The 450,538-nt window shown below is 71.8% G+C and carries 408 protein-coding genes, 18 tRNA genes, 6 rRNA genes, 1 other RNA gene, 2 pseudogenes and 1 riboswitch (2 of these 436 running past the window's edge); of the genes and pseudogenes, 196 read left to right on the plus strand and 239 right to left on the minus strand.

Annotated features, from left to right (window positions below):
* Positions 1 to 489 carry the 3' portion of an arginine--tRNA ligase gene (gene argS / locus HZZ00_RS34280; protein WP_180333823.1) on the plus strand. Its footprint begins 1,287 nt before the window's first position, so the window shows 489 of its 1,776 coding nt (coding positions 1,288-1,776); the start codon falls outside the window, past its left edge; it ends in the stop codon at positions 487 to 489.
* 9 nt (positions 490 to 498) lie between these two features.
* Here the strand turns inward: argS and HZZ00_RS34285 are convergent, their stop codons facing one another.
* Positions 499 to 1,491, minus strand: a complete 993-nt coding sequence (locus HZZ00_RS34285) for a YafY family protein (RefSeq protein ID WP_180329954.1) — start codon at positions 1,489 to 1,491, stop codon at positions 499 to 501.
* Between the two features lie 83 nt (positions 1,492 to 1,574).
* Here HZZ00_RS34285 and HZZ00_RS34290 point away from each other — a divergent pair, with 83 nt between their 5' ends.
* The gene (locus tag HZZ00_RS34290; RefSeq protein ID WP_180329955.1) at positions 1,575 to 1,955 is read left to right on the plus strand and encodes a VOC family protein; all 381 of its coding nucleotides are present in this window, start codon (positions 1,575 to 1,577) and stop codon (positions 1,953 to 1,955) included.
* 165 nt (positions 1,956 to 2,120) lie between these two features.
* Here the strand turns inward: HZZ00_RS34290 and HZZ00_RS34295 are convergent, their stop codons facing one another.
* Together HZZ00_RS34295 and HZZ00_RS34300 are read right to left on the minus strand one after the other, a co-directional pair.
* Positions 2,121 to 3,104 carry a polysaccharide deacetylase family protein gene (locus tag HZZ00_RS34295; protein ID WP_180329956.1) on the minus strand — a complete coding sequence of 328 codons (984 nt, stop codon included), beginning with the start codon at positions 3,102 to 3,104 and terminating at the stop codon, positions 2,121 to 2,123.
* Between the two features lie 26 nt (positions 3,105 to 3,130).
* Positions 3,131 to 4,135: a glycoside hydrolase family 11 protein gene (locus tag HZZ00_RS34300; protein WP_180329957.1), complete on the minus strand. Its 1,005-nt coding sequence runs from the start codon at positions 4,133 to 4,135 to the stop codon at positions 3,131 to 3,133.
* A gap of 308 nt (positions 4,136 to 4,443) precedes the next feature.
* On the opposite strand from HZZ00_RS34300, the gene HZZ00_RS34305 reads away from it, so the two are divergent.
* Positions 4,444 to 5,259 carry a DUF4253 domain-containing protein gene (locus HZZ00_RS34305; RefSeq protein WP_180329958.1) on the plus strand — a complete coding sequence of 272 codons (816 nt, stop codon included), beginning with the start codon at positions 4,444 to 4,446 and terminating at the stop codon, positions 5,257 to 5,259.
* Positions 5,260 to 5,302: 43 nt separating this feature from the next.
* Here the strand turns inward: HZZ00_RS34305 and HZZ00_RS34310 are convergent, their stop codons facing one another.
* Positions 5,303 to 6,703: a transcriptional regulator gene (locus HZZ00_RS34310; protein ID WP_180329959.1), complete on the minus strand. Its 1,401-nt coding sequence runs from the start codon at positions 6,701 to 6,703 to the stop codon at positions 5,303 to 5,305.
* A gap of 176 nt (positions 6,704 to 6,879) precedes the next feature.
* Here HZZ00_RS34310 and HZZ00_RS34315 point away from each other — a divergent pair, with 176 nt between their 5' ends.
* Positions 6,880 to 7,656 carry a DUF4232 domain-containing protein gene (locus HZZ00_RS34315; RefSeq protein WP_257585519.1) on the plus strand — a complete coding sequence of 259 codons (777 nt, stop codon included), beginning with the start codon at positions 6,880 to 6,882 and terminating at the stop codon, positions 7,654 to 7,656.
* A gap of 32 nt (positions 7,657 to 7,688) precedes the next feature.
* On the opposite strand, the gene HZZ00_RS34320 is transcribed toward HZZ00_RS34315, so the two are convergent.
* The 3 genes from HZZ00_RS34320 to hemB all read right to left on the minus strand — a co-directional run bounded on the left by HZZ00_RS34320 (position 7,689) and on the right by hemB (position 10,514).
* Positions 7,689 to 8,324, minus strand: a complete 636-nt coding sequence (locus HZZ00_RS34320) for an NAD(P)-dependent oxidoreductase (protein WP_180329960.1) — start codon at positions 8,322 to 8,324, stop codon at positions 7,689 to 7,691.
* A gap of 22 nt (positions 8,325 to 8,346) precedes the next feature.
* A complete protein-coding gene (locus tag HZZ00_RS34325) occupies positions 8,347 to 9,369 on the minus strand; it encodes an LLM class flavin-dependent oxidoreductase (RefSeq protein ID WP_070025263.1) in 1,023 nt (340 codons plus the stop codon).
* Between the two features lie 152 nt (positions 9,370 to 9,521).
* The gene (gene hemB / locus HZZ00_RS34330) at positions 9,522 to 10,514 is read right to left on the minus strand and encodes a porphobilinogen synthase (protein ID WP_070022621.1); all 993 of its coding nucleotides are present in this window, start codon (positions 10,512 to 10,514) and stop codon (positions 9,522 to 9,524) included.
* 206 nt (positions 10,515 to 10,720) lie between these two features.
* On the opposite strand from hemB, the gene HZZ00_RS34335 reads away from it, so the two are divergent.
* From HZZ00_RS34335 to HZZ00_RS34345, 3 genes are all read left to right on the plus strand, one after another.
* Positions 10,721 to 11,716, plus strand: coding sequence for a phospholipase D-like domain-containing protein (locus HZZ00_RS34335; RefSeq protein WP_180329961.1), 996 nt, complete (start codon positions 10,721 to 10,723; stop codon positions 11,714 to 11,716).
* A 221-nt stretch (positions 11,717 to 11,937) separates the two neighbouring features.
* Positions 11,938 to 13,026, plus strand: coding sequence for a lytic polysaccharide monooxygenase (locus HZZ00_RS34340; RefSeq protein WP_180329962.1), 1,089 nt, complete (start codon positions 11,938 to 11,940; stop codon positions 13,024 to 13,026).
* A gap of 87 nt (positions 13,027 to 13,113) precedes the next feature.
* Positions 13,114 to 13,992: a class I SAM-dependent methyltransferase gene (locus HZZ00_RS34345; RefSeq protein WP_180329963.1), complete on the plus strand. Its 879-nt coding sequence runs from the start codon at positions 13,114 to 13,116 to the stop codon at positions 13,990 to 13,992.
* Here HZZ00_RS34345 and HZZ00_RS34350 read toward each other — a convergent pair.
* Both HZZ00_RS34350 and HZZ00_RS34355 read right to left on the minus strand, forming a co-directional pair.
* Positions 13,989 to 14,417 carry a DUF5959 family protein gene (locus HZZ00_RS34350; RefSeq protein ID WP_180329964.1) on the minus strand — a complete coding sequence of 143 codons (429 nt, stop codon included), beginning with the start codon at positions 14,415 to 14,417 and terminating at the stop codon, positions 13,989 to 13,991. The two genes, HZZ00_RS34345 and HZZ00_RS34350, sit on opposite strands and share 4 nt — an antisense overlap.
* A 112-nt stretch (positions 14,418 to 14,529) precedes the next feature.
* Positions 14,530 to 14,985 (minus strand): ATP-binding protein, encoded by a 456-nt coding sequence (locus tag HZZ00_RS34355; RefSeq protein ID WP_374028502.1) that lies wholly within the window; start codon positions 14,983 to 14,985, stop codon positions 14,530 to 14,532.
* A gap of 160 nt (positions 14,986 to 15,145) precedes the next feature.
* Between HZZ00_RS34355 and HZZ00_RS34360 the strand changes: the two genes are divergently transcribed.
* Positions 15,146 to 15,979, plus strand: a complete 834-nt coding sequence (locus HZZ00_RS34360) for a DUF5753 domain-containing protein (RefSeq protein ID WP_180329965.1) — start codon at positions 15,146 to 15,148, stop codon at positions 15,977 to 15,979.
* Positions 15,976 to 16,173 carry a DUF397 domain-containing protein gene (locus HZZ00_RS34365; protein ID WP_180329966.1) on the plus strand — a complete coding sequence of 66 codons (198 nt, stop codon included), beginning with the start codon at positions 15,976 to 15,978 and terminating at the stop codon, positions 16,171 to 16,173. Before HZZ00_RS34360 ends, HZZ00_RS34365 begins: the two co-directional genes overlap by 4 nt.
* Positions 16,174 to 16,248: 75 nt before the next feature.
* Here the strand turns inward: HZZ00_RS34365 and HZZ00_RS34370 are convergent, their stop codons facing one another.
* The 5 genes from HZZ00_RS34370 to HZZ00_RS34390 all read right to left on the minus strand — a co-directional run bounded on the left by HZZ00_RS34370 (position 16,249) and on the right by HZZ00_RS34390 (position 21,916).
* Positions 16,249 to 17,958, minus strand: coding sequence for a bifunctional uroporphyrinogen-III C-methyltransferase/uroporphyrinogen-III synthase (locus HZZ00_RS34370; RefSeq protein ID WP_070022632.1), 1,710 nt, complete (start codon positions 17,956 to 17,958; stop codon positions 16,249 to 16,251).
* Entirely contained in the window at positions 17,955 to 18,914 is a 960-nt protein-coding gene (hemC, locus tag HZZ00_RS34375) for a hydroxymethylbilane synthase (RefSeq protein WP_070022633.1), read from the minus strand. The genes HZZ00_RS34370 and hemC overlap by 4 nt, the downstream gene beginning before the upstream one ends.
* On the minus strand, positions 18,911 to 20,581 hold the full coding sequence (locus tag HZZ00_RS34380) for a glutamyl-tRNA reductase (RefSeq protein ID WP_180329967.1): 1,671 nt from the start codon (positions 20,579 to 20,581) through the stop codon (positions 18,911 to 18,913). The genes hemC and HZZ00_RS34380 overlap by 4 nt, the downstream gene beginning before the upstream one ends.
* Positions 20,578 to 21,345, minus strand: a complete 768-nt coding sequence (locus tag HZZ00_RS34385; protein WP_070022636.1) for a redox-sensing transcriptional repressor Rex — start codon at positions 21,343 to 21,345, stop codon at positions 20,578 to 20,580. The genes HZZ00_RS34380 and HZZ00_RS34385 overlap by 4 nt, the downstream gene beginning before the upstream one ends.
* Positions 21,346 to 21,625: 280 nt before the next feature.
* Positions 21,626 to 21,916 carry a glutaredoxin family protein gene (locus HZZ00_RS34390; RefSeq protein ID WP_180329968.1) on the minus strand — a complete coding sequence of 97 codons (291 nt, stop codon included), beginning with the start codon at positions 21,914 to 21,916 and terminating at the stop codon, positions 21,626 to 21,628.
* A gap of 110 nt (positions 21,917 to 22,026) precedes the next feature.
* On the opposite strand from HZZ00_RS34390, the gene HZZ00_RS34395 reads away from it, so the two are divergent.
* The 3 genes from HZZ00_RS34395 to HZZ00_RS34405 all read left to right on the plus strand — a co-directional run bounded on the left by HZZ00_RS34395 (position 22,027) and on the right by HZZ00_RS34405 (position 25,512).
* Entirely contained in the window at positions 22,027 to 22,965 is a 939-nt protein-coding gene (locus tag HZZ00_RS34395) for an HAD family phosphatase (protein WP_180329969.1), read from the plus strand.
* 319 nt (positions 22,966 to 23,284) lie between these two features.
* Positions 23,285 to 24,073: an ECF subfamily RNA polymerase sigma factor, BldN family gene (locus HZZ00_RS34400; protein WP_180329970.1), complete on the plus strand. Its 789-nt coding sequence runs from the start codon at positions 23,285 to 23,287 to the stop codon at positions 24,071 to 24,073.
* 224 nt (positions 24,074 to 24,297) lie between these two features.
* On the plus strand, positions 24,298 to 25,512 hold the full coding sequence (locus tag HZZ00_RS34405; protein ID WP_180329971.1) for a DUF5667 domain-containing protein: 1,215 nt from the start codon (positions 24,298 to 24,300) through the stop codon (positions 25,510 to 25,512).
* A gap of 73 nt (positions 25,513 to 25,585) precedes the next feature.
* On the opposite strand, the gene HZZ00_RS34410 is transcribed toward HZZ00_RS34405, so the two are convergent.
* The 16 genes from HZZ00_RS34410 to HZZ00_RS34485 form a co-directional block, all read right to left on the minus strand.
* On the minus strand, positions 25,586 to 26,632 hold the full coding sequence (locus tag HZZ00_RS34410) for a lysophospholipid acyltransferase family protein (RefSeq protein ID WP_180329972.1): 1,047 nt from the start codon (positions 26,630 to 26,632) through the stop codon (positions 25,586 to 25,588).
* A gap of 24 nt (positions 26,633 to 26,656) precedes the next feature.
* Positions 26,657 to 27,715 (minus strand): NAD-dependent epimerase/dehydratase family protein, encoded by a 1,059-nt coding sequence (locus HZZ00_RS34415; protein ID WP_074992933.1) that lies wholly within the window; start codon positions 27,713 to 27,715, stop codon positions 26,657 to 26,659.
* Positions 27,716 to 27,946: 231 nt separating this feature from the next.
* Positions 27,947 to 28,045 (minus strand): 30S ribosomal protein bS22, encoded by a 99-nt coding sequence (locus HZZ00_RS34420; protein WP_003948845.1) that lies wholly within the window; start codon positions 28,043 to 28,045, stop codon positions 27,947 to 27,949.
* Between the two features lie 133 nt (positions 28,046 to 28,178).
* Complete coding sequence (locus HZZ00_RS34425; RefSeq protein WP_070022648.1) at positions 28,179 to 28,391, minus strand: helix-turn-helix domain-containing protein; 213 nt, start codon at positions 28,389 to 28,391, stop codon at positions 28,179 to 28,181.
* Between the two features lie 129 nt (positions 28,392 to 28,520).
* Entirely contained in the window at positions 28,521 to 29,327 is an 807-nt protein-coding gene (locus tag HZZ00_RS34430; RefSeq protein ID WP_180333826.1) for a phosphatase, read from the minus strand.
* A gap of 105 nt (positions 29,328 to 29,432) precedes the next feature.
* Positions 29,433 to 30,605 (minus strand): acetoin utilization protein AcuC, encoded by a 1,173-nt coding sequence (locus HZZ00_RS34435; protein ID WP_180329973.1) that lies wholly within the window; start codon positions 30,603 to 30,605, stop codon positions 29,433 to 29,435.
* The gene (locus HZZ00_RS34440; protein WP_180329974.1) at positions 30,556 to 31,770 is read right to left on the minus strand and encodes an MFS transporter; all 1,215 of its coding nucleotides are present in this window, start codon (positions 31,768 to 31,770) and stop codon (positions 30,556 to 30,558) included. Before HZZ00_RS34440 ends, HZZ00_RS34435 begins: the two co-directional genes overlap by 50 nt.
* Positions 31,771 to 31,793: 23 nt before the next feature.
* Positions 31,794 to 32,546: a VC0807 family protein gene (locus HZZ00_RS34445; protein ID WP_257585521.1), complete on the minus strand. Its 753-nt coding sequence runs from the start codon at positions 32,544 to 32,546 to the stop codon at positions 31,794 to 31,796.
* Between the two features lie 93 nt (positions 32,547 to 32,639).
* The gene (locus HZZ00_RS34450; RefSeq protein WP_180329975.1) at positions 32,640 to 33,284 is read right to left on the minus strand and encodes an HAD family phosphatase; all 645 of its coding nucleotides are present in this window, start codon (positions 33,282 to 33,284) and stop codon (positions 32,640 to 32,642) included.
* 71 nt (positions 33,285 to 33,355) lie between these two features.
* Positions 33,356 to 33,472, minus strand: a 5S ribosomal RNA gene (rrf, locus tag HZZ00_RS34455).
* Positions 33,473 to 33,544: 72 nt separating this feature from the next.
* Positions 33,545 to 36,663: ribosomal RNA gene (locus HZZ00_RS34460) — 23S ribosomal RNA — on the minus strand.
* 298 nt (positions 36,664 to 36,961) lie between these two features.
* Positions 36,962 to 38,486 (minus strand): 16S ribosomal RNA (locus HZZ00_RS34465).
* Together the 16S, 23S and 5S rRNA genes form the textbook arrangement of a ribosomal RNA operon.
* A 641-nt stretch (positions 38,487 to 39,127) precedes the next feature.
* Complete coding sequence (gene proC, locus HZZ00_RS34470) at positions 39,128 to 39,940, minus strand: pyrroline-5-carboxylate reductase (protein WP_180329976.1); 813 nt, start codon at positions 39,938 to 39,940, stop codon at positions 39,128 to 39,130.
* Between the two features lie 74 nt (positions 39,941 to 40,014).
* On the minus strand, positions 40,015 to 40,800 hold the full coding sequence (locus HZZ00_RS34475; RefSeq protein ID WP_180329977.1) for a class I SAM-dependent methyltransferase: 786 nt from the start codon (positions 40,798 to 40,800) through the stop codon (positions 40,015 to 40,017).
* 55 nt (positions 40,801 to 40,855) lie between these two features.
* Positions 40,856 to 41,362, minus strand: a complete 507-nt coding sequence (locus tag HZZ00_RS34480) for an EamA/RhaT family transporter (protein WP_180329978.1) — start codon at positions 41,360 to 41,362, stop codon at positions 40,856 to 40,858.
* A 59-nt stretch (positions 41,363 to 41,421) separates the two neighbouring features.
* Positions 41,422 to 41,676, minus strand: a complete 255-nt coding sequence (locus tag HZZ00_RS34485; protein ID WP_070022507.1) for an SH3 domain-containing protein — start codon at positions 41,674 to 41,676, stop codon at positions 41,422 to 41,424.
* 144 nt (positions 41,677 to 41,820) lie between these two features.
* Here HZZ00_RS34485 and HZZ00_RS34490 point away from each other — a divergent pair, with 144 nt between their 5' ends.
* Positions 41,821 to 43,965: a serine/threonine-protein kinase gene (locus tag HZZ00_RS34490; RefSeq protein WP_180329979.1), complete on the plus strand. Its 2,145-nt coding sequence runs from the start codon at positions 41,821 to 41,823 to the stop codon at positions 43,963 to 43,965.
* 55 nt (positions 43,966 to 44,020) lie between these two features.
* Here HZZ00_RS34490 and ilvD read toward each other — a convergent pair whose 3' ends face one another.
* The 4 genes from ilvD to HZZ00_RS34510 form a co-directional block, all read right to left on the minus strand.
* The gene (ilvD, locus tag HZZ00_RS34495; RefSeq protein ID WP_180329980.1) at positions 44,021 to 45,874 is read right to left on the minus strand and encodes a dihydroxy-acid dehydratase; all 1,854 of its coding nucleotides are present in this window, start codon (positions 45,872 to 45,874) and stop codon (positions 44,021 to 44,023) included.
* A gap of 112 nt (positions 45,875 to 45,986) precedes the next feature.
* A complete protein-coding gene (locus tag HZZ00_RS34500; protein ID WP_180329981.1) occupies positions 45,987 to 46,610 on the minus strand; it encodes a TetR family transcriptional regulator in 624 nt (207 codons plus the stop codon).
* On the minus strand, positions 46,607 to 47,419 hold the full coding sequence (locus HZZ00_RS34505; RefSeq protein ID WP_180329982.1) for a sugar phosphate isomerase/epimerase: 813 nt from the start codon (positions 47,417 to 47,419) through the stop codon (positions 46,607 to 46,609). Before HZZ00_RS34505 ends, HZZ00_RS34500 begins: the two co-directional genes overlap by 4 nt.
* Before the next feature lie 79 nt (positions 47,420 to 47,498).
* A complete protein-coding gene (locus tag HZZ00_RS34510) occupies positions 47,499 to 48,431 on the minus strand; it encodes a Ppx/GppA phosphatase family protein (RefSeq protein ID WP_180329983.1) in 933 nt (310 codons plus the stop codon).
* 71 nt (positions 48,432 to 48,502) lie between these two features.
* Here HZZ00_RS34510 and HZZ00_RS34515 point away from each other — a divergent pair, with 71 nt between their 5' ends.
* Positions 48,503 to 49,342: a hypothetical protein gene (locus tag HZZ00_RS34515; protein WP_070022501.1), complete on the plus strand. Its 840-nt coding sequence runs from the start codon at positions 48,503 to 48,505 to the stop codon at positions 49,340 to 49,342.
* A 230-nt stretch (positions 49,343 to 49,572) separates the two neighbouring features.
* Here HZZ00_RS34515 and HZZ00_RS34520 read toward each other — a convergent pair whose 3' ends face one another.
* The gene (locus HZZ00_RS34520) at positions 49,573 to 51,339 is read right to left on the minus strand and encodes a hypothetical protein (protein WP_257585522.1); all 1,767 of its coding nucleotides are present in this window, start codon (positions 51,337 to 51,339) and stop codon (positions 49,573 to 49,575) included.
* Between the two features lie 201 nt (positions 51,340 to 51,540).
* Between HZZ00_RS34520 and radA the strand changes: the two genes are divergently transcribed.
* Positions 51,541 to 52,950, plus strand: a complete 1,410-nt coding sequence (gene radA, locus HZZ00_RS34525) for a DNA repair protein RadA (RefSeq protein WP_180329984.1) — start codon at positions 51,541 to 51,543, stop codon at positions 52,948 to 52,950.
* 80 nt (positions 52,951 to 53,030) lie between these two features.
* Positions 53,031 to 54,155 (plus strand): DNA integrity scanning diadenylate cyclase DisA, encoded by a 1,125-nt coding sequence (gene disA, locus HZZ00_RS34530; protein WP_180329985.1) that lies wholly within the window; start codon positions 53,031 to 53,033, stop codon positions 54,153 to 54,155.
* A gap of 54 nt (positions 54,156 to 54,209) precedes the next feature.
* On the opposite strand, the gene HZZ00_RS34535 is transcribed toward disA, so the two are convergent.
* Complete coding sequence (locus HZZ00_RS34535) at positions 54,210 to 55,034, minus strand: hypothetical protein (RefSeq protein WP_180329986.1); 825 nt, start codon at positions 55,032 to 55,034, stop codon at positions 54,210 to 54,212.
* 179 nt (positions 55,035 to 55,213) lie between these two features.
* Between HZZ00_RS34535 and HZZ00_RS34540 the strand changes: the two genes are divergently transcribed.
* The 5 genes from HZZ00_RS34540 (at position 55,214) to cseC (ending at position 59,698) form a co-directional block, all read left to right on the plus strand.
* The gene (locus tag HZZ00_RS34540) at positions 55,214 to 56,089 is read left to right on the plus strand and encodes an A/G-specific adenine glycosylase (RefSeq protein WP_180329987.1); all 876 of its coding nucleotides are present in this window, start codon (positions 55,214 to 55,216) and stop codon (positions 56,087 to 56,089) included.
* 287 nt (positions 56,090 to 56,376) lie between these two features.
* Entirely contained in the window at positions 56,377 to 56,916 is a 540-nt protein-coding gene (locus HZZ00_RS34545) for a SigE family RNA polymerase sigma factor (RefSeq protein ID WP_070022497.1), read from the plus strand.
* On the plus strand, positions 56,904 to 57,563 hold the full coding sequence (locus HZZ00_RS34550; RefSeq protein ID WP_257585523.1) for a hypothetical protein: 660 nt from the start codon (positions 56,904 to 56,906) through the stop codon (positions 57,561 to 57,563). The genes HZZ00_RS34545 and HZZ00_RS34550 overlap by 13 nt, the downstream gene beginning before the upstream one ends.
* Positions 57,564 to 57,618: 55 nt before the next feature.
* Positions 57,619 to 58,326, plus strand: a complete 708-nt coding sequence (cseB, locus tag HZZ00_RS34555; protein WP_180329989.1) for a two-component system response regulator CseB — start codon at positions 57,619 to 57,621, stop codon at positions 58,324 to 58,326.
* 13 nt (positions 58,327 to 58,339) lie between these two features.
* The gene (gene cseC / locus HZZ00_RS34560; protein ID WP_180329990.1) at positions 58,340 to 59,698 is read left to right on the plus strand and encodes a two-component system sensor histidine kinase CseC; all 1,359 of its coding nucleotides are present in this window, start codon (positions 58,340 to 58,342) and stop codon (positions 59,696 to 59,698) included.
* A 3-nt stretch (positions 59,699 to 59,701) separates the two neighbouring features.
* On the opposite strand, the gene HZZ00_RS34565 is transcribed toward cseC, so the two are convergent.
* Positions 59,702 to 60,304 carry a TetR/AcrR family transcriptional regulator gene (locus tag HZZ00_RS34565; RefSeq protein ID WP_180329991.1) on the minus strand — a complete coding sequence of 201 codons (603 nt, stop codon included), beginning with the start codon at positions 60,302 to 60,304 and terminating at the stop codon, positions 59,702 to 59,704.
* A 117-nt stretch (positions 60,305 to 60,421) separates the two neighbouring features.
* Here HZZ00_RS34565 and HZZ00_RS34570 point away from each other — a divergent pair, with 117 nt between their 5' ends.
* A complete protein-coding gene (locus tag HZZ00_RS34570; protein ID WP_219013978.1) occupies positions 60,422 to 61,183 on the plus strand; it encodes an SDR family oxidoreductase in 762 nt (253 codons plus the stop codon).
* Between the two features lie 32 nt (positions 61,184 to 61,215).
* Here the strand turns inward: HZZ00_RS34570 and HZZ00_RS34575 are convergent, their stop codons facing one another.
* Positions 61,216 to 61,548, minus strand: coding sequence for a hypothetical protein (locus tag HZZ00_RS34575; protein WP_180329992.1), 333 nt, complete (start codon positions 61,546 to 61,548; stop codon positions 61,216 to 61,218).
* A 73-nt stretch (positions 61,549 to 61,621) separates the two neighbouring features.
* Positions 61,622 to 63,193, minus strand: a complete 1,572-nt coding sequence (locus tag HZZ00_RS34580) for an MDR family MFS transporter (protein WP_180329993.1) — start codon at positions 63,191 to 63,193, stop codon at positions 61,622 to 61,624.
* Positions 63,194 to 63,317: 124 nt separating this feature from the next.
* On the opposite strand from HZZ00_RS34580, the gene HZZ00_RS34585 reads away from it, so the two are divergent.
* Positions 63,318 to 63,911, plus strand: coding sequence for a TetR/AcrR family transcriptional regulator (locus HZZ00_RS34585; RefSeq protein WP_180329994.1), 594 nt, complete (start codon positions 63,318 to 63,320; stop codon positions 63,909 to 63,911).
* A gap of 7 nt (positions 63,912 to 63,918) precedes the next feature.
* Here the strand turns inward: HZZ00_RS34585 and HZZ00_RS34590 are convergent, their stop codons facing one another.
* Positions 63,919 to 64,467, minus strand: a complete 549-nt coding sequence (locus HZZ00_RS34590) for a M23 family metallopeptidase (protein WP_180329995.1) — start codon at positions 64,465 to 64,467, stop codon at positions 63,919 to 63,921.
* A 449-nt stretch (positions 64,468 to 64,916) separates the two neighbouring features.
* Between HZZ00_RS34590 and HZZ00_RS34595 the strand changes: the two genes are divergently transcribed.
* Positions 64,917 to 65,558 (plus strand): HAD family acid phosphatase, encoded by a 642-nt coding sequence (locus HZZ00_RS34595; RefSeq protein WP_180329996.1) that lies wholly within the window; start codon positions 64,917 to 64,919, stop codon positions 65,556 to 65,558.
* A 56-nt stretch (positions 65,559 to 65,614) separates the two neighbouring features.
* Positions 65,615 to 68,641 carry an NACHT domain-containing NTPase gene (locus HZZ00_RS34600; RefSeq protein WP_180329997.1) on the plus strand — a complete coding sequence of 1,009 codons (3,027 nt, stop codon included), beginning with the start codon at positions 65,615 to 65,617 and terminating at the stop codon, positions 68,639 to 68,641.
* 55 nt (positions 68,642 to 68,696) lie between these two features.
* On the opposite strand, the gene HZZ00_RS34605 is transcribed toward HZZ00_RS34600, so the two are convergent.
* Complete coding sequence (locus HZZ00_RS34605; RefSeq protein WP_070022487.1) at positions 68,697 to 71,219, minus strand: ATP-dependent Clp protease ATP-binding subunit; 2,523 nt, start codon at positions 71,217 to 71,219, stop codon at positions 68,697 to 68,699.
* Positions 71,220 to 71,648: 429 nt separating this feature from the next.
* Here HZZ00_RS34605 and HZZ00_RS34610 point away from each other — a divergent pair, with 429 nt between their 5' ends.
* Complete coding sequence (locus HZZ00_RS34610) at positions 71,649 to 72,332, plus strand: SCO3374 family protein (RefSeq protein WP_180329998.1); 684 nt, start codon at positions 71,649 to 71,651, stop codon at positions 72,330 to 72,332.
* Between the two features lie 31 nt (positions 72,333 to 72,363).
* Here the strand turns inward: HZZ00_RS34610 and HZZ00_RS34615 are convergent, their stop codons facing one another.
* The 10 genes from HZZ00_RS34615 to HZZ00_RS34660 form a co-directional block, all read right to left on the minus strand.
* Positions 72,364 to 72,702, minus strand: a complete 339-nt coding sequence (locus HZZ00_RS34615; protein ID WP_180329999.1) for an Lsr2 family protein — start codon at positions 72,700 to 72,702, stop codon at positions 72,364 to 72,366.
* A 215-nt stretch (positions 72,703 to 72,917) separates the two neighbouring features.
* Entirely contained in the window at positions 72,918 to 73,451 is a 534-nt protein-coding gene (locus tag HZZ00_RS34620; RefSeq protein ID WP_180330000.1) for an amino-acid N-acetyltransferase, read from the minus strand.
* A 9-nt stretch (positions 73,452 to 73,460) separates the two neighbouring features.
* The gene (locus HZZ00_RS34625; RefSeq protein WP_257586034.1) at positions 73,461 to 73,904 is read right to left on the minus strand and encodes a BlaI/MecI/CopY family transcriptional regulator; all 444 of its coding nucleotides are present in this window, start codon (positions 73,902 to 73,904) and stop codon (positions 73,461 to 73,463) included.
* 165 nt (positions 73,905 to 74,069) lie between these two features.
* Entirely contained in the window at positions 74,070 to 74,249 is a 180-nt protein-coding gene (locus HZZ00_RS34630) for a hypothetical protein (protein WP_070022483.1), read from the minus strand.
* Between the two features lie 190 nt (positions 74,250 to 74,439).
* On the minus strand, positions 74,440 to 75,051 hold the full coding sequence (locus tag HZZ00_RS34635; RefSeq protein WP_180333828.1) for a hypothetical protein: 612 nt from the start codon (positions 75,049 to 75,051) through the stop codon (positions 74,440 to 74,442).
* Between the two features lie 403 nt (positions 75,052 to 75,454).
* Positions 75,455 to 76,252, minus strand: a complete 798-nt coding sequence (locus tag HZZ00_RS34640; RefSeq protein ID WP_070022481.1) for a type III pantothenate kinase — start codon at positions 76,250 to 76,252, stop codon at positions 75,455 to 75,457.
* Between the two features lie 5 nt (positions 76,253 to 76,257).
* Entirely contained in the window at positions 76,258 to 77,235 is a 978-nt protein-coding gene (gene nadC, locus HZZ00_RS34645) for a carboxylating nicotinate-nucleotide diphosphorylase (protein ID WP_180330002.1), read from the minus strand.
* 28 nt (positions 77,236 to 77,263) lie between these two features.
* Positions 77,264 to 78,961, minus strand: a complete 1,698-nt coding sequence (locus HZZ00_RS34650; RefSeq protein WP_180330003.1) for an L-aspartate oxidase — start codon at positions 78,959 to 78,961, stop codon at positions 77,264 to 77,266.
* A complete protein-coding gene (gene panC, locus HZZ00_RS34655) occupies positions 78,958 to 79,959 on the minus strand; it encodes a pantoate--beta-alanine ligase (RefSeq protein ID WP_180330004.1) in 1,002 nt (333 codons plus the stop codon). The genes HZZ00_RS34650 and panC overlap by 4 nt, the downstream gene beginning before the upstream one ends.
* Positions 79,956 to 80,939: a Rossmann-like and DUF2520 domain-containing protein gene (locus HZZ00_RS34660; RefSeq protein ID WP_180330005.1), complete on the minus strand. Its 984-nt coding sequence runs from the start codon at positions 80,937 to 80,939 to the stop codon at positions 79,956 to 79,958. Before HZZ00_RS34660 ends, panC begins: the two co-directional genes overlap by 4 nt.
* A 196-nt stretch (positions 80,940 to 81,135) precedes the next feature.
* On the opposite strand from HZZ00_RS34660, the gene HZZ00_RS34665 reads away from it, so the two are divergent.
* Positions 81,136 to 82,359, plus strand: coding sequence for a low specificity L-threonine aldolase (locus HZZ00_RS34665; protein WP_180330006.1), 1,224 nt, complete (start codon positions 81,136 to 81,138; stop codon positions 82,357 to 82,359).
* Positions 82,360 to 82,397: 38 nt separating this feature from the next.
* Here HZZ00_RS34665 and HZZ00_RS34670 read toward each other — a convergent pair whose 3' ends face one another.
* Positions 82,398 to 82,535, minus strand: a complete 138-nt coding sequence (locus tag HZZ00_RS34670) for a hypothetical protein (protein ID WP_180330007.1) — start codon at positions 82,533 to 82,535, stop codon at positions 82,398 to 82,400.
* Between the two features lie 123 nt (positions 82,536 to 82,658).
* Here HZZ00_RS34670 and HZZ00_RS34675 point away from each other — a divergent pair, with 123 nt between their 5' ends.
* Positions 82,659 to 83,780, plus strand: coding sequence for a DUF5937 family protein (locus HZZ00_RS34675; RefSeq protein WP_180330008.1), 1,122 nt, complete (start codon positions 82,659 to 82,661; stop codon positions 83,778 to 83,780).
* Between the two features lie 117 nt (positions 83,781 to 83,897).
* Here the strand turns inward: HZZ00_RS34675 and HZZ00_RS34680 are convergent, their stop codons facing one another.
* Together HZZ00_RS34680 and HZZ00_RS34685 are read right to left on the minus strand one after the other, a co-directional pair.
* Positions 83,898 to 84,569 carry a response regulator transcription factor gene (locus HZZ00_RS34680; RefSeq protein WP_180330009.1) on the minus strand — a complete coding sequence of 224 codons (672 nt, stop codon included), beginning with the start codon at positions 84,567 to 84,569 and terminating at the stop codon, positions 83,898 to 83,900.
* 27 nt (positions 84,570 to 84,596) lie between these two features.
* Positions 84,597 to 85,802: a sensor histidine kinase gene (locus tag HZZ00_RS34685; protein ID WP_180330010.1), complete on the minus strand. Its 1,206-nt coding sequence runs from the start codon at positions 85,800 to 85,802 to the stop codon at positions 84,597 to 84,599.
* 118 nt (positions 85,803 to 85,920) lie between these two features.
* Between HZZ00_RS34685 and HZZ00_RS34690 the strand changes: the two genes are divergently transcribed.
* On the plus strand, positions 85,921 to 86,943 hold the full coding sequence (locus HZZ00_RS34690) for an SAM-dependent methyltransferase (protein ID WP_180330011.1): 1,023 nt from the start codon (positions 85,921 to 85,923) through the stop codon (positions 86,941 to 86,943).
* Between the two features lie 19 nt (positions 86,944 to 86,962).
* On the opposite strand, the gene HZZ00_RS34695 is transcribed toward HZZ00_RS34690, so the two are convergent.
* From HZZ00_RS34695 to HZZ00_RS34705, 3 genes are all read right to left on the minus strand, one after another.
* The gene (locus HZZ00_RS34695) at positions 86,963 to 88,114 is read right to left on the minus strand and encodes an NADH-quinone oxidoreductase subunit D (protein WP_070022471.1); all 1,152 of its coding nucleotides are present in this window, start codon (positions 88,112 to 88,114) and stop codon (positions 86,963 to 86,965) included.
* A gap of 83 nt (positions 88,115 to 88,197) precedes the next feature.
* The gene (locus HZZ00_RS34700) at positions 88,198 to 89,409 is read right to left on the minus strand and encodes a hypothetical protein (protein WP_180330012.1); all 1,212 of its coding nucleotides are present in this window, start codon (positions 89,407 to 89,409) and stop codon (positions 88,198 to 88,200) included.
* Between the two features lie 96 nt (positions 89,410 to 89,505).
* Entirely contained in the window at positions 89,506 to 90,630 is a 1,125-nt protein-coding gene (locus HZZ00_RS34705; RefSeq protein WP_180330013.1) for an esterase family protein, read from the minus strand.
* 227 nt (positions 90,631 to 90,857) lie between these two features.
* Here HZZ00_RS34705 and HZZ00_RS34710 point away from each other — a divergent pair, with 227 nt between their 5' ends.
* From HZZ00_RS34710 to HZZ00_RS34735, 6 genes are all read left to right on the plus strand, one after another.
* Complete coding sequence (locus HZZ00_RS34710) at positions 90,858 to 92,672, plus strand: phosphatidylglycerol lysyltransferase domain-containing protein (protein ID WP_180330014.1); 1,815 nt, start codon at positions 90,858 to 90,860, stop codon at positions 92,670 to 92,672.
* Positions 92,673 to 92,740: 68 nt separating this feature from the next.
* Positions 92,741 to 93,709: a dihydropteroate synthase gene (folP, locus tag HZZ00_RS34715; RefSeq protein WP_257585524.1), complete on the plus strand. Its 969-nt coding sequence runs from the start codon at positions 92,741 to 92,743 to the stop codon at positions 93,707 to 93,709.
* On the plus strand, positions 93,706 to 94,242 hold the full coding sequence (locus tag HZZ00_RS34720) for a nuclear transport factor 2 family protein (RefSeq protein ID WP_180330015.1): 537 nt from the start codon (positions 93,706 to 93,708) through the stop codon (positions 94,240 to 94,242). Before folP ends, HZZ00_RS34720 begins: the two co-directional genes overlap by 4 nt.
* A 259-nt stretch (positions 94,243 to 94,501) precedes the next feature.
* Complete coding sequence (gene folB, locus HZZ00_RS34725) at positions 94,502 to 94,861, plus strand: dihydroneopterin aldolase (RefSeq protein WP_070022467.1); 360 nt, start codon at positions 94,502 to 94,504, stop codon at positions 94,859 to 94,861.
* Positions 94,858 to 95,469 (plus strand): 2-amino-4-hydroxy-6-hydroxymethyldihydropteridine diphosphokinase, encoded by a 612-nt coding sequence (gene folK, locus HZZ00_RS34730; RefSeq protein ID WP_070022466.1) that lies wholly within the window; start codon positions 94,858 to 94,860, stop codon positions 95,467 to 95,469. Before folB ends, folK begins: the two co-directional genes overlap by 4 nt.
* Before the next feature lie 58 nt (positions 95,470 to 95,527).
* Positions 95,528 to 96,016 (plus strand): DUF3180 domain-containing protein, encoded by a 489-nt coding sequence (locus HZZ00_RS34735; RefSeq protein WP_180330016.1) that lies wholly within the window; start codon positions 95,528 to 95,530, stop codon positions 96,014 to 96,016.
* Positions 96,017 to 96,040: 24 nt separating this feature from the next.
* On the opposite strand, the gene folE is transcribed toward HZZ00_RS34735, so the two are convergent.
* From folE to dacB, 6 genes are all read right to left on the minus strand, one after another.
* On the minus strand, positions 96,041 to 96,646 hold the full coding sequence (gene folE / locus HZZ00_RS34740) for a GTP cyclohydrolase I FolE (protein WP_070022464.1): 606 nt from the start codon (positions 96,644 to 96,646) through the stop codon (positions 96,041 to 96,043).
* 122 nt (positions 96,647 to 96,768) lie between these two features.
* Positions 96,769 to 98,808: an ATP-dependent zinc metalloprotease FtsH gene (gene ftsH / locus HZZ00_RS34745; RefSeq protein WP_180330017.1), complete on the minus strand. Its 2,040-nt coding sequence runs from the start codon at positions 98,806 to 98,808 to the stop codon at positions 96,769 to 96,771.
* 216 nt (positions 98,809 to 99,024) lie between these two features.
* Entirely contained in the window at positions 99,025 to 99,585 is a 561-nt protein-coding gene (gene hpt / locus HZZ00_RS34750) for a hypoxanthine phosphoribosyltransferase (RefSeq protein ID WP_070022462.1), read from the minus strand.
* 89 nt (positions 99,586 to 99,674) lie between these two features.
* Complete coding sequence (gene tilS / locus HZZ00_RS34755; protein ID WP_180330018.1) at positions 99,675 to 100,772, minus strand: tRNA lysidine(34) synthetase TilS; 1,098 nt, start codon at positions 100,770 to 100,772, stop codon at positions 99,675 to 99,677.
* Between the two features lie 191 nt (positions 100,773 to 100,963).
* Entirely contained in the window at positions 100,964 to 102,097 is a 1,134-nt protein-coding gene (locus HZZ00_RS34760; protein ID WP_180330019.1) for a zinc-dependent metalloprotease, read from the minus strand.
* Positions 102,098 to 102,226: 129 nt separating this feature from the next.
* A complete protein-coding gene (gene dacB / locus HZZ00_RS34765; RefSeq protein ID WP_180330020.1) occupies positions 102,227 to 103,828 on the minus strand; it encodes a D-alanyl-D-alanine carboxypeptidase/D-alanyl-D-alanine-endopeptidase in 1,602 nt (533 codons plus the stop codon).
* Between the two features lie 79 nt (positions 103,829 to 103,907).
* Between dacB and HZZ00_RS34770 the strand changes: the two genes are divergently transcribed.
* Positions 103,908 to 104,399: an inorganic diphosphatase gene (locus HZZ00_RS34770; RefSeq protein WP_070022518.1), complete on the plus strand. Its 492-nt coding sequence runs from the start codon at positions 103,908 to 103,910 to the stop codon at positions 104,397 to 104,399.
* A 113-nt stretch (positions 104,400 to 104,512) separates the two neighbouring features.
* Positions 104,513 to 106,168, plus strand: coding sequence for a threonine/serine exporter ThrE family protein (locus HZZ00_RS34775; RefSeq protein WP_180330021.1), 1,656 nt, complete (start codon positions 104,513 to 104,515; stop codon positions 106,166 to 106,168).
* 5 nt (positions 106,169 to 106,173) lie between these two features.
* Here the strand turns inward: HZZ00_RS34775 and HZZ00_RS34780 are convergent, their stop codons facing one another.
* Positions 106,174 to 107,262 carry a DedA family protein gene (locus tag HZZ00_RS34780; protein WP_180330022.1) on the minus strand — a complete coding sequence of 363 codons (1,089 nt, stop codon included), beginning with the start codon at positions 107,260 to 107,262 and terminating at the stop codon, positions 106,174 to 106,176.
* 134 nt (positions 107,263 to 107,396) lie between these two features.
* Here HZZ00_RS34780 and HZZ00_RS34785 point away from each other — a divergent pair, with 134 nt between their 5' ends.
* A complete protein-coding gene (locus HZZ00_RS34785) occupies positions 107,397 to 107,762 on the plus strand; it encodes a YbjQ family protein (RefSeq protein ID WP_070022456.1) in 366 nt (121 codons plus the stop codon).
* Between the two features lie 36 nt (positions 107,763 to 107,798).
* Here the strand turns inward: HZZ00_RS34785 and HZZ00_RS34790 are convergent, their stop codons facing one another.
* Entirely contained in the window at positions 107,799 to 108,560 is a 762-nt protein-coding gene (locus tag HZZ00_RS34790; protein WP_180330023.1) for a MerR family transcriptional regulator, read from the minus strand.
* Positions 108,561 to 108,739: 179 nt separating this feature from the next.
* Between HZZ00_RS34790 and HZZ00_RS34795 the strand changes: the two genes are divergently transcribed.
* Positions 108,740 to 110,146, plus strand: coding sequence for a glutamate decarboxylase (locus HZZ00_RS34795; RefSeq protein ID WP_180330024.1), 1,407 nt, complete (start codon positions 108,740 to 108,742; stop codon positions 110,144 to 110,146).
* Positions 110,147 to 110,203: 57 nt separating this feature from the next.
* On the opposite strand, the gene HZZ00_RS34800 is transcribed toward HZZ00_RS34795, so the two are convergent.
* The 3 genes from HZZ00_RS34800 to HZZ00_RS34810 all read right to left on the minus strand — a co-directional run bounded on the left by HZZ00_RS34800 (position 110,204) and on the right by HZZ00_RS34810 (position 113,216).
* A complete protein-coding gene (locus HZZ00_RS34800) occupies positions 110,204 to 110,746 on the minus strand; it encodes a DinB family protein (protein WP_180330025.1) in 543 nt (180 codons plus the stop codon).
* A gap of 109 nt (positions 110,747 to 110,855) precedes the next feature.
* On the minus strand, positions 110,856 to 112,316 hold the full coding sequence (locus tag HZZ00_RS34805) for an aldehyde dehydrogenase family protein (RefSeq protein WP_180330026.1): 1,461 nt from the start codon (positions 112,314 to 112,316) through the stop codon (positions 110,856 to 110,858).
* Positions 112,317 to 112,391: 75 nt separating this feature from the next.
* Positions 112,392 to 113,216 carry a helix-turn-helix transcriptional regulator gene (locus HZZ00_RS34810; RefSeq protein WP_180333830.1) on the minus strand — a complete coding sequence of 275 codons (825 nt, stop codon included), beginning with the start codon at positions 113,214 to 113,216 and terminating at the stop codon, positions 112,392 to 112,394.
* 366 nt (positions 113,217 to 113,582) lie between these two features.
* Here HZZ00_RS34810 and HZZ00_RS34815 point away from each other — a divergent pair, with 366 nt between their 5' ends.
* Complete coding sequence (locus tag HZZ00_RS34815; RefSeq protein ID WP_257585526.1) at positions 113,583 to 114,059, plus strand: ATP-binding protein; 477 nt, start codon at positions 113,583 to 113,585, stop codon at positions 114,057 to 114,059.
* 116 nt (positions 114,060 to 114,175) lie between these two features.
* Here HZZ00_RS34815 and HZZ00_RS34820 read toward each other — a convergent pair whose 3' ends face one another.
* Positions 114,176 to 114,445 carry a DUF397 domain-containing protein gene (locus tag HZZ00_RS34820; protein WP_046418970.1) on the minus strand — a complete coding sequence of 90 codons (270 nt, stop codon included), beginning with the start codon at positions 114,443 to 114,445 and terminating at the stop codon, positions 114,176 to 114,178.
* Positions 114,446 to 114,995: 550 nt separating this feature from the next.
* Between HZZ00_RS34820 and HZZ00_RS34825 the strand changes: the two genes are divergently transcribed.
* Together HZZ00_RS34825 and HZZ00_RS34830 are read left to right on the plus strand one after the other, a co-directional pair.
* Positions 114,996 to 115,523 carry a hypothetical protein gene (locus HZZ00_RS34825; protein ID WP_257585528.1) on the plus strand — a complete coding sequence of 176 codons (528 nt, stop codon included), beginning with the start codon at positions 114,996 to 114,998 and terminating at the stop codon, positions 115,521 to 115,523.
* 133 nt (positions 115,524 to 115,656) lie between these two features.
* Positions 115,657 to 116,175, plus strand: coding sequence for a DUF4232 domain-containing protein (locus HZZ00_RS34830; RefSeq protein ID WP_180333832.1), 519 nt, complete (start codon positions 115,657 to 115,659; stop codon positions 116,173 to 116,175).
* A gap of 20 nt (positions 116,176 to 116,195) precedes the next feature.
* On the opposite strand, the gene HZZ00_RS34835 is transcribed toward HZZ00_RS34830, so the two are convergent.
* A complete protein-coding gene (locus HZZ00_RS34835; protein WP_180330028.1) occupies positions 116,196 to 117,380 on the minus strand; it encodes a DUF2786 domain-containing protein in 1,185 nt (394 codons plus the stop codon).
* Positions 117,381 to 117,440: 60 nt separating this feature from the next.
* Between HZZ00_RS34835 and HZZ00_RS34840 the strand changes: the two genes are divergently transcribed.
* On the plus strand, positions 117,441 to 118,184 hold the full coding sequence (locus HZZ00_RS34840; RefSeq protein ID WP_180330029.1) for a Clp protease N-terminal domain-containing protein: 744 nt from the start codon (positions 117,441 to 117,443) through the stop codon (positions 118,182 to 118,184).
* A 48-nt stretch (positions 118,185 to 118,232) separates the two neighbouring features.
* Positions 118,233 to 119,939, plus strand: a complete 1,707-nt coding sequence (locus HZZ00_RS34845) for a bifunctional 3'-5' exonuclease/DNA polymerase (protein ID WP_180330030.1) — start codon at positions 118,233 to 118,235, stop codon at positions 119,937 to 119,939.
* 18 nt (positions 119,940 to 119,957) lie between these two features.
* Here the strand turns inward: HZZ00_RS34845 and HZZ00_RS34850 are convergent, their stop codons facing one another.
* The 5 genes from HZZ00_RS34850 to HZZ00_RS34870 form a co-directional block, all read right to left on the minus strand.
* The gene (locus HZZ00_RS34850) at positions 119,958 to 123,422 is read right to left on the minus strand and encodes a BTAD domain-containing putative transcriptional regulator (protein WP_180330031.1); all 3,465 of its coding nucleotides are present in this window, start codon (positions 123,420 to 123,422) and stop codon (positions 119,958 to 119,960) included.
* 552 nt (positions 123,423 to 123,974) lie between these two features.
* Entirely contained in the window at positions 123,975 to 124,868 is an 894-nt protein-coding gene (locus HZZ00_RS34855) for a glycosyltransferase family 2 protein (RefSeq protein ID WP_180330032.1), read from the minus strand.
* A gap of 272 nt (positions 124,869 to 125,140) precedes the next feature.
* The gene (locus HZZ00_RS34860; RefSeq protein WP_180330033.1) at positions 125,141 to 126,142 is read right to left on the minus strand and encodes a Gfo/Idh/MocA family protein; all 1,002 of its coding nucleotides are present in this window, start codon (positions 126,140 to 126,142) and stop codon (positions 125,141 to 125,143) included.
* Between the two features lie 160 nt (positions 126,143 to 126,302).
* Positions 126,303 to 127,499: a cellulose-binding domain-containing protein gene (locus HZZ00_RS34865; protein ID WP_180330034.1), complete on the minus strand. Its 1,197-nt coding sequence runs from the start codon at positions 127,497 to 127,499 to the stop codon at positions 126,303 to 126,305.
* 185 nt (positions 127,500 to 127,684) lie between these two features.
* The gene (locus HZZ00_RS34870) at positions 127,685 to 128,314 is read right to left on the minus strand and encodes a TetR/AcrR family transcriptional regulator (protein ID WP_180333833.1); all 630 of its coding nucleotides are present in this window, start codon (positions 128,312 to 128,314) and stop codon (positions 127,685 to 127,687) included.
* Between the two features lie 116 nt (positions 128,315 to 128,430).
* On the opposite strand from HZZ00_RS34870, the gene HZZ00_RS34875 reads away from it, so the two are divergent.
* On the plus strand, positions 128,431 to 129,402 hold the full coding sequence (locus tag HZZ00_RS34875) for a zinc-binding dehydrogenase (RefSeq protein WP_180330035.1): 972 nt from the start codon (positions 128,431 to 128,433) through the stop codon (positions 129,400 to 129,402).
* 112 nt (positions 129,403 to 129,514) lie between these two features.
* On the opposite strand, the gene HZZ00_RS34880 is transcribed toward HZZ00_RS34875, so the two are convergent.
* Positions 129,515 to 130,219: a creatininase family protein gene (locus HZZ00_RS34880; RefSeq protein WP_374028576.1), complete on the minus strand. Its 705-nt coding sequence runs from the start codon at positions 130,217 to 130,219 to the stop codon at positions 129,515 to 129,517.
* A 26-nt stretch (positions 130,220 to 130,245) separates the two neighbouring features.
* Positions 130,246 to 131,448 carry a helix-turn-helix domain-containing protein gene (locus tag HZZ00_RS34885; RefSeq protein WP_180330037.1) on the minus strand — a complete coding sequence of 401 codons (1,203 nt, stop codon included), beginning with the start codon at positions 131,446 to 131,448 and terminating at the stop codon, positions 130,246 to 130,248.
* A 208-nt stretch (positions 131,449 to 131,656) separates the two neighbouring features.
* Between HZZ00_RS34885 and HZZ00_RS34890 the strand changes: the two genes are divergently transcribed.
* The 8 genes and pseudogenes from HZZ00_RS34890 to HZZ00_RS38930 form a co-directional block, all read left to right on the plus strand.
* Complete coding sequence (locus HZZ00_RS34890) at positions 131,657 to 132,550, plus strand: phosphotransferase family protein (RefSeq protein ID WP_180330038.1); 894 nt, start codon at positions 131,657 to 131,659, stop codon at positions 132,548 to 132,550.
* 49 nt (positions 132,551 to 132,599) lie between these two features.
* Positions 132,600 to 133,850, plus strand: coding sequence for a methionine adenosyltransferase (locus HZZ00_RS34895; RefSeq protein WP_180330039.1), 1,251 nt, complete (start codon positions 132,600 to 132,602; stop codon positions 133,848 to 133,850).
* A gap of 104 nt (positions 133,851 to 133,954) precedes the next feature.
* Positions 133,955 to 134,776 carry an aminoglycoside phosphotransferase family protein gene (locus HZZ00_RS34900; protein WP_257586035.1) on the plus strand — a complete coding sequence of 274 codons (822 nt, stop codon included), beginning with the start codon at positions 133,955 to 133,957 and terminating at the stop codon, positions 134,774 to 134,776.
* Positions 134,773 to 135,489: a histidine phosphatase family protein gene (locus HZZ00_RS34905; protein ID WP_180330041.1), complete on the plus strand. Its 717-nt coding sequence runs from the start codon at positions 134,773 to 134,775 to the stop codon at positions 135,487 to 135,489. The genes HZZ00_RS34900 and HZZ00_RS34905 overlap by 4 nt, the downstream gene beginning before the upstream one ends.
* Positions 135,482 to 136,774 (plus strand): serine--tRNA ligase, encoded by a 1,293-nt coding sequence (serS, locus tag HZZ00_RS34910; protein ID WP_180330042.1) that lies wholly within the window; start codon positions 135,482 to 135,484, stop codon positions 136,772 to 136,774. Before HZZ00_RS34905 ends, serS (HZZ00_RS34910) begins: the two co-directional genes overlap by 8 nt.
* Before the next feature lies 1 nt (position 136,775).
* Positions 136,776 to 137,798 (plus strand): glycosyltransferase, encoded by a 1,023-nt coding sequence (locus HZZ00_RS34915; protein WP_180330043.1) that lies wholly within the window; start codon positions 136,776 to 136,778, stop codon positions 137,796 to 137,798.
* Positions 137,792 to 138,817, plus strand: a complete 1,026-nt coding sequence (locus tag HZZ00_RS34920; RefSeq protein ID WP_180330044.1) for a hypothetical protein — start codon at positions 137,792 to 137,794, stop codon at positions 138,815 to 138,817. The genes HZZ00_RS34915 and HZZ00_RS34920 overlap by 7 nt, the downstream gene beginning before the upstream one ends.
* A gap of 397 nt (positions 138,818 to 139,214) precedes the next feature.
* A pseudogene (locus HZZ00_RS38930) lies at positions 139,215 to 139,791 on the plus strand (site-specific integrase); the annotation flags it as partial.
* 128 nt (positions 139,792 to 139,919) lie between these two features.
* Here HZZ00_RS38930 and HZZ00_RS34925 read toward each other — a convergent pair.
* A tRNA-OTHER gene (locus tag HZZ00_RS34925) sits at positions 139,920 to 140,007 on the minus strand.
* An 81-nt stretch (positions 140,008 to 140,088) separates the two neighbouring features.
* Entirely contained in the window at positions 140,089 to 140,853 is a 765-nt protein-coding gene (locus HZZ00_RS34930) for an XRE family transcriptional regulator (protein WP_180330045.1), read from the minus strand.
* Between the two features lie 296 nt (positions 140,854 to 141,149).
* Here HZZ00_RS34930 and HZZ00_RS34935 point away from each other — a divergent pair, with 296 nt between their 5' ends.
* From HZZ00_RS34935 to HZZ00_RS34975, 9 genes are all read left to right on the plus strand, one after another.
* Positions 141,150 to 141,653 (plus strand): hypothetical protein, encoded by a 504-nt coding sequence (locus HZZ00_RS34935; RefSeq protein ID WP_180330046.1) that lies wholly within the window; start codon positions 141,150 to 141,152, stop codon positions 141,651 to 141,653.
* Complete coding sequence (locus HZZ00_RS34940) at positions 141,650 to 142,024, plus strand: hypothetical protein (protein WP_180330047.1); 375 nt, start codon at positions 141,650 to 141,652, stop codon at positions 142,022 to 142,024. The genes HZZ00_RS34935 and HZZ00_RS34940 overlap by 4 nt, the downstream gene beginning before the upstream one ends.
* Positions 142,021 to 142,323 (plus strand): HNH endonuclease, encoded by a 303-nt coding sequence (locus HZZ00_RS34945; protein WP_180330048.1) that lies wholly within the window; start codon positions 142,021 to 142,023, stop codon positions 142,321 to 142,323. The genes HZZ00_RS34940 and HZZ00_RS34945 overlap by 4 nt, the downstream gene beginning before the upstream one ends.
* Complete coding sequence (locus tag HZZ00_RS34950) at positions 142,320 to 142,505, plus strand: hypothetical protein (RefSeq protein WP_180330049.1); 186 nt, start codon at positions 142,320 to 142,322, stop codon at positions 142,503 to 142,505. The genes HZZ00_RS34945 and HZZ00_RS34950 overlap by 4 nt, the downstream gene beginning before the upstream one ends.
* Complete coding sequence (locus HZZ00_RS34955; protein ID WP_180330050.1) at positions 142,502 to 142,798, plus strand: hypothetical protein; 297 nt, start codon at positions 142,502 to 142,504, stop codon at positions 142,796 to 142,798. Before HZZ00_RS34950 ends, HZZ00_RS34955 begins: the two co-directional genes overlap by 4 nt.
* Positions 142,795 to 143,175, plus strand: a complete 381-nt coding sequence (locus tag HZZ00_RS34960; protein WP_180330051.1) for a hypothetical protein — start codon at positions 142,795 to 142,797, stop codon at positions 143,173 to 143,175. The genes HZZ00_RS34955 and HZZ00_RS34960 overlap by 4 nt, the downstream gene beginning before the upstream one ends.
* Positions 143,172 to 143,534, plus strand: a complete 363-nt coding sequence (locus HZZ00_RS34965) for a hypothetical protein (protein WP_180330052.1) — start codon at positions 143,172 to 143,174, stop codon at positions 143,532 to 143,534. The genes HZZ00_RS34960 and HZZ00_RS34965 overlap by 4 nt, the downstream gene beginning before the upstream one ends.
* Positions 143,535 to 143,890: 356 nt before the next feature.
* The gene (locus HZZ00_RS34970) at positions 143,891 to 144,079 is read left to right on the plus strand and encodes a hypothetical protein (RefSeq protein WP_180330053.1); all 189 of its coding nucleotides are present in this window, start codon (positions 143,891 to 143,893) and stop codon (positions 144,077 to 144,079) included.
* Between the two features lie 52 nt (positions 144,080 to 144,131).
* Positions 144,132 to 144,437 carry a hypothetical protein gene (locus HZZ00_RS34975; protein ID WP_180330054.1) on the plus strand — a complete coding sequence of 102 codons (306 nt, stop codon included), beginning with the start codon at positions 144,132 to 144,134 and terminating at the stop codon, positions 144,435 to 144,437.
* A gap of 1,084 nt (positions 144,438 to 145,521) precedes the next feature.
* Here the strand turns inward: HZZ00_RS34975 and HZZ00_RS34980 are convergent.
* The 8 genes from HZZ00_RS34980 to HZZ00_RS35015 form a co-directional block, all read right to left on the minus strand.
* Positions 145,522 to 149,589: a hypothetical protein gene (locus HZZ00_RS34980; RefSeq protein WP_180330055.1), complete on the minus strand. Its 4,068-nt coding sequence runs from the start codon at positions 149,587 to 149,589 to the stop codon at positions 145,522 to 145,524.
* Between the two features lie 58 nt (positions 149,590 to 149,647).
* Entirely contained in the window at positions 149,648 to 149,941 is a 294-nt protein-coding gene (locus HZZ00_RS34985) for a hypothetical protein (RefSeq protein ID WP_180330056.1), read from the minus strand.
* A gap of 38 nt (positions 149,942 to 149,979) precedes the next feature.
* Positions 149,980 to 150,378 (minus strand): hypothetical protein, encoded by a 399-nt coding sequence (locus tag HZZ00_RS34990; protein WP_219013979.1) that lies wholly within the window; start codon positions 150,376 to 150,378, stop codon positions 149,980 to 149,982.
* Positions 150,379 to 150,628: 250 nt separating this feature from the next.
* The gene (locus HZZ00_RS34995) at positions 150,629 to 151,243 is read right to left on the minus strand and encodes a hypothetical protein (protein WP_180330057.1); all 615 of its coding nucleotides are present in this window, start codon (positions 151,241 to 151,243) and stop codon (positions 150,629 to 150,631) included.
* A complete protein-coding gene (locus tag HZZ00_RS35000; protein ID WP_180330058.1) occupies positions 151,240 to 151,473 on the minus strand; it encodes a hypothetical protein in 234 nt (77 codons plus the stop codon). The genes HZZ00_RS34995 and HZZ00_RS35000 overlap by 4 nt, the downstream gene beginning before the upstream one ends.
* Positions 151,470 to 151,769: a hypothetical protein gene (locus HZZ00_RS35005; protein WP_180330059.1), complete on the minus strand. Its 300-nt coding sequence runs from the start codon at positions 151,767 to 151,769 to the stop codon at positions 151,470 to 151,472. The genes HZZ00_RS35000 and HZZ00_RS35005 overlap by 4 nt, the downstream gene beginning before the upstream one ends.
* An 8-nt stretch (positions 151,770 to 151,777) precedes the next feature.
* Positions 151,778 to 153,307, minus strand: a complete 1,530-nt coding sequence (locus tag HZZ00_RS35010) for a hypothetical protein (protein WP_180330060.1) — start codon at positions 153,305 to 153,307, stop codon at positions 151,778 to 151,780.
* Positions 153,308 to 153,526: 219 nt separating this feature from the next.
* Positions 153,527 to 153,730, minus strand: a complete 204-nt coding sequence (locus tag HZZ00_RS35015; RefSeq protein ID WP_257585530.1) for an AlpA family transcriptional regulator — start codon at positions 153,728 to 153,730, stop codon at positions 153,527 to 153,529.
* A 51-nt stretch (positions 153,731 to 153,781) separates the two neighbouring features.
* Between HZZ00_RS35015 and HZZ00_RS35020 the strand changes: the two genes are divergently transcribed.
* Together HZZ00_RS35020 and HZZ00_RS35025 are read left to right on the plus strand one after the other, a co-directional pair.
* On the plus strand, positions 153,782 to 154,312 hold the full coding sequence (locus tag HZZ00_RS35020) for a helix-turn-helix domain-containing protein (RefSeq protein ID WP_180330062.1): 531 nt from the start codon (positions 153,782 to 153,784) through the stop codon (positions 154,310 to 154,312).
* Between the two features lie 53 nt (positions 154,313 to 154,365).
* Positions 154,366 to 155,505, plus strand: a complete 1,140-nt coding sequence (locus tag HZZ00_RS35025; protein WP_257585531.1) for a site-specific integrase — start codon at positions 154,366 to 154,368, stop codon at positions 155,503 to 155,505.
* A 103-nt stretch (positions 155,506 to 155,608) separates the two neighbouring features.
* Here HZZ00_RS35025 and HZZ00_RS35030 read toward each other — a convergent pair.
* From HZZ00_RS35030 to bldG, 11 genes are all read right to left on the minus strand, one after another.
* Positions 155,609 to 155,682: transfer RNA gene (locus HZZ00_RS35030), tRNA-Thr, on the minus strand.
* A gap of 106 nt (positions 155,683 to 155,788) precedes the next feature.
* Positions 155,789 to 157,414 (minus strand): alpha/beta hydrolase, encoded by a 1,626-nt coding sequence (locus HZZ00_RS35035; RefSeq protein ID WP_180330064.1) that lies wholly within the window; start codon positions 157,412 to 157,414, stop codon positions 155,789 to 155,791.
* Between the two features lie 275 nt (positions 157,415 to 157,689).
* A complete protein-coding gene (locus HZZ00_RS35040; protein ID WP_180330065.1) occupies positions 157,690 to 158,895 on the minus strand; it encodes a DNA polymerase III subunit delta' in 1,206 nt (401 codons plus the stop codon).
* A gap of 146 nt (positions 158,896 to 159,041) precedes the next feature.
* The gene (tmk, locus tag HZZ00_RS35045) at positions 159,042 to 162,335 is read right to left on the minus strand and encodes a dTMP kinase (RefSeq protein WP_180330066.1); all 3,294 of its coding nucleotides are present in this window, start codon (positions 162,333 to 162,335) and stop codon (positions 159,042 to 159,044) included.
* A 187-nt stretch (positions 162,336 to 162,522) separates the two neighbouring features.
* Positions 162,523 to 165,354 (minus strand): type I DNA topoisomerase, encoded by a 2,832-nt coding sequence (gene topA, locus HZZ00_RS35050; RefSeq protein ID WP_180330067.1) that lies wholly within the window; start codon positions 165,352 to 165,354, stop codon positions 162,523 to 162,525.
* Positions 165,355 to 165,622: 268 nt separating this feature from the next.
* The gene (locus HZZ00_RS35055; RefSeq protein WP_180330068.1) at positions 165,623 to 165,820 is read right to left on the minus strand and encodes a hypothetical protein; all 198 of its coding nucleotides are present in this window, start codon (positions 165,818 to 165,820) and stop codon (positions 165,623 to 165,625) included.
* Between the two features lie 438 nt (positions 165,821 to 166,258).
* Complete coding sequence (locus tag HZZ00_RS35060) at positions 166,259 to 167,779, minus strand: class I SAM-dependent methyltransferase (protein ID WP_180330069.1); 1,521 nt, start codon at positions 167,777 to 167,779, stop codon at positions 166,259 to 166,261.
* 159 nt (positions 167,780 to 167,938) lie between these two features.
* Complete coding sequence (locus HZZ00_RS35065) at positions 167,939 to 168,571, minus strand: small secreted protein (RefSeq protein WP_180330070.1); 633 nt, start codon at positions 168,569 to 168,571, stop codon at positions 167,939 to 167,941.
* A 192-nt stretch (positions 168,572 to 168,763) separates the two neighbouring features.
* On the minus strand, positions 168,764 to 171,169 hold the full coding sequence (locus HZZ00_RS35070) for a sodium-translocating pyrophosphatase (RefSeq protein ID WP_180330071.1): 2,406 nt from the start codon (positions 171,167 to 171,169) through the stop codon (positions 168,764 to 168,766).
* Positions 171,170 to 171,546: 377 nt separating this feature from the next.
* Positions 171,547 to 171,984, minus strand: coding sequence for an ATP-binding protein (locus tag HZZ00_RS35075; RefSeq protein ID WP_180330072.1), 438 nt, complete (start codon positions 171,982 to 171,984; stop codon positions 171,547 to 171,549).
* Positions 171,985 to 172,217: 233 nt separating this feature from the next.
* Entirely contained in the window at positions 172,218 to 172,559 is a 342-nt protein-coding gene (gene bldG, locus HZZ00_RS35080) for an anti-sigma factor antagonist BldG (RefSeq protein ID WP_010986038.1), read from the minus strand.
* 81 nt (positions 172,560 to 172,640) lie between these two features.
* On the opposite strand from bldG, the gene HZZ00_RS35085 reads away from it, so the two are divergent.
* A complete protein-coding gene (locus tag HZZ00_RS35085) occupies positions 172,641 to 175,286 on the plus strand; it encodes a DEAD/DEAH box helicase (protein ID WP_257585534.1) in 2,646 nt (881 codons plus the stop codon).
* 105 nt (positions 175,287 to 175,391) lie between these two features.
* Here the strand turns inward: HZZ00_RS35085 and HZZ00_RS35090 are convergent, their stop codons facing one another.
* The 7 genes from HZZ00_RS35090 to ssd all read right to left on the minus strand — a co-directional run bounded on the left by HZZ00_RS35090 (position 175,392) and on the right by ssd (position 180,722).
* The gene (locus tag HZZ00_RS35090; protein WP_257586036.1) at positions 175,392 to 175,880 is read right to left on the minus strand and encodes an Rv3654c family TadE-like protein; all 489 of its coding nucleotides are present in this window, start codon (positions 175,878 to 175,880) and stop codon (positions 175,392 to 175,394) included.
* A gap of 77 nt (positions 175,881 to 175,957) precedes the next feature.
* Positions 175,958 to 176,296 (minus strand): TadE family type IV pilus minor pilin, encoded by a 339-nt coding sequence (locus HZZ00_RS35095; RefSeq protein WP_180330074.1) that lies wholly within the window; start codon positions 176,294 to 176,296, stop codon positions 175,958 to 175,960.
* A gap of 22 nt (positions 176,297 to 176,318) precedes the next feature.
* The gene (locus HZZ00_RS35100; RefSeq protein WP_180330075.1) at positions 176,319 to 176,528 is read right to left on the minus strand and encodes a DUF4244 domain-containing protein; all 210 of its coding nucleotides are present in this window, start codon (positions 176,526 to 176,528) and stop codon (positions 176,319 to 176,321) included.
* A 91-nt stretch (positions 176,529 to 176,619) separates the two neighbouring features.
* Positions 176,620 to 177,411 (minus strand): type II secretion system F family protein, encoded by a 792-nt coding sequence (locus HZZ00_RS35105; protein WP_180330076.1) that lies wholly within the window; start codon positions 177,409 to 177,411, stop codon positions 176,620 to 176,622.
* Positions 177,412 to 177,468: 57 nt separating this feature from the next.
* Positions 177,469 to 178,314 (minus strand): type II secretion system F family protein, encoded by an 846-nt coding sequence (locus tag HZZ00_RS35110; RefSeq protein ID WP_180333836.1) that lies wholly within the window; start codon positions 178,312 to 178,314, stop codon positions 177,469 to 177,471.
* A 7-nt stretch (positions 178,315 to 178,321) separates the two neighbouring features.
* Complete coding sequence (locus tag HZZ00_RS35115) at positions 178,322 to 179,515, minus strand: TadA family conjugal transfer-associated ATPase (protein WP_180330077.1); 1,194 nt, start codon at positions 179,513 to 179,515, stop codon at positions 178,322 to 178,324.
* Positions 179,516 to 179,624: 109 nt separating this feature from the next.
* Complete coding sequence (gene ssd / locus HZZ00_RS35120) at positions 179,625 to 180,722, minus strand: septum site-determining protein Ssd (RefSeq protein ID WP_180330078.1); 1,098 nt, start codon at positions 180,720 to 180,722, stop codon at positions 179,625 to 179,627.
* A 589-nt stretch (positions 180,723 to 181,311) separates the two neighbouring features.
* On the opposite strand from ssd, the gene HZZ00_RS35125 reads away from it, so the two are divergent.
* A complete protein-coding gene (locus HZZ00_RS35125; RefSeq protein ID WP_180330079.1) occupies positions 181,312 to 182,142 on the plus strand; it encodes an HAD family phosphatase in 831 nt (276 codons plus the stop codon).
* A 335-nt stretch (positions 182,143 to 182,477) separates the two neighbouring features.
* On the opposite strand, the gene HZZ00_RS35130 is transcribed toward HZZ00_RS35125, so the two are convergent.
* Positions 182,478 to 183,302, minus strand: a complete 825-nt coding sequence (locus HZZ00_RS35130) for a Fic family protein (protein ID WP_180330080.1) — start codon at positions 183,300 to 183,302, stop codon at positions 182,478 to 182,480.
* Positions 183,303 to 183,403: 101 nt separating this feature from the next.
* Between HZZ00_RS35130 and HZZ00_RS35135 the strand changes: the two genes are divergently transcribed.
* On the plus strand, positions 183,404 to 184,456 hold the full coding sequence (locus tag HZZ00_RS35135; protein ID WP_257585536.1) for an ATP-binding protein: 1,053 nt from the start codon (positions 183,404 to 183,406) through the stop codon (positions 184,454 to 184,456).
* 3 nt (positions 184,457 to 184,459) lie between these two features.
* Here the strand turns inward: HZZ00_RS35135 and HZZ00_RS35140 are convergent, their stop codons facing one another.
* Entirely contained in the window at positions 184,460 to 185,734 is a 1,275-nt protein-coding gene (locus tag HZZ00_RS35140; protein WP_180330081.1) for a hypothetical protein, read from the minus strand.
* A gap of 378 nt (positions 185,735 to 186,112) precedes the next feature.
* On the opposite strand from HZZ00_RS35140, the gene acs reads away from it, so the two are divergent.
* From acs to HZZ00_RS35165, 5 genes are all read left to right on the plus strand, one after another.
* On the plus strand, positions 186,113 to 188,068 hold the full coding sequence (acs, locus tag HZZ00_RS35145; RefSeq protein WP_180330082.1) for an acetate--CoA ligase: 1,956 nt from the start codon (positions 186,113 to 186,115) through the stop codon (positions 188,066 to 188,068).
* A 203-nt stretch (positions 188,069 to 188,271) separates the two neighbouring features.
* Positions 188,272 to 189,714, plus strand: a complete 1,443-nt coding sequence (gene nhaA, locus HZZ00_RS35150) for a Na+/H+ antiporter NhaA (RefSeq protein ID WP_180330083.1) — start codon at positions 188,272 to 188,274, stop codon at positions 189,712 to 189,714.
* 109 nt (positions 189,715 to 189,823) lie between these two features.
* Entirely contained in the window at positions 189,824 to 190,312 is a 489-nt protein-coding gene (locus tag HZZ00_RS35155) for a phage holin family protein (RefSeq protein ID WP_070022040.1), read from the plus strand.
* Positions 190,309 to 191,244 (plus strand): alpha/beta fold hydrolase, encoded by a 936-nt coding sequence (locus tag HZZ00_RS35160; protein WP_180330084.1) that lies wholly within the window; start codon positions 190,309 to 190,311, stop codon positions 191,242 to 191,244. The genes HZZ00_RS35155 and HZZ00_RS35160 overlap by 4 nt, the downstream gene beginning before the upstream one ends.
* A gap of 139 nt (positions 191,245 to 191,383) precedes the next feature.
* Complete coding sequence (locus tag HZZ00_RS35165; protein WP_070022044.1) at positions 191,384 to 191,563, plus strand: hypothetical protein; 180 nt, start codon at positions 191,384 to 191,386, stop codon at positions 191,561 to 191,563.
* Between the two features lie 9 nt (positions 191,564 to 191,572).
* Here the strand turns inward: HZZ00_RS35165 and HZZ00_RS35170 are convergent, their stop codons facing one another.
* The 3 genes from HZZ00_RS35170 to nth all read right to left on the minus strand — a co-directional run bounded on the left by HZZ00_RS35170 (position 191,573) and on the right by nth (position 194,595).
* Positions 191,573 to 192,772, minus strand: a complete 1,200-nt coding sequence (locus HZZ00_RS35170; protein ID WP_180330085.1) for a MarP family serine protease — start codon at positions 192,770 to 192,772, stop codon at positions 191,573 to 191,575.
* A 121-nt stretch (positions 192,773 to 192,893) separates the two neighbouring features.
* Positions 192,894 to 193,589, minus strand: a complete 696-nt coding sequence (locus HZZ00_RS35175) for a CoA pyrophosphatase (protein WP_180330086.1) — start codon at positions 193,587 to 193,589, stop codon at positions 192,894 to 192,896.
* Between the two features lie 55 nt (positions 193,590 to 193,644).
* A complete protein-coding gene (gene nth, locus HZZ00_RS35180) occupies positions 193,645 to 194,595 on the minus strand; it encodes an endonuclease III (protein ID WP_374028503.1) in 951 nt (316 codons plus the stop codon).
* 326 nt (positions 194,596 to 194,921) lie between these two features.
* On the opposite strand from nth, the gene HZZ00_RS35185 reads away from it, so the two are divergent.
* On the plus strand, positions 194,922 to 195,596 hold the full coding sequence (locus HZZ00_RS35185) for a Crp/Fnr family transcriptional regulator (protein ID WP_014674022.1): 675 nt from the start codon (positions 194,922 to 194,924) through the stop codon (positions 195,594 to 195,596).
* Positions 195,597 to 195,775: 179 nt separating this feature from the next.
* Positions 195,776 to 196,612, plus strand: a complete 837-nt coding sequence (locus tag HZZ00_RS35190) for a nucleotidyltransferase domain-containing protein (protein ID WP_180330088.1) — start codon at positions 195,776 to 195,778, stop codon at positions 196,610 to 196,612.
* Positions 196,613 to 196,631: 19 nt separating this feature from the next.
* Here the strand turns inward: HZZ00_RS35190 and HZZ00_RS35195 are convergent, their stop codons facing one another.
* The 4 genes from HZZ00_RS35195 to HZZ00_RS35210 all read right to left on the minus strand — a co-directional run bounded on the left by HZZ00_RS35195 (position 196,632) and on the right by HZZ00_RS35210 (position 199,040).
* Positions 196,632 to 197,462 (minus strand): MBL fold metallo-hydrolase, encoded by an 831-nt coding sequence (locus tag HZZ00_RS35195; RefSeq protein ID WP_180330089.1) that lies wholly within the window; start codon positions 197,460 to 197,462, stop codon positions 196,632 to 196,634.
* The gene (locus HZZ00_RS35200) at positions 197,459 to 198,352 is read right to left on the minus strand and encodes an NUDIX hydrolase (protein ID WP_180330090.1); all 894 of its coding nucleotides are present in this window, start codon (positions 198,350 to 198,352) and stop codon (positions 197,459 to 197,461) included. The genes HZZ00_RS35195 and HZZ00_RS35200 overlap by 4 nt, the downstream gene beginning before the upstream one ends.
* 68 nt (positions 198,353 to 198,420) lie before the next feature.
* Positions 198,421 to 198,885 (minus strand): RidA family protein, encoded by a 465-nt coding sequence (locus HZZ00_RS35205; protein ID WP_180330091.1) that lies wholly within the window; start codon positions 198,883 to 198,885, stop codon positions 198,421 to 198,423.
* Positions 198,882 to 199,040 (minus strand): DUF4177 domain-containing protein, encoded by a 159-nt coding sequence (locus HZZ00_RS35210; RefSeq protein ID WP_071828754.1) that lies wholly within the window; start codon positions 199,038 to 199,040, stop codon positions 198,882 to 198,884. Before HZZ00_RS35210 ends, HZZ00_RS35205 begins: the two co-directional genes overlap by 4 nt.
* Before the next feature lie 102 nt (positions 199,041 to 199,142).
* On the opposite strand from HZZ00_RS35210, the gene HZZ00_RS35215 reads away from it, so the two are divergent.
* Entirely contained in the window at positions 199,143 to 200,120 is a 978-nt protein-coding gene (locus tag HZZ00_RS35215; RefSeq protein WP_070022057.1) for an ArsA-related P-loop ATPase, read from the plus strand.
* On the plus strand, positions 200,117 to 201,463 hold the full coding sequence (locus tag HZZ00_RS35220) for an ArsA family ATPase (RefSeq protein WP_180330092.1): 1,347 nt from the start codon (positions 200,117 to 200,119) through the stop codon (positions 201,461 to 201,463). Before HZZ00_RS35215 ends, HZZ00_RS35220 begins: the two co-directional genes overlap by 4 nt.
* Before the next feature lie 171 nt (positions 201,464 to 201,634).
* On the opposite strand, the gene HZZ00_RS35225 is transcribed toward HZZ00_RS35220, so the two are convergent.
* Positions 201,635 to 201,973, minus strand: a complete 339-nt coding sequence (locus HZZ00_RS35225; protein ID WP_070022059.1) for a WhiB family transcriptional regulator — start codon at positions 201,971 to 201,973, stop codon at positions 201,635 to 201,637.
* Positions 201,974 to 202,467: 494 nt separating this feature from the next.
* On the opposite strand from HZZ00_RS35225, the gene HZZ00_RS35230 reads away from it, so the two are divergent.
* Positions 202,468 to 204,756, plus strand: a complete 2,289-nt coding sequence (locus tag HZZ00_RS35230; RefSeq protein ID WP_180330093.1) for a transglycosylase domain-containing protein — start codon at positions 202,468 to 202,470, stop codon at positions 204,754 to 204,756.
* Between the two features lie 106 nt (positions 204,757 to 204,862).
* On the opposite strand, the gene HZZ00_RS35235 is transcribed toward HZZ00_RS35230, so the two are convergent.
* On the minus strand, positions 204,863 to 205,330 hold the full coding sequence (locus HZZ00_RS35235; RefSeq protein ID WP_070022063.1) for a GatB/YqeY domain-containing protein: 468 nt from the start codon (positions 205,328 to 205,330) through the stop codon (positions 204,863 to 204,865).
* Positions 205,331 to 205,426: 96 nt separating this feature from the next.
* On the opposite strand from HZZ00_RS35235, the gene HZZ00_RS35240 reads away from it, so the two are divergent.
* The 3 genes from HZZ00_RS35240 (at position 205,427) to HZZ00_RS35250 (ending at position 207,539) form a co-directional block, all read left to right on the plus strand.
* Positions 205,427 to 206,353 carry a metallophosphoesterase gene (locus HZZ00_RS35240; RefSeq protein WP_180330094.1) on the plus strand — a complete coding sequence of 309 codons (927 nt, stop codon included), beginning with the start codon at positions 205,427 to 205,429 and terminating at the stop codon, positions 206,351 to 206,353.
* 295 nt (positions 206,354 to 206,648) lie between these two features.
* Complete coding sequence (locus HZZ00_RS35245; RefSeq protein WP_180330095.1) at positions 206,649 to 207,398, plus strand: Pr6Pr family membrane protein; 750 nt, start codon at positions 206,649 to 206,651, stop codon at positions 207,396 to 207,398.
* A gap of 67 nt (positions 207,399 to 207,465) precedes the next feature.
* Positions 207,466 to 207,539, plus strand: a tRNA-Pro gene (locus HZZ00_RS35250).
* 449 nt (positions 207,540 to 207,988) lie between these two features.
* Here HZZ00_RS35250 and HZZ00_RS35255 read toward each other — a convergent pair.
* The 3 genes from HZZ00_RS35255 to HZZ00_RS35265 are packed head-to-tail and all read right to left on the minus strand — an operon-like array spanning position 207,989 to position 213,130.
* Positions 207,989 to 208,456 (minus strand): hypothetical protein, encoded by a 468-nt coding sequence (locus HZZ00_RS35255; RefSeq protein ID WP_180330096.1) that lies wholly within the window; start codon positions 208,454 to 208,456, stop codon positions 207,989 to 207,991.
* Complete coding sequence (locus HZZ00_RS35260; RefSeq protein WP_180330097.1) at positions 208,456 to 212,775, minus strand: DUF6531 domain-containing protein; 4,320 nt, start codon at positions 212,773 to 212,775, stop codon at positions 208,456 to 208,458. Before HZZ00_RS35260 ends, HZZ00_RS35255 begins: the two co-directional genes overlap by 1 nt.
* Positions 212,765 to 213,130 carry a hypothetical protein gene (locus HZZ00_RS35265; RefSeq protein WP_180330098.1) on the minus strand — a complete coding sequence of 122 codons (366 nt, stop codon included), beginning with the start codon at positions 213,128 to 213,130 and terminating at the stop codon, positions 212,765 to 212,767. The genes HZZ00_RS35260 and HZZ00_RS35265 overlap by 11 nt, the downstream gene beginning before the upstream one ends.
* Positions 213,131 to 213,490: 360 nt before the next feature.
* Between HZZ00_RS35265 and HZZ00_RS35270 the strand changes: the two genes are divergently transcribed.
* Positions 213,491 to 214,195 (plus strand): HNH endonuclease, encoded by a 705-nt coding sequence (locus tag HZZ00_RS35270; RefSeq protein WP_180330099.1) that lies wholly within the window; start codon positions 213,491 to 213,493, stop codon positions 214,193 to 214,195.
* 244 nt (positions 214,196 to 214,439) lie between these two features.
* On the opposite strand, the gene HZZ00_RS35275 is transcribed toward HZZ00_RS35270, so the two are convergent.
* The 8 genes from HZZ00_RS35275 to HZZ00_RS35310 all read right to left on the minus strand — a co-directional run bounded on the left by HZZ00_RS35275 (position 214,440) and on the right by HZZ00_RS35310 (position 221,305).
* The gene (locus HZZ00_RS35275) at positions 214,440 to 215,153 is read right to left on the minus strand and encodes a hypothetical protein (protein WP_180330100.1); all 714 of its coding nucleotides are present in this window, start codon (positions 215,151 to 215,153) and stop codon (positions 214,440 to 214,442) included.
* 58 nt (positions 215,154 to 215,211) lie between these two features.
* Positions 215,212 to 215,721, minus strand: a complete 510-nt coding sequence (locus HZZ00_RS35280) for a SigE family RNA polymerase sigma factor (protein WP_180330101.1) — start codon at positions 215,719 to 215,721, stop codon at positions 215,212 to 215,214.
* A gap of 154 nt (positions 215,722 to 215,875) precedes the next feature.
* Positions 215,876 to 216,496, minus strand: a complete 621-nt coding sequence (locus tag HZZ00_RS38940) for a DUF5958 family protein (RefSeq protein ID WP_257585540.1) — start codon at positions 216,494 to 216,496, stop codon at positions 215,876 to 215,878.
* Between the two features lie 108 nt (positions 216,497 to 216,604).
* Positions 216,605 to 217,150 carry a hypothetical protein gene (locus tag HZZ00_RS35290; RefSeq protein ID WP_180330102.1) on the minus strand — a complete coding sequence of 182 codons (546 nt, stop codon included), beginning with the start codon at positions 217,148 to 217,150 and terminating at the stop codon, positions 216,605 to 216,607.
* Positions 217,150 to 218,823 (minus strand): cytochrome c oxidase subunit I, encoded by a 1,674-nt coding sequence (ctaD, locus tag HZZ00_RS35295; RefSeq protein WP_257585543.1) that lies wholly within the window; start codon positions 218,821 to 218,823, stop codon positions 217,150 to 217,152. Before ctaD ends, HZZ00_RS35290 begins: the two co-directional genes overlap by 1 nt.
* Positions 218,824 to 219,036: 213 nt before the next feature.
* Positions 219,037 to 219,819 carry an SseB family protein gene (locus HZZ00_RS35300; RefSeq protein ID WP_180330103.1) on the minus strand — a complete coding sequence of 261 codons (783 nt, stop codon included), beginning with the start codon at positions 219,817 to 219,819 and terminating at the stop codon, positions 219,037 to 219,039.
* A gap of 287 nt (positions 219,820 to 220,106) precedes the next feature.
* Positions 220,107 to 220,766 carry a vitamin K epoxide reductase family protein gene (locus HZZ00_RS35305; protein WP_180330104.1) on the minus strand — a complete coding sequence of 220 codons (660 nt, stop codon included), beginning with the start codon at positions 220,764 to 220,766 and terminating at the stop codon, positions 220,107 to 220,109.
* A gap of 251 nt (positions 220,767 to 221,017) precedes the next feature.
* Positions 221,018 to 221,305: a metal-sensitive transcriptional regulator gene (locus tag HZZ00_RS35310; protein WP_070022079.1), complete on the minus strand. Its 288-nt coding sequence runs from the start codon at positions 221,303 to 221,305 to the stop codon at positions 221,018 to 221,020.
* Positions 221,306 to 221,409: 104 nt separating this feature from the next.
* Here HZZ00_RS35310 and HZZ00_RS35315 point away from each other — a divergent pair, with 104 nt between their 5' ends.
* From HZZ00_RS35315 to HZZ00_RS35325, 3 genes are all read left to right on the plus strand, one after another.
* Positions 221,410 to 223,467 carry an NAD(+) synthase gene (locus tag HZZ00_RS35315; protein WP_180330105.1) on the plus strand — a complete coding sequence of 686 codons (2,058 nt, stop codon included), beginning with the start codon at positions 221,410 to 221,412 and terminating at the stop codon, positions 223,465 to 223,467.
* A gap of 105 nt (positions 223,468 to 223,572) precedes the next feature.
* A complete protein-coding gene (locus HZZ00_RS35320; protein ID WP_180330106.1) occupies positions 223,573 to 225,372 on the plus strand; it encodes an NAD-binding protein in 1,800 nt (599 codons plus the stop codon).
* A 360-nt stretch (positions 225,373 to 225,732) separates the two neighbouring features.
* Entirely contained in the window at positions 225,733 to 227,028 is a 1,296-nt protein-coding gene (locus HZZ00_RS35325; protein WP_180330107.1) for a PP2C family protein-serine/threonine phosphatase, read from the plus strand.
* A 15-nt stretch (positions 227,029 to 227,043) separates the two neighbouring features.
* Here HZZ00_RS35325 and HZZ00_RS35330 read toward each other — a convergent pair whose 3' ends face one another.
* The 4 genes from HZZ00_RS35330 to HZZ00_RS35345 form a co-directional block, all read right to left on the minus strand.
* Complete coding sequence (locus HZZ00_RS35330) at positions 227,044 to 227,388, minus strand: DUF2516 family protein (RefSeq protein WP_177330071.1); 345 nt, start codon at positions 227,386 to 227,388, stop codon at positions 227,044 to 227,046.
* Between the two features lie 110 nt (positions 227,389 to 227,498).
* Positions 227,499 to 228,107 carry a hypothetical protein gene (locus tag HZZ00_RS35335; RefSeq protein ID WP_180330108.1) on the minus strand — a complete coding sequence of 203 codons (609 nt, stop codon included), beginning with the start codon at positions 228,105 to 228,107 and terminating at the stop codon, positions 227,499 to 227,501.
* Positions 228,108 to 228,183: 76 nt separating this feature from the next.
* Positions 228,184 to 228,618, minus strand: a complete 435-nt coding sequence (locus HZZ00_RS35340; protein WP_180330109.1) for a helix-turn-helix domain-containing protein — start codon at positions 228,616 to 228,618, stop codon at positions 228,184 to 228,186.
* Positions 228,619 to 228,980: 362 nt separating this feature from the next.
* Positions 228,981 to 230,102 (minus strand): NAD(P)/FAD-dependent oxidoreductase, encoded by a 1,122-nt coding sequence (locus HZZ00_RS35345; protein ID WP_180330110.1) that lies wholly within the window; start codon positions 230,100 to 230,102, stop codon positions 228,981 to 228,983.
* Positions 230,103 to 230,156: 54 nt separating this feature from the next.
* Here HZZ00_RS35345 and HZZ00_RS35350 point away from each other — a divergent pair, with 54 nt between their 5' ends.
* A complete protein-coding gene (locus tag HZZ00_RS35350; protein WP_180330111.1) occupies positions 230,157 to 230,849 on the plus strand; it encodes a TetR/AcrR family transcriptional regulator in 693 nt (230 codons plus the stop codon).
* 273 nt (positions 230,850 to 231,122) lie between these two features.
* Complete coding sequence (locus tag HZZ00_RS38945; protein ID WP_257585544.1) at positions 231,123 to 231,425, plus strand: hypothetical protein; 303 nt, start codon at positions 231,123 to 231,125, stop codon at positions 231,423 to 231,425.
* A gap of 193 nt (positions 231,426 to 231,618) precedes the next feature.
* Here HZZ00_RS38945 and HZZ00_RS35360 read toward each other — a convergent pair whose 3' ends face one another.
* Together HZZ00_RS35360 and HZZ00_RS35365 are read right to left on the minus strand one after the other, a co-directional pair.
* The gene (locus HZZ00_RS35360) at positions 231,619 to 231,990 is read right to left on the minus strand and encodes a VOC family protein (protein ID WP_180330112.1); all 372 of its coding nucleotides are present in this window, start codon (positions 231,988 to 231,990) and stop codon (positions 231,619 to 231,621) included.
* A 3-nt stretch (positions 231,991 to 231,993) separates the two neighbouring features.
* Positions 231,994 to 232,563 (minus strand): DUF6817 domain-containing protein, encoded by a 570-nt coding sequence (locus tag HZZ00_RS35365; RefSeq protein ID WP_180330113.1) that lies wholly within the window; start codon positions 232,561 to 232,563, stop codon positions 231,994 to 231,996.
* A 173-nt stretch (positions 232,564 to 232,736) separates the two neighbouring features.
* On the opposite strand from HZZ00_RS35365, the gene HZZ00_RS35370 reads away from it, so the two are divergent.
* Positions 232,737 to 233,660, plus strand: a complete 924-nt coding sequence (locus HZZ00_RS35370; RefSeq protein WP_180330114.1) for a LysR family transcriptional regulator — start codon at positions 232,737 to 232,739, stop codon at positions 233,658 to 233,660.
* 33 nt (positions 233,661 to 233,693) lie between these two features.
* Here the strand turns inward: HZZ00_RS35370 and HZZ00_RS35375 are convergent, their stop codons facing one another.
* Positions 233,694 to 234,956: an MFS transporter gene (locus HZZ00_RS35375; protein ID WP_257585545.1), complete on the minus strand. Its 1,263-nt coding sequence runs from the start codon at positions 234,954 to 234,956 to the stop codon at positions 233,694 to 233,696.
* A 72-nt stretch (positions 234,957 to 235,028) separates the two neighbouring features.
* Here HZZ00_RS35375 and HZZ00_RS35380 point away from each other — a divergent pair, with 72 nt between their 5' ends.
* Positions 235,029 to 237,398, plus strand: a complete 2,370-nt coding sequence (locus HZZ00_RS35380; protein WP_180330115.1) for an excinuclease ABC subunit UvrA — start codon at positions 235,029 to 235,031, stop codon at positions 237,396 to 237,398.
* Here the strand turns inward: HZZ00_RS35380 and HZZ00_RS35385 are convergent, their stop codons facing one another.
* From HZZ00_RS35385 to HZZ00_RS35425, 9 genes are all read right to left on the minus strand, one after another.
* Positions 237,399 to 237,890 (minus strand): HAD domain-containing protein, encoded by a 492-nt coding sequence (locus HZZ00_RS35385; RefSeq protein ID WP_180330116.1) that lies wholly within the window; start codon positions 237,888 to 237,890, stop codon positions 237,399 to 237,401.
* A gap of 59 nt (positions 237,891 to 237,949) precedes the next feature.
* Positions 237,950 to 238,600, minus strand: a complete 651-nt coding sequence (locus tag HZZ00_RS35390) for an RraA family protein (RefSeq protein WP_180330117.1) — start codon at positions 238,598 to 238,600, stop codon at positions 237,950 to 237,952.
* Positions 238,601 to 238,624: 24 nt separating this feature from the next.
* The gene (locus HZZ00_RS35395) at positions 238,625 to 240,664 is read right to left on the minus strand and encodes an AAA family ATPase (protein WP_180330118.1); all 2,040 of its coding nucleotides are present in this window, start codon (positions 240,662 to 240,664) and stop codon (positions 238,625 to 238,627) included.
* Between the two features lie 50 nt (positions 240,665 to 240,714).
* Positions 240,715 to 241,350, minus strand: a complete 636-nt coding sequence (locus HZZ00_RS35400; protein ID WP_180330119.1) for a TetR/AcrR family transcriptional regulator — start codon at positions 241,348 to 241,350, stop codon at positions 240,715 to 240,717.
* Positions 241,351 to 241,370: 20 nt separating this feature from the next.
* Positions 241,371 to 243,533 (minus strand): phosphotransferase family protein, encoded by a 2,163-nt coding sequence (locus tag HZZ00_RS35405; RefSeq protein WP_180330120.1) that lies wholly within the window; start codon positions 243,531 to 243,533, stop codon positions 241,371 to 241,373.
* Between the two features lie 224 nt (positions 243,534 to 243,757).
* Positions 243,758 to 244,495, minus strand: coding sequence for an HAD family hydrolase (locus tag HZZ00_RS35410; RefSeq protein ID WP_257585546.1), 738 nt, complete (start codon positions 244,493 to 244,495; stop codon positions 243,758 to 243,760).
* Positions 244,495 to 245,349, minus strand: a complete 855-nt coding sequence (locus HZZ00_RS35415) for a winged helix-turn-helix domain-containing protein (protein ID WP_257586037.1) — start codon at positions 245,347 to 245,349, stop codon at positions 244,495 to 244,497. Before HZZ00_RS35415 ends, HZZ00_RS35410 begins: the two co-directional genes overlap by 1 nt.
* Positions 245,350 to 245,894: 545 nt before the next feature.
* Positions 245,895 to 247,130 (minus strand): GNAT family N-acetyltransferase, encoded by a 1,236-nt coding sequence (locus HZZ00_RS35420; RefSeq protein ID WP_180330123.1) that lies wholly within the window; start codon positions 247,128 to 247,130, stop codon positions 245,895 to 245,897.
* A gap of 49 nt (positions 247,131 to 247,179) precedes the next feature.
* On the minus strand, positions 247,180 to 247,785 hold the full coding sequence (locus HZZ00_RS35425; RefSeq protein WP_180330124.1) for an aerial mycelium formation protein: 606 nt from the start codon (positions 247,783 to 247,785) through the stop codon (positions 247,180 to 247,182).
* Positions 247,786 to 247,944: 159 nt separating this feature from the next.
* Between HZZ00_RS35425 and dtd the strand changes: the two genes are divergently transcribed.
* On the plus strand, positions 247,945 to 248,370 hold the full coding sequence (gene dtd / locus HZZ00_RS35430) for a D-aminoacyl-tRNA deacylase (protein ID WP_180330125.1): 426 nt from the start codon (positions 247,945 to 247,947) through the stop codon (positions 248,368 to 248,370).
* A 76-nt stretch (positions 248,371 to 248,446) separates the two neighbouring features.
* Here dtd and HZZ00_RS35435 read toward each other — a convergent pair whose 3' ends face one another.
* From HZZ00_RS35435 to HZZ00_RS35475, 10 genes are all read right to left on the minus strand, one after another.
* Positions 248,447 to 249,412 (minus strand): folate-binding protein YgfZ, encoded by a 966-nt coding sequence (locus tag HZZ00_RS35435; RefSeq protein WP_180330126.1) that lies wholly within the window; start codon positions 249,410 to 249,412, stop codon positions 248,447 to 248,449.
* A gap of 10 nt (positions 249,413 to 249,422) precedes the next feature.
* Entirely contained in the window at positions 249,423 to 249,860 is a 438-nt protein-coding gene (locus tag HZZ00_RS35440; RefSeq protein ID WP_070025152.1) for a Fur family transcriptional regulator, read from the minus strand.
* Between the two features lie 64 nt (positions 249,861 to 249,924).
* Complete coding sequence (locus tag HZZ00_RS35445) at positions 249,925 to 250,500, minus strand: FABP family protein (RefSeq protein WP_070025151.1); 576 nt, start codon at positions 250,498 to 250,500, stop codon at positions 249,925 to 249,927.
* Between the two features lie 211 nt (positions 250,501 to 250,711).
* Positions 250,712 to 251,623 carry a hypothetical protein gene (locus tag HZZ00_RS35450; RefSeq protein ID WP_257585547.1) on the minus strand — a complete coding sequence of 304 codons (912 nt, stop codon included), beginning with the start codon at positions 251,621 to 251,623 and terminating at the stop codon, positions 250,712 to 250,714.
* Positions 251,620 to 252,366, minus strand: coding sequence for a hypothetical protein (locus HZZ00_RS35455; RefSeq protein ID WP_180330127.1), 747 nt, complete (start codon positions 252,364 to 252,366; stop codon positions 251,620 to 251,622). The genes HZZ00_RS35450 and HZZ00_RS35455 overlap by 4 nt, the downstream gene beginning before the upstream one ends.
* Positions 252,363 to 253,148, minus strand: coding sequence for a hypothetical protein (locus HZZ00_RS35460; protein ID WP_257585548.1), 786 nt, complete (start codon positions 253,146 to 253,148; stop codon positions 252,363 to 252,365). The genes HZZ00_RS35455 and HZZ00_RS35460 overlap by 4 nt, the downstream gene beginning before the upstream one ends.
* 188 nt (positions 253,149 to 253,336) lie before the next feature.
* Complete coding sequence (locus HZZ00_RS35465; protein ID WP_070025150.1) at positions 253,337 to 253,624, minus strand: DUF1416 domain-containing protein; 288 nt, start codon at positions 253,622 to 253,624, stop codon at positions 253,337 to 253,339.
* Positions 253,625 to 253,654: 30 nt separating this feature from the next.
* On the minus strand, positions 253,655 to 254,500 hold the full coding sequence (locus HZZ00_RS35470; protein ID WP_180330128.1) for a sulfurtransferase: 846 nt from the start codon (positions 254,498 to 254,500) through the stop codon (positions 253,655 to 253,657).
* A 124-nt stretch (positions 254,501 to 254,624) separates the two neighbouring features.
* Positions 254,625 to 254,705, minus strand: a complete 81-nt coding sequence (locus HZZ00_RS39310) for an Ms5788A family Cys-rich leader peptide (RefSeq protein WP_350751515.1) — start codon at positions 254,703 to 254,705, stop codon at positions 254,625 to 254,627.
* A gap of 213 nt (positions 254,706 to 254,918) precedes the next feature.
* Positions 254,919 to 255,665 (minus strand): DUF2993 domain-containing protein, encoded by a 747-nt coding sequence (locus tag HZZ00_RS35475; RefSeq protein WP_180330129.1) that lies wholly within the window; start codon positions 255,663 to 255,665, stop codon positions 254,919 to 254,921.
* A 350-nt stretch (positions 255,666 to 256,015) separates the two neighbouring features.
* Here HZZ00_RS35475 and HZZ00_RS35480 point away from each other — a divergent pair, with 350 nt between their 5' ends.
* Positions 256,016 to 256,279 carry a DUF3099 domain-containing protein gene (locus tag HZZ00_RS35480; RefSeq protein ID WP_180330130.1) on the plus strand — a complete coding sequence of 88 codons (264 nt, stop codon included), beginning with the start codon at positions 256,016 to 256,018 and terminating at the stop codon, positions 256,277 to 256,279.
* Positions 256,280 to 256,284: 5 nt separating this feature from the next.
* On the opposite strand, the gene HZZ00_RS35485 is transcribed toward HZZ00_RS35480, so the two are convergent.
* Genes HZZ00_RS35485 through HZZ00_RS35495 form a run of 3 tightly spaced genes read right to left on the minus strand, consistent with a single transcriptional unit; the run spans position 256,285 to position 257,170 of the window.
* Positions 256,285 to 256,647, minus strand: coding sequence for a DsrE family protein (locus HZZ00_RS35485; protein ID WP_074992862.1), 363 nt, complete (start codon positions 256,645 to 256,647; stop codon positions 256,285 to 256,287).
* Between the two features lie 23 nt (positions 256,648 to 256,670).
* Positions 256,671 to 256,901, minus strand: a complete 231-nt coding sequence (locus tag HZZ00_RS35490) for a hypothetical protein (protein ID WP_180330131.1) — start codon at positions 256,899 to 256,901, stop codon at positions 256,671 to 256,673.
* A complete protein-coding gene (locus HZZ00_RS35495; RefSeq protein WP_180330132.1) occupies positions 256,898 to 257,170 on the minus strand; it encodes a hypothetical protein in 273 nt (90 codons plus the stop codon). The genes HZZ00_RS35490 and HZZ00_RS35495 overlap by 4 nt, the downstream gene beginning before the upstream one ends.
* Positions 257,171 to 257,345: 175 nt before the next feature.
* Between HZZ00_RS35495 and HZZ00_RS35500 the strand changes: the two genes are divergently transcribed.
* From HZZ00_RS35500 to HZZ00_RS35515, 4 genes are all read left to right on the plus strand, one after another.
* Positions 257,346 to 258,188 (plus strand): helix-turn-helix transcriptional regulator, encoded by an 843-nt coding sequence (locus tag HZZ00_RS35500; RefSeq protein WP_180330133.1) that lies wholly within the window; start codon positions 257,346 to 257,348, stop codon positions 258,186 to 258,188.
* Complete coding sequence (locus HZZ00_RS35505) at positions 258,170 to 258,367, plus strand: DUF397 domain-containing protein (protein ID WP_180330134.1); 198 nt, start codon at positions 258,170 to 258,172, stop codon at positions 258,365 to 258,367. Before HZZ00_RS35500 ends, HZZ00_RS35505 begins: the two co-directional genes overlap by 19 nt.
* A 109-nt stretch (positions 258,368 to 258,476) precedes the next feature.
* Entirely contained in the window at positions 258,477 to 259,076 is a 600-nt protein-coding gene (locus tag HZZ00_RS35510) for a DUF6232 family protein (RefSeq protein WP_257585549.1), read from the plus strand.
* On the plus strand, positions 259,073 to 259,417 hold the full coding sequence (locus HZZ00_RS35515; protein WP_257585551.1) for a hypothetical protein: 345 nt from the start codon (positions 259,073 to 259,075) through the stop codon (positions 259,415 to 259,417). Before HZZ00_RS35510 ends, HZZ00_RS35515 begins: the two co-directional genes overlap by 4 nt.
* A 19-nt stretch (positions 259,418 to 259,436) precedes the next feature.
* Here HZZ00_RS35515 and HZZ00_RS35520 read toward each other — a convergent pair whose 3' ends face one another.
* The 3 genes from HZZ00_RS35520 to HZZ00_RS35530 all read right to left on the minus strand — a co-directional run bounded on the left by HZZ00_RS35520 (position 259,437) and on the right by HZZ00_RS35530 (position 261,926).
* Positions 259,437 to 260,765 carry a hypothetical protein gene (locus HZZ00_RS35520; RefSeq protein ID WP_180330135.1) on the minus strand — a complete coding sequence of 443 codons (1,329 nt, stop codon included), beginning with the start codon at positions 260,763 to 260,765 and terminating at the stop codon, positions 259,437 to 259,439.
* A gap of 4 nt (positions 260,766 to 260,769) precedes the next feature.
* Complete coding sequence (locus HZZ00_RS35525) at positions 260,770 to 261,024, minus strand: MoaD/ThiS family protein (RefSeq protein ID WP_074992850.1); 255 nt, start codon at positions 261,022 to 261,024, stop codon at positions 260,770 to 260,772.
* An 80-nt stretch (positions 261,025 to 261,104) separates the two neighbouring features.
* Positions 261,105 to 261,926: a S9 family peptidase gene (locus tag HZZ00_RS35530; protein WP_180330136.1), complete on the minus strand. Its 822-nt coding sequence runs from the start codon at positions 261,924 to 261,926 to the stop codon at positions 261,105 to 261,107.
* Between the two features lie 181 nt (positions 261,927 to 262,107).
* On the opposite strand from HZZ00_RS35530, the gene HZZ00_RS35535 reads away from it, so the two are divergent.
* From HZZ00_RS35535 to HZZ00_RS35595, 13 genes are all read left to right on the plus strand, one after another.
* The gene (locus HZZ00_RS35535) at positions 262,108 to 262,887 is read left to right on the plus strand and encodes a response regulator transcription factor (RefSeq protein WP_180330137.1); all 780 of its coding nucleotides are present in this window, start codon (positions 262,108 to 262,110) and stop codon (positions 262,885 to 262,887) included.
* A gap of 126 nt (positions 262,888 to 263,013) precedes the next feature.
* Positions 263,014 to 264,039, plus strand: coding sequence for a LacI family DNA-binding transcriptional regulator (locus HZZ00_RS35540; protein WP_180330138.1), 1,026 nt, complete (start codon positions 263,014 to 263,016; stop codon positions 264,037 to 264,039).
* Between the two features lie 134 nt (positions 264,040 to 264,173).
* Entirely contained in the window at positions 264,174 to 265,196 is a 1,023-nt protein-coding gene (locus tag HZZ00_RS35545; RefSeq protein ID WP_180330139.1) for a S1C family serine protease, read from the plus strand.
* An 18-nt stretch (positions 265,197 to 265,214) separates the two neighbouring features.
* Entirely contained in the window at positions 265,215 to 265,457 is a 243-nt protein-coding gene (locus tag HZZ00_RS35550) for a hypothetical protein (protein ID WP_070025134.1), read from the plus strand.
* A gap of 123 nt (positions 265,458 to 265,580) precedes the next feature.
* The gene (locus tag HZZ00_RS35555; protein ID WP_070025133.1) at positions 265,581 to 266,315 is read left to right on the plus strand and encodes a response regulator transcription factor; all 735 of its coding nucleotides are present in this window, start codon (positions 265,581 to 265,583) and stop codon (positions 266,313 to 266,315) included.
* Positions 266,312 to 267,793 (plus strand): HAMP domain-containing sensor histidine kinase, encoded by a 1,482-nt coding sequence (locus HZZ00_RS35560; protein WP_180330140.1) that lies wholly within the window; start codon positions 266,312 to 266,314, stop codon positions 267,791 to 267,793. Before HZZ00_RS35555 ends, HZZ00_RS35560 begins: the two co-directional genes overlap by 4 nt.
* A 103-nt stretch (positions 267,794 to 267,896) precedes the next feature.
* A complete protein-coding gene (gene mshD / locus HZZ00_RS35565) occupies positions 267,897 to 268,823 on the plus strand; it encodes a mycothiol synthase (RefSeq protein WP_180330141.1) in 927 nt (308 codons plus the stop codon).
* A 91-nt stretch (positions 268,824 to 268,914) separates the two neighbouring features.
* Positions 268,915 to 269,301 carry a GntR family transcriptional regulator gene (locus HZZ00_RS35570; protein WP_180330142.1) on the plus strand — a complete coding sequence of 129 codons (387 nt, stop codon included), beginning with the start codon at positions 268,915 to 268,917 and terminating at the stop codon, positions 269,299 to 269,301.
* Positions 269,298 to 270,179 (plus strand): ABC transporter ATP-binding protein, encoded by an 882-nt coding sequence (locus HZZ00_RS35575; protein WP_180330143.1) that lies wholly within the window; start codon positions 269,298 to 269,300, stop codon positions 270,177 to 270,179. The genes HZZ00_RS35570 and HZZ00_RS35575 overlap by 4 nt, the downstream gene beginning before the upstream one ends.
* Positions 270,176 to 271,177: an ABC transporter permease gene (locus tag HZZ00_RS35580; protein WP_180330144.1), complete on the plus strand. Its 1,002-nt coding sequence runs from the start codon at positions 270,176 to 270,178 to the stop codon at positions 271,175 to 271,177. Before HZZ00_RS35575 ends, HZZ00_RS35580 begins: the two co-directional genes overlap by 4 nt.
* Before the next feature lie 269 nt (positions 271,178 to 271,446).
* Positions 271,447 to 273,807, plus strand: coding sequence for an RNA degradosome polyphosphate kinase (locus tag HZZ00_RS35585; protein ID WP_180330145.1), 2,361 nt, complete (start codon positions 271,447 to 271,449; stop codon positions 273,805 to 273,807).
* Complete coding sequence (locus HZZ00_RS35590; protein WP_180330146.1) at positions 273,788 to 274,837, plus strand: CHAD domain-containing protein; 1,050 nt, start codon at positions 273,788 to 273,790, stop codon at positions 274,835 to 274,837. The genes HZZ00_RS35585 and HZZ00_RS35590 overlap by 20 nt, the downstream gene beginning before the upstream one ends.
* Complete coding sequence (locus HZZ00_RS35595; RefSeq protein WP_180330147.1) at positions 274,834 to 275,250, plus strand: NUDIX hydrolase; 417 nt, start codon at positions 274,834 to 274,836, stop codon at positions 275,248 to 275,250. The genes HZZ00_RS35590 and HZZ00_RS35595 overlap by 4 nt, the downstream gene beginning before the upstream one ends.
* Here HZZ00_RS35595 and HZZ00_RS35600 read toward each other — a convergent pair.
* Positions 275,247 to 275,423, minus strand: coding sequence for a hypothetical protein (locus tag HZZ00_RS35600; RefSeq protein WP_257585555.1), 177 nt, complete (start codon positions 275,421 to 275,423; stop codon positions 275,247 to 275,249). The genes HZZ00_RS35595 and HZZ00_RS35600 overlap by 4 nt on opposite strands.
* 113 nt (positions 275,424 to 275,536) lie before the next feature.
* Here HZZ00_RS35600 and HZZ00_RS35605 point away from each other — a divergent pair, with 113 nt between their 5' ends.
* Positions 275,537 to 276,409: a hypothetical protein gene (locus tag HZZ00_RS35605; RefSeq protein WP_180330149.1), complete on the plus strand. Its 873-nt coding sequence runs from the start codon at positions 275,537 to 275,539 to the stop codon at positions 276,407 to 276,409.
* Between the two features lie 120 nt (positions 276,410 to 276,529).
* Entirely contained in the window at positions 276,530 to 276,709 is a 180-nt protein-coding gene (locus tag HZZ00_RS35610) for a hypothetical protein (RefSeq protein ID WP_177330073.1), read from the plus strand.
* 22 nt (positions 276,710 to 276,731) lie between these two features.
* Here HZZ00_RS35610 and HZZ00_RS35615 read toward each other — a convergent pair whose 3' ends face one another.
* Positions 276,732 to 277,076, minus strand: coding sequence for a metal-sensitive transcriptional regulator (locus HZZ00_RS35615; protein ID WP_070025122.1), 345 nt, complete (start codon positions 277,074 to 277,076; stop codon positions 276,732 to 276,734).
* A 233-nt stretch (positions 277,077 to 277,309) separates the two neighbouring features.
* Here HZZ00_RS35615 and HZZ00_RS35620 point away from each other — a divergent pair, with 233 nt between their 5' ends.
* Together HZZ00_RS35620 and HZZ00_RS35625 are read left to right on the plus strand one after the other, a co-directional pair.
* Entirely contained in the window at positions 277,310 to 277,930 is a 621-nt protein-coding gene (locus HZZ00_RS35620; RefSeq protein ID WP_015493282.1) for a DUF47 domain-containing protein, read from the plus strand.
* Between the two features lie 7 nt (positions 277,931 to 277,937).
* On the plus strand, positions 277,938 to 278,936 hold the full coding sequence (locus HZZ00_RS35625; protein WP_180330150.1) for an inorganic phosphate transporter: 999 nt from the start codon (positions 277,938 to 277,940) through the stop codon (positions 278,934 to 278,936).
* Between the two features lie 169 nt (positions 278,937 to 279,105).
* Here the strand turns inward: HZZ00_RS35625 and pstB are convergent, their stop codons facing one another.
* The 4 genes from pstB to pstS form a co-directional block, all read right to left on the minus strand.
* On the minus strand, positions 279,106 to 279,882 hold the full coding sequence (pstB, locus tag HZZ00_RS35630) for a phosphate ABC transporter ATP-binding protein PstB (RefSeq protein WP_180330151.1): 777 nt from the start codon (positions 279,880 to 279,882) through the stop codon (positions 279,106 to 279,108).
* Positions 279,883 to 279,917: 35 nt separating this feature from the next.
* The gene (gene pstA / locus HZZ00_RS35635) at positions 279,918 to 280,979 is read right to left on the minus strand and encodes a phosphate ABC transporter permease PstA (RefSeq protein WP_180330152.1); all 1,062 of its coding nucleotides are present in this window, start codon (positions 280,977 to 280,979) and stop codon (positions 279,918 to 279,920) included.
* Positions 280,976 to 281,980: a phosphate ABC transporter permease subunit PstC gene (gene pstC, locus HZZ00_RS35640; RefSeq protein ID WP_180330153.1), complete on the minus strand. Its 1,005-nt coding sequence runs from the start codon at positions 281,978 to 281,980 to the stop codon at positions 280,976 to 280,978. The genes pstA and pstC overlap by 4 nt, the downstream gene beginning before the upstream one ends.
* A gap of 122 nt (positions 281,981 to 282,102) precedes the next feature.
* Entirely contained in the window at positions 282,103 to 283,236 is a 1,134-nt protein-coding gene (gene pstS / locus HZZ00_RS35645) for a phosphate ABC transporter substrate-binding protein PstS (protein ID WP_180330154.1), read from the minus strand.
* Positions 283,237 to 283,594: 358 nt separating this feature from the next.
* Here pstS and HZZ00_RS35650 point away from each other — a divergent pair, with 358 nt between their 5' ends.
* Complete coding sequence (locus HZZ00_RS35650) at positions 283,595 to 285,178, plus strand: FAD-binding oxidoreductase (RefSeq protein WP_180330155.1); 1,584 nt, start codon at positions 283,595 to 283,597, stop codon at positions 285,176 to 285,178.
* A gap of 159 nt (positions 285,179 to 285,337) precedes the next feature.
* On the opposite strand, the gene HZZ00_RS35655 is transcribed toward HZZ00_RS35650, so the two are convergent.
* Both HZZ00_RS35655 and HZZ00_RS35660 read right to left on the minus strand, forming a co-directional pair.
* On the minus strand, positions 285,338 to 286,042 hold the full coding sequence (locus HZZ00_RS35655; protein WP_180330156.1) for a phosphatase PAP2 family protein: 705 nt from the start codon (positions 286,040 to 286,042) through the stop codon (positions 285,338 to 285,340).
* Positions 286,043 to 286,273: 231 nt separating this feature from the next.
* Entirely contained in the window at positions 286,274 to 287,281 is a 1,008-nt protein-coding gene (locus tag HZZ00_RS35660) for a bifunctional lytic transglycosylase/C40 family peptidase (RefSeq protein WP_180330157.1), read from the minus strand.
* A 169-nt stretch (positions 287,282 to 287,450) separates the two neighbouring features.
* Between HZZ00_RS35660 and HZZ00_RS35665 the strand changes: the two genes are divergently transcribed.
* The 3 genes from HZZ00_RS35665 to HZZ00_RS35675 are packed head-to-tail and all read left to right on the plus strand — an operon-like array spanning position 287,451 to position 290,786.
* On the plus strand, positions 287,451 to 287,951 hold the full coding sequence (locus HZZ00_RS35665) for a hypothetical protein (RefSeq protein WP_180330158.1): 501 nt from the start codon (positions 287,451 to 287,453) through the stop codon (positions 287,949 to 287,951).
* Between the two features lie 13 nt (positions 287,952 to 287,964).
* Complete coding sequence (locus HZZ00_RS35670) at positions 287,965 to 290,208, plus strand: hypothetical protein (RefSeq protein WP_180330159.1); 2,244 nt, start codon at positions 287,965 to 287,967, stop codon at positions 290,206 to 290,208.
* Positions 290,209 to 290,258: 50 nt separating this feature from the next.
* Positions 290,259 to 290,786 carry a hypothetical protein gene (locus HZZ00_RS35675; protein WP_180330160.1) on the plus strand — a complete coding sequence of 176 codons (528 nt, stop codon included), beginning with the start codon at positions 290,259 to 290,261 and terminating at the stop codon, positions 290,784 to 290,786.
* Positions 290,787 to 290,792: 6 nt separating this feature from the next.
* On the opposite strand, the gene HZZ00_RS35680 is transcribed toward HZZ00_RS35675, so the two are convergent.
* The 3 genes from HZZ00_RS35680 to HZZ00_RS35690 form a co-directional block, all read right to left on the minus strand.
* Positions 290,793 to 291,557 carry a trypsin-like peptidase domain-containing protein gene (locus HZZ00_RS35680; RefSeq protein WP_180330161.1) on the minus strand — a complete coding sequence of 255 codons (765 nt, stop codon included), beginning with the start codon at positions 291,555 to 291,557 and terminating at the stop codon, positions 290,793 to 290,795.
* 139 nt (positions 291,558 to 291,696) lie between these two features.
* Complete coding sequence (locus tag HZZ00_RS35685) at positions 291,697 to 292,506, minus strand: SDR family oxidoreductase (protein ID WP_180330162.1); 810 nt, start codon at positions 292,504 to 292,506, stop codon at positions 291,697 to 291,699.
* An 87-nt stretch (positions 292,507 to 292,593) separates the two neighbouring features.
* Positions 292,594 to 293,517 carry an oxidoreductase gene (locus tag HZZ00_RS35690; RefSeq protein WP_180330163.1) on the minus strand — a complete coding sequence of 308 codons (924 nt, stop codon included), beginning with the start codon at positions 293,515 to 293,517 and terminating at the stop codon, positions 292,594 to 292,596.
* A gap of 53 nt (positions 293,518 to 293,570) precedes the next feature.
* Here HZZ00_RS35690 and HZZ00_RS35695 point away from each other — a divergent pair, with 53 nt between their 5' ends.
* The 9 genes from HZZ00_RS35695 (at position 293,571) to HZZ00_RS35735 (ending at position 305,104) form a co-directional block, all read left to right on the plus strand.
* Positions 293,571 to 294,173: a TetR/AcrR family transcriptional regulator gene (locus HZZ00_RS35695; protein ID WP_180330164.1), complete on the plus strand. Its 603-nt coding sequence runs from the start codon at positions 293,571 to 293,573 to the stop codon at positions 294,171 to 294,173.
* 425 nt (positions 294,174 to 294,598) lie between these two features.
* Positions 294,599 to 295,954: a peptidase S8 gene (locus HZZ00_RS35700; RefSeq protein WP_180330165.1), complete on the plus strand. Its 1,356-nt coding sequence runs from the start codon at positions 294,599 to 294,601 to the stop codon at positions 295,952 to 295,954.
* Between the two features lie 347 nt (positions 295,955 to 296,301).
* Positions 296,302 to 297,612, plus strand: coding sequence for a S53 family peptidase (locus tag HZZ00_RS35705; protein WP_180330166.1), 1,311 nt, complete (start codon positions 296,302 to 296,304; stop codon positions 297,610 to 297,612).
* A gap of 357 nt (positions 297,613 to 297,969) precedes the next feature.
* Complete coding sequence (locus HZZ00_RS35710; protein ID WP_014673544.1) at positions 297,970 to 298,278, plus strand: hypothetical protein; 309 nt, start codon at positions 297,970 to 297,972, stop codon at positions 298,276 to 298,278.
* 138 nt (positions 298,279 to 298,416) lie between these two features.
* A complete protein-coding gene (locus tag HZZ00_RS35715; RefSeq protein WP_180330167.1) occupies positions 298,417 to 299,247 on the plus strand; it encodes a hypothetical protein in 831 nt (276 codons plus the stop codon).
* Positions 299,237 to 300,562, plus strand: coding sequence for a hypothetical protein (locus HZZ00_RS35720; RefSeq protein WP_180330168.1), 1,326 nt, complete (start codon positions 299,237 to 299,239; stop codon positions 300,560 to 300,562). Before HZZ00_RS35715 ends, HZZ00_RS35720 begins: the two co-directional genes overlap by 11 nt.
* A complete protein-coding gene (locus tag HZZ00_RS35725) occupies positions 300,559 to 302,118 on the plus strand; it encodes an SCO6880 family protein (RefSeq protein WP_180330169.1) in 1,560 nt (519 codons plus the stop codon). The genes HZZ00_RS35720 and HZZ00_RS35725 overlap by 4 nt, the downstream gene beginning before the upstream one ends.
* A 14-nt stretch (positions 302,119 to 302,132) precedes the next feature.
* Positions 302,133 to 303,545: an ATP-binding protein gene (locus HZZ00_RS35730; protein ID WP_070025102.1), complete on the plus strand. Its 1,413-nt coding sequence runs from the start codon at positions 302,133 to 302,135 to the stop codon at positions 303,543 to 303,545.
* A gap of 14 nt (positions 303,546 to 303,559) precedes the next feature.
* Positions 303,560 to 305,104, plus strand: coding sequence for a type IV secretory system conjugative DNA transfer family protein (locus HZZ00_RS35735; protein WP_180330170.1), 1,545 nt, complete (start codon positions 303,560 to 303,562; stop codon positions 305,102 to 305,104).
* Here HZZ00_RS35735 and HZZ00_RS35740 read toward each other — a convergent pair whose 3' ends face one another.
* The 5 genes from HZZ00_RS35740 to HZZ00_RS35760 all read right to left on the minus strand — a co-directional run bounded on the left by HZZ00_RS35740 (position 305,105) and on the right by HZZ00_RS35760 (position 312,175).
* Positions 305,105 to 305,665, minus strand: a complete 561-nt coding sequence (locus HZZ00_RS35740; protein ID WP_180330171.1) for a GNAT family N-acetyltransferase — start codon at positions 305,663 to 305,665, stop codon at positions 305,105 to 305,107.
* A gap of 189 nt (positions 305,666 to 305,854) precedes the next feature.
* Positions 305,855 to 305,971, minus strand: a 5S ribosomal RNA gene (gene rrf, locus HZZ00_RS35745).
* 72 nt (positions 305,972 to 306,043) lie between these two features.
* Positions 306,044 to 309,161: ribosomal RNA gene (locus HZZ00_RS35750) — 23S ribosomal RNA — on the minus strand.
* A gap of 301 nt (positions 309,162 to 309,462) precedes the next feature.
* Positions 309,463 to 310,987: ribosomal RNA gene (locus HZZ00_RS35755) — 16S ribosomal RNA — on the minus strand.
* Between the two features lie 639 nt (positions 310,988 to 311,626).
* Positions 311,627 to 312,175: a MarR family winged helix-turn-helix transcriptional regulator gene (locus tag HZZ00_RS35760; protein WP_070028742.1), complete on the minus strand. Its 549-nt coding sequence runs from the start codon at positions 312,173 to 312,175 to the stop codon at positions 311,627 to 311,629.
* Between the two features lie 110 nt (positions 312,176 to 312,285).
* Between HZZ00_RS35760 and HZZ00_RS35765 the strand changes: the two genes are divergently transcribed.
* Positions 312,286 to 313,572 (plus strand): MFS transporter, encoded by a 1,287-nt coding sequence (locus HZZ00_RS35765; RefSeq protein ID WP_257585560.1) that lies wholly within the window; start codon positions 312,286 to 312,288, stop codon positions 313,570 to 313,572.
* A 67-nt stretch (positions 313,573 to 313,639) separates the two neighbouring features.
* Here the strand turns inward: HZZ00_RS35765 and HZZ00_RS35770 are convergent, their stop codons facing one another.
* From HZZ00_RS35770 to HZZ00_RS35780, 3 genes are all read right to left on the minus strand, one after another.
* A complete protein-coding gene (locus tag HZZ00_RS35770) occupies positions 313,640 to 314,440 on the minus strand; it encodes a class I SAM-dependent methyltransferase (RefSeq protein WP_180330172.1) in 801 nt (266 codons plus the stop codon).
* A gap of 52 nt (positions 314,441 to 314,492) precedes the next feature.
* Entirely contained in the window at positions 314,493 to 316,136 is a 1,644-nt protein-coding gene (locus HZZ00_RS35775) for a SpoIIE family protein phosphatase (protein ID WP_180330173.1), read from the minus strand.
* Positions 316,137 to 316,268: 132 nt separating this feature from the next.
* Complete coding sequence (locus tag HZZ00_RS35780; protein ID WP_180330174.1) at positions 316,269 to 317,648, minus strand: NAD(P)/FAD-dependent oxidoreductase; 1,380 nt, start codon at positions 317,646 to 317,648, stop codon at positions 316,269 to 316,271.
* Positions 317,649 to 318,025: 377 nt separating this feature from the next.
* On the opposite strand from HZZ00_RS35780, the gene HZZ00_RS35785 reads away from it, so the two are divergent.
* Both HZZ00_RS35785 and HZZ00_RS35790 read left to right on the plus strand, forming a co-directional pair.
* Positions 318,026 to 318,823 carry a TetR/AcrR family transcriptional regulator gene (locus HZZ00_RS35785; RefSeq protein ID WP_180330175.1) on the plus strand — a complete coding sequence of 266 codons (798 nt, stop codon included), beginning with the start codon at positions 318,026 to 318,028 and terminating at the stop codon, positions 318,821 to 318,823.
* Between the two features lie 271 nt (positions 318,824 to 319,094).
* The gene (locus HZZ00_RS35790) at positions 319,095 to 320,945 is read left to right on the plus strand and encodes a sigma-70 family RNA polymerase sigma factor (RefSeq protein ID WP_180330176.1); all 1,851 of its coding nucleotides are present in this window, start codon (positions 319,095 to 319,097) and stop codon (positions 320,943 to 320,945) included.
* On the opposite strand, the gene HZZ00_RS35795 is transcribed toward HZZ00_RS35790, so the two are convergent.
* Complete coding sequence (locus HZZ00_RS35795) at positions 320,932 to 324,201, minus strand: BTAD domain-containing putative transcriptional regulator (RefSeq protein WP_257585562.1); 3,270 nt, start codon at positions 324,199 to 324,201, stop codon at positions 320,932 to 320,934. The two genes, HZZ00_RS35790 and HZZ00_RS35795, sit on opposite strands and share 14 nt — an antisense overlap.
* Positions 324,202 to 324,363: 162 nt before the next feature.
* A complete protein-coding gene (locus HZZ00_RS35800) occupies positions 324,364 to 326,433 on the minus strand; it encodes an asparagine synthase-related protein (RefSeq protein ID WP_180330178.1) in 2,070 nt (689 codons plus the stop codon).
* A gap of 701 nt (positions 326,434 to 327,134) precedes the next feature.
* Here HZZ00_RS35800 and HZZ00_RS35805 point away from each other — a divergent pair.
* From HZZ00_RS35805 to HZZ00_RS35820, 4 genes are all read left to right on the plus strand, one after another.
* Positions 327,135 to 328,559, plus strand: a complete 1,425-nt coding sequence (locus HZZ00_RS35805) for an MFS transporter (protein ID WP_180330179.1) — start codon at positions 327,135 to 327,137, stop codon at positions 328,557 to 328,559.
* A 134-nt stretch (positions 328,560 to 328,693) separates the two neighbouring features.
* Positions 328,694 to 329,917 (plus strand): L-2-hydroxyglutarate oxidase, encoded by a 1,224-nt coding sequence (lhgO, locus tag HZZ00_RS35810; protein ID WP_180330180.1) that lies wholly within the window; start codon positions 328,694 to 328,696, stop codon positions 329,915 to 329,917.
* Between the two features lie 72 nt (positions 329,918 to 329,989).
* Positions 329,990 to 330,790 (plus strand): tRNA (guanosine(46)-N7)-methyltransferase TrmB, encoded by an 801-nt coding sequence (gene trmB / locus HZZ00_RS35815; RefSeq protein ID WP_257585563.1) that lies wholly within the window; start codon positions 329,990 to 329,992, stop codon positions 330,788 to 330,790.
* A gap of 42 nt (positions 330,791 to 330,832) precedes the next feature.
* Entirely contained in the window at positions 330,833 to 332,221 is a 1,389-nt protein-coding gene (locus HZZ00_RS35820) for a PrsW family intramembrane metalloprotease (RefSeq protein ID WP_180330182.1), read from the plus strand.
* Positions 332,222 to 332,248: 27 nt separating this feature from the next.
* Here HZZ00_RS35820 and HZZ00_RS35825 read toward each other — a convergent pair whose 3' ends face one another.
* From HZZ00_RS35825 to HZZ00_RS35840, 4 genes are all read right to left on the minus strand, one after another.
* The gene (locus HZZ00_RS35825) at positions 332,249 to 333,193 is read right to left on the minus strand and encodes an aldo/keto reductase (RefSeq protein WP_180330183.1); all 945 of its coding nucleotides are present in this window, start codon (positions 333,191 to 333,193) and stop codon (positions 332,249 to 332,251) included.
* A gap of 73 nt (positions 333,194 to 333,266) precedes the next feature.
* A complete protein-coding gene (locus HZZ00_RS35830) occupies positions 333,267 to 334,313 on the minus strand; it encodes a M23 family metallopeptidase (protein ID WP_180330184.1) in 1,047 nt (348 codons plus the stop codon).
* 7 nt (positions 334,314 to 334,320) lie between these two features.
* Positions 334,321 to 334,489, minus strand: a riboswitch (cyclic di-AMP (ydaO/yuaA leader).
* A gap of 310 nt (positions 334,490 to 334,799) precedes the next feature.
* Positions 334,800 to 334,873: transfer RNA gene (locus HZZ00_RS35835), tRNA-Met, on the minus strand.
* A 66-nt stretch (positions 334,874 to 334,939) separates the two neighbouring features.
* On the minus strand, positions 334,940 to 336,073 hold the full coding sequence (locus HZZ00_RS35840) for a dihydrofolate reductase family protein (protein ID WP_180333844.1): 1,134 nt from the start codon (positions 336,071 to 336,073) through the stop codon (positions 334,940 to 334,942).
* 236 nt (positions 336,074 to 336,309) lie between these two features.
* Between HZZ00_RS35840 and HZZ00_RS35845 the strand changes: the two genes are divergently transcribed.
* Positions 336,310 to 336,483: a hypothetical protein gene (locus tag HZZ00_RS35845; RefSeq protein WP_180330185.1), complete on the plus strand. Its 174-nt coding sequence runs from the start codon at positions 336,310 to 336,312 to the stop codon at positions 336,481 to 336,483.
* Positions 336,484 to 336,493: 10 nt separating this feature from the next.
* Complete coding sequence (locus HZZ00_RS35850; protein WP_180330186.1) at positions 336,494 to 337,132, plus strand: DUF2637 domain-containing protein; 639 nt, start codon at positions 336,494 to 336,496, stop codon at positions 337,130 to 337,132.
* A 76-nt stretch (positions 337,133 to 337,208) separates the two neighbouring features.
* Here HZZ00_RS35850 and HZZ00_RS35855 read toward each other — a convergent pair whose 3' ends face one another.
* The 7 genes from HZZ00_RS35855 to HZZ00_RS35885 form a co-directional block, all read right to left on the minus strand.
* Positions 337,209 to 337,748, minus strand: a complete 540-nt coding sequence (locus tag HZZ00_RS35855; protein WP_180330187.1) for an NADPH-dependent FMN reductase — start codon at positions 337,746 to 337,748, stop codon at positions 337,209 to 337,211.
* 77 nt (positions 337,749 to 337,825) lie between these two features.
* A complete protein-coding gene (locus HZZ00_RS35860) occupies positions 337,826 to 338,545 on the minus strand; it encodes a leucine-rich repeat domain-containing protein (protein WP_180330188.1) in 720 nt (239 codons plus the stop codon).
* Positions 338,546 to 338,653: 108 nt separating this feature from the next.
* Positions 338,654 to 338,726 (minus strand) — tRNA-Lys (locus HZZ00_RS35865).
* An 88-nt stretch (positions 338,727 to 338,814) separates the two neighbouring features.
* Positions 338,815 to 340,323, minus strand: a complete 1,509-nt coding sequence (locus HZZ00_RS35870) for an amino acid permease (protein WP_180330189.1) — start codon at positions 340,321 to 340,323, stop codon at positions 338,815 to 338,817.
* A 112-nt stretch (positions 340,324 to 340,435) separates the two neighbouring features.
* Positions 340,436 to 342,559, minus strand: a complete 2,124-nt coding sequence (locus HZZ00_RS35875; RefSeq protein ID WP_180330190.1) for a DEAD/DEAH box helicase — start codon at positions 342,557 to 342,559, stop codon at positions 340,436 to 340,438.
* Between the two features lie 229 nt (positions 342,560 to 342,788).
* Positions 342,789 to 343,310: a hypothetical protein gene (locus HZZ00_RS35880; protein ID WP_180330191.1), complete on the minus strand. Its 522-nt coding sequence runs from the start codon at positions 343,308 to 343,310 to the stop codon at positions 342,789 to 342,791.
* A gap of 118 nt (positions 343,311 to 343,428) precedes the next feature.
* Positions 343,429 to 343,779 carry a metallopeptidase family protein gene (locus HZZ00_RS35885; protein WP_070028684.1) on the minus strand — a complete coding sequence of 117 codons (351 nt, stop codon included), beginning with the start codon at positions 343,777 to 343,779 and terminating at the stop codon, positions 343,429 to 343,431.
* Positions 343,780 to 343,872: 93 nt separating this feature from the next.
* On the opposite strand from HZZ00_RS35885, the gene HZZ00_RS35890 reads away from it, so the two are divergent.
* The 5 genes from HZZ00_RS35890 (at position 343,873) to HZZ00_RS35910 (ending at position 346,188) form a co-directional block, all read left to right on the plus strand.
* Positions 343,873 to 345,411, plus strand: coding sequence for a metallophosphoesterase (locus tag HZZ00_RS35890; protein WP_180330192.1), 1,539 nt, complete (start codon positions 343,873 to 343,875; stop codon positions 345,409 to 345,411).
* Positions 345,412 to 345,491: 80 nt separating this feature from the next.
* Positions 345,492 to 345,564: transfer RNA gene (locus tag HZZ00_RS35895), tRNA-Glu, on the plus strand.
* A 39-nt stretch (positions 345,565 to 345,603) separates the two neighbouring features.
* A tRNA-Asp gene (locus HZZ00_RS35900) sits at positions 345,604 to 345,678 on the plus strand.
* A 24-nt stretch (positions 345,679 to 345,702) separates the two neighbouring features.
* Positions 345,703 to 345,776: transfer RNA gene (locus HZZ00_RS35905), tRNA-Phe, on the plus strand.
* A 73-nt stretch (positions 345,777 to 345,849) separates the two neighbouring features.
* Positions 345,850 to 346,188 (plus strand): hypothetical protein, encoded by a 339-nt coding sequence (locus HZZ00_RS35910; protein WP_219013983.1) that lies wholly within the window; start codon positions 345,850 to 345,852, stop codon positions 346,186 to 346,188.
* Here HZZ00_RS35910 and HZZ00_RS35915 read toward each other — a convergent pair.
* Positions 346,185 to 347,195, minus strand: a complete 1,011-nt coding sequence (locus tag HZZ00_RS35915; RefSeq protein ID WP_180330193.1) for an ABC transporter permease — start codon at positions 347,193 to 347,195, stop codon at positions 346,185 to 346,187. The two genes, HZZ00_RS35910 and HZZ00_RS35915, sit on opposite strands and share 4 nt — an antisense overlap.
* 151 nt (positions 347,196 to 347,346) lie before the next feature.
* On the opposite strand from HZZ00_RS35915, the gene hrpA reads away from it, so the two are divergent.
* The 3 genes from hrpA (at position 347,347) to HZZ00_RS38950 (ending at position 351,759) form a co-directional block, all read left to right on the plus strand.
* Entirely contained in the window at positions 347,347 to 351,291 is a 3,945-nt protein-coding gene (gene hrpA, locus HZZ00_RS35920; RefSeq protein ID WP_180330194.1) for an ATP-dependent RNA helicase HrpA, read from the plus strand.
* Positions 351,292 to 351,387: 96 nt separating this feature from the next.
* Positions 351,388 to 351,462: transfer RNA gene (locus HZZ00_RS35925), tRNA-Asp, on the plus strand.
* 123 nt (positions 351,463 to 351,585) lie between these two features.
* Entirely contained in the window at positions 351,586 to 351,759 is a 174-nt protein-coding gene (locus HZZ00_RS38950) for a DUF6274 family protein (RefSeq protein ID WP_257585565.1), read from the plus strand.
* 442 nt (positions 351,760 to 352,201) lie between these two features.
* On the opposite strand, the gene bldC is transcribed toward HZZ00_RS38950, so the two are convergent.
* Positions 352,202 to 352,408 carry a developmental transcriptional regulator BldC gene (gene bldC / locus HZZ00_RS35930; protein WP_003949541.1) on the minus strand — a complete coding sequence of 69 codons (207 nt, stop codon included), beginning with the start codon at positions 352,406 to 352,408 and terminating at the stop codon, positions 352,202 to 352,204.
* A gap of 555 nt (positions 352,409 to 352,963) precedes the next feature.
* Positions 352,964 to 353,806, minus strand: coding sequence for a hypothetical protein (locus tag HZZ00_RS35935; protein ID WP_180330195.1), 843 nt, complete (start codon positions 353,804 to 353,806; stop codon positions 352,964 to 352,966).
* 199 nt (positions 353,807 to 354,005) lie between these two features.
* On the opposite strand from HZZ00_RS35935, the gene HZZ00_RS35940 reads away from it, so the two are divergent.
* Positions 354,006 to 355,109, plus strand: a complete 1,104-nt coding sequence (locus tag HZZ00_RS35940; protein WP_180330196.1) for a Glu/Leu/Phe/Val dehydrogenase dimerization domain-containing protein — start codon at positions 354,006 to 354,008, stop codon at positions 355,107 to 355,109.
* A gap of 290 nt (positions 355,110 to 355,399) precedes the next feature.
* Entirely contained in the window at positions 355,400 to 355,648 is a 249-nt protein-coding gene (locus HZZ00_RS35945) for a DUF3073 domain-containing protein (protein ID WP_180330197.1), read from the plus strand.
* A gap of 94 nt (positions 355,649 to 355,742) precedes the next feature.
* Here the strand turns inward: HZZ00_RS35945 and purM are convergent, their stop codons facing one another.
* The 7 genes from purM to purS form a co-directional block, all read right to left on the minus strand.
* Positions 355,743 to 356,810 carry a phosphoribosylformylglycinamidine cyclo-ligase gene (gene purM, locus HZZ00_RS35950; RefSeq protein ID WP_070028677.1) on the minus strand — a complete coding sequence of 356 codons (1,068 nt, stop codon included), beginning with the start codon at positions 356,808 to 356,810 and terminating at the stop codon, positions 355,743 to 355,745.
* Positions 356,811 to 356,845: 35 nt separating this feature from the next.
* Positions 356,846 to 358,375 (minus strand): amidophosphoribosyltransferase, encoded by a 1,530-nt coding sequence (gene purF, locus HZZ00_RS35955; RefSeq protein WP_070028676.1) that lies wholly within the window; start codon positions 358,373 to 358,375, stop codon positions 356,846 to 356,848.
* 203 nt (positions 358,376 to 358,578) lie between these two features.
* Complete coding sequence (locus HZZ00_RS35960; protein WP_257585566.1) at positions 358,579 to 358,950, minus strand: META domain-containing protein; 372 nt, start codon at positions 358,948 to 358,950, stop codon at positions 358,579 to 358,581.
* Positions 358,951 to 359,069: 119 nt separating this feature from the next.
* Positions 359,070 to 359,867: a maleylpyruvate isomerase family mycothiol-dependent enzyme gene (locus HZZ00_RS35965; protein WP_180330199.1), complete on the minus strand. Its 798-nt coding sequence runs from the start codon at positions 359,865 to 359,867 to the stop codon at positions 359,070 to 359,072.
* Between the two features lie 225 nt (positions 359,868 to 360,092).
* Positions 360,093 to 362,351: a phosphoribosylformylglycinamidine synthase subunit PurL gene (purL, locus tag HZZ00_RS35970; protein WP_180330200.1), complete on the minus strand. Its 2,259-nt coding sequence runs from the start codon at positions 362,349 to 362,351 to the stop codon at positions 360,093 to 360,095.
* Positions 362,348 to 363,028: a phosphoribosylformylglycinamidine synthase subunit PurQ gene (gene purQ, locus HZZ00_RS35975; protein WP_180330201.1), complete on the minus strand. Its 681-nt coding sequence runs from the start codon at positions 363,026 to 363,028 to the stop codon at positions 362,348 to 362,350. The genes purL and purQ overlap by 4 nt, the downstream gene beginning before the upstream one ends.
* Positions 363,025 to 363,297, minus strand: coding sequence for a phosphoribosylformylglycinamidine synthase subunit PurS (gene purS, locus HZZ00_RS35980; protein ID WP_180330202.1), 273 nt, complete (start codon positions 363,295 to 363,297; stop codon positions 363,025 to 363,027). Before purS ends, purQ begins: the two co-directional genes overlap by 4 nt.
* A 311-nt stretch (positions 363,298 to 363,608) precedes the next feature.
* Between purS and HZZ00_RS35985 the strand changes: the two genes are divergently transcribed.
* From HZZ00_RS35985 to HZZ00_RS36000, 4 genes are all read left to right on the plus strand, one after another.
* Positions 363,609 to 363,926, plus strand: a complete 318-nt coding sequence (locus HZZ00_RS35985; RefSeq protein WP_031164632.1) for an Lsr2 family protein — start codon at positions 363,609 to 363,611, stop codon at positions 363,924 to 363,926.
* Between the two features lie 215 nt (positions 363,927 to 364,141).
* Positions 364,142 to 364,213: transfer RNA gene (locus tag HZZ00_RS35990), tRNA-Gly, on the plus strand.
* Between the two features lie 82 nt (positions 364,214 to 364,295).
* A tRNA-Gly gene (locus HZZ00_RS35995) sits at positions 364,296 to 364,371 on the plus strand.
* A gap of 558 nt (positions 364,372 to 364,929) precedes the next feature.
* Positions 364,930 to 365,005, plus strand: a tRNA-Gly gene (locus HZZ00_RS36000).
* Between the two features lie 43 nt (positions 365,006 to 365,048).
* Here the strand turns inward: HZZ00_RS36000 and HZZ00_RS36005 are convergent.
* From HZZ00_RS36005 to ffs, 6 genes are all read right to left on the minus strand, one after another.
* Positions 365,049 to 365,948: a phosphoribosylaminoimidazolesuccinocarboxamide synthase gene (locus HZZ00_RS36005; RefSeq protein WP_180330203.1), complete on the minus strand. Its 900-nt coding sequence runs from the start codon at positions 365,946 to 365,948 to the stop codon at positions 365,049 to 365,051.
* A 99-nt stretch (positions 365,949 to 366,047) separates the two neighbouring features.
* Positions 366,048 to 367,544: a N,N-dimethylformamidase beta subunit family domain-containing protein gene (locus tag HZZ00_RS36010; protein WP_180330204.1), complete on the minus strand. Its 1,497-nt coding sequence runs from the start codon at positions 367,542 to 367,544 to the stop codon at positions 366,048 to 366,050.
* Positions 367,545 to 367,755: 211 nt separating this feature from the next.
* Positions 367,756 to 369,570: a hypothetical protein gene (locus tag HZZ00_RS36015; protein ID WP_180330205.1), complete on the minus strand. Its 1,815-nt coding sequence runs from the start codon at positions 369,568 to 369,570 to the stop codon at positions 367,756 to 367,758.
* Between the two features lie 297 nt (positions 369,571 to 369,867).
* Complete coding sequence (gene purD, locus HZZ00_RS36020; RefSeq protein ID WP_180330206.1) at positions 369,868 to 371,124, minus strand: phosphoribosylamine--glycine ligase; 1,257 nt, start codon at positions 371,122 to 371,124, stop codon at positions 369,868 to 369,870.
* A 110-nt stretch (positions 371,125 to 371,234) separates the two neighbouring features.
* Positions 371,235 to 373,535, minus strand: a complete 2,301-nt coding sequence (locus tag HZZ00_RS36025) for a DNA polymerase III subunit gamma and tau (RefSeq protein ID WP_180330207.1) — start codon at positions 373,533 to 373,535, stop codon at positions 371,235 to 371,237.
* Positions 373,536 to 373,609: 74 nt separating this feature from the next.
* An RNA gene (gene ffs, locus HZZ00_RS36030) (signal recognition particle sRNA small type) lies at positions 373,610 to 373,706 on the minus strand.
* 72 nt (positions 373,707 to 373,778) lie between these two features.
* On the opposite strand from ffs, the gene HZZ00_RS36035 reads away from it, so the two are divergent.
* A tRNA-Ser gene (locus HZZ00_RS36035) sits at positions 373,779 to 373,866 on the plus strand.
* 62 nt (positions 373,867 to 373,928) lie between these two features.
* On the opposite strand, the pseudogene HZZ00_RS36040 reads toward HZZ00_RS36035, so the two are convergent.
* A pseudogene (locus HZZ00_RS36040) lies at positions 373,929 to 374,572 on the minus strand (tyrosine-type recombinase/integrase); the annotation flags it as partial.
* A gap of 155 nt (positions 374,573 to 374,727) precedes the next feature.
* Between HZZ00_RS36040 and HZZ00_RS36045 the strand changes: the two are divergent.
* Entirely contained in the window at positions 374,728 to 374,970 is a 243-nt protein-coding gene (locus tag HZZ00_RS36045) for a hypothetical protein (RefSeq protein WP_180330208.1), read from the plus strand.
* A gap of 212 nt (positions 374,971 to 375,182) precedes the next feature.
* Here the strand turns inward: HZZ00_RS36045 and HZZ00_RS36050 are convergent, their stop codons facing one another.
* Positions 375,183 to 375,842, minus strand: a complete 660-nt coding sequence (locus HZZ00_RS36050) for a hypothetical protein (protein WP_180330209.1) — start codon at positions 375,840 to 375,842, stop codon at positions 375,183 to 375,185.
* A 270-nt stretch (positions 375,843 to 376,112) separates the two neighbouring features.
* On the opposite strand from HZZ00_RS36050, the gene HZZ00_RS36055 reads away from it, so the two are divergent.
* Positions 376,113 to 376,334, plus strand: a complete 222-nt coding sequence (locus HZZ00_RS36055) for a hypothetical protein (protein WP_180330210.1) — start codon at positions 376,113 to 376,115, stop codon at positions 376,332 to 376,334.
* A gap of 28 nt (positions 376,335 to 376,362) precedes the next feature.
* On the opposite strand, the gene HZZ00_RS36060 is transcribed toward HZZ00_RS36055, so the two are convergent.
* The 4 genes from HZZ00_RS36060 to HZZ00_RS36075 are packed head-to-tail and all read right to left on the minus strand — an operon-like array spanning position 376,363 to position 380,315.
* Positions 376,363 to 377,118: an SDR family NAD(P)-dependent oxidoreductase gene (locus HZZ00_RS36060; protein WP_180330211.1), complete on the minus strand. Its 756-nt coding sequence runs from the start codon at positions 377,116 to 377,118 to the stop codon at positions 376,363 to 376,365.
* Entirely contained in the window at positions 377,115 to 377,591 is a 477-nt protein-coding gene (locus HZZ00_RS36065; protein WP_180330212.1) for a cupin domain-containing protein, read from the minus strand. The genes HZZ00_RS36060 and HZZ00_RS36065 overlap by 4 nt, the downstream gene beginning before the upstream one ends.
* Positions 377,588 to 378,187 (minus strand): GNAT family N-acetyltransferase, encoded by a 600-nt coding sequence (locus HZZ00_RS36070; protein WP_257585567.1) that lies wholly within the window; start codon positions 378,185 to 378,187, stop codon positions 377,588 to 377,590. Before HZZ00_RS36070 ends, HZZ00_RS36065 begins: the two co-directional genes overlap by 4 nt.
* Positions 378,177 to 380,315 carry a penicillin acylase family protein gene (locus HZZ00_RS36075; protein ID WP_180330213.1) on the minus strand — a complete coding sequence of 713 codons (2,139 nt, stop codon included), beginning with the start codon at positions 380,313 to 380,315 and terminating at the stop codon, positions 378,177 to 378,179. Before HZZ00_RS36075 ends, HZZ00_RS36070 begins: the two co-directional genes overlap by 11 nt.
* A gap of 80 nt (positions 380,316 to 380,395) precedes the next feature.
* On the opposite strand from HZZ00_RS36075, the gene HZZ00_RS36080 reads away from it, so the two are divergent.
* From HZZ00_RS36080 to HZZ00_RS36095, 4 genes are all read left to right on the plus strand, one after another.
* Positions 380,396 to 380,989: an HhH-GPD-type base excision DNA repair protein gene (locus HZZ00_RS36080; RefSeq protein WP_180330214.1), complete on the plus strand. Its 594-nt coding sequence runs from the start codon at positions 380,396 to 380,398 to the stop codon at positions 380,987 to 380,989.
* Between the two features lie 65 nt (positions 380,990 to 381,054).
* On the plus strand, positions 381,055 to 381,750 hold the full coding sequence (locus tag HZZ00_RS36085) for an HdeD family acid-resistance protein (protein WP_180330215.1): 696 nt from the start codon (positions 381,055 to 381,057) through the stop codon (positions 381,748 to 381,750).
* A gap of 209 nt (positions 381,751 to 381,959) precedes the next feature.
* Positions 381,960 to 382,256: a type II toxin-antitoxin system VapB family antitoxin gene (locus HZZ00_RS36090; protein ID WP_004943146.1), complete on the plus strand. Its 297-nt coding sequence runs from the start codon at positions 381,960 to 381,962 to the stop codon at positions 382,254 to 382,256.
* 132 nt (positions 382,257 to 382,388) lie between these two features.
* Positions 382,389 to 383,045 carry a LytR C-terminal domain-containing protein gene (locus HZZ00_RS36095; RefSeq protein WP_257585568.1) on the plus strand — a complete coding sequence of 219 codons (657 nt, stop codon included), beginning with the start codon at positions 382,389 to 382,391 and terminating at the stop codon, positions 383,043 to 383,045.
* A gap of 85 nt (positions 383,046 to 383,130) precedes the next feature.
* Here the strand turns inward: HZZ00_RS36095 and upp are convergent, their stop codons facing one another.
* The gene (gene upp / locus HZZ00_RS36100) at positions 383,131 to 383,766 is read right to left on the minus strand and encodes a uracil phosphoribosyltransferase (protein ID WP_070028935.1); all 636 of its coding nucleotides are present in this window, start codon (positions 383,764 to 383,766) and stop codon (positions 383,131 to 383,133) included.
* Positions 383,767 to 383,936: 170 nt separating this feature from the next.
* Here upp and HZZ00_RS36105 point away from each other — a divergent pair, with 170 nt between their 5' ends.
* From HZZ00_RS36105 to HZZ00_RS36140, 8 genes are all read left to right on the plus strand, one after another.
* Positions 383,937 to 384,224: a hypothetical protein gene (locus HZZ00_RS36105; protein WP_257586038.1), complete on the plus strand. Its 288-nt coding sequence runs from the start codon at positions 383,937 to 383,939 to the stop codon at positions 384,222 to 384,224.
* A 311-nt stretch (positions 384,225 to 384,535) separates the two neighbouring features.
* The gene (locus tag HZZ00_RS36110) at positions 384,536 to 385,072 is read left to right on the plus strand and encodes a hypothetical protein (protein ID WP_180333848.1); all 537 of its coding nucleotides are present in this window, start codon (positions 384,536 to 384,538) and stop codon (positions 385,070 to 385,072) included.
* 68 nt (positions 385,073 to 385,140) lie between these two features.
* On the plus strand, positions 385,141 to 385,569 hold the full coding sequence (gene tadA, locus HZZ00_RS36115; RefSeq protein ID WP_180333849.1) for a tRNA adenosine(34) deaminase TadA: 429 nt from the start codon (positions 385,141 to 385,143) through the stop codon (positions 385,567 to 385,569).
* Between the two features lie 45 nt (positions 385,570 to 385,614).
* Positions 385,615 to 385,699 (plus strand) — tRNA-Ser (locus tag HZZ00_RS36120).
* Positions 385,700 to 385,877: 178 nt separating this feature from the next.
* Complete coding sequence (locus HZZ00_RS36125) at positions 385,878 to 386,057, plus strand: hypothetical protein (protein WP_070028759.1); 180 nt, start codon at positions 385,878 to 385,880, stop codon at positions 386,055 to 386,057.
* A 10-nt stretch (positions 386,058 to 386,067) separates the two neighbouring features.
* Positions 386,068 to 386,361: a Dabb family protein gene (locus HZZ00_RS36130; RefSeq protein ID WP_180330216.1), complete on the plus strand. Its 294-nt coding sequence runs from the start codon at positions 386,068 to 386,070 to the stop codon at positions 386,359 to 386,361.
* Positions 386,362 to 386,550: 189 nt separating this feature from the next.
* Positions 386,551 to 387,387 (plus strand): RNA polymerase sigma factor SigF, encoded by an 837-nt coding sequence (locus HZZ00_RS36135; protein WP_180333850.1) that lies wholly within the window; start codon positions 386,551 to 386,553, stop codon positions 387,385 to 387,387.
* A 367-nt stretch (positions 387,388 to 387,754) separates the two neighbouring features.
* Positions 387,755 to 388,669, plus strand: coding sequence for an RNA polymerase sigma factor SigF (locus HZZ00_RS36140; protein ID WP_180330217.1), 915 nt, complete (start codon positions 387,755 to 387,757; stop codon positions 388,667 to 388,669).
* Positions 388,670 to 388,967: 298 nt separating this feature from the next.
* On the opposite strand, the gene HZZ00_RS36145 is transcribed toward HZZ00_RS36140, so the two are convergent.
* On the minus strand, positions 388,968 to 389,165 hold the full coding sequence (locus HZZ00_RS36145) for a hypothetical protein (RefSeq protein WP_071828728.1): 198 nt from the start codon (positions 389,163 to 389,165) through the stop codon (positions 388,968 to 388,970).
* Between the two features lie 206 nt (positions 389,166 to 389,371).
* Here HZZ00_RS36145 and HZZ00_RS36150 point away from each other — a divergent pair, with 206 nt between their 5' ends.
* The 3 genes from HZZ00_RS36150 (at position 389,372) to HZZ00_RS36160 (ending at position 393,377) form a co-directional block, all read left to right on the plus strand.
* Positions 389,372 to 389,866, plus strand: coding sequence for a MarR family winged helix-turn-helix transcriptional regulator (locus HZZ00_RS36150; RefSeq protein WP_070028763.1), 495 nt, complete (start codon positions 389,372 to 389,374; stop codon positions 389,864 to 389,866).
* Positions 389,867 to 389,879: 13 nt separating this feature from the next.
* A complete protein-coding gene (locus tag HZZ00_RS36155; RefSeq protein WP_180330218.1) occupies positions 389,880 to 392,456 on the plus strand; it encodes an MFS transporter in 2,577 nt (858 codons plus the stop codon).
* 99 nt (positions 392,457 to 392,555) lie between these two features.
* On the plus strand, positions 392,556 to 393,377 hold the full coding sequence (locus HZZ00_RS36160; RefSeq protein WP_180330219.1) for a YceI family protein: 822 nt from the start codon (positions 392,556 to 392,558) through the stop codon (positions 393,375 to 393,377).
* A gap of 49 nt (positions 393,378 to 393,426) precedes the next feature.
* Here the strand turns inward: HZZ00_RS36160 and HZZ00_RS36165 are convergent, their stop codons facing one another.
* The gene (locus HZZ00_RS36165; RefSeq protein WP_180330220.1) at positions 393,427 to 394,152 is read right to left on the minus strand and encodes a GAF and ANTAR domain-containing protein; all 726 of its coding nucleotides are present in this window, start codon (positions 394,150 to 394,152) and stop codon (positions 393,427 to 393,429) included.
* 195 nt (positions 394,153 to 394,347) lie between these two features.
* Here HZZ00_RS36165 and HZZ00_RS36170 point away from each other — a divergent pair, with 195 nt between their 5' ends.
* Complete coding sequence (locus tag HZZ00_RS36170; protein ID WP_180330221.1) at positions 394,348 to 394,818, plus strand: PPOX class F420-dependent oxidoreductase; 471 nt, start codon at positions 394,348 to 394,350, stop codon at positions 394,816 to 394,818.
* A 20-nt stretch (positions 394,819 to 394,838) separates the two neighbouring features.
* On the opposite strand, the gene HZZ00_RS36175 is transcribed toward HZZ00_RS36170, so the two are convergent.
* From HZZ00_RS36175 to HZZ00_RS36200, 6 genes are all read right to left on the minus strand, one after another.
* Positions 394,839 to 395,594: a TetR/AcrR family transcriptional regulator gene (locus HZZ00_RS36175; RefSeq protein WP_180330222.1), complete on the minus strand. Its 756-nt coding sequence runs from the start codon at positions 395,592 to 395,594 to the stop codon at positions 394,839 to 394,841.
* Positions 395,595 to 395,749: 155 nt separating this feature from the next.
* A complete protein-coding gene (locus tag HZZ00_RS36180) occupies positions 395,750 to 397,918 on the minus strand; it encodes a glycosyltransferase family 39 protein (RefSeq protein ID WP_180330223.1) in 2,169 nt (722 codons plus the stop codon).
* Entirely contained in the window at positions 397,915 to 399,216 is a 1,302-nt protein-coding gene (locus tag HZZ00_RS36185; RefSeq protein WP_180330224.1) for a bifunctional glycosyltransferase family 2/GtrA family protein, read from the minus strand. Before HZZ00_RS36185 ends, HZZ00_RS36180 begins: the two co-directional genes overlap by 4 nt.
* Before the next feature lie 14 nt (positions 399,217 to 399,230).
* Positions 399,231 to 400,898, minus strand: a complete 1,668-nt coding sequence (locus HZZ00_RS36190) for a HAMP domain-containing sensor histidine kinase (RefSeq protein ID WP_180330225.1) — start codon at positions 400,896 to 400,898, stop codon at positions 399,231 to 399,233.
* Positions 400,898 to 401,635 carry a response regulator transcription factor gene (locus HZZ00_RS36195; protein WP_180330226.1) on the minus strand — a complete coding sequence of 246 codons (738 nt, stop codon included), beginning with the start codon at positions 401,633 to 401,635 and terminating at the stop codon, positions 400,898 to 400,900. The genes HZZ00_RS36190 and HZZ00_RS36195 overlap by 1 nt, the downstream gene beginning before the upstream one ends.
* Positions 401,636 to 401,736: 101 nt before the next feature.
* Complete coding sequence (locus tag HZZ00_RS36200; RefSeq protein ID WP_180330227.1) at positions 401,737 to 402,609, minus strand: DUF2797 domain-containing protein; 873 nt, start codon at positions 402,607 to 402,609, stop codon at positions 401,737 to 401,739.
* Positions 402,610 to 402,762: 153 nt separating this feature from the next.
* Between HZZ00_RS36200 and HZZ00_RS36205 the strand changes: the two genes are divergently transcribed.
* On the plus strand, positions 402,763 to 403,938 hold the full coding sequence (locus HZZ00_RS36205) for a hypothetical protein (RefSeq protein ID WP_180330228.1): 1,176 nt from the start codon (positions 402,763 to 402,765) through the stop codon (positions 403,936 to 403,938).
* A 530-nt stretch (positions 403,939 to 404,468) separates the two neighbouring features.
* Positions 404,469 to 404,612, plus strand: a complete 144-nt coding sequence (locus tag HZZ00_RS36210) for a hypothetical protein (protein ID WP_180330229.1) — start codon at positions 404,469 to 404,471, stop codon at positions 404,610 to 404,612.
* A gap of 56 nt (positions 404,613 to 404,668) precedes the next feature.
* On the opposite strand, the gene HZZ00_RS36215 is transcribed toward HZZ00_RS36210, so the two are convergent.
* Positions 404,669 to 404,741, minus strand: a tRNA-Arg gene (locus HZZ00_RS36215).
* 204 nt (positions 404,742 to 404,945) lie between these two features.
* Positions 404,946 to 405,036: transfer RNA gene (locus HZZ00_RS36220), tRNA-Ser, on the minus strand.
* Positions 405,037 to 405,205: 169 nt separating this feature from the next.
* Between HZZ00_RS36220 and HZZ00_RS36225 the strand changes: the two genes are divergently transcribed.
* Complete coding sequence (locus tag HZZ00_RS36225; protein ID WP_180330230.1) at positions 405,206 to 405,721, plus strand: SSI family serine proteinase inhibitor; 516 nt, start codon at positions 405,206 to 405,208, stop codon at positions 405,719 to 405,721.
* Between the two features lie 179 nt (positions 405,722 to 405,900).
* Positions 405,901 to 410,301, plus strand: coding sequence for a PAS domain-containing protein (locus tag HZZ00_RS36230; protein WP_180330231.1), 4,401 nt, complete (start codon positions 405,901 to 405,903; stop codon positions 410,299 to 410,301).
* A 48-nt stretch (positions 410,302 to 410,349) separates the two neighbouring features.
* Here HZZ00_RS36230 and HZZ00_RS36235 read toward each other — a convergent pair whose 3' ends face one another.
* Together HZZ00_RS36235 and HZZ00_RS36240 are read right to left on the minus strand one after the other, a co-directional pair.
* Positions 410,350 to 412,005, minus strand: a complete 1,656-nt coding sequence (locus HZZ00_RS36235; protein WP_180330232.1) for a long-chain fatty acid--CoA ligase — start codon at positions 412,003 to 412,005, stop codon at positions 410,350 to 410,352.
* Positions 412,006 to 412,129: 124 nt separating this feature from the next.
* The gene (locus tag HZZ00_RS36240) at positions 412,130 to 412,666 is read right to left on the minus strand and encodes a SigE family RNA polymerase sigma factor (RefSeq protein ID WP_180330233.1); all 537 of its coding nucleotides are present in this window, start codon (positions 412,664 to 412,666) and stop codon (positions 412,130 to 412,132) included.
* A gap of 264 nt (positions 412,667 to 412,930) precedes the next feature.
* Here HZZ00_RS36240 and HZZ00_RS36245 point away from each other — a divergent pair, with 264 nt between their 5' ends.
* Positions 412,931 to 413,788: a bifunctional DNA primase/polymerase gene (locus HZZ00_RS36245; protein ID WP_180330234.1), complete on the plus strand. Its 858-nt coding sequence runs from the start codon at positions 412,931 to 412,933 to the stop codon at positions 413,786 to 413,788.
* A 100-nt stretch (positions 413,789 to 413,888) separates the two neighbouring features.
* On the opposite strand, the gene HZZ00_RS36250 is transcribed toward HZZ00_RS36245, so the two are convergent.
* Positions 413,889 to 413,978: transfer RNA gene (locus HZZ00_RS36250), tRNA-Ser, on the minus strand.
* A 152-nt stretch (positions 413,979 to 414,130) separates the two neighbouring features.
* Positions 414,131 to 414,808 carry an endonuclease domain-containing protein gene (locus HZZ00_RS39315; protein ID WP_374028504.1) on the minus strand — a complete coding sequence of 226 codons (678 nt, stop codon included), beginning with the start codon at positions 414,806 to 414,808 and terminating at the stop codon, positions 414,131 to 414,133.
* Between the two features lie 519 nt (positions 414,809 to 415,327).
* Between HZZ00_RS39315 and HZZ00_RS36260 the strand changes: the two genes are divergently transcribed.
* From HZZ00_RS36260 to HZZ00_RS36275, 4 genes are all read left to right on the plus strand, one after another.
* Positions 415,328 to 416,557: a helix-turn-helix domain-containing protein gene (locus HZZ00_RS36260; RefSeq protein WP_180330236.1), complete on the plus strand. Its 1,230-nt coding sequence runs from the start codon at positions 415,328 to 415,330 to the stop codon at positions 416,555 to 416,557.
* 55 nt (positions 416,558 to 416,612) lie between these two features.
* Positions 416,613 to 417,056, plus strand: coding sequence for a hypothetical protein (locus tag HZZ00_RS36265; protein WP_180330237.1), 444 nt, complete (start codon positions 416,613 to 416,615; stop codon positions 417,054 to 417,056).
* Positions 417,057 to 417,693: 637 nt separating this feature from the next.
* On the plus strand, positions 417,694 to 418,809 hold the full coding sequence (locus HZZ00_RS36270) for a hypothetical protein (protein ID WP_180330238.1): 1,116 nt from the start codon (positions 417,694 to 417,696) through the stop codon (positions 418,807 to 418,809).
* Complete coding sequence (locus HZZ00_RS36275; RefSeq protein ID WP_180330239.1) at positions 418,806 to 419,165, plus strand: ASCH domain-containing protein; 360 nt, start codon at positions 418,806 to 418,808, stop codon at positions 419,163 to 419,165. Before HZZ00_RS36270 ends, HZZ00_RS36275 begins: the two co-directional genes overlap by 4 nt.
* 105 nt (positions 419,166 to 419,270) lie before the next feature.
* Here the strand turns inward: HZZ00_RS36275 and HZZ00_RS36280 are convergent.
* Positions 419,271 to 419,357, minus strand: a tRNA-Ser gene (locus HZZ00_RS36280).
* A gap of 174 nt (positions 419,358 to 419,531) precedes the next feature.
* Between HZZ00_RS36280 and HZZ00_RS36285 the strand changes: the two genes are divergently transcribed.
* Together HZZ00_RS36285 and HZZ00_RS36290 are read left to right on the plus strand one after the other, a co-directional pair.
* A complete protein-coding gene (locus tag HZZ00_RS36285) occupies positions 419,532 to 419,918 on the plus strand; it encodes a PadR family transcriptional regulator (RefSeq protein ID WP_180330240.1) in 387 nt (128 codons plus the stop codon).
* Positions 419,915 to 420,511: a hypothetical protein gene (locus HZZ00_RS36290; RefSeq protein ID WP_180330241.1), complete on the plus strand. Its 597-nt coding sequence runs from the start codon at positions 419,915 to 419,917 to the stop codon at positions 420,509 to 420,511. Before HZZ00_RS36285 ends, HZZ00_RS36290 begins: the two co-directional genes overlap by 4 nt.
* Before the next feature lie 153 nt (positions 420,512 to 420,664).
* Here the strand turns inward: HZZ00_RS36290 and HZZ00_RS36295 are convergent, their stop codons facing one another.
* Positions 420,665 to 422,131: a S1C family serine protease gene (locus tag HZZ00_RS36295; RefSeq protein WP_180330242.1), complete on the minus strand. Its 1,467-nt coding sequence runs from the start codon at positions 422,129 to 422,131 to the stop codon at positions 420,665 to 420,667.
* A 321-nt stretch (positions 422,132 to 422,452) separates the two neighbouring features.
* On the opposite strand from HZZ00_RS36295, the gene HZZ00_RS36300 reads away from it, so the two are divergent.
* From HZZ00_RS36300 to HZZ00_RS36310, 3 genes are all read left to right on the plus strand, one after another.
* A complete protein-coding gene (locus tag HZZ00_RS36300; RefSeq protein ID WP_180330243.1) occupies positions 422,453 to 423,292 on the plus strand; it encodes a glycerophosphodiester phosphodiesterase in 840 nt (279 codons plus the stop codon).
* Between the two features lie 73 nt (positions 423,293 to 423,365).
* Positions 423,366 to 424,001, plus strand: coding sequence for an ATP-binding protein (locus HZZ00_RS36305; RefSeq protein WP_070028781.1), 636 nt, complete (start codon positions 423,366 to 423,368; stop codon positions 423,999 to 424,001).
* A 209-nt stretch (positions 424,002 to 424,210) separates the two neighbouring features.
* The gene (locus HZZ00_RS36310) at positions 424,211 to 425,191 is read left to right on the plus strand and encodes a DUF5926 family protein (protein WP_180330244.1); all 981 of its coding nucleotides are present in this window, start codon (positions 424,211 to 424,213) and stop codon (positions 425,189 to 425,191) included.
* Positions 425,192 to 425,445: 254 nt separating this feature from the next.
* Here HZZ00_RS36310 and HZZ00_RS36315 read toward each other — a convergent pair whose 3' ends face one another.
* Positions 425,446 to 426,009, minus strand: a complete 564-nt coding sequence (locus HZZ00_RS36315) for a hypothetical protein (protein WP_374028505.1) — start codon at positions 426,007 to 426,009, stop codon at positions 425,446 to 425,448.
* A gap of 208 nt (positions 426,010 to 426,217) precedes the next feature.
* Positions 426,218 to 426,886 carry a bifunctional DNA primase/polymerase gene (locus HZZ00_RS36320; RefSeq protein WP_070028783.1) on the minus strand — a complete coding sequence of 223 codons (669 nt, stop codon included), beginning with the start codon at positions 426,884 to 426,886 and terminating at the stop codon, positions 426,218 to 426,220.
* Between the two features lie 491 nt (positions 426,887 to 427,377).
* Between HZZ00_RS36320 and HZZ00_RS36325 the strand changes: the two genes are divergently transcribed.
* Together HZZ00_RS36325 and HZZ00_RS36330 are read left to right on the plus strand one after the other, a co-directional pair.
* Positions 427,378 to 428,913: a PP2C family protein-serine/threonine phosphatase gene (locus tag HZZ00_RS36325; protein WP_180330245.1), complete on the plus strand. Its 1,536-nt coding sequence runs from the start codon at positions 427,378 to 427,380 to the stop codon at positions 428,911 to 428,913.
* A gap of 178 nt (positions 428,914 to 429,091) precedes the next feature.
* The gene (locus tag HZZ00_RS36330; RefSeq protein ID WP_180330246.1) at positions 429,092 to 430,552 is read left to right on the plus strand and encodes an aminopeptidase P family protein; all 1,461 of its coding nucleotides are present in this window, start codon (positions 429,092 to 429,094) and stop codon (positions 430,550 to 430,552) included.
* Positions 430,553 to 430,606: 54 nt separating this feature from the next.
* Here HZZ00_RS36330 and HZZ00_RS36335 read toward each other — a convergent pair whose 3' ends face one another.
* The gene (locus tag HZZ00_RS36335; RefSeq protein ID WP_180330247.1) at positions 430,607 to 431,170 is read right to left on the minus strand and encodes a GNAT family N-acetyltransferase; all 564 of its coding nucleotides are present in this window, start codon (positions 431,168 to 431,170) and stop codon (positions 430,607 to 430,609) included.
* 15 nt (positions 431,171 to 431,185) lie between these two features.
* A complete protein-coding gene (locus tag HZZ00_RS36340; protein WP_180330248.1) occupies positions 431,186 to 431,623 on the minus strand; it encodes an ATP-binding protein in 438 nt (145 codons plus the stop codon).
* Between the two features lie 212 nt (positions 431,624 to 431,835).
* On the opposite strand from HZZ00_RS36340, the gene HZZ00_RS36345 reads away from it, so the two are divergent.
* The 9 genes from HZZ00_RS36345 (at position 431,836) to HZZ00_RS36385 (ending at position 441,687) form a co-directional block, all read left to right on the plus strand.
* Positions 431,836 to 432,681: a hypothetical protein gene (locus HZZ00_RS36345; protein WP_180330249.1), complete on the plus strand. Its 846-nt coding sequence runs from the start codon at positions 431,836 to 431,838 to the stop codon at positions 432,679 to 432,681.
* Positions 432,682 to 432,808: 127 nt separating this feature from the next.
* Positions 432,809 to 433,552 (plus strand): YcnI family protein, encoded by a 744-nt coding sequence (locus tag HZZ00_RS36350; RefSeq protein ID WP_180330250.1) that lies wholly within the window; start codon positions 432,809 to 432,811, stop codon positions 433,550 to 433,552.
* A 102-nt stretch (positions 433,553 to 433,654) separates the two neighbouring features.
* A complete protein-coding gene (locus HZZ00_RS36355) occupies positions 433,655 to 434,314 on the plus strand; it encodes an SCO family protein (protein ID WP_180330251.1) in 660 nt (219 codons plus the stop codon).
* Positions 434,311 to 434,772, plus strand: a complete 462-nt coding sequence (locus HZZ00_RS36360; RefSeq protein WP_180330252.1) for a copper chaperone PCu(A)C — start codon at positions 434,311 to 434,313, stop codon at positions 434,770 to 434,772. The genes HZZ00_RS36355 and HZZ00_RS36360 overlap by 4 nt, the downstream gene beginning before the upstream one ends.
* A 13-nt stretch (positions 434,773 to 434,785) precedes the next feature.
* A complete protein-coding gene (locus HZZ00_RS36365) occupies positions 434,786 to 436,708 on the plus strand; it encodes a copper resistance CopC/CopD family protein (protein WP_180330253.1) in 1,923 nt (640 codons plus the stop codon).
* A gap of 8 nt (positions 436,709 to 436,716) precedes the next feature.
* Entirely contained in the window at positions 436,717 to 437,997 is a 1,281-nt protein-coding gene (gene efeB, locus HZZ00_RS36370; RefSeq protein ID WP_180330254.1) for an iron uptake transporter deferrochelatase/peroxidase subunit, read from the plus strand.
* Between the two features lie 145 nt (positions 437,998 to 438,142).
* The gene (gene pheA, locus HZZ00_RS36375) at positions 438,143 to 439,075 is read left to right on the plus strand and encodes a prephenate dehydratase (protein WP_180330255.1); all 933 of its coding nucleotides are present in this window, start codon (positions 438,143 to 438,145) and stop codon (positions 439,073 to 439,075) included.
* Between the two features lie 540 nt (positions 439,076 to 439,615).
* A complete protein-coding gene (gene serS / locus HZZ00_RS36380; RefSeq protein WP_070028795.1) occupies positions 439,616 to 440,893 on the plus strand; it encodes a serine--tRNA ligase in 1,278 nt (425 codons plus the stop codon).
* On the plus strand, positions 440,890 to 441,687 hold the full coding sequence (locus tag HZZ00_RS36385; RefSeq protein ID WP_180330256.1) for an HAD family hydrolase: 798 nt from the start codon (positions 440,890 to 440,892) through the stop codon (positions 441,685 to 441,687). Before serS (HZZ00_RS36380) ends, HZZ00_RS36385 begins: the two co-directional genes overlap by 4 nt.
* A 93-nt stretch (positions 441,688 to 441,780) precedes the next feature.
* Here the strand turns inward: HZZ00_RS36385 and HZZ00_RS36390 are convergent, their stop codons facing one another.
* The 5 genes from HZZ00_RS36390 to HZZ00_RS36410 all read right to left on the minus strand — a co-directional run bounded on the left by HZZ00_RS36390 (position 441,781) and on the right by HZZ00_RS36410 (position 445,616).
* On the minus strand, positions 441,781 to 442,023 hold the full coding sequence (locus tag HZZ00_RS36390; protein ID WP_180330257.1) for a hypothetical protein: 243 nt from the start codon (positions 442,021 to 442,023) through the stop codon (positions 441,781 to 441,783).
* Between the two features lie 94 nt (positions 442,024 to 442,117).
* Positions 442,118 to 442,837 carry an ABC transporter permease subunit gene (locus HZZ00_RS36395; protein WP_180330258.1) on the minus strand — a complete coding sequence of 240 codons (720 nt, stop codon included), beginning with the start codon at positions 442,835 to 442,837 and terminating at the stop codon, positions 442,118 to 442,120.
* A gap of 10 nt (positions 442,838 to 442,847) precedes the next feature.
* Positions 442,848 to 443,759 (minus strand): ABC transporter ATP-binding protein, encoded by a 912-nt coding sequence (locus tag HZZ00_RS36400; protein ID WP_180330259.1) that lies wholly within the window; start codon positions 443,757 to 443,759, stop codon positions 442,848 to 442,850.
* Complete coding sequence (locus tag HZZ00_RS36405) at positions 443,756 to 444,655, minus strand: ABC transporter permease (RefSeq protein WP_180330260.1); 900 nt, start codon at positions 444,653 to 444,655, stop codon at positions 443,756 to 443,758. The genes HZZ00_RS36400 and HZZ00_RS36405 overlap by 4 nt, the downstream gene beginning before the upstream one ends.
* On the minus strand, positions 444,645 to 445,616 hold the full coding sequence (locus HZZ00_RS36410) for an ABC transporter ATP-binding protein (protein ID WP_180333852.1): 972 nt from the start codon (positions 445,614 to 445,616) through the stop codon (positions 444,645 to 444,647). The genes HZZ00_RS36405 and HZZ00_RS36410 overlap by 11 nt, the downstream gene beginning before the upstream one ends.
* A 247-nt stretch (positions 445,617 to 445,863) precedes the next feature.
* Between HZZ00_RS36410 and HZZ00_RS36415 the strand changes: the two genes are divergently transcribed.
* The 5 genes from HZZ00_RS36415 to HZZ00_RS36435 all read left to right on the plus strand — a co-directional run.
* Positions 445,864 to 446,706, plus strand: a complete 843-nt coding sequence (locus HZZ00_RS36415) for a M24 family metallopeptidase (RefSeq protein WP_180330261.1) — start codon at positions 445,864 to 445,866, stop codon at positions 446,704 to 446,706.
* Positions 446,703 to 448,463, plus strand: coding sequence for an SDR family oxidoreductase (locus tag HZZ00_RS36420; RefSeq protein ID WP_180330262.1), 1,761 nt, complete (start codon positions 446,703 to 446,705; stop codon positions 448,461 to 448,463). The genes HZZ00_RS36415 and HZZ00_RS36420 overlap by 4 nt, the downstream gene beginning before the upstream one ends.
* A gap of 176 nt (positions 448,464 to 448,639) precedes the next feature.
* On the plus strand, positions 448,640 to 449,188 hold the full coding sequence (locus HZZ00_RS36425; RefSeq protein ID WP_180330263.1) for an RNA 2'-phosphotransferase: 549 nt from the start codon (positions 448,640 to 448,642) through the stop codon (positions 449,186 to 449,188).
* A gap of 42 nt (positions 449,189 to 449,230) precedes the next feature.
* Entirely contained in the window at positions 449,231 to 450,133 is a 903-nt protein-coding gene (locus tag HZZ00_RS36430) for an LLM class flavin-dependent oxidoreductase (protein ID WP_180330264.1), read from the plus strand.
* A gap of 109 nt (positions 450,134 to 450,242) precedes the next feature.
* On the plus strand, positions 450,243 to 450,538 hold the beginning of the coding sequence (locus tag HZZ00_RS36435) for an HAD-IIB family hydrolase (protein ID WP_180330265.1). Its footprint extends 574 nt past the window's final position; the window shows 296 of its 870 coding nt (coding positions 1-296); it begins with the start codon at positions 450,243 to 450,245; its stop codon lies beyond the right edge, outside the window.

The following is a 450,538-nucleotide window of genomic DNA, read 5'->3' on the forward strand; positions in this document are numbered from 1 at the left end:
GAGGAGGAGATCGCCGAGCGGGGCGCCCAGGTGGGCATCGGCGCGGTGAAGTACGCGGACCTGTCGACGTCGGCGAACCGGGACTACAAGTTCGACCTGGACCAGATGGTCTCGCTCAACGGCGACACCTCCGTCTACCTCCAGTACGCCTACGCCCGCATCCAGTCCATCCTGCGCAAGGCCGGCGACACCCGTCCCGCCGCCCACCCCGAGCTGGACCTGGCGGACGCCGAACGCGCCCTCGGCCTGCACGCGGACGCCTTCGCGGAGACGGTCGCCGAGGCCGCCAAGGACTTCGCCCCCCACAAGCTGACGGCCTACCTCTACCAGCTGGCCTCCCTCTACACGACCTTCTACGACAAGTGCCCGGTCCTGAAGGCCGAGACGCCCGCCCAGGTCGAGAACCGCCTCTTCCTGTGCGACGTCACGGCCCGCACCCTGCACCAGGGCATGTCCCTGCTGGGCATCAGGACGCCCGAGAAGCTCTGACCCCGGGTCTCAGCGGCCGCGGAGACCGTCTCCGCGGCCATCCGGCCGCCGTTCCCCGTTGTCCTCCACCAGCTCCCGCGCCCGGCGGGCCACCGCCAGGCGCACCGAGTCCGGGGAGAGGACGCGCAGCGGGGTGCCCAGGGTGAGCAGGTAGCGGGCCAGGCCGTCCGGGTCGGGGCCGCCGATGTCGACGACGGTCGCGTCGGGGCCGTCGGGGCGGTGGGTGCCGATGGTCGGGGGGATCAGGCGGAGGGCCTCGGCGAGGGGCAGGCGGAGGCGGACGGTGGCCGAGAGGGGATAGGGGCCGTTCGCGATGTTGCGGGAGACCAGGTGCGCCGGGTCCGGGGGGTCGGTGAGGTCGGCCGGGTGACCGGTGGGCTGGAGGCGGTCGACGCGGTCCGCGCGGAAGGTGCGCCACGCGCCGCGCGCCACGTCCCGGGCGACCAGGTACCAGAGCCGTCCCGTGTGCACCAGCCGGTACGGGTCGATCTCCCGGACCGTGCAGCGGCCCTCGGCGTCCGTGTACGACAGTCTGGCCCGCTCACCCCGCCGGCAGGCGGCCGCCAGCTCCAGCAGCAGGCCGGGGCCGACCCCGGACCCGCCGGCGCCGGGCAGCCGTACGAACGCGTCGTCCAGTTCGCCCAGGCGGTCCGCGATGCGGCGGGGCAGCACCTGGCGGAGTTTCAGCAGTGCCGAGAGCGCGGCCTGGTCGCTGCCCAGCGCCCGGTTGAGGGCCGCCTCGCTCAGGCCCACCGCCACGGCCAGCGCCTCCTCGTCGTCCAGGATCAGCGGGGGCACGCGGGTGCCGGCGCGCAACCGGTAGCCGCCCCAGGGGCCCGCCTCGGAGTCGACCGAGTACCCGAGTTCACGCAGCCGCGCGACGTCCCGGCGGACCGTGCGGTCGGTGACCTTCAGGGACCGCGCCAGCTCGGCGCAGGTCCACGACGGCCGGGCGGACAACAGGGACAGCAGGGACAGCAGTCGGGCGGACGCGGCTATCACGAGGCCATCACGGGCGGAAGTCTCGCACAGCCGCCGCACGACCAGGACCGTGACTGTCCTGGTTCCGTCGTAGCGTGCCGTCCATGACCACGAACTCCACTCCCGCCTTCCGCTACGCCGCCGTCACCTTCGACTGCGCCGACCCCCGGCGACTCGCCGCGTTCTACGGCGAGTCGCTGGGCTACCCGGTGCTCTTCTCCACCGACGACTTCGTCCTGCTCGGCAAGGAGGGCGCCGCCGGCCTCGGCTTCACCCGGATCGCCGACTACCGCCCGCCCACCTGGCCGGACCCCGCCCGTGGGAAGCAGGCCCACATCGAGCTGGGGGTGGACGACCTGGCCGAGGCGGAGCGGCGGATGCTGGAACTCGGCGCCACGAAGCCGGAGTTCCAGCCGGGCGAGGGGCGGTGGACGGTGCTCCTCGACCCGGCCGGACACCCGTTCTGCATCACGACCCTGGCCTAGGGCCTCTCGTCTGGATCATGCCGGGCTCGCGGGGCCTGGCACGCACATCTGCGGCGTTGTCGTCGGTCGCCAATGCTCCGCGTTGACTCCCTCCTCCGCCTTGCATCTGCACGCACCAGACCCCGCTCCCTGATCCGGCCTGATCCAAACGAAAGACCCTAGGGATCAGCTCGCCGTGCAGCTGAACGTCGGCCAGGTGGTGGAGCCGTTCTTCTGGATGGTCAGGCCCCAGTTGTCGCCGTTGCCGTTGGGCTTGGCCACCAGCACCTGGGCGCTGGGATAGCTCGCGGTCACGTTCCAGGTGGCCATGACCTTCTCGGGCGCCGGTACGTTCGCGGTGACGGTCCAGTTGCCGGAACCGCTCACCGAGACGTTGAGGTTGTACCGGTCGTCCCACACCTGGCCCGCGGTGACGGTCGCCGTACAGCCGCCGGTACCGCCGCCACCACCGCCCCCGCCCCCGCTTCCGCCGCCGTCCGGTGCGACGGCGCGGCCGGTCTGCGGGGAGATCATCCCGGCGCACATCCCGCGGCTCGCGAGGTTCTGGGCGATCCGCGGGATGGCGGCCAGGGTGTTGGCCGGCCACTCGTGCATGAGGATGACCTGGCCGTTGCCGAGCCGGGAGACGGCCTGGACGATGGCGTCCGTGCTGGCGCCGTTCCAGTCCCCCGAGTCGACGTCCCAGATCACCTCGGTGAGGCCGTACTTGGCCTCGACGGCCTTCAGCGTCGCGTTGGTCTCCCCGTACGGCGGCCGGAACAGTTTCGGCGTTCCGCCGCCGGCACTCGCGATGGCCTGCTGGGTGCGGGAGATCTCCGAGTCGATCTGGTCCTGGCTCATCTGGACGAGGTGCGGGTGGGTGTAGCTGTGGTCGCCCACCCACATCCCGGCGTCGACCTCGGCCTTGACCTGTGCCGGGTACGAGACCGCGTACTGGCCCTCGTTGAACATGGTGGCCCGCAGCCCGTTCTGCTTGAGCGCGTTGAGGACGGCCGGTGTGTGGTCGTTGGACGGGCCGTCGTCGAAGGTGAGTCCGACGTATCCGGAGCAGGTGGCGGCCTGCGACGGCGCGGCTCCGACGGTCAGGGTGCCCGCGGTCGCGGCCGCGAGGGCGGCGGTGACGGCGAGGGCGAGTCTGGCGGTGCGCATGCGTGCTCCTCCTTGGGACCGGGGCGTCAGCTCGCCGAGCAGGACACCGTGGGCCATGTCGTACTGCCGTTCTTCTGGATGGTCACGCCCCAGTTGTTGCCGTTGCCGTTGGGTTTGGCGACGAGCACCTGGCTGCTGGGGTAACTGGCGCTGACGTTCCAGGTGGCCATGACCTTCTCCGGGGAGGGCACGTTCATCGTCACCGTCCAGTTGCTGGAGCCGCTGACCGAGACGTTGAGGTTGTACCGGTCGTCCCACGACTGTCCGGCCGTGATGGTCGCCGTGCAGCCCCCGGTGCCACCGCCGCCGCCACCGCCGCCCGAACCCGAGCTGTCCAGGGTGATGTTGGAGTTGCCGCTGCTCTGGTAACCCTCGGTCGCCATGATCATGTAGTAGTTGAAGCTGCCCAGGTTCATCCCGTGGGCGGCCCAGGCGTCGAAGTGGTTGCCGGTGGTGATGGTGCCGCCGGTCCGCTTGGTCTGCCGCACGCTCCAGTACTGGTTGAACGTCTTGGTGCCCTCCACGGACGGCGCGTTGGTGCGGGTCGTCTCGTAGATGTCGTACGTCCCGCCGTCACTGGTGACGGTGCCCTTGTAGGTGCCGGTGGGCCGGTAGGTGCCCCAGTTGTCGACGATGTAGTACTCGACCAGCGGGTTCGAGGTCCAGCCGTACAGCGAGAGGTACGCGTTGCCGGACGGGTTGAAGCTGCCGGAGTAGGTGACGGACCGGCGACCGCCGTTGCTCCAGCCCTTGCCCGCCACGAAGTTGCCGACGTTGCTCCAGTTGGTGCTGTAGTTGCCCGCGGAGCCCAGGTTCATGGAGACGGAGCCACCGCCGTCGGTCCAGAACGAGTAGTAGTAGCCGTTGTTGGTGCCGGTCTGGTTCGTGGTGATGACCGTGTCGGCACGGGCGATCCCGGTGCCGGGCAGGGTCAGCGCCCCCACGGCGAGCAGGACGACGGCGCAGGCACCTCTGAAGAGCGAGGTGAGGCGGCCCAGCGGACCGCGTTCTCTTCGGCTGCGGATCTTCATGGACGTGCTTCCTCCTCATGGAACGGGGTGGGGCCGGATGAGGGTGGAGCGACGCGCTGCGCGATGGGGCATCAGTGTTGGGTCGCCGGTAAGGACAGTCAATGGTTTCGGTAGAAATTTCGAAACATTCGCTTCATCAAGTCGTAATAGGAATAGGCGTATTGGCAGGTGAAACCGCGATTCAGAGGGGTGTCACAGGTTCCGCAGAACCTCGGGAGACGACACGACAGGAATGGGCTGAGCGGGTGTCGAAAGTTTCGAGACCGCGGGGCGGTGCGTTGTCAGACCCCGCCCCTACAGTCACCGGCATGGCGACTCTTCCCAACCCGCTGCCCCGGCTGGCCACCGAGCCCAGCGGGCGTTCCCTGGGGCTCCAACTGCCGCCGGGCAGGCTGATCGAGACCGGCGCCGGCCCGCACCACGAACCCCTGTGCTGGCTCGCGGACAAGCCGGCCGCCCCCGGCACCTGGACCGCGCTCGGCGCACCGGCCGCCCGGGCCGGCCTGCTGCCGGTGCTCGTGGAGACCGCGGGCACCCAAGGCGGCCCGGAGAACTGGACGTTCCTGCCCCGGCACACGTCCTATCCCGGCGATCACGACCCGGAGGACGTCCTCGCCGGGCACTGGGAGACGGACTGGGAGGACGAGGAACTCGGGGACGTGCGCGCCCCGTTCGCGGCCGACTGGCCCGGGACCGCCCCCGCCGGGAAGCTCACCGTCGACCCGGGCACCTGCGCCGCGCGCGCCGCCGACGAACTCACCGCGGACGAGCACCAGTCCGTGTTCCCCGCGCCCCGCCTCGCCCTCGTCCCCGCCCGGCGCTCCGCCGACATCCCGGCCGCGCTCGGCTGGAGCGGCCCGGTGAACCACGACGGTGACGTGGCCCGGCTCTGCGCGGTCCTGCGCTCCTGGGAGGACCGGTTCGGCATACGGGTCGTCGCCCTCGGCTTCGACGCGCTGCTGCTGTCCGTGGCCGCCCCGCCGGCCGACCTGGCCGAGGCCGAGGCCGTCGCGGCGGAGCACTTCGCGTTCTGCCCGGACAACGTCATGCAGGGCACCGGCACCCTGCTCGCCTACGCCAAGGAGCTGGTCGGCGAGACCACCTGGTTCTTCTGGTGGGACTGACCCGGGACGGCACGGAACGGAAGCGGGCGGCGCGGGGGCCGGGTCACTGCTGCGCGGGCGCCCACTTCTCCCCGCCCAGCGGAAACGCGTACGCGGGCCGCCCGTTGTTGCCGCTGGTGCGGAAGGGCCGGCCCTTGTCGCCGATCTCCAGGGTGCCGTGCCGCCCGCCGCTGGACCAGGACAGTTCCAGGTACCAGCTGACGTCGTACGCCGACGCGTCCGCCGTGATGTAGAAGACCTCCGGGTCCGACTCGCTCACGCTGAACGGGAAGCCGCGCTGCCCGGCCACCGGCTGGACGGCCGGGCGTACGGCGTCCAGGGCGACGGTGAAGGAGTTGGTGGGCACCCCGGCGCCGCAGCCGACGCCGGGGTAGCCCATGGCGTAGTCGTTCCAGGCGAGCGGCGCCCGCTTGCCCGCCATCCGTACCGACAGCCCCTCCAGTACCACGGTGTCCCGCCCGCTGCCCTGCACGGTGAGCGTGACGAACTGCTCCCCGGCCGACACCGCCTGGTGCACGGCGACCCACGCGGGCGCGCCGTTCTCGCTGGGCGGCGGGTTCACGTCCTCGGGCGGCCGGTTGATCAGGTAGTGCTGGGAGCAGGGGCTTTCCCAGGAGTACGGGTGCGTGGTCACCGTGAGGGGGGCCGCCGAGGCGGGCGCCTGGCCGCTCGTGTCCGGGGGCGCGCTGGTGGCGGCGTCCGGTCCGTCGGCGTTGCCCGGGGTTGCGGAGGCGGAGGGGTGCCGGGCGGACGCCGAGGCGGAGGGCGAGCGGCTGCCCCGGGGACGGCTCGGGCCCGCACCGGTGGCCGGCGCCCGGTCCGACGCGGCGACCGCCGCTGGATCGGCGCCCTTGCCATCGTTGTCCTGGTCCCCGCCGGGCACGACCAGCGCGACCGCCACGGCACCGAGTACGGCGGCACCGGCCACGGCCGCCAGCAGGGCGGGACGACGGCGGCGGGCACGGGGAGCGGGCGGGACGGGCTCCGGCTCCGGGCCCCCCGCCGGTTCCGCCACCGACCCCGGCGCCTGTTCCGGGGCGGGGCCGGCGGCGGGCGCCGATCGCGGACCGGCCCCCTCCGCCGACGCCCCGGCACCCTCTTCCGTCCCGGCCTCTCCTATCCCGGAAACCTCTTCCGTCACCTCGGCCTTGGCAACCTCGGCGGTCACACCGTCACCGGCAGCCGACTTCTGTCCCCGCCGCGCGTCCGCCAGCACCCAGCTGCGGTGCAGTGCGACCAGCTCCGCGGGCGTCGCCCCGCACAGCCGGGCCATGCGTTCGACGGGCGCGTAGTCCGTCGGTACCGCGTCCCCGTTGCAGTAGCGGTGCAGCGTGGACGTACTCATGTGGAGCCGTTTGGCGAGCATGCCGTAGCTGTGTCCTGAGCGGTTCTTCAACTCCCGCAACAGCTCGGCGAATCCGGTCCCCCCGGCGCTTTCCGACACGGTCCTTCCCCTCCCCTGTCCCGTTCCCCCGTTCCAGGGAAGGGACGTTCTTGCAGGTCACAGCCCATTTGACCGTTCCAGCGTCCCGGATGCTCCGCCGGGGCTGGCGGGCGGGACGAACGGCCCCGCAGGCTGTGGACATCCAAGCACTCCACCACCAGGAATCGAGAAGCGCCATGCTCAACTCCCGTATGCGCCGCACCCGTACGCCGCTGCTCGCCGTCGCCGGCGCCGCCCTCGCCGCCCTCGCCCTCACGGCGTGCGACAGCGGTACGGGTACCCAGGACGAGGGTGCGGCCAAGCACTCCCCGTCGGCGACCACGAGCGAGGGAACGCCGAACGCCAACCAGCCGTCCGCCGACGCGAAGGGCGGGCAGGACGGAACGGGGGCGAAGGACGGGACCGGCTCCGGCACCTCCTCGACCGGCCACGCGAACGCCAAGCAGTCCTCCGCCGGCACCCGCCGCGGCTCCTCCGGCTCCGGCTCGGGTTCCGGCGGCGCCTCCGAGCCGTGGGACCCCGCCAACCGGGTGCTGTGCAACGGCTCCAACACCCGCGTCACCGCGCAGCTCCAGTCCCGTCCGCTCAACCACATGCTGCTCACGGTCACGAACACCGGCTCGAAGTACTGCGACCTGACGTACTACCCGGTGCTGCGCTTCGACGGGATGCAGTGGGCGCCGCAGGCGGACGAGTCGACCCACCCGCAGGCGGTGACCACTCTCGCGCCGGGCAAGTCGGGTTACGCGGAGGTCCGGCTGTCCGCAGCCGACGGCAGCGGCGACGGCGGCACGACGGGCCGCCGGCTGACCGTGTACTTCCAGGGCAAGACGCCGAAGAGCGACGGCGGCGCGACGGCCAACCCGACGCTGCCCGCGAAGGGCGTGTACTACGACAGCTCGCTGGAGGTCACCTACTGGCAGAGCGACCTGTCCAGCATCTCCAGCTGGTGACCCGGCCCCTTTGGACCCCGTCGGGAGCCGCTCTAGTAGGCGATGGAGATGTGCGCGCGGGGATGTGCGTCGCGCTCGATCTCGTCCACGACGGCGAGCGCGAAGTCGGCGCCGGAGATCTCCGACCCGCCCTGGTCGTCGTAGAACGCGACGTCCCCGCCGACGCGGTAGGTCCCGGTCCGCTCCCCGGCGGCCCAGGAGCCGTAGCCGGCCGCCGGGGAGACCAGGGTCCAGTCGAGCGAGGCGGGCGCGGAGCCGGAGAGCCATTCCCGTACCGCGTCCATCTCTCGCGCCTCGGAGCGGAACTGCTCGGGCACGTCCCCCTCGGCGAACCGGGGCTCGCCCGGCGCGCGGCGCAGCGAGGAGAACCCGCCGATGACGATCAGCCGGGCGCCGTCGGCGGCCGCCGCGGCGGCGACCTCCTGGTAGAGGCCGAGCAGCCGGCCGACCAGGTCACCGCGCGGCGACAGGGCCGCGACCACCGCGTCGTGGCCGGGGACCAGCCGTACGGCGTCCTCGGCCGGGCCGTGGGTGTACGTCACCCCGTCGACCGGGGCCTTGGGCGCCGACCGTGAGTACGACGCCACCTGGTGGCCCCGGGACACGGCCTCGGCGGCGATGTTCGCGCCCGTGTAGCCGGTCCCGCCGATGATCAGGATCTTGCTCATGGGCCGCTCCCGCCGGTCGGGGTCAGCGCCAGCCGAGGGCGGGCGCGACATGGGTGAGGATGTTCTCCAGGACATGACTGTTGTAGTCCACGCCGAGTTGGTTCGGCACGGTCAGCAGCAGCGTGTCGGCCTCGGCGATCGCCTCGTCCCCGGCCAGCTGCTCGATCAGGGCGTCCGGCTCGGCGGCGTAGGTGCGGCCGAAGATCGCCCGGGTGTCGGCGTCGAGGTAGCCGATGCTGTCGCTGCTGTCGCCGTCACGGCCGAAGTAGGCGCGGTCACGGTCGTCGGTGAGGGCGAAGATGCTGCGCGAGACGGACACGCGCGGCTCGCGCTGCCAGCCGGCCTCGGCCCAGGCCTTGCGGAAGGCCCGGATCTGCGCCGCCTGCTGCACATGGAAGGGCGCGCCGCCCTCGTCGTCCTTGACGGTCGAGCTCATCAGGTTCATGCCGAGCCCGGCGGCCCAGGCGGCGGTGGCGTTGGAGCCCGCACCCCACCAGATGCGGTCGCGCAGCCCCTCGGAGTGCGGCTCGATGCGCAGCAGCCCCGGCGGGTTGGCGAACATCGGGCGCGGGTTCGGCTCGGCGAAGCCCTTGCCCTGGAGCACCATCAGCAGCACCTCGGTGTGCTTGCGGGCCATGTCGGCGTCGGTCTCGCCCTCGCCGGGCGCGTACCCGAAGTACCGCCACCCGTCGACGACCTGTTCCGGTGAGCCGCGGCTGACGCCGAGCTGGAGCCGGCCGCCGGAGATGAGGTCGGCGGCGCCGGCGTCCTCGGCCATGTACATGGGGTTCTCGTACCGCATGTCGATCACGCCGGTGCCGATCTCGATGCGCGAGGTCTTCGCGCCGATCGCGGAGAGCAGCGGGAACGGCGAGCCCAGCTGCCGGGCGAAGTGGTGCACACGGAAGTACGCCCCGTCGGCCCCGAGCTCCTCGGCGGCCACGGCGAGGTCGATGGACTGCAACAGCGTGTCCTTGGCGCTGCGGGTCCGCGAGTGCGGGCTGTCGGCCCAGTGGCCGAAGGAGAGGAATCCGATGCGTTTCATGCCGGGTGAACAGCACCCAAAACTAATTGATTCCTCAACCATCGAGGTCATGATGTCCACGGAGTCCCCGGGGACCATGGAACCCATGGAGCGACGACGGCCGGGCCCGTCCGGGACGCTCCCCGGCCGGACCCGGCCACCGGTCGCCGGGTCTAGCGCAGCTGCCGGGCCGCCTCGGTCGCCCAGTACGTGAGGATGTTGCGCGCGCCGGCCCGCTTGATGCCGGTCAGCGTCTCCAGGATGGCGCGGTCCCGGTCCACCCAGCCCTTCTCGGCGGCGGCCTCGATCATCGCGTACTCGCCGGAGATCTGGTACGCGGCGACGGGGACGTCCACGGCGTCCGCGACCCGGGCGAGGATGTCGAGGTAGGGTCCGGCCGGCTTGACCATCACCATGTCCGCGCCCTCGGCGAGGTCCAGCTCCAGCTCCCGCAGGGACTCGCGCCAGTTGGCGGGGTCCTGCTGGTACGTCTTGCGGTCACCGCGGAGCGAGGAGGCGACGGCCTCGCGGAAGGGGCCGTAGAAGGCGGAGGAGTACTTGGCGGTGTAGGCGAGGATCGCCACGTCCTCGCGGCCGATCTGGTCGAGCGCGTCGCGGATGACGCCGATCTGGCCGTCCATCATCCCGCTGGGGCCGACGATGTGGGCGCCGGCGTCGGCCTGGACCTGGGCCATCTCGGCGTACCGCTCCAGGGTGGCGTCGTTGTCGACGCGGCCCTCGGCGTCCAGCACCCCGCAGTGCCCGTGGTCGGTGAACTCGTCCAGGCACAGGTCGGACATGACGAGGAGGTCGTCGCCGACCTCGGCGCGCACGTCGCGCAGGGCGACCTGGAGGATGCCGTCGGGGTCGGTCCCGGCCGTGCCCTGGCCGTCCTTCTTGCCCTCCTCCGGCACGCCGAAGAGCATGATCCCGGAGACACCGGCCGCCACCGCGTCCAGCGCCGCCTTCTTCAGGCTGTCGCGGGTGTGCTGCACGACACCGGGCATGGTCGCGATCGGAACCGGCTCGCTGACGCCCTCGCGGATGAACGCGGGCAGGATCAGGTCGGCGGGGTGCAGGCGCGTCTCGGCGACCATCCGCCGCATGACGGGCGTCGTCCGCAGCCGCCGGGGACGCGTACCGGGGAAGGATCCGTACTTCGTCATGCCTTCTACGCTACGCCCGCGCACCCCCCGCCTTTACCGACGCACTGTCGGCCCCGCGGCGCCCCATTGAGGGGCAAACCGGAACGCCGATACCGAGTTTTTGCGCCCCCCTGGCCATCTCTGGATCCGCACGCCTCCTCAGCGTTCTACGCGCGTGGTGTCATGCACCCGACACCCACCCTCTGCCTCCCAAAAGGAGCCGCGCAATGCTGCGGAAGGCCCTCACCCGCGCCGCCGTCGCTCTCGCCGCCGGTACCGCCGTCGCCGTCGCCGCCGTACCCGCGAACGCGGCGAGCTACTCGGCGTTCGCCTTCTCCCAGGCCGGCACCGGCCAGCCCACGATCTACGACTTCATCAACTCGGCCACCACCAAGCTCGACATGACGATGTACGAGCTGGAGGACACGACGGCCGTCAACGACCTCGTCGCGCTGGAGAAGAAGGGGGTCGCCGTCCGGGTCGTCCTGGACCAGGCGCACAAGACCGCCAACAACTCGGCGTACACGACGCTGACGAACGCGGGCGTGGGCGTGGTGTGGTCCTCCACCGCGTACGTCTACACCCACCAGAAGACGATCACGGTGGACGGCACCAAGTCCCTCGTGCTGACGGGCAATCTGACCTCGCAGTACTACTCGACCAGCCGGGACTACGGGGTGTTCACCGACGACACCCGCGACGTCGCCGCGATCGAGAAGGTCTTCGACGCCGACTACGCCGGCACCTCGGTCACCCCCACCGACGGCGACCACCTGCTGTGGTCCCCCACCGACTCGCGCAGCCGGCTGGTGTCCTTCATCAACGCGGCGACCAAGACGCTCGACGTGCAGGAGCTGGAGTTCAGCGACAGCACCGTCGTCAACGCGATCGTGGCCCGCGCCAAGGCGGGCGTGAAGGTCCGCGTCGTGCTCGAAGACCCGTCCAGCTACGCCAGCGAGGTCTCGGCGATCAAGGCGGCGGGCGGCACGGTCGTCGGCTACTCCGACCCCAACGGCTTCTACATCCACGCCAAGGCGATGGTCGCCGACTACGGGCTCGCGACCCAGGAGGTCGAGGCGGGCTCCATGAACATCAGCAGCAACTCCCTCGCCAACAACCGGGAGCTGGGCATCATCCTGACCGGCACGGGCGTGGCCCAGCCGGTCGCGCAGACCATCGAGACGACGTTCGACGGCGACTACGCGGGCGGTACGGCGGCGTAACCGCACGACGGCACACCAACGGCCCGGGTGGGGCGGCGACTTGGCCGCCCCACCCGGGCCGGTCGTTTTCCGCCCCGCCCAAGACCACTTTGTCCAGACGGTTTACATATCGTTTATGCGTCCCTACCCTCCGAAGGTGGGAGCGCTCCCATCGGTCTGTATGTCATGACCATGATCACGACATCCACCCAACCCGATCTGCGAAAGGTCACTCCTCCCCCATGATCAGACGCAGCAGAACGTCGGCGCTGCTGGCAGCAGTCGCCACCATGCTCTCCGCGTTAGGGCTGGTCTTCCTCGGTACGGGATCCGCGTCGGCCCACGGCGTCGCCATGTTCCCCGGCTCGCGCACCTACCTCTGCTACAAGGACGCCATCACCAGCACCGGCGCGGTCGACCCGACCAACCCGGCCTGTGCGGCGGCCATCGCGCAGAGCGGTGCCACCTCGCTCTACAACTGGTTCGCGGTGCTGGACTCCAACGCCGCCGGCCGGGGCCAGGGTTACGTGCCGGACGGCACCATCTGCAGCGCCGGGAACAAGTCGCCGTACGACTTCAGCGGCTACAACCTGGCCCGCAACGACTGGCCGAAGACGCATCTGACCTCGGGCTCCACCATCCAGCTCCAGTACAGCAACTGGGCCGCGCACCCGGGTGACTTCCGGGTCTACATCACCAAGCAGGGCTGGTCGCCGACGACTCCGCTCGCCTGGTCGGACCTCCAGCTCGTCTCGACCACCACCAACCCGCCGGCGTCCGGCTCCCCGGGCACGGACGGCGGCCACTACTACTGGAACCAGACACTGCCCTCCGGCCGGTCGGGCGACGCGCTGATGTTCATCCAGTGGGTGCGGTCGGACAGCAACGAGAACTTCTTCTCCTGCTCCGACATCGTCTTCGACGGCGGCCACGGCGAGGTGACGGGCATCCGTGGCAGCGGCACGACGACCCCGCCCCCGGACGGCGGCGGCGGTACGACCCCGCCGCCCACCGGCGGAACCGGCTCCTGCATGGCCACGTACAACGTGGACAGCTCCTGGAGCGGCGGCTTCCAGGCCACCGTCACGGTCATGAACCACGGCGACTCGGCCATCAACGGCTGGCACGTCGGCTGGACACCCGGCAGCGGCACGACGATCGGCAGCGTGTGGAGCGGCGTCCTGTCCTCCGGCTCGGGCGGCGCGGTGACGGTCGGCAACGCCGCGTACAACGGCACGATCCCGGCGGGCGGCACGACGACGTTCGGCTTCACGGCGACGTCATCGGGCAACAACCTCCCCGCGGGCAGCATGAGCTGCACGACACCGTAGTACGGCTCGGCCTGCGGGTGCCGGCATGACGGCGTCCGCAGGCCGTTTCCTCTCGCCGAGGTCCGGGCGGGTGTTGAATGTGGCCCCATGGGCGACAGCGGGCGTGCGGCGAGTGGGACGGCGGTGCTGGTCTGTCAGGGGCGGGCGGTGGCGGACGGGCGGGCCGGGACGGAGCGGTTCTCGGATCCGGTGGCGGTCCGGCTGCTGCGCGACGCGGAGCGCGCTTCCGTGGACGAGGTGCGCGCGGGCACCCCGCCGAAGGGATGGCGGGAGCGCACGGCGTACGAGAAGGTGCGGGCCTGCGGCGAGTTGCTCGTGCCGCGTACGGTCGCCATCGACGAGGCACTGCGCGCCCGCCCGACCGGCCAGCTGGTGATCCTCGGCGCCGGCCTGGACACCCGCGCCTGGCGGCTCGCCGCACTCGCGCAGACGGATGTGTGGGAGGTCGACCACCCCGCCTCCCAGCAGGACAAACGCGCCCGTCTCGCCGAGGCCGCACCCGAACCGCGGGCCGTCGCCCGGTCGGTGCGCTTCACCCCGGTCGACTTCGCCGTCGACGACCTCGGCGCGGCCCTGGACGCCGCCGGGCACGACCCCTCGGCACCGACGAACTGGCTGTGGGAGGGCGTCGTCCCCTACCTCACCCGCGACGAGGTGCGCGCCACCGTGGCCGCCCTCGCCGCCCGTACGGCCCCGGGCAGCGCGCTCGTCGTGAACTACCAGTCACCTTCGGCAAGGGTGGCCGCCGGGCAGCTGCTGTCCCGGGCACTCGGTGATTCCATCACCTCGGGCGAGCCGTGGCGCTCGCTGTGGAAGCCGCCGCAGCTGGCCGCGCTGCTCGCGGAGCACGGCCTGCGGGTGGTGTCCGACGACGATCTCCTCACCGTCGCCCGGGACGTCGGCAGCCCGACCCGCGTGCGGACCTCACTCCGGTCGAGCCGCGTGGCCATCGCGGAGCGTCCCTAACCCGACAGCCGCGGAACCCAGTGGTCCACGACCCGGCGCAGCCGCCGGCGGTGGTCGGCGATCCAGTCGTCCGGCGGCACGACGGGCACCCGCACGGTGACCATGGACCCGGACTCGTCCTCCACCACCACCTCCGGGCACCCCCGTTCCCCGTCGAGCAGCACGAAGAGGGACGGCCCCCTCTCCATCTCCATCCACGCCACGTCGGTGCCCGCGTCGAGGCGGCCCAGCGCATCGGCCCAGTCGGCCAGCCGGGAAGCCGACAGCGCGAGGTCGATCCGGCCGGACACGAAGGGCGTCCGGACGACGATCTCGGCGCGCAGTCCCGCACCCCACCGGGGGTTGAGCCCCAGCACGTCGACCGTGACGCTGTTGCCCTCGTCGTCGGCGAGGAAGATGAGCCGCGTCGGGGAACTGTCGTCCATACCTGCCCTTTCGTCGGCGAGTCCTGAGCGATCCTCACCCGAGGAGAGGACGACCCGCATCCGCTTTAACCGGCGCCTGGCGAGGGAGGCGGCCTCATCGGCGGAGTCGTCGTCACTGTGCTCGGTCCGCGGCGCCACCGAGCGGAGCGAACCCGCACTCCGCCCACACCGTCTTGCACGGCACCGGGCCGAGGCGCACGCCCCAGCGGTCGGCCAGGGTCCCGACCAGGAGGAGACCGTACCCGGACTCGGCCGGGGCGGCGGTGGCCGTACGCACCGGAAGCGCCTCCGCGCGCGTGTCCGTGACCTCGATGCGCAGGACGCCCGGCTCGGGCACCGCGAGGGTCAGGCGGAAGCTGCGGCCCACCACCCGGCCGTGCAGCACCGCGTTCGTGGCCAGTTCGGCCACCAGCAGGCGCGCCGGGTCCAACGGCACGCCCCACGAGTCCAGTTGCTCGGCCGCGAGGAGCCGCGCCAGGCGGGCGCCCCGGCGCGTGGCCGACAGCGGTACGGAGAACTGGTGCAGCGGCGCCTGCGCCCGCACGGTCTGCTGAGTCTGCTCGTTCACATCACGCAGAGTGTCGAGCCGTGCGTAGCCTGTGAATACCAGGGGCCCGTGCGGCCCCTGCCTGTCCGCGCGTCGGCCGGATCCGTCCGGGCTGTACGGCGTGACCGGGCACGGGCGCCCGTGGTTGGGCCATAGAGGGAGCGGCGGGAGGGCAGCAGACGTGAGCGACTGGGACGCCGAGCTGGAGGACGAGGAGGCCGGGGCGGTGATCCGCACGGTCGCCCGGCAGTTGAAGCTGTGGCGCGAGGCGGCGGGCCTCACCCAGCCCGAGTTCGGAGCACTGATCGGGTACGGGGAGGAACTGGTCTCCTCCGTGGAGCGCAGACGGCGCATCCCCCGCCCCGAGTACCTGGACGCGGCGGACGAGGCGCTGGGCGCCAACGGCAGGATCTCGGCGATGAAGACGGACCTGGAGGAGGTCCGCTACCCGAAGAAGGTACGGGACGTGAAGCGCCTTGAGGCCGAGGCGGTGGTGATCGGCTCCTACAACAACTCCGTCGTGGACGGACTTCTCCAGACCCGCGAGTACGCGCGGGCCGTCATCGGATCACGAAGGCCGCCGTTCACGGTGGAGGAGCTGGAACGGCGGGTGGCCGCGCGGCTGGCTCGTCAGGAGATCATCAACGCCGCAACGGCCGAGCCGCTCTTCAGTTTTGTGCTGTGCGAGTCGACGCTCCGTCGGCCACTCGGGGGCAAGATGGTCATGCGCGGGCAGCTCGAACGGTTGTTGGAGGTGGCCCAGTTGCCCAACGTCGATCTGCAAGTCCTTCCCCTTGGCAGCGAGGAGAACTCCGGCCTCGATGGCCTTTTCCGGCTGCTCAAACTCAAGGACGGGACCAACGTGGGGCTCAGCGAAGCACCGCTCGTCAGCCGGGTCTTCTGCACCCCAAAGGAGACCACTGCCCTCGACATGCGCTATGGGATTATCCGAGCGCAGGCTCTCACGCCACGGGAGTCACTGGCCCTGATCGACAAAGCACTTGGAGAGACATGAGCCTCAAGACCGGTCCCCAGCTGGAGTGGGTCAAGAGCAGCTACAGCACGTCCGACGGCCCGTCCTGCGTCGAGGTGGCCACCCCCGACGACGACCGCATCCTCGTCCGCGACTCCAAGAACCCCACCGGCCCCCGCCTCACCCTCGCCCCCACCACGTGGGCGCGCTTCCTGCCGTACGCGTCGAAGCACTGACGGGCGGAAAGCCACCCGCCCACCCTTCGGCCGACAGCTTCGGGGTGGGCGGGTGGGCGAGGACCGCGAAGAACCTCACGTCGTCGAACGACGCCTCCGCGCCCCCGGGCGCCGCTCGCTCGGGCGCGTCACCGGGTCGCCCGACTCCAGCGCCGCGTCGCGTCGCTTGGCGCCGAAGTCGGCCAGGGCCTCCGCCAGCTTGTGGACGGACGGTTCCGGGGCCATGACGTCGACTCGGAGGCCGTGCTCCTCCGCCGTCTTCGCCGTGGCCGGGCCGATGCAGGCGATCACCGTCACGTTGTGCGGCTTGCCCGCGATGCCGACCAGGTTGCGGACCGTGGAGGACGAGGTGAAGAGCACCGCGTCGAAGCCGCCGCCCTTGATCGCCTCGCGGGTCTCGGCCGGCGGGGGCGAGGCGCGCACGGTGCGGTAGGCCGTGACGTCGTCGACCTCCCAGCCCAGCTCGATCAGACCGGCGACCAGGGTCTCCGTGGCGATGTCGGCCCGCGGCAGGAAGACACGGTCGATCGGGTCGAAGACCGGGTCGTAGGGCGGCCAGTCCTCCAGGAGACCCGCCGCCGACTGCTCACCGCTCGGCACCAGGTCCGGCTTCACGCCGAAGGCGATCAGCGCGCGAGCCGTCTGCTCGCCCACCGCAGCCACCTTGATACCCGCAAAAGCCCGAGCGTCAAGGCCGTACTCCTCGAACTTCTCCCGGACGGCCTTCACCGCGTTGACCGACGTGAAGGCGATCCACTCGTAGCGGCCGGTGACCAGGCCCTTGACCGCGCGCTCCATCTGCTGGGGCGTGCGCGGCGGCTCCACGGCGATGGTGGGCACCTCGTGCGGCACCGCGCCGTAGGAACGCAGCTGGTCGGAGAGCGAGGCCGCCTGCTCCTTCGTGCGCGGCACGAGCACCTTCCAGCCGAACAGCGGCTTGGACTCGAACCACGACAGCTGGTCGCGCCGGGCGGCGGCGGAGCGCTCGCCGACCACGGCTATCACCGGCCGGCCGCCCTCCGGCGAGGGCAGCACCTTGGCCTGCTTCAACGTCTGCGCGATGGTGCCGAGGGTGGCGGTCCAGGTGCGCTGGCGGGTCGTCGTACCGGCGACGGTGACGGTCAGCGGGGTGTCCGGCTTGCGGCCGGCCGAGACCAGCTCGCCCGCCGCGGCGGCCACCGCGTCCAGGGTCGTGGAGACGACCACCGTGCCGTCGGAGGCGCCGACCTCGGTCCAGCAGCGGTCGGAGGCGTTGCGGGCGTCCACGAAGCGCACGTCCGCGCCGTCGGCGTCCCGCAGCGGCACACCGGCGTACGCCGGCACACCCACCGCGGCCGCCACGCCCGGGACCACCTCGAAGGGCACCCCGGCGGCGGCGCAGGCGAGCATCTCCTCGGCCGCGTCCGTGTCGAGTCCGGGGTCCCCGGACACCGCACGGACGACCCGCCTGCCGCCCCGTACGGCCTCCATGACAAGATGAGCGGCATCCCGGGCAGGAGACGGGGCAGCGGCGGTGGCTGACGTGCCGTCAACGACCGTGAGCTGCGGCGTGCCCGTGCCCGGTGGCGACGTGGAGAGGTTCCCGTCGGTGTGCACGACGGAGACGCCCTGCCGCGCGTGCGTCCGGATCACGTCGAGCACCTCGGGCTCGGCGATCAGGACGTCCGCGTTCGACAGTGCCTCCACGGCGCGCAGAGTCAGCAGTCCCGGATCCCCGGGTCCGGCACCGAGGAAGGTGACGTGCCCGTGTTCCGGACCGGCGGCAGGAAGGGCGGTGGGGCTCAATGTGCTCGCTCCCCCATCAGACCGGCCGCGCCCTGGGCGAGCATCTCGGTGGCGAGGTCGCTACCGAGTGCCAGCGCACCCTCGTGCGTCTGGGGCACGGGACCGGTGGTGGACAGCTGCACCATGCGGGTGCCGTCGGTGGTGCCGACGACGCCGCGCAGGCGCATTTCCTTGACAACCTGCCCGTCGCCCAACAGGTCGGCCAGCGCACCCACGGGTGCGCTGCAGCCGGCCTCCAGGGCGGCGAGCAGTGATCGTTCGGCGGTCACGGCGGCCCGCGTGAACGGGTCGTCGAGCTCGCCGAGCGCCGCGATCAGGTCCGCGTTCTCCGCGGCGCACTCGATCGCCAGGGCCCCCTGGCCGGGGGCGGGCAGAACCGTGTCGACCGACAGGAAGTCGGTCACCTCTTCGATGCGGCCGAGCCGGTTGAGCCCGGCGGCGGCCAGTACGACCGCGTCCAGCTCGCCGTCGCGGACGTACCGGATGCGGGTGTCCACGTTGCCGCGGATCGGGACCGTCTCTATGTCCAGGCCGTGGGCGCGGGCGTACGCGTTCAGCTGCGCCATGCGGCGCGGGGAGCCGGTGCCTATGCGGGCGCCGCGCGGCAGGTCGGTGAACTTCAGGTCGTCGCGGGCGACGATCACGTCGCGCGGGTCCTCGCGCACCGGCAGGGCCGCCAGGACCAGCTCCGCGGGCTGCTCGGTGGGAAGGTCCTTGAGCGAGTGAACGGCGAAGTCGACCTCGCCGCGCGCCAGCGCCTCGCGCAGCGCCGCGACGAACACGCCGGTGCCGCCGATCTGCGCGAGGTGTTCGCGGGAGGTGTCGCCGTACGTGGTGATCTCGACCAGCTCGACGGGCCGCCCGGTCACCTTCCGGACGGCGTCCGCCACCTGCCCGGACTGGGCCATGGCGAGCTTGCTGCGCCGCGTCCCCAGTCGAAGTGCCTTGTCACTCATGCCGGTCGGTCCTTCGTTTCTGTGCTGTCCCCGGCCCGGGAGACGGAGGCGACCGTCTCGGGGTCGAGGTCGAACAGGGTGCGCAGCGCGTCCGCGTACCCGGCGCCGCCGGGCTCGGCCGCGAGCTGCTTGACCCTCACGGTCGGCGCGTGCAGCAGCTTGTCCACGACGCGGTGCACGGCCTGGCGGATCTCGCCGCGCTGGCGTTCGTCCAGGTCGGGCAGGCGGCCGTGCAGCCGTGCGATCTCGGAGGCGACGACGTCGGCGGCCATGGTGCGCAGCGCGACCACGGTCGGGGTGATGTGCGCCGCCCGCATGGCCGCCCCGAAGGCCGCGACCTCGTCGGAGACGATACGCCGTACCTGGTCCACGTCGGCCGCCATCGGCGCGTCCGCGGAGGCCTCCGCGAGCGACTCGATGTCCACCAGGCGCACCCCGGCCAGCCGGTGCACGGCCGCGTCGATGTCGCGGGGCATGGCCAGGTCGAGGAGGAAGAAGAAGGGCGCCGGACGCTCGGCGACCGGCTCGGGACGGCGCCGCTCGGGGATCCGGCCCGCGGTCGCGGCGGTCGCGGCGAGCGCGGTGATCAGCTCGGCGTCCGCCTCGGGCGCACGACCGCCCGCCGGGCGCGTGTTGCCCCCGGCGGCCCAGGCCGCGTGCTGCTCCAGGGTGGCCGCGTCCATGCCGGCCACCGCGGCCTCGCCCAGCACGGAGAAGCCGGGCTGGGCGGCGGCCAGGTCCAGGGGGCAGTTCTCGTCGGCGCCCGGCTGCGGGGCTCCGGTCGGTACGGCCGCCGGGGCGGCGTCGGCGACGGCCGGCTGCCCGGTGCGGCCCTCGACCGCCTGCGCGACCGTCTCCGCCGTGAGCACCAGACCCGTCGCCCCGGTGCAGGAGACGACGACGTCGGCACGTGTCAGCTCGTCGCCCACGGCGTCCATCCGGACCGCGCGGGCGGTCACCGCGTTGTCGTCGGCCTCGTGCAGGATCTGCACGAGCCGCTCGGCGCGCTCGAAGGTCCGGTTGGCCACGGTGATCTCGGCGACCCCGGCCCGCGCGAGCGTGGCGGCGGCCAGCGAGGACATCGAACCGGCGCCGATCACCAGCGCCTTGCGGCCGGTCGCCCAGCGCCGGACGTCGCCGCCCGCGGCCAGCTGCTCCAGGCCGAAGGTGACCAGGGACTGGCCGGCGCGGTCGATGCCGGTCTCGGAGTGGGCGCGCTTGCCGACCCGCAGGGCCTGCTGGAACAGGTCGTTCAGCAGCTTGCCCGCGGTGTGCAGCTCCTGGGCGCGGGCCAGGGAGTCCTTGATCTGGCCGAGGATCTGTCCCTCGCCGACGACCATCGAGTCCAGACCGCAGGCCACCGAGAACATGTGGTGGACGGCCCGGTCCTCGTAGTGGACGTACAGGTAGGGGGTCAGTTCCTCCAGGCCGACGCCGCTGTGCTGGGCGAGCAGCGTGGACAGCTCGGCGACACCGGCGTGGAACTTGTCCACGTCGGCGTACAGCTCGATGCGGTTGCAGGTGGCGAGCACCGCGGCCTCGGTGGCGGGCTCGGCGGCGACCGTGTCGTGCAGCAGCTTGGTCTGCGCGTCCGCGTTCAGCGCCGCCCGCTCCAGCACGCTGACCGGGGCGCTGCGGTGGCTCAGTCCGACGACGAGGAGGCTCATGCCGGCATCACCGCGGGTACGTCCCCGTCGGGCCCCTGGTCGGCGGAGTCGTCGCGGGGGGTGACGGCGGCGGGCAGGGCGCCGTCGCCGGCGGCGGTCTCCTCGCCGGACTTGCGCTGCTCGTGGAAGGCGAGGATCTGGAGTTCGATCGACAGGTCTACCTTGCGCACGTCGACGCCGTCCGGCACGGACAGCACGGTCGGCGCGAAGTTCAGGATGGAGGTGACACCGGCGGCCACGAGCCGGTCGCAGACCTGCTGGGCGGCGCCGGCCGGGGTGGCGATCACGCCGATGGAGACCCCGTTGTCCTTGATGATCTTCTCGAGCTCGTCGGTGTGCTGCACGGGGATGCCGGCGACCGGCTTCCCGGTGAGCGCCGGGTCGGCGTCTATCAGCGCGGCGACCCGGAAACCGCGGGAGGCGAACCCGCCGTAGTTGGCGAGGGCGGCGCCGAGGTTGCCGATACCGACGATGACAACCGGCCAGTCCTGGGTGAGGCCGAGTTCGCGGGAGATCTGGTAGACGAGATACTCCACGTCGTAGCCGACACCGCGCGTTCCGTAGGAGCCCAGGTAAGAGAAGTCCTTGCGCAGCTTCGCGGAGTTGACCCCCGCCGCCGCGGCCAGCTCCTCGGAGGAGACCGTGGGTACCGAGCGCTCGGACAGCGCGGTGAGGGCTCGGAGGTACAGCGGAAGCCTGGCGACGGTGGCCTCGGGAATCCCTCGGCTGCGGGTCGCCGGTCGGTGTGTTCGGCCAGTTGCCACGGTGCTCCTGCGGGTAGAGCGGGGCTGCGGGCGGTCATACGTCCCCAGACCGCCCCGTCGAAAGCAGGCTATGTCTTTGTGAACGCGTGCACAAAGATGGTGTCCGATTTGCCCGGCAGAAGTGACCGGGGTCACGCATCTTTCACGCCGTTGGCGGGAACCAGCGGCCACCCACCGGCGTGCCTTCATTACTGGGGGCAAAACCGCCCACGCTCCTCACGAATCCCGCCCCCGAGACCAACCCGCCCATCGATCCTAAGCGAATTTCGGACCAGTTGGACTACTCGGTCAGTTCCCGGCGCAGCCGGTCCGCGTTCACGCGCCAGAAGGTGTGCTGTTCGCCGTCGATCAGTACGACGGGGATCTGTTCCCAGTACCGGTCGTACAGCGCCCGGTCCTCGGTGATGTCCTTCGGTTCCCAGGGCACCCCGAGTTCCCCGCAGACCTTCTCGATCACGGCCTGCGCGTCGTCGCACAGATGGCAGCCCGGCTTGCGGACGAGAGTGACCAGCCGCTCACCGGGATCGGGCTTCTCGGTCTTGCGTCGGAAGAGTGGACTCATACCGGCCATTCTCGCGCGCCGCCCGCCACACGCCGGTTTAACCCTCGCCTCACCCAGAGTTCACGGCCTTCGAACCTCTCGGCTCCGGAAGCACCGGGCGGACTGGCTATGCTCACGACATGGCCGCTCTCGGATGGCTCACTCCCCGTAGGCGCTCCGCCACGGCGCGGAGCGTGTTGGCAGGCGAGGCCTCGGCGGAGGCCGCCCGCAAGTCCTCCCAGGAGGCGGAGGAGGCCCGGCCGCAAGCGCCCCTGACCCCGGAGGAACCGCAGTTCCCGGTGGTGGGCGACGACAAGGCCGCCGCGTTCTTCGACCTCGACAACACCGTGATGCAGGGTGCCGCGATCTTCCACTTCGGGCGTGGCCTGTACAAGCGGAAGTTCTTCGAGACCCGCGACCTGGCCCGGTTCGCCTGGCAGCAGGCCTGGTTCCGGCTGGCCGGCGTCGAGGACCCCGAGCACATGCAGGACGCCCGCGACTCGGCGCTCTCCATCGTCAAGGGCCATCGCGTCGCCGAGCTCCAGACCATCGGCGAGGAGATCTACGACGAGTACATGGCCGACCGCATCTGGCCGGGCACCCGCGCCCTCGCCCAGGCCCACCTGGACGCGGGCCAGAAGGTGTGGCTCGTCACGGCGGCACCGGTGGAGATCGCCACGGTGATCGCCCGCCGCCTCGGCCTCACCGGCGCGCTCGGCACGGTCGCGGAGTCGGTCGACGGCGTCTACACCGGCCGGCTGGTCGGCGAGCCGCTGCACGGCCCGGCGAAGGCGGAGGCGGTGCGCGCGCTGGCCATGGCGGAGGGGCTGGACCTCTCCCGCTGCGCCGCGTACAGCGACAGCCACAACGACATCCCGATGCTCTCCCTCGTCGGCCACCCCTACGCCATCAACCCGGACGCCAAGCTGCGCAAGCACGCCCGGGAGAAGGACTGGCGGCTGCGGGACTACCGCACCGGCCGCAAGGCGGCGAAGGTGGGCATCCCGGCCGCGGCGGGCGTCGGCGCGGTGGCCGGCGGCACGGCCGCGGCGATCGCCCTCAGCCGACGGCGTCGATAAATCCGCACCTCTCCGCGAGCGACGCCGTCCTCCCAGGCCAGACCGGCCCCGGCGGCCGGAATTATGCCGCGGTCACTTCAACACGCACTCGACTTTGCCGAAAAACGTCGCCCTTCGGTCACCAAGTGATCAGATTACGGAACTTGACAGGGCGCCAATCGGTAACAGATGCGACGCAATCGATGATTTGAGCAACTCGGTGTAGCAGGCCCTGCACGAAGCGTTATTCTCCTCAGACGCAAACCGGTACCCCTCCGTCGCTACGACGGGTGAACGGTTCCGCACTGCACGTGATGAAAGCTCTGCCTCTGGGAGTCCCGTGTACCCACACGTCGGGGTTGACGCCTCGGGCCTGGCTACGCTGCGCGCAACTGTCGCAACGGTCAAAGAGACGCTGCGCGGCCTCGTCCCCACCGCGCACGCCGTCCCCGCCTTCGCCACCGCCGCGCCCACGGGCCCGTGCTACGCACTGGCCGACGGCGGCGCCGCCGTCGGCAGACGAGGGCGGTCCGCCGGTGCCGGTTCCGCCGCCACCGCCCGCCGTCCGGCCGCCGACAGCGACAGCGCCCGGATGATGGACCTGGTCGAGCGCGCCCAGGCAGGGGAGGCCGAGGCCTTCGGCCGGCTGTACGACCAGTACAGCGACACGGTCTACCGGTACATCTACTACCGCGTCGGCGGCCGGGCGACCGCCGAGGACCTGACGAGCGAGACCTTTCTGCGCGCCCTGCGCAGGATCGGCACCTTCACCTGGCAGGGCCGTGACTTCGGCGCCTGGCTGGTGACGATCGCCCGCAACCTCGTCGCCGACCACTTCAAGTCCAGCCGCTTCCGGCTGGAGGTCACCACCGGCGAGATGCTCGACGCCAACGAGGTCGAGCGCTCCCCGGAGGACTCCGTCCTGGAGTCCCTGTCGAACGCCGCGCTCCTGGACGCCGTGCGGCGGCTCAACCCTCAGCAGCAGGAGTGCGTGACGCTCCGCTTCCTCCAGGGGCTGTCGGTCGCCGAGACCGCCCGGGTCATGGGCAAGAACGAGGGCGCCATCAAGACCCTCCAGTACCGCGCCGTCCGCACCCTCGCCCGGCTTCTGCCGGACGACGTCCGCTGACCGCGGGCGACCGTCAACTCACCTGCTGTGAACGCGGGTTGCGTTTCCGGACCGATCATCCGGGGTCCGTAACCCAAGTGCCGCGCCAGTCGTTGTGCGGGATACAGGCTCCCTGTGGTCGCTTCCCGGCCACCCCATCGCTCGATCGGGTGGAGAAGGCCGGGGTGTGCAACCCTCAGGACCCCCTGGGGAGTCGACCGTCATGACGAGAGGAGGTGCCGCCAGTGATCGCGAACGTATCGGCGCACCGGCGGGCGAACGCCTTCGCCCAGGCCCTGGAGGAGCAGTCCGACCGGGACACGGCGGCCGAGCAGTCCGCAACACCGGCGGGTCCCCCGCCGGCCCCCGAGGATCCGACCGAGCAGGGCCGGCTGCTGGCCCTCGCGGACGGCCTCGGCGCGCTGCCCAAGCCGCAGCTCGACCCCGAGGTCAAGGTCGTCCAACGCGCCCAGCTGGTGGCCGCGATGGAGGCCATGTTCCAGGAGGGGGCCGGGGCGGCGGACGTGTCCGTGCCGGGCCAGCGCCGGGCAAAGGGCGCGCATCGGGCGAGCCCGCTGGGCAAACTCCGGCCGCGGTCCAGGCTGACCAAGGGCCTCGCGGCCGGCGGGCTCAGCGTGGGCGTGGCCGCCGGGGCCTTCGGCGGGGTCGCCGCCGCGAGCTCCGACGCGCTGCCCGGCGACTCGCTGTACGGACTGAAACGCGGCATCGAGGACTTCAAGCTCAACTACCTGAGCGACGGCCAGGACCAGCGCGGCCAGACCTACCTCGACCAGGCCTCCACCCGGCTCGGCGAGGCCCGCCGGCTGATGGAGCGCGGCCGCGGCGGGCACCTCGACCACGAGTCCATCGGCGAGATCCGCCGCACCCTGTCCGGGATGCAGCGCGACGTCACCGAGGGCCACCGGCTGCTGCACGCGGCCTATGAGGCCGACCCGGACTCGCTGGGCCCGATCCAGGCGCTGTCCGCGTTCTCCCGGTCCCACCGCGAGGCATGGAGCGCGCTCAGCGACAAGCTGCCGGTGCAGCTCGGGGACGTCAAAGAACAGGTGTCGTCGGTCTTCGACGCCATAGACCAGGAGGTCGCCCCGCTCCAGTCCCTGCTGCCGCAGCAGCCCACCCAGGGCGGCGACGGCAAGCACCGGGGCTCGGGCTCGGCATCCACCGGCGCCACCGGCCGCCACCGTTCGGCGTCGCCCAGCGGCACCCCCTCCGCCGGCCACTCCACCCCCGGCGGCCCCAGCGGCACGGCCACCGACGGCACCGGCGACGGCCTGCTGGGCGGCAACACGGGCGGCCTGCTCGACCCGCCCAGGTTGGGCGGCGACAGCAGCACCCCGTCCACCACCAAGCCCCCGGCCACCGCCCCCGACGTCACCCTGCCCCCGCTCCTCCCGGGCCTGCTCCCGGGACTGGGGATCGACAACGACGAGGCGAAGTAGGGCAGTACGGCGGTGGGGGCGCCCCGAGCACCGGGTGCCCTCACCGCCGTACGCCCCCGGCGGAAGAAGACCGTCAGAAGAAGACCGACCTGCGCTGCACCAGCAGCTTGTACAGCGTGTGCTGGATCTGCTCCCGGACCTGGTCCGTGAGGTTGAACATCAGCATCGGGTCCTCGGCGGCCTCCGGCGGATAGCCGTCCGTCGGGATCGGCTCGCCGAACTGGATCGTCCACTTCGTCGGCAGCGGCACCGCGCCCAGCGGTCCGAGCCAGGGAAACGTCGGCGTCAGCGGGAAGTACGGGAAACCCAGCAGCCGCGCCAGCGTCTTCGCGTTGCCGATCATCGGATAGATCTCCTCCGCACCGACGATCGAGCACGGGACGATCGGCACCCCCTGCCGCAGCGCCGTCGACACGAACCCGCCCCGCCCGAACCGCTGGAGCTTGTACCGCTCGCCGAAGGGCTTCCCGATGCCCTTGAACCCCTCCGGCATCACCCCCACCAGCTCGCCCTGCTCCAGCAGCCGTTCCGCGTCCTCCGCGCACGCCAGGGTGTGCCCGAGCTTGCGGGCCAGCTCGTTGACCACCGGCAGCACGAACACCAGGTCCGCCGCGAGCAGCCGCAGATGCCGGCCGGCCGGATGCCGGTCGTGCACCGCGACCTGCATCATCAGCCCGTCCAGCGGCAGCGTCCCGGAGTGGTTGGCGACGATCAGCGCCCCGCCCTTGTCGGGGATGTTCTCGATGCCCTTCACGTCGACCCGGAAGTATTTCTCGTACACCGGCCGCAGCAGCGACATCAGGACCTGGTCGGTCAGCTCCGCGTCGTACCCGAAGTCGTCGACCTCGTACTCCCCGGTCAGCCGGCGCCGCAGGAACGCCAGCCCGGCCGCCACCCGCTGCTCCAGCCCGCCGGACGCACCGGACCCGGGCCGCTGCACCGGCTCCTCCGCCCGCTCCGGCCCCCGCCCCGGCAGCCGCTGCACCTCACCCAGCTCCCCGCCGCCGCTGCCGGACCCGCGCCCGCTCGCGCCCCGCCGCCGTCCCGGCCGCTGGGCACCACCGGTCCCGGAGCCCCGGGACCGGTCGTCGTCGAAGGGAATGACCTTGGCGTCCGCCATCGTTACCGCGCTCCTCGGTTGGCGCTAGTCGCCGCTATGGGCCGTGGGCCGGCCGCCGCCCGGCAGGGCCGCGGCGATCCGGTCGACCGCTCCCGCGACGGTCTCCGGCGGCAGCAGCCCGGCGCCCTGGCCCCGGGCGAAGTCCGCGAACGCCTCCGCCGTCGTGTACCGGGGCGTGAAGCCCAGGGTCTCGCGCATCTGCACGGTGTCCACGACCCGCCCGTGGGTCAGCAGCCGGAACTGCTCCGGTGAGAAGTCCGTCATACCCAGCGTACGGACCAGGGAGCCGGCCCAGGTCACCGCGGGCAGCAGCAGCGGCACGGTGGGCCGCCCGAGCCTGCGCGAGCACTGGGACAGCAGCAGCACCCCGTCCCCGGCGATGTTGAAGGTGCCGCTGTTGAGGGTGCCCCGGCGCGGCTCGTGCGCGGCGAGCCGCAGCACCTCCACCACGTCGTCCTCGTGCACGAACTGGAGCCGTGGGTCGTAACCGAACACGGTCGGCAGCACCGGCAGCGCGAAGTACGAGGCGAGCGGGGTGTCGGCGGCCGGCCCGAGGATGTTGGCGAACCGCAGCACGCACACGGCCACGTCGGGCCGGCGCCGGGCGAACCCCCGCACGTACCCCTCGACCTCGACGGTGTCCTTCGCGAAGCCGCCGCTGGGCAGCGACTTGGCCGGGGTGGTCTCGGTGAACACGGCGGGATCGCGCGGCGCGGAGCCGTACACATTGGTGCTGGACTTGACCACCAGCCGCTGGACGGCCGGGGACTTCTGGCAGGCACCGAGCAGCTGCATGGTGCCGATGACGTTGGTCTCCTTGACCGTGGCCCGGTTGCCGCCGCCGAGCGCGGTGCCCGTCACATCGAGGTGGACGACGGTGTCGGCGGCCGTCTCGGCCAGCACCCTGGCTATGGCCGGCTTTCGGATGTCGGTCTGGATGAAGTCGGCCCCGCCCAGCTGATGCGCGGGCGGCACCGCGTCCACCGCGATGACACGCTCGACCTCCGGGTCCCGCTGGATCCGCCGCACGAACCGGCCGCCCAGCTGCCGGGCCGCTCCGGTGACGAGCACGACCTTGCCCAAGATCAGCGCCTTCCTTCCCGCGTACCGAAGTTCCGCGTTCCCCGTGAAGGCCAACTTAGCGGGTCGGTGTTGCGCCGTGATGACGCCCGGGGCGGGAGAGGCGGAATTTCCCCGGCCGGGACGAACCGGACGAGCCGGACATGGCTGTGGCCCTCCGCCGTCGCCGGCGGAAGGCCACAGAACACGCTCTCGCGGAGCGCCGCAATCGGTTCCCGCGTGCGCGGGACCGGATTACTTCTTGTTGCGACGCTGAACGCGCGTGCGCTTGAGCAGCTTGCGGTGCTTCTTCTTGGCCATCCGCTTGCGCCGCTTCTTGATAACAGAGCCCACGACTACCCTCGCTCACTTCTCATCACTCGGTTGTTTGGGCGCCATGGGCCCACACGACCTACGAGGGGCTAGCCTACCCAACCGAGCGCCGAGGTCGTAATCGAGGGTCTCCGGGATCCCCCGGAGGGGGTCGTCAGCCCGTCTCCACCCCCACATAGCTGTCGCGGAGGTACTCGTGGACCGCTTGTTCGGGGACGCGGAAGGACCGCCCCACCCGGATCGCGGGCAGATGACCGCTGTGCACCAGGCGGTACACGGTCATCTTCGACACTCGCATCACCGTGGCGACCTCCGCCACGGTAAGGAACTGAACCTCGTTCAGAGGCCTCTCGCCAGCTGCAGCCATGACACACCTGCACCTTCCGCACTCGACGGCCACCGGCTTCCCCTTCCGGTGACTCTTCGTCGCTGCGTGCTCACTCCCCAGACTAGGGGCGGGTGATACGAGTGGGGAAGAGGTGCACCCATCGGCGGCCTACTGTGACAGACACGCGCGTTTGAGTACGTAGCGGGTGAGCGGCCGGTAGTGACTAGACCGCGCTCCGTCGTCCAGGGGTACGACGACGGAGACGGCGCCCTCCGCCTGTCCGACGAACGGCGCGGGGTCGTCGGTGTCGGCCAGACCGATCGCCTCGAACCCCAGCTGACCTGCGCCGCAGACCCAGCCGTGGTCGCCGATGACCAGCTCGGGCAGGGGGCCGGGGCCGGCCGCTGCGGCCTCCAGGGCGACCCGGACGGGCAGGGGTGAATGGCAGTGCGCGCCAGGCTCACAACCGGGGCGCCCGACCTCGGTTTCCCGCACCAACGCGACGCGTCGTACGTAGTCGATGCGGTGCGTGCGTAGGCCGAACCGGGTCAATATGTCGACACAGCGACCCTGCGCGGGGGTGAGGACCTCACATCCCGCCGCCGAGAGGGCGTCCGCGAGCGCGGCGTAGAAACCCAGCAGCGGGCGGGGGTGGCCGGTGCCGAGGAGCACGGGCGCGCCACGCTGTGCCACCGCGGCCAGCCGACCCGCGAAGGCGTCCAGCGCGGCGAGGGTCCGCCGGGGGTCGATCACATCCGGTCCTGAAGTATGCCGGGGATCGGCCGAAACCCCACACCTCTCGGCCATCAGCGCCAGCAGTTCCGGCTCTCCCCAACTCCCTTGCGGATCGATCCCGATCAGCACGCGGGGGTCCCGGGCCGCGAACAACCGGTAGCTCCTGAGGCTGCGCTCCCGCGAGGTGCCCACGACCCCGGCCAGCCCGGCGGCCGGCAGATACCTCAACACGGGTGCGATGGTGGCCCATTGACCGGCCCGGCAAGGCAAACACCGGCCCGAAACGGCACGTTCGGCCTAACGGGCTCCCGTCTCCCGGCCGTGCCGGGCGGCCGGGCGGGGCCGTTACGGCAGCAGGCCGCGCAGGGGGAACGCCGACCGGCGGGTCGCCAGGATCGCCTGGTCCAGCCGGTCCGCGGGATCGTAGCCGTCCTCCCAGGACGACCAGGACACCGGCCAGCGGCCGTCCGTCATGCGCATCGGGGCCAGCTCGCGCGTCCGGGCGTACACCTCCTGGCGCCAGCCCTCGGGGATCACCGTCTCCGGCGCCACCGGCCTCCCCGCGGCGATGCCCACGAGGTGCGTCCAGGACCGGGGCACGACGTCCACCACGGCGTACCCGCCGCCCCCGAGCGCGATCCACTTCCCGTCGGCGTACTCATGCGCCAGCTCGTGGCAGGCCGTCTGCACGGCCCGCTGCGCGTCCAGGGAGACGGCGAGGTGCGCCAGCGGGTCCTCGAAGTGCGTGTCGGCACCGTGCTGCGAGACCAGCACCTGCGGCCGGAACTCCGCGAGCAGCTCCGGCACCACCGCGTGGAACGCCCGAACCCACCCCGCGTCGCCCGTGCCGGCCGGCAGCGGCAGGTTCACCGCCGCCCCCTCCCCGGCGCCCGCGCCCGTCTCCTGCGGCCATCCGGACTGCGGGAACAGTGTCCGGGGGTGTTCGTGCAGCGAGATCGTCAGCACCCGGGGGTCCTCCCAGAACGCGGCCTGCACCCCGTCCCCGTGGTGCACGTCCACGTCCACGTAGGCGACTCGTTCGACCCCCAGTTCCAGCAGCCGCGCGATCGCGAGGGCCGCGTCGTTGTACACGCAGAACCCGGACGCGCCGCCCGGCATCGCGTGGTGCAGCCCGCCCGTGAAGTTCACCGCGTGCGGCGCGTCCCCCCGCCACACCGCCTCGGCCGCCGCCACCGACTGCCCGGCGATCAGCGCGGACACCTCGTGCATCCCGGCGAACGCGGGATCGTCCAGCGTCCCGAGCCCGTACGAACCGTCCGCCCCGGCCGGGTCGGCCGACGCGGCCTTCACCGCGTCGATGTAGTCCTCCCGGTGGACCAGCCGCAGCGTCGACTCCCCGGCCGGCCTGGCCGCGACGATCTCCAGCTCCCGGTCGAGACCCAGGGCACCGACCAGTTTCCGGGTCAGTGCCAGCCGGACCGGGTCCATCGGATGACCCGGGCCGAAGTCATAGCCCGTTACTGCCTCGTCCCACATCAGCTGTGCGCGGCCGCTCATGTCCGCCACCGTATCGGTCCTGTTGAGTCGCGAACGACCTGGCGTACACGAGCGTCACCAGCACCAACACCATCGGCAGCAGCATCGCCCCCCGATAGCTCCAGGCGTCGCCCACCGCCCCCACCAACGGTGAACCGATGAGGAAACCCACGTAATTGAAGACGTTCAGCCGCGCCACGGCCGCGTCCGACGCCCCGGGGAACAGCCGTCCAGCCGCCGCGAAGGTCTGCGGCACCAGCACGCACAGCCCCAGGCCCAGCAGCGTGAACCCGAGCATCCCCAGCCACGCCCCGGGCGCCGACGCCACCACCGCGAACCCGCCGGCCGCCACCAGTGCCCCGAGCCGTACGACGGCCACGGCCCCGAACCGCCGCACCCCGAAGTCCCCCAGCGTCCGCCCGGCCAGCGTCGTCACCATGTACACGTTGTACGGCACGGTCGCCAGCTGCTCCGAGCTGCCCAGTACGTCCTTCAGGTACTTCGCGCTCCAGTTGGAGACCGTCGAGTCCCCGATGTAGGCGAAGGTCATCACCAGGCACAACGGCAGCAGCAGCCGGAAGACCACTCCCCCGCCGCCGCTCCCCTCCGCCACCGGAGCCGGGTCCCCGTCGATGTAACCCCGGCTGCCCACCAGCGTCGCGGGCAGCAGCACCGCGACCACCGGCAAATACGACACCCACAGCGCCAGCTGCCAGTGCGCCCCGGCCCAGGCCAGCGACGCCCCGACGATTCCGCCCAGGCTGTAGGCCGCGTGGAAGCCGAGCATGATGCTGCGCCCGTAGGCCCGTTGCAGACTGACCCCGAGCATGTTCATGGTGGCGTCCAGCACGCCCACGGCCAGCCCGAACACCCCCAGCGCCACCGCCACCGCGGCCAGCTGTCCCCGGCCGCCCGCCCCGGTGCCCAGCAGGGCCAGCAGCACCACCGGCTGGGACCAGCGCAGCAGCCGGCTGGGCCGGATCCGCTTCACCAGCTGCTCGGTGGCGACGCTGCCGGCCCCGGCCAGGATCGGCACCGCGGCCAGGAAGACCGGCAGCAGCGCGTCGGAGATGCCGTACCGGTCCTGGATGGCGGGAATCCGCGTCACCAGCAGGGCGAACGCGACGCCCTGGGCGAAGAAGCCGAACGCCAGCGAGGCCCTGCCGCGCCGCAGCACATCAGTCATGGCGGCGAGCGTAGGGCCCCGGACTACCTGTGGGTAGATATCGCCAAAGATGAAATTCCTTCAGCTTCAGGGGTGTTCAGGGACTCGGCCGTCTCGGCGGCCAGCAGCCTCTCCATCGGCTCGGCGGCCCGCGCCCCGCTGACCAGGAAGGCGATCACCATCGCGGCGACCAGGAAGACGGTGCCGAGCCAGACCATCGTGTCCACGGGCACGGTGTACGCGCCCACGACCCGCGCCACGCACTCCGCGAGCAGCGCCAGGCCCCAGACGGCGGAGAAGGTCCTCTCGTGCTTCCGGAAGGCCGCCGAGCGGGCCGAGGCCCCGGTGACGAGCCGCTGCCAGGCGGCCTCCTTCGCCGGGTCCCCCTTCACCAGGAAGGGCCGCATGGCGGTGCTCATCATCGGCCGCCCGAGCCGGACGGAGATCAGGATCCCGATGCCGATGGTGCTGCTGACCGCGCCGTCCTTGGCGAGCATCAGCCGTGGGTCGCCGGAGAGGTAACCGGCCAGCAGGGAGACGACGTTGACGGCCAGGATGAGCCCGGCCAGCGCGTTGGTGCGGCGCTCGCGCACCAGGCTCCACAGGGTCCGCGCCGCCGGCACCACGCTGCTCCAGGCGAGCGCCGCGAAGGTGCTCGCGCCGAAGGCGTCCTTGAGGAGGTAATACGCCCCGAGGGGCACCGCCACGTCCACGATCAGCGGCCGGAAGTTGTCCAGCACGCTCGGGTTCCGCTTCTGCTGCTCGCCTCGGCCCTTGGCCCCCGTGTCCTTCGTCATGCCCCAAGCTTCGCCGCGGGCGGGGGTGGGCCGGTAGAAACGATCGTCCGGACGTCGGCATGACAGATGTCAGGCGCCGGCCGATGGCGCGGGTCATATCAGCAGGTCGGTCAACTCGCTCATGCGGGCGAACAGTCGGGTCGCGCCGGTGAGCCGCTCGGCGGGCGTCATCGCGGTGAATCCGTACACGTCCATCCCGGCCGCCACGGCCGCCTGGACGCCCAGCGGGGAGTCCTCCACGACGGCGCAGCGCTCCGGGGCGACGCCCATCCGCTCGGCCGTGTACAGGAAGAGGTCGGGCGCGGGCTTGCCGCGGCCGACGTCCTGCGAGCTGAAGACGCGGTCCTCCTGGAACCAGCGGTCGAGCCCGGCGGTGCGGTGCCCCACCCTGATCTTCTGGTGGCTGCCGGAGGAGGCCACGCAGTACGGCACCCCGTCCGCGGCCAGCTTCTCCAGTACGTCCACCGCGCCGGGCACGGGCCGCAGCTCGCGTTCGAAGGAGGCGAAGATGCGGGCGTGCAGGACGTCGTCGAAGTCGTCGGGGAGCCGGCGCCCGGTGCGTTCCAGGACCAGGTCGTGGACGCGGTGCATGGCCGACCCCATGTAGTCCCGCAGGGAGTCCTCGTACGACGTCGGGACGCCCAGCTCGGTCAGATAGGCGGCCAGATGGCGATTGGAGATCGGCTCACTGTCGACCAGGACGCCGTCGTTGTCGAAGATGATGAGGTCGTAGCGCATACGCCAACCCTAATTGCCCTGAAACGCGGAAAACCCCCGCACCAACGGTGCGGGGGTTCCCCTCAAAAATTGTTCGGCGGCGTCCTACTCTCCCACAGGGTCCCCCCTGCAGTACCATCGGCGCTGTGAGGCTTAGCTTCCGGGTTCGGAATGTAACCGGGCGTTTCCCTCACGCTATAACCACCGAAACACTATGAAACTGACAACCAGCACAATGGTTGTTCGTGGTTTCAGAACCAACACAGTGGACGCGAGCAACTGAGGACAAGCCCTCGGCCTATTAGTACCGGTCACCTCCACCAGTTACCTGGCTTCCAGATCCGGCCTATCAACCCAGTCGTCTACTGGGAGCCTTACCCCATCAAGTGGGTGGGAGTCCTCATCTCGAAGCAGGCTTCCCGCTTAGATGCTTTCAGCGGTTATCCCTCCCGAACGTAGCCAACCAGCCATGCCCTTGGCAGAACAACTGGCACACCAGAGGTTCGTCCGTCCCGGTCCTCTCGTACTAGGGACAGCCCTTCTCAAGACTCCTACGCGCACAGCGGATAGGGACCGAACTGTCTCACGACGTTCTAAACCCAGCTCGCGTACCGCTTTAATGGGCGAACAGCCCAACCCTTGGGACCGACTCCAGCCCCAGGATGCGACGAGCCGACATCGAGGTGCCAAACCATCCCGTCGATATGGACTCTTGGGGAAGATCAGCCTGTTATCCCCGGGGTACCTTTTATCCGTTGAGCGACGGCGCTTCCACAAGCCACCGCCGGATCACTAGTCCCGACTTTCGTCCCTGCTCGACCCGTCGGTCTCACAGTCAAGCTCCCTTGTGCACTTACACTCAACACCTGATTGCCAACCAGGCTGAGGGAACCTTTGGGCGCCTCCGTTACCCTTTAGGAGGCAACCGCCCCAGTTAAACTACCCATCAGACACTGTCCCTGATCCGGATCACGGACCCAGGTTAGACATCCAGCACGACCAGACTGGTATTTCAACGACGACTCCACAACCACTGGCGTGGCCGCTTCAAAGTCTCCCAGCTATCCTACACAAGCCGAACCGAACACCAATATCAAACTGTAGTAAAGGTCCCGGGGTCTTTCCGTCCTGCTGCGCGAAACGAGCATCTTTACTCGTAGTGCAATTTCACCGGGCCTATGGTTGAGACAGTCGAGAAGTCGTTACGCCATTCGTGCAGGTCGGAACTTACCCGACAAGGAATTTCGCTACCTTAGGATGGTTATAGTTACCACCGCCGTTTACTGGCGCTTAAGTTCTCAGCTTCGCCCCACCGAAGTGAAGCTAACCGGTCCCCTTAACGTTCCAGCACCGGGCAGGCGTCAGTCCGTATACATCGCCTTACGGCTTCGCACGGACCTGTGTTTTTAGTAAACAGTCGCTTCTCGCTGGTCTCTGCGGCCACCCCCAGCTCGAACAGCAAGTGCTCTCACCAGGTGTGGCCCCCCTTCTCCCGAAGTTACGGGGGCATTTTGCCGAGTTCCTTAACCATAGTTCACCCGAACGCCTCGGTATTCTCTACCTGACCACCTGAGTCGGTTTAGGGTACGGGCCGCCATGAAACTCGCTAGAGGCTTTTCTCGACAGCATAGGATCATCCACTTCACCACAATCGGCTCGGCATCAGGTCTCAGCCGTATGCAAGGCGGATTTGCCTACCTTGCGGCCTACACCCTTACCCCGGGACAACCACCGCCCGGGATGGACTACCTTCCTGCGTCACCCCATCACTCACCTACTAACCGCTTGGTTCAGCGGCTCCACCACTCCCCTTCACCCGAAGGATCCAGGGCGGCTTCACGGCCTTAGCATCACGATGCTCGATGTTTGACGCTTCACAGCGGGTACCGGAATATCAACCGGTTATCCATCGACTACGCCTGTCGGCCTCGCCTTAGGTCCCGACTTACCCTGGGCAGATCAGCTTGACCCAGGAACCCTTAGTCAATCGGCGCACACGTTTCTCACGTGTGAATCGCTACTCATGCCTGCATTCTCACTCGTCAACCGTCCACAACTACCTTCCGGTGCTGCTTCACCCGGCAGACGACGCTCCCCTACCCATCACAACACCCGTTAGGGCTATATGCTGCAATGACACGACTTCGGCGGTACGCTTGAGCCCCGCTACATTGTCGGCGCGGAATCACTAGACCAGTGAGCTATTACGCACTCTTTCAAGGGTGGCTGCTTCTAAGCCAACCTCCTGGTTGTCTGTGCGACTCCACATCCTTTCCCACTTAGCGTACGCTTAGGGGCCTTAGTCGATGCTCTGGGCTGTTTCCCTCTCGACCATGGAGCTTATCCCCCACAGTCTCACTGCCGCGCTCTCACTTACCGGCATTCGGAGTTTGGCTAAGGTCAGTAACCCGGTAGGGCCCATCGCCTATCCAGTGCTCTACCTCCGGCAAGAAACACACGACGCTGCACCTAAATGCATTTCGGGGAGAACCAGCTATCACGGAGTTTGATTGGCCTTTCACCCCTAACCACAGGTCATCCCCCAGGTTTTCAACCCTGGTGGGTTCGGTCCTCCACGAAGTCTTACCTCCGCTTCAACCTGCCCATGGCTAGATCACTCCGCTTCGGGTCTTGAGCGTGCTACTAAATCGCCCTATTCGGACTCGCTTTCGCTACGGCTTCCCCACCCGGGTTAACCTCGCAACACACCGCAAACTCGCAGGCTCATTCTTCAAAAGGCACGCAGTCACGAGAATGTGCAAGCACATTCCGACGCTCCCACGGCTTGTAGGCACACGGTTTCAGGTACTATTTCACTCCCCTCCCGGGGTACTTTTCACCATTCCCTCACGGTACTATCCGCTATCGGTCACCAGGGAATATTTAGGCTTAGCGGGTGGTCCCGCCAGATTCACACGGGATTTCTCGGGCCCCGTGCTACTTGGGTGTCTCTCAAGCAAGCCGCTGACATTTCGACTACGGGGGTCTTACCCTCTACGCCGGACCTTTCGCATGTCCTTCGCCTACATCAACGGTTTCTAACTCGCCCTACGGCCGGCAGACCGCAGAAGAGAGATCCCACAACCCCGCACACGCAACCCCTGCCGGGTCTCACACGCATACGGTTTGGCCTCATCCGGTTTCGCTCGCCACTACTCCCGGAATCACGGTTGTTTTCTCTTCCTGAGGGTACTGAGATGTTTCACTTCCCCTCGTTCCCTCCACACTGCCTATGTGTTCAGCAGCGGGTGACAGCCCATGACGACTGCCGGGTTTCCCCATTCGGAAACCCCCGGATCAAAGCCTGGTTGACGACTCCCCGGGGACTATCGCGGCCTCCCACGTCCTTCATCGGTTCCTGGTGCCAAGGCATCCACCGTGCGCCCTTAAAAACTTGGCCACAGATGCTCGCGTCCACTGTGCAGTTCTCAAACAACGACCAGCCACCCGTCACAACCCGCCGAAGCGGACCTTTACCGGGGCCGGCGACTGAGGAGAAGTTCATTCCCTCAGACACCCAACAGCGTGCCCGACACCCCCGCCGCCCTCTCATCCGTTCCACGCCGAAGCAGTACTAGGAAGAAGAGCCATCCGAAGAGTGCCGAGTAGTCAACGTTCCACCCATGAGCAACCAGCATCAGACATTCGCTGATGTACTGGCCTCTGACCAGGCAAGCCCGGTAAGAAGTGCTCCTTAGAAAGGAGGTGATCCAGCCGCACCTTCCGGTACGGCTACCTTGTTACGACTTCGTCCCAATCGCCAGTCCCACCTTCGACAGCTCCCTCCCACAAGGGGTTGGGCCACCGGCTTCGGGTGTTACCGACTTTCGTGACGTGACGGGCGGTGTGTACAAGGCCCGGGAACGTATTCACCGCAGCAATGCTGATCTGCGATTACTAGCGACTCCGACTTCATGGGGTCGAGTTGCAGACCCCAATCCGAACTGAGACCGGCTTTTTGAGATTCGCTCCACCTCACGGTATCGCAGCTCATTGTACCGGCCATTGTAGCACGTGTGCAGCCCAAGACATAAGGGGCATGATGACTTGACGTCGTCCCCACCTTCCTCCGAGTTGACCCCGGCGGTCTCCCGTGAGTCCCCAGCACCACAAGGGCCTGCTGGCAACACGGGACAAGGGTTGCGCTCGTTGCGGGACTTAACCCAACATCTCACGACACGAGCTGACGACAGCCATGCACCACCTGTACACCGACCACAAGGGGGGCACTATCTCTAATGCTTTCCGGTGTATGTCAAGCCTTGGTAAGGTTCTTCGCGTTGCGTCGAATTAAGCCACATGCTCCGCCGCTTGTGCGGGCCCCCGTCAATTCCTTTGAGTTTTAGCCTTGCGGCCGTACTCCCCAGGCGGGGCACTTAATGCGTTAGCTGCGGCACGGACAACGTGGAATGTTGCCCACACCTAGTGCCCACCGTTTACGGCGTGGACTACCAGGGTATCTAATCCTGTTCGCTCCCCACGCTTTCGCTCCTCAGCGTCAGTATCGGCCCAGAGATCCGCCTTCGCCACCGGTGTTCCTCCTGATATCTGCGCATTTCACCGCTACACCAGGAATTCCGATCTCCCCTACCGAACTCTAGCCTGCCCGTATCGACTGCAGACCCGGGGTTAAGCCCCGGGCTTTCACAACCGACGTGACAAGCCGCCTACGAGCTCTTTACGCCCAATAATTCCGGACAACGCTTGCGCCCTACGTATTACCGCGGCTGCTGGCACGTAGTTAGCCGGCGCTTCTTCTGCAGGTACCGTCACTTTCGCTTCTTCCCTGCTGAAAGAGGTTTACAACCCGAAGGCCGTCATCCCTCACGCGGCGTCGCTGCATCAGGCTTTCGCCCATTGTGCAATATTCCCCACTGCTGCCTCCCGTAGGAGTCTGGGCCGTGTCTCAGTCCCAGTGTGGCCGGTCGCCCTCTCAGGCCGGCTACCCGTCGTCGCCTTGGTGAGCCATTACCTCACCAACAAGCTGATAGGCCGCGGGCTCATCCTGCACCGCCGGAGCTTTACACCATCAAGGATGCCCAAGATGGTCATATCCGGTATTAGACCCCGTTTCCAGGGCTTGTCCCAGAGTGCAGGGCAGATTGCCCACGTGTTACTCACCCGTTCGCCACTAATCCACCCCGAAGGGCTTCATCGTTCGACTTGCATGTGTTAAGCACGCCGCCAGCGTTCGTCCTGAGCCAGGATCAAACTCTCCGTGAATGTTTACCGGTGATCCGGTGACACACACGGGAGCGGAACCAAGAGGAGGAATAGTCCCCTCGGTCCTCAGCGTCCTCGCTGTGTTTTTTCAAAGGAACCTCGACCATCGGTGATCCGATGGACGGGGTATCAACATATCTGGCGTTGACTTTTGGCACGCTGTTGAGTTCTCAAGGAACGGTCGCTTCCTTTGTACTCACCCTCTCGGGCTTTCCTCCGGGCGCTTCCCTTCGTTGTTTCCGACTCTATCAGATCTTTTCTCGATCCGATTTCCTCGGTGCTTTCCAGGTTCCCGCTTCCGCGTTTCCCTTTCCGGCGGTTCCGACTCTATCAGATCCTTTCGGCGTCTGACTCCCAGTCAGGGGGGTTTGTCTTCCCGGCCGCTGGGCCGTTTCGACGAGTGAGACTTTAGCGGATTCCCGGCTCCCGAGCTAATCGGGGCCTGCGCCCTTTCGAACGCGGATTCCTCATTTCGCAAATACGCACGCCAAAGCATTCGACACCGAGGTGTCGAGAGTGGGTGGTGCTCACGGAATGGCTGTCCGGGGACCGACCGGAGTCGGCGCTCACGTCGGACAACTCGGAGTACCTTACGGACCGCTCCGAGGTGTGTCAACTCCGGGCCGGCCCCCGTTTCCGGGTCAGTCCTTCTTGCCGGTGGCCAGCTCGCGGCTGCGGTCGCGGGCGGCCTCCAGGGCGGCGATGAGGGCCGCGCGGACGCCGTGGTTCTCCAGCTCGCGGATGGCGTTGATCGTCGTACCGGCCGGGGAGGTGACGTTCTCGCGGAGCTTGACCGGGTGCTCGCCGCTGTCGCGGAGCATCACGGCGGCGCCGATCGCGGACTGGACGATGAGTTCGTGGGCCTTGTCGCGGGGCAGGCCGAGCAGGATGCCGGCGTCGGTCATGGCCTCGACCAGATAGAAGAAGTACGCCGGTCCCGAGCCGGACAGGGCGGTGCAGGCGTCCTGCTGGCTCTCCGGGACGCGCAGCGTCTTTCCGACGGCGCCGAAGATGTTCTCCGCGGTGGCCAGGTGGTCCGGGGTGGCGTGGGTGCCGGCGGAGATGACGGACATGGCCTCGTCGACGAGGGCGGGGGTGTTGGTCATGACGCGGACGACCGGGGTGCCGCCGGCGAGGCGCTCCTCGAAGAACGCGGTCGGGATGCCGGCGGCGCCGCTGATGACCAGGCGGTCGGCGGGGATGTGCGGGGCCAGCTCGTCCAGGAGGGTGCCCATGTCCTGCGGCTTGACCGTGAGGATCAGGGTGTCGGCGGTCTTGGCGGCCTCGGTGTTGCCGACCGGGGTGACGCCGTATCGGGCGCGGAGTTCTTCGGCGCGTTCCGGGCGGCGGGCGGTGACCAGGAGGTCGGCGGGGGCCCAGCCGGCCCGGATCATCCCGCTGAGCAGGGCTTCGCCGATCTTCCCGGTGCCGAGTACTGCGACTTTCTGGCTCATGCGGTTCAGTCTGGCACCGGTGCTCCGGGCGGCGGGGCGGTTGTCCGGTGGGCGGAACGGCGCGCCCGGAGGCGTCAGCGCTTCCTGGCCACCAGCAGCAGCACGTCGTACGTCTCCTCCACGACGCCGTCCGGGAAGACCTCCAGGAGGTGGCCGCGCTCCTCGTCGAGGAAGGCGGTGCGCCGGGGCTCGTCCAGGACCAGGAAGAGCGAGTGGCTGCCGATGTTGGCCAGGTGGGTGTCGAGGGTGACCCGGCGGCTCCAGCGGATCTTGTGGCGGGTGAAGTCGAGGCGGCCGCTCGGGTCGGCGAGGTCCAGCCGCTCGTCGGCCTTCGCGTACCGCTCGGCCGGGTCGAAGCCGAAGAAGCTGCCCTCGCGCTCCGCCGCCCGCGCGATCCACTCGATGTCGAAGGCGTCCGTGTTCCACCACAGCGCCAGCGCGCCGCCCGGTCGCAGCACCCGCAGCGCCTCCGGCACCGAGCGGGCCGTGTCGGTCCAGTGCCAGGCCTGGGCGTAGGTGAGGAAGTCCGTCGTGGCGTCGGCGAGGGGAAGGGCGTTGCCGTTGGCCCGCAGCAGCGGGATGTCCGGGTTGCCCCGGCGGAACTCCGCGGCCATGCCCTCGCCGGGCTCGATCGCGAGGACGTCCGCGCCGCGCGCGTGCAGCAGGGCGGTGGCGATGCCGGTGCCCGCGCCGACGTCCGCCACCCGCGCCCCGGACAGGGACCGGCCGGCCGTCTCCTCGATGGCGTCGAAGAGGGCGGGCGGGTAGGAGGGACGGTTGGCCGCGTACTGGGCGGCGGCCGCGTTGAAGGAGTGGGCGCGGGCGGAGCGCTCGGCGGCGGGCGGCTGCGTGGTCGTCATCCCCCCATGGTGCTCGGTGGCCGGTGCCGGCGACAGCGGCTTTCGGCTCGCCGGGTCAGCGGCGGCGCTTCTTCTTCGCCGGGTTGCCCGAGCGGCGGGTGGTGCGTGCGGCGTGCTCCGCGCGGGCCGTCTCGTACTCCTCGCGGTGCAGTCGCTCGCCCGGGGCCTCGGTGAGGGAGCGCAGGAAGTAGGCGAGCAGGATGCCGACGAAGCCGATGGCGAGCAGGCCGCGCAGGGAGGTCTGGCGCTGGGGGTCGGGGCGCTTGCCGAAACCGCCCCAGGTGTTGCCGAAGGCGAGCGCGGTGCAGATCGTGAACATGGCGACGACCAGCACGGTCACGAAGGTGCCGGTGCCGGCGATCTCGATGCCCTGGAAGGCGAAGCGCAGCACCAGGCAGGAGACGACCGCCGCGGCGAGGGAGCCGACGGCGACACCGGCGCGGCGCAGCGCGTAGCCGTCGTCGTGGTGCACCCAGGAGGTGCCGAAGAAGCGCAGGGGTTCGGGGCGAGGGCCGCCCGCGGGGCCCTCCGGGGTGCCCGGGGTGCCGGTTTCGTCGCTCACGCAACGATTATGGCGCCGGGCGGCGGAGGGGTCGCGGGCGGGGCGACGCCCGGCGGGGGTCAGCCGCAGCGGTCGGCCACGTAGCCGTCGCTGCCGGTGTGGACGTAGGCGTCGGAGACGAACTCGCCGTCGCTGATGTTGTCCCAGATGTTCGTGGTGCCGTACGTGCCGGTGACCGTGGTCCCCGGGGTCTGGCAGTAGATCGGCACCTTGGCGCCCTCGGGCAGGACCCGGGTGACGCCGTAGCTGGTGCCGGGGCCGCTGCGGACGTTCACGCGGACGCCCGGGGCGACCGGGTAATAACGGACGGACATGCGGTTTCCTCCCCCGTGAGTCCCATGGCTGCATGGGACTGCTGATTGGCGAACGGAGGTTAGCAAGCCGCCTCGGTCTCGTACGAGCCATCGACTAGGCTCCGTGCGTCGCGCGGACGAGGAGCACGGGGGGCGGTCCAGTCGATGACGCCACAGCGCAGCACCGGAGCGGGCACGGAGGCCGATATGCCCGAGTATGCCGGTCATTACCGCCTGGAGTCACGGCTGGGGTCCGGTGGCATGGGGGTGGTCCACCTCGCCCGCAGTACGTCCGGGCTGCGGCTCGCGGTGAAGGTCGTGCACGCCGAGTTCGCGCGGGACCGGGAGTTCCGGGGGCGGTTCCGGCAGGAGGTGGCCGCGGCGCGCCGGGTCAGCGGTGCCTTCACCGCGCCGGTGGTGGACGCGGACCCGGAGGCCGAACGGCCGTGGATGGCCACGCTGTTCATTCCCGGCCCGACCCTCTCCGAGCAGGTGAAGCAGCACGGGCCGCTGGACGCCGGGCAGTTGCGGCGGCTGATGGCCGGGCTCGCGGAGGCGTTGCGCGACATCCACCGGGTGGGCGTGGTGCACCGGGATCTCAAGCCGGGCAACGTACTGCTCGCGGAGGACGGTCCGAAGGTCATCGACTTCGGCATCTCCCGGCCCAAGGACAGCGAACTGCGCACGGAGACCGGGAAGTTGATCGGGACGCCGCCGTTCATGGCGCCCGAGCAGTTCCGGCGGCCGCGGGAGGTGGGGCCGGCCGCGGACATCTTCGCGCTGGGTTCGGTGCTGGTGCACGCGGCGACCGGGCGGGGGCCGTTCGACTCCGACAGTCCGTATGTCGTCGCCTATCAGGTGGTGCACGACGAGCCCGATCTGTCGGGGGTGCCGCGAGGTCTGGCGCCGCTCGTCGAACGCTGTCTGGCCAAGGACCCGGAGGACCGGCCCACGCCGGACGAGCTGATGCGGCAGCTGCGGTCGGTGGCGGCGGCGTACGACACGCAGGCGTTCATACCGGCGCAGCGGACCTCGGACGCCGTGGGTCCGGTGGACTCCGCCGTGGAGGTGCCGCGGTCCGCGGAGGAGGAGCAGGAGAAGGACGAGGGGGAGAAGAGGAAGTCGCGGGGCCGGGGCCTGCGGCCGGGGCGGCTCGCGGCCGTGGTGGCGGGGACGCTCGGGCTCGTGGCGGGCGGGGTGCTGGCCTCCGTGCACTGGCTGGGCGACGACGCGGGGCCGGGGAGCCCGCGGACGGCGGCGGTGGGGTTCGCCGGGTGGCGGACGACGCCGGTCGCCGGGCAGACGGCCGCGCCCCGGTGCGCCTTCGGCGCGGGGAAGCTGCTGTGCGCCGGCGCCGGGCAGGCGTACGCGCTCGACGCGCGCGGTGGCCGGGTGCTGTGGCGGCATCCCTTCGCGGGGGCGCGCTGGAGCGGGGCCCCGGTGGTGTCGGGCGGGCTGGTGCAGGTGCGCGACCAGGCCGGGGACGCGGTGGCGCTGGACCCGGGCACGGGCCGGACCCGCTGGCGGCGCGCCCTGCCCACGGGTGCCGGCACCCGGTACACGGCCACGACGCTGCTGATCACGGGCGCGGACGGCACGGTCACGGGGGTCGACGGCCGCTCGGGGCGGACGAGCTGGAGCCATCGGCTGCCGGGTGACGGCCGGCCGCGCGTCGACACCTTCCCGGGCGACGGGTCGGCCGGTGCGCCCGCCTATGCGACGACCACCAGCGCCGACGGCGGGAGCACCCGGGTCGTCGCCTTCGACGCGGCCACGGGTGCGGTGCGCTGGGAAGCCCGGCTGACCGGGCTGCTCCGGCCGGCCGGGGCCGAGGGCGGCACCGTGTACTTCACGGCGGCCGATCCGGTGTACGGCGACACCGATGCCGTGGTGCGGTACGACGCCGCGTCCCGGACCGCGCGCCGGGTGCCGCTGCCGGCGCCCCGGCCGGACGTGCACGCCGCCGTGCGCCGCGGTGTGGTGTACCTGCTGGACGTGAACGGCGGTCTGGACGCCGTGGACACCGGGGCCGGCGAGCGGCTGTGGCACCTGGAGACGTCGGTGAGCCGCGGCTCGGCGCCGGTCGCCGGGGACCGGTACCTGTACTTCTCGGCGGGGGACGGCCGGCTGCTGGCCGTGGATGTGCGCGGCGGGCGGCTCGCGGGGCAGACGCCGGCCCGGCCGGGGGCCGGTTCGGAGGGGGTCGCCGCGCTGCGGGCCGCGCCCGTCCTCGCCGCCCCGCAGGTGTACGGCACCGCTCCGGACGGCTCGGTGTTCGCGCTCGACGGGCGGGACCCGTCGGCCTGGTGAGACGGGAAGGGGCCGCTCCCCCGGGGGAGGCGGCCCCTTCCGGCTGTCGCGGGGATCAGCCGAGCTTGCTCACGTCGCGCACGGCGCCCTTGTCGGCGCTGGTCGCCATCGCGGCGTAGGCGCGCAGGGCGGCGGAGACCTTGCGCTCGCGGTTCTTCGGGGCGTAGGTGCCGTTCAGCTCCTCGGTGCGGCGGGCCAGTTCGGCGTCGTCCACCAGCAGTTCGATCGACCGGTTCGGGATGTCGATGCGGATGCGGTCGCCGTCCCGGACGAGGGCGATGGTGCCGCCGGAGGCCGCCTCCGGGGAGGCGTGGCCGATGGAGAGGCCGGAAGTGCCGCCCGAGAAGCGGCCGTCGGTGATCAGCGCGCAGCTCTTGCCGAGGCCGCGGCCCTTCAGGTACGACGTCGGGTACAGCATCTCCTGCATGCCGGGGCCGCCCTTGGGGCCCTCGTAGCGGATGACGACGACGTCGCCCTCCTTGACCTCCTGGGTGAGGATGCGCTGGACGGCCTCCTCCTGGGACTCGCAGACCACGGCCGGGCCCTCGAAGGTCCAGATCGACTCGTCGACGCCGGCCGTCTTGACCACGCAGCCGTCGACGGCCAGGTTGCCCCGCAGGACCGCGAGGCCGCCGTCCTTGGAGTAGGCGTGCTCGACGGAGCGGATGCAGCCGCCCTCGGCGTCGTCGTCCAGGGTCTCCCAGCGCTCGGACTGGGAGAAGGCCTCGGCGGAGCGGACGCAGCCGGGGGCCGCGTGCCACAGCTCGACGGCCTCGGGGGACGGGGAGCCGCCGCGCACGTCCCAGGTCTTGAGCCAGTCGGCGAGGGACGGGCTGTGCACGGCGTGCACGTCCTCGTTGAGCAGGCCGGCCCGGTGCAGCTCGCCGAGCAGGGCGGGGATGCCGCCGGCGCGGTGCACGTCCTCCATGTAGTACGTGCGGTTCTTGGCGACGTTGGGGGCGACCTTGGCGAGGCAGGGGACGCGGCGGGAGACGGCGTCGATCTGCTCCAGGCCGAAGGGGACGCCCGCCTCCTGGGCGGCGGCCAGCAGGTGCAGGATCGTGTTGGTGGAGCCGCCCATCGCGATGTCCAGGGCCATGGCGTTCTCGAAGGCCTGGAAGGTGGCGATGTTGCGCGGCAGGACGGTGGCGTCGTCCTGCTCGTAGTAGCGGCGGGTGAGGTCCATGACCGTGCGGGCCGCGTCGACGTAGAGCCGCTTGCGCGCGGTGTGGGTGGCGAGGACCGAGCCGTTGCCCGGCAGGGAGAGGCCGATGGCCTCGGTGAGGCAGTTCATCGAGTTGGCGGTGAACATGCCGGAACAGCTGCCGCAGGTCGGGCAGGCGTTCTCCTCGATGCGCAGGATGTCGGCGTCGGAGACCTTGTCGTTGGCGGCCTCGGAGATGGCGTCGATCAGGTCGAGGGAGCGGACGGTGCCGTCGACCAGGGTGGCGCGGCCGGCCTCCATGGGTCCGCCGGAGACGAAGACCGTCGGGATGTTCAGGCGCAGGGCGGCCATCAGCATGCCCGGGGTGATCTTGTCGCAGTTGGAGATGCAGACCAGGGCGTCGGCGCAGTGGGCCTCCACCATGTACTCCACCGAGTCCGCGATCAGGTCGCGGGAGGGCAGCGAGTAGAGCATGCCGCCGTGGCCCATGGCGATGCCGTCGTCCACGGCGATGGTGTTGAACTCGCGCGGGATGCCGCCCGCCTCGGTGATCGCCTCGCTGACGATGCGGCCGACCGGCTGGAGGTGGGTGTGGCCGGGCACGAACTCGGTGAAGGAGTTCGCGACCGCGATGATCGGCTTACGGCCGATGTCCGCGCCGGGTACACCGGAGGCGCGCATAAGGGCGCGGGCGCCCGCCATGTTGCGGCCGTGGGTGACTGTGCGGGACCTCAGCTCGGGCATCGTCGCTCGCTCCTCGATGGACAGTTCTGGCTTTCTCCGAGACTACGCCGCCGCTCCAAGGGATGGACACGGTTGTCCGCGATACGGGACGAGCGTTTCACCCCGGGTGGTGTCAGGGGTGCGTGAGGTGCCGCTGCACGACGGGTGCCACCTGTGCGACGAGCTGCTCCGGGTCGGCCGAGGCCAGCGGTTCCAGCCTGATCACGTACCGCAGCACGATCGCGCCCACCAGCTGGGCGGCGGCCAGCTGGGCGCGCAGTTCGGCGTCCGGCAGCCGCAGGCGGGCGGCGACGCGGTGGGTCAGCTGCTCGGCGACCAGGCGGCGGAAGACGGCGGCGGCGGTGTCGTCGGTGAGGGCGGAGCGGAGGATCGCCAGCAGCGGTGCCCGGGTCGCCGGGTTCTCCCAGACGCCGAACATGAAGCGGGCCAGCCGCTCCCCCACCGCCTCCGGCGGGCCCTCGGCCAGGGTGTCCGGGGCGCCCAGGGCGGGGGCGAAGGCGACCTCCACGGCCGCCGCGAAGACCTGTTCCTTGGTGCCGAAGTAGTGGTGGACCAGCGCGGGGTCCACGCCGGCCGCGCGGGCGATCCGGCGCACGGACGTCCGGTCGTAGCCGTGCGCGGAGAACTCCTCGCGGGCCGCCGCGAGGATGCGGTCGCGGGTGCCCGCGGAGTCGGTGCGCGGGGGCCGGCCGCGGCGGCGGGCGGCGGGGCCGGGCGCGTCGGCGGGGCCGGTCATCGCCGGGGGAGGCGGACGGCGGCGGCCAGGTGCTTGCGGGTGAAGGCCAGGGCCTCGGCGAGGTCGGCCTCGCGCTCGGCGCTCGACATCGCCCGCCGGGTGTTGACCTCGATGACGATGTGGCCGTCGAACCCGGAGACGGTCAGGTGTTCCAGCAGTTCGGCGCAGGGCTGGGTGCCGCGGCCCGGCACCAGGTGCTCGTCCTTGGCCGAGCCACGCCCGTCGGCGAGGTGCACGTGTCCGAGCCGGTCGCCCATGCGGTCGACCATCGCCAGGGCGTCGGTGCGGGCCGTCGCCGTGTGGCTGAGGTCGATCGTGAAGTGCCGGTAGTCGTCGCCGGTGACGTCCCAGGCGGGGGCGTAGGCGAGCATCTCGCGGTCGCGGTAGCGCCAGGGGTACATGTTCTCGACGGCGAACCGCACGTCGGTCTCGTCCGCCATCCGCCAGATCCCGGCGACGAAGTCGCGGGCGTACTGCCGCTGCCAGCGGAACGGGGGGTGTACGACGACGGTGGAGGCGCCCAGTTTCTCGGCGGCGGCCCGCGCCCGGCGCAGCTTGGTCCAGGGGTCCGTGGACCACACCCGCTGGGTGATCAGCAGACAGGGCGCGTGGACGGCCAGGACCGGGATGCCGTGGTAGTCCGACAGCCGGCGCAGCGCCTCGATGTCCTGGCTGACCGGGTCGGTCCACACCATGACCTCGACGCCGTCGTATCCCAGCCGCGCGGCGATCTCGAAGGCCGTCGCCGTGGACTCCGGATACACGGAGGCTGTCGACAGCGCGACGGGCACGTCCCTTGGTTCAGCCACGTCCGTCACCTTAAAGGGTCCGGTGGGGCGGGTGCCGGGTGCCGGTTCGCCGTTGTGAGGTTTGCCATGGGGCGCGTTTTCAGGCCGTGCCCATGTGGTCGAGGCGCCGCAGGATGACGCCCTCGCGCAGCGCCCACGGGCATATCTCCAGGCTCTCCACGCCGAAGAGGTCCATCGCGCCCTCGGCCACCAGGGCGCCGGCGAGGAGCTGGGCCGCCCTGCCGGCGGAGACGCCGGGCAGTTCGGCGCGCTGGTCGATGGTCATGGCCGACAGGCGCGGGACCCATGCCTCCAGGGACTCGCGCTTGAGTTCGCGCTGCACGTAGAGGCCCTCGGCGCTGCGGGCGGCGCCGGCGATGCGGGCCAGCTGTTTGAAGGTCTTGGAGGTGGCGACGACGTGGTCGGGGGCGCCGAAGCGGGCGAACTCGCCGACCGTGCGGGCGATCTCCGCGCGGACGTGGCGGCGCAGGGCGCGCACGTCGTCCGGGGCGGGCGGGTCGCCGGGCAGCCAGCCGGCGGTGAGCCGGCCGGCGCCGAGCGGGAGGGAGGCGGCGGCGTCCGGCTCCTCGTCGATGCCGAAGGCGATCTCCAGGGAGCCGCCGCCGATGTCCAGGACCAGCAGCTTCCCGGCGGACCAGCCGAACCAGCGGCGCACCGCGAGGAAGGTGAGGCGGGCCTCCTCGGCACCGGAGAGGACCTGGAGTCGTACGCCGGTCTCGTCGGCGACCCGGGCGAGGACCTCGTCGGCGTTGCTCGCCTCGCGGACGGCGGAGGTCGCGAACGGCAGCAGGTCCTCGACGCCCTTGTCCTCGGCGGCCTGGAGGGCGTCGCGTACGACGTCGACGAGCTTCTCGATGCCGGCGTCCCCGATGGCGCCGCCGTCGTCGAGGAGCTGGGCGAGCCGAAGGTCGGCCTTGTGCGAATGGGCGGGCAGCGGGCGCGCGCCGGGGTGGGCGTCCACCACCAGCAGATGCACCGTGTTCGAACCCACGTCCAGGACACCGAGTCTCATGTACGGAACGCTACTGCCAGAACGCGGCTCCTCGGTCCCCGGTCCGGGGGCGGGGCACTTACCCTGGACGGGTGCCAAAGACGAAAAAGGCGAAGTCGGCAAAAGCCGAAAAGGCGGACAAGGTACGCAAGGCTGCCAAAGCTTCCAAGGGGTCGAAGGTGAGCGACGAGAAGGGGCTCGACTTCGCGCGCGCGTGGGTGGAGTTTCCCGATCCGGCGGACGACGAGCAGGTCTTCCGCTGCGATCTGACCTGGCTGACCTCGCGCTGGAACTGCATCTTCGGCAGCGGCTGCCAGGGCATCCAGGCGGGCCGCGCGGACGACGGCTGCTGCTCGCTGGGCGCGCACTTCTCCGACGAGGACGACGAGAAGCGGGTCGCCGAGCACGTGGCCCGGCTCACGCCGGACATCTGGCAGCACCACGACGAGGGCGTGCGCGGCGGCTGGGTGTCGGAGGACGAGGAGGGGTCCCGGCAGACGCGGCCCTTCCAGGGGTCCTGCATCTTCCAGAACCGGCCGGGGTTCGCGGGCGGCGCGGGCTGCTCGCTGCACATCCTGGCGCTGAAGGAGGGACGGGAACCGCTGGAGACCAAGCCGGACGTGTGCTGGCAGCTGCCGATCCGGCGGACCTACGAGTGGATCGACCGGCCGGACGACACGCGGGTGCTCCAGGTGTCCATCGGGGAGTACGACCGCAGGGGCTGGGGTCCCGGCGGCCACGACCTGCACTGGTGGTGCACGTCGGCGACCTCGGCGCACGGGGCGGGCGAGCCGGTGTACGTCTCCTACCGCGCCGAACTCACGGAGCTGATGGGCAAGGCGGGGTACGACCGCCTGGTCGAACTGTGCGAGCAGCGCCTGGCGTCGGCGCTCCCGGTCGTGGCCCCGCACCCGGCGGACCCGGCACCGTAGCCGCTCGCCGCCGCCTGCGCCCGGGCTTCGCGCCGGGGCTTCCCGCCGCGGCCCGGAGAACCCCTCGGCGCCCGCCCGACCACGCACGGTCCGGGCGGGCGCCGAGGGGTTTTCGACATGGCTCGGCGTGTGGCCGGCCGGTGCCCGCGGGCACGCGGCCGCCGTTCCGGCAGGCCCCGAGCCGTTGACCGCCCGCTGACCCCGCACCTGCGACGCGCCGGCGTGGCTTCCTACGTCTCCGACGGGCTAGGCGTCTCGGTGGGGGTCGGCGGCGGAGGTGTGGGGGTGGGGGTGTCGGAGGGCGGTGGGGGCGTGGGTTCCGTGGGCGGGGAGGCCGGGGTGGTGGGCGGGGGTGCGGTGGGGATGCTCGGGGCCGGGGTGGGCGAGGGCGGTACGGGGTGGCGGCTCGGGGCCGTGCCGTAGCCGGTGATGGTGACCACCGCGCCGGCCGGGGAGACGGCCACCTGGGCGCGCCAGGGGCCCGAGGGCTCGCGGAGGTGGTCGACGTAGGCCTTCACCGTCACGGAGGTGCCGGGGTCGAGGGTGCCCGAGGACCGGCTCAGATAGAGCCAGGACGCTCCCGTGGTCGCCGACCAGCGCAGGGCGGACGAGCCGGTGGCCGTCAGGGTGATCAGGGTGGTGTCGCCGTCGTTCGCCGCGGTCACCGTCAGACCGCCGGCGGCGTCCGCGCCGGTTCCGGAGACGCCGCGCACCTCCACCGAGACGTCCGGCTTGCCGTCCTCGCCCGGACGCTTCACGCGCGCGCTGCCCGCGTTCTCGTAGCCGCCCGTGCCGCCGCCCCCGAACGTGTCGGGCCCCTGGGCCTCGCGGGTGGTGCCGTGGTGGCCGTCGCCCTCTCCGGCCGGCGCGCCCCGGTAGGCGGCCCACAGGGCGAGCACGGGTGCCGCCACCACCGTGGCGACCACCGTCGTCGTCACCGCGCGGGCGCGCAACCGGTCGCGGCGGGCCGCGCGGTCCTTCGGGTCCATCGGGAAGCCGCGGCGGTCGAAGCGGGGGGCGGCCGCGACCCGCGACCGGGAGAGCGCGGCGAGGGCCGCGCGGGGCGCCTCCAGGACCGGCAGCTCGGCGGGGGTGACCGTGGTGCCGGGCCAGCGGCCGGGGGCCGCGTGCTCGGCGGTGCGGCGGCAGCGCGGGCAGTCGTCGACGTGCCGGACCAGTTCGCGGCGCAGCGCCGTGGAGAGGATCAGCCGGTTGTCCCCGGTGAGGTGCGCGACGCTCGGGCAGCCTCCGGTCTCCACCACGGCGAGTGCGGTGCGGGTGCGCTCGACCTCGCAGGCGGCCGCGGCCAGCAGATCGCGGGCGGCGGCCGGTGCCATGCCGAGGACGGCGGCGACCTCGCCGGCGGTGAGGTGGTGGCGGACGGCGAGTTCCAGGGCCTCGCGCTGCTCGGGGGTGGTGCCGGCCGCCTCCGGCCAGGCGAGCAGGGCCAGTTCCCGGCGCCGCTGTTCCTGGAGCGGCGCGGGGAGGGCGGGCCCGGTCGGCTCCTGTCCGGCCGGCCTGCCGGTGCGGCCCGCCGCGTGCGCGGCCTGCCGCCTCTGTTTGGCCTCGGCCAGCTTGCGCAGGCACGACCAGCGGGCCAGCGCGTACAGCCAGGCCCTGCGCTCGCCGTCGGCGGCGGGGACGCGGTGCGCGCGCCGCTCGGCCAGCGCGAGGGCGTCGCCCAGGGCGGCGGTGGCCGCGTCGTGGTCGCACAGGATGGACAGGCAGTAGGTGAACAGGCCGTCCAGGTACGGCTCGTGGCACGCCGACGCGCGGCGGGCGATGGAGCGCGCGGCGGCCCGGTCGCGCGCCTCACGGGCCCTGCGGACATCGGGCGCCCCATGAGCGTCACGAGCGTCGTCCGCCTCGTGCGTCTCGCGCGGCTCGGGCGCCTGCGCACGGTCGCCGGGTTCACGCGTCTCGCGCGCCTTTCGCGCCCGGCCGTGCGCCCGGTACGCGCCGGTGGTGCGGGTGGTGGTCTCCGGGCTGCTGCTCATCACCCGTGCGACCGTAGGCCGCGGCGGAGCGTCCCTTCCGGAGCCTTGAGCTGTTTTAATCCGTACGGGTGAAACGATCCCTCATAAGGGGACAGGAACCCTTTGTCACACGGCTGAATAGGGACGGCCGGTGACCGGTACGGGTCCACCCACATGGCGGTCACCCGTCCCACTGTCAGTGCCGCGGGCTACGGTTTCCGCATGGCTGCCCGTACCAAGACCACCAAGGACCGCCCGTCCTACCGCTGCACCGAGTGCGGCTGGCAGACGGCCAAGTGGCTCGGCCGCTGCCCCGAGTGCCAGGCGTGGGGCACGGTCGAGGAGTACGGCGCGCCCGCCGTGCGCACCACGGCGCCCGGCCGGGTCGTGAACTCCGCGCTGCCCATCGGCCAGGTCGACGGCAGGCAGGCCACCGCCCGCCCCACCGGCGTGCCCGAGCTGGACCGGGTGCTCGGCGGCGGGCTGGTGCCGGGCGCGGTGGTGCTGCTCGCGGGCGAGCCGGGCGTCGGCAAGTCCACCCTGCTGCTGGACGTCGCGGCCAAGGCGGCGAGCGAGGAGCACCGCACCCTCTATGTCACGGGCGAGGAGTCGGCGAGCCAGGTGCGGCTGCGCGCCGACCGCATCGGCGCCCTGCACGACCATCTGTATCTGGCCGCGGAGACCGACCTGTCCGCGGTCCTCGGTCACTTGGACGAGGTCAAGCCGTCCCTGCTGATCCTCGACTCGGTGCAGACCGTCGCCTCCCCGGAGATCGAGGGGGCGCCCGGCGGCATGGCCCAGGTGCGCGAGGTGGCCGGGGCGCTGATCCGCGCGTCCAAGGAGCGCGGCATGTCCACGCTGCTGGTGGGCCACGTCACCAAGGACGGCGCCATCGCGGGCCCCCGCCTCCTGGAGCACCTGGTGGACGTCGTGCTGCACTTCGAGGGCGACCGGCACGCCCGGCTGCGCCTGGTGCGCGGTGTGAAGAACCGGTACGGCGCCACCGACGAGGTCGGCTGCTTCGAGCTGCACGACGAGGGCATCACCGGCCTCGCCGACCCCAGCGGCCTCTTCCTCACCCGGCGCGACGAACCGGTGCCGGGCACCTGTCTGACCGTGACCCTGGAGGGCCGCCGCCCGCTGGTCGCGGAGGTGCAGGCGCTGACCGTCGACTCCCAGATCCCCTCCCCCAGGCGCACGACGTCCGGCCTGGAGACCTCCCGGGTGTCGATGATGCTGGCCGTGCTCGAACAGCGCGGCCGGATCAGCGCGCTCGGCAAGCGGGACATCTACTCGGCGACGGTCGGCGGGGTGAAGCTGTCCGAGCCGGCCGCCGACCTGGCGATCGCCCTCGCGCTGGCCTCCGCGGCGAGCGACACCCCGCTGCCGAAGAACCTGGTCGCCATCGGCGAGGTGGGCCTGGCGGGCGAGGTGAGGCGGGTCACGGGCGTGCAGCGCAGACTCGCCGAGGCGCACCGGCTGGGCTTCACGCATGCCCTGGTGCCGGGCGATCCGGGGAAGATCCCGCCGGGGATGAAGGTGCTGGAAGTCGCCGACATGGGAGATGCGCTGCGGGTCCTGCCCCGCTCCCGTCGCCGAGAGGCCCCACGGGAGGCGGAGGACCGCCGGTAGACTTTGCCCAGGTCTCGCCCGTCCGTACGAACCGCGTGCGGGTACGGGAGCGCGTCAGAACCTGCGACCGGAGGAGTGCAGTGGCAGCCAACGACCGGGCAGCAGCTCCCGGAAAGTCCGGTGGGAGTGCCGGTTCCGATCGCCTGATGCGCGCCTCGCTGAGCGCCGTGGCACCCGGTACGGCCATGCGGGACGGCCTGGAGCGCGTGCTGCGCGGCAACACCGGCGGACTGATCGTGCTCGGCTCCGACAAGACCGTAGAGGCGATGTGCACGGGCGGGTTCGTGCTGGACGTGGAGTTCACCGCGACCCGGCTGCGGGAGCTGTGCAAGCTGGACGGCGGCATCGTGCTGTCGTCGGACCTGTCGAAGATCCTGCGCGCGGGCGTCCAGCTGGTCCCGGACCCGACGATCCCCACGGAGGAGACGGGCACCCGGCACCGCACGGCGGACCGGGTGAGCAAGCAGGTCGGCTTCCCGGTGGTCTCGGTCTCCCAGTCGATGCGGCTGATCGCGCTCTACGTCGACGGTCAGCGCCGCGTCCTGGAGGACTCCGCGGCGATCCTCTCCCGCGCGAACCAGGCGCTGGCCACGCTGGAGCGGTACAAGCTGCGCCTGGACGAGGTGGCGGGCACGCTGTCGGCGCTGGAGATCGAGGACCTGGTGACGGTGCGGGACGTGTCCGCCGTCGCGCAGCGCCTGGAGATGGTCCGGCGGATCGCCACCGAGATCGCCGAGTACGTGGTGGAGCTGGGCACCGACGGCCGCCTCCTCGCCCTCCAGCTGGAGGAGTTGATCGCGGGGGTCGAGCCGGACCGGGAGCTGGTGGTGCGGGACTACGTGCCCGAGCCGACGGCGAAGCGTTCCCGCACGGTGGAGCAGGCCCTGGCCGAGCTGGACGCGCTCACCCAGGCGGAGCTGATCGAAGTCGGCACGGTGGCGCGGGCGCTGGGCTACACCGGTTCGCCCGAGACGCTCGACTCCGCGGTGTCCCCGCGGGGCTTCCGGCTGCTGGCCAAGGTGCCGCGGCTGCCCGGCGCGATCATCGACCGGCTGGTCGAACACTTCGGCGGGCTCCAGAAGTTGCTGGCCGCGAGCGTGGACGACCTCCAGACGGTGGACGGCGTGGGCGAGGCGCGAGCGAGGAGCGTCCGCGAGGGCCTGTCCCGCCTGGCCGAGTCCTCGATCCTGGAGCGGTACGTCTAGGGCCTCTCGTCTGGATCGCGCCGGGCTCGCGGGGCCTGGTCCGAACGGAAGACCCTAGTCCGCCGACAGCACGAACGACGCCGTCAGCTTTCCGTAGCCCGGGGTCTTGGCCTCCAGCAGATACGTGCCCGCCTTCGCCGGACCGCCGGACGGCGTCGCGCAGTGGGCGGCGCTCGGGCGGCGGTCCCACTGCACGGTGTACGTGATGCTCTTGCCGGCCGGCACCCGGAACGGCAGGTTGCCCGCGCCCTTGGGGCAGTCGGCGGAGGACCAGAACGCGTCGTCGGTGTCCGCGGGCGTGATCGTCAGCACCGCGTTCTTCGGCCCGAGGTCGACCTTGCAGTCGGCGGACGAGCCGTTCTTCGCGGTGAGTTCGAAGGTCGGCGTCTGGTCGGGCGAGTAGGAGTTGTGCAGGCTCCGCAGGCTCAGCGACACCGCCCCGGCCGCGCAGTCGGGCAGCGGGGAGGAGCCGGGGAGGGCGTCGCCCGCGACGACCCCGCCGCCGGCGGCGGAGCCGGCACCCGAACCGCCGGTGCCCGAACCGCCGTTGCCGGAACCGGAATCGGAACCTGAGCCCCCGCCGTCACCCGGAGCGGAACCGGAACCCGACCCCGACCCCGAGTCCGCGCCCCCCGACTCGTCGCGCCCGCCCGGGTGTTGGCTGTAGGCGGGGCCCGACCCGGACGGGCCGGGCGTGATGGTGTTCGCGGGATTCTTGCCGCCGGACGCGCTGGTGCCCTTCTTTCCGCCCCCGCCCCCGGCGGTGACGAACCAGGCGATCAGCAGCGCCACCACGGCGACCACCGACAGCAGGATGGCCCTCCGACGCCAGTAGATGGAGGAGGGAAGCGGCCCGACCGGATTGCGCAGAGATCCCACGCCCAAACTCTACGAGAGATCGGCGCGCGGCCTTGCGCCACCCGCCGTACGCGCGGCAACTTTTCCGGATCATCATTCCGGCAACTGGCCCGGCAGGCACGGTTCTTCACTTCCCGGCACGCTCGGTGACCGCGCGGTCACCCGCGCCACCCGGCGCGGCGTGGCAGGATCGGAAGGCCATGACTGAGAAGCTCCACGCCCCCGTGATCGCCTGGTTCGACACCCACGCCCGCGACCTCCCCTGGCGCCGCCCGGAGGCGGGCGCCTGGGGGGTGATGGTCAGCGAGTTCATGCTCCAGCAGACCCCGGTGAACCGGGTGCTGCCCGTCTACGAACAGTGGCTCGCCCGCTGGCCGCGCCCCGCCGACCTGGCGAAGGAGGCTCCCGGCGAGGCGGTGCGCGCCTGGGGCCGGCTCGGCTATCCGCGCCGTGCGCTGCGGTTGCACGGCGCCGCGGTCGCCATAACGGAACGGCACGGCGGGGACGTACCGACGGAGCACGCGCAGCTGCTCGCGCTGCCCGGCATCGGCGAGTACACGGCCGCCGCGGTGGCCTCGTTCGCGTACGGGCAGCGGCATCCGGTGCTGGACACGAATGTGCGACGGGTGCTGGCGCGGGCGGTGACGGGGGTGCAGTACCCGCCGAACGCGACCACGGCGGCCGAGCGGCGCCTCGCCCGCGAACTGCTGCCCGAGGAGGAGTCGACGGCCGCGCGCTGGGCCGCCGCCTCCATGGAGCTGGGCGCTCTGGTGTGCACGGCGAAGAACGAGGGCTGCGGGCGCTGTCCGATCGCCGCGCAGTGCGCCTGGCGGCTGGCCGGCAAGCCGGAGCACCAGGGGCCGCCGCGCCGGGGGCAGACGTACGCCGGCACCGACCGGCAGGTGCGCGGCAAGCTGCTGGCCGTGCTGCGGGAGGCGCACGCGCCGGTGCCGCAGGCGGTGCTGGACCGGGTGTGGCACGAGCCGGTGCAGCGGGCCCGCGCGCTCGACGGTCTCGTCACCGACGGTCTGGTGGAGCCACTGCCGGGCGGCCTGTACCGGCTGCCGCTGACCTGACGCCCAGACAGATCACAGCGGGCGCGCCTCTGTTACGGAGGCTCGTGACCAAGTAGCCCCCAATAAAAGCCCCATACCCGGACATAGCAGCCTGCCCCTTTACCCGCTTCCTACGTCCGTTACACAACCGACGGATAGCCGATTGCTAGCCGCAGGCTGGTGCGCACAGCCTCGTGACAACGACTGCCTACCTTCTTGTTCGTGCCCGGCGGACCACCGGGACGGACAGCAGGACGGCGGGACTTCGGCGGGGAGCCGGAGCACACGGGGAACGGAGGCGGTTGAACATGGCCCAGGGCGAGGTGCTCGAATTCGAGGAGTACGTCCGCACCCGGCAGGACGCGCTGCTGCGCAGTGCGCGTCGACTGGTGCCGGACCCCGTCGACGCCCAGGACCTGCTGCAGACCGCGCTGGTACGGACGTACGGCCGCTGGGACGGCATCGCCGACAAGCGGCTCGCCGACGCCTATCTGCGCCGGGTCATGATCAACACGCGGACCGAGTGGTGGCGGGCGCGCAAGCTGGAGGAGGTCCCCACCGAGCAGCTGCCGGACGCCTGCGTGGACGACTCCACCGAGCAGCACGCCGACCGCGCCCTGCTGATGGACGTCCTGAAAGTCCTCGCACCCAAGCAGCGCAGCGTCGTGGTGCTGCGACACTGGGAGCAGATGTCCACGGAGGAGACGGCCGCGGCCCTCGGCATGTCGGCCGGTACGGTCAAGAGCACACTGCACCGGGCGCTCGCCCGGCTCCGTGAGGAGCTGGAGGCCCGCGACCTGGACGCACGGGCGCTGGAGCGTGAGGAGCGGGAGCGTTGCGCGGCCTGACCGGGCCCGGGCCGGAACCGGCCCGCGGGAGTTTGCTGGCGGTGATCGCGGCGGTGGCCTCGGTCACCGCCCTCGCCCTTTTCGCCGCGGCGTGCGGCACGGGCGGGATGGGGGCGCGGGACGAGGGCCCGGCACACGCCTCGGCGGTGGGCGGGGCCGTCGCCTCCCCCTCACCGTCGCCGTCCGATCCGGACAAGTACCGGAAGGTGGACGCCGTACGGCTGCTCAAGCAGGACCCGGCCGTCTCGGCCGCGGTCAAGCGGGAGCTGAAGCCGTGCAGCGGCGACGAGTACCCGGTGGACGTCTCGTACGGCGATCTGACCGGGAACTCGGTGGACGACGTGGTGGTCAACGTGCTGACCTGCGCCGACGCGGTCGGGATCGGCTCGTACGTGTACCGGGAGGAGTCCGGCGTCTTCAAGAACGTCTTCCGGACCGAGGAGTCCCCGGTCTACGCGGAGATCGACCAGGGGCGGCTCTCGGTGACGAGGCAGTATTACGAGAAGGGCGATCCCATCTCCAGCCCGTCCGGTGAGATCGTGACGCCGTACACCTGGAAGACGGGACGGTTCGCGCCCGGCAAGAGCGTGCGCAACGAGTACAGCAAGTCGGCCGGCGAGGTTCCGTCGCCCGTGCCGGACAACTGACCTGGCGCGCCCCACATCACGACCAGCACCGTTACGAGGACAGAGAGCACCCGGGATGGCAGACCAGACCCACGTTCTGTTCGTCGAGGACGACGACGTCATCCGCGAGGCCACCCAGCTCGCGCTGGAGCGGGACGGCTTCGCGGTCACGGCCATGCCCGACGGCCTGTCGGGCCTGGCGGCGTTCCGGGCGAACCGCCCCGACATCGCCCTGCTCGACGTCATGGTCCCGGGCCTGGACGGCGTCAGTCTGTGCCGGCGGATCCGGGACGAGTCGACCGTGCCGGTGATCATGCTGTCGGCGCGCGCCGACTCCATCGACGTCGTCCTCGGCCTGGAGGCGGGCGCGGACGACTACGTGACCAAGCCCTTCGACGGTGCCGTGCTGGTCGCCCGGATCCGGGCGGTGCTGCGCCGCTTCGGGCACGCGGGCGGCTCCCACCACCCGGAGGAGACCGGGTCCGCGGTGCAGGGCGGCTCCACCCTGACCTTCGGCGACCTGCGGATCGACACCGACGGCATGGAGGTGCGCCGGGCCGGGGAGCCGGTGGCGCTCACCCCCACCGAGATGCGGCTGCTGCTGGAGTTCTCCTCCGCGCCGGGCTCGGTCCTCTCCCGCGACAAGCTCCTGGAGCGGGTGTGGGACTACGGCTGGGGCGGCGACACCCGGGTGGTCGACGTGCACGTGCAGCGGCTGCGCCAGAAGATCGGCCAGGACCGCATCGAGACCGTCCGTGGCTTCGGCTACAAACTGAAGGCCTGAACGGAGCGGCGGCATGCGGGGGTTTCTTCGCCACCCGGTCCGGCGCATGGAGCGCGTGGGCCTGCACACCGGGATCAGATGGAAGCTGAGCGCGGCGATCGCGCTGGTGGCCGGGCTGGTGGCGGTCGCGCTGAGCCTGGTCGTGCACAACGCGGCCCGGGTCTCCATGCTGGACAACGCGCGCGACCTGGCCAACGACCGGGTCCTGCTGGCCCAGCGCAACTACGAGCTGTACGGGCGGACCAACTTCCCCGACATCAAGATCGACGACCCGGCGCTGCCGCGCGCGCTGCGGCAGAAGGTGGCGGCCGGGCGGCGGGCCAGCGACGTCTCCGACCACGGCTCGAAGCCCCCGGACATCTGGGCCGCCGTACCCGCCAAGGACGGGCATGTGCTCTCCTGGCACAGCCACTTCCCCGACCGGTCCCTGGGCGTGATGAACGACCTGGACCAGGCCCTGGTCATCGGCTCCATCGCGGTCGTCCTCGGCGGCAGCGCGCTCGGCGTGCTGATCGGCGGGCAACTGTCCGGGCGGCTGCGCAAGGCGGCGGCCGCGGCGAACGAGGTCGCCCGTGGCGAGACCGACGTACGGGTGCGGGAGGCGATCGGCGGCGTCGTACGGGACGAGACCGACGATCTCGCGCGGGCCGTGGACGCCATGGCGGACGCGCTGCGGCAGCGGCTGGAGGCCGAGCGGCGGGTCACCGCGGACATCGCGCACGAACTGCGCACCCCGGTGACGGGACTGCTGACGGCCGCCGAGCTGCTGCCGCCGGGCCGGCCCACCGAGCTGGTGCTGGACCGGGCCAAGGCGATGCGCACGCTGGTCGAGGACGTGCTGGAGGTGGCCCGCCTGGACAGCGCCTCGGAGCGGGCCGAGCTCCAGGACATCCTGCTCGGCGAGTTCGTGGCCCGGCGGGTGGCCGCCAAGGACCCGGAGATCGTCGTGCGCGTCGTCCACGAGTCCATGGTGACGACCGATCCGCGGCGCCTGGAGCGGGTGCTGTTCAACCTGCTCGCCAACGCCGCGCGGCACGGCCGGCCGCCGATCGAGGTGAGCGTCGAGGGCCGGGTGATCCGGGTCCGCGACCACGGCCCCGGCTTCCCCGAGGAGCTGCTGGCCGAGGGTCCGAGCCGGTTCCGCACCGGCAGCAAGGACCGCGCGGGCAAGGGGCACGGCCTGGGCCTGACCATCGCGGCCGGCCAGGCGCGGGTCCTCGGCGCCCGCCTCACCTTCCGCAACATCCGCCCGATCGGCACCCCCGCCCATCTGCCCGCCGAGGGCGCGGTGGCGGTCCTCTGGCTCCCCGAGCACGCGCCCACCAACACGGGCAGCTATCCGATGCTGCCGCTGTCGGGGAGCACCGGCTGAATCTCAGGCCCTCTCGACAAGGGCCTGGCCGAGCAGCGCGTCGGTGAGCCGCAGTGCGGTGGGCCGGTCCAGGGGGGCGTGGCCGAGCAGGAAGCGGTACCAGAACAGGCCGTAGAACTGGTCGACCAGCAGATCGACGTCCTGGCCCGCCGGGAGTTCGCCGCGTTCGCGGCCCCGCTCCAGGACCGCGCGCACCGCGGCCCGGCGGGACTCGGTGAACGTCCGCAGCAGTTCGGCCAGCCGCGGGTCCCCGGCCGCCTCGCGGACCAGCGTGCGCAGGGCCGGGCCGGAGGGCGGCCGCTGCGCCGCATCGAAGGTGGCGGTCACCAGGGCCCGCAGGTCGTCCCGGAGGCTGCCGGTGTCCGGCGCGGGTACGTCCTGGGCGGCCCGGTCCAGCAGCGCGTCCAGCAGGACGGCGCCCTTGGACGGCCACCAGCGGTACAGGGTCTGTCTGCCGACGCCCGCGGCGCGCGCGATGGTCTCCACGGTGACGGGGGCGCCGTCCGCGTCGGCGAGCAGGCCGAGGGCGGCGTCGAGGATCGCCCGGCGGGCGGCTTCGTTGCGGCGCCGCCCGGTGTGCGGGCGCGGTTCCCTGGTGTCGTGCACGTGCCACTTCCTCTCGAAACCCCCTTGACGAGACTAACGGTCTCGGCAACGCTTGGCGAGACCGACGTTCTCGGCAACAGGCCGGAACCCGGTGACGCCTCGGGAGAGAAGCCACTCATGAGCACTCCGCACACCCCTGCGCACCCCCTCGCCGGACAGCGTGTCGTCGTCATGGGCGGCAGCTCGGGCATCGGCGAGGCGACCGCCGCGTTCTGCGCGGCGGACGGCGCGGAGGTGATCATCACCGGTCGCGGCCAGGACCGGCTCGACGCCGCGGTGGCGCGGCTCGCCGACCGGGGCGGGAAGGTCTCGGGCCACCGGCTGGACGCCTCGGACCGGGCCGCGCTGGACGCCTTCTTCGCCGGGTCCGGCACCGTCGACCACCTGATCGTCGCCCTCAGCGGCGGCAAGGGTGCCGGCCCCTTCGCCGAGCTGGACCTGGCGGACCTGGCGGCCGGTTTCGACGGCAAGTTCTGGCCGCAGGTCCAGGTGCTCCAGGCCGCGCTGCCCGCGCTGCGGCGGGACGGCTCGGTCACCCTGGTGACCGCCGCGTCCGCCCGCGCCGCCATCCCGGGCACCGCCGGTCTCGCCGCGATCAACGGCGCCCTGGAGGCGATGATCCCGCCGCTCGCCGTCGAACTGGCCCCGCTGCGGATCAACGCGGTCGCCCCGGGCATCGTCGACACCCCCTGGTGGGACGACAAGCCGGCCGAGCAGCGCCAGGCCATCTTCGAGGACATCGCCGCCGCCACCCCGGTGGGCCGGGTCGGCCGTCCCGAAGACATCGCCCGCGCCCTGCACATGCTCGCCGCGAACGGCTTCGTGACCGGCGTCGTCCTGGAGGCGTCCGGCGGCGCGGGCCTGTCGACGAAGCGCTGACGAGGGGGCGCCGCCGGGTCCGGCTCGTTCCCTCAGCCCTGTCCGACAGGGCCCTCGACCAGTTTCACGAGCGGGGCGAGGACACGGGCCAGGTCACTGCCCGTGGTGATCACCTGCCGGTCCTGCCAGGTGCGCTCGGTGCGGGAATCGACGAAGAGCAGTGAGGTGCCTCCCGATTCCCACACGTACAGCTTGCCCAGGCGCTCGTCCGACTCCAGCGTGAGGATCACTGCCGTCGCCTTCGGGCGACGCCCGGCCGCGGTCCCAGGGGCCGGCCCGTGCACCGTGACGCCGATGCCACGGGTGCGGAGGCCGGGTTCGCTCGCGGCGAGCCACTGCGCGAGCCATCGGTGGATCTCGTCCATCACACCCCTCACGACATGGGCAAAGGCCCCCGGGGCGGACACGCGCCGGGGGCCTTCGGTGCGGAGGACGAGGTCAGATCGCCTCGGCCAGCGGGGGCACCGCCGCTTCCGGTTCGTCGCCCTTCGGGGCCTGGGGGCCGCCCCGCAGGGGGACCTCCTTGACGAAGAAGGCCGCCAGCAGGACCAGGACGGCGATCACGGCGCCCAGCAGGAACGCGGAGTGGGTGCCCGCGGAGACCGCGTGCTGGTACGCCTCGCGGGCCAGCGGCGGCAGCTTCTTCAGGCTCTTCGCGTCGAGCTGGGCGGACTGCTCGGTGATGTTCTTGCCCAGCGCACCGGCCCGCTCGGCCATGACGTCCTTGACCCGGTTGTTGAACAGCGCGCCCATCACGGCGACACCGAACGAGGAACCGAGCGTCCGGAAGAGCGTCGTGGACGACGAGGCCACGCCCATGTCCTTCATCTCGACGCTGTTCTGCGCCACCAGCATGGTGATCTGCATCAGGCAGCCCATGCCGAGGCCGAGCACGGCCATGTAGATGCCGGAGGTGAGGCGGGTCGTGCCCGTGTCCATCAGCGACATCAGATACAGACCGGCGATCATCAGCACACCGCCGGCGATCGGGAAGATCTTGTAGCGGCCGCTGTTGGTGGTGACACGTCCGGCGACCATCGACGTCACCATCATCGCGCCGAGCATCGGCAGCAACAGCAGACCGGAGTTGGTCGCGGAGGCACCCTGCACCGCCTGCTGGTACAGCGGCAGGAACAGCGTGGCGCCGAACATCACGAAGCCGGTGATGAAGCCGATGACGGACATCAGGGTGAAGTTGCGGCTGCGGAAGATGTGCAGCGGCAGCACCGGCTCGGCGGCCTTCGTCTGCCAGAACACGAAGCCGACCAGCGCGACCACGCCGAGCGCGATCAGCTCCATGATCCGCGCGGAGGTCCAGGCGTACTCGCTGCCGCCCCAGGTGGTGACCAGCACGATCGAGGTGATGCCGACGGTCAGCAGGACGACGCCGAGGTAGTCGATGCCCGCCTGGGACCGCTTCTTCGGCAGGTGCAGCACGGCGGTGACCAGCACGAGCGCGACCGCGCCGAGCGGCAGGTTGATGTAGAAGGACCAGCGCCAGCCCCAGTTGTCGGTGATGGTGCCGCCGACCAGCGGACCGCCGATCATCGCCAGCGCCATGACGCCGGCCATCATGCCCTGGTACTTGCCCCGCTCCCGCGGCGGCACCAGGTCGCCGATGATCGCCATGACGCCGACCATCAGACCGCCGGCGCCGAGACCCTGCACGGCACGGAAACCGATCAGCTCGCCCATGTTCTGGGCCATGCCGCTGAGCGCCGAGCCGATCAGGAAGATCACGATCGAGCTGAGGAAGGCGCCCTTGCGCCCGTACATGTCACCGAGCTTGCCCCAGATCGGGGTAGAGGCCGCGGTGGCCAGGGTGTAGCCGGTCACCACCCACGAGAGGTGTTCCAGGCCGCCGAGTTCACCGACGATCGTGGGCATCGCCGTACCCACGATCATGTTGTCGAGCATCGCGAGCATCATCGCGATCATGAGCGCGAGCAGTACGACGCGCACGCTCCGCTGTTTCCGCCCCCCTGGGGCGCTCTCCACCGTGTCCGCCATCTTTCTTCTTCCCACTCCCCCCGGCGGCCACTTACTTGCCGCCCGGCTAGTCACTACACTGGCAAGGTAGACGGCAACTAGCCGGGCGTCAAGTAAGTTTCGCGGGAGCGCAAGGAGTACCAGGATGGGCGGCACCATGGACGGCACCAAGCAGCAGCGCCGCGGCAACACACGCCAGCGCATCCAGGACGTCGCGCTCGAACTCTTCGCGGAGCAGGGCTACGAGAAGACCTCCCTGCGCGAGATCGCGGAGCGCCTCGACGTCACCAAGGCGGCCCTGTACTACCACTTCAAGACCAAGGAAGAGATCATCGTCAGCCTCTTCGAGGACCTGACGCAGCCGATCCAGGACCTGATCGAGTGGGGACGCGACCAGCCGCACACCCTGGAGACGAAGCGGGAGATAGTACGGCGCTACAGCCAGGCCCTCTCGCACGCGGAGCCGCTGTTCCGCTTCATGCAGGAGAACCAGGCGACGGTGCGGGAGCTGCGCATCGGCGACTCCTTCAAGGACCGGATGCGCTGCCTGCGGGACATCCTGCTGGACCCGGACGCCGAGCTGGTCGACCAGGTGCGCTCGGTCAGCGCCCTGTTCACCCTGCACGCGGGCATGTTCCTGCTCCAGGACCTGGAGGGCGACGTCGAGAAGAAGCGCGCGGCCGTTCTCGAGGTCGCCCTGGACCAGGTCACCCAGGCGCACGAGCACGCGCGCCGGTAGCGTCCGCTCAGACCTTGAGGCCCTTGCCGCGCAGGTAGGACAGCGGGTTGAGGGCGGAACCGTAGTTCGGGGTCGTACGGATCTCGAAGTGCAGGTGCGGACCGGTGGAGTTGCCGGTGGAGCCGGACAGGGCGATGTGCTGGCCGGCCTTCACGGTCTGGCCGATGCGCACGTCCACCCGGGACAGGTGCGCGTACTGGGAGTAGACGCCGTTCTCGTGCTTGATCACGACGGCGTTGCCGTACGCGGGGCCGTCGCCGGCGCCGTTGGGACCGGCCTTGACCACGGTGCCGCCGTGCACGGCGACGACCTCGGTGCCGGTCGGCACGGCGAAGTCCTGACCGCTGTGCTTGGCGACCCAGCGGGCGCCGGACTGGTTGAAGCCCGCGGACAGCGAGTACTTCTTCACCGGGTCGACCCAGGAGGCGGCCGACGGAGCGGCGCTCGCGGCTCCGGCGCCCAGCACGACCGGGACAGCGACACCGGCGGCCAGAACGGCGGCACGGGTACGGAGCGAGGACGTACGGAGAGCACGGGACGTGAAGCGCTTGATCATCGGGACCTCGTGAAATCGGGGACAGACAGGCCACCCGGCGCACAGACGTCCACCACGGCGGCCATCCCTTGGTAACCGATCGCCCCGCCGGGTAAAAGTGACGCTTCTACGGCGCGCGGTAGTAGAGGCCCACCGACCCGCCATCACCTTGACAGGCCCGGTGGCCACCGGGCACCTAGGCCCCCGACGTGCTCCTTTGACCCCCGGGTTCCGGAATCGGCACGCCTTTTGCCCGCCCTTTACCCGGTCGACCCATCCCACTATCAGGGGTAGTAAGGGACATTTCACCTGTGCGCCTTATCACCGGGCCGGCGTATGCGCGCGGCCGCGAATGTGACGCAGACCCCTATCCACCTACCGTCCGGTAACCCTACGGTTCCCCTCGCGCCACCCGCCCCACAGATCATGCACCTGCCATCTCCTGACGGATGCGAGAGGAACCCCCACCGATGACCACACGCCCCCTGGCGCGCCGCATCACCGTGACCGCCGTCTCCGTGGCCGCCCTGGCCGCCGTGGCCGCCCCGGCCCGGGCGGCGGACGCCGGCCCGGCCCCGGCCGCCACCGCGGCGGCGACGGCGAGCGCCACCACTGGCAAGGTCGACTACGCCACCTGGCAGCAGGACTGCCGGACCGTGATGGACCAGGCACTGCCCTACATCAAGGAGCGCATCGCCGAGGCCGGGCCGGGCGAGAAGCAGGCCATCGTCCTCGACATCGACAACACCGCGCTGGCGACCGACCTCGGCTTCCAGGTTCCGCAGGCGGCCAACAAGCCGGTCCTGGACGTCGCCGAGTACGCCCAGGAACACGGCGTCTCCCTCTTCTTCGTCACCGCCCGCCCGGGCATCATCGAGGCACCCACCAAGTGGAACCTGGAGTACGACGGGTACCAGGTCTCCGGCCTCTACGTGCGCGGCCTCGTCGACCTCTTCAAGAACGTCGCCGACTACAAGACGGCCCAGCGCGCCGGCATCGAGAGCAAGGGCTACGACATCATCGCCAACATCGGCAACAGCGCCACCGACCTCTCCGGCGGCCACGCCGACCGCACCTTCAAACTGCCCGACTACGACGGCCAGTTGTCGTAACCCCGTTAGGCTCCGTCCGTAGTCTTCGGGACGTCGTACGACCACGGGGGTGGCGGATGGAGCCGACGGTACTGGGCGGCAAGCTGGCGTCCGCGGCGATCGGCCCGCTGGTGCGGAAGCTGATCGTGCGGGACGGCCCCGGGGCGGGCCTGGTGGACAGGCCGGTGCGGCTGTCCGCGCTGGTGACCTTCCGGGGCGAGAAACGGACGCTCGGCGACAAGGACGTCCACAGGCTCGCCGAGCGGATCGTGGACCGGGCGGTGGAGTCCCCGGGTGAGGCGCCGTTCCCGGCGGACGAGCGGAGCGCGGTGGCCGATGCGCTGGCCGGACGCCTGCTGACGCTCGGCGAGCTGGACATGGACGACGTACAGGCGGTGCGCCTCGGGTACCGCGACCTGGCGAGGCGGCTGAGCGACGGCTCGACCGCCTTCGACGGCCTCTCCGCGGACGCCCGCCACTTCCTCGACTCGGCGACCGAATGGGCCTGCCTGCAGATCCTGGAGTTCTTCACCCGGCGGTCGTCCTTCGTGGCCCGCACCCTCGTGGAACAGAGCCGCGCCCAGGCCGAACTCATCGCCAAGGTGGACGAGCTGATCGTCCGCACCCCGCGCCCCGACGGGCGCGACACCGCCTTCGAGCGTCGCTACCTGCCGTACGTGGCCGACCGCCACAACCACATCACCATCTACGGCGTCGACCTGCGCGACTCCCCGGACCGCTGGCCCCTGGAAGTCGCCTACCTGAGCCTGGAGGCGACCGCGGCCGGGGACGCCCCGCCCGACCGGGCGACCGGCGAGCACCCGCCGGCCGTCACCGGCCGGCTGCGGGCCGAGGAGGCGCTGCTCGCCGACGACCGGGTGCTGCTGCGCGGCGACGCCGGTTCCGGCAAGACCACCCTGGTGCAGTGGCTCGCGGTCACCGCGGCCCGCGACGGCGGCCGCGTCCCCTACGTCCTCCCCCTGCGCACTCTGATCCGCACCGGCGCCCTGCCCGCCCCGGACGGGTTCCTGAAGGCCGTGAGCTGCCCGCTGACCCCGCCGGAGGGCTGGGCCGAACGCGTGCTCACGGCGGGCCGGGGCCTGGTCCTGGTGGACGGCCTGGACGAGATACCGGCCGCCGACCGCCACCGCACCCGCGACTGGCTGCGCTCCCTCCTTTCGGCCTACCCCGGCAACCGCTGGCTGCTGACCTCCCGCCCGACCGCCGTCCGCGCCGACTGGCTGGCCCAGGAGGGCTTCCGGGAGCTGACCCTGGCCCCGATGCGCCGCTCGGAGGTCGCCACCTTCGTCCGCCGCTGGCACGAGGCGGCGCGGGCCCCGGAGTTCGAGGCGCCGCTGCTGGACTCCCTGCGCACCAAGCGCGATCTGGCCCGGCTGACCACCAACCCCCTGATGTGCGGCCTGATCTGCGCCCTGCACCGCGAACGCCGGGGCTATCTCCCCACCGGCCGCAAGGAGTTGTACGACGCCGCCCTCACGATGCTGCTCGCGCGCCGGGACCGGGAGCGGGGCATGGCCGTCGAACTGGGCGAGGAGGCCCAGCTGGAGCTGCTGCAACGGCTCGCGTACGCGCTGGTGCTCAGCGGCCGCACGGAGATGGACGCCGGCACGGCGGAGGGCATCGTGGAGCGGTGCCTGCCGGCGGTGGCCTCGGCGGGCGGTGACGCGCCGGCGGTCCTGCGGGAGCTGCTGCTGCGCAGCGGCCTGCTCCGGCAGCCGGCACAGGGCGTCGTGGACTTCGTCCACCGCACCTTCCAGGACTACCTGGGGGCGCGGTACGCGGTCGAGGAGGGGCATCTGGAGGTGCTGCTCGGCCACGCCGACGACACCCAGTGGGAGGACGTCATCCGCATGGCCGTCGCCCACGCCCGCCCCCGGGAACGGGCCTGGCTGCTCCGGCAGCTGCTCGCCCGGGACACCCCCCGGCTGACCCTGCTCGCCCTCGCCTGCCTGGAACACGCGGTGGCCCTGGACGCGGGGGTGCGGGCGGAGGTGGAGGCACGGGCGGCGGCGCTGATCCCGCCGCGGACGAAGGAGGACGCGCGGTCCCTGGCCGGCGCGGGCCCGCTGGTGCTGGAGCTGCTGCCGGGCCCGGACGGGCTGACGGCCGCGGAGTCACTGGGCGTGGTGATCACCGCGTCCCTCCTCGGGGAGGCGGAGCCGGAGGGGGCGCTGGGGGTGCTGCGGCGGTTCCGGGGGCATCCGGACCTGGATGTGCGGCGGCAGTTGGTGGGGACGTGGGGGCGGTTCGACGCCAGGGAGTACGCGGCGGAGGTGCTGGACCATCTGGGCCGGGCAGGTCTCCGCCTGAACTGCGACTCGGCCGACCAGCGCGCGACACTGGGCTTGATGCGTCCCTGGCACCAGCTGTCTTTCGTCGGCCCGCACAGCGCCGAGGACATCCTGGCCGCTGTGCCGACTCCCGAGGCCGTGACAACGCTTTTCATATTGGAGAACCCTGACCTCACCGATCTGGGCGCTCTTGTTCCGTTCAGTGGTTTGCGTCGGCTTGGGGTGCTCGGCTGTCCGGCCGCCGGCGTGGACCGGCTTTCCGTTCTCCCGCTCACCACGCTCGCCTGCGGCATCGCCGACATGACCGGACTGGGGTCCCTCCGGTCCCTCACCGACCTTTCCGTACACCAGGAACTGCCGGGCGCCGACCTCACCGATGCCCTGCCGGTGGACGCCCCGCTGGAATCCCTTTTCCTCGGCGTACACAGCATCAAAAGCACGGGGTTGCGCGGGCTGAGCCGGTGGGCGTCTCTGCGCACCCTGAGTTTCGGATCACTGGCCACGGAGCTGTCGGAGGACGACTGGCGTGAAGTCGCGGAACTGCCCCGGCTGACCCGCATCGACCTGACCGGCAGGGTGCTGACGCACTCCCTCGGCCCGATGCCGGTCCTTCCCGGCGTCGAGGTTCTTCAGGTCGGCATGATGTCCGGCACCGAAGACCTCTCGCTCCTGGCGCACCGGCTACCGGGCCTGCGCTCGGTGGTCCTGGTGAATCAGCCCGGCCATTCCGTCACCGCGTCCCGATACCGGGAACTCTTCCCGAACGCCGAACTCACCGTGGAAGAACGCTGAAAGGGGCCGGTGCCCGAAGGCACCGGCCCCTTTTTTCAGCTGAACCGCCGGAGGCTCACGCGTCCTTGCTCAGGTTCGGGCCGCCGCCCGCCGCCTGCTCGATCGGCGGGGCGTCCGGCAGGGCCGACTTCTCCTCGCCGCGGAAGGTGAAGGTCGCGGTGTCGCCCTCGCCCTCCGTGTCCACGACCACGATGTGACCGGGGCGCAGCTCGCCGAAGAGGATCTTCTCGGAGAGGCTGTCCTCGATCTCGCGCTGGATGGTGCGGCGCAGCGGCCGGGCGCCCAGCACGGGGTCGTAGCCCTTCTTGGACAGCAGCTCCTTGGCGGACTGGGACAGCTCGATGCCCATGTCCCGGTCCTTCAGGCGCTCGTCCACCTTGCTGATCATCAGGTCGACGATCCGCAGGATGTCCTCCTGCGTGAGCTGCGGGAAGACGACGACGTCGTCCACACGGTTGAGGAACTCGGGCCGGAAGTGCTGCTTCAGCTCGTCCTGGACCTTGTTCTTCATGCGCTCGTAGTTGGTCTTCGTGTCACCCGAGGCCGCGAAGCCCAGGTTGAAGCCCTTGGAGATGTCCCGGGTGCCGAGGTTGGTCGTCATGATGATGACCGTGTTCTTGAAGTCCACGACCCGGCCCTGGGAGTCGGTCAGGCGACCGTCCTCCAGGATCTGCAGCAGCGAGTTGAAGATGTCCGGGTGGGCCTTCTCGACCTCGTCGAACAGGACGACGGAGAACGGCTTGCGGCGCACCTTCTCGGTCAGCTGGCCGCCCTCCTCGTAGCCCACGTAGCCGGGGGGCGAACCGAAGAGACGGGAGACCGTGTGCTTCTCGCTGAACTCCGACATGTCGAGGGAGATCAGCGCGTCCTCGTCGCCGAAGAGGAACTCGGCGAGCGCCTTGGACAGCTCGGTCTTACCGACACCGGACGGGCCGGCGAAGATGAACGAGCCACCGGGGCGCTTCGGGTCCTTCAGACCGGCACGCGTACGGCGGATCGCCTTCGACAGCGCCTTGACGGCGTCGTTCTGGCCGATGACCCGCTTGTGGAGCTCCTCCTCCATGCGCAGCAGGCGGGAGGACTCCTCCTCGGTCAGCTTGAAGACCGGGATGCCGGTGGCCGTGGCGAGGACCTCGGCGATCAGCTCGCCGTCGACCTCCGCGACGACGTCCATGTCGCCGGCCTTCCACTCCTTCTCCCGCTTGGCCTTGGCGGCGAGGAGCTGCTTCTCCTTGTCGCGCAGGGAGGCGGCCTTCTCGAAGTCCTGCGAGTCGATCGCGGACTCCTTGTCCCGTCGGACACCGGCGATCTTCTCGTCGAACTCGCGCAGGTCCGGCGGCGCGGTCATCCGGCGGATGCGCATCCTGGAGCCGGCCTCGTCGATCAGGTCGATGGCCTTGTCCGGCAGGAAGCGGTCCGAGATGTAGCGGTCGGCCAGAGTGGCGGCCTGGACCAGCGCCTCGTCGGTGATGGAGACGCGGTGGTGCGCCTCGTACCGGTCGCGCAGGCCCTTGAGGATCTCGATGGTGTGCGGCAGGGACGGCTCGGCGACCTGGATGGGCTGGAAGCGGCGCTCCAGGGCCGCGTCCTTCTCCAGGTGCTTGCGGTACTCGTCCAGCGTGGTGGCACCGATGGTCTGCAGCTCACCGCGGGCCAGCATCGGCTTCAGGATGGAAGCCGCGTCGATGGCGCCCTCGGCGGCACCCGCACCGACCAGCGTGTGCAGCTCGTCGATGAACAGGATGATGTCGCCGCGGGTGCGGATCTCCTTGAGCACCTTCTTCAGGCGCTCCTCGAAGTCACCGCGGTAGCGGGAGCCGGCGACCAGGGCGCCGAGGTCCAGGGTGTAGAGGTGCTTGTCCTTCAGCGTCTCGGGCACCTCGCCCTTGACGATGGCCTGGGCGAGGCCCTCGACGACGGCGGTCTTGCCGACGCCGGGCTCACCGATCAGCACCGGGTTGTTCTTGGTACGGCGGGACAGCACCTGCATGACCCGCTCGATCTCCTTCTCGCGCCCGATGACCGGGTCGAGCTTGGACTCACGCGCGGCCTGGGTGAGGTTCCGGCCGAACTGGTCCAGGACGAGGGACGTCGAGGGGGTGCCCTCGGCGGGGCCGCCGGCGGTGGCGGTCTCCTTGCCCTGGTAACCGGAGAGCAGCTGGATGACCTGCTGCCGCACCCGGTTGAGGTCGGCGCCCAGCTTGACCAGGACCTGGGCGGCGACGCCCTCGCCCTCGCGGATCAGGCCGAGCAGGATGTGCTCCGTGCCGATGTAGTTGTGGCCCAGCTGAAGGGCCTCGCGGAGCGACAGCTCCAGGACCTTCTTGGCACGGGGGGTGAAGGGGATGTGACCGGACGGGGCCTGCTGGCCCTGGCCGATGATCTCCTCCACCTGCTGGCGGACCGCCTCGAGCGAAATGCCGAGGCTCTCCAGGGCCTTAGCGGCGACACCTTCGCCCTCGTGGATGAGACCCAGGAGGATGTGCTCGGTGCCGATGTAGTTGTGGTTGAGCATCCGGGCTTCTTCCTGAGCCAGGACGACAACCCGCCGCGCGCGGTCGGTGAACCTCTCGAACATCGTTAATCGCTCCTCAGAGCGGTCAGGCAGTGGGGGGAACTTCCCCTCCCTGTCCTTCCGCAGCTTAGTCCCGCAAGCGGGGACCGCTCATTCCAACTGCCGACACCGTCCTTGGCCTCCTGACCCCGAACGCCGACATCTGCTCCAACCCGATGGTGCGAGACGATGTTCCCGCAGGCCAGGCAGTTACCCCACTCGCCACTACGCCGATGGCGAACGGGAGGCCGCCTCGCCCGCACGTCGCCCCCTCCCACTAGGCATGTCTTACCCGCTGGGACTGACACTCCATGCGGCGCGCACCCGTTCCCTCCGCTATGGGCGAACAACCTTGCGGCTTCCCCCGCCCCCGTACGCCCCTATTTCGAGCACAGTGCGCAATCGATGGGGCACCCAGCGTAACTTCCGGTCCGTTCCGCCGGTTGCACCGGCATGGCTGGCTCGGTCTCCACGCCCTCCACGGTCCCCCTTCCGCGCCGTCCCGTCGAACCGGGAGCGCCCGCCGCGCGGTGGCCCGGGGCACGGGGGTGGCGGGAGGTCCGGCGCTGGTACGAGCGCGAGCTGGGCTGGGCCGCCGTTCCCGGGCGTCCGCCGCGGCTGCCCACCGGGGTGCGGTTCGACGTCCTGGACATGCCGGCCGAGGCGGGCGCCGGAGCGCTCCGGCATCTCGCGCCGGGCTCGCCGGTGGCCCTGCGGGGCGACCGGATGGAGCTGCTGGTGGCCGCGGGCAGTGCGGAAGAGCTGCCGGGGCTGCTGGAGTGGCTGGAGTGGGGCGCCGTCACGCTCGATCTGCGGGCCCTGGGAGCGGGGGACGCCCTTGAGGCCCCGTTGCCGCCCGGTTGGCCGCCGTCGTCCGCCGAGGGGCCTTCCCGGGGTCTTCCGGGGGCTCGCTCGCGGGGTCTCTCCGAGTGCCTTGAGGGGGCCGCCGTGTGGCTGCGGCCCCCCGAGCCGGGGCGCGGGGCCGGGGCCTCGCTGCCCGCGATGCCGGCCATGGGGCGCGCTGGGCACGCCCCCGATCTCGTACGACTGGTGGACACGGTGGCGGCATACTGTCACCGCGTCCGGCTACGGGGGGCCGCCGGCCCCGCCGGAAGGGTCGTACGGTCGGACCGGTGATCGGTCGTGGTACCGGTAATCGGCCGACGGATCAGCCGTTGGCCTTCTCGTACGCCTCGCGGATGGACGCGGGAACACGGCCGCGGTCGTTGACCTCCAGGCCGTTCTCCTTGGCCCAGGCGCGGATCGCCGCGGTGTCCTGGTTGCCGCCGCCGGTGGCGGCACGGGCCTTTCCGCGGCCGCCGGAGGCACGGCCCCCGGTACGCCGACCGCCCTTCACATAAGGGTCGAGAAGGCCGCGCAGCTTGTCCGCATTGGCGGTCGTGAGATCGATCTCGTACGTCTTGCCGTCCAGCGCGAACGTCACCGTCTCGTCCGCCTCGCCGCCGTCGAGGTCGTCGACAAGAAGGACCTGAACCTTCTGTGCCACCGGATTTCCTTTCATCGATAACGTTGAGGGTCAGGGTGCGCGCGTCCGCCCGTTTCGCCGCCCCTGTTATATGCAGTACTGCAGTACGTCGGAAAGCAAACCGCTTTTGCCGGAAAAACACAAACCCCTGGGAGAGGATCGCTCGGGACTCCGGGCGCGGAAAGCTGCGCGTTTCGGACATAGGGCACCGCGCATAGTCACGGCGGCAATGACGATCACAGATGCAGAAGCATCCGGCTGTTGCCCAAGGTGTTCGGTTTCACTCGTTCGAGACCGAGGAACTCCGCGACGCCCTCGTCATAGGAACGCAGCAGCTCCGCGTAGACATCGGTGTCGACCGGCGTCTCGCCGATCTCGACGAAGCCGTGCTTCCCGAAGAAGTCCACTTCGAAGGTCAGGCAGAAAACGCGGCGAACGCCGAGCCAGCGCGCGGTGTGCAGCAACTTCTCCAGCAACTGATGGCCGACGCCCGCGCCCTTGAGACCGGGCTTCACCGCCAGAGTGCGCACTTCCGCCAGGTCCTCCCACATGACGTGCAGTGCGCCGCAGCCGACCACCTCGGCGTTGTCGTCCCGTTCGGCGACCCAGAACTCCTGGATGTCCTCGTAAAGCGTGACCGTGGCTTTGTCGAGCAGGATGCGGTCGCGGACGTAGGCGTCGAGGAGGTGGCGCACGGCCGGGACATCGCTGGTGCGGGCACGACGGACCGTGATGGCTTTTGCGGGGACTTCGGGACGCGCTGCTGACATGAGCGGACGTTATCGCTCGTCGGCGCCCTCTGCCGAGCCGGGGTTCTCCTCTTGCCGCGCTCGCGCGGCTTCCGGTTCTCCGCCTTCGGGGGGCCGCGCCCGGCGCGCTTCGGGTGCTTCCGCGGATTGCGGCCCCTGGACGATGCGCACGGCGTCCGCGAGGGCCTGGCGCTGTTCCTGGCTCATCATCCCGAAGAAGGCGACGAGCGCGGCGGCCGGGTTGTCGCTCTGCGACCAGGCGTCGTTCATGAGTGCGGCGGCGTAGGCGGCACGGGTGGAGACGGCCTCATATCGATAGGCACGGCCTTCCGCCTCGCGGCGCACCCAGCCCTTCTGATGGAGATTGTCCAAAACCGTCATCACGGTGGTGTACGCGATGGAGCGTTCCTGCTGGAGGTCTTCCAGGACTTCCCGAACGGTCACCGGGCGGTTCCACTTCCACACCCGCGTCATGACCGCGTCTTCGAGTTCTCCCAAGGGGCGAGGCACAACTCAGACAATAGTGGGAGATCCGGACAATGGCGTGCCGGACGTGCGCGAAGTCCACGAATGCGGGCAAAAAGGGCGCGAGCCGGGACGCGTACCGCTTTCCCGGCTCGCGGTGATCTCCGGGGAGCGTCAGGCGTCGCCGGCGGCGGGCGCGTTGCGCGCCCCCTCCGCGCGGGCGAGGGCGGCGTCCACGGCCGCGTCTTCCTTGGCCTTGGCGGCCCCGCCCTGGGTCTTCACGATCACCCGGACCAAACCGATGAAGAACGCGGCCATCACGACCGGCGGAACAAGCGCGGAGACGTAGTCCATGGCACCAGGGTAGCCACGGCGGAACGGGCGAATGGTGCGGGGGGCGCGAACGCCGACAGGTCCTCCGGGGCGGGCGGGGCCGTTCGGGGGCACCGCGCGGAACGCGGGTCCGGGCGGGCGCGGTGCCCGTCCGGACAAGGAACCGCCCGCGCCCCGGAGAGGTGGGCGCGGGCGGTTCGGCGCGGGCCGGTCAGCCGACCAGCCGGCGGGGCGGGGCGGCGGGCTTGCGAGGGGGGAAGACCTCGCCGGGAGTGGGGATGGGGCGCTTGGGGGCCGCCGGGTCGGGGGCGGGGCGCTCGGCCGGCGCCGGCTTCGGGGCGGGCTCGGACGGCCGCTTGCCGTCGTCCTCGGCCTGCCGCGCCGCGCCGCCGGAGAGGGCCAGCAGCCGCGCCCGCGCGGGCGGCGCCGCCGGGGCCGGGATCCTGACCGCGCCCTGCGCGAAGCGGGCCCGTACGTCCTGCTCGGCCAGCAGCCGGCAGCGCTCCAGCAGGTCGGCCGCCCTCGGGTTGCCCCGCAGTGCCCGCAGCGCCGCGAGGTCGTCCGGCACCGGCAGGTACCCGATGCCCAGCGTCTCCTCCAGGAGGGCGAGATAGCCGGCCGCGGTGCCCGGAAGCGCGGCCCGGTAGCGGCCGAGGTCGGCCACCAGGAAGGCGCGCAGTCTGGCCCCCTCGCGGATCGCCTCGTCGAGCGACTCGGCGAGCCGGAGGCAGTCCTGGGCGTCCTGGGCGGACGCGTGGCCGGGGTGAAGGGCGAGGGCGAGGGCGCGGCGGAGCACACGCAGCTCCTCCGCGCCGAACGCCATGCCGCCGCGGGATCCGTATGGCGTGGGCATGCGGCGACGCTACCGCTAATCGGACAAAAGTGACACAACGGGATGAGGTGTCGGCGTGGTTTCCCTCGACCGGCGCCGCTTTCCCACCCGATCGCCGCAAAACCACCCGCAAGGGGGGTGACGCCGGCCGGCCGCGCCGCGGGCGGGCCGACCGGTCGCAGGCCGCCGCCCGCTCCTAGGGCCTCTCGTTTGGATCACGCCGGGCTCGCGGGGTCTGGCACGCACATCTGCGGCGTTGTCGTCGGTCGCCAACTCCCCCACGCTCGGCTTCGCTCGCGCGGGGGCACCCCCATCGCGTTGACTCCCTCCTCCGCCTTGCATCTGCACGCACCAGACCCCGCTCCCTGATCCGGCCTGATCCAAACGAAAGACCCTAGAGACGTGCCACGTTCCGCTCGTACACCAGGCGCAGGCCGATCAGGGTCAGCCACGGCTGGTGTTCGTCGATGACCGAGGACTCGCCGAGGACCATCGGCGCGAGGCCGCCCGTGGCGATCACCGTGACGTCGTCGGGGTCGTCGGCCAGCTCGCGGGCCATGCGGCCGACGACGCCGTCGACCTGGCCGGCGAAGCCGTAGACGATGCCCGCCTGCATGGCCTCGACCGTGTTCTTGCCGATCACGCTGCGCGGCCGGGCCACCTCGATCTTGCGGAGCTGGGCGCCCTTGACGCCCAGGGCCTCCACGGAGATCTCGATGCCGGGCGCGATCACCCCGCCGACGTACTCCCCGCGCGCGGAGACCGCGTCGAACGTGGTCGCCGTGCCGAAGTCGACGACGATCGCCGGACCGCCGTACAGCTCGACCGCCGCGACCGAGTTGATGATGCGGTCGGCGCCGACCTCCTTGGGGTTGTCAGTGAGGATCGGCACGCCCGTCTTGACGCCCGGTTCGACCAGGACGGCCGGGACGTCGCCGTAGTAGCGCCGGGTGACCTCGCGCAGCTCGTGCAGGACCGACGGGACGGTGGCGCAGATCGCGATGCCGTCGATGCCGTCGCCCAGCTCCTCGCCGAGCAGCGGGTGCATGCCCATCAGGCCCTGGAGCAGCACCGCCAGCTCGTCGGCGGTGCGGCGGGCGTCGGTGGAGATGCGCCAGTGCTCCACGATGTCCTCGCCGTCGAACAGGCCGAGGACGGTGTGCGTGTTGCCGACGTCGATCGTGAGCAGCATGGCCGTTACTCCGCCTCGCGCAGGTCCAGGCCGATGTCCAGGATCGGCGAGGAGTGGGTCAGGGCGCCGACCGCCAGGAAGTCCACACCGGTTTCGGCGTACGCCCGCGCGTTGGCGAGCGTCAGCCGGCCGGAGGCCTCCAGCTGGGCCCGGCCGGCGACGATGCCGACGGCCTCCGCGCACTCGCCGGGCGTGAAGTTGTCCAGCAGGATCAGGTCGGCGCCCGCGTCCACCACCTCGCGCAGCTGGTGCAGGGTGTCGACCTCGACCTCGATCGGCACGTCCGGGAAGGACTCCCGTACGGCCTTGAAGGCCTGGGCGACGCCGCCGGCCGCGACCACGTGGTTGTCCTTCACCAGGGCCGCGTCCGAGAGGGACATGCGGTGGTTGACGCCGCCGCCCGCGCGCACCGCGAACTTCTCCAGGGCGCGCAGCCCGGGGGTGGTCTTGCGGGTGTCGCGGACCTTGGTGCCGGTGCCCTCCAGGGCGTCCGCCCACGCGCGCGTCGCGGTCGCGATGCCGGACAGCCGGCACAGCAGGTTCAGCGCGCTGCGCTCGGCGGTCAGCAGGTCGCGGGTGCGGGTGGTGACCGACAGCAGCTTCTGCCCGGCCTCGACCCGGTCGCCGTCCTCGACGTGCCGCTCGACCTCGAACTCGTCCGTGCAGACCACGGAGAGCACGGCCTCGGCGACCCGCAGACCGGCCACGACGCCCGCCTCGCGCGCGGTGAAGTCGCCCGTGGCCACGGCCTCCTCGGGGATGGTGGCGACCGTGGTCACGTCCACGCCGCCGGCCAGGTCCTCCTGGATGGCCACGTTGGCGACGTCCTCGACCTCGATCGGGTCGAGCCCGGCGGCCGCCAGCAGTTCGGCGAGCGCGGGGTCGAGCCCGCACTCCAGGTACTCCTCGTGGTCCTCCGCGCCGCAGGCACAGCCGTCGCCGCAGCCGCCGGTCGTCACGAGGGGAAGGTCGTCGGTGCTCACGTCTGTCACTGCTCCTGAGGCGCTGGTGTTACCGGGTAGGGGGGAAGTCTGCGGTGTCGGTGGGGCGCACCGCCAGCGAACGGTCCGGATCGAGCCGTACGACGATGTGGCGCCGCCAGTTCGCGTCGTCGCGCTCGGCGTGGTCCTCGCGCCAGTGGCAGCCGCGGGTCTCCTCGCGCAGCCGGGCGGCGGCGACCAGCACACGGGCCACGCACAGGAGGTTGGTGGCCTCCCACGTGTCCACGCCCGGCTCGGCGGTCTTGCCCTGCTCGGTGAGCGCCTCGCGGGCCTCGGTGTCCAGCCGCTGGAGCTGGTCCGCGGCCCGGGCCAGGGACTCGGCCGAGCGCAGCACGCCCGCGCCCTCGGTCATGATCCGCTGGACGGCGAACCGGGTCTCGGGGGCGAGCAGCGGGTGCGCCGGCTGCTCGGGGTGCGGGACGGGCGCGGGGACGCGGGTGCGCGGGCCGTGCGCGGCGCGCTCGGCGGCGATGTCCGCGGCGATCCGCTCGGCGTAGACCAGGCCCTCCAGCAGGGAGTTGGAGGCGAGCCGGTTGGCGCCGTGCACGCCGGTGCAGGCGCACTCGCCGCACGCGTACAGGCCGGGCACGGTGGTGCGGCCGTGGGCGTCGGTGCGCACGCCGCCGGAGGCGTAGTGGGCGGCCGGGGCGATCGGGATGGGCTCGGTGACCGGGTCGATGCCGTTGGCGCGGCAGGCGGCCAGGATGGTCGGGAAGCGGTGCTCCCACATCTCGGCGCCGAAGTGCCGGGCGTCCAGGAACATGTGCTCGGCGTCCTGCTCCTGCATCCGCCGGGTGATGGCCTTGGCGACGATGTCCCGCGGCGCCAGTTCGGCCAGCTCGTGCGTGCCCGTCATGAAGCGCACGCCGTCGCCGTCGACCAGGTGGGCGCCCTCGCCGCGCACCGCCTCGGAGACCAGGGGCTGCTGGCCCTCCGCGTCCGGGCCGAGGAAGAGCACGGTCGGGTGGAACTGGACGAACTCCAGGTCGCTGACCTCGGCGCCCGCGCGCAGTGCCAGGGCCACGCCGTCGCCGGTGGACACGGACGGGTTGGTGGTGGCGGAGAACACCTGGCCCATGCCGCCGGTGGCGAGCACCACCGCGGGGGCGTGCACCGCGCCCACACCGTCGTGCTGGCCCTCGCCCATCACATGCAGGGTGACCCCGGCGGTGCGGCCCTCGGCGTCCGTGAGCAGGTCCAGGACCAGGGCGTTCTCGATGGTGCGCAGGCCGCGCGCGCGGACCGCCTCGACCAGCGCGCGGGAGATCTCCGCGCCGGTCGCGTCACCGCCCGCGTGGGCGATCCGGCGGCGGTGGTGGCCGCCCTCGCGGGTGAGTTCGAGGGCGCCCTCGGCGGACTCGTCGAAGTGCGCGCCGGTGGCGATGAGCCGCCGTACCGCGTCCGGGCCCTCGGTGACCAGGAGCCGTACCGCCTCCTCGTCGCACAGGCCCGCGCCCGCCACCAGGGTGTCGTCCAGGTGCTGCTCGGGGGTGTCGCCCTCGCCGAGGGCGGCCGCGATGCCGCCCTGCGCCCAGCGGGTGGAGCCGTCGTCCAGGCGGGCCTTGGTGACGACCACCGTGGTCAGCCCGGCGGCCTCGCAGCGCAGGGCCGCGGTCAGACCGGCCACGCCGGAGCCGACGACGACCACGTCCGCCTCGATGGCCCAGCCGGGGGCGGGCGCGTGCAGTCGTATGCCTGTGCTGGTCACGAGGCGGCTCCGAGGGGTCCGAAGGTGAGCGGGATGTTGTCGATCAGCCGGGTGGCGCCGACCCGGGCCGCCACCGCGAGCACCGCCTCGCCGGTGTGGTCGTCGCCGATCTCGGTGAAGTCGGACGGGTCGACCAGGGCGAGGTAGTCCAGTTCCAGCGGCGGGTCGTAGTGGGCGGCGTCGTCCAGCACCTGGCGGGCGGCGGCGCGGACGGCCGCCGGGCCGCCGGGGGATGCCGTGGCCACCGCGTGCGCGTCGGCCGCCGCGCGGGACTCCCCTATCGCGCTCAGCGCCTCGGCCCGTGCCTGGGTGGCGGGCACCTCGCGGGCGCGGGCGCGCAGCGCCTCCTGCGCGGCGTGCCGGTCACGGCCCGCGAACAGGGCGCGGGACAGCGCGAGCGCGGTGCGGCGCTCGTCGGTCGACAGGAAGCGGTTGCGGCTGGACAGGGCGAGCCCGTCCTCCTCGCGCGCGGTCGGCACGGCGACGATCTCGATGCCGAAGTTCAGGTCCCGCACCATGCGCCGGATCAGGGCCAGCTGCTGGGCGTCCTTCTGGCCGTACAGGGCGACGTCGGGGCGGGTCAGGTGGAGCAGCTTGGCGACGACGGTGAGCATGCCGTCGAAGTGGCCGGGGCGGGAAGCGCCCTCCAGGCGTTCGCCCATGGGGCCCGCGGTGACGCGGACCTGGGGGTCACCGCCGGGGTAGACCTCCTCCACGGAGGGGGCGAACACGGCGTCGGCGCCGGCCTGTGCGGCGACCTTCAGGTCGGCTTCCAGGGTGCGCGGGTAGCGGTCCAGGTCCTCGTCGGCGCCGAACTGGAGCGGGTTGACGAAGACGGTGACGACGACCTCGCCGTCCGGGCCCGCGATCCGGCGCGCGGCGCGGATGAGGCTCGCGTGGCCCTCGTGCAGGGCGCCCATGGTCATCACGACGGCACGGCGGCCCTCGCGGGCGCGGGCGTGCAGCTCCTGGGCGGTGCTGAGCAGGGCGGTGGTCATCGGTCGTTCCCCTCGGTGCCGTTCGTGCCGTCGGTGCCGTCGCCGTCCGCGCGGCCGCTGCCGGTGCTGTCGCCGCCGGCGCCGTCGGCCAGCACGCCGAGCAGGTTCTCGGCGAGTTCCGGCTTGAGCAGCCCGGACGCGAGGGCGCGGTCGGCGGTGGCGCGGGCCATCGCCAGATAGCCGGCGACGGTGCCCGGGGCGTGCCTGCCCAGCTCGGTGATGTGCGCCGCGACGGTGCCCGCGTCGCCGCGCGCGACCGGTCCGGTCAGGGCCGCGTCCCCGGAGCGCAGGGCGTTGTCCAGGGCGGCGCCGAGCAGCGGTCCGAGCATCCGGTCGGGGGCCTCGACGCCGGCCGTGCGCAGCAGCTCCATGGACTGGGCGACCAGGGTCACCAGGTGGTTGGCGCCGAGCGCGAGGGCCGCGTGGTAGAGCGGGCGGTTCTCCTCGCTGATCCACTCCGGTTCGCCGCCCATCTCGATGACCAGGGCCTGGGCGGCCAGCCGCAGCTCCTCGGGCGCGGTGACGCCGAACGAGCAGCCCGCGAGGCGCTGTACGTCCACCGGGGTGCCGGTGAAGGTCATCGCCGGGTGCAGGGCGAGCGGGAGCGCGCCGGCGCGCAGCGCGGGGTCGAGGACCTTGGCGCCGTACCGGCCGGAGGTGTGCACCAGCAGCTGGCCGGGGCGCACCGCGCCGGTCTCCGCGAGGCCGGCGACCAGTGCGGGCAGCACGTCGTCGGGGACGGTGAGCAGCACCAGGTCGGCGCGCTCCAGGACCTCGGCGGGCGGCACCAGCGGCACGCCTGGGAGGAGGGTCTCGGCACGCCTGCGGGAGGCGTCGGAGACACCCGAGACGGCGACCGGGCGGTGCCCGGCGAGCTGGAGGGACGCGGCCAGCGCGGGGCCCACGCGGCCGGCGCCCACGACGCCGACGGTGAGCCGCGCGGGGCGGTCCTTGAGGTCTTGCTGGTGGACTGTACTCACGCGACGGCGGCCTTCCCGTTCCAGTCCGCTTCGGGTACCGGACGATGTACCGGACGATTTCTCGTCATGTTAACGCTATCTCGGTCCGCCGCCGACCGGTTGTCCACAGGCTGTGGGTTTCCCCACGCGGTCCCGCCCGGCCCCGGCCCCGGATATCCGGCTGCCCCGAGGGCGCCCGGCGCGGCATGATCCCCGCATGACTGACACCGACGCGACCGGCGCGCACCCGGCACAAGAGCCGACGGGACAATCGGAGACTTCGGAGCCTTCGGACCAGGACCGCAGGCGGGAGCGGTGGGCGGCCGTACGGCGGCGGGGCGCGCGCAGGCTGGGCGGCGCCCGCTGGGGCGGCACGATCCGCGAGCGCCTGGCGGACCTGGCCGGGGCGGGCGCCGAGGTGTACGACCTCGACGAACCGGCCGACGTGTACGGCAACCGGATCGTGGCCGCCCTGGAGGAGCGCACCGCCGCCCTGCTCGGCATGGAGGCCGCCGTCTTCTTCCCCACCGGCACCATGGCCCAGCAGGTGGCGCTGCGCTGCTGGGCGGGCCGCACCGGTGACACCGCCGTGGCCCTGCACCCGCTGGCCCATCCGGAGGTGCACGAACGGCAGGCCCTCAGCCAGGTCAGCGGGTTGCGTCCGGTCCGGGTGGGCGGCGGGCGGCGGCAGCCGACGGCGGCGGAGATACGCGACGTCGCGGAGCCCTTCGGCGCGCTGATGCTCGAACTGCCGCTCAGGGACGCCGGTTTCGTGCTGCCCACCTGGGAGGAGCTGACCGAGGCGGTGGCGGTGGCCCGGGAGCGCGAGGCGGTGGTGCACTTCGACGGCGCGCGCCTGTGGGAGTGCACCGAGCACTTCGGGCGCCCCCTGACGGAGATCGCGGGGCTGGCCGACAGCGTCTACGTGTCGTTCTACAAGTCCCTCGACGGCCTCGGCGGCGCCGCGCTCGCCGGCCCGGCCACGCTGGTCGAGGAGGCGCGGACCTGGCGGCACCGGTACGGCGGCATGATCTTCCAGCAGTTCCCGACCGCGCTGTCCGCCCTCATCGGCCTGGAGCGGGAACTGCCGAGGCTGCCCGCGTACGTGCGCCAGGCGCGCGTGGTCGCCGCCGCGCTGCGCGAGGGTTTCGCCGAGGCCGGCCTGCCGTGGACGCGGGTGCACCCCGAGGTGCCGCACACCCATGAGTTCCAGGTGTGGCTGCCGTACGAACCCGAGGTGGTCGCCGAGGCCGCGCTGCGCCAGGCGGAGGAGACCTCGGTGGCCCTCTTCGCGGGCGGCTGGTCCGGCGACGCCGCTCCCGGGCTGGCCCGCACGGAGGTGAGCGTCCGCGCCGCGGGCCTGGAGTGGACGGCCGACGACGTTCGGGCGGCGGCAAGGGACTTCGTGCTACGGCTGCCGTCGCCCGGAGGCACCCGCTAGGAGCCGGCGGTGGTGAGCCCCCGGCATACGCGGGCTCGCTACGACACCCGGCGGCGCAGCCTGCGCACGAGGGCGCGCAGCACGGCGAGGTCGTGCCGGCCGGGCGCGGGCGGGTGGGGCGTGCCGTGGGCCCGGGTGCGGTGCAGGTCGAGGAGGTACTGCTGGGTGATGCTCATGGCGGTCGCCTTCCGGGAACGTGGATGCCCTCAGGCTGCGCCCGCCCCTTGCCGATGTCCCGTGGATTGACCGCTGCCGTCAATCCACGAGGCGTTGTCGGTGGTCCGGTGCACGATGGGGGCATGAGCGTGACCATCGACATCACCGGCCTGGCCGCCGACGGGAGTGCCCCCGAGGCCGACAGGTGGGCGAGGATCTCCGTCGTCCCCTCGCCGCTGGCCGAGCTCGGGATGGCGCTGCACGTGCTCAGCGAACCGGGCCACCACCCGGAGCTGGGGGGCTGGACCGCCGCCGTCTCCTCCCGGCTGAGCCCCCATCTCGCCGACCGGCTGTGCGAGGCGGACTTCCTGTGGCGTACGACGTTCTCGGACGTCTTCTGGGCCTTCGCCGGCGTCCCCGGCGGCCGGGTGCTCCCCGGGGCCACGCTGGCCGAGGACCTGGAGCTGCTGGACAAACTGACGGACGACCAGTTCGTGCAAGCGGCCCTGGAGTTCACCTGCGGGACGCAACGACCCGGCACGCTGGACGACCCGGAGCTGCGCCGGCGCGCCCTGGACATGGCCGCCGCGCGCGGCCCGATGCAGGAGCGGTTCACCCGCCGGCTGCTGGAGGACCCGCCGGCCATCCGGGCCTGGCTGCGGCACCTGCTGCTCGACTGCGAGGAGGCCTTCTTCGCGGACACCTGGGCCCGGGTGCGGCCCCAGCTCGCCGCCGAGGCCCGGCACCGCACCGAACTGCTGCGCCGCAGGGGCCTGACCGAGGCCCTCTGCTCGCTGTCCGGGGCGTTCTCGGTGGACGAGGAGGCCGCGCTGATCACCGTCGACAAGCTGCCGGTGGTGCGCACCGCCACCGGGGACGGCGGCCTGGTGCTGGTGCCGACCAGCCTCGGCCGCCCCCACGTCCTGGTCCTGCACCGGTACGGCTGGCAGCCCGTGATCAGCTACCCGCTCAGCGGACCGCGCCCGCAGGCCCCGTCCGTCGCCGAACTCACCCGGCGCCTGGAGGCGCTGGCCCACCCGGTGCGGATGCGGCTGTGCCGCCATCTGGCGCGCGCCCCGCACACCACGGGCGAACTGGCCGACGCGTACGGCATGTCGGCGCCCGAGATATCCCGGCACCTGGCGGTGCTGAAGAAGGCGGGCCTGATCACCCAGTGCCGCCGCGGCCGGTACGTGCAGCACCAGCTGGACCTCTCGGCGGTGGCCCGGCTGGGCAGCGACTTCATCGAGGGCCTGCTGCGCTGAACCGCCCGGCCGGGGCGCGGCTCGGGCGAGACCGTCCAGGCGAGGCACGGATCAGCCGAGGCCGCCCGGCCGCGGTCTGCGGCTCAGCCGAAGCCGCCCGGCCGCGGTGTCTGCGGCTCAGCCGAGGCCGCCCGCGCGCACCAGGCCGGTCTCGTACGCCAGCACCACCACCTGCACCCGGTCGCGCAGCCCCAGCTTGGTCAGGATGCGTCCGACATGGGTCTTCACGGTCGCCTCGGACAGCACCAGGCGCGCCGCGATCTCCCCGTTGGACAGGCCCTGCGCGACCAGCACCATCACCTCGCGCTCCCGCTCGGTGAGCCGCTCCAGCTCCTTCTGCCGGGGGTCCCCGCCGCCGGAGGGCAGCATCGGCGCGAAGCGGTCCAGCAGCCGCCGGGTGGTGGAGGGCGCGACCACGGCGTCACCGCTGTGCACGGACCGGATGGCGGCCAGCAGCTCGCCGGGCGGCACGTCCTTGAGCATGAACCCGGAGGCGCCCGCCTTCAGCCCGGAGAAGGCGTACTCGTCCAGGTCGAAGGTGGTCAGGATCAGCACCTTGGGCGGGTCCGGCTGCGCGCAGATCCGCCGGGTGGTCTCCACCCCGTCGAGCTTCGGCATGCGGACGTCCATCAGCACCACGTCCACCGCGGTGGCGCGCAGCTTCTCCAGGGCCTCGACACCGTCGCCCGCCTCGGCGACGACCTCCATGTCCGGCTGGGCGGCGAGCACCATCCCGAACCCGGTGCGCAGCAGCACCTGGTCGTCGACGAGCATCACGCGGATCGTCATCCGGTCCCTCTTCCCTGTCCTTGTTCGTCAGTGCGCCGGCTTGAGCGGCAGCAGGGCGCTGATCCGGAATCCTCCGCCCGGCCGCGGCCCGGCGTCCAGGGTGCCGCCGACCATGCCGACGCGCTCGCGCATGCCGATCAGGCCGTGTCCGCGGCCGTCGGCGCCGCCCTCCTCGTACAGCTCCTGGGGGGCGCCCTTGCCGTCGTCCTCCACGAGCAGGCCGAGGCCGTCGTCGAAGTAGACCAGCCGGACGCTGGCGCCCGCGTTGGGCCCGCCGTGCTTGCGGGTGTTGGTGAGCGCCTCCTGCACGATCCGGTACGCGGTCAGCTCCACCCCGCTGGGCAGCGGGCGCGGGGTGCCCTCCACCTTGAAGTCGACGGGCAGCCCGGAGCCGCGGCACTGCTCGATCAGCTCGTCGATCTGCTCGACGTCGGGCTGCGGGACGTACTCGCCGCCCTCCTGGTGCTCCCCGGTGCGCAGCACGCCCAGCAGGCGGCGCATCTCGGCGAGGGCCTGCCGGCCGGTCGAGGAGATCGTCTCCAGGGCCGTCCTGGCCTGGTCGGGGGCGGTGTCCATGACGTAGGCGGCGCCGTCGGCCTGCACCACCATCACGGACACGTTGTGCGCGACCACGTCGTGCAGCTCGCGGGCGATCCGGGCGCGCTCGGCGGCGACGGCGACCTTGGACTGCGCCTCGCGCTCCTGCTCCAGCCGGGCCGCGCGCTCCTCCAGCTGGGCGAAGTACGCGCGCCGGGTGCGCATGGAGTCGCCGAGCACCCAGGCGAGCGCGAAGGGCACGATCTGGAAGACCACGATGGCCAGGCGGCCGAGGAGGCTGGAATGCTCCGCCGGCCAGCGCAGCTGCGCCATGGGCGCGGCGCAGAAGCTGGCGACCAGGGCGAGCCGGGACGCCCAGCGCGCGCCCATGGTGGCGACCGTGTAGGCGATCACCAGCATGGCGAAGTCGGCGACGGACGTCTCCACGTCCAGCACCAGCTGGGCGAGGCCGGTGGCGAGCGCGACCAGGAGCATCGGCTCCGGGAAGCGGCGGCGCAGCGCGACGACGAGACACAGGACGGCGGAGACGGCGACCGCCGCGGCCAGCGGTGCCCGGTGCGCCGGCGACCCCTGGAGATTGGCCTCGCTCAGCACCGACAGCCCGAACAGGACGACGGCCCAGAAGGAGTCGACCCCGGTCGGGTGACGGCGGAGGAAGTCGTAGAGGCGCTGCACGTAACCCAGAGTAGGGAAACGGAATGCCCGACCGGGTCAACCGGAGGGCCGATCCGGGCCCCGCGCACGTACTCCCCAAGGTGGAGGAGATGATCATCTGTGCGCCTACCCTGGTCCGGTGACGGACGGCAGGACGGGTGAGCAGCGGCGCGCGCCGGGCGCGGGCCCGCGCGGCTGGCGGGCCTTGACCGAGGCCGCCCTGTACGGCCCGGACGGCTTCTTCCGGCGGCCGGAGGGACCCGCCGGGCACTTCCGCACGTCGGTGCACGCGTCGGCCCTGTTCGCGGCGGCCGTGGCGGAGCTGTTGTGCCGGGTCGACGCGGCACTGGGGCGGCCTGCGGCGCTGGACTTCGTGGACATGGGGGCCGGGCGCGGCGAACTGGTGACGGGGGTGCTCCGCGCGCTGCCGGAGGAGGTGGCCGCGCGGGTGCGGCCGTACGCCGTCGAGATCGCCGGCCGCCCCGCCGGCCTGGACGGCCGCGTCACCTGGTGCGACGAGCCGCCCGCGTCGGTCACCGGGCTGCTGTTCGCCAACGAGTGGCTGGACAACGTGCCCGTGGACGTGGCCGAGACGGATGCCGCGGGCGTGCCCCGGTACGTGCTGGTCGGCGACGACGGCGCCGAGCGGCCGGGCGAGCCGGTGACCGGCGCGGACGCGGACTGGCTGGCGCGCTGGTGGCCGCTGCCGGCCGAGGCGGGGAAGCGCGCGGAGCTGGGGCGGCCCCGCGACGAGGCGTGGGCGGCGGTCGCCGGACGGGTGGTACGGGGGCTCGCGGTGGCCGTCGACTATGCGCACACCGCCGGCGCACGCCCTCCGTTCGGCACCCTCACCGGCTTCCGCGAGGGCCGCGAGACGACGCCGGTGCCGGACGGCAGCTGTGACATCACCGCCCATGTCGCCCTGGACGCCTGCGCGGCCGCGCTCCCGGCCCCCGCGCGGCTGCTCACCCAGCGCGACGCCCTGCACGCCCTCGGCATCACCGGCGCACGCCCCCCGCTCACGCTGGCCGCCACGGACCCCGCCGGCTATGTGCGGGCCCTCGCGGGCGCCGGCGAGGCCGCGGAGCTGACCGCGCGCGGCGGCCTCGGCGACTTCGGCTGGCTGCTGCGGCCGGCCGGCATCCCGGACCCGCTCGGCTGACCCGCGCCGGGCGCGCGGACTACTTGTCGATGTCGCCGACCACGAAGAACATCGAGCCGAGGATCGCCACCATGTCCGCCACCAGCGTCCCGGGCAGCAGCTCGGTCAGCGCCTGGATGTTGTTGTACGACGCCGAGCGCAGCTTGAGCCGGTACGGCGTCTTCTCGCCCTTGCTGACCAGGTAGTACCCATTGATCCCGAGCGGGTTCTCGGTCCACGCGTAGGTGTGTCCCTCGGGCGCCTTCAGGACCTTCGGCAGGCGCTGGTTGACGGGCCCGGGCGGCAGCTCGGCGAGCCGGTCCAGGCAGGCGTCCGCGAGGTCCAGCGCATTGTGCGTCTGTTCGAGCAGCACCTCGAAACGGGCCAGGCAGTCGCCCTCGCTCCGGGTGACGACCTTCAGCGTGTCCCGCAGTTCGCCGTACGCCAGGTAGGGCTCGTCGCGGCGCAGGTCGAAGTCGACGCCCGAGCCGCGCGCGATGGGCCCGCTCACGCCGTAGGCGTGCACCGCCTCGGGGGCGAGCGCCCCCACCCCGCGCGTGCGCCCCCGGAAGATCTCGTTGCCGAGCACCAGGTCGTCGAAGACGTCCATCCGCGAGCGCACGGCGGCGACGGCGGCCCGCGCGCGGCCCGCCCAGCCGGCCGGCAGGTCCTCCTTGAGGCCGCCGACCCGGTTGAACATGTAGTGCATGCGCCCGCCGGAGACCTCCTCCATGACGTTCTGGAGCACCTCGCGCTCGCGGAACGCGTAGAACACGGGGGTGATCCCGCCCAGTTCCAGGGGATAGGAGCCGAGGAACATCAGATGGTTGAGCACACGGTTCAGCTCGGCGAGCAGCGTGCGCGTCCACACCGCGCGCTCGGGCACCTCCATGCCGAGCATCCGCTCCACGGCGAGGACCACGCCCAGTTCGTTGGAGAACGCCGACAGCCAGTCGTGACGGTTGGCGAGCATGATGATCTGCCGGTAGTCGCGGGCCTCGAAGAGCTTCTCCGCGCCCCGGTGCATATAGCCGATCACCGGCTCGGCGTGCACGATGCGCTCGCCGTCCAGCACCAGCCTCAGCCGCAGCACGCCGTGCGTGGAGGGGTGCTGGGGGCCGATGTTGAGCACCATGTCGGTGCTTTCCGCGGCACCGCCGATCCCGACCGTGGTCTCCGTCGTAGGAGTCATGGCTCCAGTTTCCCCCATGCCCGGACGCGCGAGGGCCCGGCTTCCGCGTGGGGAGGCCGGGCCCGGCGTGCGGCGTGCCGTCGTCAGGAGGCCGCGCTGCGCAGCCCCTGGACGTCGATCTGCTCGGTCTCGTCGTGCGCGGTCAGGTCGATGACCTGTCCCACGCCGTGCGCATCGTCGCCGGCGGGCTTGAACCCCGCCTCCTCCTCGGCCTTGTGCACGGCCAGCGCCTCCTGGCCGACGACATCGGCCAGGTCCTCGTTCTGCACGGCGTCCAGCGCGGGCTTCGGCGCGGCCTTCTGCGGGCCCGCGCCCTTCTGGGTGCCGAAGAAGTCGAATCCGCCCGAGGTCGTCGGGCGCCGCACGGGCGGTGCCGGTACGACGGCCACGGCGGTCGGCACCGTGAAGTGCCCGTCGGCGGGCGTCCCGGCCGCGTCGACCGGCTCGGGGGTCCCGGCGGGCTCGGACGTCTCGTCCTGGGCCCCGGTGGCCGCGGGGGCCTGCGGAGCGGTGGCCGCGGGCCGTGCCTCGGCGGGTCCGGCGTCCTCGGACGGCGCGGGCGCACCGTCCGGCGCGGCTATGTCCCCGGCGGCGTCGTCCCCTTTGGCGGCGGCCGGGCCCTCACCCCGCGTCCCGGACCCGCTGCCGCGCTCCCGGTCGAACGCGGCCAGCGCCCGCAGCGCCTGCCCGTACAGCTTCGCGCCCTCGGCCGAGAACACGTCGTACGTCTTCTCCGGCACCCCGGCGGCGGACGGCTCCGCGCTCCGGGCCGGCGGCAGGGCCGGCGAGGCCGACGGCAGCGAGGCGGCCGGGCGCGCGGCGGACGGCAGCGCGGGCGTCCCGGACTCGATCTCCAGCAGGCGGCGGCCCTCCAGGGCGCTCGCGCGCTCGGTCTCCGCGGTGGCGTAGCGGCGCAGCAGGGCCGCGTGCTCGTTGCGCAGCCCGGCCAGCTCGGCGCGCTTGGCGCGCAGCCGCTGCTCCAGCTTGGTGCGCAGTTCGCGGGATTCCTCCAGGTCGGCCTCCAGCTCGGCGACCCGTTCCTCGAACCGCCACTCGTCACCGGCCCGGGCGCGGGCGAGGTCGGCGACCTGCTTGCCCGCGTGGATGTCCCAGCGGCGCATCACGAACGCGCCGGCGAGCGCGGTCACCGCGGCGGCTCCGGCCAGCACGCGCAGCACCGCGGCCTCGGAGAACACCCAGGGACCCAGCGCGCAGGCGACGGAGACGCCGGCGATGGCGGAGGGGGGCAACAGCCGGTGCAGAGGCGGGGAATGGCGGTGGCGTCCACGTGGCATGGCCAGAAACTTACCGCGCGTAGGCGATTCATGGGTCCCCGCCCCGCAAAAACACGGCCATACCGTGTCCCTCACGGGGCGTCAGGATCCGGGGGTTCAGTGCGAGACCAGCCGGGTGCCGAGCCACTGCAACGCCTCGGGGATCTCCCGCCGCCAGGTGTTGAAGTTGTGCCCTCCGCTCGGAAGGATGATCGAGGAAATCCTGGTCACGTTCGTGTTCTGCACGCTCTTGATGAATTTGAGCGTGTCCTTGTAGTTGTGCTCACCGATTTTGCTGCTGGTGACGAGCAGTGAGGTTTCGGGGGCCGCCTGGTGCCTGAGCACCCAGAAGAGGTTGGCACGATTGCGCAGGTTCGCGTCACCGTGGAAGAGGTCGCCGGTGGTGGGGTCGATCGGCGCGTTGTAGTACGGCGACAGGCCGACGGCGGCGGCGTACGACTTCGGGTGGTGCATGGCGATCTTCAGCGCGCAGTAGCCGCCGGTCGAGTCGCCGATGATGCCCCAGCTCGCGGGCGTCTTGTCCACCCGGTATCGAGCCATCACCGAGTCGCGCAGGTCCTTGGCGAAGAACGTCTCCGTCTTCGGGCCCCCGGGCACGTCCACGCACTCGGTGTCCCGCGGCGGGGCCACCGCCGGGCGCATCATCACCAGGATCATCGGCTGCATCCGGCCGCTCTTGGCGAGCTGTTGCGCCGTGCTCGGGTAGCGCAGCTTGTCCACCAGCGCCTGCGCGGTGCCCGGGTAACCCGTCAGGACGACGGAGACCGGGAACTTGCGGTCGCGGTTGCGCGGCTGGAAGTACTCCGGCGGCAGGTACACGAACGCCGGCGCCCCGATGCGGGTCGTACGGCCGAGGATGTCGACCTTCTGGATCTGCCCGGCCACCTGCGGCGCCCCGCTGCTCACCCCGGCCACCCGGGAGGTGGCGACCACCTGGATCGGGCTGCGGGCACCGTCCGCTATGTGGTCGACGACCACGCCCTGGCCGTTCTCCTGGCCGAACAGGTCCGCCCAGCTGGCGTAGAAGCCGAACGCCTGGTTGGCGGCGAGCCCCACCGAGGCGAACAGCGCGAGCTGGGTGACGAGCAGCAGGCCGATCCGTCCGCCGACGGCCCGCCAGCTGTGCCGGGCGAGCCGCGGCCACAGCCACACCGTGCCCGCGAACAGCACCACGGCGAACACGATCGCCAGCACCAGCACCTTGTTGCTCGTCAGACCCATGGCTCTTTCCCTGCCTGCGCTCTCGGCCCGTGCCGCGCCCACGCGCCGTCGCGTGGGTTTGCCCGGGGCTTTCCTCGGCCTTTGACCCGACTTTCCGGAGGGGAGTGAACCTCTCTCCCCGAGACACCGTCCTAGAGGGCGCAATGTCACCGGATGCCCGATCGGGCCCGGGTCCAAGGTCTCTCGCAGAACTACGGGATGCGATGTCTGTCAGGATAGATGGGGAAATGTCGGGCGGGGTTCCGGGCCGATCGAGCCGGGCGCTGCGCATACCGCGCGGCCCGCGCCCCGAGGCCGTCCCCGGCCTGGTCGGCAGGGCGGTCGCGCTCGTCGGCCTCCTGGACATCGCCGCAGGAGTCTTCCCGCGCTTCCGTCACAGCCGTATGCACGCCCTGGCCGAGGTGCTCCCCGGTTCCTTCGGACCGTTCGCCGCGGCCCTCTCGCTCAGCGTCGGCGTGCTGTTGCTGCTGCTCGCGCACGGACTCAGGCGGCGCAAGCGTCGTGCGTGGCGTGCCGCGGTCGCGCTGCTGCCGGCCGGCGCGGTGAGCCAGTTCGCCTACCGCCACTCGCTGGCCGGCGTGCTGTTCGCGGTCGTCCTGCTGGTGCCGCTGATCTGGCACCGCCGGGAGTTCGCGGCCCTGCCGGACCCGCGCAGCCGCTGGCGCGCACTCGCCAACTTCGTGCTGATGAGCGCCGGTTCACTCGTGCTCGGGCTGGTCATCGTCAGCGTCCACCCGCACCGCACGATCGGCGATCCGAGCCTGGCCGACCGGCTCACCCACGTCGTCTACGGCCTGTTCGGCTTCGAGGGCCCGGTCGACTACCAGGGCAACACCTCCTGGACCGTCGCCTTCTCCCTCGGGGCGCTCGGCTGGCTCACCGCCGTCACCACCATCTACCTGGCCTTCCGCCCCGAGCACCCGGCCGCCCACCTCACCGAGGACGACGAGACGAAACTGCGGGCGCTGCTGGCCAAGCACGGCCGCCGCGACTCCCTCGGCCACTTCGCGCTGCGCCGCGACAAGGCGGTCGTCTTCTCGCCCAGCGGCAAGGCCGCCGTCACCTACCGCGTCATCTCCGGCGTGATGCTCGCCAGCGGCGACCCCATCGGGGACGTCGAGGCCTGGCCGGGCGCCATCGAACGCTTCATGGACGAGGCCAGGGCGCACTCCTGGACGCCCGCGGTCGTGGGCTGCTCGGAGACCGGCGGCGAGGTGTGGACCCGCGAAACCGGGCTGGACGCCCTGGAACTCGGCGACGAGGCGGTGGTGGACGTCGCGGATTTCTCGCTCGCCGGGCGCGCCATGCGCAACGTCCGGCAGATGGTCAAGCGCATCGAACGGGCCGGTTACGAAACCCGGGTACGGCGCATCCATGACCTCGGCGAGGCCGAGCTGGACCGCATCCGGCGGGCCGCGGAGGACTGGCGCGGCACCGACACCGAGCGCGGCTTCTCCATGGCCCTCGGCCGGATCGGCGACCCGGCCGACGGCGACTGCCTCATAGCCACCGCCCACAAGGCCGACGACGCACCGGGCGAGTACGGCGACCTGAAGGCGATCCTGCACTTCGTGCCCTGGGGCGAGGACGGCGCCTCGCTCGACCTGATGCGGCGCGACCGCAGCGCCGACCCGGGCATGAACGAGCTGCTGATCGTCGCCGCCCTCCAGGCCGCGCCCAGGTTCGGCATCACCCGCGTCTCGCTGAACTTCGCCATGTTCCGCTCCGCCCTCGCCCGCGGCGAGAAGATCGGCGCCGGTCCCGTGCTGCGCGCCTGGCGCGGGCTGCTGGTCTTCCTCTCGCGCTGGTTCCAGATCGAGTCGCTGTACAAGTTCAACGCCAAGTTCCAGCCGCGCTGGGAGCCGCGCTTCATCGTCTACCGCGCGACCACCGACCTGCCCCGCATCGGCTTCGCCACCATGCAGGCCGAGGGCTTCGTCAACCTGGCCCTGCCCATGCCCCGCTTCCTGCGGCGCCGCCGCCCGGCCGTCGAACGCAGGTGCGCGCACACCGTGAGCGAACGCGACGCCCGCGCGGCATGAACCGACCGTCCGGCGCCGCCCCGGCCCTACGGGCCGTCGCGGTGCCGCCCGGGGCCTACGCTGAACGTATGAACAAGCTCAGCGGGCGCGGCCGAGTGGCGGGCCTTCCGGCATGGGACCGGTGCGCGGTCATGGGGGTCGTGAACGTCACCCCCGATTCCTTCTCCGACGGCGGCCGCTGGTTCGACACGACGGCCGCCGTCAAGCACGGCCTCGACCTCGTCGCCGCGGGCGCCGACCTGATCGACGTCGGCGGCGAGTCCACCCGCCCGGGCGCCACCCGGGTGGACGAGGACGAGGAGCTGCGGCGGGTCATCCCGGTCGTGCGGGGCCTCGCCGCCGAGGGCGTCGTCGTCTCCGTCGACACCATGCGCGCCTCCGTCGCGGCCCGGTCCCTGGAGGCCGGCGCCGCCCTCGTCAACGACGTCAGCGGCGGCCTCGCCGACCCCGAGATGGTCCCGGTCGTCGCCGCCGCCGGTGCCCCCTTCGTCGTCATGCACTGGCGCGGCTTCCTGGCGGGCGGCGGCGTCCACGGCGTGTACGAGGACGTCGTCGGCGAGGTCGTGGACGAACTGCGCGCCCGGATCGACGCCGTCCTGGCCGGCGGCATCGCCCCCGACCGGATCGTCGTCGACCCCGGTCTCGGCTTCTCCAAGGAGGCCGAGCACGACCTCGCCCTCCTGGCCCACCTCGACCGGCTGCGCGCCCTCGGCCACCCGCTGCTGGTGGCCGCCTCCCGCAAGCGGTTCCTCGGCCGGGTGCTCGCCGGACCCGAGGGCGCTCCCCCGCCCGCGCGGGAACGCGACGCCGCCACCGCCGCCGTCTCCGCACTCGCGGCGCACGCCGGCGCCTGGGCCGTACGCGTCCACGAGGTGCGCGCCACGGCGGACGCCGTACGGGTCGCGCGCGCGGTCGAAGGAGCACGCGCCACCGCGGGTACGGCGCCCGTCCCGGCGGACCCGGCGGCCGACGAGGCGCACGGAACCGGCCACGCCCCCGGCGCCGCCGGCGGACACATCGCGGACGGAGCCCGGTGAGCGCCCCCCACACCGACGTCGAACAGGTCGAGGCCGCCAACACCGCCTTCTACGAGGCCCTCGAACGCGGTGACTTCGAGGAGGTCTCCGACCTCTGGCTCACCCCCGCCGACCTGGGCGTGGACGAGGAGTACCACGACCCCGCCGACAGCGGCGTGATCTCCTGCGTGCACCCCGGCTGGCCGGTGCTCACCGGCCGCGGCGAGGTCCTCAGGTCGTACGCCCTGATCATGGCCAACACCGACTACATCCAGTTCTTCCTGACCGATGTGCACGTCTCCGTCACCGGTGACACCGCGCTCGTGACCTGCACCGAGAACATCCTCAGCGGCGGCCCCGCCCCAGCGGAGGGCGACGAACTCGGACCCCTGGTCGGCCAGCTCGTCGTCGCCACCAATGTGTTCCGGCGCACCCCGCTCGGCTGGAAGCTCTGGTCCCACCACGCCTCACCCGTCCTCGCCGACGGCGACGACCCCGAGGACGGCGAGGGCGGCGCGAATGGCGTGAATCCGGACGACGACCCCCTCGCCTGAGCGGGTAGGGAACCGACGACGGCGCACCGGGACCGAGAAGTGGTTGGAATCACCTACCCCGGGGTATGACGGGCTACCAGCCCATGACGCGGCGGGGTTCCCCGGGGGGAACGAGCGGTGGGACCCTCCCTGTCCCGGCCGGGCCCGGGCCCCTGGGACCCGGGCCTGTCGGCGCCCGCAGGTAGATTCGTCTGTGACCGGTGTGTCGCCCGCACGCGGTACGGGCCGGTCGTTCCCGACGATTGCAGGAGTGATTCGCGTGGATCGTGTCGCGCTGCGCGGCCTGAAGGCCCGCGGGCACCACGGTGTGTTCCCCAAGGAGCGCGAGGAGGGCCAGACCTTCCTCGTGGACATCGTCCTGGGCCTGGACATCCGGCCGGCCGCGGCCGACGACGACCTGACGAAGACCGTGCACTACGGCATCGTGGCCGAGGAGGTCGTGGCCGTGGTCGAGGGCGAGCCGGTGAACCTCATCGAGACGCTGGCCGAGCGGATCGCCCAGACCTGCCTGAAACACGAGGGGGTCCAGGAGGTCGAGGTGTGCGTGCACAAGCCCGACGCCCCGATCACCGTCCCCTTCGACGACGTGACCGTCACCATCACCCGGAGCCGAGTATGACCCGACCTTTCGTCCAGGGTCACAGTGACCCGACCGTCCAGCCGGTGCCCGCCTCGGTCGTCGAGAAGGTGGACGCGGCCGACACCACCCTGCAGAACCCCAAGTGGGCCGTGATCTCCATCGGGTCCAACCTCGGCAACCGCCTGGAGACCCTCCAGGGCGCCGTGGACGCGCTGGAGGACACCCCCGGCGTGCGCGTCAAGGCCGTCTCGCCCGTCTACGAGACCGAGCCCTGGGGCGTCGAACCCGGCAGCCAGCCGTCGTACTTCAACGCGGTGGTGGCCCTGAAGACCACCCTGCCGCCCTCCTCCCTGCTGGAGCGCGCGCACGCCGTCGAGGAGGCCTTCCACCGCGTCCGCGACGAGCGCTGGGGCGCGCGCACCCTGGACGTGGACATCGTCGCCTACGCCGACGTCACCTCCGACGACCCGCAGCTGACCCTGCCCCACCCGCGCGCCCACGAACGCGCGTTCGTCCTCGCGCCCTGGCACGACGTGGACCCGGCGGCCCAGCTGCCCGGCCGCGGCACCGTGGCCGAACTGCTCGCGGCCGTCACCCGGGAAGGCGTCGAGCCACGCACGGACCTGGAACTCCGACTGCCCGAGTAGTCGTTAAGGTCAAGACGACCACCACCGGGACCCGGTCCGGGGGAACTGAAGGGACACCGTGAGAGAGCTGCGCATCAGGGTGCTGATCGGCGTGTTCGTCGTGGCGGGCATCCTGTCCTGGGCGGGCGCCCGCCTCTGGAACTCGATCGGGACCCTGCCCGGCGTCCCCCTGGCCGCCCCCATCGTCCTCGCCCTGATCGCAGTGGTCCTGCTGTCCACGGCGCTCTCGATCCGCTCGCGCCTCAAGGCCCAGCGCGAGCGCCGCCCCGGCGCGAAGGGCGTCGACCCGCTGATGGCCGCCCGCGCGGTCGTCTTCGGCCAGGCCAGCGCCCTGGTCGCCGCCCTCGTCGCCGGCATGTACGGCGGCACGGGCGTCTTCCTGCTGGAGCTCCTGGACATCCCCACCCGCCGCGACCAGGCCTTCTACGCGGGCTTCTCGGTCCTCGCGGGCCTCGCCGTGATAGCGGCCGCCCTCTTCCTCGAACGGGTCTGCAAGCTCCCCGAGGACGACGACCAGGACCACCCGGGCGCGGAACCGGCGGCGTGACCGCCGGCTCCCCCGGGCTCCGGCTCAGCGCGCCATGATCAGGCTCATGGCCTCGTTGCGGGTCGCCGCGTCGCGCAGCTGACCGCGCACCGCCGACGTTATGGTCTTGGCGCCCGGCTTGCGGATACCGCGCATCGACATGCACATGTGCTCGCACTCGACGACCACGATGACGCCCCGCGGCTCCAGGATCTCCATCAGGGAGTCCGCGATCTGCGTGGTGAGTCGTTCCTGCACCTGCGGCCGGCGGGCATAGACGTCCACCAGACGCGCCAGCTTCGACAGACCGGTGATCTTCCCGGAGACCGACGGGATGTAGCCCACGTGCGCCACGCCCCGGAACGGCACCAGGTGGTGCTCACAGGTCGAGTACACCTCGATGTCCTTCACCAGGACCATCTCGTCGTGCCCCAGGTCGAACGTGGTGGTGAGCACGTCCTCGGGCTGCTGCCACAGCCCGGCGAAGATCTCCTTGTACGCCCGCGCCACCCGAGCCGGCGTCTCGCGCAGCCCCTCGCGGTCGGGGTCCTCGCCGACCGCGATCAGCAGCTCGCGTACGGCATTCTCGGCGCGCTTCTCGTCGAACTCGCCGACGGGGCGCTCGCTGTCCAGCGTCACCGGGTCGGTCATCTGGTGCCTCGTTCCTGTCGTCCCACGTGCGTGCATACGAAAAATGCCGCGCCCCCCAGGCTAGAACCTGGGGGGCGCGGCATTTCATTCCGGGCCGCCTCGGCCGGAAAACGGCCGGTGGGTCAGCTTTCCGGACGGTCCTCCGGGGCCTGGTCCGTCACCGGGGCGGACTCGCCCGCGGTGGACTTGGCCGTGCTGATCGCGGCCGTCGAACCGTTCGCACCGTTGGTCAGCGCCAGCTCCTTCGGGGAGAGCACCGGCGGGCGGGTGGACGGGGTGCGGCGCGAGGAGCCGGTCCAGGCGGGCCGCGGCGGGCGCTTGACGATGGGGGCGAAGATCTCGGCGATCTCCTCCTTGCCCAGCGTCTCCTTCTCCAGCAGCTGGAGAACGAGGTTGTCGAGCACGTCGCGGTTCTCGACCAGGATCTCCCAGGCCTCGTTGTGCGCGGTCTCGATGAGCTTCTTGACCTCTTCGTCCACCAGCGCCGCGACCTCTTCCGAGTAGTCGCGCTGGTGCGCCATCTCACGGCCGAGGAAGGGCTCGCTGTTGTCGCCGCCGAACTTGATGGCGCCGAGCCGCTCGGTCATGCCGTACTGCGTGACCATCGCGCGGGCCAGGTTGGTGGCCTTCTCGATGTCGTTGGCGGCACCGGTGGTCGGGTCGTGGAAGACCAGTTCCTCGGCCGCCCGGCCGCCCAGCATGTAGGCGAGCTGGTCGAGCATCTCGTTGCGCGTGGTCGAGTACTTGTCCTCGTCTGGCAGGACCATCGTGTAACCGAGGGCACGGCCGCGGGACAGGATCGTGATCTTGTGGACCGGGTCGGAGTTCGGCGAGGCCGCCGCGACCAGGGCGTGACCGCCCTCGTGGTACGCGGTGATCTTCTTCTCCTTGTCCGACATGATCCGGGTCCGCTTCTGCGGGCCCGCGACCACACGGTCGATCGCCTCGTCCAGCGCCTTGTTGTCGATCAGCTTCTGGTCGCTGCGCGCGGTGAGCAGCGCGGCCTCGTTGAGCACGTTGGCCAGGTCGGCGCCGGTCATGCCGGGGGTGCGGCGGGCGACGGCGGCCAGGTCGACGTCGGTCGCGACCGGCTTGCCCTTCTGGTGGACCTTGAGGATCTCCAGACGGCCCTGGAGGTCCGGCGGGTCGACCGCGATCTGGCGGTCGAAGCGGCCGGGCCGCAGCAGCGCCGGGTCGAGGATGTCGGGCCGGTTGGTGGCGGCGATCAGGATGACGCCGCCCTTCACGTCGAAGCCGTCCATCTCGACCAGCAGCTGGTTGAGGGTCTGCTCGCGCTCGTCGTGCCCACCGCCGAGGCCGGCGCCGCGGTGGCGGCCGACCGCGTCGATCTCGTCCACGAAGACGATCGCCGGGGCGTTCGCCTTGGCCTGCTCGAACAGGTCGCGGACGCGGGAGGCGCCGACACCGACGAACATCTCCACGAAGTCGGAACCGGAGATCGAGTAGAAGGGGACCCCGGCCTCACCCGCGACGGCACGCGCCAGCAGGGTCTTGCCGGTACCCGGGCGGCCGTAGAGCAGCACACCCTTGGGGATCTTGGCGCCGACGGCCTGGAACTTGGCCGGCTCCTGGAGGAACTCCTTGATCTCGTGGAGTTCCTCGACGGCCTCGTCGCAGCCGGCGACGTCCGAGAACGTCGTCTTCGGGGTGTCCTTGGTGATCAGCTTGGCCTTGGACTTCCCGAAGTTCATCACCCGGGAGCCGCCGCCCTGCATCTGGTTCATCAGGAACAGGAAGACGACGACGATGAGGACGAAGGGCAGCAGGGAGAGCAGGACGCCGACGAACGGGTTCTGCTTGGACGGCGAGACCGTGTAGCCGTCCGGGATCTGCTTGTTCTGGTACTTGGTCTGCAGCGTGCCGGCGATGGTCACACCCTGGTCGCCGATGTAGCTCGCCTGGATCTTGGAGCTGCCGGAGACCTTCTGGCCGTCCTTGAGGGTGACCTTGATGGTCTGCTCGTCGCCCGTGGTCAGTTTGGCCGACTGGACCCTGTTGTCATTGATCGCCGCGACGACCTGGCCGGTGTCCACCGTCTTGTAGCCGCCGGACGAGCCGACGACCTGCATCAACACGACCACGGCAAGGACGGCCAGCACGATCCACATGACCGGCCCACGGAAGTATCGCTTCACGTCCATCCATACGGAGCGGTGCCGCCCCGTCCCTCCTGCCATAGTGAGTTTGATAAGACAGTTCTTCTGACGGTACCCCAGCAATGGTGCCCGAAGCCGCGCGGAGCCGTTTCGACGGCTGGGAAACCCGTCTCTGCAAGCTTCAACGGCACGGGACCCGCCGGGGTTCCCGATCACCTCGCCGGGCTTGGGCCGACTGGCTCAGCCCGGCCCGGTTCCGGTTCAGCCGCCGTAGACGTGCGGCGCGAGCGTACCGACGAACGGGAGGTTGCGGTACTTCTCGGCGTAATCGAGGCCGTAGCCGACGACGAACTCGTTCGGAATGTCGAAGCCGACCCACTCCACGTCGATGGCGACCTTGGCGGCGTCCGGCTTGCGCAGCAGCGTGCACACCTTGAGGGAGGCCGGCTCGCGCGAGCCGAGGTTGTTGATCAGCCAGGACAGGGTCAGGCCGGAGTCGATGATGTCCTCGACGATCAGGACGTCGCGGCCCTTGATGTCGGTGTCGAGGTCCTTGAGGATCCGCACGACGCCGGAGGACTGGGTGCCCGCGCCGTAGGAGGACACGGCCATCCAGTCCATGGTGACCGGGGTGGACAGCGCCCGGGCGAGGTCGGCCATGACCATCACCGCGCCCTTGAGGACGCCGACGATCAGCAGGTCCTTGCCCTCGTACTCCGCGTCGATCTTCGCGGCCAGCTCGGCCAGCTTGGCGTCGATCTCTTCCTTGGTGATGAGCACCTTCTCGAGGTCGGCACCCATGTCTTTCGCGTCCACCCGCATCACTTTCGGTCGTCCCGCACTTACGGCCGTGAAAACGGCCTCCGGCCGGCCCGGTCGGCCGCCGGAGGGTCGCTCCGGGCCGTCGGGACTCAGCCTTGCCGAATCACCAGTCTGCCACCCTGGCGCTGGGCGACGACCCGGCCCGGGAGATTGATGGCTCCCTGGCCCCGCCAGCCGGTGATCAGCCGGTCGACTTCCTCGATGTGGCGGGCGAACAGGGAGCCGGCCGGGGCGCCCGCCTCGATGGCGGCGCGGCGCAGGATCCGGCGGCGCACGGCGGGCGGCAGCGCGTAGAGCTTGGCGCACTCCAGCCGGCCCGCGGCGTCGCGCACCGAGGCCTCGGCCTGGCTGGCCCAGGCGTCGAGGGCGTCGGCGTCGTCGCGGGACAGCTGGGCGGTACGGGCGAGCGCTTCCACGACGCCCTTGCCGAGGGCCTTCTCCAGGGCGGGCAGGCCCTCGTGCCGCAGCCGGGAGCGGGTGTAGGCGGGGTCGGTGTTGTGGGGGTCGTCCCAGACGGGCAGGGACTGGACCATGCAGGCCTTGCGGGCGGTCTGCCGGTCGAGGTGGAGGAAGGGGCGCCGGTAACGGCCGCCGGCCCCCGAGACCGCGGCCATTCCGGACAGGGAGCGGATGCCGGAGCCCCGGGCGAGGCCCAGCAGGACGGTTTCGGCTTGGTCGTCGCGGGTGTGGCCGAGCAGCATCGCGGCGGCGCCGTGCCGTTCGAGCGCGGCGTCCAGGGCGGCGTAGCGGGCGTCGCGGGCGGCGGCCTCGGGGCCGCCGTCGCGGCCGACGTCGACGGCGACGGCTTCGACGGGGTCGAGGCCGAGACCGCGCATCCGCAGGGCGACCTCGTCGGCGCGGAGATCGGAGCCGGGCTGGAGACCGTGGTCGACGGTGATGCCGCCGGCGCGCAGGCCGAGCTTCGGCGCCTCGAAGGCGAGCGCGGAGGCGAGGGCCATGGAGTCGGCGCCGCCGGAACACGCGACGAGCACGAGCGGCGGCGCGGGCGGGGCGCTGGCGGCCGCGGGCGAGGGGACGAGCGGGGAGGGGGGCCGCTCGGCCGTCCGGCCCGGGTGACCCACGGTGGCCGGGTGGCCGTCGCCGGGTGCCGGGAGGTCGTTCAGGATGTCGTGGAGGACGCGGCGGACCGCCAGGCGTATCGCCGCGACCGCAGGATGGGGACCCATGTCCGGTTCCCTTCATGAAGTATCCGGGGGGTGAGCCCGATTCGGTCACTCAGAGTGTGTAGATGGTGACAGAAGCGGGCCGTTCCCCGAGCATTGCACGCCTACGCATGGCTCACGGTCCCTCGGACGGGTGATTGGAGGGGCGTTCGTCTGCCGTCGGCCGGATTCGGTTCACGACCCAGGCGTGTGTTTCACGACTCCGCCGTACGGTGCACCCGCGCGACCCAGTCCGCCGGTTTGGCGATCTCCGCCTTGGTGGGCAGGGTGTTGGGCGAGGTCCACACGCGGTTGAAGCCGTCGACGCCGACCTGGTCGACGACGGCCCGGACAAAGCGCTCGCCGTCCCGGTACTGCTTGAGCTTGGCGTCCAGGCCCAGCAGCTTGCGCAGGGCCTGGTCGAGCCGGGAGGCGCCCTTGGCGCGGCGCTGCTGGAACTTCTCGCGGATCTCGGCGACGGTCGGCACGACGCTGGGGCCGACCCCGTCCATCACGTAGTCGGCGTGGCCCTCCAGCAGGGACATCACGGCGGTGAGCCGGCCGAGGATCTCGCGCTGCGCGGGCGTCTGCACCAGTTCCACGAAGGAGCGGCCGCCGTCGTCCTGCTCGCCCTCGGGCCGGCCGCCGGCCAGCGACTGGGCGGCCTCGCGGATGCGCTCCAGGAAGGTCATGGGGTCGACGTCCGTCTCCGCCAGGAACGACTGGATCTCGCCCTCCAGGTGGTCGCGCAGCCAGGGCACGGCCGTGAACTGGGTGCGGTGGGTCTCCTCGTGCAGGCACACCCACAGGCGGAAGTCGTGCGGCTGCACGTCGAGTTCGCGCTCGACGTGGACGATGTTGGGGGCGACGAGGAGGAGGCGTCCGCCGCCGTTCCCGCCGGCCGGCAGGTCGCGGGTGGCGGGGGCGAAGGTCTCGTACTGGCCGAGGACGCGGGAGGAGAGGAACGACAGCAGCATGCCGAGTTCCACGCCGGTGACCTTGCCGCCGACGGCGCCGAGAACGGCGCTGCCGGGGTGGGCGCCGCGCCGTTCCTGCATCTTGTCCAGGAGCGGTTTGAGGATCTCGCGGAAACCGGCGACGTTGGCCCGGACCCAGCCGGGCCGGTCCACCACGAGGACGGGTGTGTCGTGGCTCTGCTCGGTCTCCAGACGAGTGAAGCCCCGGACGTGTTCCTCCGAGGCCTTCGCGTGCCGGCGCAGCTCCGCGACGACGGCACGGGCCTCGTCGCGGGTGACGTCGGGGCCGGGGCGTGCGAGCCGTGTCGCGGTCGCCACCGCGAGGTTCCAGTCGACCATCCCGGGGGATGCGGTGCCTCCGAAGCCAGTCATGCGTCAACGGTACGTGAGCGCCACCGCTTGGGGCAGGCCGTGGGGGTCGGCCGGGGGCCGTACGGACAAGGTTTTGCGTCGGCGGGGGCGTGAGCCGGCCGGACGGCGCGCCGCGCGGCCCGGTGCCGCTCAGCCGCAGGCGCAGGTGGCCAGCGCGGTGGCGGTCTTGTCCAGGGCGGACTGGGCCGCCATCGGGTCCTTGGTGCCGGAGGCCAGGAAGGCGAAGGTCAGGAGCCGGCCGGAGCGGTCGACGACCGTGCCGGCCAGGGTGTTGACGCCGGTCAGGGTGCCGGTCTTGGCGTGCACGAGGCCGGCGGCGCCGTCGGCGTAGCGGGCGCTGAGGGTGCCGGTGAAGTGGGCGATGGGCAGGCCGGTGAGCAGGGGCCGCAGGCCCGGGTGGTCCGGGGCGCCGGCCTCGACCAGGATCGCGGTGAGGAGGTCGGCCGTGAGCCGGTCGGTGCGGTCGAGGCCGCTGCCGTCGTGGAAGGAGGTCCCGGCCAGCGGCAGGCCCAGCCGCTTCAGCTGCGCGGCGATCGCCTTCGCGCCGCCGCCGAAGCTCGCGGGCTGACCGCTCGCCAGCGCGGTCTGGCGGGCGAGGGCCTCGGCGATGTCGTTGTCGCTGTTGGTCAGCATGCGCTCGACGAGGGCGGACAGCGGCGGCGAGGCGACGGTGGCGAGCGTCTCGGGGTGGCCGGGGGCCTTGGCCGGGGCGGGCGCGGTCGTGGTGATCCCGGCGGCCTTGAGGAAGCCGGCGAACTTCTGCGCCGCGTCCTTCGCCGGGTCGGCGACCCGGGCCACGGGCCCGCTGGCGGAGTCGTCGGTACGGCCCTCGTCGGCGGTGAGGGCGACGACCTGGGCGAGGTTGTCGTTGACGCCGATGGGGTGCTGCGCGGGACCGGTGTAGAGCGAGGTGTCGTAGGCCAGCGTGACCTTGTGGACGCCGCGCTGCCGCAGGGCGACGGCGGTCTTCGTCGCCAGGGTGCGCAGGCTCGCCCAGCCGCCGGCGTCGGCGCGCGCGGTGAGCGTGGGGTCGCCGCCGCCGACGAGCACGAGTTCGCCGCCGGCCGCCGTGAAGGCGGTGCGGGTGGTGAAGCGGTGGTCGGGCCCGAGCGCGTTCAGCGCGGCGACGGCGGTGGCGAGCTTGGTGGTGGAGGCGGGCGTGAGCCCCTTGTCGGCGCCGGTGCCGTACAGCCGTCTGCCGGTGGCCGCGTCCACGACCACCGCCGTGTGGGTGTCGCCGAGCGCGGTGGAGGCCAACAGGGGGTCCAGGACGTCCGCGAGGGGGGTCGCGCCCTTCGCCGGGGCCTGCCTGTCGTCCGCGGGGCCGGTGGCGGGACCCAGGCCCGTCAGGACGGGCGGCGCGCTCGGTGCCGGGCGGGGCTCGCCCGCCGCACCGGCGGCACCGTGATCTGCGCCACCCGCGTGCTCCAGGGCGACCGCCCGGTCCCGCTCGGCCGTACGCTGACCGGTGGCGTCCCACGGCCCCGCCAGGGTCACCACGCCGGCGGCGAGCACCAGGCCGGCGGTGGCGGCGCCCGCGGTGTACTGCAAGGTGCTGGGGGTACGCGGACGGGGGAGGTCGGCGAGCAGCGGTCGTACCGTGGACACAAGCCGCGCGACCTGCGGTTTCGCCGTCCCGAGGGCAAGCGTGAGGCGCGGTCGTACGGCGTTCGCGAACCGCTTCACCCGCGGTCCCGCGGCCCGCCAAGGCCTGAGCTCCGGCACGACCACCAGCCCCTTTCGCGATCACACACCTGCGTGAGGGACACTTAACCACCAGAACTATGTGCTGATCATGGAGGAGCCACCGGTGGAGTTCGACGTCACGATCGAGATCCCGAAGGGTTCGCGCAACAAGTACGAGGTGGACCACGAGACCGGTCGGATCCGCCTGGACCGTCGCCTCTTCACCTCGACCGCCTACCCGACCGACTACGGCTTCGTCGAGAACACCCTCGGCGAGGACGGCGACCCGCTGGACGCGCTGGTCATCCTGGACGAGCCGACCTTCCCGGGCTGCCTGATCAAGTGCCGTGCCATCGGCATGTTCCGGATGACGGACGAGGCGGGCGGCGACGACAAGCTGCTGTGCGTGCCGGCCACCGATCCGCGCGTCGAGCACCTGCGCGACATCCACCACGTGTCGGAGTTCGACCGCCTGGAGATCCAGCACTTCTTCGAGGTGTACAAGGACCTGGAGCCCGGCAAGTCGGTCGAGGGCGCCAACTGGGTGGGCCGCGCGGACGCCGAGCAGGAGATCGAGCGGTCCTACAAGCGCTTCAAGGAGCAGGGCGGTCACTGACCCCCGCTCGTGAGACGGGCCGCACACACCCGTGTGCGGCCCGTTTGCATGTCCGCTGAGCGCGCATGCGCATACTGAGGCCAGCGGAAGGTGTCGTTCAGGGACGGTGCGAGGTGACGGAGGCGGAGGACCGCAAGCCCCGGTCTGACGAGGCGCGGTACGACCCGGAGATCACTTCGGAGTTCGCCATCCCCAAGGGGCTCGACGTCCCGAAGACGGTGGCCGAACCGGAGACGACCTCCGAGTTCGCGGTGCCCGAAGGGCTCCTCGCGCCGCAGCCCCCGGGCGCGGAACCGGAGGGATCGGCGTTCAGCACGCCGAGCACGTACAGCACGCAGGGCGGGCCGGCCGCGTTCACGCCGGCCACCGGGGTGCCGCTGGTCAGCCTGATCAAGGACGCCCCGTGGCAGGACCGGATGCGCACGATGCTGCGCATGCCGGTGACGGAGCGGCCCGCGCCGGAGCCGGTGCAGCACGAGGAGGAGAGCGGCCCGGCGGTCCCGCGTGTGCTGGACCTGACCCTGCGTATCGGGGAGCTGCTGCTGGCGGGCGGCGAGGGCGCGGAGGACGTGGAGGCCGCGATGTTCGCGGTGTGCCGGTCCTACGGCCTGGACCGCTGCGAGCCCAACGTCACGTTCACCCTGCTGTCAATCTCGCACCAGCCGTCGCTGGTGGAGGACCCGGTGACGGCGTCCCGGACGGTACGGCGGCGCGGCACCGACTACACCCGGCTCGCGGCCGTCTTCCGGCTGGTGGACGACCTGACCGACCCCGAGACCCATGTGTCCCTGGAGGAGGCCTACCGGCGCCTGGCCGAGATACGGCGCAACCGGCACCCCTACCCCGGCTGGGCGCTGAGCCTGGCCAGCGGGCTGCTGGCGGGCGCGGCCTCGATGCTGGTCGGCGGTGATCTGATCGTCTTCTTCGCGGCGGCGGTCGGCGCGATGCTCGGCGACCGGCTGGCGTGGCTGTGCGCGGGCCGCGGACTGCCGGAGTTCTACCAGTTCACGGTGGCCGCGATGCCGCCCGCGGCGATCGGGGTGGCGTTCGCACTGGCCCACGTGGACGTGAAGGCGTCCGCGGTGATCACCGGTGGGCTGTTCGCGCTGCTGCCCGGACGGGCGCTGGTGGCCGGCGTCCAGGACGGCCTGACGGGCTTCTACATCACCGCCTCGGCCCGCCTCCTGGAGGTCCTGTACTTCTTCGTGGGCATCGTCACCGGTGTGCTGGTCGTCCTGTACTTCGGCGTGAAGGTGGGCGGCAAGCTCAACCCGGACGTGGCGCTGCACACCTCCCAGCGGCCGCTGATCCAGATCGCGGCCTCCATGCTGCTGTCGCTGACCTTCGCGGTGCTGCTCCAGCAGGAACGGTCCACCGTGCTCTGGGTGACCCTCAACGGCGGGGTCGCCTGGAGCGTGTACGGCGCGATGCACTACGTCGCCGACATCTCGCCGGTGGCGTCCACGGCGGTGGCCGCGGGCCTGGTCGGGCTGTTCGGGCAGCTGCTGTCCCGCTACCGGTTCGCCTCCGCGCTGCCGTACACGACGGCGGCGATCGGGCCGCTGCTACCCGGTTCCGCGACCTACTTCGGGCTGTTGAACATGGCCCAGAACCAGGTGGACAAGGGGCTGGTGTCGCTGGCCAACGCGGCGTCGCTGGCCATGGCGATCGCGATCGGGGTCAATCTCGGGTCCGAGGTCTTCCGGCTGTTCCTGCGCGTGGGCTCCCCCGGCAAGCGCAGGGCGGCCAAGCGGACCAGGGGGTTCTGAGCGGCCTACCGGTCGCGCTGGTCGTACGGGTACCCGCCCTGGTCCTGGTGGGGCGGGTACTGGCCCTGGGGCGCCTGGCCCTGCTGCGGATACTGGCGCGGGTCGTAATAGGGCTGCTGCCGCTGGTTCCAGTCCTGCTGCTCGGGCTGCTGGTACTGCGGCTGCTGGGGCTGCTGGTACTGCGGCTGCTGGTACTGGGGCCGAGGCTGCTGGTGGCCGTACTGCCGGCCGTCGTGGCCCTGGTCGCCGTACGCCCCGGTGCCCTGGTCGCCGTATGTCTGGTCGGGGCCCTGGTCGCCGTACCGCCCGCCGCCGTACTGCTGCTGCCCGTACGGCCGCGGCTCGTCCGGCTCGATGCGGCGCAGCCGGGTCGTGGCGTCGTCCATCACCGGGGGCTGCTGCCGGTACTGCGGGCGGGGGGCCTCGGCCCGGGCCGGCTGCGGCCGCTCCTGCGCCCGGTCCTGGGCGCCCTTCTTCTCCTTGCCGCGGGCCCGCAGGTACTCGATGCCGATCGGGACCACCGAGACGAGGACGATCAGGATGAGGATCGCCTCGATGTTGTTCTTGACGAAGCCGATGTTGCCGAGCCAGGAACCGAGCAGGGTGACGCCCGCGCCCCACAGGGTGCCGCCGATGACGTTGAAGGTCAGGAAGGACCGGTACCGCATGCCGCTCACGCCCGCGATGATCGGCGTGAAGGTGCGCACCACCGGCACGAAGCGGGCCAGGATCAGCGACTTGGGGCCGTACTTCTCGAAGAACTCGTGCGCCTTGGTGACGTTCTCCTGCTTGAACAGGCGGGAGTCGGGCCGGTTGAACAGGGACGGGCCGACCTTCTTGCCGAACATGTAGCCCGCCTGGTCACCGAGGATCGCGGCCACGCAGATCAGCGCGATCGCGCCCCACAGCGGGAAGTCCAGCTGGTGCGAGGTGATCAGCAGACCGCAGGTGAACAGCAGCGAGTCGCCGGGCAGGAAGAAGCCGATGAGCAGGCCGGACTCGGCGAAGACTATGAGCAGCAGACCCCAGATGCTGTAGGTGTCGAGCAGGTAGTTGGGGTCCAGCCAGCTCGGGCCGAGGGCGAGTGTCATCACGGGTCCGGGCTCCTGATGGGGGGAAGGGTGGCGGCTACGGTGTCTCGGTACGGCCGCACAAAGCTATCAACGTGATGTGACCGCCCCGGGTTCCCCCAGGTGGCCGCGGGACGACGGGCAGAAAGCGGTGTTCCATGGGACTCGAGGACTTCGGCGGCGGGCAGGGGCCCCAGTCGGACGTACTGGTCGTGACGACGAACGACGTGCCGGGCTACCGGGTGGAGCAGGTGATCGGTGAGGTCTTCGGGCTCACCGTACGCTCGCGGCACCTGGGCAGCCAGATCGGCGCCGGGCTGAAGTCGATGATCGGCGGCGAGCTGAAGGGGCTGACCAAGACCCTGGTGCAGACCCGCAACCAGGCCATGGAGCGCCTGGTGGAGCAGGCCCGCGCGCGGGGCGCCAACGGGGTGCTCGCCTTCCGCTTCGACGTGACGGAGGCCGCGGACGTCGGCACCGAGGTGTGCGCCTACGGCACGGCGGTGGTCCTGACCCGGGAGTGACCCCGGGCCGGGACCGGTCACCGCGCCCGGCCGCCCTCAGGAGGCGTGGCGGTCGGCGTTGGCCAGGATCGCGTCGCGCAGGTGTTCGGCGAGTCCCGGGTGCACCGCGTCGTAGTACGCCTTGAAGCGCTCGTCGGAGACGTACATCTGCGCGAAGCACCGGTGCATCTCGTACGGGACGTCGAAGTAGTACGTGCCGACGTGCCGGCGGTGTTCCTCGGCGAGGTCCATGGCCGCCTCGTCGGCGGGCCGCACGCCGGCGGCCACCAGGGCGGCGTACCGCTCCTGCCAGTCGTCGACCTCGGCCTTGATCCGCTTCCAGTCCTCCTTGGTGTAGGTGGCGGCGCGGCGCTGCGACTCGGCGTACACCTCCGTGTCGCCCCAGCGCGCCCGCGCCTCCTCGCGGTACTGCTCGGGGTCCTTGTCCCCGAACACCTCGAACCGCTCTTCGGGGGTGAGGTCGATGCCCATCGTGCGTGCCTCCATGGCGTGCTCCACGGCCGCGGCCATCCTCTGGAGCCGTTCGATCCGGGCGGTCAGCAGCGCGTGCTGCCGGCGCAGGTGCGCGCCAGGGTCCGCGTCCGGGTCGTCCAGCAGGACCGCGACCTCGTCGAGCGGGAAGCCGAGCTCCCGGTAGAACAGGATCTGCTGGAGCCGGTCGAGATCGGCGTCGGTGTAGCGCCGGTGGCCCGCGTGCGTGCGCTCGCCGGGCACCAGCAGGCCGATCTCGTCGTAGTGGTGCAGGGTGCGCACCGTGACGCCGGCGAATCCCGCGACCTGTCCCACGGAGTAGCCCAACTCTCCGCTCTCCTTCGCTCTTTCGTCGGTACGCGGTCCACCCTGCGGCCTCACGTCACGTGAGGTGCAAGTCCACCCCCGTCCCCGGGGCCGGTGCGGGCGGCTCAGGGTAGGCGTCGGGGTCGTCCCGGATGTCGGGAGGTGCGGTCTTGCGTAGGGTGATCGCGAGGAGGCTGCCCATGGCCCTGCACAAAGGTCCGCAGAAGCACCAGGAACAGGTGATGTCCGTCAACCCGTTCTTCGGGGAGGCGAACCCGGTCGGCGGCATGACCGAGGCCCCGCCCACCCACCGGCTTCCGGACGCCCCGATCCCCCCGGCCACCGCCTACCAGCTGGTCCACGACGAGCTGATGCTGGACGGCAACTCCCGGCTCAACCTGGCCACCTTCGTGAGCACCTGGATGGAGCCGCAGGCCGGGGTGCTGATGGCGGAGTGCCGGGACAAGAACATGATCGACAAGGACGAGTACCCGCGCACCGCCGAGCTGGAGCGGCGCTGCGTGGCGATGCTCGCCGATCTGTGGAACGCACCTGATCCCTCGGCGGCCGTGGGCTGTTCGACCACCGGGTCCAGCGAGGCGTGCATGCTCGCCGGGATGGCGCTCAAGCGGCGCTGGGCGCACCGCAACGCCGACCGGTACCCGGGCGCCCGCCCCAATCTCGTCATGGGCGTCAACGTCCAGGTGTGCTGGGAGAAGTTCTGCAACTTCTGGGAGGTGGAGGCCCGGCTGGTGCCCATGGAGGGCGAGCGCTTCCACCTGGACCCGCAGGCGGCGGCCGAGTTGTGCGACGAGAACACCATCGGGGTCGTCGGCATCCTCGGCTCGACCTTCGACGGCTCCTACGAGCCCATCCAGGACCTGTGCGCGGCCCTGGACGCGCTCCAGGAGCGCACCGGCCTGGACATCCCGGTGCACGTCGACGGAGCCTCCGGCGCGATGGTGGCGCCGTTCCTGGACGAGGACCTGGTCTGGGACTTCCGGCTGCCGCGCGTGGCCTCCATCAACACCTCGGGACACAAGTACGGGCTGGTGTACCCGGGCGTCGGCTGGGCGCTGTGGCGGGACACCGAGGCGCTGCCCGAGGACCTGGTCTTCCGGGTCAACTACCTGGGCGGCGACATGCCGACCTTCGCGCTCAACTTCTCCCGCCCCGGCGCCCAGGTCGTGGCGCAGTACTACAACTTTCTGCGGCTGGGCCGCGAGGGCTACCGGGCGGTCCAGCAGTCGACGCGGGACGTGGCCCGCTCACTGGCCGACCGGATCGAGGGCCTCGGCGACTTCCGGCTGCTCACCCGCGGCGACCAGCTCCCCGTGTTCGCCTTCACCACGGCCGAGCACGTCACGGCGTACGACGTCTTCGACGTCTCCCGCCGGATCCGGGAGAGCGGCTGGCTGGTCCCGGCGTACACCTTCCCGGCCAACCGCGAGGACCTGTCGGTCCTGCGCATCGTCTGCCGCAACGGCTTCTCCCACGACCTGGCCGACCTCTTCCTGGCCGACCTCACCCGGCTCCTGCCCGAGCTGCGCCGCCAGCCCCACCCGCTGACCCGGGACAAGGAGGCGGCGACGAGCTTCCACCATTAGGGCCTCTCCCCCCGGCCGCGGCAGGTGCCCGGCCGGGGCCCTGCCGGGGCCGTCCGGTCACGGCTCCTGCCGCTCCAGGGCGACCAGTTCGAAGGCGGTCTTCCCGTCGAGGGACTCGCGCAGGATGTCGGCGTGACCGGCGTGCCGGGCGGTCTCGCGGATGAGGTGGAGGCACAGCCAGCGCAGCGAGACGCGGCCCTCCGGCGGGAACCAGGGGTCGGGCGGCAGCGGGAAGGTGTCGTCCAGGCTGGGCACGGAGCGGATGTACTTCTCCGTCTCGGCCGCGACCTGCTCCCAGTACGCCAGCTGGGAGGCCACCGTCTCCTCGCCGACCAGCCGGAAGCTCTCGTCCCAGTTCGACTGGTCCCGCCGCACCGCCGGCGGCTCCTGCTTCGCGCGGGCGAGCCACATCTGCTCGACCTCGGCGACGTGCTTGAGCAACCCGCCCAGGGACAGTTCGCTCGCGCTCGGGCGGGTGCGGGCCTGCTCCTCGCTCAGCCCGAGCACGGCCCGGCGGATGCCGCCGCGCTGCTCCTCCAGGAACGCCAGCAGCGCTCCCCGCTCGTCGCCCTGTGCCTCCGCAGCCACGTGCGTGACCATGACCGGCCGCCTCTCCTCGGTTCACCGGGGCGGTCGCCCCGACACCGGAAAAGCTACGGGCCCTTTAGGCCGGATCCTGACCTAAAGGGCCCGTGGGAGCCGGAGCGGTTCAGAACGGGAAGCGGCTGCGGCCGTGCTGGACCGAGATCCACTTGACCGAGGTGAAGGCCTCCAGGGTCGTCTCGCCGTTGAGGCGGCCGACACCGGAGTTCTTCTCACCGCCGAAGGGCACGATCGGCTCGTCGTGCACGGTGCCGTCGTTCACGTGGAACATGCCGCTGTCGATGCGCTTGGCGAAGGCGACGCCCCGCTCGACGTTCCCGGTGTGGACGGCGCCGCTGAGGCCGTACGGGGTGTCGTTGACGATCCTGACCGCCTCCTCCTCGCCGTCGAACGGGACGAGGAAGACGACCGGACCGAACACCTCCTGCTGGAGCAGCGACGAGTCGGCGGGCACATCGGTGAGCACCGAGGGCTCGACCAGGTTGTTGGTGGTGGTGCCGTGCACCAGGGCGGTGGCGCCCTCGGCCAGCGCCTGCTCGACCACACCGGACAGGGCGTTCGCCTGGGCGGAGTTGATCACCGGGCCGATGACGGTCTCCGGGTCGCGCGGGTCGCCGACCTTGAGGGTGCGGACCTTGGCGACGAACTTCTCGGTGAACTCGTCCGCGATCGACCGGTCCACGAGGACCCGGTTGGCGGCCATGCAGACCTGGCCCTGGTGGACGAACCGGCTGAAGACCGCCGCGTCCACCGCGTAGTCGAGGTCCGCGTCGTCCAGCACCACCAGGGCGCTGTTGCCGCCCAGTTCGAGCACCGAGCGCTTGAAGTTGGCGGCGCAGACGGTGGCGACGTGCCGGCCCACCTGGTCGGAGCCGGTGAAGGAGATGACCTTCGGGATCGGGTGCTCGATGAACGCGTCGCCGATCTCGGCGATGTCGGTGACGACCACGTTCAGCAGGCCGCCGGGCAGCCCGGCCTCCTCGAACAGCTTGGCGATCAGGGTGCCGCCGGCGATCGGGGTGTTCTGGTGCGGCTTGAGGACCACGCCGTTGCCGAGCGCGAGGGCCGGGGCGACGGACTTCAGCGACAGCAGGAAGGGGAAGTTGAAGGGGCTGATCACGCCCACGACGCCCACCGGCACCCGGTAGACGCGGTTCTCCTTGCCCTCGCCCGGGGACGGCAGGATCCGGCCCTCGGGGGCCAGCGCCAGGTGGACGGCCTCGCGCAGGAACTCCTTGGCGAGGTGCAGCTCGAAGCCGGCCTTCACCCGGGTGCCGCCGAGCTCCGCGATGATCAGGTCGGATATCTCCTGCTCGCGGTCCTCCAGCAGCCGCAGCACCCGCTCGAACACGGCGCGCCGGACGTACGGGCTGGTCTCGCCCCAGGACTTCTGGGCGCGCGCGGCGGCCTGGTATGCCTGGTCGACCTCGTCGACGGTGGCCACGGTGATGGAGGCCAGCTTCTCGTCGTCGTACGGATTGAAGTCGATGACGTCCCAGGAGCCACTGCCCGGTCGCCATTCACCGTCGATGTACTGCTGGGCCAGGTCGCTGAAGTAGGACGACATGTGATCCCTCAATCACTAGCGGAGCCGGGTCCCGGCCACGGTCTGAGTCTGATCGGGCGTCATCCTACTTGCGGGTCAGGAGAGTTGGAGCAGCCCTCGCAGAAGATCACGGCTCTCGTCCGGGCCCGGGCTGTCCTGCTGCAACTCCTTGAGCGCCTGCTCGTACTGGGCCACGTCCTCGCGCTTGTCCAGGTACAGGGCGCTGGTGAGCTGCTCCAGGTAGACGACGTCGGACAGATCGGACTCGGGGAAGCTGAGGATCGTGAACGCGCCGCTCTCGCCGGAGTGCCCGCCGAAGCTGAACGGCATGACCTGGAGCCGTACGTTGGGCCGCTCCGAGATGTCGATCAGGTGCTGGAGCTGGCCGCGCATCACCTCGCGGTCGCCGTAGGGGCGGCGCAGCGCGGCCTCGTCCAGGACGATGTGGAACTCGGGGCCGCTGTCGGTCAGCAGGTACTTCTGGCGCTCCAGGCGCAGCGCGACCCGCCGTTCGACGTCGTCCGCGCTCGCGCCCTTCATGCCGCGCCGGACCACCGCGCGGGCGTACTCCTCGGTCTGCAGCAGGCCGTGCACGAACTGCACCTCGTAGGCGCGGATCAGGGCGGCGGCGCCCTCCAGGCCCACGTAGGTGGGGAACCAGTTGGGCAGGACGTCGCTGTAACTGTGCCACCAGCCCGCGACGTTGGCCTCGCGGGCGAGGGACAGCAGCGACTGCCGCTCCGCCTCGTCCGTGATGCCGTACAGCGTCAGCAGGTCTTCCACGTCCCGCGTCTTGAAGCTCACCCGGCCCAGCTCCATCCGGCTGATCTTCGACTCGGAGGCGCGGATGGAGTACCCCGCCGCCTCGCGCGTGATCCCCCGCGCCTCCCGCAGTCGCCTGAGTTGCGAGCCGAGCAGCATCCGCCGCACCACCGATCCGGGCTCTCCCGCGCTCACGTTCGCCAGCCTCCCCAACCGTCTTGAGGGCCCGAAGTCTGCCACTAAAACGCTCCGGGCAGTACTCGTACGGTTACGCAAACGGAGAGTACGGGCCCGCTTCGGGCAGGCGGAATACGGGCGGACGGCAGGGTCGGGAGCCGTGACGACCCTCTGGCCGACAGAAAAAATGGCCAAGAAGCGGTACGGGCTTGTCCATTTCGGTCGCGTGCACGTGCATCTGCCCTTGCATCTGCTCTTCCCATCCGAAACCATGGTGCCGCGCCACCGCTGCATCGCTACGACCGCGAATTCCCGGGAGTGCCTCGCATGGGGACGAATGGATCGACCATGCTCAAGCCGTTACGGCAGGGCCTTCCGCCGCTGGATCCCGCGGCCGTGTCCAGTGCCGCGTCCTGTGCTCTGCCGGCCCGGTACGAAGCGGTGCGCGAAGCCCGGCGGTTCACCCGGGACACCCTGGTCCAGTGGGACGTCGGCGAGCGCTTCGACGACATCTGCCTGGTCGTCTCCGAACTCGTCACCAACGCGCTGCGGCACGCGCTGCCCGCGGAGTTCGGGTGCGCGAGCGAGCACACCGCGTCGGTACGGCTGTATCTAATGCGCTGGGCCGAGCGGTTGGTGTGCGCGGTGCGCGACCCGAGCCACGAGTCGCCGGCGCCACAGGACTCGGACGACTTCTCCGCGGAATCGGGTCGCGGCCTCTTCCTCGTCGACTCGTTCGCCGACAGCTGGGGCTGGCACCCGCTCGCGGGCCCGCTGGAGGGCAAAGTGGTGTGGGCGATGTTCCGCCTGGACACCGCGGCCTGACGCAGGCCCTCGCTCTACGCGCGTCACGGCCTCTTTCGGTCCCCGCTCGTCCACCGGGCGGCCCCGCCGGGCCTGACGCGCGGGCGGGCGGGGCCGACCGCGTAGGCTCGGTTCCGTCAGCTCGCTATCAGGTGGTCGAACTCGCCGTCCTTGACGCCGAGCAGCATCGCCTCGATCTCCGCCCGCGTGTAGACGAGCGCCGGGCCGTCCGGGAAGCGCGAGTTGCGGACGGCGACCTCACCGCCGGGCAGCCGCGCGAACTCCACGCAGGAACCCTGTGAGTTGCTGTGCCTGCTCTTCTGCCAGGCCACTCCGTCCAGCTGCGTGGCAGCCATGCCGTTGTACACGTCGTACCCCCCGAACACGCCGTCAACGTCGCGGTCCACAGGTCGCTCCCCGGTGGTGCACTGGCTGGTGTGGCCATAGATGCGGTGGTCAACTGACCTGGATCATAACTCCCGTTCACGTGCACCTGCATGCGCAGATGCACGTGCACGGGGGGTGTTCCCACGGTTACAGCCTTGACGCGCGCTTTACCTGACGATGTGCGGCCCTATGCCGCCGTTCCACCGAAGCTGTCCGAGCGTCTGCCCCGGAGCGGGTATTGCATGCCCCCTCCGCCTTCCGTCCGTGCGCGTCCGCCTCGCCGGCCGAGCCGGCTCGCGGACCGAATTCCTCGTGCACTGGAAGGAGACGCGTTCCGCGCCCTTCCTGTTCCACGCCGGGGCGACCGTCCGCCGCGCGGGACCGGGCGGACCGGCATCCGCACACCGGAAGGACGGCGTCCGCTCGTCGTACAGCGTAAGGGCTCCCCCGCCCCCGGCATCCCGGGTAATTCCCGGCCTGCGACCGAAGTCCGGCGCGCCGACTGCTGGTAGCTTGCTGCGGGCCGTCCGGCCGAGGACGGCGCGGACGCTACTGCTGGGAGAGCCTGACGTGACTTCGGGGACTGCTTCGACCGGTGCACCGGCCGGTACTCGGGTGCGGATCGCGGCCCTGGCCGCCGCGGGCCTGGTGGGCGCGCTGACGCTGACGGCGTGCGGCAGCGGCGGCGACGGCGGCCACACCGCCACGGCGACGCCCTCCGGCACGGCGGGCGCAGGCGCCACGCCGTCCTCCAGCGCGGACGGCTCCGGGGTGACCGGCGCCTCGGACAAGCTCCAGGGCAGCTGGCTGACCACCAACGGCGGCACGATCGTGGCCCTGGTGATCAACGGGAAGCAGGCCGGGATCTTCGCGACCGGCGGGACCGTGTGCAGCGGCACCGCGGGCGCCGAGTCCGGCATGCAGATGATCCATCTCACCTGTTCCAAGGGCAGCAAGGACCGGTCCACCGGCATGGTGGACTCGGTCGACGGCAAGTCCATGAAGGTGACGTGGTCGGGCAAGGTCGGGCAGGAGACGTACACCAAGACGGAGGGCGGCAAGCTGCCGTCCGGGCTGCCGAGTCCCGCACAGCGGTGAAGACGGGTGCGGCCCGGGTGGGCGGTTTCGCCGGGAAGCACCTGAAGCGGTGATTCGGGAGGGGCACGTGAACACGCTCGCCGTCCAGGCGGGATGATGCTGGGGCACCGTCACGACCTCGATGGGACTGTTCATGCGCGCCATTCCGCTCACCGTCACCGCCGTTGCCGCCGCCCTGCTGCTGACCGCCTGCAACGGGGGCGGGAACAACGGCAGCGGCGGCAAGAACAGCTCGGCCTGCCAGATCGGCGGGGTCTCCCTGCAGATCGGGGCGGCGAGCGTGGCGCCGGCGGCGGGTGACACCGGCGAGGTGCCGGTCAGCATCACCAACCAGAGCAAGACGTGCACGCTGGAGAACTTCCCCGCCGTCACCCTGAGCCAGAAGGGCGTGAGCGGGAAACTGCCCGCGCAGAAGGGCGCCACCGCGCAGACGCTGAAGCTCGCCAAGGGTGACGCGGCGACCTTCACGATCAGCTACGTGCGGGGCAAGGACGGGGACGCCACCAGCCTCGCGGCCACCGAAATGAAGATCACCCTGCCCGGCGGCGACTCCGCGCAGACCTTCGCCTGGAAGTACGGCCCGATCGCCGGCCAGGGCGCCCGGAACAAGCCGAACGCCTCCGTCAGCGCCTTCCAGCAGGCCGGCGACTGAGCCCCCTCCGCCCGGAAGCCTCACTCCAGCCGTGGCCGCGCCCTGACCTGGGCGCGGTCGGCGGCCGCCGTGCCCTCCGTCCACCCGGCCGCGTCGCTCACTCCGCGCAGCCGGGTGGTCGTGGTCTGCGGGAACATGTGCTCAAGGCGACCGGTGACGGCCGCCTCACGGGTGGCCAGCACCGGCAGCAGGTCCCGGGTGACCTGGCTCTCCGCGGCGGCCGTGAGCCGGTCGCCGACCCGGTGTGCGTAGGCGGCGAGGAACGACTGCCGGAAGGTCTTGGTGCGCTTGCGTCCGGCGGCGCGCTGACCGGCCTCGGCCTTGGCCATCGCGTGCGTGGCCTGCACCAGCAGCGAGGTGTAGAGCAGCTCGACGGCCTCCAGGTCGGCCTCGAAACCGACGACGGTGGAGAAGCAGAGCGGTTCGTTCCACACCGCACGGCAGTGGTTGGCGGTGGCCACGGCGTCCAGCAGGACGGCCTTGGCCTGCTCGTACGGCGGCTCGACGCCGATCCGGCAGGCTCCGGGCGCGTCCGGCGTGGGCGCCGCGGCGGCGAGCAGCGCCTCGTCGACGCTGTGCCGGGCCATCAGTTCCTGCGCCTTGGCGGTCAGCGCCTCCGCCTCCTCCGGGTAGCCGGTCGCCTCGGCCTTGGCGAGCAGCGCGCGGATGCGGCCGAGGTGCCGGGATGCGGCCGGATCGCGGGGTCGTCGGGTCTCCTCCTCCAGGGGCTCCAGGGCGGGCAGGCGCAGCAGCAGGCGGTACAGCTCCAGGACGGCGGTGGCGTGGGAGAAGCGGTCGGCTCCGCGCGCGGGGCCGTCGGGAAGCTCTTCGAGCTGGGCGGCCCAGCGGCGCCCGCGCGGCCGGTCCCGGCCGGACTGGGCCCGGATCAGGGCGGCGGCCAGGTGGACGTGCGGCTGCTCCAGTTCGCGCCGCACCAGGCGTATGACATCGGCGGGCGCCCAGCCGCGGCGCCACGCGGACGCCACGAACTCCTCGCCGCGCCGGGCGAGTTCGGTGTCCGCGGCGGGGTCCGCGGCGAGCAGGGAGGCGCCCGTGTCGAGGCCGGTGTCGGTGTCGTCGTAGAGCGCGGCCGCGAAGGCCCGCTCGACGGTGCTGGCGGTACTGGTCACATCGCCGATCGTGCCACGCCCCGCCGACAGCGCGGCGAGCGCGATCCACAGCCTGTGGACAACTCTTCCGGCCATCCGCCCGGTGACTGTCAACCATCGGTTGACACACCTGGGGGTGCAACCTACGGTTGACACATGGCGACCAACCCGAACATCACGGCTTCCGTACGCCTCGACGACCTCATCGAGGCCATCAAGAAGGTCCATCCCGAACCCCTCGACCAGTTGCAGGACGCGGTGATCGCGGCCGATCACCTCGGTGACGTGGCCGACCACCTGATCGGGCACTTCGTGGACCAGGCCCGCCGCTCGGGCGCGTCCTGGACGGAGATCGGCAAGAGCATGGGCGTGACCCGGCAGGCGGCGCAGAAGCGGTTCGTGCCGAAGGAGTCCGCCGACCTCGACCCGAGCCAGGGCTTCAACCGCTACACCCCGCGCGCCCGCAACGTGGTCATGGCCGCGCACAACGAGGCGCTGGCCGCCCGCAACCCGGAGGGCCGCCCCGAGCACCTGCTCCTCGGGCTGCTGGCCGAGCCGGAGGGCCTGGCGGCGAAGGCGATCACCGCGCAGGACGTCCCGCTGGACGCCGTACGGCAGGCCGCGGCCGCCGCGCTGCCGCCCGCCGCCGAGAACGTCCCCGACCTGGTCCCCTACGGCCCCGAGGCCAAGAAGGTCCTGGAGCTGACCTTCCGCGAGGCCCTCAGGCTCGGGCACAACTACATCGGCACCGAGCACCTGCTGCTGGCCCTGCTGGAGCACGAGAACGGCGAGGGCGTCCTCAGCGGGCTCGGTGTCACCAAGCCCGCGACGGAGGCGTACGTGGCGAAGGTGCTGGCACTGCTGCTCGAACAGCGCCCCGAAACCCCTGCCGAGGACTGAAACCGCAGGTCACGGCGATTGTCAGTGGTGCCTGCCACACTCGCGGACATGACCGACCGGTGGGCGCTCGCACCGGCCGAGGACGGTGGCGTGGACGTCGCCCCCCTCGGCCCGGACGGGCTGCCCGCCGGCCCGGTGCGGCGGGAGAGCGATCTCGCCGGGGCGGTGCGGAGCCGCCCGGAGGTGACGCGCTGGGTGTGGCGGTCGACCGCCGACGTCTATCCGCGTCTGCTCGCCACGGGGGTGCGAGTGGACCGGTGCTACGACATCGAGGTCGCCGAGACGCTCCTGCTGGGCCACGCGGGGCGGTACGGCGAGCCGCGCTCGGCCGCCGCGGCCCTGGCCCGCCTCCGGGGCGGCCCCGTACCGCCCGATCCGCCGCAGCGGGCGGCCGCACCGGGCGCGCAGTCCCCGCTGTTCGAACCCACCGGCACCCAGCTGCCCCTGCCCCTTCTCCTCGCCGTCTACGCCGACCAGCAGCGACGGCACGAGATGGCGGCACACCCCGGCAGGATGCGGCTGCTGACCGCCGCCGAATCGGCCGGCACGCTGGTGGCCGCCGAGATGAACCACGCCGGGCTGCCCTGGAGCGCCGAGGTCCACCGCCGGCTGCTGCGCGACCTGCTCGGCGAGCGGTACGCGGGCGGGGGCGAGCCGCGCCGCCTCGCCGAGCTGGCGGACGAGGTCTCGGCCGCGTTCGGCCGCCGGGTCCGTCCCGATCTGCCGGCCGATGTGATCAAGGCGTTCGCGCAGGCCGGGATCAAGGTGAAGTCCACCCGCCGCTGGGAGATCCAGTCCGTCGACCACCCGGCCGTCGCCCCGCTGCTGGAGTACAAGAAGCTGTACCGCATCTGGGTGGCCCACGGCTGGTCCTGGCTCCAGGACTGGGTGCGCGAGGGCCGCTTCCGCCCGGAGTTCCAGGCCGGGGGCACGGTGACCGGGCGCTGGGTGACCCATGGCGGCGGCGCCCTGCAGATCCCCAAGGTGATCCGGCGGGCGGTGGTCGCCGACCCCGGCTGGCGCCTGGTGGTGGCCGACGCCGACCAGATGGAGCCACGGGTGCTGGCCGCGATCTCCCGCGACCCGGGCCTGATGGAGGTCGCGGGCCGCGAGAGCGACCTCTACCAGGCCGTCTCCGACCGGGCCTTCTCCGGCGACCGCGACCAGGCCAAGCTGGCCGTGCTCGGCGCGGTCTACGGCCAGACGTCCGGTGACGGTCTGAAGAACCTCGCGGCGCTGCGCCGCCGCTTCCCGAAGGCCGTCGCCTATGTGGACGAGGCGGCGCGGGCGGGCGAGGAGGGCCGGCTGGTGCGCACCTGGCTGGGCCGCACCTGCCCGCCGGCCGTGGGCACGGGCGAGGACGCGGCGGAGGAGGCGGGCATCCCCATCGAGGCCGCGGAGGACGAAGGGGAGGCGCAGACCGACGGCCAGTCCGCCTGGGCTCCGGGGTACGCCTCGGCCAACTCCCGCGCGCGGGGCCGGTTCGCGCGCAACTTCGTGGTGCAGGGCAGCGCCGCCGACTGGGCCCTGCTGCTGCTCGCCGCGCTGCGTCAGGCCTGCGCGGGCCTCCGGGCCGAGCTGGTCTTCTTCCAGCACGACGAGGTGATCGTGCACTGCCCCGCGGAGGAGGCCGACACCGTCGTGGCCGCCATCCGCGACGCGGCCGCCCTCGCCGGCCGGCTGACGTTCGGCGAGACACCGGTGCGGTTCCCGTTCACGACGGCGGTGGTGGAGTGCTATGCGGACGCCAAGTAACCGTGTCCCCCGCCCTGTTCACCCGTCCAGCAGCTCGCGCAGTTCGGCCACCACCGCCTGTTCGTCGGTACCGGTCAGCGCGGCGAGGGCGGCGCGCCAGGCCTCCCGGGCCCCCGCCCGCCGGCCCTGTGCGCTCAGCAGCAGACCCTGCTGGTGGCGGGCCAGACCGCCCATGTAGCGGTCGGCGCGGGCGTCGGCGCGGCGCAGCAGCTCTCCGCACTCCCGGTACGCCCGCTCGTCCTCCCCCAGCTGTCGCAGCGCCCGGACCAGGCCGAGCCGCGTCTGGGACTCGCCGTGCCAGTCGCCGTGGCCGCCGAGGATGCGCAGGCTTTCCTCGAAGTGCCGGGCGGCGGCGGCCGGTTCACCGAGGGTGAGATGGGCGTAACCGATGTTGCAGTGCGCCGAGTGCCGCACGATGACGGAGCCGATCCGGTCCCCGATCGCCAGCGAGCGCCGGTGCTGCTTCATGGCGGCGCGCGGATCGGTGTGTTCGTAGAGGTTGCCGAGATGGCTGTGGGTGACGGCCTCGCCGACGGGGTCGTTCAGCAGCCGCGAACAGGCGAGGCTCTGCCGCAGCGCCTCCTCCGACTCCGCGTACCGGCCGAGCCCCTCCAGCAGCAGCCCCCGGTTGTTCAGACAGCGGCGAATGCGGCTGGGCACGCCGAGTCGCCGCCAGATCTCCAGGCAGCGGTCGTTCAGGTCGAGGGCGTCGTTGTGCCGGCCGGTCAGGAAGTGCAGGCCCGCGAGGTCGCCGAGCGCGTACGCCTCGGCCGCCGCGTCCCCGAGCCGCCGCGCCGTGGTGAGCGCGGCCCGCCCGAGCACCTCCATCTCGGTGACCCGCCCGCTGCGCTGCACATACGGGAACAGCAGCCGGGCCAGCACCGAGAGGTGGGCCGACGTGCGCGGATCGGCCGAGTCGGCGTTGCGCGCCACCAGCGCGACGACGTTCTCCAGCTCGGTCTCGCCCCAGGCGAAGGCCTGCTCGGCCGACTCGAACGACGGCAGCGCGGCCACGTCCAGGGCGTGCTCCGCGGGCTGCACCGCGGTCGGCCGCCGCCGGTCGTCCAGGTCCGGCCCGGGCTCCACGATGGCGGTGAGCACCAGCTCGGCAACGGCGGCGTACCAGCGGAGGGCGACGAGGTCGGGGGGTGGGGGGTCGGAGGGGGTGGGGGGTGCGGGGGGCGGAGGGGCGGCCCGGTGAGGGTTCGCCGCCGGTGCGGGATCGGCCGGGTGAGAGGTCGCCGGGAGCGGGAGGCCGGTTGGGTGGGCGGGTGCCGCGGCACTGCCTTCGGCCGGACCGGTGGGTGTCGTCCGCGGGTCCTCGCCGGGGTGGGTGGGCGCCGGGGCCGGGGGTGGGAGGGTCCGCGGGGTGTCGTCGCCGGGGGTGGTGGGTGACGCGGGCCGGGTGGTGGTCGTGGCGGACTCCCCGGCACGTTCGGCCAGTTCGCGGGCGAACTCGCGGACCAGGTCGTGGGGGGTGTAGCGGCCGTACGCCGTCTCCTCCAGGAGGGCGACGTCGACCAGGCGGTCCAGCGCGGCCTCCGCGCGGCGCTCGTCGGTGCCGGTGAGGCGGGCGACGAGCGCCGCGCCGTAGGTGGGCAGGTCGAGCGCGCCGATGCCGCGCAGCACGAGGGCCGCGTCCCGGTCGGCCTCCCGCTCGGCGGCGGCGAGGGCGTCGAGCGCGACGGCCAGCGAGCGCCGGACGCTGAGATCGTCGTACTCCAGATGCCTCAACCTGCCACCGCGCGCCGCCAGTTGACCGGCGAGCGCCTCCGGGGTGAGCGCCCGCCGGGCGGCGAGCCGGGCCGCGACCACGCGCAGGGCCAGCGGCAGCCCGCCGGTCAACGCGACCAGGGCATGACCGGCGTCCAGGCCCGCGCGACCGCTCACCGCGCGCAGCAGGGCCGCGCTGTCCTCGCCGGTCAGCGGGGTGAGGGGGAAGCGCCGGGCGCCGTCGAGGGCGGCCAGCGGCGAGCGGCTGGTGACGATCACCGCGCAGCCGGGGCCGGCCGGGAGCAGCGGCCGCACCTGGGCGGCGTTCGCCGCGTCGTCCAGCACCAGCAGGACCCGGGACGGGGCGAGCAGGGAGCGCAGCAACGCGGCGGCGGCATCCTGGTGTTCGGGCACGTTGCGGGGCTCCACGCCCAGGTCCCGCAGGAGTGCGGCGAGCGCCTGCGCCGAGCCGAGCGGGGGCATGCCAGGGGTGGCGCCGTGCAGGTTGACGTAGAGCTGACCGTCGACGAAACGTTCCCTCAGCTCATGTGCGACGCACAAAGCGAGCGCGCTCTTGCCGATGCCCGCCATGCCCGAGACGACGGCGACGGCGGGCCCCGGCGCGGCCGGTTCGGACGGCTCGGTCAGCGCGCGCCGCAGCGCACGGCGTACGATGGCCCGGCCGGTGAAGTGGGCCGGGGGCGGCGGCAGCTGCGCCGGAGGCGGCGGAAGCCGGGTGCTGCACGAGGGCGACGGCGCGCTCGGGTCGTCCTCGGCGCCTTCGGCGGGCCCGCCTCCGCGGCCGCCCTCACGGGGGCCCGCGAAAGCCGTGCGGTCCGACGCCCGCTCCTCCGCCGGCCCGGCTCCCTCCGCCGGACGCCGGGGCTGCGTCCCCGTCCCGGGCCACGCCCCCTCCTCGACCGGCTCCCCGCTCCCCCGCAGCACCTCGACGTGGACCTCGCGGACCGCCGGGCCGGGTTCGACGCCGAGTTCCTCGATCAGGCGGGCGCGCAGATCGCGGTGGACGGCGAGGGCCTCGGCCTGACGGCCGGTGCGGTGCAGGGCCAGCATCAGCTGGCGGTGGAACGCCTCGCGCAGCGGATACTCGGCGACGAGCGCCGCCAGCTCGGGCACGAGTGCGGCGGACCGTCCCGCGCCGGCGGCGAGTTGGGCGTCGTACCGCCACTCCAGGAGAAGCAGCCGCGCCTCCTCCAGGCGCGGCACGAGGGCGTGGCCGCCGAGGTCGGCGGGCAGCCCGCCGAGCGGGGTCCCGCGCCACAGCACGAGCGCGGTCGCGCAGGCGCGGGCGGCCTCCGGCCAGTCGCGCCGGGCGTGCGCGGCGCGTGCCTCGGCGACCAGCGCGTCGAACACGTGCACGTCCAGTTCGCCCTGCTCGACGCGGAGCAGGTAGCCCGGCGGTACGGACCGGAGCCGATCGGCGTCGTCCAGGAGCCGGCGCAGCCGGGTGACATGGTTGTGCAGCGAGGCCCGCGCGGAGGCGGGCGGCGCCCCGCCCCACAGGGCCTCCGTCAGCGACTCGACCGACACGACCCGGCCGGGCTCCAGCAGCAGCGCCGCGAGCAGCGCGCGCATCTTGGGGCTGCCGATGGGCCGGACGGCGCCCTCGGTGACCTCGTACGACCCCGGATCGCCGGGGGTGTCGTACGGCGGGCGGTCGTAGAGGACCGGCGGACCCAGCAGTCCGAACCGCAGCTCGCGCAGCCGCTTCACGCCGCTCCACTGCCTTCCCGCGCGGTCCGGGCCGACCATGCTCCACGGCGGACGCGCGCCCGCCGCACCCTGGCGGCATTCCGCCCCGTACGCAACGACTTCACGCCACCTTCCGCGGACGGCCGCACGGCGCCGCCCCTTCACACGTGGCCTGGTCAACGGCCACCGTGCGGCTCGCCGACGCCCTGCTCACTCCTCTGTCGCCGGTCCCGCCCGACGACTTCCGGCCAACCGGTACGCACGCTTCCGGCGAACCGTTGGCCACATGTTAGCGATCTGTTGGCGAAGCTTGATGTGATCATTCCATCGGAACCGGCCCTACGGCGCGCGCGTCAGTCGCGTAACTCGGGGGAGTGTCGCCGCAGGCCGGATCCGGGGACGAGCATGGCCCCGGTCGGCGGAGGTGAACGACCGGGGTCCGTCCCGTTTTTCCAGCTCGGTGGGCCATTCGTGGTCCGGGCGCGTCCCGGCGGGCCCGGGCGTCGGCGGGCATCGGCCGACCGGTCACCATCCGCACCGGGTCCACGGCCCCCGCTCCGGCCACCGGCGACCACTGACCACTCCGGTCCGCGGCCGCTGCCACCGCTCCCCTCAGATCACCGGCGGACGCCCCAGCCGCGTCAGCCGCCACACCGTCCGCCAGCGCATCGGGCGGCGCTCGCCCGCCGGCCTGCGCAGACCCTCCACGAAGCCGCCGAGCCAGGCCTTGAGCCCGGCCGCGGAGCGGGTGCGGGCGAGGGTGAGCAGGGTCCAGACCGCCAGGTGCACCGGGATCAGCGGCAGCGGCAGCCTGCGCCGCACGAGCCAGACGCGGTTGCGGGCGTTGACCCGGTAGTAGATGGCGTGCCGGGCCGGGGAGGTCTTGGGGTGCTGGAGCAGCAGTTCGGGCGAGTACCGGATCTTCCAGCCGGCGTCGACGGCCCGCCAGGCGAGATCGGTCTCCTCGTGCGCGAAGAAGAACTCGGCCGGCCAGTCCCCGGTCTCCGCCAGCATCGCCATGCTCAGCGCGTGGCCGCCGCCCAGGAACCCGGTGACGTAACCGCCGCGCATCGGATCGGAGTTGCCGACCCTCGGCACGTGCCGCTGCTGCGTCTCGCCGTGCTCGTCGGCGATGCGGAAGCCGACGATGCCGAGCCGCGGATCGGCGGCGTACAGGTCGCGCACCCGCCGCAGTACGTCGGCGTCGACGAGCAGGCCGTCGTCGTCCAGTTCCACGACGACGTCGACGTCACCGAACTCCCGCAGCCGGGCGAGGGCCACGTTGCGGCCGCCCGGGCAGCCCAGGTTCTCGTCCACGTCGATGGCGGTGACCTCGCCGGGCAGCGACAGCCGCCGGGCGAACTCGGGCAGCCGGCAGCCGTTGCCCACGATCACGATCCGGGCGGGCGCGAGATCCTGCTTGGCCACGGACTCCAGCAGGGCGTCGACCTCGGCGGGCCGGTTGCCCATGGTCACCACGGCGACGGCGATCCTCGGCTCCGCCACTTTCCTCACTCCATCCGGCCGGTGGCGGCGCGCTCCGGCCGCGCGCCGCTCCTCGTTCACCAAGATGTTGCCTGAGGTCCGCGGGTTCGCCCACCACCGCCTGGTCCGCACCGCGTCGCCTTCACCCACCGGCCCACGCGCCCCAAGTCGCCTTCGACCGGCGGCCGGTGCGCACCGCCCCCCTCAGGCCACCGACCGCTGCGCACCGGATCGTGTCCTCGCAACCGGGGCGCGCCGCCCTCCGGGCTCCGCGCCCCGCCCCGCCGCCCGTCTCACACGGGCGTGCGGCTCGGCAGCGCCGCCTGCCGCTCGATGCGGGCGAGGATCGTGTCGAGGTTGCCGTGGATGGCGAGCGTCTCGTCGAGCGGCATCACCGGCGACTCCGTCTCGCCCGCCCGCAGGCGGCGGGCGACCTCCTGCGCCTGGTAGCCGTAGCCGTTGCCGAGCACGTCGAGGTGGAAGGTCTCCGGCTCGGCGCCCTCGCGCCGCAGCACCAGGGTGTGCGGCGAGTAGAACGGCGAGGGCACCTCGATGCGGCCCTTGGTCCCGTTCACCACCGCGGTGCACGGCGAGTCGGACGTCAGGGAGCAGTGCAGCACCGCGACGGCTCCGGAGGCGTACCCCAGCACGATTCCGGTGTTGGCGTCGACACCGGTCGGGGCGGTGGCGGCGGTCGCCTGGACCGTCTCCGGCGCGCCGAGCAGCATCCAGGCGAAGTACAGCGGATAGACGCCGAGGTCGAGCAGGGCGCCGCCACCGAGTTCGGGAGACCACAGGCGGTGCGCCGGGTCGTACGGCGCGTTGGTCCCGAAGTCGGCGTAGACGGAGGTGACGTCACCGATCGCCCCGTCCGCCACCAGCTCCCGCAGCCTGACGATCAGCGGATTGAACCGGGTCCACATCGCCTCCATGGCGAACAGACCTCGGTCCCGGGCGAGTTCGATCAGGCTCCGGGCGTCGGTGGCGTTCGCGGTGAAGGGTTTCTCCACCAGGACCGGCCGGCCCGCTTCGAGGGCGAGGCCGGCGTGGGCGAAGTGGAAGGTGTGGGGCGTCGCCACATAGACCACGTCGACCTCGTCGTCGGCGACGAGTTGCTCGTACGAGCCCCATGCCCGCTCGACGCCGTACTGCCGAGCGAACGTTTCCGCGGTCTCCGGGACACGGGAGCCGACGGCGGAAACGGTGTGGCCGGGGAGAAGGAGGAGATCCTCGGTGAACCGCTGAGCGATCCACCCTGTGCCGAGGATGCCCCACTTGAGAGGGGGTTCCGTCATGGCCGCATTCTACGAACGGAACGCTCCCGTCCAAGGGGCGGAAGGAGATCGCCCCGGCGCGGACGGACGACCTCGCGGCCGCCGTGCGGGGGCACCGTGCCGCCCGCCGGGTCCCGGCGGGGACGCTGCGGACGGCACGGGTGCCGGTGCCCGCCGGTTGTCAGCAGGCGATCGGCGAGGAGCCCACGGCCACGTCGTCGAACCAGAGGGTGTCGTCACCGCCGCCGTAACTCTCCCAGCCGAGACGCAGACTGGTGGGGCGCGGTGCGGTGGTGCGGGACAGCCACTGCTGGTCGATGTCCGCGGTGGGGACACCGTCCTGGTGCAGGCCGGGCACCTGCTGGTCGCCCAGCCAGGTGTCGAGGTTGCCGTTCGACGTGTTGATCATGAAGCGCAGGCACTGCCAGCTGCCGGTCGGCAGCGGCCTGCTCTGCGCCACACCGGCCGGGCTCTGCGCGGGCAGGGTGGCGTCGTCGATCTCCCGGTTCCACTGGAGGGCCCCGTTCTGGCCGCCGATGCGCAGCGCTTTGCCGCCCTGGGAACTGTCGGGCATGGACACGAAGGCGACATGCCCGGCGGGGAGCGCGGTGGTGTGCCGTACCCACATGCGGAGGTACATGGGGCCCACCGACGACAGGTCGGCCGTCGTGGCGACGAAGGCGTGGTTGCAGTAACCGGCCTTGCCGTCCACCCGTATCGACTTGCCGCCGCTGTGCGCGACCGAGGTGTCGACGGTGACCGTGCCGCTGCCCTGGCAGTCGGGCGCGGCGAACTGCCAGGCGCCGGAGGGCGTGGCACCGCTCTGGTCCTCGAACCCGGTGCAGAGCACGGCAGTGCCGCAGTCACCGCCGGTCGGCGGGTCCGTCGGGGGCGGGGTGGTCGGAGGCGTCGTGGGCGGGGTGCCGGGGTCGGTCGGCGTCGTGGTGCCGCCGCAGGCCACCCCGTTGACCGCGAAGTCGGTCGGCGTGGGGTCGGCGGACTGGTAGGTCCCCTGGACACCGAAGTCGGCGGAACCGCCCGTCGCCAGGCTGCCGTTCCACCCGGCGTCCGTGGCGGTGACGGCCTTGCCGCTCTGGGAGACGGTGGCGTTCCAGGCCGAGGTCACCTTCTGGTCGCCGCCGTACGTCCAGGTCAGACGCCAACCGGTGATCGCCGGGCCGAGGTTGGTGACCTTGATCGCGGCGGTGTAGCCGCCGGACCACTGGTTGACGGTGTAGTCGACCCGGCAGCCGGAGTCCGCGGCGCTGCTGGGCGGCGCAGCGACGAAGGCGGACAGCAGCAGCCCGACGGCCGAGAAGGCCGCCAGTGCGGCCAAGGCCCAGGGTCGGTGCCGTAATCGCGTGACGAGAGTGCGCATGGTTGCCTCCGAGACGGAGTGGGAGGTGCCGACGGAAACGTGGGAGCGCTCCCACAATGAACCTACTTTGATCGCACACTGTCAATGCATCGGACAGCTTCCGTGCGGGCGACGCGGGTGCGATCACGATGCCGTCGGCGCCGAACCGCCGGGCCGGTGACGGCCTTTCGTCCGGATCCCACGGGTCAGTCGGTGGAGCCGGTCCCGGCCACCGCGGGGCCCGCGGATGCCAGTCGGGCCGCCGGCGGAAGTGGCGCGTGTCGGGGGCAGGCTTCGAACGCCTGGATCACCAGCCCCGCGAAGCGCCGGGAGGCCGCGACCTGGACGGCGGGCGACGCGGCGTGGATCCCCTTGTTGGCCATGAGGACGAGGATCAGGTCGTCCAGGACGAAGTCGGACCGCAGGCGCCCGGCCTCCTTGGCCCGCCGAGCCAGTTTGGTGACTGCTTTCACCGTGTACTCGCGGCCCTCGGCGAGTTCCTCGACCCCCGGGTGGGCCGACAGGAAGGCTTCGGTGAAGCCCCGGTCGCGTGCGTGCAGCTCACAGATCCTCTCGATCACCAGGCACAGGCCACGCCATGGATCGGGATCGGCGCACCCCTCGTCGACGATGGCGCGGCAAGCGTGCAGTTGGTCCGCGAAGGCCTCGGCGACCAGTGTCCGCTTGGTCGGGAAGTGCCGGTACAAGGTGGCGGGGCCCACCCCGGCACGCCGTGCGACCTCCCTCATCGGCACGTCCAGGCCGTCGGCGGAGAACAGCGCTCGGGCCGCGCCGAGGATGCGCTCGCGGTTGTCCCGCGCGTCGGAGCGCGGCATCCGAGGCAAAGGGGCGGTCACCACTCTCACTTTAGCCAAACGGACGGGGGCGTCCGGTTACGTTCCGGGACGCGGAAGCGCTCGCGCTCAGGCGGGCCGAGAACGTGGAGACCACAGTGAAGGCAATCTCGATCCGGACGTTCGGAAGCCCCGACGGCCTGGCCGTCGTCGACCTGCCCGTACCGGTGCCGGCCGCCGGGGAGGTACTGATAACCACCGAGGCGGTGGGCGTCGGCGGTGTCGACACCGTGATCCGAAGCGGGGCCCTGGCCGCCCACGGCTTCAAGGCGGGCCACATCCCGGGTGGCGAGGTCGCGGGCACGGTGACCGCGGTCGGCGACGGCGTCGACGCGTCGTGGCTCGGCCTGCGGGTCTGGGGCTTCACCGGCACCGGCGGAGGCTACGTCGAACAGGCCGTCGCACCGGTCGAACAGGTTCTTCCCCTGCCCGAGGGCCTGTCCGCCACTGCCGCGGTGACGCTCGGCAGTTCCGGCGCGGTGGCGCACTTCGGGCTGCGCCACGCCCGTTTCACTCCCGGGGAGACCGTCCTGGTGCGTGGCGCGGCGGGCAGCATCGGGATCATGGCGGTGCAGCTCGCGGCTCGCGGCGGTGCCGCCGCGGTGGCGGTCACGACGTCGGCGGCCGAGCGTGGCGAGCGGCTGCGCCGCTTCGGTGCGACCCATGTGCTGGACCGCTCCGGCGACGGTGAGGACGGGGCTCCCGCGGGCTACGACGTGGTCATCGATGCCGTGGCCGGCGCGGACATGCCGTCCTTCTTCGACAGGCTCAACGCGAACGGCCGCATGGTGGCCGTGGGCGCCGTCGCGGGCCAGCCACCAGCGGACTTCGGCACGAAGATCATGGCGGCATTCCGGAAGTCGCTGTCCTTCGCCGCTTTCAGCGCGGCCACCGTCCCCCCGGCCGACCTGAGCGCCGTACGCGCCGAGCTGTTCGCCGCGGCCGCTCGTGGCGAGATCGAAGCGGTGGTGCACGAGGTGCTGCCGCTGGACGAAGCCGCACTGGCCCACCGGAGGATGGACGCGGGCGAGGTCTTCGGCAGGATCGTGCTGACACCGCGCGGCACGTAACGCATGGTGATGTTGCCGCATTCTGCTGCCCGAGCATCTTCGCGACCGAACGGGCCAGCCCTGCTCCCCGCGCGCGACCATGTTGCAGGGGGCGTGCCCCGTGGCTCCCGGGTCAGCTCAGTCGGCAGAGCACATCGAAGTGCGCCGAGAAGCTCGATCGCAGGCTTTCCAGGACGGCCTTCCCCTTCTCTGCGGTGGCGAGCGAGGGGAAGCCGATCACTCCTGACCGTGTGTACTCGGTCATTCCCTGGACCAGGAGGAAGGGCCGCTGCCAGCTGTCGTGGTCCGCGTCGTCGTAGCCCTCGCGGACGAGCTCGGGAGCGGCGTGGAGCAGGATCGACGTCTCGATCTCGCCGGCGTGCATGTCCGCGTGCCTGTCCGACTCCAGGCCGCCGTACTCGCGGGCACGGTCCCAGTCGAGGCCGAGGGGGAAGAGGGAGACCACCGGGCCGTCGACGTTGGCTTCCTGGACCACGTTCGACAGGACGTAGTTCCCGCCATGGCCGTTGACGATCACCAGCTTGTGGATGCCCGAGCGGGCGAGCGAGGTGCGGATGTCGTCGATCACGGCGTACAAGGTTCTGGCGCTGATGCTGACGGTGCCGGGGAAGGCCGCGTGTTCGTGGCTGCACGAGGCGGTGATGGGCGGGAGGAGGTGGACGGGGTAGGCGGCGGCGATCTCGTGGGCGATGACGCATGCGATCGCCGTGTCGGTGACCAATGGAAGGTACTTGCCGTGCTGCTCGAAGGAGCCAACTGGGAGCACGGCGACGCGGGGCTGCAGCTCCTGGACATCGGTGCTCGTGGCAGTCGGCAGCAAGTTCACGGCTCTCCCTGGGTCGACTAGGGGGCGACCTGCTTCGTCAGGTCCAACTCCCTGTTGAGCTCCGACACTTCCACCAGTTTGCGCCAGCGCGCAAGACGCGGCTGAAGCCGGTACAACTCGCCGAGGATCCGTGCGGAGCCCGTCCGGTGGGCGATGCCAAGGGCCTGTTCTGCGGCCCGATGGGCGCCTTCGACGTCTTCCAGGATCGCGTGGGCCGTGGCGAGCCGGGCGAGACAGAGCCCTCGGTCCCGCTCCTGCACGGCAGGCCAGTGCCGCAGGCTCTTCTCGTACGTCACGACGGCTTGCTCGGGATGCTCCAGGCGTACCTGGCAGTTGGCCGCCTCCATCTCGATGTACGAGACCGTGCAGTAGAAGGCCAGGTCGTCATCGTCGCCTCTGTCTGCCGCGGCGAGTGCCTGCTCGATGGCCCGCTCGGACTCGACCGCCTCTCCGAGGCTCGCCTTGCTGTTCGCGAGCTGGCGGAGAACGACGGCGTGGACGCGAGGCGAGAGCTCGGAGGCGTACCGGCGGGCAGCGAGAGCGAGGCCGGCGCCGTGGCCGGCGTGGCCCGCTTCCGTGGCGATGTTGCTGCGGCGCTGGAGCATGTACGCGATCACCATCGGATCGCCCAGCTCTTGGGCGTACTCCATCGCCAGCCTGGTCCAGCGCATGGCGTCGTCGATGCGGCCGGTGTCCTGGTGAAGCCAGCCGAGGAACTCCGCGTACCGGGCTCCCACGCGCAGGACCTCCTGTCGCAGCGGACCGTAAGCCTCGCGGCACATCTGCTCGATGAGGGGCATCTGGCTGCCCGCCGGGGCCAGGAGGAACTGCGGGCCGACGAAGGGTTCGGCCTGTGTGTGCTGCTGGAGCACGGAAGTGAGATAGCCCAGCATCTCCGGGTTCACCGGCATTGGCGTGCGGCTCACCGCGGCCGTCGGTGTTGGCAGCAGCACGCTCTGTGTGGTGGCGGTGCTCGTGGTGGTGGACGCGAAGCCGAGCTCCTCGTCCGTCGCCTCGTACACCTCACGGAAGAGGGGTCGGTGGTCCGGACTCACGGGGCGCCGGCCGTTCTCGTACATCGAGATAAGCGTCTTCCAGCTCGTCGATGTCGGTGACTGCGCTCCTAGGCGCCGGGCCGCCGCCATCAACGCGTCGATCAGCTCGCCCTGCGTCCAGCCCCTGTCCAGCCTGGCCTGCTGGAGTCTGCTGTTCGCCCCCATCGTTCCCCCGATGTCCGTCGCAGTGCCCCGCTTAATGATGAGCCAAGGCCCTTTCTCACGTGGGGAGTTAACAGTTAACGGCGCAATCCGTTAACCCTGTCCACTGACCGTTGGCCGTGTCTCCGGCTTACTTGCCTCAGCGCCGCGGTGGTGGGCCACCTCCTCCGACAGCGCTTCCCATGCGGAATCGACGGCTGGAGGTGACCAGGTGCTGAGCCCCCCGGTGGTGCTGCGAGCAATCGAGTCCCGGCACGGTCCCTTCCGCCGGAAGTCGGTCAAGCCGTACTCCCGGGTCTTCCAGGCAGTGGACGGCCGGTCATTGCTCAAGGTCTACGTCGGTATCGATCCGGCGGGGCGGCGCCGTCGCGAGGTGGAAGCGATCCGGGGCGGCGGTCGCCAGGGGCTGTTAGTGCCGACGGTCCTGCGCACCGGCACCGAGAGCGACTCTGCCTGGACCGTGTTCCAGATGCTGCCCGGACGCCCATGCACGATTGAGACCCTCCCCGCGGTCCGGGAGTATCTCGACCGGATCCTGGCCCTGTCCGAACAACTGCACCTGTCGGCTCCTGGTCTCGCTCCCGGTTCGGGTTGGGTGCCCCACCACAGGGATGCGTTCACGCACCGAGGGTTCCTGCTCCGGCAGATGTCTCCACGGTGCCGTCTGCTGCCGTGGTGGGCGGATCTGGCGGAGCTCCTCGCGCCGATCGACTCCCATCCTGTCGTCCGTCTGCACGGGGACCTCAAGCCCGAGCACCTCCTGATCGACGGAGACCGGCTGCACGTCGTCGACTGGGAGGCGAGCGGGCGCGGCCCTGCTGTCGCCGATCACGCCGATGTCGCGTTCCACCTGGCCCGCGACCTGATCTACGGGGAGCTGCCTTACCGGCGGCTGCCAGAGGACGTCGTTCGCCGACTCGTTCTGAGCGGTTCGGTACTGGCCTGGCGCCTGCTCCTCTGGCTCGACCGGCGCCGTCCGGAGGACATCACGCTGGTCCCACCTGGCCTCATCCGTCAGCTCGCGGCACCGAACCGTCCCACCGCCACTTGGGCGCTTCTCGCCCAGACCATCTCGTCTCTCCGCGCCCGAGGCGTTCCTCGGTGACACGCCTCGCAGTGCTCCGTCATCTTCCGACCCGAAACGAGGGATCCTGATGTCCCGAACGAGCACGATCCTCGGCAACACCCATCTCGTGATCGACACCGGAGTGGCCCATCCTCCGGCCACGACCATCGTCGAGCGCAAGGGCCTCGGCCACCCCGACACCCTCGCCGACCACCTCGCCGAGCGGCTCTCCCGCGCGTACAGCCGCTACACCGTCGAACGCTTCGGCGCCGTGCTGCACCACAACTTCGACAAGCTCGCCCTCCTCGGCGGCGCGAGCGAGGTCCGCTACGGAGCCGGCCGGATGACCGCCCCGGTCCGCGTGCTGGTCAATGGCCGTGCCGCGCCCATGTGCGGCGGCGAGCGGATCCCCGTGGAGGAGATTGTGGAGGCTGAGGTGAGGGCGTTCTTCGCCCGCCGGCTTCCCGAGGTCTCGCACCACCTGGACATCACCTTCAACATCACCAGCAACTCCAGCCCCGGCGCCGTCCTCACGGGAGACGAGGCCCCCGACCGGACGCGGTGGTTCAACCCGCGGTCGATCGAGGACCTGCGGGAGCGGCGGGTGCGGCTGTCCAACGACACGTCCCTGGGAACGGGCTGGGCGCCGGAGAACGTCTTCGAGTCCTTCGTGCGCGAGTTGGTCGACCACTTCTCCGGGGAGAGCGCCTTCACCCTCTCCCAAGCGTGGTGCGGTTCAGACGTGAAGCTCATGGGCTACTGGGACGGCGAGCAGGCGGACGTCGTCCTCTGCGTCCCCCAGAAGTCGCGGCTCGTCGCCAGCCGCGCGGAGTACACGCGGAACAACGAGAGCGTCCTCGCCGAGTGCCACCGGCTGGCCGGCCTCCGGCTGCCCGGTGCCCAGGCACGCTTCCGGCTCAACGCGCGCGACGTGCCGGAGAAGGACGAGCTGTACCTCACGTACACCGGCAGCTCGATCGAGTCCGGCGATGAGGGCGTCGTCGGCCGCGGCAACCGCGTCAACGGCCTCATCACGCCCCTGCGGCCGATGAACCTGGAGGGCGCCAACGGCAAGAACCCCGTCTACCACGTGGGCAAGCTCTACAACATCGCCGCCCGTCGCCTCGCCGAGCGACTCCACGAGGCGACGGACTGCCACGCCGAGGTCCATCTGGTGAGCACGACCGGGCAGCGCCTCGACCAGCCATGGCGCGTCCTCGTCCGCCTGTCGTCTCCGGACGCCGAGGTGGACAAGGTGCAGGCGTTGGTGGCGGAAGCCATGGACGAGTTCCCGGCGCTGACCGACGAACTGGTCTCCGACGGGATCGTGCTGAGCTGATGGAGAAACGGACGCTCGGCAAGGTCTCCGAGGAGTGCCGGCGGCGGCTGGTCACGCACTATGGCCCGGGCGTCTCCGACTGGCTCGACGCCGTGCCCACCCTGATGGAGCGCGCGGCGGAGCGCTGGAAGCTCACGCTAGGGGCTTACCACGACGCCGGACACGCCTCGGTGGTCGTCAGGGCTGGAGCTCTCGACGGACGTCCGTTGCTTCTCAAGGCGTGGGCCGATCCCACCCGGTTCCGCAACGAAATCACCGCCTTACGCCTGTGGGCGGGTGGGCCGACAGTGGGTGTTGTCGAGGCGGCGGACGATCTGGCCGTGGCGGGCCTGGAAATGATCGGAGGGATCCCTGGTGGCGGTGAGCGACCCCCTCGCGAGCTTCCGGCCGTGGCCGCCGCTCTCCAGGGCCTCCACACTTTCGGCCGCCGTCGTCGGCGGCCGCGGGGCCTGCCTTCCTTGACCACGTACCTCCACCAGGAGGTACGTGCCCGGGTGCGGCGCCGGCTGGAATCGGTCGGCGTCGGCCCGTGGCAGGAGCACGTCGACGCGGCCCTCCCGGCCCTCGTGACTCTGGAAGAGGACTCCGCTCGGTCCACCGTCCTGCACGCGGATCTCTACCGAGAGAACGTCCTCTTCGACTGGCTGGGCCACCCCCGCCTGATCGACCCCCTCCCGATGGTGGGCGACGCGGCCTTCGACTGGGCCTTCTGGACCGTGTACTACGACCTCGGGCACGGCACGGGCGCCCGCCTGGCCGCCGCCGCCCGGATCTCCCGCATTCCCGTGCCCGTCCTGGCGCCGTGGTGCAGGGCCCTGGCCCTGGACGGCCTGCTCTTCTACCTCGACACCGGTGATCCGCGCGTGCCGAGGATGGCCGACGTCCTCGCGTGGCTGTCGGCGCCGACCCCAAGGAACCGATCATGACGACGTACGTCCTCCGCCACGGACAGACGAACTACAGCCGGCGTCATCTCGTCAACGGCGACCCGACCAAGCCCATCCGCCTGAGCGAGGAAGGCCGCCGGTCGCTGAACAGGGGATCGAGCAGCATGCCCCTCCACAGCATGAAGACGTGGCTGGCCAGCGAATTCCCCCGCGCGCAGCAGACCGCCGACCTCCTGATGGGAGTCCCTCGGCCGAAACTGATCACCGATCCTCGGTTGAACGAGCTCGACTACGGAGAATACGAGGGAAATTCGTTCCTGAAATATGCCGTCTGGCTCGACGGGCACGGCGCCGGCGAGCGCCCGCCGGGCGGTAGTGAGTCGCAGCACGAGGGCATCCACAGGATGCTCACCGGGGTGCTCGCCGCCCTGGAGCATCCCGGTCCTCGCGTCCTGGTGGCCCACGGGCTGGTGGTCTCCGTGCTCCGTTGGCACCGCGACCAAGCTCCCGGCGAGGCCATGCCCCTGTTTTTTCCGGAAGCGCCGTACGTCGAACCCTTCGCCATCGCCGACGTGGAGCTACCCGAATTCATCACAACACTGATGAACGATCTTGAAACTGGCGTTCAGGACCACACCAGCTGCATCGGTGGCCGGAGGAAATTCCGGAACGGGGACGGCTCGGCGGTTGCTACCGTCGATTCCGTATCCCCGTCCCACTCGCAGGATCAGAAGGATCTTCCTCATGCATGATGCCCGCGCCCTGATCGACATGGGTGCCGAAGCGGTTCGTCGGCTCGCTCGTCGCGGTTACACCCTGGACCTGTCCGAGCTGGAGTCCCTCCACTCTCGGCGCAACCAGAACATCCGCTCGGCCGACGAACTGCGGGCAGAGTCCAAGCGGGTAGCGAGCGAGGTCCAGCAGACGGCCAAGCAGGGCGGCGACATCAGCAAGCTCAAGGAGCGCGCCCGCGAGTTGAAGGACCAGATCCGCGAGATCGAGGCCGGCCAGGACGAGATCGAGGCTCAGCTGCGCGACCTGCTCCTGAGCATCCCGAACCTGCCGGACGACTCGGCCCCCGACGGCGACTCCGAGGAGTTCGCGATTGAGATCCGGCGCGTCGGCACTCCTCCCGCCTTCGCGTTCGAGCCGAAGGACCACGTCGATCTCGGCGAGGCCACCGGCATCCTCGACTTCGGCAGGGCGACGAAGCTGTCGGGGCCGCGCTTCGCGGTCTCGCGTGGCGCTGGCGCCGCCCTGGAGCGGGCGCTGGCCACGCTCTTCCTCGACCTCCACACCCGCCGCCACGGGTACACCGAGTACGCGGTCCCCTACCTGGTCAGCCGCAAGACCATGACCGGTACCGGCCAGCTCCCGAAGTTCGAGGAGGATCTGTTCAAGACCGGCGTCGCCGACCGCGAGCTCTTCCTCATCCCGACGGCTGAGGTTCCGCTGACCAACCTCTACGCCGACGAGATCATCCCGCCCGCCGAGCTGCCGGTGGCCATGACCGCCCACACCCCGTGCTTCCGCTCGGAGGCCGGCTCGTACGGCCGGGACACCCGCGGTCTGATCCGCCAGCACCAGTTCGCCAAGGTCGAGATGGTCAAGATCGTCGACCCGGAGACAGCGGACGCCGAGCTGGAGGAGATGGTCGGCCACGCCGAGGCGTGCCTCAAGGAGCTCGGCCTCGCCTACCGGGTCATCAAGCTGCCCGCCGGAGACACGGGCTTCTCCGCCCAGCTCACGTACGACATCGAGGTCTGGATCCCCAGCCAGAACACGTACCGCGAGATCTCCTCGGTCTCCAACTTCGGTACCTTCCAGGCCCGCCGGGCGAACATCCGGACCCGAGGTGTGGACGGCAAGCCAAAGCTCGTCGCCACCCTCAACGGCTCCGGCCTGCCCGTCGGCCGCACCCTGGCCGCGCTCCTCGAGCAGTGCCAGCAGCAGGACGGCTCGATCGTCCTGCCCGAATCACTCTTCCCGTATCTCGGCTTCCGCCGTATCTCGGCGGACGGAACACCGGAGGCATAACGTGCTCGTCGGCGTCTGCGACTTCCCAGGTAGCTACGCCTTTCCACCCGCCGGGTACGGCGGAATCGAACGATGGCTGTGGGCGGTCGCCGTTGGCGCCCGGGCCGCAGGCGCCGACGTGCACCTCCTCGGGCCGGGCTGGCTCACGGACCTGGAACACGACTGGGCCCGCAAGCCGGTTCGCCTGGAAGACCTCACCCCCGGAACGCTCGCCGAGCGAGAGCTGCGCGATAGCCGGTACGACCTCCTGGTCGTCGGCCACGAGTACCCGTCGCTTCCCGCCTGGACTCGTGCCTGGGGCGAGCTGGACTGCGACGTGGCCACCTTCCAGCACTCGCCGGTCTTCCAGCACAGCTCCACCGCCTTCGACGGCCGGCGGTCGCGGCTCTACTGCTACTCGCCCGAGATGACGGAGCGGTACGCAGAGCACCAGCCGATCCCCGAACTCGCGGTCCACCTCGGCCTCAACGAGGAGGAGCCGTCGGCCGTCGCCGGCACCGATCTCGTCTGGCTCGGCCGGATTGACGAGGACAAGGCGCCCCACATCGCCGCCCGCGCCGCGCAGATCCTCGGCCGGAGCATCCGGATCGTCGGCCCCGTCTTCGACGAGACGTACGTCCGTCGCCACGAGCGCCTCCTCACCACCGACCACGTGGAGTGGGTCGGTGAACTCGGCGGCCCCGCCAAGACCGCCGCCCTCGCCGAGGCATCCGTCTTCGTCTACACGCACGCCCGGCCATACGTGGAAGCCGGCGCCGCCGTCTTCGGAGAGTCCCTTCGCGCCGGCACTCCCATGGCCGCCCTGACCTGGCGGGAAGGGACGTGTGCTCACGCCGCCCTGTGCGACGAGACGGGCGCGGTCGCCGTCGTCGACCCGGAGGAGGACGACGAGACCGCGGCGCACAGGCTCGCCGACGCCATCGAGCAGGCGGAAAGCCTCGACCATCGCCGTGTCCAGGCCGTAGGAATGCAGCGCTTCGACCCGGCGCGCCACTTCCAAGCTATGGCGACCCGGCCGTGCTGACCCGCGTGACCGGCTCCGTCGGAGTCGAGCTGGCCCATCGGATACCTGACGTACTGCGCGCCGCGTTAGGCCGTCGCTGGGAGTTCACCGTCGATGGCCCGCGCATTGAGATCCTTCACCCGCATCGCGGAACTCCCTACCGACCGCCGCGCAGACCGCCCACGTGGCGAGAACTACTCGATTCCCTGGAGCTCGGCTTTGCGCGGGACGGCGCCCCTCGTGACGCCTGCCTCCCCTTGCGCTGGGGGCGCGAGACCGAGCTGACCATCTCTGCCGTCCAGGCGCTCGACCCACTCCTCAAAGACGGCCAACCCCGCACCCATCGAAGTGGATTCATTCCTCAGCCGGTCGTCCGCTTCACAGGTCACCGGGACGCCGCAGGTGAGCTGAGGGACGGCTTTCTGACCTCCTTCGTCAACATCTCCCGAGTCCAGCCCATACAGAGCATGGACGAATACGGCGCCATCTTCGATGGCTGGCTCAACATCCTTTCTCAACTCGGTTTCCACGCCCGCCACCTGAGCATCTACGGCGCGCTCGCCCCATGGCGTCGGCGGCAGGTCGAAGGCATCACACTGCGATTCAGACACCTCGACCTCACGCTGGGTGACATAGTCCTGCTGTGGAACACCGCCCACCCACACCGTCTGGCCGTTGACCTCGGCACCGGGCTGGAGCGTCTTGCTTGGGCTCGTACCCGGGAGGGCTGGCCTTCCCTGATTTACGGTCACTTCGCTCGTGTTGCGCCGCCACTGACGCTGGACGCCATCCGTACCGCCACGCTCCTCCTCGGCTCGGGGATCGCACCGGCGGCTCGGGGTGCCGGTGGAATCACGAGACGCGTCATCAGCGCCATCGATCCGGACGTTGCCCGTCTGGGCGTCAGCGCCATGGTCCGCGCCGTCTATGACTACTGGTCTCTCTTCGGCACGTTGCTCGCTCCGTGGCCGGAGATCGCTCGCGTCGTTGAGGAGGAGGCGATGCCGGGTCCGGTCCTGGCGGCATCGCGGATTGAATGACGGGACCGCTTCACGCCGGTCCGCGGATCGGCGGAAGCCCGGGCCGCGAATCGCGCAGGTCGCCGGAGGGTGGCCGGTGGCGGGGAGCACTCCCGATCACCGGCCGCCGGTGCTTGTAGCGGGGCAGCATGGGTACTGCTGCCTTGCTGACCCTGGCCGTTCAGCGCTGGCGGTGGCGTCGATCGGCGGTCGTCCTGGGCGCCATGGGGGCTGAGAGTTTCGGGCCTGGTGCCCGCTGGGCGCGAGCGCCATGGTCGAGCGGCGGCAGGCGGCTGCGGCGCGGGGTGGGGTGGGGGCGGGGTTGCGGCTGGTGTGCTGGATGCGGGTGATCAGGACGCGGGCGGGCTAGGAGTTGTCGTCGAATGTCACGCTCACATCAGCAGCGATGCGAGGGTGACCGTGGTCGGAGACGAACCTCGACACCCACTCCCTCACCGTCTCCTCACAGCTCGTGCAGGACGGCTGGGAGGTCGAGGCATCCGATCCCAAGGACAGTGGCTACCGGGCCGTCGCCCTCGACGGCGGCACCGTCGACGTACTCAAGCGGCACCGCGAACGGCAGGACGCGGACCGCGAGGAGTGGGCTCGGTCTGGGTCGAGACCGGCCACGTCTTCACCCAGGAAGACGGCTCCTGGCTCCGCTCCGGCAAGGTGACCGACCTAACGGCTCGTCGTGGCCTCCGCCTCCCGCCGATCCGGCTCCACGATCTGCGCCACGGCGCAGCCACCCTCATGCTGGCCGTCGACGTCGAAATCTAGGTCGTGTCGACACCCTCGGGCACGGCGACACCCGCATCACGCGGAACATTTACCAGAGCGTCCTGCCCCAGGTCGGCAAGAACGCTGCCACCGCCAAACTGGCCCCGCTCCAGCGGAAGACCGAGACCGAAGAGGCCGCCAAGAAGGCCAAGACGAAGGCAAAATCCCGGGCCAAGGCCAAGAAGAAAGCCGAGCAGAAGAAGCCCGCCGAGTAAGGGCCGGAGCCCCTCCGCTCACGCATCGCTCACGCAAGCCACCGCGCGCCATCCCGGCCGCGTAACGCGCCATGCCCCGAACAGCACAAAAGGCCAGGTCACGGGCTACGTGACCTGGCCTTCCTCTGAGCCGCTTTCGGGATTCGAACCCGAGACCTACGCATTACGAGGTCTCTCAAGGCGCCTCCGCCACCAGGGAGTTGATGCCGAAGCGGCGATGACCTGCTGTTTTGTCTTCACTGGCGATCACGTGCCTTCACGAACGTTCCCGGAGCAACGTGTACGGGATGTGTACGGCTACGCGGGCGGCCGGTTGTACTTCGCGATGGTCGCCTGCGCGGTCGAGGCGTCCTGGAGCCGGAGTTCCCACGGTCCGGTGTTGGTGTCCATGTCCTTGCCGAACCCGACCCACTTGCCGACCATGCGCGTCCCGGTCGGCTCCACGAGCATCTGGATGGCGCCGTGGTAGCGGGCGCCGCGGTAGTAGCCGTCGGTGGCCGTCTGCTCGACCCAGGTGCCGGTGACGACGCTGCCGTCGATGGTGAGGTCCATCGTCAGCGGTGAGTCAGGGTTGGTGGAGCCGTTGGGCAGGGATCGCGCGGTGAGCCGGTTGCCGTGCTGGAGCAGCACCACGTAGTGCATGGCGTCGAGGTTCTGGCCTCGGCCGCTGGAGTAGTACTCGTAGCGCGACAGCCAGACGCCGGAGTAGTTGGCGCGAGGCGAGGTCTCTGGGGTGGGGCCGGCCGCGGGCGGGGCGACGCCTTCGGGGGACGGCTGGACGTCGTGGCCGCCGCGTCCGTCTCCTGCGACGCGAGCGAGGGGAACGGCACCGGAGAACCCAAGGGATTCGATGGGGAGCCCCGTGACGGCTTCCAGGGCCCGCGCGTACACCGGCTGGGGTGTGCCGGTGGTCCCGGCTTCCCAGCGTTGTACGAGCCGCTTGTTGGCGTTGTTGGGCCGGTTGGCCTTCTCACCTGCCTGCTTGATGGCGCGAGCGAAGTCGTCCTGGCTCATGAGCAGGCCGAGGCGGACTGCCCGGAGTGTGGCGTTTGGCGTGGTCATGAGACTCAGGCTAGTGCCGATGCCTCCGGAATGTCGCCCCGTTTGCCATCGGTTTGACGCCTCTCTTGCCGCCGCGCAATGCGACATCTCGGCGTCACCGTAGGGATCGACCAACGGCCCTACCTGGGAGAACCCCCATGTGCTTATGGAATCTGGCGCGTGAGTTGCTTTTCGACTCAACACAGCCTAGAGTCAACTCATCGGCTCCCGAAAAGGGGGCGGCCCCTCCCCGGTGCTACTTGGCGGTGTCACCGGTTTGGGGCCTGACGGATCACCTGCCACACAGGAGAACCGCTATGGCTCAGTCTGCCATGCACAAGACGCAACTCCCCGCGATCCCCGCGCAGCCCACGGCCGCGGACCAGTCGCTGCCCGCCATCCCGGCCGGCTTCCGCCTGGTGCCGGTGAGGGTGAAGAACGGCAACGTCTCGACCATCGCCTACCTCCCCTGCCCCACGTGGTGCGACGAGGACCATGTCGCCGAGCCGGTTGGGGCCATCGAGGACGTCATGCACCGCAGCGACGTCGCGAGCGTCTACGTCCCGACGTTCGGGTACGGCGCCTACCCGGTCCAGATGCACGCCTGGATCGAGGGCGACCCGGTCGCCACGGACCCCGCCTTCCGGGCCCCGCACATCGCGGTCGGGGACGCCAGCGGCGACGAGGGCGCGCACGTCACGCCGGAGATGGCGGAGAAGCTGGCCGATGACCTGATCGGCTTCGCCTCCGAGCTGCGGCACCTGGCCCGCATCGCGCGCCAGGCGAACGTCTCCGAGCGCTCGGCCAGGGGCGCCGCGTGACCGCCGCGCCGCGCAAGTGGGTGCTGTCGACCATCGACCACGGCTTCATCGAGGTCGTCTGCCCGCCGTGGTGCATCGGCCACGGCTGGCAGGTGGGCGGTGGGATCGGCCGGAACGACATCACGCACCGCTCGGTGCGGGTGAAGGCCGCCACGTTCACGGACGCCGACCGCTGGGTGCCGGTGCTGGCCGCCTACATCTCGTGGGCGCCGTACCGGGAGCTGGTGCCGGTCATCTCCCTGGAGCTGGACACCGAGGGCGACTTCGCGGCCGAGGACGGTCTGCGGCTCGCCGAGTGCCTGCGGGTGGCCGCGTCCCGGATCGAGGCCCTGGCCACGGAGGCGATGCGGCTGCGGGGTGAGCTGTCGTGAGCACGAAGCGCGAGGAGCTGACCCTGGAGCAGCGCGGGTTCGTGCACTGCACGCTGGCGAGCCGGGACGGCCGCCGCTGCTTCTACTGCCGCCGCAACTTCAAGAGCGGCCGGCCGATGCGGCGCAAGACCATCGACCACTACATCCCGCACCGCATCTGGCCCGGCTACGAGCTGGACAACCTGGTGCTCGCCTGCGAGCGCTGCAACCTTGCCAAGGGTGACCTGCTGCCGTGGCCGCTGGTCTGGCTGCTGCTGAACACCTTCTTCGCCCGCGACGCCTGGGAGTTGGCCGCATGAGCGCGAACCGTGTCCGCCGGCCCACCGAGGCCGCCGCCGTCGCCCGTGTCCGACAGCCCAAGTACAGCCTGCCGGCCGTGCTGGCCGACATGACGACCGCGAACCGTCTGGACGACCGCGAGGGCCTGCGCCTGCTCGCCTGCCGGGCCGTCCGCGCCACCACCCCGGAGGTAGGGGAATGAGCACCAGCATCGTGACGGGGCTCCAGGCGCCCGTGCTGGTCCGCACCGACGTGCCGGGCCGCCCGTTCGCCTGGATCGACCCGACGCCGTACCGGGCCGACGAGAACGGCCACGTCTGGACGTTCAACGAGTCCGAGCCGTGCACCGGGGCGCACTGCCTTCTGTGCTGCGACGACCACAGCCCCGAGGCCGCGGCCCGCCGCTGCGGCGAGGCCGAACTCATCATCGTCATCAACGAGTGCCGGGCCGCGTGGATCGCGGAGCACCGGGTCGAGGGAGTGACCGCGGAATGAGCGTCATCATCACCGAGCACGCGACCGACGTCGGCCGCGTGGCGTCCTGCCCGCCGTGGTGCATCGGCGGCCACGACTCCGACAACCCGGACGACGTCTTCCACCGCGGGCCGTTCCTGAAGCTGAAGGCGCCGGACGGGACCGGGCCGACGAAGATGCCCGCGCTGCCCGCCCTGTGCGCGCAGCTGGTCATGCCGGAGGTCGCCGAGGACGACGACCCGGCGTGCATCATCATCGACCACAACGACGTGTACGGGCCCTACGCCCAGCTCGACGTCGAGGCGGCCGACCAGATGATCCGGGACCTGAAGACCTACACGGCCTGCCTGCAGCAGCTGCGGGACCAGCTGGCCGCCACGAAGGAGCAGCGGTCATGACGATCTCTCTGGAGCGGCCGGCCGTGCCCGCGGACGACGTGCAGGACTTGGTCGAGCCCTACGACGAGCGGCACACGGTCGTGACGGTCCGCATGGGGGTGTCCCGGGACCAGTTGGCTGCGGCCGTCGAGGACGCGGCGACGAAGACCTACGGCATCAAGAACCCCGACGAGCTGTCGGTCGAGGAGGTCCGTTCCCTGGCCGCCTTCAGCCTGGCGTGGATGGGCGCGCTGGAGCTGGAGCAGGCAGCGCGGTCGATGGCTCAGATGGCGGGCCCGGACGCCGACGACGTGTCGACGCGGCCGTACCTCCTCGCCGTCTACCGCGCGGTCGACCGGGCCTTCCCGAAGGCCGCGTAGGCGCCCGCAAACGCCCAGCGTGTTCCGCAAGTCCCCCCCTCTCCGGAGGGGGGTTCGGCGGGGCCTCGATGGCTGGTCAAATCCCAAAAGGGTCCGCGCTGAGCGCACCCCCTTCGAGGCCCCTGCCGCGCAGGACGAAACCCCTCGGCCCCCGTCGCCGCGGGCCCGCGTTTCCCCAGCGTGTTACCGATCTCCCCCCCCCTCGCATCTGCGTTGCCCGGACGGCTGCACAGACCGCCCTCGGGAGCGCTGCGCCGCAGCGTCCCCGACCCTCTACCGCCCTTTACCCACAAGGCCTCAGAGCCCTTTCCCCCCAAGGGGTGCGGCCGTCTGCCGCACCCCAAGAGAGGACCCCCATGAACGCCCGTACCGCCGTCGCCCGTGACCGCCGCAAGGCCATCGTCCGGATCGCCCGGAGCATGCACCGGGAGCACGGCCAGGTGTGGCCCAACGAGGTCGCTGCCGCCGCCGCGGCGGCCGGCCTCAAGCCGACCCGGCAGGACGTCGCCGCGGCCCTCGGGCGGCTCGGCCTGTACCGCCGCTGAACCCCACCGTGGGGAGGCCCCATCCTCCCCACCGACCATCCGGAAGGAACCCATGCCCCTGTTCAAGCGCGACTGGTCGCGTACCCCGCTCGGCCCGATGAGCGGCAGCCCCGACTGTGACGACTGCGGCGGCGACTACGAGAACTACGCGGCCAAGGACGAAGTCTGGTACGGGCTCGCCCGCGCCCGCTCCAACACGGTGCTGTGCATCCCGTGCCTGGAGAAGCGGATCGGCCGGCGTCTGACCGCCGCCGACCTGAAGCCCGAGGCGACCGCCAACGACCCGCACTCGACCCAGTTCCGGCACACCGACGTCTTCCGGGACCGCGCGCGCGGCTGGCAGTACAAGCCGTACTAGGCGGCCGGTGAAACGAAATACGCAACGAAATACGCGACAGGCCCTCGGCCCGCCCCGCCTTCCACACGGGACGGTACGAGGGCCTTCGCCATGCCCGGGTGAACGGTGGCGAGGGCCCTGGACACCGCCTGGACAGCCTCGCGTTTGCGCAGGTGGGAGGTGGTCAGGGTGGGCGGGCCACCCTGGACAGCACCTGCCGTTCGGGGCGGTGGCTGTCCAGGGCTGTCCGGGGTCGGGCCGGTGCGGGCAACGCTCTGACCTGCGGTTGTCCGGGGGCGTCCGGGGTCTGTCAGGGGGTCAATTCCGGGCGTTCCGGGCGGGGCAGGATCGACGCTCCGCGGGCAGGTCGCGCCCCGCGACGCCGTCCGTGACCACCGTGACCATGCTGGTCAGGCCCGTGATGGTGCCCGTGATGGGCCGTGATTTCGCGGCTGGTACCCGTGACGCCATCACGGGCTCGGCCCGCAGCGTCACGGGGTGCATCACGGGGCTGACCTGGGGCATCACGGGTGCGTCACGGGTGGTCGACGCCGGGTATGCCCCGGTCTGTCGGGTGGTCGCAGGGCGGTCGAGGCGCCAGCCAGGGTGGTCGGCCGACCGGGTCGACGCCTGCACCGACCGGGCGCCGACCGGGGTACAGACCGCCCAAAGCATCTGGTATCGCCGCCGATACCGCCCTGGTCGCGCTGCTAGACCGCAGGTCAGGGACCTGGGCGTGATCGCTACCCTGCCGGTCGAGATCAGCCGCATAGCAGCGGCAGACCGGGGGGACAGCACCTTCTGACCTGCGGTCTAGCAGCGCGACCAGCAGGCGACCAGCAGGCGACCAGCGACTCTAGCACCCGGTATGACCCGGTATGCCGCCGCTGATCAGGGCCTGATCAGGGGTGCTCAGGGTCGCGTTTCCGCAGGTCGGCGCCTGCTCAGGCATCTGATCAGGGGGTGCTCAGCCGCTGCTCTGATCAGGGGTGAGCAGAAGAACCCCAACGCTCTGACCTGCGACAGAGCAGCGTGAGCAGTAGCCGCCCATCGCCCTGATCAGGCGGGTATGGGATGGTTCGTCCACCCCACACCCGCCGCGCCGTCAGTAGATCCTCGGACGGGCCTTCAGCACCCTCCTGAGCTGATTAAATCCCGCGTCGACACGGTGGTCGGCCCGGCCGTCGACGTAGGCGGCGAATCGCTGGCCGTCGACAACCAGCTGCATCTGGTCGCCGGGCTGGAGGCCCACGTAGGTGGGACCGTCATCGCCTCGGACGGCGGCGCCCTGGATCGCCCGCCACTGGGTGGGCGTCAGCACGGCCTCGGGCTGGCCGAGGCCGTTGTACATCAGGTTCATTCCGGGGGGCATCCAGCCGCCGGAGTCGTAGCCGCCGGCCCGGTTGTATGCCGCGGGCAAGCTGCCGTAGGCCTTGAGCGCGTACTTCATCGAGGAGTAGACGTTCGCGAGCGGGTTGACCGATACCCCGTACAGGAACGGGCCGGTGTTCCGGTACTTGCCCGCGAAGGACTGGAAGGTGCCGCGGATGACCTGCATAAGGCCGACCGACGGATGGCCGGCCTTCCAGTTGGAGTCCCACTTGTTGACGATCGTCGGGTTGCCGCCCGACTCCTGCTGCATGCGGCGCAGCGTGATGTCCGCGTAGGAGAGTGGCTGGCCGACCTGGCTGAGCGCCTGCTTGACCACGCCGCGCCACTGCTCCACGCCCTTGGTCGGGCTGTACTTCACGTTCGGCGCGGCAGCGGCGTCTCCCTTCTTGCCGGCGCCCACTAGCTTGGCGACTGCGCCCTTCATCAGGCTCTTCAGCAGGCCGACGAAGCCGATGCTTCCGCCGGGGATCTTGGTGATGAGCGGGTTGACGACGTGCGTGACACCGGCCTGAATGGCGCTGCTGAACGTGTCCTTCAGCCAGCTGGCGCCCTTCTTCACCTTGTCCCAGCCGCTGCTCAGGACGTTGCCGATACCCTCGAAGATGCCGCCTCCCGCGTAGCCGAGCAGGCCCCGCACTCCGGAGACGCCGCCGGCGCGGGCCGCGGCGTTCATGGCGTGCACGTAGCCGGGGCCGACCGCGCGGGTCCACTCGGGGCGCATGATGGCCTCGCCGCCGCTGAGAGCGACCGGGCCGGCCACGGAGGGCACCAGATGGACGTCGCGGCCCGGGGTGTAGCCGGGCATGATGCCGCCGGTGGCGAACTTGAGCGGGTCAAGGTGCTTGCCGCCGAATACGTCGGTGACCAGGTTCCAGACCTTGCGCAGGCCGTTGTTGTAGACGACGTCGACGACGTACTGGACGGGCGTCTTGGCGATCCCCTTGACCTTGTCCCAGGCCAGCTTGATACCGGCTCGCGCTGCGTCGAATGCGCCGACCAGCTTGTCCTTCAGGGTGCTGCCCCAGCCGGGGATCGTCTGCGTGAAGAAGTCCCGGATCGGATAGACGACCCACTTCTTGATCCAGGTCCAGGCGGCGTTCATGCCGGCCTTGATGTCGCCCCAGTACTTGATGATGGCGACGACGGCGAGCCCGATCGGCCCCGTCAGGGCGCCCAAGATCCAGGGCCAGTTTTTCTTGACCCAGTCGATCACCGTGTGGAAGACGCTCGGGATGGTCTTCGTGAAGAAGTTGGTGAAGGGCCCCTTGAACCAGTCCACGACAGCGCTGGCGCCGAGCTGGATGGCCGCCCAGGCGCCCTTGATGGCGTCCCGGAACCACGCGCAGTGCTTCCACAGGGTGGCGATGGCCAGCCCCACACCGACGATCGCGAGCGCGATCCATCCCCACGGCCCCGCGGCCATCAGCAGGTCGAAAGCGGCCGTTGCGGCGTTCAAGAGCAGCTGCCCGACCGCCCACAGCTTCGTTGCCACGTACATGCCGTAGATGACCGGGACCAGGCCCGGGATGTTCGTGACGAGCCAGCCCACAGACGAGGCAAGCGCGCCGATCACCTGCAGCAGCGGTCCCGATACCGGCGCCGTCGCCTTGCCGATAGCCAGAATCGCGCCGGCGATCTGCCCGAAGGTGCTCGCCAGCAGCGGGCCCTTGTCGGCCGCGTAGCTGAGGAAGGCTTCGAAGGCGGGCGATCCCTTCAGTCCCGCACCCCAGGCGGCGAACCGCTTCGTGATCCCCTGCAGCCGGTTGGAAATGCCCTGCATGTGCGGAAGGAAGGCATCGACAATGCCCGCCATGCCCTTGAGCACGTTGCCGAACGCGACGCCGAAGCCGATGATCGCAGGCTTGACCGAGCCCTGCAGATCCTTCTTGAAGCCCTGCCAGAACGGCGTCTTCAGCTGCGCCGATGCCCGGTCCTGCAGCTGCTTGATGGCGCTCGCCGCGGCGAGGACGAACGGCGTCAGCGTCGGCAGAGCGTTCTTCATCCCGGTCAGCGCCCGGGTGAAGATCGGCAGAACGGCCGGCTGAAGGGACTTCGACCAGTTCGAAAACGCGGTCCGGAGGCTGACGAACGCGTTGAACGTCGCGCGGGCCGCAGGCGACAGAGCGGCCAGCTGCTGCCGGTACTTCGCCTGAGCCGTGGCCGCCGCGTCCGCGCCGCCGGCCGCCGACAACTGCGCCTCCTGCAGCTGCCGCTGAGCCGAGGCCGCCGAATCCGCGGCCTGCTGCTGGGCGTTCGCCACATTCGCCTGGGCGTCGGCGATCCGCTGCTGTGCCTGCGCGATCTGCTGCGCGTTCTGCTGCGCGGTGCGGGCCTGCGCGTCCTGGGCGTCCTTCAGGGCCTGCGTCTTGTCCGCCACATCCTTCTGCGCCTGCGCCAGCTGGTCCTGAGCGGACTTGTACGTCTTGCTGCCCTCGACGCCGGCCTTGTTCGCGGCGTCCGCCTGCGTCTTCAGCCGCTGCGTCTGGAGCTGCTGCTCCTTGAGGTTCTGCATCGACTGCTCGTACTGGAGCTGAGCGCGCGCCCTGTCCTCGTCGGTGGAGGACTTGTTCGCGAACACCGCGTCCCGCTGCTTCTTGGCATCCGCGAGGTCCAGCTCGGCCTGCCGCTGCGACAACACCGAGTCGGTCAGCTGGTTGTTCAGGTCCTGCAGTTCCTGCGCCGCCTGCTGGCGTGCCGCCGTCAGATCCTTCTGCGCCTGCAGCGCCGACTTCTGGGCGTCCGCGAGGGCGGTCTCGGCCTGCGCGACCGCACGGGCAGCCTGCTGGCTCTGCAGGGCCGCCTGCTGCGCCACCTGGGCCGCGTTCTGGCGCGCCTGGGACACCTGCTGCTCGGCCAGCTGGATCTGCCGGGCGCCGTTGCGCTCCGCGGTCGCCACGGCCTGCTGGGCGGATGCCAGCTGAAGGGCCCGGGAAGACGCCTGTGCCGCCGCCTGCCCGCCGTTCGCGGTCGCCGTGGCCGCCGCGGCCTGCGCCGCCTTCTGCGCCTGCAGAACGCCCGTGATCTGTTTGACGGCCGGGGCCGCCACAAGGGCGATACCGCCGATGCCGGCGCCCGCGGCGGCAGCAGCGGCGGCGATCGCGCCGAGACCTGCCGCAACGACCGGAATCACCGGCAGAAGAGCCGGTCCGAACGTAGTGGCCGCGGCCGTCATCGCATTCAGACCGGACACTGCCGCCGCCGTGTCCACGTTGGTGTTCACGTCGACGTTCTGGCCGTCCATGCGGTTGATGTCCGCCTGGAGGGCCGCCAGCTCGGCCAGCGCGCGGCCCGTGTCCACGCGCACGTTCACGTTCGGATGCTCGGCACCCAGCCGGGTCAGATCCGCCTTGAGGCGGTCGATCTCCGCCAGGGCGACGCCGGCATCGACGTCGACACCCACCCGCTTGTTCGCCAGCGTCTCCAGGCGGGCCCGCAGGCGGGCCAAGTCCGCGTCCAGCCCCGTGTCCGAGAGGCGCACATCTGCCTTGGGGAGGTTGCGCATAGCGGCCTGCAGCCGGGAGCGGAACGTCCGGGCGAACGCGCCCGCCGTCTCGTCGCCCGCCCGCGCGGCCGGAGCCTGCGCCTGCCTGGCACCCGACGTGATGCCTTCCCGGACCGACGCCGCGATCCCCGCAGCGATATAGCGCCCCATGACGCGGCCCACCTCGTCGCCCACCCGGGACGCGGGAGGCTCCAAGCCCTGACGCAGACGGCTGTAGATGCCCTGCATGTTCGGTACGACGTCGACTTCAACAGAGCCGACGCTGATGGCTCCAGCCATGGCTGCCCCTTTCTGGCAGTCCGTGGCGCGGGCCTCGAAAGGGTCTAGATGGAGATCGTTAATGCAGTTTGATCGGGCGGGCGCGGTGCTCGACCGCCGCCCGGTTCAGGTGGGGGGTTGCACCCTGCCTGGGTTCCTCGCCGACCGGGGACGTGTACACGCTGCCCCCGGCTACGGGTCTGGGAGATTCGAGCGCGGGCGGCCATTCCTCGCCGTTCACCCAGCGACGGCGGGCCTCCTGCCACTCGGTGCGGGCCAGGTAGTGCTGGAAGTGACCGCCCGGCTCGTAGTCGACATCCCACACGGGGTCGTGCCAGTCCTCGAAGTGGAACGCCACCAGCTGCGGCGGCATCCCGGCCGGCGGACGCTTCCGCCGCGGGCGCGGGCGGCTCACGCCGAACCGTGCCAGCGATGCAGAGCAGCCCTGCGGCCCTGATCCTGCCGGGCCTGCGCGTCCCGCTCCTCCGTCTCCTCGTCGCGCAGCTTCAACGAGCCGAGCAGCCGGGCCAGCAGCCCGCGGTGCTGGCGCAGCTCCTGCACGAGAGGGCTGGCAACGTCCTGGCCCATGGAGCCCTTCACCACCAGCGGAGCCGTCTGTAGCTCGATGTGCATGCGCTCGATGAGGTCCGCCTCGTGGCAGGCGTCCTCAAGGACGCGCAGCTCGTCGACCCGCAGGCCGTGAGCGTCCGCGATCTCCTCCCACAGCTGCCGGCCGCGCTCACCAAGCCCGGCCGGGGCCGGAGGTGGGGGCGGATCGAACTCCTCAGCCCCCTCCGGGACCAGTCTCATGATCGATTCCTCTCGGTCGAAAAACACAGCGCGACGAGCACGCAGACGGTCGGGTGCTACACGTCCCGATCCCCGGAGAACGGGGGGGGACCCCCAACCCCCCCAGGGGGTCCCGGACGGGCGCGGTCGCCCGGGACCCGCTTCGGCGCTGGCGCGCCCGGCGAGGTAGCCGGCCGGACGCACCATCGGTTCGACGCTCGTCATGCCCATCGAGGCCGATGCCGTTGACGCCGAGTTCACGGATGGCCGTTCAGGCTGCGCTGCTCGGCTCGTTGCCGTGCACTTCCAGGTCGGTCTGGGCGAGCACCTGCACCTGGGTGGACGTGTACCTGCCCAGCTCGGGGGGCGAAGGGACGATGTACGTCCAGTCGACCCCGGTGCCCGGCTGCCGCATGCCGGCGAGCTGCTGGTACGCCTCGGCCCGTGCGGGCGAGTCCTGCGTGTACTGCTGGACGACCTGCTGCCACTCCTTCCCGATGAGTGGCAGGTTGGCGTGGTCGGCGGCGTGCGAGGCGATGGCCCGCGCATACGCCTTGTCGCCGTCCCTGACGGCCCGCTGGTAGGCGTTGGCGGCCTGCTTGGGGTCGGTGAGCTGTGCGGCCATCTCGCGGGCCTGACGCTGGTTGACGGCGTCGGCGCCGAAGCTGTCGGGGGCGCCGAACAGCTGCCGCTCCAGCTTGGCCCGGTCGCGCTGGTAGCGCTCGGTGGCGTCCTGCTGGAGCCGGCCCATCTTGTCCTGGGCGGCCTGGTAGGCGCGGGCGAGGGCTACCTGCTTGGCCTGAGGGGTGAGGTCGCGGCGGGAGCGAATCCGCTCGGCGGTGCGGTCGAGTTCGGCGCGGATGTCGTCGGGGCTGGCAATGGTCATCGGGTGGTTCCTTCCTGGTAGATGTGCGCTTGGATGCCGAGGGCGATTTCCTCGGCGAGCTGGACGGCGCCGGCCTCGTGCACGGCCTGGGCGAGGCCGCTCATGCCGTGCACGGCGGCGACGAGGAGTTCGTCGCGGGTGAGGGTGTCGAGGGCGAGGCGCAGCGCGTCCTGGTTGCCGCGCAGGGCGTGGACCATGGCGCCGCACGTCATGAGGTCGACATCGCTCACGGCGCCTCCACGGTGGGCCGGTTGGGGCACTGCCCGCCGTGGACGTCGTTGCACGGGGGTCGGTGCGGCGCCCGGCAGAGCCACGTGCCGCAGTTGCGGACGCAGGCCCGGCCGCGGCCTTTCCCGAGGGGCCGGTCGCAGACGGCGCAGCGGCGGCGGAGCTTCGCGGCCTTGCGGGCTTCGAGGCCGGCGGCGCGCCGCTCGGCGAACTGCCCGCGGGCCTCTCGCTGCTGCTGCGTCTTTGTGCGGACCGCCGCTATGCGTGCGGCTATCTGCTGGTCGACGTGGGATGTCACTGGGCCTCCTAGAACGGCTCGTCGTAGCTGGTGGGTGCGACAGCCGGGCCGGGGCCGAAGTCCTCGCCATAGACGCTCTGGTCGGTCGGATTGCGGTACGGCTGGTGGCCGTCGGTCTTCCGCCGTTCCTCGGCCTTCAGGTCCGCGGCGATAGCCGCCCAGCCAGCGACACGCTCGTCAGTTCCGGCCCCCTTCCAGTTGCCGTTGGCCATGCGCTGCTGTGCGCGGGCCATCGCGCGGTCCGCCCAGGCGTCCGTCTCCTGCTGCTGCCGGGGCTTGACGACGGCTGCGACGCTGCCCCACACGGCCGGCTGCTGCCTGGCCAGGAAGGCGATCCGCCCCGGATTGCAGTCGTCGCAGGGCTGCATGTTGCCGTCGGCGTCCGGCCGGTGCCGCAGGCTCGGGTTGGTCGCGGCCCCCGAGTTCCATTCCAGGCAGGCCGCACAGGCGGGCAGGTTCTCCAGGTTCGGACCCACGATGGCCGGGTGGCAGCGCGGGCACAGGCCGCCACTGAAGCTCGTGTGGTCGACTCGCAGACTGACGTCCGTTGCTGCCTCGGCGGAGAAGCTGAGGCAGGTCGAGCAGGCGGGCGGGAGTGCCTTGGCGGCCGGATGGCAGTCGGGGCACGGGGCGCCGGTGATGGGGTCGACTCGTTTGGTCAGGTCCCAGGCTGCTGCCGGGTCGTGGTAGCAGTTCGGGCCCACGGGCGGCAGGCCCTCGGCGACGGCTGCGGAGGGCCCGGCGTCGGGCAGCCGGTCCTTGTGCAGCCTGTACAGGTAGACCTTGGCCGGGTTGTGGACCTTGGGGTCGTCGCTGATGTCGAGGTAACGCCTCAGCCCGTTCTCGGACCAGCCAGCAGCGAGGGCACCAGCGACCAGCGCCCGTAGCTTCTGCTGCTGCTCCTTGTCGGGGGCCGTTCCCCGGTAGTCGAGTCCGTTGACGAACGCCTCAGCCCGGCTCTGGGTCTGGTCTTGATCTTCTGAAGAAGAACTCTCCCCGCCGCCGCCTCCGGGGGAGGAGGGAGATTCTTTTGGAGATGAAGAAGAGATAGGAGATGGGGGCCCAACGGTGGTTGGCCCTGCACCAACCGTGGTTGGGCCTACCCCCAACGGTGGTTGGCCCATGCCCCAACCGTGGTTGGGGGTAGGCCCAACGGTGGTTGGTCCTTCGGTCTCTGTCTCCACGCAAGGCCCAACGGTGGTTGGCCCTTCGAAGTCGGGTACGCGGAACGTCATGGCCTTGCCGGGCACGGCGTACATGAGGTTGCCGTTCTTGTCCTTGCCGATCGGCAGACGGAACTCCCAGCCGGCCAGGGACAGGCGCCGCAGCATCTCGCGCACGCTCAGTTCGTCCTTGGCGGCCGTCCAGCGGACGAGGTCGGCCAAGCGCACCTTGCTACGCCGCCCATGTTCGGGGCTGTAGTTCCAGTCGTCGTCGTAGCGCGCGTCGTCGGCGATCTCCAGGGCAACCGCGCGCTGAAGGCCCTTGATGCTCGGCGGCAGGGCCTCCCGCAGCTGGCGGCGGAGGTTACTTCCCATGGCGCTCCCCGTGCTGCGGTGAATCGCGGTGCGGTAGGTCGATCTGCTGGCCGTTGACGTAGTGGCGCCACCAGCCGGGCCGCCCAGGGATGCGGACAGGCGGCCAGTCGGGGGTGGCACGTACCGCGTTCTGCGGTACCGTGACAGCGGACTTACCGCCCGCCGCGGAGTCTTCGTGAAACGCCCCGGCTACCCTCCGGGGCGTTTCTTCGTTTCGGATCATGCTGCGGCGCCCCCGGTTTGTACGGTCTGCGCTCGCAGCCACGCCTCGATCGTGCTGCGCCGGTACTTGATGCGCCCGCTGCGTCCCGGCGTCTTAATGAAGGCGGGCCCGATGCCAGCCCAGCGCCAGTTTGCGAGCGTTCCGGCGCTGAAGCCGTACTCCGCCTGCACCTGCTTCGGGGTGAGTAGTTCGTCAGACACCTTCACTCCAGATGAGTTGCACTTCGACTCATTTGGGACCACAATCGTCCCATGACAGTGACAGTAGCAGACGAAACGAGGAGCTTGAAGATTCCTCTGGGTCGTAAACTGCCGACCATGACAGCCGCCCCCCGCCCCCGCACCCAAGTCACCGACGCCACTGGCCGCCAGGTCGCCGCGAACGTCCGCCGCGTCCGGGAGGCCCGCGGATGGTCTACCTATGACCTCTCGCGGCTCCTCGATGAGGTCGGCCGCCCGATCGCTCCCTCGGCGATCGCAAAGGTGGAGCGCGCCGAGCGGCGCGTCGACGTCGGCGATCTCACTGCGCTGGCCGCTGCTCTGCGAGTGAACCCCTCCGCCCTGCTGCTGCCTCTGACCGACGACCCGGCCAAGACGGTGGAGATCACGGGGGTCGGAGAGGTCGACGCAGAGCGAGCGTGGGACTGGCTGGATGGAGAGATGCCGATCGAGCGCATTGAGCCCGGTGACCCGTCGGGTGTGCTGCTCCAGTTCCTCGTCTACGCCAGGCCGGCGGGGCGTCGGATGCAGATCTTCCCGAACCCCGACGAAAGCGCGGACTGATGGCCCGGGTGTGGATTGAGGACCGCGCGAACCACGCGGACTACCAGGAAGCCATGGAGAAGTGGCAGGCCGCGAAACGCGAGGGCAGTAAGCGGCAGCCTCCGGGCCGGTGGCGGGTGCGGTGGTACGGCCCCGACGGTCTCCCGAAGGCCAAGACGTTCGGCAAGCTGCCGCAGGCCGAAGCGGAAAAGGACACCATCACGGCCCGGCTCGACAAGGGCTCTTACCGGGACCCGAAGTCGGCCAAAGCGCCAGTGAAGGTCGTTGCGGAGGAGTGGTTCGCGTCGAAGCGGAAGATCGGGCGAACGACGAAGCGCGACTACCGCGACCTGCTCGACAACTACGTCATCCCCAAGTGGGGTGACTGGCAGGTCGGCGCGCTCCAGTGGGAGGACGTCAACGCGTGGCTGACCGAGCTGGAAACGAAGCCTGGCAAGGGCGGCCGGCTGCTCGGTGCCGCGCGGATCATCAAGGCGTACCGGGTGCTGTCCATGGTGATGAAGCACGCCGTGTTCTCGAAGCGGATTGCCGTGAGCCCCTGCCACGATCATGAGCTGCCTCGCCCGGACGATGAGGACGAGCACGTCTACCTGACCTACGAGCAGCTGGAGCGCCTGGCGCTGGCTGCGGGCGAGTACCGGCTGCTGATTCTCACGCTCGGGTACTGCGGGATTCGGTGGGCGGAGGCATCAGCGGTGAAGGTGGGCCGGCTGCAGGTGCCGCAGCGGCGCATGCGGATCGTGCAGAACTACACCGACGTGTCCGGCGTGCTCGCGTTGGGGCCGGTGAAGAACCATGAGAAGCGGTCGGTGCCGCTCCCCCGGTCGTTCGCGAACGAGCTTGGAGACCTGGCCAGGGGCCGGAAGGCTGACGATCTGCTCTTCACGGCGCCGGAGGGCGGCCCCCTGCGGTACGCGAACTTCCGGTCGCGAGTGTTCGACCCCGCGGTCAAGGAGGCGGGCTTGGAGGGGCTGGGTATCACGCCGCACAAGCTGCGCCACACGGCTGCTTCGCTCGCCATCGCGGCCGGCGCCGATGTGAAGGTCGTGCAGCTGATGCTCGGCCACAAGGACGCGTCGATGACGCTGAACATCTACGGCCATCTGTTCCCTGACCGCCTGGACGAGGTTGCCGACGCGCTGGACGCGGGGCGGGCGGTCGCATTGGCGATGGCCGATGCGCCGCTCACGTAGATCACCCGCCTGAAACAGGGTGTACGAAATACGTATGAGGCCCGGTCAGTGATCTTGACCGGGCCTCATCGTCTACCGCCGTTGACCAGCGGGTTTATCTCTGAGCCGCTTTCGGGATTCGAACCCGAGACCTACGCATTACGAGTGCGTTGCTCTGGCCATCTGAGCTAAAGCGGCGTGCTGCGTGCACCTAGGGTGCCGTCGCAACGTCGGTAAGTCTACACAGTTTCCGGGAGTGCTTCGTACCGGCCCCGGGCCGCGGGGCCCGGGGCCGGGGCGGGGGTCATGAGCAGCGCTTGCCGTGGGCCGGCGGGGTGCCGTGCAGCAGGTAGGCGTCGATCGCGGAGTCGATGCAGCTGCTGCCCCGGCCGAAGGCGGTGTGGCCGTCGCCGGCGTAGGTGAGGAGGCGGCCCGACGACAGCTGGCGGGACAGGGACTGGGCCCAGCGGTAGGGGGTCGCCGGGTCCCGGGTGGTGCCGACCACGACGATCGGTGCCGCGCCCCGCGCCGGGATGCGGCGCGGCTCGCCCGTGGCCCGGACCGGCCAGTAGGTGCAGTTCAGCGAGGCCCAGGCGAGGCCCTCGCCGAAGACCGGGGACGCCTTCTCGAAGGCCGGCACGTCCTTGGCGAGCTGCTCGGGGCCGGTGAAGGCGGGCGGCAGGTCCAGGCAGTTCACGGCGGCGTTGGCCATCATCAGGTTCGTGTAGTGGCCCGAGGCGTCGCGCTCGTAGTAGCTGTCCGAGAGGGCGAGCAGGCCCTCGCCGTCGTGGTCCTTCATCGCCGAGGTCAGCGCCGCGCGCAGCCGCCCCCAGGCGCCCTGGTCGTACATCGCCGCGATCACACCGGTGGTGGCCAGGGCCTCGCCCAGCTTGCGGTGCGGGTCGCCGGCGGGGACGGGTCGCGCGTCCAGCTCACGGAAGAACGCCTTGAGACGGTCGCCGGCCTGGGCGGGCGTCGTACCGCGGCCGCCGAGCGGGCAGTCCGTCTGCCGTGCGCAGTCCTCGGCGAAGGCCTGGAATGCGGTCTCGAAGCCCGCGGTCTGCTCCAGGTTCACCGTGCGGGAGTCCAGGGCGGGGTCCAGCGCACCGTCCAGGACCACGCGGCCCACCCGGCCCGGGAAGAGGCCGGCGTAGGTCGCCCCGAGGAGGGTGCCGTAGGACGCCCCGACGTAGTTCAGCCTCGGGTCGCCCAGCACCGCGCGCAGGACGTCCATGTCCCGGGCCGCCTCCACGGTGGAGACATGCCGCAGCAGCCGCGCGGAGCGCGCCCCGCAGGCCTGTGCGAACTTCTTGTCCGACGCCACCACCGCGTCGCGTTCCGCCTGGTCGTCGGGGGTCAGGTCGGTCTGCGTGAACGTGTCCATCTGGCGGTCGTCCAGGCATCCGACGGGCTCGCTGCGGGCGACGCCGCGCGGGTCCATGGCGACCATGTCGTAGCGGGCGCGGACCTCGGCGGGGTAGCCGAGACCGGCGTACTGCTGGAGGTAGTCGATCGCCGAACCCCCCGGGCCGCCCGGGTTGACCAGCAGCGAGCCGAGCGGCTTGGCGCCGCCGGTGGCGGTCTTGCGGGCCACCGCGAGCCGTACGTCGCCGGCGGCCGGCCTGTCGTAGTCCAGCGGGGCCTTCATCGTGGCGCACTGGAAGCCGGGGGCGCCGCAGTCACGCCACTTCAGCCGCTGCGTGTAGTACGGCTTCAGCGCCGCGGGTGTCGTGCGCGGCAGCGGGGCCAGGGCGGGCACGTCCGCCGCACCGGTCCGGGGGACCGCCGCCGAGGACGACGCGACCGAGCTGCCGCCGGGTGAGCACGCGGACACCAGGAGGGCCGCGGTCGCGAGGGCGGCGGCCGTGAGGCGGGCCCGGGTGCGGGACGCCGCGCGCCGGCGACGGGAGGGGGAGGACCAGGTGTGCATCTGGCGAGATTAACGCTGTGCGATACAGCGAGTGCGGTGCGTGCGGATTGTCGCCCCGTACGAGGGACGGGCGGCGTCGCCGGCCCACCCCTCGGATGACAGGCGGGCAACCTCGGATGACAGGCGGGCAACTGCGTGGATGAAGGCGGGCGTCGTCGGCCCCGCCCCGTGGACGGCCGCGGCCACCGCCGACACGCCCGCGGGCGGCGCCAAGCGTCTCGGCCGCGGACAGCGCCGGGTGCCGCCGACCCGCCCGCGGACGAGGACGGACGTCGTCAGCCCGCCCGCAGGGCCATCGTCATCGCCTCCACCGCCAGCAGCGGCGGCACATTGCGGTCCAGGGCCTCGCCGCACGCGGCGATCGCCTCGATACGGCGCAGGGTGGACTCCGGCGAGCTGTTCCGGGCCAGCCGCTGCAGCGCGTCCTCGGCGTCCGTGTTGGCGATGGCCACGCGGGAGCCGAGCTGGAGGGCGAGGACGTCGCGGTAGAAGGCGGTGAGGTCGCCGAGGGCCACGTCCAGGCTGTCGCGCTGCGTGCGGGTCCGGCGGCGCTTCTGCATGTCCTCCAGGTCCTTCATCACGCCCGCCGTGCCGCGCGGCAGCCGGCCACCCGGGGCCGCGCCGAGCGCCGACTTCAGCTCCTCGGCCTCCCTGCCGTCCATCTCCTCGGCGAGTTCCTTGGCGTCCTCGGCGGCCGCGTCGACCAGTTCCTGGGCTGCTTTGAGGCAGGCGCCGACCTCGTCCAGCCGCAGCGGGAGCCGCAGGACGGCGGCGCGGCGCTCGCGGGCCGCCGGGTCGGTGGCCAGGCGCCGGGCCCGGTCCACGTGCCCCTGGGTGGCGCGGGCGGCGGCGGCCGCGGCCTCCGGTTCGACGCCGTCACGGCGTACGAGCATGTCGGCGATCGCGTCCACGGACGGGGTGCGCAGGTTCAGGTGGCGGCAGCGGGAGCGGATGGTCGGCAGGACGTCCTCGATGGAGGGGGCGCACAGCAGCCAGACCGTGCGGGGGGCGGGCTCCTCGACGGCCTTGAGGACGGCGTTGGCCGACTTCTCGTTCAGCCGCTCGGCGTCCTCGACCAGGATGATCTGCCAGCGGCCGTTCGCCGGCGCGGTGAAGGACTTGCGGACCGTGTCCCGCATGTCCCTGACCAGGATCTCGGCGCCGACCGCGGCGACGGTGGTGACGTCCGCGTGGGTGCCGAGCAGGGCGGTGTGGCAGCCGTCGCAGAAGCCGCAGCCGGGGGCCCCGCCGAGGGCGCGGTCCGGGCTCACGCACTGGAGGGCCGCGGCGAAGGCCCGCGCGGCCTGGTTGCGGCCCGCGCCGGGCGGGCCGGTGAACAGCCAGGCGTGGGTCATCCTGGACGCCTCGGGCAGCGGCGCGTCGGTCGCCGCGGCGGTGACCTGGGCGTCGGCGTCCCGCGCGGCGGCGTCCAGCACCGCGCACACCTTTTCCTGCCCGACGAGGTCGTCCCACACGCTCACGGGTCACGCCGCCCTTCCGTCACGCTCCACGTTCCGACCTCCATTGTGCGGGTGGGGTCCGACAACGGTGGCGCCCGCCGATGCGGAGCGGCGCCCGTTCCCTGCCGGGCAGGGGACGGGCGCCGCTTCCGGAAGGCGCGTGGGGCTCAGCCCCGGCGGCCCCGGCGGGACCGGTCGTCGTCGTGGTCGTCGTACGAACCCAGCAGTTCGTCGGCCAGGGACGGCAGGTCGTCCAGCGGGGTCTCCTCGGCCCAGTCGGGGCGGGGGCGGCGGCGCGCGGCGCCCTCGGCGCCCGGCTGGGGCATCTCGCGGGTGCGGTCCTCGGAGCCGTCGGGGCCCGCCGCCGGGCGCTCGTCGCGGAAGAAGCCGCGCGGCACCCGGTCCGCCGGGGCGTCATCGCGCACCGGCGGCAGTACGGCGGTCTCCTCCGCGTCCACCCGGGGCAGTACCGCGGTCTCGTCGGCGGCGCCCACCTGGGGCAGCACCGCCGTCTCGTCCGCCGCGCCGGGAACGGCCGCGCCGGGTCCGGCGGCCGGCGGCTGGGGCAGCTCGGCGGTCACCTCGGCGTCGGAGCCGTAGTCCCGGTGGCCGCCCGTGGCCCCGCGGCCGACGGGCCCGTCCTGGTCGGGCGAGACGACCGGCGTGGGCACCGTCTCCTCCGTGCCCGGGCCGGGCGACACCACCGGGGTGGCGACCGTCGACGCGTCCGGGGTCACACCGGGGGCCTTCGGGAGGGGGCTGCCGGGCCTGCGGGCCGCGGCGTCGGCGGCGGCGGCCGCCTCGGCCGCCTGGCGGCGGGCCTGCTCGGCGCGGAGCAGTGCCGCCTCCGCCTTGCGCTGGGCCTCCAGGCGCCGCGCCTCCTCCTCGGCACGTTCCTTGGCCAGCCGGGCCTCCTCCTCGGCACGCAGGCGGGCCTGCCGGGCCTCTTCCTCCGCGCGGACCCGGGCCTCTTCCTCGGCCTGCTTGCGGCGGCGCTCCTCCTCCGCCTTGCGGCGGGCCTCCTCCTCGGCGCGGGCCTTCTCCTCGGCGAGCAGGCGCTGCCGCTCCTCCTCCGCGCGCCGGGCCGCCTCGGCCGCCCGCTGCCGGGCCTCCTCAGCCTGCCGCTCGGCCTCGCGGCGCTGCGCCTCCTCCAGCTCGCGGCGCTTGCGCTCCTCCTCCTCGGCACGCAGCCGGGCCAGCTCCTCCTGGCGCTCGCGCTCCAGGCGCTCCTCCTCGGCCTTGCGGGCGGCTTCCTCCTCGGCCTTGCGGCGCGCCTCCTCCTCGGCCTTGCGGCGCGCCTCCTCGCGGGCCTCGATCTCGGCCTGGGACAGCGGCAGCACGGTGTCGAGCCGGTGCCGGATCACGGTGGTGACGGCCTCGGGCTCCTGGGCGGCGTCGACCACCAGGTAGCGGCCGGGGTCGGAGGCGGCCAGGGTGAGGAAGCCGGCCCGCACGCGCGCGTGGAACTCCGCGGGCTCCGACTCCAGCCGGTCCGGCGCCTCGGTGAACCGCTCGCGGGCGGCCTCCGGGGAGACGTCGAGGAGCACGGTGAGGTGCGGGACGAGCCCGTCGGTCGCCCAGCGGTTGATGCGGGCGATCTCGGTCGGGGACAGATCGCGGCCGGCGCCCTGGTAGGCGACGGACGAGTCGATGTAGCGGTCCGAGATGACGACCGCGCCGCGCTCCAGGGCGGGGCGTACGACGGTGTCGACGTGCTCGGCGCGGTCGGCGGCGTACAGCAGCGCCTCCGCGCGGTGGGACAGGCCCGCCGAGGACACGTCCAGCAGGATCGAGCGCAGCCGCTTGCCGACCGGCGTGGCGCCCGGTTCGCGGGTGAGCACGACCTCGTGCCCCTTGCCGCGGATCCACTCGGCGAGCGCTTCGGCCTGGGTGGACTTGCCCGCGCCGTCGCCGCCTTCGAGGGCGATGAAGAAGCCGTTGGCCGCCGGGGTCTCCACCGGGTCGTCGCCGCCGAGCAGCGCGTCCTTGAGGTCCTGGCGCAGCGGGATGCCGGAACGGTCGTCGACCTTGGCGAGCACCAGCGCGGCCACCGGCAGCAGCAGCGCGCCGACCAGCATCAGCGTGAACGAGGCGCCGCCGTGGGCGAAGACGAAGCGGCCGTTCTCCAGCCGGTGCCGGCCGATCAGCCCGGCGATCACCGGGGCGATCAGCGCGCCGAGCGCTATGCAGACGCGGACCACGGCCTGGAGGTGCTCGGTGACGCGCGCCCGGCGGTAGTCCTCGGTCTCCTGGTCGAGCAGCGCGTGCCCGGTGTTGGCGGCGACGCCCGCGGTGAAGCCGGCGAGGGTGGCGATCAGCAGCACGGTGGTGACGTCCGGGACCAGCCCGGCGGCCAGCAGCGCGATGCCGGTGAAGGCGATGGCCAGGGACAGCAGCCGGCGGCGGGACAGCGAGGGCAGCAGCGCGGGGGCCGTGCGGATGCCGACGGCGACACCGCCGGTCAGGCCCAGCACCAGCAGGCCGAACAGGACCGGGCCGCCGCCCAGGTCGGTGGCGTGCAGCACGCAGACGGAGACGGCCGCGGCGATGGCGCCGGCCACGGCGGCGCAGGCCGGGACGAGCAGCGGGATGGCGCCCGTGCGCCCCTTGTCGACACCGGTGCCGGTGCGCGGGCGGCGCAGGCCCTCCAGCGGGGACCGGGCGCGCGGGGTGCGCGTGTCGGGCAGTTCGAGGAAGGTCAGCAGGGACAGCGAGGCGGCGAACAGACCGGCCGCGACGTACGACGCGAGGGCGGCGTGGTGCTGGTCGAACCAGGGCACGCCGGTGCCCAGCAGGTTGTTCAGCAGGGCGGCCACGACGAGGGCGGCGGCGGCCAGCGGGACGGCGAGGAAGCCGGTGCGCAGCGCGAGGCGGCGCAGCGCGTCCATGTGGTCCGGCAGCGGCCGTACCGTCGCGCCCTCCGGGGGCGGGGCGGGCAGCAGGGCGGGGGCGGCGCTCTCGCGGCACACCGTCCACAGCCGCTCGGCGACGCCGGTGACGAAGGCGGTGACCAGCAGCACGGCCGGCGCGTTCGCCGGGGCCCAGTCGATCCACAGCGGGGCGATGATCAGCAGCACGGCCCGCAGTCCGTCGGCGCCGACCATGGTCCAGCGGCGGTCGAGCGGGCCATCCTGCGCGGTGAGCGTGGTCAGCGGGCCCAGCAGGACCGCGCCGAACAGCAGCGCGGCGAGGCCGCGCGCCGCGAAGACGGTCGCCACTGCGAACGCCACGCCCCGGTAGCCACCGCCGAACGTCCCCTGGTCGATCGCCGCCTGGAGGACGAGGAGGACCAGAACCAGGAGGGCGAGGATGTCGCCGGCGCCGCTCACCAGCTGCGCGCTCCACAGGCGCCGCAACTGCGGTCGGCGCAACAGGGAACGCACGGCGCGCTCGCGGGAGTCCGCGACCAGGGCGTCGTCCGGTTCTGGGGTGTGGGCCGTTGGCTGCTCGGCTCGCGTCATGCGTTCAGCCTATCCGTAGCCGACGACACCACACCTCGCTCTCCTGGCATGCGCACGCCCCGACACCAAAGTGATGCCGGGGCGTGTGCGAGGCGAAACGAGGAAAGCGTCGGCCGTCCGTACCAGGGACCGGTTCCCGGGTGCCAAGGCCACCGGTCCGCCGGTACCGGCGGACCGGCTCCGGGGCTCAGTCCTCCGTGCCGGAAGGCGTCGACTTGGCGGCCGTCGCCTTCTTGGCGGTCGTCTTCTTCGCCGTCGTCTTCTTCGCGGCGCTCGCCGTCTTCTTGGCCGCCGTCTTCTTGGCGGCGGTTTTCTTCGCCGGGGCGGTCTTCTTCGCCGCCGCCTTCTTCGCGGTCTTCTTGGCCGGGGCCTTCGCGCGCTTCTCGGCGAGCAGTTCGAAGCCGCGCTCGGGGGTGATCGTCTCGACGCTGTCGCCGGAGCGCAGGGTCGCGTTGGTCTCCCCGTCGGTGACGTACGGGCCGAAGCGGCCGTCCTTGACCACGACCGGCTTGTTGGAGACCGGGTCCTCGCCCAGCTCCTTCAGCGGCGGCTTGGCGGCGGCGCGCCCACGCTGCTTGGGCTGGGCGTAGATCGCCTGCGCCTCCTCCAGCGTGATCGTGAAGAGCTGGTCCTCGGTCTGGAGCGAGCGCGAGTCCGTGCCCTTCTTCAGGTACGGGCCGTAGCGGCCGTTCTGCGCGGTGATCTCCACGCCGTCGGCGTCGGTGCCGACGACCCGCGGCAGGGACATCAGCTTCAGCGCGTCGTCGAGGGTCACCGTGTCCAGCGACATGGACTTGAAGAGGGAGGCCGTGCGCGGCTTGACCGCGTTCTTGCCGGTCTTCGGGGTGCCCTCGGGGAGCACCTCGGTGACGTACGGGCCGTAGCGGCCGTCCTTGGCCACGATGGTGTGGCCGGACTGCGGGTCGGTGCCCAGCTCGAAGTCCCCGCTCGGCTTGGCCAGCAGTTCCTCGGCCAGCTCGACGGTCAGCTCGTCCGGCGCCAGGTCGGCCGGGATGTCGGCACGCTGGTGCTGCTCGGTGTCCTTCTCGCCGCGCTCGATGTACGGCCCGTAGCGGCCGACGCGCAGCACGATGTCGTTGCCCACCGGGAACGAGGAGACCTCGCGGGCGTCGATCGCGCCCAGGTCGGTCACCAGCTCCTTCAGGCCGCCGAGGTGGTCGCCGTCGCCGTTGCCCGCGTCGGCCGCGGCGCCGGTGACATTGCCCTCGCCGAAGTAGAAGCGCCGCAGCCACGGCACCGCCTTGGCCTCGCCGCGGGCGATGCGGTCGAGGTCGTCCTCCATCTTGGCGGTGAAGTCGTAGTCGACCAGCCGGCCGAAGTGCTTCTCCAGGAGGTTCACGACGGCGAAGGACAGGAAGGACGGCACGAGCGCCGTGCCCTTCTTGAACACGTAGCCGCGGTCCAGGATGGTGCCGATGATCGACGCATAGGTCGACGGGCGGCCGATCTCGCGTTCTTCCAGCTCCTTGACCAGGGAGGCCTCGGTGTAGCGGGCCGGGGGCTTGGTGGCGTGGCCGTCGACCGTGATCTCGTCGGCGGACAGCGCGTCGCCCTCGGCGACCTGCGGCAGCCGGCGCTCGCGGTCGTCCAGCTCGGCGTTGGGGTCGTCGGCGCCCTCGACGTAGGCCTTGAGGAAGCCGTGGAAGGTGATCGTCTTGCCGGAGGCGCTGAACTCCGCGTCCCGGCCGTCGGCGGCGGTGCCGCCGATCTTCACGGTCACGCTGTTGCCGGTCGCGTCCTTCATCTGGGAGGCGACGGTCCGCTTCCAGATCAGCTCGTACAGCTTGAACTGGTCACCGGTGAGGCCGGTCTCCGCGGGCGTGCGGAAACGATCACCCGAGGGGCGGATCGCCTCGTGCGCCTCCTGCGCGTTCTTCACCTTGGCGGCGTAGGTACGCGGCTGCGGGGGCAGGTAGTCGGCGCCGTACAGCTGCGTGACCTGGGCGCGGGCGGCCGCGACGGCGGTCTCGCTCAGCGTCGTGGAGTCCGTACGCATGTACGTGATGTAGCCGTTCTCGTACAGCTTCTGCGCGATCTGCATCGTCGCCTTGGCGCCGAAGCCGAGCTTGCGGCTGGCCTCCTGCTGGAGCGTCGTCGTACGGAACGGCGCGTAGGGCGAGCGGCGGTACGGCTTGGACTCGACGGAGCGCACGGAGAAGCGGGTGTTCTCCAGGGCGGCGGCCAGCCCGCGGGCGGTCGCCTCGTCCAGGTGGAGCGTGTTCGCGCTCTTGAGCTGCCCGAGGGAGTCGAAGTCACGGCCCTGTGCGACACGCCGGCCGTCCACCGTCTGGAGACGGGCGACCAGCGAGGACGGGTCCGAGGGGTCGCCGGCCCGGCCGGTGCCGAAGGTGCCGGTCAGGTCCCAGTACTCGGCGGAGCGGAAGGCGATGCGCTCGCGTTCCCGCTCGACGACGAGCCGGGTCGCGACGGACTGGACACGGCCGGCCGACAGCCGGGGCATGACCTTCTTCCACAGCACCGGGGAGACCTCGTAGCCGTAGAGGCGGTCGAGGATGCGGCGGGTCTCCTGGGCGTCGACCAGCTTCTGGTTGAGCTGGCGCGGGTTGGCGACGGCCGCCCGGATGGCGTCCTTGGTGATCTCGTGGAAGACCATCCGCTTGACCGGGATCTTCGGCTTCAGGACTTCCTGGAGGTGCCAGGCGATGGCCTCGCCCTCGCGGTCCTCATCGGTGGCGAGGAAGAGCTCGTCGGAGTCCTTCAGCAGGTCCTTGAGCTTCTTGACCTGCGCCTTCTTGTCCGCGTTGACGACGTAGACCGGCTGGAAGTCGTGCTCCACGTCCACGCCGAGGCGGCGGACCTCGCCGGTGTACTTCTCGGGCACCTCCGCGGCGCCGTTGGGGAGGTCACGGATGTGCCCGACGCTCGCCTCGACGGTGTAGCCGGGGCCGAGGTAGCCCTTGATCGTCTTCGCCTTGGCAGGCGACTCGACGATGACGAGTCGGCGGCCGCCCTGTGCGGTCTCGCTGGTCGGGGACAACTTCGCTCTTCTCTCCGGTCGACGCTTTGGCCTCCCCAGGCCTTCGTCCCGGGGTCGCGGCGTACTGCTGGCACGTGTGACGCTGCGGAGTGTGACGGTACATCCCGCCCCCGTGTCAAACGGGAAAAGCCCACAACGGCCACTCGAACGGTAACCCGACTACCGGCATTCCTGCCGCCCGGAGTACCGGGTACCCCGCTGCGGCCTGTCCGGAGCGTATTGCTCCTCTTACTCTCGCGGCACGCTCCCGGGAGGACGCACGCCGACGTCAGAGGCGGGTGAGGCAGTAGCCGCCGAGGACCAGCGCGAGGGTTCCGGCGAGGCCCGCGACGGTGGCCGATGCGACCCGGTTCACACCGTCCGCCACCGGCTCCCGGTGCCTGAGCCGTACGCCGGTCCACCCCAGGAGGGCGGCCCCGAACAGGGCGAACACCGCCCCGGCGAAGACCGCAGGTCCGCTTTCCATCCCCGCCCGCCCCCTCTTCCTCCGCCCGGCGCGAGGAGCGTGACACGCCGCGGGGACGCGGGGGAGACCGGCGGGCGACATCGGGGTGAACGACCCCCGGCCACCCCCGGCGCCCCCGAGCGAGGACCGGCCGCCCGGGCCCTCCGCCCCGGAAGACCCGTACTGTTCCGGCCGTTTTGCCGCCGGGTGTGCCGGAGGCATACGACGGGCGCGCGGCGGGAGCGGCGCGCGGGGGCGCCGGGGGTGACCCGCGGGGGCCGGGGCGCCGCGGGCGCGCGCACGGCGGTCCCCCGGCGACGACCGCTCGGCAACGCGCGGGCGTCGCGGCCCGCGGGCCCGGCCCGTCGGCGGGGCGGCCCGCGGGCCCGGCCCGTCGGCGGGGCGGCCCGCGGGCCCGGCCCGTCGGCGGGGCGGGACGAAGCCCCCGCCCCCGTCACCTCACCGCGCCGGCTCCAGGAAGCCCTGCTCGACGAGGAGCCTGATCTGGGCCGGGGTCTGGTCGCGCAGGCGGACGGAGTCCTCGCCCATCAGCTGGGCGATGGCGTCCAGGATGCGGCCGGCGCTCAGGCTGCCGTCGCACACGCCCGCGAAACCGGCGCCGACCGTGTCCACCTTGGTGGCGCGGCGCATGCCGCGGTGCTGGCGCAGGACGACGTGCTCGGGATCCTCCGCGCCGGGCAGCCCGACCTGCTCCTGCACCACCTCGCCGACCAGCCGGAAGTGACTGGCGAGCAGGGCCGCGTCGTCGTGCTCCCGGAGGTAGTCGAGGCGGTCGAAGTGCGCCCGGATGGTGTCCCCGAGGGGCTGCTCGACCGGATGCGGCCACTCCTCCACCGTGATGGAGGGCTCGGCCGCGCCCGTCCTGCGCAGGGTGATCCAGCCGAAGCCGACCGCCCTGACCTTGCGCGCCTCGAACTCGTCGAGCCAGGCGTCGTACCGCGCCTGGTACTCCGCCGGGTCCCCGCGGTGGTCCCCGGCGTCCCTCAGCCACAGCTCGGCGTACTGCGTGACGTCCTGCACCTCGCGCTGCACGATCCAGGCATCGCACCCGCGCGGCACCCATGACCTGAGCCTGTCCTGCCAGTCCTCCCCCGCCACGTGCTGCCAGTTCGCGAGGAACTGCGCGAACCCGCCCTCGTTCAGCCGTTCCCCAGCCTGCTGGACGAGCGAGCGGCACAGGTCGTCCCCGCCCATCCCGCCGTCGCGGTAGGTGAGCCGCGCGCCGGGGGAGATGACGAAGGGCGGGTTGGAGACGATCAGGTCGAACTTCTCGTCGTCCCGGACCGGTTCGAACAGCGAGCCCTCGCGCAGTTCGGCGGCGGGTGCGCCGGAGAGGGCCAGCGTGAGCGCGGTGATGTGCAGCGCGCGCGGATTGAGGTCGGTGGCCGTCACGCGCGTGGCGTGCCGCGAGGCGTGCAGCGCCTGGATGCCGGAGCCGGTGCCGAGGTCCAGCGCGGCGGCGACGGGCGTGCGCACGGTGATGCCGGCCAGCGTGGTGGACGCGCCGCCGACGCCGAGCACGACACCCTCGGCGCGCTGTCCGATGCCGCCCGCGCCACCGACCGCGCACCCGAGGTCGGACACGATGAACCAGTCCTCGCCACCGGGACCGCCGTAGGGCCGCACGTCCACGGTGGCGGCCACCTCGTCGCCGCCCACCCGTGTGAGCCACCCGGCCTCGACGGCCTCCTCGACGGGGAGCACGGCGGCCACCCGCGCCCGCGCCACGGGCTGCTGGAGCAGGAAGAGCCGTACGAGGGTCTCCAGCGGCGTGTCGCCGCGGGTCGCCCTGAGGGCGGGCACGGTCTCGCTGCGGGCCAGCGCCGCGTACGCGGGGGCGCCGAGCAGGTCGAGCAGACCGTCGGCGGTGAAGGAGGCGGCCAGCAGCGCGTCCCGCAGGCGCGCGGTGGTCTCGGGCCGGTCGGCGGCGGGCAGGGAGGCGGGTCCGGAGTCAGTCACGCCCCCATTGTGTCCCGCGCGCCCCGTCGGGGACGGCCTGAGCGCGCCCGGCGGGGGACGGCGCCGGCAGCGGCCGCGCGCCCCGGCCCGCCCACCGCCGACGCCGACACCGGCCCGCAACGGCTTTCGTCACGGCGTCGGCCCGGCCCCGGGCCTGCGTCAGCCCGCCGCGGCGCCCGTGGACGGCGACGCGGACGCCGCGTCGGCGACCTTCTTGCAGCTGGCCTGCTGCGCGATGGCGTCCTGGACCTCGCCCTGCTGAAGCTTCTTCAGCGACTCGGTGCCGCTCTGGTGCTTCTTCTCCAGCTCCGTCATCTGCTGGGCGACGTCGTGCAGCCCGGAGGCGAACTTCGCCTGGTCCTTGGTGTTCAGCCCGTCGACCTGCTTCTTCAGGTCGGCGTAGGAGGCCGCGAGGCTGTTGAAGCTCTTGACGACGCCGTTCAGCCGCTTGGCGCCGTCCTCGACCCCGGGAGGCGCGCCGGCCTCGTTGACGGCGGTGGCGATCGCCTTGTAGCCGTCGGCCATGTCCTGGAAGGCCTGGGAGTCGGTCTTCTGGAGCGTCTCGGGCTTGGCAGTGTCGGCGGCGGTCGTGGAGATCGCGTCGTTCGCCGCCTTGATCTTCGCGTCCTGCGCGGGCACGGCGTCGCACACCGACTTGGCCCAGGCGACCAGCTTGGGGTCGGGGCCCTTGGGCGCGCTGTTGCTGCTGCAGCCCGACAGCGCCACCACCAGTACCGCACCGCCGGACAGTGCGGCCGCGAGCTTCTTGTTCACCGGATTGGTCCCTTCCATGGCTCTCGGGCCCCGGACCCTACACGGCGGACGCACACCCTCCGCACACCGATCGCCCCCTAGATACCTTTTATTGCTTTTTGCGCGAGAGAAGGCTCACGGCGGCGCCACGCCCGCACACACGGACGGGCGGGCGGCACGCCGTCAGCACGCGCCGTCCGCCCGCCCAGTGCGGGGGCTCCGTCCGGAAACCTACGAAACCACCGCGGCGTCCGGCGAGTTGGCGACCCGCTCGGCACTCTCGTCGTCGCCGACGGCGATACCGCGCCGCTTGGAGACGTACACGGACACGATGATCACCAGCAGCGCGAGGATCGCGATCCCGATCCGCACGCCGAGGCTCTTGTCACTTCCGTAGGAGAACTTGATCACCGCGGGCGCGATGAGCAGCGAGACCAGGTTCATGACCTTCAGCAGCGGGTTGATGGCCGGGCCCGCGGTGTCCTTGAAGGGGTCGCCGACCGTGTCGCCGATCACCGTGGCCGCGTGGGCCTCGCTGCCCTTGCCGCCGTGGTGGCCGTCCTCCACCAGCTTCTTGGCGTTGTCCCAGGCACCGCCGGAGTTGGCGAGGAACACCGCCATCAGCGTGCCCGCGCCGATCGCGCCGGCCAGATAGGAGCCGAGCGAGCCGACGCCGAGCGTGAACCCGACGAAGATCGGCGCCATCACCGCGAGCAGACCGGGCGTGGCCAGCTCCCGCAGGGCGTCCTTGGTGCAGATGTCGACGACCTTGCCGTACTCGGGCTTCTCCGTGAAGTCCATGATCCCGGGCTTCTCACGGAACTGCCGCCGCACCTCGAACACCACCGAGCCGGCCGAACGCGACACGGCGTTGATGGCCAGTCCGGAGAAGAGGAAGACGACCGCGGCGCCGGCGATCAGACCGACCAGGTTGTTGGGCTGCGAGATGTCCAGGGACAGGCTCAGCGGCGCACCCGGCCCGGTGAGCTTGGCCCCGACGTCCTGCACATTGGTGGTGATCGCGTCGCGGTACGACCCGAACAGCGCCGACGCGGCGAGCACGGCGGTGGCGATGGCGATGCCCTTGGTGATGGCCTTGGTGGTGTTGCCGACCGCGTCCAGGTTGGTGAGCACCTGCGCGCCCGCGCCCTCGACGTCGCCGGACATCTCGGCGATGCCCTGCGCGTTGTCGGAGACCGGCCCGAAGGTGTCCATGGCGACGATCACGCCGACCGTGGTGAGCAGGCCGGTGCCGGCCAGCGCGACCGCGAACAGCGCGAGCATGATCGAGGTGCCGCCGAGCAGGAACGCGCCGTACACGCCGAGCCCGATGAGCAGCGCGGTGTAGACGGCGGACTCCAGGCCGACCGAGATGCCGGACAGGACGACGGTGGCGGGACCGGTGAGGGAGGTCTTGCCGATGTCGCGGACCGGGCGCCGGGTGGTCTCGGTGAAGTAGCCGGTGAGCTGCTGGATGACGGCGGCGAGCAGGATGCCGATGGCCACCGCGACCAGGGCGAGGATCCGCGGGTCGCCGTCCTTGCCCCTGATCGCCGCGTCCGTCACTCCGTTGAGTCCGGAGTACGTCGACGGCAGATAGACGAAGACCGCGACGGCGACCAGCACGAGGGAGATCACCGCGGAGATGAAGAAACCGCGGTTGATCGCGGACATGCCGCTGCGGTCGGCGCGTCGCGGGGCCACCGCGAAGATGCCGATCATCGCGGTGATCACCCCGATGGCGGGCACCAGCAGCGGGAAGGCGAGCCCGGAGTCGCCGAACGCGGCCTTGCCGAGGATCAGCGCGGCCACCAGGGTGACGGCGTAGGACTCGAACAGGTCGGCCGCCATGCCGGCGCAGTCGCCGACGTTGTCGCCCACGTTGTCGGCGATGGTCGCGGCATTGCGCGGGTCGTCCTCCGGAATGCCCTGCTCGACCTTGCCGACCAGGTCGGCGCCGACGTCGGCGGCCTTGGTGAAGATGCCGCCGCCCACACGCATGAACATGGCGATCAGAGCGGCGCCGAGACCGAAGCCCTCCAGCACCTTCGGCGCGTCGGCGGCATAGACCAGCACTACACAAGAGGCACCCAGCAGGCCGAGGCCCACGGTGAACATGCCGACGACACCGCCCGTGCGAAATGCGATCTTCATCGCGGTGTGCGAGACGGTCGTGAGATCTTTTTCGGGTTCGCCTTCGGCCGGTGTGGCTTCCCGGGCCGCCGCGGCGACCCGCACATTGCTGCGTACGGCGAGCCACATGCCGATATAACCGGTGGCCGCCGAGAACGCGGCTCCGATCAGGAAGAACACCGAACGCCCGGCACGCTGATTCCAGTCGTCCGCGGGCAGCAGCAGGAGCAGGAAGAAGACGACCACGGCGAATACGCCGAGTGTCCGCAGCTGCCGGGCGAGATACGCCTTGGCGCCTTCCTGCACCGCTTCGGCGATCTTCTTCATGCTGTCGGTGCCCTCGCCCGCCGCAAGCACCTGGCGCACCAGGATCCCCGCGACCACCAGCGCGGCGAGGGCGACCGCCGCGATGACGGCCACGATGACCCTGTTGCCGTCGGTGAGTACCGCGGCCGCGAGGGATGTGGGGTGGTCCAACTGAGAGGGGGTAGAAAGCCCCGCCATTCGTCCTCCTTGACGCTTGGGCTGAGCTCAAGATGTGGACGGATTGTAGGTACCAGTGAGTGATGCCAAAAGAGCACGGTAAACGGAATTGGCTTGCCCGCCCAGGTGAGCGAACCCGAAAGAAGTAATGCCTCAAAAGCATTGACGGACGCCGTCGGTCCCATTGAACCTTGATCGAATGATACGGCTATTGATCGTGAATTCCTTCACGAATTCCCGGGCCCGTCTTCCGGCCCGCCACAGAACCCGTCTTCCGGCCCCTCCGGGCCCGTCTTTCGGACGTTCTTCCGCCGGCGGGAAATGATCTGCCCACAACACGAGCAGGGCCCTGCGCTCGGCAGGGCCCTGAGGTGGATCGGAGTCTTGGGTAGGTGACGTCAGGCGGCGGTGACCGCCGGCGGAGCGGCCGGCCAGGTCATCCGGATCCGCCCGCCGTTCTCGCCGGTGGTGACCTCGACGTCGTCCACGAGACCGCTGATGACCGCGAGGCCCATCTCGTCCTCCTCGGCCTCCACGTCCGCGTCGGCGGCGGCGCCCCGGGAGGTCCGCTCGGCGGGGACCGCGTGCGGGGCCTCGTCGCCGACCTCGATGGAGAACTGTTTCTCCTCCTCGATCAGCGCCACCTTCACGGGCGCCGTGATGCCACCGCTCTGATGCAGTCCCACGGCACGGGAGCATGCCTCGCCCACGGCGAGCCGGACCTCGTCCAGGACGGCCTCGTCCACTCCGGCCCTGCGTGCCACCGCTGCCGCCACCAACCGGGCGGTCCGGACGTGCTCGGGCAGCGCGCTGAAGCGGAGTTCGACGGTGGCCATGCATCCCCCTCGCGACTACGGGACTGCGGACGGGCCGGCCCGCGGACCGGCCCTCATGAACTTCGTTACCCGGATACACCCGGGCACACCCGGCACGGGCCCCTACCGAAGTACGAGCCCGGCCGGACCGGACCAGGACGGGACACACCGGAGTCCGCACCGGCCACCGGCCGTCGCTCAGGACGGTCGGCGACCGGAGACGGCCGGTGGCCCGCCAGGGGCCGGCAACAGGGTCAGTCGGTGGCCGCCACCGCTTCCTCGACCGAGGTGTGAATCGGGAACACCTTGGTGAGGCCGGTGATGCGGAAGATCTTGAGAATGCGCTCCTGGTTGCAGACCAGGCGCAGCGAGCCCTCATGGGCACGCACTCGCTTCAGGCCGCCGACCAGCACGCCGAGACCGGTGGAGTCGAGGAAGTCCACGCCCTCCATGTCGACGACAAGGTGGAAATTGCCGTCGTTCACCAGCTCGACCAGCTGCTCGCGCAGCTTGGGCGCGGTGTAAACATCGATTTCGCCACCGACCTCGACGACCGTACGATCGCCGACGGTACGGGTCGACAGGGACAGGTCCACGGATCCTCCAGCACCTTGCTATCGAGCGGTCGCCCCTCGGGCACCTCGCCTTGCGGCCCCCGGGACGCAACGCCAGCCGCGATGGCATTCAATCACTTACCGGCAGGCGTGCACGACGCCTTGACTCCATTGTCCGTCACGCCAGTGACACACTCGGTGCCGATGGCCAAGAATCACCGATCCGATCGACCCGTGCGGGACCCGGCGTCCCGCCCGTCGCCGGGCACGGTCCTGGACCGGCTCGCCTCCGGTCCGAGCCGGGCTGCGCGCATCACTCATACGGAGCACTTGCCCCCGCGTACGGGGCGGCATGCCGTCTGGCCTGACCGGATTCGGCCGGAGGTGATCGCGGCCGTGCGGGAGTGCGGCATCGAGCATCCCTGGGCGCACCAGGCGCTGGCCGCCGAGCACGCCCTGGACGGCGATTCGGTGATCGTCGCCACCGGTACCGCCTCCGGCAAGTCGCTCGCTTATCTCGTCCCCGTGCTGTCCACTCTTCTGGAGGGTTCCCAGGCGCCGAACGGCCGAGGGGCCACCGCGCTGTACCTCTCCCCCACCAAGGCGCTCGCGGCGGATCAGTGCCGGTCGGTGAAGGAACTTTCACAACCTCTCGGCACCGCGGTACGCCCGGCCGTGTACGACGGCGACACTCCGTTCGAAGAACGCGAGTGGATCCGGCAGTACGCCAACTACGTCCTCACCAACCCCGACATGCTGCACCGCGGGATCCTGCCCTCCCACCCGCGCTGGTCCTCCTTCCTGAAGTCGCTCAAGTACGTCGTGATCGACGAGTGCCACACCTACCGGGGCGTCTTCGGCTCGCACGTCGCCCAGGTGCTGCGCCGGCTGCGGCGCGTCTGCGCCCGCTACGGCTCCTCCCCGGTCTTCCTGCTGGCCTCCGCGACCGCCGCCGAGCCCGCCGTCGCCGCCCGCCGGCTGACCGGCCTGCCGGTGGTCGAGGTCGCCGACGACGCCTCCCCGCGCGGCGAGCTGGTCTTCGCCCTCTGGGAGCCCCCGCTCACCGAGCTGCACGGCGAGAGGGGCGCACCCGTACGGCGTACCGCCACCGCCGAGACCGCCGATCTGCTGACCGACCTGACCGTGCAGGGCGTGCGCTCGGTCGCCTTCGTACGGTCCCGGCGCGGCGCCGAGCTGATCTCGGTGATCGCCCAGGAGAAACTGGCCGAGGTCGACCGCTCCCTGGTCCGGCGGGTCGCGGCCTACCGCGGCGGCTACCTCCCCGAGGAACGCCGCGCCCTGGAGCGCGCCCTGCACTCCGGGGAACTCCTCGGGCTCGCCGCCACCACGGCCCTGGAGCTGGGCGTGGACGTCTCCGGACTGGACGCGGTGGTGATCGCCGGCTACCCGGGCACCCGCGCCTCCCTGTGGCAGCAGGCGGGCCGCGCGGGACGCTCCGGCGAGGGCGCCCTCGCGGTCCTGGTCGCCCGTGACGATCCGCTGGACACCTTCCTCGTCCACCATCCGGAGGCGCTGTTCGACCAGCCGGTGGAGTCGACCGTCCTCGATCCCGACAACCCCTACGTCCTCGCCCCGCACCTGTGCGCCGCCGCCGCGGAGCTCCCGCTGACCGAGGAGGACCTGGAGCTGTTCGGGCCCGCCTGCGCCGACGTGCTGCCGCAACTGGAGGCCGCGAAGCTGCTGCGCCGGCGGACCCGGGCCTGGCACTGGACCCGCCGGGAGCGCGCCGCCGACCTCACCGACATCCGCGGCACGGGCGGCCGGCCGGTCCAGATCGTGGAGGGCGGCACCGGGCGGCTGCTCGGCACGGTGGACGCCGCCGCCGCGCACTCCACGGTCCACGAGGGCGCGGTCCACCTCCACCAGGGCCGCACCTATCTGGTGCGCTCCCTCGACCTGGAGGACTCGGTCGCCCTGGTGGAGCAGGCCGACCCGCCGTACTCGACGGTCGCCCGGGACACCACCGCCATCTCCATCCTGGAGACCGACACCGAGATCCCTTGGGGCGACGGGCGCCTGTGCTACGGCTCCGTCGAGGTCACCAACCAGGTGGTCTCCTTCCTGCGCAGACGCCTGATCACCGGTGAGGTGCTGGGCGAGACCAAGCTCGACCTGCCGCCCCGCACGCTGCGCACCCGCGCGGTGTGGTGGACGGTCACCGAGGACCAGCTGGACGAGGCCCGGATCACCCCGGAGATCCTCGGCGGCTCCCTGCACGCCGCCGAGCACGCCTCCATCGGCATGCTGCCGCTCTTCGCGACCTGCGACCGCTGGGACATCGGCGGCGTGTCCGTGCCGCTGCATCCCGACACCCTCCTTCCCACGGTCTTCGTGTACGACGGCCATCCCGGCGGCGCGGGCTTCGCCGAGCGCGCCTTCCACACCGCCCGCGCCTGGCTGGCAGCCACCCGCGAGGCCATCGCCTCCTGCGAGTGCGAGGCCGGCTGCCCGTCCTGCATCCAGTCCCCCAAGTGCGGCAACGGCAACGACCCCCTGCACAAGAGAGGCGCGGTCCGCCTCCTCACGGCCCTGCTGCGCGGCGCGCCGGAGGAAGGACCGGAGGATGGCCGGGGAGACGTGCCGGGGGAAGGGCCAGGGGGTGAGCCGAAGCCACGGCTGGAAGGGCTGGGGGAAGGGACGGAAGGGCCGGGGGAACGCCCGGGCGAAGGGGCGGCTCCGGCCTCGGCTCCCGATCCCGCTCCGGCTCCGGCTCCGGCTCCGGCTCCGGGACAGTCACCCCAGGTCTGAGCGCCAACGGCGGCGGCCCTGGCGGAGACGGGCCATGTGGGGCCGGCCGGCTGTGGAGCCAGGCGCAGGCCGACCGGATGCGGAGTCGGTCGGAGGCCGGCCGGATCACGGCAAGTCACGTGGAGAACGGTCGGCCGGAGAAAGGTCAGGCGGAGGCAGGCCAGGTGGTGGCGGGCCGGTCGCGGACAGGCCCGGTCGCCGCAGGCCTGGCGGCAGCGGACCCGCCGGGCCCGCCCTCGCCCTGACCCGCGCCGTGAACGGCCCCCCTCCCGAGGCCGCGGTCACGTCCGAGATCTCGCCCTGGACCGCGCACCGCACCAGCCGGGCGCCCTGGGCCGCCGCCAGCCGCCCGGCCCGGGCGCAGGCCGCCGGGCCGCCCTCGGCCCAGTGGTCCGCCGCCGCGAGCGCCGCGAGATCGGCACCGCCGGCCGCCCGGTGCCGGACGACCACGGCCTGTCCCAGCGCGAGGACGGCGCCGAACACCACACAGAGCACCGCGATCACCCCGAGGCTCCAGACGGAGGCGGACCCCCGGTCGGAACCGGGGCCGTCCCGCCCGCCAGTGCCGTGACCGGGCACGCCCCGGCCGACCATCGCTCCCCGCCGAATCCGGGCAGACACCCGAGCCTCCATCCGGCCTCTTCCCGGCGTCCTCGGACCCCGTCCCGGCGTCATCGTCCCGTCCCCGGTGTCCCGACCGTCTCCTCCGCCAGCGCGACGGCGTCCTCGCGGAGTTCGAACGGCAGTCCGCTGAGCACCGGCGGCCGGGCCACCACCGTCACCCGGACCTGATCGCCTTCGCGCCCCACCGTCACCCGCGCCCCGCGCGGCGCCGCGTCGCGCGTCACCGACAGCACCGCGCCGGGCGGGTCCTGGCGGGCGGCGGACCGGGCGCCCGCGCGGGCCGCGTCCACGCACCGGATCTGCGCGGCCACCACGAGCAGCCCCCAGACCAGCGCCATCGTGAACGCCACCAGCACGCACAGCACCACGGCCGCCTCCACGGTCACGAACCCGCGGTCCGACCCCCGTTCACATCCGCGCACTGAGGGCCTTCTTCACGATGGACTGCAACTCCGCGCGGACCTGGCCGCTGGTGACGACCTCGTACAGCAGCACGGCGAATCCGACGGCCGCGATGATGCCCATCGCGTATTCGGAGGTCACCATCCCCGCGTCCGCGCGGCACGCCCGCCGCAGCCCGGCCAGTCCGGCCATCACTTTCCTGATCTTCCTGTTCATCTCAACCCCCGTGAGGTCTCGGTCTGTTCTCGTGTTCCTCGGTCGACGGCCGCGCTCGGCCGTCACGGCGTCCTGCGCCTCTTCGTGGGCGTCACCTCCCTGCCATCGCCCCGCCCGCGAGCCCGATCACCACGGGCAGCACGCCGATGGCGATGAAGGCGGGCAGGAAGCACAGGCCGACCGGCGCGGAGATCAGCACGGCCGCCCGGCGGGCCCGGGCCGTCGCGGCCCGCCCCCACTGCGCGCGGGTGTCCGAGGCGATGCGGGCCACCGGGCCGGCCGCGGGCAGGCCCGATTCGTCGGCCCGCTCCAGCAGCCGGGCCAGGGGCGCGGCGCCGGGCAGCGCGGCCAGCCACCGCCAGGCGTCCGCCGGTGCGCCGCCGAGCCGGGTCTCCGCCGCGCCCCGCGCCAGCGCCTGCCCGACGGGGCCGCCCAGGGCCTCCCCCACCGCCTGCGCGGCCACCACCGGTCCGGCGCCGGCCGCAATGCACGCCGCGAGCAGATCGGCGGCGAGCGGCAGTTGGCGCGCCGCGCGGGCACTGTCCACGGTCTCCGGTCCGGCCGTCGCCTGACGGCGCCACCACCGCCAGAGCACGACGCCGACGCCCAGCCCGAGCAGGGCCCCGGTGACCCCGCCGACCAGCACCCACACCCCGCCCGCCGCACCCACCGGTGGCAGCCATCGCCGCGCCGTGTCCGTGACCGGCAACCGCCGTCCGGACGCCACCCTTTCGGGCGCCACCGTTTCGGGCGCCAGCAGCTCCACCGCCCGGTGTCTCGCCCGGCGCGCGCGGCGGGCCGCCGGCACCAGCCGCGCACCCCAGCCGAGCGCCGCCGCCGCGGCCATGACCGTCCCCAGCCTGTGCACAACATCCCCGTTCACGTCCTCACTCCTCGCCTCGCGTCCACAGCCGCCCGGCCCGGGCGGACATCCGCTCCCTCATGCCGCCCCCGCTGCCCGCACGATCCGCGCCGCCCACCACAGCCCGGCCGCCTCGAACGCCGCGCCGATCAGCAGGCAGCCCAGGCCCGGGCCGGTGTGCAGGAGGACCCGCAACGGGGCGGCGCCCAGGGCCGCACCGAGGAGCAGGCCGAGGGCGGGCAGGGCCGCGAGCAGTACCGCGGTGGCTCTGGCGCCCGCCAGCTGGGCACGGAGATCGGCGCGTTGATCCCGTTCCGCGCGCAGCGCTGCGTCCAGCCGGTCCAGGCCGGCCGCGAGTCCCGCGCCCTGGTCGACGGCCACCCGCCAGCAGGCGGCCAGCCCGAGCAGTCCCTCAGCGCCCGCCCGGCGGGCCGCCACCGCGAGGGCACCGGGTACGTCCCCGCCGAAGCGGGCCGCCGCCACCACGGCCGCCTGCGCCCCGCCGAGCCCGCCCGAGTCCCGCGCCGCCCGCAGCAGCGCCTCCCCGGGCTGCCGTCCGGCGCGCACCTCGCCCGCGAGTGCCCCGCACAGGGCGATCACCCGGTCGGCCCGCCGTTCCCGGGCGGTTCTCGCCCGCCGGGCCAGCCGTACCCGGCGCAACACCGGCACCCCGGCCGCCCCCGCGACGGCCGGAAGCACCGAGGTGCCCAGCACCGCGAGCAGCAGCCCGGCGGCGAGGGCCCACCACTCGGCTCCCCAGCGGTCGCGCAACCGCCTTACCTGCGCCGCGAGTTGTGCCCGTCCCGCCGGACCGGTCGCCGCTCCTCCGCCACGGGCCAGCAGCAGCCTGGCCCGACGCAACCCGTGCTGCCGCTCGGCCAGCAGCCAGGCCGGCACGCCGAGACAGATCAGCACGGCACCCATCGACAGCTCAGTGCGCACACCCGTCACCTCCGTCCTCGCCCAGCAGGGGCGCGAGCCGCCCCCATCCCCGCTCCCGCACGAACGCCCGCTCGCCCCACCGCAGCGCGGGCACCGTCCGCACCAGCCCCGTGGCGTCCCGTTCCAGTACGTGCACCTCCGCGATCCGGCGCCGTCCGGCGCGGTCCCGTACCAGATGGAGCACCACGGAGAGGGCGGCTGCCAGTTGGCTGTGCAGGGCGGCCCGGTCGAGGCCGGCGGCCGTGGCCAGCGCCTCCAGACGGGCCGGCACATCGCCCGCGGTGTTGGCGTGGATCGTGCAACTGCCGCCGTCGTGACCCGTGTTGAGCGCGGCGAGCAGATGCACGACCTCGGGCCCGCGCACCTCTCCGACCACCAGCCGGTCCGGCCGCATCCGCAGGGCCTGGCGCACCAGGTCCTCCAGGGTGACCAATCCCGCGCCCTCCTGGTTGGCGGGCCGGGTCTCCAGCCGGACGACATGCGGGTGGTCGGGTCTCAGCTCGGCGGAGTCCTCGGCGAGCACGATCCGCTCATCGGGTCCGACCAACCCCAGAAGGGCGCTGAGCAGGGTCGTCTTGCCGCTGCCGGTGCCACCGCTGACCAGGAAGGACAGCCGGGCGGCGAGCAGGGCCCGCAGAATCCGGTCCCCGCCGGGTGGCACGGTGCCCGCCGCGACGAGTTCCGCGAGGGTGAAGGCCCGGGGACGGGCCACGCGCAGGGCCAGGCAGGTGCAGCCGACGGCGACCGGGGGCAGCACGGCGTGCAGCCGGGTGCCGTCGGGCAGCCGGGCGTCCACCCACGGCCGGGCATCGTCCAGCCGGCGTCCGGCCACCGCGGCCAGTCGCTGCGCGAGGCGTCGTACCGCCGCCGCGTCGGGGAAGGTCACCCGCGTCAGCTCCAGGCCGCCGCCGCGGTCCACCCACACCCGGTCCGGGGCGGACACCAGCACGTCGGTGACGTCCGGGTCCGCGAGCAGCGGCTCCAGGGGCCCGGTGCCGACGAGCTCGGACCTCAGCCGCTCGGCCGCGCCGAGGATCTCGGCGTCACCGAGCACCCGGCCCTGTTCCCGCAGCGCCTGGGCGACCCGCGCGGGCGTGGGCTCCGCGCCGCTCTCGGCGAGCCGCCGCCGGACCCCGTCGAGCAGGGCCGCGCCGTCGGCCGGGTCGAGTCCGGGAAGGTTCATCGCGAGCCTCCCGCCCCGGCCGGTCCGCACTCCCCGGAGCCCGGTCGCGAGCCGCTCCGGCCGTCCCCGGGACGGGTCACGCCGTCCACCCGCCCGCGTTCCGAGGGGGTCATCGCGTCCCTCCCGCCTCGGTCAGCGCCCGCTCCCAGAACTCGGTGCAGAAGCGGGCCAGCGGGCCGCGGGCGCTCGCGCCGGGCGGTTTCCCGGCGCCGCGCGGGCGCAGGAGGGCGGGTTCGGCCGGCACCTCACCGGCCAGTGGCAGGCCGAGCAGGCGGGCCACCTCGTGGTCGTCCAGGCCGGGCGCGTAGGGGCCGCGGACCGCGACCCGCAGATCGCGGACGACCATGCCGACGGCGGCGGCGACCCGGCCGGCCGCCGCGACCGCCCGCAGTTCGGCCGGGACGACGAGCAGGGCCAGGTCGAGCTGGGCGAGGACCTCGCCGACCCCGTCGTCCAGGCGGCGGGGCAGGTCGACCACGACGGTGCCGCCGCGTCGCCGGGCGGCGGCCAGGACCGCGCGCACGGCCTGGGGCGGCACGGCGACGCAGTCGCCGCGGTCCCAGCTGAGCACCCGGAGGGAGTGCAGCGCGGGCAGCGACTCCTCCAGCGCGCCGCCGCCGACCCGGCCGCGGGAGGCGGCGAAGGCGGGCCAGCGCAGGCCCTCGGCGCCCTCGCCACCGAGCAGTACGTCGAGTCCGCCACCGAGCGGGTCGGCGTCCACGAGAAGTGTGCGCAGCCCCTCCCGGGCGGAGGTGACGGCGAGCGCGCACGCGAGGGTGGACGCGCCGGCCCCGCCCCGGCCGCCGATCACGCCGACGGTGAGGGCCGGGCGGCCGACACCCTCGGCGACGTCCGCGATCCGGTCGACCAGCCACTGTTCGCCGTCGGGGAGGATCAGGACGTGGTCGGCGCCGATCTCCACGGCGCGTCTCCACACCCCGGGGTCGTCCTGGTCCCGGCCGATCAGCACCACCTGGCGCCGGCGGGTGGAGCCGCGCAGCCGGTGGGCGGCGTCGTCGCCGACCAGGACGAGCGGGGCGGCGTCCCAGCTGCCGCCCTGGTCCGGTACGCCGTGGTGCACCTCGGGCGTGGCGCCGGCGGCCGCGCACAGGCGCAGCAGGTCGTCCAGCAGCACGGCGTCCTCGGTGACGATGAGCGGACTGCCGCCGGTGGCGGGCCGTGGGTCGTGGGTGATGGTCGCGGTCATGGGTGTTCCCCCTTCGCCGCGTGGTCCGCGTACCGCCGCGACCACGCGATTTCCCGGCTTCCGGAGAAGCGGCGAGCGGCTTCCCCGTGAAGGGCCGACAGGAATCGGCCATACGCGCCCGCCACAAACGGAACCGGCCGTGAACTCGCCGTGCGCAGCGCGTCGGAAACACGATGCGGCGATCCGGGAAATCGTGTGGATCTTGGTGGAAAACAGTGGACAACTCAGGCCCTGTGAATAACTCGCTCACCCAAACCGGTGACCGCGCGCTGAACCGTGTACGACATCCACAGCGCAGCCCTACGATTACCGCGAGTAACGAATCATGGACGCGCGGAAGCGGCGGCCTCGACGCGCAGGCGTCGGCCGCTGGGCCGTACGAGGGAGGGAAAGGGACGGAAAAACCCGTCCGGACATGCGACGACCCCCGCCGGGGGGGAGAGCGGGGGTCGTCCCCACGGCCGACTCGGGGGGGGAGGAGCCGGACCGGGTTAGCACGGTCGCGAACGATCCGTGACTTCCATGGTGTACCCGAGAGCCTTCTCAGGCAAACCCACGCGCCACACCTTACGCCGAATGGTGGGCGCCTATGCTCAGGGGCGTGGAAAACCACTCCTTGCCCCGCGCCGCGGCCTTCTTCGACCTGGACAAGACGGTCATTGCGAAGTCCAGCACACTCACCTTCAGCAAGTCCTTCTACCAAGGGGGGCTGATCAACCGCAGGGTCGCCTTGCGCACCGCCTATGCGCAGTTCGTGTTCCTGGTGGGCGGTCTGGACCACGACCAGATGGAACGCATGCGCGCCTATCTGTCGGACATGGTGCGCGGCTGGAACGTCCAGCAGGTGCGGGAGATCGTCGCGGAGACCCTGCACGACCTGATCGACCCGATCATCTACGACGAGGCCGCCTCGCTCATCGAGGAGCACCACACGGCCGGCCGGGACGTGGTGATCGTGTCCACCTCGGGCGCCGAGGTGGTCGAGCCGGTCGGGGAACTCCTGGGCGCGGACCGGGTGGTGGCCACCCGCATGGTCGTCGGCGAGGACGGCTGCTTCACCGGCGAGGTGGAGTACTACGCCTACGGTCCGACCAAGGCGGAGGCGATCCGCGAGCTGGCCGCCTCCGAGGGCTACGACCTCGACCGCTGCTACGCCTACAGCGACTCGGCGACCGATCTGCCGATGCTCCAGACGGTCGGCCACCCGCACGCCGTCAACCCGGACCGCGCACTGCGCCGCGAGGCGATCGCGCGGGGCTGGCCGGTGCTGGAGTTCCGCCGTCCGGTCCCGCTCAAGAAGCGGCTGCCCACCCTCTCCGTGCCGCCGCGCCCGGCGCTGGTCGCGGCGGCGGCCGTGGGAGCGGCGGCCGCGACCGCCGGGCTCGTCTGGTACGCCAGCCGGCGCCGCGGCACCGCCTGACCGCGCCCGCTTCGCCCCTTTTCGCGCCCGGAGGCAAAGAAACGGGGGCAGGGCTTCCGCTCGCTTCCGGGGCGCGGTACAAAGAGAACAGAGGCCCGCGAGACCAAGGACATCCGAGAGGATTCCCAACCACTGCGCAATTGGCCCACGGACCACGCACGGAACACCGGGCACCCACGCGACGTCGACCCGTCGATTACGGGCCAGCCGCACCAGGTGACGGGCAAAGCACCCCGACCTGATGGGCGAGTTATCGAGGACGCTTGGTAACCCGGTGTTCGTGCCAGCGGCGGTACGAGAACTCGTACCGCCGCAACCCTGTCCGGCCCCCGCGCTCAGGCCGCGCCGCGCTGCAGCGCCTCGCACACCGCCGTCGACTCGCGGACCCCGAGCTCGACCGCCCGCCCGCAGTGCGCGATCCAGGCCGCCATGCCCTCGGGGGTGCCGGAGACGTATCCCTCCAGGGCCGCCAGGTACCCGGCGCGCCCCAGTTCGGCGTGGCCGACCTCGGCCGGGCAGATCGCCTTGGGGTCGAGGCCGCTGCCGATCAGCACGATCCGCTCGGCGGCGCGCGCGACCAGCCCGTTGTGCGAGGCGAAGGGGCGCAGCGCGAGCAGTTCGCCGTGCACCACGGCCGCCGTCACCAGGGCCGGGGCGGAGGTGCCCGCGATGATCAGGTCCGCCAGGCCCTCCAGCCGACCGGAGACCTCCCGGGCATCCGGCAGCGGCAGCTCGACCAGCGGCTCGTCCACCGGCTCGCCGTCCTGGCGCGGCCTGCCGACCCGCGCCTCGCCGCTCGCCGCGGCCACCAGGTGCAGCCGGGCCAGTACCCGCAGCGGCGACTGCCGCCAGATGGAGAGCAGCTGTCCGGCCTCGGCCGTCAGCCGCAGGGCCGCTCCCATGACCCGCGCCTCGTCGTCGGTGCCGAAGTCGGTGCGCCGGCGCACCTCCTCCAGCGCCCAGTCGGCGCCGGAGAGCGCCGCCGAGCCCCGGGCGGCACGCAGGGCCGCCTCGGAGGTGATCTCGTTGCTGCGGCGCCGCATGATCCGGTGTCCGTAGACCCGGTCCACGGCCTTGCGCACGGATTCGACGGACTCGGCCACGCCGGGCAGCGAGCCCAGGGCCGCGAGCGGATCGGCGGTCGCGCCTGTCGTACTCATGAGTACGACACTACGCACCCCACCGGCGGACCCCACGAAGGAGTGGTCTTCTTCACTCAACCATGCCACCTACAGCAATCACGCAACTACGCTTCGTGAACATGAAAATTGCTTTCGTCGGGAAGGGCGGGAGCGGCAAGACCACGCTCTCCTCCCTTTTCATCCGCCACCTCGCCGCGGCCGGGGCCGCCGTCGTCGCGATCGACGCCGACATCAACCAGCACCTGGGTCCGGCCCTGGGCCTGGACGAGGCCGAGGCCGCCGCGCTGCCCGCGATGGGCGAGCGGCTGCCGCTGATCAAGGACTACCTGCGCGGCACCAACCCGCGCATCGCGTCCGCCGCCACCATGATCAAGACGACCCCGCCGGGCCGGGGCTCGCGGCTGGTCCGGGTGCGCGAGCCCAACCCGGTCTACGACGCCTGCGCACGCCCGGTGGAACTCGACGGCGGCGCCGTCCGTTTGATGGTCACCGGCCCCTTCACCGACGCCGACCTGGGGGTGGCCTGCTACCACTCCAAGACCGGGGCGGTGGAGCTGTATCTGAACCACCTCGTCGACGGCCCCGACGAGTACGTGGTGGTGGACATGACCGCCGGTTCGGACTCCTTCGCCTCCGGCATGTTCACCCGCTTCGACATGACGTTCCTCGTCGCCGAGCCGACCCGCAAGGGGGTCTCCGTCTACCGCCAGTACAAGGAGTACGCCCGCGACTTCGGCGTCGCCCTGAAGGTCGTCGGCAACAAGATCCAGGAGCAGGACGACATCGACTTCCTGCGCGCGGAGGTCGGGGACGACCTGCTGGTCACCGTCGGGCGCTCGGACTGGGTGCGGGCCATGGAGAAGGGCCGCCCGCCCCGGTTCGATCTCCTGGAGGAGGCCAACGCCCGTGCCCTGAAGACCCTTCGGGCCACCGCGGACGCCACCTACGAGCAGCGGGACTGGGAGCGCTACACCCGGCAGATGGTCCACTTCCATCTGAAGAACGCCGAGTCGTGGGGCAACGAGCGCACCGGGGCCGACCTGGCGGCGCAGGTCGACCCCGGCTTCGTGCTCGGCGAGGGCATCGGCGACGACACCGGCATCGGCGAAGCGCCCGGCGAAACCATCAGCGCCGAAGCCGGTGCCGGCGCGAGCGTGTCGACTCCGGCCTGACGCCTACCCCTTGACGGCCGGCGCCCCGGGAACCCCCTTGGGCGCCGGAGCCGGGCGGCCGGAGAGGAAGGACGCCCAGCCCTGCTTGGGCGCCTCGCCCACCTTCAGGCCGCGCAGCTTGTCGAGGGTCTTGGGGTCCTGGGCGTCCAGCCAGTCGGCCAGCTGGCGGAAGGAGACGCAGCGGACCTCGGGCTTGTTGCAGACCTCCTTCACCGTGTCCTCGACGGCGCGCATGTAGGTGCCGCCGTTCCAGGACTCGAAGTGGTTGCCGATGATCAGGGGCGCGCGGTTGCCGTCGTAGGCCCGGTAGAAGCCCTGGACGAGGCCGTCGCGCACCTGGTCGCCCCAGTAGTCGAACTTGTCCGGGTCGCCCTGGGTCTGGGTGCCGGACTGGTTGATCATGAAGTTGTAGTCCATGGTCAACTGCTCGTAGTCGTGCCCGGGGAAGGGGACCAGCTGCATCGACAGGTCCCACAGGCCGTCCTTCTTCTTCGGCCAGAGCTGGTTGTCGACCCCGCTGGAGTCATAACGGAAGCCCAGCTGGCGGGCCGCCTTCACGAAGTTCTTCTGTCCCTCCAGGCAAGGGGTTCGGCCGCCGATCAGCTCCTTTTCGTAGTCGAAGGGCAGCGGGGCGGCGTTCTTCATGCCCGAGTTGGTCTTCCAGTTCTCCACGAACTGCTTGGCCTGGGAGATCTCGCTCTTCCACTCGTCCACCGACCAGGTGCCGACCCCGCCGTCGGGCCCGCAGAAGTGACCGTTGAAGTGGGTGCCGATCTCATTGCCGTCCAGCCAGGCCAGCCGCGCCTGCTTGACGGTATCGGCGATGCCCTGCTGGTCGTTGAAGCCGATGTCGGAGCTGCCCGGCGAGTGCTGCGGCGGCTTGTACAGGTCCCGCTTGTCCTTCGGCAGCAGGTACACCCCGCTGAGGAAGAACGTCATGTTGGCGTTGTTCTCCTTGGCGACCTTGCGGAAGTGCGAGAACAGCTTCTGGCTGTCCTCGCCCGCGCCGTCCCAGGAGAAGACGACGAACTGCGGGGGTCTCTGACCGGGCTTCAGCCGCTCGGGCCGGGGCAGATGGGGCTGGGCGCCGGTGTACGCGGTCGATCCGTCGCCGATCAGCCGGAGCGCGCTCTTCGGCGCGGGCGCCGCCGGCACTCCCTTCTGCGGGCCGGACGCCCCTTGCCCGGAACCGTGGGAGTCGGCCCCGCAGCCTGTCAGCGAGGCGGCACAGGCCGCGGCGACCACGGCGCCGACGGCGATCCTCTGGGTGGCGGCCATGTTCCGCCCACCTTCTTCCTTCTCTCAGACGACCTCTCAGGCGAAAGCCGGTGAGGGCTCTTTGTGGCGATCCGCCGGAATTGCACCGACGGTTCCGCCAAGATCGCACGGAGCCGGGAAGAAATAAGGACGACAAGCTGATCAAATGATTTATTCACCGCAGAGAGGGATCGACTAGTCCATTCACCGCGAAAAGCCATACGCGATCTTTACGTGGCATTGCCTACTCTTTACACAACGTCACTCCTCGCTCCGGACGGCGACCATCTCGCCCAGCACAGGTCTAAACCAATTTTCCCGACGACCCTTGTCATCGCCCCCTCGCGTCTGATGAGCTGTGGCTTGGGACACATCGGACACCCTCGAAAGGCGGATGTCGTGAGCAATGAGAGCCTGGCCAACCTGCTGAAGGAGGAGCGCAGGTTCGCGCCTCCCGCCGACCTGGCAGCCCATGCCAATGTCACGGCGGAGGCGTATGAGCAGGCCAGGGCTGACAGGCTCGGGTTCTGGGCCGCGCAGGCCGGCCGGCTGACCTGGGCCAAGGAGCCGACCGAGACGCTGGACTGGTCGAACCCCCCGTTCGCGAAGTGGTTCAAGGACGGCGCGCTGAACGTCGCCTACAACTGTGTGGACCGGCATGTGGAGGCCGGGCACGGTGACCGTGTCGCCATCCACTTCGAGGGCGAGCCCGGTGACAGCCGCGCCATCACCTATGCCGAGCTGAAGGACGAGGTGTCCCGCGCGGCCAACGCCCTGCTCGAACTCGGTGTCCGCGAGGGCGACCGGGTCGCCATCTACATGCCGATGATCCCCGAGACCGCGATCGCGATGCTGGCCTCGGCGCGTATCGGCGCCGCCCACTCGGTCGTCTTCGGCGGCTTCTCCGCCGACGCGCTCGCCACCCGCATCCAGGACGCGGACGCCAAGGTCGTCATCACCGCCGACGGCGGCTACCGGCGCGGCAAGCCCTCCGCGCTCAAGCCCGCGGTGGACGAGGCGGTCGCGAAGGCCGGCAACGTCGAGCACGTCCTGGTGGTGCGCCGTACCGGTCAGGACGTCGCCTGGGACGAGGCTCGGGACGTGTGGTGGCACGACCTGGTTGGCCGCCAGTCCGCGCAGCACACGCCGCAGGCGTTCGAGGCCGAGCATCCGCTGTTCATCCTGTACACCTCGGGTACGACGGGCAGGCCCAAGGGCATCCTGCACACCTCCGGTGGCTATCTCACCCAGGTCGCCTACACCCACTGGGCGGTGTTCGACCTCAAGGCGGAGACGGACGTCTACTGGTGCACCGCCGACGTCGGCTGGGTCACCGGCCACTCCTACATCGTCTACGGGCCCCTCGCCAACGGCGCCACCCAGGTCATGTACGAGGGCACCCCGGACACCCCGCACCAGGGCCGCTTCTGGGAGATCGTCCAGAAGTACAAGGTGTCCATCCTCTACACCGCGCCCACCGCGATCCGCACGTTCATGAAGTGGGGCGACGACATCCCCGCCCGGTTCGACCTCAGCAGCCTGCGCGTCCTGGGCTCGGTCGGCGAGCCGATCAACCCCGAGGCCTGGGTCTGGTACCGCAAGCACATCGGCCACGACCGCACCCCCGTCGTGGACACCTGGTGGCAGACCGAGACCGGCGCCATGATGATCTCCCCCCTGCCCGGAGTCACCGAGGCCAAGCCCGGCTCCGCCCAGCGCCCGCTGCCCGGCATCAGCGCCACCGTCGTCGACGACGAAGCCAACGAAGTGGCCAACGGCGGCGGCGGCTACCTCGTCCTCACCGAACCCTGGCCCTCCATGCTCCGCACCATCTGGGGCGACGACCAGCGGTTCAAGGACACCTACTGGTCCCGCTTCGAAGGCAAGTACTTCGCCGGCGACGGCGCGAAGAAGGACGAGGACGGCGACATCTGGCTCCTCGGCCGCGTCGACGACGTGATGCTCGTCTCCGGACACAACATCTCCACCACCGAAGTCGAATCCGCGCTGGTCTCCCACCCCGCCGTCGCCGAAGCCGCCGTCGTCGGCGCCGCCGACGAAACCACCGGCCAGGCCATCGTCGCCTTCGTCATCCTGCGCGGCACCGCCTCCGAGACCACCGAACTGACCGGCACCCTCCGCGACCACGTCGGCGCCACCCTCGGCCCCATCGCCAAACCCAAGCGCATCCTGCCCGTCGCCGAACTCCCCAAGACCCGCTCCGGCAAGATCATGCGCCGCCTCCTGCGCGACGTCGCCGAAAACCGCCAGCTCGGCGACGTCACCACCCTCACCGACTCCAGCGTCATGGACCTCATCCAGTCCAAGCTCCCGGCCTCGTCCAGCGAGGACTGAGCGGCCCAGAGGGGGTACCCGGCAGACGGACCGGGTGCCCCTTCCCCTCCGCGGTTCGGCCCGGCAGGCGCCCCGGTACCGATCTTCAGACCATTTAGGTAAAGTAATAAAAGCGCCAAGAGCGCGACAAGATCCACATGGGGTGCGCCGGGAAGTCTGGTCGGCATGAAAGCCGTCCTGCCCACTTCCCGGAGGTCTCCACCGTGTCCGCCCCCCGCGCCCCTCACACCACCCGCAAGGCCCTGGGACGACTGTCCCTGCCCGAGCGGACCTTCATCGCGGACGCGCTGCGCACCGAGACCGTAGGCGGCGTCCTCCTGCTGCTCGCCGCCGTGGCCGCGCTGGTCTGGGCGAACATCCCCGCCCTGCGCCACAGCTACGAGGCGGTCAGCCACTTCAGCTTCGGCCCCGCCTCGCTCGGTCTGGACCTCTCCGTCGCCCACTGGGCGGCCGACGGCGTCCTCGCGATCTTCTTCTTCGTCGCCGGCATCGAGCTCAAACGCGAGCTGGTCGCCGGGGAGCTGCGCGACCCGAAGGCGGCCGTGCTGCCCGTGGTGGCCGCGCTGTGCGGCATGGCCGTACCGGCCCTCGTCTACACCGCCACCGCCCTCGCCGGGCACGGCTCCACCCAGGGCTGGGCGGTGCCCACCGCCACCGACATCGCCTTCGCCCTCGCCGTGCTCGCGGTGATCGGCACCTCGCTGCCCAGCGCCCTGCGCGCCTTCCTGCTCACCCTCGCCGTCGTCGACGACCTCTTCGCCATCCTGATCATCGCCATCTTCTTCACCGACCGGCTGAACTTCGCCGCGCTCGGCGGCGCGTTCGTGGGGCTGGTCGTCTTCTGGCTGCTCCTGCGCAAGGGGGTGCGCGGGTGGTACGTGTACCTGCCGCTCGCGGTGGTGAACTGGGCGCTGATGTACAACAGCGGCGTGCACGCCACCATCGCCGGCGTGGCGATGGGCCTGATGCTGCGCTGCACCGCCCGCGAGGGCGAGGAGCACTCGCCGGGCGAGCGCGTCGAGCACCTGGTGCGCCCCCTGTCGGCCGGACTCGCCGTTCCGCTGTTCGCGCTGTTCAGCGCGGGTGTGACGGTGTCCGGGCGGGCCCTCGGGGACCTGTTCACCCGGCCCGAGACGCTGGGCGTGGTCCTCGGCCTGGTCCTCGGCAAGGCGCTCGGCATATTCGGCGGCACCTGGCTGACCGTCCGCTTCACCCGCGCCTCCCTCAGCGAGGAACTCGCCTGGGCGGACGTCTTCGCGGTGGCCTCGCTCGCCGGCATCGGCTTCACGGTCTCCCTGCTGATCGGCGAACTGGCCTACGACGGGAACGTGCTGCTGACCGACGAGACCAAGGCGGCCGTCCTCACCGGATCGCTGATCGCCGCGGCCTGTGCCACGGTGCTGCTGAAGATACGCAACGCCAAGTACCGCCGACTGTGCGAGGACGAGGACCGCGACGAGGACCTGGACGGCGTGCCGGACGTCTACGAGCAGGACGACCCCGCGTACCACCTGCGCATGGCCGACATCCTGGAGCGCAGGGCCGCCGAACACCGGCGGATCGCCGCCGAGCGCGGGGCCGCGGCGGGCGACGGGCGTGCGGAAGTGGCGGGCGGGGCAGGCGAGGAGGGCGGCCGTCCGGCATGATCTGACGAGACGGTACAAATCAAGACGGTCACCATGAGCGGGGCGGCGGCGCCATGACGGCTCGCCCCCGCGGCTCAGGGAGACGAGAAGACTCGTAAGGGAGAACGCGATGAGCGCACCCGACGGCAGCCCGGTCGGCGCCGAACGCAGCATCGGCCAGCTGTTCGCCTCCGCGACGACCGAATTGTCGGCGCTGGTGCACGACGAGATCGCGCTGGCCAAGGCGCAGCTCAAGCAGGACGTGAAGCGCGGCGCGACCAGCGGTGGCGCGTTCTCGCTGGCGGGCGCGGTCCTGGTGTTCTCCCTGCCGATGCTCAACTTCGCGCTGGCCTACGGCATCCGCACCTGGACCCACTGGAACCTGGCGATCTGCTTCGTGCTGTCCTTCGCGGCCAATGTGCTGGTCGCCGGCCTCCTCGCGCTGATCGGCGTGGTCTTCGCGAAGAAGGCCAAGAAGGGCCGGGGTCCGCAGAAGGTCGCCGCGTCGATGAAGGAGTCGGCGAACGTCCTGGGGAAGGCCAAGCCGCACCCGCGTCCGGAGCTTCCCGAGGATCGCACCCCCGCGGCCATCGAGGCTGTGGCACGCTCGTCCTCATGACGGACCCCGCGAATCCCTCGGTCGTACGGATCGACCTGCCGCACGGACGCAAGGTGATCCACCGGGACGTCGCCGCGAACGGCGCCCGCTTCCACATCGCGGAGCTCGGCGACGGCCCCCTGGTGCTGCTGCTCCACGGCTTCCCGCAGTTCTGGTGGGCTTGGCGGCACCAGCTGGCCGCCCTGGCGGACGCCGGCTACCGGGCGGTGGCCATGGACCTGCGGGGCGTCGGCGGCAGCGACCGCACACCGCGCGGGTACGACCCGGCCAACCTCGCCCTGGACGTCACCGGCGTCATCCGCTCGCTCGGCGAGCCGGACGCCGCGCTGGTCGGTCATGACCTCGGCGGCTATCTGGCGTGGACGGCGGCGGCCATGCGGCCCAAGCTGGTCCGGCGGCTCGCGGTGGTGTCGATGCCGCACCCGAGGCGCTGGCGCGCGGCGATGCTGCGGGACGCCCGGCAGACGGCCGCCAACTCCTACATCTGGGGCTTCCAGCGGCCCTGGATCCCCGAGCGCCAACTCACCGCGGACGACGGGGAGCTGGTGGGCCGTCTGATCCGCGACTGGTCCGGCCCCCGGGCACCGGAGGACGACACGGTGCTCGCGTACCGGCGGGCCATGTGCATCCCGTCCACCGCGCACTGCTCGGTCGAGCCGTACCGCTGGCTGGTGCGCTCCCTGGCCCGGCCGGACGGCGTGCAGTTCTACCGCAGGATGAAGCGACCGGTGCGGGTGCCCACGCTGCATCTGCACGGTTCACTCGATCCGGTGACCCGCACGCGCAGCGCGGCCGGTTCCGGGGAGTACGTCGAAGCGCCGTACCGCTGGCGGCTGTTCGACGGCCTCGGGCATTTCCCGCACGAGGAGGACCCGGTGGCGTTCTCCACCGAGCTGATCAACTGGCTGAAGGATCCCGAGCCCGACCGGTGACGACGAGGTGACGGGACCGATGCGAGGAGTATCCGCTTGCGCGCCGGTTGTCCCCCGTACGGCCACATGCCTGCCGCATAGGCCAATTGGCCGTCGTCCAAGCGGTTATGGACCATGGGTCGGGGGCACACGCAGGGGTATGGGCTGGACGCACGACTACAGTGACGCACCCCGCAACCGCCGCTCGGCCGCGGGTCTGAGCACGCCTCAGCGAGGCACCCCCCAACTGGCGGAGGCGGACCTCCGCGTGGGGATCCCGCACATCCTGCGCCGCCGGGCCCGCTGGGTCTCGGTGCGGCTGCGCCACCCGCGCGGCTGAGCCACCCGCTCACAGCGCGCAGCGGTCCGTACCCACCTGTTCGTTCGCCGTACGGCCGAGGGTGATGTCCGGCCGGATCTCGTCCGTCGTCAGGGCGTACCCGGTGTCGGTGTCGTCCAGCGACTTGGCGAACACCACCCCGTACACCTTGCCGTCGGGGGTGAGCAGCGGGCCGCCGGAGTTGCCCTGGCGCACGGTCGTGTACAGGGAGTAGACGTCACGACGGACGGTGCCGCGGTGGTAGATGTCCGGGCCGTTGGCCGAGATCCGCCCGCGCACGCGCGCCGCACGCACGTCGTACGCGCCGTTCTCCGGGAATCCGGCCACGATCGCGCCGTCGCCACCGGTCGCCTCGTCGCCGGTGAACTTCAGCGCGTTCGCCTTGAGGTCCGGTACGTCGAGCACGGCGATGTCGCGCTTCCAGTCGTACAGGACGACCTTCGCCTCGTAGCGCCGGCCCACGCCGCCGATCTGCACGGTCGGCTCGTCGACGCCGCCGACGACGTGCGCGTTGGTCATCACGCGGCGGTCGGCGAAGACGAAGCCGGAGCCCTCCAGGACCTTGCCGCAGCTCTGGGCGGTGCCGGTGACCTTGACGATGGAGCGCTGGGCGCGGGTGGCGACCGGGCTGCCGGCGAGGGCCGGGTCGGGCGGCTGGACGTCCTTGATCGGCTCGTCGGAGAACGGGCTGAAGACCTGCGGGAAGCCGTTCTGGGCGAGGACCGAGGAGAAGTCCGCGAACCAGGTGTCGGCCTGCGCGGGCAGCGCCCGGGAGACCCCGAGCAGCACCCTGGAGCCGCGCACCTGCTTGCCGAGGGTCGGCAGGGTGGTGCCGGCCAGCGCGGAGCCGATCAGCCAGGCCACCAGCAGCATCGCCGCCACGTTGACCAGCGCGCCGCCGGTGGCGTCCAGGGCGCGGGCGGGGGACCAGGTGATGTGCCGTCGCAGTTTGTTGCCGAGGTGGGTGGTCAGGGCCTGGCCGACGGAGGCGCAGACGATGACGACGACCACGGCGACGACGGCCGCGGTGGTGCTCACGTCGGCGTTGCCGGTCGCCGCGTCCCAGACGACGGGCAGCGCGTACACCGCGGCGAGGCCGCCGCCCAGGAAGCCGATGACCGACAGGATGCCCACGACGAAGCCCTGGCGGTAGCCGACGACCGCGAACCACACGGCCGCGACCAGCAACAGGATGTCCAGCACGTTCACCGCTTCAGGCCTCGCCTACTCCGTTCCGCTTCCCGCGGCTCGGACGAGGCGTCCGGCCCGCCCCCGCGGGGGCAGAGGGACCCAGCGTCCCCGGGAAAGAGACAGCACGGGGATCACCCTGTCATGCGCGCCAGTCGAGCGGGACCCGCTTCTCCCGGTCCCAGGGGCGCTCCCAGCCCGCGTAGTGCAGCAGGCGGTCGATCACCCCGGCCGTGAAACCCCACACCAGGGCCGATTCGACCAGGAATGCCGGGCCCTGGTGGCCCCTGGGGTGGACGGCGGTGGCGCGGTTGGCGGGGTCCGTGAGATCCGCCACGGGAACGGTGAAGACCCGTGCCGTCTCGTTGGGGTCGACGACCCCGACCGGGCTGGGCTCACGCCACCAGCCGAGCACCGGGGTGACGACGAAGCCGCTGACCGGGATGTACAGCCGGGGCAGCACACCGAAGAGCTGCACCCCGGCCGGGTCGAGCCCGGTCTCCTCCTCGGCCTCGCGCAGCGCGGCCCGCAGCGGGCCCTCGCCGCGCGGGTCGCCGTCCTCCGGGTCGAGGGCACCGCCCGGGAAGGAGGGCTGGCCCGCGTGCGAGCGCAGGGAGCCGGCGCGCTCCATGAGCAGCAGCTCGGGGCCGCGCTCGCCGTCCCCGAACAGGATCAGCACGGCCGACTGCCGGCCGGAGCCGTTCTCCGGCGGCAGGAAGCGGCTGAGCTGGCGCGGCTGGATGGTCCCGGCCGCGCGCACCACCGGGTCCAGCCAGGCGGGCAGCCCCCGGCTGTCGAGCGTCACCGCACCGTCCCGCGCCTCACTGGCCCGCGTCATCGCCCACCCCCTCGCTCTGCCTTCTTCCAACGCCGAGGGCGCCGCGATCGTTCCGTCACGCGGCCCCCAGCGGCGGCGCCGGCCTGCCACCCGCGTCGAGGTAGGCCTGCGGGGGCTTGAGCCGCTGGCCGGGCAGGCCGCCCTTCTCGTACTTCAGCAGCTTCTTCGCCTTCTCCGGGTCGGTCTCGCCCTCGCCGTAGGCCGGGCAGAGCGGGGCGATCGGGCAGGCGCCGCAGGCGGGCTTGCGGGCGTGGCAGATGCGGCGGCCGTGCCAGATGACGTGGTGGGACAGATCGGTCCAGTCGCTCTTGGGGAACAGCGCGCCGACGGCGGCCTCGATCTTGTCCGGGTCGGTCTCCTCGGTCCACTTCCAGCGCCGCACCAGCCGCTGGAAGTGGGTGTCCACGGTGATCCCCGGCCGCCCGAAGGCGTTGCCGAGCACGACGAACGCGGTCTTGCGGCCGACGCCGGGCAGCTTGACCAGGTCCTCCAGCCGTCCCGGCACCTCGCCGCCGAAGTCCTCCACCAGCGCCTTGGACAGCCCTATGACCGACCTGGTCTTGGCCCGGAAGAACCCGCAGGGGCGCAGGATCTCCTCGACCTGCTCCGGGTCGGCGGCGGCCAGGTCCTCGGGCGCGGGGTAGCGGGCGAAGAGCGCGGGGGTCGTCTGGTTGACGCGCAGGTCGGTGGTCTGGGCCGACAGCACGGTGGCGACCAGCAGCTGGAAGGGGTTCTCGAAGTCCAGCTCGGGGTGGGCGTAGGGGTACACCTCGGCCAGCTCGCGGTTGATCCGGCGGGCCCGGCGGACCAGGGCGGTGCGGGACTCCCCGGCGGGCGGTTCGACGGCGACCTTCTTGGCGGGCGCGGCCTTCTTCACGGCCACCGGCGCGCCGGTGGCGACGCCCTTCCCGGCCGCGGTGATCTTCCTGGCGGAGGCGGCTTTTCCGGCAGACCCCGCCTTCCCGGCGGATCCTGCCTTCCTGGCCGAAGCCGACTTTTCTGTCACCTCAGCCTTTTTTCTACTTTTCTTACTGCCTTCGGGACCCTGTTCGCCCACAGCGGAATCGCGACGTACAACCACCCGCTAAGCCCCCTTGGCCTGTGCTCTCACCGGCGTTTTGGACACCCGGCCAGCCTAGAGCCCGTCACCGGCATCCGCCCCGGACCCCGGAGATCGGCCCCCGATTGGACCCCTGACGCTTACCCCGGCACACCGGTGCGGCATCCTTGTGACAGATCACACTGTTTGGACCGTCCGGCAAAATGAGAACACGGTCCCCTGGCACACAGGGGATGCAAGATCCCCTGAGCAGGTCGAATAGGAGAGAACTCGTGGACGACGTTCTGCGGCGCAACCCGCTCTTCGCGGCGCTCGACGACGAGCAGGCCGCGGAGCTTCGCGCCTCCATGAGCGAGGTGACCCTCGCTCGCGGCGACTCCCTGTTCCACGAGGGCGACCCGGGCGACCGCCTGTACGTCGTCACCGAGGGCAAGGTGAAACTGCACCGCACCTCCCCCGACGGCCGCGAGAACATGCTCGCCGTCGTCGGCCCCGGCGAGCTGATCGGCGAACTGTCGCTGTTCGACCCGGGCCCGCGCACGGCGACCGCCACCGCGCTGACCGAGGTCAAGCTCCTCGGTCTCGGCCACGGTGACCTCCAGCCCTGGCTGAACGCCCGTCCCGAGGTGGCCGGCGCCCTGCTGCGCGCCGTCGCCCGCCGGCTGCGCAAGACCAACGACGCCATGTCCGACCTGGTCTTCTCCGACGTCCCCGGCCGCGTCGCGCGCGCCCTGCTGGACCTGTCGCGCCGCTTCGGCGTGCAGTCCGAGGAGGGCATCCACGTCGTCCACGACCTCACCCAGGAGGAGCTGGCCCAGCTGGTCGGCGCGTCCCGCGAGACCGTGAACAAGGCCCTGGCCGACTTCGCCCAGCGCGGGTGGCTGCGCCTGGAGGCCCGCGCGGTCATCCTGCTGGACGTGGAGCGGCTGGCGAAGCGCTCGCGCTGACGCCGGACCGCGGCCGGCACGACGCGCAGGGCGGGCCCTCCCCGGCCCGTGCCCCGCGTCGCGCCGAACGCCCGGAAGGGCCCGCGCCGGGCCCCGGACGCGGGACGGCCGTGGCACCGTCGGCCCGCGCTCTCGCAAACCGGCTGCCCGCGCCACGGGGCGTACGGCACAGTGACCCCATGCCCCAGCCACCCCGCCCGCACGGCCTGGACGCCCACGGCTTCATCGCCCGGGAAGGCTCCCTGGCCCGCGTACCCGTCGCCTTCCGTCCCGTCCTGGCCGCCGTCCGGGAGCGGCTGCCGGAGGTCTTCGGGGCGCGGCTGGACGGCGCGTACCTCTACGGCTCGATCCCCCGCGGCACCGCCCGCACCGGCCGCAGCGACCTGGACCTGTTCGTCGTCCTGCGCGAGGAACCGGCGGACGCCGACCACGCGGCCGCCCGCGCCCTGGGCGCGGCACTGGACCGGGAGTTCCCGCAGATCGACGGGGTCGGCACCCTGCTGTACGGCCGGCCGCGGCTGCTGAGCGAGCAGGAGCGGTACGACCTGGGCTGGTTCGTGGCCTGCCTGTGCACCCCGCTGCTCGGCGCCGACCTGGCCGGGCACCTGCCCCGCTACCGTCCCGACTCGCTGCTCGCCCGCGAGACCAACGGCGACCTCGGGCGCCTGCTGCCCCGCTGGCGGCGGCGGATCGCGGACGCCGGGGACGGGGAGGCAGCCCTGCGCCCCCTGGTGCGCTTCATGTCCCGGCATCTCGTGCGGACCGGCTTCACCCTCGTCATGCCCCGCTGGAACGGCTGGACGAGCGATCTGGACGAGATGGCCGAGGTCTGCGGTGCGTACCACCCGCAGCGCGCCGCGCAACTGCGCACGGCGGCCCGGTACGGCCACGAGCCCGTCGGCGACCCGGGGGTGCTGCGGACCTACGTGGACGACCTGGGCCCCTGGCTCGCCGCCGAGTACGCGCGCGTGCACGGCGTGAAGGCCCCGCGACCGGAGGACGAACCCGCCGGCTAGACCGGGCCGCGGCAACCGGTCAGATCAGCCCGTGCTCGCTCAGGTACTCCAGCTGGGCCCGCACCGACAGCTCCGCCGCGGGCCACAGGGAGCGGTCCACGTCGGCGTAGACGTGGGCGACGACCTCGGCCGCGGTGCGGTGGCCGTTCTCGACCGCCGTCTCCACCTGGGCGAGCCGGTGGGCGCGGTGGGCCAGGTAGAACTCCACGGCGCCCTGTGCGTCCTCCAGGACCGGCCCGTGGCCCGGCAGCACGGTGTGCACGCCGTCGTCCACCGTGAGCGAGCGCAGACGGCGCAGGGAGTCCAGGTAGTCGCCCAGCCGCCCGTCGGGGTGGGCGACCATCGTGGTCCCCCGCCCGAGGATGGTGTCGCCGGTCAGCACCGCGCGGTCGGCCGGGAGGTGGAAGGACAGCGAGTCGGAGGTGTGCCCGGGGGTCGGCACGACCCTCAGCTCCAGGCCACCGGTCGTGATCACGTCGCCCGCCGCCAGGCCCTCGTCACCGAGGCGGAGCGCCGGGTCGAGGGCCCGCACCCGGGACCGGGTCAGCTCCGCGAAGCGGGCCGCGCCCTCGGCGTGGTCCTCGTGCCCGTGGGTGAGCAGGGTCAGGGCTATGCGCCTGCCCGCCTTCTCCGCCGTGTCCACGACCGCCCTCAGGTGCCCCTCGTCCAGCGGGCCGGGGTCGATCACCACGGCCAGGTCGGAGCCGGGCTCGGCGACGATCCAGGTGTTGGTGCCGTCCAGGGTCATCGCGGAGGCGTTGGGCGCGAGGACGTTGACGGCCCGCTCGGTCGCGGGGCCCGAGCTGACCGTTCCCCTGGGCTGGCCCGGCAGCGCGCCGGCGTGGGTCATGCGCGGCCTCCACCGGTCGCGTCGGCGGCCTTCGCCGCGGTCGGAACGTGCTTGGTGAACTCCTCGTGCCCCGGCCAGGACAGCACGATCTCGCCGTCCACCAGCCGGGCGGTCGCCTGGACCGGTGTCAGATCGCGCGCGCCGGCGGCCGCGAGGGCCTCGGCCGCGGTGCCGTACGGCAGCAGCTCGCGCAAGGCGGCGATGGTGGGCGGCATCATCAGCAGCTCGCCCCGGTCGTACCCGGCGGCGGCCTCGGCCGGGCGGGTCCACACCGTGCGGTCGGCCTCCGTGGAGGCGTTGCGGGTGCGCTGCCCCTTCGGCAGGGCGGCCACGAAGAACCAGGTGTCGTAGCGGCGCGCCTCGAACTCCGGGGTGATCCAGCGGGCCCAGGCGCCCAGCAGGTCCGAGCGCAGCACCAGGCCGCGCCGGCGCAGGAACTCGGCGAAGGACAGCTCGCGCGCGACCAGGGCGGCGCGGTCGGCCTCCCAGTCGGCGCCGGTGGTGTCACCGACGACCGTGTCCGGGCCGGGCCCGGCGAGCAGCACGCCCGCCTCCTCGTACGTCTCCCGCACGGCCGCGCAGACGACGGCCTGGGCGCCCGCCTCGTCCACCCCGAGCCGCTCGGCCCACCACGCGCGCGTGGGGCCCGCCCAGCGGATCCGGGTGTCGTCGTCGCGCGGGTCGACGCCGCCTCCGGGGTACGCGTACGCGCCTCCGGCGAAGGCCATGGAGGCGCGTCTGCGCAGCATGTGGACGACCGGTCCGGCCTCGGTGTCCTTGAGCAGGAGCACCGTCGCCGCGCGCTTGGGGGACACCGGGGTGAGGGCACCGTCCGCGAGCGCGCGGATGCGGTCCGGCCACTCCGGGGGGTACCACTGACCGTTCGCCATGGCCGGAGGCTATCCCGTGTAGGGCGAATGTTCGAGAGGTACCCGGGGCCGGAGCGCCACCGGTGGGACTACTGGGCCAGCTCCACCTGGATCTCGACCTCGACCGGCGCGTCCAGCGGCAGCACCGCGACGCCGACCGCGCTGCGGGCGTGCACGCCCTTGTCGCCGAGCACCTCGGCGAGCAGCTCGCTGGCGCCGTTGACGACACCCGGCTGGCCGGTGAAGTCGGCCTGGGAGGCGACGAAGCCGACGACCTTCACCACGCGCGCGATCCGGTCCAGGTCACCGGCCACGGACTTCACGGCGGCCAGCGCGTTCAGCGCGCAGATGCGGGCCAGGTCCTTGGCCTCCTCCGCCGTGACCTCGGCGCCCACCTTGCCGGTGACGGGCAGCTTGCCGTCGACCATCGGCAGCTGGCCGGCGGTGTAGACGTACGCGCCGGACTGCACGGCCGGCTGGTACGCGGCCAGCGGCGGTACGACCTCCGGCAGGTTCAGGCCCAGTGCGGCCAGCTTCTCCTCGACCGCGCTCATGCCTGCTTCTCCCGCTTCAGGTAGGCGACGAGCTGCTCGGCGTTCGGCCCGGGCACGACCTGGACGAGCTCCCAGCCGTCCTCGCCCCAGGTGTCAAGAATCTGCTTCGTGGCATGGACGAGCAGCGGCACGGTTGCGTATTCCCACTTGGTCATGGGGCCGACTGTAGCCGCTGTGACCGATCACTCCCCCGCCGTCTCCCCCGTTATCCACAGCCTCCCGCGTGACTGTCGGCCGGACTGGTTAGTCTCGAAGACGTGAGCAGGCTCCAGGTCGTCAGCGGCAAGGGCGGGACCGGAAAGACGACGGTCGCCGCCGCACTCGCGCTGGCCCTCGCGACCGAGGGGAAGCGGACGCTTCTCGTGGAGGTCGAGGGCCGGCAGGGCATCGCCCAGCTCTTCGAAACGGAGGCGTTGCCGTACGAGGAGCGCAAGATCGCGGTCGCGCCCGGGGGCGGGGAGGTGTTCGCCCTGGCCATAGACGCCGAACTGGCCCTCCTGGACTACCTCCAGATGTTCTACAAACTGGGCGGTGCCGGCCGGGCCCTGAAGAAGCTCGGCGCCATCGACTTCGCCACCACCATCGCGCCGGGCATCCGGGACGTCCTGCTCACCGGCAAGGCGTGCGAGGCGGTGCGGCGCAAGGACCGCGCCGGCCGGTTCGTCTACGACTACGTGGTCATGGACGCCCCGCCGACCGGCCGCGTCACCCGCTTCCTCAACGTCAACGACGAGGTGGCGGGCCTGGCGAAGATCGGCCCGATACACAATCAGGCGCAGGCCGTGATGCGCGTCCTGAAGTCGCCCGAGACCGCGGTCCACCTGGTGACGCTGCTGGAGGAGATGCCCGTCCAGGAGACCGCCGACGGCATCGCGGAACTGCGCGCGGCGCGGCTGCCGGTGGGCCGGGTCATCGTGAACATGGTGCGCCCCGAGGTGTTGGACGCCGCGGACCTGGAACTCGTACGGACGGTGGAGCGCTCCTCCGTCGCCCGTTCCCTGTCGGCCGCGGGACTCGGCGGCGCCCGGCGCGGCGGGAACGCGGAGAAACTGGTGGACCCGCTGCTGGACCAGGCCGCGGAGTACGCCGAGCGGTACGCGCTGGAGCAGGAGCAGCGCGCCGTCCTCGGCGAGCTGGGCCTGCCGCTGCACGAACTGCCGCTGCTCGCCGAGGGAATGGACCTGGCGGGCCTGTACGAACTCGCCGCCGACTTGCGGAAGCAGGGGGTGTCATGACGGCCGAGGAACACGACGAGGCCGAGGACCGGGAGGTGGCGGGCCGCAGGCTCGCCTCCTCCCGGGTGCTCGACGTCGACTCGTTGCTGGACGACCCCAAGACCCGCATCGTGGTGTGCTGCGGCTCCGGCGGGGTCGGCAAGACCACGACCGCGGCCGCCCTCGGCCTGCGCGCGGCCGAGCGGGGCCGCAAGGTGGTGGTGCTCACCATCGACCCGGCACGGAGACTGGCCCAGTCGATGGGCATCGACTCCCTCGACAACGTGCCGCGCCGGGTGAAGGGCACCGACGGCGCGGGCGAGCTGCACGCCATGATGCTCGACATGAAGCGCACCTTCGACGAGGTCGTCGAGGCGCACGCGGACCCGGAGCGGGCGGCCGCGATCCTGGCGAACCCCTTCTACCAGTCGCTCTCGGCGGGCTTCGCGGGCACGCAGGAGTACATGGCGATGGAGAAGCTGGGCCAGCTGCGCGCGAGGGACGAGTGGGACCTGATCGTGGTCGACACCCCGCCGTCCCGCTCGGCCCTGGACTTCCTGGACGCCCCCAAGCGGCTGGGTTCCTTCCTGGACGGCCGGCTGATCCGCCTGCTCACCGCGCCCGCCAAGCTGGGCGGCCGCGCGGGCATGGCCTTCCTGAACGTCGGCATGTCGATGATGACCGGCACCCTGGGCAAGCTGCTGGGCGGTCAGCTCCTCAAGGACGTCCAGACGTTCGTGTCCGCGATGGACACCACCTTCGGCGGCTTCCGCACCCGCGCGGACGCCACGTACAAGCTGCTCCAGGCGCCCGGTACGGCCTTCCTGGTGGTGGCGGCGCCGGAGCGGGACGCGCTGCGCGAGGCCGCGTACTTCGTGGAGCGGCTGGCCGCGGAGAGCATGCCGCTGGTGGGGCTGGTGCTCAACCGGGTGCACGGCACCGGAGCCGGCGGGCTGTCCGCCGAGCGGGCGCTGGACGCCGCGGAAAATCTTGCGGACCCCGGCATTGTGGATCAGGGGGACGGGAAAGCTGGACTTCGTAACTCCCCCGAAACGTACGGCAGTTCACGATCTCCCGCACCCCAGGACGCAGCCGGTGCCGACGCTTCCGACGAAGGCTCCCCCGCCGACCAGGAACGTTCCGTCGACCGGCTCGCCGCGGGCCTGTTGAGACTGCACGCCGAACGCATGCATCTGCTGGCGCGCGAGCAGCGCACACGCGACCGCTTCACCGCGCGCCACCCCGAGGTGGCCGTGGTCGACGTGCCCGCGCTCCCCGGTGACGTCCACGACCTCACGGGCCTGCGCGACATCGGCGACCGGCTCGCGGCGGGCGCGGCCATGGGGCGAACGGAGCCGTCGTAGCACCGCCGGACCGGCGAAACCGTCGGCACGCCGCGGAACCGGCGCGGCCGTCGTCACACCGCCGGACCAACCGGGCGTCGCGGGACCACGCGGCCGCCCGGGGCTCCTCGCGGAACCCGGGCGCGCTGGACCTGTGCCCTCAGCCGAGCACGACCTCGGCCGGGCGTGCCCTCAGCTGACCGCCGCGTACTCGTCGTACACCTCGTCGCTGTCGAGGCGCATGATCCCGGTGCCCCGCTCGTACTCCGAGCGGGCGGTCTCCAGCAGCCTGCGCCACGAGGTCACGGTGGGCCGCCGGCGCAGCAGTGCGCGGCGCTCCCGCTCCGTCATGCCTCCCCACACGCCGAACTCGACGCGATTGTCCAGCGCATCGGCCAGGCATTCGGTGCGTACCGGGCATCCGGTGCACACCGCCTTGGCTCTGTTCTGCGCTGCTCCCTGAACGAACAGTTCATCCGGATCGGTAGTGCGGCAGGCAGCCTGCGCACTCCAGTCGGTAACCCAGCCCATACCGGCGCCGTCCTCTCCCGAATCGAGGCTCCCCCACGGCGGCAGCGGCATATTCACCGCCGCCAGTTGAGGACGTTACGGAAGGTGGGCACAGCGCAACACCCCCTTCGGGCCCAATCTTGAATGGCCCGAACGGACTATGGGTAAGCGGCAGATCACCCGCGGGAGTGAGCTGACGACATGCGCGACCATCCCGGCGAACCAGGACAGCTCTGGCGTGCCACAGCGGACACCGGGTGACACACGAGGCGCATTCGGACACACCTCGGCACACGACAGAGATGGTGCGGAGCGATTCGGGGACGCCGGACGCGGGGGTACGGGGCCGTACTGCCGTGACAGTTGGGAGCAGCTTAGGCCAAGGGCTGCGCGCCTGTCCGGGAAATGGAAACGTAGGCAGGTCAGGCGGCCCGGCCGAGCCGGGACGGCACCGGAACATCCCGAAGGCAAGCCGCTCCCTCAAAACGTTCAGGAGTACGGATTAGGCTGCCCCCATGCCAAAGAAGCGCTCGGGCGGTGGTCTGTCGCCGATGCAGCAGGCCGCGAAGTTCCTCGGTGTCAGTGTCCTCGCGGGAGCCGTGATGGCGGGCATCGCGCTGCCCGGGGCCGGCGCACTGGGCCTCGCGGCCAAGGGCTCGGTGCAGAGCTTCGACGAGATCCCGGACAACCTGAAGAGCCCCCAGCTGAGCCAGCGCACCACCATCCTGGACAGCCGGGGCCAGCAGATCGCGAGCGTCTACTCGCGCGACCGCACGGTGGTCGACCTCAAGGACATCTCGCCCTACATGCAGAAGGCGATCGTCGCGATCGAGGACTCGCGCTTCTACCAGCACGGCGCGATCGACCTCAAGGGCGTGCTGCGCGCCCTGAACAAGAACGCGCAGGAGGGCGGGGTCGCCCAGGGCGCCTCCACCCTCACCCAGCAGCTGGTGAAGAACTACTTCATCGAGGAGGCCGGCGACGACCCGACGAAGGTCGCCGAGGCCACCCAGCAGACCATGGGCCGCAAGGTCCGTGAACTGAAGTACGCGATCCAGATCGAGGAGAAGCTCGGCAAGAAGAAGATCCTGGAGAACTACCTGAACATCACCTTCTTCGGTGAGCAGGCCTACGGCGTGGAGGCCGCCTCCGAGCGGTACTTCTCCAAGCACGCCAAGGACCTGAACCTCCAGGAGTCCGCCCTGCTGGCCGGCATCGTGCAGTCGCCGAGCCGCTACGACCCGGTCAACGACGAGGCGGAGGCCACCAAGCGGCGCAACATCGTCCTCCAGCGCATGGCCGAGCTGGGCGACATCTCCCCCAAGGAGGCCGACCGGGCCAAACAACAGCCGCTCGGGCTACACACCAGCCGGCCCAAGAACGGCTGCATCACCGCGGTGCAGGGTGCCGGCTTCTTCTGCGACTACGTGCGCGAGGTCTTCCTGACCGACCCGGTCTTCGGCAAGACCAAGGAGGCCCGCGCCAAGCTGTGGAACCAGGGCGGTCTGACGATCCGTACGACGCTCGACCCGCAGGCCCAGCAGTCCGTGCAGAACTCCATCAAGGACCACGTCTACAAGTCCGACCAGGTGGCGACGGCCGCGACCATCGTCGAGCCCGGCACCGGCAAGATCCTCGCCATGGGCCAGTCCCGGCCGTACGGCTTCGGCACCGACGAGACCCAGATCAACCTGTCGGTGAACCAGGACATGGGCGGCGGCGCGGGCTACCAGCCCGGTTCGACGTTCAAGCCGATCGTCGCGGCGGCCGCGCTGGAGGGCGGCAAGCCGCCGACGCAGGAGTACTCGTCGCCGTACGAGATGCCGTACCCGAGCCCGGTGGCCGCCTGCAACGGCAGGACGTGGAAGAACGATCCGCGCAAGCCGGCCAAGCTGACCAACGAGAACGAGACGGAGCACGGCCCGTACAGCATGAAGGAGGCGACCGCGAAGTCGGTCAACACCTACTACGTGCAGCTGATCAGCGACATCGGCATCTGCCCGGTGATCGACATGGCGAAGAAGATGGGCGTGGCCCGCTCCGACGGCCGCAAGATCGACCAGGCCCCCTCGATCGCGCTCGGCACCCAGGAGATGTCCCCGCTGACGATGGCGAGCGCGTACGCCACCTTCGCCTCGCGCGGCATGTACTGCACCCCGGTCGCCATCGAGTCGATCACCCAGACGACCGGCAGCCGGGTGAAGTCCCTGCCGGTGCCGAAGTCGACGTGCTCGCGCGCGATGTCCGAGAAGACCGCGGACACCGTCAGCACGCTGCTCAAGGGCGTGGTCGAGGACGGCACCGGCCAGCAGGCCGGTCTCGGTGACCGCCCGAGCGCGGGCAAGACCGGTACGACGGACGAGCGCTTCGCCGCCTGGTTCGTCGGCTACACCCCGAACATGGCGGGCGCGGTCTGGGTCGGCGACCCGCAGCACCGGCGCCGCATGATCAACATCACCATCGGCGGCGTCCCGCACGACAAGGTGTTCGGCGGTGAGGTCCCCGGTCCGATCTGGCGCGACATGATGAACGGCGCCCTGGAGGGCAAGCCCGTCCAGGACTTCAACCTGGTCGACATCCCGGACGACAACAACCCGGGCAACGGCCAGGACCGGGGCAACGGCGGGCAGCACGGCGGCACCACCGGCAACCCGGGACAGGTGATCGGCGGACTGCTCGGCGGGCTGCCGGGCGGCGGCACCGGCGGCCCCAACCCGAACCCGACCTTCACCCTCCCCGGCACCCTCATCCAGGGCCAGACGAACGGGGGCCGCAACGGGCACGGGAACGGGGGCCGGCGGTAGGCACCCGGCGGACTCCGGTCCACCGACACGACGGCGGGGCCGCTCCCTCTTCCCGAGGGGGCGGCCCCGCCGTCGTACGCGCCCAAGGCACCGGCGCCTTCGGGACTCAGCCCAGGAGGAGCTTCTTCACCGCGGCGGCGACGCGGCCGCCCTCGGCCTGACCGGCCACCTTCGGGTTCACGATCTTCATGACGGCGCCCATGGCCTTCGGCCCCTCGGCACCCGCCGCCTTCGCCTCCTGGACGGCCTCGGCGACGATCGCGTTCAGCTCCTCGTCGGACAGCTGCTTGGGCAGGTACTCGGCGAGCACCTCGCCCTCCGCCTTCTCCCGCTCGGCCGACTCGGCGCGACCGCCCTGCGCGAAGGCCTCGGCCGCCTCGCGGCGCTTCTTCGCCTCCCGGGTGATCACCTTGAGGACCTCGTCGTCGGACAGCTCCCGCTTCTCCTTGCCCGCGACCTCCTCCTTGGTGATGGCGGCGAGCGTCAGCCGGAGCGTCGAGGAGCGGAGCTCGTTGCGCTCCTTGATCGCGGCGTTGAGGTCGTCCTGCAGCTTCGACTTGAGCATGGTGGTCATGTGGTCGATTGTCTCAGGTACGGCGGGCCGGACGCCCGCCGATTTAAGGGGGCCGGGCGGTCTCACCACCCCCCTGCGGTCTGACACGATGGTCATATGCGCGCGCGATACGGAGTCCCCCTGGGAATCATGGCGGCAGGCGCCGCCGGTCTGGTGTACGCGGCGGGCTTCGAGGCCCGCTCCTTCCGCCTCCGACGGGTGACCGTCCCCGTCCTCCCGCCGGGCATGCACCCGCTGCGCGTGCTCCAGGTGTCCGACATCCACATGGTGAGCGGACAGCGCAAGAAACAGCGCTGGCTGCGTTCGCTGGCGGGCCTGCGCCCGGACTTCGTGATCAACACCGGTGACAACCTGTCGGACCCCGAGGGCGTCCCGGAGGTGCTGGACGCGCTGGGCCCGCTGATGGAGTTCCCGGGGGCGTACGTCTTCGGCTCCAACGACTACTACGGCCCCAAGCTCCGCAACCCCGCCCGCTATCTGCTGGAGAAGGCGAACGGCCGCCACGGCCTGAACGGCAACAAGCCGGCCGTGGGTGCCATCCACAACCCGTGGGAGGACCTGCGGGACGGCTTCGACGAGGCGGGCTGGGTGAACCTGACCAACACCCGGGGCTCCCTGAAGGTCGAGGGCGTCTCGATCGAGCTGACCGGCCTGGACGACCCCCACATCAAGCGCGACCGCTACGCACGGGTGGCCGGCGGCCCTTCGGACTCGTACGACTTCTCCCTCGGCGTGGTCCACGCCCCCTACCTGCGCGTCCTCGACGCCTTCACGGCGGACGACTATCCGCTGATCCTGGCCGGCCACACCCACGGCGGCCAGCTGTGCATCCCCTTCTACGGCGCCCTGGTCACCAACTGCGACCTGGACACGGACCGCGTGAAGGGCCTCTCCACCCACACCGCGGAGGGCCGTACCTCCTACCTCCACGTCTCCGCGGGCTGCGGCACCAACCGCTACACCCCGGTCCGCTTCGCGTGCCCGCCGGAGGCGACGCTGCTGACGCTGGTGGCGAAGGAGTAGGGCGAACCGCGAGGAGGCCGGCGGCCGCGGACCGCGCGACCCTCGGCGATTCACGTGGCCCGGGCAAGCGGCGGTGACCGATGCGGCTGCCGCCCCCGCCGACGGCCCCTCGGCGACGTTCCCTCGGGCTACCGCAGCTCGGGTATGGCCCCCTCGGCTACCGCAACTCGGCTACGTCCCCCTCGGTTACCGCAGCCCGGGTACGGCCCCTCGGCTACCGCCGCCCGGCTGCCGCCCTCACCCACTCGGCCCAGGCCGCGTGGCCCCTCCCCGCCCCCGCTCCTAGCGTGAGGGCATGACCGCCCCGATACCCAGGGAGATCCCGGACCTGCCCGCGGTCCGGGCCACCACACCCCCGCTGCTGCGCCCCCCGGTGCCGGCCACGGCGGTACTGGCCCCGTCCCACCGCCCGAGGGTTGCGGTGTTCCGGCTGCTGACCGCGCTGACCGCGGCGGCCGGCGTCACCCTGGCGACCCTCCGGAGCACTCCGCTCCATGCCCTGAGCCACTTCGCCGTACAGGCGAACGTCCTGCTGGCCGTGACGATGTTCGTCTCGGCCTCACGGGCATGGCACGCCCGCCGCCCCCTCTCCCCCTGGCTGTCCGGCGCGGCCCTTCTCTACACGCTGGTCTCGGCCCTGGCCTACCACCTGCTCCTGGCCCACACCACGCCCCCGTTCTCCATGACCGGTACGCCGACGCCCCCGGAACGCTGGCACCTCCAGTGGGCCGCCCTCCAGCTCCTGCACACGGTGGCCCCGGCGGCCGCGCTGCTGGACTGGCTGTGCCTGACCCCGGCGGACCGCCTGCACCTGCGCCAGGCCACGAGCTGGCTCCTCTACCCCCTGGCCTACCTGGCCTTCTACCTGGCCCGCCCGCTGGTCCACCCCTCGGCCTACCTCTACCCCTTCCTGGACCCGCCCGCCCACGGCTACCGCGCCACCCTGGCCAACGCCCTCCTCTTGGGCCTGGCGATCTACGCCCTGGCGGTCCTCCTCATCGCCCTGGACCACACCCGCCCGACCCCGGTCCGACGCCGCATCTGAATCGGATTTCGTCTCCGGGCCCCCTGTGGGCTAAAGTAAACGACGTCGCCGCGACAAGCAGCGACACCGGGGTGTAGCGCAGCTTGGCAGCGCGCTTCGTTCGGGACGAAGAGGTCGTGGGTTCAAATCCCGCCACCCCGACGCCGTAGTACCAGGTCAGGGGCCTGATCCGCATCGCGGGTCGGGCCCCTGAGTGGTTCCGGGGGCCGTTTGGGAGCCGACTTCGGAAATCCGGCTCCCGGGCGGCTCCCATTCCTCTTCCGCGGAGGCGGCACGACACAGCTCAGGTGGCTGCTGGCAGGGGCGACGGCTGCGTGCGCCTCTCCTCTCCCCATCTGCCGCCTCTCCGGGCCTGGGGGATCAGGCCCGCGGCCGATGAAGCTGAGCACGAGGGCGTCACCCAGCGAAAGCCAAGCAGACTGCCCAGCGGCTGAATGACGGAAAGGTAGATCATCATCCCCTGGTCGGTGGCATGGCCAGCCCAGTCGACTTGCCGCAGTCCCCGACAACGACCATGTTGCCCAGATTGAATCCGCCGGGGTCGCCCTGGACGCCGATGCAGCTCGGGTCCCAGTCAGCCGTGCAGAACTTCATGGCCGCCACCGGATCAGGGCAGGCATGGCAGCGTGATCGGTGCCTTCCATCGTCACGATGACTTCCCGGCCCGTCGCCGTCCCCAGCCAGGTCACGAAGGCGCGAACGGGCGCGAAGGTCGCCTCGTCGACCACATCGGAAGGATCGAAGGTGAACTCGATCTCGTCGAGGTCGAAGAAGTAGCAGGTGAACCACACACCATCAACATCGATGCCCAGGCTCGCCGATTCCTCCGGATCCTTCTTCAGCCGGGACCATACGGCAGCGGCATCCAAGGAGCCGCTCTCCGTCGTACCGGAGAGCGTCCAGGTAAGGACATGGCGCCCCGGGACTGCGGGCAGTCCGTCGAACATGCGCCGCCAGTCGTCGATCGTGGCGTCGAGGACGCAGACATCCCGCAGCGCTCCGTCTGCAACGAAGTCCTCGTGCCGGTACACCGGTTCGGTGTCGTACTGCCTCGCCATCACAGGAATCCTTCGAAAGTGAGCTGGCCCCCACGCCAACTCCATCGGGCGCCCCAGCTACCGGAAACCTTGAAGTCCCGAGTGATACCGCCGTATTGAGCCGACGCCGATGTGTTGACCTTCTCGACCACATTCGGGTCGGTGAGTATGTCCTGGATCATCTCATTGGCGATCTCGGTCCGCTCACTATTGGTGAGCTTGCCGAAATTGTACAGATCAACATGAGCTTGCCCACGTTTGGCGAGATTTCCCGGACTCGGATCACCGTGTTTCTGCAGTGCCCTGCCGGCTGGCGACAGCTGACCCTTCTTGATGGTGGTGGCCGCCTGGGACAAGTCGTCGAGGCCGTAGTTGCAGGGGGAGAGGCCGAGGGGGTCGATCCAGGTGAGCGGAGTGCGCACATAGCCGTGGTGATTGTCCGCCGGCACCAGCCCCAACGGGTCCGCGCTGATATAGCGAGCTGTCCCGGGGTCGTAGTAGCGGTGCAGGTTGTAGTGCAGTCCTGTCTCGCTGTCGGCGTACTGCCCCGGGAAGCGCAACGGGCAGTCGACGGGCCCGGCACCGTCGTCCGGTACAGGGAAGCACGTGCCCCACAGAGTGGTGCGGCGCTGCCAGAGCAAGTCTCCAGATCCGGACACCAGTTCCATGGGGGTGCCCACGGGGTCTGTGACCACAGCGTGGAAGCGAGCGGTGTGCTCGGGGTTCGTCTCCTCGGCCAGCCGCGCCAGGAACGACGCGTTCGCACGCGTGGCCGTCGGCTCGTGTTCTGTCTGGACCACCGGGCGAGGGGTACCCGGCTTGTAGTCCCAGGTCAGCACTCGGCCGTCCGCCGTGGTCTGCTCAGCCAGAAGGGCGTCGTCCCAGCTGAACTCCGTGCGGTCGTACTCCGAGCCGTCCTCGGCCACCCTGTGCTTGGAGACGCGCCGACCCAACGGGTCGTAGGCATAGCACCACCGGTCACCGTCCGGTGTGACCACCCCCGTCAGACGGTCCTCGGCATTCCAGACGTAGGTCCACGTACGCCTCTGGCCGTTCAGCAGCCTGCGGGTTCTGCGGACCAGGCGACCCTGTGTGTCGTGCTCGTACGCGGTTCCGCTCGCCGAGCGGACGAGGGTGCCGTCGAACTCACGCTCGCCGGGCGCGTCATAAGCGGGCGCAGTGGCGGCCACCAGGTTACCCGCAGTGTCGTAAGCGTAATTCTCGCTCCAGCCGTGGGCACGCACTCCCGTGACGCGCCCCATGCCGTCGAGGTCGAAGCGGCGGGTGCCCGAGGTCAGCTCGCGGATCTCGGTGAGGTAGCCGTCGGCGCGGTGTGTGTAGGTTCGGTGCTGGAGGAGGGAGTCCAGGCCGTCCGCCGCCGGGCCGAAGGTCAGGCTCTGTCCGGTCAGGAGGTTCCGCGGGCTCCAACTCTGGGTCAGCCTCACCTTCGCTCCGAGGCGGCGCTCCGTCTCGCGGCCTGCGGGGTCGTGATCGAAGTGCAGCTCGCCCACGGGCGAGCGGAGGGTGAGTGGGCGGCCGACTGGGTCGTACGTCCATTCCGAGACCAGTCCAGACGGCGTTACCCGGCGGACACGGCGGCCGAGAGCGTCGTAGGCGTGGGTGGTCCGGCGGCCGTTCACCGTCTCCGACAGCACACGGCCCAGGCTGTCCCGCTCCAATACGACCTCGGCGTCGGCGTTGGTCGCGTGCGCGAGACCACCGTCGGGACCGTAGGCGAACGTCGTGACGGCGCCCGACTCGGACCGCTGCTCAATCACCCTCCCCACCGTGTCCCGCGTGAGGTGCAGGGTCTCCCCCGCGCCATTGGTCCGGGAGGCCAACTGTCCTGTGGCGTCATGGACGTATGCCAACGTGCGGCCGTTGAAGTCCGTCTCAGCGGTCAGCCGGCCCGCCTCGTCGTAGGTGTACGACCAGGTGCGCCCCTGCGGGTTGGTGACATCGGTCAGGCGGAGTTCGGTGTCGTAGGCAAACTCGTAACGGGCGCCGTCCGGGTCCGTCCGCGTGGTGGGGACATCGAAGGGGCCCGGAGTGTGCCGGGTCGTGTTACCCGCGGCGTCGGTGTGGCTGAGGAGGTTGCCTTCCGCGTCCCAGACCCATGACTCGCGCGTACCGTCCGGGTATTGGCGCCACGCCTGCTTACCCTCGATGGTCCAGCCCAAGCGGGTGGTGTGGCCCAGCGGGTCGGTCACCTCGACGATCCGGCCGAAGGAATCCCGGCGGATCGTAGTGGTGTGGCCCAGTTCATCGGTCGTCGCGACGGGCAGGCCAGCCGAGTCGTACGCGATGGTGCGGGTGTAGCCGAGGGCGTCGGTGATCGTGATCGGGCGGCCCGCCTCGTCGTGCGTGTACCCGGTCTCGGCTCCCGTGGGGTCGACGGTGGTGAGGAGATTTCCCCGCTCGTCATAGGTGTGTCGCCAGACTGCCCCGCCTGGCTCGACGACCTCGGTGGGCTGCCCGAACGCGTTACACGCAGCCCGCGCGACCGATCCATCCGGCAGGGTGAGTTCGGTCAGGTTGCCTGAGGCGTCGTAGGCGTACTTGGTGGTGTGGCCCAAGGCGTCGGTGACGGCGACGGGCCGGGCACCGTACTTGTCCCAGCGGGTGCGGGTGACGTGCCCCAGCGGATCCGTTTCCTCCTCGACCTGGCCTTCGGTGTTGTAGCGGTGCACCGAGACACGGCCTTGCGAGTCCGTGTACGTCGTCGTACGGGCCGTGTCGTCGTAGGTGAGGGTGCCGGAGAGGATGCCGTCGACGCCCTCGGTGCGGATCACCCGGCCGCGGTCGTCGTAGATGTACGAGAACCAGGTGCCGTTGCGGTCGGTCCAGCGGGTGACGCGGCCTTCGGTGTCGTAGGTGAAGCGCAGGGGTTCGCCGCTGGAGTTGATTACTTCGGTGAGGTTGCCGGTGGTGTCGTAGCCGTAGCGCATCACCACCGTGCCCTCGTCGGGCGCGGTGCCCGGGCGGTAGCGGGAGGGAGGGTCGTCCAGTAGGCGCAGGGCGGTGATGCGGGGGCCCTGGGTGTCGACGGCGACGTAGTAGCCGCCGGAGTGGCGGATGCCGAACGGGATGCCCTCGTCGTCGCGTTCGATGTCGACGCGGTTGCCGTTGCGGTCGGACCAGGAGTCCAGGGCCAGGTGGAAGACGCCGAAGGAGGGTGAGGGCACGGGGGCGGCGAAGGTGCGGGTCACACCCGTCGCCGGGTCGGTGACCGTCATCGCGCCGTCCGGTTTGCCGTCCCACTCCAGCGGCCAGCGCGGGCCCTTCACCGGCATGGTCGGCACGCCCGGTTCCGGTACCGGGTAGACCAGGCGCATGCCGTCGGCCGCGGCGAAGACCACTCCCTCGCCGTCGATCTGGAGGCACTCGTCCAGGGTGGAGGCCCAGGTCGGGCCGAAGCAGACACCGCCTCGGTAGGAAGACAGGTGGGTGCGGGTGAACTCCAGCGGCAGGGTGCCCGGCAGGGCAAGGTCCGTCTGGGTCATCAGCATGGCGCCGGTCGCCACGTCGATCGGCTCGCCCACACACGGTGTGCGTTCGGCGTTGCGGGCCGCCGGGCCCAGGTCGACCAGGTCCGGGCGGAGCGACGGCGGACGCAGCAGCAGCGGGGTGGTGTCGGTGAGGCCGCCTTCCATGCTCGCCTTCAGCACGCCGCCGCCCGCCCCGAGCGCGCCGCCGAAGATCATGCCGTCCTTGGCGGCCTGGTTCACCTCGTCCAGGCTGAAGCCGTGCTGCAACCCCGTCGCCATCTGCAACGGCTGGGCCACGGCGAGGTCCACGGTCACCGATTCGACCCCGCCGAACGCGACGCCGACGAAGGCACCTCCGATGATGTCGGCCACCACGGCGGAGACCCCGACACCTACCGTGGCGCCGAACTCGATGACCGCGTCCGCCGCCGCTGCCGCCGCGCCCGAGGCGATGCCCGCGGTCATGATGGCCAACGCCACACCACCAGCGATCACGGCCGCGTCGATGGCGATCCGCGTCCAGAGCTTGTTGATCGCGTCGTCGATGGCGTCGGCGAACTTGTCCAGCGCGCCCGCCATGTCCCGCGAGGACTTGGCGAGATCACTCAGCCAGCCCCCGTCCTCACCCGTGGCGTAGCGGCCCCAGAACTTGCGGAACGCCTCGATCGACTCACCCGTGTTGTTGTGGATGATCCCGGACGCGCTGCGGTGCACCGGGGAACGGACGTCGTCCACGGAGTCGGCGAACGCACGCCAGGCTTTCGCGGCGTCCCGCAGCTTGCCCGAGTCGGCCTCCGGCCACCACAAGCCCAGGTCGAGAAGGATGTGGCGGGCCTTGTCCTCAATGCTCACCGGTACCGTCGCTCTGCTTGCCGGTTTTCACTTCCGTGAACATGCCGGCGATGAGTTCGTCGTTGTCCACGTGTCCGTCCGCCATGTCGGCCATGGCTTCGTGAATGCTCGTCAGGCCGAGTACCAGGATGCCCGCCGCACTCTCGATCTTCTTCTGGTGCGGCTTGTAGACGCCACCGAACTTGTCACCTTGTTCGTCGTGGCCCCAGGGCTCACCCAAGCCGTCCAAAGTCTGGATGAGCGTGGTCAGCGCCTTGCTCAGATCGATGGCGCCCTGCTGGAAGGCCGGCGCCGCCGCCTTGATGTCGGCGGTCTTGATGTCCAGGACCTTGCCGGGAATCTTGCCGTCGCCCATCGCTGTCGCCTTCCCCAGTCAGCAGCTGCGGATCCGACCATAGGGTAGGCGGGTAAAGGAAGCGCCATGTCGATCTTGCGTGCGTCATGGTGCCCGTCGAGTGTTCGTCTCAAAGCGCTTGCTGGTTGGCCGTGATGCGTTCCCGGGAGCGGTTGGGTGATCACCGCTCCCCTGTGGCCACTCTTCGAGAGCAGGTGTTGGCCGGCACACGCCGCCCGACGGGCGATTACGCCCCGGCGTCGGGCTAACGGGGCGGCGGCACGGCTGCCCCCAGCCAGCAGGCCCTCCGGATCATCAGCCGCGCAGTGTTCCTCCGGCCCGTGCTGCTTCGAGGATCGAGTAACGCCCTAGGATCATCCGGTGCCCGTGAAGTTGTCCCCCGCCGAGCGACTCGCTTTGTTCACCCACTGGGGTGAGCGGTGCGCCTGGTGTGGAAGGCCCCTGTTCTACAACGAGTACGAAGTTGAGCACGTTCTCCCTAAGCGTCTACTCAGCGACACGGCTGAACGGACTCGTGTACTCGCTCACCATGGGCTTCCGGCGGACTTCGACCTCCTGGGCATCGCCAATCTCGTGCCGAGCTGTGGTCCCTGCAACCGAACCAAGGGCACCCGACCACCCCTCCACGCCCCCAGCATCACACTGCTCCTCGACACGGCACGACAACGGGCCTCTCTCATCGAGGAGTCGGCTGCCCGGTTCCTCAGCCGTAACCGACTCGACAAAGCGCTCGCCGTGGTCGAGGCCGTCGTGGGCGCAGGCGACCTGGACGCCGCAGTACGGGAGCGGCTGGAATCAGCAGCCGAAATGATCAGTACGGCGGTGCGCGAGACGACGGGCCGGACCCTCAACAACATTCACCCCGCACTCGCCTCTTTGCACGACCGGGGCCGCTGGAAAGAGGTCCGACCGCTGTCCGATCAAGTTGCCTTCGTCGCCGATGGGCGGACCGGAGGCGCGATCGGAACCCACTGGAGCTGGTTCTGCGACCGTTGCGGATCCAATGGTCCCTGGAACGGTGACGTCTGCCAGACATGTGGGCACAGGAGCGTTCCCGACTGGTAGTCACGACCGACTTCCATGCAAGAGGAACCGGACGAGGCGGGTCACCACTCCTGACATCGAGACCAACACCCAGACGTCGGTCACCGGGTCCGTCCGAGCCGTCTTCTCCGGCGACTTCGATGTGCCCGTCCGGCATTGGGTACCGGCCCGCGCCGGTCTGAACCGGGCTGTGCGGCAGGAGCGCGGGCGGGACTTCGAGAATCGGGACGGCAGGCTGATGACGCCCGCATGGCCGCTGCGAGTGCTACCGCCATTGCGGACTCGTCGCGATGGCGCGTAGTCGGGTCGTCGTCAGGATCGGGGTGGTGCGGGTCGAGAGGGCGTTCTGGCTCGGGGCCTGCCACTCCGTGATCGTGACGTAGAGGCCGTCGGGGTGCAGGACGTTCACCGTCTGGTGGCCGGGGCCCGGGCCGGGTGGGGACTGGGTGGTCTTGATCAGGGTGCCGTCGGCCGAGGGGGTCGTGCCGGCGAAGACGTGGCCGCGGACGGCGGCGGTGGAGGTCTGCCGGGAGACGTGGACTTCGAGCAGCGACTTGCCGTGTCCGTCGTCCACCCACAGTTGCCCGGAGCGCTCGCCGCCGGGCGGACCAGAGTGGGAGAGACCGGTCGGCAGCAATGCGGTCAGGGTGGCGAGGGCGCGGGCAGGGGGCAGCGTGCCGGTGAAGGTCGGTTCCGGGGTGGCGGAGGCCGTGGCCGAGCCGGTGGTGGACGAGGCCGCGGGGCCGGTGAGCGTCTGGTCGGCCGTTCGCCCGCCGGACAGTTGCCCGGAAGCGATCGTCGCGCCGAGGCCGACGAGCGCGAGTACGGCTGCTCCGCTCACGCCGATGGCCAGGGCGCGGCGGCGGCGCCTGCGTCGGCCGCTGTGGACACCGCCCTGCAGCAGTGCGTGGGTGTTGGGCGGTTCGAAAGCCTGGAGGGTGATGCGGAGGGCTTCGGTGAAGTCTTCTTCGATGGGCATGCGATCGCCGTGTTTCCGGAGTCGGTGATGAGGGCGGGTAGGTGCCACGGCACCGGGATCAGGGACTGACGAGTTCGGACAGGTCGTGGCCCAGGAGGTCCCGGATACGGGCGAGCGCGCGCATGCTCTGGTTGCGTACCGCGCCCGGTCGGACGTGCAGGATCTCGGCGGTCTGCTCGACGCTGCGGTCCTCCCAGTAGCGCAGGAGCAGCACGGCCCGGTCCCGGGCGGAGAGCCGGCCGAGGGCGTCGAGCAACGTGATCCGCAGTGTGGCGTCGTACTCGGTGACGGCACCGGGGTCCGGCAGGGTGTCGGTGGGCCGCTCGGAACTGCTGCGCCGGCGGCGGTGGGACAGGTACGTCCGCACAAGGACGGTGTGGGTGTAGGCCGCTGGGTCGTCTATCTCCGCGATCCTGCGCCAGTTGGCGTACATCCGGCCCAGCGTGTCCTGCACCAGGTCCTCCGCGAGGTGCACATCACCGCTGGTGAGCACGCAAGCGGAGCGGAACAGAGGTGCGGACCGCGCGGCGGCGAACACCCTGAATTCCTCTTCGTACCGGCGCTTCATCCGAGATCCTGTTCGTCGTCCACACTCTGTAGACGCCGCGGCCGCGGGGTTGCGTCCCACCCGGAGAAGGAGAACCTCGGCCGGCGCAGGCGGAACCTTCGGCGCCACTGGGGCGGGGACTCGTCCCTGCGCTCCGTACGTCCGGTGACCGCCCTCAGTAGTAGTCCTCCCGACGTCGCATGCGCCCCGTGGGCTCGATCTCGTCGTGGCGGAAGGTGTGGACCTCTTCGTCGCCGTCGAGCAGCACGGCGTAGGCAGGCGGAGTCGCCTCGTCGCCTGGCTCGGTGATGCCGAGGATGCCTCCGAGCCTGCCCTTGAGTCCGGGCAGGCCGGCGGCCTGGCGCACGCGTACCTCTCCGTAGAAGGGGAGGGCGGTGGCCGTCCGGGTTCCGTTCCCTCCCCGACGCCCCAGGTCGTGCCACTCGTGTGTGCAGCCCGCCGCGCAGTACAACGCTCGTCTGCGTGTGTCCGCGATGGTGAGGAGGGCGACGAGGAGGCGGAAGGACCCGGTGAGTTCGTGGGCCGGGAGGGAATCCATGCCGAAGCGCCACTTCGTGAGCATGACCGCCGGGGTGTGCGTGGGGCGGATGCCGGAGCGCGTGATGCTCTCCGGTACGTCGTCCTGGCGGGCGCGGGCCTGGGCGCAGAAGAGGGCCAGGGAGCGCAGGACTCGGCGCCGGTCGTCCTCCGGGAGGCTCTCGAACCACTCGATGCCCTCGGCCGTCGGTCTGAGGCCCTGGGCGAGTTCGTTGACGATCACTTCGTGTGCGTACAACACCGCGGCCCCCTTGGTCCGGGCCGAGTGTACGCAGCGTGGGGAACGGGCGGGGCGCACGGTGGAGGCCGAGGGAGTGCGCCCCGCCCGGGTCGGGGACGGGGGTGGTCAGCGTGTCGGGCGGCGGTGGTGGGCGGCGCGGGTGTGGGCCGCGGCCAGGGCGACGAAGAGGGCCAGGATCGCCGCGGGGGTGGTGATCGTGGTGAACCAGGCCGTCGGGGTGTCGGGGCCCTCGGCCAGTCCGAGGGCTCCGGTGATCGCGGCCGTGGTCAGGCCGGTGGTGATGAGGACGGCCACGACGTGGCGGGTGCGGTCGGGGGCCGGCGGGGGCTGGGAGGGGGACAGCTCCGTCCAGTGGCGGGCGGCTTCGACGGTCTCCCGGTGGTGGCGCAGGGCCGCGCACACGCGCAGGGCCGTGGCCGCCAGGGTGCCCGTCGCGGCCGCCGTCAGCGGGGGGCGCCAGCCGTCGGCCGCGAGGAGGAGACCGGCGACGGTGGCGGCCGTCGCCCAGGCCGCCACGCAGGACGCGGCCCTGACGCGGCGGGACAGGGGGCGGTCCGCGCCGGCCCGGAGGTCGGCGAGGGCCGGGAGGTACCAGACGCAGCCGGAGGCGGTCACCGCCGCGGTCGCAAGGGCCAGTACGGGGTGCGGCATCACCGGCTCGCCGCCTCTGCGTCGAGGGCCACGATGTCCGGGTGGTGCAGGTCGAACGCCGGGGATTCGCTGCGGATGCGGGGCAGGGTGGTGAAGTTGTGCCGCGGGGGCGGGCAGGAGGTCGCCCACTCCAGCGAACGGCCATAGCCCCACGGGTCGTCCACGCCCACCGGCTCGCCGTACTTCGCGGTCTTCCAGACGTTGTAGAAGAACGGGAGCAGGGAGAGGCCGAGGAGGAACGAGCCGATCGTGGACACGGTGTTGAGGGCGGTGAAGCCGTCGGTGGCCAGGTAGTCGGCGTACCGGCGCGGCATGCCCTCGGCGCCCAGCCAGTGCTGCACCAGGAAGGTGAGGTGGAAGCCGACCGTCAGCGTCCAGAAGGTGATCTTGCCGAGGCGTTCGTCCAGCATCTTGCCGGTGAACTTGGGCCACCAGAAGTGGAATCCGGCGAACATCGCGTACACGACCGTACCGAAGATCGTGTAGTGGAAGTGGGCGACCACGAAGTAGGAGTCGGACACGTGGAAGTCCATCGGCGGGGAGGCGAGGATCACTCCGGTCAGACCGCCGAAGACGAAGGTGATGAGGAAGCCGGTGGTCCAGAGCATCGGGGTCTCGAAGCTCAGGGAGCCCTTCCACATGGTGCCGATCCAGTTGAAGAACTTCACCCCGGTCGGTACCGCGATCAGGAAGGTCATGAAGGAGAAGAAGGGGAGCAGCACGCCGCCGGTGACGTACATGTGGTGCGCCCAGACGGTGACCGACAGGCCGGCGATGGCGATGGTCGCGCCGATCAGGCCCATGTAGCCGAACATCGGCTTGCGGGAGAAGACCGGGACGACCTCGGAGACGATGCCGAAGAACGGCAACGCCAGGATGTAGACCTCCGGATGGCCGAAGAACCAGAAGAGGTGCTGCCACAGCAGCGCGCCGCCGTTGGCCGCGTCGAAGATGTGGCTGCCGAACTTGCGGTCGCACTCCAGGGCGAACAGGGCCGCGGCCAGCACCGGGAAGACGATCAGGACCAGGACGGCGGTCAGCAGCACGTTCCAGGTGAAGATCGGCATGCGGAACATGGTCATGCCGGGGGCGCGCATGCAGATGATCGTGGTGATGAAGTTGACCGCGCCGGCGATCGAGCCGAAGCCGGACAGGGCCACGCCCATGATCCACAGGTCGGAGCCGAGTCCCGGCGAGTGCACGGCGTCGGACAGCGGGGCGTACAGGAACCATCCGAAGTCGGCGGCGCCGTCGGGCGTCAGGAAGCCGCCTGCCGCGATCAGCGAGCCGAACAGGAACAGCCAGAAGGCGAGCATGTTCAGCCGTGGGAACGCGACGTCCGGCGCGCCTATTTGAAGCGGCATGATCCAGTTCGCGAAGCCGGTGAACAGCGGCATCGCGAACAGCAGCAGCATGATCGAGCCGTGCATGGTGAAGGCCTGGTTGAACTGCTCGTTCGACATGATCTGCAGTCCGGGCCGGGCCAGCTCGGCGCGCATCAGCAGCGCCAGCACGCCTCCGATCAGGAAGAACGCGAACGACGAGACCAGGTACAGTGTCCCGATCTGCTTGTGGTCCGTGGTCGTCAGCCACTGCGTCCCCGCGGGCCGCGCGCGTCGTACGGCCGGCTGCCGCCCGGCCGTGATGACCCCGGCGTCCGGCCGTGCGGTCATCACCTTGTGTGTCTGTACCTCGTCCACCGGATGGCGTCCCTCCAGCTGTTCATGTCGTGAGGAGCCGGGAAGCGCCACGCGTGCGGGTCGTGGACCCGGCGCTTCCCGGCCCGCCACATGATCGGCCGGGGGACACCCCTCGCCGATAGGGCCCAACAGGCCCGCCTCCGGCCGCCGGTAGGGCCGGGCGGCCCTTCTTGCCGCGTTCCCCGGTCAGTGGCGCCGGTAGAGGGGCGGCGGCCCGGGGACCGCCCGGTGCTCGGGTACGACCGCGAGGTCCAGGCCGCGGTCCAGGCGGACGCGCAGCAGCGGGTCCGCGGCCAGGTCGGCGGCCAGGTCGCGCACGGCTTCGCGCAACTGGTGAGCGAGTGAGGGGAGTTGGTCGTCCGTGCCGGACGAGGCCGGTACGACGACGAGCCGGGCGTCGGTGTCGTCGCCCGCGGCGGGCAGCAGATGGGCGCGGCGCACGACCGGGTGGCGGGCCAGGACCGTCCGCAGGGCGTCGGCGATCTCGGGGTCGCGCGACGGGGGCAGATGGGGCCGGCGCTCGGCGACCGCGCGCAGGGCGGCGCCCGCCAGCTCGTAGCAGACCGGTCCGCCGACGTCGATCAGCAGGGTCTGCGCCCCGGAGTGCCACGCCGCCTCGACCGCCTTGCAGGCCGGGACCGGGGCGGGCCGCGCGTCGGGGCGCCAACGGCCCAGCGCCGCGAGGCTGGTGAAGGCGGGCAGGCCCCGGCGGCCGTCGGGCAGGCGCAGGGTGGCGACCGCCATGTCGCTCGTCTTCTCGCCCTTGCGGCCGTCCGGGCCGGTCTCCGTCTCGCCCAGCACGGCGATGACCGGCACCAGCAGGCGGGCGTCGGCCAGCAGCGCGAGCAGTTCGGTCTCCGTCGCCTCGCGGGGGTCCTCGGACCACGCGGCGAGCGCGGCGGCCAGTCGTGGCTCGGGTGAGCCGTCGTCGCCCGCGAAGCCCGGGTCGGGGATGTTCTTGAGCTCCATTGCGCGACGCTAACCGGGCGAACGCGGGGGCGGGCAGGGCCGGTCGGCGGGGCCGTTCAGCCCCGGCGGACGGCACCGCCGAACGCCGCCGCGCCCAGGCGCGCCCGGCGGCGGGACGGCCGGCGGCCGAGCAGCCGGTGGCGGGGCGACCGACGGCGGAGTAGCCGAACAGCCGACGGCAGGGCGCCCGGCAGCCGAGCAGCCGAGCAGCCGACGACAGAACGCCCGGCAGCCGAGCAGCCGGCAGCGGGCGGCCGACGGCGAACCGGCCGACAGCGGGGCTGGGCTCAGAGCAGCGACCGCCAGTAGTCCCACCAGCGGGTGGCGATCAGCATCACGATGGCCAGGTACCAGGTGAGCGGCACCGCCCAGTGGAACTCCAGGACGCCCGCCACCACGGCGCGCGGGGCGCGGATGACGCCGTGGGTCAGGTTGTGCGCGGTGGTGTACCAGAACATGGCGATGGTGGCGGCCCAGGCCAGGCAGCACCACAGGCACAGGGCGCCGATCTCGTAGAGCGCCTGGCTCATCAGCCACATGCAGAAGCCCGCGCCGAACAACGTGCCGGCGTTCAGGCCGAGCCAGAACCAGCGCCGGAAGCGGGCGCCGGCCAGCAGTGCGCAGCCGACGGCGACCACGACGGGGTAGGCGGCGAGGCCGAGGAGAGGGTTGGGGAAGCCGAACACGGACGCCTGGTCGCTGCGCATCACGTCGGCGCACGACAGCACGGGGCTGAGGTTGCAGGAGGGACTGAAGTCCGGGTCCTGGACCAGCTGGATCTTGTCGACCGTGATCACGTAGGAGGCGAGGACGCCCAGCGCTCCCGTGATGATCAGCAGCCAGGCGAAGGCACGGGAGGCGGTGGCCGCGGGGGCCGGGGCGTCCGGCGGGCTGCTCCGGCGGTCCCGCTGCCGGGGGGTGGCGCCGGTGGTCGGGTCACTGGTCATCGGGCTGTTCCGCCTTGCCGGTGGAGGTCAGGGGGCCGCCGGACCAGTGAAGTCAGGGCATGCGGGGCGGGCTAGGGCCGAACGGCCCGCGCGGGTGCGCGAAAGGCCCCCGGGCCGATGGCCGGGCAGGCACCCGGACGGGGTCCGCGGCGGCGACAGCGCCGACGACCGGACGGCGCCCGGCCGAGCGCACGAGGTGACCGGCCGCCGCCGACGCCCGGGCCGGCGGCGGAGTCGGCCCGGTGCGGCGGTCACGCCAGCGACAGGAACAACCGCTCCATCCGCGCCCGCATCGCCTCCGCGTCCTCGCCGTTCTTGCGGCCCGACTCGATGTCGGCCACGCACTGCTGGAGCCCGGTGGCGATGATCGCGAACCCGGCGCGGTCCAGCGCCCGCGAGGCGGCGGCGAGCTGGGTGACCACGTCCTCGCAGTCCCGCCCCTCCTCGATCATCCGGATCACGCCGGAGATCTGCCCCTGCGCCCGCCGCAGCCGGTTCAGCACGGCCTTCAGGGACGCGCCCTCGAGATCCAGTTCCACGCTCACTCCTCAAGAAATACCCCTAGGGGTAACTGTACGTCCCGGTTCGGGGCGAAGGCGAGCGCCGGTGACCGCCGTGAAGGAGAAGTTCTAGGCTTCCCTGTGTGAACTTCTGGTCGATCTATCAGCATGGCTTCGCGCGCGTCGCCGCGTGCACGGGCCACACCGTCATCGCCGACCCTGGCGCCAACGCCGAAGCGGTCCTGCGCCAGGCGCGCCGGTGCGCCGAGGAGGGCGTCGCCGTCGCCGTCTTCCCCGAGATGGTGCTGTGCGGCTACTCCATCGAGGACCTGCTGCTCCAGGACCCGCTCCTGGACGCGGTCGAGGCGGCCCTGCGGGAGGTGGTCGCCGGTTCCGCGGACCTGCTGCCGGTGCTGGTCGTCGGCGCCCCGCTGCGCCACCGCAACCGGGTCTACAACTGCGCGGTCGTGGTGCACCGCGGCCGGATCCTCGGCGTGGCCCCCAAGTCGTACCCGCCGAACTACCGGGAGTTCTACGAGCGCCGCCAGATCGCCGCGGGCGACGACGAGCGCGGCGGCACCATCCGGATCGACGGCGCGGACGTGCCGTTCGGCGTGGATCTGCTGTTCACCGCGGAGGACGTGCCCGGTCTGGTGCTGCACGCGGAGATCTGCGAGGACATGTGGGTGCCGGTGCCGCCGAGCGCGGAGGCGGCCCTGGCCGGGGCGACGGTGCTCGCCAACCTGTCCGGCAGCCCGATCACCGTCGGCCGCGCCGAGGACCGCAAGCTGCTGTGCCGCTCCGCGTCCTCCCGCTGCCTCGCCGCCTACGTCTACGCGGCGGCCGGTCTGGGCGAGTCGACCACGGACCTGTCCTGGGACGGGCAGACCATGATCTACGAGAACGGGGTGCTGCTGGCCGAGTCCGACCGCTTCCCGCTCGGCGACCAGTTCGCGACGGCCGACGTCGATCTGGACCTGTTGCAGCAGGAGCGCCGGCGCATGGGCAGCTTCGACGACAACCGCCGTACCCACGCGGCCCGCACCGCCGACTTCCGCACGGTCTCCTTCCGGCTGGACCCGCCGGTCGGCGCCGACCTGGGGCTGCGCCGCCGCGTCGAGCGGTTCCCGTTCGTGCCCGCCGACCCCGACCGGCTCGCCCTGGACTGCTACGAGGCCTACAACATCCAGGTCGAGGGCCTCCAGCAGCGGCTCGCGGCGATCGGCGGCCCCAAGGTGGTCATCGGCGTCTCGGGCGGCCTGGACTCCACCCACGCGCTGATCGTCGCCGCCCGCGCGATGGACCGGGCGGGCCGGCCGCGCAGCGACATCCTCGCCTTCACCCTGCCCGGCTTCGCCACCAGCGACCACACCAAGGACAACGCGCACCGGCTGATGCGGGCGCTCGGGGTCACCGCGGCGGAGCTGGACATCACGCCGACCGCGCGGCTGATGCTTCAGGAGATGGGCCACCCGTTCGCCGCCGGGGAGCCGGTGTACGACGTCACGTTCGAGAACGTCCAGGCGGGTCTGCGCACCGACTACCTGTTCCGGCTGGCCAACCAGCGCGGCGGCATCGTGCTGGGCACCGGCGACCTCTCCGAGCTGGCGCTGGGCTGGTCGACGTACGGCGTCGGCGACCAGATGAGCCACTACAACGTGAACTCCGGCGTGCCCAAGACGCTGATCCAGCACCTGATCCGCTGGGTGATCGGCAGCGGCCAGTTCGACGAGGAGACCGGCGCCATCCTGGCCGCGATCCTGGACACCGAGATCAGCCCGGAGCTGGTGCCGGGCGAGGAGATGCAGTCCACCGAGTCGAAGATCGGCCCGTACGCGCTGCACGACTTCACCCTCTTCCACGTGCTGCGCTACGGCTTCCGCCCCTCGAAGATCGCCTTCCTGGCCTGGCACGCCTGGCACGACACCGCGTCCGGCGCCTTCCCGCCGGGCTTCCCGGAGGCCAAGCGGGTGGCGTACGACCTCACGGAGATCGTGCGCTGGCTGGAGGTCTTCTGCCGCCGCTTCTTCGCGTTCGCCCAGTTCAAGCGCTCGGCCATGCCGAACGGGCCCAAGGTCTCGGCCGGCGGCTCGCTCTCCCCGCGCGGCGACTGGCGGGCCCCGTCGGACGGCAACGCGCGGGTGTGGCTCGCGGATCTGGCGCGGTTCGACTTCGAGAAGGCGGCCGCGGAAGGACACTGACCGTCGATCGGCGGCCGGGGCGGCGGTGGAACCAGGCTTCCCGCTGAGGCAGTCTTTCCCTCCGTGGCGAGTGTTCCGTTTCAAGGGGGACCCGGCGCACCCCACATGGTGGTGTGCGGGGACGACGGGCTGGCGCACCGGCTGGCCGCCGAGTTGCGCGGGGTGTACGGCGAGCAGGTCACCCTGGTGGTGCCGCCGAGCGAGCGCACGGCGAGACCGCCGGTGGTCGGCCGGGCCCGGGCGGCGTCGGCGGCGCTGCTGGACCGGGTGGTCAGCGCGGCCGTCGGCGCGCGGGGCGGGGCGCCCACCGCCCCCGCCCCATCGGCGGCGGCCGGTGCGACGGTCGGCGAACCGGTGCTGGAGGCCGGTGAGTTGACCGAGGCGGTGCTCGCGGAGGCCGGGGTGGAACGGGCCGCCGCGCTCGCCCTCGTGCACGACGACGACGAGACCAACATCCGCGCCGCGCTGACCGCCCGCCGGCTCAATCCGAGGCTGCGGCTCGTACTGCGGCTGTACAACCGGCGGTTGGGCCAGCACATCGAGGAACTCCTCGACCAGGCGGCCGCGTTGGCGAGCGGCGGTGGCGGCGACGCGCGCCGGGAGGCGTCGACCACGGTGCTGTCCGACGCGGACACCGCCGCGCCGGCCCTGGCCGCGACCGCGCTCGCCGGCACCAGCAAGGTCGTCCAGACCGAGGGGCTGCTGCTGCGCGCGGTGGAACGGCCGCTGCCCGCCGACTCCGGGCTGCACACCCTGGCCCTGCTGTCGGTCAACGACCCCGCGGGGGTGGCCGGCGGGGACCAGGAGCCGCGGCTGCTGCCGGACGACGAGGAGGTGCGGGGGGCCGCCGGGCGGACGGCGATCGTGCTGGAACAGGTGTCGTCGGCGGGTGACCCCCGGTCGGCGGCGCCGGGCCGGGGGGCGGGGGTCATGCCGTCGCTCGCGTTCCTGTTCTCGCGGCGGCTGCGGTGGTCGCTGGCCGGTCTGGTGGGCTGTGTGCTCGCGCTGGCGATCGCCCTGTGGGCGGTGACCCGGATCCATCCGCTGCGGGCCTTCTACCTCACCCTGCTCGACATGTTCGCCATCGACGACCCGGCGCTCGGCGCCCCGCTCGGCCGGCAGCTGCTCCAACTGCTGTCCGCGCTGGTGGGGTTGCTGCTGCTGCCGGTACTGCTGGCCGCGGTGCTGGAGGCGCTGGGTACGTTCCGCACCGCCACCTCGCTGCGCAAGCCGCCGCGCGGGCTCGGCGGGCACGTGGTGCTGCTGGGGCTCGGCAAGATCGGGACGCGGGTGCTGACGCGGCTGCGGGAGCTGAACGTGCCCGTGGTGTGCGTCGAGTCCGACCCCGAGGCGCGGGGGCTCGCGACGGCACGGCGGCTGCGGGTGCCGGTGGTGCTCGGGGACGTCACCCAGGAGGGCGTGCTGGAGTCGGCGAAGATCCACCGGGCGCAGGCGCTGCTCGCGGTGACCAGCGCGGACACCACGAACCTGGAGGCGGCGCTGTACGCGCGCACGGTACGGCCGGATCTGCGGGTGGTGCTGCGGCTGTACGACGACGACTTCGCGACGGCGGTGTACCGGACCCTGCGGGCCGCGTATCCGCACGCGCTGACCCGGAGCCGGAGCGTCACGCACCTGGCGGCGCCGGCGTTCGCGGGGGCGATGCTCGGGCGGCAGGTGCTCGGCGCGGTCTCGGTGGAGCGGCAGGTGCTGCTGTTCGCCGCGGTCGACGTGGACGGGCATCCGATGCTGGAGGGGCGGACGGTGCGCGAGGCGTTCCGCGCGGGTTCCTGGCGGGTGCTGGCGCTGGCGGGCCGCACGGACACGCCCGACGACCATGTGCTGGCGAAGGGCGACCGGGTGGTTCTGGCCACCACCCGGACCGGTCTGGCCGCCCTGCGCTGACCCCGCGGGGCCCGGGCGGGCGGGGCCGCCCCCGTGTGATCCAGGTCGCGTGAGCCGCGCCATATGTACGTGTTCGCCCCGTTGTGACCGGGGCCCCGCGCCGCGCCGTACGGCCCATGTGACCCACTCCACCGCCAACCCCCGTGCAAACCGGGGCAGGACGTGAGCTTCGTCATCCCGCCGGGCCCCGACGGCTGTCCAACTGCGGTAGAGATTGCGGCATATGACAGCGGCCGGAACCGGAGCGACGCGGCTCACACCATTCCGTCGGGGTGGCACCACCCGCTATGGTCACCCGTCGGTGGGTCGAGACCCCTCGACACCGCCGTGCCCTCGGGGGGAGGGAAGGAACCCAGGACGATGCCCGTACCCGTACCGCGGCAGAGAGCGATCCCGGCCGTGGAGAGTGGTCAGGCGCAGGCCGCCGGCGCCCTCGGCGCCCCCCTCAAGGAAGAGGCCCACCGCGACGCCGCGCCCGCCGGCGGCACCACTCTCACCCTGCTGCTGATCGAGGACGACCCGGTCGGCTCGCCGATCGTGCCCGAACTGCTGGACTCCTCCGGCAAGCCGATCCGCGTGCGCACCGCCCGCAACCTCACCGAGGCCGAGCGGCTGCTCACCGACGACGTCCACTGCATCCTGCTGGACCTGGCGCTGCCCGCGCCGGGCGGCAAGGAGACCGACGACGAGCTGGCCGTGCTCCGGCACGTCCTCCAGCTCGCGCCCCGGCACGCCGTGCTCGCCCTGACCGGCTCCGGCGACGCCGAGCGCGGCGCCGAGGCGGTACGCGTCGGCGCGCAGGACTACCTCTTCCGGGACGAGCTGGACGGCCGGCTGCTCAGCCGCGCCATCCGGTACGCGGTGGAGCGCAAGCGGTCCGACACCGCCGAGCGGCGGCTCACCGAGAGCAGGCTGCGGGCGCAGGAGAACCGGCGCCTGGAGCGCGGGCTGCTGCCCACGCCGCTCCTCGACGGCTCCGCGCTGCGGTTCGCGGCCCGCTACCGCCCCGGCCGCTCCCGGGCGCTGCTCGGCGGCGACTTCTACGACGCCGTCCGCACCCCCGACGGCACGGTGCACGCCATGATCGGCGACGTCTGCGGGCACGGCCCGGACGAGGCCGCGCTCGGCGTGGAGCTGCGCATCGCCTGGCGGGCGCTGACCCTGGCCGGGCTGTGCGGGGACGAGCTGCTGGGCACGCTGCAGGAGGTGCTGGAGCACGAGCGCGCGGACGAGGAGATCTTCGCGACGCTGTGCACGGTGGACATCGCGCCCGACGGCCGGCACGCGGGCCTGTGCCTGGCCGGCCACCCGGCGCCCCTGCTGGCCCGCCCGGGCCGCCCCGCGGAGCTGCTGCCCTACGACGACAACGGCCCCGCCCTCGGCCTGCTGCCCGGCGTCCACTGGTCACGCACGCAGGTGGAGCTGGGCACGCGGTGGAGCCTGATGCTGTACACCGACGGCCTGATCGAGGGCCGGATCGGGACCGGCGGGGAACGGCTCGGCCAGGACGGGATGGTGGAGATGATCCGCCGCCAGCTCTCCGAGGGGCTGAGCGGGGAGGAACTGCTGCGGGCCGCCGTACAGGAGGTGCGCCACCTCAACGGCGGTGAGCTGACGGACGACGTGGCCGTGGTGTTGCTGGACCGGACGGAGTAGACCGGCCGGGAGGGGTCAGCGGCCGCCGTTGTAGGGGCCGTACGGGCCGTCGCTGCTGCTGCCGCGGCGGCGGCCGAAGCCGTTGCCGCCGGTGACGTGCCGCAGGGCGGGGCGGACGTCCACGATGTACACGATGCTCGCCACCGCGCCGGCGATCGGCAGGATGGACAGGATCGAGAACAGGATGCTGACGACCAGGGCGATGCCCAGGATGATCAGCCAGAAGACCTTGTTCTGCTTGTCGGCCGCGCGGAAGGCGTCCTCGCGGCGCACGGCGGCGTCGACGAGCGCGAACGCGGCCAGGGCCATGAGGACGATCTTCAGGATTCCCATGAATCCGCTGAAGCCCAACATCAGCATGCTTCCCACCGCCCGTGATCTCCCTCTCGGTCCCTACGCCGCCACCGTACCCATAGAACGGGCCGGACACCCCAAAGGTGCCCGGCCCGTGTGCGTCCGACGCCCCGCGGTCACTTGGCCGGCGGGGTGGTCTTCTTCGCGGGGACGGTCTTGCGGGCGGCCTGGGCCTTCTTCGCGGCGGTCTTCTTCTCCGCGGCGGACTCCGGCGTGACGATCCTGGTCGGGGCGGGCTTGGCGGGCTCGTCCCCGACGTCGACCGGCTCGGGCTTGCCCTCGACCGCGATGGCCAGTTCCTCGATCTCCTCGGCGGCCTCGCCGCGCCAGCCCTTCACGGCCTGCTCGCCGTGCTCGGCGACCTTCTCGTAGGTCTCCCGGGCCTTGACGGCGTACTCGGCGGCGACGCCCACACCGCGCAGGGCGAGGTCCTGGGCCTGCTCGCCGAGCTTCTTCAGGTCGACGTCGAGGCCGCCGAACAGCTCGGTGACCTTGGTCTGGAGGGTCTCCTGCGCCTCCTTGGCCCGGGCGGCGGCCTTCTCCTGCACGGACTTGGGGTCGGTGTTGCGCACCTTGTCGATCCGGGCGGGGGCCTCGGCGCGCAGCTGCTCGACCAGGGCGGGCACCTTCTTGGCCTGCTGGAGGGCGAGGTCGGCGGTGCCGGCGGCGAAGTAGAGCGGGGTCGGGTCGCTGAGGGTCTTGCGCAGGTCGTCGGTGATGGCCATGGTGATGGTCCTCCCGGATTCGCGTTCGGCTGAGGTTGTCTGGTTCGTGGTGGACGCCCGGTGCCCTGGTCCGGCGTCAGCCGGCCGTCCGCCGCGAACCGGCATCGTCGTCGCCGGTCTCCTCCTCCGTACCGTCCGGCGCCCGCGCGGGTTCGCCGATCCCGAATCCGTTCTCTTTCCGGAAGGACTCGTAGATCTGGAGCAGCACCTGCTTCTGCCGCTCGTTGAGCGAGGGATCGGCGAGGATGACGGCACGCGTCTCCACTTCATCCCGGTCCCGCTCGGCGTCGAGGATGCCGGCGCGCACGTACAGCGTCTCGGCGGAGATCCGCAGCGCCTTGGCGACCTGCTGCAACACCTCCGCGCTCGGCTTGCGCAGCCCGCGCTCGATCTGGCTCAGGTACGGATTGGACACCCCGGCGGCATCGGCGAGCTGCCGCAACGACAGCTGCGCGTTTCGCCGCTGCTCGCGCAGGTACTCACCGAGATTGCCGACGTTCAGCGATGCCATGCCTCCACCATGCCCCGCCCCGCTAACAATTGCAAGCACCCGCTTGCAAAAGTGTGCCGGGGGCGGGGGGGGAGGCGGGGCAACACGGACGGAACCCGGCTGTCCGTTCCCGGTCTATGTGCGGTTTCCCGCCGGGTCTGCACTCTGAAGTGAAAGGGCCCCGGGCGACCTGCACAGCGAGCTGCCTACCGGCCCGCGAGGAGGATCGGACCGGATTTTCGCGGCAGAGGGCTGAGGGACGTGTTCGGTGCAGGCGTCCGTGCGTTCGCCTAACGGTGGTTTTCGGAAGGGACTGCGGCGGTGCCGTACTGTCCCGTGAGGCCGTGGCGAGCTGTTGGTGCTGGTGCTCTCGCGCTTGGCAGTCAGGATGGCTGGACTTGGTCGAAGAGGGCGAGGGCTTCGGCGGGGTCCGGGCTCACGAGGCGTTCCAGACCGGCCGTTGTGATCTTCGCCCACCTGGCGGCCCGCGCCCACATCCGTTCCTCGAAGGCGCGGACGGCATCGTCCAGACCTCCGGGGTCGGCGGTGGCGATGGACTCGGCGAGTTCGGCGCCTTCCAGCATCGCGAGGTTCGCGCCCGCCCCCAACGGGGGCATCAGGTGTGCGGCGTCGCCCAGTAGCGTCACCCCGGGGACGTGGGTCCAGGTGTGGGACACGGGCAGGACGTAGAGGGGTCGGTGGACGAAAGCGGTGCCGTGGCGGAGGAGGTCGATGACGGGAACGGCCCAGCCGTCGAACAGCGCCAGCAGGCTCGATCGCACGGCCTCGACGTCGGCCAGGTCCAGGTTCGTGTGCCAGTCCAGTGGCGCGCGGAACTGGGCGTGCACCTTGACGTGGCCGCCGCTGTTGCGCTGGGCGACGAGGCTTCGGTTCACGCCGTACACAGCGACGGAACCGTCGCCGATCAGCCGGGCGACGTCAGGGTGGCGGATGTCGACGTCGTCGAGGGAGGTCTCGATCGAGGTGACGCCGGTGTAGTGCGGCGTCACCGACGAGACTGCCGGACGGACCCGGGACCAGGCGCCGTCCGCGCCGACCACGAGGTCGAACGTCTCCTGTCGCCCGTCCGTGAAGTGGACCAGTACGCCGTCCCGGGTTCCCGGCACCACCTGCGTCACGCCCCGCCCCCACTGGACGTCGAGTGGGCCGAGCAGCAGGTCACGGAGTTGCCCACGGTCGATCTCGGGATTGGCCTGTTCATCCGGGCGGGGTCGCCAGTCGCGCAGGACGGTCCCGTCCGTGTCCAGGATGCGCATGGCCTGCCCCTCGGGACGGGACAGCGCCTGGAACTCCGTCAGCAGCCCCGCCTTGCCCAGCGCGAGCTGGCCCAGCCCTTCATGCAGGTCCAGCGTGCCGCCCGGGGGACGGGCGTCGGGGGCGGGATCGCGTTCGAGGACGGCGACCGGGTGATCGTAACGGTGCAGGACACGGGCGAAGGTAAGGCCGGCAGGACCGCTGCCGACCACTGCGATGCGGCGTCTCATATCGATACACTGTATTGATTCCTTACGATGCATCGCAACAGTACGATGCCTCCTATGACTGTGTGGGACCGGCCGGAGCCGCCGACTCAACCCGTGCCGCTCGACCGGGAGCGGATCGTCACCGCCGCCGTTGCACTGGCCGACGAGGGCGGGCTGGAGGCGGTGTCCTTGCGCAAGATCGCCGCCCGCCTGGACGCCGGTCCTATGCGGCTGTACCGATACATCTCCACCAAGGAGGAGTTGTTCGACCTCATGGTGGACGAGGTGTACGCCGAGATCCGCCCCACGGAGCAGCCCGGTGACTGGCGGGAGGCGTTGCGCATCCTCGCCCGGCGCACCAGGCAGGCCGCCCTCCGCCACGAATGGCTGGCCGACCTGCTCGGCGGTCGGCCGGCCCTGGGCCCGAACGGCCTCGCCATGACCGAGGCCACGCTGTCCGCCTTCGATGGCATCGCCGACATCGACACCGTCCTGCGCGCCGTGGAGACCGTCAGCGCTTACTTGATCGGCGCGATCAGACGCGAGATCGCGAACCTGCGGGCCGAACGCGCCACGGGCCTGTCCAAGCACGACTGGCAGCGGGCCTCCGGCCCGCATGTGACGAGGATGTTGGCCACGGGCCGCTTCCCGGCGCTGGCCAAGGCCGTGTACGACGGCACGGACGTGGACGCCGAGGCATCCTTCGCGACCGGCCTGGACTGGGTCCTCGACGCCGTAGCCGCCAAACTCGCCCGGCCGCCGGCGTGACACTCAGCTCCTGCCGAATGTGACGGGTCGTGCGGGCTTGCGCTGCCGCCACGAGCCTTACCAAAAGCCTCTCGCCTCGCCTCAGCGGTTAAGAGACACGGACAGCGACGAGAGATCGCGCCGGACTGTGTAATCACTCGGACGAGGGGTTTGCGCCGCAGGTGACGGGGCTGCTGTCGCAGCCGTTGTGGCTGTTCTGGGAGGACGAGCTGGGCAAGCGGGTCTCGCACGCTCCGGACTACTTCGCTCGGTTCGAAGGACGGGCGGGGGCTGGTGGTGGACTGCCGACCGCTGGACCGGATCGACGCACGGTCGGCGGCCAAGTGCGCAGCGGCGCGGGCGGCTTGTGAGGCCGTGGGGTGGGGATATCGCGTCGTCGGCGAGGTGGAACCGGTGCGGATGGTGAACGTCCGCTGGCTGGCGGGATACCGGAACGTCCCCACCCTCCGCGAAAAGCTCCGTTCCCACGCCTTCTCCAACGACGCACTCTTTCGCTGGACCGACTCCCTGGGACGATCACTGATGCTGGTGACGACGCCGGACGACTACGACGCCCTACAGGATGAGTCCCACTAAAACTGAAAGACTCCAGGTCACAGCCCCACCGTCCGACAGAACAAATGGGACCACCCCGGCTGTCCCCACGAGAGGCTCACCACCATTCAGATCCACTGGGCCGCCCGGCTTCGGAACCGTCCCAGCAGAACTGACAAGGCCCAGCTCGGAGACACCTCATCCATTCAGATCTTTTAGGAACGGACACCGGCCGTCAGCCTCGGCAGATGCAGAAGGGGTGGCCGGCCGGGTCCGTGAGGACGCGTGCCTTCCCGGCGTCGTGGGGCTGGTGTTCGGGCTTGCCCGCGCCCAGTTCCAGCAGCCGCGCCTCGGCCTCGTCCAGGTCCGGGACCTCGAAGCAGAGGTGCAGCTGCTGCGGAACCGTCTGCCCGGGCCAGCGCGGGGGCCGGTAGTCGTCGACCCGCTGGAATCCGATGAAGAGCCCGTCCTCGCGGTCCAGACCCGCGAAGTCCGCGTCCGACTTCGGATGCGGTGCGAAGCCGGTGGCCTGCTGGTAGAAGGCGGCCAGGGCCGGCGGATCGGGGCAGTCGAGCGTGATCGCGACCAGTCTCATCCGCGGGGACACGGCTCAGTCACCCCGCCCCTGGCCCCGCGGAGCGAGGACCTCCTGGCAGGTCGACCAGGCACGATCGGTCAGCAGGGGGCGCAGCCGGGTGAAGAGCGGGAGGAGTTCGGGGCCCTGGGCGTCGCGGAAGGCCGGGTCGACGCGGGTGATGTCGAGTTCGTTGGCGGCCGTCAACTCGGCGAAGTCACGGACCAGTTGCGGGTCGGGGACATGGGTGCGGCCGGTGAAGCGGTCGTGGAAGGGGGCATCGGGGGCCGGGAGGGCCGGGTAGGTGGCCGCGCGGTCGCAGGAGGCGTAGAGGCGGACGATCGCCTCGGCCTCCGCGCCGATCGCCTCGACGAGTTCGCCACGGCGGTCGGGGGACAGCAGCGCGGTCGGGAAGCCGTCCGTGCCGTAGCAGGCGTGGCACAGGCCCGCGAGCTGGAGGGCCGGGCGGGCGCCCCAGGTGGCGAGCAGTTCACGGACGCGCTGGAGGTGCACGAGGAGGGTGCCGCCCGGGTGGGCGACGCGGGTGGCGCCGAGCCGGCGCAGCAGCGCGGTGGCCTGCGCGGACGCGGCGAGGGAAGCGGACACGAGGCGGGTTCCTTCCGTCACTCGGGTCGGCACCCGTCCGTGCCTCCCGGGGTCCGGACCCCCGCGAAGGCGCCGGACGGGTTGCCGCCCTGGGCCCTGCGCTGATCATCCCGAGCCCGCCAATCCCAGTCAATCCTATGGATTTCTCCCTCCATCCAAGCTAAAGCTTGGGCATGACCTTGGACGATCTCCGTGTCTTCGTGGCGGTGTGCCGGGCGGGCAGCCTCAGTGCCGTCGCCCGGGAGCTGGACCGCACGCAGTCGGCCGTGAGCCAGCACGTGAAGCGGCTGGAACGGGAGACCGGGGTGAGCCTGCTGGAACGCCAGCCGCGCGGCGTCGTGCCGACCGAGGCGGGACGCGTGCTGCGGGACGCCGCGGCCGACGGCATCGCGGGGCTCGACCTGGCGCTGCGGCGCCTCGGGGACCTGGTCAGCGGCGACAGCGGCGCGGTGCGCGTCACCACGGGCGGGACGACGGTACGGCACTTCATGGCCGAGGCGATCGTCGCCTTCCGGCAGCGCCACCCGAGGGTGAGCCTGGAGTTCCAGACGGAGACCTCCAGCCGGAGCTGCTTCGACGCGCTCGTCGCCGACAAGCTGGACCTCGCCTGGGTCACCATCGGCGGGCCGGTGCGCGGCATCGAGCAGCGCACCGTCGTGGAACTCCCGTGGGTGCTCGCCGTCCGCGCGGACGACCCGCTGGCGGCCCGGTCCCGGATCGACGCCGCCGACCTCGCGGGGGTCAGCCTCATCCGGCTGCCGCAGAACTCCACCTCGGGCGTCCGCCTCGACGCCGCCCTCGCCGAACTGGGCATCCGCGGCAGCTCCGACACCAGCGTCGCCGACTGGGACACCGCCCTGCTGCTGGCCGAACTCGGCCTCGGCCACGCCGTGGTTCCGGCCCTGCCCGGCCGGCCCTCCCCCGGTGACGGCGACCGCCTGCGCCTCGTCCCCATCCCCGGCCTGCCCCCGCTCCCCGTCGGCTGGGCCGTCCGCCGCTGGGACGCCCTGACCCCGCTCGCCCGCGCCTTCGCCGACACCGTCGCCGCCTGCTGCACGGCCGGGGGCGAGAACGCGCCGGGCGCCGGGGCGCGGTGAGGAGCGGGCGCCGGCCGGCGGGGCGGTCGCCGGCTACGGCGTCGGCGCGCGCAGCCCTCTGACCCCGGGCGCGAGGAGTGCCGCCGCCGTGGCCGCCGTGATCAGCGCCGCGCAGGCAGCCAGCGCGTGGGCCGGGCCCACCGCCGTCGCCGCCGGGCCGGCCAGCAGGAGGCCGAGGGGGGCGAAGGAGAGGGAGCCGAACCAGTCGTAGGAGCTGACGCGGGAGAGGGCGTGCTCGGGGACCTCGCGGTGGATGGTCGTGGTCCACAGCACGCCGAAGACGTCGCTCGCGACGCCCGCGCCGAACATCGCGACGGCGATCAGCCAGACCGGGGCCGCGGCCGCGAGCAGGGCGATCGGGACGGCGGAGGGGAAGGTGCACAGGACCGCCACGAGGAGGGGGCGGGAGACCCGCACCCGGGCGGCCAGCCCGGCGCCCGCGATGGTGCCGACCGCCTGCGCCGCCACGACCACCGACCAGGCGCGCGCGCCGCCCAGCCGGCTTTCGGCCATCAGGGGGCCGAGGACGCCCGCGTTGGCGTTCAGCGCGGCAACGACGACGGCGTACTGGGCGACCACCACCCACAGCCACTGCCGGGACGAGAACTCCCGCCAGCCCTCCCGCAGTTCGGTCCAGCCGGAGGTGCCGCCCCGGGGCCGCACCGGCACCCGCAGCCGTGCCGTCAGCGCCGCGCTGATCCCGAAGGACGCGGCGTTCAGCGCCAGCGCCCAGCCCGCGCCCACCGCCGCCACGGTCACCCCGGACAGCGCGAGGCCCAGCAGCATGGAGCTGTTGGTGCCCACGCGGAGCAGGCCGTTGGCGCGTTGCAGACGGTCCGCGGGGACCAGCAGCGGAACCAGGCCCTCGGACGCGGGGGTGAACAGGGCCGTCGCCGTGCCGGCCAGGACGGCGAGGACGCACAGCCCCGGCAGCGGCGCCGCCTTGGTCAGCACCATGGCGGCCAGCACGCCGTACGCCCCCGCGCCGAGCACATCCGCCGCGGCCATCAGCGCCGAACGCGACATCCGGTCCGCGATCACTCCGCCCACCAGCACGAACAGCAGCTGCGGCAGCGCCTGGCAGGCCAGCACCAGGGACAGCCGGGCCGGGCCCGCGCCCGGCAGCGACAGCACCGCGAAGGCGAGGGCCACCCGCGCGAAGCCGTTGCCCAGCACGGAGACGACCCGCGCGGACAGCAGGAGGGTGAAGCGGGGGTAGCGCCACAGGGGCGGGACGGCCGCGGGGCCGCCCGGGATGGCCACGTCCTGGGGGGTCTCGCGCGAAGGCACCGTCACGGCCGGGCAGCCTAGGGGATCGGTCAGGAATGGAGAAGCACGCCCGCGCCGCCCCCGGTTACCGTGGCCCGCATGGACGAGGTCACCGCACAGCCCGCCGCCGACCGCCACGATCTGATCCGGGTGCACGGGGCACGCGAGAACAATCTGAAGGACGTCACCGTCGAGCTTCCCAAGCGCCGGCTGACGGTGTTCACGGGCGTGTCCGGCTCGGGCAAGAGCTCGCTGGTGTTCGACACGATCGCCGCCGAGTCGCAGCGGCTGATCAACGAGACGTACAGCGCGTTCCTGCAGGGCTTCATGCCGACTCTCGCCCGCCCCGACGTCGACGTGCTGGAGGGGCTGACCACCGCCATCATCGTGGACCAGCAGCGGATGGGCGCCGACCCGCGCTCCACCGTCGGCACCGTCACCGACGCGGGCGCCATGCTGCGCATCCTCTACAGCCGGCTCGGCACGCCGCACATCGGCTCGCCCAAGGCGTTCTCCTTCAACGTGGCCTCGATCAGCGGGGCCGGCGCGGTCACCGTGGAGCGCGGCGGCAAGCAGGTCAAGGAGCGGCGCAGCTTCAGCATCACCGGCGGCATGTGCCCGCGCTGCGAGGGCCGGGGCACCGTCACCGACCTCGACCTCACCCAGCTCTACGACGACTCGAAGTCGCTGCGCGAGGGCGCGCTGATGGTGCCCGGCTACAAGGCGGGCGGCTGGAACCACCGCCTGTACGCCGAGTCCGGTCTGGTCGACCCGGACAAGCCGATCCGCTCGTACACCAAGCGGGAACTGGCCGACTTCCTGCACCGCGAGCCGACCCGGATGAAGATCGCGGGCATCAACATGACGTACGAGGGGCTGATCCCGCGCATCCAGCGGTCGATGCTCGCCAAGGACCGGGAGGGGATGCAGCCGCACATCCGGGAGTTCGTGGACCGCGCGGTCACCTTCACCACCTGCCCCGACTGCGAGGGCACCCGGCTGACCGAGGCGGCCCGTTCCTCGAAGATCGACGGGATCGGGATCGCCGACGCGTGCGCGATGCAGATCAGCGATCTGGCGGACTGGGTGCGGAAGCTGACCGAGCCGTCGGTCGCACCGCTGCTGGAGTCGCTTCGGCAGACCCTCGACTCGTTCACGGAGATCGGCCTCGGCTACCTGTCGCTGGACCGGCCCGCGGGCACCCTGTCGGGCGGCGAGGCGCAGCGCGTGAAGATGATCCGGCACCTCGGGTCCTCGCTCACCGATGTGACGTACGTCTTCGACGAGCCCTCCATCGGCCTGCACCCGCACGACGTCCAGCGGATGAACGCGCTGCTGCTGCGGCTGCGCGACAAGGGCAACACGGTGCTCGTCGTGGAGCACAAGCCCGAGGTGATCGCGATCGCCGACCATGTGGTGGACCTCGGGCCGGGCGCGGGCACGGCGGGCGGCACGGTCTGCTACGAGGGGAGCCTCGCGGGGCTGCGGGCCGCGGGCACCCTCACCGGACGTCATCTGGACGACCGGGCGAGACTGAAGGAGACGGTGCGCGAGCCCACCGGCGCGCTGGAGATCCGGGGCGCCACCACGCACAACCTGCGCGGGGTCGACGTGGGCATCCCGCTCGGCGTGCTCACCGTGATCACCGGGGTCGCCGGGTCCGGCAAGAGTTCGCTGGTGCACGGGTCGATCCCGGCGGGCGCGGGTGTCGTAGCGGTCGACCAGACGCCGATCCGGGGTTCCCGGCGCAGCAACCCGGCGACGTACACCGGGCTCCTCGACCCGGTCCGCAAGGCCTTCGCCAAGGCCAACGGGGTCAAGCCCGCGCTGTTCAGCGCCAATTCGGAGGGCGCCTGCCCCAACTGCAACGGCGCGGGGGTCGTGTACACCGATCTCGCGATGATGGCCGGGGTCTCCACGACGTGCGAGGAGTGCGAGGGCAGGCGGTTCGAGGCGTCCGTGCTCCGGTACCGGCTCGGCGGGCGGGACATCAGCGAGGTGCTGGCGATGCCGGTGACCGAGGCGGCGGAGTTCTTCGGCGCGGGCGAGGCGCACACGCCCGCGGCGCACCGGATCCTCGGCCGGATGGCCGACGTGGGTCTCGGCTACCTCACCCTCGGCCAGCCGCTCACCACCCTGTCCGGCGGCGAGCGGCAGCGGCTGAAGCTGGCCACGCACATGGCCGACAAGGGCGGTGTCTACGTCCTGGACGAGCCGACCACCGGGCTCCACCTCGCCGACGTCGACCAACTCCTCGGCCTGCTCGACCGGTTGGTGGACTCCGGCAAGTCCGTGATCGTCGTGGAGCACCACCAGGCGGTCATGGCCCACGCCGACTGGATCATCGACCTCGGCCCGGGGGCCGGACACGACGGCGGTCGGATCGTCTTCGAGGGCACCCCGGCCGATCTGGTCGCGGCCCGCTCGACGGTCACCGGGGAGCACCTGGCGGCGTACGTGGGGGCGTGATCACACCCGCGCCACCCACTCCCCCACCAGCCGGAGATCGGCCTCCGTCAGGCCGTACCGGTGATCCACCCGGTGGAGGAGCGCCGGGCCCGGATGGTGCCCGGCGGTCCAGGCGCGGTCGGCCGCGCCGATCTCGTCGTCCACCCAGACGAAGGGCCGGCCCGCCGCCCAGGCGACCAGTGGCCGGGTCTTCCAGTGCAGCGGGCCGGGCGGGCCGTCCTCGTCCGGCCACCGCACGACCGGCAGCGCGGGCAGGCCGAGCCAGGGGGCGAGGACGGTGTTGGCCTCGTCCGCCCAGGTCGTCGCCCACACCAGCGCGCAGCCCAGCGCGGCGAGACGCGGGCCGAGGGCGGGATCGACGCGGGTCAGCAGGGGATGGCCGGGGCGGGAGGGGCCGGCGGCGGGCACCGGCGGGCCGTCGTGCACCGGGTATGCGTGGTCCGCCGCCCCGAACGGGATGAGCGGACCGTCGACGTCGAGGAAGAGCAGCATCACCGTCCAGGATCGCTCCCGGCACGGCCTGCGCGCAGCCCCTGCGGGCCGCGCGCCGCTCACTCCGTGAAGCCCTGCCGGGCCAGGATCTCGTCGATCCGGGCCCGGTGCGCGCGCTCCCAGTCGTCCAGCGTCTTCGCCGCCTCCTCGGCGAGCTTGGCCCGGGCGGCGTCGAGGACGCCGGCGCGGTCGGCGGCCGGGACGGCGACCACGCCCTCCTCGTCGGCCACGACCACGTCCCCCGCGCTGATCCGTACGCCCCCGCAGCGCACGGGTCTGCCCAGCGGGGTCGCCGCCTCCTTGGTGCCCGGGATCGGGACGATGCCCCGGGCGAAGACGGGGAATCCCATGTCACGGACTTCGGCGAGATCGCGGAGCAGTCCGTCGGCGACGAACGCCGCGACGCCGTTGCGCCGGGCCACGGCGCAGACGTTGCCACCGGCCAGGGCACGCGAGACGTCACCGGACTCGACCACGATCACCGAGCCGGGGGCGGCACGGTGGACGGCGGCGTGCAGCATGAGGTTGTCGCCGGGCGGGCAGTTCACGGTGAACGCCGGACCGGCCACCCGCGGCACCGGCCCCCACAGCGGCCGTATCCCGGCGTCCATGACCTGGGCGGGGCCGAGCAGGTCGGCGAGGGTGGTGGTCGGTACGTCCCGGAAGGCGGCGAAGTCGAAGTCGCCTGCCCCGTCGATGAGTTGACTCATGCCCGGCACGCTACCCGGCACCCCTCAGAACGGCAGCGGGCGACCGTGGACCACGTCCAGGCGGGACACCGCACGGGTCAGCAGCACGTAGAGCCGGTGGGCGCCGCGTTCCTCGGCTTCCATGACGGCGGCCGGTTCCACGGCGATGACATGGTCGTACTCCAGGCCCTTGACGAGGCTCGCGGGGACGAGGGTCAGGCGGGCGCCGAGGGCGTCGGGGGCCGCCGGGGCGAGGCCCGCCTCGGCGAGGGCGCGGGACAGGGCGGGCACGTCCGCGTCGGCCGCGAGCACGCCGACCGAACCCTCGCGGGCGAGGGCGCGGCGGGCGGCGGCCACCGTGGTGGCGAGGACGTCGTCGGTCGGGTGGAGGGCCAGTTCGCCGTCGGTGCGCAGCGACCGGGCGGGCGGGACCGGGACCGCCAGTCGGGCCAGCAGCCGGTTGGCGAGGGCCACGACGGCCGCCGGCACCCGGAACCCGGTGGTCAGGGACACCACCGCCGCGTCCGGCCGGCCGAGGTGGCGCAGTTGTGCGGACCAGTCGCGGGCGGCCCAGGGCGCGGTGCCCTGGGCGAGGTCGCCGAGGACGGTCAGCGAGCCGAAGGCGGCGCGGCGGGCGATGGCCCGGCACTCCATCGGCGAGAGGTCCTGTGCCTCGTCCACGACGACATGGCCGTACGCCTCGGGGTGTTCGATCAGCCCGGACAGCTCGTCCAGCAGCACCAGGTCGGCGGCCGACCAGCGGGCGGACTTGTACGAGCGCGGCGCCCGCGCCCAGCGCAGCGCCTGCTGCTCGCCGGGCTCCAGCACGCCCTCCGCGGCACGGGCCAGCGTTCCCGCGTCGGTGAGGAGCCGGAACAGCACCTCCTCCGGGCGGACCTTCGGCCACACCAGGTCGAGATGCGCGGTGAGCGGCCGGGCGTGCTCCATGCGCCGCGTCCAGGCGGCGGGCAGCACCCCGGAGCGCCGCTCGGCGCGCTCGCGCAGCCGCCGTACCGCCCGGGTGCGCACCCGCTCGCGGCCCACGGCGTACGGCGGTTCCTCCGCCCGCACCTCCCGGACCATGGCGGCGAGTTCGGCGGCGGGCACCCGCCACCGGTAGGAGCCGTCCGGTACGGCGAGGTCGGTCAAGCCGTCCGTGGTGACGTGCGCGTACAGCGCCCGGCGCAGCACCTCGGCCATGCGGGGGTCGTGCTTGACGGCGGCGGTGGGAGCCGGGTCGGTGCCGGTGACCGGGTGGCGGGCGATCTCGTCGAGGAGGGTGGACTGGCGCACCCCGGTCTCGCCGAGGGCGGGCAGTACCTCGGAGATGTACGCGAGGAAGGTGCGGTTGGGGCCGAGGATCAGCAGTCCGGAGCGCTGGAGGCGCCTCGGGTGGGTGTAGAGCAGGTACGCGGCGCGGTGCAGGCCGACCGCGGTCTTGCCGGTGCCGGGGGCGCCCTGCACGCACACCGAGTCGGCGAGGGCGGCGCGCACGAGGTCGTCCTGCTCGGGCTGGATGGTGGCGGCGATGTCCCGCATGGGGCCGACGCGGGGCCGTTCGATCTCGCGGGCGACGATGCCGCCGGGCCTGACCCCGCCCCCGGGACCGCCCTCGCGCAGGTGTTCGTCCTCCAGCGCCGTGAGGTCGGCGCTCTCCCCGGTGCTGCCCGGCGCCCAGCCGAACCGCCGCCGTACCGCGACGCCCTGCGGGTCGCGGGCGCTCGCCTGGTAGAAGGCGCGGGAGACGGGGGCCCGCCAGTCGACCACGAGGGGCGGGGCGGCGGGGCTCTCGGTGATGCGCAGCCGGCCGAGGTGGAAGCGGTGCCCGCCGTGCTCGGGGTGGTCGGCGGCGAAGTCGAGGCGGCCGAAGAACAGGGGGCCGGGCGGGAGTTCGCGCAGCGCCTTGGCCTGGCTGCGCAGCCGGCGGCCGAGCACCTCGGCGTCGGCACCGGAGGCGGAGACGTCCTCGCCGATGACGACCTGTTCGGCGGCGCCCTCGACCATCGCGGCGAGGACGGCCCGGCAGTCGTCGTGGTGGGCGCGCTCGGCCCGCAGGGCGTCGGTGAGGGCGGGGTCTGGCGTCATGGCGCCACCCTAACCCCAAAGCGTTACCGAGTTACATTTTTAACCGTGTCTCAATCGGTCTGGCGTTCCGGTGGGACCGGCACCGCCGCCGCCAGCCGCCCGAACGCCCGCTCCGCCGCCCGCATCGCGTCCGGCGCCACGTCCGCCACCCGCTCCCCCGCCGCGATCCGCCGCCAGTTGTCCAGGGCGAGGATCCGCTGGACGGCGATGATCTGCCCGGCCGCGAGCCGCGCGTCCAGGTCCCCGCCGAGCGCCTCGGCGAGCGCCGCCTCCGAGCGCTCCTGGTGCCGGTAGGCGCGCGCGACCAGGGCGGGGGTGCCGTAGAGCAGGGTGTGGAAGGCGAGCACCTGCGGGTGGTCGTTGAGCCCGGTGACCGGGTCGCGCCGCTCCAGGCCGGCGAGGAAGTGCCGGCGCAGCGCGTCCACCGGGTCCGGCTCCCCGGCGACCACCCGCGCGGCCTCCGTCTCGTGGTCCGCGATCCGGTGCAGGACCAGGTCCTCCTTGGCCGGGAAGTACCGGAAGAGGGTCGGCTTGGAGATCCCGGCGGCCGCGGCCACCTCCGCCACGGACACCGCGTCGAAGCCCCGTTCCAGGAACAGCCGTACGGCGGTGTCGGACACCTCCTGGTACGTGCGCTGCTTCTTGCGTTCGCGCAGACCCGTTTCACGCGGCTCGGTCTCACCCATGGGGCGAGCCTACGCACGTCTCAGGCGGGCCCCAGCCGCGGCAGCGCGTCCGGCCGCCCCGACAGCCCCAGCGAGGCCGTCGCCGCCGCCAGCGTCATGCCGTACGACGCCACCGCCCGCCGCACGTTCGGCGCGTCCAGGCTCGACCCGGTCACCAGCCGGTCGAGGTCGACGTAGGCCGAGCGGACCAGCTCGATCCAGCGGTAGACCGGCCAGTCCTCGCGCCAGTTGCGGGTGAACCGCTCCGGCAGCCGGGCCTCCCAGCGGCGGAACATCCGGTCCCGGATCTCCGGCCGGGTCGGGGTGAGGTGCATGTGCCGGACCAGCTCGTACAGCGGGTCCCCGACCAGGGCCATCTCCCAGTCGATGAGGGTCAGGGCGGGTCCGTCGTCGCGGCGCACCAGGTTCCACGGGTTCAGGTCGCCGTGCAGCAGGGCGGGGGCGCGGTCGGTGACGCGGTGGCGGGCGAGGATCTCGCGCAACCGGGGAGCGTCGGGCAGTCCGAGGAAGCGGGCGGTCTGCCGGGACTCGCGGGGCAGGCCCTCGACCAGCGAGACCAGTTGCTCGTTCAGCCAGCCGTGGAAGCCGGGCCGGCCGCCGAGCGGATCGAGTCCTGCGTGGTCGACCCCGGTCAGCGCGGCCAGCTGGTCGACCAGGCAGTCCGCCTCGTGCGGGCGCAGTCCGTGCACCGGGTGGTCGGGACGGCGGCCCAGGTCGCGGGCGCCCTCGTAGGTGTGGACGGCGAAGCGGTCGGCGTGGTGGCGGTGGGCCGGGTCGGTGGCGTGACTGGTGCCCAGGGCGAGGACCCGGGGCGCGGCGACCGCCACCCCGGAGCGTTCGATGGCGGCGAGGACGGCGTGCTCGCTGAGGAAGCTGCGTTCGCGGCGCGGCACGACGGTGACCTCGCGGCGCACGACCACGGGGAAGCCGGTGCCCGGCACCCGCAGCACGGTGGTCAGGTGGGTGGCGCCCTTGAACACCCGCTCGGCCGGGGCGGCGCCCTCCAGGAACAGGGCGTCGGCGACCGCCCGGTGCGGGAAGTCGGGGTGCTCGGGGACCCGCCGGTCGGGCACCCAGCCGATGCCGCGGGGGCGCCGGCCCGGCCGGGAGGCGCCGCGCCGGAAGAGGACGCGCTCGATCTCGCGCTCGCCCGGCACCCGGCCGAGGCACAGCGGTTCGGTGGCCGCGCGCAGCGCGTCGCCCACGGCGGCGGTGGCCCGGGCCAGGGCCGCCGGGCCGAAGGACCGCTCCAGGGCGCGAACGGCCCCGACGACATCGGCGTAGAGGGCCTGGGCGTGCACGAGCGCGAGGTGGTGGGGCAGGTCCTTGCCGAGTCCGGCGACGGCGGCGGGCCGCACCCGGTGCACCGCCTCGGCCCAGGCCCGCACGGTCGCCTCCCGCTCGGGGCCGCTGCGGCCCGTCCGCACCAGGTGGACGGCGAGGTCGTACAACGGGTCGCCGTAGCTCGCCAGTTCCCAGCCCGTGCAGTGCAGGCCGTCGGCCGTGCGGACGAGCCGGCCGGGGCCCAGGTCGCCGTGGAGGAGGCCGTAGGGCCGACGGGTCAGCGCGGGCACCCGGTCGGCGAACCGGACGAGCGCGTCCTCGGGGACGCCGAGGGCGGTGAACAGGCCGCCGTACGCGCGCCAGTCGGGGTGGCGGACCTGCCGGTCGGCGAGGCGGGCCAGGGTGCGCACGAACCCCTGGGAGTCGGTGTGGTTGCGCGGCCAGTGCGCGGGCAGCGGCGGCAGCGCGGGGCCGCGCACCTGGGTGACGGCCGCGAGCAGGGCGGCCGCGGCCTCCGGCGGCGGCCCGCCGCCGGTTTCCGGCACCCGGCCGTCCACATGGCTGTGGATGAGGTAACCGTCCCCGGCGGCCAGGCACTCGGGAACCTCCGGCAGCACCCGGTGGACCGCGCGCAGGATCTCCGCCTCGCCGCCCCAGGTGCGGACGGCCGGCGCGGCGTCCGGCCGGGGCAGCCGCACGGTCACGAGCGTGCCCGGGGCCCGGCCGAGCAGACCGGCGAGCGGTTCGGTCAGCGGCAGCACGTGGTCGCGGTGGCGCGGGCCCTCGCGCGTCACCCCCTCGGCCGCGGCACGGGCCGCGAACGCGCGGCAGGCGGCGTCCGTGCGCGTGCTCCCGGCACGCTCCGCCGCCGCGGTGGGGGGAACTGGGGGTGCGCCCACTGGCCGCTCCGAGGGTCGATCGCACAAGGGGGAGGACCTGTCGGACGACGGGTCCGGGGAAACGCTATTCCCCCGTGGTGGCCGGTGCGGCCTCCGGGCGCGGTGGAGTAGCCGAACGGGTGGTCCGCCGCCCGGCTGTGCCGGGGCGGGGGCCGGGAACCGGTTCGGCGCCGGCCCCCGTGCCCGGGTGCGCGCGGCGGGCGGTGACCGGCCGCGCCGACAGGTTAACCGGCCCGCCCACCGTTCCTGAGCAGGCGCAACAGCGGTTCCAGCGAGCGGACGACGTGGGTGGCCCCGGCCGCGCGCAGCGGCTTCTCCTTGTCCTCGTTGCGGGCGTAGCCCAGGAAGGGGACCCCGGCGTCGCGGGCCGCGGCGAAGTCCGAGGGGGCGTCGCCGATCATCAGGGCGTCGGCGGGTGCGGCACCGGTCGCGCTGAGGGCGCGCAGCAGGCAGTGCGGGTCCGGCTTGAGGTGGTGCAGCTGCCCGGTACGGCCGTACAGGTGCGGGGCGAAGCAGGCGGTCAGGCCCCGGGACTCCAGATAGGTGCGCACCACCCGGGGCGAGTTGTTGGTGGTGACGGCGAGCCGGGCGCCGACGGCGGTCCAGGTGCGGATCACGGGGTCGGCGTAGGCGGTGGGCAGGGCGGAGGAGGCGGCGCGCAGTTCCTCCTGGGTGAGGCGTTCCTCCAGGCCGGTGACGAGGTCGCTGCCGGGGCGGCTGCGGCCCACCGCGCGCAGCACCACCTGGGGGTCCGGCGTCGTCCGCTCGGACTCGGTGAGCAGGCCGTGCAGGCCCTGCCGCTCCAGCCAGCCGACCAGGTCGGCGGCGATCCGCTCGGCCTTGTGGCCGGCGAACAGCCGGCAGATGGGGCCGTCGAAGTCCCACAGCACGACCTGGGCAGAAGTGATCAGTACACGAAGCTTCTCGATCTCGTTCGCATCAGAAGTCGTATGAGAAGTCACTAGGAGAGTGTCAGGTCCGTGGAGATGGTTTCCCAGAGGGCGTCGAACCACTTCTGCGATTCCTCCACGAAAGCGGCGTCCCGCTGTCCGGCCCGCTGCTCGAAGGAGAAGAGCAGGGACTCGGAGCCGACCGCGTCGTACATCTCCAGCGTCCCCCGGTCGGTGGCCTCGGCGCGGCGCGTGATCATGTAGTGGGCGAACAGCGCCTCGTCCCCGTTGAGCAGGTAGAGCTTCACCGGAGGGGTGAACGGCAGCGCCCGGAAGGTGACGTCGACCTCGATGTCGTGGGTGCCGCGCAGGGCCTGGAGGTTGTACCGGAGCACCTGCCCCTGGGCGTTGCGCATCGCCAGCCAGCGCTGGTGCACCGCGTCGTCCTCCGCGCCGCCGGCCTCGACGGAGACCGGGAAGGCGAGGTTGATCTCCCTGGACGGCAGCAGGATCCGGGCGTCGATCCGCTCCGGGCGCAGCCTGCCCTCGTGGATCAGGCGCAGTGGCTCGCCGAGGGCGGGGATCAGGCTCTGCGCGGTCAGGCAGAGGGCGTCGATGCGCACGTGCGGCGCCGCGAACGCCTCGGTGAGCCGGGGCGCGAGGGCCACCATGGTCGGCTGCGGCTCGTCGGGCCCGGACTGCGGCTCGGCGACCCGCGGTGGACTGCCCTTGGTCACATCGCTGAGCAGACCGTCCTGTTGCAGCACCCGCAGCGCCTGCCGCACCGCACCGCGCTCCACGCCGAACTCCTCGGCCAGCTCCGCCTGGGTGGGCAGCCGTTCACCCGGCCGCAGGACTCCGGCACGAATGCGTTCGCGCAGGACACCGGCGATCTCCCGAGGGTTGTGCCTGCCGCTTCCGTTCACTGCCACCTGCTCCTGAGTCACAACCAAACGCTACAACTCACTTCCATCCAAGGGCAGTTGTCGCGCAGTTGTTTATCAAGTGGCACCAAGTGGGCGGTTGGCGGTAGTTGTTGGTCGCCAACTCCCCGAGTTGGCCGGGCGACACCGCCGACGGGGACGCGTGGTGCGGTACGCCGGCGGCCGCCGCGCGCCGGAATTGGCCGAATTGCGCTCGCTCCACGAACAAACCAGGCAACTTCCCGCCAACATCGGTCCGTTCCCCGACAGCCGGTTATAAGCCGCCCTCCAGCGGAGATAAGTGGAGTAAGTTGGCAGCCAACTCGGCTGACATGGTCAAGCTTTCCCGTGGTTGGCCGTACCGGGCCCCGAACCGGAGGGGAGCCGGGAGCCCGGACCGGGGACGGCCGGCGAAGCGCACAGCCACAACTGAAGACGCCGACAACTGAACACGACGCGCACAGCCACAACTGAACACCGCCAAGCACAGCCACAACTGAACAACCCGCTACGGATACTCGGTTCAGCGCCGCTGACGAGGGGAGCGGTCAGAACATGTCCGGGCACCACGGGAGCCCGGGCGAGCGGAACAGGGCGTCGGCCTGACGGGCGGCGCCCTCTCGCTCTTCACGCACCCGGCCCAGCGCGGCGAGCCGCAGCAGCGACTCCCCGCCCAGCCACACCGACGCCAGTTCCCGAACGTGCAGGGCGAGATCGGCGCTCGCGGTGGTCGGCGTACAGGACGCGCCGGAGGGCGAGGCGTCCAGCCGGTAGCGGCCGGCGGCGAACCCGGCCTCGTCCTCGATCTCCAGCACCAGTGCGCCCTCCCGGTCGTACGTGCGCGCCTCCAGGGCCCGTACGACGTCCAGGACGCGCACCCAGAGCCAGTCCCCGTGCTCGGTGATCCGGGCGGCGCGCGGGTCGGGCAGGCACAGCGGCAGCAGGTCGTCGGGGGCGCGGTAGCCGCTGTCGACCCTGGAGACCCAGTCGATGGAGCACAGGTAGTGCCACAGCCCGCGCTCGGCCGCCGGGGTGGTCCCGAACAGCTTGAAGACGTTCGCGGTCTGGTCGGGCTGCTTGCCCGACCAGGTCCGGTCACTGGCGTACGACACCAGGCCCTGGGCCTCGCCGTGGGCCGCGCGGTAGAGGGCGTACGTCGGCTCCTTGAACTCGGCGTGGGTGCGCAGCACCCCGGTGTGCTCCTGCCACCACAGCTCGCCGCGGCTGATCGCGCCGGGCCGGCCGAGGCGGAACCGGTCGTGCAGCTCCGGGCCCAGCTTGCGCACCTCCTCGGCGTCCAGCAGCTCGATCCGGCCGCCGTCGTCCGGACCCGACCAGCGCGGGTCGAGGCCGGACCGCCGGGTCTCGACGGTCCACCGGCTCGCCCAGGTGGCCGGGCCGAAGCCGAAGCGGCCGTAGATCGGGTACTCGGCGGCGATCAGCGTGGCGACCACGTCACCGCGCTCCCGCGCCGCAGCGAGGTCCTGGGCCATCATCCGGCTCAGCATGCCGCGGCGGCGGTGGGTGGGGCTGACGGTGACGCCGCTGATGGCGTCGGCGGGGACCACCCCGCCGCCCACCACGGTCAGTTCCTGCTCGAAGGAGCGCAGGGTGGCCACCCAGCGGCCGTCGTCGACGATCCCCAGGTACCGCCCCGGCACGAACTTCTTCCGGCGGGCGTCCAGTTGCTCGCGGGCGATGACCGGCGGATCGGTGAAGCCCACGGACAGGGCGCGCTGCCAGTCGTCGAAATCGGCCTCGGTGACGGTGCGGACGTCGTTCATGGGCCCACCGTAGGCAGCCGCCCCGCCGGGTGTCCCCTCGATTTCCGCCTCACACCAGAAGATCGTCGACCTGTGCCTCGCCCACCCGGTAGCGGCGGGCGATCTCCCCGCCGCAGCCGTCTGCGGTGTGCTGCAGGCGCTGGCGGCACCGCGAGACCTCCTGCTCGTTGCGCACCAACCGGCTCATGGCGACGGTCAGTTCGAGGTCGGTCCGCGCGGTGAGGTCGCTCAGCTCCACCTCGCCGAGCATCTCGGCGGCCAGTCGGCGCACCTCCTCGTTGTGCGGGGGGCCGACGGTCACATGGCGGGCCGAGGAACGGTGCCGGGCCGGGGCGTCCCGCAGGATCTCCGGGAGCAGCTCGACCACGGAGGTGTCCTCCGGCGTGGGCACCGCCGCCCGGCCGCGCCGCGCCAGCTCCGCGCGCAGGATGTCGATCCGGCCCTGCAGCAGCCGCCGCACATAACTGAGATCGGCCTCGTCGCGCTGGGCGTCGCGGCGCAGCGCGCGCAGTTCGGGCAGGCTCAGCCGGGACAGCTCGGACCCGGACGGCCGGGCGGGCGAGGCGGTGACGCCCCTGGGCTCGTCGGCCCGCTGCACGGGCGGCCGGAAGGTCCCCTGCGGGGCCGGCAGCTCGCTGGTGCTGGAAGTGCTCATGTGGTTCTGACCGTCCCCTCGACCGGCGTGTGACAGCATCGTGCCACCCCCGGCGCACAGTATGTGACCGAGTGCCCCCGAACAGCCCCGGATGGGCGGTAAGGGTTCCATAAGCATCCGCCTGTGACCGTCCCGCGCCGACCCGGCATCATGGTCCGCATGCGTGCGGTGGTGCAGAGAGTGGACGGCGCGAGCGTCGTCGTGAACGGCGAGACGGTGGGCGCGATCGAGGGCGAGGGCCTGTGCGTGCTCGTCGGCGTGACCCACGACGACACCAAGGAGAAGGCGGCGCAGCTGGCCCGCAAGCTCTGGTCGATCCGGATGCTGACCGGGGAGCGCTCGTGCAGCGATGCCGACGCCCCCCTGCTGGTCATCAGCCAGTTCACCCTGTACGGCGACGCCCGCAAGGGCCGCCGCCCCACGTGGAACGCCGCCGCGCCCGGCGATGTGGCGGAGCCGCTGGTGGAGGAAGTGGTGGCGCGGCTGCGGGCGCTCGGCGCGACGGTGGCGACCGGGCGGTTCGGGGCGCAGATGCGGGTCTCGCTCACGAACGACGGGCCGTTCACGGTGCTGCTGGAGATGTAGCGCGCCCGGCCGGGGCGGGCCGCGCGCCGGTCGCTCCCGGCGCCGCGGCCGGGCACCCGGCCCACGCCCCGCGGCGCTACGGCTCGACCACGGTCTCCTGCGCCGCCGCCGTCTCTCCGGCCAGGAGCCGCGCGTCCACCGGCACGTTCCGCTTCACCAGCGCGAGCGCCACCGGACCCAGCTCGTGGTGGCGCACCGACGTCGTCACGAAGCCGATCTTGCGGCCGTCGGGGCCCTCGTCCGCCAGACGGAGTTCGGTGCCCGGCGCCGGGAGGTGGACCTCGCTGCCGTCGAGGTGCAGGAAGACCAGGCGGCGCGGCGGCTTGCCCAGGTTCTGGACCCGGGCGACGGTCTCCTGCCCCCGGTAGCAGCCCTTCTGGAGGTGCACCGCCGTTCCTATCCAGCCCAGCTCGTGCGGGATCGTGCGGTGGTCGGTCTCGAAGCCGAGCCGGGGCCGGTGCTGCTCCACCCGCAGCGCCTCGTGCGCGAGCAGCCCCGCCGCGGGCCCGTGGGTGGCCGCGAAGGACTCCAGGTCCTCGCGCGGCAGGAAGAGGTCACGGCCGTACGCCGTCTCGCGTACGACGACGCCCTCGGGCACCTGCGCGATGGACCCGGCGGGCAGGTGGACCACCGCGAAGTCGGCGGTGCGGTCGGCGACGTCCACCCGGTAGAAGAACTTCATCGACTCCAGGTAGGCGACCAGCGCCTCGCGCGTGCCCGGCTCGACGTGCGCCCAGACCGTGGTGCCGTCGTCCACCAGGTAGAGCGCGTGCTCGATGTGTCCGTGCGCGGACAGGATCAGCGCCTCGGTGGCCTGGCCGGCGGGCAGTTCGCTGACGTGCTGGGTGAGCAGCAGGTGCAACCAGGACAGCCGGTCCTCGCCGGTGACGGTGATGACACCGCGGTGGGAGAGATCGACGAATCCGGTGCCGTCGGCGAGGGCACGCTGCTCGCGGAACAGGTCGCCGTAGTGGGCGGCGACACCTTCGTCCACGCCCTCGGCGGGGACGGCGCCGGGCAGGGACAGCAGGGGGCTCTTCATATGAGCAAGCCTACGACGTGGCGGACGGGCCCTTCGGCGAACAGTCCTTGCAGCGGCCGAAGATCGCGAAGTGCTTCATGTCGGTGTCGAACCCGAACTGCCGCCGCAGCTTGTCGGTGAACTCCGCGGCCACGCTCACATCGGCCTCGATGACGTTCTCGCAGTCCCGGCACACCAGGTGCAGATGGTGGTGCCGGTCGGCGAGATGGTACGTCGGCGCACCGTGCCCCAGATGGGCGTGGCTGACCAGGCCCAGCTCCTCCAGCAGCTCCAGCGTGCGGTACACGGTGGAAATGTTGACCCCCGACGCCGTCTTCCTCACTTCCACGAGGATGTCGTCGGGGGTCGCGTGCTCAAGGGTGTCCACGGCTTCGAGGACAAGCTGCCGTTGCGGCGTCAGCCGGTAACCGCGCTGCCTGAGGTCGCTCTTCCAGTCGGTGCTCACCACACCGACGAGTCTAGGGCCTCTCGTTCGGATCAGGCCGGGCTCGCGGAGCCGGCCGGTGCGCGGCCTACTTGAAGAAGGCGATGCCGTCGTCCGGCATGTCGTCCGGGAGGGCCTTGGCCCAGCGTTCGACCTCTTCGGGGGTGACGACCTTCTTCAGGTGGGCGGACATGTAGGGGCGCAGCTCGACCTCGGGGGTCTGCTTCTCGCCGACCCACATGAGGTCGCTCTTGACGTAGCCGTAGAGCCGCTTGCCGCCGGTGTACGGCCGGGCGGCGGCGGTCCGGGCGACGGCGTCCGTCACCAGGTCGATCTGGGGCTTCTTGTCGGCCATCTCGCCGTACCAGATCTCGATGGTGCCGTCGTCACGGGTCATCGTGACCTCGACCTTGCGGTCGGCGTCGATCCGCCAGAAGCCGGACTCGGACTCCAGCGGGCGGACCTTGTTGCCGTCGTTGTCCAGGACCCAGGTGTGGGAGTGGTACTCCAGGAAGTCCCGGCCGTCGTGGCTGAAGGTGACCTCCTGCCCGAAGTTGCACTTCTGCGAGCCGGGGAAGTCGTGCACGCCCGCGCCGGCCCAGTTGCCGAGGAGGAAGGCGAGCGGGACGAGGTCCTTGTGCAGGTCGGACGGGATCTCGATCATGAGCGGAGCTTTCCTGGTGGGAGGGTCAGCGCTGGCCCTGGTACAGCTTCTTCACGGTCAGGTAGGCGAAGGCGAGCACGCCGACGCAGACCAGGACCAGCAGGGTTTCGAAGAAGATCTCCACGGGTGCTCCTTGAGCGAGGGTGGGCATACGACAGAGCCGGAGCCCAGCTTACGCGGCCGGGCGCCGGCTCTCTTTCCGAGGTCGGCCTCAGCCGAGCAGCTGCTCCTGGAGCACGACGGTCTGCTGGAACGGCACGGCCTCGGCGCCGCCCTCGCGGGACTGCACCACGAGCCCGATCACGTCCCCCGCCAGGAGATACGCCTGCCGCACGTGCGCGGTGCCGTACGGCCGCGGTTCGTCGTACGCGTAGTGCGTCACGTCCGGCACCCGCGCCTGCTCCGGGAAGGTGTCGTCGAGCACGGAGCGGGGTGCCCCGCGCAGGGTGCGCGGAGCCTGGTCGTACCCGGCGAACTCCTCCTGCTGCACCTCCCCGGCGACCACCCCGGTGTCGAACTGGAGCAGGTAGATCCGGGTGCGGGTGCCGTCCGGCGTGGTCCAGCCGCGGGCGGCGATGTGCCGCAGGCCCCGGTCCCGGAACACCCCGGCGAGCAGGTCCCGGTCGTCCTGGAGGGCGTACTCGTCGAGGAAGGTCCCGGTCTTCACCCAGCCGTGCCTGACCGCGAGCGTCCTGTCCGCCGTGGCGCCCCGCGGCTCGGGCAGCAGCAGTGCGCGCAGGTCGGCGTAGTGGGCGACGGCCTTGTTCGAGGGGGCGAAGGGGGCCGGGCTGCCGGCCGGCAGTGGCGGGCGGACCAGCTCCGGGTAGTCCCAGCGGCCGTCCTGGGCGGTGGCGAGGCCGGGCACGTCGGTGCGTTCCAGCCGGGTGACGCCGTACGCGGTCGACGCCCCGAACACCGCGAAGACGGCGAGGGCGGCGGCCCAGCGGAGCGCACCGCGCAGCGGGCGGGGTCGCCGTCGGGCCGGGGGCTGCTCCCCGGGTATCCCCTCCGGGGAGGTCTCCGCGGTCCCCGCGGCCCCGGTGGCTGCGGCGGTCTCCACAGCCTCCCCCGGCCCCGCGGTCTCCGCGGTCTCCGCGGCCGCCATGGCATTCCGCTCGCTCATACGGCCTTCCCCGGTTCCTTGATGCGGTCGAGCTGGCGCCCGATGAACAGGGCGAGGGCGTTGGTCTGGGCGGGACGGGGTCCCGCGGCGTCGACGCTGACCAGGACGCCGCCCTGGTAGGCGGAGCAGAACATCTGGTCGAACTTCTCGCCGTCGTCCTTGGGCGTCAGGAAGCACGCGGCGTCCTTGTGGCCCTTGATCGCGGGTCCCTTGCGGAAGTGCAGGGCGGAGGCCAGCGCCCGGGCGAGGGCGACGTCGTGGTCGTGCACCGAGCCGCCGCCGTCCATCCGGACCAGCTGGATGTCGACGGTCAGGGCGTGCTCCCCGTCGTCGTCGCCGGAGTCGACGTTCGAGTAGCTGCGCATGGCCATGCCGCTGATGTGCTGCTTGTCGATCAGCTCGTCCATCCGCCGCCGGGTGTCCGGCGGCAGGCCCTGGATCGCCTGCTTGCGCAGGGCGGTGGCCTGGCGCCCGGTGAGCGAGACGTCGGAGCCGTACTGGCCGATGTCCGGCCCCCGCGTGTACCCGACCGGCCCCTCCTCGTACGGCAGCAGCAGGCCGGCGAGTCCGGTGGCCCCTCCCCCGCCGGTGTCCTTGGCGGCGGCCGCCGGGGGGAACTTCCAGACGGGTCTGCCGGGGTCCCGGTCGGCACCGGCGACGGTGACGGCGGTGAAGCCGGCCCCGGCGACGACCGCGGCGGCCAGCAGCCCGGCCCCGACGATCCTGCCCTTCGCTCTGCTCACAGCCGGCCCACCTGCCGCTTCGCCAGATCCATGATCTTCTCCTCGGGCACCGGCTTGGAGTCGGTGATCCACATCTCCATGACGATGTCGCCGCGCGAGGCGTAGGCCTCGGCCTGGTACATCGGCAGGTAGCCGGGCTTGGTCTGCGGCCGGTCGTGCACGTACACCATCCCGTCCCCCGTGCCGGGGACCGGCCGGCTGTCGGTGTCCTGCTTGGACCCGACCCATGCCTCCTGGTCCTTCACGTGCTCGCGCGCGCCCGCCTTCTGGTCCTGGTGGTACTGGACGAGCCGGATCTCGACGGCGTACGTGGCGCCGGTCTCCCAGCCGGTGACGGCCGCGCGCCGGAACTGGCTCTGGAGGCTGTAGCGGAAGGCGGCGCCGGGGTGCTCGCTGTAGGTGGCGTACTCGACCAGGTCCATCCAGCCGTCGTCGCCGGTGCCGTCGTCCCGGGCGCCGCGCGGCTTCGGCAGCAGCAGTTTGCGCAGGTCGCCGTCCGTCTTGACCTGCCGGTCCTCGGCGGCCGTGAGCAGCGGGACGTCACCCTTGCCCTGCCGCAGCACCGGCTGGGACAGCGACGGCAGCCGCGTGGGCGGCCGCCCGGCCTGTACGACGTACCCGGCACACGCCCCGGCGACGATCCCGAGCGCGGCGGCCCCGGCGATCAGCCCGGCGGTACGGCCACGCCGCCGTACCGGGGCCGCGGGTCTGTCCGCCTCCTCCGCCTCCGTCTCCGCCTCGGCCGCTCCGGCCCGCGGTGCCGGCGATTCCAGGTCTTCCAAGGCAACCCCCTCGTTGTACGGGGCACGGACTCGAAGATCCGCGCACGCACAGCAGACCCGTGACATGTGCATGTAGTTGTAGGGGGCGAGGTCACGATTCGGGGAAGCACGCGGCGCTCGGACATGCCGAAGGGCCGCACCCCACCTGGCGTCCAACCCAGGGGTACGGCCCTTCCGCGTGCTGCCGGTCAGACGGCGATGGCGACCTCCGCGAGCCCGCCCTGCTGCGCGACGACCGTGCGGTCGGCGGTGCCGCCGGGCACCAGCGCGCGGACGGTCCACGTGCCCTCGGCCGCGTAGAAGCGGAACTGACCGGTCGCCGAGGTCGGAACCTCCGCGGTGAACTCGCCGGTCGAGTCGAGCAGACGGACGTAGCCCGTCACCGGCTCGCCGTCACGGGTCACCTGGCCCTGGATGGTGGTCTCACCGGGCTTGATCGCCGAGGCGTCGGGGCCGCCGGCCTTCGCTCCGCACATGCTGTTTCTCCAGAGGTCGCTTGGGGTCGCTTACTTGTTGGCGCCGAGCTCGATCGGCACACCGACGAGGGAGCCGTACTCGGTCCAGGAGCCGTCGTAGTTCTTTACGTTCTCCACGCCGAGCAGCTCGTGCAGCACGAACCAGGTCAGGGCCGAGCGCTCACCGATGCGGCAGTAGGCGATCGTGTCCTTGGCGAGGTCGACGTTCTCGGCGGCGTAGAGCTCCTTCAGCTCCTCGTCCGACTTGAACGTGCCGTCGTCGTTGGCGTTCTTGGACCACGGGATGTTCCGGGCGGTCGGCACGTGGCCGGGGCGCTGGGACTGCTCCTGCGGCAGGTGGGCCGGGGCGAGCAGCTTGCCGGAGAACTCGTCGGGCGAGCGGACGTCGACCAGGTTCTGGGTGCCGATGGCCGCCACGACGTCGTCGCGGAAGGCGCGGATCGAGGCGTCCTGCGGCTTGGCCTTGTACTCGGTCCTGGCGCGCTCGGGCACCTCGTCGCCGGCGACCAGCTCGCGGGCGTCCAGCTCCCACTTCTTGCGGCCGCCGTCGAGGAGCTTGACGTTCTCGTGGCCGTACAGCTTGAAGTACCAGTAGGCGTACGAGGCGAACCAGTTGTTGTTGCCGCCGTAGAGGATGACCGTGTGGTCGTTGCCGATGCCCTTCTCCGACAGGAGCTTCTCGAAGCCCTCCTGGTCGATGAAGTCACGGCGCACCGGGTCCTGGAGGTCCTTGGTCCAGTCGATGCGGATCGCGTTCTTGATGTGGTTCTTCTCGTAGGCGGACGTGTCCTCGTCCACCTCGACGATCGCGATGGTCGGGTCGTCCAGGTGCTCCTGCAGCCAGTCGGCGTCGACCAGGACGTCGCTGCGACTCATGCTCTTTCTCCTCCGGGGCAGTTACGGCGGGGCGTGCGGGTACGAAGGGGCGCGCCCGGGGTGCGGGCGGCGCACGGGTGCCCAGCAGGGCGGGGTGAAGACGCGGAAGTCTCGGACGTTCCGCTCAGAAGGGGCGACAGAGCATGGCGGCAACGCGGCACAGGTCGACTGCCCGCCGCTTCGTGAGATCCGCCTGTCGCTTCATGGTGCCGATCGTAGGGACGTCGGGGCGCGCGTGTCACCGGCATGTCGTATGGCGAGACGCGATCGTCCGAATGACGGGACGAAAAAGCGCCCGGGTGGCCGGCCGACGGCCTCCGGGCGCTCGCGTCGCGTCCTCGCATCTACGGAACGGACATCACCGTCTCGCCCCTCGGACGGACGGCGTTCGGGCGGGGTGTCCGGGTCCCCGGGCTCCCTACCCCGCCAGCTTGACGTCCGAACCCCGCACGGTGATCCGCACGCCGTCCTGGGCGGCCTCCACCTTGTCCAGCTTGATGCCGCCGGGCAGCCGATCGATGGCCTGCTGGAAGTCGGTGATCGTGCGGACCCGGTCCTCGGCGACCGAGAGACCGGTGACGGCGGGCAGCGAGTCGGCGTGCACCTCGACCTTGTCGTGGACGACGCTGACGGTGCTGAGGACGGAGACGGTGCGGTTGACGGGGATGGCGCCCGCGACGGTGCCGCTCACCTTGGCCGTCACCTTGATCTTCCCGTTGCCTCCGTCGGCGAGGCTGACGACCTGGGCGTTGACCCCGGGCAGGATCTCGGTCGGCTCCGGCTTGGCCGTCTTCAGCAGCTCGTCGTAGGTGATGGTGGCGGTGCCGGTGGCGCTGGAGGCGGTCGCCGAGCTGTAGTCGCCGGAGAAGGAGACGCCCTTCATGTCGGCCTTCAGGTCGTCGATGCGGATCGTCTTGCCGGCGTCGCCGGTGGCCGCGTCGTAGCTCTTGATGCCGACCTCGACGTCGTCCAGGGAACCGCCGGCGACCTGGGTGAGGAACGGGAAGCCCTTGATGTGCACGTCCGGCGTCGACGCCAGGTTCTCGTTCTCCTTGAGCTTGTCCGCCGCCTGGCCCTGGGCGAAGTGCACCGCCACCCGGTCCACGATCACGAACAGCCCGCCCAGGACGACGACGAGGATCAGCAGTATTCGCAGGGCGCGCATGTGGTGGTTCCCCCGGGTCGGCGTGGCACGGCTACGCCACGGTAACGCCGCGCGGGCGGGGGCACGGACAATTGTCGATCAGTTGTGACAGGCGCCGCAGCGGCGACCGGAAACGAGGGCGCTGAACCCGCCGCTCGGTCCTGCCCTGGAGACATGTACGCACGGCGGCGTCACGTGACCGCTCCCTGACGCGTCCCTCGCACCGCTCCGCAGGCTTCGGGCCCGCTGCGCCGGACTCCGTCCGCCGTCCCACCACCGCCTGCCGCACACGGTCTTCGCGCCGCCCGTTCCCACCGGTCGGCGCCCTCCGCCATGGCGCTGAACCGGCCCCTCGGTCCTACCCTGGAGACATGTACGCACGGCGACGTCACGTGTACTTCGCCATGATGGGGATCTGCGTGGGCCTCTTCGTCCTGGCGTGGGGGGTCGTGCGGATCTGGTCCGTCCCGGCGGCGGTCGGCATGTGTGTCGTGGCCATGGTGATCCCGCCGGTCGCGGCGATGATCGCCAACCGCCGGGGGCCGGAGGACCGTTGGTGGGACGACCCCTCCGGCGACCCCGAGTCCGACGAGTGGTGGGACGAGCTGGACGGCAAAAAGCGCCCGCGCCGGTAACGGGCTCAGTAGACGAGCGCCTGGGTGTCGTCCGCCAGCGCCTCCTGGACGAAGACCTGCGCACCCGCGATGCGGACGCCCTCGATCACGTCCTTCTCGGTGATCTCCCGCCGGGCCGCGCACTGGGTGCACAGCGTGACGCGGCCGGCCGCGAGGAGGGAGTCGAGCAGGTCGGGCAGCGGGGCCGCGTGCGGCAGCTCGAACTCGGCGGCCCGGCCGGGCAGCGCGAACCACGACGACTCCCCGGTCAGCCACAGCGAGACGTCCACCCCACTGGCCACGGCCACCGCCGCCACCGTGAACGCCTGCGAGCAGCGCTCCGGGGCATCGGCCCCTGCCGTCACCTTGATCACGAGCTTCTTCGCCATGCGGGAAGCGTAGCCCGGCCCGCTCAGACCGCCACGACGGCGATCGCCACCAGCAGGCTCGCCAGGCTGAACAGCGTCAGCACGCCGCTCACGAAGGCGCCGTCGTACGTGCGGGACCTGCGGTGCCGTGGCGCGGCGACGGGGGCGGGCGCCTCCGGCAGGTGCGGCCAGGGCGCGGGCGGGAACAGCGGTGGCGGGATCGCGTATCCGGGGCTGAGCGGGACGCGGTCTCCCTGCGGGGGGCGCCGGGTCATCCGCGGTGCTCCTGCCGCTGGTGCCGGCGCAGCAGCACGTTCGCATCGGCCTCCCCGCTGCGGTCGCACTCGGTCCGCGCCACCGCGCGCCGCTCCCCGAGGGTGAGGCACACCGGGCAGCCGGGCACCGGCCGGGGCGGGCGGCTGAGGTCGTCCGGGTCCGGGGGCAGCACCTGGGCGCGCTCGTTGGCGATCCGCACCTCGGCGCTGAGGCGTGCGCGGTCGTAGAGGACGGCCTGGGTCTCCGGGGTGACCGGATCCGTGCTCATCTGGTTTGCTCCTTTGCTCCAGCTTCTATACCGAATGCGACAGTTGCACTACTCTGTGTGCTCCTGAGCTGATACGAGGATGACCCAACGCTGGGACGGAAAACGCGCGGAACGGCACCTCATGCAGGTTGGGGCGGGGCCAGTTACACAAATTCCACTAGGCGGGGAGGGCGCGGTGCCGCAGCGACAGGCCATCACGGGTCGCAGCCAGGAGCCGAGGGCTCGCTTCATCGAGGAACTGCGGTTACTCCGGGACGAACGCCAACTGACTTTCCGGGCGTTGGCCGCACAGGTGGGCTGGGACCCGACCCTCTTCAGCAAGATGGAGAAGGGCCAGTCTCTCGGAGGCCCCGAGACCGTGATGGCCCTGGACACGTTCTACGGCACGGGTGACAAGTTACTCACGCTGTGGGAGCTGGCGAAGGCTGACCCGAAGCAGTTCAAGGAGCGGTATTGGCAGTACATGTCGCTGGAGACCCGGGCGGTGAGCATGTGGCAGTTCGCGCCGTGCCTCATCCCTGGCCTGTTGCAGACTCCTGAGTACGCGACGGAACTGCTCAAGCAGGGCGGGCAGAGCGGAACGGACCTGGACGCGCAGGTGACGGCTCGCATGGGGCGCCGCGAACTACTACTCGCGGACGGTGGACCACAGTTCAGGGCAATCATCGCCGAGACGGTGCTGCACAGCCCGCTCCGTGATCCGGATGCGTGGCGCGCGCAATTGAGCCATCTTCTGACGATGGGAGAGCGCTCAAACGTCATCGTCCAAGTGCTGCCGCTGTCGGCCGGCCTGCACGCACTGACGAACACGGACGCCATGTTCCTACGAGACGCCGAGGGGCGGACCTTCGCCTGGGTCGAGACGGGTTACTCGGGCGAACTCGTCCAGGAACCAAGGGCTGTTGAGGTACTCCAGTTCCGATACGATCGAGTACGCGATTTGGCCCTATCTCCGGACGAATCGCGGGAGTTCATCAAGCGGATGCTGGAGGAAGCGCCATGCGAGCCATCGATCTGAGCACCGTCACGTGGCGCAAGAGCAGCTACAGCAACCAGGATGGCGGCAACTGCGTCGAGGTCTCCGACAACCTCCCCTCCCTCGTCCCCGTCCGTGACAGCAAGGACACCAGCCGCAGCCCCCTCCTCTTCACCGCTCCCGCCTGGGAGGCGTTCGTGGACGGGACCAAGGTCGGCTGACCATGCGGGAGGCGGATCCCGCCTCCGCGCCGAGTAGCCGGTTTCTTTGGGTTCCCTTGGTATGGACGCGCGTTCACACTGGATGGCCGGAGCGTTCCCAGGGGGACACATGAGCTTTCCGGACGACAGCGGCACGCCACCGCCGCCCGATTCACCGCCCGTACCGCCCTTACCGCCGGTACCGCCCGATCCTGCGGAGACGCCCGCCGAAGACGAGACCGTCGTCCTCGGCGTTCGCGGGCGCATGCTGTGGATCGGGGAGGCGGCCATTCCGTTGCGCAACATCACCCTGGTCAACCCCTACGTCGCCAAACCCGACCGGTGGTCGGCCGCCGGCCGCCTCCTGATGTGGTTGTTGGTCATCGTCGTGATCGCGGCCGCGGCCCAAGCCGGGAGCGGGGGCGACGCACGCCTCGGCGGTCCCCTGCTCGTCCTCCTGATCGCCCTCGTCTGCTTCTTCTGCCGGGACCTCTTCGCCCGGGGGAAGCCGGTCCTCGCCGTCGAGACGGCCGGCGGGGCCCAGCTGGTCGTCACCCTGCCGAGCTTGGAGGAGTTGCAGCGCATCGCCGGACAGATCGTGCACGCGATCAACCACCCGGAAGCCGAATTCACGGCGATCGTGCACCAGTACCACAGCAACAGCACCAACAACTACGGCCCTGTCGTCAACATGAGCGGCGGCCGGGGGAACACGGGGTTCAAGCTGTGAGCGACGGAACGACCAACAACTACGGGCCCGTGGCCAACATGCACGGCGGCCAGGGCAACATCGGCTTCAACTTCGGCACCGCCTACGGCGCCGCCCCCGACGCCGAACTCCGCGTCGCCGTCGAGGAACTCACCCGCCACCTGCGGGGCCTGCACGAGCACCTCACCGAGGACCAGGCGCGGACCGTCGAGGAGGCCCTGCCCGAGCTGGTCCCCGACCGCGGTGCGCTGCGCGAGCGCGGCCTCATGCTGGCCTCGCTCGCGCAGATCGCGGCCGCCGTCGGAACGGTGGGCCGGCCGCTCGCCGAAGCGGTCGGCCGGCTGATCGAGCTGGTGCGCTAGCGGACCGGCCGCCTTCCGGCTAGCCCAGCACCCTGCCCAGCGCCCACACCACCGGTGCCGCCGCCGACAGCGGCAGGGCGACACCCGCGGTGAAGTGGACGAAGCGGGAGGGGTAGTCGTAGCTCGCGACGCGGTGGCCGATCAGGGCGCAGGCGGCGGCCAGCGCGCCGAGCAGGGCGCCCTTGGTGCCGAAGCCCGTCATGCCGCCCACCGCGATGCCGGCGCCCGCCGCGGCGAGCAGGGAGACCACGATCGAGACGGGGGTCGGCAGCGGCAGCGCGCGGGCCAGCACGGCGACCGCCACGGCTGCCGCGCCCACGGAGGCCGCGTGCGGGTCGGCGCCCAGGTAGCCGGTGGCCGGGATCGCCAGCGCCGCCGAGGCGACCGTCGCCATCAGGCCGTACATCCGCTCGTCCGGCGAGGCGTGCGAGCGGAGCTGGAGGACCAGGGAGAGCAGGACCCAGACGCCGAGCGTGCCGAGGATCGCCGCCGGGGCGTCACCGCGGCCCGCGGCGAGCACCGCCGCGTCCGCGACCAGACCGCCCAGGAACGCCAGCGCGATGCCCTGCCGGGCCGGCCACATGCCGTTCAGCCGGAACCAGCCCGCCGCCGTCACCGCCTGGAGCACCACCAGCGGGACGACGAGCGCGAACGTACCGAGCCCGGCCGCACCCGCGAGCAGCAGTCCCAGCACAGCCGTGAGCAGCGCCGGCTGCATGCCGGGCTCGATGATCGGCGAGCGGCCCTCCAGCCGCGCCCGCTGCGCGTCGGTGATCCGGGCGTTGCCGGCGAGGGTGGCGGGACCGTAGGCGGGCTCCTCCTCGGGGGCACCGGCCGCGGGAGCGGGGGCGGGGGCGGCCTCCGCCACCGGCTGCGGCTGCGGCTGCGGCTGCGGCTGCGGCTGGGCCATCGGCTGCGCGCCCGAGTGCACCACCGGCTGCGGCTGGACCACCGGCTGCGGCTGCCCCTGCGGCACCCCGCCGCCGTACGAGTCCGCGAACCGGCCATGCCGCACGTCCTGCTGCTGGAAACCCTGCTGCGGGTACGGCTGCTGCTGGTACTGCGGCTGCGGATACTGCTGCTGGTACTGCGGCTGCTGGTACGGCTGCTGCGGGTACTGCCGGCCGCCCTGCGACTCCCCCACCGGCGGCAGGTACGCCGTCTCCTCCGCCGCCCGCACCGGCTGGACCGGCGCGTGCGTCTGGGTCTCCCAGGTCTGGCCCTGCCAGTGCTGGGTGTCGTCGGGGTCGTGACCGCCCTGGGCGGAGGGGTGCCCCGGCCACTGGGGGTGCTGCTGGTTCGGGTCGTAGCCCTGGTACGGGCCGCCTTGGTACGGCTGGTCGCTCATCGGCTCACCCTCCTGCGAACGGCGGGAGCACCTCGACCGTGCCGCCCTCGGCCAGCCGTACCGTCTCATGCGCGCGCGTGCCGACGGGGTCGCCGTCGATCAGGAAGGAGCAGCGCTGGAGCACGCGGGTGAGTTCACCGGGGTGCCGCTCGCGCACGGCGGTCAGCGCGTCGGCGAGCGTCGCCGCGTCGTACGGCTCCTCGGCGACTCCGGCCGCGGCCTTGGCGGCGGCCCAGTAGCGCACCGTGACCTTGGGCATCTGGTTCCTCAATCGACGGCGTTCGACGGGCCTTCACGGCCGTCGAACGGCTGGGGAATGTCAGTAAGTACAGGGTCAGGCTAGCCGGACCGGCGGACGGCCCAGTCCCCGATGCGGTCCACCAGGGCGTCGTCCGCCGCGTGCTCCGCGTGGCCCATGCCCGGCTCCAGCCAGAGTTCGGCGTGCCCGCCGGAGGCCTCGGCGAGCATGCGCGGGTGGTCGAGCGGGAAGTAGCCGTCGCGGTCGCCGTGGACGATGAGCAGGGGGACCGGGGCGATCCGGGGGACCGCCTCCACCGGGGAGAGCGGCACCGGGTCCCAGTCGCGGTGGTGGATGCGGGTGCGCAGGCCGTAGCGGCCGACCAGGCGGCCCGTCGGGCGGGTGACCAGCCAGTGCAGCCGGCGCATCGGGGCGGTGCCCCGGTAGTACCAGCGGGCGGGCGCGCTCACGGCGGCCACCGCGTCGACCGTGCCCGGGTACAGGGCCGCGTGCCGCAGCACCACCGAGCCGCCCATGGAGAAGCCGACGGTCGCCACCCGGTCGTGCCCGAAGCCGCGCGCCCACTCGACGGCCGCCGCGAGGTCCAGCACCTCCTTGTCGCCGACCGTGGAACGCCCGCCCGAGCGCCCGTGGCCCCGGAAGGAGAAGGTGACGACGGCGCCGTGCCGGGCGAGCCCGGCGGCCACCCGGCGCACGTGCGGCCGGTCGACGTCACCCGTGAAGCCGTGCGCGATCACCAGGACCGGGCCGGTGCCGGGCGCGGCCGGGCCCGGCTCGTACACGGCCTCCACCGGAGTTCCGTCGGCCGTACGCAGAAATGTCCGGACAGGACCCCGTCTGCCTGTCTCGTCATCCGGACGTACGGTGGAACGTGCCACATGAGCTGCCGGGCGGTTGTTCATGTGGGCTATTCTGCTGGGCAGAGGACTCGGGCAGCGTAGCCACCGGGTCCTTTTGTGCTTTCGGAAGCGTTGTATACGAAGCGGTGATCCTCGGGTGACCGCCGGTGTACGGGGCCTTCGGGAACGCAAGAGCAGTGCCCGTCCGCACAGTTCTCGCAGGGACCGAGGAGGAACCAGATATATGAGTTCTCTGCTGCTCCTGACCAACGCCCTCCAGCCGTCGGCAGAAGTCCTGCCCGCCCTCGGCCTGCTGCTGCACAACGTCCGGGTGGCCCCCGCCGAGGGGCCGGCCCTGGTCGACACCCCCGGCGCCGACGTCATCCTCATCGACGGCCGCCGCGACCTGCCGCAGGTGCGCAGCCTGTGCCAGCTGCTGCGTTCCACCGGCCCCGGCTGCCCCCTGGTCCTCGTGGTCACCGAGGGCGGGCTCGCCGCCGTCACCGCCGACTGGGGCATCGACGACGTGCTGCTCGACACCGCGGGACCGGCCGAGGTGGAGGCGCGGCTGCGGCTCGCGCTGGGACGCCAGCAGCTCACCCACGACGACTCCCCCATGGAGATCCGCAACGGCGACCTGTCCGTGGACGAGGCGACCTACTCCGCCAAGCTCAAGGGCCGTGTCCTCGATCTCACCTTCAAGGAGTTCGAGCTGCTGAAGTACCTCGCCCAGCACCCGGGCCGGGTCTTCACCCGGGCCCAGCTGCTCCAGGAGGTGTGGGGCTACGACTACTTCGGCGGCACCCGGACGGTCGACGTGCACGTACGGCGGCTGCGGGCCAAGCTCGGTCCGGAGCACGAGTCGCTGATCGGCACCGTACGGAACGTCGGTTACCGATTCGTTACCCCGGAGAAGGGGGAGCGGAGCGAGGAGAAGGGCAAGGCCGAGGCGAAGCGGGCGAAGGCGGACAACAGCGGTGCATCCACCGCGCCGGCGGACGCCCAGGTGCACGCGGACGCCTGATCCGTCACACCTTCCGGCGAATTCTCGCCAAGTCCGCGCACGAAAGCGTCGGCCGCGCACGGCCGACGTCCCGCGAGGGGACGGAACACCCTGCCCGAGCTGGGTCAATCCGCGTAGACTCCGCGCGTGGCCAAGGTGACTCGGGATGATGTGGCGCGGCTGGCGGGGACCTCCACCGCCGTCGTCAGCTATGTCATCAACAACGGACCCCGGCCGGTCGCCCCGGCAACGCGCGAGCGTGTCCTCGCCGCGATCAAGGAGCTGGGCTACCGCCCCGACCGGGTCGCCCAGGCGATGGCGTCGCGGCGCACCGACCTCATAGGGCTGATCATCCCGGACGCCCGCCAGCCCTTCTTCGGGGAGATGGCGCACGCCGTGGAACAGGCCGCCTCCGAGCGCGGCAAGATGGTCCTGGTCGGCAACACCGACTACGTCAGCGAGCGCGAGGTCCACTATCTGCGCGCCTTCCTCGGCATGCGGGTCTCCGGACTGATCCTGGTCAGCCACGCGCTGAACGACCTCGCCGCCGCCGAGATCGACGCCTGGGACGCCCGGGTGGTGCTGCTGCACGAACGCCCCGAGGCGATCGACGACGTGGCGGTGGTGACGGACGACCTCGGCGGCGCCCAGCTCGCCGTGCGCCACCTGCTGGAGCACGGCCACGCGTACGTCGCCTGCATGGGCGGCACCGCGGACACCCCGGCGGTCGGCGACCCGGTCTCCGACCACGTCGAGGGCTGGAAGCGGGCCATGGCGGAGGCGGGCCTGAGCACCGAGAACCGGCTGTTCGAGGCCCCGTACAACCGCTACGACGCCTACCGGGTGGCGCTGGACATCCTGTCCGGGCCCCGGCGGCCCCCGGCGATCTTCTGCTCCACCGACGACCAGGCGATCGGCGTGCTGCGGGCCGCGCGGGAGCTGCGCATCGACGTCCCCCGGGAGCTGGCGGTGGCCGGCTTCGACGACATCAAGGAGGCCGCGTTCGCGGACCCGCCGCTGACCACGGTCGCCTCGGACCGCTCGGCGATGGCCCGGGCGGCGGTCGATCTGGTGCTGGACGACGGGCTGCGGGTGGCCGGGTCCCGGCGCGAGCGGCTGAAGACGTTCCCCTCCCGCCTGGTGGTGCGCGCCTCCTGCGGCTGCGGGGCCTGACAGGCGCGTCTGAGAGGCCGGTGAGAGCCGGCTCCGAGCCCCGAGATGCTTCTTTATATCGGGCAAACGAGGTTCTGCCGGGCTTCTCAGCGAGCACTCAGGAAGCTCTCATGGTCGCCGGGGAGGCTTCTTGCATGACCGAGAGCCTCCGCCGCAGCGGCGAGTACGAGTACGACAGTCAGCAGTACGGCTACTCCGCTCCCGTGAACCCCGAGTGGCCGCCCCCGCCGCCGTACGAGCCGGCGGCGACGGCCCCCCTGCCGGCCCCCGAGCCGCCGGCGCGCAGGCGCACCCGTGGTCCGGTCGCCCTCCTCGCGGCGGTGGCCATCGTCGCGGCGGCGGTCGGCGGCGCCACCGCGTACGGCTTCCAGGAGCTGACCGGCAAGGACAGCGTGACCGCCACCGGGACCAGCACCAACGCGGTGCCGGCCGGCAAGCGGGGCGACGTCGCCGCCATCGCGGCCGCGGTCAGCCCGAGCGTGGTGGAGATCAACGCCACCCTCGCCGACGGCTCCTCCACCGGCTCCGGCGTGATCATCTCCGGCAACGGCGAGATCGTCACCAACAACCACGTGATCGCGGGCGCTCAGTCGGTCAAGGTCCGCACCAGCGACGGCCACTCCTACACCGCCGACGTCGTCGGCACCGACCGCTCCAAGGACCTCGCGCTGATCAAGCTGGAGGGTGCCTCCGGGCTGAAGGCGGCGAACCTCGGCAACTCCGCGGGCGTGCAGGTCGGCGACTCGGTCGTGGCGATCGGCTCCCCCGAGGGCCTGACCGGCACCGTCACCAGCGGCATCGTCTCCGCGCTCGACCGGGACGTCACCGTGCCCACCGACGAGAGCCAGGGGCAGGGCACGGGCGGCGACGGTCAGTGGCCGTTCCAGTTCGGCGGCCGCCAGTTCAACGGCGACACCGGCTCGTCCACCACCACCTACAAGGCGATCCAGACGGACGCCTCCCTCAACCCCGGCAACTCGGGCGGCGCGTTGATCGACGCGGCCGGGAACGTCATCGGCATCAACTCCGCTATGTACTCGTCGAGCCAGCAGCAGTCCTCGTCCTCGGACGCGGGCAGCATCGGCCTCGGCTTCGCGATCCCCGTCAACACGGTCAAGGCCGACCTGGCCAAGCTGCGGTCGGGCGGGCAGGACTAGCGTGTCTGGAGGAACATCATGACCACGCAGGTTTTCCACCAGGAAGCGGGCCGCGGCCCGGCCGACCTCTCCCTCGCCCTCGCGGTCGCGCGTCAACTGCACGCGCCGGCCGCCCCCGCCCCCCGCGCCCCGGAGATCATCCCGGCGCCGGTGCCCCAGCTGATGGGCCTGCGCCGCAGCTCCGCCGACCGCCCCCACCGCCGCAAGGTGCCGCTGCACCGGCTGACCGCGATGCGCAGCCTGGCGGTCCTCGGCACCTGACCCTTGGCGCCCGGGCCCCCGGGCCCGGCACCATGGGAGGCTGTAGACACCGAGCCAAAGCACCCGGACACGGACAACCCGAACCCAGCCCCCTCCCCTCCACCTCCACAAGGAATCGCGAGCATGAGCCCCGCCGAAGGCGACCGTGACACCCAGCGCATCCTGATCGTCGACGACGAGCCGGCCGTACGCGAGGCGCTCCAGCGCAGTCTCGCCTTCGAGGGGTACGACACCGAGGTCGCCGTCGACGGCGCGGACGCGCTGGAGAAGGCCGCGGCGTACAAGCCGGACCTGGTCGTCCTCGACATCCAGATGCCCCGGATGGACGGTCTGACGGCGGCCCGCCGCATCCGGGGCGGCGGGGACACCCTGCCGATCCTCATGCTCACCGCCCGCGACACGGTCGGCGACCGGGTGACCGGCCTGGACGCGGGCGCCGACGACTACCTCGTCAAGCCCTTCGAGCTGGACGAGCTGTTCGCCCGGATCCGCGCCCTGCTGCGGCGCAGCTCCTACGCGGCGGCCGTCTCGCCCCAGGCCCAGGCGGACGAGGCCCTCAGCTTCGGCGACCTGCGCATGAACCTGGCGACCCGCGAGGTGACCCGGGGCGGCCGGCAGGTCGAACTGACCCGCACCGAGTTCACGCTCCTGGAGATGTTCATGGCGCACCCGCGCCAGGTGCTCACCCGCGAGCAGATCCTCAAGGCGGTGTGGGGCTTCGACTTCGAGCCGTCCTCCAACTCGCTCGACGTCTACGTGATGTACCTGCGGCGCAAGACCGAGGCGGGCGGGGAGCCCCGGCTCGTGCACACCGTGCGGGGCGTCGGCTACGTCCTGCGGCAGGGCGGCGCCGAGTGAGCCGACTCGTGCGGCGCTACCGTTCGCTGCCGATCAGGGCCCGGCTGGCCGTGCTGGTCGCGGCGGCGGTGGCGTTCGCGGTGGCGGCGGTCTCCGTGACCTGCTGGTTCATCGTGCAGGGCAAGCTGTACGAGCAGGTCGACAACGATCTGCGCAGAACGGCGCCGCGTCCGGCCGCGGAGACGGTGTACAACCTGCTCTCCGCATGTCCGCAGAAGCCGGCCGACACCTCCCCCTACGGTGTCCTGCGGTCCCGCGAGACCGTCTACACCCAGCTGGTGAAGCCGGACGGCACGGCCTGCGTCCCCAGCGACTCCGCGGGCACCGTGAAGACCACCGAGGCCGACCGGGGGGTGGTGCGCGACGCCGTCACCCACGGCGACGGCATCCTGCGCAACGGCATCGACACGAACGGCAACGACGTCCGGGTGCTCACCATGCCGCTGGTGATCGACACCAACGTGGGCCCCCAGCTGTACCCCGGTGCGGCAATGATGATCGGCGTCCCGCTCAAGAACACCGAGAAGACCCTCAACGACCTGGCGCTCGTCCTGCTGCTGGTGTCCGGGGTGGGCGTGCTGGGCGCGGGGGCCGCTGGCCTCGCGGTGGCCCGCGCCGGACTGCGCCCGGTGGACAAGCTCACCGAGGCCGTGGAGCACATGGCCCGCACCGAGGACCTGACCATCCGCATCCCGGTGGAGGAGGAGGCCGAGGACGAGGTGGCCCGGCTGTCCCGGTCGTTCAACTCCATGACGGCCTCCCTGGCCGGCTCCCGGGAACTCCAGCAGCAGCTGATCGCGGACGCCGGGCACGAGCTGCGCACCCCGCTGACCTCGCTGCGCACCAACATCGAACTGCTCACCCGCAGCGAGGAGACGGGCCGTCCGCTGCCCCCCGAGGACCGCAAGGCGCTGCTGGCCTCGGTGAAGGCGCAGATGACCGAACTCGCCTCCCTGATCGGGGATTTGCAGGAGCTGTCCCGGTCGGAGGGCCAGCACGGCGAGCGGGTCCAGGTGGTCTCCTTCCAGGACACCGTGGAGGCGGCCCTGCGCCGGGCCCGGCTGCGCGGCCCCGAACTGACCATCACGGCGGACCTGGAGCCCTGGTTCGTGCGCGGGGAGCCGTCCGCGCTGGAGCGGGCCGTGGTGAACGTCCTCGACAACGCGGTGAAGTTCAGCCCCGAGGGGGGCACCGTCGAGGTCCGCCTCGCCGACGGCGTGCTCACCGTCCGCGACCACGGTCCCGGCGTCCCCGAGGACGAAATCCCGCACGTCTTCGACCGGTTCTGGCGCTCCCCTGGCGCCCGCTCGCTGCCCGGCTCCGGTCTCGGCCTGTCCATCGTCGCCCGTACGGTGCAACAGTCCGGCGGCGAGGTCGCCTTGGCCCGCGCGGCGGGCGGCGGCACGGTGGTGACGGTCCGGCTGCCGGGGGCGCCGGTGCCGCCGCCGGAGACGTCCGCGGCCGAGGTGGCCGGTTAGCCCGGAGCGGCCGCGGCAGCCGGGGCACCCGCGCCGGCGCCGTGTCCTTGCGTCCGCCGCCACTTCCGCCCGCCGTCCGGGCCCGCCCCGTACCCTCGTACACATGAGCAGCGACGACACCGTACGGGCCTTTTCCGCCCGCTCCATCGAGACCCTTTCCGCGCTCACCCCGGACCAGGCCGAGGCCGTGCTCACCCTGCTCGGCGAGGCCGCGCGGGTCGACGGGCAGCAGCCGGTGTCCGAGCAGGGCCGGCTGCAACTGCGCGGGGGTGCCCGCGAGGGCGTCACGCATCTGCTGCTGACCGCCGACGGCGAACTCGCCGGTTACGCCCAGCTGGAGGACACCGACCCGGTCGAGGCGCCGGCCGCCGAACTCGTCGTCCACCCCGCGCGCCGGGGGCACGGTCACGGCCGCGCGCTCGGCTCGGCCCTGCTCGCCGCGTCCGGCAAGCGCCTGCGGGTGTGGGCGCACGGCGGACATCCCGCCGCCCGTCATCTCGCCCAGGTCCTCGGCCTCACCCTGTTCCGCGAACTGCGCCAGATGCGCCGGTCGTTGACCGACCTCGAACTGTCCGAGCCGCGGCTGCCGGAGGGCGTGACCGTGCGCACCTTCGTGCCCGGCAAGGACGACAGCGCCTGGCTCGCGGTCAACGCGGGCGCGTTCGCCCACCACCCCGAGCAGGGCTCGCTGACCCAGCGGGACCTGGACGACCGCAAGGCCCAGCCGTGGTTCGACCCGGCCGGGTTCTTCCTCGCCGAGCGGCGCGGGGAGCTGATCGGCTTCCACTGGACCAAGGTGCACGCCGAGGAGGGCCTCGGCGAGGTCTACGTCCTCGGGGTCCGCCCCGGCGAGCAGGGCGGCGGCCTCGGCAAGGCGCTCACCGCCATCGGCCTGCGCCACCTCGCCGCGCAGGGCCTGCCGACCGCGATGCTCTACGTCGACGCGGACAACTCGGCCGCGGTGGCGGTGTACGAGCGGCTGGGCTTCGGCACCTACGAGACGGACCTGATGTACCGCACCGAAACGTGAGGTAAGGGGCACGAGGGGCGGCCGTGTTGACGGCCGCCCCTCTCTTGCACCACCCTTTCACTACTCAATTAGTGAAAGGGTGGTTCAACGCGTGGTCGAATACCGCATCGACCGGCACAGCGGTGTCGCCACCTACGTCCAGATCGTCCAGCAGACCAAACAGGCCCTGCGCCTCGGACTGCTGCGCCCCGGGGACAAGCTGCCGACGGCCCGGGAGGTCGTCGAGGCCACCGCCATCAACCCCAACACGGTCCTCAAGGCCTACCGCGAACTGGAGCGGGAGGGCCTGGTCGAGGCGCGGCGCGGGCTCGGCACCTTCGTCCGCCGGTCGCTGGGCGCCGCCCCGGCCGACTCCCCGCTGCGCGCGGAGCTGGAGGAGTGGGCCCGGCGCGCCCGCGCGGACGGCCTGGAGCGGGACGACGTGGCCGCGCTCTTCACCTCCGTACTCGACAAGCACTTCCAGGGAGAACCGTCATGAGCAGCGACACGGCCCTGCGGGCCGACGCTCTGGGGAAGAGGTTCGGCCGCCGCGCCGGCTGGGCCCTGCGGGACTGCGCGTTCCGGCTGCCCACCGGGCGCGTGTGCGCCGTCGTGGGGCCCAACGGAGCCGGCAAGTCCACCCTCCTGGCCCTCGCCGCCGGGCTGACGGCCCCCACCGAGGGCAGCCTCGCCGTCCTCGGCACCACCCCGGCCGAGGCCCGGCCCCGGGTCGGCTACGTCGCCCAGGACAAGCCCCTGTACCCCCAGCTCACCGTCGCCGAGACGCTGCGCATGGGCGCCGCGCTCAACCCCGAGCGCTGGGACCCGGCCGTCGCCGAGCACGTCGTCGCGGCCGGCGGCCTCGACCCCGCGGCCCGCGTCCGCACCCTCTCCGGCGGCCAGCGCACCCGGGTCGCGCTCGCCCTCGCCCTCGGCAAGCGGCCCGAACTGCTGCTCCTGGACGAGCCGATGGCCGACCTCGACCCGCTGGCCCGGCACGACCTGATGGGCACCCTGATGGGGCAGGCCGCCCGGTACGGCACCACGATCGTGCTGTCCTCGCACGTCATCGCGGAGCTGGAGGACTCCTGCGACCACCTGCTGCTGGTCGGCGGCGGCCGGATCCGGCTGGCCGGCGAGATCGACGAGCTGCTCGCCGCCCATCTGCGGATCAGCGGCGCCGCCGCGGACACCGACCTCGGCCCGCACACCGTGGTGGAGTCCCGGGTCACCGGCCGCCAGCTCAGCGCGCTGATCCGGCCGGCCGGACCGGTCGCCGACGGCTGGCGCACCACCGCGCCCTCCCTGGAGGAACTCGTCCTCGCCCATCTGCGCAGCCCCGGCGCACCGAGCCTGACCGAGGAGCGTGCCGCATGAGCGCCCTGACCCTGACCACGCCGTCCGCCGACCGGCCCCGGCAGACCCGCTGGCTGCTGCGGCTGCACCGGCCCGCGCTCTGCGCCTGGGCCGCCCTGGCGGTCGTCCTGGCCGCCCTGCTGCTCGCCCTCGCCGGCCCGCTGGTGAACGCGGCGGCCGAGGGCTGGCGGCAGTACCGGGCGTGCGGCATGAACCCGCGGTGCAGCTACGACCAGGCCGCGATCATGCGCTACAAGGACTACTACAACTACGCCACCATCGCGCTGAACCTGCTGCCCTTCGTGGTGGCCGCCTGGGCGGGCGCCGCGCTGACCGGCCGCGAGCTGGAGTCCGGCACCGCCCGGCTCGCCTGGACGCAGGCCACGTCCCCGGCCCGCTGGCTGACCGTGCGCCTCGCCGTCCCGGCGCTCGGCCTCACGGCCGCCACCGGCCTGCTGAGCGTGCTGCACCACCTCGCCTGGGCCGCGGGCGTGGACCGGGTCGACTCCGCCAAGGAGTGGTACGACCGCTACACCTTCCATGCGAACGGCCCCACCCTCGCGGCCCTCACCCTCGCCGGGCTCGCGACCGGCGCCCTGGCCGGCCTGCTGGTGCGCCGCGCGCTGCCCGCTCTGGTCGTCGGCGTCCTGGCGACCGGCGGGCTGCGGGCGCTGACCGAGCTGGCGCTGCCCCACCTGTGGCCTGCGGTCACCCGCACCGGCCCCGTGGACCGGTTCGTCGCCGCCGACGGACTCGACGTCGAGCAGGGCATGCTGACCCGCGACGGCGCCCATGTGCCGGTCCCGTCCTGCGGCAGCCCGGCCGGCTGCGACGCGGCGTACAAGGACTTCGCCGGGCGCTACGACGTCTTCCACCCGGCCTCCCACTTCTGGCCGCTCCAGCTGACCACCAGCGCGCTGCTCCTGGCCGTCACCGCGCTCCTGGTCACGGCCTGCTTCCTGACCCTGCGCCGCCAGACCGGCGAACTGCGCCCGCCGAAGACGACGAAGAGGGTCTGACCCGTTAGCGCGGCCACGGGTCCGTACGCCGCCCGACCGCGGCCGTACGGGCCCACCCGGCCGAGGTCGGTTCGGAAGACGCCCGCACGAGCGCGATCGGCCCGCGCGGGCCGCCCGGCCCTTCTCCGGCCGGGGCACCGGACCGTACGCCGCCCCGCACACCCCGTACGCGGTCGCGCCCGGCCGGGACCCCCGGGAGCCGCCCCCCGCTATCCCGCACGTCATGTCGCCGTAACCGTCGATTCAGACGGGCTTGCGACGCTCGGCCAATGAGACCCGACGTGCCAGAGCCTTCGCCGCCCCCCGAGGGGCCCGCGGGGAACGGGACCACGACGCTCCCGCCCGCACGTTCCGACGCGCCCGTGAGCCCGGTCGCGCGGAAGAATGGGTCCATGAGTCAGCAAGACACCCAGGCAGAGGCACAGGCACAGCACTCGCAGCCCCCCGTGGGCTCCATCGCCGCGCACCGCCCGCACACGGTGGCCGCCGCGGTCTCCGACCTGGCACCCGACATCGACGCGGATCTCGACGCGTACGAGGAGTCCGGGGCCGGTGGCGCCCCGCTGCCCCAGGGCCGGTTCCTCGACCGGGAACGCAGCTGGCTCGCCTTCAACGAACGCGTCCTGGAACTGGCCGAGGACCCGGACACGCCCCTGCTGGAGCGCGCCAACTTCCTCGCGATCTTCGCCAGCAACCTGGACGAGTTCTTCATGGTCCGGGTGGCCGGACTCAAGCGCCGCATCGCCACCGGCGTGGCCACCCGCTCCGCCTCCGGGCTCCAGCCGCGCGAGGTGCTGGAGATGATCTGGGCCCGCTCGCGCGAGCTGATGGCCCGGCACGCCGCCTGCTACCACGAGGACGTCGCCCCCGCGCTCGCCGAGGAGGGCATCCACCTGGTCCGCTGGAGCGAGCTGACCGACAAGGAACAGGCCCGCCTGTTCACGCTCTTCCGGCACCAGATCTTCCCCGTCCTCACCCCGCTGGCCGTCGACCCCGCGCACCCCTTCCCGTACATCTCCGGCCTGTCCCTGAACCTGGCCGTCGTCGTGCGCAACCCGGTCAGCGGCCACAAGCACTTCGCGCGCGTCAAGGTCCCGCCGCTGCTCTCCCGCTTCCTGGAGTCCAGCCCCGGCCGGTACGTCCCCGTCGAGGACGTCATCGCCGCGCACCTGGAAGAGCTGTTCCCGGGCATGGAGGTGCTGGAGAGCCACGCCTTCCGGCTCACCCGCAACGAGGACCTGGAGGTCGAGGAGGACGACGCCGAGAACCTCCTCCAGGCCCTGGAGAAGGAACTCATGCGGCGCCGCTTCGGCCCGCCGGTGCGCCTGGAGGTCGAGGAGTCCATCGACCGCGAGGTGCTCGACCTGCTGGTGCGCGAGCTGAAGATCTCCGAGGCCGAGGTCTACCCGCTGCCCGGCCCGCTCGACCTCACCGGCCTGTTCCGCATCCACGGCCTGGACCGGCCCGAGCTGAAGTACCCCAAGTTCGTCGCGGGCACCCACCGCGACCTCGCCGAGGTCGAGTCGGCCTCCGCGCCGGACATCTTCGCGGCGCTGCGCCAGCGGGACGTCCTGCTGCACCACCCCTACGACAGCTTCTCCACCTCCGTGCAGGCCTTCCTCCAGCAGGCCGCCGAGGACCCGGACGTCCTCGCGATCAAGCAGACCCTGTACCGCACCTCCGGCGACTCCCCGATCGTCGACGCGCTGATAGACGCGGCCGAGTCCGGCAAGCAGGTACTGGTCCTGGTCGAGATCAAGGCCCGCTTCGACGAGCACGCGAACATCAAGTGGGCGAAGAAGCTGGAGGAGGCCGGCTGCCACGTCGTCTACGGCCTGGTCGGCCTGAAGACGCACTGCAAGCTGTCGCTGGTGGTCCGCCAGGAGGGCGAGACCCTGCGCCGCTACAGCCACGTCGGCACCGGCAACTACCACCCCAAGACCGCCCGGCTGTACGAGGACCTCGGCCTGCTCACCGCGGACCCCCAGGTCGGCGCGGACCTCTCCGACCTGTTCAACCGGCTGTCCGGCTACTCCCGCCGGGAGACCTACCGCCGGCTCCTCGTCGCCCCCAAGTCCCTGCGCGACGGCCTGGTCTCGCGGATCGACAAGGAGGTCCAGCACCACCGTGCGGGCCGCCCCGCGTTCGTCCGCATCAAGGTCAACTCGATGGTGGACGAGGCGGTCGTCGACGCGCTCTACCGCGCCTCCCAGGCGGGCGTGCCGGTGGACGTCTGGGTCCGCGGCATCTGCGCGATCCGGCCCGGCGTGCCCGGCCTCTCGGAGAACATCCGGGTCCGCTCCGTGCTCGGCCGCTTCCTGGAGCACTCCCGGGTGTTCGCCTTCGGCAACGGCGGCGAGCCCGAGGTGTGGATCGGCAGCGCCGACATGATGCACCGCAACCTCGACCGGCGGATCGAGGCCCTGGTGCGGGTCGTGGACCCCGGCCACCGCGCGGCCCTCAACCGGCTGCTGGACACCGGCATGTCCGACAGCACCGCGTCCTGGCACCTCGGCCCGGACGGCGAGTGGACGCGGCACGCGACCGACGCGGACGGCCAGCCCCTGCGCAACATCCAGGAGATGCTCATAGACGCCCGGAGGCGCCGGCGTGGCACAGCAACACCTTGACCCGACGGACCCCACGGCCGGCGTGGCGACCGGGGACGCCCTCGCGGGCTATCTGCGCGCCCAGGCCACCCAGTTCCTGCGCGCCCTGCGGCTGCACCGGGAGACCGGCGGCGCCGCGGGCACCGGCGAGGAGTCCGCCGACGCGGCCGGCGCCCTGCGCCGCTCGGCCCGCCGCATCAGCGCAAGCCTGCACACCTACCGTCCGCTCCTCGACCCCGCCTGGACGGAGTCGCTGCGGCCCGAACTGGCCTGGGTGTCCGGCACCTTGGCCCTGGAGCACGCGTACGAGGCCCGTCTGGAGCGGCTGTTGCAGGCGCTGCACCGGCTGTCGGGGGCGACGGCGCTCCCGGGCCCGGCCGATGCGGTGCCGGCCGGTCCGGGCGGCGGGGCGCCGGCCGCGGCGGACCGCGCCAGCCTCACCGTCGGCGCCGCCAAGGCCGGTGCGCTGCTGGACCGGCAGCTCACCCTCGCCCGGACCAGGGCCCACTCCACCGCCCTCCAGGCGCTGGGCTCCAGCCGCTTCCACGCCGTCGCCGACAAGGTCGCCGTGCTCGCCAGCGAGGTCCCGCTCGCCCCGGCCGCCCCCGCCACCGAGCTGCACCCCCTCGCCGCCGCGGCGCAGGAGCGCCTGACGGACGCCGTCGCCGCCCTGCCCCTGCTCACCGCGGGCCACCCGTACAACGCGGAGGCCCTGATCCACGGCCTGTCCCCGGACCCGTCCCCGCACCCCCAGGACGGCCCCTGGCACCAGGTCCGCCTGCTGCTGCGCCTGCACCGGTACGCCCGGGAGGTGCTGCACGGCGACGCACCCGCCGACGTGCGGATCCTGGCGGCCGGCCAGGCGCTCGACCGGCACCGCGACGCCTCCGAGGCGGCCGCCGCGGCGGCCCAGGCGGCCCGCACCCCCCGGATCACCCCCGCGACCGCATACGCTCTCGGCGTGCTCCACGCCGACCAGCGGCACGAGGTGGAGGCGTCCAGGTTCGCGTTCCAGCGGGCCTGGCAGAAGGAGACCGTGGAGGCCGTGTGAGCGACACCCCGATCCTGGCGGCGGGCTGCGTCCTGTGGCGCCGCGCCCCGGCCGACGGCGCCCTGGAGCTGTGCCTGGTGCACCGGCCCAAGTACGACGACTGGTCGCACCCCAAGGGCAAGCTCGAACCCGGCGAGGACGCGCTCGCGGGCGCGCTGCGGGAGGTCGTGGAGGAGACCGGGTACACGGCCGAGCCGGGCGCGGAACTGCCCACGCTGCGCTACCTGGTGGACGCCCGCCCCAAGCAGGTGCGCTACTGGGCGGCCGAGGCCGCGGCGGGCGGCTTCGTGCCCAACCACGAGGTCGACCGCGTCCTGTGGCTGGCCCCCGCCGCCGCCCGCGCCCGCCTCACCCACGCCCACGACCGCGACCTGGTGGACGCGCTGCTCGGCGTGCTCGGGGAACGGTTCTAGACCGGCCCGTCCTCGTCGGCCGCGGCCGGGCCCGCGTGCGCCGCCGCGTCCGTACGGGCCTGGCTGCGGGCCCTGCGGGCCGGTCCGCGCCAGCCGCAGCTGCACCGGGCCACGCAGAAGCGGCCCTGCTCGGTCGTCGTCGTCAGATGGTCCTGCCCGTCCTCCTGCGCCACGACGTCCACGGTACCGAGGACCCCGGACGGGGGCGTGACGGCAGTCCCCTACCCGTCGTTAACCGGAACGACAGGGGCCCGTGACGGACGTACCGGCTGGGGGAAGGCAGACGATGGAACGGCGGCAGCACAGACTCACGGGCAGGACGGCCGTCGCACTGGGCGCCACCCTCGCCACCCTCGCCCTGGGAGCGGGCGCCACCGGCTGTTCCGGCCGCGGTGCCGCCGCGGAGGGCGTCCGCAGCGGCGGGGGCGATCCGGTCGCCCTGCTGACCGGCGCCGCCGACACCCTGCGCGCCGCGGGCACCTCCAAGGCCAGTACGGCCATGGAGATGGCCACCGGCGGCACCCGCGTCACCATCCGCGGCAAGGGCGTCTACGACTACGTCCACCGGCTCGGCCGGCTCACCGTCGTCCTCCCCGAGGACCCGACCGGCGCCGCCGAGCACCGGCCCATCACCGAACTCCTCGCACCCGGCGCCCTGTTCATGAAGAACCGCGGGGCCGGGGTGCCCGCCGACAAATGGGTACGGGTGGAGACGGCCACACTCTCCGACGGCAACCTCGTCACCGGCGGCGTCACCGACCCCTACGCGGCGGCCGAGGTGCTGCGCGGCACCCGGGAGGCGGCCTACGTCGGCCGCACCGAGGTCGGCGGCACCCCCGTGCGGCACTACCGGGGCACCGCCGACCTGGCCCGCGCGGCCCGGCACGCCCCGGCCGACGTACGGCGGTCGCTGACCGCGGCGGCGAAAGGGTTCGCCACGGCCGAGGTGCCCTTCGACGCCTATCTGGACGACCAGGGCCGGCTGCGCAAGCTGCGCCAGCGCTTCAGCTTCGTCAACGGCCGGCAGAAGACGCCGGTGGCGGTCGCCTCGACGACCCTGCTGTACGGCTTCGGCGCCCCCGCCGTGGTGGCCCTGCCGCGCGAGCGGGACATCTACGCGGGCCGGATCGCGGAGGACGGCGGATCCGACGGGGCCTGAATCCGGCCGACTTTCCGCCCCGTACTAGTCCCAGGCGCCACCCCGTAAGTAGCCCGTCCGTGCCATGCGCGGTAGGTAAGACGCTGCCTACCCTAGGAGTTCGGTGACGGCAGGGAAGAGGTGAGGCGGGTGGCGGCGGTCGGCGGTACGGCGGTTCAGGACCACGTGGCCCTCGCCGAGATCGAGCTGTGCGGCGAACTGATCATCGCGGCCTCGGCCGCCGAGGACCGGCTCAGCCTGGAGAGCATCGACGAGGTGCTCCGCGTCGAACGGCAGGAACGCGCGCGCCGCGCGGAGTGAGCACGCGGCGCGCGGCGGGGGCTCAGGTGCGCAGCAGCCGGCCGATCGCCTTCGTCGCCTCGTCCACCTTCTCGTCGATCTGGTTCCCGCCCGCGAGGGCCGCGTCCGCCACGCAGTGCCGCAGGTGCTCCTCCAGCAGCTGGAGCGCGAAGGACTGCAGCGCCTTGGTGGAGGCGGAGACCTGGGTGAGTATGTCGATGCAGTAGGTGTCCTCGTCGACCATCCGCTGAAGACCCCGGATCTGCCCCTCGATCCGGCGCAGCCGCTTGAGGTGCTCGTCCTTCTGCTTGTGGTAGCCGTGCGTGACGTGCTCGGCGCCGTCCGTGTGCTCGGAGGGTGCCGTGGCGCCGGCCTCGGTCGTCGTCATCGCGGGCCTCCATCTCGGGACGGGTGTTTTCGGTCACACACCGGGGGACATACCGCCCGGCATACCCCTACTGGGTATATGGTACCGAATTTTGCTGGGTATGGGGGCCTTGGTACGCCCCCGTGATGATCGCCGCGTTTCATGGGCGACACTGGAGGGCGGCCCGATAGCCGTGGCCGGATGATGCGCCTAGCATCAGCCTGACCGAAACCGAAGCACCCCGAGGACCCCACGTGCGCTTTCGTCTGACCCCCAGGGAGACGAGCTTCTACGACATGTTCGCCGCATCCGCGGACAACATCGTCACCGGCTCGAAACTCCTGATGGAACTGCTCGGGGCGGACTCCTCCGCCCGAGCCGAGATCGCGGAGCGCATGCGGGCAGCGGAACACGCAGGTGACGACGCCACGCACGCGATCTTCCACCAGCTCAACTCCTCGTTCATCACGCCGTTCGACCGCGAGGACATCTACGCCCTCGCCGGTTCCCTGGACGACATCATGGACTTCATGGAGGAGGCCGTCGACCTCGTCGTCCTCTACAACGTCGAGGAACTGCCCAAGGGCGTCGAGCAGCAGATCGAGGTGCTGGCCCGCGCGGCCGAGCTGACCGCGGAGGCGATGCCGAACCTGCGCACCATGGACAACCTCACCGAGTACTGGATCGAGGTCAACCGCCTGGAGAACCAGGCCGACCAGATCCACCGCAAGCTGCTGGCCCACCTCTTCAACGGCAAGTACGACGCCATCGAGGTGCTGAAGCTCAAGCAGATCGTGGATGTGCTGGAAGAGGCGGCGGACGCTTTCGAGCACGTGGCGAACACGGTGGAGACCATCGCCGTCAAGGAGTCCTGAGGCGTCGATGGACACCCTGGCTCTGATCGTGACCGTCGCGGTCGCGCTCCTCTTCACGTACACCAACGGCTTCCACGACTCGGCGAACGCGATCGCCACCTCGGTCTCCACGCGGGCCCTGACCCCGCGGGCGGCGCTGGCGATGGCCGCGGTGATGAACCTCGCCGGAGCGTTCCTCGGCTCCGGGGTCGCCAAGACGGTCAGCGAGGGCCTGATCGAGACGCCCTCGGGCGGGCTGGGGATGGGCATCCTCTTCGCCGCGCTCATCGGCGCGATCGTCTGGAACCTGACCACCTGGTACTTCGGCCTGCCCTCGTCCTCCTCGCACGCGCTGTTCGGCGGCCTGGTGGGCGCGGCGCTCGCGGGCGGTACGGCGGTCCACTGGGACGGCGTGGTCGACAAGGTCATCGTGCCGATGTTCCTGTCGCCGGTGGTCGGTCTGGTCGTCGGCTATCTGGTGATGCTGCTGATCATGTGGCTGTTCCGGCGCGCCAACCCGCACAAGGCCAAGCGGGGCTTCCGCATAGCCCAGACCGTCTCGGCGGCGGGCATGGCGCTCGGCCACGGTCTCCAGGACGCCCAGAAGACGATGGGTGTCGTGGTGATGGCACTGGTGATCGCCGGCAACGAGACGTTCGGCGACCCGATCCCGGTCTGGGTGAAGCTGGTCTCGGCCATCATGATGTCGCTCGGTACGTACGCCGGCGGCTGGCGGATCATGCGCACCATGGGCCGCAAGATCATCGAGCTGGATCCGCCGCAGGGGTTCGCGGCGGAGGCGACCGGCGCGTCGATCATGTTCGGCACGGCGTACCTCTTCAAGGCGCCGATCTCCACGACGCACGTCATCACCTCGGCGATCATGGGCGTCGGCGCGACGAAGCGCCTGAACGCGGTGCGCTGGGGCGTGGCCAAGAACATCGTCCTGGGCTGGTTCATCACCATGCCGGCCGCGGCCCTGGTCGCCGCCCTGGTCTTCGGCCTCGTGAAGCTGACGGTGCTCTAGCCCTTCCCGAGGCAGAACGCCCACCCGCCGGCCGGCGGGTGGGCGTTTCGCGTCCCGGAGGCGGCCGCGGGACCGAACGCGAAGGGGCCCGCCCCCGGGAGCCAGGGGCGGGCCCTTCGCGTCCTCGCGGTGGCACCGCCATGCAGCACCGCGAGGGGTTCGTGCCGGCTCAGCCGAAGCGGCCGGAGATGTAGTCCTCCGTCGCCTGGACCGACGGGTTGGAGAAGATCCGCTCCGTGTCGTCGATCTCGATCAGCCGGCCGGGCTGGCCGACCGCCGCGAGGTTGAAGAAGGCCGTGCGGTCGGAGACACGCGCCGCCTGCTGCATGTTGTGCGTCACGATGACGATCGTGAAGCGCTCCTTCAGCTCGCCGATCAGGTCCTCGATGGCGAGGGTGGAGATCGGGTCGAGCGCCGAGCACGGCTCGTCCATCAGCAGCACCTTGGGCTCGACGGCGATCGCCCGCGCGATGCACAGTCGCTGCTGCTGGCCGCCGGAGAGACCGGCACCCGGCTTGTTCAGGCGGTCCTTCACCTCGTTCCAGAGGTTCGCGCCCTTGAGCGACTTCTCGACGATGTCGTTCAGCTCGCTCTTCTTGTAGTTGCCGTTCAGGCGCAGTCCCGCCGCCACGTTGTCGAAGATCGACATCGTGGGGAAGGGGTTCGGGCGCTGGAAGACCATGCCCACCTCGCGCCGCACCGATACGGGATCGACCCCGGTGCCGTACAGGTCCTCGTCGTCGAGGAGCACCTTGCCCTCGACCCGGCCGCCCGGGGTGACCTCGTGCATGCGGTTGAGCGTGCGCAGGAACGTCGACTTCCCGCAGCCGGACGGCCCGATGAACGCCGTCACCGAGCGCGGCTCGACCGTCATCGAGATGTCCTCGATCGCCTTGTGGGTGCCGTAGTACGCGGTCAGTCCGCTTACGTCGATTCGCTTGGCCATTGCTTGCTTCACTTCCGTCAGTCGCTGAGGCCGCTTCAGCGACCGGTCTTCGGGGCCTTCCAGCGGGCGATGCCGCGGGCCGCCAGGTTGAGGATCATCACGAAGGCGATCAGCGTGAGCGAGGCCGCCCAGGCACGGTCGTACGCCGCCGTGGAACCGGAGCTCTGCGAGTACTGCTGGTAGATGTACAGCGGCAGCGCCTGCTGGGCGCCCGAGAACGGGTTGTTGTTGATGAAGGAGTTGCCCCACACCAGCAGCAGGACCGGCGCCGTCTCACCCGCGATACGGGCGATCGCCAGCATGATGCCCGTGGTGATGCCGCCGAGGGAGGTCGGCAGGACCACCTTGAGGATGGTGCGCCACTTGGGCACGCCGAGCGCCAGCGACGCCTCGCGCAGCTCGTTCGGCACGAGCTTGAGCATCTCCTCCGTGGAGCGGACCACGACCGGCATCATCAGGATGGCCAGCGCCAGCGAGCCGGCGAAGCCGAAGGGCTGCATGTCGGCCATCAGCATCAGGCTGAGGATGAACAGGCCCGCCACGATCGACGGGATGCCCGTCATCACGTCGACGAAGAAGGTGACCGCGCGGGCGAGGCCGCCGCGGCCGTACTCCACCAGGTAGATCGCGGTGAGCACGCCGACCGGGGCGCCGATCAGGGTGGCGAGGCCGACCTGCTCCAGGCTGCCGATGATCGCGTGGTAGATGCCGCCGCCCGGCTCGGAGTCGGCGACGACGCCCATGGAGTGCGTCAGGAAGTACGGGTCGAGGACCTTCACCCCGCGCTTGACGGTCGTCCAGACCAGGGAGACCAGCGGGACCACGGCGAGCAGGAAGGCGACCCACACCAGCGAGGTGGCGATGCGGTCCTTGGCCTGCCGCCGGCCCTCCACCGCGGAGGCGATGACGTAGGTGCCGAGGACGAACAGCAGCGCGGCGATCAGACCCCACTGGATGTGGCTGGTCAGCCCGGCGCCCGCGCCGATGCCGATCGCGACCACGATCGAACCGCCGGCGATCGCCCACGGCGACCACTTCGGCAGGCTGGCGCTGCGCAGCGAGCTGCCGCGCTTGTCGGTGACGGCTGCGGTGCTCATGCGTTGGCCCCCGAGTACTCCTTGCGGCGGGCGATGATCGCGCGGGCCGCGCCGTTGACCAGCAGGGTGATGACGAAGAGGACGAGACCGGAGGCGATCAGCGCGTCACGGCCGTCCTGCGTCGCCTCGCCGAACTTGCTGGCGATGTTCTGGGCGAAGGTGCCGCCGCCCGGGTCGAGCAGGCTGGTCTGGATGTCGAAGGTCGGCGACAGCACGGTGGCCACGGCCATCGTCTCGCCGAGGGCGCGGCCGAGGCCGAGCATCGAGGCGGAGATCACGCCGGAGCGGCCGAAGGGCAGTACCGACATGCGGATGACCTCCCAGCGCGTGGCGCCGAGGGCCAGGGCGGCCTCCTCGTGCATCTGCGGGACCTGCCGGAAGACCTCGCGGCTCACATTGGTGATGATCGGCAGGATCATGATCGCGAGCAGGATGCCCACGGTGAGCATCGAGCGGGGCGCGCCGCCCTGCCAGGAGAAGATGCCGGTCCAGCCGAGGTACTCGTCGAGCCAGCCGAACAGCCCGTTCAGGTGCGGTACGAGGATCAGGGCGCCCCACAGGCCGTAGACGATGGACGGCACGGCGGCGAGCAGGTCGATCACGTACGCGACGGGGCCGCTCATCCGGCGCGGGGCGTAGTGGGTGAGGAACAGCGCGATGGCGACCGCGACCGGCACGGCCAGGACCATGGCGATGACCGACGAGACCACCGTGCCGAAGGCCAGCACCGCGATACCGAAGGACGGGTCGGCCAGGTTGGTGTTCCACTCGAAGGTGGTCAGGAAGTTGCCGTGGTCCTTGCTGATCGCGAGGGACGCGCGGTAGGTGAGGAAGACCGCGATCGCGGCCATGATCACCAGCAGCAGAACGCCGGAGCCGCGGGACAGGCCGAGGAAGACGCGGTCGCCGGGGCGGGTGGCGCCGCGGTTCAGACGCTTCTGGGCGTTCGCGGACGGCTGGGACGTGGGGGGAGGGGCGTCGGTTGTCTTCGTTATGTCCATCGGGTTCTCCGGTCTGCGGAGCCGCCCGCCGAAGGGCGCGCGACTCGTGGCGGCGGTGCACCGGACGGTGCGGCCCGGCCCGCGGGGAGGCCGTGGGAACCGGGCCGCACTCTCGGATCAGGTCAGCTCAGGGTCGCGATGGTGCTGCGGACCTTGCTGATGATCGCGTCGGGCATCGGCGCGTAGTCGATGCCGCTGAGCAGCTTCTGGCCGTCCTCGGACGCCATGTAGTTGAGGAAGGACTTGACGGTGGGCAGCGTGTCGGCCTTGTTGCCCTTGTCGCAGGCGATCTCGTACGTCACCAGGGTGATCGGGTAGGCGCCGTCGGCCTTGGTGTTGTAGTTCAGCTTCAGCGAGAGGTCGCTGCCGGTGCCGACGACCTTGGCGTCGGCGATGGCCTTGGTGGCGCTCTCGGTGCTGGGGGCGACCGGCTGGGCGGCACCGGTGTTGATGCTGACCGCCTTGATGCCGTCGCCGACGTAGGACAGCTCGAAGTAGCCGATGGCACCGTTGGTCTGCTTGACCTGCTGGGCCACACCGGAGGACTGCGCGGCGGACTGGCCGCCCTTGGCCTGCCAGGTCTTGCCGCCGGAGTACTTCCAGTTGTCCGGGGTGGTGGCGATCAGGTACTTGGTGAAGTTGTCCGTGGTGCCGGAGTCGTCCGAGCGGTGGAAGGCCTGGATCTTCAGGTCGGGAAGCTTCGCCGAGGGGTTCAGCTTCTTGATCGCCTCGTCGTTCCAGTTGGTGATCTTGCCGTCGAAGATCTTGGCGAGCGTCGGGGCGTCCAGGACCAGGTTGTCCACGCCGTTCAGGTTGTAACCGATGGCGATCGGGCCGCCGACCATCGGCAGGTCGATGCCCTGGCCGCCGGAGCAGACCTTCTTGGACGCGGCGACCTCTTCGGGCTTGAGCGCCGAGTCGGAGCCCGCCCACGGGATCTGGCCCTGCGTGAAGGAGGTCACGCCCGCGCCGGAGCCGCCGGCCTTGTAGTTGATCTGCACGCCACAGGCCTGCGAGAAGTTCTTGACCCAGGCGTCGATCGCGTTCTTCTGCGCGGAAGAACCGTCGGAGAGCAGCTGCCCCTTGGCGCCGTCGCACTTGATCGAGGAAGCGTTGGTGGCCGAGGACGGGTTGCCCGAGGCCTTGGAACCGCCACCGTTGTCGTCGGAGCCGCACGCCGTCAGGGCCAGGGCGCCGGAGACGGCGACAGCACCGAGAGTCAGGGCGCGCAGCCGGTTCTTGCGCTGAAGCTTCACGTTCGGGAGTTCCTTCCAGGAGCCGCCGCTGTCGGCGGCGTGCGAAGTCGTGGGTGCGGGAGCGCATCCTTCACCGCACTCCGCACCGGGTACGGCCGAAATTAGGCAGATCAGGTGAAGCCGCCGAAGGCCATAAATGAACGACGGGTGAACCCCTGCCGTCGGCCCGGTGAGGTAACGGAATGCTCACGGGGAGGCCACGCCCAGATCCCGATGACCGGGCCGAACGGACACCCGTGCGATGTCCGGCACCCGTACGGGGGAACCCCGCGGCGCGCGCCGTCGTCTCGATTCGCGGGGGCCACGAGGGTCAGGGGGCCCGCGGAGGCCCGGAGGGCCGGGGAAAGGCGACGGACACATGGAACGGCGTACGTTCATCTCGGGCGGCGTGGCCGCGCTGGCGACGGCAGTGACCGCGTGCGGTGCGGGCGGGAGCCACCCCGCGGCGGCCTCGACGCACCCCTCGGGCACGTCCGGGGCCTCCGGTGCCTCCGCACCGTCGCTCACGGCCGCGAGGACCACCACCGCGAGCGCCGCCGCGGACTGGACCGCCCTCGCCCACGACCTCGACGGCACCCTGGTCCGCCCCGGCGACGCCCAGTGGAAGACGGCCCACCAGCTGTACAACACCCGCTTCGACGGCCTGAAGCCCGCCGCGGTCGCCTACGTCGCGCACGCCGCCGACATCCGTACGGTTCTGTCGTACGCGAAGGCCCGGCACATACCCGTGTCGATCCGCAACGGCGGCCACTCCTACGCCGGTTACTCCTCCGGCGACAACCGCCTCGTCGTGGACGTCTCCCGGCTGGGCGGAATCCGGGTGAGCGGCGGCCAGGCGGTGGTCGGCGCCGGCGCCAAGCTGATCGACGTCTACCGGGGGCTGGCCGCCAAGGGCGTGACCATACCCGCCGGCTCCTGCCCCACGGTCGGCGTCTCCGGCCTGGTGCTCGGCGGCGGCCACGGCGTCGTCTCCCGCGCCTATGGCCTGACCTGCGACAGCCTCACCCAGGCCACGCTGATCACGGCCGACGGCCAGCAGCTCACCGCCGACGCCAAGAACCACTCCGACCTCTTCTGGGCGCTGCGCGGCGCGGGCAACGGCAACTTCGGCGTCGTCACCGAGCTGCACTTCAGGACGCATCCGGCGCCGCAGGCGGTGACCGCGTACCTGTCCTGGCCCTGGTCGAAGGCGGCGGCGGTGCTCAAGGCGTGGCAGGAGTGGGGGCCGGGCCAGCCGGACGAGATCTGGTCCTCGCTGCACCTGTCCTGCTCCCCCGGCCGCACCCCGGCCGTCTCCGTCTCCTGCTTCTCCCTCGGCACGTACGGCGAGCTGCAGAACGCCGTGGACCGCCTGGCCCACCTGGCCGGCGCCGACGCCTCCGCCGTCTCCCTGCACCGCCGGGGCTACGAGCAGGCGATGGAGATCTACGCCGGCTGCTCCTCCTTCTCGGCGCAGGCCCAGTGCCACCTGCCCGGCCCGACACCCGGCCGTTCCCCGCGGGGCGCGCTCGGCCGCGAGACGTACGCGGCCCGCTCCGACTTCTTCGACCGTTCGCTGTCCGCGGCGGGCATCCAGACGGTGCTCCGCCAGATCGCCTCCGTGCGGGGCGGCGCGGGCAGCATCGCGTTCACCGCGCTGGGCGGCGCGGTCAACCGGGTCGCCCCCACGGCCACGGCGTTCGTCCACCGCCGCTCGCGCATGCTGGCCCAGTACATCGCGTCCTGGCCGGCGGGCGCCTCCGGCGCCACGGCCCAGTCCTGGCTGACGTCGGCCCACCGCGCCATGGCTCCCCACGCCTCCGGCGCGGCGTACCAGAACTACACGGACCCGACGCTGACGAACTGGCGCAAGGCGTACTACGGCGACGCGGCGGCCCGGCTGGCGCAGGTGAAGGCGCAGTACGACCCGCACCGGTTCTTCTCGTACGCGCAGGGGATCTGAAGGAGACGGTTCTTCTCGTACGCGCAGGGGATCTGAAGGAGACGGTTCTTCTCGTACGCGCAGGGGATCCGAAGGGGACGGGTCTCCTCCGTACGCGCGGGGATCCGAAGGGGTCGGGTCTTCTCCGTACGCGCGGGGATCCGAAGGCGGCGGGGACCGCTACGCGGCCAGATCCCGCTCCTCCGAGTCCACCGGCTCCACGGTCCTGCGCGCCCCCGGCACCACGGGCACCTCGGCCGCGGTCCGGCGCCGCACGAGCCGGCCCGCCCGGGGCGACCGTTCCACCGCCCGCATCAGCGGGGTGAGCAGGGCCGAGGCCAGGGGGGCGAGAAGCAGGGTCACCGCCGTCCCGAGGGCGAATCCGCCGATCACGTCCGTCGGGTAGTGGACGCCCATGAACACCCGGCAGAAACCCTCCAGCAGCGCCAGGCCGATCCCGACGATGCCGAATTTCCGGTTGGCGACGAACAGCCCCACACCGAGCGCCATCGTCAAGGTGGCGTGATCGCTGACGAAGGAGAAGTCCGTCTTGCCCGCGACGAGAACATCGAGCCCCTGGTGGTCCACAAAGGGACGCGGCCGTTCCACGAATCCCCGGATCGGGATGTTCACCAGCACCGCGATACCGGCCGCGAGCGGCGCCCACACCAGCGCGGCCACCGAGGACGCCGCGTCCTCACCGCCCCGCCGGCGCACGGACCACCAGCACCACACCACCAGCAGCACCATCGCGAGGAGCAGCCCGTACTCGCCCACGAACTCCATGATCCGGTCGAACCAGTGCGGGGCGTCCTTGGCCAGCCCGTTGATGTCATAGAGCAGTTCGACGTCGGGGTTCGATCCGGATTCGGCGAGTACAGCCATGGCGCTGCGGCCCCTTCGTCGTTTTCCCGGACGCACCTCGTGTGCGTCGCACCGACCCCCGTGGTTCGTAGTTCCGCTTCCGTTGCACTGCGCCGTACTGACGTCCGCCGGGCTACGTCAACAGGAACGCACGGTCACCATCAATACGTTCCACTCTCCACTGAAAGATCACGCAGACGTTACCGAAGAGAGACTCATCATCGCAGCTCAGGGCACAGGTTCACGCGCGGTTTAGACCGACGTGGGGAGCGCTTTTGCGCCATCTTCCGTTACCCGGGTGGCACCGAAATAATCCGCGCCGTCGATCGGGTCGAACCTGATCACGGCCCCCGTCCGCGGCGCGTCGATCATGTACCCGCCGCCGACGTAGATGCCCACGTGGTGGATGGCCCGGGAGTCGTTGGGGTCGTGCGAGAAGAAGACCAGGTCGCCCGGGAGAAGCTGGCTGCGCGAGGGGTGCGGGCCGGCGTTGTACTGGTCGTTGGCCACACGCGGCAGCGAGATCCCGACGCTCCGGTACGCGGCCTGGGTCAGCCCCGAGCAGTCGAACCGCCCGCCCTGCGCGGCGGTGCCCTCGCCGCCCCACAGGTACGGCGTACCGAGCTTCTTCTGCGCGAAGTCGATGGCGCCGGCGGCCTGCCGGGTGGGGTCGAGCCGGGTCGGCGGCGCGGCGAAGCTCTCCGCGAGGCTGCGGATGCGCCGCACGTAGTTCTGCGTCTCGCTGATGGCCGGAACCCCGCCCGCCTGGATGACGCGGTAGGCGCCCGCGTTGTAGGCGGCGAGCATGTTGTCGGAGACGTTGCCCGGAACGTCCTTGACGTATTTCGCCAGTTCGCAGTCGTACGACGCCGCCGATGGAATGGCGTCCTGCGGATCCCAGATGTCCCGCTTGCCGTCGCCGTTGCCGTCGATGCCGTGCGTCGCCCAGGTGCTCGGGATGAACTGCGCGATCCCCCGGGCGTCGGCGGGGCTGACCACGCGCGGGTTCCAGCCGCTCTCCTGGTACAGCTGCGCCGCGAGCAGCGCGGGGCTCAGCGCGGGGCACAGGTTGCCCCACTTCTGCACCAGCTGCTGGTACGCGGCGGGCACCGCCCCCTTGGCCAGCGCGCGCCCGCCGGCCACCATCCCGCCGACCAGGTTCCCCGCGACCAGGTACACCCCGACGACGAGCAGCATGACGAAGGCCAGCCCACCCCCGACGAGGGCGCCACCGACGATCCACCCCTTACGCACCGTCAACCGCCCCTCGCCGCCTGCCAGTCCGCCGCACAGCAGTGTAGAAGCCACGGCCCGCCGGCACGAGAACGTCCGTCCGAGCCACGACCGATTCGGCCTCCCCCTACGATGAGCCCCTCGGTGACGTCCCGGGCGCCCGGGCCCGGGACACGCAGGGGGAGGAGCACCGGAGATGGCGTGGGACGAGTGGGAACGGCTCAAGACCGACGCGGCGCGGCGCGGCGCGGATTCCCCGCGGATGCAGCTCAATCACGCGGCCCCCATCGAGGGGAGCACCACCTACGGCGACCTCAAGGTCACCAACGCCGATCTCGCCGCGATCGGCAAGAACGCGCACGACCTGTACAACCAGTTATGGAAGCGAGCCCGGGTGGCGCAGGCGACGAGCGAGTCGGCGGCCGGTGACCTGACCGAACAGGGGTTCGCCCTGGGCGCCGGCCTCAAGCACGTGCACCAGCGCTGGGAGGACCAGCTGAAGTCGCTGCTGGACGCCTGCGCGCAGATCGCCAACCACATGCACGTCACCCAGAAGATCCACTCCGGGGACGACGGCTACATCGCCCGCGACATGAGCAGCATCGACACCCTGGACGCCGGCTTCGACGAGCGTGTCGGCCCACCGGGCAGGAAGAACCCGGTCTACGAGACGCCCAAGCCGAAGAAGAAGCAGTGAGGGAGGACGCTCGGTGAAATTCGAAGACCTCTACCAAGCCGACTTCAAACTGCTCGACGACGCGGTGAGCGACTGGGGCCTGCTGGTAAGCAACCTCACCGACTTACAGAAACAGGCGCGGGACGGTCTGCACGACAAGGCCGTCAAGGCCGACTGGCACGGTGTGAACGCCGGTGTCTCCAAGGAATTCATCGGCAAGACCGCGGGCGAGTTCGACGACGCCGCCAAGGAGGCGACGTCGATCCACAACATCCTCCAGGACACCCGTGACGAGCTGAAGTCCTACAAACAGCAGTTGCACCAGGCGGTCGAGGACGGCCGCAAGAAGAACCTCACAGTGATCCCGTCGGCGGACGGCGGCTTCGTCGTCACCATGGTCGTACACCCCGACCGCGCGGCGCACGGCACCTCGGTGCCGGAGCACAGTGTCGCCGACGAAGACGGCCTGCGCGACCGTGTGCAGGGGATCCTGAACGCCGCGGCGCAGAGCGACAGCACCGCGTCCCAGGTGCTCACGGCGCTCGTGGACGAGAGCAAGTACGGATTCTCCGGCGTCGTCTACAAGAACCGTGACCAGGCGGAGAAGGCGGTCCAGGAGGCGGACGGGCTGGCGAGGCTCGCGAAGAAGGATCCGCGGCGGCTGACCGCGAAGGACTTCGACGCGATCAACAACGGCCTGAAGCAGTACCACGACGATCCGCTGTTCGCCGAGGAGTTCGCCGAGCGTCTCGGCGCCAAGGGCACGGAGGACTTCTGGCTCGGGCTCAACGATTCCCGTGAGGGCGGGCACCTCGGTTACGAGCGTGGATACAAGTTCGCCGAGTTGCAGAAGAACCTCAGTTTGACCCTGGCCACCGCGAGCCAGTCGGACAGCGCGGGTATGACGCAGTGGAAGCAGCAGGTCATCGACACCGGTGGCAGGGCCGTCGGCACCAACGGCAATGTCCTCGGCTTCCAGGTGATGAGCAACCTGATGCGCGACGGCGACTTCGACGACAAGTTCATGACGGACTACGGCCACGCGTTGATGAAGACCGAGCGCTTCTACACCGACGACGGCAAGAACGTGGCCTGGCAGGCAAGCATCTGCCCGCAGCTCAACTACGAGGGCAGCGACGGCGGCTGGGACCCGCTCAACGGCTATCTGAAGGGCCTGTCGAACAACCCGGCGGCCGCGACGGACTTCTTCAACGACGACTTCATCCCACAGGACTCCCACCACAAGTCCGCGGTGTCCAACTTCGACTACCTCTTCAAACAGCGCCACTGGCCGATGGACTCCATCGACCCCCACGGCGTCCACAGCACCGTCGGCCAGAACTTCCTGGCCCAGGCCCTGGAGGCAGCGACCACCGGGCACCCGGCGGGCGAGATGCCGACCATCGACACGCCGGCCCACACGCCCGCCCAGACCAGCCTGTTCGAGGACATCGTCTCCGCCACCGCCGACAAACCCGAACTCCTCACGAAGCGCGGCTACATGTCCGACAGCTTCGGGCAGATCGCGGCGGAGTATTTGCCGGACATCAACAGGGCGAACACCGACTTGCCGCACACGGACCTGCTGTACCCCGTCGACGGGTCCGCCGCCCACCTCGACGGCAGGGACGTCAACAAATTCCTCTTCGCCGTGGGACAGAATCCGGAGGGATACGCTGCGGTCGAAGTGGGCCAGAAGGCGTACATGTCCAATCTGCTGCAATACCACTTGGCCCCCGACCTGCCTGCCGATCAACGCTTCACCAGCGACCACAAACTTCTCGTGCAGACCGTCGCGGAGCATAGCGGCGAGGTTTCCGGGGTCCTCGGCCTGGGGCGCATGGAGGCCATCGGAAGTGCGGCGAAGGGCAAGGACGACGCCTTCAACCACGCCGTCGCCCAGTACCAGAACCTGATTTCCGGCGGCATCGGTACCGCCGTCGGCGTGGGCACGTCGTTCATCGGCTCACCTGTGGCCGGTGGGATCGTGGGCGGCGCCGCAGGCACTGCAACTGGCTCGGCACTACAGTGGCTTTTCCAAGACGTGCAGGGCAACGCGGCGGATGACGCTCATGACAACGAATCCCAGGTCTGGCAGACCGGCTTGGATCGCAACAGCAAATACACGCAAACTGCAACAGAGCTGGCAGTAAAGCGCTACCACCTGAGTCCAGACCTGGTGAATTATGCGTCGAATGCCAGCCACCAAGGCTATTACAACGCCCAGGCAATCCTGCATGGCCAGGACCCCGGCAATACAGCGGACATCGCGGGATGAAGGAGCGGAAGCCTGTGGACACCATCCGGGTTCGCGCCATACTGCGACCTGTGACCGCCGTCTCCGCCGCCGCTCTTCTGGTCGCGCTCGCCGGGTGCGGCGGCACGGAGGAGAAGCGCGAGTACGCGGTTCCGCGGACTCTGTGCGGGATTCCCGTCGACAGTAAGGCGCTGACGCCGTTCCTGCCGGGCGGGCGGAGATTGACGACGAAGCAGAAGCTATCCGACGGCTGGGGAGTCCGTTGCGAGGTCCGCGTCGATTCCCGCCTCGCAGCGCAGACCTCGCTGCAGTGGCTGGCAGACGCCCCCAATACGACCTATTACGTGGGCGGACAGGCCAGTTCCAAACTGGACCACCGCGCCGAGGGCGGCCGGTTCCTCTACTCCGGCTGGGAAGCGTTCGGCGAGACGCGGAACTGCACGAGCAAGAAGCTTCTGGGCGCTCGCCTCTTCACCGCGTTCCAGATGCACTCGGCGGACCACCAGGACGCCACCGCGATGAAACACCTCATCACCGAGTACACGAACGCCGCCGAGAAGACCGACACCTGCGCATCCGGCAAGCCGTTCCCCGAGTAGCGGCCGTCAGCTCGTCGCGTCCCGGTACAGCTCCCCCGCCCGCGCCCCCAGCACCACGCTGTAGGACACGTCGTCCGTCGAGCCGCCCTCCTCGTGGCCGCCGAGGACGCCGACGACCTGGTGGTCTCCGTTGATCCAGGGGCTGCCGCTGGTGCCGCCGGTGAAGGCGGGGCAGTAGATGCGCTGCTGGGTGGCGCTCTGGCGGCGCGGCTTGTTGGTGCAGCGGATGGGGACCTCGCGGGAGTCCGGGTAACCGGTGACCGTCACCGCCGTGGCCCCGGTGAAGGCACCGGTGACGAACCGGTTGCCGCCGACCACCTGTTCGATCCTCCGGCCGCCGAGATCGGCCACCGTGGCGAAGGCGAGGTCGCTGTCCTCGTCCTGGTCCGTGGCCCAGCTGTCCGGCAGGAAACGCCGGGTCACCTTCCACACCCCGTAGGGCGCCTGCCCGTCCCGGTAGCCCGGCACGAACACCAGGTCGTCGTCGGAGCCGCTCACACAGTGCGCGGCGGTGACGATGAGGTCACCCCGCGGGCTGTGCACCACCGACGCGGTGCAGAAGTGCCCGCCGGCCAGGCGGTTCGCGCGGTCCGCGCCGAACAGCGCGCCGACCCGCGCGGCACGCGCGGTCGCGACGGCGTCCGCGGTGACCCCGAGGGGTCCCGGCCCGTCATCCGCGGCGGCCACGGACGCCGACGTCAGGGCGAGCATCACCACAGCCCCGAGCAACGCGGGACGCGAGGTGACCGAGATGCGTGTGATGCGCTTCATCAGGCCTCACTCTGTCTCACGAAGGTGAGAAACCCGCTCCGACTTCGCTGAGATTTTCGGCAGAAACCTCCCGATGGCCGGTGCAGCCACCACGGTACTGGCGGTCCGCCCCGCCCGCCTCCCCACCGCTCACCCGGCGTCAGAACGTCGTCGTCATCCCACCGTCCACCGCGATGGTCTGCCCGGTGATGAAGGACGCCGCGTCGCTCGCCAGGAAGACGACGACACCGGCGATCTCCTCCGGCCGGCCCCAGCGGCCCAGCGCGGTACGGGTGCGCAGCCAGCGTTCCCAGCCGGGGTCGGCCGTCAGCTCGGCGTTGGCCGCGGTGGCGAAGGTGCCCGGCGCGACGGAGTTGACGGTCGTCCCGCTCGGGCCGAGGTCGGCCGCGAGTGCCCGGGTAAGACCGTCGAGGCCCGCCTTCGCGGTGGCATAGCCGACATCACCCGTACGGCCCAACTGCCCCACCACCGACGACACGTTGACGATGCGGCCCGGCACCCCGCGCGCGGCCAGGCCCCGGGCCACCGCCTGGCTCAGCGCGTAGGCCGACGTCAGATCGGTGTCGAGCAGCACGTTCAGTTCCTGCGGGCTCATCTCGGCCACGCCCCGCCGGTCACGGTGGCCGACGTTGTTGACCAGGATGTCGAGGTCGCCCAGCGCCTCGACCGCCTGCTCGGCCACCGCCCGGTCCGTGACGTCGAACGCGGCGGTCGTGACGTCGTACCCGCCGTCCGTCCGCAGCCGCTCGGCCGCCGCCGCGAGGGCCGCCGGGTCCCGGCCGTTGAGGACCACCCGCGCGCCCGCCCCCGCGAGGCCGCGCGCCATCTCCAGGCCGAGGCCGCGCGCCGACCCCGTCACCAGGGCCGTACGGCCGTCGAGCCGGAAGCTCACCGGGCCGGGACCGGCGCCCGCGCCGGCACCGGTGCCGCCCGTCTCTGCGGCGGTCATGGGTCTCAGTTCCGTAGTCGCGTCCCGGGGGTGTCCCTTTCCGTCACCGTATCCGGTATCCGGTCACCCGGGGCTTGCCCGCCGTGTTCAGCCGTGTCCGCCCGCCGCCTTCCACTCGACGCCCGTCAGCTCCTCGGACAGCGTCCACAGCCGCCGGGCCGCCTCCGGGTCGCTCGCCGCGGCGCTGCGGGCGACCAGGGCGGGGGCGCCGCGCCACTCGCCGAAGCCGTCGGGGCCGACGTAGGAGGCGCCGGGCAGGTCCTGGCTGGCCGCGTACAGGGTGGGCAGGGCCCCGGCCCGGTCGCTCTGCGCCACCAGCCGGTCGGCGACCGCCATACCCGCCCTGACCACCGGGTTCGCGTGGTGGCTCGAAAGGTTGGTGGCCGCGTAGCCCGGATGGGCGGCGAGCGCCCGCACCGGGGAGCCGGCCTCGGTCAGCCGGCGCTGGAGCTCCAGGGTGAACAGCAGGTTGGCCAGCTTCGACTGGGCGTAGGCACGGGCCGGGCGGTAGCGGCCGCGCAGGTTCACGTCCTCGAAGTGGATGCGCCGGCTGCCCCAGCGGTGGGCGGAGGAGGCCACGGTCACCACGCGGTCCGTGACGTACGGCAGGAGCAGGTTGGTCAGCGCGAAGTGCCCGAGGTGGTTGGTGCCGAACTGCCGCTCGAAACCCTGGGCGGTCCGCCCCTCCGGCAGCATCATCACGCCCGCGTTGTTCACGAGCAGGTCCAGCGGCCGGTCCCAGCCGGCGGCGAACGCGCGCACCGAGTCCAGGTCCGCCAGGTCGAGCCGGCGCACCTCGGTGCTGCCGCCGACCCGCGCCGCGGCGGCCTCGCCCCGCGCGACGTCCCGTACGGCGAACACCACGTGCGCCCCGGCCCGCGCCAGCGCCTCGGCCGTGATGAGCCCGAGGCCGCTGTTGGCGCCGGTGATCACGGCCGTACGGCCGCTCTGGTCGGGCAGGTGGGTCACGTTCCACTTGCGCGCACCGCGCGCGCCGGTCGTCTCAGCCATCCCCACAATGTAGGCAGCGGCAACAATGATGTCAACGACAACATCGGGATACGATGGGGCGCATGCCCGAAAGTCGCCCCTATCACCACGGAGACCTGCGCGCCGCGCTGCTCAGGAGCGCCGAGCGCACTCTGCGGGAGGAGGGGGCCGGCGCACTGTCACTGCGCGCGCTGGCCCGGGACGTCGGCGTCAGCCACGCGGCCCCGGGCCGCCACTTCAAGGACAAGCAGGCCCTGCTCGACGCCCTCGCGCTGGAGGGGTACGAGCGGTTGGAGCGCGCGCTGGCCGAAGCGGCCGACGCGGGGCCCGGCCTCGACGAGCGGATGACCGCGAGCGCACGCGCCTACCTCGGCTTCGCCGTCGCGCATCCCGCACTGCTGGAGCTGATGTTCGCGCGCAAGCACCACCCCGACGGCTCGGCGCCGCTCGCCGCGGCCGTCGACCGCACCTTCGGCTCCCTCACCCGGATGTTCGCGGACGCCCAGGAGCGGGGCGAGATCGTCGAGGGCGATCCCGAGCGCATCGCCCTGACCGCCGCCGCCGGACTGCACGGCCTGGCCGCCCTCATCGCCGGCTGCGCGCTGGACGCCGAGGAGGTCCTGGCCGGCCTGGACGACCACGTCCGGCTCGTGCTGCACGGCCTCAAGCCCCGCTGACGGCCGGTCAACACCCGAGCAGGCGGCGAGGAATCGGCGGCCGGGCGGGTCAACGCCCGGCCGCCGCAAGGGACGTCGGCTAAATGCCTGCTCAACCCCCTTTCGTGCAAGCCTGAACGGCAATGCGGACCAGCAACGCCCGTATGGGAGCGCCTTGTCGACGACACACGCGGCCAACACCCCTTGCGCAACCGGTCCGTCGACATCTCACGCACCGCCTCCGCAGGTCACCTCTCCGCCATCCGCCCGTCATTGATCAGTAAGCCGGGCACCCCGTTTCGGTAACGCGGAAGTCAGGATTCCGAAAACCCCTTGTTGTCGCGTACTCAACAAGCGATGGTCGTCGCGGGCCGCCGCCCCACCGGCACAACCCGCCGGTGGACCCCACCGCAGGCCTCTCCCCATCACTCCCAGGAGGCTGTACGTTGCGTACGACCACCCCGACCCACCCCCACATATCCGGCAGATGGCGCCGGATCGGCTCGGCCGCCGCCGCAGCCACCGCGCTCGCCCTCGCGGGTCTCGGCACCGCCGCCCACGCGGAGGCGGCCACCCCGCACAAGGTGAGCGCCAAGACCATCGCCGCCCAGGTCGCCAAGGCCCATGTGCAGTACACGAAGGCGTGCGCCGGCACCCCGAAGAAGGGCTACGCCGCCTGCAACGCGCTCCGCGTGACCGGCGGCACCACCGCCTTCATGGAGAAGCAGGCCGCCGTCAAGGGCGTCGCGCCCCGGACGATCAGCCCGAACGCCACCGCCTCCAGCCCCACCGGCTACGGCCCCTCGGACATCCAGTCCGCCTACGGCCTGGCCTCCGCCGCCTCCTCCAAGGGCTCGGGCGAGACCGTCGCCATCGTGGACGCCTACGACGACCCGAACGCGGCGGCCGACCTCAACACGTACCGCTCGTACTACGGCCTGCCGGCCTGCACGACCGCCAACGGCTGCTTCACCAAGGTCGGCCAGACGGGCTCCACCACCTCGCTGCCCACCGCCGACAGCGGCTGGGCCGGTGAGATCTCGCTCGACCTCGACATGGTCAGCGCGACCTGCCCGAACTGCAAGATCCTGCTGGTCGAGGCCAAGACGGCGTCGATGACCAACCTCGGCACCGCGGTCAACGAGGCCGTGAAGCTGGGCGCCAAGTACGTCTCCAACAGCTACGGCGGCTCGGAGTCCTCCTCCGACAGCAGCTACGACTCGTCGTACTACAACCACGCGGGCGTCGTCATCACCGCCAGCGCGGGCGACTCGGGCTACGGCGCCCAGTACCCGGCCGGCTCCCGGTACGTGACGGCCGTCGGCGGCACCGCCCTCAAGAAGGCGTCCACCACCCGCGGCTGGAGCGAGAGCGTCTGGAACACCTCCAGCACCGAGGGCACCGGCTCCGGCTGCTCCGCCTACGACGCCAAGCCCAGCTGGCAGACCGACACCGGCTGCGCCAAGCGCACCATCGCCGACGTCTCCGCTGTCGCCGACCCCGCCACCGGCGTCTCCGTCTACGACACCTACGGCGCCGACGGCACCGGCTGGAACACCTACGGCGGCACCAGCGCCAGCTCCCCGATCATCGCCTCGGTCTACGCCCTCGCCGGCACCCCGAGCAGCGGCAGCTACCCGGCGCAGTTCCCGTACGCCAAGGCCGGTACGTCCGCGCTGAACGACGTCACCAGCGGCAGCAACGGCTCGTGCTCCACCAGCTACCTGTGCACCGCCCGGTCCGGCTACGACGGCCCGACCGGTCTGGGCACCCCCGAGGGCACGGCCGCCTTCACGGGCTGAGCCGCCGACCCGCGAACGGGACACCCCGTCGGGTCACGGGGCGCCGCCGATGAGGGGGGCGTGGGGCCCCCTCGGCGGCACGGAAAGAAGGAGGGCGGACCACGGCAGCCGGCCGTGGTCCGCCCTCCGGCGTGCCCGCACCCGGCCCCGCCCGTTTCCCTTGCGCCACCTGTGAGTCTGGTCAAGAGAACGACAACATCGGGTAAGGCGGAAGCCAGGATTCCCGCGCGAACGCAACCTCCCTCTTGTTGTCGCGTACTCAACAAGTCATCGTCTTGGTCGTACCGCCGCACGCACAAGCAACGCCCCTGTTCCCACCCCTCGACCGGAACATCAGGAGGCTGCACATGCGTACGTCCCCCGCCGCCGGCACCACGGCCGCACCCGGCCGCCGGCGCCGCGTCGGCACCGTCTTCGCCGCCGCCGCCGTACTCGCGTTCGCCGGGTTCGGCACCGCCGTCCAGGCCGGCGCGGCCACCGCCGCCCCCGCCGGGGCGACCTGGGCCAAGACCCCCTGTGCCACCCCGAAGCACCAGGGTGAACTCGCCTGCGACTCACTGCGCGTGACCGGCGGACTCACCGCCTTCCAGCAGGAACAGGCCGCCCGCACCGGCATCACGCCCAAGGCCGCCAACGCCTCGACACCCTCCGGGTACGGCCCCTCCGACCTCCAGGCGGCCTACGGCCTCACCTCCGCAGCCTCCTCCAAGGGCTCGGGCGAGACCATCGCGATCGTCGACGCCTACAACGACCCGAACGCCGAAGCCGACCTCGCCAAGTACCGCTCGTACTACGGCCTGCCCGCCTGCACCAAGGCCAGCGGCTGCTTCAAGCAGGTCAGCCAGACCGGCTCCACCACCTCGCTGCCCACCAGCGACGCCGGCTGGTCCGAGGAGATCTCCCTCGACCTCGACATGGCCTCCGCGATCTGCCCCAACTGCAACATCCTGCTGGTCGAGGCCACCACCCCGACGATGACCAACCTCGGTACCGCGGTGAACGAAGCGGTCAAGCTGGGCGCCAAGTTCGTCTCCAACAGCTACGGCGGCTCGGAGTCCTCCTCCGACAGCAGCTACGACTCCTCCTACTTCAACCACCCGGGCGTCGCCATCACCGTCTCCGCCGGCGACTCCGGCTACGGCGCCGAGTACCCCGCCGCCTCCCAGTACGTGACCTCGGTCGGCGGCACCGCTCTCAACAAGGCGTCCACCACCCGCGGCTGGTCGGAGACCGTCTGGAACACCTCCAGCACCGAGGGCACCGGCTCCGGCTGCTCCGCCTACGACGCCAAGCCCAGCTGGCAGACCGACACCGGCTGCGCCAAGCGCACCATCGCCGACGTCTCCGCCGTCGCCGACCCCGCCACCGGCGTCTCCGTCTACGACTCCTACGGCGTCACCGCCGGCTGGTACACCTTCGGCGGCACCAGCGCCAGCTCCCCGATCATCGCCTCGGTCTACGCCCTCGCCGGCACCCCGAGCAGCGGCAGCTACCCGGCCAAGTTCCCCTACGCGAAGGCCGGCACCACCGCGCTGAACGACGTCACCAGCGGCAGCAACGGCTCCTGCTCCACCAGCTACCTGTGCACCGCCCGTTCGGGTTACGACGGCCCGACCGGCTGGGGCACCCCGGCAGGCGTCTCGGCCTTCACCGGCTGACCCTTCCCGACCACTCCCGACAGGCCCCGGCGGCACCCGCCGCCGGGGCCCTCGGCCGTTTCCGGGCGCCCACGCGTGAGACCATCGAAACGGCTTCTCACCCGACCGGCCGTCAAAAACCGCGCCAGGGCGTAAAGAAGGTCAACGACGGGACCACACGGCAGGTTCCGGTCAGACCTCGTTGCCCGGGGTGACCTGCCGTGATACACAGAGTGACGGTACGACGTATTCGTACGAAACCCGCCAGTCAATGACGTCAAGTCGACATACGACGGCGACGTTGTCGGCGACAATGAGGCCTGACCTCTGCACACCGCAGAGGACTCGCGGAACTACCCACCAGGGGCGGTGACTTACATGCTCTTTGCGGCCGACAAGGGAGACATCAACACCATCATCGGCGGGATCGCTCCGGACTGGGGGCCCTTCGGCAGCCTGGGCAACGAGGCCAAGGTGATGATCGAGGTGGTGATGGCCGTCGCCATCCTGCTCTGCCTCGGCATCGCGGTCTGGGGCGCGGCGAAGCAGCGCATCGGCGCGACGGCCCTGCGCGACACCTTCAGCGCCGAGCAGGGCAAGGGCCTCATCATCGCCGGGCTCACCGGAGTCTTCATCATCGGCTCCCTCGGCACGCTGTTCACCATCGTCTACGGCATGGCGGTCTAGCCTCCCTGTCCCCTCCCTGTCCGTCGTGCCCACCGGCTGAGGTTGCGTTTCCCTGATGTCGAGTCACCACACCGCGCCCGCGCGGGAACCAGCACGGCTACCGTCGTACGTCTACGAGGTGGAGGGGGCGTACCCGGTATGAGTCCCGCGGACGAGCAGGGCTACTCCGACTACGGCGACACGGGCCACACCCGTACCCGCCTCCCCGACAACGACCCCTACGGCGGCGCCCCCCGCCGCCCCACCCGCTCCCCCTCCCGGGGCCTGATCACGGTCGTCGGCGTCGTCGTCCTCCTGATCGCAGCGATCGCGTTCGCGAACAGGGGCGACCATTCGTCAGCCGACAGCTCGACGACCAAGGGAGCCCAGCCGAGCACTGCGCCCACCGACGCCACGGGCACGCGTCCGGTGGGGACGAAGACCCGCGGTATCCCCTCGGGCTTCGCACACACCGAGCAGGGGGCGCAGAGCGCGGCGGTGAACTACGCGGTGGCGCTCGGCTCGGCGGACATGTTCAACACCGCGAGACGGCACGAGATCGTGAACACCGTCTACGCCCCGGATGTCGCGGCCGCCCGGTTGTCGGCCACGGACAGCGCGTACTCGAGCCCGGAGTTCCTCGCCAACGTCGGCCTGGCCAAGGACGGCAGCGCACCGGCGGGACAGTTGTTCGTCTCACGGGTGATTCCCGCGGGCACCAAGGTGGTGGCGGCGGAACCGGACAAGACCACGGTCCAGGTCTGGTACACCACGCTTTTCGGACTTTCGGGCAATGCCTCCAAGAACCCGGTGACGGAGAGCTGGTACACGGCGACATACGTGCTGAAGTGGGTCGACAACGACTGGAAGATCTCGAGCGACCAGCAGAAGGACGGCCCCGTACCCGTGGGCCGTGACCAGAGGGCTTCCACCGCCGACGACATGACGAAGGCCGTCGAGGAGTACGGAGGGTTCACCTATGCCCGCTAACCACCGCGGCCTCAAGATCGCAGCGGTCTTCGGCACGGTGCAGACGGCCACACTGCTCCTCGCCGCGCGTGCCGTCGCCGCTCCTTCGCCGTCTCCGACTCCGTCCCCCACGTCGAGCAGCGACGCCTGTGCGCTGATCCATGACGCCGCCAAGGAGCTCTGCGAGAGGAACAACGGTTCCAAGGGTTCGTCCGGCTCCACCGACGCTCCGCTCGGTGACAGCCTCGACCCCTTGACCTCGCTGGCCAAGGGCTGCGCCGAAGCCGCCGCCTGGACCGTCAAGAAGCTCAGTTCCGCCGTCAAGGACACCGCCACCGTCGACTTCACCAACGAGAAGTTCCTCCAGCAGTACGCCATCGTCTTCGCCGCGTCCACGATCCTGACGCTGCTGCTGTGGCTGCTGGCCGTCGCCAAGCGCGCGGTGCGCGGTGTGCCGTTGACCACCGCCATCTCGGAGGCCGTCGGCTTCCTGTGGCTGACGGTGATGGCGTCGGCGTTCACGCCGCTGATCCTCTACACCGTCGTCTCCGCCACGGACAGCGTGACGGACGTCCTCGCGAAAGCCACCGGCGACCAGGCCGACACGTTCTTCGGCACCTTCTCCGGCGCCCTCAGCAAGGGCACCGACATCGGCGGCGGCCCCATCATGCTGATCGTCGTCTCCCTGGTCAGCATCCTCGCCGCCGGCGTCCTGTGGCTGGAGCTCGTCATCCGCGCCGCCCTCCTCTACGTCGGCGCCCTCCTCGGCACCGTCGTCTACGCGGGCCTCGTGGACAAGAACCTGTGGGGACACGTCCGCCGCTGGGCGGGGATCATGATCGCCGTGATCCTGGTCAAACCGGTGATCGTGATCGTGCTCGGCCTCGCCGGCGCCCTCTCCTCCGGCAACGGCCCCGACGCCTTCTCCGCCGTCGTCTCCGGCCTCGCCATCATCCTGCTGGCCATCTTCGCCAGCGCCGCGATCTACCGCTTCGTCCCCGGCTTCGGCGACGAGATCGCCAGCGGCCGCAACAACCGCATCATGCAGGGCGCCGAGGGCAAGGCCGCCGCCGTCATCAGCTCCCCCGCCACCCTCGTCGCGCAGGGCATCAAGACCCACAGCTCCCGCGCCGACAACAACGGCGGAGCCCAGAGCGGCGGCACCAGCACGCCCCGCCCGGCCAACCCCGTCTCCGGCGGCGTCGCGGCTCACAGCAGCCGTACCTCCGGCGGGGGCGGCCAAGCCGCCGCCCCCGCGCCCCGGGCCGCCAGCCCGGTCAACACCCCGCACGCCGGCAACACCCGCAACAACCGCACGGGAGGTGAAGGGCGTTGACGACCGAGTCCCACCTGTCCCATCCGATCACGCCCCGCCGTACGTATCTCATCGGCCGCGCCCGGCCGAACGCGATCATCGGCCGCAACCGCGAGTCCGGCGAGATCGCGCTGATCGTCGTGGGCGCGTTCCTCGGCATGATGTGCGGCCTCCTCGTACCGAACCTGCCCCTGCGGATCGTCCTGCTGACGGGCTTCCCGCTGCTCGCGCTCGCCGCGGTCTACGTGCCGTACAAGCGCCGCACCTTCTACAAGTGGTTCGAGATCAACCGCAGTTACAAGCGCACCCTCAAGCGCGGCGCCACCTACCGGTCGGGCGCCATGGAGGCCGGCACCCGCCTGGACGGCGCCGAGGTCGAGGTCGGCCCGCCCCCGGGCATCGGCCGCATCAGCTGGCTCGCCGCGCCCTTCGGGCCGGACGAGATCGCCGTACTGCTGCACGCCGACCGCAAGACCGTCACCGCCGCCATCGAGATCGAGGGCCCCGGCGTCGGCCTGCGCGACTCCGAGGACCAGGAGGCCCTGGTCGACCGGTTCGGCACCCTGCTCAAGCACGTCGCCAACGGCGACGGCTTCGTCACTCGGCTCCAGATGCTCGCCCGCACCCTGCCCGCGGACCCCGACGCCCACGCCAAGGACGTCGCCCAGCGCGGCGACGGACGCGCCCCCGAATGGCTTCAGCGGTCCTACGACCAGCTCCAGTCCATGGTGTCGACCAGCAGCGAGCAGCACCGCGCCTACCTCGTCGCCTGCATGCACTACAGCCGTGAACTCGCCGCCGAGGCCCAGGCGATGGCCCGCGCCGCCCGCCCCCAGTCCGGCCGCAAGCTGGACCGCGACGCCGGCCTCGCCGTCGTCATGGCCCGCGAGCTCACCGACATCTGCTCCCGCCTCCAGGAAGCCGACATCCGCGTCCGCCAGCCCCTCGGCCAGGGCCGGCTCGCCTCCCTGATCCACTCCATGTACGACCCGGACCACCCCATCGACCACATCCAGGCGATGACCCGGCGCAACGCCTGGCCGGCCGAACTGGACGCCACCGAACCCACGTTCCTCCAGGCCAAGACCCGCGAGTCCGCCACCCGCGCCCCCTGGTGCCACGCCACCGCCTGGGTCAAGGAGTGGCCCATGACCCCGGTCGGCGTGAACTTCCTGGCGCCCCTGCTCGTCCACACCCCGGACGTCATCCGCACCGTCGCGGTCACGATGGACCTCGAACCCACCGAGGTCGCCATCGAGCGCATGCTGACCGAGAAGACCAACGACGAGGCGGAGGCGTCCCGCGCCGCCAAGATGAACCGCACCGTCGACCCCCGCGACCTGGCCGCGCACAACCGGCTCGACCAGCGCGGCGAGGACCTCGCCAGCGGCGCCGCCGGCGTCAACCTCGTCGGCTACATCACCGTCTCCGCCCGTACTCCGGAATCCCTCGCCCGCGACAAGCGCACGATCAGGGCGTCCGCCGGAAAGTCGTACCTCAAGCTGGAGTGGTGCGACCGGGAGCACCACCGCGCCTTCGTGAACACACTTCCTTTCGCCACCGGCATCCGAAGGTAGGGGCTGATTCGCCGATGCGGGATCCGCTGTCCGTCCTCACCGAGGCCTTCACCTCCTTCCTCTTCGGAAAGGTGGAGACGACCCGGCTGCCGGTGCGCACCTCCACGGGCCAGGCCCAGGCGGTCTACCTGCCCACGGCCGCACCGGGCCTCGGCGACTCCGGCGTCATCATCGGCCGCGAGGTCTACTCCGGGAAGGGCTACATCTACGACCCCTTCCAGCTGTACGGCCAGCAGCTCCCGGCCCCGCACTGGCTGGTCCTCGGCGAGTCCGGCAACGGCAAGTCGGCGCTGGAGAAGACGTACGTCCTGCGCCAGCTGCGGTTCCGGGACCGTCAGGTCGTCGTCCTGGACGCCCAGGGCGAGGACGGGGTCGGCGAGTGGAACCTCATCGCCGAGGAGCTGGGCATAACGCCGATCCGGCTGGACCCCACGGCCGCCCTGAACCACGGCATCCGCCTCAACCCGCTGGACCCGGCGATCACCACCACCGGCCAGCTGGCGCTGCTGCGCACCATCATCGAGGTGGCGATGGGCCACGGCCTGGACGAGCGGTCCGGCTTCGCCCTCAAGGTCGCGCACTCCTTCGTCAACGAGACCATCGTGGACCGCCAGCCGGTCCTCACCGACATCGTGGAGCGGCTGCGGCACCCCGAGCCGGATTCGGCCGAGGCGATGAACGTCGCCCTGGACGACGTACGGGCCTGGGGCCTGGACGTCGCCCTGGTCCTCGACCGCCTCGTCGACGGTGACCTGCGCGGCATGTTCGACGGACCCACCACGGTCGGCATCGACCTGGACGCCCCGCTGATCGTCTTCGACCTCTCGCACATCGACCGCAACTCCATCGCCATGCCCATCCTCATGGCGATCGTCGGCGTGTGGCTGGAGCACACCTGGATCCGCCCCGACCGCAAGAAGCGGATCTTCCTGGTCGAAGAGGCCTGGCACATCATCAACAGCCCGTTCGTGGCCCAGCTGTTCCAGCGCCTGCTGAAGTTCGGCCGGCGCCTCGGCCTGTCCTTCGTGGCGGTCGTCCACCACCTCTCCGACGTGGTGGACGGCGCGGCCGCGAAGGAGGCGGCGGCGATCCTGAAGATGGCCTCGACCAGGACTATCTACGCCCAGAAGGCCGACGAGGCCCGGGCCACGGGCCGCGTCCTGGGCCTGCCCCGCTGGGCGGTGGAGATCATTCCGACGCTGACCCCGGGCATCGCGGTCTGGGACGTCAACGGCAATGTGCAGGTGGTCAAACACCTGATCACCGAGACCGAGCGGCCGCTGGTCTTCACCGACCGCGCGATGACCGAGTCCTCCAGCGACCTCGCGGCCGACGACGCCCTGCGCGCCGCCGAGCTGGAGGCCGAGCAGCGGGCGGCGGCCTTCGTGGAACAGCACCTGGGCGACTCCGAGTCCACGGTGGCGTAAGGAGGTACGGACGGGTGAGACCGGACGCTCGCGAACCCCGGGAGGACCGGCGGCAGGGCCAGGGCGGCATCCCGGACGGGCTGCTGCTCGGCATCCTCGCCTTCCTCCTCGGCATCACGGTGCTGGTGTGGACGGCCACCGGCCTGGCCGCGCTCTTCGCCAAGGGCGCCTGGCCCGCGGGCGTCGCCTTCGTCCGCACCCCCGTGGCCATGCGCCACCTCCTCGGCCGGCCGCACGACCTCGCCGGCGCCTGGCCCGACACCCCCGCGGCCCAGCTGCCCGGCTGGGGCCTGTTCTGGGGGCTGTTCATCGCCCAGCTGATGGTGCTGTTCGTCGTCACCGTGTTCGCGCTGGGGACGGTGGCGCGCTGGCGGGCGGCCAGGACCCGCGCCCGGGCGGTGAAGCGGGCACCGATGCCGGAGCCACCACCGCGTCCCGAGCCGGCCGCGGTGGCCCCGGTGCCGGTGGAGACCGACCAGCGGTACGAGATGCCGGCGGAGGCCGACCAGCGGTACGAGGTGCCGGTTCAGCGGCACGAGATGCCGGTACCGCAGCCCGCCACGCCGGAGCCGGAGCCGCCGGTCCGGCTCCCGGGCGGGAGCGAACGCGTGGGCGGCCGGGAGAAGATCCTCGTCGCGCCCGCCCAGACCCGCCGTACGGCCGCCGCGCAGGCCGTACGGGACGCGGACGGTCCCCTCCTCGTCGTCACCTCGGACCCCGGACTCTGGTCGGAGACCAAGGACGCCCGTGCCAAGCTGGGCCCCGCGCTGCTCTACGACCCCACCCATCGCTGCGACACCCCGGCCCGCCTCCACTGGTCCCCCACGGCCGGCTGCGAGGACAAGCAGACCGCCCTGCACCGCGCGACCGCGCTTCTCGCCCCGGTGCGGCCCACCGCCCGCATCGACCAGGCGGTCGCGGACACGGCGACCACCCTCCTGCGCAGCTGTCTGCACGCCGCCGCCCTGGAGAACCGCACCGTCCGCCATGTCCACCGCTGGGCCCAGGGCACCCAGGTGCAGGACGCCGTCCGCATCCTGCGCACGCACCCCAAGGCCGCCGCGGGCGCCGCGGGCGAGCTGGAGGCCGCGCTCACCGCGCACCCGGAACGCCGGGACATCGCCCAGGAGTTGACCGGCCGGGCGCTCGCCGCGCTGTCGACGGTGAACATCCGCGAGGCTTGCACCCCCAACCGAAGTGATGCCCTCGCCTTGGATTCCTTTGTCCATGAAGGGGGCACGCTTTACGTAGTCGGAGAATCCATCGAGGACCCCAGGAGCGCGCCGGGCGCGATGCCCCTGCTGACGGCCCTCGTCTCCAGCGTGGTCGAGCGCGGCCGGCGCATGGCCGAACGGTCATCCTCCGGTCGGCTCGACCCACCACTCACCCTGGTCCTGGACGACATCGCCGCGGTGGCCCCGCTGCCCGAGCTTCCGGACCTGCTGGCCTCCGGTGCGGAGCAGGGCCTTGCGACGCTCGCCCTGCTCCGCTCCCGCGAACAGGCCCGCGCCCGCTGGCCCCACCGGGAACTGCCCGGGCTGCCGGGGCTCCCCGTCTAGTCACCGTTGCAGGACGAACTCCAGCTCGTTCTGTGCCGCGTCCTTCACGAACGGCACCACCAGCCCGCTGGGTTCGAACCCGGCCTTGCGGTAGGCGCCCTGGGCCCGGGTGTTGTCCTCGTGCACCAGCAGCCGGACGCGCTCGGCGCCGCGCCGCCACGCCCAGTCCACGCCGGCGTCCAACAGGGACTTGATCAGCCCGTTGCCCCGGTGTCCGGGCCGCACGTACACCCCGACGACGTGCCCCTGCCGCCGTTCGATCGTGTATCCCGCCCAGTCCTCGGTGCCGGGCTCTTCCATCAGCACGGTCAGCGAGCCGGCCCATGATCCGTCGGGTACCTCGGCGATGAACTGCTGGGCGCTCAGCGAGCCCTCGCCGGACCCGGCCGCCCGGTCCTGCCAGAAGAGGTCGGCCTTCGCCGCGGCCTCCTCGTAGCTCTCCAGAAAGGCGAGCGGCGCGGCCGGATCCCGCAGGGCGTCGAGCCGCAGCTCCTTCACCTTCTCCCATTCCCCGGGCTGTATGGCGCGTACGACGTAATCACCGCTGGAAAGCCTGTTCATGACCGCCACCGTAGTGCTGCGGGCCGTCCTCGGCACCCCATAAAGTGGCCGCCCTGTCCGCCCGGGTGGGCCGGCGCCTGGTCACCGGAGCCCACACCGCGGAGGACCTCACGGTGTACGGCGCTCCTTTTCGACCCTGAAACGCGGAAAACCCCCGCACCAACGGTGCGGGGGTTCCCCTCAAAAATTGTTCGGCGGCGTCCTACTCTCCCACAGGGTCCCCCCTGCAGTACCATCGGCGCTGTGAGGCTTAGCTTCCGGGTTCGGAATGTAACCGGGCGTTTCCCTCACGCTATAACCACCGAAACACTATGAAACTGACAACCAGCACAATGGTTGTTCGTGGTTTCAGAACCAACACAGTGGACGCGAGCAACTGAGGACAAGCCCTCGGCCTATTAGTACCGGTCACCTCCACCAGTTACCTGGCTTCCAGATCCGGCCTATCAACCCAGTCGTCTACTGGGAGCCTTACCCCATCAAGTGGGTGGGAGTCCTCATCTCGAAGCAGGCTTCCCGCTTAGATGCTTTCAGCGGTTATCCCTCCCGAACGTAGCCAACCAGCCATGCCCTTGGCAGAACAACTGGCACACCAGAGGTTCGTCCGTCCCGGTCCTCTCGTACTAGGGACAGCCCTTCTCAAGACTCCTACGCGCACAGCGGATAGGGACCGAACTGTCTCACGACGTTCTAAACCCAGCTCGCGTACCGCTTTAATGGGCGAACAGCCCAACCCTTGGGACCGACTCCAGCCCCAGGATGCGACGAGCCGACATCGAGGTGCCAAACCATCCCGTCGATATGGACTCTTGGGGAAGATCAGCCTGTTATCCCCGGGGTACCTTTTATCCGTTGAGCGACGGCGCTTCCACAAGCCACCGCCGGATCACTAGTCCCGACTTTCGTCCCTGCTCGACCCGTCGGTCTCACAGTCAAGCTCCCTTGTGCACTTACACTCAACACCTGATTGCCAACCAGGCTGAGGGAACCTTTGGGCGCCTCCGTTACCCTTTAGGAGGCAACCGCCCCAGTTAAACTACCCATCAGACACTGTCCCTGATCCGGATCACGGACCCAGGTTAGACATCCAGCACGACCAGACTGGTATTTCAACGACGACTCCACAACCACTGGCGTGGCCGCTTCAAAGTCTCCCAGCTATCCTACACAAGCCGAACCGAACACCAATATCAAACTGTAGTAAAGGTCCCGGGGTCTTTCCGTCCTGCTGCGCGAAACGAGCATCTTTACTCGTAGTGCAATTTCACCGGGCCTATGGTTGAGACAGTCGAGAAGTCGTTACGCCATTCGTGCAGGTCGGAACTTACCCGACAAGGAATTTCGCTACCTTAGGATGGTTATAGTTACCACCGCCGTTTACTGGCGCTTAAGTTCTCAGCTTCGCCCCACCGAAGTGAAGCTAACCGGTCCCCTTAACGTTCCAGCACCGGGCAGGCGTCAGTCCGTATACATCGCCTTACGGCTTCGCACGGACCTGTGTTTTTAGTAAACAGTCGCTTCTCGCTGGTCTCTGCGGCCACCCCCAGCTCGAACAGCAAGTGCTCTCACCAGGTGTGGCCCCCCTTCTCCCGAAGTTACGGGGGCATTTTGCCGAGTTCCTTAACCATAGTTCACCCGAACGCCTCGGTATTCTCTACCTGACCACCTGAGTCGGTTTAGGGTACGGGCCGCCATGAAACTCGCTAGAGGCTTTTCTCGACAGCATAGGATCATCCACTTCACCACAATCGGCTCGGCATCAGGTCTCAGCCGTATGCAAGGCGGATTTGCCTACCTTGCGGCCTACACCCTTACCCCGGGACAACCACCGCCCGGGATGGACTACCTTCCTGCGTCACCCCATCACTCACCTACTAACCGCTTGGTTCAGCGGCTCCACCACTCCCCTTCACCCGAAGGATCCAGGACGGCTTCACGGCCTTAGCATCACGATGCTCGATGTTTGACGCTTCACAGCGGGTACCGGAATATCAACCGGTTATCCATCGACTACGCCTGTCGGCCTCGCCTTAGGTCCCGACTTACCCTGGGCAGATCAGCTTGACCCAGGAACCCTTAGTCAATCGGCGCACACGTTTCTCACGTGTGAATCGCTACTCATGCCTGCATTCTCACTCGTCAACCGTCCACAACTACCTTCCGGTGCTGCTTCACCCGGCAGACGACGCTCCCCTACCCATCACAGCAGGCGTTGGCCCTCATGCTGCAATGACACGACTTCGGCGGTACGCTTGAGCCCCGCTACATTGTCGGCGCGGAATCACTAGACCAGTGAGCTATTACGCACTCTTTCAAGGGTGGCTGCTTCTAAGCCAACCTCCTGGTTGTCTGTGCGACTCCACATCCTTTCCCACTTAGCGTACGCTTAGGGGCCTTAGTCGATGCTCTGGGCTGTTTCCCTCTCGACCATGGAGCTTATCCCCCACAGTCTCACTGCCGCGCTCTCACTTACCGGCATTCGGAGTTTGGCTAAGGTCAGTAACCCGGTAGGGCCCATCGCCTATCCAGTGCTCTACCTCCGGCAAGAAACACACGACGCTGCACCTAAATGCATTTCGGGGAGAACCAGCTATCACGGAGTTTGATTAGCCTTTCACCCCTAACCACAGGTCATCCCCCAGGTTTTCAACCCTGGTGGGTTCGGTCCTCCACGAAGTCTTACCTCCGCTTCAACCTGCCCATGGCTAGATCACTCCGCTTCGGGTCTTGAGCGTGCTACTAAAACGCCCTATTCGGACTCGCTTTCGCTACGGCTTCCCCACCCGGGTTAACCTCGCAACACACCGCAAACTCGCAGGCTCATTCTTCAAAAGGCACGCAGTCACGAGAAGCACCGAAGTGCTTCCGACGCTCCCACGGCTTGTAGGCACACGGTTTCAGGTACTATTTCACTCCCCTCCCGGGGTACTTTTCACCATTCCCTCACGGTACTATCCGCTATCGGTCACCAGGGAATATTTAGGCTTAGCGGGTGGTCCCGCCAGATTCACACGGGATTTCTCGGGCCCCGTGCTACTTGGGTGTCTCTCAAGCAAGCCGCTGACATTTCGACTACGGGGGTCTTACCCTCTACGCCGGACCTTTCGCATGTCCTTCGCCTACATCAACGGTTTCTAACTCGCCCTACGGCCGGCAGACCGTAGAAGAGAGATCCCACAACCCCGCACACGCAACCCCTGCCGGGTCTCACACGCATACGGTTTGGCCTCATCCGGTTTCGCTCGCCACTACTCCCGGAATCACGGTTGTTTTCTCTTCCTGAGGGTACTGAGATGTTTCACTTCCCCTCGTTCCCTCCACACTGCCTATGTGTTCAGCAGCGGGTGACAGCCCATGACGACTGCCGGGTTTCCCCATTCGGAAACCCCCGGATCAAAGCCTGGTTGACGACTCCCCGGGGACTATCGCGGCCTCCCACGTCCTTCATCGGTTCCTGGTGCCAAGGCATCCACCGTGCGCCCTTAAAAACTTGGCCACAGATGCTCGCGTCCACTGTGCAGTTCTCAAACAACGACCAGCCACCCATCACCCCGAACCCAAAGGATCCGAGTGCACTGGGGCCGGCGACTGAGGAGAAGTTCATTCCCTCAGACACCCAACAGCGTGCCCGACACCCCCGCCGCCCTCTCATCCGTTCCACGCCGAAGCAGTACTAGGAAGAAGAGCCATCCGAAGAGTGCCGAGTAGTCAACGTTCCACCCATGAGCAACCAGCATCAGACATTCGCTGATGTACTGGCCTCTGACCAGGCAAGCCCGGTAAGAAGTGCTCCTTAGAAAGGAGGTGATCCAGCCGCACCTTCCGGTACGGCTACCTTGTTACGACTTCGTCCCAATCGCCAGTCCCACCTTCGACAGCTCCCTCCCACAAGGGGTTGGGCCACCGGCTTCGGGTGTTACCGACTTTCGTGACGTGACGGGCGGTGTGTACAAGGCCCGGGAACGTATTCACCGCAGCAATGCTGATCTGCGATTACTAGCGACTCCGACTTCATGGGGTCGAGTTGCAGACCCCAATCCGAACTGAGACCGGCTTTTTGAGATTCGCTCCACCTCACGGTATCGCAGCTCATTGTACCGGCCATTGTAGCACGTGTGCAGCCCAAGACATAAGGGGCATGATGACTTGACGTCGTCCCCACCTTCCTCCGAGTTGACCCCGGCGGTCTCCCGTGAGTCCCCAGCACCACAAGGGCCTGCTGGCAACACGGGACAAGGGTTGCGCTCGTTGCGGGACTTAACCCAACATCTCACGACACGAGCTGACGACAGCCATGCACCACCTGTACACCGACCACAAGGGGGGCACTATCTCTAATGCTTTCCGGTGTATGTCAAGCCTTGGTAAGGTTCTTCGCGTTGCGTCGAATTAAGCCACATGCTCCGCCGCTTGTGCGGGCCCCCGTCAATTCCTTTGAGTTTTAGCCTTGCGGCCGTACTCCCCAGGCGGGGCACTTAATGCGTTAGCTGCGGCACGGACAACGTGGAATGTTGCCCACACCTAGTGCCCACCGTTTACGGCGTGGACTACCAGGGTATCTAATCCTGTTCGCTCCCCACGCTTTCGCTCCTCAGCGTCAGTATCGGCCCAGAGATCCGCCTTCGCCACCGGTGTTCCTCCTGATATCTGCGCATTTCACCGCTACACCAGGAATTCCGATCTCCCCTACCGAACTCTAGCCTGCCCGTATCGACTGCAGACCCGGGGTTAAGCCCCGGGCTTTCACAACCGACGTGACAAGCCGCCTACGAGCTCTTTACGCCCAATAATTCCGGACAACGCTTGCGCCCTACGTATTACCGCGGCTGCTGGCACGTAGTTAGCCGGCGCTTCTTCTGCAGGTACCGTCACTTTCGCTTCTTCCCTGCTGAAAGAGGTTTACAACCCGAAGGCCGTCATCCCTCACGCGGCGTCGCTGCATCAGGCTTTCGCCCATTGTGCAATATTCCCCACTGCTGCCTCCCGTAGGAGTCTGGGCCGTGTCTCAGTCCCAGTGTGGCCGGTCGCCCTCTCAGGCCGGCTACCCGTCGTCGCCTTGGTGAGCCATTACCTCACCAACAAGCTGATAGGCCGCGGGCTCATCCTGCACCGCCGGAGCTTTACACCATCAAGGATGCCCAAGATGGTCATATCCGGTATTAGACCCCGTTTCCAGGGCTTGTCCCAGAGTGCAGGGCAGATTGCCCACGTGTTACTCACCCGTTCGCCACTAATCCACCCCGAAGGGCTTCATCGTTCGACTTGCATGTGTTAAGCACGCCGCCAGCGTTCGTCCTGAGCCAGGATCAAACTCTCCGTGAATGTTTACCGGTAATCCGGTGACACACACGGGAGCGGAACCAAGAGGAGGAATAGTCCCCTCGGTCCTCAGCGTCCTCGCTGTGTTTTTTCAAAGGAACCTCGACCATCGGTGATCCGATGGACGGGGTATCAACATATCTGGCGTTGACTTTTGGCACGCTGTTGAGTTCTCAAGGAACGGTCGCTTCCTTTGTACTCACCCTCTCGGGCTTTCCTCCGGGCGCTTCCCTTCGGTGTTTCCGACTCTATCAGATCTTTTCTCGATCCGATTTCCTCGGTGCTTTCCAGGTTCCCGCTTCCGCGTTTCCCTTTCCGGCGGTTCCGACTCTATCAGATCCTTTCGGCGTCTGACTCCCAGTCAGGGGGGTTTGCCTTCCCGGCTGTTGGGCCGTTCCGACGTCTCAAACCTTAGCGGATCCTCCCGGCGATTCCCAATCGGGCCGCCGAGTCCCTATTCGAATTGAATTCGGGCGCGCCGAAATCAACCCGGGTGGGAGATCGTGCTGATGGTGTGAGGGGTGCCGCTCGAAGCGGCTGAGGTGCCACCGCTGAGACATGACGGCTCTGCGGCAACCCGAAGAACCTTACGGAACCGACAGGGGCGTGTCAACAACCCCTGTCAAGATCTTTTCGGTCCGCTCAGTCGAGGTCGCTGAGCCGGCCGCCGGCGTCCGGCTGGGCGTGCTCGACCCTGCGCAGCAACGTCGTGAGGACCTCGCCGAGGACCGAGCGCTCGGCCGGGGTGAGGTCCTGGAGGAGGTCCTCCTCGAAGACGGTGGCGAGGCGCATCGCCTCCAGCCACTTCTCCCGGCCCTCGGGGGTCAGCTCGATGATGACGCGGACCCGGTTGGACTCGTCCCGCTCCCGGGTGACCAGGCCCTCGGAGACCATCCGGTCGATCCGGTGGGTCATCGCGGCCGGAGTGAGACCGAGGCGCTTGGCGAGGTCGCTGGGGCCCATCCGGTAGGGGGCGCCGGAGAGGACCAGCGCCTTGAGCACCTCCCACTCGGCGTTGCTGATGCCGAGGGCGGCGGTCTGGCGGCCGTAGGCCACGTTCATCCGGCGGTTGAGCCGCGACAGGGCCGACACGATCTTCTCGACCTGGGGGTCGAGGTCCTGGAACTCGCGCTGGTAGGCGGCGATCTGTTCTTCGAGGGTCGGCTCAGTGACGCCGGCTGTGTCGGCCATGGCCCGAGTATGGCACGCGACCGCTTTGCGTTGAAGTCCTTCGCTGTGTACTCTTTAGCTTCGAACTTTAGCTTTGAAGTCTTCACTCCTAACTAGTGAGAGAGGTGAACGTGACCAGGGCGATGGGCGCAGCGATGCGCCGGATCCACGTGGGCAACGCACTCAGCGCATTCGGGCTCGGCTTCACGGTCCCCTACCTGTACGTCTATGTGGCGCAGGTGCGGGGCCTGGGGGCCATGACGGCGGGTCTCGTGCTCGCCGTCTTCGCCGTGGCCGCGCTGATCGTGCTGCCGTTCGCCGGCCGGGCGATCGTGCGGCGCGGCCCGCTGCCGGTCCTGCTCGCCGCCCTGGTCACCGCCGCGCTCGGCGCGCTCGGCCTGGGGCTGGCGGCCAGTGCCTGGTCGGTGCTGCCGGCGGCCGCGGTGCTCGGTGCCGGACAGGCCGTGATGCAGCCGGCGCTGGCCACGATGATCGTGGACTGCTCCAGCGCCGACACCCGCTCGCGGGCGTTCGCCATGCAGTTCTTCCTGCAGAACCTGGGCCTCGGCATCGGCGGCCTCATCGGCGGTCACCTGGTCGACACCACGCGCGTCTCGTCGTTCACCCTGCTGTTCGCGATCGAGGCGGCGATGTTCCTGCTGCTGGTCGCAGTGATGGCCACGGTGCGGATGCCGCGCTCGCCGCGTCTGGAGGACGCGCCCGCGACGTCGAAGGGCAGCTGGAAGCAGCTGCTCGGCAACCGGGCGATGGTGCAGCTGTGCGTCCTGGGCTTCGTGATCTTCTTCGCCTGCTACGGGCAGTTCGAGTCGGGTCTGAGCGCGTACGGCGTGGAGGCCGCCGGGATATCCACCTCCACGCTGGGCACGGCCCTGGCCGCGAACACCCTGATGATCGTGGTCGCCCAGTTCGCCGTGCTGCGGTTCGTGGAGCGCGCCCGGCGCACCCGGGTGATCGCCCTGGTGGGCCTGGTCTGGGTGGTGGCCTGGCTGGCCGCCGGGTACGCGGGGCTGGGACACGGCAGCCAGGAGATGGCCACGGCCGCCTTCGTGTCGACGTACGCGCTGTTCGGTCTGGGCGAGGCGATGCTGTCGCCGACGGTCGCCCCGCTGGTCGCGGATCTGGCGCCGGAGGGCATGGCCGGTCAGTACAACTCGGCGTTCGCCCTGGTGAAGCAGCTGGCGCTGGCCATCGGTCCGGCGGTGGGCGGTCCCCTCGCGGCATCGCTGCACGCGCCGTACATCGTGACCTTCGTGCTGTTCTCGCTGGGCATCACGTATCTGGCGCTGCGGCTCGGGCGGCGGCTCACCCCGGTGCAGGACCAGCCGTGGCAGGCGCGTGCCAGCCGGGTGGTCAGCCGGGGCGGGGCGCCCGCGGAGGCGGTCTCCGCGGAGGCGTGAGCCGGGCCGGCCCCGCGCCGCCGGGACATGACGGCCGTCGCCTTCGGGCGGCGGCCGTCTTCGCGTCTCAGCGCACTGCGGTGACCAGCAGCGAGGTGAAGGGGACGGTCACCGTGCCGTCGGGGGCGACGCGGTCGGCGAGTTGTTCGCGGACCAGTTCGCCGGCCCGGGTGACGGCCTCCTCGCCGCCGGCCTCCCTGAGCATGCCGCCCCAGAGGGTGTCCAGGTGCTCGCGGGCGTAGCGGTCCAGCGGGGGCAGGGTGATGTCGAAGGTGACCTCGCGGTGGGCGGTGTCGCGGTAGCCGGCCGTGTGCAGGGCGGTGGTGAGCTGGTCGGCGGTGCGGGCGTAGGCACGGGCGAGGTAGGGGAGCGCGTCGGGGGCGTACTTCTCCAGCGCGCGCTGCTCGGCGAGGAAGTAGGGCAGGCGGTCGACCGGGGCCCAGACGGTGGCGGCGAACCGGCCGCCGGGGCGGGTGACGCGGGCCGCTTCGACGAGGGCGGCGGTCAGGTCGGGGAAGAGCTGGGCGCCCTGCTGGCAGACGACCGCGTCGAAGGTGGCGGTGTCGTACGGGAGGCGGTCGGCGGGGGCCGCGGTGAAGTCGGTGTCCGGGCAGCCGGGCGACCGGTGCTCGCGGGCGACGCGGACCATGCCCTCGTCGATGTCGGCGCCGCGGACCCGGCCGGCGGGGCCGACCAGGGCGGCGGCCGCGCGGGCGGCGAAGCCGGTGCCGCACGCCAGGTCGAGCACGTGCTCACCGGGGCCGAGGCCCACGGCGGCCAGCAGCTCGGCCACGAACGGGCGCATGATCGGAGCGCTGTGGGTCTCGTACGCCTCGGGGCCTTCGGTGCTGCGATGTGTTTGTCCCATACATGCGCAGTCAACACCCCGGTTGGGCGCACGGGCCAACGACGAGCGTCGTTCAGGGGCGCGGTCTCGGCAGGACGAACTCGCACCACACCGCCTTGCCGCCGCCCGGGGTGCGGCGGCAGCCCCAGGAGGAGGCGATGGTGGCGACGATGGCGATGCCCCGGCCGGACTCGTCGGCGGGTTCGGCGCGGCGGCGCCGGGGCAGGTGGTCGTCGCCGTCGGTGACCTCCACGATCAGCCGGCGGTCGGTGCGGCGGAGTCTGAGGCGCATGGGCGGGGTGCCGTGCTGGAGGCTGTTGGCGACGAGTTCGCTGGTGGCGAGGACGCCGAGGTCGTGCAGTTCGGCGGGGAAGCGCCAGCTGGTCAGGACGCCGGAGGCGAAGGCGCGGGCGCGCGGGGCCGCCTCGACGCCGCCGAGGAGTTCGAGGGCCGCGTTGCGGAACAGCTCGCCGTCGGGTCCGGTGCGGGCGGGTTGCTGGAGGACCAGGACGGCCACGTCGTCGTCGTGGTCGGCGGTGACGCCGGCCGAGCGGACCAGGCGGTCGCAGACGACCTGGGGCGAGCCGGTGGCGCCGGCCAGGGCGCGTTCCAGGGCGGCGATGCCCTCGTCCAGGTCTTCGTCCCGGCGTTCGACCAGGCCGTCCGTGTAGAGGACGGCCGTGGAGCCGGGGCCCAGCGCGATGGAGCCGGAGGAGTGCATCCAGCCGCCCGTGCCGAGCGGCGGGCCGGTCGGTTCCTCGGTGCGGGAGACCGTGCCGTGCTCGTCGCGGACCAGGATCGGCAGGTGCCCCGCGGAGGCGTACACCAGACGGCCCTCGTTGGGGTCGTGGACGGCGTAGGCGCAGGTGGCGATCTGGTTGGGGTCGATCTCGGTGGCGAGGCCGTCGAGCAGCTGGAGCACCTCGTGCGGGGGCAGGTCGAGGCGGGCGTAGGCGCGCACGGCCGTGCGCAGCTGGCCCATGACCGCGGCCGCGCGCACGCCCCGGCCCATCACGTCGCCGATGACGAGGGCGGTGCGGCCGCCGCCGAGGGTGATCACGTCGTACCAGTCGCCGCCGACCGCGGCCTCGGTGCCACCGGGCTGGTAGGTGGCGGCGATGCGCAGGTCGTCGGGCTGTTCGAGGTCCTGGGGGAGCAGGGAGCGCTGAAGGGTGACCGCGGTCTCGCGCTGGCGGCGTTCGCTGGCGCGCAGCCGTTCGGCGGCCTCGGCGTGGTCGGTGACGTCCGTGGCGAAGACCAGCACGCCGCCGTCGCGGTCGCCGTCCTCGGCGACGGGGGTGCAGGTGAAGGTGTACGAGCGGCCGTCCACCGCCCGGCGGGACTTCAGGGTGCGGGACCGGCCGCTGCGCAGCACCTGGTCGAGCAGCGGGAGCAGGCCCAGCTCGGCGAGCTCGGGCAGGGCCTCGCGGGCGGGGGCGCCGGCGGGGCGGGGGCCGAAGGCCGTCGTGTAGGCGTCGTTGACGTACGCGAGGCGGTGGTCGGGGCCGTGCACGAGCGCGACGAGGGCCGGGACGCGGTCCAGGACGTCGCGGGCGGGCAGCTCGTCGACGGCGGGCACCGGTGCGGTGCCGTCGGCGGGCTGTCCGGCGCGGGCCGCGGGCACGGAGCCTTCCCCCCGCCGGTCCGGGGTCTCGGTCCGCGCGGCGGCGCGGCGCTGCGTTCCGGGGAGCCGGGCGCTCCAGCGCGTGAAGTTCACTGTGGGGAAGGCCTCGTGGGTGCTAGGCGGGCGGGTGCCCGGCCGTTGTCGTCGGGCAGTCTGGCAGGGAGCGGGCCGCGGCGGGCGACATCCGTCAGACGGTGGGGCGAATGGTGGAGTTCCTGGATGCGGTCAGGACGACCCCTTCGGGTCGTCCGAGGGGTCGTGAGGATGCATTCCCCCGGCCGCGAGTTCGAACTCCGCGCGCGGGTGTTCGAGTGAACCGAGCGAGACGATCTCCCGTTTGAACAGCCCGGAGAGGGTCCATTCGGCGAGCACACGGGCCTTGCGGTTGACGGTGGGCACCCTGCTCAGGTGGTAGACGCGGTGCATGAACCAGGCAGGGTAGCCCTTCAGCCGGCGCCCGTAGACCTGGGCGACGCCCTTGTGGAACCCGAGGGAGGCGACGGACCCCGCGTACGCGTGCGCGTAGGTCGCCAGGGGCTCGCCGCGCAGGGCGTGGACAAGGTTGTCGCCGAGCACCCGTGCCTGGCGCAGGGCGTGCTGGGCGTTGGGCGCGGTGAGGGCGCCGGGTTCGGCGGCGGTGACGTCGGGGACGGCGGCGGCGTCGCCCGCGCCCCAGGCGTGCTCGGTGCCCTCGACGGTCAGCCGGGCGGTGCAGCGCAGCCGGCCGCGGTCGGTGAGCGGCAGGTCGGTGGCGGCCAGCAGGGGGTGCGGTTTGACGCCCGCGGTCCAGACGACCGTACGGGTCGGGAAGCGGCGGCCGTCGCTGAGCACGGCGATCCGGTCCGCGCAGGATTCCAGGCGGGTGCCCAGCAGCACCTGGATGTTGCGGCGGCGCAGCTGGGTGACGGTGTAGCGGCCCAGCTCCGCGCCGACCTCGGGCAGGATGCGGTCGGTGGCCTCGACGAGGATCCACTTCATGTCCTCGGCGCGCACGTTGTGGTAGTAGCGGGCGGCGTACCGGGCCATGTCCTCCAGCTCGCCGAGGGCCTCCACGCCCGCGTAGCCGCCGCCGACGAAGACGAAGGTGAGGGCGGCGTCCCGGAGGGCCGGGTCGCGGGTGGAGGAGGCGATGTCCATCTGCTCGATGACGTGGTTGCGCAGCGCGATGGCCTCTTCGACGGTCTTGAAGCCGATGCCGTGCTCGGCGAGACCGGGGATGGGCAGGGTGCGGGAGACGGAGCCGGGGGCGAGCACCAGCTCGTCGTACCGGAGGAGTTCGGCGGCGCGGCCCTCGTCGGCGGTGGCGAGGGTGGTGACGGCGGCGGTGCGCACGGCGTGGTCGATGGAGACGGCCTCGCCGACGACGATGTGGCAGCGGTCCAGGACGCGGCGCAGCGGTACGACGACGTGGCGCGGGGAGATGGAGCCCGCGGCCGCCTCGGGCAGGAAGGGCTGGTACGTCATATAAGGGTCGGGAGTGACGACGGTGATCTCGACCTCACCGCGCCTGAGCTCGGCCTTCAGCTTCCGCTGGAGGCGCAGGGCCGTGTACATCCCGACGTAGCCGCCGCCGACAACCAGAATGCGCGCACGTTCCTTCACCATCCCATGACGCACCCGGCGCAGTGGTTTGTCCACAGCCCCGGCAATTTGTGTGACCGGCGGGCGGGTGTGCGGCGCGGCGGGCGCCGTGTCCGGGGCGCGGGAAACGGAGCAGGTCAGCGGGGGCGGGCGCGGGGACGGGAGCGGCGGGAACCGGGACGTATATGACTCGTACTCCGATCGGGGGGCGCAGTGTGCGGAACCTGCCCCTTCTGTATTGACTGCCTCTCAACTATGTTCGTGTCGACGGGGTGTGGGGGATGTGGTCGCACGGGCTCTGCGACGGGCGGGGCCGCGGCGACCGGTACCACCTTCGCGCACTCCGGCATCAGTGACGGGGAGTGTCTCCGGGGGGAGACGTCATGTACCGGGGGAAACACATGCATATTCAGGACACGTCTTGGCCGGCTGCCTCGGTGGCCGCCGGCGGCCCGGCCGTGCAGGTGCCGGCGGCACCGGCGGTCGCGACGGCGAACGGGCGCGCGGACGGGGCGCGCACGACGCCGCTGCGGGTGGACGCACAGCGCAATCTGGAGCACGTGCTGCGGGCGGCGCGTGAGGTGTTCGGCGAGCTGGGGTACGGCGCGCCGATGGAGGACGTGGCACGGCGGGCGCGGGTCGGGGTCGGCACGGTGTACCGGCGCTTTCCCAGCAAGGACGTGCTGGTCCGGCGGATAGCCGAGGAGGAGACGGCACGGCTGACCGAGCAGGCGCGAGCGGCGCTGGGTCAGGAGGACGAGCCGTGGTCGGCGCTGTCCCGGTTCCTGCGGACGTCGGTGGCGTCCGGGGCTGGGCGGCTGCTGCCGCCGCAGGTGCTGCGGGTCGGCTCCGCGCAGGACTCCGCCGGTCCGGTCGAGGGGGCCGGTCTGCTGGAGGAGGCCCGGGTGCCGCAGCAGCGGGTGCAGCCGGGCGGCGGTGAACTGCGCCTGGTGGCGCGGGACTCCGTGGACGCCTCGGACGACACCGGGGTCGGCGCGCTGCTGTCGGTCGTCGGTCAGCTGGTGGAGCGGGCGCGTGCGGCGGGCGAGCTGCGCACCGACGTGTCCGTGTCCGACGTGCTGCTGGTGATCGCGACGGCGGCCCCGTCCCTGCCGGACGCGGCCCAGCAGGCGGCGGCGTCCGCGCGGCTGCTGGACATCCTGCTGGAGGGACTGCGGTCACGTCCCACGGCGGGCTGAGAGGTTCTCGTTCCCTCCACCCGCATCACCCGTGCCGCTCGGCCGGGTGGTGCGGGTGGCCTCTTTCCGGGGCTGGTGCGGCAACCCCGTGGCTCCGCGTCCGTCCTCCACGACGCATGCCGCCCTGCCCGTCCACCCGCACGGAGGGGTTTGTTCCGGAGCGTCTGCCCGGACGGGTGACCGGGACCGCCGGACGTCGTTGAAGAAATGACGATGTGGCACGCTGTGGCCGTGATGGGTTGGGCCGGGCCGGGGGCGGGGGCGTTCCGCTATGAGCGTTGACGGGTGGGACGGACCACGCGGTGACGACGGTGACGTGGACGCGGTCGGACCCGACGCGCCGCAGGTGCCGAGCCAGGGACGTCGGACGGGGGGGCACGGGGTGCCGGCCCAGCGCGGCAAGGGCGTGCCACCCGGTGACGCCGAGCTGATCGAGCGGATGCGGGGCGGGGACGATTCCGCGTACGAGGAGCTGTACCGGCGGCATGCCGGCGCGGTGCGCCGGTACGCGCGGACCTGCTGCCGGGACGCGCACACCGCCGAGGACCTCACCGCCGAGGTCTTCGCCCGCATGTTGCAGGCGGTGCGCGGTGGTTCGGGCCCGGAGCACGCGGTACGCGCCTATCTGCTGACCTCGGTGCGGCGCGTCGCCGCGCACTGGATCAGGTCCGCCCGGCGCGAACAGCTCGTCGACGACTTCGCCGCCTTCGCCCAGCAGGCCGCCCGGTCCGCCGAGGTGTCCGACGACGACACCCTCGAACTCGGCGCCGACGTACGGGCGTTGCACGAGGCCGAGCAGTCCATGGCCATGCGGGCGTTCCGTTCGCTGCCCGAGCGCTGGCAGGCCGTGCTGTGGCACACCGAGGTGGAGGACGAGTCGCCGAGCGAGGTCGCCGTCCTGTTCGGTCTGGACGCCAACGGCACCCGGGTGCTCGCCAGCCGCGCCCGCGAGGGGTTGAAGCAGGCCTATCTCCAGGCGCATGTCAGCGCCACCCTCACCGCGGACGCGGAGTGCGCCCGCTACGCCGACCAGCTCGGCTCCTACGCCCGCCGCAAGCTGCGCGTCCGCGCCGAGCGGGGGCTGCGCAAGCACCTGGCGGAGTGCGCGAGGTGCCGGCTGGCGGCGGCGCAGATCGAAGAGGTCGCCGGCGGCATCCCCGCGGTGGTGCCGGTCGCGGTCATCGGGTGGTTCGGGGCCGCCGGGTACGCCAAGGCGCTCGGCCTCGTCGCCGGGGGCGCGGGGGCCGGTGCCGCGGGTGCCGCCGCCGCGAGCGGTTCCTCCGGGGGCGCCGGTTCCGCGGGCGGGGCCGCCGCGGAGGCGGTCGGGGCGCCGGTCAAAGCGGGCATCGCGGCCGGGGTCGTCGCCGTGGCCGCCGCCGCGGTGGCCTTCGGGCTGGTGAACGACGGCAGCCCGGCGAAGGAGACCGCGAAGCCCTCGGCGCCGTCCGCACCGGTCGTGGTGTCCCACGCGCCGACGCCCGCCCCGGCGAAGCCGAAGCCCGCGCCGTCGAAGGCCGCACCACCGCCGGTGGTGCCCGCCACTCCGGCCCCGGCGCCCACGCCCACGCCGATCCCCACGCCCACCCCCACCCCGACCCCCAGGCCGGCGCCTCCCAAGCCCGCCCCCAAACCCACGCCGACCCCGACGCCCACCCCGACACCGACCCCGGCCCCGCCGCCGGCCCCCGTCGTCTACCAGCTCGGCGAGCTGCGCTACGACGCGGACGGCGACGGGACCGGGCCCGAGATCGCACTCGGCGAGAGCAGTTGGGTGTGGCAGCGCCACGGCCTGTCGGTCGGCGGCAAGCTGTACGCGCAGGGGGCGACCGTCCGCGGCGACTCCTCGGTGACCGTCGTCCTCAACCGGCGGTGCACCGCCTTCGACGCGCTCGCCGGGGTGGACGACATGACGCTCGGCCTCGGCAAGGTCTCCTTCGCCGTCTACGCCGACGGGGTTCCGCTGTGGCAGTCCGGGATGGTCAAGGGCCGCGACCAGGCCGTGCCCGTCCATGTGGACCTCACCGGGCGGACGGCCGTACGGCTCGTCGTACGGGCGCACAGCAACGCCTTCGACCGGAACTCGCTCGCCGACTGGGCGGAATCCCGGTTCACCTGCGCGTAGCCGCCGTGTGCACCCGCCGGATGTCGGCCAGGACCTCCGCCACCCCGTAGCCGGCGCCCCGGGCCCGCTCGGCCGCGTATCGCTCGGCGGGCAGGGCGGCGCGGGCGCCGGACAGCACCCGGGCGGCCTCGGTGCGCTCGGGCTCGCTGCGCGGGCGGCCGTCGCGCCAGCGGTCCGCGGCCTCGTACAGCCGGACCGCGCCCGGCAGATCCCCGAGCCGGGCCAGCAGTCCGGCCGCGGTGTCCACCAGTCCCCCGGTGATCCACTCGGCGCACCGCATGGCCACGGCCGCCTCCAGCGCCTCGGCCACGATCGGCAGCCCGTGCTCCGGGCCCGACTCCGCGGCCGCGAGCAGCGCCTCCACGGTCCCCAGGGCGGCCGCGAACTGCGGGGGCGCGGCTTCGCCCCGGGTCGCCTCGAACGTCGCGTCGTACAGCTCGCGGGCCTCGGCGGTCCGCCCGTCGTACAGGGCGATGCAGGCGCGCATCATCAGGGCGAAGGCGCGGGCCTCCGTCACCGCGTAGCGGTCCGCGGCCGTGTCCGCCTCCGCGAGGGTGGCGAGCGCGCCGTCCCGGTCGCCGGCGCGGTAGGCGATCTCCCCGAGCCGCGCCAGCAGGAACGGCGACTCCGCGTAGGCGCCCACCTCGTAGGCGAGGCGCAGCGCCTCCGCGTACTCGTCGCGCGCCTCGGCGTAACGGCCGCGCGCCATGGCCGTCTCACCGGCCGCGCTGCACACCTGCGCCCGCATCCAGCGGTCCCCGACGCGGCGGCTGAGCGTGCGCAGCTCGGCCAGGTCCTCGTCCACGCCGTGCAGATTGCCCGGGGAGTCGACGAGCGCGTGCGTGCGGAACATCAGCGTGACGCCGGTCTCCCAGTCGCCCCCGTACTTCCGGCAGTTGGCGACCGCCGGGGTGAGGTCGCGGCCGGCGTCCCCCGGGCCGCCCAGGTAGTAGGCGGTCAGCGGCCAGGTGATGCCGGGGAGGCGGGCGGCGTGCGGGCCGCCGTGCGCGTAGGCCGCCCGGACCAGGGCGATGTAGCGCGGGCCCCGATCGTCGTCGGTCAGCCGCTCGATCCTGCCCTCCGTGGTCAGGAACAGGTCGGACATCCGCAGGTCCATGCGGAGTTGGCGCAGCGGGTGCCCCCGCTCGCCGTCGGGCGCGGCGAGCAGGGCGCCGACGATGTCGGCCGACTCCATCAGGGCCGGCAGGCCGCCCTCGGGGGCGGCTCCGCCGGCGAGGGCGTCGAGGGCGATGCCCAGGCGGAGCACCTGGCGCGTCCGGCCGACGGCCTCCCGGCGGTGGTTGCGCAGCCACCAGAACCAGCCCATGGCCAGCACGATGGCGCCCGCCTCGGCCTCCTCGCCGTCGCGCACCGCGCGGTCCAGGGCCGCCCGGATGTTGTCCAGGTCGGTCTCCAGGCGGGCGATCCACGGGAGTTGTTCCGCCGAGCGCAGCAGCGGCTCGGCCCGCTCCACCAGCGACCGCACCCAGGCGCGGTGGCGGCGCTCGGCGGCGGCGCGCAGTCCGGGGGTGTCGGCCGCGCGCTCGGTGGCGTACTCGTGGATGGTCTCCAGCATGCGGTAGCGCATGCCGCCGGGCGCGTCGGTGGCGTCCGGCGTGGCGACGACGAGGGACTTGTCGACCAGCGCCCCGATCAGATCGGCCACCGGGCCCGTGCACACGGCCTCGGCCGCCGCGAGGTCCCAGCCGCCGGCGAAGACCGACACCTCGCGCAGCACCGTGCGCTCGCGCTCGTCCAGCAGGTCCCAGGACCAGTCGACCACCGCGCGCAGGGTCTGCTGGCGGGGCAGCACGGTACGGCTGCCGGAGGTGAGCAGCCGGAACCGGTCGTCGAGCCGGTCGGCGATCTGGCGCGGGGTCAGCAGCCGCAGCCGGGCCGCGGCCAGTTCGATGGCGAGCGGCAGCCCGTCCAGACGGCGGCAGATCTCCGCGACGGCGGCGGTGTCGCCGAGCACGCCGTCGGGTCGGGCCGCCCTCGCGCGCTCGGCGAAGAGGCGGTGCGCCTGCTCGGGGGCCAGGGGCTCGACCGGGCGCACCGACTCGCCGGGCACGCCCAGGGGTTCGCGGCTGGTGGCGAGGATGGTCAGCCCCGGGCAGTGGGTGAGGAGGGTCTCGGCGAGGGCGGCGGCCGCGTCGATGACGTGCTCGCAGTTGTCGAGGACGAGGAGCTGGGTGCGCGGGGCGCAGTACTCGATCAGCAGGGCGGTCGGGTCGTCGTGCTGGGCGGTCAGCTCGGTGTTCAGCAGCACGGTCTCGCGCAGCCCCAGCGCGTTGACCACGGCTCCGGCCACCGCCTCGGGATGGTCCAGCGGGGCCAGTTCGACCAGCCAGGCGGGGGCGAACGCGGCGGCGGCCTCCTCGGCGAGCCGGGTCTTTCCCGAGCCGCCGGGTCCGGTGAGGGTGACCAGGCGGGACGCGCGCACATCGGCGCGGACCGCGGCGAGTTCCGGTTCCCGGCCGACGAAGGAGGTCAGCCGGGGGCGGAGGTTGCCGCGCCGGCCGGGGGGCGGGGCGGGCCGCTCCGGCGCGAGCAGCGAGGCGTGCAGGGCGCGCAGTTCCTCGCCCGGGTCGGTGCCGAGGGTGTCGGCGAGGGTGCGGCGCACCGACTCGTAGGCGGCGAGTGCGTCGGCGGGGCGGCCGCAGTCGCGCAGGGCGCGGATGAGGAGGGCGTGCAGCGGCTCGTCGTAGGGGTGGGCCGTGGTCAGCTCGCGCAGCTCCGGTACGACCTCCCGGGCGCGGCCCAGGTCGAGCGCGGCGGCGGCACGGGCGCGGGTGGCCTCCAGGCGCAGCGCCTCGGGGCGGGCGGCGGCGGTGCGGTCGGGGAGGTCGGCGAGGGCGGGGCCGTGCCAGAGGGCGAGCGCGGTGGTGAGGGCGCGGTGGGCGGTCTCCGGGTCGCCGTCGCCGAGGGCCCTGGTGCCGGTGCGAGTGAGACGTTCGAAGACGTGCAGGTCGACGTCGTCCTCGGTGGCTTCGAGGCGGTATCCGCCGGGGGTGGAGGCGACGGCGTCCTTGCCCAGGGTGCGGCGGAGCCGGCCGACGAGGGCCTGGAGGGCGGCGGGCGCGTCCTGCGGCGGGGCGTCGGCCCAGATCTCCTCGATGAGGGTGTGCGGGGTGGTGGTGCGGCCGGGGCGCAGGGCGAGGGCGGCGAGGAGGGTGCGGAGGCGGGGGGCGGTGAGCGGGAGGGGGTCGCCGTGACCGTCTGCCGCTTGGGTGATGCCGAGGATTCTGTACCGCACCTGGTCATTGTGGACGGGGAGCGGGCATGGGTTCGACGGGTTTGCGGGCGGGGGCGGGGACACGGCGGGCATGAGGGCGGAGCCGGGCGGGCGGGGGACGACGGGCGCGGGCCTGACGAACGCACCGGCGGGCCGGGCGGGCGCGGGCGCGCATGCCCGGGCTCACGCGCCGGACGCCAGCGCCCCCCGGCGCGGGGTGATCCCCGCCGGCACCGCCCGCGAGCGCGCGGGCGTTCCGGTCCAGCACGTCCCCCGGCGGGCCAGCAGGCGGTGCAGCCACAGTTCGAGGGAGACCAGGTCGGCGAGGCCGTCCAGCGGTACGGCGGAGCCGCCCGCCGCCGCGCGCAGCGCCTTGCGGATCACCCGGGCCTCCACCAGTCCGGCGTCCGCCAGCAGCGGGCGGGAGAAGAGGTCCTGCAACACGTCGGCGGACACCCGCAGGCCCGCTCGGGCCGCGGCCGCCGAGGAGGCGTGGGACGGTACGCCCCAGCCGGGCGGGAGGTCGGTGACACCGGCGCCGGACAGGACGGCGCGCAGGATCGCCGCCCGCGCCCCCGGCCGCACCCGCAGCGCCTCGGGCAGCGCGCGGCAGGCGCGGACGACCTGGTTGTCCAGGAAGGGCGCGTGCAGCCGCTGCGACCGGATCTCCGCCGCCTGTTCGAGGACGCGGAGGTCCGCGGCGTACCGGGCGAGCGCGGCTCGCGCCCGGTGGTCGCCGGGGCGCTGGACGCCCGTGCCGGTCCGGTCCGCCTCGACCCCCAGCAGAACCGATACTTCGGCCAGTGCCTCCCCCGTCAGCCACCGGGCGGCCGCCCCGGGCGGGGCCCAGGTCAGCGCCGCGAGGGACGCCCCGACCGCCCCCTTGGGCTCCTCGAACCGGCGCCGCATCAACCGCTCGGCCAGCGCCTCGACCCCGGCCCGGTACGGCGTGCGGGCGAGCCGCCGGGCCGCGCCGTACACCCGCGCGGGGACCAGGACCGAGCCGTCGGCCCGGGCGAGCGCGGCGACCGGCCGGACCAGATGACGGCGCCGGCGGTCCATCAGCAGGTCGGCGAGGCGGGCGGGGTGGGCATCGAGGACCTGGCGGGCACCGTGTCCGGTGAAGTGGTCGGCGCTGCCCGCGGCCAGCCGGGCCCGGTGCCGGGCGGCCGTGACCAGCGAGGGTCCCGGCTCGTCGGTGAGGGGGCCGTCGAGGTCGGCGTAGGGCAGGAGCTCCTCGCCGCCGGTCACCACGACGTGGTGCAGCCGGGGGTTCTCGGCGAGGGCGCCGGCCCGCTGGAGTTCGGCCTCCCGGCCGCCGACGGCGAGGTCGTTGAAGGTGACGGCGAGGAGGCGTTCGCCGGCGCCGTGGCCGAGCAGGGTGCCGGGCCGGCCGGGCAGCCCGGCGGCGAGCAGCGCGAGGGTGGCGGAGGCCGGCCCGCCGGAGAGGTCGGCGCCGATGCCGGGCACCGGCATGCCGCGCCGGGCGCGCCGTTCGGCGGGCCCCATCCCGGGCACCGGGCCGGGATCGAGGTCGGGCACGTGCCGGGGCGCGGACAGCCGAGTGCGCACCGCCTCCACGAGGGCGTCGCGCACGGCGTCCACGGCGTGGTCGGGGTCGGCCGGGGGCGCGGACACGGCGAGCGAGGAGACCGGGTCGTACCCGGCGATCTCCCGCGCCCCGGCGCGCAGGACCAGCGCGTGCCCCGGCGGAACGCGCCGCACCCCCTCGTACGGGGTGGTGTCGCGCAGCGCGGCCGGTACGTCCGGGGCGGCGAGCAGGGCGGCCAGATGACCGAAGTCGAGGTTGGCCTCGACGAGGTCGGCGAGCGGCAGCGCGGCGGTGGCGTACGCGGTGCCGCCCGCCCACGGGGTGTGGAAGACCGGGCGGGCGCCCGCGAGGTCGCCGCAGACGGTGACGCGGCGGCCGACCTGGACGACGGCCGTGTAGCTGCCGGGCCAGGCGGTCAGATGGCGCAGGGCGCCGCCGCGCGCGGTGAACAGGCCGCGCCGCAGCTCCTCGTCGGAGGCGCCGCAGATGCCGAGGACGGCGATCCGGTTCTGCTCGTCGGCCTTGACCACCCGCACCTCGTCCGGGCGCCAGTCGCCGACGGCCCACAGCGGGTCGGGGTCGCCCCACAGCAGCTGGGAGCCGACCGGGTGCAGGGTCTCGCCGTCGAGGTCGAGGGCGCCGGCCGAGCCGGGCGCGGCCGTGCCCGCGGCGGTGCTGCTCCACCCCACCAACCACCGCATCGACGCCTCCACAGGCTGTGGACAACCACTGCACCGGACGAACCGGCCCCCATGCTGCCACGAAGGACGCGTGGGAGAGGTGTGGTGACACCGCCCGGGACGGTGGAAGGGCAACCGGCGTTGACGCGGGGTCCGTTGACCCGGGGCCGGGGGTGCCGCCGGGCAGGGCGCGACGCGAATGCGCCCCATGTGCGCCCCCTAAACGCCTTTCACGCCCCGAAGTTCCATGGTCGCAGCCGTGTACACCCGGCGTTCTGCGGGACGATTTTCAGCCAAATACCGTGGGGCGCGCGGAAACCGAGCACGCTCCGTAGGGGGCCGCGGTGCGCGCGGCACCCTCCACGCACGCACGGTCCGGGAGGCGGTCGCCGCCTCCCGGACCGGTCCGCCACCCGCGGGGATGAAGGTGGCGGTGTCCCCCAGCCCACTGGATCCAGTACAGCGGGCCGACCCACGCAAGACCAGGAAACCGCCACGGAGTTGGCCGGAGAAGAGCGCACGGCCGGGCGCACGGCCACACGCGCGGGGGCACGCGACGACCGGCCGTGCACGGTGCGTACAGGACCGTACTTCCGTACGGACCACAATCCCGCCATCCGGAACAATGCCCCTTAACGCTTGGGATGCGGCGAACTACGCTGGGTTTACGAATGCCGCGCGGTTATGCCCGCACGGCGGCCGTCTGTGTCGAGGGGTGGCGCATGTCCAGGGAGCAACGCGGGCCGAACGAAAAACTCGGCGCCGTTCTCGCCCTCGCGGGAATCAGCAACGCAGGACTCGCGCGACGCGTCAACGATCTTGGCGCCCAACGCGGGTTGACTCTTCGCTACGACAAGACCTCCGTGGCGCGCTGGGTGTCGAAGGGCATGGTGCCGCAGGGCGCCGCGCCGCACCTCATCGCGGCCGCCATCGGACAGAAGCTCGGCCGCCCGGTGCCGCTGCACGAGATCGGCCTGGCGGACGCGGACCCCGCACCCGAAGTGGGTCTCGCCTTCCCCCGGGACGTGGCGCAGGCGGTGAAGTCGGCCACCGAGCTGTACCGGCTCGACCTCGCCGGGCGCCGGGCCGGCTCCGGCGGCATCTGGCAGTCCCTCGCCGGCTCCTTCGCGGTGAGCGCCTACGCGACGCCCGCCTCACGCTGGCTGATAACCCCCGCCGACAGCTCGGTCGCGCGGGAGGACGGCTCCGCCGAGGGCACCGGCGCGGCGGTCAGAGTCGGCCACAGCGATGTGCGCAAGCTGCGGGAGGCCGCCGAGGACGCCAGGCGCTGGGACTCCAAGTACGGAGGCGGCGACTGGCGTTCGTCGATGGTGCCGGAGTGCCTGCGCGTGGAGGCGGCGCCGCTGCTGCTCGGCGCCTACTCCGACGAGGTCGGCCGCGCCCTGTTCGGCGCCTCCGCCGAGCTGACCCGGCTGGCCGGGTGGATGGCCTTCGACACCGGGCAGCAGGAGGCCGCCCAGCGCTACTACATCCAGGCGCTGCGGCTCGCCCGCGCGGCGGCCGACGTCCCGCTCGGCGGGTACGTCCTCGCCTCCATGTCGCTCCAGGCCACCTACCGGGGCTTCGGCGACGAGGGGGTCGACCTGGCGCAGGCCGCGCTGGAGCGCAACCGGGGACTGGCCACGGCCCGCACCATGAGCTTCTTCCGGCTGGTCGAGGCGCGCGCCCACGCGCGCGCCGGGGACGCGCAGGCGGCGGGGGCGGCCCTGAAGGCGGCCGAGGGCTGGCTGGAGCGGGCCCGGGAGGGGGACAACGACCCCTCGTGGCTCGGCTTCTACGGATACGACCGGTTCGCCGCGGACGCCGCCGAGTGCTACCGGGACCTGAAGCTGCCCCGGCAGGTGCGGCGCTTCACCGAGCAGGCCCTGTCCAAGCCGACGGAGGAGTTCGTGCGCTCGCACGGGCTGCGGCTGGTCGTCTCCGCGGTCGCCGAGCTGGAGTCCGGGAACCTGGACGCGGCGTGCGAGCAGGGGGTGCGGGCGGTGGAGGTGGCCGGACGGATCTCGTCGGCCCGCACCACCGAGTACGTGAAGGACCTGCTGCACCGCCTGGAGCCGTACGGGGACGAACCGAGGGTGGTGGAACTGCGGGAGCGGGCCCGTCCCCTCCTGATGGCCCCGGCCTGACCCCGGACCCGCGCGCCCGTCCGGCACACCCGTCGGCGGGGTCGCCTCCGCGCACGTCCCGCGCCCCGAGCGGTACTGATCACTTCGGCGTTTGAAGGCGATGTCAGTGGCGCAGTGCACTATCGACGTGGGAGGTGGTGCAGGTGCCGGTCGGGGCGTACGACTGCGATGTGCTCGTGGTCGGAGGGGGGATCGTCGGGCTGTCGACGGCGTACGCGATCAGCCGGGCCGCGCCGGGCACCCGGGTGACCGTGCTGGAGAAGGAGCCGGGCCCGGCCCGCCACCAGACCGGGCGCAACAGCGGGGTCGTGCACAGCGGGATCTACTACCGGCCCGGCTCGCTCAAGGCGCGGTACGCGGTGCGGGGCGCCGCCGAGATGGTGAAGTTCTGCGCCGAGTACGGCATCGACCACGCCGTCACCGGCAAGCTGATCGTCGCCACCGACCGCGCGGAGCTGCCCCGGCTGCACGCCCTGGTGCAGCGCGGCCGGGAGAACGGCATACCCGTGCGGGAGCTGGGCCCCGCCCAGATCACCGAGTACGAGCCCGAGGTGCGCGGACTGGCTGCGATCCACGTGGGCACCACGGGCGTGTGCGACTTCGTGGGGGTCGCCCGGCGGCTCGCCGAGGCCTCGGGCGCCGAGATCCGCTACGGCGCCCGGGTGGTGCGGGTGGACCGGCGCCCGGAGCGGGGCGTGGCCGTGCGCACCGCGGGCGGGGACGTCGTGCGCGGCCGGGTGCTGGTGAACTGCGCCGGACTGCACTGCGACGAACTGGCCCGGCTGACCGGGGACGAACCGGGCGTGCGGATCGTGCCCTTCCGCGGGGAGTACTACGAGCTGGCGCGGCCCGAGCTGGTGCGGGGCCTGGTGTATCCGGTGCCGGACCCGGCGTTCCCGTTCCTCGGCGTCCATCTGACCCGGGGCGTCGACGGCGTGGTGCACATCGGCCCCAACGCGGTGCCCGCGCTGGCCCGTGAGGGGTACGGCTGGGGCGTCGTCCGCCCCCGCGAGCTGGCCGGGACCATGGCCTGGCCGGGCTCCTGGGCGATGGCGCGCCGGCACTGGCGGTACGGCGCGGGCGAGCTGCGCCGCTCGGTGTCCAAGGGAGCGTTCCTGGAGGCGGTGCGCAGACTGCTGCCCGCGGTGCGGGCCGAGGACCTGGTGCGGGCGCCGGCCGGGGTGCGGGCCCAGGCGGTGCTGCGCGACGGCGCGCTGGTGGACGACTTCCTGATCAAGGAGGGGGCCCGCGCGGTGCACGTGTTGAACGCGCCGTCCCCGGCGGCCACCGCGTCCCTGCCGATCGGCCGGGAGATCGCCCGCCGGGCGCTGGGGATGCTGGACGCCGTCGGCGGTTAGGGAGGTGACCGAGTACGCCTTGGGGCCGGGCCCGGTCGCGCCCGTAGACTCGGTCGTACTGTGTCTGATGCGATGAATGCCCCCGAAGCCCTGACCGAACCGGCCCCGCGGGACCCCGGTGCCGCCGTGCGGCGTGCCCGGGCCAAGGGCGAGCCGCGGTTCCCGGACGGCCCCCGGGCCGATCCCGCCGGGTCGCACTTCGAGCGGCGGATCCGCAGCTTCCAGCCGCGCCGCAGCCGGGTGACCGCCGGGCAGGCCGACGCCTTGCGGCGGCTGTGGCCCGCCTGGGGGCTGGACATCGACGGACAGCGGGTGATCGACCTCGCCGAGCTGTTCGGCAACGACCGTCCCGTGGTGCTGGAGATCGGGTTCGGGATGGGCGAGGCCACCGCGCGGATGGCCGCCGCCGACCCCGGCACCAATGTGCTCGCGGTGGATGTGCACACCCCCGGCCAGGGCAATCTGCTGAACCTCGCCGACCAGAACGGACTGGACAACGTCCGGGTGGGCAACGGCGACGCCATCATCCTGCTGCGCGAGATGCTCCGCCCCGACGCGCTCGACGGGCTGCGCGTCTACTTCCCCGACCCCTGGCCCAAGAAGCGCCACCACAAGCGGCGGCTGATCCAGCCGGAGTTCCTCGACCTCGTCGCCACCCGGCTGAAGTCCGGCGCGCTGGTGCACTGCGCCACCGACTGGGAGCCGTACGCCGAGCAGATGCTGGAGGTGCTCGGCGCCCACCCGGAGTTCGAGAACACGCAGGCCGACGGCGGTTTCGCGCCCCGGCCCGAGTTCCGGCCGCTGACCCGTTTCGAGGGACAGGGACTGGACAAGGGACATGTCGTGAACGATCTGCTCTTCCGCCGCCGGTAAACCGCTCCAGCCCCTCGCCCCGCCACCGTTAGGGTCGATGCCGTGGCCACCAGTCCTGCGTATCCGACGTACCCACCGATCCCCGGCGACGCGGTGCTGCGGCACCCGCACTGGTGGCAGCTGCGGTGGGTGCGCTACGGCGCGCTGATCACCCTGCTGGCCATGTCCGGCCTGGTCATCCTCGCGCTGGTGCGCAGGGAGACCGGGACCGAGGGGTTCCTGGTGGGCCTCGGGCTCGCGGTGCTGCCGGTGCCCTGGCTGGTCACCGCGTTCCGCTGGCTGGACCGGGTGGCCCCCTTCCCCTGGCGCAACCTGGTGTTCGCGTTCTGCTGGGGTGCCTTCGCGGCGGCGCTCATAGCCATCGTCGCCAACAGCTTCGCGACCAAGTGGATAGCCACCTCGACCGCCGACCCGGCGAGCGCCAACACCCTCGGCGCCACGGTGATAGCCCCGATCGTCGAGGAGTCCGCCAAGGCCGCGGCCGTGCTGCTGGTCTTCGTCTTCCGCAGGCGCGACTTCACCGGGATCGTGGACGGGATGGTGATAGCCGGGATCACCGCCACCGGCTTCGCGTTCACCGAGAACATCCTCTACCTGGGCACGGCCTTCGGGACCGACCGGCTCACCGGCGGCCACGGCATCGTCTCCGTCACCGCCGCCACCTTCTTCGTGCGCATCGTGATGTCCCCGTTCGCGCACCCCCTGTTCACCACCTGCACCGGCATCGGCTTCGGCGTCGCCGCGCTGAGCGGCCCGCACCAGCGTGCCCGGCGGCTGCTGGTGCCGCTCGGCGGGCTGCTGCTCGCGATGTGCATGCACGCCCTGTGGAACGGCTCCGCCACCTTCGGCCAGTTCGGCTTCCTCGCCGTCTACGGCCTTTTCATGCTGCCCGTGTTCGGGCTGCTGACCTGGCTCGGGATCTGGACCCGGCAGCGGGAGCTGCGCACCGTGCGCGAGGAGCTGCCCGTCTACGTCCTGGCCGGCTGGCTGGGGCCGGCCGAGCCGTTCGCCCTGGGCTCGATGCGGGCGCGGCGGATGGCCCGCGACTTCGCCCGCCACCACGGCGGCCGGGCCACGGCGCGCGCGGTGGCCCGGTACGAGACCCAGGCCACCGCGCTGGCGCTGCTGCGGCGGCGGGGGCGGCGCGGCCGGGCCGGCGCCGGCTTCGTCGCCCGCGAGCGGGAGCTGCTGGACGAGCTGTGGCAGCGCCGGGACGCGGCCCGGCCCGCGCTGGAGTACGCGGCCCGCACGGCGGCCCCGGCACCGACGGCCTGGGCCCCGGCGCCGTACGACCAGGGGTACGGACCGGGGTGGGGCGGACCCGGATACGGATACGGCGGCCCCGGACAGGGCGGTCCCGCGTACGGCGGGCCCGGGTACGGCTACCCGGCGGCACCGTACGCCACGTCGTACAACCCGTACCGGACCTGACGCCGCAGGGGAGCCCGCAGCGGCCGGTTACGCCGAGGCGTCCGTCAGCCTCCTCAGCTCGTCGTCCGTCAGCTTCAGCTCGCCGACGCCCAGCAGGGCCGGGAGCTGGTCCAGCGTGCGCGCCGAGGCGATCGGGGCGGTGATCGTCGGCTGGGCGGCCAGCCAGGCGAGGGCGACGGTGGCGTGCGGTGCCTCGTGGGCGGCGGCGATCTCGTCGAGGGCGGCGAGTACCTTCTGGCCGCGCTCGGTCTCCGCGTACTCCGCGGCCCGGTTGGCGCGGGCGCTGTCCACCTGCCGGCCGGGACGGTACTTGCCGGTCAGGAAGCCCGCGGCGAGGGCGAAGTACGGCACGGAGGACAGGCCCTCACGGGCGACGAGGTCCTGGAGCGGGCCCTCGTAGGTGTCGCGGGAGACCAGGTTGTAGTGGGGCTGGACCGCCACGTAGCGGGCCAGGCCCTCTCGGGCGGAGAAGTCCAGGGACTCCCGCAGCCGCTCGGCGCTGATGTTGGACGCGGCGATCTGCCGCACCTTGCCGGCCTTCACCAGCTCGTCCAGGGCGCCGATGATCTCCTCCACCGGCACGTCGGGCCGGTCGAAGTGGGTGTAGTAGAGGTCGATGTAGTCGGTGCCCAGGCGGGCGAGGGAGGCGTCGGCGGCGGCCTTGATGTTGGCCGCGGACAGGCCCTGGTACTGCGGGTGCTGGCTGACCTTGGTGGCGACGACGACGTCGGAGCGGTTGCCGCGGGCCTTGAGCCACTTGCCGATGACGGTCTCGGACTCGCCGCCCTGGTGGCCCTCCACCCAGGCGCTGTAGACGTCGGCCGTGTCGACGAAGTTGCCGCCCGCGGCCGTGTAGGCGTCCAGGACGGCGAAGGATGCCTGTTCGTCCGCGGTCCAGCCGAACACGTTGCCGCCCAGGCAGAGCGGGAAGACCTCAAGGTCGCTGGAGCCCAGTGTGCGCAGAGAAGTCATGCTCTACGACAACACCGGCGGCGGGTGATCGCATTCCACCGCCGGTCCGCGGTCCCCGCGGGGACCGGTGTGCTCAGGGGTTGAGGCCCTTGTCGCGCAGCCAGGGCGCCGGGTCGACGCCGGTGGCCTGCCCGCCCGGGTGGACCTCCAGGTGCAGGTGCGGTCCGGTGACGTTGCCGGTGGCGCCGACCCGGCCGATGACCTCGCCGGTGGTGACCTTCTGGCCGACCGAGACGTTGATCGAGGACTGGTGGCAGAACCACAGCTCGGTGCCGTCGTCCAGGGTGAGGACGGTGCGGTAGCCGTAGGCGCCGGCCCAGCCGGCCTGGGTGATGGTGCCGCCGTGGACGGCCTTGATCAGGGTGCCGGTGGGGGCGGCGAAGTCGAGGCCGGTGTGGTAGCCGGAGGACCACATGGCGCCGGGCTGCCCGAAGGTGCCGGTGATCGTGTACGAGACGACCGGCAGCGTGTACTGCTTGGCCAGTTCGGCCAGCCGCTTGGCCTCGGCGGCCTTCTTGGCGTCGGCCTCGGCCCGCTGCTTGGCGGCGGCGGCCTTGTCGGCGGCCTCCTTCTCCGCCTTGGCGGCCGCCGCGTCGCTCTGCTGCTGGGCGGCGGCGACCATGGCGGCGGTGGCCTTGCTGTCGGCCTGGCCCTGCTGCTGCTCGGCCTGGGCCATGATCCGGTTGCGCAGGGCCTCGCCGGCGCCCGTGTGCGTGCCGTCCTGGGTGCTCTGCCCGATGCCGGTGAGCGCGGTGTCGGTGACCTGGTGCTTCTCGGCGGAGTCGTCGCCGAGGAGGTGCTCCACGGAGGACAGGTGCGGCACCGAGACGGACGGCAGGTCCGGCATGGAGAGGGAGACCGGGGCCTTGCCGGGGTTGGCGCTGGCGATGCCGCCCGCGCCGACGGCGGCGATCACACCGACGCCGAGGACGGTGGAGCTGCGCGCGAAGCCGCCGCGCTGCTTGGCGACGCGGTGCCGGCCGCGGACCGGGGCGACGGACTCCTCGGTGGGGTTCCACTCCTCCCAGGAGCCCTCGCCCTCGGGTCCGGGGCCGAACGGCTCGGAATCGCGTTGAGCGGGCACGAAGGGGGCTTGTGGGGCAGGCCGGTTGGACGCCACGGGGGCGTGCTCCTTTCCTTCCTCCGCCTACCGGGTTAGCTGACGGGTTCGGAGCAGGAAGGTCTCCTACGCGCGTATACCGGCCGTGGACTCGCTGAGTTCACGACGGTGTCCGCGTGATTCACCCCAAGGTGGTGGTTCCCCGGTTCCCTTGCGGGATTCGGCGCGTGCGCACGGAGCCGTCTCGGGTGACGGCTGGGACGACCGCGCTGCGTTATCGAACGTTAATAGACCCGGCCGTCACTTTCCAAGCCGTTCGGCTTGATCATTACGCCTCCGGGGCGTGGACTTACCGCCCAAGGAGCTGTCAATCCGGGCGAGTTGGCCGGTGTTCAGGAGTCATCGGGTTTTTGATGGTGACTCAGTTGTTATGCGTACGGCGGTCGCACGGTCACCGTGGGTGACGCGCCGTACGGGGGCCGTGGACCCGTCGGAAAACACTCAGGGCCGGAATCCAGATCATGGATTCCGGCCCTGAGTCTTCAGTAGCGGGGACAGGATTTGAACCTGCGACCTCTGGGTTATGAGCCCAGCGAGCTACCGAGCTGCTCCACCCCGCGTCGGTGATTCCAGTGTACGCCATGTTCGGGGTGCCCAGCACACGGCTTTGCGGCGGGCCGTCCGGCTCAGCCGAGCAGATGCCGGTTCGGGGCCTTGGCGAGGGCCTCGTACGCGGGCAGGACGACGACCTCGGCGCCCCCGCGGACCAGCACACCGGTGCCGTCGGCGCCCGCGACGAAGGTGTCGGGCTCCCGCCAGGCGGTCACCACCCGGCGCACCCCGGACCGCAGGATCAGCTCGGAGCAGGGCGCGGGGCGGGAGGCGCGGCGGGCGCAGGGCTCCAGGCTGCTGTAGACGGTGGCGCCGGGCAGCCGCGGGTCGGCGGGGTCGATCTTGGCGAGCGCCGCCTCCTCGGCGTGCACCACGGGGTCGTCCCCTTCCCGGGAGTGGCCGCGGGCCAGCTCGGTGCCGTCGGCGGCGACCACGACCGCGCCGACGCTGAAGGCCGTCCCGGAGGGCGGGCACAGGGCGGCCAGCTCGCAGGCGGTGCGCAGCCAGTGCCGGTCGGCGGCGGCGGGCAGCGGGCCGGTGCCGGGCGCGGTGGGCTCGTAGCGCATCAGGACGACGTCCTCGATCCGCCGGGTCTCCACCAGGCGCAGCCGTCCCTCCTGGTAGCGGCCGGGCCCGAACAGCCGCGGGGCCCGTGGGTCGCCGACGATCAGCGGTGCGACCGCCAGCTGGAGCTCGTCGGCCAGCCCCTGCCGCAGGAGCTGGGTGTGCACGGTGCCCCCGCCCTCCACCATCAGCCGGCCGACCCCGCGCTCGGCGCGCAGATGGCCGAGCAGGGCCCGCCAGTCGAGGTCCGGGCCGAGCGGGACGACGTCGGCGGCACCGCCGAGCAGCCGGGCGGCCCGCGCGGCGCCGCGGTCGGTCGTGTAGACGAGCTTGTCGCCCCCGGTGTGCCAGAACCGGGCGGTGGGGTCGAGGTCGCCGGTGGCGGTGACGGTGACCTTCAGCGGGTGCTCCGGCCGCCCCTCGGCGAGCCGGGCGGCACGGCGCTCGGGCGAGCCGACCAGCAGCCGGGGGTTGTCGGCGCGGATCGTGCCGGCGCCGACCAGGAGGGCGTCGGCCGAGGCCCGTACCGCGTCGACCCGGTCGAAGTCGGCCGGCCCGGACAGCAGCAGCCGCTCGGGTCCGGTGTCGTCCAGGCAGCCGTCGAGGGAGACGGCGGCGGACAGCAGGACGTACGGGTACGGCATGGACTCGGTGAAGGCTCGCTCGGTGCTCATCGGCTCAAGTGTGCGGCCCGCCGTCGCCCGGCCCGCTCCCCGGGGGCGCGCGTCCCCGGTCGTGCCCGCCGAAGGACAGCGGGCTCCCGAAACGGCATTCGTATTTTCGCCAGTTGCTGTCATACGACCGCCGGACCCCGCTTTCGAGTTACAGAAGCACCCGAATGCCCCACACCCCCTCCTCCCGAGAGGCTCGTTAGCTGACCGTGGCACGCATTGAGAGACGCACCGCGTTGAATCTCCACTCGCCGGTCACGTTCCGGCTGGAAAGCAAGGAAGGCGAGGTGTTCACCGACGGCTGCTCCGATCTCCTCGACGATTTCCTGAAGAGAATCAGTCAGCTGGAGAGTGAGTACCTGCGGGCAATGGTGAGGCTCTAGGACCCGGCCCATGGACAGGATTCACGATGAAGACGTTTTGTGTGACTATGAGTTCAGCACGCTTGAGATGCAGTGGGACCCGGTCGAAGAGCTGGCCCAGATGCTGTCCGGCGCGTCCGCCGCGAATCCCGCCCCGGCTCCGCCGCACGGCAGGTCCAGCCACCGGAAGAACCGCCGGCGCATCCGCACGGAACCCGGATCACCGCGTGAGAACCAGCGCAGCGCACACGTCACACTGCTGATCGCGACGATCTCGGTGTGCGCGATCTGCATGCTGGGCTGGTCCTTTTCCTATTCCTACGCCCAACTCCGCGCCACCGCTTCCTCGGTGCTGCCGATGCGGCTGGCACGGTGGTGGCCCCTGACCGTGTACGGACCATGGCTCGTGGCGGCGTTGTCCATTCTCCGGGCGACCGTGCAGAGCCGAAGTGCCCGGCGTTCCTGGGGAGTTCTGCTGGGTGCCTCCGCGATGGCGGTCGGCCTGTGCGTCAGCCACGCGGCACATTCCCCGCTGGCGCTGATCATTTTCGGAATTCCGCCGATCACCGCGCTGGTGTGTTTCTGGGAGATCGTCGGCCAGGTCTCCTCCAAGGTGACCCGCCCCCGCCACGCCGCCCACGGCCGGCGCAACGACGTACTGCGCGGGTGAGGACGGGACGGTGACCGGGTGCCGCGACGACGACGGCACCCGCACAGCCCCCCGGCCCCGGTCCGGGAGAAGGGCCCTAACCGGCCGCCGCCAGCAGCGCGAGCACCTCGCCGAGCCGCTGCCGGGCCCGTGGGTCGGCGATGAGCCCGTCCTCCCCGACCATCCCCCGCTCCACCGGCACCCTCACACAGGCCGCGTCCAGGACACGGGCGCCGGTGTAGCCGAGCACGGACCGCAGCGTGGCCTCGGCACCCTCGCCCCGCCCCGGCGCCGCCGCGTTCACCCAGCCGACCGGCTTGTCACTGATCTCGACGCCGCCGACCGTCCAGTCCAGCAGGTTCTTGAACGACCCCGGCAGGGTGCCCGCGTACTCCGGCGTGCAGATCAGCATCCCGGCCGCCCGCCCGATCGCCTCCCGGAGCCCCGCCACCGGCGCCGGCAGCGGCTCGGTGTCGTCGTCCGGATTGAAGTGCGGAAGCCGCGCCAGCCCGTCGTACAGCTCGCCCCGCACCCCCGCCTCCGGCGCCACGGCCCGCGCGGTCCGCAACAACGCCTCGTTACTGGAACCGCCGCGCAGGCTCCCCGACAACAACAGGATCACCGGAAGTTCGGTCATCCGGCCAACGATACCGATCCGTACCGGAGTTGACGCGTCCGTACGTCCGGAGCCGTTCCCGGAAACGGGGCCTGCGTCTAGAAGAGGACGACACAGCCCCGCCGCTCCAGCTCGTCCAGCAGCCGGGCGGAGGGTTCGCACGGGTTCCAGCGCAGGTCCAGTTTCTCCAGGGCGGGCAGGGCGGGGAGCCAGTCCGGGAGCCGGGTGACACGGTTGCCGCGGACGTCGAGGTGGCGCAGCCGGGGCAGCGCGGCCAGGACCGCCGGGAGTTCGGGCAGGGCGTTCTCCCGCAGGTCCAGGTGGCGCAGTTCGCGCAGGCCGGCCGTGGACGGGGGCAGCGCCTCGATCGCGTTGCCCCGCAGCCACAGCTCACGCAGCCGCCGAAGGCCCCCGATGCCCTCGGGCAGCGCGGTCAGCCGGTTGTGCTGTGCCCGCAGCTCGACGAGCCCGGCCATCCGGCCGATCGCCTCGGGCAGGGCCGTGAGCGCGTTCTCGCCGACGTTGAGGTACCGCAGCCGCGTCAGGTTCCCCAGGGACTCCGGAAGCTCCGACAGCTCGTTGTCGTGCAGATAGAGGAAGTCCCCGAGCCCGACGAGGTCCCCCAGCTCGTCCGGTACCGAGGCGAGCCGGTTGTGGCCGAGGTCCAGCGTGCGCAGCCGGCTCAGCCGCCCGATACGGCGTGGCAGCTCGGTCAGGCCGTTGTCCGCGAGGATCAGTACCTCCAGCTCCCCGCGTCCCCACACGGACTCGGGTACCTCCCCCAGCCGGTGCCGCCAGAGGTTCAGCACGTCCCGCACGATCGGGGGACCCCCTTCTTCGGGCGAACGGCGCGGCGCCCGGGCCGGACCGTACCGACTCGGGCGCCGTGACACAGGCCAGGGGGCGCGAGGCCCGCCTGTGAGGGGTAGGCCCTGTGGGACTCGAACCCACAACCAATGGATTAAAAGTCCACTGCTCTGCCAATTGAGCTAAGGGCCCAGGCGATGTTGCCTGTCCGAGCATAGCCGCAGAGGGCCGGGTCTCCGATCGGGTATCGGCGACCCGGCCGCGTCGTGGCGGCTGATGGCTACTTTTCGACGGGGTCGGGCGCGGGGGCGCGGGTGGCGCCGAGGAACCAGTGGCGGGCCGAGGCGAGCCACCAGGTGGCGGCGAAGCCGAGGACGACGAGCACGGCGACGGGGGCGTAGTTGAAGGTCTTCCAGGTGACGGGGGAGACCTGCGGGAGCATGAAGAGGATCGTGATCGCCACGACCCACAGCACCGAGATCACCCCGATCGGCCCCGACCAGCGGCCCAGGTGCCACGGCCCCTGCTCGAACGCCGCGCCCTTGCGGACCCGCAGGAAGGTCGGCACGACGTACGCGATGTAGAGCCCGATCACCGCGATGGACGTCACCGCCGCGTACGCCGTCGAGTTGATCAGGTAGGGCAGGCCGAGGGCCAGGGCGGCCAGCGCGGCCAGCCAGACCGCCGCGACGGGGGTCCGGGTGCGCGGGCTGACCGTGTGCCAGACACGGGAGAACGGCAGCGCGCCGTCGCGCGAGAAGGCGTAGATCATCCGGCTGTTGGCGGTGACGGAGGCCATCCCGCAGAAGAGCTGGGCGCCGATCACCACCAGGAGCAGCAGCTTGCCGGAGGTGGCGCCGAGCGCGTCCAGGAGGATCTGGGCCGGCGGGGCGCCGGTGGGGGACGCCAGCTCCTTGTCGTACGACTGGATGGCGAAGGTGAAGCCGAGCAGCAGGACGAAGCCCGCGATCCAGGACGTCCAGATGGAGCGCACGATGCCCTTCGGGCCCGCCGTGGCCGCGTCGTGCGTCTCCTCGGTCATATGGGCGGAGGCGTCGTAGCCGGTGAAGGTGTACTGGGCCATCAGCAGGCCGAGGAGGACCACGTAGGCGCCGCTGCCCCAGCCGGTCTCGTTGACGAAGTGCGTGAAGACGAAGCCCGCCGATCGGTGGTGGTCGGGTACGGCGGCCAGCGCGCCCACGATGACCAGCACCCCGAGCACGTGCCACCACACGCTCACGCTGTTCAGGACGGCGACGATCCGCACGCCGAAGGTGTTCAGCAGGCCGTGCAGCAGCAGGATGGCGGCGAAGAGCAGGACGGTGCGGCCGCGGGTGACCTCGAAGCCGAACTGGAGGTTCAGATAGGCCCCGAGGAAGGAGGCCGCGCCGAAGTCGATGCCCGCGGTGACCGCGACCTGGCCCAGCACGTTGAACCAGCCCGTGAACCACGCCCAGGCCGCCGCCGAGCGGGGCGGCGCCAGCCGGTGGGCCCAGAAGTACAGGCCGGCCGAGGTCGGGTACGCCGAGCAGATCTCGGCCATCGACAGACCCACGAGCAGCGTCATCAGACCGACCGCGACCCAGCCCCAGGTGATCACGGCGGGGCCGCCCGTGGCCATGCCGAAGGAGTACAGGGTCAGGCAGCCCGACAGGACCGAGATGATCGTGAAGGACACCGCGTAGTTGGCGAACGCCGACATCCGGCGGGCGAGGACCTGCGTGTAACCGAGCTGGGCCAGCCGTTCCTCGTCCGACGGCACACCCGCTGTCGCGTCTTCATCTGTCATGCCCCCAGCAATTCCCCCGTCGCCCGCGTGACATGCGTCACTCGAAGGCGGCATGCGGAAGGGCCCGCACGACCATGTCGTGCGGGCCCTTCGGGCAGGGGCGGAGCCGGGGTCAGCCGTTGCGCTTCCAGCGCGGCTTGTCGTCACGGCGGCCGAAGGAGGAGCCGGTGCCGCGGTGGTCGTCACGACGGCCGTAGGGGCGGTCGTGACCACCGGAGCGGAAGCCCGGACGGTCGTCGCGGCGGTCGCGGTTGAAGGGACGGTCGCTGCCCCGGTGGCCGCCACGGTCGTCACGGCGGAAGCCGCCACGGTCGTCACGGCGCTCGAAGGAGCGGCCGCCGCGGTCGTCACGACGGTCACGGTCGCGGTCGCCGAACGGACGGCGGTCGTCACGACGCTCGAAGGAACGGCCACCACGGTCGTCACGGCGGTCGTCACGACGCTCGAAAGAGCGGCCGCCGCGGTCGTCACGACGGTCACGGTCGCGGTCGCCGAACGGACGGCGGTCGTCACGACGCTCGAAGGAACGGCCGCCACGGTCGTCACGACGGTCACGGTCACGGTCGCCGAACGGACGGCGGTCGTCACGACGCTCGAAGGAACGGCCACCACGGTCGTCACGACGGTCGTCACGGCGCTCGAAGCCCCGCTCGCCGCGGTCACGGTCGTAGCCGCGCCGCTCCCGGCGCTCGTACGGCGCCGAAGCCGCCGGACGCTCCTCGCGCTCGGCCTGCTGCGCCGCCGGCTCCTCGGCCACGGCCAGCTCCTCGGCCGCCGATGCCTGCGCCTCGGCCACCGCGGTCTCCGGGTCCTCGCCGCGCTCGCGGGCGACGCGGGCCACCAGGCGGTCGGCCTCCTCGCGCAGCTCGGTCGCGCGGCGCTGGGCGCGCTCCAGCTGCTTGGTCAGCTGGACGACCTCGCGCTCGGCCTGCTGCGCGGCGTTGCCGGCGGACTCGGCCTGGACCTCGGTCATGGAGCGGGCGCCGGTGATCTCGGCGACCTCCGGGTCGAAGGCGGCGCCGCCCTGGATGATGTGCCGGGCCGCGTCGACGCCCGCGTCCTCCATCAGGCGGAAGATCTGGCGCCGCTGGTGCGGCAGGGACAGCGAGACGACGGTGCCGGTGCGGCCCGCACGCGCGGTGCGGCCCGCGCGGTGCAGGTAGTCCTTGTGGTCGCCGGCCGGGTCGACGTTCAGCACCAGGTCGATGCCGTCGACGTGGATGCCGCGGGCGGCGACGTCGGTGGCGACCAGGACGTTGACGTACCCGTCCTTGAAGTCGGCCAGGGTCCGGGTGCGGGCGCCCTGGGTCATGCCGCCGTGCAGCGCGTCGGCCTTCACACCGGCGTCGCGCAGCTGCTCGGCGACGCGGTCGGCGCCCAGCTGGGTGCGGACGAAGATGATCGTGCGGCCCTTGCGGGAGGCGATCGCGGCGGTGACCGGCGCCTTGTCCTTGGGCTTCACGATGAGGATGTGGTGGGACATGGTCGTCACCGCGCCCTGGGCCGCGTCCACCTCGTGGGAGACGGGCTCGGTCAGGTAGCGGTCGACGAGGGTCTGGATCTCGTTCTCCATCGTGGCGGAGAAGAGCATGCGCTGGCCGCCCGCCGGGACCTGGTCGAGCAGCTCGGTGACCTCGGGCAGGAAGCCCAGGTCGGACATCTGGTCGGCCTCGTCCAGGACGGCGATCCGCACGTCCTCCAGGGAGCAGGCGCCGCGGTTGATGATGTCGCGCAGCCGGCCCGGGGTGGCGACGAGGACGTCGACGCCGCGCTCCAGGGCGTAGATCTGGTTGCCCATCGAGGTGCCGCCGCAGACGACCTTCATCTTCAGGCCGAGGACGTCGCCGTACGGCTGGAGCGCGTCGGCGACCTGCATGGCCAGCTCACGGGTCGGGGTGAGGATGACCGCGCGGGGGCGCTTCTTCTCGGTGCGCCCGCCGGCCAGCGTGGCCAGGGTGGGCAGACCGAAGGAGAGGGTCTTGCCGGAGCCGGTGCGGCCACGGCCGAGGATGTCCTTGCCGGCCAGGGCGTCCGGGATGGACGCGGCCTGGATCGGGAAGGGGGTCGTCACGCCGTTCTGCGCGAGCTTGCGCACGATGCCCTCGGGGAGGCCAAGGTCGGCGAAGGTGGTCTGGGGGGCCTCGGGGGCCTGGGTCTCAGTGGCCTCGGTCGTCTCGTCCACGAGTTCGTTTTCGTTCTCGGACACGACGATCTGGTCAAAACTGGACACGGACATGCGAATGCGAAACCTTCCGGAGTCTCGTCGGCACGCGCCCGTCAACTCCGTGATTCGCACACGACCGCCTCAATGCGGTCCGCCACGGCAAAGGAGAGTACGCGCCACACGGCGCGCTCTGTGGTGGCGCCGGGCAAATGGGATCAAACGATCTACCACCATACGCACCTACTCCCCCCGAAGGCAAACCGATCCCCGCTCCGGACGGCTCGCATCCATGTGCGTCGGGTCACACCCGCGCCCGCGCGGCGGGCCGGGGCGCGGGCTCGCGCTGCACGAGCTGCGGGCCCGGATCCTCGTGCGCCGACGAGGACGGCTCGGCCGAGGGCGGCTCCGTGTCGGGCGGGGGCGGGGTGGTGGCCGGCGGCTCGGGCGGGGCGGAGGTGGGCCCCGGGGTCGGCCGGCCCCCGGTCGGCGCCTGCGGGGTCCCGGGGCTCTTGCGGGGCTTCGCGGAAGGGGCGGGGGCGCTGTCGGCGCCGGAGGCGCCGGCCGACGCCGAGGCCGCCTCCCCCGGCTTGTGCCGGCCGCCGTGCCCCTGCCTGCCGTCGCCCTCCGTCTCGACGCGTCCGGGGCCGGCCAGGCCGTCCGCCGCCGGGCCGCCGACCGCCGCCGCGGCGGGACCGCCGGACCGTCCGGCCGGGCGCGAGGGGGTGGTCCGGCCGCCGGGGTCGGCCACGCTCACACACCCGGCGGCGAGCGAGACGGCCAGCGCCGTGACGACCAGTCGGGCAGGTACGTACAAGGGGCGCACGGCGGCCACCTCCGGGAAAGGAAAGGAGTCAACCTCCCCAACTCCCGCCACCCGCAGGAGGACACGCGCCGCGTACGCATCAACTCCGCGGCCGGTCGGTCGGGTCGGCCGCGGCCGGTCAGCCGTAGCCGAGCGCGTGCAGCCGGGCGTCGTCGATGCCGAAGTGGTGGGCGATCTCGTGCACCACGGTCACCTCGGTCTCCGCGACGACGTCCTCGCGCGTGTCGCACATCCGCAGCGTCGGCACCCGGTAGACCGTGATCCGGTCCGGCAGCACCCCGGCGTACCACTCGCCCCGTTCGGTCAGCGGGGTGCCCTCGTACAGGCCGAGCAGGTCGGGGTCGCCGGCGGGCGGTTCGTCCTCCACGAAGACCGCCACGTTGTCCATGAGCCGCGTCAGCTCCGGGGGGATCCGGTCGAGCGCCTCGGCGACCAGTTCCTCGAACTCCTCGCGCGTCATCTCCAGCACAGGGCCATTGTCCGGCACGGGAGGGCCCGAAGGGCCGTACGAGGGCGGCGGGCCCCCGGCATATCCGCCCCCGCACATGGGCATACGGGACCAATGGTCCGCGTCCCCTTCGCAGCCCGCTTCCGCCGCCGTCACCACCCGCTCCCCGATCTGGAACTCGCCGCCCGCCCCCGGCCGTGGCTCGGCGCCCTCGGCCTCACCGGAGTCGTGCTGGTCGGCGCCTGGCTGGGACTGCTGGTCGTCGGCAACGTACGGACCCCGGTCGGCCCGATGAACACCACGATGGCGCTGCGTCCGTCCCTGTCCGGCGGCACGAAGATCAACGTGTCCCCGCTGGGCGCGCTCACCCTGGACAGCCATGTGGCGCCGGTGCGCCTGGACGTGAACGTCGACCAGCTGGACCCGCTGCGCTCGCAGGAACTGGTCGACCATCCGGAGCGGTTCTCCGGGCTCCAGGGCGAGGTGGTGCACGACGTCGAGCACGGCACGCTCGACCTCGCCGTGCGCTCCGGTGTGGCGGTGGTCGCCGGTGCCGGGCTCCTCGGCCTCGCCGTCTACCGGCGTCCGCGGCGCGCGCTCGCGGCCGGCGGGCTGGCCCTGACGCTGCTGGCCGCCTCGGGCGTGTCGGCGTACGCCACCTGGAACCCGAAGTCGGTGATGGAGCCGAGGTTCTCCGGGCTGCTGTCCTCGGCGCCGTCGGTGATCGGCAACGCGCGCAGCATCGTCACGGGATTCGACGTCTACCAGAAGGAGTTGGCGCGCCTGGTGACGAACGTGACCAAGCTCTACGACGTCACCTCCACACTGCCCGCCTACCAGCCGGACCCCTCCACCATCCGGGTCCTGCACGTGTCGGACATCCACCTCAACCCGGCGAGCTGGAAGATCATCGCCTCGCTGGTGAAGCAGTACAAGGTGAACGTGATCGTGGACTCCGGCGACACGATGGACCACGGCACGGCGGCGGAGAACGGCTTCCTGGACCCGGTCGCGGACCTCGGCGTGCCGTACGTCTGGGTGCGGGGCAACCACGACTCCCGGACCACCCAGGGCTATCTGGAGCGCATGAGGAACGTGCGGGTGCTGGACGACGGGCACGCGGTGACCGCGGGCGGTCTGCGCTTCGCGGGGACGGGCGATCCGCAGTTCACCCCGGACCGCGCGGTGGTGCCGGGCGGGGACGCGGCCGAGCGGCTGGCGGGCGACCGGCTGGCCAGCGCGCTGCGCTCGCAGCGGGCGGCGGGCACGCCGGTGGACGTGGCGATCGCGCACGAGCCGGCGGCGGCGCGGGAGACGGACGGGGAGGTGCCGCTGGTGCTGTGCGGGCACCTGCACCACGAGGGCTACGAGAAGCTGCCGTACGGGACGCGGCTGCGGATGGAGGGCTCGACCGGGGGCAGCGGGCTGCGCGCGGTGGAGGGGAAGTACCCGGCGCCGATCGAGGCCTCGGTGCTCTACTTCGACCGCGACACCCACCGGCTCCAGGCGTGGGACGCGATCGAGCTGGGCGGACTGGGACTGACGACGGCCGAGGTCAGCCGCCATCTGGCCGATGACAACCATCCCGGCGCGAGCCCCGGTGCGAGCCCCGGAGCGAGGCCTTCGGGGACGACCGCGCCCGGTCGGCCGTAAACCGTTTTGGCGATCCCCCTCGCCATCCCATATGCTTCTCACGTCCCCGACGCGCTGCGAAGCGCCCAGGCGGGCCGATAGCCCTCATCGTCTAGCGGCCTAGGACGCCGCCCTTTCAAGGCGGTAGCACGGGTTCGAATCCCGTTGGGGGCACGCAGAACCGTGTGCGACACTGTTGCACACAAACAGCTTGGTCCTGTGGAGCAGTTTGGAGTGCTCGCCACCCTGTCAAGGTGGAGGCCGCGGGTTCAAATCCCGTCAGGACCGCTGAGGTTTCACGTGAAACCTCGTGGCTGGGTAGCTCAGTTGGTACGAGCGTCCGCCTGAAAAGCGGAAGGTCGCCGGTTCGACCCCGGCCCCAGCCACAGCCAGAAGGCCCCGTTCGACGAACGGGGCCTTCTTCGTATGGCGGCGTCGCACTACACGGTCGGGGGGACCATGAGCGGTACCGAGATCGAGCTGGAGCAGGACAAGGCGAAGTACGGGCTGCTGGCGGTGAGCGTCAGCAACGTCGCGATCGTCGTGGTGGCGGTCGTCGGGGTCTGGCGGTTGCACGGGGACACCTCGGTGATCGTCGGCATCCTCACCGCCGCGTTCACCGCGGTCAGCAGTATGACCACCGCCTATCTCGGGATCAAGGCCGTCTCCAACACCGCGCGGTCCATGACCCTGGGGAGCGCGCCGGTCCAGCAGGCCGCCCCCGCGCCCATGGCGCCCTCCCCCGCCCCCGCCCCCGCCGTACCCAGTCCTGCCGCGCCGGTCGAGCCCCTGTCCTAGGCCGGTTCCGCCGGGCGGCCGCCCGGGTGGCGGTGGCGCCAGATCAGGAAGACCGCGCAGCCGAGGACCGACCAGCCCGCCAGCACCAGGAACGGGAAGGCGTGCTGGTCGCCCCGGAAGTACACCGCGGTGTGCTGGGCGTTCACCGAGGCGCCGGGCGGCAGCCAGCGGCCGATCGTGCCCAGCGGCGACGGCAGCAGGGGCCAGGACACCGCACCGCCGGACGACGGATTGCCCAGCAGCACCATCAGGCCCCAGGTGGGCAGCATCGCCCACCGCCCGAACAGGGTGTTGAACATCGTGAAGACCATGCCGGACGTGAACATGGTCAGCGCGAGGATCAGCCACGACTCCAAGAACGGCAGCCGCAGCGCGTGCAGCCACCAGTCCACCACCGCCGCGATCGTGAACCCGCCGAGCAGGGCGTAGGCGACGGTGAACGCGATGCGCTCCATCGGGTTCAGCGCCTTCGCGTGCACGCTCAGCTGGATCGCCCCGATGAAGCCGATCACCACGGCCGCGAGCGAGATGTAGAAGATCGCCAGCCCGCGCGGGTCGCCCTGCTGAAGCGGCTTGAGATCGCGCAGCACCACCGGCGTGCCGGTCGCCCTGCTCACGCTCGCCGCCGCCTGACCGAGCACCTGCGCGACGGTCGCGCCGGACGCCGCCGACACGTTCAGCGTGATCGGCCCGCCGTGCGCGGGGGCGTCCACCACCGCGAAGACGCGCTGCTGCTCCACGGCCCGCACCGCCGCCGCCCGGCTGTCGTACGGGTGCATCTTCAGCGAGGCGGAGAGGGCCCGCTCCATGCCCGCGATGAAGCGGCGGGCCGGCGGCTGGTCGTAGGCGCCGGTCACCGCCGTGGGGATGCTGTGCGGGGTCGGGTTCGCCATCGCGTAGGTGTAGGAGCCGGCGAAGAGGCCGGCCGCGGCGGAGATGAGCAGGAGCAGGACCGTGGCGGGAAGGAACGGGGACCGTTTGAATGCCGTCCAGCGCGAATCGGACATAGGGGAACTTTGACATCTCGCCGTGAGGGTCGCCCGTTCATCGCGGAGCGCGGGTCGCGCGCGCCCCGGCCCGCCGTCCGGGGCCCCTCCGCTCCGCCCGGCGTCAATTCGGTCGCCTCTGTTTCGGCCGAGGTGAGATCCTGGATCGCGTATGTCTACGCATCCAGCCCCCGCCCTCGGCACCCTCGCCCCCCGCCTGACCGAGCTGTCGCTGCGCGACGCGCACCGGATCGGGCGGCGGCTCGAGGGCGCGCGCAAGATCCGTAAGCCGGAGGCCCGCGCCGCCGTCCTCGCCGAGATCGAGGGCGAGATCGACAAGGCAGCGGGCCGGATGGCCGAGCGGCGCGTGCGCGTGCCTGCCGTCAGCTATCCCGAGCAGCTGCCCGTCAGCCAGAAGAAGGACGAGATCGCGGCTGCCATCCGCGATCACCAGGTCGTCATCGTGGCCGGTGAGACCGGGTCCGGCAAGACGACCCAGATCCCCAAGATCTGTCTCGAACTCGGCCGTGGCGTGCGCGGCATGATCGGGCACACCCAGCCCCGCCGGATCGCCGCCCGCACCGTCGCCGAGCGGGTCGCGGAGGAGCTGCGGACGCCGCTCGGCGAGGCCGTCGGCTGGAAGGTGCGCTTCACCGACCAGGTGAACCCGGACGCCACCTTCATCAAGCTGATGACCGACGGCATCCTGCTCGCCGAGATCCAGACCGACCGCGAGCTGCGCGCCTACGACACGATCATCATCGACGAGGCCCACGAGCGGTCCCTCAACATCGACTTCCTGCTGGGCTACCTCGCCCAGCTGCTGCCCAAGCGGCCGGACCTCAAGGTCGTCATCACCTCGGCGACCATCGACCCCGAGCGCTTCTCCCGGCACTTCGGCGACGCCCCGATCATCGAGGTGAGCGGCCGGACCTACCCGGTCGAGGTGCGCTACCGCCCGCTGCTGGAGGCGGACTCCGAGGACGCCGACCGGGACCAGATCACCGCGATCTGCGACGCGGTCGAGGAGCTCCAGGCCGAGGGCAAGGGCGACATCCTCGTCTTCCTCTCCGGCGAGCGGGAGATCCGCGACACCGCGGACGCGCTGGAGAAGAAGAAGTACCGGTTCACCGAAGTGCTGCCGCTGTACGCCCGGCTGTCGCACGCCGAGCAGCACCGGGTCTTCCAGCCGCACACCGGGCGCCGGATCGTGCTGGCCACGAACGTCGCCGAGACCTCCCTGACCGTCCCGGGCATCAAGTACGTCATCGACCCCGGCTTCGCCCGGATCAGCCGCTACAGCCATCGCACCAAGGTGCAGCGGCTGCCCATCGAACCGGTCTCCCAGGCCAGCGCCAACCAGCGCAAGGGCCGCTGCGGCCGTACCTCCGACGGCATCTGCATCCGGCTGTACAGCGAGGACGACTTCCTCGCCCGGCCGGAGTTCACCGACGCGGAGATCCTGCGCACCAACCTGGCCTCCGTCATCCTCCAGATGACCGCGGCCGGGCTCGGCGACATCGAGAAGTTCCCCTTCATCGACCCGCCGGACCACCGCAACATCCGCGACGGCGTGCAGCTGCTCCAGGAACTCGGCGCGATCGACCCCGCCGAGAAGGACCCGCGCAAGCGGCTCACCGACACCGGCCGCAAGCTGGCCCAGCTGCCCGTGGACCCGCGGCTGGCCCGGATGGTGCTGGAGGCGGACAAGAACGGCTGTGTCCGCGAGGTCATGGTGATCGCGGCCGCGCTGTCCATCCAGGACCCGCGCGAGCGCCCGGCCGACAAGCAGGCCCAGGCCGACCAGCTGCACGCCCGCTTCAAGGACGAGACCAGCGATTTCCTCGCCTACCTGAACCTGTGGCGCTACATCCGCGAACAGCAGAAGGAGCGCGGCTCCAGCTCGTTCCGGCGGATGTGCAAGCAGGAGTACCTGAACTTCCTGCGCATCCGCGAGTGGCAGGACATCTACACCCAGCTGCGCACGGTCGCCAAGCAGATGGGAATCCACCTCGACGAGAAGGACGCCCCCGCCGACCGCGTGCACGTCTCCCTGCTCGCCGGCCTCCTCTCGCACGTCGGGATGAAGGACGTGCGCGAGGGCAACAAGAACGAGTACCTGGGCGCCCGCAACGCCAAGTTCGCGATCTTCCCGGGCTCGGCGCTGTTCCGGAAGCAGCCCAAGTTCGTGATGTCGGCCGAGCTGGTGGAGACCAGCCGGCTGTGGGCGCGGGTCAACGCGAAGATCGAACCCGAGTGGGTCGAACCGCTCGCCGGGCACCTGCTGAAGCGCACGTACAGCGAACCGCACTGGGAGAAGGACCAGGCGGCCGTGATGGCGTACGAGAAGGTCACGCTGTACGGCGTGCCCATCGTCGCCCAGCGCAAGGTGAACTACGGCCGCATCGACCCCGAGGTCTCCCGCGAGCTGTTCATCCGCAACGCGCTGGTGGAGGGCGACTGGCGCACCCACCACAAGTTCTTCGCCGACAACCGCAAGCTCCTCAGCGAGGTCGAGGAGCTGGAGCACCGGGCGCGGCGCCGCGACATCGTGGTGGACGACGAGACGCTGTACGACTTCTACGACCAGCGGGTGCCCGAACACGTCGTCTCCGGCGCCCACTTCGACTCCTGGTGGAAGCACAAGCGGCACGAGCAGCCCGACTACCTGGACTTCGAGCGGGAGATGCTGATCCGGGAGTCGGCGGAGGCGGTCACCAAGGCCGACTACCCGGACTCCTGGCGGCAGGGCGCGCTGAAGTTCCGGGTCACCTACCAGTTCGAGCCGGGCGCGGACGCCGACGGCGTGACCGTGCACATCCCGCTCCAGGTCCTCAACCAGGTCACCGACGAGGGCTTCGACTGGCAGATCCCGGGCCTGCGGGAAGAGGTCGTGACGGAGCTGATCCGCTCGCTGCCCAAGCCGGTCCGGCGCAACTACGTGCCCGCGCCGAACTACGCGAAGGCCTTCCTGGAGAAGGCGGTCCCGCTCCAGGAACCGCTGACCGTGACGATGGCCCGTGAGCTCAAGCGGATGGTCGGCGTGCCCTTCGAGGCGGAGGACTTCGACTGGTCCAAGGTCCCCGACCACCTGCGGATCACCTTCCGGATCGTCGACGAGCGGCGCCGCAAGCTGGCCGAGGACAAGGACCTGGAGGCGCTGAAGCTCCGGCTGAAGCCGAAGGCGCGCAAGGCCCTCTCCCAGGCCGCCGCCGCGACCGCGTCCCGTGAGGGCGGCCCCGCGCTGGAGCGCACGGGCCTGACCGACTGGACGATCGGCCGGCTGAGCCGGGTCTTCGAGACGCGGCGGGCCGGCCAGCCGGTCAAGGCGTACCCGGCGCTGGTGGACGACGGCGACACGGTCTCCGTGCGGCTCTTCGACACGGAGGCCGAGCAGGCGGAGGCCATGTGGAAGGGCACCCGGCGGCTGATCCTGCGCAACATCCCGGTGAACCCCGCCAAGTTCGCGTCCGAGAAGCTCAGCAACCAGCAGAAGCTGGGGCTGTCCGCGAACCCGCACGGCTCCGTCCAGGCCCTGTTCGACGACTGCGCGATGGCCGCGGCCGACAAGCTGATCGCGGACTTCGGGGGGCCGGCGTGGGACGAGGAGTCGTACCGGAAGCTGTACGACAGGGTGCGCGCGGAGATCGTGGACACCACGGTGCGCACGGTCGGCCAGGTCCAGCAGGTGCTGGCCGCCTGGGGGGCCTGTGAGCGGCGTCTGAAGGCCGTACGGAGCCCCGCGCTGCTCGCCAACCTCACGGACGTCCGCAAGCAGCTGGACGCCCTGGTGAAGCCGGGCTTCGTCACCTGGGCGGGGATACGGCGGCTGCCCGACCTGATGCGGTACCTGGTGGCCGTGGACCGGCGGCTCCAGCAGATGCCGACGAACGTCCAGCGGGACACCACCCGCATGGAGAAGGTCCACGAGATGCAGGACGAGTACGCCTGGCTGCTGGAGCAGCTCCCGCAGGGGCGGCCCGTGCCGCAGCAGGTCCTGGACATCCGCTGGATGCTGGAGGAACTGCGGGTCAGCTATTTCGCCCACGCGCTGGGCACGGCGTACCCGATCTCCGACAAGCGGATCGTGAAGGCGATCGACGCCGCCGCGCCGTGACCGGATGGTCACAGGAGGTGAGTTCGACCTGGCGGCCCCACCTCCTGTACAGTCCTTCTCGCAGCGCAACGCAGCAAGCGGAGCGCGGCGACATCTGGTCCTGTGGAGCAGTTTGGAGTGCTCGCCACCCTGTCAAGGTGGAGGCCGCGGGTTCAAATCCCGTCAGGACCGCATAGCGAAAGGGCCCCCTCGCGAGGGGGCCCTTTCGTCGTTCCCGAGGCGCGTCCGGCACCCTTGACGGCTGCGCCTTCCCTCGGTACCCAGATGACAGCACCCGGGTTCGGGAGGTGGGCGATGGGGGCATCGGTCAGGCATGAGACACGGGCACTGCTGAGGGCGCACCTCGCGGCCGCGTCGTCGTACCGCCACCTCACCCGTCACTGTCCCGTCTGCCACCATCTGCTGCGGCTGGCGATGGACTCGGGGCCCAGGCCCCGGGACAAGGACGAACGGCCCTCCGTGACATGACGCAGGACGGCCCCAACTCCCGTGCGCGCAGGGGAGACTGGAAGCGGCGCTTCCATTAGCGCACGGATGCCCGAGGCAACAAGTGGCCCGCGATGTGACGGGTGTCACCGCATGAGTTTTGGGATCGGCGGTACTTACACCCGCCCTACAACCGGTCAATTTAATATGTGCAATTGCACCGGCCCCCGGGGCGCCTCTCCGGCGCCCGCAGGGAGCCCCCGCCCCGCCCCCGACCAGCGCACAAAACAGATCGCGCTGGACTCGGCGGAGTCCAGCGCGATCGACGACGCACCCTGTGTCGCTTGCCTACAACGTGTTCTTCGGCCCGGGCGTGGGGCCTGTTGGGGCAGGTCCCGCGTCGCTTGGAGCTAGGGTTTCGGGCGGCTCGGCGGGTTGGGGGGCCTGCCGGTTCGCCCTGTTTTCAGTTGTTCCGCCTGCTCGGTCAGGCCTCGCTGCGCTGCTGCGGGATGCCCGCGAGCAGGGCGCGGACCTCGGCCTCGCGGTAACGGCGGTGCCCGCCGAGCGTGCGGATCGACGTGAGCTTGCCGGCCTTCGCCCACCGCGTGACCGTCTTGGGGTCGACGCGGAACATGGTGGCGACCTCAGCCGGGGTCAGCAGCGGCTCGGCATCAGGGGTGCGAGCGGTCATGAGCGGCCTCCTCGGGAGAACCGAACCTTCTCGGTTCTTTCCTCTAAATTCTGCACCTTGACCCGCGTTGCCCGAAATGGCGGACGCGAGTCGAGTCGGTTATAGGACGAACGGCTTGTCCTCGGCACTACAACTACACCATCTGTCCAGCCCGGTCGGCCAAACCGATGGAATTGCCCTCCCAGGTGTTCATCAGCGACGGAAGCCGATGGACCATGCCATAGCGGACAGTCACGCCACTGTGACGATCAGTCACAGGACGATCAGGAGGCATCAGACCCCCCAAAGCGTGCAATGCTGAGATTCCGCCCATAGTGCACCACAGCTGGACGGAAGGAACCCTCCCCGGACTCCTTGTCCTATTTTGGCACGAGGAGGGGCAAGAGGCGCAAGGGGCCCTGTACGTGCGGTCCATCACCCTTCGGCCATTCTGGACGCAAACGCCCGGATCGGGACCGACATCCCGTCAGCTGGGTGAAGTGCGCTTGACCGTACGCCGTCCAACGCCCTCTCAGCTGTGGCGCAGGTCACGTTCTGCGTGTTTCTGTTGAAACGTCAGTTCGCCGAACGCCGGTCCCGCACCGCACGCCACCGCTCCACGAGCCGCGCGTACGCCTCCCCGGCCGCTTCCCCGTCGCCCCGGCGCAGCGCGTCGATGCCCGCGGCCACGTCCGCCGCCGAGTGGTCGTCCTCCAGCTCGCCCGCCGGCAGGACGTGCACCAGACCGCCGTAGTCCAGCTCGACCAGGGAGCGCGGGTGGAACTCCTCCAGCCAGCGGCCGACGTCCACCAGTCCGTCGGTCAGCGGCCCCTCCGCCACGGTCTCCCGCAGCGTGCGCAGCGCCCGCGCCACCCGGCGCCGGGCCTGCACCATGGGGGTGCGGTAGCGCAGCGCCGGGGACACCTCGGCGGTCCCCTTGTCATACCGCCGTTCCTCGTCCGCGACCAGCACGAACCAGTTCAGCGGCACCTGCCAGGTCGCCGTGCGGATCCAGGGGCGCGCGTCGGGGTTGCGGGCGAGCCAGCGCTCGTAGTCCAGCGCCGCCTGCCGGCGCACCACCGGGGGCAGCACCGCGTCCAGCACCGGCGGGGGCAGCTCGTCGCCGAGGTCCTCCAGCGCCTGCCAGCCGCGCAGCCGGGTCCGCCAAGGGCACACGCACACGACCCCGTCGACCTCCAGGACGAAGGCGTCGCCGCTCTCCTGCACCGGCACCGCGACCGGCGGCGTGGGCACCAAGTCCGCCAGCGAGCGCCGCAGTTCGTCCTGGTAGGAGGGGCGCTCGGCGCGGCGGGCGTAACGCGCCCAGTGGTCGCGCTCCGGCTCCGGGAAGGCGCCCAGCGGCTCGTACACGCGCAGATAGGCGGCATAGGGGACGACCACGGAGGACACCTTCGGCACGCCTGCTCCCTCCCCATCGGACCCGGCTCGAAACACTGCAAATCGTGCCACGGTCAGGCGACCGCGGCGGGCCCGTGCGAGTGATCCTGAACACTGCGCGGACGGTGGTCGGGTCGAGGCTCTACGCTCATGCCACCAGCACCCGCCACCCATACGGGAGCTGCTCCCCACTCGCCGCTAGTACACAGGAGTCACCACAGTGACCGACGTAACCGGCGCGCCTGTCGATGTCCTGCACACCCTGTTCCAATCGGAGCAGGGGGGCCATGAACAGGTCGTGCTCTGCCAGGACCGCGCCACCGGCCTCAAGGCCGTGATCGCCCTCCACTCCACCGCCCTGGGCCCGGCCCTCGGCGGCACCCGCTTCTACCCGTACGCCACCGAGGCCGAGGCCGTCGCCGACGCCCTCAACCTCGCGCGCGGGATGTCGTACAAGAACGCCATGGCCGGCCTGGACCACGGCGGCGGCAAGGCCGTGATCATCGGCGACCCCGAGCGGGACAAGACCGAGGAGCTGCTGCTCGCCTACGGCCGGATGGTGGCTTCCCTCGGCGGGCGCTACGTCACCGCCTGCGACGTCGGCACCTACGTGGCCGACATGGACGTCATCGCCCGCGAGTGCCGCTGGACCACCGGCCGCTCGCCCGAGAACGGCGGCGCCGGCGACTCCTCGGTGCTCACCTCGTTCGGCGTCTACCAGAGCATGCGCGCCTGCGCCCAGCACCTGTGGGGCGACCCGGTGCTGCGCGGCCGCAAGGTCGGTGTCGCCGGTGTCGGCAAGGTCGGCCACCACCTGGTGCGCCACCTCCTCGACGAGGGCGCCGAGGTCGTGATCACCGACGTCCGCCCGGACGCCGTGCAGCGGATCCTCGACCAGTACGAGGGCGTGACCGCGGTCGCCGACACCGACGCGCTGATCCGCGTCGAGGGCCTGGACATCTACGCGCCGTGCGCGCTCGGTGGCGCCCTGAACGACGAGACCGTGCCGGTGCTCACCGCCAAGGTGGTGTGCGGTGCCGCCAACAACCAGCTCGCCCACCCGGGCGTGGAGAAGGACCTCGCCGACCGCGGGATCCTCTACGCGCCGGACTACGTGGTGAACGCGGGCGGGGTCATCCAGGTGGCCGACGAGCTGCACGGCTTCGACTTCCAGCGGTGCAAGGCGAAGGCGTCGAGAATCTTCGACACCACGCTGGCCATATTCGCACGTGCGAAGGAAGACGGGATTCCGCCGGCCGCGGCGGCCGACCGGATCGCCGAGCAGCGGATGGCCGAGGCACGCGCCGCGCACACCGGACACTGATTCGTTCGCACAAATGAGCGGTACCCGTCGGCGGCAACTTAGAGAGAACTCTCACTTCCACCGGCGGGTCGTTCCCCGATAAGTGGTTAAAATCGCCACTGACCAGCGAGGACGGGGCGCCTCGAAGGTCCTGTGCACACGCGCGTGCTGCGGGCGACGTACCGTATGGGCGCGGGCTCAGGTACCGTGGAAGCCCTACGGACCGGCCTCTCCGAGGAGAGTCCGTTCCAGATCATGAACGCGTGTCAGACTCTGGGGCCGTCGAGCCCCGTCACCGAGGGGGTCGAGCCATGGGGCGCGGCCGGGCCAAGGCCAAGCAGACAAAGGTCGCCCGCCAGCTGAAGTACAACAGCGGTGGGACTGACCTTTCACGTCTGGCCAGTGAACTGGGCGCATCAACTTCGAGCCAGCCGCCGAACGGCGAGCCGTTCGAGGACGATGACAATGACGAGGACGACCTCTACTCCCGTTACGCCGACCTCTACGAGGACGACGACGACGAGGACGACGGTCCCTCACAACACCGTCGCGGCGCTTGACCTTGCACTGAGCACCAGTCCGGTCGGTGGCACAGCCACCGACCGGCTTCTGTGCTATCCGCGCGGGGGTCCCGCGGGCGCCACCCCGTAGGGGTCAGCCCGCGTAGTCCCCCACCAGCTCGGCGCCACTGTCCTTGTCGCCGCGCTCGGTGATCTCGCCGGCCACCCAGGCGTCGACACCCCGGTCGGCCAGGGTCGCGAGGGCCACCTCGGTGGACTCCGCCGGGACGATCGCCATCATGCCGACGCCCATGTTGAGCGTCTTCTCCAGCTCCAGGCGGGCCACGTCCCCGGTCCGGCCGACCAGGTCGAAGATCGCACCGGGGGTCCAGGTGGCGCGGTCGACCACGGCGTGCAGCCCGTCCGGGATGACCCGGGCCAGGTTGGCCGCGAGCCCGCCGCCGGTGATGTGGCTGAAGGCGTGCACCTCGGCGGTGCGCGTCAGGGCCAGGCAGTCCAGCGAGTAGATCTTGGTGGGCTCCAGCAGCTCCTCGCCGAGGGTGCGGCCCAGCTCGGCCACCTCCGACTCCAGGGCCAGGCCCGCCGTGTTCAGCAGGACGTGGCGGACCAGGGAGTACCCGTTCGAGTGAAGACCGGAGGACGCCATCGCGATCACGGCGTCACCCTCGCGGATACGGTCCGCGCCGAGCAGCCGGTCGGCCTCCACGACGCCCGTACCGGCGCCCGCGACGTCGAAGTCGTCCTCGCCGAGCAGACCCGGGTGTTCGGCCGTCTCGCCGCCGACCAGGGCGCACCCGGCCAGCACACAGCCCTCCGCGATGCCCTTGACGATGGCGGCGACGCGCTCGGGGTGGACCTTGCCGACGCAGATGTAGTCGGTCATGAACAGCGGCTCGGCGCCGCACACCACGATGTCGTCCATCACCATGGCGACCAGGTCGTGGCCGATGGTGTCGTAGACGCCCATGCGGCGGGCGATGTCCACCTTGGTGCCCACGCCGTCCGTGGCAGAGGCCAGCAGGGGCCGCTCGTAGCGCTTGAGGGCGGAGGCGTCGAAGAGCCCGGCGAAGCCGCCGAGGCCGCCCAGCACCTCGGGGCGCCGGGTCTTCTTCACCCACTCCTTCATCAGCTCGACGGCGCGGTCGCCCGCCTCGATGTCGACGCCCGCCGCTGCGTAGCTGGCACCAGTTGTCTCAGACATGACTGTGAGAGCTTTCGTGTCGTACTGCGGGGGTGTTACGGGCGGCGGATCGCGTCGGCCGCGGCCGTTTCGGCCGGACCGGCCGCCAGCTCGGTCTCCAGCAGCTGCTTGCCGAGCAGCTCCGGGTCCGGCAGTTCCATCGGGTACTCGCCGTCGAAGCAGGCGCGGCACAGGTTCGGCTTCGCGATGGTGGTCGCGTCGATCATGCCGTCGATGGAGATGTAGGCGAGCGAGTCGGCGCCGAGGCTGGTGCCGATCTCGTCGATCGTCATGCCGTTGGCGATCAGCTCCGCGCGGGTCGCGAAGTCGATGCCGAAGAAGCAGGGCCACTTCACGGGCGGCGAGGAGATCCGGATGTGCACCTCGGCCGCGCCCGCCTCGCGGAGCATGCGGACCAGGGCGCGCTGGGTGTTGCCGCGCACGATCGAGTCGTCCACGACGACCAGGCGCTTGCCCTTGATGACTTCCTTGAGCGGGTTCAGCTTCAGCCGGATGCCCAGCTGGCGGATGGTCTGCGAGGGCTGGATGAAGGTGCGGCCCACGTAGGCGTTCTTCACCAGACCGGCGCCGAAGGGGATGCCGGAGGCCTCCGCGTAGCCGATGGCGGCCGGGGTGCCCGACTCCGGGGTCGCTATCACCAGATCGGCCTCGACCGGGGCCTCCTTGGCGAGCCGGCGGCCCATCTCCACGCGGGAGAGGTACACGTTCCGGCCGGCGATGTCGGTGTCCGGGCGGGCCAGGTACACGTACTCGAAGACACAGCCCTTGGGCTTTGCTTCCGCGAACCGAGAGCTGCGCAGACCGTTCTCGTCGATGGCGACGAACTCGCCCGGCTCGATCTCCCGGACGAAGCTGGCGCCCACGATGTCGAGGGCGGCGGTCTCGGAGGCGACCACCCAGCCGCGCTCCAGACGGCCGAGGACCAGCGGGCGGATGCCCTGGGGGTCACGGCCGGCGTAGAGGGTGTGCTCGTCCATGAAGACGAGCGAGAAGGCGCCCCGGATCTTCGGGAGGACCTGCTGGGCGGCCTCCTCGATGGTCAGCGGCTTGCCGTCCTCGTCGACCTGGGCGGCCAGCAGGGCCGTCAGCAGGTCGGTGTCGTTGGTGGCCGCGACCCGGGTGGAGCGGCTGTTGTTGTCGTTCGGCAGTTCGGCGACCATCTCGGCGAGCTGGGCCGTGTTGACCAGGTTGCCGTTGTGGCCGAGCGCGATCGAGCCGTGCGCGGTGGCGCGGAACGTCGGCTGGGCGTTCTCCCACACGGAGGCGCCGGTGGTCGAGTAGCGGGCGTGACCGACCGCGATATGACCCTGGAGCGAACCGAGAGAGGTCTCGTCGAAGACCTGGGAGACCAGGCCCATGTCCTTGAAGACGAGGATCTGGGAGCCATTGCTGACCGCGATTCCCGCGGATTCCTGACCCCGGTGCTGGAGGGCGTAGAGCCCGAAGTACGTGAGCTTTGCGACCTCTTCACCCGGAGCCCAGACACCGAAGACGCCACACGCGTCCTGGGGGCCTTTCTCACCGGGGAGCAGGTCGTGATTGAGTCGACCGTCACCACGTGGCACAGCACCGAGTGTAGGCGAGGTCGACCACTGGTCCGAATTGGGGATACGCGGTCGTAACGGGCGGGTGGTTTACCGATCAGGTTGTCGCTTTCCGCGTTTACGCAGGTCAGCGGGTTTTTACCGGCGAACGGCGGGGCGTCGGGCGGGCGGGCGCACCCGATGCCCGGGCGGTTTGGCCGTATGCGTGAGTGAGGTGTCGCACATCATTCGGGTGTGCTGCGGGTGAGGTTCACGCGGTCGCCGTGACTGGTGGTGAGCGTGAGCTTGCCGTCCTCGCTCGTCCCGGTGAGCGTCCGGCCGCCCAGCAGGCCGGCCAGCGTCCGTTCGAAGGCCATCCGGGCGCTGTCACAGGCCATTTTGGTGGTGCGCAGCGCCCCGAAGCCGATGCGGTCGTCGTGCAGGGTGACAGGGGCGCTGAAGGCGTTGCAGCCGAGGTTGCCGGCGGCCGTTCCGGCCGTCCCCGCGGCGGCGTCGATGCGCAGGCGGGCGGCGGCCGGGGCCGGGCGGGTCGTCCCGTCGCTGGTGACGCTCACGATCCGCCACTCGACGCCGGTCAGGGGTTCGTCGACACTCACGGACCCACTCTGCGCCGGGGTGGCCCCGCAGGCCACCAGCAGGGGGAAAAGTACGGAGACCGCAGCTGCTTTGTACCGTTTCATACCGCTTGGACGGCGGACCGTCCGGGGCGGTTCCCTCAGCTCATGACCGGCAGCAGCGCCCCGATGTCGGCACGCTCCCCGCCGGCGCTGACCTTGGCCTCGTCCAGCGCGTCCCGCCAGGCCAGACGGCCGGTGGCGAGCCGCACCCAGGTCAGCGGATCGGTCTCCACCACGTTGGGCGGGGTGCCCCGGGTGTGCCGGGGCCCCTCGACGCACTGCACCACGGCGTACGGCGGCACCCGCACCTCAGTGGAACCACCGGGCGCCTTCACCGCGAGGGCGTCCGCGAGCAGCCGGGTGGTGGCGGCCAGCGCCTGCCGGTCGAACGGCACGTCGAGGCCCGGTACGGCCGCGTTCAGGTCGTCGGTGTGGACGACGAGTTCCACGGCGCGGGTGACCAGGTAGTCGTCCAGCCGGAGGACGCCCGCGTTGGTCGGCAGCGGCCGGGTGCCGGGCTGCTCGGCGAGCAGGGCGCGCAGGGCGGCGTCGATGTCCGCGAGATAGGCGTCGAGGTCGGGGTGTTCGGCCGTGAGGTCCCGGGTGAAGGCGTCGATGGCCGCGGCGTCGGCGGCGGTGGCGAAGGGCCAGTCGAGCAGCACGGCGTCCGCCGTGGCCGGCTCGGGCAGCGCCACCGCGCGGTGCAGGGCGGTCACCGCCATCCCGATGTGCACCACCAACTCCCGCACCGTCCACCCGTCGAGCCGCGTGGGCAGCGCCAACTGCTCGTCGTCCAGCCGCCGTACGGCGTCCCGCACGGCCTCGAACTGACCGAGCACGGCGGCACGGGTGCGGGCGGGGTCGTAGGCGCGGGCACGTTTCCTGGCGGGAGGCATGGGGCGAGCCTATGCGCTCGGGGAGACGGCGCGAAGGCTCCCGCCGGCCCACCCGGGCGGGTGACGGGCAGCGGGACTCGGGACACCGGCCGGCGGGACCCGCATGAGAAGCCGGCCGTGTACGGCCGGCCGGGGATCCGGCCGTCTCGAGAACCGCGTCCGCCGAACCTCCGCCGCGTGCGAGAGACCCCCGCCCGGAACGAGTCGTCCGGGCGGGGGTCTCCGTCACGCCAGCAGGGACGGGATCGTGTTCTCGTGGGCCGCGCGCAGGTCGGCCAGGGGGAGGGTGAACTCGCCCTGCACCTCGACCGTGTCGCCGTCGACCACACCGATGCGGGTGACCGGGAGGCCCCGGGCCGCACACATGTCGTTGAAGCGGACCTCCTCCGAGCGCGGGACGGCCACGAGGGCGCGGCCCGCGGACTCGGAGAGGAGGAAGGTGAAGGCGTCCAGGCCGTCGGGGACGATCAGGCGGGCGCCCTTGTCACCGAGCAGCGCGGACTCCACGACCGCCTGGATCAGACCGCCGTCGGACAGGTCGTGCGCCGAGTCGATCATGCCGTCGCGGGAGGCGGAGATCAGGATCTCGGCCAGCAGCCGCTCGCGCTCCAGGTCCACCGCCGGGGGCATGCCGCCGAGGTGGTCGTGGATCACCTGGGACCAGGCCGAACCGCCGAACTCCTCGCGGGTCTCGCCGAGGAGGTAGAGCAGCTGGCCCTCCTCCTGGAAGGCGACCGGGGTGCGGCGGGCCACGTCGTCGATCACGCCGAGGACCGCGACGACCGGCGTCGGGTGGATCGCCGCCTCGCCCGTCTGGTTGTACAGGGAGACGTTGCCGCCCGTGACCGGCGTGCCCAGCTGCTTGCAGCCGTCCGCGAGGCCGCGCACCGCCTCCGCGAACTGCCACATCACCGCCGGGTCCTCCGGCGAGCCGAAGTTCAGGCAGTCCGAGACCGCGAGCGGCTTCGCGCCCGTCGTCGCCACGTTGCGGTACGCCTCCGCCAGCGCCAGCTGCGCACCCGTGTACGGGTCCAGCTTGGCGTACCGGCCGTTGCCGTCCGTGGCGATGGCGACGCCGAGGCCGGTCTCCTCGTCCACGCGGATCATGCCCGAGTCCTCGGGCTGGGCCAGCACCGTGTTGCCCTGCACGAAGTGGTCGTACTGCTGAGTGATCCACTTCTTGGAGGCCTGGTTCGGGGACGCGACCAGCTTCAGGACCTGGTCCTTCAGCTCCTGCGAGGTCGCCGGACGCGGCAACTTGTTCGCGTCGTCGGCCTGGAGGGCGTCCTGCCAGTCGGGGCGGGCGTACGGGCGCTCGTAGACCGGGCCGTCGTGCGCCACCGTGCGCGGGTCGACGTCCACGATCTTCTCGCCGTGCCAGAAGATCTCCAGCCGGTCGCCGTCGGTCACCTCGCCGATGACGGTGGCGATGACGTCCCACTTGGCGCAGATCTCCAGGAACCGCTCGACCTTGTCGGGCTCCACGACCGCGCACATGCGCTCCTGCGACTCGCTCATGAGGATCTCCTCAGGAGACAGGGTCGAGTCGCGCAGCGGGACGTCGTCCAGGGTCACGCGCATGCCGCCGGAGCCGTTGGACGCCAACTCGCTGGTGGCGCAGGACAGTCCGGCCGCGCCCAGGTCCTGGATGCCGACGACCAGCTTCTCCCGGAACGCCTCCAGGGTGCACTCGATGAGCAGCTTCTCCTGGAAGGGGTCGCCGACCTGGACCGCGGGGCGCTTCGACGGCTTGGCGTCGTCGAAGGTCTCGCTCGCCAGGATCGACGCGCCGCCGATGCCGTCGCCGCCGGTCCGGGCGCCGTACAGGATGACCTGGTTGCCGGCGCCGGAGGCCTTGGCGAGGTGGATGTCCTCGTGCCGCATCACGCCGATGGCACCGGCGTTGACCAGCGGGTTGCCCTGGTAGCAGGCGTCGAAGACGACCTCGCCGCCGATGTTGGGCAGGCCCAGGCAGTTGCCGTAGCCGCCGATGCCGGCGACCACGCCGGGCAGGACGCGCTTGGTGTCGGGGTGGTCGGCGGCGCCGAAGCGCAGCGGGTCGACCACTGCGACCGGGCGGGCGCCCATCGCGATGATGTCGCGGACGATGCCGCCCACGCCCGTGGCCGCGCCCTGGTAGGGCTCGACGTAGGAGGGGTGGTTGTGCGACTCCACCTTGAAGGTGACCGCGTAGCCTTGGCCGACGTCCACCACGCCGGCGTTCTCGCCGATGCCGACGAGCAGCGCGTCGGAATCGGGCGCCTTCTCGCCGAACTGGCGCAGGTGGACCTTGGAGGACTTGTACGAGCAGTGCTCGGACCACATGACCGAGTACATGGCGAGTTCCGCGCCGGTCGGGCGGCGGCCGAGGATCTCCACCACCCGCTCGTACTCGTCCTTCTTCAGGCCGAGTTCGGCCCAGGGCAGCTCGACGTCGGGGGTCGCGGCCGCGTGCTCGACCGTGTCCAGAGGCGTCCGGCTCATGCGTTGACCAGCTTCTTGAGGATCGAGGTGAAGAAGGGGAGGCCGTCGGTACGGCCCGTACCGATCAGCGGCTCGACGGCGTGCTCGGGGTGCGGCATCAGGCCGACGACGTTGCCGGCCTCGTTGGTGACGCCGGCGATGTCGCCCAGCGAGCCGTTGGGGTTGAAGTCGAGGTAGCGGAAGACGACGCGGCCCTCCGCCTCCAGCTTGTCGAGCGTGTACGAGTCGGCGACGTACCGGCCGTCCATGTTCTTCAGCGGGATGTGGATCTCCTGGCCCTGGCGGTAGTCGCCGGTCCAGGCCGTCTCCGCGTTCTCCACCCGCAGCTTCTGGTCGCGGCAGATGAAGTGGAGGTGGTCGTTGCCGAGCATCGCGCCCGGCAGGAGGTGGGCCTCGGTGAGGACCTGGAAACCGTTGCAGATGCCGAGGACCGGAAGACCGGCCTTCGCCTGCTCGATGACCGTGTCCATGACCGGCGAGAAACGGGAGATGGCGCCGGCGCGCAGATAGTCGCCGTAGGAGAAACCGCCGGGCAGCACCACGGCGTCGACCTGCTTGAGGTCCTTGTCCTTGTGCCACAGGGCGACCGGTTCGGCGCCCGCGAGACGGATCGCGCGCTGGGTGTCCCGGTCGTCCAGGCTCCCCGGGAAAGTGACGACGCCAATACGAGCGGTCACTTCGCCGCCTCCGCGACTTCCGCACCCTCTTCGACCTTGACGGTGAAGTCCTCGATCACGGTGTTGGCGAGGAAGGATTCCGCGAGATCGCGGATGCGGGCGAGCGCGGCCTCGTCGACCGGCCCGTCAACTTCCAGTTCGAATCGCTTTCCCTGACGTACGTCCGAGATCCCGTCGAAACCCAGGCGCGGCAGCGCACGCTGGACCGCCTGGCCCTGGGGGTCGAGGATCTCCGGCTTGAGCATGACGTCGACTACGACGCGTGCCACTGGCACTCCCGGTGTGTGGTGCTGAGCAGGTTCCTTCAGACTACCCGCACAAAATTTCTACGCGGGTAGAGTTGGAGGAAACTACGTGAGGCGCATCACGATCGGGTGTCGGAGCCCGACCGCCGTGAAAAGTTCTGGGAAAGTTCGACAGGCCGCCCGCAACCCCTATTGCACCCGGACACGCGGACGGTTTTAGTCGGGCTTCACATTGCATTGCCGGGCACTGTACAAATGAATTGGCAATAGCCGATACTCGGTACGTCGACGCCGCTTGAGCTGTATCGACGTGCCGCACGAAGGGACCGATATTCGTGGCGCAAAAGGTCGTGGTCACTCTCTTTGACGACATCGACGGCTCGGAAGCGGCGGAAACGATCGCCTTCGGACTCGACGGCAAGTCGTATGAGATCGACCTGAACGAAACCAACGCCAAGAAACTGCGCAAGGCGCTCGCGCCCTACGTCGAGGCCGGCCGCAAGAGGTCGCGCTCCGGCAAGGCGTACAAGCAGACCGAGGTGGCGCCCGATCCGGCGGCCGTCCGCGCCTGGGCCCAGGCCAACAAGATGGACGTCCCCGCGCGCGGGCGCATCCCCAAGAAGGTCTACGAGGCGTTCAGCGCCGCGCAGTGAGGCGGCGGCACAAGGCCCGCGAAGGGGCGGCTCCCAGGGTCCGTCAGCGGGCCCTGGGAGCCGTGCGGTTGGGCCGCCCGAGGCGCCGGCCGGGCCCGCCGGGGAGCCGGGAAGGGGCCCGCGGGGGAACCGACTTGCGCAACCCCCCTGTTGATCAGCTAATGTCTGAGTCACGCCGAGGGGCGAGGCCGAAAGGCCGAAACCCCGAGGATCGTGCGGGTGTAGTTCAGTAGTAGAACATCCCCCTTCCAGGGGGAAGGCGCAGTGTGCGATTCCTGTCACCCGCTCTGGCACCGGTCGTCACGACCACTCCTGTGGATCAGGTAGGCTGGTGCTCGCACCGATCGGTGGGAGCCGGTCGGGAGCAGTGCGGACGTAGCTCAGTTGGTAGAGCGCAACCTTGCCAAGGTTGAGGTCGCGAGTTCGAGCCTCGTCGTCCGCTCCAAGGGAAAACCCCGGTCTTCGCGACCGGGGTTTTTTCGTTTCCCGCCGTACGCGCAATCGGCTTCTCCATCGCGCGCGGGAGATCTCCCCGCCGCCGAGACCGGCGAATGCCGGCAGGATCTGCGACCACCCGGCGCGAGCGGCGTGACGGTCGCCACATATCCCGGCCGAGCCGCCGGGCCGTCGGACGTTGGTCGTCACCGGGCACGGGCGGTCCGGCATCCGAAGCGGGCGCTCGCGACGGGGTACGCCGGTTCACGCCGAAGAACCTCGGCGCACGGCGGCCTCCGGAGACCGTCGGTACCGTGCACACCGGAAACCGTTGCGCGGAAACCGAGTTGGCGGCCGGCGCGGTCTCCGCCGGGGTTCGCCGCCGACCGCGTGGGAGGCAGGGGCACGGGAGCCGGCCGCCGGCGGGGCGCCGGTCGCGGAGATCGCCGGGTGCGGTGCCGCACTCGCTCCCCCGACCGGCACCAAGATCGCTGCGGGTACGGCACACGACAGTGCGTCTCACACACGAGCGAGGTTGGGTATAGTAGCTGTCGCGCCACGGCGCAGTGCGGACGTAGCTCAGTTGGTAGAGCGCAACCTTGCCAAGGTTGAGGTCGCGAGTTCGAGCCTCGTCGTCCGCTCCACGGAAAAGACCCCGGTCCACTGGACCGGGGTCTTCTTCGTTCCCTAGGACCAGCGGATGCCGGTCAGGCGCTCGTAGGCCTCCACGTACTTGGCGCGCGTGGCGTCCACCACCTGCTGCGGCAGCGGCGGCGGGGGCTGCTCGCTCCTGCGGTCCCAGCCGGACTCGGCGGAGGTCAGCCAGTCGCGCACGAACTGCTTGTCATACGACGGCTGCGCCCGGCCCGGCTGCCATTCGTCGGCCGGCCAGAAGCGGGAGGAGTCCGGGGTGAGCACCTCGTCGGCGAGGACCAGCTCGTCGCCGTCGAAGCCGAACTCGAACTTGGTGTCGGCCAGGACGATCCCCCGGTCCCGGGCGATGTCCCTGGCCCGGGAGTACACGGCGAGGGTGGCCTGGCGCAGTTGGGCGGCGGTCTCGGCGCCGACCTGGCGGGCGACCTCCTCGTAGGAGACGTTCTCGTCGTGCTCGCCGACCTCGGCCTTGGTGGCCGGGGTGAAGATCGGGGCGGGCAGCTCGGAGCCGTCGACGAGACCTTCGGGGAGGGCGAGGCCGCAGACGGTCCGGGACTCGTTGTACTCGACCAGGCCCGAGCCGGTGAGGTAGCCGCGGGCCACGCACTCGACCGGGACCATCTTCAGCGACTTGCACACCAGGGTGCGGCCCGCCCAGTCGGCCGGGGCGCCCGCGGGCAGCTCGGTGGAGATCACATGGTTGGGGGCCAGGTCGCGCAGCTGGTCGAACCACCACAGGGAGAGCTGGGTGAGGACGCGGCCCTTGTCGGGGATCTCGGTGGGGAGCACCCAGTCGAAGGCGGAGATGCGGTCACTGGCGACCATCACGAGGTCGCCCGCCTCGTTCCGGTACAGGTCCCGCACCTTTCCGGTGTGCAGGTGCACCAGGCCCGGAACCTCTGTCGGCTCGGGCTTTTCTACGAATCCGGACACGGTTCCTCCCCGTGGTTCTGTCCAAGTGCCTCGATTCTCCCTTATGGGAGGTGAACCGCGGTCGGGGGGTCGGTCCGGGGGTACCCCGGGACGTGCGGGTCAGTCGCGTTTGCAGATGCGGTCCAGGAGATTGGCCGTGGCGCGCTGGATACGGGGGTCCACATGGCCGGGGCGGTCCAGGGCCGGGGACCAGGCGAAGGTGCCGGAGGCGAACACCCAGGCGCCCGAGGGGGCGCGGTACAGGGAGGTCTCCTGGTGGCGCAGCGTTCCTGCGGTGTCGGTGTACGGGGAGTGGGCGAGCAGGATGCGCTCGTCGTGCTCGGGCAGCGGGGTGCGCGGGAAGTACCGGTCGGCCTCGCCCGCGACCAGACCCGGGATCTCGTCGCCCTCGTGCGTGCCGGTCGCCTCCCACAGCCAGTGCCCGGCGTTGCGCACGATCAGCGGGCGGGGTTCGGGCACCCGGCCCGCGTACTGGATGCCGATCAGCTCCTGTTCCGGCCGGTCGACCTCCCGCCACAGCACCGGCCTGCCGGGGCCCTTGCGCTTGCGGCAGGTCAGCAGCCGGTCGGGCACCCCGGACGGCGACGGCCCCAACTCGACCTGCCAGTACATGGTGTTGGCGGAGAGGAAGACCAGTGAGGTGCCGTGGTCGCGGGCCCGCTCGGCCGCGCGGCGCATGGGGCCCGTCCAGTACTCGTCGTGGCCCGGGAAGATCAGGCCCCGGTAGCGGGTGGGGTCGACGCGGCCGGCGTGCAGATCGCGGGCGTCGGCGTAGGCGAGGTCGTAGCCGTAGCGCTCGGCCCAGCGGATGACGTCGTAGGCGTGCCCGACGTGCAGCGGCAGGCCCGCGCCCGCGTACGGCCGGTCGAAGGAGACCGTGGTCGCCGCGTCGGCCTCGCCGAGCAGCCGGCCCTGTTCGTCCCAGGCGTGGTAGAGGCTGGCGCCGGTGTGCCCGTCCTCCGGGTAGAGGTTGTACGCCTGCCAGGTGACGTCGGGCAGCAGCAGGAGCAGATCGGCCGGGCGGTCGTCGCGGACGGTGAACGGCACGTGGGAGCGGTAGCCGTCGGCGGTCGTCAGCACGGCCACATAGGCGCCCACGCTCCAGTGCGAGGGGACCTGGAGGCGCCAGGACAGCCACCAGTGGTGGCAGGAGACCGTGCGGTCGGCGGCCAGCGGCCGGGGCTGCACGATGCCGGACAGCCGGGGGCTGGTGGTGATCTTGGCCGCGCCGTCGCCCGCGTAGTGGCCGATCCGGTAGATGTCGACGGAGAACTCCTGGGGCGGGTCGACCGTGATGTGGAAGTCGATCGCCTCGCCGGGCGCGACCGCGCCGGTGGCGGTGAAGCCCTTGATCTGCCGGTGCACGTCGTCGGCCGAGCGGGGGCCGCCCGGGGAGGTGCGCGGCGCGGGGACGCGCCCGGCCGCCGTGGTGTGCTGCTGGGGGACGGCCTCGACGTACCAGGGCACCACATGACCGGTGTCGTCGAAGTACGTCTCGCTGCCGCGCAGCCAGGGCACCGGGCCCAGGCCGAAGGGATCCGTCACGGCGTGCGCGAGCGCTCCGGACTCCCAGCGGCGGATGTGGTCCGAGGCCATGGTCGCTCCCCTCCCCCGAGCCCACCGTGTCCTGTTCGGGCGGGGCTCGCGGTGCTCGGCCGTGCTGTCGTATGTCGCATGCCTTTGCCAGGTGCGTGATGGTCCCCAGCACATCACATAAAGCACGGGGACGGTCACCATTCGTTGCGAATTAACCTAAGTGGCAAACCAACCCAAGGGGCACATCAGCCCAAGGGGCAACCGGAATCGGTCAGACGAGGCGTATCGGCTTCTCGGGGCGTATGCCCGCGGCGGCCAGCCAGTCGCGCAGCGGACCCGGGTCGCCCCGCTCGATCAGGCTCAGCACCCGGGGGGTGAGATCGGCCGCCCGCTCGCCGTGCAGCAGCAGGGAGGGGCCGTCCAGCCAGTCCAGGGCCGGGACCGCGCCGGCGGTGTCCACGGCCGCGCAGCACACCATCGCCGTGACGTGGTCGGCGAGCAGTTCGCGGGCGGTGCGCGGAGGTTGCAGGGGGACCAGCGGCAGCGCGCCGCCGTCCCAGAGGGTGCTCGGCGGTCCCTGTCCCGCGGCGGTCGCGCCCCGCGGCACGGCCGTCTCCTCGCGGGCCACCGCGGCGCTCAGGCCGGCGGCGAGGACGGCGCTGCGTTCGGTGCCGGGGTCCTCGTCCGGGTCCTCGTCCGGGCCGTCGGGCGCGTGGTCGTACGGGACGAGCGCGGAGCCGGGGGCGGCCGGGGCCGGGGCGGCACCGGTGGACGCGGTGCCCGCGTCGTCGGCGTGGGCCGGAGAGGGGACGGCGGGGGGCTCGGTGAGGTGGTCCAGGACGCGGGAGAGGGTGGGGGCGGGCCGGGCGGGGCGGGCGCCGAGGGAGTCCAGGACGCGGTGCAGACGGGCCGCGTCGGTGCGCCAGGTCCGGTCCACGACCTCCTCCGGGTACGACTGCCAGTCCACCGGCGCCCAGTCGGGGCCGCACTCGGCGGGGCCGCCGTGGAAGAGGCGCGCGGCGAGCAGCGAGGCGGCCTCGTCCACCGTGCCGGGCTCCTCCAGGAGGTCGCAGGCGGGCCGCTCGCCGAGGCGGGAGGCGAAGCCCTCGGCGAGCCGGTCGCGCCGGGACAGCTCGGTGAGGGCGGCCACCACGCCCGCGTCCAGCCGGGAGGGCCAGCGCCCCATCCGCCAGGCGGGCAGCGCCACCCGGGTCAGCAGCCGGTCCCAGCCGGCGTAGGCGAGGCCGACCTGCTCCTGGGCGACGATCCGCGCGCCGTAGTCCACCGCCTGCGCCCGCTCGGCCGCCGCCGCGGCGACCCCGCGCTCCAGTTGCGCCGCGTGTTCCCGGCAGGCGCCCAGCAGCAGCCGGGCCACCCGGCCGAGGACCGCGCACGCCGCTCGGGCCAGCGGCCCCCGGCCGGGGGTGGCGGCTATGGCCGCCGTGGCGTCCAGACCGTGCACGAAACGGCGGGCGGCGGCTATGTCGGGGTGCGCCGAGGGGCCCGTACCGGCGACGACCGGGGCGAGGACCGCGCGCAGCTCGCCGACCCGCATCCACCACAGGAACGGGGAGCCGATGACGAGGACCGGGGCGACCGGCACCCGGCGCGGGGAACGGCGCCCACCGCCCGGTATGTCCGCCTCACCGGGCCCGGGGCGCGGCGGCGGGCCGTGGGCCGCGTGGGCCCGGTCCTCCAGCCAGCTGTCGCAGTCCGGGGTGAGGGCTATGGCGGAGGGCGCCGGCACCTCCAGCCGCTCGGCGAGGTCGCGCACCATCCGGTACAGGTCGGGGGCGGACTCCTCGGGGACCGGCACCGTGGGGCTCGTGGCGGGACGGGCCCGGGAGACGACCAGGGCGATCCCGGCGGTGGCCAGCAGGACGAGGACCGCGAGCACGCCCACGGCCCAGCGGGCGGCGTCCCACCCCGGGCCGACCAGGTGTCCGGTGACCGCACCGGCCAGCAGAATCACCTCGGCGCCCGCGGGCAGCACGGCCACGCCCAGGGCCCGGCCCCGGACCCGCAGCACCGCGAGGGCCCGGGAACGCGCGGCCTGCGCGCCCGCTTCCACACCGATTCCGCTCACGTGCCGACCTCACCCCCTCCCCTGCCGATGCCGTGCCGTCCTGGCGCTGTTCACTCCCCCACTGTGGCACTCGTCACTGACAACGCAATGCCGGTGGGCCAAGTGCCGGAACGCTTGCGCGGCACCCTAGTTGCGGCCCCGGCCCGCGTCAGCCGTATGGGCGATTGCTCACTCGATGGAATGGCTTTGGTCAGAGCTGGGTGACAGACAGCAAAGATCAGGCCCCGGATTTACTCCGGGGCCCGAGGGGTTCTTCCAGGGTTGCGCGGGGTTCGCCCGGCGGTACCGGACGGCCGGTCAGACCGCCTGGGACGCCGCCTTGGCCGCGATGTCCGTGCGGTGCTGCGAGCCGTCGAGCCCGATCCGGCCCACCGCCCGGTACGCCCGCTCGCGCGCCTCGGTCAGGTCCTTGCCGGTCGCGGTGACGGACAGCACGCGCCCGCCCGCGCTGACCACCGCGTCGCCGTCCCGCCGGGTGCCCGCGTGCAGCACGTAGGCGTGCGGGGCGTCCTCGGCGGCCACCTCGTCCAGACCGGTGATCGGGTCGCCGGTGCGCGGGGTGCCGGGGTAGTTGTGCGAGGCGACGACGACGGTGACGGCCGCGTCCTCGCTCCAGCGCAGCGGCGGCAGGTCGGCAAGGTTGCCGGTGGCGGCGGCCATCAGCAGCCCGGCCAGCGGGGTCTTCAGGCGGGCCAGCACGACCTGGGTCTCCGGGTCGCCGAAGCGGGCGTTGAACTCGATGACCCGCACTCCCCGCCCGGTGATCGCCAGACCGGCGTAGAGCAGGCCGGAGAACGGCGTGCCGCGCCGCCGCAGTTCGTCCACCGTCGGCTGGAGCACCGTGCGCTGCACCTCGTCGACCAGCTTCGGGTCGGCCCAGGGCAGCGGCGAATAGGCGCCCATGCCACCGGTGTTGGGGCCCTCGTCACCGTCGAGGGCGCGCTTGAAGTCCTGCGCGGGCTGGAGCGGTACGACGGTCTCGCCGTCGGTGACCGCGAACAGGGACACCTCGGGGCCGTCGAGGAACTCCTCGATCACCACGCGCTCGCAGGCGGCCGCGTGCGCCTTGGCGGTATCCGGGTCGTCGGTGACCACCACACCCTTGCCGGCCGCGAGCCCGTCGTCCTTGACGACATAGGGAGCGCCGAAGGCGTCGAGGGCCTCGGCGACCTCCTCCGCGGTGGTGCAGACGTACGACCGGGCGGTCGGCACCCCGGCCGAGGCCATGACGTCCTTGGCGAAGGCCTTGGAGCCCTCCAGCCGGGCGGCCTCGCCGGACGGGCCGAACACCGGGATGCCCGCCGCGCGCACCGCGTCGGCGACCCCGGCGACCAGCGGGGCCTCCGGGCCGACGACGACCAGCTCGGCGCCGAGCCGCTGCGCCAGCGCGGTCACCGCGGCACCGTCGAGCGCGTCGACCTGGTGCAGCTCGGCGACCTCGGCGATGCCGGCGTTGCCGGGGGCGCAGTGCAGCGCGGTGACGTCGGGATCGAGGGACAGGGAGCGGCACAGGGCGTGTTCGCGGGCGCCGCTGCCGATGACGAGGACGTTCACGGGGTCAGCCTAATGGCAAGGTTGCCGAAGGCCGGGGGCCGGGGAAGCCGTAGGTTCCTCCAAGGGACCGCCTCGCGGCCCGCCGCCCGTCACCGAGTGCCCGGCACCCGTCACTCGTTGGTGAACTCCTCCACCACCGTGGCCCCCAGCTCCCGCACGATCAGTTCGTGCCCGGAGAGGGCCGACTCGTCCAGGTCGGGGTCGTCGTCCTCCGGGATGTCGTCCTCGATGGAGACGGGCGGCGGCTCGGGGGCCGCGGCCGGCCGGGGCGCGGCCGGGCCGGACGCCGCGCGGGGAGCGGCGGGGGCCTGCGGTGCGGACGGGGTGGCCGGGGCGGGCCGGGCCGCGGCGGGTGCGCCGTATCCACCGCCGCCGGACGCGCCCGCGCCGGGGCCGCCGTAGCCACCGCCGCCGTGACCGCCGCCGCCGAAGCCGGAGCCGCCCGGGGCCGGGGGCGCGGAGCCGCCGCCGGACGGGTCGACGATCGCCTCGATCTTCCAGTGCACGTTGAACTGCTCGGCCAGCGCGGCCCGCAGCACGTCCTCGCTGCCGCTGCCGGCGAAGTTGTCCCGGGCGCCGGCGTTGACGAAGCCGAGCTGGAGGGTGGTGCCGTCGAAACCGGTCACCTGGGCGTTCTGGCTGAGCAGGATCCAGGTGAAGCGCCGGCGGTTCTTGACGGCCTCCAGGATGTTCGGCCAGAGCACGCCGGGGTCGAGACCGCCGGCCGGGGCTGGCGCGGGCGCCGCCTGGGCCGCCGGGGCGGGAGCCGGCCGCGCACCGGCCGGGGGCCCGCTCTGGGCCGGGGCCTGGCCCTGGGGTCCGCCCGGCGCGGCGGCCGTGGGCCAGCCGCCGGGGCGCCGCCCGCCACCGGCGGGAGCGGCGGTGGGCCAGGCGCCGGGAGCGGCGGCCGGGGCGGGGGCCGCTTGGCCGGCGGGGGCGGGCACGGCCTGGGCCGCGGGCGCGGGCTCGGGGGCTACGGGCGCGACGGCAGGCGCGGCGGGGGCAGGCGGTGCTGCGGATGCCGGAGCGGGCGCCGGTGCCGCGGATACCGGAGCGGGTGCCGGTGCCGCGGATGCCGGAGCGGGTGCCGGTGCCGCGGCGCCCGCACCGGGGCCGGCGCCCTGTGCCCGCACGGCCGCCCGCGCCGCCGCGGGTCCTCCGCCGGGCGGCACCGCCGCGGCCGGGGCGCCGCCGTGCGCCTCCGGCCCGGGGACGTACCCCATGGCCGGGGCACCGGCGCCGCCGGAGAAGTTGACGCCGCGCTCCAGGCGGTCGAGGCGGGCCATGACGGAGCGCTCGTCGCCATAGGCGGCGGGGAGCAGCACGCGGGCGCAGATGAGTTCGAGCTGGAGGCGGGGCGAGGTGGCGCCGCGCATCTCGGTCAGACCCTCGTTGACCAGGTCGGCGGCGCGGCTCAGCTCGGCGGCGCCGAAGGTCGATGCCTGGGCCTGCATGCGCTCCAGCACGTCGGCCGGGGCGTCGATGAGCCCCTTGTCGGCGGCGTCGGGAACGGCGGCGAGGATCACCAGGTCCCGGAGCCGTTCGAGCAGGTCGGCGACGAAGCGGCGCGGGTCGTTGCCGCCCTCGATGACGCGGTCCACGACCTCGAAGGCCGCCGCTCCGTCCCCGGTGGCGAAGGCCTCCACGACGGAGTCGAGGAGGGAGCCGTCGGTGTAGCCGAGGAGGGCGGTGGCCATGGCGTACGTCACACCGTCCGCGCCCGCGCCCGCGAGGAGCTGGTCCATGACGGACATGGAGTCACGGACGGATCCGGCGCCGGCGCGCACGACCAGGGGGAGCACGCCGTCCTCGACGGGGATGTCCTCCTTCTGGCACACCTCGCCGAGGTAGTCCCGCAGGGTGCCGGGCGGCACCAGCCGGAAGGGGTAGTGGTGGGTCCGGGACCGGATGGTGCCGATGACCTTCTCGGGCTCGGTGGTGGCGAAGATGAACTTGAGGTGCTCCGGCGGCTCCTCGACCACCTTCAGCAGCGCGTTGAAGCCGGCCGACGTGACCATGTGGGCCTCGTCGATGATGTAGATCTTGTACCGGCTGCCGGCCGGCCCGAAGAAGGCCTTCTCGCGCAGCTCACGGGCGTCGTCCACGCCACCGTGGGAGGCGGCGTCGATCTCGATGACGTCGATGGAGCCCGGGCCGTTGCGCGCCAGGTCCCGGCACGACTGGCACTCGCCGCACGGGGTCGGGGTGGGGCCCTGCTCACAGTTCAGGCAGCGGGCGAGGATGCGCGCGCTGGTGGTCTTCCCGCACCCACGCGGCCCGCTGAACAGGTACGCGTGATTGACCCGGTTGTTCCGCAGCGCCTGCTGCAGCGGGTCGGTGACATGCTCCTGCCCGATGACCTCGGCAAAGGTCTCCGGACGGTAGCGGCGGTACAGCGCGAGAGACGACACGCTTACGAGGTTATAGGCGCCCACCGACAACCGGCCCCGCCCGCCGACGCCGGGCGCCCGCCCGGGCCCGGGAACGCAGACGCCCCCCACGCACCCGCCAGAGCCGACCTACCCTTGCTGCCTTCCGGCCCTGGGGGAGTTCAGTCAGATAGCGCCGCGTGAGGGGCTACGCAGAGAGTACCCGATCCGAGCCTGCGGGAACGAGTTCGCGAGCACTCCCCTCGGTCATGTAATGTTTCCGGCGGAGGATTCGCCTAGAGGCCTAGGGCGCACGCTTGGAAAGCGTGTTGGGGGCAACCCCTCACGAGTTCGAATCTCGTATCCTCCGCCAGTGCCTCACCGGGCACGATGTCGAAGGGCCCCCTGGAAACAGGGGGCCCTTCGGCGTTGTCCTCAGACCTCGTTGTCCTGGTCTTTGTCCACAGCGGGGTTTTCCGGGGCTCCCCAGATGGCGCGCTCGATCTTCCGGGCCGCTTCCTTGAGCGTGGGATCGGTCACGTGCAGGTACCGCGCCCGCGCCCGGGCGGCGCCGCCCGGCTCCCCTCCCATGATCTGGTCGACGACCCGGTCCGGCATCCCGAGCAGCATGAGCACGGTGCCCGCGGTGTGCCGTGCGTCGTGCAGACGTCCGTCCCGGACGCCGGCGTCCTCCAGCAGCCGCTTCCAGTCGTGGCAGTCCGTGTTCGGGCTGAGCGGCCCGCCCCACGGCTTGGTGAACACGTACTCGGACTCGGTCCACAGGTTCCCGGCCGCCGCGCACTTCCAGCGAGCGCTGTTACCGCGCTTGTTGGCTCTGCACCTCATCGACCGAGTAGGGCTCTACCTCGGTTTCGTCCTCTTCCATCCTGGGAGGCTTCGCCAGCGCGGCGGCGTTCTTCGCTGCATGGCCGCGCCGCACCGCTTCCCCCAGAGCCGTGCGGGCCGTCCTGTGAGCCTGGTGGGCGGTACCCGGCTTGCTGCCGGCGCTCTGCATCCGGCGGTAAAGACTCATCCAGGTGTTCAGGTTCCAAGCGGTCGATGCGGTGCTTACCGATGCCGGCACTAGCACCGGCCGCTGCCACTGACTACGGTGTCCCGGACACTGGGGGGTGGGGTGCCAGGTTACGTCTGCAAGATGTGCGGTGACCCGGTGTGGGCTGAGCCCGGCCGCGAGGTACGAGCGGCGGCAGCGCACGCGCAGGAGGCGGAACACGTGAACGCCGGGCTCACGCACCCGGACAGCATCCATGCGCGGCAGACGCGATGGACAGGTCCCCGGGGTACGGGCACGCCGCGCGCCAGCCAGCCGCGGGGAGCCTTCCCCTCACAACGCCGCGTGTTCTTCGGGTTGGCGATGTTGGCCCTGGCGTTCATCGCTGCTGTCTCGATCGCCGAGGCGGTCGATGACGACCCGCCCGCGTTCACCAGCTGCCGTGAGCGCGTCGTTCGCTGCTGATGGGCCTTCGCTCACACGTTGTCCTGATCTTTGTCCAGTGCGCTGACAGCCGCCACCGTTTACCGCCGTGCGTGCACCCCGTCTGACCTGCCGCGTGAACCCTTACGGATGCCCCCGGACAGCCACGCGGACAGGCAGCGGTCCGGCCCCTTCGGCGTATGCCTGTCCTGTCCAAGCAGGCCCTTCCCGAAGCCGCGACTGGTGGGGAGGGGTCAGCGGGTCGGGGAGGACGTGGTTGGGGTCGTCGGGAGGGGGCTGATGCCCGGCTCGTAGTGGTCGCGGAGGTAGATGCGGGTGCGGTCCGGGGCGTAGTCGTGGGCGTAGAGGCTGACACAGCCGGTGTCCGACGTGCCGTACGGGTCGGCGAGCGGGTTCGGGCTCGCGGTGGTCCCGGGTTCGGCGCCGGGGCAGACGAAGCCGTAGCGCATGCCCTTCTCGAACGTCTCCGGTTCCGGCACGCCCAGGTGTCTGAAGTCGTGGGTCCGCACGTCGGTCACGGCGGCCGTGGGCTCCAGCAGTTCACCGGCCGGCGGATAGGCGGCCAGGAAGGCCCGTGCCTGGGACCTGGTCAGTGTGAAGGTGAGCACACCGGTGTCGAAGCGGGAGGTCACCTGATAACCAGCCCGCGCGTCCTGGGCCGCCGCCGGGATGTCGACGCCCATGTGCCCGCTCATCCACCCCGGCGTGACGCCCTCGACCCACCTGTCGTCCGCGGTCCGCCGCGGAACACGGTCACCGGCCGGGCCGGTACCGGAGTCGGGTACGGAGCAGCCTGTCGCCGTCAGGGCGCCCAGGAGGGCCAGCGTGCCGAGGGCCGTCGCTGCGGCGCGCGTCCGGCGGTGGCCGCCTGTGTCGTCGTGGGCGTCGCTCATCGGACGGCTGCCCTCCCGGGTGACCTGTGCGTCGTACGGCCCTGCTGTTGCTCCCGGCCCGGGTCCGTGCGTCCGTACCTGCTTTCACCGGGGCCCGGCAGCGGGGACTGGCCGGGCTGCGATGAGCCGAGATCGTAGTGGTGCGTGCTGCTGACGACGAGCCCGTCCCGGCCCCTCCTCCGGCACCGATTGCCCCGACGGCACGGCGCCGGCCGCCTCCCGATTGCCCCGAGGGACACGGAACGCGGCTCCGTGGGCGCATACTGAGTCATGACAAAGCCCGCTGCGCCCAAGCGTCATCTGCCCACCAGCCCCTTCAAGGCCCCGGTCGTCCCGGCTCCCAAGCACTTCGCCCTGGGGGACCAGGTCACGCACGACGTGTACGGCCTCGGCCGGGTGATCGGCATCGAGGACGGAGTCGCGGCGCTCGTGGACTTCGGCTCGGCGCAGAAGCGGATCTCCAGCCCCTACGCCAAGATGACCAAGCTGTAGGCCCCCGGGGCCCCGCTCGCCCGCCCGCTCACCACGTGGGCCGCGCCGACACCCCTCCGTCCACCACCAGGTCGTGCCCGGTGATCCAGGAGGCCAGGGGCGAGGCCAGGAAGACGCACGCGTCGGCCACGTCCTCGGGGCGGCCCAGGCGGGCCGCCGGGGCGGCGGCGAGCCAGCGGCGGACGCCGTCCGGCCAGTCCTCCGCCAGACCCGGACGGTCGATCAGCCCGGGCGAGACCGTGTTCACGCGGATGCCCTCGGAGCCGTACTCCAGGGCGGCCGCGCGGGCGTGCGTCACCACCGCCGCCTTGGCCGCGCCGTAGTGGGCGTGGCCGGGGGCCGGGCGGGCCGCCTCGACGGAGGCGATGTGGGTGATGGTGCCGCCGCCGTGCATCCGGGCGGCGGCGGCCTGGGTGCAGGCGAAGACGCTGGTGAGGTTGGTGTCGACCACCGTCCGCCACTCGGCCGCCGTCATTCCCGGCAGCGGCCGCACCGGCTGCACGGCCGCGTTGTTGACCAGCGCGGTGAGCCGGCCGCCGGACCATCGCGCGGCCTCGCCGACCAGCCGGTGGCAGGCGTCCTCGTCCGTCAGGTCCGCTTGGAGCACGACCGCCTCGCCGCCCAGGTCCCGGATCCGGGCGGCGACTTCGGCGGCCGGGCCCACTGCCGTACGGCAGTGCAGGGCGACCGCCGCGCCCTCCTCGGCGAAGCGCAGTGCGATGGCGCGGCCGATGCCGCCGCCCGCGCCGGTCACCAGGGCGGTCTGTCCGTCGAGCAGGCTCATGGGCGGCACAGTTCCCTGATCCGGGCGGCCTCGGACGGATAACGCGCCGTGAGGTCCGCCGCGTCGCCGTGTTCGTAGTCCGCGTAGGTGAAGCCGGGGGCCGTCGTACAGCCGAAGAACGTCCACGCGCCGCCCGCCGCCACCCGCGCGCCCATCCAGGTGCGGGCCGGCACGGTCAGCTGCAGCCGCTGGCCCGAGCCCAGGCCGGGGCCGAGGACGGCGGTGCCGCTGGTGCCGTCGGGGGCGAGGAGCAGCAGTTCGAGCGGGTCGCCGAGGTAGAAGTGCCAGATCTCGGCGTACGGCAGCCGGTGCAGGGCCGAGTGGTCGTCCGCCGTGAGCAGTGCCACGATGGCGGCCCCCTCCGGACGGCCGTCCGCCCGTGTCGGGCCCGCCCAGGTGCGGCGGAACAGCCCGCCCTCGCGGGGGATCGGTTCGAGTCCGTAGTGCGCGATCAGCTCGTCCGCGGTCGTCACCCGGGGAAGGCTACCGGCCGCTCCAGGAAGGCGAGTTGCGCGTGCTTCTCGGGGAGGTACACGTCCGGGACGTCCACCTCCGGCAGGACGACGGCCGGTCCGGGCACGAAGCCCTGGCGCAGGAAGCGGGCGATGGCCTTGGCGTTGCGCACGTCGGGGTCGATCACGAGCCTGCGCCGGCCGAGGGCGGTGAGCGCGTACGTCGTCAGCACGGTCAGCAGCGCGTGGCTCCAGCCGGGGCGCGGCCCGCCGGGGCCCGCGGGGGCGAGGAGGACGTGGACGCCGAGGTCGCCGGGGCGTACGTCGTAGCACTCGCCGACCCGGTCGGCGGCCGGTTCGTACGTCTGGAACAGGGCGGCCGGGGCTCCGTCCTTGGTGACCAGGTGGGCGTGGTGGGTGTCGAGGCCGGCCATGTGGGTGTAGATCCCGGCGACCTGGTCGCGGGTGAGGCCGTTCATGCCCCAGAAGGCGGCGCGTTCCTCGCTCACCCAGGCGTGGACCACGGCCGCGTCGGCGGCCGGGTCCAGGGGGCGGATGCGGACGGTGCCGAAACCGTCGACGTGCTGCTCGTACGGCTCGTGCGGGTCAGTGGTCACGGTGATGCTCCTCGGTGCGGTCGCGGGTGAGCAGGGGCCAGTCGGTGACGACCGGGGCCAGTTCTCCCCCGAGCCACAGGGGGAGCTGGTCGCGGTGGTGGGGGCTGCCGGCGACGCCGTCGGCGCCGAAGGGGACGATCCAGCGGCTGCGGTCCCGGTCGGCCAGGTCCCAGACGTAGCGGGCGGCCGGGCCCCGGGCGGCGCGGTCGGTGAGACCGGGGACGGCCGAGGTGCACAGCACGCAGTCGTGGTCGCCGGCCAGGCCGGGGGTGGCCGGGGTGTCCGGCAGCGCCTGCCAGGGGGCCAGGCGGTGGGTGTCGGACCAGTCTCCGGCGGGCGGCGCGGCGGCCGTCTCCTCCAGGGCCGCGCGCACCAGGGCCGGGCGGTCGACACCGTACGACTCCTCGGCGCGCAGCAGGTGTTCGAGGGCGTAGCCGACGCGCGGGACGAGCGCCAGCCACGGTCGCAGCACCTCGGGGCAGCGGGCCGGGGGCTCGGCGAGCGGGGCGAACGCCGGGTGCGCGGCGAGGCGGCGTACGACCGCGCCGCGCAGTGCCGCGTAGGCCGCCGCGTCGGTGCTGCCGGCGTCCATGTGGCGGTCCCAGGCGAGCAGGCGGTCGCGCAGCCGGGACGCGGCGGGGGTGAGGCCGTCGAGCGCGGCGAGGTGGTCGAGCAGGGGCGCGGCGGAGGCGAGGTGGGTGTCCATGTGGAGGGCGGCCATGTCCTCGGCGCTCCAGGCGGTGCGCGTGCCGAGGAGGGCGCGGATGCGGTCGGCGCGGTGCGGCGGGGCGAACTCGACGCCGAGGGGGGCGGCGGGGCCGCGCTGGTTGGCCATCACCGCGATGCCGTCCGGGACGGGGGCGTACGGCATCTCGTGCCAGCCCCGCCAGTCGTGGCCGGGGCGCCAGGCGGGGACCGGGTGGAGGCGGTTGGCCCGCGCGCGGAGCGGCACGCGCCCGGCGACGCGGTGCAGGGTGCCGCCCGCGGTGTCGGCGGCCTGTACGACGTTCACCGGCTCGACCCAGGCGTCCAGGGCGCGGTCGACGTCGGCGACGGTGGCGGAGCGCAGCAGCGGGAGGAGGGCGCCGAAGCCGAGGTCCTCGGTGACCCGGGGCGGGTGGCGGAGCGCGAGCGCCTCGCCCTCGCCGTCGGCGGTCCCTGACGCGCCGGCTCCCGTCCCGGTGGCTGCCGGCCCGTGCGGCGGCCCCGCCGGGCCGCCCGCGATCACCGGCCCCCGCGGCGTCTCGATCACCTCGATCGCGATCGGGGGCGCGCCCGCGACGTCGACCGTCTCCCGGTGGGAGTGCGCGGTGCGCCAGGTGCCGTCCGGGTCGAGGCACCGGACCTCCCGGCCGGTGCGGCGCAGCCGTTCGCGGTAGAGGTCCTGGTAGTCGGCCATGGCGTTGGTGATGCCCCAGGCGACCGTGCCGGCGTGGCCGAAGTGCGCGATGCCCGGGGTGCCGGGGACGGCGAGGCCGATGACGTCGAACTCGGGGCAGGCCAGCCGGATCTGCTGGTAGACGCCGGGGTCCTCGATGAACCGGTGGGGGTCGCCGGCGAGGAGCGCGTGCCCGGTGGTGGTGCGGGCGCCGCCGACCAGCCAGCCGTTGCTGCCGGCCGTGCCGGGACCGTCGGTGGCGAACAGGCCGACCGCATCCGGTCCCAGGTGCCGGATCGCCCGCTCGCGCCAGAGCTTGGCGGGGAAGCCCGCGAAGAGGAGGTGGGTGGCGAGCCAGACGGCGAGCGGGGTCCAGGGCTCCCAGCGGCCCGCGGCGAGACCGGCGCGGGCGAACTCGGGGGCGCGTCGGGCACCGGCCGGCAGGCCCTCGTTGACGCCGTCGGCGTACGCCCGGACCCACCGCGCCGTCTCCGCGTCCCGGCGTTCCAGCGCGGTGAAGCAGCGGCGGGCGGTGTCGGCGAGGCGGGCCCGGCGGGCGAGGACGTCCCAGGAGGCGGCCGGGGCGCCGAGGAAGGACGCCGAGGTGCCCTGGGCGCGGTGCCGCTCGACCTCCAGTTGCCAGGCCCGGTCGAGCGCGGTGACGCGGCCCTGCGCGCGGGCCAGTTCGTGGACGTCCGCCGCCCGCAGATGGGGGACGCCCCAGGCGTCGCGGTAGGTCTCGGCGGCCACCCGGCCCTCCATTTCTTAGGTAAGGCTACCCTAACTCTCGATTGATGGAGGAATCGTACGCGACGCGGGATCATCGACCCATGGACGTCACCCTGCACCTCGCCCAGGACCCGGAGGCCGACGCGCTGCTCGGACGCTCGCCGCTCGCCGCCCTCACCGGCATGCTGCTGGACCAGCAGATCCCGATGGAGTGGGCGTTCAAGGGGCCCCGCACCATCGCCGACCGGCTCGGCGCCGGGGACCTGGACGCGCACGAGATCGCCGCGATGGACCCGGAGGCCTTCGCCGCCCTGCTGTCCGAGAAGCCGGCCGTGCACCGCTACCCGGGCTCCATGGCCAAGCGCGTCCAGCAGCTGTGCCGCTACCTGGTCGAGCACTACGACGGGGACGCGGAGGCCGTCTGGAAGGACGCGGGCAGCGGGGCCGAGCTGCTCAAGCGGCTGGAGGACCTGCCCGGCTTCGGCCGGCAGAAGGCGCAGATCTTCCTCGCGCTGCTGGGCAAGCAGCTCGGGGTCACGCCGACCGGCTGGCGGGAGGCCGCCGGCGCCTACGGCGAGCCCGGGTCCCACCGGTCCGTCGCCGACATCACCGGACCGGACTCGCTGGCCAGGGTGCGGGCCCACAAGCAGGAGATGAAGGCCGCGGCCAAGGCGGCCAAGGCAGCCCGGAAGTAGCGGCGGAGTAAGCCTGGTGGCCCACCCGGGTGGCGGTGCGCGCCCCGCCGTTCCGAGCATGGAGCATGACCGAGGCATCGAGCCACGGCCCGGAGTGGGGCCGCGAGTACGACGACCAGCACGTCCACGGCGGACACCCGCCGGGCGCCGCGCGCGAGCCGCACGGGCACCGCGGGCGGCTCGAACCCGAGCCGCCCCTCGAAGGCCCGCTGCACGCCCTGTCCCGGGCCGCCTGGCAGGTGGTCCTGGTCACCGGGGTCGCCTCCTTGGTCCTGGGCATCCTGATCCTGGTCTGGCCCGGCCACTCACTGCTCGTGGCCGGCGTCCTGTTCGGGCTCTACCTGCTGGTCAGCGGCGTCTTCCAGCTGGTCGCCGCCTTCGGCACGCACCAGGCGACCTCGCTGCGGGTACTGGCGTTCATCAGCGGCGCGCTGTCGATCCTGCTCGGGCTGCTCTGCTTCCGCGGGCCCATGCAGTCGATCCTGCTGCTCGCGCTGTGGATCGGCATCGGCTGGCTGATCCGCGGCGTCACGCACACCATGGCCGCGGTCTCCGACCCCCGGATGCCCGCCCGCGGCTGGCAGGCCTTCCTGGGCGTCCTCACCTTCGTCGCCGGGATCGTGCTGATCGACTCGCCCTTCCGGTCGGTCGCGGTGCTGACCCTCGTCGGCGGCATCTGGCTGGTGGTGGTCGGCGTCACCGAGATCATCACCGCGTTCCGCATCCGCCACCGGGCGCGGCAGGTGCCGCAGACCGTGTGAAGGCCCGCCGCCGGCTCCCGGTCCACAGCCTGTGCACAACGAGCGCGCGGCGGACGGCGCGCCGGGGGCGCGGTTCCCGGCGGAGGCGGGAACCGACCCGAACCCGCGTCCCGAAAGGTACGAGTTCACCCGTTTTGTTCGACCTTTTCAAGGGCCGCACTCGGGCGCCATGGCTGCGCCCGGAACGTCTGGGCCGGTAGGCTTTCCGTGTGATCTTCAAGCGCATCGGAAACGGCCGGCCGTACCCCGATCACGGCCGGGAAAGCACCCGGCAGTGGGCGGACGTCGCACCGCGCCCGGTCCGCCTCGATCAGCTCGTGACCACCAAGCAGCAGCTGGACCTGGAGACCCTGCTGGCGGAGGACTCGACGTTCTACGGCGACCTCTTCGCGCATGTCGTGAAGTGGCAGGGCGACCTCTACCTGGAGGACGGTCTGCACCGCGCGGTGCGCGCCGCGCTCCAGCAGCGCCAGGTGCTGCACGCGCGCGTGCTCGAACTGGACTGACCCGGCGCCCGGTCCCGCGGCCGGCCGCTCATCGGCCGTGCGGCGCCCGCCGATTGACCCTTTCGGGTTCCACTGGCGACCTGGACTGATCATCTAATAGGCATCGCCGCTCGGGCACACTACGCTGCGTTCATGAGCATGCTGACTCCCCCCGGCATGGGCGGCAAGTACCGGATCACGGGGGCGAAATACCCCCGGATGCGCCCGCCTCGACGGCGGGGCAGGCTGGTCGTGGTCGTTCTCGCCTCCGTGTGCGCGCTCGGCCTGCTCGGCTGGGGCACGCTCCAGCTCATCGACGTTTTCACGGGCGGCAATCCGGCCGCCTCCCGCGCGAAGAAGGACTGCGGGCCGAAGGACGCGGCCGGCGGGACCAGGGCCGCGTCCGCGCGCCAGGCGAACCCCCTGCCCCAGCCCGGCCGGATCACGGTCAACGTCTACAACGCCACCACGCGCTCGGGGCTGGCCAAGGACACCGCGGACGAGCTGAAGAAGCGCGGCTTCAAGATCGGTGACGTGGGCAACGCGACCGCGGAGTACGACAAGAAGGTGAAGGGCACGGCGCTGGTCCTCGGACCGGCCGCCGCCCTGCACACCTCGCTGCCGGTGCTCGGCGCCCAGGTCGCGGGCGTCGAGCAGCGGGCCGACGGGCGCAAGAAGGCCGATCTGGACCTCGTCATCGGGGACGGCTTCAAGGGGCTGGCCAAGCCCGCGGACGCCGCGCGGGCCCTGACCGTCCTCACGGCACCCGCGCCCACGGCTTCGGCGGGCTCCGCGAAAAAGGGTTGCTGAAGCCTTTCTCCTCGGGCGGGCAACGGCCGCGCCCGATCAGGCCCCCGGCGGCCGGGCTGCCCCCTCACGGCGTCGTGGACGCCGGTTACTCGGCCGCGCCGTACAGCCGGTCGCCCGCGTCACCGAGACCCGGGACGATGTAGCCCTGCTCGTTGAGGTGGTCGTCGACCGCGGCGGTGACCACCGTGACCGGAGTGCCCGCCAGCTCGCGCTCCATCAGCTCGACGCCCTCGGGGGCGGCCAGCAGCACCACGGCGGTGACGTCGTCGGCGCCGCGCTTGATCAGCTCGCGGATGGAGGCGACCAGCGTGCCGCCCGTGGCCAGCATCGGGTCGAGGACGTAGACCTGGCGGCCCGAGAGGTCCTCCGGCATCCGCGTGGCGTACGCGGAGGGCTGGAGCGTCTCCTCGTTGCGGAGCATGCCCAGGAAGCCCACCTCGGCGGTCGGCAGCAGCCGGACCATGCCGTCCAGCATGCCGAGTCCGGCGCGCAGGATCGGGACGACCAGCGGGCGGGGGCGGGCGAGCTTGACACCAGTGGTGCGGGCGACCGGCGTGTCGATGTCGACGTTCTCGGTGCGCACGTCCCGCGTGGCCTCGTAGGCGAGCAGGGTGACCAGCTCGTCGGCGAGACGGCGGAAGGTGGCGGAGTCGGTGCGCTGGTCGCGCAGCGTGGTGAGCTTGTGAGCGACCAGGGGGTGGTCGACGACATGGAGACGCATGCCCATAACCGTACCTGCGCCCCGGACCGGTCGGCGCTGGCGTCAAACCGGCCGGCCGGGGGAAAACGGGGAAGGACGGACTGGGGTGGTGTGACGTGTCTGACCTGCCTGAGACGCCCGACGACGCGACCGGGAGCGGAACGAGGGGGCCGTACGGCCCCGACGACGTCATGCGGGCGGGGAAGCCCGGCCCCGCCGGGCGGGGGAAGGCCGGCCCCACCAAGCGGGGGACAAACGGCCCCGGTTTTCCTGGGGACACGACGGCCGGACCCGCCGCCGCGGACCGCGGGACGAGCGCGCCCGACGCCCCCGAGACCGACGCCGAGCGGCGCCGCCGCCGGGCCCGGTTCCTGCGCGAGCTGGCGGAGGCCCGGGCGCTGCGGGCCCGGGTGCAGCCGCGACGCGCCAAGGCGGCCCGGCTCCGCCACGCGCTGCGGATGCGGACGTTCCGCTGGTAGGGCGGGTGCCCTGAGCTGGGGACCGGTCGGCAAGAAGTGGGTGAGGAAGATCGTCGCCCGTGCCGGAGTTTCCGCGGCGGGCGTGCGTGAGCGCCTGGCAAAGCCGCGTACGATCCGCAGGTGGCCGCAACGAAGCCGCTGGCGACCCGATGGGGACGCACGCTCGAAACCGCCAGACACAGGGAGCCGAAGACGTCCCCTGAACGCCTAGTTTCTGCCACGATTCCGAGTGGGTGGGGCTCGGAGCCGCCCAAGAACCTCCGCCGGGGGGACCCCCAACCGGCACGCCTATGACCAGTGGGAGAGTCACGGTGTACTTCGCCGCACTGCTCGCGCGCACCGAAGACGGGTGGGAAGCGAGCGACACAGAGCTCGACGATGTGGAGACCCTGTCGGATCTGGCCGACCTGGCCCGTGAAGCCTCTCCCGAGGAGGACACGGTGCTCGTCCTGATCGAGCAGGAGGACGCCTGGTTCGGCGTCGTCCGGGTGGACGGGGAGGACGACCCTCGGATCTATGTCTCGGACGCGGCCGCCGCCGCCCGCAGCGCCTACGGTGAGCTGCTGCTCACCGACGAGCTGCTGGGCCGGGAACCCGGCGCCACCGACGGCCCCGACCTGGACTCCCTGGACCTCGACGGCACGGAGGACGGCGAGTCCGAGGCCGTCGAGGACGAGGAGGTGGCCACCGGGTCCGACGCGGTGCCGCACAGCCCGGTCGGCGACGGCGAGATCCTCGACGACCTGGGCATCAGCGAGAAGGAGCTGCGCACCCTGGACGCCGATGACGCGCTCGGTTCGATCGCCGAGGCCCTGGGCGCCTCGGAGGTGCTGGAGACCGTCCGCTGACCGCGGGCCACCCGGTGGGCACCCCGCGTCCGGCACCGGACCCGGTGCGCGACCGCTGGCGGGAGGCGATGCGACTCGCCCTGGACGAGGCCGTACTGGCCGTCCGGGGCGGGGACGTCCCCGTCGGGGCCGTCGTGCTGGCGCCGGACGGCACGGTGCTCGCGACCGGGCACAACGAGCGCGAGGCCACCGGCGACCCCACGGCCCACGCGGAGGTTCTCGCCGTCCGGCGGGCCGCCGAGCGGCTCGGGCAGTGGCGGCTGACCGGCTGCACCCTCGTGGTCACCCTGGAGCCGTGCACGATGTGCGCGGGCGCCCTGGTGCAGTCCCGGGTGGACCGGGTGGTCTACGGCGCCCGGGACGACAAGGCGGGCGCGGCCGGCTCGCTGTGGGACGTGCTGCGCGACCGGCGGCTCAACCACCGGCCCGAGGTGATCGAGGGCGTGCTCGCGGGGGAGTGCGCCACCGTTCTCACGGATTTCTTCCGGGATCGCTGAACACCGATTTCTGACCATGCCCCACCGTGCTGTAAGGTCTCCCTCGGTAGCGTGTCCGAGCGGCCGAAGGAGCTCGCCTCGAAAGCGAGTGTGGCGCAAGTCACCGAGGGTTCAAATCCCTCCGCTACCGCTTCCGAAAGGGCCCCGTCTCACGGCGGGGCCCTTTCCGCGTTCCCGCCCCCGCGGGCGCGGCGCCCAAAACCCCTTGCCCGGCGGGCCGTTGGTCCCCGATAAAGGCACGACCGTTACACTCGCCGCCGGCAACAGGGGCCTCACGGGCCATGGACACGGACACTAGGGAGGCCGCGGTGGCGATGAACGCCAAGAAGATTGTGGTGTACGCGCTCGTGGTCTTCGTGCTGTACGTGATCATCACGGACCCCGCCCGGGCGGCCGACTACGTCCAGATAGGCTTCGAGGGCATATCCAACGCGGCCAGGGCCATCGGTGACTTCATGACCTGGGCCGCCAACGGAGGAAAGAGCTGAGGTACTCCGCATGATCCGCCACCTGGTCCTGTTCAAGCTCGACGAGGGCGTGCAGCGCGACGATCCGCGGGTGGTGGCGGGCGAGGCGGCCTTCCGGGCGCTCCCCGAGCAGATCGAGGAGCTGCGGGCCTGGGAGTGCGCCTGGAACATCACCGACCGGCCGATCGCCTACGACTTCGCGATCAACTCGGCCGTCGAGGACACCGAGGCCCTCCAGCGCTATCTGGACCACCCCGCCCACCAGGCGGGTGTCGCCCTGTGGCGTGAGTTCGCCACGTGGGTGATCGCGGACTACGAGTTCTGACACCTCGCCCTTCCAGGGCGCCTTCCGCTCCGAAGCCCTCCGCCGCGCTGGCGGGGGGCTTTCACGCGTTTTCCGCCCCGGCTCCCCCATGTTTGAAACCAACACGGCGTTATCAGGTGCTTGCACACAGTGCACATGTCTTGTGATGCTATGACCGCTTTTGACGGATGATTGACCGAAGAGGTGGCGTTGACCGTGTCGGCCAGTACTGCGCCGCCCCAGGAGGAGGCCCCCGTCCCCGCCTCTGCGAACCCCGGGAAGCGCCGTGGCGCAGACACCCGCGCCCTGACCCAGGTGCTCTTCACCGAGCTGAAGCAGCTCGCCCCGGGCACGCCGGAGCACAACCGGGTACGGGGAGCGCTGATCGAGGCGAACCTCCCGCTCGTGCGCTACGCCGCCGCCCGCTTCCGCTCCCGCAACGAGCCCATGGAGGACGTGATCCAGGTCGGCACCATCGGCCTGATCAACGCCATCGACCGCTTCGACCCGGACCGGGGCGTGCAGTTCCCGACGTTCGCCATGCCGACCGTGGTCGGCGAGATCAAGCGGTACTTCCGGGACAACGTCCGCACCGTGCACGTACCGCGCCGGCTGCACGAGCTGTGGGTGCAGGTCAACAGTGCCACCGAGGACCTGACCACACTGCACGGCCGCTCCCCCACCACCGCCGAGATCGCCGAGCGCCTGCGGATCAGCGAGGAGGAGGTGCTCAGCTGCATCGAGGCGGGCCGCTCGTACCACGCGACGTCCCTGGAGGCCGCGCAGGAGGGCGACGGGCTGCCGGGGCTGCTGGACCGCATCGGCTACGAGGACCCGGCCCTGGACGGCGTGGAACACCGCGACCTGGTCCGCCACCTCCTCGTCCAGCTCCCCGAGCGCGAGCAGCGGATCCTGCTGCTGCGCTACTACAGCAATCTGACCCAGTCACAGATCAGCGCGGAACTCGGTGTCTCCCAGATGCACGTCTCGCGCCTGCTCGCCCGCAGCTTCCAGAGACTGCGCTCGGCGAACCGCATCGACGCATAACCGATAACCGCTCCGCCGTATAACAGAGTTCCGGGCGAATACCGGACGACATGGCGGGAGCATGGTGGGCGCACCGAAGCACACACCCGAACAGCCCTGCATCGCAAACCAGATCGAGCGCTCACCGCCGCGAGCGATTCGCTCACCAGGGCCGTTGCCGACACTTCCGGCCCGACTGCCCGTCAGACCCCATTTCTCCAGCGGTGATTCGCGTCTCTCATGTCGACATGTCACTACAGCGCGTTGCCGACATGTGACATTCTGCGGGAGACGCGTTTGCCGGAGCCCCGGCTCCGGTATTCAGGTGAAGGCTGCGTTCTCGACCGACGACGCGGCCGCGACCGTCCCGCGACCCAAAGGGGGTGGCATGTCCGCAGAACAGGGCAGCTCGAAGGTGCTGACGCCCGCGAAGAGCGAGGCGGCGCCCAAGGAGCTCGACGCACTCGACGTCCTCGACGGCATCGAGGGCGTCACGGCCCTCGATGCCGTGCCGGCCCCGGCCGCCCCCGCCATGGGCGAGGCCATCGACACCCGCACCCTGTCCCGCTCCCTGTTCCTGCGGCTCGCCGCGCTCGACGAGAACAGCCCCGAGCGCGCCTACGTCCGGGACACCCTGATCGAACTGAACCTGCCGCTGGTCCGCTACGCGGCCGCGCGGTTCCGCTCGCGCAACGAGCCGATGGAGGACATCGTCCAGGTCGGCACCATCGGCCTGATCAAGGCGATCGACCGCTTCGACTGCGAACGGGGCGTGGAGTTCCCGACGTTCGCGATGCCCACGGTGGTCGGCGAGATCAAGCGCTTCTTCCGGGACACCTCCTGGTCGGTGCGGGTCCCGCGCCGCCTCCAGGAGCTGCGCCTGGCCCTCACCAAGGCCAGCGACGAGCTGTCGCAGAAGCTGGACCGCTCCCCGACGGTCACCGAACTGGCCGCCGTGCTCGGCGTCTCCGAGGAGGACGTGGTCGACGGCCTCGCGGTCGGCAACGCGTACACCGCCTCCTCGCTGGACTCCCCGGCCCCGGAGGACGACGGCGGCGAGGGCTCCCTGGCCGACCGGCTCGGCTACGAGGACACCGCCCTGGAGGGCGTCGAGTACCGCGAGTCCCTCAAGCCGCTGCTGGCCAAACTCCCGCCCCGGGAGCGGCGGATCATCATGCTGCGCTTCTTCGCCAACATGACCCAGTCGCAGATCGGCGAGGAGGTCGGCATCTCCCAGATGCACGTCTCGCGCCTGCTCACCCGGACCCTGTCCCAGCTGCGCGAGGGTCTGATCTCGGACTGATCCCTTCCCTTCGACGAGGCGTCCGCCACCCTGGCCGGGCGCCTCGCCCACGGGATGCTCCGTACGACGCCCGGATCGCCGGCCGCCGACGCGCCCTCGCGGGAGCGTCGGCGGTCGTCGTCCGTCCGGGGACGGTGTTGAAGGCGTGCGCCGGTCCGGGCGCACGCCCGGACCACACCTGGACGGTCCGCGTCGACGCCTGGCGCGTGCCGCCGGGGCACGTACACCGAGACGCGCGACGCCTCCGTCCGGTGAAACCGATCACCGCGGGACCCGTGGGCCCTGCGGAAGGGGTGTCCTACTTCAGCGCCAGCCAGGCGACCCCGGCCACCACCACGAGCGCCACGACGACGCCGATGATCAGACCGATGCGCGGGCCGGAGGGGGCGGCCGCCTGCTGCTGGCGCCCCTGCGGAGCCTCGTCGACGAACGCGCGGAACATCTGAGTGCTGCCGGCAGGGTCGTAATTGCCCTGGGGGCCCTGGGTGTTAGCCATGGCCCGAGACCTTAGCGAAGACGGCCCCTGCCGCCCAAGTGGGGGGCCACCGGGACAGACGGGGACAGGCCCCCCGCACCGACCTGCATATTCACGACCGCAACGCTTGCCTTTGCCAAGGTTTTACACGGCAGACCCCCCAGTTATTTGCCTGTAGCAACCAATCCCATTTATGGTTGCCCCAAGCAACGAATACGGGAGGTGTGATGGCCGAGCAGGCGCAGTTTGAAGAGCTGGCGCGTCAGCTCAGCGCCGTCGGCGCCGTGAAACGGGACCTCGTGCGGGTGCTGCCGACGGACTGCCCGGGCGGCTCGGCGGCCGTGCTGACCTTGCTCGGCCGCCACGGAGACATGCGCATGAGCAAGCTGGCAGAGCTGCTCGCCGTGGATCTGTCGGTGACCAGCCGGCATGTCGCGCACGTCGCCGCGCGCGGCTGGATCGAACGGGACCCGGACCCGGCGGACAAGCGCTCGCGCATCCTGCGCCTGACGCCCGCGGGTCTGGAGCAGCTCGACGAGCTGTCCCGGCGCACCACGCAGGTGCTCGCCGAGCGGCTCAGCGACTGGACCGACGACGAGGTCGGCCAGCTGATCGGGTTGATGACCCGCCTGCGCTCGTCCTTCGGCGACTGCCGGCCGCCCTCGGCCCGGCCGCCCACCCCCGTAGTCGAAAAGACCACCCGTACACCCGCAAGCACGTAAGTAAAGGAAGCCCATGGCAACGACCACACCAGCCGGTGTGCGGGCTCACGCCAAGCACGGGGGAGGCTCCTCGGCGGGCGACGCCCCGATGTCCCACCGGCAGATCATGGAGGCCCTCTCCGGCCTTCTGATCGGCCTGTTCGCCGCCATCCTGTCCTCGACGATCGTCACCAACGCACTGCCGACGATCATCAAGGACCTCGGCGGCGGCCAGTCCGCCTACACCTGGGTCGTCACCGCGTCCCTGCTGACGATGACCGCCTCGGTGCCCCTGTGGGGCAAGCTGTCCGACCTGTTCAGCAAGAAGGCGCTCGTCCAGATAGCCCTGATCATCTACGTGGCCGGTTCGGTCATCGCCGGTCTCGCGCCGAACCCGGCGATGCTGATCACCGCCCGTGCGATCCAGGGCCTCGGCGCCGGCGGTCTGTCCGCCCTGGTGCAGGTCATCCTGGCCGCGATGATCTCCCCGCGCGAGCGCGGGCGCTACTCCGGCTACACCGGCGCCACCTTCGCCGTCGCCACCGTCGGCGGTCCGCTGCTCGGCGGTGTCATCACCGACACCAGCTGGCTCGGCTGGCGCTACTGCCTGTTCGTCGGCATCCCCTTCGCGCTGATCGCGCTGCTCGTCCTCCAGAAGACGCTGCACCTGCCGGTCGTCAAGCGCAAGGTCAAGGTCGACTGGCTCGGCGCCTTCTTCATCACCGCGGGCGCCTCGCTGCTGCTGCTCTGGGTGACCTTCGCCAACGACAAGTACGAGTGGCTGTCCTGGCAGACGTACGTGATGGTGGGCGGCACCATCGTGCTCGGCCTGCTGTTCGTCCTCACCGAGTCCAAGGCGTCCGAGCCGATCATTCCGCTGCGCCTGTTCCGCAACCCCACGATCTCGCTGGCCTCGGCGGCCTCGCTGTTCGTCGGTGTCGGCATGTACTCGGGCACCGTCTTCTTCTCGCAGTACTTCCAGCTGGCGCGGGACAAGTCCCCGACCATGTCCGGCGTGATGACCATCCCGATGATCGGTGGTCTGTTCATCTCCTCCATGGTCTCCGGGCGGATCATCTCCAACACCGGACGCTGGAAGAACTGGCTGGTCACCGGCGGTCTGCTGCTCACGGCCGGTCTGGCCCTGCTCGGCCTGATGCGCTACGACACCCCCTACTGGCAGCTGGCCATCTACATGGCGCTGCTGGGCATCGGCGTCGGCATGATGATGCAGAACCTGGTGCTGTCCACGCAGAACCAGGTCGCCCCGAAGGACCTCGGTTCCGCCTCCTCCACGGTGAGCTTCTTCCGCTCCCTCGGTGGCGCGGTCGGCGTCGGTGTGCTCGGCTCGGTCATGTCCGGCCGGATCACCCACTACGCCACCAGCACCATCGGCGAACTGAGCCCGAAGGCCCGGATGGCCGCGGCCAAGGCCATGGGCGGCAGCGACCTGCCCGACATGAACAGCCTGCCCCTGCCGATCCGGCATTGGCTGGAAGGCGCCTACGGTCACGGCATCGCCGACGTCTTCCTCTATGCGGCGCCCTGCGCCCTGGTCGCCTTCATCCTGGTGATCTTCATCAAGGAGGTCCCGCTGCGGACGACCGGCGCGCTGGCCCAGGCCGCGCAGGAGAAGACCGGGACGACGGCCGAGGCCGCCGCGCCCGTCGAGACCACGATGGAGAACGCCACCATGCAGAACGTGCCGGGTGAGCCCGCCGAGGAGAAGGTACCCAGCCTGACCGCAGCCGCTCCGGTGGTCGGCGCCGCCGAGGCGCTGGCGACCGCGACCGCCTCCGCGGCGCCGATGACCGCCGTGGCGACCGTCGCCGAGCCCGGCTCGGGCGGGGACGGCACCCCGGTGCACGGCTTCGTCCGCGGCGCCGAGAGCGCCCCGGTCCCGCAGGCCGCGGTCACCCTGATCTCGCTGGCCGGCCGTCAGCTCGGCCGCGCGGTCGCCCAGGGCGACGGCTCCTACGCGCTGGCCGCCCCCGGCACCGGCTCGTACGTCCTGATCGCCTCCGCCGACGGCTACCAGCCGCAGGCCTCCACCATCGTGGTGGGCGAGGAACCGCTGTCGTACGACATCCTGCTCAGCGGCACCAGCGGGCTGACCGGTGTGGTGCGGGCCGCCGGGAGCGCGCAGCCGGTCAAGGACGCCATGGTGATCGTCACCGATGTGCGCGGTGACCTGCTGGCCACCGCGGCCACCGGGGAGCAGGGCGACTTCGCCTTCACCGACCTGGTGCCCGGTCCGGTGACCGTGGCCGTCAACGCGGCCGGCTTCCGGCCGCGGGCGCTGCCGGTCGAGGTGGCCACCACCGGCATCACCCGGATCGACGTCGACCTCGACGCCGGCGCCCGGCTCCAGGGCGTGGTCCGGGCCCCGCACGGTCCGCTGGCCGACGCCCGGGTGACCCTGGTCGACCAGGCGGGCAACGTGGTCGGCACCGCCACCACCGGTGAGGACGGCGCGTACGCCTTCACCGACCTGGACAGCGGTGAGTACACCGTCATCGCGACCGGCTACCCGCCGGTGGCGACCGCGCTGACCGTCACCGGCACCGGGGCCGACGGTCACGACATCGAACTCGCCCACCCCGGCGAGTAGTTCCACCCGGCCCGTGGCGGGGCACGCTCCGACCGGAGGTGCCCGCCACGGGCCGGTTTCTCACGACCGATTTGTAAGGCTTTGCAGGGAGAAAACGGGATGGGACTGACCGCGAAGATCCGTACGCGGGACGGGTGGGCCGTGTCGCACGCGGTCGTCACGGTGACCGACATGACCGGTACGCAGGTGTTGCGGGCCGAGGCGGACGCCGAGGGGGCCGTAAGGGACACCACTGAACTGGCGCCGGGGGCGTACACCGTGATCGTGACGGCCGTCGGCTACGCGCCGGCCGCCTGCAGCGCGATCGTCACCGCGAGCGGACGGGCCGAGATCGGCGCCGTGACCCTGGCCCGGCAGGGCGGCACCGAGCTGCCGCCGCCCGGCCCCTGGACCATCGACCCGGCGCACTCCTCGGTCGCCGCGGTCGCCCAGCACCTGGGGATCTCCAGCGTGCACGGCCGGTTCACCGACTTCGGCGGCACCATCGAGATCGCGCCCGACGACGTCGCCAAGTCCCGGGTGGAAGCGGTGATCAAGGCCGGGTCCATCGACACCGGCAACGGCATGCGCGACACGCACCTGCGCTCCGGTGACTTCCTCGACGTCGAGACCCACCCGGAGATCACCTACCGGTCCACCGGGCTGACCCAGGTGGGCCCGGACCGCTGGACCGTGCACGGCGAGCTGTCGCTGCACGGCGTGGTCCGCGAGGTCGACCTGGACCTCGCCTACCTCGGCACCGGCGCCGACCCGTGGGGCGGCACCCGCGCGGCCTTCCGGGCCACGGCGGAGCTGCACCGCGAGGACTTCGCGATGAACTACAACCAGGTCCTCCAGGCGGGCATCGCCGCCATCGGCACCACGCTGAAGGTGCAGCTGGACATCCAGGCGGTGCAGGGGGACAGCCTGCCCGCGGCCTGACCCTTCCGCGCAGGGGCCCGCCGACCGTCGCACGGTCGGCGGGCCCCTGTCAGTTCTCCGTCGCGCCCACGATGCGCCGGGCCAGGTCGCGCAGTTTGACGTTCTCCCGCTGGGAGGCGCGTACCAGGCTGTCGAAGGCCGCCTGGGCGTCGATCTCCAGACGCTCCATCAGGATGCCGGTGGCCTGTCCGATCAGGTCGCGGGTGTGCATGGCCTCCGTCAACTGCTCGCGCACGGTGACCGAGTTGAGGGCGAGGCTCACATGCGCGGTGAACAGCCGGCCGAGCCGGGCGGCCGTCTCGTCGAAGGCACCCGGTTCCCGGGAGTAGGCCGTCAGCACGGTCAGCCGGCGCTTGTCGGCGCGCAGCCGCATGGAGAGCACCGAGCGCAGCTCCTGAGCCTCGCCGTCCGCGCCGCCGTTGTCCGTCACCCGCACCACGGGCGAGGTCCACAGCCGCTCCCAGTGCGGCAGTTCGGGGACCTCGGCGTCGCGCACGAGGTCGTCGGTCCAGGCGAGGGCGCGCCGCGCCTCCCCGTGCTCCAGCTCGCAGACCCCGGCGTGCTCGGCACCGGGCAGCAGGCGCACCGCGAGCCGTACGGCGGTGTCCAGCGTGGCACCGGGCGTGGGACTCTCGTGCAGCTCGCGGGCCGCCGCCGTCAGGGCCTCGGCCAGGTCGAGACCGCCCGGGGAACGGGTCGCTGCGGAGACGTCATACGCGGAAAAGTCGTACACGGGAAAGTCGGACGCGGCCACCACGAACCTCTCGGTTGACATGACCGTACGGCCATGCGCAGGAGAGCTCCGCAGCACATTCCCGACTGCGAGCACAGGACAGAAGAACTTTAGCTGCTCCATTGCGGTGAAGTGACCTTGCACCGGTGCCGCCCGCACCGGACGTCGGTCCGGCGCGCCGAGCCTGTGCCCAGCAGGGTCAGGCTCGCGCACCGCTCCGCGTTCTAGGCTGCGGCCATGGCACCGAACATCGCGACCAACACCCGCGTCTCCCTGGACGAACTGCTGGACTTCGTACGGCCCCGCCACCGCGCGCTGCTGATCACCCGCCGCGCCGACGGCGCCCCGCAGGCCTCCCCGCTGACCTGCGGGGTGGACGACTCCGGCCGGATCGTGGTCTCGACCTACCCGGAGCGGGCCAAGACCCGCAACGCCAAGCGGGACCCGCGGGTCGCCCTGGTCGTGCTCAGCGACGACTGGAACGGCCCCTGGGTGCAGATCGACGGCACCGCCGAGGTGATCGACTCCCCCGACTCGGTGGAACCGCTGGTCGAGTACTACCGCAACATCGCCGGTGAGCACCCCGACTGGGACGAGTACCGGGCGGCCATGCTCAAGCAGGGCAAGTCGATCATCCGGGTCACGCCCGAGCGCTGGGGGCCGGTGGCGACCGGCGGCTTCCCGGCGCGGCTGGTCAGCGGGGACTGAGGTCTGCCGGGGCTCCCCCGTCATCCCCGTTCGACCATCACCTCGATCCCGGCGATCAGCAGGTCCAGGGCGAAGGTGAAGTCACGGTCCATCAGCTCGGCGACCGTGCCAGCGCCACGGGCGTCCATGAGGGGCACGGAGTCCTTGAGGAACTGCGCGGTGCCGGGGTCCTGCCGCACCGAGTCCAGTGCCTGCTCGCGGTAGTCGTCCGGGGTCAGGCCGCTGTCGGCGATCCGGGACATGAACTGGGCCTCCGTCGTGCCGTAGCCGTAGACGAACTGGACGACGGCCGAGATCGCGCTCATCACCCGGTGCGCGGGCAGCCCGGAGCCGCCGAGGACGCGCTGCGCGCTGCGGGAGAAGTCCAGCGCGTGGGGCCCGATGTTCAGATACTGGCCGGCCAGCCGGGACAGCCAGGGGTGACGCACCAGCAGCCGCCGGTACTCGGCGGCCAGCGCCCGAAGTTGCTCCCGCCAGTCGGCCGGGTCGTCCTCGCCGGGCAGCCGCAGTTCGCCGAAGGCCGCGTCGAGGGCGAGTTCGAACAGGTCGTCCTTGGTGTCGACGTACCAGTACAGGGACATCGCGGTGACGTTCAGCTCGCCGGCCAGGCGCCGCATGGAGAACCTGGCCAGGCCCTCGGCGTCCAGGAGCCGTACGGACACCGCGGTGATCCGCTCCCGGTCCAGTCCGGAGGGCTGCCCGGCGCGCCCGCCGCGCCGCGGCTTCTCCCGCAGCCACACGCTGTCCCGCGCCGACCGCCCCGCCGACTTCGCCACCGGCACACCTTCCTCCGTCTCCGGCCGGTCGGGGCCCCGCACGGCCCCGCTGCCCGCGCTCCGGGGCCGGCCGGCGCGGAGGCGCGGGCCCGAGCGCCTGTGCCGTCACCATGTCCGCCGGCACCCGGACGCGGACCCGCTCCGCCGTTTCCGCTTCAGCCCTTCGCGCGCTGGGTGAGATCGTAGAAGGTGGCCGAGCCCACGGTCACCTCCTTGAAGGTGCTCCGGACCCAGGAGCTGATCTGCGAGCCGGTGCCGCTGCCGCCGCCCATGCCGCCGCCGGCGATGAAGTAGTGGATCCTGCCGTCGGCCACGTACTCCTCGAACCGGGCGAGCGTCGGCGACGGGTCGGTGCCGTTGAAGCCGCCGATCGCCATGACCGGGTCGCCGGTGGCGAGCTGGTAGCCGGCCGCGTTCTGCGAACCGATGGACGCGGCGACCCAGGTGTAGCGGGAGGCGTCCTTCTCCAGCAGCGCCTTGGCCGCCGAGCCGACGGCCGTGCCGTTCAGCAGGCCGCCGAAGCCGCCGGGGCCCCCGCCCTCGCCGGTGCGCGCGCCGCCCGGGAAACCGCCGGCGAGATCGCCGCCGGGACCGGGGAACCCGTTCCCGTTCCCTCCGCCCGGCATGCCCTGGCCACCGGGCATCCCCTGACCGCCGGGCATGCCCTGACCGCCGGGCTTTCCCCGACTCCCCGGCACGCCTTGTCCCCCCGGCATGCCCCCGCCGCCGAAGCCGCCCTTCCCGCCGCCGGGCCGGCCGCCGCCGAAGCCCATCGTGCTCGCGCCCGCCGGGCCCGCCGTGGGAATCGAGCCCTCGTGCCCGGAGGCCACCGTGCTCAGGGTGTAGGCGGTGGGGCCCGCCAGCGCGGCGACGACGGCCAGGGCCGCCGCGCCGAGGGCGGCCCGCCGCACGAGACGCCCGGCGAAGACCAGGCCGAGGGCAGCCAGCAGACCGCCCACCAGAACCGGCCACTTCAGCCAGGGCAGGTAGTCGGGCGTGCGGTCGAGCAGCACGTACCCCCAGGTCGCGGCCGCCACCGCGGACGCGGCGAGCGCGAGTGCCGCCCACGTCTCGCGGCGCCGCTCCCACAGCAGCCCGGCGCCCGTGCCGACGACGGCCGCCGCGTAGGGGGCGAGGGCCACGGTGTAGTACTGGTGGAAGATGCCCGCCATGTAGCTGAACACCGCCATGGTCGTCAGCAGGGACCCGCCCCAGACCAGGAGCGAGGAGCGGGCGACCGACGTACGCCCCCGCCCGCGGGTCGCCACCAGACCCGCGGCCAGCAGGATCAGCGCGGCGGGCAGCAGCCAGGAGACCTGGCCGCCGACCTCGGAGCCGAACATCCGGTCCCAGCCGGTCGACCCCCACATCCCGCCACCGCCGCCGGGAGCGCCACCACCGCCGACACTGCCGGTCTCCTCGCCGTTGAGCCGGCCGAACCCGTTGTAGCCGAAGGTCAGTTCCAGGAAGCTGTTGTGCTGCGAGCCGCCGATGTACGGGCGCGAGGAGGCGGGCCACAGCTCGACGACGGCGACCCACCAGCCCCCGGACACCACCAACGCGACGGCCGCGGCGGACAGTTGTCCGAGGCGCTTCTTCAGCGGCACCGGTGCGCACACCGCGTACACCAGCGCGAGCGCCGGCAGGATCAGGAACGCCTGGAGCGTCTTGGCGAGGAACGCGAGGCCGATCGCGGCCCCGGCCCACACCAGCCATCGGGTCCGGCCGTCCTCCAGCGCCCGTACGACGAGGTGGCAGGCCACCGACATCAGCAGGGCCAGCATGGCGTCCGGGTTGTCGAACCGGAACATCAGCGCCGCGACCGGGGTGAGCGCGAGCACGGCGCCTGCGAGCAGACCGGCCGCGGGGCCGGACCGGCGGCGCACCGCGGCGTACACGACGGCCACGGCCGCCACGCCCATCAGCACCTCGGGCGTGAGGATCGCCCAGGAGTTCAGGCCGAAGAGCCGCACCGACAGTTCCATCGGCCACAGCGAGGCCGGGGGCTTGTCGACGGTGATGGCGTTGCCCGCGTCCAGCGAGCCGAAGAACAGTGCCTTCCAGGACTTGCTGCCCGCCTGGACGGCCGCCGAGTAGAAGGAGTTGGCGTAGCCGGAGGCGCTCAGGTCGTACAGGTAGAGGAGGAGGGTGGCGGCGAGCAGCCCGAGGAGGGCGGGGCGTGCCCAGCGGGGGTCCTCCGGACGGCCGCGCCAGAGCCGGTGCGGCAGGGGCGGCCGGGGCGCGGCGGCCGGCGGCGGCCCCGGCAGGGCCGTGCCGGCCGGCCCCGCGGACGCGTCGAGCGGGCGGTCGTGGGAGGTGCTCATCGGGGCCCTTCGCAGGAGTGGGTGCCGGTGCCGGCGTCGTACGGCCGCCGCTGGTCGGGGAAGACCCAGGCGCGGAAGAGCAGGAACCGCAGGACGGTCGCGGCGAGGTTGGCGGTGACGAGGACCGCCAGTTCGGTGGAGTGCGCGGGGTGGCCGTCGGCCGCGTCGAGGGCGGCCAGGGAACCGCTGGTCAGGGCGAGTCCGATGGCGAAGACCACCAGGCCCTGGGCCTGGTGGCGGACCGCGCCGCCCCGGCCGCGCACCCCGAAGGTGAGCCGGCGGTTGGCGGCCGTGTTGCCGACGGCCGACACCAGCAGCGCGAGCGCGTTGGCGGCCTGCGGCCCGCAGATCTGCCGGAAACCGCTGTAGAGCAGCAGGTAGAAGAGGGTCGACAGGACGCCGACCACACAGAAGCCGACCAGTTGGCGGGCCAGCCCCCCGGGTACGCCGGTCAGCTCGCGGTCGCGCGGATCGTCGCCGAAGGGCCGGGCGAGCCGGTCCAGCGGCAGCGAACCGGTGGCGAGCGCCCGGCCGATCCGCCACACGCCCTTGAGGTCGTCGGTCGCGGTGCGCACGATGTGCACGGTGGAGTCCGGGTCGTCCACCCAGTCGACCGGCACCTCGTGGATCCTGAGCCCGGCCCGCTCGGCCAGGACCAGCATCTCGGTGTCGAAGAACCAGCCGCTGTCCTCCACCAGGGGCAGCAGCACCCGCGCGACGTCGCCCCTGATGGCCTTGAACCCGCACTGCGCGTCCGAGAAGCGGGCGTGGAGCGAGCCGCGCAGGATCAGGTTGTACGCCCGGCTGATCAGCTCGCGCTTGGGCCCGCGCACGACCCGGGAGGAACGGGCCAGCCGGGAGCCGATCGCGAGGTCGGAGTGGCCGGAGATCAGCGGCGCGACCAGCGGCAGCAGGGCGTTGAGGTCCGTGGACAGATCGACGTCCATGTAGGCGAGGACCGGCGCCTTCGACGCGGACCACACGGTGCGCAGCGCGCGGCCGCGGCCCTTCTGCTCCAGCCGTACGACGCCCACCCCGGGCAGCTCGGCCGCGAGCCGTGCCGCGACCAGCGGGGTGGTGTCCGTGGAGGCGTTGTCCGCGATGGTGATGCGAAAGGCGTAGGGAAAGGTGCGCGTCAGGTGCTCGTGCAGCCGGCGGACGCACGGCTTGAGGTCCTGCTCCTCGTTGTAGACGGGGATCACCACGTCCAGGACGGCCGGGCCGGCGGCCGAGGCCGGCAGGTGCTCCCGGGCCGGCAGGGCGCCGGGGGGCGCGTCGGGAGAAGAGTCGGTTCGCATGGAACCGACTCTCGTCAGGCGCCCTGTCGCACCGATGTGGCGGCGCTGTGGTCGGGCTGTGAGTGCGAACCGCCGTGACGCGGCGGGGTGTTGGAGTCGGCGGCGCCGGCCGGGCCGGGGACGGACGTGGTGCCGAGCGCGGGCAGGCGCACGGTGAACACGGTCCTGCCGGGCACGCTCTCGACGCTCACCGCGCCGTCGTGCGCCGCCGCGACGGCCTGGACGATGGCGAGTCCGAGCCCGGTCGAGCCGGTGGCCCGGGACCGCGCCGAGTCCCCGCGGGCGAACCGCTCGAAGACGTGCGGCAGCAGCGCGTCCGGGATGCCCGGCCCGTCGTCCTCGACGTCCACGCACACCCACGCCCCCTGCCGGCGCACCCGCGCGGTGACGGTCGTACCGGGCGGGGTGTGGCGCTGGGCGTTGGCCAGCAGGTTGACCAGGACCTGCTGGAGCCGGGCGGGGTCCGCGCGCACCGGTGTGGGTTCGTCGGGCAGGGCGAGCCGCCAGTCGTGGTCCCGGCCGGCCGCGCGGGCGTCGCTGACGGTGTCCACGACGAGCGGGACCAGATCGGTGCGCCCGAACTCCAACGGCCGGCCGGCGTCCAGGCGGGCGAGCAGCAGCAGGTCCTCCACCAGCAGGGTCATCCGCCCGGCCTCGGACTCGATCCGCCCGAGGGCGTGCCGGGTGTCGGGTCCGACCTGTTCGTGGCCGCGCCGGGTCAGTTCGGCGTAACCGCGGATGGAGGCGAGGGGGGTGCGCAGTTCATGGCTGGCGTCGGCGACGAACCGCCGTACCCGCGTCTCGCTCTGCTGGCGGGCCTGCAGGGCGCCGTGAACGTGGTCGAGCATCCGGTTCAGCGCGGCGCCGACCTGTCCGACCTCGGTGTGCGGATCGCACTCGGCGTCCGGGACGCGCTCGCTGAGGTTCACCTCGCCGGTGTGCAGCGTCAGTTCGGAGACCCGGGTGGCGGTGGCGGCGACCCTGCGCAGCGGGCGGGTGGCCACGCCGACGATGACGGTTCCGGCGAGGCAGGCGGCGAGCAGCCCGGCGGCGGTGACACAGACCTCGACGACGATCAGGGTGTTGACGATGCCGTCGGTGTCCTCGGTCGGGATGCCCACGTAGAAGGAGCCGTTGGGGCCGGTGACGTACTGGGCGCGGTAGCTGCCGAGGCCGGGCAGGCCGAGGGTGTGCGCGTGGTCGTCCGCGGGCACGGTACCGAGGGCGGCGAGCTGGTCCGCGTCGAGGTCCTGGGCGCTGGTGTACGGCGCCGACTTCGCCTTGCGGCCCACCTTGCCCTCGGTGGCGGTGCCGTCTTCCACCACGGCCACGACCGTGTACTGCGGCTGCGGGCCCAGGGCGACGAACTGGCCCAGCTCGATGCCCGGCGGTGGGTGGGCGCCGTCCGGCATGCCGGGCCCCTTGCCCTGCCCCGGCGGGGCGAAGGCGCCGGAGGCCCGCTTGCCGACCTCGTCCAGCCGGCCGTCGAGCTGGGCGTACAGGTGCGAGCGCAGGGCCAGGGTGGTCACGGTCCCGATCACCGCGCAGACCACGGCGATCAGCAGGACGGAGACGACGACGAGGCGGGTGCGCAGGGTGCGGGGCGCGCGGGGCGGCCGCGGGGTGGACCGTCGTACCCGGCTCGACCGCGGTTTCGGCCGGGGCCGGGGAGGCCCGCTCATCACACGGCGGGCTTGATCAGGTATCCGGCGCCGCGCCGGGTGTGGATCATGGGCTCGCGTCCGGCGTCGATCTTCCGGCGCAGGTACGAGATGTACAGCTCGACCACGTTGGCCTGGCCGCCGAAGTCGTACGACCAGACGCGGTCCAGGATCTGCGCCTTGCTGAGCACGCGGCGCGGGTTGCGCATCAGAAAGCGCAGCAGCTCGAACTCGGTGGCGGTCAGGTGGATGGAGGTGCCGCCCCGGGTCACCTCGTGGCTGTCCTCGTCCAGTGTGAGGTCGCCCACGACGAGCACGGACTCGGACCGCCGGTCGGCCGCCCCGGCCCTGCGGATCAGCCCGCGCAGCCGGGCGACGACCTCTTCCAGGCTGAACGGCTTGGTCACGTAGTCGTCACCGCCGGCGGTGAGCCCGGCGATCCGGTCCTCCACCGCGTCCTTGGCGGTCAGGAACAGCACCGGTACGTCCGGCAGTTCGCGGCGCAGCCGGCCGAGGACGGCCAGCCCGTCCATGTCCGGCAGCATCATGTCGAGGACGACGGCGTCGGGCCGGAACTCGCGGGCCGTCTGCAGGGCGCCCTGTCCGTCGCCCGCGCTTCTGATCTGCCATCCCTCGTAGCGCAGGGCCATGCTCAGCAGTTCGGTGATCGACGTCTCGTCGTCCACCACCAGCACGCGGACCGGGCTACCGTCCGGCCTCAGCAGTTCGGTGCGCCCCTGGGGCGAGGTCGTGGTCATGGCGGCCACCCTGTCGGGGCCCTCTGAGAAGAGCGTTTCACGAGTCTTGGTTTTTCCTGAGAAACGCACAGCCACCGCTCAGCCAACCCCTGGGAAGCCCCTCAGAAGAGCCCGTCCTGCTGCCGGACGAACTCCCGTACGGGAACGTCCCGTACGGCACCGCCGGGCGCGGCCGGCACGAGCCCCCACCCCCTGACCAGCCGGATGTCGAGCACGACGACCCGTCCCGGCCGGACCTCCAGATGGAGATCGGGCCCGGCGGCGGCGACCAGCTCGCCGCTGACGGTCGCGCCCGGCAGGAGCCGCTCCACCTCCCCGCGGGCGCCCGGCCCCCGGTCGAGCCCGAAGACCCGTACGTGGTCGACGACCGCGCAGGGCTCGGGCCGCAGCGACTGTGGCCACCGCGCCAGCGCGACGGCCCGCCCGTGCAGTTCCCGCACCTCGGCGGCCCGGTCTTCCGCCGCTCCCGGCAGCACCGCCCGCACCGCGCGCTTGTCGGCGTACGGGATCCGGTCCGGCACCCGCAGCGCGGCGCGCAGCAGTTCCTCGGTGCGCCGGGCGGCCATCAGCGGGCCGGTCCCGAGCCAGCTGAAACAGACGGCCCCCTGCTCCAGCAGCCGCGCCGGCCCCCGCTCCACGGCGGTGATCCCGACCTTGACCATGCCGGGCCCGAACCAGGCGAGGTAGACGCGGTACGGACGGGGGTCGTCGGCGATCGTGTCGGCGGCCACGGAGTGCGCCCGGTCCAGACGCGCGCACTCCTCACAGCGGGCGCCGGTGGCGCGCGGGGACACGGGTGCCCGCACCGGGCAGGCATGGCCCCGCGCCCCGACGCAGGTCCGCAAGCCCCCTTCCGGCACGCCGAAGGCGACGCGCTTCCCCCAGGTCAGGCGGCTGCTCCGCCCGCCTTCCCAGCCGAGCACGGGTCCCTCTTCGGACCAGCGGAGCCCGGAACACCGCCACATGTTCGCCATCACTCCTGAGGGTAGGGGGTGGGTCTGACAGCGCCCCCGGGAGACGGACCCCACGCACGGGAGTGCTGAACCGGGGCCGGAAATTCCGAGCGCCGCCGGCCGGGCGCGGGATAGCCTCCCCTGTCATTTCTCCGAGGGTGGGAGGCGGCAGCGTTGTCAGCCCGTTCCGGCGCCTGTCCAGCCGGGCTCGTCAGACTTCTTCTCGCCCTGTCCGCCTCGGAGTTCGGCGACAAGCTGGTCCAGGTGGCGTACGCGCTCATCGCGGTGCGGACGGGGTCGACGACGTTCCTCGCCGCCGTGCTGGCCGCCCAGACGGTTCCGGTCCTGGTGCTGACCCCGCTGGTCAGCTCCCGGGGCTGGCTCCGTTCCCGGACCGCGTGGCGGGCCGGGCTGATCGGGCAGGTGGCGGCGTTCGCCGTCGCGGCCGCGGCGGGCGGCGACCGGACGGTCGTCCTGGCAGGTGTCCTCGTCGCCGCGTCCTGCGAGGCCCTGACCATGCCGTTCTCGCGTTCGCTCCTGCATGCGCTGAGCGACGGGCGGCAGGCCGAACTGGCCAAGTGGTGGGCGGTGTCGAAGGCGGGCGCGGGCGCCCTGGGCATGGTTCTGGCCGGCGTCGTGGTGGGCTTCTCCGGGCCGGGCCCGGCCTTCGCGCTGGACGCCCTGACCTTCCTGCTCGTCCTGGCCGTGGCGTGGTCCCCGAGGATTCCGGAGGACGGCGCGCCGGCCCACCGCAGCGCCACCGCGGGCTTCCGCCGTCTGCTGTCCCCCGGCGCGTTCGGCGCCCTCGGCCTGGTCTGCGTGAGCGCCATGCTGCTCACCACCAGTCTGGAGGGCGTGTCGGGCCCCTTCATGCTGGCCCGGACGCCCGGGTACGACGCGAACGGGCTCGGCGTGGTGCTGGCCTGCTGGGCCGTGGCTTCCATGGTCACGGCGGCGGCGACGCCCAAGCGCCTCACGGGCGTCCGGCTCCTCCTCCCCCTCGCCAACGTCCTGGTGGCCCTGGCGCTCGGTCTCCCGAGCCTCGGCCTGCCCTTCTGGACCGCCGCCGTCACCTTCGCCCTGGGCGGCATCGGCAACGGCGTCTTCAACCTCCTCCTCACCCGCGTCATCTGGTCGGGCATACCCGCCGAGGCCCAGCCGCACGCCTGGGCCGCCTTCAACTGGATTCTGAACGCGTCCCTCTTCCTCAGCTTCACGACGGGCTTCTTCGTCCCCGCCCGCCACACCCCGGCACTGCTGGCGGGCGTCTCGGCCGTCTGCCTCCTCGCGGGATGCCTCCAGCTCTCGGTACTGGCACGCGCCCCCGGATCGGCACGGGTGATCGCCTGAGCACGCCCGGCGCTACCGCTTCCACCTCGGCACATGCCGTCCTGATCGGCTCGGATCTTTTGCGCGGCTCCGGTCGCGAAGAGAAAATGAATGGTGATGGACCTGCTGGAGCGAGGGGCCGCGCCCCAGGACCTCACCGGTCGCCTGCGGGCGGCCGCGGCCGGTCCTGGACGACCGGCACTCGCGCGCGAGGCCGTCGCCGGCCGCCCGGCCGGGCTGTCCGCCGCGGCGCGCGGAGTCGTCGACGTGCTGGCGCCGCTGCCGGCCTGCTGCCCGTTCGGAGGCGGCGCTCGATGGCGCCGTGGCCGGCGGGATCGTACGACCGACGGACAGGTGGCCCGGTTCCGTCATGAGCCGACCACCCGGCCGCGGAAAGGGTCGGACCAATGCGGAAAGCAGCCTTACTGAGCGTCAATCTCCTGACCGCCGCCCTCTGTTGCACGGCGTTCTCCCCGGCACAGGAGCCGCGGCCCGGACCCACGGAGTCGGCAGTCCGGTGTTACGCGACACACCGCAGTCCCGGCGCGACCGTGTGTTACCGGCAATCATGGAAGGCCGAGTACCGGCACGGCGACGTGGTCTACGTCCCGATCCTCATCCAGGTGCCCACCGCACGCGCGACCCCCGTGACGATCGTCGGCAGCCTGGACGACATCCACCCGTCGGAGGCCTGAGCGCGAAAGCGACCAACGCCAGAGGCCCCGGATCTCTCCGGGGCCTCTGTTCTGTGTGCACTCGGCAGGATTCGAACCTGCAACCTTCTGATCCGTAGTCAGATGCTCTATCCGTTAAGCTACGAGTGCTTGTTCTTTTGTTCTTGTCTCCGTTTCGGTTCCTTTCGGCCCGTCCCGGCGACAGGAAGAACATTACATGACTGCCGCCGTCATGTGAAATCCGATTGGCTCACCCCCTCTGACCTGCGGAAACGCCCAGGAGGGGGAGGTGGGGGGAGTGAACGGCGGGAACGACGAAGCCCCGGTCCACAGGGACCGGGGCTTCGGTTGGGGCGGAGGCGGAGGGATTTGAACCCTCGATGGGCTTTAAGGCCCAAACCGCATTAGCAGTGCGGCGCCATAGACCGGACTAGGCGACGCCTCCAGCACAACCGCTCACGCGAGCGCGCGAGTGGTGCGTGCAGATGATGACACAGCCGAGGGCCCCGTCACCAATCGACCCCCACGGTACTAGGCAGGCGGGCCGCAGGGCAAAGGGCTTCTTGTGCCGGGGTGGCGCGCAACGTCTGCGGCGGTCGGGCGTTGAGGAAGGCATGGGTTCTGTTTCCTCGGGAGTGCCGGGCGGGGGGTGGCGGAGGATCCGGGCGGGGCTCGCCGCCGCCGTCGCCGTCCCCTTCACCGCGTCCGTGTCCGTGGCCGCCTCCGTGGCCGTGTCCGTCTCCGCGTCCCTGTCCGCCGTGGCGCTGGCCGCCGTGCCCGTCGCGGCGGCCGGCACCGTGCCGGTCGGTGATCACCTCACCGTCGTCGTCCGGCACGCCGGGGCCGGGCGGGACGGGACGTACGAACTGTTCTGTCATCCCGGCGGCGGGCATCACCCGGACGTGGAGGGTGCCTGTCGGGGGCTTGACGCGCAGACCCAGTGGGGGCGGGACGTGTTCGCGCCGGTGCCCCCCGGGAGCGTGTGCAGCATGATCTCCGGCGGGCCCGCCACCGCGCGGGTCGTCGGGCGGTGGGCCGGGCGGCCCGTCGACGCCTCCTTCGGGCGCGGGAACGGGTGCGAGATCGCCCGCTGGGACCGGCTGGTGCCGCTGCTGCCGAAGATCACCTGAGCCTGGGCCAAAGGTCCGGTCGTCACCGCATCGGTGTCACTTCCCCGTGGGACCTCCCTCTCATCCGGCGCCCCCGGCACAACACGTGCGCATAGACTCCCTCGCGTGACACGCCGCGGGCCGGTTGGCAAGATGGCCCGAGCGGTCGGCAAGGTGCGGTAACAGGGAGGAAGCGTCTCGTGAGCAGCAGGCCATCCCGAGGCGCTGCTCGCCTCGCAGCCATACTCGACGCTCTGCCGGACGCGTTGGTCCTGGTCAACGCCAACGGAACCGTCGTCAACGCCAACACCATCGCGTTGGAGGCCTTCGAAACGCCGGGGACCGCGCTCGTGGGGCGCGGTCTGCTCGATCTGCTGCCCCAGTTCGACTCCCGGCTGATCCCCGGCTCCATGCGGCGACCCGGTCAGCGGGACCCGCGGGGCCGGACCAAGCCGGCCCGGATGGTCGCCCGGCGCACCGACGGGACCGAGTTCCCCGTCGAGGTCACCAGCGCGAACCTGGAGAACGGGCAGCAGGCGTACGACGGTTACGGCTACACGGGCGACGAGCTGCTGATGATCGTCGTCCGGGACCTGTCCGGGACCGTCGACACCGAGGCGGAGCTGGCCCGCTCGCAGCGGCAGACCGAGATGATCCTGCGCGCCGCCTCCGAGGGCGTCGTCGGCACGGACACCGACGGGCGGATCGTGCTCGTCAACCCGGCCGCCGCGCAGATCCTCGGCTACCGGGCGGGCGAGCTGGGCGGCAAGGAGCTGCACAACCTCGTCCTGCACTCGCGGGCCGACGGCTCCCCCTTCCCGTACGCCGAGTCGCCGCTCGCCGACACCCTGCGCTCCGGGCGCAAGCACCGGGTGCGCGGGCAGGTGCTGTGGTCCAAGGGCGACAAGAAGGTGCCGGTCGACCTGACCACCGCGCCGGTGCGCGACGGGGATCAGCTCGTCGGCGCCGTGATGACCTTCGCCGACCGGCGGCCCTTCGACGCCCTGGTGGAGGAGAAGGAGGCGCTGGAGCAGGCGCACGCCGAGGAGCTGGAGAAGCTCTCCGAGGAGCACGCCTCCGACCTCACCGCCCTGCGCCAGCAGCACGCCACCGAGGTGGAGGAGCTGCGCGAGAAGTACGAAGCCGAGCTGGCCGGGCTGCGCGAGAAGCACGCGGAGGAGCTGGCGGCGGGCGAGGAGCGCTACGCCGCGCTCGGCGAGCGGGAGAAGGACCGGTACGAGGCGCTGGCGGGCCGGCACGAGCAGCTGCTCACCCTGCTCGGGCGGTCGCTGCGCGGGCCCCTGGACGAGCTGCGGCGCGAACTGGCCGCCCTCGCCTCCGACGACGCCGGACAGCTGTGGCCCGAGGCCAACCAGGTGCTGCACCACCTGTCCGCCGGGTACTCGCGGATCACCACCCTCATCGACAACGTCCTCGGCTACCAGCGGATCGACGCGGGCAGCGAGGACATCACCCGTACGAAGGTGATGCTGGACGCCGTCGTCGCCGCCGGTGTCGACGGCGCGGTGGAACTGATCGGCCCCGGCCGGGTGCAGTTCGCCGTGCACGCCCCGCCCATCGAGGCCGAGGTCGACCCGCGGCGGCTCGCCACCGCGCTGGCGCACCTGGTCGCGGACGTCGCGGGCGTCGACGCGACCGGCAACGCGCCCGTCTCCACGGGCGGTTACCTGGACAACACCGTGGTCGTCGCCGCCGCCCAGCGCGGTGCGGTGGCCCGGATCGAGGTGCGCGGACCGTACGCGGGCGGCGACCCGGTGCACGAGCCGATCGTGCGCGGGATCGTGCGCGCCCACGGCGGTGTGCTCCAGACGCACGAGGTGCCGGGCATGAGCGGCAGCGCGTACGTCCTGGAGGTGCCGCTCGGGGCGGGCGCCGGGGCCGTCGCCGCACCGGCGCCCGAGCCCGCGCCCGCCGGGCCCGCGGAGGAGCACGAGGACGGTGCCGCCGGTGGCCGGCGCCGGGCCCGGCGCGGGTCCACCGACTCCTTCCTGGACGGCGGCGACCTGCCGGACGCGGGCGGTGACGGGACCGAGGCGCCCGTGCCGACCGGGCGGCGGCGCAGGCGTGCGGGCGCGCCCGCCGACGAGACCGGCCCGGTTCCGGTCGAGGACCCCCAGGCGACCTCCGGCGGGACCGGGCGGCGCCGTGGACGGCCCGCCGAACTGCCCGTCCGCGCCGGTGGCGACGGGGTGAGCGAGGGCGCCGTGGTGACCGCGGCCGAGCATGCCGCGGGGACCGCCGCCTCCGGCACCGGGCTCGGCGGCGCCGTACCGCCGCAGGGCGTGCCCGCGCCCGCCGGACGACGCGCCCGGCACGGCTCGGAGGCGGCCGCGCAGGCCGCCCTGCCCGCCGCGCTGCCGGCCGGGGACGGCGAGGACACCGACGAGGAGGGCCGGCCCACCGGACGGCGCCGGCGCGCCCTGGCCGCGGCGGCCGAGCGTGCCGCCGCGCAGGAGTCGGCCGCCCGTACCGTCTTCGCGCTGCCGCCCGCCACGGCCGACCGCGCCCCGGAGGCGGCGGTCCCGGCCGCACCGGCCCCGGGCCTGCCCGGCCAGGTGCGGGTGCCCGCGCAGCCGCCGCTGACCATGCCCGCCGAGGAGGGACGGCACGACGCCGTGCCGCTGAGCCAGGCCGCCGACCACACCCCGCCGCAGCCGCATCCCACCAGCGCCCCCACCGGGCGGCGCCGCCGGGCCGTCGCACCGCCCGCGCAGCCGCAGGCGCAGGACACCGAGGGGCGGGGCGTCCCGCTCCAGGCCGGACCCGCGGTCGCCGTGCCGGCCCCGGCGAAGGCGGTCGCGGCACAGCCCGGGACCGCGAGCGCCGCGCCGCTCACCCCGGCGGCCCCGGCGGCCCCGGCCGCCCCGGCCGCCCCGGCCGCCCCGGCCGCCCCGGCCGCCCCGGCCGCCCCGGGTACGGTCACCCCTCCCGCCGCTCCCGGTACGGTCGCCGCGCCCGGTGTTCCCGGGCCGCAGGCCGCGTCGGGCGCGCCCCACGCCGCCGTGCCGCCGGTCCCGGGTCAGCCGGGTGCCGCGCGGCCCGTGCCCCCCGGGCAGCCCGCCCCGGCCCAGCAGCCCCCGGCGGCCGCCACGCCGGCTCACGGCACTCCGGCCGCCCCCGGCGCCCAGCCGCTGCCCCTGCCCGCCGAGGCCGGCGCCCCCCAGGGGCCCGCCTCCGCCCAGGGCCCGGTGACCGCCGCCCCCGCACCGGCCGCCGCCCCGGGGTGGCCCGGTACCGACGACACCTCCGGCGCGGGCGTCGCCGTACCGCGGCCGGCGCCCACCGCCCCGCCCGCGCCCGGCGCCCCCGCACCGCGGTCCGGTCCCGCCGCGACCCCGGCGGCCGGTACTCCGGTGCCCCCGGCGGCGCCCGGCGCCCCCGCGCCGCAGCCGACCCCCGCGGCCGGCACGCCGCTGCCCGCGGAGCACCGTGCCGCGCAGCCGCTGCCCGCCGAGAACGCGGGTGCCACGGCGACCGGGAGCGTCCCGGCGTACGACCCCGACTCCACCCAGGGCCGCGCCTTCAGCGTGCGGACCCTCGGTCAGGGCGTGCCGTTCACCCGGCAGGGGACGCCGACGCCGCCCCCGCACACGCCGAACGGCTCCGGCCGCCGGCGCAAGCTGGGCACGCCCCCCGACCCGGCCGCCCGGCAGGAACAGGCGGCCGAGCCGGCGCCCGCGCAGCCGCCGGGCCTGCCCGGGCAGTCACGGCTCGCGCCGGGCACCGAGGGGGCCGGACGGTCGTACGCGATCGGCGCGCCGGACGCGAACGCGGCCGAGGGGCCCGAGCCGCTGGACGGTCCCGGCGGGGCCGTCGAGGTGGCGGACACCCCGCGCCCGCAGCCGATGGACGACGAGCTGCCGCCGGAGCCGCTGGACAACCCGCGCCGGCTGCTGGTGTGGCCCGCGCCGGACGTGACCACCCAGCAGGCGCTGAGCGACCGCGGCTACCGGCCAGTGATCGTGCACTCGCGCGAGGAGGTCGACGCGCAGATCGCGGCCTTCCCGGCGGCGCTGTTCGTGGACCCGCTGACCGGTCCGATCACCCGTACCGCCCTCCAGTCGCTGCGCCAGGCCGCCGTGGCCGCCGAGGTGCCGGTGCTGGTCACGGCCGGGCTCGGGCAGGCGACGCGGGAGGCGGCGTACGGCGCCGATCCCGCCGTGCTGCTGAAGGCGCTGGCGCCGCGGGACAGCGAGCAGCATCCGCCGCGGGTGCTGCTGATCGAGGAGCACGAGGAGATCGCGCTGGCGCTGACCGCGACGCTGGAGCGGCGCGGGATGCAGGTGGCGCGGGCCGCGAACGACACCGACGCGGTGGCGCTGGCGGGCCGGTTCCGGCCGAACCTCGTGGTGATGGACCTGATGCAGGTGCACCGGCGGCGGGCCGGGATCGTGGACTGGCTGCGCGCGAACGGGCAGCTCAACCGCACCCCGCTGGTCGTCTACACGGCCGCCGTCGACCAGGCCGAGCTGCCGCGGCTGACCTCGGGCGAGACGGTGCTGTTCCTCGCGGAGCGGTCCACCAGCACCGAGGTGCAGTCCCGGATCGTGGATCTGCTGTCCCGGATCGGCACGAACTAGCACTCCGACGGCGAAGGGGGCCGGGCCCGCCGCCCGGCCCCCTTCGTCTCACAGCCGGGTGACGTCCAGGTCCCCGTCCGCGTACCGCTTGCGCAGCGCCTTCTTGTCGAACTTCCCGACGCTCGTCTTCGGCACCGACTCCACGGTCGTCCAGCGCTCGGGGAGCTGCCAGCGGGCGATGTGGGCCTCCTCCGCGAGGAAGGCGCGCAGGGTCTCGAAGCCGGGGTTCGCGCCGTCCTTGAGGACGACGGCGGCCAGCGGGCGTTCCCCCCACCTGTCGTCGGGCACGGCCACCACGGCGGCCTCCGCGACCTCCGGGTGGGACATCAGCGCGTTCTCCAGCTCGACCGAGGAGATCCACTCGCCGCCGGACTTGATGACGTCCTTGGCGCGGTCGGTGAGGGTGAGGAAGCCGTCCGGGGAGATGACGCCGACGTCCCCGGTCTTCAGCCAGCCGTCCGCGCTGAACTTGTCGGCGGGGCACAGGGGTTCCGCGCCGGGGCCGTTGTAGTAGGCGCGCGCGATCCAGGGGCCGCGCACCTCCAGCTCGCCGGCCGACTTGCCGTCCCAGGGCAGGCGTTCGCCGCCGGGGCCGGTGAGGCGGGCCTGGACGCCCGCCGGGAACCGGCCCTGGGTGACGCGGTAGCCGAACTCCTCGTCGGCGCCGACGGCGTGGGCCGGCGGACGGGCCATGGTGCCCACCGGGGAGGTCTCCGTCATGCCCCAGGCGTGCACGACGCGCATGCCCAGCTCGTCGAAGGCCCGCATCAGCGCGGGCGGGCAGGCCGAGCCGCCGATGACGACCTGGGTGAGGGAGGCCACGTCACGCGGCCGGGTGTGCAGTTCCTTGAGCAGGCCCTGCCAGATGGTGGGCACGGCCGCCGCGTGGGTCGGCCGCTCCCGTTCGATCATCTCGGCGAGCGGCGCGGGCTGCAGGAAGCGGTCCGGCATCAGCATGTTGACGCCGGTCATGAAGGTGGCGTGCGGCACTCCCCAGGCGTTGACGTGGAACTGGGGGACGACCACGAGCGAGGTGTCCCGGTCGGTCAGGCCCATCGACTGGGCCATGTTGACCTGCATGGAGTGCAGATAGATCGAACGGTGGCTGTAGACCACGCCCTTGGGATCGCCGGTGGTGCCGGAGGTGTAGCACATGGTGGCGGCCTGGCGTTCGTCCAGCTCGGGCCAGTCGTAGCCGGCCGGGCGGCCCGCGAGCAGGTCCTCGTACTCGTGCACCCGGGCGGTGGCGCCGGCCAGCGGGGCGCGGTCGCCGGGGCCGGAGACCACGAGGTGCTCGACCGTCTTCAGCCGGGGCAGCAGCGGGGCGATCACCGGGATCAGGGAGCCGCTGAGGATGATCACGCGGTCGGCTGCGTGGTTGACGATCCACACCAGTTGCTCGGCCGGCAGCCGCAGGTTGAGGGTGTGCAGCACCGCGCCCATGGAGGGCACCGCGAAGTAGGCCTCGACATGGTCGGCGTTGTTCCACATCAGCGTGGCGACCCGGTCGTCGTCGCGCACCCCGAGGGTGCCGCGCAGGCCGTGGGCCAGCCGGGCCGAGCGGACGCCGATCTCGGCGAAGGAGCGCCGCTGCGGCTCGGGCTCACCGGTCCAAGTGATCACCTGCGACGAACCGTGGACCGTCGACCCGTGGGTCAGGATCCTGGAGATCAGCAGCGGTACGTCCTGCATGGTGCTCAGCACGGAGTCCTCCCGGCGACGATGCCTACGCGGTGGTAGGGGGGTGCGCTGATTCTGCGCACATACCGCTTGGTATGTCACTAGGGGGCGGGAAAATGCGGCCCGGGGCACCCGGTGGCCGCGACGGTCATCTCACGGGGTCCAGCTCCGGGTCCTCCCGGAGCTTGCCGAGCGCCCGGGAGACCGCCGACTTCACCGTGCCGACCGAGACCCCGAGCACCTCGGCGGTCTGCACCTCGCTGAGGTCCTCGTAGTACCTGAGGACGACCATGGCCCGCTGCCGCGCCGGCAGCTTCATGATCGCCCGCCACATCGCGTCGTGCAGCGCCTGCCGTTCGGCCGGGTCGTCGCCGGGCACCGGCTCCGGCTCGGGCAGCTCGTCGCAGCAGAACTCGTCCACCCGGCGCTTGCGCCACTGCGAGGTCCGCGTGTTCAGCAGCGCGCGGCGCACATAGCCGTCCAGCGCCCGCTGGTTCTCGATCCGCTCCCAGGCCGCGTAGGTCTTGGCGAGCGCGGTCTGCAGCAGGTCCTCGGCATCGCTGGGGTTCGCGGTCAGCGAGCGCGCGGCGCGCAGCAGAACGGGCCGGCGGGCACGCACGTACGACGAGAACGTCGGGTACGCCGGGGCCGCCGCCGAGGCGCTGGTGCAGACGGGTGTGGTCATGGCTCCACGCTATGAGCGCTCCCCGCACCGGCGGATCGGCCGCAAGTGCCGAAGCGGGGTCCGCCTCAGGTTGTAGGGGTGGGGATGGCTCCACCTCCTCTGGGTGGAGCGGGGGTCCGCCCCGTCTGCGGGTCGACCCTGAGAAACCCCTGCGGACGACCTCCGCGACGCCGTTCGTTCCATACGGACACGCCTCCCCGGGCCGAGTTCGGGAACGGCCGCTCGCCCACTTCCTTTTTTCGAACGTACGTACGACCATGAGGTATGGCCACCACCGACCGGCAGGCCACGACCCTGGCCCTCGCCCACGCGTTGTCCGCCGCCGAACACGGCCTGGCCGTCCTCCCGCTGTCCCGGACGAAGCTCCCGGCCCTGCGCTCCCCGCACCACGGCGACCGCGGCCCGGTCTGCCACGGCACCTGCGGCCGCCTCGGCCACGGGGTGTACGACGCCTCCAGCGACCCGGCGCGCGTCCGCGCGATGTTCGCCGCCGCGCCCTGGGCCACCGGCTACGGCATCGCCTGCGGGCTGCCCCCGTACCACCTGATCGGCGTCGACCTGGACACCAAGTCCGGCACGGACACCCCGGCCGCCCTGCGTGAGCTGGGCCTGCGGCACCGGTTCACCGTCCCGCGGACCGTCGTGGTGCTCACCCCGAGCGGCGGCCGGCACCTGTGGCTGACCGGGCCCCCGGACGTCGTCGTGCCGAACTCGGCGGGCCGGCTCGCGCCCGGCATCGACATCCGCGGCGCCGGCGGCTACCTGGTCGGCCCCGGCTCCCGCACCGACCACGGCGTCTACTCCACCGTCCCCGGCACCACCCACCTGCCCCCGGCCGCCTGCCCGCCGGCCCTGCTGCGACTGCTGCTCCCGCCCCCGCGCCGCGCCCGGCACCCGGCGCCCGCGCACACCGGCCACGGCCTCGTCCACTTCGTCCTCACCGCGCACGAGGGCCAGCGCAACACCCGGCTGTTCTGGGCCGCCTGCCGCGCCTACGAGAACGGCATCGGCCCCGCCCTCGCCATCCCTCTCACCGAGGCCGCCCGCCACACCGGCCTGCCCGAACACGAGGCCCGCGCGACCATCGCCTCGGCGGCGAGGATGACCGGGCACCGGCCGTAGCGGGCGGGGGCCCAGGGAAACGACGGACACCCACGCAGCCCCGGCACGCGCACGGCCCCTGACCAACTACCCAGGTCAGGGGCCGTGTTCGCGGTTCAGGAGCGGAGGCGGTGGGATTTGAACCCACGGTGACATCGCTGCCACGACGGTTTTCAAGACCGTTCCCTTAGGCACCGCTCGGGCAACCCGCCTTGACCCCGGCCCACCTGGGGCGGAGCGGCTCCAGACCACCGGGATCGGAGAGACCCGTGTGGGCTTGGTCCACACAGGGTCCACTGGGCTCCTGTCCGCCATGCCGCCACCCCTCCGCGTGACCAAGGCGCCTGTATGCCGTCGTTTCTCTCAAAGATCAATGCGCCCCCTATAACCGGGCTTCCTAACCACTCGGTATGCTGGCGGGTTGCGCAGGTACTCATTCAGCACATCATACGTTTTCAGCTTTTCCGGCAGCGACTCATACCAACCCAGCCCAGAGCTATTACAGGAAGCACAGAGCAGTCCCCGAACGCACGCGCCACAGCTTCTCGGCCGGGGACAGCATTGATGATCGTGATCTATGTGCCAGTCCTTCGGGCCCGGATCCGGAGTCTGACATATCGCACAGCACCTCAACTGGAGCTCAAAGATCTCCGAGTAAGCCTCTTTCGTCAGCCCGAATATACGCATTCTATGAATGAAACTGCGACAGTCCTTACAGTATGACGAGAGGCTACCTTTCGCAGTCCTGGGGAAGTCGCCCAGAGGGAGAACCTTCATACAGTTCAGACACTCGTAACAACCACGCTCCTGAAGGTCAGCCAGATACTTCGTATCGCGTCGACGTCGAAGATCGCCTGTCACCCCACCCTTCTTCAGTTGAAGGTAGTGTCCGTTGCAGTAACCACGCGCGATAGGGGTTTTAATACACCCGTCATGCTTGCACGGCCTGGTTCTACCCTTTTGATCCTTTAAGGGAGCATATTCCGCACCTCTCCGCCTCTGCCTGTAGTGCCCTCTGCACAAATCAGCAGCCCACAACATGGCGTCACAGAATTCCAGAGAACAGGTCTTACCGCGATTTGCGTTCCTCCAGCGCTGATAGTGCTTGCTACATAAACCGTGCCCATGCTGGTTCCCATCACAGCCTTCAACTGTGCACTCCTTGACGGTTTTCCCCCTTCGATCTTTCTCATAACAAGACCGACAAAAGTTCAAGGCATAAACCTGATGCCCGTCGGCATTCTTGCATTTCTTGAGACGGTCCAACTCGCATCCCCCAGGCGCGATCGTGGTGGTGTCACCCTTCGGGCAGTCACGGCACTCTGCTACTTGCGAAGTTCAGCACACGGCACTGACAACGGGCGGAGGCATACGCGTAGGACAACTATCCGCAGCACAACCGGGCCACCGCCGCCAGGGGTTGGCGGATGCTTCCCGCCCCGTGGACTCCACACGCGGCGTACGGCCTCGGTACCGTCAGGGGAGAAGCCCCGACGGATGGAGCACGATGCCTAGCCGCCTGCTGGACCGCCGGCGCCTCGCCTACAGGGGGGCGCGCTGATGCTGGAAGAAGCCGAAGAGATCGGCAACCGCGTACGCCGCGCCCGGCTCCGCCTGGGCAAGACTCAGGCTGATCTCGCTGCCGCTCTGGGCAAGACGCAGGGCTGGGTGTCCAAGATGGAACGCGGACTCATCGAACTGGATCGTGTCGGCCTGCTCAACCTGATCGCCTCGGAGCTGCACGTACACCCGAACGACTTGATCGGGCGGCCGTACAACAGCACTCCGACTGAGAATCAGTGGCAGGTCTCTGCCGCAGCGATCATGCGCGAGCTGCGCCGCTACGACCTCGCTCCCGTCTTCGACGGGACACCCCGGCCTGCTCGTCAGCTGTGGCAGGAAACCACTCGTCTGCACCGCCTGCGCGATGCTGCGGCCAACACAGCCATCATGGAAGTACTTCCCGACCTGTTTCGCGAGACTCGTGCCCTGGCCGAAGTCACCACAGGCCACGAGCGGGAAGAGGCGTACGCGATCTATGCCGTGTGCTGCAAGTTCGCTCACACGTCCGCCCACGCCCTGGGCCACCCTGAGCTGGTCGCCATGGCATGTGAACGGGCTGCTTGGTCCGCGCGGCTGTCTGGCGACCCGGTCATGCCTGCCGTCGCCGACTGGATGCGCATGTGGGACATGTGGGCCACCGCGGACTGGGATGACGCCATTGCCCTGTCTGACCGAGCGCTCCGAAGCGTGCAGCAGGAATACGACTGTGGTGAGCCCCTGGCCGTACGGGCTTGGGGATCTCTGCAACTACGCGCGGCTGTCTCGGCTGCACGGGGTGGTCGCAAGTCCGAAGCGAAGGACCGGATCAAGCACGCGCGGGCTGCCGCCAAGCGGATGGTGGAGACCGTCGGTCCTCCGGTCTACGACCGCCACAGCCTCACCTTCTCGCCCGGCAACGTGCAGATTCACGCAATCAGCGTCGCCCTGGAGATGCATGAGCAACGCGAGGCGCTGTCGATAAACCGGCGCACGAGTAAGGAACTGATCGAGTCGCTTCCCAACTCCCGGCAGGGACACCACCACATGGACCTGGCGCGGGCCTGGCTGTGGGACGGGAACCGTGACAAGGCGCTGAAGGAACTGGAGAAGGCGGAGCGCATCGCCCCCCAGCTCGTACGCAACCACCCCATCGCACGGTCAACCCTTCGCAGCATCGTGTACGCCGAGCGGGCAAGCACCCGGGAGAAGCTGCGGCGCATGTCAGACCGCTTCCACCTCGACGGGTGAGGGTCGTATTCCTGCTGTTCATTTTGGACCCCGGAGAAATTCCTAGCTTCGGGGCATGGCCGAACGAAACGCGAAGCAACTTCCCGCCCACGGCGCCGAGTTATGCGCTGGCGCCCCGTTTCACCCCCGCCTCGGCGACTTGTCGCTCGACCTCGCCAAGGGCGGAAAGATCGGCGTATGCGTCGCCTTGCCGAGCGACACCTCGGCGTCGTACCACCTGCGCCCGCCGGGTGGGGGAGAAGACTGGCGTGCCAAGTCGGACGGGACCACACTGCGCCCCGTGCCGGTCCCGGTCACGCACGTCACTCCGGTGCGGCGAGACGCCATCTACGACCACCGCGCCCAGCAGGCCGCGCTGCCCGTAACCGTCCACTACGAAGACGGCGGCACCTGCGAGACGGTGCTGGTGCTCACCCCGGCACAGGTTGAGCTGTACTCCATCCAGTTCACACAGCTCATCGCCGCGAGGGCATCGGCGGCGCTAGAGCACGCACGGTGACCCCGGCCGTGCTGACGCTCGCCCCGCCGGCCTCTGCACGTGCCCCGATGCGGTCGCCCATAGCCTTCCGCTGTGAGGCGACGGCCCACGACCTCAAAGGCTCCCGCGAGATCCTGCTCGCCACCTACTGTGGCCGCTCCCCGCGCCTCGCCGCCCGCTGGCTCCGCGCGGAAGCCCACCGCCTCGCCCGGCTGCTGTCCCCGGCCCCTGACGCCTCGTACCTCCGAGACGCACCCCTCACGACCGCTGGCCCGGACGTTCCTCGCCCTGACGCAGTCCTGCGTGCGTGGGCAGACGATGACCGCGCGTACGAGCACGCGTTGCGCTCCCTGGCCACGGGTCGGCCGTTCATGTTCACGGTGACGGACTCCGACGCCCGGTACTCCCTCCGCGTGTATCCGCTGTCCACCCGCCGACCAGCGCCCCCACAAGCTCCCGTCCCCGCCCGGTGCCCACCCCACTCCCCGGCGGGGACGGGCCGCCACCGAAGACCACGGGGGCGGCGCACCTTCCGATGACTCCCGCCCCCGCGCTTTTCCTGGTCCCCCCAGCGCGGGGGCGGGTCCACCACTCGACCGCTCAAGCACACCCGCCGCTCTGCGGCGCTGTCCTGCCCAACTACCGAGGGGAAGACGCGGTGACCACCTATCCCGTATCGCCGAACACCGTGCTCGCCAACGCGCTCACGAGTGCAGAAGACCTGCTCAGGCCGCACATCGTCAATGCGGAACCCGAGCGGATCGTGTTCGTGGTGGGAACGCAGATCAACGGAGCCCCACACATCGGAACGTCCCTGGTCCAGTCACTCACCTTCGCCACGGCGGCCCGCGTCCGGGACCGGTTCGGCGTCCCGGCCGCGGTGCAGTTCGGCGCACTGGACAACGCCCCGTACGCCATCGTCACCGACAAGGAGAGCGGTCACCGCTACCAGCGGGCCTACGCCCACGCCCTCGGCGCGGCCGGCATCGCCGAGCAGGTCGACAAGCTCTACCGACCGCTGTTCACCGCGCTCTCCGAGCGGCTGGGGGTGCCGTTCTCAGTCGAGACGTACAGCCAGCAGCAAGCGGCCTCGCATTTCCGGCGGACCTGGCTGCGGATGCTGCCCCGCATGGACGCTGCCCGCTGGTACCTGTCCCCGTCATCCGGTGTGCCGCATGTCCGCGTCCCCTGCCCGCGTCCCGGCTGCGGGTGGGCCGAGAAGTACGCCGAGCGGACCCGTGTGCGTGCTGACGGCTTCGAGCGGGCAACGGTCTCGGCTGTGTGCCTCCACCATGGCGAGTACGAGGTGGTCATCGAACCGACGGACGGCGGCTACCTCGACCTGGCCACGCTCTACCGGAACCTGATCAAGGAACTCGTGATCAGCGGGGCAGTCGGCACGCTGTACGTCATGGTCAAGGGCAGCGACTGGATGCCTGGATGCATCCTCGTTGACGGTGCCCTACAGGCGGTCGGGCTCACCCGAGGGCAGTTGCCTGCCCGGCTGTTCTGCCCCCAGGTGGTCACGGACACAGGCGCGAAGCTGTCCAAGTCCTTGATCCGCGAGGGGCGCGCGCCCTTGCCGACCGATGCGGCCCCGTGGATGCTCGACACCCGGGAGTGGCCCGGCACGTTGGGTGAGTACGTCGACCGCTTGCTCGGTCTGACGGACGTGTTACTCGCCGACCCCCGCCACTTCTTCCGCTCGTATTCGGCCGGTGAACTCGGCCGGCTCATGCCCACCGCAACTGCTAGGAGCGTTCCCGCCCGATGACGGAAACTGCCGCCGCGCGCGTCCACGAACTGAACCTCTACCGCCGGTACTTCGACCTTGTCGCCGCTGGTCAGAAAACGATCGAGGTTCGGGTGAAGTATCCCCACCTCGAAGACCTGGCCGCCGGAGACGTCATCCGCTTCCGCATCAAAGGCACGGACGAGACCTGTGACGTCCTGGTGAAGCGGGTCACGGAGTACAAGACGTTCGAGGAACTGCTCGACGGGGAGGGACCTGCGAACGTCAACCCGGCCTCCTCCCGCGAGCAGCAGCTCGCCAACATCCGCGAGATCTACCCGGCGGAGAAGGAAGTGCTCGGCGCGCTCGCCATCGAGATCGAGCTGCTGCCGCGGTAACCCACCGTGCCGCCCTCGCCCCCGAGAGAGCGTACGGCCGCACATGCAGAAGGGGCGCCCCTCACCGAGGAGCACCCCTGCTGACCGGCACTTCCATGACCTCTGCGGAGGCGGTGGGATTTGAACCCACGGTGACATCGCTGCCACGACGGTTTTCAAGACCGTTCCCTTAGGCCGCTCGGGCACACCTCCCCGCGCCGCCCACCTGGGGCGGAGCGGGGTACAGCGTACCGGGATCGGGCGTCGGACGGGTATGCGGTCCGCTCCGGGCCCGCCGCTTCCGCCTCCGGTCCCGACGGCGGCGGGAGGTAGCCGCGTGCACCAGCTACCTTGCAAGGCAAGACGTACCCCGGTACTGTGCAATGCATGGAACAGGGTGACGCAAGAGGTCGCGTTCCCGGCAAGGCCGAGAGCCAACTGCGCAAAGGCGTGCTGGAGTACTGCGTGCTCGCACTGATGCGGGAAGAGCCCCGCTACGGTGTGGAGTTGGTGCAGACCCTGGCGGCAAGCGGAGCGCTCGCGGCCGGTCAGGGCACCATCTATCCCCTGTTGTCCCGGCTGCGCCGGGACGATCTGGTCGCCACCACCTGGCGCGAGTCCGCCTCCGGTCCCCCACGCCGCTACTACCGGCTGACCGAGTCCGGGCACGCCGCGCTGGAGGAGTTCAGTCGCATCTGGCCCGCGTTCCGCGACGCCGTCGACGGAATCCTCCGGTCCGATCCCCCGCCAACCGACTCCGGACGGAACCCATGAAGAGCGAATTCGCCCAGTCCACCGCCACCGAGTCCTTCCTCCGGTCCGTCGAACGCGAGGCGGCGGTGCTCCCCGCGGACCGCAGGGGCGAACTCCTGGCGGACCTCGCCGAGCACATCCACGTCGCCCTCGCCGAACGGCCCGGGCAGGAGCAGGCCGTCCTGGCGGAACTCGGCGACCCGCGCGCCATCGTCGGCACCGCGCTGGAGTCCGTCCCCGCCGCCGACCGGCTCCCTAACCCCTCGGGCGCGGTGAAGGCGCTGCGCGTGCTGCTCTGGGTCAGCCTGGTCATCGCGGCGATCGCCGTGGTGGGCATCGCGCTGGGCAACTACGACCTGCCGGTTTACGTCGAGGTGCTGACGCTCCTGCCCGTGCTCGCCACCGCCGTCCACGTCTTCTTCCTGCGGCCGGGCCGCCCGGTGCTGCGCGTCACGCTCACCGTCACCACGGCCGTGTGGATCCTCGGCGTGATCGTCAACCTGCTGCGCGGGGCGCCGGGAGCCGTCGTCGGCGCGCTCGTCGGCGTGGCGATACTCGTCCTGCTTCATCAGCGCAGCACCCGGGCCTGGCTCACGGGCGCCACGGCCGAGTAGGCCGGACCGGCGCCAGAGGGAGCCGCGCCCGCACCGGTCCCGGCCGCGCGCCCGCATGCCGAGGGCCGGCACACCGCCCCGCGTCCGCCCGTCAGGGGGCGGGGCGGGGCGGCGTACCGGCCCTGGGGCGCCGGACCCGAACCGGGCGCGGGATCAGCTGTCGCCGACCCGGGCGCCCAGGGTTAGCTCGGCGGTGTGCTCCTCGCCGCCGCGCTTGTAGGTGACCGTCACCTTGTCGCCGGGCTGGTGCGTCCAGATCTCGCCGATCAGGGTGGGACCGCTGTCGATCACCGAGTCGTCGAGCTTGGTGATGACGTCCCCGGGCTTCAGGCCCGCCTTGTCGGCGGGGCCGCCCGCCTCGACCGCGGCGGCGCCGCCCGCGCCCTGGTCGGTGATCTTCGCGCCGTCCGAGGAGTCCTCCAGGGAGACGGACGCGCCGATCTTGGCGTACACCGGCTTGCCGGTCTTGATCAGCTGCTGGGCGACGTACCTGGCCTGGTTGATCGGGATGGCGAAGCCGAGGCCGATCGAGCCGGACTGGCCGCCGGAGCCGAAGCCGCCGCTGCTGCCGGTGGACTGGATCGCCGAGTTGATCCCGATCACCGCACCGGAGGCGTCCAGCAGCGGGCCGCCGGAGTTGCCCGGGTTGATGGACGCGTCGGTCTGGAGCGCGCTCATGTACGACGCCTTGCTCGTGGAGCTGCCGTCGCTGGAGGCCACCGGGCGGTTCTTGGCGCTGATGATGCCGGTGGTCACCGTGTTGGACAGGCCGAAGGGGGCGCCGATGGCGATGGTCTCGTCGCCGACGGCCACCTTGTCGGAGTCGCCGAGGACGAGGGGCTTGAGGTCCGACGGCGGGTTCTTGAGCTTGACCACCGCGACGTCGTAGCCCTGGGCGTGCCCGACGACCTCGGCGTCGTACTTCCGGCCGTCCGGGAACGTCGCGGTCAGCTTGCCGCCGTCGAGGGCGTCCGCCACCACGTGGTTGTTGGTGATGATGTGGCCCTGCTTGTCGAAGACGAAGCCGGTGCCGGTGCCGCCGTCGCCGTTGGTGCCCTCGGCCTCGATGGTGACCGTGCTGGGCAGCGCCTTGGCGGCCACGTTGGCGATGGTGCCGGGCGCGCGCTTGATCTGCGCGGCGCCGTTGTCGGAGGCGGAGACGGTGGTGGAGCCGCCGTTGTCGTTGTCCTTGGCCAGCGTGTAGCCGAGACCGCCGCCCAGGCCGCCCGCGACCAGCGCGGCCACCAGGACCGCCGCGACCAGGCCGCCGCGGCCGCGCGCCTTGGGGGCGGGCTGCTGGTACGACGCCCCCCAGGCACCGCCACCCGCGCCGGCGGCGCCGTCGCCGTAGCCGGGGATGCCGGACGGCGGGGGCGGCCAGGCCCCGGCGGGGGGCGTGGTGGGAGCGCTGCCGGGGACGGGCGGCAGCGGAGCCGTCGCCTGGTGCCCCACCGGCTGATCGGCCCCGGACGGCTGTGCCGCCTGCTCGGGTCCGCCCGTCGGCCCCTCGGTCCCGGGCGTGCCGCCCTGCGCCTGCGGGGACGCGTCGGGAGAGGCCACCGGCACGGGAGGCGCGGACGGGGCCGGGGGTACCTCGTTGCCCTCGTTCTCGGTGCTCACAGCTCTTCTCCTCGATCCACGGCTGTTGTCCTCGGTCGCACTCGACACGCTCGTGCACGCTCGGCGGCGCGTGCGCGCTGGTCGTGTCCGGTCACGATGCGGCTGCGCATGGTCCTGCGTTCACTGTTCCAGTTTGTATGCAGTCAGCTTTTCCCACGGGCCGTCAGAGCACCATAAGCCGTGGCTGTGGGTCCCGGGCCACTCTTTACATAGGGCATTGACGGCAAAAGTTACATAACCAGACGCATGGCGCGCCATCGTTCGCCGTACGGATGTACGAGCGCCGTCCCGCGTACCCCGTGGGGGTGGGACCATGACGCGGTGACCCACGCACCACAGTTCTCCCCTCAGGTCGTCGCCCACCGGGGCGCCTCCGAGGACGCGCCCGAGCACACCCTGGCCGCCTACCGGAAGGCGATCGAGGACGGCGCGGACGCCCTCGAATGCGACGTGCGGCTGACCGCCGACGGTCACCTGGTCTGCGTCCACGACAGGCGGGTGAACCGTACCTCCAACGGCCGCGGCGCCGTCTCCGCCCTGGAACTGGCCGACCTCGCCGCGCTGGACTTCGGCTCGTGGAAGAACCGGGAGGCCTGGCGCGGCCGGGACGAGGAGCCCGACTGGGAGCACCGGCCCGAGGACCGCGAGGAGACCTCGGTGCTCACCCTGGAGCGGCTGCTGGAGCTGGTCTCGGACGCCGGGCGCCGGGTCGAGCTGGCCATTGAGACCAAGCACCCCACCCGCTGGGCGGGCCAGGTCGAGGAGCGGCTGCTCACCCTGCTCAAGCGGTTCGGCCTGGACGCGCCCGCCACGGCCGCCGAGTCCCCGGTGCGGATCATGAGCTTCTCGGCGCGCTCGCTGCACAGGGTGCGCACGGCCGCGCCCACGCTGCCGACGGTCTACCTGGTGCAGTGGCTCTCGCCCCGGCTGCGCGACGGCCGGCTGCCCGCCGGGGTGGGCATCGCGGGCCCCTCGGTGCGCATCGTGCGCAGCCACCCCGGGTACGTGGAGCGGCTCAAGCGGGCGGGCCACCAGGTGCACGTGTGGACCGTGAACGAGCCCGAGGACGTCGACCTCTGCGTCCGGCTCGGTGTCGACGCCATCATCACCAACCGCCCGCGCGCGGTGCTGGACCAGCTCGGCCGCCTGCCCTCCTGTTGACGTCCCGCCGCCCGTGAGGCCGCCCGTCACCGGGAGTGCTCCGGCGCGTTCACCGCGTGTACGGCCGTGCCGAATGCGTCACCGGAAGAGGATTGGCCGGTTTCCGGCACAGATCGCTGGGGCATCCACACCGTGGCGTGGGGCGAAGGAGGTCTCGGGGGTGGCGTTGGTGGTGGCACAGGAGGTGCCCACGTCGTCGTGCATGGCCGTACCCCATGGCCCTGCGGGCGTGGGGAACGCGAGGCGCCGGATGCGCGCGCAGCTGCGCGACGGAGGCGTGCCGGAAGCGGTGGTCGACGACGCCGTACTGATCCTTTCGGAACTGCTGAGCAATGCCTGCAAACACGGCCGGCCGCTGGACGACACGGCCGGGGAGGGCGGCGTACGGGCCGCGTGGCGGGTCGATCCGCGGGGCCGGCTCATCGTGGAGGTCACGGACGGCGGGGGCCCGACCCGCCCGGCGCCGGCCACCCCCTCGGTGACGGCGCACGGCGGCCGGGGGCTGAACATCATCACGGCGCTCGCCGACGACTGGGGCGTGCGCGACGACGTGCGCGGCGAGGTGACGGTCTGGGTGGTGGTCCACGGCGACGTGCACGACCCGGACGCCCGTTGCCGGCGCGACCACGTCGCCGCGGCGATCACCGCGTCCGCGCTGCCCGAGCTGGCGGGGCTGGATCTCGCGGAGGCGTTCGAGGACCTGGCCTGAGGGCTTGCGGGCCCGGCCCGGCGGCGGAGAACGGTGCGGGACGTGCCGCTTCCGCCGCCGGTACCGGGGCGCGGGGCCGCCCGTCCCTGGGGCGCGATCACCCGCCGTGTGCAGCGCGAGGGTGCGTTGTCCACAGGTTCCCGTCGGCCGGGGCGTGAACGGCTAGGCTCCCGCCGTACGAGACGAGCCGTAACCGGGAGACATCCACGATGGCCAAGAAGCGACCCCAGACCAAGGCCAAGCGCCCGCAGCCGGCGGGCGGGGCGGGCGCCGACGGTGCCATTCCGGTGGTCGGCGGCCGTGAGCCCTGCCCCTGCGGCAGCGGCCGGCGCTACAAGGCGTGCCACGGCCGGGAGGCCGCGCACGCCGTGACCGAGCTGGTGCGGCGCCCGTTCGAGGGCCTGCCCGGCGAGTGCGACTGGGTGGCGCTGCGCGAGCTGGTCCCGGCCGCGACGGTCGAGCTGACCCTCACGGACGGCCTGCCCGAGGACGTCCCGTCGGTCACGCTCGCCACGGTGCTGCCGATGGCCTGGCCGGCCCTGCGCCGCGACGACGGCTCGGTCCTGCTCGGCCTCCAGAACGACACGGCCTCCGGCGACATCAGCCGCGACCTGGCCGACACGCTCCAGCGCGCGCTGGTGGCGGAGCCGGGCACCCCGGTGCAGGGGCGGCGCGCCCCCGCCGACGGTCCCCGGCTGCAGGAACTGATCGACCCCGAGGGCCCGTTCGAGCCGGTGGTGCACAGCGGCTTCGAGTTCTGGGTGCCGGACGCGGAGAACGCCACGCCGGAGGTCGCCGCCTCCCTGGAGCGGGCCAACGCGGCCGCGATCCCGACGGTGCGGCTGTCCGGGGTGGACGCCGCGTACTGGTGCGAGACCCCGGAGAAGAACCACCTGCGCTGGGTGATGCCCCACCCGGAGGAGCGGCTTCTGGACGCTCTCGCGCGGCTGCACGCGGCGGGCCGCTCCAGCCTCGGCGAGGGCACCCGACTCGTGGGCTCCTTCCGTGCTCACGGGCTCACCGTCCCGGTCTGGGACCTGCCGAGCGGGGTCGGCGCGCAGGACGTGGAGAAGCCGGCGGCGGAGTTCGCCGAGCGGCTGGCCGCCGCCCTCGCGGTCGAGGAACCGCTCACCGCGGAGGAGCGGCGGGCACGCGGCGGACTGACCAACCGGCAGGTCACGCTGAGCTGACGCGGGCGCCACGGGTGTCATGACCGACCGGTAGGTCAGTGATGACACCGGGCCGCCGAACAGGTGACTCCGGTCACAACTCCCGGTCCCGACAGGGAAATCCGCGGGAAAACGGTGGCCGAATGACTGAGTCGGAATTTGCGAACGGCCGATCTCTTGTTACCGTTCCAGTAGCCCGGTTGCTGGTGCATCCCCCGTCGCCAGCAACCGGGTCTTTCCATGTCCGCACTCGGTGACCGAAGCGTCGCACGGCGTCAACCGCCGTCCCTCTCACCGGAGTTGCTGCCCGAACGCAACAGCAGCCGGCCCTCGGACCCCCGCTCGGCGAACTCGGCGACGGCCGTGTAGTCGTCCGGACCGCCCCTGCCGCGCTCACGGGGGGTCTCACAGGTCGCGGGCTCGTCGTCGGTCCCCGTCTCGCAGCGCGTCCGCACGGTACGGCCGCGCGGTCCCATGAGGCTGAGCTCCGCGTCCAGCGACGACCCGGTGGCGTTGCGGTAGTAGCTGCGCGCCCAGGTGTCCGCGCCCTGCGTCAGCACACAGGTCTGCGCCTCGACGCCGGCCGGCGAGGAGAGCTGGGGACCGCAGCGGGCCGCGGTGGCCAGGCCGAGGCCCAGCAGCGAGTCGCTCGGGGCCGCCGACGGGTCCTTGGCGTCACCGTGCCGGAGCACGCCGGGCACCAGTGCCTCGCCCAGGTCCCCGACCTGGCCCGCGGACGCCACGGTCAGCGGCAGCACGACGGCGGCCGTCACCACGAACGCCAGCCCGACCAGATGTGTCCGCCGGGGTTCGGACCTGCCGTAACGGGCCCTGCGCAAGGCGGGCTTGCGCCCGCCCGCAGGAGACGGCTGTGTCCCCGCACCGGGCGCCGGGCCCGCTTCACGAGCCCGGTCCCCCGTCGAGGGGCCGGGCGCGGCCGGGCCCCCGCGCCCCCGCCACCGAGTACCGAATCCCCCAGAAAATCGCAGCATGGGCGGAAGATAACGAGCGCGGGGCGCCGACCGGGCCGTGCGCGCCGGGCGGCCCCTACATCTCGGGCGCGCTCACACCCGTACGAGTGAGGGCGTCGACCACCGCGTCCACCACGGCCTCCACGTCCGGCACCCAGGGCGCCGCCGAGCCGGGCAGCGGGGCCCGCTCCCAGCGCACCGCGCCCGCGCCGGTCTCGGACGGGGGAAGCGCGACGTAACCGCCCTCACCGTGGAAGCGCAGGGAGCCGGGGACGAAGTCCTTGGCGTACAGCAGCTCGCCCAACTGCTCCATGGAGTACGGCTTGACGAGCAGCGCCCAGCGGGTGGGCGAGGCGATCACCGGGCCGAGGCGCATGCCCCGCCGGTCGAGCAGGGCGAGGGCGCGGGAGGCGGCCAGCGCCGGCAGGCTGACCGCGCACGGCGCGCTGCCGCCGGTCGCGAGGATGATGGGCGCGCTCGGCCGGTTGGTCCACCACCAGCGCACCATGCGCGCGTCGGTGGTGGCCGCGAGCAGGCCCGGGTCGAAGGGGTGGGCGCCGGGCACCGTGCACTCCGGGTCGGGGCAGCCGCAGCGGGCCCGGCCCTGGGGGTCCGGGGCCACGCCCGGGAGTACGGGCCACTGCCACTCCGTCGCGACGGTGAGGGCCGTGCCGAGCAGCTCGGGCCTTCCGTCGTTCCGTCGCCTGGACAGGAGCCTGCGTCGCCTTCCGAGGATCTCGCGCATGAGCGCTCGTTCCTTTCCGTTGCACCGCTGGCAACACCGTGGTCCACATCACAACATGAGTCGATCGCTTCACTGTGCGTACCTGGTGGCGCATCACATCCCCGCGCAGCAGGGGATCCCCAGGGGGTCGAACGTCGGCCGCGGCCGCGTCCGTGGCACGTGAGGCAGGACGCGGTTGCGGCGTGGGGGTGGCGAAGCATGGCGTTTTGCCGTCGCGCGTGGTTCTCTCCGCCTCCGCCACGGGAGGATGGGGCTCGGCCGTCGGTGGTTATGACGCCCGGGTCCGTCGCCAGGTTCCGGGTGGCCCCCAACCACCCCTGGCCTTCTCCGAGTACGTACCCATCACGACCGTTGTGACGCTCCGTGGAGCGAGCACAGTCGATCGCAATGGACCGTTCCCCCAGGCAGTTTTGAGCCAACTTGGCAGTAAGGCAAGGGGTTCGGAGAAATCCCCCACCAGTCCCTCGGACACCAGGAATCCCAGCAGGACAATGCTGGACATCCCCTCACGAGTGCGTGTACATGTGGAGACACTGCTAGCGGCGCAGAATCACATGGGGGTTTGCGATGCTTTTCAGCACTACGCACCGGTCCGAAGGCCGCACGCCATGAACGCCCCGCACCCCCCGAAAGTGGCCGGAATCGATCCCACCGTTCCCACCTCCGCCCACACTGTCGCGGCCGCCACCCCCACCTCGGTGGCCACCTCGGGCACCGCCTTCGCCCCCGCCCCCGCGGCCCCCGCCGTCCCCGCCCCGCACGGCCCCGCGCCCGGCACCCTCCTCCAGGACCGGCTGGCCGGCTGGGTCTCGGACCTCACCACGCTCCACGAACTCACCGAGCGGCTCACCCGCACCGACGCCCTGGACTCCGCCCTCGACGAACTGCTGCGCGCCGGAGCCGCCCTCGTCGGCGCCCGCCGCGGCCTCGTCGTCCTGGACCCGGGCGACGGACTCGGCCCCCGCCCCGCCACCGGCCTCGGCCTCGGCCGCGCCGACCTCGGCCACCTGGAGACCGTCCCCTGCGCCGCGCTGCCGTACGACACCGCCCCCGGCAGCGAGGCGGTCCACCCCGACCTGTTCGCCGAGGAGGGCCTCGACCCCCGGCACCGCGAGGTCGCCGCCCGCCTCGGCTACGCCGCCAGCTACGCCCTGCCGCTCACCACCGGCGGCACCGGCCTCCTCGGCGCCGCCGTCTGGCTCTACGACGAGCCCGCCGAACCCCATGAGCGCCAGCGCCACCTGGCCGGCCTCTACGTCCGCCACGCCGCGGAACACCTGTCCAGACTGGGCGAGTTGGAGCAGACCCGCGCCCGCATGGCGGCCATCACGGAGGAACTGCTGCCCTCCCGGCTGCCCCGGGTGACCGGCGTGCGGCTCGCCGCCCGGCACCGCACCGGGCGGCGCGGCGGCGGCGACTGGTACGACGCGCTGCCGCTGCCGGACGCGGGGCTCGGCCTGTCCGTGGGCTCGGTCACCGGCTCCGGGCCGGGCGCGGTGGCCGCCATGGGCCGGCTGCGCGCCTCGCTGCGCGCCTACGCGGTGATGGAGGGCGAGGACCCGGTCGCCGTCCTGTCCGATCTGGAGCTGCTGCTGCGGCTGACCGAGCCCGCCCGCTGCGCCACCGCCCTGTTCGCCTACTGCGAGCCGGCGCTGCGCCGGGTCACCCTGGCCGGTGCCGGGCACAGCCCGCCGCTGCTGACCGGGGAGCGGCGCACCGAGTTCGCCGAGACCTCCGTCTCCGCCCCGCTCGGCATGCTCTCCTGCTGGGAGGCGCCCAGCGTGGAGATCCAGGCCGAGGCCGGGGAGACGGTGCTGCTGTACACCGACGGGCTGCTGCACCGCACCGGCGACCCCATGGACCGTGCCTTCACCCGGCTGCACACGGCCGCGGCGAGCGTTCCCCGGGCGCTGCGCGGCGACCCGGGGGCCGTCGCCGACCACGTGCTGCGCGCGGTGCTGCCGGACGGCCGGGACGCGGCCGAGGGCGAGGAGGACGTCGTGCTGCTGGCGGCCCGCTTCGACTGAGCGATCCCCCGATCCCGCCCCCGGCCGGGCGCGACCAGGCATAACAGGTCATCCGCCCCGTTCCCCCGCCGGTACGACCGTACGATGGTGGGGGTCCCCCACCCCGACGCCGTGGCCCACCATGGCGAGCGCCGGGGGCCGCCGGGGGAAGATCACACGCCGTACCGAGGAGGATCACGTGGCCGACGAGCTCAACCCGGCGACCCCGGAGACCGAGTCCGAAGAGCCCATCAAGCAGCGGAAGAACGGCCTGTACCCGGGCGTGTCCGACGAGCTTGCCGAGAACATGCAGTCCGGCTGGGCCGACACCGAACTGCGCGATCTCCAGCCGATCCCGCAGGCCGCCGAGACCGCCCGTCGCCGCGCCGCGCTCTCCGCGCGCTTCCCGGGCGAGCGCCTGGTCGTCCCCGCGGGCAACCTGAAGACCCGCTCGAACGACACCGAGTACTCCTTCCGCTCGTCGGTCGAGTACGCGTACCTCACCGGCAACCAGACCGAGGACGGCGTCCTGGTCCTGGAGCCCAAGGGCGAGGGCCACGAGGCCACGATCTACCTGCTGCCGCGCTCCAACCGCGAGAACGGCGAGTTCTGGCTCGACGGCCAGGGCGAGCTGTGGGTCGGCCGCCGCCACTCCCTGGCCGAGTCGGAGGCGCTGTACGGCATCCCGGCCGCCGATGTGCGCGAGCTGGCCGACACGCTGCGCGAGGCCACCGGCCCGGTGCGCGTCGTACGCGGCTACGACGCCGGCATCGAGGCGGCGCTGACCGACAAGGTCACCGCCGAGCGCGACGAGGAACTGCGCGTCTTCCTCTCCGAGATGCGGCTGATCAAGGACGAGTTCGAGATCGGCGAGCTGCAGAAGGCCGTGGACTCCACGGTGCGCGGCTTCGAGGACGTGGTGAAGGTCCTCGACAAGGCCGAGGCCACCAGCGAGCGCTACATCGAGGGCACCTTCTTCCTGCGCGCCCGCGTCGAGGGCAACGACGTCGGCTACGGCTCCATCTGCGCCGCCGGCCCGCACGCCTGCACCCTGCACTGGGTCCGCAACGACGGTGCCGTCCGCTCCGGCGACCTGCTGCTGCTCGACGCCGGCGTGGAGACGCACACCCTCTACACCGCCGACGTCACGCGCACCCTGCCGATCAACGGCACGTACAGCGAGCTGCAGAAGAAGATCTACGACGCCGTGTACGAAGCGCAGGAGGCGGGCATCGCGGCGGTGCAGCCGGGCGCCAAGTACCGCGACTTCCACGACGCCGCGCAGCGGGTGCTGGCCGAGAAGCTGGTCGAGTGGGGCCTGGTCGAGGGCCCGGTCGAGCGCGTGCTGGAGCTGGGCCTGCAGCGCCGCTGGACCCTGCACGGCACCGGGCACATGCTCGGCATGGACGTCCACGACTGCGCCGCCGCGCGGACCGAGACGTACGTGGACGGCGTGCTGGAGCCGGGCATGGTGCTCACCGTCGAGCCCGGTCTGTACTTCCAGGCCGACGACCTCACCGTGCCGGAGGAGTACCGGGGGATCGGCGTCCGGATCGAGGACGACATCCTGGTGACGGAGACCGGCAACCGGAACCTTTCGGCCGGTCTGCCGCGGCGCTCCGACGAGGTCGAGGCATGGATGGCCGCCCTGAAGGGCTGATCCGCTCCGGGACGGCCGGGCACCGCGGAGGTGCCCGGCCGTTTCGCCTTTTCCCTAGAACGCGGGATCCCTGTCGTGCAGGATCCGCTGGAAGAGCCGGCAGTCGCGCCACCGGCCGTTGATGTGCAGGTAGTCGGGGGCCGTGCCGATCTCCTGGAACCCGGACTTCGCCAGCACCCGCTGCGAACCGGCGTTCTCCACCAGCGTGGACGCCTCGATGCGGTGCAGCCCCACCTCGTCCCGGGCGAGCGTGCACACCCGCGCCACGGCCGCGCCGGCCAGCCCCCGGCCCTGCCGGTCGGCGGCGACCCAGTAGCCCAGGTGCGCGCTGCAGAAGGGCCCCCGGGAGATCCCCGTCAGGGTGATGGCCCCGACGATCCGCCCGTCCGCCTCCTCGAACACCCAGGGCACCAACGAGTCCTCGGCGTGCTGCCGCAGCAGCCCCTGGATCCGCTGCCGCTGGCCCTCGGGGGTGAAGAAGGCCTCCGGACGCACCGGATCCCATGGCGCCAGGTGGGCGCGGTTGGCGGTGTAGGCGGCCGCCAGCGCCTCCGCGTCCCCGGCCGTGAGCAGCCGGAGCGTCACCCCGGCCGCCAGTTCCCCGTTGTCGGTCTGCATCCCACCACTATGGCGCTACACCGCCGGCAGCGGGGAGTCGTCGCGCCACTTGAGGATCTTGTCGAAGCTGACCACCGTGCCGCGGCGGCCGGGTTCGGGGCCGATGCGGACGTGGTCGGCGAGTTCCCGGATCAGGCACAGGCCCCGGCCGTGCTCGGCGTCCGGACGGGCGGGCCGCGATCGCCGGGTGTGCGCGAAGCCGGGCCCGGAGTCGGCCACCTCGATACGGCACCTCTCGCCGTCGAGGTACGCGGTCACCCGGTACCCCGCCGGGGTGCCGCCGCTCCCGCCGTGCTCGACGGCGTTCGCGCAGGCCTCGCCGAGGGCGACGGCCAGGTCGTAGGAGATCTCCGGGTCCACCCCGACCGTCTCCATGGTGCCGAGCAGCAGCCGCCGGGCGAGCGGCACGCTCGCCGCCTCCCGCCGCAGATGGAGTGACCACCAGACGCTCATGCTCCAGCCTCCCGGCCGCGGCTCGACATACCGTTACGTATTGCCGCCCGTGAACGGCCATAAGCACACGATCGCCGTGACTGCGCCCATACAGCCGACGCGGTCCGGGAGGAAACGGTGTATGAGGGACGTACCCGATCGGCGGCCGTCGGACGAGTTCTCCCGGCCCTGGCGTAGGACGGCCGGGGGCGCAGTGGGATGATGTGCCCGCCATGTCTGCCCCCCACGCGCGCACGGCGCGTCCCGGAGCCGGGCTCCGGATGCCGCGGGCCGCGGTCTTCGCCGCGGTCTGCGTCGTGCTGGCCGCGGCCGGGCACGCGCTGGCCTCCTGCGCGAGCGTGCCGCCGTGGACCCTCGGCGTGGGCTTCCTCGGCTGTCTGCTGCTGGTGGCCCCGCTGACCGGGCGGACCCGCTCGCTGCCGGGCACCGCCGCGCTCCTGGCGCTCGGCCAGACCGCGCTGCACGCGCTGTTCGGTCTGGGCCAGCACGGGGCCATGGTCATGGCGGGGGCGCCGACCGGGCGGTCCGCTCCGGCGGGAACGCTCACCGACACCGCGCTGGTGGAGCAGGCCTCACGGCTGCTGTGCGGGGCGAACGCCTCGGCGCTCACCCCGGGCCACTCCTTCCACCTGCTGCTCGCCGCGCGCCTCATCGACCGCTCGGGCCGGCCCGTGGGCACCCCCGCCCCGCCGCCCGCGCCGCACCCGGCCGAGGCCACCGGCGCCCTCGGGGGCCTGCTGCCCTCGCTGCCGATGCTGCTCGGCCACGTCCTCGCGGCCGTCGCCGTCGGCTGGCTGCTGCGCCGCGGCGACCTGGCCGTGGGACGGCTGCTCGAACTGTCGGCGCACGGAGTCGCCGAGACGGCCCTCGTCCGTTCCCTGCGCGCGGCGCTCGCGCTGGCGCACGCCCTGTGCGCCGGGCTGCTGCCCGCCGCCGAGCCCTGGCCGCGCGGCCGTCGCGGCGACCGGGACGAACCGCCCGCCCCGCACACCCTCGCGCTCCAGCACACGGTGATCCGGCGCGGGCCGCCAGCCGCCGACCTGCGACTCGCCGCCTGACGCGACGCGCCCGCCCCATGCCCCGGGACAGCTCCGGGAACCGAGGAGGCGGCCGCCGTCGCGCGGTCCGCGCGCGCTCGCGCGCCGTTTCTCCTCACCGGAACTCTCACCATGGAGTGCTCCTGCCATGCAGGCTTTCCCCATCGCGTCCCTCGCGACCCGTCGTACCGCCGCCCGGCTCGCCGCGGGTGCCGCCGTCGCCGGCACCGCCGTGCTCGCCCTGTCCGCCCCCGCCTTCGCGCACGTGACCGTGCAGCCCGAGGGCGCCGCGGCCAAGGGCGGCTACGCGGTCGTCGACTTCAAGGTCCCCAACGAGCGGGACGACGCCTCGACCACCAAGGTCGAGGTCAGTCTCCCGGCCGACCACCCGCTGGCCTCCGTGATGGCCGAGCCGGTGCCGGGCTGGCACGTCCAGGTCACCAAGGCCAAGCTGGCCAAGCCGCTGACCGTGCACGGCGACACGATCGACCAGGCCGTCACCAAGGTCACCTGGACCGCCGACGGCAAGGGCATCGAGCCCGGCTACTTCCAGAAGTTCCCGCTCTCCGTCGGCGCCCTGCCCGACAACACCGACCAGCTGGTGTTCAAGGCGCTCCAGACGTACTCCGACAAGCAGGTCGTGCGCTGGATCGAGGTACCGCAGCCCGGCCAGGACGAGCCGCAGAACCCCGCCCCGGTGCTCCAGCTGACCGCCCCGGCCGGCGAGCACGGCACGGCGAGCGCCGCCGCCGACAAGACCGACGGCACCGCCGCCACCGGCTCCGGCGGCGGCAGTGACACCACCGCCCGGGTGCTCGGCGTGGCCGGCATCGTCGTCGGCGCCGCGGGCGTGGCCTACGGCGTCTTCGCCGGACGCCGCCGCACCGCCTGAGCCCACCGTTCCGCAGCGCGCGCCGGGGACGTGCCAGGCTTCTCGCAAGCCCCCGCACGACCCCGGTGCGCGCCGGATATCTCACATCTGGGACATTTCTCTATGCGCAAGAAGACGTTCGCCGCGGCCGCACTGCTCGCCGCCGCCACCCTGACCCTCTCCGCCTGCGGCAGCCAGGACTCCGACGGCCGGTCGCCGGTCTCCGCGGTCTCCCAGGAGTCCGGCCAGAGCGGCCCCGCCACCGTCCTCGACCAGCCCTGGGACAAGCCCGGCCTGGTGCTCACCGACACCCACGGCAAGAAGTACGACCTCCGCAAGGAGACCCAGGGCCATCCGACCCTGCTCTACTTCGGCTACACGCACTGCCCCGACATCTGCCCGACGACGATGAGCAACATCGCCGTCGCCGCCCAGAAGTCGCTGACCCCGGCCCAGCGCGACGACCTGCGCGTCGTCTTCGTGACCACCGATCCCGGCCGGGACACGCCGGCCGCGCTCGGCAGCTGGCTCAAGGGCATCGACCCCCGGTTCATCGGCCTGACCGGCGACTTCAAGACCGTCCAGGCGGGCGCCCGCTCCGTCGGCATCTCGGTGGAGCCGACGACGAAGGACAAGAACGGCAAGCTCGTCTCCGTGCACGGCACCCAGGTCGTCGCCTTCTCACCGAAGACGAACGGCGGCTACGTGCTCATCGGCGAGGAAGCCACGGTCGACGACTACATCAAGGACCTGCCCAAGCTCGTCGAGGGGGCCAAGCCGTGAGCCGTCGCCCCGCGGTGCTCGGCACGGCCGCCGCGCTCGCCGGCGCGCTCGCCCTCGCGGGCTGCTCGAAACCGGCTCCGGCGAAGGCCGAGCTGTCGGTGAGCGGGTCGTACATGCCGCAGCCGGTCTCCGCCGACATGGCCGCCGGCTTCCTGACGATCACCAACAAGGGCGCCGCGAAGGACGAACTGACCTCGGTGACCAGTGCCGCCGCCGGCCGGATCACCATGCACAGCACCGTGGGCGGCGAGATGCGGGAGCAGTCCTCCTTCCCCATACCCGCCCACGGCCGGCTCGTCTTCAAGAGCGGTGGCAACCACTTGATGTTCGAGCAGCTTCGGCACCAGCCGAAGCAGGGCCAGACGGTCACCCTGAAGCTCACCTTCGCCTCGTCCGCGCCGCTCACGGTCCGGATGCCGGTGGAGTCCGCCACGTACCACCCGTCGACCGGCCACTGAGGGAAGGGACACCGTGACCCGGACCATCACCCCCCGACTGCGGAACCTGTTGCTGCTGCTCCTCGCCGTCACCGGCACGCTGCTCGCGGGGGCCGGCCCGGCCTCCGCGCACGCGGCGCTGACCGGCAGCGACCCCGCGCAGGGGGTGGTGGTCGCACAGCCGCCCGCCCGGGTGTCGCTCACCTTCTCCGAGAAGGTGGCGATGAACGAGGGCTCCCTGCGGGTCCTCGACCCCAAGGGCAGACCGGTGCAGACCGGCGCGCCCGCCAACGTGCGCGGCACGACGTACGCCGTGAACCTCGAAAGCGGCCTGGGCAAGGGCACCTACACGGTCACCTACCAGGTCGTCTCCGCCGACAGCCACCCCGTGGCCGGCGCCTACACCTTCTCCGTCGGGGCGCCCTCGAAGACCGTGGTCCCCGACGCCGCGACGGCCGTGGGCGGCGGGATCGTCGGCGGCCTCTACGCCTTCGGGCGGTACGTGTCGTACGCCGGTTTCATCGTGCTCGCGGGCGGCACCGCCTTCGTACTGGTCTGCTGGCGGCGCGGCGCGGGCGTACGGGCCCTGCAACGGCTGGTGGTCGGCGGCTGGCTGGCGCTGACCGCGGCCACCCTGTGGCTGCTGCTGCTGCGCGGCTCCTACACCACCACCGGCAAGCTCGCCGACGTCTTCGACCTCGGGCTGCTCGGCCAGGTGCTGCAGACCAAGCCGGGCGCCGCGCTGGTCTCCCGGCTGCTGCTGCTCGCCGCCGCCGCGCTGTTCATCGCCGTGCTCTTCGGCTCCTACCAGCGGCGCGAGGAGGGCGCGGAGAAGCGGGACCTGACCTTCGGGCTGGGGATCGGGGGCGTGGTCGTGGCGGCCGGGCTCGCGACCAGCTGGGCGGTGTCCGAGCACGCCTCGGTGGGGCTCCAGCCGGGCATCGCCATGCCGGTCGACGTCGTCCACCTGCTCGCCGTCGCCGCCTGGCTGGGCGGGCTCACCGCGCTCCTGGTCGCCCTGTACCGGGCGCCCGCCGGGACCCCGGTCGAGGCCACGGCCGTGCGGCGCTTCTCCCGGCTGGCCTTCGGCTCCGTCCTCGTCCTCGTCGTCACCGGCGTCTACCAGTCCTGGCGCCAGCTCGGCTCCTGGTCCGCCTTCACCGGTACCCGCTATGGCCAGCTGCTGCTGGCCAAGATCGCCCTGGTGGCGCTCATGGTCGGCATCGCCTCGGCGTCCCGGCGCTGGACCGGACGGCTCACCGACCGGGCCGCGGGCGGCACGGAGGCCGAGGAGGCGGAGGCCGAGAAGGAGAGCGTCGCCGCCTCGACGGCCGCCGGGCAGGACGCGAACGCGGCGGAGGACCACCCGGCGGACGGCGGCGACGCCCGGCGTGCCGCCCAGCTCGCCCGGCAGCGGGCCGCGATGGACACCGCCCGGCGCAAGCGGCTGCGGGACGGGGACACGGGACGCTACCGGCTGCGCCGCTCGGTGCTCGCCGAGGCCGCCGTCGCCGTCCTCCTGCTCGCCGTCACCACCGCGCTGACGCAGACCGAGTCCGGTCGCACCGAGCAGGAGGCCAGGGCCGCCACCTCGGCCGGCACCGCCACGACGGCCCCGAACGGCTCCCTGACCCTGCCCTTCGACACGGGCGGCGCCGACGGCAAGGGCGTGGTCTCCCTCGACCTCGACCCCGCCCGCGCGGGCACCAACCAGCTGCACCTCTTCGTCCGCAAGCCCGACGGCCGGCCCTTCGACGTCCCCGAGGTGAAGGTCGCCCTCACCCTGGAGGCGAAGAAGATCGGCCCGCTCGCCGTGACCGCCGAGCACATCACCACCGGACACTGGTCCGCGGACTCGGTACAGATCCCGATGGCCGGCGACTGGAAGGTCGCCGTCACCGTACGCACCTCCGACATCGACGAAGTGACCGTCTCCAAGAACGCGCAGATCGGCTGAACCAGACCATGACCGAACAGTCCATCCCGGCGGCCCGCACCCCCGAGGCCCCGGTGAACGCGGCCCGCGCCGAGGCGGGCGGCGTCTCCCGGCGCACCCTGCTCGGCACCGCGGGGGCCTCCGGACTGGTGCTCGGCGCGGCGGGCGGCGCCATCGGCCGTGCCACCGCGCCCGCCCAGGCCACCCCGCTCACCTCCGTCGGCTCCGACCGGGCGATGTTTCACGGGAAACATCAGCCCGGCATCACCGAGGGGCTCCAGGCGTGCGGCCATCTCGTCGCCTTCGACCTGGTGGCGGGCGCGGGCCGCACGGAGGCGGCGGCCCTGCTGCGCCGCTGGTCGGCGACGGCCGAGCGGCTGATGGCGGGCGAGCCGGCGCCGCACGACGACACCGCCGTGGCGCGCGACGCGGGCCCCTCCTCGCTGACCGTCACCTTCGGCTTCGGCCACGACTTCTTCTCCCGCACCGGCCTGGAGAAGCAGCGGCCCACCGCGCTCGACCCGCTGCCGGCCTTCTCCTCCGACCGCCTCGACAAGGCGCGCAGCGACGGCCATCTGTTCGTGCAGATCGGCGCGAACGACGCCCTGGTCGCCTTCCACGCCCTGCGCGCGATCCAGAAGGACGCCGGTTCGGCCGCGCGGGTGCGCTGGCAGATGAACGGCTTCAACCGCACCCCGGGCGCCACCGCCCACCCGATGACGGCCCGCAACCTGATGGGCCAGATCGACGGCACCGGCAATCCGAAGCCGACGGACGCCGCCTTCGAGCAGCAGGTCTTCGTGCCCGCCTCGGGGGAGCCCGCGTGGATGGCGCACGGCTCCTACGCCGTCGTACGCCGGATCCGCATGCTGCTGGACGACTGGGAGAAGCTGTCGCAGACCGCCCAGGAGCAGGTCATCGGGCGCCGCAAGGCCGACGGGGCGCCGCTGACCGGGGGCGGGGAGACCAGCCCGATGGAGCTGGACAAGACCGACGCCCGGGGCGAGTACGTGATCCCGCTCACCGCGCACGCGCGGATCACCCGGCCGGACAAGAACGGCGGGGCGGCCATGCTGCGGCGCCCGTTCTCGTACCACGACGGCTTCGACGCGGACGGGACCCCGGACGCCGGCCTGCTCTTCGTCTGCTGGCAGGCCGATCCGCTGCGGGGCTTCGTGCCGGTGCAGCGCAAGCTCGACCGCGGCGACGCGCTGTCGCGGTTCATCCGGCACGAGGCGAGCGCGCTGTTCGCGGTGCCGGGCGGGGCCGCGAAGGGCGAGTACGTGGGGCAGCGGCTGCTGGAGGGCTGAGGCCGGACATCGAGCTGCCGACGGACCCGATCCTCTAGCCGACGCCCTGTGCGCTCTGCGGACTTTCCGGGATCAAACCACCCGGTCGAGTGGCTGTCATGAGACGGCTGAGCCAGGACGGCCGACGGCCATTAGGGTGAGGACCATGCCAGCGAGCTATGCGTATCTCGGTCCGGAGGGCACCTTCACCGAGGTGGCCCTGCGGACGCTGCCGGAGGCGGCCACCCGGGAGCTGACCCCGTACGTGTCGGTGCAGTCCGCGCTGGACGCGGTGCGGGCCGGCGAGGCCGAGGCGGCGTTCGTGCCGATCGAGAACTCGGTCGAGGGCGGCATCACCGCCACCCTGGACGGACTGGTCGCCGGCGAGCCGCTGACGATCTACCGCGAGGTGCTGCTCTCCATCACCTTCGCGCTGCTGGTCCGGCCGGGCACGCAGCTCGCGGACATCAAGACGGTCTCGGCCCACCCCGCGGCCCAGCCGCAGGTGCGCAACTGGCTCAAGGCCAACCTCCCGGACGCCGTCTGGGAGTCGGCGGCCTCCAACGCGGACGCCGCCCGGCTGGTCCAGGAGGGCCGCTACGACGCCGCCTTCGCGGGCGAGTTCGCCGCCGCCCGGTACGGCCTCACGGCCCTGGAGACCGGGATCCACGACGCGGAGAACGCGCAGACCCGGTTCGTGCTGGTCGGCCGCCCGGCCCGGCCCGCCGCCCGGACCGGCGCCGACAAGACCTCGGTGGTGCTCTGGCAGCGCGCCGACCACCCCGGTGGACTGCGCGACCTGCTCGGCGAGTTCGCCTCGCGCGGCATCAACCTGATGCTGCTCCAGTCCCGGCCGACCGGCGCCGGGATCGGCAACTACTGCTTCTGCGTGGACGCCGAGGGCCACATCTCGGACCGGCGGATGGCGGAGGCGCTGACCGGGCTGAAGCGGATCTGCCGCGATGTGCGCTTCCTCGGCTCGTACCCGCGCGCCGACGTGGAGCCGGGGGAGGCCGGGCCCGCGCAGACCGGGACCTCGGACGAGGAGTTCATGCGCGCGGCGGACTGGGTGGCACGCTGCCAGGACGGCCGCTTCTAGCCAGTCCTACCTGCGTATCAACGTTATCCACAGGAGTTATCCACAGGTGCCCTTCTCGACCTGGGGACAAGTCGACAGCACAGGGTGATCCAGTCGACAAATCGCCCCACGGGGCCCAGACGGGGCAACCATCACCTGACTCGCTCTTCGTCCACCCGTTTCCTTCGGTTCATCTTTTAGGACGACCGTTTTCCACCCGAAAGTGGGTCTCGATCCACTTTGGCCGAGGAATTCTGCACGCCCACCCATCACCCCGGAGAGTTCCGGAGTGATCAATTCCAGCATCCACAGCCCTTCCCCACACCCTGTGGATAACTCTTCCGAGAGTGTGGATTTCTGTGGACAACCGGGTCCCCAAATCCCGTTCTCCACAAGGAAATCCAGTCAACGGGGCGCCTGCGGCCTGCCCCGTCCCAGGGAGTGAGACACTTTCCCTTGACACGGCTCGCAATTAGCGCATAACGCACCGTAAGCCGCAAATCCAAGCGCGCCGGAATAGTGATTCGTGAGCGACAACCCGGCACCGGTAGCCTTGGCCCTGTGATTGACCTTCGCCTGCTCCGTGAGGACCCCGACCGTGTGCGCGCGTCCCAGCGCGCCCGTGGAGAGGACGTCGCGCTCGTCGACTCCCTCCTGTCTGCCGACGAGCGGCGCAGGTCCTCCGGCGTCCGCTTCGACGAACTGCGCGCCGAACAGAAGCAGCTCGGCAAGCAGATCCCCAAGGCCACCGGTGACGAGAAGGCCGAACTGCTCAAGCGCGCCGAGCAGCTGAAGGCCGACGTCAAGGCCGCCGACGCCGAGCGCGACGCGGCCGACGCCGAGACCCAGGAGCTGCTGCTCCGGCTCGGCAACCTCGTCCACCCCGACGTCCCGGTCGGCGGCGAGGAGGACTTCGTCACCCTGGAGACGCACGGCACCATCCGCGACTTCGGCGCCGAGGGCTTCGAGCCCAAGGACCACCTGGAGCTGGGCCAGCGGCTCGGCGCGATCGACGTCGAGCGCGGCGCCAAGGTCTCCGGCTCCCGCTTCTACTTCCTCACCGGCGTCGGCGCCCTGCTGGAGCTGGCCCTGGTGAACGCGGCGATGGCCCAGGCCACCGCGGCCGGCTTCACCCCGATGCTCACCCCGGCGCTGGTCCGCCCGCAGTCCATGGCCGGCACCGGCTTCCTCGGCCAGGCCGCGCAGGACGTCTACCACCTGGACAAGGACGACCTGTACCTGGTCGGCACCTCCGAGGTGGCGCTCGCGGCCTACCACATGGACGAGATCATCGACGCCGACAAGCTGCCGCTGCGGTACGCGGGCTTCTCGCCCTGCTTCCGCCGCGAGGCCGGCTCGCACGGCAAGGACACCCGGGGCATCTTCCGCGTCCACCAGTTCGACAAGGTCGAGATGTTCTCGTACGTCGCGCCGGAGGACTCCCAGGCGGAGCACCAGCGCCTGCTGGACTGGGAGAAGCAGTGGCTGACCTCGCTGGAGCTGCCGTTCCGCGTGATCGACGTCGCCTCCGGTGACCTCGGCTCCTCGGCCGCCCGCAAGTTCGACTGCGAGGCGTGGATCCCGACCCAGGGCAAGTACCGCGAGCTGACCTCGACCTCGGACTGCACCGAGTTCCAGTCCCGCCGGCTGTCCATCCGGGTCCGCGACGGCAAGCAGGTCAAGCCGCTCGCCACGCTCAACGGCACGCTGTGCGCCGTACCGCGCACCATCGTGGCGATCCTGGAGAACCACCAGCAGGCCGACGGCTCCGTCCGCGTCCCCGAGGTGCTGCGCCCCTACCTGGGCGGCCGGGAGGTCCTGGAGCCGGTGGCCAAGTGAGCTTCCCCTACGGGATCGTCGCCACCGACCTCGACGGGACGCTGCTGCGCTCCGACGGATCCGTCTCCCAGCGCACCCGTGACGCGCTCGCCGCGGCGACCGCGGCGGGCGCGGCCCACATCGTCGTCACCGGCCGGGCCGTCCCCTGGACCCGGCACGTCCTGGACGACCTCGGCTACGACGGCCTCGCCGTCTGCGGCCAGGGCGCCCAGGTCTACGACGCGGGCGCGCACCGCCTGCTGACCTCGGTCACCCTCGACCGGCAGCTGGCCGGGGTCGCCCTCGCCAAGATCGAGGCGGAGGTCGGCCCGCTGCATCTGGCGGCCAGCCGGGACGGGCTGGACGGCGAGGTGCTCGTGGGCCCGGGGTACGCGGTCGCGGGCCCGCTGCCCGCCGTGCCCTTCACCGACGCGTCCGATCTCTGGGCCGCCCCGCTGAACAAGATCTACATACAGCATCCGACGCTCGGGGACGACGAGCTGGCGGAGGCCGCGCGACAGGCGGCGGGCGGGTTCGTCAGCGTCGCCATGGCCGGCGCGGGGATCGTGGAACTCCTGCCGCTCGGCCTGTCCAAGGCCACGGGTCTCTCGCTGGCCGCGCGCCGTCTCGGCCTGCGGGCCGCGGACACGATCGCCTTCGGCGACATGCCGAACGACATCCCCATGTTCGCCTGGGCGTCCCGGGGCGTGGCCATGGCCAACGCACACGACGAGCTCAAGGCGGTGGCCGACGAGGTGACGACCTCCAACGAGGAGGACGGCATCGCGGTCGTCCTGGAGACCCTGCTGGGATGACGGCCCGGCCCCCACAGGGGCCGCCGCGACGGCCGGTCGCGCCCGCACGGCACAGCCGTACGGCGATGCGCCCCGCGTCGTCCGCGGGGCGCCTCAGCCGCCCCTTCTGCGCCTGCGCCGACGCCTCGCCTTGCTGAAGAACCACCCCGCGGGCGGCTGGTCCGAGCGCCACGGCTGGGGCTCGGGGGCCTCGGCGCGCCAGCGCGCGGCCAGCATCCGCGCCCGGGCGGACGGCTCGGAGGCCTCCGCGGCACGGACGAAGGCCTCGTCCAGGACCAGCCCCGCAAAGGCGTCCTCCTCGAACCCCCCGCCCCCGCCCGGCGTCTCCTCCGCCATCCCGGCCTCCTCGTATACATCCGATTTGCCCAGTGTGCCCGGACGAGGATGAAGTCCCCGTCAAGAGCGCAGCGGGGTGCTCACTCCTCCCCGCTCACTCCTCCCCGGCGAGCTTCAGCGACCGCAGCTTCTGGCCGGCGTACCAGGTGGCCAGCACCGTCACCGCCACCAGCAGCACGACGGCCGTGGTCAGGCCGACGTCGGACGTGATCAGGTCGCCCCCGGCCACCTTGTGCGCGACGGCCAGCGACCACTGCTGGACGCTCAGCGTGCGCGCCCCGGGCACCAGGGAGCCGAACAGCGCCTCCCAGACCAGCGCGTACACCAGGCCGAAGACCACGGCATGCCGCGAGACCGTGCCGAGCAGCAGGAACAGTGCCGAGTAGGCGATGGAGGCGACCAGCGCGGCGATCGTGTAGGCGACGGCGATCTGCTGGCCGTTGCCGTTCAGGATCAGTCCGGCGATCATCGTCGGCACCGCCGAGAACACCATGGTCACGGCGATGGCCACGATCAGCTTGGTGAAGATGATCGTCGGCCGCTTCAGCGGCTTGGCCAGCAGGTAGACGACGGAGCCGTCGTCGATCTCCGGGCCGATGGCGCCCGTGCCCGCGATGACACCGATGATGGGCACCATCGTGGCGATGGCGAACCCGCCGAGCACGTCGGCGGCCGTCTGGTCGTCGGCGCCGCTGAGGGCGCGGACGGCCACGGAGATCACGATGAGCAGCAGCGGCAGCGCGCCGAGGATGAGGGCCCGGCGACGGCCGAGCAGGGCCCGGTAGGTGAGCCGGGCGACGGTGGGGTCGTACATCTTCGGCCTCCTACGCCGCGACCAGGTACGAGAAGACGGACTCCAGGGACTCGTCCGACGGCGAGACCGTGAGCAGCCGGATGCCGTGGTCCCTGGCGACCTTCGGCAGCAGGGTGGTGAAGCGGCCGAAGTCGACGGCCTGGATGCGCAGCGCGCCCTCGGCGTGGTCGACCTCGATGCCGGAGGTGGACGGGTCGGCGATCAGCGCGGCCGCGAGGGCGCGGTCGTCGCTGGAGCGCACCAGGTAGCGGTGCGGCCGGTCGGTCATCAGCCGGCGGATCTTGCGGTAGTCGCCGCTGGCCGCGTGCCGCCCGGCGACGACGACCTCGATGTGCCGGGCGAGCTGCTCGACCTCTTCGAGGATGTGCGAGGAGAAGAGCACGGTGCGGCCCTCGTCGCCCATCCTGCGCAGCAGGTCCATCAGCTGCATGCGCTGGCGCGGGTCCATGCCGTTGAACGGTTCGTCCAGCAGCAGCAGCGACGGGTCGTGCACCAGGGCGCTCGCCATCTTCACGCGCTGGCGCATGCCCTTGGAGTACGTGGCGATCCTGCGGTCCTGGGCGTACTCCATCTCGACCGTGGCGAGGGCCCGCTGGGCGGCCTTGTCGCCGAGGCCGTGCAGCTCGGCGTTGGCGACGACGAACTCGCGTCCGGTGAGGAAGTCGTACATCGCCTCCCGCTCGGGGACGATGCCGATGTGCCGGTAGATCTGTTCGTTGCGCCACACCGGCTGCCCGTCGAGGGTGACAGTGCCCGTGGACGGGGCGAGGAAGCCGCCCATCATGTTGATCAGGGTGGACTTCCCGGCGCCGTTCGGGCCGAGCAGACCGGTCACCCCGGGGCCGATGGTCATGGTGATGTCGTTGACGGCGACCACGTTGCCGAACCAGCGGGAGACGTGGTCGATGCTGAGGGTCGTCACAGTCCCACCTTCTTGTAGCGGCGCAGCAGCAGGCCGTAGCTGCCGGCGATCAGTGCGAGGGTGACGAGGACGTCGACCACGCCCTCCCCGGTCGAGGGGGCGACCCCGCCGGGGGCCCGGGTGGTCGCGCCCAGGAAGGCGGACTGGAGGCCGTCGATCAGGGTGACCGGCGAGAACAGGCCGATCCACGGGACGGCGCCGTCGTGCCCCTGGGTGCTGGCGATGGCCTGGAGGGTGGACACCGCCCCGTAGGAGATGACCAGTACGGCGATCACCGCGGCGATGCCGAAGCCGCGGCGCGGGGTGACGGCGGCGATGACCAGGCCGATGCCGGCGAAGAGCAGGGAGAGCAGGGCCACGGAGACCAGTCCCTCGGCGAATTCCTTCGTCTGGTGGGCGAAGCCCAGCTTGGACAGCAGCGCCCCCACGTACATCACCAGCAGGGGGGCGGCGGTGAGGATGAAGATCGCCGAGGCGAGCGCGGCGAACTTGGCGCGGACGTAGTCGGCGGTCTCGATGGGGCGCGAGAAGTACAGCGGCACCGTCTTGAAGCGCAGGTCGCGCGAGACGGCCTGGGGCGCCTGCGAGGCGACGTACAGGCTGATCACGGCCTGCATCATGATCGCGTAGCGGGTGTAGCCGACCGGCAGTTCGTGCGCCTTGGTGGCGACGGCGACGGCCACCATGATGGCGGCGGGCACGCACATCACCGCGAACAGCAGCATCGGCAGCACCTTGGACTTCACCGAGCGGCCGAGGCCGTAGGCGCCGCGCAGGGACTGCGAGTAGAGGGAGCGGCGGGCGTAGGCGCGGCCGAGGCGCGGACCGTCGTAGCCGCGGTAGCCGATGTCGTGGATACGGGTCGTCTCGCCCGTGAGGGGCTGCTCAACCGCCATGACCGACGGCCTCCTTCCGCTGCTCGTCGGCGCTGCCGGCCGTGAACACCTCGGCGATGTGGTGCCGGCGCTGCTCCATCCGGATCAGCCCGAGCCCGAGATCGGCGACCACGTCGCGCACCAGGTCGTACGTCTGCTCGCCGGCCGCGGTGAGCAGCAGGATGTGGCCCGCGCCGGGCAGGCCCGCGCCCTCGTGGGCGACCTCCACCCCGCGCGCGCCCAGCGCCTCGCGCACCGCCCGGGTGCCGTCGGGGTGGGCGTCGCTGTCGGTGACCTCGATCGCGAGGGTGGTCGTGGTCTGGGTGAAGTCGGTGGTGGAGCTGGAGCGCAGCAGTTTGCCGCCGTCGATGACGACCACGTGCTCGCAGGTCCGCTCCAGCTCGCCCAGCAGGTGCGAGGTGACCAGGACGGAGATGCCGAAGTCGGAGTGGACCCGGCGGATCAGGCCGAGCATCTCGTCCCGGCCGACCGGGTCGAGGCCGTTGGTCGGCTCGTCCAGGAAGACCAGCTTGGGGTCGTGCACCAGGGCCTGCGCGAGCTTCACACGCTGCTTCATGCCGGTGGAGTAACCGCCGATGGGGCGGTAGCGCTCCTCGTAGAGGCCGACGTGGCGCAGGATGTCCGCGGTGCGCTCGCGCGCGGCCGTGGGCGGCAGCCCCGACATCCGCGCCATGTGCACGACGAACTCGGTGGCCGAGACGTCCGGCGGCAGGCAGTCGTGCTCGGGCATGTAGCCGACGCGCTCGCGGATGGCGGCGCCCTCGGTGGCGATGTCCAGCCCGAGCACCCGGGCGCTGCCCTCGGTGGCGGGGGACAGCCCCAGCAGGATCTTGATCAGGGTGGACTTGCCGGCGCCGTTGGCCCCGACGAGTCCGGTCACACCGGCCCCGATGTCCACGGACAGCCGGTCGAGCGCGGTCACCCGGGGGAACCGCTTGCTCAGGCTTTCGGTCGCGATCACAGTCACCCAGCCGACGTTAGTGATCCCGGCCACGCCGGTCGTCAGACCACAGAGCCGTCTTGGGGTCAGCCCCAGGTATTACGCATCCCTAGGGGGCGCCCTGCCTCACGGCCGCTCGGAGTCCCTCCCGGGCCCGCGTTCCCGCCTATTGACGCCACCTCTAACAACTGCGAGATTCACGTACGTCAAGTTACGGACGCGTACCGCAGCCGACAGGCGAGTCGGCCGGACGACGGGACGAGGCGGCATGACGACGGCAGTGAGCAGCGAACTCCCCGTGGAGCTGCGGGGATTCAGGCGGGTGCAGCACCTCGCCTACGAGTGCGCGGAGGCGGTCGCGGCCCGGCTGGAGCCGGGGGTGACCGAGCGCGAGGCGGCGCGGATGCAGCGGGAATGGCTGCGCGAGCGCGGGGTGCGGGACTGGTTCCACCTGCCGTTCGCCTGGTTCGGGGACCGTACGGCGTTCGTGGACTTCCGCGTCCCGCTCCAGTTCTTCCCCACCGACCGCGAACTGGCGCCCGGGATGCCGTTCATCCTGGACATGGCCCCGGTCCACGAGGGATACACGGCGGACATCGGCTACGCGGGCTCCCTGGGGGCGAACCCGGTGCAGGACCGGCTGCTGGCCGATCTGGAGGCGCACCGGGAGCTGATCCTGCGCGAGGTGCGCGAGCGGCGCTCCCTGCGCGAGATCTACGAGGACGTGGACCGGCTGATGGTTCGCCAGGGCTATGCCAACCGGCACCGCGCCTACCCCTTCGGGGTGATCGCCCACAAGGTGGACCGGGTGAAGGAGCACCGCTGGGCGCCCCATCTGTTCGGCTTCGGCACGCAGTCCCTGAAGGGCCTGGTCTCGGACGCGCTGCACGGCCACCGCGAGGGCTGGTCGCCCCTGTGGTCGCCGTACCGCTTCTCGGACCACCCGCCGCGGCCGGGCCTGTGGGCGGTCGAACCCCACCTCGGATTCCGGGGCACCGGCGCGAAGTTCGAGGAGATCCTCGTGGTCACCGACTCGAAGGACCCCGAGGAGAGCGCGTTCTGGCTGGACGACGATCTGCCGCACGTGCGGCGCTGGGCGGAGGAGAAGTGACGACCCTGAAGGACGCGCGCGAGCGCACGGTACGGACCGGCGGGATCGAGCTCAGCGTGGCCGAACTCGGCGATCCGCGGCAGCCGACCGTGGTCCTGGTGCACGGCTACCCGGACAACAAGGAGGTGTGGTCCGAGATCGCCCCGCGCCTCGCGGACCGCTTCCACGTGGTCCTCTACGACGTCCGGGGCCACGGCCGCTCCACGGCGCCGAAGCCGCTGCGCGGCGGCTTCACCCTCGCCAAGCTCACCGACGACTTCCTGGCCGTCGTGGACGAGGTCAGCCCGGACCGACCGGTGCACCTGGTCGGCCACGACTGGGGCTCGGTGCAGTCCTGGGAGTTCGTCACGGTCGCCCGCACCGAGGGCCGCATCGCTTCTTTCACCTCCGTCTCCGGGCCGTCCCTGGACCACTTCGGGCACTGGATCAACGACCGCCTCAGGCGCCCGACGCCCCGCCGCGTGGGCCAGCTCCTCGGGCAGGGCGCCAAGTCCTGGTACGTGGGCATGCTGCACACCCCGGCGCTGCCCGAGCTGGCCTGGCGCGGCCCGCTCGGCAAGCGCTGGCCGAGGATCCTGGAGAAGACCGAACAGGTCTCCGGCGGCGACTACCCGACCCCCTCCCTGGCCTCCGACGCGGCCCACGGCGCCTGGCTGTACCGGGACAACGTGCGCGCCCGGCTGCGCCGGCCCCGCCCGGACGCCCACGCGCACGCGCCGGTGCAGCTGATCGTCCCCGAGGGCGACGCGTTCCTCTCCGCGCGGCTCTACGACGACCTGGAGCGGTGGGTGCCCCGGCTGACCCGGCGCACGATCGCGGCGAAGCACTGGGTCCCGCGCACCCGGCCCGACCAGCTGACCGCGTGGATCGAGGAGTTCGTGACGTCCGTCGAGGGCGGCCGCCCCGCGCCGGTGACCGCCACCGGCGCGCACGCCGCCCGGTTCGGCGGGCAGCTGGTGCTGATCACCGGCGCGGGCGGCGGGATCGGGCGGGCGACGGCGTTCGCGTTCGCGGAGGCGGGCGCGCGGCTGATCGCCGTCGACCGGGACGCGGAGGCCGCGGCCCGCACCGCCGAACTGGCCCGGCTGATCGGCGCGCCCGAGGCCTGGGCGGAGACGGCGGACGTCTCCGACGAGCAGGCCATGGAGAAGCTCGCCGAGCGGGTGCACCGCGCGTACGGCGTGCTGGACGTGCTGGTCAACAACGCCGGCATCGGTCTGTCCGGCTCCTTCTTCGACACGACGACCGAGGACTGGCGCACCGTCCTCGACGTCAACCTGTGGGGCGTGATCCACGGCTGCCGGCTCTTCGGGGCGCGGATGGCCGAGCGCGGACAGGGCGGCCACATCGTCAACATCGCGTCGGCGGCCGCCTACCAGCCGTCTCGGATCCTGCCCGCCTACAGCACCTCCAAGGCGGCGGTACTGATGCTGTCGGAGTGCCTGCGCGCGGAACTCGCCTCGCGGTCCATCGGTGTGACGGCGATCTGCCCCGGCATCGTCAACACCGGCATCACCTCCACGGCCCGCTTCGCCGGTGTCGACGCGGAGGAGGAGGCCCGCCGCCGGAAGAACTCGGCCCGCCTGTACGGCCTGCGCAACTACCCGCCGGAGAAGGTGGCCTCCGCCGTCCTGGACGCGATCGCGGACAACAAGCCGCTGGTGCCGGTGACCCCGGAGTCGCGGGTGGCGCACGCCTTGTCGCGGGTGCTGCCGGGGGCGCTGCGACGGCTGGCGCGGGTGGAACCGAAGGTGTGAGACGGGTGGTCGCGGGGAGCGCGCCGTGGAGCGGGCTCCCCGCAACCACCGTCTTCCCCGGGCCAGTTGTCCACAGTTTCGTCAATTCCCCTGTGGATAACCCCGGTTGTCTGTGGACCAAACCTCCCCGCGGAAAACAACCTGCGTGATCCGCGTCTCCCCCACATCCTGGGAGCATGGACGAACAACGCGCCATCAGGGTGTCCAAGTACCTCTCCAGACACCTCCGCCACCAGCCCGGCCGGATCGGCCTCACCCTCGATCCCGCCGGCTGGGCCGACATCGACGAGCTGATCACCGCGGCGGCCCGCCACGGCTTCCCCCTCACCCGCGAGGAACTGGCCCGCGTGGTCGAGACCAACGACAAACGGCGCTTCACGATCGACGGCACCAGGATCCGCGCCGCCCAGGGCCACAGCGTCCCCGTCGACCTCGGCCTGCCCCCGGCCACCCCGCCGCCGTACCTCTACCACGGCACCGTCCCCGGCGCCGTGCCGGCGATCAGGGCGGACGGGCTCAAGCCCATGGGCCGGCACGCCGTCCACCTGTCCGCCGACCGCGCCACCGCCACCCGGGCCGGCGCCCGCCGCGGCCGGCCCGTCGTCCTCACCGTGGACGCCGCCGCCATGCACCGGGACGGCCACGTCTTCCAGCGCAGCGCCAACGGCGTCTGGCTGACCGCCGCCGTCCCCCCGCGCCACCTGCGCTTCCCGGGCCCCCGCTGACCCGCCCCGCACCACACCGCCCCACCGCTTACCCTCGAACGCATGAGTCTGCGTCTGAGCACCGTGATCCTGCCGTACCGCCGCTGGCACGAGGGCGGCCGCGCGGCCTGGGTGCGCGCCGAGCAGCTGGGCTTCCACACCGCGTACACCTACGACCACCTGTCCTGGCGCAGCTTCCGCGACGGCCCCTGGTTCGGTGCCGTCCCCACCCTGACCGCCGCCGCTGCCGCCACCGAGCGACTGCGCCTCGGCACGCTGGTCACCTCCCCGAACTTCCGGCACCCGGTCACCCTCGCCAAGGAACTGATCTCCCTGGACGACATCTCCGGCGGCCGCGTCACCCTCGGCATCGGCGCGGGCGGCACCGGCTTCGACGCCACCGCCCTCGGCCAAGAGCCCTGGACCCCGCGCGAGCGCGCCGACCGGCTCGCCGAGTTCGTGCCGCTGCTCGACCGGCTGCTCACCGAGGACGCGGTGTCGCACGAGGGCCGCTTCTACTCGGCGCACGAGGCACGCAACATCCCGGGCTGTGTGCAGCGCCCCCGGCTGCCGTTCGCGGTGGCCGCCACCGGCCCGCGCGGGCTGCGGCTCGCCGCGCGCCACGGCCAGGCCTGGGTGACCACCGGCGACCCGAAGCTGTACGAGTCCGGCACCCCGGAGCAGTCCGTCGAGGCCCTGCGCGGCCAGCTCGCCAAGCTGGCCGACGCCTGCGCGGAGGCCGGCCGCGACGTCACCGACCTGGACAAGGTCCTGCTCACCGGCTTCACCCCGGACCGCGGCCGCCCGCTGAGCTCGCTGGACGCGTTCGTGGACTTCGCCGGCCGGCACCGGGAGCTGGGCTTCACCGAGATCGTCGTCCACTGGCCCATCCCCGACTCCGACTTCGCCGCCGACCAGAAGGTCTTCGAGCGGATCGCCATGGAGGCCCTCGCCCAGCTGGACTGATGTGACCGGAGACACCTCGTGGGGTTCCAGGGACGACCAGAGCGTCATCTGCGTCTCATCTGTGCACAGTTCCGCACGCCCGTGCGGGCATATGCGCGAGAATGACCGGATGACCTCAGCGACCAGGCAACCCGGGACCCCCGCCGCCGCGATCCGCCCGCGGCTGATCGCCACCGACCTCGACGGCACCCTGCTGCACGACGACAAGTCGGTCTCCCCGCGCACCGTCGCCGCCCTGGCCGCCGCCGAGGAGGCGGGCATCGAGGTCTTCTTCGTCACCGGCCGCCCGGCCCGCTGGATGGACGTCGTCAGCGACCACGTCCACGGGCACGGCCTGGCCATCTGCGGCAACGGCGCCGCCGTGGTCGATCTGCACGGCGGCCCCGGCGCCCACCGCTTCGTCAA

It is taken from the genome of Streptomyces sp. NEAU-sy36, from assembly GCF_013423905.1.
In the GTDB taxonomy this organism is placed as follows: domain Bacteria; phylum Actinomycetota; class Actinomycetes; order Streptomycetales; family Streptomycetaceae; genus Streptomyces; species Streptomyces misionensis.

Excerpts from the sequence above, each read along its gene's own strand:
- HZZ00_RS35575 (WP_180330143.1), top strand. The coding sequence starts at position 269,298 with ATGAGCAGCGACACGGCCCTGCGGGCCGACGCTCTGGGGAAGAGGTTC.
- HZZ00_RS36085 (WP_180330215.1), top strand. The coding sequence starts at position 381,055 with ATGACCGAGGCATCGAGCCACGGCCCGGAGTGGGGCCGCGAGTACGAC.
- HZZ00_RS36245 (WP_180330234.1), top strand. The coding sequence starts at position 412,931 with ATGGCCACCACCGACCGGCAGGCCACGACCCTGGCCCTCGCCCACGCG.
- proC (WP_180329976.1), bottom strand. The coding sequence starts at position 39,940 with ATGAGCCAGAAAGTCGCAGTACTCGGCACCGGGAAGATCGGCGAAGCC.
- HZZ00_RS35110 (WP_180333836.1), bottom strand. The coding sequence starts at position 178,314 with ATGGGTGCCGTGCTGATCTGTCTCGGCGTGCCGGCCTGGCTGCTGGCC.
- HZZ00_RS35225 (WP_070022059.1), bottom strand. The coding sequence starts at position 201,973 with ATGGGCTGGGTTACCGACTGGAGTGCGCAGGCTGCCTGCCGCACTACC.
- HZZ00_RS34585 (WP_180329994.1), top strand. The coding sequence starts at position 63,318 with ATGGGCGGCACCATGGACGGCACCAAGCAGCAGCGCCGCGGCAACACA.
- purM (WP_070028677.1), bottom strand. The coding sequence starts at position 356,810 with ATGTCTGAGACAACTGGTGCCAGCTACGCAGCGGCGGGCGTCGACATC.
- HZZ00_RS35705 (WP_180330166.1), top strand. The coding sequence starts at position 296,302 with ATGCGTACGTCCCCCGCCGCCGGCACCACGGCCGCACCCGGCCGCCGG.
- HZZ00_RS35205 (WP_180330091.1), bottom strand. The coding sequence starts at position 198,885 with ATGAGCGCGGTCGAGGAGAAGCTGGCCGCACTGGGCCTGAACCTGCCG.
- serS (WP_180330042.1), top strand. The coding sequence starts at position 135,482 with ATGCATGATGCCCGCGCCCTGATCGACATGGGTGCCGAAGCGGTTCGT.
- pstA (WP_180330152.1), bottom strand. The coding sequence starts at position 280,979 with ATGAGCACCGCAGCCGTCACCGACAAGCGCGGCAGCTCGCTGCGCAGC.
- HZZ00_RS35160 (WP_180330084.1), top strand. The coding sequence starts at position 190,309 with ATGACGGACCCCGCGAATCCCTCGGTCGTACGGATCGACCTGCCGCAC.
- HZZ00_RS34450 (WP_180329975.1), bottom strand. The coding sequence starts at position 33,284 with ATGCGCTACGACCTCATCATCTTCGACAACGACGGCGTCCTGGTCGAC.
- HZZ00_RS35465 (WP_070025150.1), bottom strand. The coding sequence starts at position 253,624 with ATGTGCGGAGCGAAGGCCGGCGGCCCCGACGCCTCGGCGATCAAGCCC.
- HZZ00_RS34985 (WP_180330056.1), bottom strand. The coding sequence starts at position 149,941 with ATGCCGCCGCAGCTGGTGGCGTTCCACTTCGAGGACTGGCACGACCCC.
- folE (WP_070022464.1), bottom strand. The coding sequence starts at position 96,646 with ATGACCGACCCGGTGACGCTGGACAGCGAGCGCCCCGTCGGCGAGTTC.
- HZZ00_RS35580 (WP_180330144.1), top strand. The coding sequence starts at position 270,176 with ATGAGCGCCCTGACCCTGACCACGCCGTCCGCCGACCGGCCCCGGCAG.
- HZZ00_RS36155 (WP_180330218.1), top strand. The coding sequence starts at position 389,880 with ATGGCAACGACCACACCAGCCGGTGTGCGGGCTCACGCCAAGCACGGG.
- HZZ00_RS36430 (WP_180330264.1), top strand. The coding sequence starts at position 449,231 with ATGAGTCTGCGTCTGAGCACCGTGATCCTGCCGTACCGCCGCTGGCAC.
- HZZ00_RS34785 (WP_070022456.1), top strand. The coding sequence starts at position 107,397 with ATGGGACTCGAGGACTTCGGCGGCGGGCAGGGGCCCCAGTCGGACGTA.
- HZZ00_RS35140 (WP_180330081.1), bottom strand. The coding sequence starts at position 185,734 with ATGGCCGCCACCCAGAGGATCGCCGTCGGCGCCGTGGTCGCCGCGGCC.
- mshD (WP_180330141.1), top strand. The coding sequence starts at position 267,897 with ATGAGCAGCGACGACACCGTACGGGCCTTTTCCGCCCGCTCCATCGAG.
- HZZ00_RS39310 (WP_350751515.1), bottom strand. The coding sequence starts at position 254,705 with ATGAAGCGACAGGCGGATCTCACGAAGCGGCGGGCAGTCGACCTGTGC.
- HZZ00_RS35255 (WP_180330096.1), bottom strand. The coding sequence starts at position 208,456 with ATGGCGAGGCAGTACGACACCGAACCGGTGTACCGGCACGAGGACTTC.
- HZZ00_RS35195 (WP_180330089.1), bottom strand. The coding sequence starts at position 197,462 with ATGACCCACGCCGGCGCGCTGCCGGGCCAGCCCAGGGGAACGGTCAGC.
- HZZ00_RS36415 (WP_180330261.1), top strand. The coding sequence starts at position 445,864 with ATGACGACGGCAGTGAGCAGCGAACTCCCCGTGGAGCTGCGGGGATTC.
- pstC (WP_180330153.1), bottom strand. The coding sequence starts at position 281,980 with ATGGACATAACGAAGACAACCGACGCCCCTCCCCCCACGTCCCAGCCG.
- panC (WP_180330004.1), bottom strand. The coding sequence starts at position 79,959 with ATGACCACCGCCCTGCTCAGCACCGCCCAGGAGCTGCACGCCCGCGCC.
- HZZ00_RS35910 (WP_219013983.1), top strand. The coding sequence starts at position 345,850 with ATGAGCGGTACCGAGATCGAGCTGGAGCAGGACAAGGCGAAGTACGGG.
- HZZ00_RS35330 (WP_177330071.1), bottom strand. The coding sequence starts at position 227,388 with ATGCTGATGTTGGGCTTCAGCGGATTCATGGGAATCCTGAAGATCGTC.
- HZZ00_RS36355 (WP_180330251.1), top strand. The coding sequence starts at position 433,655 with ATGCGCAAGAAGACGTTCGCCGCGGCCGCACTGCTCGCCGCCGCCACC.
- HZZ00_RS34295 (WP_180329956.1), bottom strand. The coding sequence starts at position 3,104 with ATGCGCACCGCCAGACTCGCCCTCGCCGTCACCGCCGCCCTCGCGGCC.
- HZZ00_RS34345 (WP_180329963.1), top strand. The coding sequence starts at position 13,114 with ATGGGCGACAGCGGGCGTGCGGCGAGTGGGACGGCGGTGCTGGTCTGT.
- HZZ00_RS36390 (WP_180330257.1), bottom strand. The coding sequence starts at position 442,023 with ATGGCGGAGGAGACGCCGGGCGGGGGCGGGGGGTTCGAGGAGGACGCC.
- HZZ00_RS36165 (WP_180330220.1), bottom strand. The coding sequence starts at position 394,152 with ATGTCAACCGAGAGGTTCGTGGTGGCCGCGTCCGACTTTCCCGTGTAC.
- folP (WP_257585524.1), top strand. The coding sequence starts at position 92,741 with ATGAACAAGCTCAGCGGGCGCGGCCGAGTGGCGGGCCTTCCGGCATGG.
- HZZ00_RS35420 (WP_180330123.1), bottom strand. The coding sequence starts at position 247,130 with ATGAACGACGTCCGCACCGTCACCGAGGCCGATTTCGACGACTGGCAG.
- HZZ00_RS35510 (WP_257585549.1), top strand. The coding sequence starts at position 258,477 with ATGAGCTTTCCGGACGACAGCGGCACGCCACCGCCGCCCGATTCACCG.
- HZZ00_RS35520 (WP_180330135.1), bottom strand. The coding sequence starts at position 260,765 with ATGAGCGACCAGCCGTACCAAGGCGGCCCGTACCAGGGCTACGACCCG.
- HZZ00_RS35200 (WP_180330090.1), bottom strand. The coding sequence starts at position 198,352 with ATGGCGAACGGTCAGTGGTACCCCCCGGAGTGGCCGGACCGCATCCGC.
- HZZ00_RS34610 (WP_180329998.1), top strand. The coding sequence starts at position 71,649 with ATGGCTGGCTCGGTCTCCACGCCCTCCACGGTCCCCCTTCCGCGCCGT.
- HZZ00_RS34320 (WP_180329960.1), bottom strand. The coding sequence starts at position 8,324 with ATGAGCAAGATCCTGATCATCGGCGGGACCGGCTACACGGGCGCGAAC.
- HZZ00_RS35345 (WP_180330110.1), bottom strand. The coding sequence starts at position 230,102 with ATGAGACGCCGCATCGCAGTGGTCGGCAGCGGTCCTGCCGGCCTTACC.
- HZZ00_RS35320 (WP_180330106.1), top strand. The coding sequence starts at position 223,573 with ATGGTGGTGTGCGGGGACGACGGGCTGGCGCACCGGCTGGCCGCCGAG.
- HZZ00_RS35450 (WP_257585547.1), bottom strand. The coding sequence starts at position 251,623 with ATGAGCGAGCGGAATGCCATGGCGGCCGCGGAGACCGCGGAGACCGCG.
- HZZ00_RS34425 (WP_070022648.1), bottom strand. The coding sequence starts at position 28,391 with ATGGCTGCAGCTGGCGAGAGGCCTCTGAACGAGGTTCAGTTCCTTACC.
- HZZ00_RS34840 (WP_180330029.1), top strand. The coding sequence starts at position 117,441 with ATGGCGACCAACCCGAACATCACGGCTTCCGTACGCCTCGACGACCTC.
- HZZ00_RS35915 (WP_180330193.1), bottom strand. The coding sequence starts at position 347,195 with ATGTCCGATTCGCGCTGGACGGCATTCAAACGGTCCCCGTTCCTTCCC.
- HZZ00_RS35715 (WP_180330167.1), top strand. The coding sequence starts at position 298,417 with ATGAGTCCCGCGGACGAGCAGGGCTACTCCGACTACGGCGACACGGGC.
- HZZ00_RS35945 (WP_180330197.1), top strand. The coding sequence starts at position 355,400 with ATGGGGCGCGGCCGGGCCAAGGCCAAGCAGACAAAGGTCGCCCGCCAG.
- HZZ00_RS35625 (WP_180330150.1), top strand. The coding sequence starts at position 277,938 with ATGGACACCCTGGCTCTGATCGTGACCGTCGCGGTCGCGCTCCTCTTC.
- purL (WP_180330200.1), bottom strand. The coding sequence starts at position 362,351 with ATGAGCCGGACGCCTCTGGACACGGTCGAGCACGCGGCCGCGACCCCC.
- HZZ00_RS35585 (WP_180330145.1), top strand. The coding sequence starts at position 271,447 with ATGAGACCCGACGTGCCAGAGCCTTCGCCGCCCCCCGAGGGGCCCGCG.
- HZZ00_RS34340 (WP_180329962.1), top strand. The coding sequence starts at position 11,938 with ATGATCAGACGCAGCAGAACGTCGGCGCTGCTGGCAGCAGTCGCCACC.
- HZZ00_RS34410 (WP_180329972.1), bottom strand. The coding sequence starts at position 26,632 with ATGGCGGACGCCAAGGTCATTCCCTTCGACGACGACCGGTCCCGGGGC.
- HZZ00_RS35220 (WP_180330092.1), top strand. The coding sequence starts at position 200,117 with ATGACGGCCGAGGAACACGACGAGGCCGAGGACCGGGAGGTGGCGGGC.
- HZZ00_RS35125 (WP_180330079.1), top strand. The coding sequence starts at position 181,312 with ATGCTCAGGGGCGTGGAAAACCACTCCTTGCCCCGCGCCGCGGCCTTC.
- HZZ00_RS35210 (WP_071828754.1), bottom strand. The coding sequence starts at position 199,040 with ATGACCAAGTGGGAATACGCAACCGTGCCGCTGCTCGTCCATGCCACG.
- HZZ00_RS35535 (WP_180330137.1), top strand. The coding sequence starts at position 262,108 with ATGAGTTCTCTGCTGCTCCTGACCAACGCCCTCCAGCCGTCGGCAGAA.
- HZZ00_RS34695 (WP_070022471.1), bottom strand. The coding sequence starts at position 88,114 with ATGACTCCTACGACGGAGACCACGGTCGGGATCGGCGGTGCCGCGGAA.
- HZZ00_RS35115 (WP_180330077.1), bottom strand. The coding sequence starts at position 179,515 with ATGAACCTTCCCGGACTCGACCCGGCCGACGGCGCGGCCCTGCTCGAC.
- HZZ00_RS36095 (WP_257585568.1), top strand. The coding sequence starts at position 382,389 with ATGAGCATGCTGACTCCCCCCGGCATGGGCGGCAAGTACCGGATCACG.
- HZZ00_RS35300 (WP_180330103.1), bottom strand. The coding sequence starts at position 219,819 with ATGGAGCTCAAGAACATCCCCGACCCGGGCTTCGCGGGCGACGACGGC.
- tadA (WP_180333849.1), top strand. The coding sequence starts at position 385,141 with ATGCGACTCGCCCTGGACGAGGCCGTACTGGCCGTCCGGGGCGGGGAC.
- HZZ00_RS35530 (WP_180330136.1), bottom strand. The coding sequence starts at position 261,926 with ATGAACAACCGCCCGGCAGCTCATGTGGCACGTTCCACCGTACGTCCG.
- HZZ00_RS35065 (WP_180330070.1), bottom strand. The coding sequence starts at position 168,571 with ATGGAAGGGACCAATCCGGTGAACAAGAAGCTCGCGGCCGCACTGTCC.
- HZZ00_RS35335 (WP_180330108.1), bottom strand. The coding sequence starts at position 228,107 with ATGGCCATCACCGACGACCTGCGCAAGACCCTCAGCGACCCGACCCCG.
- HZZ00_RS35010 (WP_180330060.1), bottom strand. The coding sequence starts at position 153,307 with ATGGGAAGTAACCTCCGCCGCCAGCTGCGGGAGGCCCTGCCGCCGAGC.
- HZZ00_RS34810 (WP_180333830.1), bottom strand. The coding sequence starts at position 113,216 with ATGCTGCTCGGCTCGCAACTCAGGCGACTGCGGGAGGCGCGGGGGATC.
- hpt (WP_070022462.1), bottom strand. The coding sequence starts at position 99,585 with ATGCGGGTGGACGCGAAAGACATGGGTGCCGACCTCGAGAAGGTGCTC.
- HZZ00_RS36320 (WP_070028783.1), bottom strand. The coding sequence starts at position 426,886 with ATGCGCGAGATCCTCGGAAGGCGACGCAGGCTCCTGTCCAGGCGACGG.
- HZZ00_RS34520 (WP_257585522.1), bottom strand. The coding sequence starts at position 51,339 with ATGAGCAGCAGCCCGGAGACCACCACCCGCACCACCGGCGCGTACCGG.
- HZZ00_RS34670 (WP_180330007.1), bottom strand. The coding sequence starts at position 82,535 with ATGAGCATCACCCAGCAGTACCTCCTCGACCTGCACCGCACCCGGGCC.
- HZZ00_RS36150 (WP_070028763.1), top strand. The coding sequence starts at position 389,372 with ATGGCCGAGCAGGCGCAGTTTGAAGAGCTGGCGCGTCAGCTCAGCGCC.
- HZZ00_RS34830 (WP_180333832.1), top strand. The coding sequence starts at position 115,657 with ATGCGCGCCATTCCGCTCACCGTCACCGCCGTTGCCGCCGCCCTGCTG.
- HZZ00_RS36195 (WP_180330226.1), bottom strand. The coding sequence starts at position 401,635 with ATGACCACGACCTCGCCCCAGGGGCGCACCGAACTGCTGAGGCCGGAC.
- radA (WP_180329984.1), top strand. The coding sequence starts at position 51,541 with ATGGCTGCCCGTACCAAGACCACCAAGGACCGCCCGTCCTACCGCTGC.
- HZZ00_RS35020 (WP_180330062.1), top strand. The coding sequence starts at position 153,782 with ATGACAGTGACAGTAGCAGACGAAACGAGGAGCTTGAAGATTCCTCTG.
- HZZ00_RS35425 (WP_180330124.1), bottom strand. The coding sequence starts at position 247,785 with ATGAGCACTTCCAGCACCAGCGAGCTGCCGGCCCCGCAGGGGACCTTC.
- HZZ00_RS34510 (WP_180329983.1), bottom strand. The coding sequence starts at position 48,431 with ATGAGACTCGGTGTCCTGGACGTGGGTTCGAACACGGTGCATCTGCTG.
- HZZ00_RS35390 (WP_180330117.1), bottom strand. The coding sequence starts at position 238,600 with ATGAGTCAACTCATCGACGGGGCAGGCGACTTCGACTTCGCCGCCTTC.
- HZZ00_RS34675 (WP_180330008.1), top strand. The coding sequence starts at position 82,659 with ATGAGCGTGACCATCGACATCACCGGCCTGGCCGCCGACGGGAGTGCC.
- HZZ00_RS35385 (WP_180330116.1), bottom strand. The coding sequence starts at position 237,890 with ATGCTGCTCTTCCTCGACGTCGACGGTCCGCTCATCCCGTTCGGGGCG.
- dtd (WP_180330125.1), top strand. The coding sequence starts at position 247,945 with ATGCGTGCGGTGGTGCAGAGAGTGGACGGCGCGAGCGTCGTCGTGAAC.
- HZZ00_RS34900 (WP_257586035.1), top strand. The coding sequence starts at position 133,955 with ATGGAGCGCGCGGCGGAGCGCTGGAAGCTCACGCTAGGGGCTTACCAC.
- HZZ00_RS35175 (WP_180330086.1), bottom strand. The coding sequence starts at position 193,589 with ATGACGCGGGCCAGTGAGGCGCGGGACGGTGCGGTGACGCTCGACAGC.
- HZZ00_RS35190 (WP_180330088.1), top strand. The coding sequence starts at position 195,776 with ATGCCCCAGCCACCCCGCCCGCACGGCCTGGACGCCCACGGCTTCATC.
- HZZ00_RS35370 (WP_180330114.1), top strand. The coding sequence starts at position 232,737 with ATGACCTTGGACGATCTCCGTGTCTTCGTGGCGGTGTGCCGGGCGGGC.
- HZZ00_RS35805 (WP_180330179.1), top strand. The coding sequence starts at position 327,135 with ATGTCCAGGGAGCAACGCGGGCCGAACGAAAAACTCGGCGCCGTTCTC.
- pstB (WP_180330151.1), bottom strand. The coding sequence starts at position 279,882 with ATGGCCAAGCGAATCGACGTAAGCGGACTGACCGCGTACTACGGCACC.
- HZZ00_RS35245 (WP_180330095.1), top strand. The coding sequence starts at position 206,649 with ATGACCGCCCCGATACCCAGGGAGATCCCGGACCTGCCCGCGGTCCGG.
- HZZ00_RS34970 (WP_180330053.1), top strand. The coding sequence starts at position 143,891 with ATGAACGCCCGTACCGCCGTCGCCCGTGACCGCCGCAAGGCCATCGTC.
- HZZ00_RS36395 (WP_180330258.1), bottom strand. The coding sequence starts at position 442,837 with ATGTACGACCCCACCGTCGCCCGGCTCACCTACCGGGCCCTGCTCGGC.
- HZZ00_RS35435 (WP_180330126.1), bottom strand. The coding sequence starts at position 249,412 with ATGAAGAGCCCCCTGCTGTCCCTGCCCGGCGCCGTCCCCGCCGAGGGC.
- HZZ00_RS36325 (WP_180330245.1), top strand. The coding sequence starts at position 427,378 with ATGCTGGACATCCCCTCACGAGTGCGTGTACATGTGGAGACACTGCTA.
- HZZ00_RS34500 (WP_180329981.1), bottom strand. The coding sequence starts at position 46,610 with ATGACCGGCCCCGCCGACGCGCCCGGCCCCGCCGCCCGCCGCCGCGGC.
- HZZ00_RS36055 (WP_180330210.1), top strand. The coding sequence starts at position 376,113 with ATGACAAAGCCCGCTGCGCCCAAGCGTCATCTGCCCACCAGCCCCTTC.
- ctaD (WP_257585543.1), bottom strand. The coding sequence starts at position 218,823 with ATGACCGCACGGCCGGACGCCGGGGTCATCACGGCCGGGCGGCAGCCG.
- HZZ00_RS36160 (WP_180330219.1), top strand. The coding sequence starts at position 392,556 with ATGGGACTGACCGCGAAGATCCGTACGCGGGACGGGTGGGCCGTGTCG.
- HZZ00_RS34595 (WP_180329996.1), top strand. The coding sequence starts at position 64,917 with ATGACCACACGCCCCCTGGCGCGCCGCATCACCGTGACCGCCGTCTCC.
- HZZ00_RS34290 (WP_180329955.1), top strand. The coding sequence starts at position 1,575 with ATGACCACGAACTCCACTCCCGCCTTCCGCTACGCCGCCGTCACCTTC.
- HZZ00_RS36140 (WP_180330217.1), top strand. The coding sequence starts at position 387,755 with ATGTCCGCAGAACAGGGCAGCTCGAAGGTGCTGACGCCCGCGAAGAGC.
- HZZ00_RS34390 (WP_180329968.1), bottom strand. The coding sequence starts at position 21,916 with ATGGCCGGTATGAGTCCACTCTTCCGACGCAAGACCGAGAAGCCCGAT.
- HZZ00_RS36265 (WP_180330237.1), top strand. The coding sequence starts at position 416,613 with ATGGCCGAACGAAACGCGAAGCAACTTCCCGCCCACGGCGCCGAGTTA.
- HZZ00_RS35490 (WP_180330131.1), bottom strand. The coding sequence starts at position 256,901 with ATGACCCGGCGCCCCCCGCAGGGAGACCGCGTCCCGCTCAGCCCCGGA.
- HZZ00_RS34445 (WP_257585521.1), bottom strand. The coding sequence starts at position 32,546 with ATGACGAAGGACACGGGGGCCAAGGGCCGAGGCGAGCAGCAGAAGCGG.
- HZZ00_RS35605 (WP_180330149.1), top strand. The coding sequence starts at position 275,537 with ATGGAACGGCGGCAGCACAGACTCACGGGCAGGACGGCCGTCGCACTG.
- HZZ00_RS35555 (WP_070025133.1), top strand. The coding sequence starts at position 265,581 with ATGAGCCCCGCCGAAGGCGACCGTGACACCCAGCGCATCCTGATCGTC.
- HZZ00_RS35825 (WP_180330183.1), bottom strand. The coding sequence starts at position 333,193 with ATGACTTCTCTGCGCACACTGGGCTCCAGCGACCTTGAGGTCTTCCCG.
- HZZ00_RS35550 (WP_070025134.1), top strand. The coding sequence starts at position 265,215 with ATGACCACGCAGGTTTTCCACCAGGAAGCGGGCCGCGGCCCGGCCGAC.
- HZZ00_RS34665 (WP_180330006.1), top strand. The coding sequence starts at position 81,136 with ATGACTGACACCGACGCGACCGGCGCGCACCCGGCACAAGAGCCGACG.
- HZZ00_RS34325 (WP_070025263.1), bottom strand. The coding sequence starts at position 9,369 with ATGAAACGCATCGGATTCCTCTCCTTCGGCCACTGGGCCGACAGCCCG.
- HZZ00_RS34600 (WP_180329997.1), top strand. The coding sequence starts at position 65,615 with ATGGAGCCGACGGTACTGGGCGGCAAGCTGGCGTCCGCGGCGATCGGC.
- HZZ00_RS34305 (WP_180329958.1), top strand. The coding sequence starts at position 4,444 with ATGGCGACTCTTCCCAACCCGCTGCCCCGGCTGGCCACCGAGCCCAGC.
- HZZ00_RS34965 (WP_180330052.1), top strand. The coding sequence starts at position 143,172 with ATGACGATCTCTCTGGAGCGGCCGGCCGTGCCCGCGGACGACGTGCAG.
- HZZ00_RS34795 (WP_180330024.1), top strand. The coding sequence starts at position 108,740 with ATGGCCCTGCACAAAGGTCCGCAGAAGCACCAGGAACAGGTGATGTCC.
- HZZ00_RS34635 (WP_180333828.1), bottom strand. The coding sequence starts at position 75,051 with ATGGCGTTCGGCGCGGAGGAGCTGCGTGTGCTCCGCCGCGCCCTCGCC.
- HZZ00_RS34620 (WP_180330000.1), bottom strand. The coding sequence starts at position 73,451 with ATGTCAGCAGCGCGTCCCGAAGTCCCCGCAAAAGCCATCACGGTCCGT.
- HZZ00_RS35350 (WP_180330111.1), top strand. The coding sequence starts at position 230,157 with ATGACTGTGTGGGACCGGCCGGAGCCGCCGACTCAACCCGTGCCGCTC.
- HZZ00_RS35055 (WP_180330068.1), bottom strand. The coding sequence starts at position 165,820 with ATGGAAAGCGGACCTGCGGTCTTCGCCGGGGCGGTGTTCGCCCTGTTC.
- HZZ00_RS35400 (WP_180330119.1), bottom strand. The coding sequence starts at position 241,350 with ATGGGTGAGACCGAGCCGCGTGAAACGGGTCTGCGCGAACGCAAGAAG.
- HZZ00_RS35155 (WP_070022040.1), top strand. The coding sequence starts at position 189,824 with ATGAGCGCACCCGACGGCAGCCCGGTCGGCGCCGAACGCAGCATCGGC.
- HZZ00_RS34950 (WP_180330049.1), top strand. The coding sequence starts at position 142,320 with ATGAGCGCGAACCGTGTCCGCCGGCCCACCGAGGCCGCCGCCGTCGCC.
- HZZ00_RS34845 (WP_180330030.1), top strand. The coding sequence starts at position 118,233 with ATGACCGACCGGTGGGCGCTCGCACCGGCCGAGGACGGTGGCGTGGAC.
- HZZ00_RS35340 (WP_180330109.1), bottom strand. The coding sequence starts at position 228,618 with ATGGCATCGCTGAACGTCGGCAATCTCGGTGAGTACCTGCGCGAGCAG.
- HZZ00_RS35800 (WP_180330178.1), bottom strand. The coding sequence starts at position 326,433 with ATGCGGTGGTTGGTGGGGTGGAGCAGCACCGCCGCGGGCACGGCCGCG.
- HZZ00_RS34710 (WP_180330014.1), top strand. The coding sequence starts at position 90,858 with ATGTCGGGCGGGGTTCCGGGCCGATCGAGCCGGGCGCTGCGCATACCG.
- HZZ00_RS38950 (WP_257585565.1), top strand. The coding sequence starts at position 351,586 with ATGGGGGCATCGGTCAGGCATGAGACACGGGCACTGCTGAGGGCGCAC.
- HZZ00_RS35445 (WP_070025151.1), bottom strand. The coding sequence starts at position 250,500 with ATGATCGAGATCCCGTCCGACCTGCACAAGGACCTCGTCCCGCTCGCC.
- HZZ00_RS35485 (WP_074992862.1), bottom strand. The coding sequence starts at position 256,647 with ATGGCGAAGAAGCTCGTGATCAAGGTGACGGCAGGGGCCGATGCCCCG.
- HZZ00_RS35780 (WP_180330174.1), bottom strand. The coding sequence starts at position 317,648 with ATGGTGAAGGAACGTGCGCGCATTCTGGTTGTCGGCGGCGGCTACGTC.
- HZZ00_RS35495 (WP_180330132.1), bottom strand. The coding sequence starts at position 257,170 with ATGAGCACGGATCCGGTCACCCCGGAGACCCAGGCCGTCCTCTACGAC.
- HZZ00_RS34815 (WP_257585526.1), top strand. The coding sequence starts at position 113,583 with ATGCTCAAGCCGTTACGGCAGGGCCTTCCGCCGCTGGATCCCGCGGCC.
- HZZ00_RS35090 (WP_257586036.1), bottom strand. The coding sequence starts at position 175,880 with ATGGTCGGCCGGGGCGTGCCCGGTCACGGCACTGGCGGGCGGGACGGC.
- HZZ00_RS34680 (WP_180330009.1), bottom strand. The coding sequence starts at position 84,569 with ATGACGATCCGCGTGATGCTCGTCGACGACCAGGTGCTGCTGCGCACC.
- HZZ00_RS35545 (WP_180330139.1), top strand. The coding sequence starts at position 264,174 with ATGACCGAGAGCCTCCGCCGCAGCGGCGAGTACGAGTACGACAGTCAG.
- HZZ00_RS36200 (WP_180330227.1), bottom strand. The coding sequence starts at position 402,609 with ATGGCGAACATGTGGCGGTGTTCCGGGCTCCGCTGGTCCGAAGAGGGA.
- HZZ00_RS34335 (WP_180329961.1), top strand. The coding sequence starts at position 10,721 with ATGCTGCGGAAGGCCCTCACCCGCGCCGCCGTCGCTCTCGCCGCCGGT.
- HZZ00_RS36105 (WP_257586038.1), top strand. The coding sequence starts at position 383,937 with ATGCGGGCGGGGAAGCCCGGCCCCGCCGGGCGGGGGAAGGCCGGCCCC.
- HZZ00_RS35740 (WP_180330171.1), bottom strand. The coding sequence starts at position 305,665 with ATGAACAGGCTTTCCAGCGGTGATTACGTCGTACGCGCCATACAGCCC.
- HZZ00_RS34590 (WP_180329995.1), bottom strand. The coding sequence starts at position 64,467 with ATGATCAAGCGCTTCACGTCCCGTGCTCTCCGTACGTCCTCGCTCCGT.
- HZZ00_RS36185 (WP_180330224.1), bottom strand. The coding sequence starts at position 399,216 with ATGCGAACCGACTCTTCTCCCGACGCGCCCCCCGGCGCCCTGCCGGCC.
- HZZ00_RS34380 (WP_180329967.1), bottom strand. The coding sequence starts at position 20,581 with ATGAGCCTCCTCGTCGTCGGACTGAGCCACCGCAGCGCCCCGGTCAGC.
- HZZ00_RS34905 (WP_180330041.1), top strand. The coding sequence starts at position 134,773 with ATGACGACGTACGTCCTCCGCCACGGACAGACGAACTACAGCCGGCGT.
- HZZ00_RS35135 (WP_257585536.1), top strand. The coding sequence starts at position 183,404 with ATGAAAATTGCTTTCGTCGGGAAGGGCGGGAGCGGCAAGACCACGCTC.
- HZZ00_RS34440 (WP_180329974.1), bottom strand. The coding sequence starts at position 31,770 with ATGACTGATGTGCTGCGGCGCGGCAGGGCCTCGCTGGCGTTCGGCTTC.
- HZZ00_RS34575 (WP_180329992.1), bottom strand. The coding sequence starts at position 61,548 with ATGGACGAGATCCACCGATGGCTCGCGCAGTGGCTCGCCGCGAGCGAA.
- HZZ00_RS36145 (WP_071828728.1), bottom strand. The coding sequence starts at position 389,165 with ATGGCTAACACCCAGGGCCCCCAGGGCAATTACGACCCTGCCGGCAGC.
- HZZ00_RS36190 (WP_180330225.1), bottom strand. The coding sequence starts at position 400,898 with ATGAGCGGGCCTCCCCGGCCCCGGCCGAAACCGCGGTCGAGCCGGGTA.
- HZZ00_RS34435 (WP_180329973.1), bottom strand. The coding sequence starts at position 30,605 with ATGAGCGGCCGCGCACAGCTGATGTGGGACGAGGCAGTAACGGGCTAT.
- HZZ00_RS35785 (WP_180330175.1), top strand. The coding sequence starts at position 318,026 with ATGCATATTCAGGACACGTCTTGGCCGGCTGCCTCGGTGGCCGCCGGC.
- HZZ00_RS36130 (WP_180330216.1), top strand. The coding sequence starts at position 386,068 with ATGATCCGCCACCTGGTCCTGTTCAAGCTCGACGAGGGCGTGCAGCGC.
- cseC (WP_180329990.1), top strand. The coding sequence starts at position 58,340 with ATGCGGGGGTTTCTTCGCCACCCGGTCCGGCGCATGGAGCGCGTGGGC.
- HZZ00_RS34990 (WP_219013979.1), bottom strand. The coding sequence starts at position 150,378 with ATGAGACTGGTCCCGGAGGGGGCTGAGGAGTTCGATCCGCCCCCACCT.
- ftsH (WP_180330017.1), bottom strand. The coding sequence starts at position 98,808 with ATGGACGTGAAGCGATACTTCCGTGGGCCGGTCATGTGGATCGTGCTG.
- HZZ00_RS35240 (WP_180330094.1), top strand. The coding sequence starts at position 205,427 with ATGCGCGCGCGATACGGAGTCCCCCTGGGAATCATGGCGGCAGGCGCC.
- HZZ00_RS35685 (WP_180330162.1), bottom strand. The coding sequence starts at position 292,506 with ATGACCGCCGCAGAGACGGGCGGCACCGGTGCCGGCGCGGGCGCCGGT.
- HZZ00_RS34700 (WP_180330012.1), bottom strand. The coding sequence starts at position 89,409 with ATGCCACGTGGACGCCACCGCCATTCCCCGCCTCTGCACCGGCTGTTG.
- HZZ00_RS35475 (WP_180330129.1), bottom strand. The coding sequence starts at position 255,665 with ATGCGCGCCCTGCGAATACTGCTGATCCTCGTCGTCGTCCTGGGCGGG.
- HZZ00_RS34975 (WP_180330054.1), top strand. The coding sequence starts at position 144,132 with ATGCCCCTGTTCAAGCGCGACTGGTCGCGTACCCCGCTCGGCCCGATG.
- HZZ00_RS35525 (WP_074992850.1), bottom strand. The coding sequence starts at position 261,024 with ATGCCCAAGGTCACGGTGCGCTACTGGGCCGCCGCCAAGGCCGCGGCC.
- HZZ00_RS34540 (WP_180329987.1), top strand. The coding sequence starts at position 55,214 with ATGACTGAGAAGCTCCACGCCCCCGTGATCGCCTGGTTCGACACCCAC.
- HZZ00_RS34955 (WP_180330050.1), top strand. The coding sequence starts at position 142,502 with ATGAGCACCAGCATCGTGACGGGGCTCCAGGCGCCCGTGCTGGTCCGC.
- HZZ00_RS34475 (WP_180329977.1), bottom strand. The coding sequence starts at position 40,800 with ATGACGACCACGCAGCCGCCCGCCGCCGAGCGCTCCGCCCGCGCCCAC.
- folK (WP_070022466.1), top strand. The coding sequence starts at position 94,858 with ATGACCCGACCTTTCGTCCAGGGTCACAGTGACCCGACCGTCCAGCCG.
- HZZ00_RS34630 (WP_070022483.1), bottom strand. The coding sequence starts at position 74,249 with ATGGACTACGTCTCCGCGCTTGTTCCGCCGGTCGTGATGGCCGCGTTC.
- HZZ00_RS35655 (WP_180330156.1), bottom strand. The coding sequence starts at position 286,042 with ATGGCTGTACTCGCCGAATCCGGATCGAACCCCGACGTCGAACTGCTC.
- HZZ00_RS35790 (WP_180330176.1), top strand. The coding sequence starts at position 319,095 with ATGAGCGTTGACGGGTGGGACGGACCACGCGGTGACGACGGTGACGTG.
- HZZ00_RS35395 (WP_180330118.1), bottom strand. The coding sequence starts at position 240,664 with ATGACGCCAGACCCCGCCCTCACCGACGCCCTGCGGGCCGAGCGCGCC.
- hrpA (WP_180330194.1), top strand. The coding sequence starts at position 347,347 with ATGTCTACGCATCCAGCCCCCGCCCTCGGCACCCTCGCCCCCCGCCTG.
- HZZ00_RS35680 (WP_180330161.1), bottom strand. The coding sequence starts at position 291,557 with ATGAAGCGCATCACACGCATCTCGGTCACCTCGCGTCCCGCGTTGCTC.
- HZZ00_RS35280 (WP_180330101.1), bottom strand. The coding sequence starts at position 215,721 with ATGAAGCGCCGGTACGAAGAGGAATTCAGGGTGTTCGCCGCCGCGCGG.
- HZZ00_RS36285 (WP_180330240.1), top strand. The coding sequence starts at position 419,532 with ATGGAACAGGGTGACGCAAGAGGTCGCGTTCCCGGCAAGGCCGAGAGC.
- HZZ00_RS36290 (WP_180330241.1), top strand. The coding sequence starts at position 419,915 with ATGAAGAGCGAATTCGCCCAGTCCACCGCCACCGAGTCCTTCCTCCGG.
- upp (WP_070028935.1), bottom strand. The coding sequence starts at position 383,766 with ATGCGTCTCCATGTCGTCGACCACCCCCTGGTCGCTCACAAGCTCACC.
- HZZ00_RS36180 (WP_180330223.1), bottom strand. The coding sequence starts at position 397,918 with ATGAGCACCTCCCACGACCGCCCGCTCGACGCGTCCGCGGGGCCGGCC.
- HZZ00_RS35505 (WP_180330134.1), top strand. The coding sequence starts at position 258,170 with ATGCGAGCCATCGATCTGAGCACCGTCACGTGGCGCAAGAGCAGCTAC.
- HZZ00_RS34315 (WP_257585519.1), top strand. The coding sequence starts at position 6,880 with ATGCTCAACTCCCGTATGCGCCGCACCCGTACGCCGCTGCTCGCCGTC.
- HZZ00_RS34580 (WP_180329993.1), bottom strand. The coding sequence starts at position 63,193 with ATGGCGGACACGGTGGAGAGCGCCCCAGGGGGGCGGAAACAGCGGAGC.
- HZZ00_RS35890 (WP_180330192.1), top strand. The coding sequence starts at position 343,873 with ATGGTCCGCGTCCCCTTCGCAGCCCGCTTCCGCCGCCGTCACCACCCG.
- HZZ00_RS34300 (WP_180329957.1), bottom strand. The coding sequence starts at position 4,135 with ATGAAGATCCGCAGCCGAAGAGAACGCGGTCCGCTGGGCCGCCTCACC.
- HZZ00_RS35235 (WP_070022063.1), bottom strand. The coding sequence starts at position 205,330 with ATGACCACCATGCTCAAGTCGAAGCTGCAGGACGACCTCAACGCCGCG.
- HZZ00_RS35665 (WP_180330158.1), top strand. The coding sequence starts at position 287,451 with ATGGCGTGGGACGAGTGGGAACGGCTCAAGACCGACGCGGCGCGGCGC.
- HZZ00_RS34485 (WP_070022507.1), bottom strand. The coding sequence starts at position 41,676 with ATGTCCGTCCGTTATTACCCGGTCGCCCCGGGCGTCCGCGTGAACGTC.
- ilvD (WP_180329980.1), bottom strand. The coding sequence starts at position 45,874 with ATGCCCGAGCTGAGGTCCCGCACAGTCACCCACGGCCGCAACATGGCG.
- HZZ00_RS34395 (WP_180329969.1), top strand. The coding sequence starts at position 22,027 with ATGGCCGCTCTCGGATGGCTCACTCCCCGTAGGCGCTCCGCCACGGCG.
- hemB (WP_070022621.1), bottom strand. The coding sequence starts at position 10,514 with ATGACGAAGTACGGATCCTTCCCCGGTACGCGTCCCCGGCGGCTGCGG.
- HZZ00_RS35730 (WP_070025102.1), top strand. The coding sequence starts at position 302,133 with ATGCGGGATCCGCTGTCCGTCCTCACCGAGGCCTTCACCTCCTTCCTC.
- HZZ00_RS35085 (WP_257585534.1), top strand. The coding sequence starts at position 172,641 with ATGGCATTCAATCACTTACCGGCAGGCGTGCACGACGCCTTGACTCCA.
- HZZ00_RS34995 (WP_180330057.1), bottom strand. The coding sequence starts at position 151,243 with ATGACCATTGCCAGCCCCGACGACATCCGCGCCGAACTCGACCGCACC.
- HZZ00_RS35165 (WP_070022044.1), top strand. The coding sequence starts at position 191,384 with ATGGGCTGGACGCACGACTACAGTGACGCACCCCGCAACCGCCGCTCG.
- HZZ00_RS34490 (WP_180329979.1), top strand. The coding sequence starts at position 41,821 with ATGACGCCACAGCGCAGCACCGGAGCGGGCACGGAGGCCGATATGCCC.
- HZZ00_RS34365 (WP_180329966.1), top strand. The coding sequence starts at position 15,976 with ATGAGCCTCAAGACCGGTCCCCAGCTGGAGTGGGTCAAGAGCAGCTAC.
- HZZ00_RS39315 (WP_374028504.1), bottom strand. The coding sequence starts at position 414,808 with ATGTTGTGGGCTGCTGATTTGTGCAGAGGGCACTACAGGCAGAGGCGG.
- HZZ00_RS35850 (WP_180330186.1), top strand. The coding sequence starts at position 336,494 with ATGGACAGGATTCACGATGAAGACGTTTTGTGTGACTATGAGTTCAGC.
- HZZ00_RS36060 (WP_180330211.1), bottom strand. The coding sequence starts at position 377,118 with ATGAGCCTGCTCGACGGACAGACCGCCCTGGTGACCGGCGCGGGCGGC.
- HZZ00_RS35855 (WP_180330187.1), bottom strand. The coding sequence starts at position 337,748 with ATGACCGAACTTCCGGTGATCCTGTTGTTGTCGGGGAGCCTGCGCGGC.
- HZZ00_RS36340 (WP_180330248.1), bottom strand. The coding sequence starts at position 431,623 with ATGAGCGTCTGGTGGTCACTCCATCTGCGGCGGGAGGCGGCGAGCGTG.
- HZZ00_RS35615 (WP_070025122.1), bottom strand. The coding sequence starts at position 277,076 with ATGACGACGACCGAGGCCGGCGCCACGGCACCCTCCGAGCACACGGAC.
- HZZ00_RS34605 (WP_070022487.1), bottom strand. The coding sequence starts at position 71,219 with ATGTTCGAGAGGTTCACCGACCGCGCGCGGCGGGTTGTCGTCCTGGCT.
- HZZ00_RS35265 (WP_180330098.1), bottom strand. The coding sequence starts at position 213,130 with ATGGGCGACGGCAAGATTCCCGGCAAGGTCCTGGACATCAAGACCGCC.
- HZZ00_RS34960 (WP_180330051.1), top strand. The coding sequence starts at position 142,795 with ATGAGCGTCATCATCACCGAGCACGCGACCGACGTCGGCCGCGTGGCG.
- HZZ00_RS35075 (WP_180330072.1), bottom strand. The coding sequence starts at position 171,984 with ATGGCCACCGTCGAACTCCGCTTCAGCGCGCTGCCCGAGCACGTCCGG.
- HZZ00_RS35480 (WP_180330130.1), top strand. The coding sequence starts at position 256,016 with ATGTACGCACGGCGACGTCACGTGTACTTCGCCATGATGGGGATCTGC.
- HZZ00_RS35100 (WP_180330075.1), bottom strand. The coding sequence starts at position 176,528 with ATGAACAGGAAGATCAGGAAAGTGATGGCCGGACTGGCCGGGCTGCGG.
- HZZ00_RS35760 (WP_070028742.1), bottom strand. The coding sequence starts at position 312,175 with ATGGCCGACACAGCCGGCGTCACTGAGCCGACCCTCGAAGAACAGATC.
- HZZ00_RS34640 (WP_070022481.1), bottom strand. The coding sequence starts at position 76,252 with ATGCTGCTCACGATCGACGTCGGCAACACGCACACCGTCCTCGGCCTG.
- HZZ00_RS34800 (WP_180330025.1), bottom strand. The coding sequence starts at position 110,746 with ATGGTCACGCACGTGGCTGCGGAGGCACAGGGCGACGAGCGGGGAGCG.
- HZZ00_RS34760 (WP_180330019.1), bottom strand. The coding sequence starts at position 102,097 with ATGACTGGCTTCGGAGGCACCGCATCCCCCGGGATGGTCGACTGGAAC.
- HZZ00_RS36345 (WP_180330249.1), top strand. The coding sequence starts at position 431,836 with ATGTCTGCCCCCCACGCGCGCACGGCGCGTCCCGGAGCCGGGCTCCGG.
- HZZ00_RS35380 (WP_180330115.1), top strand. The coding sequence starts at position 235,029 with ATGGACGAGGTCACCGCACAGCCCGCCGCCGACCGCCACGATCTGATC.
- HZZ00_RS34835 (WP_180330028.1), bottom strand. The coding sequence starts at position 117,380 with ATGGCCGGAAGAGTTGTCCACAGGCTGTGGATCGCGCTCGCCGCGCTG.
- HZZ00_RS35290 (WP_180330102.1), bottom strand. The coding sequence starts at position 217,150 with ATGCCGCACCCCGTACTGGCCCTTGCGACCGCGGCGGTGACCGCCTCC.
- HZZ00_RS35840 (WP_180333844.1), bottom strand. The coding sequence starts at position 336,073 with ATGCCGTACCCGTACGTCCTGCTGTCCGCCGCCGTCTCCCTCGACGGC.
- HZZ00_RS35720 (WP_180330168.1), top strand. The coding sequence starts at position 299,237 with ATGCCCGCTAACCACCGCGGCCTCAAGATCGCAGCGGTCTTCGGCACG.
- bldC (WP_003949541.1), bottom strand. The coding sequence starts at position 352,408 with ATGACCGCTCGCACCCCTGATGCCGAGCCGCTGCTGACCCCGGCTGAG.
- HZZ00_RS36350 (WP_180330250.1), top strand. The coding sequence starts at position 432,809 with ATGCAGGCTTTCCCCATCGCGTCCCTCGCGACCCGTCGTACCGCCGCC.
- HZZ00_RS34935 (WP_180330046.1), top strand. The coding sequence starts at position 141,150 with ATGGCTCAGTCTGCCATGCACAAGACGCAACTCCCCGCGATCCCCGCG.
- HZZ00_RS36260 (WP_180330236.1), top strand. The coding sequence starts at position 415,328 with ATGCTGGAAGAAGCCGAAGAGATCGGCAACCGCGTACGCCGCGCCCGG.
- HZZ00_RS34625 (WP_257586034.1), bottom strand. The coding sequence starts at position 73,904 with ATGACGCGGGTGTGGAAGTGGAACCGCCCGGTGACCGTTCGGGAAGTC.
- HZZ00_RS35130 (WP_180330080.1), bottom strand. The coding sequence starts at position 183,302 with ATGAGTACGACAGGCGCGACCGCCGATCCGCTCGCGGCCCTGGGCTCG.
- HZZ00_RS35770 (WP_180330172.1), bottom strand. The coding sequence starts at position 314,440 with ATGGGACAAACACATCGCAGCACCGAAGGCCCCGAGGCGTACGAGACC.
- HZZ00_RS36305 (WP_070028781.1), top strand. The coding sequence starts at position 423,366 with ATGCGTCACCGGAAGAGGATTGGCCGGTTTCCGGCACAGATCGCTGGG.
- HZZ00_RS34545 (WP_070022497.1), top strand. The coding sequence starts at position 56,377 with ATGGCCCAGGGCGAGGTGCTCGAATTCGAGGAGTACGTCCGCACCCGG.
- HZZ00_RS36275 (WP_180330239.1), top strand. The coding sequence starts at position 418,806 with ATGACGGAAACTGCCGCCGCGCGCGTCCACGAACTGAACCTCTACCGC.
- hemC (WP_070022633.1), bottom strand. The coding sequence starts at position 18,914 with ATGAGTGACAAGGCACTTCGACTGGGGACGCGGCGCAGCAAGCTCGCC.
- ssd (WP_180330078.1), bottom strand. The coding sequence starts at position 180,722 with ATGACCGCGACCATCACCCACGACCCACGGCCCGCCACCGGCGGCAGT.
- tmk (WP_180330066.1), bottom strand. The coding sequence starts at position 162,335 with ATGACGCGAGCCGAGCAGCCAACGGCCCACACCCCAGAACCGGACGAC.
- HZZ00_RS36050 (WP_180330209.1), bottom strand. The coding sequence starts at position 375,842 with ATGAGCGACGCCCACGACGACACAGGCGGCCACCGCCGGACGCGCGCC.
- trmB (WP_257585563.1), top strand. The coding sequence starts at position 329,990 with ATGAATGCCCCCGAAGCCCTGACCGAACCGGCCCCGCGGGACCCCGGT.
- cseB (WP_180329989.1), top strand. The coding sequence starts at position 57,619 with ATGGCAGACCAGACCCACGTTCTGTTCGTCGAGGACGACGACGTCATC.
- HZZ00_RS34570 (WP_219013978.1), top strand. The coding sequence starts at position 60,422 with ATGAGCACTCCGCACACCCCTGCGCACCCCCTCGCCGGACAGCGTGTC.
- HZZ00_RS35695 (WP_180330164.1), top strand. The coding sequence starts at position 293,571 with ATGGGGCGCATGCCCGAAAGTCGCCCCTATCACCACGGAGACCTGCGC.
- HZZ00_RS34885 (WP_180330037.1), bottom strand. The coding sequence starts at position 131,448 with ATGGGGGCGAACAGCAGACTCCAGCAGGCCAGGCTGGACAGGGGCTGG.
- HZZ00_RS35690 (WP_180330163.1), bottom strand. The coding sequence starts at position 293,517 with ATGGCTGAGACGACCGGCGCGCGCGGTGCGCGCAAGTGGAACGTGACC.
- HZZ00_RS35325 (WP_180330107.1), top strand. The coding sequence starts at position 225,733 with ATGCCCGTACCCGTACCGCGGCAGAGAGCGATCCCGGCCGTGGAGAGT.
- HZZ00_RS35025 (WP_257585531.1), top strand. The coding sequence starts at position 154,366 with ATGGAGAAGTGGCAGGCCGCGAAACGCGAGGGCAGTAAGCGGCAGCCT.
- HZZ00_RS34930 (WP_180330045.1), bottom strand. The coding sequence starts at position 140,853 with ATGACCACGCCAAACGCCACACTCCGGGCAGTCCGCCTCGGCCTGCTC.
- HZZ00_RS35230 (WP_180330093.1), top strand. The coding sequence starts at position 202,468 with ATGCCAAAGAAGCGCTCGGGCGGTGGTCTGTCGCCGATGCAGCAGGCC.
- HZZ00_RS34865 (WP_180330034.1), bottom strand. The coding sequence starts at position 127,499 with ATGCGCACTCTCGTCACGCGATTACGGCACCGACCCTGGGCCTTGGCC.
- HZZ00_RS36335 (WP_180330247.1), bottom strand. The coding sequence starts at position 431,170 with ATGCAGACCGACAACGGGGAACTGGCGGCCGGGGTGACGCTCCGGCTG.
- HZZ00_RS36425 (WP_180330263.1), top strand. The coding sequence starts at position 448,640 with ATGGACGAACAACGCGCCATCAGGGTGTCCAAGTACCTCTCCAGACAC.
- HZZ00_RS34805 (WP_180330026.1), bottom strand. The coding sequence starts at position 112,316 with ATGTCGTCCTACTTCAGCGACCTGGCCCAGCAGTACATCGACGGTGAA.
- HZZ00_RS34705 (WP_180330013.1), bottom strand. The coding sequence starts at position 90,630 with ATGGGTCTGACGAGCAACAAGGTGCTGGTGCTGGCGATCGTGTTCGCC.
- HZZ00_RS36310 (WP_180330244.1), top strand. The coding sequence starts at position 424,211 with ATGGCCAAGAAGCGACCCCAGACCAAGGCCAAGCGCCCGCAGCCGGCG.
- HZZ00_RS35870 (WP_180330189.1), bottom strand. The coding sequence starts at position 340,323 with ATGACAGATGAAGACGCGACAGCGGGTGTGCCGTCGGACGAGGAACGG.
- HZZ00_RS35305 (WP_180330104.1), bottom strand. The coding sequence starts at position 220,766 with ATGACCAGTGACCCGACCACCGGCGCCACCCCCCGGCAGCGGGACCGC.
- tilS (WP_180330018.1), bottom strand. The coding sequence starts at position 100,772 with ATGGGTCCCCATCCTGCGGTCGCGGCGATACGCCTGGCGGTCCGCCGC.
- HZZ00_RS35275 (WP_180330100.1), bottom strand. The coding sequence starts at position 215,153 with ATGCCCATCGAAGAAGACTTCACCGAAGCCCTCCGCATCACCCTCCAG.
- HZZ00_RS34870 (WP_180333833.1), bottom strand. The coding sequence starts at position 128,314 with ATGCCGCGCTCCGACGCGCGGGACAACCGCGAGCGCATCCTCGGCGCG.
- HZZ00_RS36170 (WP_180330221.1), top strand. The coding sequence starts at position 394,348 with ATGGCACCGAACATCGCGACCAACACCCGCGTCTCCCTGGACGAACTG.
- HZZ00_RS35875 (WP_180330190.1), bottom strand. The coding sequence starts at position 342,559 with ATGTCCGTGTCCAGTTTTGACCAGATCGTCGTGTCCGAGAACGAAAAC.
- HZZ00_RS36240 (WP_180330233.1), bottom strand. The coding sequence starts at position 412,666 with ATGACCACACCCGTCTGCACCAGCGCCTCGGCGGCGGCCCCGGCGTAC.
- HZZ00_RS34860 (WP_180330033.1), bottom strand. The coding sequence starts at position 126,142 with ATGACGGAACCCCCTCTCAAGTGGGGCATCCTCGGCACAGGGTGGATC.
- HZZ00_RS34850 (WP_180330031.1), bottom strand. The coding sequence starts at position 123,422 with ATGGTCGGCCCGGACCGCGCGGGAAGGCAGTGGAGCGGCGTGAAGCGG.
- HZZ00_RS36405 (WP_180330260.1), bottom strand. The coding sequence starts at position 444,655 with ATGGCGGTTGAGCAGCCCCTCACGGGCGAGACGACCCGTATCCACGAC.
- efeB (WP_180330254.1), top strand. The coding sequence starts at position 436,717 with ATGACCGAACAGTCCATCCCGGCGGCCCGCACCCCCGAGGCCCCGGTG.
- HZZ00_RS34895 (WP_180330039.1), top strand. The coding sequence starts at position 132,600 with ATGTCCCGAACGAGCACGATCCTCGGCAACACCCATCTCGTGATCGAC.
- HZZ00_RS34350 (WP_180329964.1), bottom strand. The coding sequence starts at position 14,417 with ATGGACGACAGTTCCCCGACGCGGCTCATCTTCCTCGCCGACGACGAG.
- HZZ00_RS34980 (WP_180330055.1), bottom strand. The coding sequence starts at position 149,589 with ATGGCTGGAGCCATCAGCGTCGGCTCTGTTGAAGTCGACGTCGTACCG.
- HZZ00_RS35650 (WP_180330155.1), top strand. The coding sequence starts at position 283,595 with ATGGAACGGCGTACGTTCATCTCGGGCGGCGTGGCCGCGCTGGCGACG.
- HZZ00_RS36010 (WP_180330204.1), bottom strand. The coding sequence starts at position 367,544 with ATGGCCTCGGACCACATCCGCCGCTGGGAGTCCGGAGCGCTCGCGCAC.
- HZZ00_RS36225 (WP_180330230.1), top strand. The coding sequence starts at position 405,206 with ATGGGTTCTGTTTCCTCGGGAGTGCCGGGCGGGGGGTGGCGGAGGATC.
- HZZ00_RS35470 (WP_180330128.1), bottom strand. The coding sequence starts at position 254,500 with ATGAGTCGCAGCGACGTCCTGGTCGACGCCGACTGGCTGCAGGAGCAC.
- HZZ00_RS36080 (WP_180330214.1), top strand. The coding sequence starts at position 380,396 with ATGGACGTCACCCTGCACCTCGCCCAGGACCCGGAGGCCGACGCGCTG.
- pheA (WP_180330255.1), top strand. The coding sequence starts at position 438,143 with ATGCCAGCGAGCTATGCGTATCTCGGTCCGGAGGGCACCTTCACCGAG.
- HZZ00_RS35035 (WP_180330064.1), bottom strand. The coding sequence starts at position 157,414 with ATGCACACCTGGTCCTCCCCCTCCCGTCGCCGGCGCGCGGCGTCCCGC.
- HZZ00_RS35965 (WP_180330199.1), bottom strand. The coding sequence starts at position 359,867 with ATGCCTCCCGCCAGGAAACGTGCCCGCGCCTACGACCCCGCCCGCACC.
- HZZ00_RS35070 (WP_180330071.1), bottom strand. The coding sequence starts at position 171,169 with ATGGCGGGGCTTTCTACCCCCTCTCAGTTGGACCACCCCACATCCCTC.
- HZZ00_RS35710 (WP_014673544.1), top strand. The coding sequence starts at position 297,970 with ATGCTCTTTGCGGCCGACAAGGGAGACATCAACACCATCATCGGCGGG.